We start from the raw sequence: 461373 nt of genomic DNA, 5'->3' as shown, positions 1-461373 counted from the left end.
CCCCTACCCCAAGCAAATTGTGCCGCTGGCTACTATCAAGGTTGTTTTGGGGCACGATGCTGATCTGCACAGCGTGAAACGACGCATCGCTCGCTGGTACTGGGCTGGCGTGTTCGGTGAGCTCTACGGCAGCGCAATCGAAACCCGCTTCGCCCGGGACCTTGAAATGGTTCCCGCATGGGTTAAGAACGATGATGCTCCTACGCCGCGTACGGTTGCGGACGCCAACTTCGTGGAATCCCGTCTGCATTCCATGCGTACCCGCAACTCTGCTGCGTACAAAGGAATAATGGCGCTCATCATGGCCAATGGTTCGAAGGACTGGATGGAAGACAAGACCTTCGGCGCTGACCAGTACAAGGACATGAACGTGGACATCCACCACATCTTCCCCCAAGCCTGGTGCGCCAAAAACGATATTGACGAAGAACGACGCGAATCCATCGTGAACAAAACGATGCTGAGTGCCCGGACCAATCGCGTCATCGGTGGCGTCGCCCCATCGTCCTACGTCACCAAGATCGAGAAGGCAGCACAGATCCAACCCGATGAGCTAGATTCTCTCCTCCTACCGCACTTCGTCGATCCACACGCACTGCGTAACGACGACTTCGACGACTTCTTCACCTCACGACGCGAAGCTCTCTGCGAAGCAGTTGAGCGCGCAATCGGCAAACCCGTCCAACGCGATATCTCCGCGGCCGGCGCCGCAGTCGAGGACTCCTCCCACTTCGAGGAAAGCGAGATCTAAGTGGAACCAATCACCGTACCGTTGCCAACGTGGGATGGTTTCCTTATCCCATCACTCAAAGTCTTAAGCGACGGCCAGATCCATAGGCGACGCGATGTAATAGATGGCGCCGCCGACCTTTTAGGTCTCACCGATGAACAGAAGCAATTGACTGTGAGCTCCGGTCAACAGACCTATGTTAACCGCGGCAACTGGGCAATCACGCACTTGAACAAGGCTGGTGCAGTAAGCTCGCCTCAACGCGCGCATTGGCAGATCACGGACGTTGGCCACGACATCATCAAAAGGTTTCCTGTTGAGGTATCCGACGCTGAATTCAAGGAATTCGTCGGCAACACTGATTACGCTGAGTTTGTACGTCGAACGCCCCAGGCGACCCCAGCGCTTCCCGATGCCGTAGTCGCGAGCAGCGAAACAAGCACTCTGACCCCAATTGAGATCGTGGAGCAGGGCCAGGCGGAAAACGAACGCATGGTGCGCGATGAGCTCCTACTGCGTCTTCGTCAAAGCGACCCAGCATTCTTCGAGCAAGCGGTCCTCGACCTGCTCATCGCAATGGGTTATGGCGGATCCTTGGGTAAAGCGACTAGGACGCAACTTTCTAACGACGGCGGAATTGACGGCGTCATCGACCAAGACGCTCTTGGCCTATCCCGGATTTACGTCCAAGCAAAACGTTACAGCGAAGGCCACTTGGTGAGCCGCCCTGAAGTCCAAGCGTTTGTCGGTGCCTTGCATGGCGCCCAAGCAAATCAAGGAGTCTTTCTCACAACATCGTCTTTCACCAAAGGCGCAACCGCATATGCGGACTCCGTGCAACTACGCGTCGTCCTCATCGACGGCGAATTGCTCACCCGCCTCATGATCCGCCACGGCGTTGGAACACAAGTGAAACGCATAGTGAAACTCGTTGAAGTCGACGAAGATTTCTTCGAATAGACGAAGTCGCCCAACTATTCGCGGGAACTTCGAACGATTATCCGAAACTTTTTGCGACCACGCTGCGAAGTCCGAGCGCTTTTGTCATTGCCGCGTGAAATAATCCATGCATCAAGCGATCCTAAGAAAGGTCACACATGACGGACGTCGCCCGCGAAGTTGCTGAGAACGCTCCAGCTGACAGCTCTGCTCAGCGCACGGAACTGCACAAAACAATCTGGAAGATCGCAAACGATCTCCGTGGTTCTGTCGATGGGTGGGATTTCAAGAGCTACGTGCTCAACATGCTCTTTTACCGTTTCGTCTCCGAAAACCTAACGGCGTACTTGAACGCGGAAGAAGACGGACTTGATTACGCCAACCTCTCTGACGAGGACGCTGAAATCGGGCGTGCAGGCGTGGTTGAAGACAAAGGGTTCTTCATCCCGCCGTCACAGCTATTTGAAAACGTCCAGAAACGCGCCCACGATGACCCCAATTTGAACGAGACCATCGAGAAAGTCTTCAAGGGGATCGAGTCTTCAGCAGTGGGCACAGAGTCTGAGGATGACTTCAAAGGGCTTTTTGATGACTTCCAGGTCAATTCCCCCAAGCTGGGTGCGACCGTAGCAGAGCGAAACAAGAAACTAGCTCAACTGCTTGACGCTGTTCATTCTCTTCCGCTGGGTAGTTTCGAGGACAACTCCATCGACCTGTTCGGTGATGCTTACGAGTTCCTTATGCAGATGTACGCATCCAAGGCAGGGAAGTCTGGTGGTGAGTACTTCACCCCACAAGAAGTCTCTGAGGTTCTCGCTCGTATTGCTACGTCCGGTAAGACCAAGGTCAAGCGCGTGTATGACCCGGCTGTAGGTTCTGGTTCTTTGCTTTTGAAGTTCGCCAAGATTCTTGGCAAAGACAATGTTGAGGGCTTCTACGGGCAAGAGATCAACATCGCCACGTACAACCTCGCGCGCATGAACATGTTCTTGCACAACATTGGGTTTGAGCATTTTGACATTCAGCGCGGGGACACACTCGTCAATCCGCTTCATGACGATGTAGAGCCGTTTGAAGCTATCGTTTCTAACCCGCCATATTCGATTAAGTGGGAAGGTAGCGACAACCCCGTACTTGTGAACGATGAGCGCTATTCACCCGCTGGTGTGCTCGCACCAAAATCCAAGGCTGACCTTGCCTTCACCATGCACATGCTGTCCTACCTCGCTGTGGACGGCACAGCAGCCATTGTTGAATTCCCCGGTGCGATGTATCGAGGTGGCGCAGAAAGGCAGATCCGCGAGTACATGATCAAGAACAACTTTGTGGAAGCTGTTATCCAGCTCCCTCCAGACCTGTTCTTTGGTACTGGAATCGCCACTTGCATCCTCGTCCTGAAGAAGTCTAAGAAAGATCAATCCATCCTTTTCATCGACGCTTCCAAGCACTTCAAGCGCGTGGGTAATAAGAACAAACTGTTCCCAGAGCACCAGGACACAATCGTCAAGCGTTATGAGGATCGTGAAGAAGTCCAGTATGAGACCGCGCTGATTTCTAACGACGATGTTCTCGCTAACGACTCCAACCTTTCGGTGAATTCGTACGTCGAGAAAGAAGACGTGCGCGAAATCGTGGATATTCAGGCGTTGAACGCAGAGCTACGGGAGATTGTCGCGCGCCAAGATACCTTGCGCGCTTCTATCGATGAGATCGTGGCTGACTTCGAAGGCGAGGTGGACGCTGATGAGTAGGATCGAACAACTCATTCAAGAACTGTGTCCTGACGGGGTAGAGCAGGCGTCTGTTAATGAAACCTTTACCCTCGTAAAAACACCTAAGGGTCTCCCAAGATCTTTTTATCAGGAAAAGGGCACTTTCCCTGTAGTCGATCAGGGCAAGGGCTTAATTGCCGCATACTCCGATCTTGAATCAGATGACGACCGAGTCTTGGATGATGAATTCATCCTTTTCGGAGATCACACGCGTGAGGTTAAGTGGATCGATTTCCCCTTTATAATCGGGGCTGATGGGGTTAAGCTGCTGCAACCCAAACGCGATATGATGGCAAAGTACGGTTTCTACGCGCTAGATAATCTTGAGATCAAGGATCTTGGCTACTCGCGCCATTGGAAGGTCGTTAAAGATCTCCAAATCCCGCTCCCACCCCTTGAGATCCAGCAGGAGATCGTGAGGATTCTCGATCAGTTCGTGGAGCTCGACCGGGAAATAGAACAAGAGATTATTGGGCGGGAGCGACAAAAGATTGCCACGAGTCATGCTTTATTCGAGCAGCTGAAAAATTTCCCTCACATCACTCTTAAAGATGCTGGGACATGGTTCGGCGGAGGAACTCCATCAAAAAAGAACGAGTCCTTCTGGCAAAACGGCACGATTGCGTGGGTTTCACCGAAAGACATGCACGACCACACGGTGACGCACACTATCGACTACATCACCAATGAAGCGGTAGAAGGTTCTTCAACCAAATTGGTTCCGGCTGGGTCCACCGCCTTGGTAGCGAGATCGAGCATCTTGGAGAAGAAGCTGCCGGTCGCGTACTTTCCTCAAGAAGTCGCCATGAATCAAGACCTGAAGGCTGTTTTTCCGAGTGATGAACTGAATGGGCGATACCTGTTTAACGCGCTTGAAGAGTACCGAGAAAGCATTCTTCTAAGAGCGCGTAACACGGGAGGATCAGCTGCATCATTGGACACCAAGCGCCTGATGGTTTTCGAAATCCCCCTGCCACCCCTGGTGGTTCAAGAAGAGATCGCGCTGAAGTTGGACACTCTTACTGAGTACATCGACAATCTCAAGCACGAGCTCGAGCTACGTCAGAAGCAGTACGAGTACTACCGCGATCAGCTGCTTGATTTCGACGTGAAGGGGTAACACACAATGGCACAGTTCAGTAATCCTTCTCGCTCATTCTCACCACGTCCTCAACACGACTACCTCGACCCGGTAGCTGTTACGGACACGTCCACTGTCATTGCCAACTATGAAGCAGACGGTAATAGCGCTACTGGCTATCAGTCTGAAGCGGCTCTAGAAGACGCTTTGATCAAGCAACTTCAGCGCCAAGCCTATGACTATGCAGATATTCGAGATGCGCAATCGATGCGCGATAACGTGCGCACTCAACTAGAGAAGCTGAATAACTACCAGTTTTCAGACACTGAGTGGGAAACGTTTTACAGGACTGAAATTGCCAACCCGTCTTCTGGAATCGTAGAGAAAACCCGCACGATCCAGACTGATCACGTCAAAAACCTCATCCGCGATGATGGAACGACTAAGAACATCGCGCTCATCGACAAGGACAACATTCACCGCAACTCGCTTCAGGTGATCAACCAGTACTCCACCAAGAAGAGCGAGAAGGGCAATGAGTCGAACCGTTACGACGTTTCGATCCTGGTAAATGGTCTTCCTCTGGTTCACCTAGAGCTGAAGCGCCGTGGTGTGGCGATCCGTCAAGCCTTCAACCAGATTGACCGTTATCAGCGTGATTCCTTCTGGGCGGACGAGGGGCTATTCCAGTACGTCCAGTTGTTCGTTATCTCCAACGGGACACAAACCAAGTACTACTCGAACACCACCCGCGATCTGCACATTAAGGATCAAACGAAGAAGTCTTCCCAGCAGTCGCGCAAGCGTAAGACTTCTAACTCGTTCGAGTTCACCTCCTGGTGGGCTGATGCCAAGAACAAGCCCATCACAGACCTCATGGCGTTTGCCACGACGTTCTTGTCCAAGCACACGCTCTTAGCTGTACTAACCCGTTACTGTGTTTTCACCGTCGATGAGTTGCTTCTGGTCATGCGCCCGTACCAGATTGCAGCAGCAGAAAGAATCCTCAACAGGATTGAGCGTTCCATCTCCTACAAGCAGCTAGGAAGTGTTAACGGGGGCGGGTACGTTTGGCACACGACCGGATCAGGTAAGACCCTGACCTCGTTCAAGACCGCGCAACTAGCCACAGAGAATGAGTCCGTCGAGAAGGTCATCTTTGTGGTTGACCGCAAGGATCTCGACTACCAGACGATCCGTGAGTACGACCGCTTTGAGAAGGGCGCTGCTAACTCAAACACGTCTACCAAGATTCTGTCCCAGCAGCTGTCCACAAAGAGCGAGCTTCTTGCAGAGATTGAGCAGCGCGAGCGTGAGGGTAAACCCACCGGCGATATTGACCTCACGCGCGCTGACTCAAAGATCGTGATCACGACCATCCAGAAGATGAGCCACTTCATCGCTGGAAACGACAAGCGCGAGATCTATAACCAGCACGTCGTGTTCATTTTCGATGAGTGTCACCGTTCCCAGTTCGGTTCGATGCACACGGCGATCAAGAAGAAGTTCAAGAAGGCGAACTTTTTTGGCTTTACCGGCACGCCCATTTTCGAGCAGAACAAGGTGGGTTCTAACCCGAACCTGCAAACGACCACGCAGGCGTTTGGTGACATGCTGCACTCGTACACAATCGTGGACGCGATCCGCGACAAGAACGTTTTGCCGTTCAAGGTGGAATACCACGAGCTATCTCCGGTTTCCCCAGACCCGAACTCACCGTTTGAGCTGACAGCAGCTGAATTGCTTGTGCCTGGACGTATCGAGGAAATCACCGGCTACACCTTGGAGCACTTTGACCAGAAGACCAAGCGTGATCTTGGGCAGTCCTACACCCATAAGGTTGTGACCAACGTCGAGCAGTCCGTGCGTAAACGTGGGGCGAAAGAAGCAACCAAGGCTGATCGTAAGGTCAAAGGTTTTAACGCGCTTTTTGCTACTGACTCGATCCAAGCAGCGCGCACTTACTATGACGAGTTCACCCGTCAGCAGGCAAGTCTTCCACTTGACCAGCGTTTGAAGGTGGCGACGATCTTTTCTGCACAGTCGAACGTGAACGATGCTGTAGACCTCATCGAGGATGAGGACTTTGATACCTCCAAGCTTTCCGGGGACAACCTGGACTTCTTGGCTCGCGCTGTGGGTGACTACAACGAGATGTTTGCCACCAACTATGACGCGCGCGATGCAGAGTCCTTTGAGAACTACTACAAGGATCTGTCCCAACGGATCAAAAATCGTGATATTGATCTGGTCATCGTGGTCAACATGCTCTTGACCGGGTTCGACGCGACCACGCTGAACACGCTGTTTGTGGATAAGAACCTACGCATGCACGGGCTGATTCAAGCGTTCTCTCGCACAAACAGAATCCTCAACTCCGTGAAGACCTACGGCAACATCGTCTCTTTCCGCGACCTGGACAAGAACACCAACGAAGCGTTGGAGCTGTTTGGTAACGCTGACAATGCTGCACAGGTTGCAATTCTTGCGCCTTTCAAGGACTTCTACCGCGACTACTCACGCAAGGTCGAGGATTTGAAGGACTTCTACCCATCAGGTCAAGTGATTGCGTCTGAGAGCGGACAGAAGGCGTTTGTGAAGCTCTACGGCGAGGTTCTCAAGCTCGAAAACGTACTTACCTCATTTGATGAGTTCGCAGGACAGGAATTGCTTAGCGAGCGCGAGTCTCAAGACTACAAATCCATGTACTTGGACTTGCATGATGAGTTCAAGGCGCAACGCATCGCTGACATGCCTTTTGATGAAACTGGCGACGATGAAGCAGACGAGCAGCTCGTTTTCGAACTAGAGCTGATCAAACAGGTTGAGATCAACGTCGATTACATCGTCATGCTCATCGATGAATACCGCAAGCAGCACGGCACAGGCGATACAGAAGGTGCGCAACAAACACGCGAAACGATTGAACGCAGCGTGGATGCATCCCCGAGCTTGCGCGACAAGCGTGACCTGATTGAAGAATTCATGGACACTGTAGGCGAAGGTGATCACGCGCTCGAGACTTCAGACATGTCTACGGATCAGCGATGGGTTCAATTCATAGCGGTGCGCCGTGATGAGGAGTTAAAGAACCTGATCGAGACCGAGCGCTTGAAGCCTGAAGCAACTTATACTTTCGTCGAGAGGGCTCTAGAGTCCGGCGTAGTTCCCACTTCTGGAACAGCTCTGACCAAGCTCCTACCGAAAACATCGCGATTTGGAAAGCAGGCAAACCACGACGAGGTGCGTGCCCGCGTGAGCGACAAGCTATCCGCCTTCGTTGAGCGATTCAGCCTCGTCATATAGAGCCTTCAAAAGTTCGAGGACATCGAGCGAACGCCACGCGCGCGTAGATTTTGTTAGCTGGGCACCGACCAGAATTCCGCACTGCTCCAATCGGTGGAGCGCGTCTTCGACTTCGGTTTGCGGAATCCCTAGATCAGTTGAGAGGGTTTCGGCGGTAGCCACTGGTTTCCGGATGAATTGGTCCTGAGCCTGCAGATCTATGGGCGCGGTCTGGATGCGGAGAAGTTCGCGCCATCGCGCCTGAATCACGGTGAGGCTTTGAGTTAAGCGCTCCCCTGCCTGGATGTCGATTCGGGGTAGTTGGTACCGCGAGTCCGCGTAGTTGGTACCGGTGTTCCACGTACTCGGTACTGCAAGGGGTTTTCTTTCATAGTTGATGTTGGCGACACCACAATCCGGTGGTGTCGCGTCAACATCTACTTGGAAGGAGCCGGTCCTTGTGGCCAACTTCAAACAGATCATCGCGATGTGCCTTGACGGTGCAAGCTATGCGCAGATCACACACGCATTGGGATGTTCACGGCGAGAAGTATCCCGCGCAAAGAAAGTCATCGCTGATGAGGCACTAACGCCAGAGCGTTTCCGCCAACTCCCACCGGGATGGTTCGATGAACGATTCAGCGACGGCCGGAGTAAGCGGACGATGTCCTACGACCAGCCTGATTTTCAAGCCCTTGCACGCAAGCTCCAAAGCAAAAAGCACGTGACCAGGCATAAGCTGTGGATGGACTACTTGTCGCAGCCGTGTCCGACGGACAAGACAAAGTACCAGTACTCCCAGTTTTGCAGTGGGCTCAATGAATTTCTCCGTGCTCATGATCTTGTCGAAGTCGTCACCCATGAGCCGGGGCAAGAGCTTTACGTCGACTGGGCTGGCGACAAAGTGCCGGTGGTGGATCAGGCCAGTGGTGATACCGCATTCAAGGCGTCACTGTTTATCGCGGTATGCCCGTACTCAGGACTGATGTACGTCACTGCTGCTGCGAATGAGAAGATGCCGGCTTGGATTGAGTGCCACGTCAAAGCGTTGAACTATCTTGGCAAATTACCGGCGGTCATCGTGCCGGATAATGCCTCTACGGCGACCTACCGGCCGAGGAAGCATTCAGGCTACCGGATGGTCACTGACCGCTACGCAGCGTTTGCCGACTATTACGGGGTCACGATTGTGCCGACAAGACCTGGCAGGCCACGCGACAAAGCGGCAGTAGAACGTGCTGTGAAAATCGCCTACGCCAAAATACTCGGGTATTTCAGCGACGAGGTCTTCTACAATCTCGATGAACTCAATGAGGCAATCGCTGACCGGCTTGCCGATATCAACAGCGCAATGACACGGGCTGATGGCACAACACGGCGCATGCGCTTTGAGCAAGAAGAAGCATCAGTGATGCGCGATCTGCCGCCGACACCGTTTACGGAAGTGTCATACAAGCGGCTCAAAGTCGACCGTAATTGGCACATCACCTGTGACTACCAGTACTACTCTGTGCCATTTCAGCTGGTAGGAGAGGCAGTGACGGTCAGGCTCACCCCGCAACTGGTGAGCATCTTCAACGGCGATCAACTAGTTGCTGAACACACACGCCTTCACGGATTCAAATACCGGTACTCCACTGATCCCAACCATGGGCCAAGCAGCGATGACGAAGGCCACAAGGCGCTCACCCGCGACGAACTCTTGGCTTGGGCCTCGTCGTTCGGTTCTGCAACGCACACAGTCATAGCGATGATCCTCGATCGTAATAGTGCCGCCGTCCCCCGCGGACTTCTCCAAGCTCGCAACGTGCTGGCCAACCTGGGCAAAAAGCACAGCAAAACCACCCTCGAGCCGGCGTGCCAGCAGGTCTTAGAAAAGAAGCTGGCTCCAACTATGGCTGTGATCAAGCGCATCCAGACTGACATTGCGCACGCTCAGCAGCACCCTGCTGCACCAGGGCGAAGGACACAGCCCGCGACGAAGAACCAACAACGCCCAGGCGCCCCGCTTACCAGCGACGCAGCTGACGCCGTCTTCATCCGGCCTGCTGACCACTACGAAAACTAGAAGGAGCGTGAACCATGAGCAACATCAATGACGAAACAGTACGGGCAAAAATGCGAAAGCTTCGCGTATCGACCTTCGCTGATGTCTTCTACGAGATTGTCAACGACGAGGCCTACGCGGATGCGCTACCAGAGGACATCTTCCTCGCAGCAGTCGAAGAGGCCTACACACAGCGGCAACAACGCAACATCGCCAAAGCCATCACCCAGGCACAATTCCGATACCCGGACGCGAGCCTTGCTGAAGTCACCCGAGCAGAACAACGCGGCATCAACATGCGCCAACTGAAACGAATCGCGGCGACCAACTGGCGGGAAAATCCGACCAACATTCACATCCTCGCGCCGACCGGAACAGGGAAAACATACATAGTCTGCGCCATCGGCGTCGCCGCATGTCAAGCCGGATACTCCGTGGCCTACTACCGGCTAGACCAACTCGTAGACATGTTGGCGGTCTTCTCACCGACTGACCAGAACTACCTCGATAAGATGCGGAAACTGATCAATGTCGATGTCCTTATCATCGACGATTTTATGACCATGAGCATCAACCAGCGCGGGCAAGAAGACCTGAGCAAGATCATATTCGACCGCGACGGTCGGCTCCCAACACTGATCTCCTCCCAATCGGCCGCCGCCTACTGGGTCGAAGCCCTCCCCGACAGAGTCGGAGCCGATTCACTCGTTAGCCGCCTCAACAACGGCCACCGAATCCGCATCGGAGACTTCGACATGCGCAAGGCCACCACCCCAATAGAACCGGACGAATAAAGCAAACAGCCGGGCCGACTCCGTCGGCCCGGCCCCCGGTACCAACTACCCGGAACCCGGCAGTACCGGGTCTCCGGAACACCGGTACCAAAAACCCGCATCTGACAGCCTGGATAGCATCCTCTACCGCATCGGCGAACAATTCAATTATCGGAATGATGTCCCCCTCGGCGTAGCTGTCGAGTGCTCCGAAGTACTCATCCTGGTTGTGAACAAGGGCAATTGAGATAGGCGCAACAAGCGATCTCGTTACACCGCGCTGATTAATAACTATGTGAACTAGGGTTCGCCCAGTACGGCCGTTACCGTCCGCGAACGGGTGGATCTTCTCAAATTGGGCGTGGGCGATAGCCGCATGAGGTAGCGGCGGTATGTCGGTGCGTCGCAGAAAAGCCAGGAAATCGCAGATAAGCGCAGCAACGTGGCGCGGGTGCGGGGCGACGTAGTCAGCTTCAACCGGGTACGAATCCGACCCACCGATCCACACTGGATCCTCCCGCAACTTACCGGCGACTGCAGACGCGCTGCCTTCCATCAATATGCGATGTAGGTATCGAAGGTCGTCGTGCCTGAAATCTACTTTCACAGTGCCACGGATCGCGCTGTCAATCTGCCTTTGGTGGGCAGCAACCAATCCTGCGTTACCGAAATAGGTGCCAGTTAGTTCAGACTCGAACACTTTACGGGGTGAAGCGACAATTCCCTCAATACGACTCGATGCAATGGCTTCCACATAGGAAAGCAGGCGATGGTGTTTCTTGCGTGCGAGCCTGTCGTCGAAAAGCGCGAGCTTCTCCGTAACCTCATTAATGCGGTTGTGCAGCTCGCGCGGCAGATCAACATGACAGTGCGCTATGTGAGGAACTAGAGCACTGTCGTAAGTAACTGGGGCCTTTGATCGGGCTCGATTCGACATCTGTCCCGCGGTAAACCACGGGAGGGTCTCATACCCGATCTTCGGCCACGTCATGGTTTAAGGATACGAATTGATCCAATATCGGGTTAGTGCTTTAGCAGCTCCGATGGATCGATCGCCGGGATGCCTCCGAAGCGACCCTGGATGTAATTCGTTCGTAAATCCGTGCTCTTTCGTGTGTCACGGTAATCCGAGAGCACGGTAGCTTGAGTTTCTCCCCGACGGTCCTTTTCTACAACCCAGATCTCATCTCTGCGAAGGATTGAGGTGTCCATAAGCAGTAAGTCGTGCGTGGTGAAGATCAACTGTGAGCGACTGTTTGGTCCAGATTTTTCAAGGAAACTTCGAATCAGGCTCTTGGAGAGTGCGGTATGAAAGCTTCGGTCGAGCTCGTCGATCATAAGAATGCGGTCAGATCCTTCCGAAGTCAGCACACTAAACAGGCTCAGGAGACGAACCGCGGCGTGCGTTCCGTCAGATTCCTCGGACCATTTCAGGGATCGGCTCCCGTCAAGGGCGCCTTCGTGCTCAAGGCTTATCCGTTCAAAAACGACCCTGCCATTATCGTTCGAAAGCAAAAAGCGCCCATTAGGGGTTTCAACCTCGTGGGGAGAGCCGTTTATTGCGAGTTCCTTCACAAATTGTTGCTGCTCCCCTATCCCGACGCCGAGAGCGCTTGGCTCAACCTCTTCGCGATGGATACCCGATATACCAGCATCGATTTTAGTTATTCCGCTCATCCAGCCTTTGGCAACGATGCCACTGGCCGCGGTGTCCACAGCACCCGCGGGCACAACCAACACCGATTCAAAGAAGTCACGTACTGTCCAGAACGGGTTCAAGAGCTCTGACTCTGCATCCACGCCAAAGTTGATTTCACCGACATACGAGACGAGCGGCACTTTCGCCGGCACAGATTCCAGCAGCGTCTTGATCTTCACCGCAGTCGGGGTCTCTTCCACCAACGTTTGGAACGTTAACCCGTCGCTACTACGGGTGAAAATTTCTTGCTCTGTTTTCGACAGGATTTTTGTCAAGTATTCTTCCACGACCCCCTCGCTGTCATAGCAAAGAATGTATTCATAGATCACGCCATCGCGTTCGTAGAGAACCTCAAAACTCGTAGGTTCAGAGCGTGCATTGTCATCGAAGGCGAAAGGGTCGTAGGGCATTGCATCCGTGGAACGCGGAGGATGTTTGATGAGCTTCTGAAATACCCGCATCGCCGCGACGATGTTGGATTTACCAGCAGCATTTGGCCCAAATATCGCTGCTACCGGATTCACTGCTTTCTTGTACCGCTTCGAAAGAACCGGAATTCGCTCCTTATGGTTCTGCTCACGGGTAGCCACCAAGTTGATCGACGTTGGTTCATAAATCGAGCGGTAATTTACAACGGTGAAATCCAAGAGCATGGCTCTAATTTTAAATCGATTCCACTTAGAAGCAAGATCTTTGCGCCTTTCGGGAATCAAAACGCAAGGCGATCGTCGATAAGCACCGTGCTTTTTAACTTGAGCTTGCGCTTAATAATTAACGTGGTCATGCCGGTTGTCCTTGCGCCCTCGCTCGACTGGGGCAATGAAGTTCTCGGGGTTGTGGGGATCGTAGAAGACTTCCACTTCCTCCCCCATCCTGTCGTGGATTTTCCTTGAATACCGTGGCTCACCGCGGATGATCCGGCCGTCGTGGGTGCGGAATTCGATGGTCTCGTCGAAGTTTTGCTCGGTGTTGTATCCCCCTTCTCCGGGTACAATGTTGACGCGAACATGCACGACTTTTCCAGAAGTCCTAATCCCCCGCTTTTTCAGCCCTGCGCTGCCGCGACGGCGGTAAATGCGCTTACCAATGTCATAGGCGATGCAGACGACCAAAGTAGCAATCGCAAGGACTTTGATGATGAGCCAGATCGTTTCCCACATTGCTTCTACCTCGTCATTGTGATCATGCGGCTTACGGGGCGACGAAGTTCTCTGGGTTTGCGGGATCGTAGTAGACCGTAACGTGCTGGTTCAGGCGGGGGTTCTTGGTTTCCTGGGCGGCGCGGCCGCGGATGGTGCGGCCGTCGGCTGTGGTGAACTCAATGACCTCATACGAGACCTTCAGATAGATCGGGGCCTCACCGTTGGACGCAGTCTTGGTGTCTTTCTCCACGTCAACGACTGTCCCTTGAGCTTGCTCACCGTTGCTTTGAAGCTGCGTCACCTCACGCTTCTTAGTAAAGCGTGTTAGCGCGACCATCGCTATAACACCGACGACAACGATGGCAAAGACAATGATCAATGTTGGATTCATGCCCCCAGTGTTGTGGTGTTCCGCGCGAGTTTCAAGGATGGAGGGCGTTGTTATTGCGTCCGTTTGTGGCGTTGCGCAGCGCGTGCGCGGCGATCATCCACGATGCCTGTGGAGCCATCCGTGCGGCGGATTGCCTGGTGCGCGGCGTTGGTTTGCACTTCCGCGACGGGGTTGAAATCGGAGTTCTCGCGGCGTAGCTGTTCAGCGCGAAGCTGCTCAGGGCTGCGGGTGATCCATGCAGACATGAGTACGGGAACGGCGATGATGACTGTCGCGATGGCGAGGTAGAACCCGTAGTTGGTGGTGATGCCCTGTTGGGCCGCCTCGCCCGTCTGTCGCAGCCATAGGCCAAGCAGTGCGCTCACCAGGGTGACGCTTCCTACCGCCCACGCGAGCAATGAGAAGATGCTTCGCTTGGTTGCCACGAGCAGACCGCTGAATACCGGCAGGCACAGGAACGAAAGGATCGCGAAAATGCGTTCCGTGATCGCGGTGCGGATCTCCGGCGCTTCGGTGAAGAAGAGGACCTGCCAGCCCTTGGCGTCCCCCACCCACGGCATAGCGATTGATGTGAGGTATACACCAATTGCCACTAGAAGCAGTGCTTGCCTGGTTTTCCCCAGGTCAATCGTTTTTGCCGCTTCTTTTTCAATGTCCGCGGGTGTTGCATCGTGATTGCTGTTGCCCATGGGTGCAAGAGTACGTCACGTTCCCGCCAGACTCATAGAAACTTAGACCCGTGCGCTTGTTACTAGCCACACGAACCGCAGCCCGAGGCCGCGGCTGCGGGTGCAGGTGCGGGCGCTCCGATCGTCGGTAAGCCAAGGCCCACGCCGACCGGTGCCGTGGTGGGAACCTGGCCGGCTTCGGAGTTGTCGCCCGCTTTCGTGCGGCGGTGGCTGAGCACGCCGGAGTCGGCGATGAGGAAGTACGGCTTGGCATCGGTGATGTCTACTTCGACGATGTCGCCGGGGCGGATGGATTGGTCGATGGTGCCGGTTGGGGTGAAGTGCACCAAGCGGCCATCACGGGCGCGGCCGGACATACGGTCCTGGTTCTTGTTTTTCTTGGTCGGTGGCTCCTGGACCAGCAGCTCCTGGCGGGTGCCGATGAGCTTCTGGTTCTCCTCCCCCGCGATGCGGTCTTGAAGCGCCACGAGGCGCTCGAAGCGCTCTTGGACGACTTCCTTGGGGATCTGGTCGTCCATAATCGCGGCGGGCGTACCCGGACGCGGCGAGTACTGGAACGTGTACGCGGAGGTAAACCGGGCCTTCTCCACGACGTCGAGGGTCGCCTGGAAATCTTCTTCCGTCTCCCCCGGGAAGCCGACGATGATGTCAGTGGTGATAGACGCGTGCGGGATCTTCTCGCGGACCTCGTCCAAGATCTTGAGGAACTTCTTCGAACGGTAGGACCGGCGCATGTCTTTGAGCACCTTGTCCGAACCCGACTGCAGCGGCATGTGCAATTGCGGGCACACGACCGGGGTCTCCGCCATGGCGTCAATCACGTCTGAAGTGAACTCCGCAGGGTGGGGCGAGGTGAAGCGGAGGCGCTCCAAGCCCTCAATCTCCCCGCACGCACGCAGCAGGTTAGAAAACGCGCTGCGATCGCGCTCCAGCTCTGGGTCCACAAAGTTCACGCCGTATGCGTTGACGTTCTGTCCAAGCAGCGTTACTTCGCTCACGCCCTGATCGACGAGGGCCTTCACTTCGGCGAGGATGTCACCCGGGCGGCGGTCCTGCTCTTTTCCGCGTAACGACGGCACGATACAGAACGTGCACGTGTTGTTGCAGCCAACTGAAACACTTACCCAGCCGGCGTAGGACGATTCCCGCTTCGCGGGAAGGACCGACGGGAAAACCTCAAGCGACTCGACAACCTCAACTTGGGCTTCCTCGCTGACGCGTGCGCGGTCCAACAACGCCGGTAGCGCCGACATGTTGTGGGTACCGAAGACGGCGTCGACCCACGGCGCCTTCTCAATGACGACGTCTCGGTCTTTCTGCGCAAGGCACCCACCAACAGCAATTTGCATACCTGGGTGGTGCTTCTTCGCTTCTTTGAGGTGACCGAGCGTTCCGTAGAGACGCTGGTCCGCGTTCTCACGTACCGCGCAGGTATTGAAGACGATGAGGTCCGCTTCCTCGTTCTGCGGGGCCGCAACGTAGCCCGCGTCCTCCAACAGACCCGACAACCTCTCCGAGTCGTGCACGTTCATTTGGCAGCCGTACGTGCGCACCTCATACGTGCGTGGGCTACCATCAGCGGGTCTCGCCGTTATCGGGTGCATGTCTGCCAAAGTCACGGCAAAGACCTTAGTCGTTCGACGTGAAAGCTAAAAACGAAACATGGCAGCCGCAGTAGTTCTCATGCGGCCGTTAGAGAGTTAATCGCTTGACGCATAAATTCTGAACAACTCATCCGTTTTTCAGCTGCGACTCTGTCTAGGGAAGCCAATTCCTCAGGAGTCAAGCGGACGGTCACCACTTAAGAGGCCTCAGCACCACGGCCCGGACGTCCGCGCCACCATCGCGTGGATCGCAGTTGGTCTGCTCATGCTCGCCTTCGATAGGTCCAAGCGTCCCAGTCCTCCGCAAAGTAGCTCTCAGCAAAAACCTGTAGATCCGTTTGAAGAATCGACCGAATCAGCCCTCCGCGAACTGCGGAAACGCTAAGGCGAAATCAAACGGATCTACAGTCTTTTTCAGCACGGGAACATGAAACTAATAGATATTCGATATATCCATGCGTTCATGAAGGACACGAACGACACTCAAACCCTGCTCGGCCTCTAGGTAGTACAGCACATGTTTCTCTACTCGAAACGACCTCAACCCCTCTGCAATCTCCGGTCGTAATCGCCCAATTTCAGGATTCTTCGCAATGACTACGCAAGCAGAATGAAGATTATTCAAATACTTTCTAGCCTGCGATGTGCCCCAGTGTTGCTCCGTATACTCCCAAATGTTATTCAAATCCTTCTTGGCACGCGGGGTGAAGTTATACACGAGATTCCATCTTCGATTCTAGGAATTCTTCGATATCGAATGGCTCTGCAGGTCCACTGTCTACGCCTTCTTGGACCGCCCGACGAAGGTTTTCAAGCTTCTTCTCACGGTCCTCAAGCATTCGCAGCCCGGCCCGCATTACTTCACTAGCCGTTGCGTACCGCCCACTTTCGACTTGATCAGCTATGAAGCCATCAAAATGATCCCCAAGTACAACTGAAGTGTTCTTCGCCATATTCACCATAATACCATTATCTGGTAATAACAGACTCGCGATGGAATGCCTCTGGGAAACTACTTAGCCGGAGACTGCTGCGATGCGGTCGTCGAGGGCCTCGCGGGCTATGCGCAGCGACATTCCGCTGGGAAAACCGCGACGGGCGAGGACACCGACGATGCGGCGGAGGTACTTGTCGTACTCAGCGCGATCCGCGGGAGGGTTCTTCACCTCCCGGGCCTTTTTATGTGCGAAGGTGCGCGCCGTTTCTTCCTCGTCTTCCTCGGTGAGCTGGCTCAGCGCTTCGTGTCGAATCTCGGACGCAACACCCTTCGCTTTGAGCTCCTGGTCAAGAGCGCGGGAGGACTTACCCTTGCTCGCACTTCGCTGGCGGACCCATTCGTTGGCGAAGACGGCGTCGTTAATCAGGCCGTTGGCCTGCAGCGAATCGAGAACGCTGTCGATCAAGTCCTCAACTGCGGGATCAACTGCGGGATCAACTTCGCGGGGATTGCCGGAGAGACCGAGGTTGTGCCCGTGTGCTTTGTCCCCGTGCGTTTGGGGGCTTCCGGTTGGCGTGCCGTGGGCTTGGGTCCTGCCGGGGTGGGCGCCGTGCGGTTGGTTCTTCCGCAAGAGGCGCTGTTTCAGTTCCGCACGGGAGCGGCCGCGTTGGTCAAGCAAACGGAGGGCCTGCTCACGGATTTTCGTTTCGGCTTTGTCCCGCTCTTCGTCGATAAGCGGGGAGTGCCCTTCAGCGAATTCCTCAAGGGCCGCCTTGAGGCGCGCGAGCTTTTCAGGGTCAGGCTGCGCGCCAGTTCTAGGGTGAGTGCTCACGGTTAGCTGTGGTTAGCTCTCCGCGCCAGCGGGTGCGACATCTTCATCATCAAAGTCCACGTTAGGGACCATGTCGATCGATTCATCACTGAGCTCATCGTTGCCAGCGAACTCCCCCACCCCGAGCTTCTCAAAGATCTTCCGCTCCAGCTCATTGGCCAGATCCGGGTTCTGCTTGAGGAACATGCGGGCCTTCTCCTTGCCCTGGCCGAGCTGCTCGCCTTCGTAGGTGAACCAGGAACCGGACTTCTTCACAATGCCGTTGTCCACACCCATGTCGATGATGGAGGACTCGCGCGAGATTCCCTCGCCGTACATGATGTCGAACTCTGCGATCTTGAACGGCGGGGAAACCTTATTCTTCACGACCTTGAGGCGGGTACGGTTACCGATGGAGTCCTGGCCATCCTTGAGCGTCTGAATACGACGCACGTCACAGCGGACCGAGGAGTAGAACTTCAGCGCTTTACCACCGGTAGTGGTCTCCGGGGAGCCGAACATGACACCGATCTTCTCACGCAGCTGGTTGATGAAGATCGCGGTGGTGCCGGAGTTATACAGCGCACCGGTCATCTTGCGCAGCGCCTGGGACATGAGGCGGGCCTGGAGACCCACGTGACTATCACCCATGTCGCCCTCAATTTCCGCCTTCGGCGTAAGCGCCGCAACCGAGTCAATGACGATGATGTCGATCGCGCCGGAACGAACAAGCATGTCCGCAATTTCAAGCGCCTGCTCACCGGTATCCGGCTGGGAAACGAGAAGGTTATCCGTATCCACGCCAAGCTTCTTTGCGTAATCCGGGTCGAGCGCGTGCTCCGCGTCAATGAACGCGGCAATGCCGCCATCCTTCTGCGCCTGGGCAATCGCGTGAAGGGCCACCGTGGTCTTACCGGAGGACTCCGGCCCGTAAATCTCCACGATGCGACCACGCGGCCAGCCACCGATGCCGAGCGCCACATCAATCGCCGTATTGCCGGAAGAGATGGACCTAATCGGCGGGCGGTTTTCCTCCCCCAAGCGCATGATCGCGCCCTTGCCAAAGTCCTTCTCAATCATCGCCATTGCCGCATCAAGAGCATTCTGGCGATCATTCGTTGCCGATGCAGCGGTCTTCTTCTTTGCAGCCATAGTTAGTTCCTGTCTGGGTCGAGTTCTCTTAGTTGCTTTGTGGTGTTTTATGTTCTTCTCAGTGAGGTTCGGCGTGATGTGCCCTACTCTTTAGACTCCACAAAAGGGCTCCAGGTTCCATCACGGCCTCAACTTTTTCGATGTGTACGTTACTCCCGCGCGCCGACAACCCGAACACTGACACGCACTAATGTTCGATTTATCAAACGTGGCAAGCAAATAACCTGGTTACGGCAGAGACCTATTTGCCGGGACGATCCACACCGAAACGGCGTTCACTAGGCACTTCAAAATCCTCACAAAGCTGCTCCCACACAAACCTCGGATCGACTCCATTTTCGATGAGTTCCTTGGCAGTCTTACCCTGCCCCGCAAAAACGTGCGAGGACACAATCCATTCCCCTTTTGCATCCCCAAATTCATCAAAAACCAATTGCTGAAACTCCGTCAGGCGCATGCGCTCCACTGTAGCGGGGCGATGCCGACGGACGGAGGGTGGTTGGATGCACGTTCCAAAACAGTGCTTTTGAACGGTGTTCTTGAACGGTGTTCAAGGATGGTGGGTTACAGTAAGCCCATGAAAAACAACTCAACTGCATTGGATCTCGCCTACATTGCCGTTTTTGCCGCGCTGATCTGCGTCCTGGGCTTCTTTGCGATCCCTACCGGAACAGGAGTTCCGCTGGTGCTGCAAAACGCCGCGATCATCCTAGCCGGCCTGGTGCTGGGTGCGCGGCGCGGTACGTTGGCGACTGCGCTTTTCCTGCTCGTCGGCCTGGCTCTGCCAGTGCTGGCTGGCGGCCGTACCGTCATTACTGCGCTGTCCGGTCCGACCGTGGGTTACCTGGTGGGCTACCTGATTTCTGCGGCAGTGGCAGGTCTGATTGCCTACCGCGCACCGCTGAACAAAACCGGTGAAGCACTCAGCTGGCTGGGCCTGGCGGGCTTCGCAGCACTTGCCCTGCAGTACCTGTGTGGCATAGCTGGCCTCATGGTTCGCGCCGGCATGGATGTAGGCACTGCATTTGCCGCACAAACGCCGTTCCTTCTGCCGGACACGATCAAGACCGCCGCGGCGATCGCCATCGCTTTCGCCGTTCACCGCGCCTTGCCGCAGGTTCGCTCCAGTGCCAACAATCACGTTTAAAAGGGCCGGAGTTACCTACTCCGCCCCCGGGACCGCGCCGCAGACGATCCTCCTGCCGATCACGCTGGAAATTTCCGAACAACGCGTGGGGATCATCGGCGCCAACGGCTCCGGAAAATCTACTCTGGTGCGGCTGATCAACGGTCTGATCACGCCGACAACAGGCGAGGTTTTTTACGACGACATGGCGTTAGCGGATAACGCCAAAGAGGTTCGGCGCCAAGTTGGGTTCATCTTCTCCGATGCTGAAGCGCAAATAGTCATGCCGCGCGTGCGGGATGACATTGCGTTTTCATTGCGCCGATTCAAACTCCCTCGGCGGGCGGTCAATGCCCGGGTTGATGAAGCAATGGCCAGGTTTGGTCTTAAAGACAAGGCCGAGCAATCGCCCCACACTCTTTCTGGCGGGGAGAAACAAATGCTGGCGTTGGCCGCAGTGCTGGTCATTGAGCCACGCACCATCATCGCTGACGAACCCACCACCCTGTTGGACCTGCGCAACCGGCGCCACATTATCCGGGAGCTGACCAACTTGGACCAGCAAGTCATCGTGGTCACCCACGACCTTGACATGCTGGACGGTTTCGACCGGGTGCTCTGCGTGGATTCCGGGCGCATCGCCTTCGACGGCGCACCCCATGACGCCGTGGCGTTCTACACCGACCTCATGGATGCATGACGGACGTGGACCAATGATGCGTGAGATCCCACTGGGCGTGTACGTTCCCGGGCATTCGGTGATTCACCGCGCTGCGCCCGGATGGAAGTTTATTGGTCTCGTGGTCTTCATCGCGGTGGTGTCTTTTGCATCGTCCGCGCCGCTCCACGGGCTAAGCGCAATAGGCGTTCTTTTTCTTGCCTACGCTGTTGCCGGTATTCCGATTGCAACCGCGGCCAAGCAAGTTGGTCCGCTGCTGCCGTTCTTGGCGTTTTTAGGGCTGTTCCTGTGGTGGCAATCCGGGTGGATCGTAGCGCTAACCATGTTCTTCAAGCTGCTCGCCTGCGTAATGGCCGCAACACTACTGACTCTCACCACAACGGTCGAGGCACTGCTGCAGTCAATCGAACACGGGCTGCAGCCGTTGAACCGCATAGGCGTCCCCGTTGATCTGATCAGCCTCGCCATAGCACTGACCATCCGGCTCATCCCCCTGATGATCGCCACCGTCGAGGAATCGCTCCACGCCCGCACGGCACGGGGAGCCGGATTCTCCCTTGCCGCATTCGGGGTCCCAGTGGTGATCCGCAGCCTCCGCCGCGCGGAGATGACGGGCGAAGCTCTTCTCGCGCGCGGGGCTGTTGACTAGTTCTCGCCGCGGAGCTCACGCATACGCTGCGCGACTGCGTCATCAGCAACGCTGCCAGCGGAGCCAGACTCGATCGCCGGCTTGGAACCGGACTCCAGTGCGCCACCGTTCATCTCAGCGCGCAGCTGCTCCAAGCGGGAGTGGCCGGCCATCTGGATGCTCGCCTGCTCCACCTCAGCCATGCGGCCCTGGACGGAGTTCTGCGCCAGCTCAGCCTGTCCAAGGGCGTTAGCGTAGCGGCGCTCAATCTTCTCACGCACCTGATCCAGGTTCGGCTGCGAGCCGCCAGCGATGGAGTTCATGGACTGCAGGGACTCCGAAACCTTCTCCTGCATCTTGGCTTGCTCGAGCTGGGACAGCAGCTTGGAACGCTCAGCGACCTGCTGCTGGAGACGCATGGAGTTGCGCTCCACAGCCTGCTTTGCCTGCTGCGCCTGCTGCAACGCCTGGTCGTGGAGCTTCTTCGTATCCTCCACGCCCTGCTCTGCGGTAACCAGCTGCGCCGCGAAAGCCTCCGCCGCGTTCTCGTACTCAGTCGCACGCTGGGTGTCGCCCTCAGCGCGAGCCTTGTCTGCCAGCTGAAGAGCCTGCTTGGTGTTCGCCTGCAGCTTCTCCACGTCACCCAGGCGGCGGTTGAGCTGCATTTCCAGCTGACGCTGGTTACCGATGACTGCCGCAGCCTGCTGGCTGAGCTCTTGGTGCTGACGCTGAGCCTCTCCAATTGCCTGCTCAATCTGGATCTTCGGATCCGCGTTCTCCTCGATCTTGTTATCGAAGAGAGCCATCAAGTAGTTCCAGAACTTTGAAAATGGATTAGCCATTGTGGTGGTCCAGCCTTTCTGCGCGCACCAGTAAGTGCAGATCTTTGTGCAAAAGTTTTAACGCCTACATGGTAGCCGAGCACGCGACAACTCGTCGGCTACTCAACCTCTAGACCTCAGCAGCAGCGGGCGGAGTATTGACCAACTCATCCGCCATCGCAGCAAGCGACATGTTGGCCGAGGCCTCCATCAACACATCCGACACCGTGGTGTCTAGTGCCGCGCACAGACTCGCCAGCAGTTCGGAGGAGACTTCTTTACGGCCACGCTCAAGCTCGGAAATATAACCCGGCGAAACTCGCGCTTGGGCAGCAAGTGCTCGAAGAGACACACCCTTGTCTGCCCGGAACGCACGCAGCGACATCCCCAGTGCCTCACGCAGCAGTGGCTCACGGAGTTGAACAGCACTAGATTTCACCCCACCAGCAACCTCAAGTTGGGTTTGCTCGGGGGCGCGCGTTGGTTTGAGCGTTGTTGTAGTCACCATCAAGCAGTATAACGACACAGACGACAGAAATGTTCCGCGGGGCTAACCGATCTCACGCAACACGGCAGAAAGCGCCGCGTTGACCGACTGTTCACGGATGAACTGGCGGTCGCCGATGAGGACGCGTAGCGGCGGGCGACCGTCGATAAGCGTGAAGCGCGTGCTGCGAGTATCCGCGACTTCCGCTGCCACCGTCGCGGCTGTGCGCGTGGGGCCGGACACCGCGACGTGAACCTCCCCGACCGGGTGGTCGTCTTGCGGATCGGGTCCCGCGACGCCCGTGAGCGCCACACCCCACGTCGCGCCGCAACGCTCACGCGCACCGCGGGCCATCTGCAAAGCGACAGGTGCGCTGACGGGGCCGAAGCGATCTAAGACATCCGCGTCGACGCCAGCAAGCGTGGCCTTGAGATCCGTCGCGTACGTGATGAGGCCGCCGCGAAGAATCGCTGAAGCGCCGGGGACTGACGCGACCGTCGCTGCGAGCAAGCCAGCTGTGAGCGACTCGCAACACGCCAACGTCTCACCGCGCGCGGTGAGAGTCTTAACCACCTCGCGTGCGAGGGCCTCGTTGGTTCTAGACGCTTGCTGCATCGCGGTTGGCCTTCGCGCCGTCGACCAAGTACTGGATACCGGTGACTACCGTGACCGCGACCGCGATCAACATCACGATGAATGTCGGCCTGTCCATCCACTCCGGCAGCGGGCAAAGGTACATCGCCACGGCCACGGTTTGTAGCACCGTCTTAAGCTTGCCGCCCTTGGATGCCGGGACCACCTTGCCGCCGCGGAGCAACACCATACGCCACAACGTGATGCCCAACTCACGCGCGATAATCACAACCGTCACCCAGATCGGCAGGCTGCTAGCAATGTTGAGGGTCACCAGCGCCGTAATCATCAGCGCCTTATCCGCGATCGGGTCTGCAATCTTGCCAAAATCCGTGACCAAACCGCGGGAGCGCGCAATATCGCCATCCAGCTTGTCCGTGATCATCAGCGCAACGAACACACCAAACGCCCACCACCAGTTCTGATCCAGCACCAACCAGGCAAACACCGGAATGAACAGAATCCGCAGACTGGTCAGAACGTTGGGAAGGTTCCAGTTCGACTGTTTCACAGCCGGATTCTGCTGGCTGTTCTGCATCGGTTCAGAAGACGGGTCAGGTGTGGCGCTCGCGTTAGTCACACCTGCAACTGTACTCGGGAGCTCTTGGGACAGCTTTTGTGGCAGTCCTAGACTGGGAACCATGAACTACTTCGTTGTTACCTACACCTACAGCGCCGATCTGGATCTAGTGATGGCCACGCGCCCCGCGCACCGGGAGTTCATCTCCGGGCTCATGGACGAAGGCACCGTCATCGCAGCCGGCCCCTTCTCCGACTGCGACAACCAGTCCATGATCCTCTTCCGTCTGCCCGACGGCAGCTCCGCCCCCGACGTCGACGCTGCCCTCGAAGGCGATCCCTACCGCCACGCCGAGGCGCTGGAGTCTTGGTCCATCAGGCCATGGAACGCGGTGCTCAACACTTTCGAGCGGGATTAAGCTTCCCTACACATTAGGGAAATCCCTTAAACCTCGACCACTTGAATAAGCTTGTCAAGGCCCCGAAAGTCTTTGGGATGAGAAATTCCTTGATCCACATGTGCGTCTACGTCTGCGCGAAATTCCTCGTAATCAACAACTGGAAGCCCCCGCAATGCCTCAATCAGATCGTCTTTACGCGCAAATCGTGCCCGACGTAGTGGCCGCAACTCCCCCACCGGTTGCGAATTCCTAGTAACGATGAAGCTGCGGCCCGCGTCGAGCTCACGCATGACGCGGCCACTATCATTGCGCAGCTCCCTCTGACTGATCATTTCGGTCATGCACCCACTGTAGCGGTTGGCGCTACACCTAGGCAGCAGCAAGAAAGCTAGGCTTTACCTTTCCGCGCTACGTCTAGGTGATCGGTCTCGCGGGAACCGGTTGCTGTGTGGTCTCCCTTACCGGACGTCGCCGGGTCATCGATCCACTCAAGGTGAGTGCCGTCAGGCGCCACCTTGCGGCGATTGCCGTGGTCATCATAATCAACGTGGAACTTCGGTCCGTCTGGATCTTTGCGGCCAGCCTTGACGTCCGCGCGTTCTTTCATTAGCGACGCAACAGCCGTGATCACCAGCACGCCGACGATCACACCGAGTGATACAACGGTGCCGATCTCCGGGACCTCCATGCCCTCACCGCCATTGATGAACGGCAGGTTGTTCTCATGCAGAGCGTGCAAAAGCAGCTTCACACCGATGAACCCAAGGATGATGGCCAAGCCGTACGGCAGGTACACGAGCTTGTCCAAAAGCCCGTTAAGCAAGAAGAACAGTTGGCGCAGTCCGAGCAGTGCGAACGCGTTCGCGGTGAACACCAGGAACGGCTCCGTGGTGATACCGAAGATGGCCGGAATGGAGTCAAAGGCAAACATTACGTCGATGAAGCCGATGGCAAGCAGCGCCACGAACAGCGGGGTGACGGCGGTCTTGCCCAACTCGGTCTTAGAGAACAACCGGTCGCCGTGGTAGGATTTCGTCACCGGAATGGCCTTGCGCAGTGTCTTCACCACGAACATGTCGTTTGGATCGGTCTCAGGCTGGTCCGTCGCTTCGTCGTAAAGCAACTTGACCGCGGTGTAAATCAGGAACGCAGCGAAGATGTAGAAGACCCACGCCCAGGCCGAAATGACCACTGCGCCAACCAGGATGAAGATCAGGCGGAACACAAGCGCCATCACGATGCCGATGAGCAACACCTTTTGCTGGTAGGCGCGCGGAATCTTGAATGATCCCATAATCAGCGCGAACACAAACAAGTTATCCACGGACAACGACAACTCAGTGATGTAACCGGTGAAGAACTGCAGCGCGTGCTCACCGTCCCACATCCACCAGACAAGACCACCAAAAATCGCCGCCATGGTCATGTAGAACAGCGCCCAGCCGCCGGATTCCTTCATGGACGGCTCGTGCGGCGTGCGAACGTGGGAAACGAAATCAAAAATGAAGAAGCCGAGAATCACAGCTGACGTGATCAGCCATATCGACAAAGGAACATGCATTAAGTGCAACCTCCGGTCGGGCGGGCACGGCCAACGCACCCGTTAGATAATAAACGGACCGGAGGTCTCCCCCACCAACTACAGCGGGCCGCCCTGACCGGGACGGCGAAGTCCACTTCATGGTTTCGCCGGTACCGTGTTGACGATCATGGGCGCTTGCGGGGTACTCCCCTCCAACGTCCGGTAACACTACCCGTTGCGCGGACCCATCGCACCCTCGGCACGCCCGTGGCGAAATGTTGCTTCGCGCGCCGGGGCGGGCTGGACCGTGATTAGAACGCGCCGCCGGTTGGGTTGTAGGTAGCCTTCACCGTTTTCGCGCCGGCGCCTGATTCAGGCTCTGCGGCTGGCCCGGCGCTGGGGGCGTCTGCGTCGGCCTCCTGGTCGCTGAGAGCGCCTTCGGGTGCATCGGCAGGGTCACCGCCCTTGATCATCCACAGGATCGAGTCCAGTTCTTCAGGCTTGACCAGCACTTCGCGGGCCTTGGAACCTTCAGATGGTCCCACCACACCGCGGGTCTCCATGAGATCCATCAGGCGACCAGCCTTGGCAAAACCGATGCGGAGTTTGCGCTGCAACATCGACGTGGAGCCGAGCTGGGACGTGACAACGAGCTCGACGGCCTCGAGGAGGTCGTCCATGTCCTTGCCAATCTCTTCGTCGATAACCTTCTGCTCGCTCTGCTTCTCCTCCGTGACACCTTCGGTGTACTGGGGTTCACCCTGGGCCTTCACCGCTTCGACGACAGCGGTGACCTCATCGTCAGAGACGAACGCGCCTTGGAGACGCTGTGGCTTACCGGCACCCTGCGGAATGAAGAGACCATCGCCCATACCAATGAGCTTCTCCGCACCGGCCTGGTCCAAGATCACGCGGGAGTCTGTCAGCGAGGACGTTGCGAACGCAAGGCGGGACGGAACGTTGGTCTTGATCAGACCGGTGACAACATCCACACTCGGGCGCTGCGTTGCCAAAACGAGGTGGATACCCGCAGCACGCGCCTTTTGGGTGATGCGGACGATCGACTCCTCGATTTCCTTTGGCGCCGTCATCATCAAATCGGCGAGCTCATCAACGACACAGACAATGAACGGGTACGGGCGGACCTCACGCTGCGATCCCGGCGGGGCGGTGTACTCACCGTCGCGCACCTTACGGTTGTAGTCCTTGATGTGGCGCACGCGCGCGGACTTCATGTCCATGTAGCGCTGTTCCATCTCCTCGACCAACCACTGGAGCGCCGCGGCGGCCTTTTTTGGCTGCGTAATGATCGGCGTGATCAGGTGCGGGATGCCCTCGTACGGGGTCAGCTCGACCATCTTCGGGTCGACCAGGATCAAACGCACTTCCTCAGGCGTGGCGCGGGTAAGCAGCGAGACCAGCATGGAGTTCACAAACGCCGACTTACCGGAACCGGTCGAACCGGCCACCAGCAGGTGCGGCATCTTCTGAACACTGGCAGACACGAAGTCACCCTCAATGTTCTTACCCAGACCAATCAGCATCGGGTCATGGTCGGCTTGAACGTTCGGCGCCTCCAACACATCGCGCAGGCGAACCATCTCACGGTCCGCATTCGGGACCTCAATACCCACGGCGGACTTACCCGGGATTGGGGTCAGCAGACGTACGTTGTCGGTGGCCACTGCATAGGCGAGGTTCGATTGCAGGTTGGTGATCTTAGACACCTTCACGCCTGGGCCAAGCTCGACCTCATAACGCGTGACTGTCGGACCGCGGGAGAACCCCGTGACCGTCGCGTCCACATTGAATTCCTCGAAGACATGCGTGATCGCCTTGATCATGCGGTCATTGGCCTCAGTGCGCGTCTTCGCCGCCTTACCCGCAATGAGCAGATCAGTCGACGGCACCTTGAAGTTTGACGTGGTCTCCGGCACCCGCGGTTTCGGCTCTTTCCGTGCCGGTGCCGGTTCTGGTACCGAAGCCCGTGCCGGTGCAGGCGCTGCTGCAGGTGCTGGGGTCGCGGCTGGCGCTGGAGCGCTCGCGCGGGATGCAGGTTTTTGTTCGGTGCGTCCTACTTCTGCGGCGTCGATATCATTGCGGCCATTGCGCGCGGAGATAGCCTTACGCATTGCTTCACGCGACAGCACCACGGTGTCATCGGACTTCGCCAGATCCTCATCAACCGGCTCTGCATCGAGAGTTGGCTCCGGATCACCCTGTTGCGACTGAACCGGGGAAGGCGCGGGAACTGACCGTGCCGGAGTTGACCTTGCTGCACGCGACGGGCGTTTACGCGCAGGCGTGTGCATCCGTTCTTCGTCTTCAGCCGCGTCAAAGAGAGTCTGTTGCGGGGCCTGGGCGGTGTAGTCAGTTTCGTCGTAGGCGGGCTCGTCGTAGGCGGGTTCGTCGAAGTTGGTTTCGTATGCGCCGAAGGTGTCGTCGTCAAGCGGCGCATCGCTTTGGTCCGTGGGGTAATTGTCCATCGGGGTGCGGCGGCGCTGTGGCTTGAGGACGCCTTGGCTTTGCTGGCGGGCGGGGCGCTCGCGGCCTTCAGCGATGTCATCGAGGTCATCTTCGACGTAGTCGTACGGGTCCTCGGAGCCCTCTTCCGCGTCTTCGGGGTCAGGGGTGTGGGCGCTATCCATAATGGAACGAACTCCATCGCGCAGGTACTCGAAGGACTCGCGGACCGTCACGCCCGTGGCAAGCAGCGCGCCGTAGACAATCACGAGGACTAGAAGCGGCAACGCAACGTACGGGGAGAAACCAGCGGACAGACCACCGCCGATGAGCGCGCCGATCGCACCACCGGCAATGCGGCGGCCCTCCCAGTTATCGGGGTTGCCAGCGAGGATGTGGATCATCGCGAGCATGCAGATGGCAATCACTGTCAGGCCGACCCCGCTGTGCGCGCGGCGGGTGGGGTTCTCACCAGCGCGGAGCATGAGCGCGACCGCGATGCCCACCAGAGCGATAGGCAGAATGAATGCGCCGGCACCAATAATCCAGTGGGTGCCGTACGCAATGGCGGCGCCGATTGGACCGGCGACGTCAAACCACACGGAGGCACCGAGCACCGCGGCGACACCAATCAGCAACAGCCCAAGCGCGTCGACGCCAAGGAGGCTGCGCTGCTGCCCGTCCTGGTAATCGACGTACTCGTCGTAGCCGTTGGTATCCTCCGGCACCTCTTCATACTGGGAGGCATCGGCGCGGCGGCGCTTCGGCGCGGGGGTATCAGCGCTAGCCGCGTTCCTGCCGCGTCGCGTACTTTTAGGTTCATTCACGTCGCGCTCCTCCCTCTCCTGCTCACGCTCACGGCGGCTAACTGTCTGAATTTTGGTGGTTGCTGCACCGTCCGACGCATCATCGTTGGCGCTTCCCGCGCGTGCGCGACTGCCGACCGCTTTGAACGCCCCAGTCATACCGCGTGCGGCGGAGCCCATCGCGCCGCCAACGGCACCGCCGACAACGCGAAGTGGGGAACCAATCCGCTCATTCGCGGTATCAGCAGCCAAGGTTGTTGACGACGTCGATGTCCGTTGCGCGCGCTGATCGTAGCCGTAAGAGTATCCCCCACCACCGTGAGAGTATCCGGCGTCGCGGCCGCGTGGGCGCGAAGACGGACGATCAGAACTCGTGTGGCTTGCGCGCCCACGACGCGGTGAACTGGTGACAGACATGGCCACAACTCTAGTATCCCAAGTCACACAAACAACTCACGCCACACCGGTAGACGTGAGTAAAGCCCCGCGGCGCGCTACCGCGCAGGGTGGAGGTTACACAGCGCGCTTGACCTTGGCGATGTCGCCAGCGTTGCCTTCGATCTCCACCTTCACTGCGTCGCGGCCGGTGACCCAGAGCAGCAGCTCGCCGGGCTCGCCCTTGACGCGGACGACCCGGTCGCCCTTTTCCGCCACTCCGCGCTTACCGCCCAAGGTCACCGGTGGCAGGTTCGGCGGGGTAAGGATCACGGGCACATCCACGCTTGTCAGGGCGAGTTTGCCCATCATTGCGGCGGCGCTCATCAACTTCTTGTCCACAACGTCACTGAACTCGCGGGGTTCGACGCGGTCCTTAACCTCCTCCGTCGATAAGCCAGCGAGCTCACCGCGACGCACGTCCTCATGGTGGATGAAGTTCTCAGAGATATTCATGAATTTATCCAGCGGCTTGATGTGCAACGGCGGCCCCGCAGCCCACTGCTTCACAATCTCCTCATACGGCCGGGCCTTCTCCTTCTCCTCCGCAGACTCGGTGATCGGCTTCAGAGCCGGAACCATGTAACCACCCGCGAGGTGAGTACGGTTTTCCCGGATAAACAGGTGGACGGCCAAATCCTTGGTGGTCCAACCCTTACACAGCGTGGGGGCATCCGGACCAACCTCGAGCATCAACTGGGCAAGCTTTTCGCGTTCTTTCTGCTGAAATGACATAGGCCCCAGCCTAGTTGGCCGGGGCTTATGGTGTGGCTGACAAGCGGGCGCTTGCCAGCAGGCTTGCGCCTGCGCTACACGCGTGGCTTAGAGCGACTCGCGGGAAGCCTGAACTTGCTCATCCGAGATCGGAGTGAACTCTTCGGAGTTCATCGGAACGACCGTTGGCAAGATCACAGGCTCACGCTTGTAGTTCTGCTCAATCGTGCGGGAGATACGGCGGCGGAGCTGCTGCACCATGCGGTACGGGTCATTCTCACCCTCAGCTGCCAGATCGAACATTGTGTTCTCCACCAGCTCCACGATGATCGGGATGACACCGCGGTCATCTTCCACCAGACCCGTGGTAGACACCGTGGGCTTGTCCAAAAGGCTGCCCGTGCGGTCGTCGATCACGCAGGTAATGGAGATGACACCGCCGGCGGCGAGGTTCGTGCGGTCAGCGAGCACGTCCATGTCAACGTCACCCATCGTGGTGCCGTCGACGTAGAGGTTACCCACCTGGTACTGGCCAGCGACCTTAATGCGACCGTCAATCATGTCCACCACAACGCCGTTCTGCGCCAGCACGGTGTTCTCCGGCTTCACGCCCGTGGAGATCGCCAGCTCCTTGTTCGCGCGGAGGTGACGCCACTCGCCGTGCACCGGCATCGCGTTCTTGGGACGTGCGATGTTGTAGAGGAACAATAACTCGCCGGCGTAACCGTGGCCAGAGGCGTGCACGTGCGCGTCATCGCTGGTGATGACCTCCGCACCAATCTGAGCCAGGTTGTTGATCACGGCGAAGACCGCTTCCTCATTACCCGGAATGAGCGAGGACGACAGGATGATCATGTCACCATCGCGGACCGTGATCTGGCGGTGCTCACGGCGCGACATACGCGACAAGGCCGCCATTGGCTCACCTTGAGTACCCGTGGTGATCAGCAACACGCGGTGCGGGGCCATCTTCGCGGCCTCTTCAATCGGGATGATCGTGCCACGCGGCGCCTTCAGCAGGCTCATCTTCTCCGCGATCTCCATGTTGCGGATCATGGAACGACCATTGAACGCAACCTTGCGGCCTGAGGCCACAGCCGCATTGACCGCCATCTGCACGCGGGAAACGTTTGACGCGAACGACGCCAAGATCACACGCTGCTTCGCACCTTGAACAATCCGGATAAGCGTTTCTTCAATACCGGCCTCCGAGGAGGAAATTCCCGGGATCGTCGCGTTCGTCGAATCACACAAGAAGAGGTCAATACCCTCATCACCGAAGCGTGCCAGCGCCGGCAGGTCCGTCGGCTTGTTATCATACGGCGTCATATCCAGCTTGATGTCACCGGTCATGCACACGGTGCCAGCGCCGGTCTTGATCATCACACCCAGGCAGTCCGGAATAGAGTGGCCCACGCGCCAGAAGCGCAGGTTGAATGGGCCAAGCGTCACGTTCGACTTCTCATTGACCTCATGCAGCTTCGGGCGCTGACGGTGCTCACGCGTCTTCGCGTGGATCAAAGCGTTAGTAAATCGCGCCGAGTAGATCGGAATATCAGCTCGCAGCTTCAGCAGCCACGGGATCGCGCCAATGTGGTCTTCGTGGCCGTGCGTGACGACGAGGGCCTCGACCTTATCCAGCTTGTTCTCAATCGGCCCGAAGTCCGGCAGAATCAGGTCCACGCCCGGCTCATCGGAAGTCGGGAACAGCACACCACAGTCCACGATCAGCAAGCGGTCGTTGTACTCGAAGACCGTCATATTACGACCGATCTCCGAAATCCCGCCCAACGCATAGATACGCAACGCATTGGACTGAGCCTTCTGCGGCTCCGGCAAACGCTTAGTCAGATCCGCACCCTGCATCGACTTCATCGGGTTGTGGCGGTCTCCCCCACGCCCCCGGCCACGCCCACGGCTACGGTTGCGGCCGTTCTTGCCGCCGCCGTTGTTGTTGCCGTTGCCGTTGTTGTTGCCGCCGTTACCGCCCTGGGCGTTGTTGCCCTGGGCGTTGTTTCCGTTGTCGGACTGCGCACCGGCGTTGTTGTCCTGGGCGCGGTTGTTGCGGCTATTGCGCGGTTCTCTACGTTCTTGGTTGCCGGTGCTGTAAGGGTTGTTGGCTACCTTGAACACCGGTTGTTCGCCCGCCTCGGGTGGTCCCGCCTTTCGCGTTGCTTTGCGGGATTGATTGCGGGGTTCGTTCATCTTTAAAGGACTCCAGCTTTTTCCATGTCAAGGCGCAACGACGCCACCTGCTGCTCGCTCGCAGGAGCGATGGGCAGACGTGGGTCGCCGACCTCAATGCCCTGCAGACGCAGAGCGGCTTTTGAAAATGTCACTCCACCAAGGATTGCCTGCTGTGCAGCAAGCACGTCGATGGTGGTGGCGTTGATTTCCCGTGCACGGGCGAGGTCGCCTTCCTCGAAGCTTGTTACCAGCTCTCGCAGCAGCGCGGGCGCCGCGTGGCCAACCACAGAGATAACCCCCGTGGCACCCAAAGAGAGCCATGGCACGTTCAGTGCGTCGTCGCCAGAGTACCAGGCCAACCCCGTGTCATTAATAATCGGTGCGGCTTCCAGCATGTCGGCCTTGGCATCTTTCACGCCCAGGACGTTGGGAATCTTAGCAAGCTCACGAATTGTCTCACCCGCAATGGGGACAACAGAACGCGGCGGAATGTCGTACAAGCACACCGGGAGATCAGTGGCTTGTGCCACGGCAGTGAAGTGCGCCAACAGGCCTGCTTGGTTCGGCTTGGAGTAGTACGGCGTCACCGTCAAAAGGGCGTCTGCACCGGCCGCCGCGGATGCCTTGGCCAGCTCCACAGCGTGGTGGGTGTTGTTGGACCCGGCGCCAGCAACCAGCTTCGCGCGGTCCCCCACTTCTTCACGCACCGCGCGGAGAAGCTCAATCTTTTCCTCATCCGTGGTCGTCGGGGATTCACCGGTGGTGCCAGCCAGGATCAAGGCGTCCACGCCGTTATCCACAAGGTAGGCAGCAAGTCGACGACCAGCGGCAAGGTCGAGCTTCCCCTGCGCATCAAATGGTGTCACCATGGCTACGCCAACGGTGCCAAAATGCTCAGCGCCAGTATTAACCTTCAGACTTGTTCCCATGGGGATCAAGGTTACAGCAGCATCTCACGCCGCAAGCGCACCACTTAACAGAATCGGTGAGATCGTGAACAGATTTGGCTAGATTGCGTACGGACTCGTCGCCATCTTCGTCCCGTCAGCCAGGGTGGAGATCAAAAAGTCATCAAAAAGCGCGGGCGCTTGCCGCGACAGAATCTCCAGTACGGTGATGGCTAGCGTGCGGATTTCCACATCAGCGTGTTCGCTGGCACGCGCGGCGATGAATCCACGCCACGCACGGTAGTTGCCCGTGACCACAAAGCGTGTCTCAGTCGCGTTCGGCAAAATTGCGCGTGCTGCTTGGCGGGCCTTTTTCTTCCGCAACAGTGGGTTGGGCTCGTTGTCCAAGTTCCCCTCGAGTGCTGTCAGCAGCTCTTCGTAGACAAACCTGGATTCATCCACCGCGTGCAGGAAGAGGCGCTCCAAATCCTCATCCCCGCGCACTTCCGCAGGAAGAACCACATCGGTCTCTCCGGCTGGGACAAACCGTTGGGAGAGTTGGCTAAAGGACAGATGACGATGGCGCAGAAGCTCGTTTCCCGCTGCCCGCGACAAACCGCGGATGTACAGCGTCGCCGTTGCGTGCTCCAGCAGCGCGTCGTGCCCGACCTCCAGAATGTGGTGAACGTAGGCTTCATTGGCCGCGGTGTGCGGGTTGGGCTTCGAGAACGTCTCGTAGCAGGCCCTACCTGCAAATTCGACGAGCGCTTCTGCGTCAGTCGCGTTCGCGTCTTGTTCCCAGTCCACGTCCACCGGCGGTTCAAACGATGTCGCCGCGATCAGTTGGACATCAAGTTCCTTCTGTTGCGTCATAGCAGTCTCCGATCGTTGTAGGGCCCGTCGTGCCCATCGTTGTAGGGCCCGTCAGGGCCCTACAACCCCAGGTAGGAATCCAGTCCGATGGTCAAGCCCGGGTGGTCGGCGACACCGCGGACGCCGGTGAGGACGCCGGGGACGAAGGAGTCTCGGCCGTAGGAGTCCTGGCGGATGGTCAGCGACTGGTCTTGGGTACCAAACACGATTTCTTCGTGCGCCACCATTCCGGTCATGCGTACGGCGTGGACTTTGACGCCATCAACGTCGGCGCCGCGTGCGCCCTCCAGTGTTTGCTCCGTCGCGTCCGGGATCGCGCCCATATTCGCTTCACGACGAGCTTCCGCGATGCCCTGCGCCGTCTTGATCGCAGTGCCACTTGGTGCATCCAACTTGTTCGGGTGGTGGTATTCCACCACTTCAGCGGATTCAAAGAACGGTGCGGCCTGGCGCGCGAACGCCATGGCGAGTACAGCGGAGATCGCAAAGTTCGGCGCGATGAGCACACCAACCGGCGTATCCGCACCGGCATTGGCTTCGTCAAGCCAGGAGCGCACCTGCGCGTATCGCTGATCATCAAAACCGGTGGTGCCCACCACCGCGTGGATGCCGTTGTTAATGCAGAATTCTAAGGTGTCCATCACTGCGGACGGCGTGGTGAAATCGACGATCACCTGCGCCCCACCGTCGACAAGCAACTGCAGCGTGTCGCCCATGTCTACTTCAGCGACGAGCTCCAAGTCCTCCGCCGCGTTCACGCCAGCAACAACGGCGGTGCCCACCCGGCCGCGCGCTCCAACTACACCCACTTTGATCGACATGGTTTCATGCGTCCTTTCGCTCTACAGCTTCTTCACCACAACACCTTAGCCGCGTCGCGCGACACGGCCCCACGCGGGAGCACTAGCTTATCGACGACACCCGTTACGATAAACCTTATGAAACATCCATCACGTAGGTTAACAATTGCAACACTGGGCGCGGCGGCTGTCGTCGCGGTGGCGACTGGAGTGACCGCGTGCGGGTCCGCCGGTGACACGGAGTCAAACCCGAGCACCACGACGGTTGCGTCCCCCTCAGCCGAAACTGAGACTACAACCGTGACCAAAACCCCGGAGCAAAAAGCCGCGTCCACCGACAGCACGCAGAAGCTGAACGGGTTTAGCGCAGAACCCACCGAAGTCTTTGGAGGCCCGCTCGCGCAGCTGCGCACGACCGACATCCGCGTCGGATCGCACGCCGGCTACGACCGCGTCGTCTTCGAGTTCGAAGGCACCGGCACACCCGAGTTCCACGCTGGCTACACCGACCAGCCCCTGCAGCAGGCTTCGGGCTACCCTGTTGAAGTCCCCGGCAGCGCGGCGCTGGAACTCATGATCCACGGAACGTCCCTGGACATGAGCATGGACGCTAAGTACGGAATGAAGAAGGACTGGGGTCTAACCAGCGGCAGCATCACCAGCGTTGTCGGCGGCGGAACCTTCGAAGCCGACGGCCAGTACTTCATCGGCGTGGATTCCACGCGCCCCTACAAGGTTATGGTGCTGGAAAACCCGACTCGCCTGGTCGTGGATATTCAAAAGTAGGTAGAACTCGTGACCAATGGTGATAGACCCCGGAGCCCTCGAAAACCTGACGTAGAACCAGACACAAACCCTAGCGATGCGTCGGAGGCGGCTCACACGTCGAAAATGGCCGCGGCAGGTTCATCACAGTCGCATCCATCCACCGACGCTATGCCGCCGGTGCAGTACTCCCCCCAGCAGAAACCGCGCCAGGTGCTCCCACCGGCCCAGCCAACCCAGTATTGGCAGCCGCAGCAGGAGTATCGGGAGGATTATCGGACGGGCTATCTGGACCAGTCATACATTCCACCTACCGCGCCGCCGACCGCACCGCCGACATATGCCACCGGCGAGTCGCGCACCAAGTGGCTGACCTGGTCGCTTGTGCCCGTGGCCATCATCGGGCTTGGTGTACCCATTGGTTTCTACGCTGCCGGGTTAATCAACAAGGATAACGGTGGGGCCACCAACGCCGACGCGCCCACGACCAGTTCAACTGTGGCGGCCCCGGAAACCATCACTGTCACCACGGAGGCCGAACCGTCCGAAGAAGAACACGTTGACGCCGATGAAGAGGAGGAAACCGATTCCGGTGATGACGGTGAGCCCACCGTTGAAATTCTTGTTCCGTACGGCAGCCACGCTGCCGAGTTCCCCGCATCAGCTGATGCCCGGTTGCGCACCGTCGACGTACGCGCCGGCAGCCACCCCGACGAAGGCTTCGACCGCGTCGCATTCGAGTTCGAAGGTACGGGAACCCCAGGGTTTCGGATTCACTACACCGCAACCGACAACCTTGAAATCACCGTCGTGGGCACATCCCGGGACTTTTCGACGGTCTACGGTGACGGTGGGTCCTACGGCGTAAGCGCCGGTGTAGTCACCGATGTCTTCGGTGGCGGGGTGGCCGATGACGAAACCGAGTTCGTCATCGAGACCGACCAGCGCTATGACTTCCAGGTCCTCCGGCTGACCAACCCGCCCCGTATCGCGGTGGACCTCCGGCGCTAAACCGACGGGGACGAGGGAGATCTTGCCGCGGTTGTCGATGTGTAGGGCTACTCGCTCGGAATCGGCGGATAGGACGGGTCGGTCAAAACGAAAAGTGTGACCGTAGAGTCCTCATCGGTAGCGAGGTCATGCGGCACGTTAGCCTCTACGTGAACCGCGGTTCCAGGCTCTAACACGACCGTTTCGCCCTCAGCGGTGAATCGGACGCGGCCGGTCTGTCCCATCACAATGATAGGACGCGCCGCTTGGTGCGCCGGAAAGACTTCGCCTGCCGCGAAAGCGATTCGCACTACGTTCGCCCCCGCGAACTTGCCGAGGACCTTTACTTCAGGGCGCGGCCCATGCCGCTCCTCGGTCGTGCGCGGGTTTTGTAATCCTCGAATGATGTCCACGGTCACTCTTTCAAGGCGCCGATTGCAATCGCCGCCGGGTCGTCTGGGTGTTCAGTGAATGGATGCTGGGAGCCAAATTTTACTCCACACTCCCCCTGCAGGTCGAAGGGAACCAGTTCAAGTTCGCTTGAAACGCCAAACTCGCTCAAATAACCTGCGTGCAGCCGGCATATAAAGGGCACCGGGGGCTTCCCGCCTGCCCGGACAAACGGGCAAGCCCTCAATCCTAAAGCCCCGCTAGCGCGCACGTACGGATCGAATCCGAGTACTCGTAGTTCGTCGAGAAGCCCGTTGATTCCCGCACTTTTGGCGCTCGACCGCGAAATGGCCCATCTGCGACCTAAGTCTGACGGATCATCAGCTCCGCTTTGAGCGAGTACTCCTGCGAGCATCTCCACGAGATCGACGTACGCCGACGTCACATCCGATTCACGCGGTGCACGCACAAAGTACACGAGCGACGGACGCCCACGTCCCTGAGATGGTTCAGGCTCCGCACCAATGAGCCCCAACTCCGTCAATTCGTCGAGATGTCCACGAACCGTGTTTGGATGAGAGTCGAGATAGCGGGCGATGTCGGCCACCTTCGCCGTCCCGCCCAAAGCCTGAATGGCGTCCACGACAGCGCGCTGCTTGGCACTCGCCCCCGCTGCTATTTCCATCAAGTCAGAGACAGGTGCTGGTGGCACGCCTTTCTTTCCCTTTGTGTCCCGAATGGGCTGAACCACTTGGTCCGTGTGAACTTCACGTGCCATTGACAAAGACCCTCCTTCAGATCCCCACGCTCCGAGTTCACTTCCATGTTGGCGAGTAGTGGAGAATGCACACTTCTAATAGTACGATAAACTCCGTGTTAAATAGCACACTGGAGGAACAGCGAGAACTTCAGCGTCGATGGAATAAGACAGTCGGTGCTGTCGTTGCCGGTTGGATACTTCTAGGTGTTGTGTTGAACGCACTGACATTGTGGGGCATCGGCGTACCCCGCTGGAACCGGATCCATGCGTTCACTGTGGGCGCTCTCATGACGGCGGTAGTCGCGTATTCCTGGCATTTCACGCTGACGCTCACCCGCGCTCCAAGCATCGGCTACCGCAGGTTAATCACAATACTTGTCATTCTCCATGGTTCACTCTTAGTCCTGATGCTCCAACCAGAGTGGAACTCCGCCAGCGCTTTTGCCGCGTTGTGTGTGGCGACTCTCATGCTGTGGAATGCGTTGAGCTTGGCCGCAGTAGTTCGGCGAGCCTTCATCAGTCAGTTGGCTGCTACTGCATGGGGTTACGTTCTATCGTTCTTGCTTATCGTTTTCGCCATAGCTTTGGCAATGTACGCACCTTATAGCGGAAGCTTCATGAACGTCATTGCTGCTCACTCACGCACGGCGGTATGGGGCTTTGCGTGGCTGACCGTGCTCTCCACAGTAGTGACATTCCTGCCAACCGTAACCGGAGCGCGCGTTTCGTTCGTCGCCCGCGACCGGTGCCCAGAAATGCTAGTTGCCCACGCAGCAGCAGTGACTCTAGCAGCCATCATGTTGGCTTCAGGGCACTACCGCGTGGCGGGCGGGATAATGATGGTAGGCGTAGCGGCATCCGTTAGCATCGTGCAGCCCACTCTCGCCGAACTTGCTCAAGCCCATAAACCTCTTGGCGCTGCACCTGCCTTCGTCTCGGGAGGCATGCTTTGGTTGCTTGGAGCCTTCGCGGGCGACGCAATCTCACTCGTCACCGGCTACGGGCCTGGCTCGATGAGCACAAGTTTCATAGTCGCGGTGGTGGGTGCGGGACTCCTCCAGCTGATCACTGGGGCACTTTGCCACCTACTGCCTGTCCTTACGGGGAAGGCTTCCCTCAGGGGGCGCCTCAACCGCGCTTTTCTGCCCCGCCTTGCCATGGTGAACGCAGGCGGACTCGTTGCTTTGCTGATATCGCCGATCGTTGGAGGGGGAGCGATAGCGATCGCTGTGCTCTGGCAGCTCTTTATCCTCCTCCCATTAATTCGCTCTTCGTCTAAGGAGACAAACCCATGAATCTCCCCCTCTCCCCCACAGGTGCCGGACAAAGGACAGCGGTATCCCGACGAGCTAATGCAGTGGCGTGGGTCGTCGTCTTGTTGTTTGTATTGGTTGTTGGCGCAGCAACGGCGATAAGTCAAGGCCGACAGCCCAGTCGGCCGACAACCCCAGTTGTCGCGGACATCACCATCGAAGGGATGCACTACTCGCCGGACCGCGTCGAGGTGGATCCGGCCACGCCGGTCGTCCTGCGGATTACTAACAACGATGATCGCCGCCACGACCTCAAGATCGGGTCTGCCTACTCTGGTCCGATCGATCCCGGAAAGACCGTGCTTTACGACTTCGGTACGTTCGCGGATTCGACGCAGGGCTGGTGCACGATGGCGGGCCACAAGGCCCAGGGCATGCTTTTCGATGTCACCGTCACGACTAGCGGGCAGCTCCCGCAGCAGTGATCACATTGCGTTGTGCTCTCACCCCGCGCCTCATAAGCGGGATGAACGCGGCAAGGCACAGAAAGACGATCAAACTGAAGACGATTCGGGCGATCGCGTGCGGCGCCGCCAGCCATCCAACGAGCGCGACGTTGAACACCGCTACGCGCAACACTCCAGCTCGGCCAAGTTCCGCAAGACCTGCACGAACAGCAGCGGGTCCCCCGCCGATGGTTGTGGGCATGAGGTAGCTCATGGTGCCGATTAGAAGCTGAGCGGCGAAGCCGACGAGCAGCGGCAGGGTTGGCGGCGCGAGCAAAAGAGGGCCGCGGAGGGACGACGCGAGACTCACGCCCATCCACACCAACGATCCGACGAGCCACGCAACCGCGCACAACGCGGACAGGCTGTAATAAGTGAACCGCCCCTGTGGGTCCCGGACGATTGACAGTACTCCTGCCAGCCACTGCTGTAGCGCGTACACCCATGCCGCCGCGTAAACGAGTACGCCGCAGCAGGCAATGCCGTTCGATCCGGCGAGTGCCCCACAGACGGCGATACTGATTCCAGCAGCGAGGGTCCACAGCAACCCGACCGGATGCGCAAGAATTCCCTTTAACCGCCACATTGCCGGGAACAGAATCGTGAGGGAAGCCATGGCCGCTAAACCGACGAAACCGCCGACGTTAGTGAACACGTGGGCAAGAAGCACCCGCTGCTGCCACACCCCTGGGAGATCGAGCGCGAGCGCGGCGCCGAAGCACGCGCCCACGACAAGCGACACAGCAGAAGCCACATAGCCGGCGACTACTGGCCGAAACCGCTTTGTCTTCTCCGTTTGCAGGAGCTGGTGCGCGATTGCGGCACCGTGCCAGCCGACTGCGGCGATAACCAGCGAAACACCGGACCAAGTAACCACCCAATGCGGCCCCCACCCAGCTGCGAGTTGCCCTGCCAAGAGGAGAACTACGCCCACATTGAGCATGCGCGTGCGCCACAACTGCGCGGGCCGCGCAGAGTTAGGGAGCTTGTTCTGCAGGAATCGTTCGGTGAGGTTCTGGGACCAGACGACAACGGAGTTGGTCAACACACCGAGCGTGAAAATGTGTATGAGCAGCCACCGCGGTTCCGGGACCAGAGTATGGACGAGACCGACAGCGATAAAGACACCCATCCACACCACCACTGGCCGTGACACTCGCCGGTGCCACACACGTGGATTCCAGTGATCCATCTCCGACTCCCGCTGCGCTCCCATAACTAGTAGCGTAACAGCCCCCTACCATTTGTTACGGAATGAGCCGGTTTAAATGGTGGGGGCTGAAGAGCGTCGATAAGCGGGTGCCTAGTCCTCCTCGACCGGGACGAGCGAGATCTTGCCGCGGTTGTCGATGTCCGCGATCTCCACCTCGATCTTGTCGCCGACGTTGACTACGTCCTCGACGTTCTCAACGCGCTTGTCGCCGCCGAGCTTGGAGATGTGGACGAGTCCGTCGCGGCCCGGGGTCAGCGACACGAACGCGCCGAAGGCGACGGTCTTGACCACGGTGCCGAGGTAGCGCTCGCCGACCTTCGGCAGCTGCGGGTTGGCAATCGAGTTGATGCGATCAATCGCGGCGTCAGCGGCCTCACCGGTAGCGGCGGCAACGTAGACGGTTCCATCGTCTTCGATGGTGACGTCCGCACCGGTTTCTTCCGTGATGTCGTTGATGGTCTTGCCCTTCGGACCAATAACCTCACCGATCTTGGACACAGGCACCTTGACGGTGGTGATCTTCGGAGCCAGCGCGTTCATCTCATCCGGGCCTTCGATGACCTCAGCCATCGTCTCCAGGATGGTGGCGCGGGCGTCCTTCGCCTGGTTCAGGGCGGATGCCAAAACGTCAGACGGGATGCCGTCGAGCTTGGTGTCTAACTGCAAAGCAGTGATGAACTCGGAAGTACCCGCGACCTTGAAGTCCATGTCGCCGAATGCATCCTCAGCGCCGAGGATGTCAGTCAGCGCAACGTAAGTGGTCTCACCGTCAACGTCACCGGAAACCAGGCCCATGGCGATACCAGCAACCGGCGCAGCCAGCGGAACACCCGCGTTGTACAGCGACAACGTGGAGGCGCAGACGGAGCCCATAGAGGTCGAACCGTTCGAACCCAGCGCCTCAGAGACCTGGCGGATGGTGTACGGGAAGTCTTCCTTCGACGGAATGACCGGAACCAGCGCGCGCTCAGCCAACGCTCCGTGACCGATCTCGCGGCGCTTCGGGGAACCGACACGGCCGGTCTCACCCGTCGAGTACGGCGGGAAGTTGTAGTGGTGGATGTAGTGCTTGGACGTCTCCGGGTTGAGGGAGTCCAGCTGCTGCTCCATCTTCAGCATGTCCAAGGTGGTCACGCCAAGGATCTGGGTCTCGCCACGCTCAAACAGGGACGAACCGTGTGCGCGCGGAATGAGCTCCACCTCAACCTCGAGGTCACGGATGTCGGTGACCCCACGGCCGTCGATACGAAAGCCCTCGGTGAGAATCTTGTTGCGCACGATGGCCTTCTGAACAGCGTTGTAGGCCGCACGGATTTCCTTGCCTGCGTCCTCGCCAGCGAAGGTCTCTGCGAGCTGCTCCTCAACCTCTTCCATGTGGGCGTTGGTTGCCTCTTCGCGCTCCTGCTTGGAGGCGATCGTCATGAGCTTGGAGAGCTTCTTCGACGCCTTCTTCTCCACGGCATCGTAGACCTCGTCGGAATACGCCGGGAACAGCGGGAACTCCTGGGTTTCCTTCGCTGCCTTCTCAGCCAGGCCGCGCTGAGCTTCGCACAAGGTCTTGATGTACGGCTTCGCAGCCTCCAAGCCCTCGGCCACGGTAGCTTCCGTCGGTGCGGGAGCGCCAGCTTCAATGAGCTTGACGACGTTAGCGCCTGCGCCTGCCTCCACCATCATGATGGCGACGTCTTCTTCCTTGGAGCGGCCATTGCCCCGTTCCACGATGCGGCCGGCGACGACCATCTCGAACAGGCAGTTCTCGTGCTGTGAGTGGTTCGGGAATGCAATCCATGCACCCTGCGGGTGATCCTCGTCCGAAACAAACGCCATGCGCACGCCACCGACGGCGCCGGATACCGGCAGGCCGGACAGCTGCGTCGCGGCCGACGCACCGTTGATAGCAACGACGTCGTAGTACTCTTCCGGGTTCATGCTCATCACGGTGATGACAACTTGGACCTCGTTGCGCAGGCCCTTCACAAACGTCGGGCGCAGCGGACGGTCAATCAGGCGGCAGGCCAAGATCGCCTCGGTGGTCGGGCGGCCCTCGCGGCGGAAGAAGGAGCCAGGGATGCGGCCCGCGGCGTACATGCGCTCTTCAACATCAACCGTGAGCGGGAAGAAATCGAAGCCCTCGCGCGGCTGGTTGGATGCGGTCACCGTGGACAGCAGCATCGTGTCATCGTCTAGGTAGGTGGTCACCGAACCGTCAGCCTGGCGCGCAAGCTGCCCGGTCTCAAAACGAATGGTGCGTGTACCAAAGTCGCCGTTATCCAAGGTGGCGATAGCTTCGGTGATCCCGTAATCCTCATCGACGATGACGTCAAAGGAGTTCTTCGGGGTGAAAGCCGGTGCTTTCTTCTCCGACTTACGGTTTTTTGCTGTGCGGGAGCTCGACGAGCTCCTCCGCGTGCGGTTACTCAAGGTTTCCCTTTCGATAGGGGTGTCTTCGGCGATCATCGGTGCCGCCGGAATTCGTCTTCTTCTTTTCGCGTTGCGTGTTTCAACCTGCAACAACTATGAAACTCTACCATCTACCAGCGGATCTGCCCACCCAAGGAAAGGTTCCCCACCGTTTGTCAAGTTAAAAAGCCAAACACATGCTGAGAATGATGCAGATCGGCGACTCGTGAAAAACTTGCGATCTAACAACGATCTTTCCCGCCACACACAGCTTCTTCACGTTTCGCCTCAAGACGAACACCTGTTGTGGCTACCGGATCTTTCAGCAATGACATTCCGACGCTCCGAAACTCATTATGACAGGACACGGCTTTACTTCAGCAAGTACGGGTTAAGTGACAAAATGTGTGTCTGATTTCCGGTATATCTGCTGATCAGGCTGCATAAATCGGGCTCGAATAGGGTTTTTCGCCTTATTCTGGCTCGTTTTTCGTTCAATCCACCGGAATGGCACCTTCATGTGCTAGCGGGGTGTTGGTGTGCTTTCCCGGTGACACCAAACAGACCACGATGCCCCTCATGTCATGGGGAAACAAAGAAAAACGGTCCCACTCCCAAAGGCTCCACTAGGTGGCGGTGCAAAGACTGCGGAGCCACCTTCATACGCCACCGCACCGACCAAACCCAAGCTCGGGACTTCACAGCGTTTCACGCCTACGTCACTGGCACAGCGTCACTTAACGACGTAGCTGGTACCTTGAACGTCTCCCGCCGCACGCTCGACCGCCGGTTCGCCCCGTTTTGGCTCATCGATGTTCCCAACACCCCAGACCCACACCGGGTCTACGACCAGATTTTCATCGACGGCACCTACACCGACGCTGGCTGCCTGCTGGTTGCCGCAAGCCGCGACCACGTCATCGCCTGGCACTGGGCTAAAAGCGAATCAGCCCACGCCTACACTCAACTACTAAGCGGCATCGCCGCACCGTTATGCGTCGTCCTCGACGGCGGCCAAGGCGCCTTATCCGCCATCAAAGCCTGCTGGCCCAACACGCTGATCCAGCGCTGTCTCGTCCATGCCCAACGCGTTGTCCGCCGCTACACCACAACACGCCCCCGCACCGATGCCGGCAAGGCCATCTATGCACTAGCGCTGAAACTGACCACGATCACCACCGTGGACCAAGCCCGGGAATGGACGCTGCGTCTACACGACTTCGCAGTGGTCTACAAGGCCTTCCTCAACGAGAAAACACTCCTACCCAAAGAGCGCCGCACCCTCAACCACCAATGGGAATGGACCCATATCCGTGTGCGTAGGGCTTACAACTCGCTTGTGCACCTTTCACGCAACAACTGGCTGTTCACCTACCTCCAACCCCCGACAGACGCACTCGAACCCGACCGGTGGGCAGCAACCACCAACAGTCTTGAAGGCGGGATCAACGCCCAACTCAAACGCATCGCTGACGCCCACCGCGGCAGATCAGGAGAGCGGCAACGCAAAATGCTCGAATGGTACCTGCACTCGAAAACGCAACTGCCTGACGCCCCATTACAGATCGCCAGGCAGTGCAGGTTCGGACAAGATCAACTCGCCAAAGTTCCCGATCTCGTCACTAAAGACCGAAACGAATCCGACCATCAAACAGGCCGACCAGCCTTCTACGACAACGCTATCCCAACCGACTACGAACACTCAGTAGGAATCAGAAAAGGACCCCTCAAATAACAAAAAGCGTGCCCCACCGGCGACACGCCGACCAGACACACTTTTTGTCTATTAACCCGCAAGTACTTGGAAAACATTTCCCTGATTCGATTAATTGATTAAGCCAGGCAGGCCAATGAGTGATCCCGCCGGCCAGCAGCTCGACGGGATCTGGGCTAAACGTTGTCCCCGGATAGTTCCGGCGAGGACGGCACCACTGACTTTGATGCTAGCCAAGAACAGCCAGCAAGTCCCACCCCCAGACGCAATACGAACTCTATTTCTCTCGTTAACCAGGAAGAATATCGAATGGATACCCCATTATGGGGTCACGCAGCCGTCGAGATTCGTAAGCAATTCGCATGTCCCCGCGACGGGTGCTGAAGAGATTGAACCCCTCGGACTCAAGAACAGACCCGAGGGGTTCAACGAAGTTGCCGCAAAGATGCGGCGGAAGTCAAGCGCTTAGCGGCGCAGCCCCAGGCGAGAGATGAGGTCACGGTAACGCTCAACGTTGTTCTCGCGCAGGTACTTCAAAAGACCGCGGCGACGACCGACGAGCAGAAGCAGACCACGACGGGAGTGGTGATCGTGCTTGTGGTACTTCAGGTGCTCGGTCAGGTTGTTGATGCGCGCGGTAAGCAGCGCAACCTGTGCCTCCGGGGAACCGGTGTCAGTCTCGTGGAGGCCGTACTCCTTGAGGATCTCGGTCTTCTTCTCAGTGGTCAAAGCAGCCATGCGTCATTCTCCTTCGAATGTCCTTGTGTATTTCAGTCCGCAATCTTCGGATAGCCGCCGGTGACTGCTGCGGACCACAGTCATGGTTACCAAAACGGCCGAATGGATACTTTAACGCATGGCAGACCGGAAGTGCTAATCGCGGTGCCGGGTTACACGTGCAGGTTAGCCTGCAGGGTTAGCCTGCAGACTTAGGGTGCGGGTTTAGGCCGCCAGGTCCGTAATGCGGCGCATGAACTCGCTGAGGAAGCGGGCGGTGTCCACGCCGACGGCGACGCGGGCGGTTTTCACACCATCGTTGAGGCGGGTTTCATCACCGATCGTACGGCCGCGGGTGGCACCGTCTGTATCTACCTTCATGTTGATCGGGATCGTGGTGACCAGCGTCGGGTCGATTGCGACGCCAACCGCGAGAGGGTCGTGCAATCCGCAGCCGCCAAGGTGCGGTGCCGTGGTGTCATAGGCCTTGATGTAGTAATTCGTCGCGGTGGCCAAGAAGTCCCCTTGCGGCGTGCCCAGCGCTTCCCACTTGGCGGTCTCTTCGTAGGTGAGCAGCGTTTGCAAGGTCACGTCGAGGCCGATCATGGTGACGTCTTTGGCCCGGCGGAACAAAAGGTCGGTGGCCTCCGGGTCCTGGTTGACGTTGGCCTCCGCCCACGGGCTGACGTTACCGGGCACGGTCAGCGCACCGCCCATCATCACGATGTGGGCGTTGTCCGCGAAGTCCTCGCTGGAATCAATAGCGGCGGCAATCGTCGTCGACGGGCCGGTCGGTACGATGACCAGGTCATCGCCGTACGTGTTCACCGAGTCCACGAGGAAGTCCACAGCAGACGTCTTTTCCACAGCACGCTGCGGATCCGGTAGTACTGCCTCGCCGATGCCGTTGTGGCCGTGGATGAACTCAGAGATTTCCAAAACCTCGAAGGAGTCCTTGACACGAGCGTGGTCTGGACCAGCAAAGACAGGAACATCGGTGCGGCCGAACAGCTCCAGGATCGCCAGCGTATTGCGCACGCCGGTGTCCACCGTGACGTTGCCGTACGTGCCGGTCACGCCGATGAGCTCTACTTCCTCAGAGCCCAATGCGTAGGCAAGAGCCAGCGCGTCATCAATGCCAGTGTCAAGGTCCAGGATCATTTTTGTGGGATGCGATGCAGCAGACATGACTGCCAGCGTACGCACGTGGCCGCCCGCGTAGAAAGGCGGCGGCACAAAACTTAAGGTGCGGCGCTAATCGACGTTCAGGATCGAGCGCACAGTCGCCACGTCGCGGGCCATGTTTTCCAGTAGCTCGTCGACGGAGTTGAACTTCACCATGTCGCGCACCTTGGCAACGAATTCGACTTTGGCCATGCGGCCGTAGAGGTCCGCATCGCGGTCGAGAACGAAGGATTCGATGCTGCGGCGGGAATCGCCGAAGGTGGGGTTTGTGCCCACGGATATCGCGGCCGGGTAGGCCACGCCGATTTCCATGTCACCATCGATCGGCGCTTCATCCTCGCTCCCGGCAACGACAGTGAACCAGCCGGCGTAGACGCCGTCGGCGGGAGTGGCACCAGTGTCAGGGACATACTGGTTGGCGGTGGGATAGCCCAGTTCACGCCCGCCGCGGCCAGCGCCACGCTCCACGGGCGCGGTGATGGAAAACGTGCGGCCTAGAAATCCGGAGGCGGTGCCCAGGTCGCCCTCATTCAACGCGTCGCGGATGGCCGTGGAGCAAATTCGCTCGCTGCCGCTGTGGAGAAGCTGCACCACGTCAACGTCCACGCCGTAGGCTTTGCCCAGTTCCACCATCGTCGCCGCGGTGCCGCGCGCGCCGGCGCCGAAGGTGAAGTTCTCCCCCACCACAACGCGGGAGGCACCCAGTTTGTCCACGATCACGGAACGGAAATACTCCTCGGGGCTCTCCCCCGCCAGTTCTTTGGTGAAGTCGATGACCAGCATGTAATCCACACCCAGGGCTTCAATGATCCGGGCGCGTTCTGCCAGCGGAAGAAGCGTGGGCGGGGTCAACTCTGGGGCGAACACGGCCACTGGGTGCGGGTCAAACGTCATCACCACGGACGGGACCTGGTTCTCACGTGCCACGTCCACCGCGTGCGTGATCAGCAGCTGGTGGCCCAAGTGGACGCCGTCGAACACGCCGATGGTGACAACGGGGCCAGGAGCCGAAGGAGCCCGGGTAGCCCCGGGAGCAACAGTGGTTAGCGTTGCGCGTTCAAGCTCCGACAGTCCCATCAAAATATCCACGTCGCACAGACTACGTCATGGCGTGCGTCGGCCGCGCCAAGCATGGGTATGTGTTTGGGTCTTCACGCGGCCCGGCGGAAGGCGTGGCATAGGGTGGGTGGGGTGAAAGACACTGTGCGCGATCCGTTAACGGGCTCCGGCCTGGTCTTCGTGGATAAGCCTGCGGGCATGACCAGCCACGACGTGGTGGCGCGGCTGCGGCGTTTCTTTGGCACGCGCAAGGTGGGTCATGCAGGAACGCTTGACCCGATGGCTACCGGGGTCCTGGTCGCAGGGATTGAACGCGGCACGAAGCTGCTCGCCCACCTGGTGACGGACGATAAGGTCTACGCCGCCACGATTCGCCTGGGCCAAACCACGTCCACCGAAGACGCCGACGGTGAAGTCCTCACCACCACCGACACCGCGGGGGTGACAGACGCCGCGATCAAAGACGCAGTCGCCCAGCTCACCGGGGAGATCATGCAGGTGCCTTCAAAGGTGTCCGCGATCAAGATCAACGGTAAGCGCGCACACGAGATGGTGCGAGACGGTGAAGAATTTGAGATTCCCCCGCGTCCCATCACCGTCTTTAGTTTCGAGATTCTAGATATCCGCCGCCACAGCGGGTGTATAGACGTTGACGTGCGCGTTCATTGTTCCTCGGGCACGTACATCCGTGCGTTGGCACGCGATCTGGGCGACTCACTTGCGGTGGGCGCGCACCTTACGGCCCTTCGTCGAGAAGCATCAGGCCCTTTTGATCTCACGCGCGCACGCACGCTGGAGGAACTTGAGGCCCACGCGGAGCTGTCGATGACGATGGATGAGGCCCTGTTGGCCGCCTGGCCCGCGCTCGAGGTCACCGCGGAGGAATACGCGGACCTCGCGATGGGTAAGTGGCTGTCGCCCCGCGGCGTACGCGGCGTTCACGCGGCCGTAGGGCCCGAAGGCAAGGTCGTGGCGTTAGTCAAAGAAAAGGGCGCTCGCTTATCGACGACCTTTGTCGCGCGCCCCTCCACCCTTTAGCGCGGAACGAACGTAGACGCGCAGACGTAGCCCGCTTCGATCTTCCAGCGGCCCTCAATGAACGGCACCGGCGTGGGGCGCACCAAAAGGTAGGAGAAAAACGTGCCGTCATCGCGGATGTCAATCTCCGCGTCCTCAAAGCCCAGCCAGCGAAGCGTCATGGGGAACCACGCCTTATACGTGGCCTCCTTGGTGCAGAACAACAACCGGTCCGCCCAGTGGTTGCCGCGGGCCTTTTGCTTCTCTACCCACCGGCGTTCGTTGGCGTGCGCGATCTGATCCAGCACGCCCTCGGGGAGGGGCTCCGCGGGCTCCGCATCGATGCCCATTGAACGGATCGAATCAGTCGGCGCGGCGACAGCCATGCGCAAACCGTCCGTATGCGTTAGGGAACCGGTGTAACCCTCCGGCCACAGCGGCATGCCGCGCTCCCCTTTCAGCACTGCTTGCATGGAATCCGCACCGAGCTCTTTAAGCGCCTGGTGCGCGCACCACCGCGCGTCGCCGAACTCACCCTTGCGGGAATCCACCGCGCGGCTGACCACCACGCGCTCTTCAGGGTGCAGGTCCTGGTAATTAGAAAGGTCAGGGCCATCAGCGGCACGCGTGCTGGTGCGCAAGTACACAACGCGGGCTTCGGGCGGGAAGAGGTCTTTATCCAGCATTACTGGGCCACCTCCTCGCTTTGCACCGTGCCGACGGGGTCGGCGTCTGCGCGTGGCAGGCTCATCACCGGGTAGGGCCACGGCGGGGAAAGCGGACCGGGTTTACGCGCCTGCCATTCCGCCGGGTAGCCCAACGACACCTCGATGTGCTTCGTCCCGTCTACTTCCATGACGCCTGGAATGTGCAGATGTCCGTAAATGACGTGGGTGGCGTTGTAGCGCTGCGCCCAACTACGGGTATGGCGGGTGCCGCACCACAGGGCCATCTCCGGGAACATCATCTTCTCCGTCGGTTCCTGGATCAGGGGCCAGTGGTTAATCAGGATCGTCGGCCCGTTGATGCGCGAGAGCCGCTTCGTGGAATAGGCCAAGCGGTCCCAGCACCACGCACGCATATCCACGAACGGGGCGATAGCGACCTCATCGGTAAAAACAATGTTTTTCTTTTCCGCTTGCGCAAGCGCATCTTGGACAGTGACGTCAGAGAGCCGGAACGAATAGTCGTACAACGTGAAAAGCGGCACGATGGTGACGCCGCCGAACACGGGGTATTCATCCTCCGGCGTGATCACGCCGAGGCTGCGCATCGCCGCCACGAGCTCCGCGTACTTGTCGCGCCCCGTGTGACGGTCCCCGCTGCGCGAATACAACTCATGGTTTCCCGGCACCCAAATCACCGTGTGGAAGCGGTCCGCCAGGATCGCCATGACGCGCACGATCAATTCCGTGCGCTCCCCCACGTCCCCGGCCACGATCAGCCAATCGTCCGGACTTTCCGGCACGATCTCTTCGATCCGGGCGCGGTTAGCTTTCACCGCGGCATGCAGGTCCGAGACCGCCCACAGCGTGGTCATAACTCTTCCTTCGCACGGTCCTCGGAGTCTTGGTCCCCAACCGCCCAGCGCATGGAGTAGAACCGCCAGATGTCGCCGATGAGGCGCAGGATGATCATGGCCGCGAGCCCACACCAAATGCCGGTGAGCCCCGCGTCGAACCACCACGCGGCGGCGACCCCGGGGAGGAAACCCGCGAAGACGGCGGCGACAGTCAGCGTGCGCAGGAACGCAGCATCACCCGCACCGAGGAGCACGCCGTCGAGGGCGAAGAGGACACCGCCGGCGATCACGATGACGATGAGGAGAAGCCACGGCCACTGCATCGCATCAATCACGGCATCATCGGTGGTGAAGATCCGTTTGATCCACGGCCCGCCGGCGAGCAGCACTGCGGCCAGCGCCACGGCGAAGCCCGCGGAGTACACCGTGGCCTTCTCCCCCACCTTGCGGGCAAGGGTCGCATCCCCCTTACCCAGCGCCGCACCGGTGAGCGCCTGGGCAGCAATCGCCAGGGAATCCAGCACCAACGAAAGGAACTGGAACAGCTGGAGCAACACCTGGTGCGCCGCCAGTGCCACCACCGCGATACGCCCGGCCACTGCCGCAGCAAGAATGAAAGACAGGTGCAGCGACAGCGACCGCACGATGAGGTCGCGGCCGAGCACCAACTGACGCAGAATCACCGAGGGATTCGGCGCCCACGAAAACCCCAGGGTGCGCTGCTCACGCACAAGCACCGCGATGAAGCCCACAGAAGTCAGCGCCATACCCAGCACGTTCGCCCACGCGGAGCCAACGAGCCCAAGCTTATCGACGAAAAATGGCAGCGCTATCGCGCCGGGTATCACGCCGCATAACGTGAAATAAAACGGCAGACGCGTGTTGTGGACTCCGCGCATCCAGCCGTTACCGGCCATGATGATGAGCGTGAGCGGGATCGCGAATACAGCGACCCGCATCCAGCTCACCGCAGCCGCGGCTGTGTCTGCATCTTGGACGAAGAAGCTGGCTAGTTGAGGCGCGAAGAGCCACACCAGCGTGGCCAGAACAAAACCAACGGCGAGTCCCAGCCAGGTCGCCTGCACGCCCTCAGCAACTGCATCACCGCGGCGGCCTGCCCCGTACATCCGGGCAGCGCGGGCAGTGGTGCCGTAGGACAAAAACGTGAGGTTGGTTGTCACGGCTGCTTGGACCGTGGTTCCGGCCGCCAGCGCCGCGAGCTGGGAGGACCCCAAGTGCCCGATGATCGCGGTATCAAGCAGCAGATACAGCGGCATTGCGGACAGGACGCCCAAGGCGGGCAGCGCAAGAGAAAGGATGCGGCCTGGGGTTACCAGGGCATCCACGGAAACAGTACGAGTGCTTTCAGCGGTCACGGCTGCCGTGGCTCTCCGCCAGCAATGGTGGCGGCAAGTGCCGCGATCGCGTCATCCACGTCCCCGCCGACGGAGTAGCCAGCCGCGGGAACATGTCCGCCACCGCCGTGCGCTTCCGCGAGTACGGAAACGTCAACGAGGGAGGAACGCAGTGACACGGACCAGTAGGCCGGGTGGATTTCTTTGAAGACCACACCGATGTCGCTGCCCTCGATGGCGCGCGCGTACTGGATGATCATCTCTACCGCGGTCTGGTTCATAGACTTAAGACGCTCATCGTCGATCACCAGCACCGACACCTCGTAGTCGCCGGCGGTGAACGTTTTCATGTTCGCCATGACCGAACCCATCATTTTGAGGTCTTGCGCGGAAATCTCATCCATGAGGTCCAGCGCGGCCTGGCGCGTATTAACGCCGTAGGTCATCAGTTCCGCGGCGAGCGTATGCATGCGCGGGGTGCCCCACCGGAAGCTGCCGGTGTCCGTGACTAACCCCGCGTACAGGCAATAGGCGATGTCTTCCGTCAGCGCGATTCCCATATGCTCAAGCAGGTCCCGGATCAAGACGGTGGTGGATTCCACCGGTTCAATCAGATTCACTGCACCAAAGCCAGTGTTGGACGCGTGGTGGTCAATCACCACGACGCGGTCGCGCTGGTGCGCAATGGCCTCCGCGAAACGTCCGGTGCGGTCAACCGACGCGCAATCACACGTCACAATAAGACCGTCGGCGGGGAGCACGTCAGTAAACGTGATCTCCTCTATCCCGGGGATGCTGCGCAGGTTGTCCGCCGGTTCACTGGACTGGCCAATGAACACGTTGACGGTCTTCCCGCGTGAGCGGAGTCCAAGGGCAAGCCCGCACGCCGAGCCAATCGCGTCCGCATCCGGACGAATGTGCGTGACCACGTTGATCGTCTCAGCGGCGATCAATGCATCAGCGACATCCGCCACGGTGTCAAACTGCTTATCCTTCGGCGCACTAGCCTGCCTGGACCCACCTGTCATTACGCGTCCTTCCGGTAACCCGAGTCAGCTGTATCCGCCTCGTCAGAACGGTGTTTGTACGGATCGGCATCGCCTGCAGGCTTCGCGTTCTTCTTCAGCTCAGCGAGCTCTTCGTCGCGCTTGCGAGCCCTGGCGAGCAGCTCCTCCATGCGGGCGGATGCTTCAGGCACCGTGTCCAACTCAAACGTCAGCGTCGGGGTGAACCTCACACCCAGTTCATCGCCCACGGTCTTACGCAGCTGACCTCTCGCCCGGTTCAGCGCCTCCTCGGCGGCGGCGTAATCCGGTTCGTCGTCAAGCGTCGCGCCGCGCACCGTGTAGAACACCGTGGCATCACGCAAGTCACCCGTGACTCGAGTGTCAGTGATGGTGACTAGCTCAAGTCTGCGGTCTTTGACCTGCCGCTCGATGGCGGAGGCAACAATCGCCTGGATGCGCTTGGCCAGGCGCTGCGCGCGGGGATTATCAGCCACGAGGCACCTCCACCATCTCGTAGGTCTGGATCACGTCATCAACCTGGATGTCCGGGTAGGACAGAACCATACCGCATTCGTAACCCTTGTCCACCTCAGTGACGTCGTCCTTTTCACGGCGCAGCGACGTAATCGTCGCATCCGGTGTAACGACGTTGCCGTCGCGCACGAGGCGCACCTTCGCACCGCGCTTGACCTTGCCGTCGGTGACCATACAACCGGCGATGAGGCCCACTGCGGAAGCCTTGAAGATCTGGCGGATCTCCGCAGACCCCAGGTCTCGCTCCTCATAGATCGGCTTGAGCATGCCCTTCAGAGCAGCCTCGACATCGTCAATGACCTGGTAGATCACCGAGTAGTAGCGGATCTCCACGCCTTCGTCGTTGGCTTCCTCGGTCGCCTTGCCCTCAGCGCGAACGTTGAAGGCAACGATGATCGCGTCCGACGCGGCGGCCAGCGTGACGTTGGTCTGGGTCACAGCACCGACACCGCGGTCGATGATGTTGACCTCCACCTCGTCGTCCACCTCGATCTTGAGCAGAGCCTCTTCGAGCGCTTCCACCGAACCGGCGTTGTCGCCCTTGAGGATGAGGTTCAAGGTGTTGGTCTCCTTGAGAGCCTGATCCAGGTTCTCAAGGGAAACGCGCTTGACGCGGCGTGCCTGCATCGCGGCGCGCTGACGTGCGTCACGCTGCGCAGCGATCTGACGAGCGACGCGGTCGTCCTCGACCACCAGGAGGTTGTCACCGGGACCAGGAACACCGTTGAGACCCTGGACCTGCACCGGACGCGACGGCCCAGCTTCCTCAACGTCATGGCCCCACTCATCCACCATGCGGCGCACGCGACCGAAGTTGCCGCCCACGACGATGGAGTCACCGACGCGCAGGGTACCGCGCTGAATGATCACGGTGGACACCGGACCGCGCCCGCGGTCCAAGTGGGACTCGATGGCGAGACCCTGGGCGTCCATGTCCGGGTTCGCGGTCAGCTCAAGGGCAGCGTCCGCGGTCAGCAGGACGGCCTCCAACAGATCGTCGATACCCGTGCCCTGCTTTGCGGAGATGTCGATGAACATCGTGTCGCCGCCGTACTCTTCAGGGACCAAGTCATACTCGGTGAGCTGGCCGCGGATCTTGTCCGGCTGTGCCTCAGGCTTATCCACCTTGTTCACCGCAACCACGATCGGCAGGTTCGCTGCCTTGGCGTGGTTGATAGCCTCCACCGTCTGCGGCATGACGCCGTCATCAGCAGCGACCACAAGGATGGCCAAGTCCGTCGACTGGGCACCGCGGGCACGCATGGCGGTAAAGGCCTCGTGACCCGGGGTATCCAGGAAGGTGATCTTGCGCGGCTCGTCTTCTAGGGTGACCTCAGTCTGGTAAGCACCGATGCCCTGGGTGATGCCGCCGGCTTCGCCCTTACCCACGTTGGCCTGGCGGATCGAGTCCAACAGTCGGGTCTTACCGTGGTCAACGTGACCCATGACGGACACGACCGGCGGACGCTGCTCAAGCGCTTCTTCGCCACCTTCGTCTTCACCGAACTGCAGGTCGAAGGACTCGAGCAGCTCGCGGTCTTCATCCTCAGGCGAGACAATCTCAACGTCATAGTTGATCTCTGCACCCAGCAGCTGCAGCGTCTCTTCGGACACGGACTGCGTCGCGGTGACCATCTCACCCAGGTTGAACAGAGCCTGGACCAGGTTCGATGCCTCAGTACCGATCTTTTCTGCCAAGTCAGTCAGGGTTGCACCCTGGCGCAGACGCACGGTCTTACCGCCGCCGTCCGGCAGACGAACACCACCGATGACGTTCGGTGCGTGCATCTCCTCATACTCGGCCCTCTTCTGGCCCTTGGACTTACGGCGCTTGCTCGGCGCACCACCCGGGCGACCGAACGCACCCGCGGTTCCGCCGCGGCGTCCACCGCGTCCGCGGAAACCGCCGCCTGCACCAGGACCACCAGGACCACCCGGTCCGCCCTGACCGCGGCCGCCAGGACCCTGGCCACCACGACCACCGGCACCCTGACCACGACCGCCAGCAGCGTTCGCGCCCGGACGGCCACGACCCGGCGCACGGGACGGCATCTGACCCGGGGTTGGGGCATTCGCCATATCCGCCGGCGACGGTCCGGGGCGGCCACCAGGCCGTGGCCCCGGACGTGCACCAGCCGCGGCACCCGGACGTGCCGGGCCGTCACCGCGACGCTTCTGCGGCGCACCAGCGCCACCACCAGCACCGCCACGCGCGCCACCAGGACGCGGAGCAGGGCGCGGAGAACCGCCCTGCGAAGAGAACGGATTGTTTGCCACGCGCGGACGCCCCGGCTTGGGCATTGGACGCGGCATAGCCGCGCCACCTGGCTTGGGGGCACCAGCAGAACCTGGCTTCGGCGCGGATGCCGCGTCCGTTGGCCTCGGGCCGCCAGGCTTCGGCGCACCAGGCTTTGCCGCAGCAGGCTTCGGCGCACCAGGCTTCGCCCCAGCAGGCTTCGGCGCACCAGGCTTCGCCGCGGCCGGTTTCGGTGCAGCAGGTTTCGCTGCGGCCGGTTTCGGCGCACCAGGCTTCGCCGCGGCGGGTTTCGCCGCAGCAGGTTTCGCCGTAGCGGGCGCGGCTGCAGGCTTTGCGGATGCGGGTTTAGCGGCTGCGGGAGTAGCGGATTCGCTCTTTGCTGCTGCCGCGGGCTTGGCTGCCGCAGGCTTGGCCGCGGCGGGTTTAGCGGCAGCAGGCTTCGCCGCTGCCGCAGGCTTGGCGGCGGCAGGTTTAGCGGGAGCAGGCTTCGCTGCGGCAGGTTTGGCTGCAGCGGGCTTAGCAGCGGCAGGTTTCGCCGCGGCCGGAGCCTTCGGTGCTGCGCCCTTGGCGGCGGGTTTGGCGGGAGTCTTAGCGCCCGCGGGGGTCTTGCCGGCGGGCTTCTTCGCTGTGGCGGTAGCCGCGCCGTCGCCGGAATCGGCGGCCATAGCCTCGTAGTGCGCCTTCATCTTCTTCACCACCGGAGGTTCGATGGTGGATGAGGCGGTTTTAACAAACTCACCCTGTTCCTTCAGGGTGGCGAGCAATTCCTTGCTGGTTACGCCGAGCTGCTTAGCCAGCTCGTGAACGCGTAGCTTGGGCACGTGTCTCCTCGTTGGTTAGCTAGAGGGCGCGGGCCACAACAAGCTTGCCAAAGCTCGCGTCGCAGGCGACCCCTAGAAGGTGGTCATGACGTTCATCGCTGATGCTTCATGGTTGGAGTCTCATCAGTTCTTCGGTCCTTCAATTACGTTGTGTTCGCATCTACGTTGTGTTTGCATCTCAGCGGCTTGTGCCACTGTGACGACGTACTCGCGTACAGGGCTTGCATCGACAGTCCCGCTCACTTTGAGCGCGCGGGAAAATGCCTTGCGCTTCACAGCAAGTTCAACAGCTTCTTCCGTCGGCGTAATCCACGCGCCCCTCCCCGGCATCCGCCGCACAGGGTCCGCGATGATTCTCATCGGGTTGTCTGGGTCGACTACCACGCGCAGTAACTGCACGTCAGGCATCGCTGTACCGTACGCGATGCACGTCCGGATTCGCTTCGGTGCGCTCGTTTCAGTCACCGTCGCGTCTCCTTATCGCTTCGCTCATGAGCACATGCTTATCGACGACCCCACCCACGCCATCAGAAGAAACCAACGGCACAGAATGAAAGCCAAGAATTAAGGATACGCGACTTGGCCGCGAAAACGTACTTTTCCAAGTCCCGTCGGGCCCGCTACACGTGCTGCTGTGGCCGTTTAGGCGTCGGCATCAGAGTGAATGTCAATCTTCCAGCCGGTCAGTCGTGCCGCTAAGCGGGCGTTCTGCCCTTCCTTACCGATGGCCAAGGAGAGCTGGTAGTCAGGCACGATCACGCGTGCGACCTGCGCCGCGGCGTCCACGATGTCCACGCGCACGACCTTGGACGGAGCAAGCGCGTTGCCCACGTACTGCGCCGGGTCATCGGAGTAGTCAACAATGTCGATCTTCTCCCCGCCGAGTTCATCCATGATGTTGGTGACGCGCGATCCGCGCGGGCCGATGCACGCACCTTTTGCGTTGATGCCCTTGGCCACTCCCTTTACCGACACCTTGGAGCGGTGGCCGGCCTCACGCGCGATGGAGACGATTTCCACCGAACCGTCCGCAACCTCCGGGACCTCGAGCGCGAAAAGACCACGGACCAGTTCCGGGTGCGTGCGGGACAGGTTGACTTGAGCGAACTTGTCGCCCTTGTTCACGCCCACCACGTAGGCCTTGACGCGGTCACCGTGCGCGAGTTTCTCACCCGGGATTTGCTCCGCAGGCAGCAAAACGCCGTCCTGCGGCGCGGTCTCCGTACCCACCTGCACTTTGATGATGCCGCGTTCATTAGCAAACGAGTCCGCTTGCACCACGCCGGAGACGACGTGGCCTTCCCGCTCCGCATACTCGTCGTACGCCTTGTGCGCTTCGGCCGTACGCATGCGTTTGAACATGGCGTCGCGCACAGCCATCGCGCCCACGCGGGAAAAGTTCACCGGGGTGTCGTCGTATTCAGCAACAACCTCCCCGTCGTCATCGCGCTCAAGCACGAACACCGCAACGGCACCCGTGTCCGGGTCGATGGTGACGTGGGCCTTCGACGACGTCGCCGCCGGGGAACGCAGTTCCTTTTTGGTATCCCCGGCTTCCTTCGAGTCGTAGTAGGCGTACAGCAGCGCGGAGGAGATCGTGTCCAGCAGCTCAGCGCGATCAATCCCCTCTTGTGCCTCGATCGCTTTTAGTGCATCAATGTCGATATTCACTTGTTCTCCCTACTTGTCCTGCTGGTTGTCATCCGTTAGCTGGGTAAACTCGGCGTTCGCGAGCGCCAGCTCCGCCTCATTGGGCTTTCCAAACTCAATCTCTACCACGGCGTTTTCCACTTGATCAAACCTCACCGCAATGGCGCGCGGCGTGTGCTTTCTGCCTTTCTCGGCGTGGCTTACTAACACAACCTCCGTGTCGTCGCTGTTAACAGCGCCAATCCGGTAGAGAGTCCCGTCTTTGCCTCCGTTAGCCGGTGCCATTCCCTCACCAAAGCGCACCGCCACCACGCGGCCGCGGTTGCGGCGCCAGTGCCGTGGCAGTGTCAGCGGCAGATCAATGCCAGGGGTGGTCACTTCCAGCGTGTAGCCAGCGCCGAAGTTGAGCTCACCGCGCTCCTCCGCCTCGTCGAAAAGCAGGGACACCTCGTTGGAGATGTCCTCCAGCTGATCGAGCGTCGGTGCCTCGTCTCCAGAAATGGCGATGGTGACTTGGGATTTCTTACCAGCCTTCACTGTCTTAATCGCCTCCACGTCAAGCCCGTGACGTACGGCGACGGGAGCAACGATGCTCTCCAGCTCGGCGGTATCTGGGAATGCCATGCCCACCACTGTAACCCTCAATGCGACAAATACAGGCGACAAGTACAGTTTTATGGCGTGATTGACCACAGACGATCCACTCCCCTTTCGCGCCACCAGCGCGCACGCTCCCGCAGCCGCGCTACAGTGGCCGCCGCCTCCGCGATCGCTCTGATGATCCCCCTATCGGCCTGCTCACCACTGGATTTCTTCGGACCGCGACCGAACGCGGAGTTACTCAGCTTGGCTCAACACGCGGACGCCGACGCGCAGTCCCTGTCCCGTGACCCGCTCACCCAGCCCATCGCCGATTTGCGCCGCACCCAAGCTGATGAGTTGTTTGCGGAGATCACCCGCGTCTGCGGTGTCGATGAGACCGGCACCCCGCCCACTAGCTGCCAGGTCGACCGCACCGCACCAGACTCAGAGCCCGTCGCGGGCGCTACCACGATTGATGAAGCCGCCCAATCGCTGGTTCTCACCCTTGTTACGCGCGCATCATCGCTTCCCGACGATTCCTTAGACCTCGTCACCGCCCACGCAATCGACCTGCTGGCCGCGGTGGACAAGGACATGGCTAATACGAACCCCGATTTCGACGAGAAGCTGTGCGAAGCGGAAGAATCCAGCGCGGCCGACGACAAGGCCAAGCCGATCGATGAAGTCGATGTTGAGGCGGCCCGGAAGCTTCTCGACGACGAATACGCAGCCCTCTACGGCCTCGATCTCGCCTCGGCGTATGCAGACGATCCCCTCCAGTACCGCATCGACACCCTGCGCGACGGCCACGAAGACCGCATCTCATGCCTCACGACAACTCTGAACAACGCTGGCTCGCCCACCCCAGCCCAAGCCCCCGGCTATGAGTTTGATTCCGGTGAGGAACCGACAAGCACCCCTACGGCCAGCGCGTTCGTCAGCGCAATGGAATCATCCCTAATCGCGTCGTGGCGCAGCGCCGCCGCCGACGCCACCAGCTCCCGCTGGCGACACAACGCCATTGAACTAGCCGCTAACGCCCAGCGCCTAGCCAGCCTGAACTAGCTCACGGACCTTAGCCACGATCTCATCGGCCGGGACCTCGAGGGTTTCACCTCCGCGGATGCGCAGCTCCACGATCCCGTCGGCAAACGAACGCCCGAGGATCACGATGAACGGCATGCCCAGTAGCTCCGCGTCCTTGAACTTCACGCCGGGAGAGACCTTGGGCCGGTCGTCGAAAAGCACCTCGATGCCCGCGGAATCAAGCTCGGCGGCGATGCGCTCCCCGGCTTCCAGCGCCGCAGCATCCTTATTCGCCACCGCCACGTGGACGTGGAACGGTGCAACAGACACCGGCCACACAAGGCCCTTGTCATCTAGGTTCTGCTCCGCCACGACAGCCAACATGCGGGTCACGCCGATACCGTAGGAGCCCATGGTCGGGGTGGCGCGCTTGCCGTTTTCGTCGAGGATCTGCACGTCCAAAGCCTCGGTGTACTTGCGGCCGAGCTGGAAGATGTGACCCAGCTCGATACCGCGGGCGAGTTCCAGCGTGCCATTGCCCGACGGGCTCGGGTCGCCTTCTAGGATCTCCGCCGCCTCGACATACCCGTCGACGGTGAAGTCACGGCCCGCGACTAGACCCACGACATGCTTTTGGTTCTCATCAGCGCCAGTGATCCAGCTCGAGCCCTCCACCACGCGCGGATCGGCCAATACGCGCACGCCGTTCGCGTTGAGCGCGCGCGGACCGACATACCCCTTTGTCAAGAACTCGTTCTTGACAAAGTCCTCATCGGATGCAAGCTCAAACGTCGCCGGCTCAAGGGACGCCTCCAGGCGCTTTTCATCCAGCGCGCGGTCACCCGGCATCAGAATGCCTGTGAGCTGCGGGCCCACTGGCTCGCCGTCGTCGCCCACCACGCGCGGATCGTCGATTTTGACCATCATGCACTTCAAGGTGTCGGCGGCGGTCGCTGGGCGATCGTCGATAAGCACGCCGCTCGCAGTGGCCCAGGCGACGAGCGACTCGATGGTCTCCGACGCTGGGGTGTCGTGAACGACAGGTTCCGGCTGGCCCTCGATCGGCGTCGGCGCGGGCGGAACGGTGACCACTGCCTCCACGTTTGCCGCGAAATCGCCCGCGGTGGACACCACGAACGTGTCCTCACCGTTGTCGCTGTAGGCGAGGAACTCCTCACTCGCGGAACCGCCCATCGCGCCGGAGGTTGCGTGACAAATCTCGTACCGCAGGCCCACGCGGTCAAAAATGCGCTGGTACGCGGCCCGGTGCTTCGCGTAAGCCTCCGCGAGCCCCTCATCCGACATGTCGAAGGAGTAGGAGTCCTTCATGATGAACTCACGCCCGCGCAAAATACCCGCGCGCGGACGCGCCTCATCGCGGTACTTGTTCTGGATTTGGTACAGCACCACCGGGAAATCCTTGTACGAGCTGTAGAGATCCTTCACGGCAAGCGTGAACATTTCCTCGTGCGTGGGCCCAAGAAGCATGTCCGCGCCCTTGCGGTCTTTAAGGCGGAAGAGGTCATCACCGTATTCCGTCCAACGGTTCGTCGCCTCATACGGCTCGCGCGGCAAAAGCGCCGGGAACACGAGCTCCTGCGCGCCGATCGCATCCATCTCCTCGCGCACGATCCCCTCGACCTTGCGCAGCGCCTTGAGCCCCAGCGGCAACCACGAGTACACGCCCGGCGCGGCACGGCGGATATACCCCGCGCGCACCAGCAACTTGTGGCTAGGCACTTCGGCGTCGGCGGGGTCTTCGCGCAGCGTGCGCAGGAACAGCTGGGATAGGCGTGTGATCATGCCGTTCAGGTTACTACCGCTTCCCGCGCGGTAGCGTAAGCAGCATGCTTATTGTGCTGCCGCCGTCCGAAACGAAGGCCCCCGGCGGGGTCCCCGACGCCATGGACGTCTCCTTCCCCTCGCTCGACCCCATCCGCCAAGAGATCATGGCGGACCTCGCCGCGCTTGAGGTCGACGAGATGATGGCCGCCCTCACGCTCCCGCCCACCAAGCGTGAGGAAGCGCAAGGGAACCGCACGCTTATCGACGCCCCCGTCATGCCCGCCATCTACCGTTACACCGGGGTCCTCTACGACGCCTTGGACGCTGAGACTCTCCCCGATTCCGCCTTGGCACATCTAGCCATCGGGTCCGCCCTGTTTGGTGTTGCCCGTGCCACCGACACCATTCCCCGCTACCGTCTCTCCGGCGGATCGAAACTTCCCGTTCGTTCGACGTCTTCGAACGAACAGCAATCAGCGGTCCCCGCCATGAAAGCCCGCTGGGGCTCAGCAATCACCGATGTACTTGCCGCCGAAGGCTTCGTCGTGGATATGCGCTCTGGTGCTTACCAGCAGCTCGGACCCCTGCCGAAGAACGACCCTGCGTCCATGACCGTCCGCGTCGAATCCGTGCAGCCCGATGGCTCGCGCAAAGTGGTCAGCCACTTCAACAAGCACTACAAGGGCGAACTCGCCCGCGTTGTCGCGGTAGCCCCGGATGCAGGCTCCGTGTCATCGATCAGCGACGTTGCCGACATCGCCGCAGCAGCAGGCATGACGGTAGAGATCAACGGCCAGCAGCTCACCCTCGTGGTCTAAACCACATCAATAATGGTAACGAGCTTGGAAAATCACTAAGTCTTCGCCTTCTACCATGTACACGAGCCGGTGCTCTTCCGTGACCCGGCGAGACCAAGCCCCCGAAATCCCGTACTTAAGTGGTTCTGGTTTGCCGATTCCTACGAAAGGATCCCTTAAGCAATCACGGAGGAGCTGATTCACCCGTTTCAGCACCTTCTTATCGTTCGCTTGCCAGTAGAGGTAATCCTCCCAGGCTTGAGGCGTCCACACCAGCCGCACAGGAAACCTTCTTACTCCGAGGACTCTTCGAGATCAGCCTCGAGATCCACGTCGTGTATCTCAGTTCGCCCTGACAAAGCAGCGTCAAATGCATCCAAAAGCCGACGCGCATTAGCAGGCGATCGGAACAGGTAAGCAGTTTCTTGCCATGCCGAGTAATCCTCGGCGGACATTAAAACTACATTTCCGTGACGAGACACGATTTCCACAGCTTCACGGTCATTATTTACTCGCTCGATAAGCGGGAAAAGCGTCCGCCGAGCTTCACTAGCGCTGAGAGACATACCAACCACCTCACATTCTCTAGTACAAGAATATGGTACAAGTGATCTTTTTGCTAGTTCTGGGGACGGTCGTTCGGTGCTATAGCGTCGCGCTGACGATGGAGTACGCGATAAAGAGCGCCAACGTGACACCCATGGTTAGTGCCCAGCGACGAACCGGCGCGTGGGCAAAGTTGAGGTCTACTTTGGCTTCGCCGCCTGAGGCAAGCATCATCACCATCGGGTCGTTCGGTTCCTTGTAGAAGCCCATTCCGCTGCCGTACTTGAAGTGCTTTGCGCGGATTTTTTCGGCCTCGTCAGTAGGCATTTCCGCGAGTTCTTTCGACCATGTAAAGGCGATTCGGAAAAAGAGCGCGACGCACAGAATCGAACCAATAATGATCAGTGCTATCGCGACCGGGGTCCAGGCACTGAAAGCCGGGATGGTTGTTGTGATTTCCAATAGGCACAAAGTCACAGCAGCCCCAAGAGCTGTCCACGCCATGGCTTTACCGGTTTTCGCCAGCAACGTGGCGGCTTTGTCTGACGCCGTATCGGAAAAAGGGATATCCGAGTCAGCTGGGACGTCCATGCGGATCCGGGCCATGCGCGGCGTTGGCAAGGCCGTGTAGAAAACCGCAACGAGTCCGAGCGCGAACCACACCCCGTTCGTCGCAGCGAAAAAGTTCTTCGGCGTAGTCCGGTTCACATTCCCATCACTGTCAAAATGCACCGGGATCGGGTCCGGGATCTGGTCGTAATTGACCAAAATAAACACCAGCGTTGCCAGAACAACACCGACGGCGATCGCGTAGATCTTCCGTGTGCTCATACCGTGAGACTCTCCTTCATCCAGCCCGCAGAACAGTGAACCTCTCATTGCGCGCGGCTTGCTGGACGCGCCCGAACCGCTTCTCCACCTCGCCGCGGTAGCGCAGGTGCGAGTTATGCACCATGAAAAGCTCACCGCCCGGCGCGAGCAAACGCCGCGCGCCGTCAAGCAGATGCTGCACCAAGGTAGCATCAACACCCGCACGGTCGTGGAACGGTGGGTTCAGCGCGATCACGTCAAACGACCCCTCTGCGAACCGCGAGCCCGCATCATCCCAGGTCACAGTCACTCCAGGAAGGTTCGCCCGCGCAGAAAGCACAGCGTCCGCGTCAGCATCGGTCGCAGTGATCTGCCCGGCCGTCACGGCACCAGCTTCGAGCAATTGCTTAGCGACGGACCCATTGCCACACCCCAGATCCAACACCGTAGGTTCCGCATCCGAACCAGCGGTGACTCCCAGATCAGCCACCACCGTAGCGAGGAACGTCCCGCCATGGTCAGCCTTCGTCCCGGAGAACACCCCGCCGTAGGCCGTGAACCCGTTCGCAGTGGGCGGGGTGTAAGAGACGTCGCGTGGGCCGGACGCGACCAAGCAACGGAATTTCCCCCGGCCGCGCGACGCCGTGACCTCATCGAAGGACTGCGCAAGAACATCATTCATCGACCGCGCCAGGTGCTTGTTATTCCCACCGAACACCACCTGCGCCGCCATCCCGGCGCGGGCAGCCGCTCCCGCAATCGATCGCGCAAGGTAGTCCAACCGACCGAGCGATTTAGGCATCTCCCCCACCGCGACGATCCCCGACGCACCGGTGAGGGGCAGATGGGTGGCAAGGAAGTCGTCGATAAGCAAAGGCTCATTGATACCAGCGACCGTGGCCCCCGTGGCGTGAGCGGCGTGAGCCCGCGAGTAGTCGGAGTCGACGCTGAGCACCGGCCGGCCAGAACCGAGCGCGGCCGCCGTGAGAGCCCCGGTCGGGTCGAGGGTGATCGCTGACGCATCACCCTCGGCGGCCGTGTCGAGGATCAACCTATCCAGCGTGCGCATCTCCAAGCCCCGCCACCTCCCCGATGACGTACACGGCCGGATTAGTGACTTGCTCGCGCTCCATGACATCGGCGAGCTCGGCGACCGTAGTGCGGAATGCACGCTGGCGGGGTGTCTCTCCGTCCTGGATGACGGTGGCGGGGGTGGAGGGGGCTAGTGAGGCGCTCATGAGCGCCTGCGTAATGGCGCGCACTTGACGCACACCCATGATCACCACGATCGTGCCGCCGATGCGGGCGAGCGCACCCCAGTCGATGAGCGAGCGAGGGTCGCCCGGCGCGAGGTGGCCGGAGACCACAGTGAACGCGTGGGTGACGCCGCGCTGGGTGACGGGCACCCCGGCCGCGGCAGGGACAGACACGGCGCTGGTCACGCCGGGGACAACGGTGCACGGCACGCCGGCGGCCGCGCAGGCCTGAAGCTCCTCAAAACCGCGGCCGAACACGTACGGGTCCCCGCCTTTGAGCCGCGCGACGCGCTTCCCCGCGCGGGCATGCTCAACGAGGAGCTCATTGATGCGCTCTTGGGCCACCTGCTTGGCGTACGGCAGCTTCGCCACATCGATGATCTCCTTGCCGGTGAGATCAAGGAATTGGTCAAGCTGGTTCGTGGGCCCAAGGTGATCCGTAAGAATCACGTCGGCGGCCTCCAGCGCACGCAGACCGCGCACGGTGATCAGGTCCCACTCCCCCGGGCCGCCGCCGACCAATGTGACCGTCCCCTGTGTGACTCCGTTTTCCGCTGCGCTCATGGCGTACCAGTGTAAACCCTTCGCCCATTGACCCCGCGCCCCGGCGGGGCCGTGAAGATCTTAGCTGAGGATCTAAGCTAAAAGTGCTATGTCTGCCCCCACGCTTGAACACACACTCGCCGACGCCCTGCCGGAAATGGCAGTCGACGCCCACGGCGCCCCCTGCGAGGCCCCGGAATTGGTGGTGCTCAACGAGCCCCTGGCCGACGAGCTGGGCCTTGACGTTGCGTGGCTACGCAGCGACGACGGCGTCGCGTGGCTTACCGGCGCCGGCGGCGGCCACGCCATGGCGTACGCGGGTCACCAGTTTGGCACCTTCGTGCCTTTGCTTGGCGACGGCCGCGCGCTGCTCCTCGGCGACCTCACCGACGCGCATGGCGTGCGGCGGGAAATCCAACTTAAAGGCTCCGGCCGCACCTCGTTTTCCCGTCCTGGTTCCGACGGCCGCGGGGCGATCGGACCAATGCTGCGCGAATACCTGGTCAGCGAGTTCATGCACGCGGTGGGCATCCCGACCACGCGATCGCTGGCGGTCGTCGCAACCGGCGAGACCGTCGAGCGCCAATTCGGCCCCGTGCCCGGCGGCATCGTGGCACGCGTCGCGCGCAGCCACCTCCGCGTGGGCACCGTGCAGCTCGCGGCACTCAACGCGGGCGATCTTGTGCAGCGCGTCGTTTTGGCCGCGGGCTTCCCCGCCGCCGACGAGCTCTTGCGCACCGTCATGGAGCGGCAACTGCGCCTCGTCGCCGCGTGGATGCGCGTAGGCTTCGTCCACGGCGTCATGAACACCGACAACACCGCGCTCAGCGGCGAAACCATCGACTACGGTCCGTGCGCATTCACCGAAACCTTCCGCGGTAACGCTGTCTACTCCTCCATCGACCGCGGCGGCCGCTACGCATTCGGCAACCAACCCAACATCATCGCGTGGAACCTCGCGCGGCTTGCCGACGCACTCTTAGCAATCAGCGACGAAGCCACCCTCACGTCGATTCTCGGCGGAATCCAGGAAACCTGGGATTCACAGTGGACAACGCTTCTCCAAGGCCTCTCCACCACCGGCGACATCACCACCTACAACAGCTCCCACCCCTGGCCGCTTACCGACGGCACCGGCCGCACCCACGACCACGGCCCCCTCTTCCTTCCCCGCAACCACATGCTCGACGACGCCATCACCAAGGCAGAGAAAAACCGCGACTACAGTTCATACTTCGAACTGCTAGCCGCGGTAACGGATCCATTCAACCCGGACGCAGGACCCGAATGGATGGCCCAGCCGGAAGGAGAACGCGAGTACGTGACCTTCTGCGGCACGTGAGGCTGGCTGCGCCAGCCTCACGGGGGTGGACCGACCAGCCTCACGTGGTTTTCTAGTCGTGGGCGCCCATGGTGTCGGGGAAGTGGTGTTCGTCGTCAAGCTGAAGCGCGCGCTGCGTGTAGGCCCACTGCTCCTTGAAGACGTTCTTCTCACGCTGGAGGGAACGGCCGTACGTTGGGATCATCTCGTAGAGCATCGGCGACCACTCGATCATGCGCTCACCGAAGCAACGCTGCAGAAGCTCGAGCATCGCGGCCGGGGCGATCGACGCGCCCGGGGAGGCGCCGAGGATACCGGCGATCGTGCCGTTCTGGTCGTTGACCAGCGCGGTACCGAACTCCAGGGAGCCGAAGTGCGGCGGCGTGGTTGGCTTGATGATCTGCACGCGCTGACCAGCAACGACGGTCTCCCAGTCGCGGCCGTCGGCGTTCGGCAGGTACTCGCGAAGCGTCTCCACCTTGCCGTCGAAGTCCTTGAAGACCTCCTCGACCAGGTAGGTCACCAAATCCGAGTTCCACGCGGCAACACCCAAGTAGGACGGGATGTTGTTCGGGCGGATCGACTTGAACAAGTCCAGGTAGGAGCCCTTCTTCATGAACTTCGGCGTCCAGCCACCATACGGGCCGAACAGGAGCGACTCCTTGCCGTCCACCACGCGAAGGTCCAGGTGCGGCACGGACATCGGCGGGGCACCCACCTTGGCCTTGCCGTACACCTTCGCACGGTGCTTCTCGACGAGTTCATCATTCGTGGACCGCAGCCACATACCCGAAATGGGGAAGCCAGCGTAGCCGCGGACCTCCGGCACACCGGCCATGCGCAGCAAGTCAAGGGCGTAGCCACCCGCGCCGACGAAAACGAAGCGGGCACGCATTACTTCCTTGGCGCCGGTGTGGCGGTTGCGTGCCGTGACCTTCCAGAAGTTACCGCGGCGCTTCAGACCGATGACCTCATGGCCGTAGCGGATGTCGGTGCCGTGTTGCTCGGCCGACGCGAAGAACTGGCGGGTAAGAGCACCGAAGTTGACGTCGGTGCCGGCCTCGCTCCACGAAATCGCGACGGGCTCCGCGTCGAAATCGCGGCCCTCAGCCATGAGCGGCAGAACCTTTGAAAATTCGTCCGGATCATCCGTGTACTCGGTGCCGAAGAACATGTGGTTGTCCTTCAGGGCCTCGTAGCGGCGCTCAAGGTAGTTGATCTGGTCCGGACCCTGCGCGAAGGACACGTGAGGCACGGAGTGGATGAACTCCGTCGGATCAGTCAGAACGCCCTCTTTGACTTGGTGGGACCAGAACTGACGCGACACCTGGAATTTCTCATTGATGTCGATGGCCTTGGAGATGTCAATGCGACCGTTCTTTTCCGGCGTGTAGTTCAACTCGCATAGTGCGGAGTGGCCGGTACCAGCGTTGTTCCACGCGAAGCTGGACTCGAGCGCGGGGGCATCCAGGCGCTCGTAGACTACCTGGGTCCAGCTCGGCTCCAGCTGGCGAATCATGGCGCCAAGGGTGGCACTCATGATTCCAGCACCGATTAAGAGAACGTCGACTTCATCGCCAATTGGCTTGGGCTTCGGTTTGTCGGACACCGTTTTTTGACCTCTTCGATCTGGGTTACTCACTTAAGGCAACACGTTGTGGGAGTGTTAAAAATACTCGCCCATCAACCATACGCCCCGTGACCCCGATAACGTGAGTCGCGTGTGAGATATGTCCCTCACACCGCGCCTATAATGAAACCCATGACAACTGTGTGGCACCCAGATGAACTGGGCGACGGCTTCGAGTACACGACGATCCCCTTAGGCACGGATCCTGACGGCGAAGGCACGGTCGAAACCGTCCTCGTGCGCGCGGTGCCCGGCCCGGGGCACTCCATCGACCCAGCAAAACCCGCGTTGCTATGGGTCCACGGAATGTCCGACTACTTCTTCCAAGACCACGTCGCCCGCCACTACCTTGAGCAGGGCTACCCGTTTTACGGCGTGGACTTGCGCAAGTGCGGTCGCGCGCACAAAGCCGACCAACGCTGGCACTACACCACGGACATGCGTTACTACCACGCAGATCTCACGGCGGTCGCGCGCATGCTTGCCGACGAACACGGGGCCATCATCCCCATGGGCCACTCCACCGGCGGCCTCAACGTGATCCTGTGGGCCGACGACATGCGCCGTAATGACCCGGAGACGCACTCGCTGATCGCCGGGTTGGTCCTGAACAGCCCGTGGGTTGATCTGCAATTCCCCGAATTGTTCATTAAGGTGGCCGCGCCGGTGGTTCGGGCCGTCGGCAAGCGATGGCCCTTGATGACGCTGCCGATTTCCGGCGAGGCGACCTACGGCGAATCGATCCACGCGGGGGCGCATGGGCGCTGGGAATATGACCTGGTGAAGAAGCGTCCCGGCGGCCACCAGAAATACCTGGGGTGGCTGCGCGCCGTGATCGAAGGCCAAGCGCAAATCCACGACCGCGACATCGACACCGGCGTACCTACGCTCACGCTGTGTTCCGCTAAGTCCTACCTGGGCAAACCCTATTCAAAGGAAGCAGACACCGCTGATTCGGTGCTGGAAGTAGAGCAGATCAAGCGCTGGGCGCCGACGCTGTCGGACAACGCGGAGCTCGCGGTTATCGACGGCGCGCTCCACGACGTATTCCTCTCCCAGCCAGAGGTCCTCGACGAGGCCTACCGCGTAACCGACGCGTGGATCGAGCGTGTGAGCGAGGCCCGCCCATGAAGCACTACGACATCATCATCATCGGCTCCGGCTCCGGCAACTCCTTCCCCACAGAAGAATTCGACGACTGCTCAATCGCACTGGTCGAAGAAGGCCCGCGTTTTGGCGGCACCTGCCTGAACTCCGGGTGCATCCCCACGAAGATGTACGTTGTCGCGGCCGACACCGCGGCAACGGCCGCCGACTCGTCCAAACTGGGCATCGACATGACGTTTGAGGGCGCCGACTGGCCCGCGATCGTCGATCGCGTCTTCGCGCACCGCGTGGACATCATCGCGCGCGGCGGCGAGGACTACCGACGCGGCGACGAGTGCCCCAACGTGAACCTCTACAACGGCCACGCGGAGTTCACCGGCCCGAAAACGCTGCGCACGTCCATCGACGGCGAACCCGCCACGATCAGCGGCGACACCATCATCATCGCCGCCGGATCCCGCCCGTTCATTCCGCCGGTGATCGCAGAATCTGGTGTGGAGTTCCACACGAACGAGGACATCATGCGGCTGCCGCAGCAGCCGGAATCACTCACGATCCTCGGCGGCGGCTACATCGCGATGGAATTCGCCCACGTCTTCCAGTCCCTGGGCACGCACGTGAGGATCGTGAATCGCTCGCCGCTGATGCGCCACCTGGACAAAGACATCCACGACCGCTTCAATGCCCAAGCCGCGCCACGCTACGAAACCCACCTGGGGCGCGTGGTCACGGCCGCCACCACCTCACCCGATGGCGGTGTCACGCTCACGCTTGACGACGACACGACCGTCACCTCTTCCGCCCTTCTCGTCGCCACCGGCCGCGTCCCCAACAGCGACCGGCTAGGCCTGGAGGCGAGCGGAATCGACGTGCGTGACGACGGCCGCATCGTAGTCGACGACTACGGCCGCACCACCTGCGACGGCGTCTGGGCCGTCGGCGACGTGTCCTCGCCCTATATGCTCAAGCACGTTGCCAACGCCGAGCTGCGCGCGGTGCGCCACAACGTTTTGTGCGTCGCGGACGCACAAAACGACCCGTCCCGCGCCGGCATGATCCCCCTGCCCCACGACCACGTCCCGTCGGCCGTGTTCACCTATCCGCAGCTCGCCTCCGTCGGCATGACAGAGCAGCAGGCGCTCGACGCCGGCCACGACGTCACCTGCAAAATCCAAGCCTACGGCGACGTCGCTTACGGCTGGGCCATGGAAGACACAACTAGTGCCGTGAAGCTCATCGCTGACCGCTCCACGGGCCGACTCCTCGGAGCCCACTACATGGGCCCGCAGGCAGCAACCTTGATCCAACAGATGGTCACCGTCATGGCCTTCGATCTGGATCTTCGCAAGGTCGCCCGCCACCAATACTGGATCCACCCCGCCCTGACCGAAGTCACGGAAAACGCGATCCTGGGACTCGATCTCGACTTCCCGCCGGCGTAGACCGCGCGCTGCGCCGCGCAGCGTCGCCAGCGGGGGCGGGGCGCGGAGGGCCGAAGGTTTTTCGTCGATAAGCTAGACGACTAGCCCTTTACCTCTGCGAGGTGGGGATGGTGAGGATTTCGTTGCCCTCTTCAGTGATCACGATGGTGTGTTCAAACTGCGCGGTGTACCTGCCATCGATGTTCTGGATCGTCCAGCCGTCGTCCCACATGCGGTACGGCAGGGCGCCCAGGTTGATCATCGGCTCGATGGTCAAAGTCATGCCCGGCTCGAGGACATCCGTGTAAGCGTCAGAGTCATAGTGCAAGATGACCAGGCCATTGTGGAACGTCGGGCCGACGCCGTGGCCCGTGAAATCCGTGACAACGTTGTAGCCGAAACGCTTCGCGTACGACTCAATGACGCGGCCGATCACATTGATCTCGCGGCCCGGTTTAGCGGCTTTGATGCCGCGCATGGTCGCTTCGTGGGTGCGCTCGACGAGCAAGCGGTGCTCCTCGCTCACCTCGCCGGCGAGGAACGTCGCGTTGGTGTCGCCGTGGACACCGTTTTTGTAGGCGGTGACGTCAATGTTGCAGATGTCACCCTCCTGGATCACCGTGGTGTCCGGGATGCCGTGGCACACGATCTCATTCAGCGAAGTGCAGCAGGACTTCGGGTAGCCCCGGTAACCCAGCGTTGAGGGGTACGCGCCGTGGTCCAGCATGTATTCGTGGGCGATGCGGTCGATTTCATCCGTCGTTACGCCTGGTGCCACCGCTGCCCCCGCGGCCTCAAGCGCGTCAGCGGCGATGGTGCACGCCTCGCGCATGGCCTCGATGACCTCCGGGGGCTGGACGTAAGGCTCGCCGATGTTCTCCTGGACCGCATCCTTCCACACGTACTCAGGGCGCTCGATGTCTTCGGGCACCGTGCGGATGGGAGTTGGACGACCTGGAGTGAGCAAACCTGAACGAGACATGGCAACCATGGTAACCCGTTGTGGAAAACTCGCCGCATTCGCGTGGCTGTGGATAAATCCGCATCCGTGCAGCGTGAGCGGTTTTTGCGCGGTGGTGGTGGGAAGAAAATGGGGGCGTTTCGGAGTTATCCACAGGCCGCGACTGAGGCTCGGGCGGGAAAATCGATCTGGCGCTAGCGTGCGGTGTATGAATTTCACGCAGCTCATTGACACGTTAAAGGGATCGGGGTTGGATGCCCTCGAGTCCTTTGACATGTCTGCTGCGCTTAACGCGGGCATCAAGCCGTCGACCGCGAAAGCCTGGCAGGCGGTGCACGAGGCGTACTACGGCACGACGCGGGCGCGCAAACAACAGCGCATCGCGCGGGAGGCTGCTCGGGTGAGCGGGAAAACGCTGGAGCAGCTCGCGTTGATCGAGCGGCACCTCGCGCGAGAGACAGACAACGCGCGGCGACGCGAGCTGCGGCTAGAGCTTTTGCGTGCCGACGGTGGCTACGACGCCCTGAACCGCCGGGCGAAAACCTTGATCCCTGAGGAAGAAGCGACGCCGCAGGACTCCTTCCGCACGACCGCCTCGCGCGGCGGGAAGCGGTCGGTGTACATCACCGCCGACGAGCACTTCATCGCCGACCTTGAGCACGCGATGCGCGCGTATTCGAAAGCGATGTTCGCGGCCCGCGATACGCAAGGCGATGAGGCTGGCGGTGGCGTCTTCGTTCCCAACAGCAGGCAAATGCTCACGGCGTTCGTGGCGTTCATTCGCGGAGGCTTACCGACGTCATCCGCGCCGCCCCCAGGCGCCGCGGATCATGGTGGGGCCGGGGCTCCGCGCTCAGAGTGCTCGTGCGGCGGCGAGTGCGTCTGTTCTGCGCCTCCGCGCGCTGGGGCGTTCTGCAGCTGCGGAAAATGCACCTGCGACGGCACGATCCCCGTTGCCGTTCCGCGGCCGCTGCTTCTTGTGCCTGTTCACGCGCACCTTCGCGTCCTGTCCGGTGGCGGCGATGAAGTGAGCTTGGTCATGACCGATGGCACTGAGATTTCCGGTGCGGAATACTTGGAGCGGTTCTTTGCTGATCCGTCGTACGGCTTTGAGGCTGCGTTGTTCCACCCGGAAGAGGGCGCTGTGAACCTGTACGACGTTGAGCGCTACGCCAACACTAAACAGGCCGACTTGGCCCGCGCCGTGACACCCGTGTGCCCCGTACCGGGGTGCAAGGTTCCGGCGCAGTATTGCCAGATTCACCACATCACCGCCTGGAGCAAAGGCGGCCACACCAACATGTCGAACCTGACTGTCCTGTGCCCGTACCACAACCAGATCAACAACGACGATCCCGATACGCCAACCGGCGGGTGGCGGCACGCGGGAAGCGTCCGCACGTTCTCATCCGCTCCGATGTGGGTGTCCCCCACCGGGCACGCTGTGCCCAACCCGCACAAAGCCTATCGACGAGGCGCCATGTGGTCCCTCTTCGGCGATCCCCGGCGACGCGGGGCCGGCCCCACCTACCGGGGAACGCCCAGGGGAACATCCAGCGGAAATGATCCGCCCTAGGCGCCACCCCCGGCCGCGGCGGGCTCGCGGCCCCAGCGCCGGCAGCCCCAGCGCCGGCGGCCACAACGGCGGCACGATTCCCACGTACCCGGCATCCGAAAACAGTAGGGTGTTCCGGGCTACTGGCATGCCTGCACGACGCTTGGGCGGGCGGGGGCGTGCGGGGCGGGGCGGGAAGGGGGCGCGCGGGGGGCTACTGGGGCGCGGGGCCGTCGAGGGACTCGTCGATGTTGCGGAACATGCGGTCGGTCACGGCGACGGCGGCTTCGGACCCGCCGCCTAAAACGATGAGGGTGGCAAAGGCCACGTCGTCGCGGTACCCGGTGAACCAGGAGTGGGAGCCACCGTTGATTTCGGCTTCACCGGTCTTGCCGTAGATTTCGCCGGCGGCGCCCATGCCGGTGGCGGTGCCGCTGGTCACCACGGCGCGCATCATGCGCTTCAGGCCCGCGATGGCCTCGCGGCTCAGCCCGGGGGCCTGCTCGCTAGCTTTGGTCTCTTTGCCTTTGATCAGGTACGGCGTCGGGGTCTTCCCGGCGGCGGCCGTCGCGGACACCAACGCCATGCCGAACGGGCTGGCCAAATCGAGGCCCTGGCCGTACCCGGCTTCGGTGCGGTCGAGTGGCTCTTTGCCCTCCGGGATCGAACCGGTCATGGAGTCCAGTCCGGGGATGTCGTAATCGATCCCCAGGCCGAACTGTTTGCCCACTGCCTGTAGTTCGCCGGGTTTGAGCTGGGTGGAAATATCGGCGAATGTCGTGTTGCAGGACCGCGCGAATGCGGTCTCCAGTGGCACGCTGCCCAGCCCGAACCCGGCGTAGTTGTTCACGATGCGCCCGTAGATATCCATCGACCGTGGGCACGGCACGATCGAATCCGGCGTCAGTCCCTGTTTTTCAATTCCCGCGCCCGCGGAGATGATCTTGAAGGTCGAGCCCGGCGGGTATTGGCCCATCGTCGCGATGTTGCCTTCTTCATCGGCGGCTTTTGTCTGTGCAATCGCCAAAATTTCGCCTGACGACGGTCGGATTGCCACGATCATGGCCTTCCGATCGTCGATAGGCTCGAGTGCTTTCTCCGCGGCGATCTGCACGCGGTGGGACAGTGAGATCCCGATCGCGGGTGAGGGATTTGGCTCGGCGCGGTGAACGTCTTCGAATTCGTTGCCCTCAGCGTTGACGATCGCGATCTTCCACCCCGCATCGCCCGTGAGGTCCTCGCCCACAACCTGCCCCACGCGCGCCATGATGTCCGGCGCAAACGTCGGGTCGGCGTTGACCATCGCGGCCTCTTCGTTCAACCGCACGCCAGCAATTGAGCCCAGTTGCTTCTCGACGATCGCCTTCGCCCCCACCGGCACCACCGCCACCGAATAGGTTCCTTCCGCTTTGGAAATCTCTTGCGCTAAGTCTTGGGCGTTGACGGTGGGAACGGTTTTGTCCTGGGCGTGCGCTTCTTCCAAGGCCGCGGCAATCGCGTTGGCGGCACCCGTTGCGTTACCAATCGCATTCTTATCGACGAGCACCCGATACGCGATCCCGGGTTTAAGCAGCGCAACCCCGTCAGAGGACACAACCGATGCCTGGGCGGCGGGGATGGCACGCAACTCCAAATGCTGGTTCACGCCGAGGCGCGGGTGCAGAATCGACGGCTGCCAACGCACAGTCCACTGCCCGTTGGATTGGGTCAGGGTCATCGTCGCGTCGAAGGAGACGTGGCGCTCGCGCGGGAGCTTCCAGTCGAGCGTGTAGGCGGCCGTCGCTAGGTTTTCTTGCTGGGTGACGCTTTTCAGTGTTGTGGTAAGGCCGTCGGCCTGCATGCCGGCGATCGTGGCGTTGGCGGATTCGCGGGCGCGGGTGGGGTCGTCGACAAGCGAAGCAAGCGTATCGACGTCAAACTGTGACAACGCCTCGAGGAAGTCCTGTGCCGTGGGTTCCGCGGACTTGGGTTTGGGCGTACAGGCTGTGGCTGTGAATGCGAGCGCGAGGATCGAAAGAAGCGCAGCCAGCCGTGTACCCATGGGTTAAAAAGTTAGCAGCGCGCGGGCCGTTGCCACGGCAGGCGCGCGGGCAGGCGCCGGGGCAGCGCCGGGGGCCGGCGCTGGGGGCGGGGCCTTACCTGGTGACCTTGACTTCCGCCTTGGCCCCGGCGATTTCCTCGAGACCCTCTTCTTCGGCGATGCGCATGGCGTGGGCGATGAGCGTCTCCACGATCTTCGACTCCGGCACGGTCTCCACGACCTCGCCCTTCACGAAGATCTGGCCCTTACCGTTGCCCGACGCGACGCCAAGGTCGGCATCGCGGGCCTCACCGGGACCGTTGACGACGCAGCCCATGACCGCGACGCGCAGCGGGTACTCCATGCCCTCGAGGCCAGCGGTGACCTCTTCGGCGAGCGAGTACACGTCCACCTGAGCTCGGCCGCACGACGGGCAGGACACGATCTCGAGCTTGCGCGGGCGCAGGTTCAGCGACTGGAGGATCTGGTCGCCGACCTTGATTTCCTCAACGGGGTCCGCGGACAGCGAAACGCGGATCGTGTCGCCGATGCCTTCCGCAAGCAGGGCGCCGAACGCCACGGACGACTTGATGGTGCCCATGAACTTCGGGCCGGCCTCCGTGACGCCCAGGTGGAGCGGGTAATCACACTGCGCGGCCAGCTGGCGGTACGCCTCGACCATGAGGACAGGATCGGAGTGCTTCACCGAAATCGCGATGTCGCCGTAGCCGTGTTCTTCGAACAGGCTGGCTTCCCACAGCGCGGACTCGACGAGCGCTTCCGGCGTTGCCTTTCCGTATTTCTCCAGCAGGCGCTTGTCCAGGGATCCGCCGTTGACGCCGATGCGGATGGGGATCCCCGCATCGCTCGCCGCCTGAGCGACCTCTTTCACGCGGCCGTCGAACTCCTTGATGTTGCCGGGGTTCACGCGCACGGCGGCGCAGCCGGCGTCGATAGCCGCGAAGATGTACTTCGGTTGGAAGTGAATGTCCGCGATGACCGGAATCGGGCTCTTGGCGGCGATCGCGGGCAGTGCCTCCGCGTCGACGGTCTTGGGGCACGCGACGCGCACGATGTCGCAGCCTGCGGTGGCCAGCTGAGCGATCTGCTGCAAGGTGCCGTTGATGTCGTGGGTCTTGGTGGTGGTCATCGACTGCACCGTGATCGGGTGATCGGACCCAACCCCGACTCCTCCGACGAACAACTGCCGGGTCTTCCGGCGCGGTGCGAGAACAGGTGGCGGGCCTTCTGGGATGCCCAAACCGATCGGTTGACTCATGTGCTCAACAGTATCACCGGCGCACGGCGGGAGCGCAGCCGCAAGAGCCCGCGTTAGAAGAGCCGGACCGGGTTGACCACGTCCGCGACGATCACTAGGAGGCCAACGCCGAACAACAACGCGGCCATGGCGTAGGTCAGGGGCATCAGGGCCTGGTAGTTCACCGGCCCCCCGGCGGGCAGGCCACGCAGCCGCCGGAAAAAGTTGCGGAGCTTTTCGTAGGCGATGACCGCGATGTGCCCACCGTCGAGTGGCGGAAGCGGCACGAGATTGAACAGCGCTAAAAAGAAATTCAGCGACGCCAGCAGCGAGAAGAACACGGCCCACATGCTGCGTTTGGCAAGCTCGCCGCCCGCGACCGACGCGCCGACGACGCTGATCGGCCCCTCCGCGTCACGTTCGCCGCCGAAGATCGCTGTGACCACGCCGGGGATCTTCGCGGGGAACGATGCAAGCCCCTTCACGCTGGCCCACAGCATGTCGCCGCTGACCCGCAGGGTCGCCGGCACTGCCTCGGCGGGGCCGAAGCGTTTCATTGCGTCCGTAATCGGTGCGCTGGTCACGCCGAGGGCACCCGCGTCGTAGGTGCGACCGTCGGCGCCAATGCGGCGCACCGTATCGACCGGGATGTCGTACGTCCGCCGCGCACCGTTGCGCTCAATCGTCACGGCGACGGTCTGCCCGGGCCGCTCAAGAACGTACTCACGCACATCGAGGAATGTCGCCACCTCATGGCCGTCGATCCCCACGATCGTGTCCCCCGGCCGCACACCCGCCGCGCCAGCGGGGCCTTCCCCGGTGCAGTCCGCCAGCTTGTCGGCCGCGATCTGGTCGGCGGTGCACGTCACCTCACCGACCTTCGCGGAACGGTCCGCATACGGGTTCGGGATCCCAGCGGTCACCGCCAGCAAGTACATGATCAAAATGCCCAGCAGGAGGTTCATGATGATCCCGCCGCACATCACGACCACGCGCTGCCACGCGGGCTTGCGCCACATCGCGCGAGGCTCTTCCTCCGCGGTGAGCTCGTCCTGGCCGGTCATGCCCGCGATCTCGCAGAAGCCACCGAGCGGCACCGCGGCGATACCGTAGGTGGTCTCCCCCACCTTCTTCGACACCAGCGGCGGCCCAAACCCCACGAAGAAGCGCCGCACACGCATCCCAAACGCCTTCGCGGTGAGCATGTGCCCTGCCTCATGCAGCGCGATCGACGCAGTAATGCCGAGCGCAAAAAGCACCAGCCCGAGAATGAACATGCCCATAAACCTAGGTCAACACCCCCAGCACTTCGTGCGCTCGAGCACGAGCACGCTTCTCGACGGCCACCACTTCCTCAAACGTGCCCACCACCGTGGCGTATTCATCGGCGCCATTTAGGACTTCTGCCACGACATCAACGATCTGCGGGAAGTGAATCCGGCCAGACAGGAAAGCGGCCGCGGCTTCTTCATTAGCGGCGTTGTACACCGCCGGCATCGTCCCACCTGCGCGCACGGCTGCGCGGGCGAGGGAGACGGCGGGGAAGTTTTCGTCGTTAAGCGACTCGAACGTCCACTCCGAAGCGAACGATCCGGAAAAGTCGAGCGCGTGCTGAGCGTGCGCGACGCGGCGCGGCCACGCGAGCGCATGGGCGATGGGCATCTTCATCGACGGCGGGGATGCTTGCGCGATGGTGGCGCCATCGCAGAACGTGATCATCGAGTGGATGATGGATTGCGGGTGAACCGCAACGTCAATGATGTCGGGCGAGATACCGAAGAGGTACGTGGCCTCGATGAGCTCGAGCCCCTTGTTGACCAGCGTCGCGGAGTTGAGGGTGTTCATCTGGCCCATGTTCCACGTTGGGTGCTTGGCGGCTTGGTCTGGCGTGACGTCCCACATTTGCTCGCGGGTCTGGCCGCGGAACGGACCGCCTGAGGCCGTCAGGATGAAGCGGGAGATTTCCTCGCGGCGTCCGGCGCGCAGACACTGCGCCATGGCTGAGTGCTCCGAATCGACGGGCACGATCTCAGTGCCGGTGGCCCGAGCCTTGGCCAGAACGACGTCACCGCCGGCTACCAGCGACTCCTTGTTAGCCAGCGCGAGCATCGCGCCGGTGTCCAGCGTCGCAAGTGTCGACGCAAGACCCAAGGATCCGACGAGGGCGTTGAGGACCACGTCGGCCTCATGCTCGCGGACCAGCTGGGCGGCGGAATCCTCCCCCGCGATGACTGGGCCGCCGAGGGCGTGCGCAATGGTCTCCGCTGCGTCCGGCTTGGCCACCGCTACCGCGCCTGGGCTCAGGTTCAGCTCGCGGGCCTGCGCGATTATCGCCTGCGGGTCGGAGCCTGCCGCCGCGATCCCGATTACCTCGAACTGGTCGGGGTTGTCCGCCATGACCTCCAGGGCCTGAGTGCCAATCGAGCCCGTGGAACCGAGGACAAGCACGCGGCGCCTTCCCGCCCCTGCGTTCTGCGCGTCGCGCGCATCATTCACACCATTCACACCCGCTCATCCTAGTTCGGGGGCAAACTATCGGATGTGTGGGTCGGATTGGTGGGGGAACAATCGTCGAAAAGCGTGCGCATGTGACAGAATTAAGACATCTGTTTTTGCTGAGACCCCATTAGGACCCTAAAGGAGCAGCCAGTGAGCGCACATTCCCTCAAAGAACCTGAGGTGTACAACGGTGTTTCCGAGGCGGACGTACCGTCCGCACGCTTCGGCTGGAGCGAACTGACGCCGAAGACCATCCAGATCGCGGGCTGGATCTCCGTGATTTTCCTGGTTGCATACCACTTTGGTAACCACCAAGGCCATGTTGAGACCATTTGGTTGATCGCCATCGCTGCTGTCATCGCGCTTGGTCTGATTCTTTTTGCTATCCGCCCGGAGCTCAAGCAGGTCACCACGGTGACCGCCCACAACAAGCCCGTTGGCTACGAGGAGCAGGACTGGACCTACCTGCAGGCCACCGCTACCGGCCCGTACGCTGAGCTGACTGACTCGCAGCTGCGTTCGCTGAACATCGAGCCTTCCCGCGTCGAGCACCTCCGCGTGCTGCCTGACGCATCCCGCTCGACGACGACCGTTGCAAAGTAATCAAGATTCGCACCTTGACTTGGGCTAGAACTTAAGCCTGGGTGTAGCCCTAGGCTCAGCGTCCGTTCAGCTCAGCGCTGGCGGCCGCGCGTGGCGTTTCGCGCGCCGAGCCCCCTCACGCAGATCCTAGGACGGATCTTCGGCGAGGGGGCTTAATACTGCTCTGGGCGGTTTAGACGCTCGCCTTTTCATCGGCCGCGAGCTGCCCGCAGGCCGCAGCGATCTCTTGGCCCTTGGTGTCGCGGACGGTGCAGGTGACGCCCTGGGCGATGACGCGGCGGACGAACTCGTCCTGGCGTTCGCGCGGCGAGGCGTCCCATTTCGACCCTGGCGTTGGGTTCAACGGAATCAGGTTCACGTGAACGAGCGGCCCCAGGGCCTTGTGCAGCTTCTCTCCAAGCATGTCAGCTCGGAAGTCGTGGTCGTTGATGTCGCGGATGAGCGCATACTCGATGGACACGCGGCGACCGGTTTTGTCCGCGTAGTAGCGCGATGCGTCAAGAACGTCGGCCACGGTGAAGCGGTTGTTCATGGGCACGAGTTCGTCGCGGAGTTCGTCGTCGGGCGTGTGCAAGGAGACGGCGAGGGTGACGCCGAGTTCTTCGTCGGCAAGCTTGCGGATGGCGGGCGCCAGCCCCACGGTCGACACCGTGACGTTGCGGCGCGAAATTCCGAAGCCGGTCGGCGAGGGCTCCGTGATCTGCTTGACGGCGGACACGACGCGGTTGTAGTTCGCCAGGGGCTCCCCCATGCCCATGAACACCACGTTGGTCAGCCGCCCGCCTTCGGCTTCCATCATCGCGGCGGCTTCGCGCACTTGGTCGACGATTTCCGCGGTGGACAGGTTCCGGTCGAGTCCGCCCTGGCCAGTCGCGCAGAACGGGCAGGCCATTCCGCAGCCAGCCTGGGAGGAAATACACAGCGTCGCGCGGCCCGGGTAGCGCATGAGCACGGACTCAAGCAGGATACCGTCGTGGAGGCGCCACAGTGTCTTCGTGGTGTCGCCGTCATCGGTTTGGACTGTGCGGATCGGGGTGAGTAGCTTCGGAAACAGCGCGTCGGCCACGAGTTCGCGTTGAGCGGCGGGCAGGTCCGTCATCGTTGACGGGTCGGCTTCAAAACGGCCGTAGTAGTGGCGCGCAATTTGGTCGGCGCGGAACTTCGGCAGCCCAAGGTCGCCCAGGGCGGTGATGCGCTCCTCCGGCGTGAGGTCAGCGAAATGCTTCGGCGGCATGCCGCGTTTGGGCGCAAGGAGATTAATTTTGGGAAAATCGCTCATGACGTGCCCCATTGTCGCACGTCCGCGGGCGCAGGGCGAATCCTAAAGGCTCCGCATGCTTATCGACGACCCCTACACCACCACAAAGTTCATCACCAGCCACGTCGCGGCCGCGGCGGGCAGGATTCCGTCGACGCGGTCCATGATGCCGCCGTGGCCGGGCAGCAGGGCTGACATGTCTTTGATGCCCAGTTCGCGCTTGAACTGGCTCTCCACCAGGTCACCGAACGTGGCGCACACGACAATAGCCAGTCCGAAGATGAGCCCCGCCCACCAATCGGTGTGCAGAAGATACGTGCCGGTCAGGATGCCGGTGACGGATCCCAACAGGACTGACCCAGCGAAACCTTCCCAGGATTTCTTCGGGCTCACCGCGGGCACCATGGGGTGCGAGCCGAACATCACGCCGGCCGCGTATCCCCCGACGTCATTGGCCACGACGCACGCGATGAACGTGATGATGAAGTAGCTGCCGGTGACCTCCCCCGAGTGCAGGCGCGAAATCATCGCCGCGAAGGACCCGAACAATCCGATCCACATCAGCACGTAGATCATGATGGAGGTGTCGCGCACATAGTTGCGCGGAGCCACATTGCGCCCGTGGGAGAACAGGCGCGAGAACATGAGCAGCAACACGCTCAGCGTCGATGTGGCCACGAGCCCGCGGTACCCAAACGGCCACGTGGACACAATCATGGAGATCCCCAGCACGATCACGGCGAACCGGTACACGTAGTACCCGTTTTCGCGCAGCCGCGTGAGCGTTTCCCACATGCCAAGCCCAGCGACGACGCACACGACCGGATACCACATCGCCGGTCCCACGTACATGGCCACCAACACCAGTGCGCCCAGCACCAGCGCTGTCCCGATCGCTTGAGGAAGATTGCGTCCCGCGGAGTTCTTCGGCTTAAGGTGGTCACGTTTGCGGCGTCGCGCAGCGGCCCCGTCCCCCGGGGCGCCTTCGTTGGGTCCGGAGGACCCAACGCCGTCGATAAGCGTGTGCTCTTCCGTCATGATCGCAGGAGGTTAGACCTCCATGAGCTCCTCTTCCTTCTTGGACACCAGCGAGTCGATCTGCTCAACGTACTTCGCCGTGGTCTTGTCCAGCTCCTTCTCGGCTGCGGTGACCTCATCCTCGCCGGCGTCGCCGTCTTTCTGGATCTTCTTCAGCGCTTCCATGCCGTGGCGGCGGACGTTGCGGATGGCGATCTTGCCGTCCTCGCCCTTGCCCTTGGCCTGCTTGACCAGGTCGCGGCGGCGCTCCTCGGTGAGCTGCGGGATGGTCACGCGCAGCACCTGGCCGTCATTGGTGGGGTTGACGCCGAGGTCGGAGTTGCGGATCGCGTTCTCAATCTCGTTCATGGTGGACTGATCAAACGGCTTGATCAGCAGCATGCGTGGCTCCGGCACGGAAACGGTAGCCATCTGGTTGATCGGGGTCGGTGCGCCGTAGAAGTCGGCCATGACGTGGTTGAACATGGAGGGGTTCGCGCGGCCGGTGCGGATTGTCACCAACTCACTGCGGGTGTGTTCCACGGAGTTGGTCATGCGCTCTTCGGCGTCGAGCAGTACGTCATCGATCATTTTTCACGCGTCCTTTGGGTCTCGCTTGTCTGACATCACTAACGTACCAGCGGGCCGCATGCTTATCGACGATTCCCTTGCCCCACCGTTTACGGCCCGCAGCGCTCCGGGATGTACTTGTCTCCGCCGATCGACTGCTTGAGTGCTTCGTCGATCTTCTCCGCGTACAGACGTTGGCCGGCGGGGCCGGGGTGAATCCCATCCTCGCCCAGCAGTGTGGGGTCGACGCCAGCTGCGTTGCACCAGTCCGCGACGTAGACGTTGGGGTACTCGCGGGCTTTCTCGAAGATTTCTTGTTGGGCTGGCGGCATCCATTCGCGGTTGCCGTAGGGCGTGACAAGGACGATCACGCGGTCGGGGCCGATGCGGCGGAGGATGTTGTCCATCAGCTCGGTGTCGCCGGCGCCGTCGGACTGGCCGTTCGTACCGAACCCGAGGACGACGTACTTGCGCAGCAGGCCCTGGGCTTCGAATTCGTCGAGCAAGCGGGGCACGACGGTGTAGTGGCGCGAGACCTCGCCGTCGACGTAGATGCCCGGGAAGCGTTCCGAGAGCGCTTCGCTGGAGGCGAGCATGACCGAGTCGCCAATGGCGACGATGTTCGTTCCGACAAGCTCTTCCTTCGCCTTTTCTTCGCGTTCCGCTTGGCGTCTGGCCTCTTCGATCGCGCGCGCCTTGGCCTCTTCCTGGGCTTGACGCTGCTGCTCTTGCTTCTCCGTGAGTTCGCGCTCGAGCTTGGTCTGCGTGGGGGCGAAAATCAGCGCAGCAACGGTGGCCAATGCGACGATAGACGCGGTGATCATAGAGGGGATCCTCGTCGATGCGTCGGCACGCGGGCCGAAGATGGGGCCAAGGGTCTTCTTGTACCCGCGGCGTCGGAAGGGCTCCTCGATGTAGGTGAACGTGAGCTCAGCGAACGCGAGCGATAAAGCGAGTGACAGCAAGCCCGCGAAGAGGTGCGCGTCGCCCCAGCCGAGGTTGTTGAACAGCTCGACGGTAAACACGAACGCTGGCCAGTGCCACAGGTAAAGACTGAAAGAGATGTCGCCGAGATGGCGCAGCACCTGGTTTTCAAAGATCGGGTTGAGGTATCGGTTGCCCTTGATGACGCCCCTGATGACCACGGCCGTGAGAATCGACGCGAGGAACAGCCCGCCGCGGTAGGTCACGGCAGCGGTATCCGACATGAATAGCATCAAGCCGATCAAGCCGATGAGCGCCAGAAGTTCCGGCACCGCGGCCCGGCTCGGGTAGCCAGCGATTGAGGGGCGCCTCGACCAGATGATGTTCTCATTGCGCACGCGCACGAGCCAGACGGCAAGCGCCGCACCGGTGAGAAGACCGAAGGCGTGAGTGTCCGTGCCGTAGTAGACGCGGGTCGGGTCTTCGATGGGTTTATAGACCGTGATCATCCAGAGGAAAGATCCCACCGCACCGGCCATGCAGATCGCAGCGAGGCGGTGTAGTTTGTCCACTCCCAACCACGCGGTCAGCCCGATGATGATCAGCGGCCACAGAACGTAGAACTGTTCTTCCACCGCCAGCGACCAATAGTGCGCAAACAACTCAGGCGTGGAGAAATACGATTGCGCGGCAAAAATCTGCCCCCAGTTGTTCACGAAGAACGCCGTGGTGAAGAACTGCCTGGGTAGACCCACCGTGGCATCGCCGCGAATAACCCACGCCAGGGCGGTGCAGATGACCAGCACCGTGATCGCCGCGGGCAGGATACGTCTGGCGCGTTTCAGCCAGAAATGTTTCAGGCTGATTGCCCCGCCGGAGACGCGCTCACGGACCAGCAAAGAAGTAATGAGGAACCCGGAGAGGACAAAGAAAATGTCCACGCCGAGATACCCGCCGGGCAGCGTGAGCCCGAACACTGTAGGCGGAAAGAGGTGGTAAATCACCACCGCGGCGACCGCCAGTCCGCGAATCCCGTCTAAACCGGGGACGCGCGGAATAAGGCCCCGGCGGTGCCGGGGCCCAACTGGGATCACGCTAGTAGCCATGTGGCCAAAGATTACTCCACGAGAGTACCGATGCGCTCACCGCGTACCGCTCGCGCGATATTTCCATCCTTAAGCAGGTTGAACACCAAGATTGGCATGTTGTTATCCATGCAGAGGCTGAACGCAGTTGCATCAGCCACCTTCAGTCCGCGCTCGATGACCTCGCGCGGGGTGATCTCCGTGTAGAGCTCCGCGTCCGGGTTCGTGCGCGGGTCGTCGGAATAGACGCCGTCTACGCCCTTGGCCATGAGGAGGACCTCGCAGCCGATTTCGAGGGCGCGCTGGGCGGCCGTCGTATCCGTCGAGAAGTAAGGCATGCCCATGCCCGCACCGAAAATGACCACGCGGCCCTTTTCCAAGTGACGGGCTGCGCGCAGCGGCAGGTACGGCTCCGCGATCTGGGCCATGTTGATGGCGGTCTGAACACGGCAATCCACGCCGCGCTGCTGCAAGAAGTCCTGCAGAGCGAGGCAGTTCATGACCGTGCCGAGCATGCCCATGTAATCCGAGCGCGCGCGGTCCATTCCGCGCTGCTGCAGCTCAGCACCGCGGAAGAAGTTTCCGCCACCGATTACAACAGCGATCTGCGTTCCAGTGGCAGCGACCTCCGCGATCTGGGAGGCCACGTTGTCCACCACATCTGGGTCAACGCCGACGGTGCCGCCACCAAACATCTCGCCGCCCAGCTTGAGCATGACGCGCTTGTATGGGCTGCGCTGCGGGGTAGTCATATCTACCACCGTGGATTACTGCTGGCCGACTTCGTAGCGAACGAAGTCGGTGATGGTCAGGCCGTTCTCCTCAGCGAACTGCTTGACGGTCTTCTTGGAGTCAGCCAGGGACGGCTGCTCAAGCAGGACGACGTCCTTGAAGAAGCCACCCAGGCGGCCTTCGACGATCTTCTGGATCGCTGCTTCCGGCTTGCCTTCGTTGCGGGTGATCTCTTCCTGGACTGCGCGCTCCTTCTCCACGACGTCAGCCGGGACGGACTCCTTGTCCAAGAAGCGAGCCTTCATAGCAGCGATCTGCAGTGCAACCTGGTGCGCAGCAGCCTTCGCCTCGTCGCCCTCGCCAGTGTAGGCAACCAGCACGCCCACTGCCGGCGGAAGGTCCGCGGCCTTCTGGTGCAGGTAGACCTCAATGTTGTCGCCCTCGATGGTGGTGGCGCGGCGAAGCTCGAGCTTCTCGCCGATCTTGGCGGAGAGTGCCTGCAGAACGTCAGCAGCGGTCTGGCCGTTGACGTCAGCTTTAGCCAGCTCCTCCGGGGTGTTTGCCTTTGCGGCAGCGGCACCGGCAGCGATCTGGTCTGCGATCTGCTTGAACTCGTCGTTCTTAGCAACGAAGTCGGTCTCGGAGTTGATCTCAACGATCGTGTTGCCAGAAACAGCAACGAGGCCCTCGAGAGCGTTGCGCTCAGCGCGCTTGCCCACGTCCTTCGCACCCTTGATGCGCAGGATCTCAACGGCCTTGTCGAAGTCACCAGCGGACTCCTCCAGGGCCTTCTTGCAGTCGAGCATGCCGGAGCCAGTGGTCTCACGCAGCTTCTTAACGTCAGCAGCGGTGTAGTTCGCCATAGTTGGGCGATCCTCCTCCATAGGAAAGGTTGTTGAAACTAAAAGTTCGTCGGACAGTTCACCACAGTAGTTGACCCGCCTGCGTCAGGCAGGGTAAGTCGTGGCGGTAATGCCGGCCTGTCCGCACCGGCACGGTTAAGCACCGTAAAGCGGCCGTAAAGCGACAGTAACGCGGCGCTAAAGACAATCATGGGGCGATCAATGATCGCCCCATGCAGGTTGTCTTAGACCGGGTCTACGTCGTTCTCCGGGGAGTCAACGTTTTCCACGGCAGCAGCCGCAGCGTCGTCAGCCGGAGCGGTGGCCTTGTCTGCCTCAGCGGCAGCCGGGGTTTCCGGTGCGCCTGGGGCAGCAGCCTGCTCGTTTGCCTCGGTCTGCGCGACAGCTGCGATCACGTCGTCGCTATCAGCGCCAGCGCCAGCAGCTGCGTTGACCTCATCGATGCCCTCAGCCTGAGCACCCTCAGCCTGGCCAGCTGCAGCCTGGCCGTCGCCAGCAGCGTTGCGTGCAGCAGCCAGCTGACGCTCTTCGCGTGCCTGCTTACCAGCGATGACAGCCTCACCGACGATGCGGGTCAGAAGCTTCACGGAGCGGATTGCGTCATCGTTGCCCGGGATCGGGTAGTTGACCTGATCCGGGTCGCAGTTGGTGTCCAGGATGGCAACAACCGGGATGCGCAGCTTCTCAGCCTCTGCAACCGCGATGTGCTCCTTGTTGGTGTCCACGATCCAGAGGGCAGACGGAGCCTTGGTCATGTCAGAGATGCCGCCGAGAACGCGCTCAAGCTTGGTGCGCTCGCGGGTCAGCATGAGGATTTCCTTCTTGCCGCGGCCTGCGTAGCCGTCCTCGGCTGCGTCCATGGCCTGGAGTTCCTTCATGCGGGCCAGACGCTTGGACACGGTCTGGAAGTTGGTCAGCATACCGCCGAGCCAGCGGTGGTTGACGTACGGCATGCCCACGCGCTCGGCCTCTTCCTGGACCGGCTCTTGGGCTTGCTTCTTGGTACCCACGAACAAGATGGTGCCGCCGTGTGCGACGGTCTCCTTCACAAACTCGTAGGCCTCGTCGATGTAGGTCAGAGTCTGCTGCAGGTCGATGATGTAGATGCCGTTGCGGTCGGTGAAGATGAAACGGCGCATTTTCGGGTTCCAACGACGCGTCTGGTGGCCAAAGTGCACACCAGCGTCGAGGAGTTCACGCATGGTCACAACTGCCATGGGAAGTCTCTCCTTGGGGATAAAAGTGTTCGGTTACATGAAAAATCGTGCGGGTTTTGCCCGCACCCTAGCGACGAGTCGAGCCCACGCCCCCAAGAAGTCCAAGAAGAAGTCCAAGCACTTGAGGGACCGGAGCGAACCCGACACCACGCCGCACCACAACCCCGGACCACAATTGGCCCAATCTCATGGTGTGACCTGGCATTTTCGCCGCGCGTAGTCAGCGCACCAACCCAGCGACTAGGGCCCTATAGAACGGTCCTATAGAACTGCATGCCGCCGGATAAGCACACTGCTGGGCGTTAGTGTAGTGCCAACCAGGGGTTTCAACCAATTTGCCACGCGAGCTCGCAGGCGAACCGCGATGCGCCGTTGCGCACGGCCGCAGTTATCCACAGGCAAGCCCGAATTCCACAGGCCGGGCGGCACCTGCCAGCGGACACGCAGAAAGTTCGTCATTATGTGCGCATGAAAACTTCTCAGCACCGTATTTTCGTCATTCTTAGATCGGCCGTCGCGACGCTGGCCGCAGCGGTCGTCGTGGCCGTCGCAACGCCACTGCATTCCGGGCCGCAGGCGGCTGCGTATGTCAACCCGGCGACTGGTTCCCCATACGCAAGCGGGGTGATTAGGGCCCCGGATATCCCCGAGCGCAATTGGATGCCCGGCCACCGTGGAGTGGATCTCGCAGCCGCCCCTGGGGCCACGGTCCGTGCAGCGGGTGAGGGCGAAGTCGCCTTCGTCGGCACGGTCGTTGGTGTCCCCACCGTGTCTATCGTTCACCCGGACGGAATCCGCACGACGTACCAACCGGTCCATGCGTCAGTGAAGAAGGGCGACCGGGTGGACGAGGGCTCCCCCATCGGCACGCTCGGTCACCCCTTCGGAAGAAACATTGGGCTGCAATGGGGCGCCCTCATTGCCAAAGACACGTACATCAATCCGCTGAGTTTGCTCGCAGAGCCCAGAATCCGCCTCAAACCGGTTGACTAAAAGGGCAGCGGAAACGGCGCGATTAGGCCCGCGGATGGGCTTGGTCATACACGGCTTTCAGGCGCGAGGTGGACACGTGAGTGTAGATCTGCGTCGTTTGCAGTGAGGAGTGCCCCAGCAGCTCCTGCACGACGCGCAGGTCAGCCCCGCCTTCTAGCATGTGGGTGGCGGCGCTGTGGCGCAGGGCGTGCGGGCTCAACCGACCATCGCCCGTGCGCTGCGATGCCTTGTCGACGACACGACGCACCACGCGCTGATCAATCCGCTTCCCCCGGGAGCCCACGAACAGGGCGTGCCCCGCGTCAGGGCCGCTAAGTTCCCCGCGGCGTTCGCGCCACGCGCGTACCGCTTCGGCCGCGTCTTCACCGAACGGCACCACGCGTTGCTTATTGCCCTTCCCCGTCACGCGGGCAACGCGGCGATCTACGTCCACGTCCTCGACATCGAGGGATACGAGCTCCGCCACGCGCATGCCCGTTGCGTAGAGCAACTCCAGCATGGCGCGGTCGCGCAGGGCTTCGACGGGATGCTCGTCGTCGTTGATCTCCGCCTGAACCAGCTCGCTCGCTCGCGCGGGACTCACCACCTCGGGCAGGTGCCGTGAGTTTTTCGGCGTAACCAGCCGCGCGGCAACGTCACTGTCGATGTAGCCGCGCTGAAACGCCCACGATGAAAAAGAACGTGCCGCAGCGGTCCGCCGGGCTAGGGTTGACCGGGCGAGGCCGCGCGACACGCCGTCAGCAAGCCAACTGCGCAGCGTCAACAGCGTGAACTGATCAAACGTGGGCGCGAACTCAACCAGGGTGAGTAGGTCTGACGTGTAGCCCTTCACGGTCGCCGGCGAGCGGCCTTTGACCAAAAGCGCGTGGTCAGCGAAGTCTTCGATCGCCGCTTTAAGCTGAGCATCGCTTAACGACGCTCCATCTGTCCCGGTATCTGCCACACCTCGAGAGTAATGCGTTGTCTTAGGTTCGCTTCCACACTTCTGCCTCGCGTGTCACGATGCCTCGTTTGGACAGGTCCACGAGGAGGTGGACGGTTAGGCCGATGGTGAGCCCAGCGCGGGCTGCGACGGCCTCCGCAGTTGAACCACCGTAGTCCTTCTGTGGCAACGAGTCGTAGACGCGGAGCTCGTTGCGCGACAAGCTCTGGATGAGGTCGCCGGCGAAATCGAGTTCAATCTGAGCGTCTGAATCCACCGTGCCGATGGGGCTCAGGAGTTCATGGATGTGGTTCGCGGAAAGAACCATCGCAGCGCGGGCATCCCTGATCGCCAGGTTGGTTCCCATCGACCCCGGCCCGGTGATCGGCCCAGGCACGGCCATGGTGACGCGGCCGAAGTCATTGGCCCACGACAGCGTGTTCAGTGCACCGGAACGAAAGGCTGCTTCCACGATGACGCTGCCCTGGGTTAGTGCGGCGACGAGCCGGTTGCGCGTGAGGAAGCGGTGCCTGTCCGGGGTCATGCCGGGAGGGTATTCGGTGATCAAAGCCCCGCCGTTGTCGGCAATCCGTTCAAACAGCCCGTGGTTGCGTTTGGGGTAGGTGACTCCGGGACCGCAGGCGGCGACTGCGATCGTCGGCACGCATGCGGCGAGCGCCGCTTCATGCGCTATCGTGTCAACCCCCAGGGCTCCGCCGGAGACGATCGAATAGTGCTGCTTCGCCAGCCCATGCACCAGTTCGGATGTGGCAACGCGCCCGTAATCGGAAATCGCGCGGGTTCCCACGAACGCGACAGATTGCGCGCACAGCCCCGCTAGGTCCGTGGCGCCTTTCACCCACAGGACATGCGGTGCCACAGCGTTGGGGCGGTTGGCGTCGCTGACCTCCCCGCTTTCTTCCCGCATCCGGTAGTTGCCAAAGGCGAAGCGGAGCTGTTCCGACGGCCAGCCGGGGCTTTCCGGTGTGAGCAGGCTGTACCCGGCGTTGTGGGCGGTCTCAAGGTCCTCCGCTGGCCGATCCCAGGCGTAGCGGGACTCAGTCGCATTGGCCAGCCGACCAATCCACGTGGCCCGAGTTCTCACGCCGTGGGCAATTTCTTCTGCCGTGCGTCCCGCTGCCAGCAGGGCTTGGAGGTCACGGGAGGGGCCTTCGATAACGCGGCCGAGGTACGCCCAGGCCTTATTCGTCGTGGTTGAAGCAGGTGTAGTCATGCCAGCACCCCCTGCCCTGCCCCGCTGCGCAGCTCCATGGCTTGGGCCACGTGGTCGATCGTTGGTTGCGGCGACGCGCCAAGGTCAGCGATCGTCCACGACAGCTTCAACACGCGGTCAACGCCGCGTTGGGTAAGGTCCGTGCCGCTCAGCTGCGCAGACAGGTAGGCCATCGCGGATTCGGTCGCCGGGAAATGGCGGCGCAAGAGCGCTGATTCGACCCGCGCGTTGGTGGAGGCATCCACCCCGGCGCCACCCCACCGGTAGGCAGCGCGTTCGCGGGCGTCGGCTACCCGCTGCGCGATCACGGCCGACGGTTCCGCGTCAGCGGCGTTAATGATCGCGCCCACCGACGTCGTGCGCAGCGTGATATCAATGCGGTCCCGCAACGGCCCAGAGATGTTGCGCAGGTAATTCTGCCGCTCGCTCGAGGTGCAGGAACACCGCGCGGCATCCTCGGCACCGCACGAACACAGATTCGCCGCCAACACCAGCTGAAAATGCGCCGGGTAGCGGATTTCTCGTCGGTTGCGAATCAGGGAAACTTCACCGTTTTCTAAAGGAATGCGCAGCGCGTCGAGGGTCGCCGGGGCGTTCTCACTGGCCTCGTCTAGAAACAGCACGCCATTGTGCGCCCTGCTCACAGCACCCGGCCGCGGGGCGCCCGATCCCCCGCCAATCAGCGCCACCCGGGTGAGCGACGGGTGCGGCGCCACGAACGGCGCGGTGCGAATGACACTACCGGTCCCCTCACCGGACACGGAGTGGATCGCGGTCGCTTCCACCATTTGCCGCGGCGAAAGCGGCGGCAAAATCGACGGCAGCCTCTGCGCCAACATCGACTTGCCTGAGCCCGGCGCGCCCAACATCATCATGTGGTGTCCGCCCGCCGCGGCAACTTCGCACGCCCACCGCGCGTGATCGTTGCCCGCGATGTCCGCGAAATCCAGTCCCGCCCCCATCTGCGTGCCTATTCGCGCGGTGGCGCGTCCCGCCGCGGCCCCGTCGTCACAGTCCAGCGCTTGGGAAACGGTGGGGAGGTCGCGTTGCCCGATCGCCCACTCCCACACGTCGGTAAGCGTGCGCGCTACGCGTATCGACGGCGAGTCAACCAACTCCGCCTCCGCCGCGTTCTCCAGCGGAATGATGATGGTCTCGGCGGAATCGATACCGCACATCAGTATTTGTAAGATGCCGTCCACGCGGCGCAACTGCCCGGCCAAACCAAGCTCCCCAACGATCATCGCGCTCTCCAGACGACGTTCCGCGCGCGGGTCCATGCTGGCAATGACCGCCACCGCGATGGGGAGATCAAAATGCGATCCGGATTTCGGCAGGTTCGCCGGGGACAATGACACCATGATCTTGGTCCGCGGCCACGGCAGCTGGGAATTCGCTACTGCGGTACGGATCCGGTCCCGCGATTCGCGCACTGCGGCATCGCCTAACCCCACGATGTGCATGCCCGGCAGCCCCGGCCCCACGTTGGCCTCCACGGTGATCGTGTGGGCCGCGATCCCCTCGACCGCGGCCGCTGAAGTACTAGCAAGAGCCATCGTCGACTCCTTGGAAAACTCGCAGCTGCGCATGGTCATCGTGGTCGCGGATGAGGACCTCGACCACGTCAAACCTCACGTCGACAAGCGGCTTGCCCCTCAGCCACTCGGCGGCGACCTTGCGCATGCGCGCCATCTTGCGGTGCGATACCGACTCGACCGTGCCAAATCCTCGGCCGCGTCGCGTTTTCACCTCCACGAACACGACGTTTGCTGGCCCCGACCCCGGATCCGACCCGACGATCAGATCGATTTCTCCGGCCTTGCTTCTGTAGTTAGCGTCGATAAGCTTAAAGCCCCCGTCCTCATAGAATTGCCGGGCGATGCGCTCCCCCGTAACCCCAAGGTCGGCTGTGTGCGTGCTCATACGTATGTCCTTTCACTGTTAGATCTGTCGCGCGCCCCGCGCACAGCGCGTCAGGTTGGCGCAAGGCGTCTAACAGTTGGACTCCAAAACTGGCCCCCAGGTTCCATCGACGGCATAAAAAATTCCCGCCGGCGGGACCGTGATGGTTCACCGCGGGCGGGAATGACAGTAAAAAGCGCTACTCAGGCAGCACGAAGTCCGGCTTGTCCAGCTCTTCAATGTTGACGTCTTTGTACGTGATCACGCGCACGTAGCGCACGAAACGCACGGCGCGGTACATGTCCCACACCCACGCGTCAGACATGCGGACCTCGTAGTAGACGTCTTTTCCTTCCGTATGCGGGATGAGCTCAACCGCATTGGCCAGGTAAAACCTGCGGTCCGTTTCCACCACGTAGGAGAATTGGCTGACAACGTCGCGGTATTCGCGGTAGAGGGACAGCTCAACTTCTGCCTCATAGTTGTCTAGGTCCTCAGCGCTCATTGGCGTGTGCTCCTCCGGTAGATTGCTCCAAGTACAAAGCATGGGCTTCGGCCACGTTTTTGTAAGTGTAGCGATGCAGATCACTTGCACCGTGACGGCGCACCGCATCCATGTGCGCGACCGTGCCGTAACCCTTGTGGTTCGCGATTCCGTAGCGGCCGTACGCCTCATCGCAGGCCAGCTTATCGACGAGCCGGTCGCGGCTAACCTTCGCCAACACGCTGGCCGCGGCGACAGCTCGTGCACTGGCGTCACCACCGATGATGGGCAGCTGCGGCACCGTCAGCCCGGGGATGCGAAAGGCATCCACCAGCACGTATCCGGGCCGCGGGGCCAGCGCGTCGACTGCCCGCCGCGCCCCGTCCAAGTTGGCGTGTTGGATTCCCCGCGCGTCGATGTCTGACGCGTCGATGTGGATCACGCTATAGGCCACCGCGCGGGCGCAAATAATGTCAAAGAGCCGATCGCGCTGCGCAGACGTGAGCTTTTTCGAGTCGGTGAGGATTTCTAAGCCGCGCACCGGCTCCGGCGGCAGAATGCACGCGGCGACCGTGACTGGGCCAAAGCATGCACCGCGGCCAGCTTCATCGACGCCCGCCACCGGGCCAAGACCGGCCTTGACCAATGCGCCCTCATAGGTGCGCAGCTGGATCAGGCGCCGCACGGGATCTACCGGTTAATCCTGGATGTCCGGGCTGCCCACCGGCCCGATACGGGTCAGCGGCAGAATGATGAACGACACCTTGCCGCGGATGTTCTCGCGCGGAATGGTCCCCTGACGCTCATCCCCCATGTGGTAGCGCGAATCCGCGGAGTTCGTACGGTTATCACCCATCACCCAGTAGGAATCCTCTGGCACAGTGACGGGGCCGAAGTAGTCACCCCCGCAGGCTTCCGAACCAGTCTCCGGGTTCACCGGGTTGACCGGGATGTCTAGAACGTAGGACTGATCAACCGGCTTACCGTCCACCATGACGGCCGGGTCGCCCTCCTGGCAAGACACCGTCTGGCCACCCTTGGCCACGATGCGCTTTACCAAGTCATTCTCATCCGGCGCAACCAGGCCAACGTGGGAGCCAAGCTCCTGCAAACCGGCCACGAAGCTGTTGTCGGAGCGGTTGGAGACATAGCCCGTATTCCATGAATCCGTGCCCTTGAACACGACGATGTCACCCGGCTCCGGATCCGAGAAGTAATACGACACCTTCTGCACGTAAATCCGGTCGCCGTTGCACCCTTCACACCCGTGCAGCGTCGGCTCCATCGACGCTGATGGGATCAGGTACACCCTGCCCACGAAGGTTTGCAACAGGAAGATCAGCAGCAGGGTCAACGCTACGACCACCGGGATCTCGATGTACCACGGAGTATTCCGCCTGTCCTCATCCCGCTTCTTCGCCACCGCGCGCGTGCTTCCCGCCTTTGCGCGGCCGGCACCACTGCTGCTACGGCTGCTACGTGCGCCGCTGCGCGAGTGCCTCGGCTCCCGCTCCGCCGCATCCTTCGAATCAGTCACGGGGATTCACCTTAGCAGCAGCAATCACGTCACCGATAAACCCAACGCCTACACACCCGCTACAACAAAAACTCCCCCTCCCGCACAGATGCGGAGAGAGGGAGCTGGTGCCGGTGAAAGGGACGCTCTTAGCGGCGTTCCTTAATACGTGCAGCCTTACCGCGCAGGTCACGCATGTAGTAGAGCTTCGCGCGGCGAACCTTACCGCGGCGCTCCACCTCGATGCGGTCGATGTTCGGGGAGTGAACCGGGAAGGTACGCTCCACACCGATACCGAAGGAGATCTTGCGGACCGTGAAGGTTTCGCGGATACCGGAACCCTGGCGGCGCAGGACAAAGCCCTGGAACAGCTGGGTACGAGTGGTGGAACCCTCGATAACCTTGACGTACACGTTCAGGGTGTCACCAGGACGGAAGTCCGGGATGTCGTCGCGCAGCTGACCTGCGTCGACCTTGTCAATCAAACCGTTGCTCATTGAAGCAATCCTTGTCGTTAAAGGACAGAGGAACCTAGCGGCGCATACGGCTCAGCCGGTTCATGTCGGCGTATAAGTAACCCGAGTATTCAAGCACACCGTGCCAGGTTTCCCCAAATCCTCATCTCAGCGAGCGCCCCGCACCTAGAATTCCGCCCGGCAGATTCCACCGTCCAGCGGTGGCCGCCGCCCTCAGTCATGAGTGGCCGAACCACTCAAGAAACCTGGGGTTTCGCGACCTGCGTTTTTCCGTGTCAACTTTCCTTGAGTGGTCGCACCACTCAAGAAGGCACGGTGGCGGGCAGGGTGACGAGGCCCCGTGGCACCTAGTTAGGGGATCCAGGATGTGCCGTACCAGTGTTCGCCGGCGTCGAGCGCGTGGGCGACTGCTCGGGTCGCGTCCTTCGGTTCCAAGGTGCTGCGGCCGGTGATGGTCACTTTGCGCAACGGGTCCAGCGGAGGTGAGTCGAACTCCTGCATGTAGGAGGCCACGACCACGTTGTCCGGGGTACAGGCGGTTTCGATGACCTCCGCGTCGATCGTGTCGACCACGTAGCCAGCCTTTTTGAGCTTCTTAGAAAGCGCCTTAAGAACCTTGGCCCAGGGGCGATCACCGGAGAGGATGAAGATTTCCGTCGATAAGCGACATGCGTCGAGCTCGAAGAGATCCTCGGAGTCTAAAAGACCAGCGTGACGCGCAGCGTCGATGAGGTCTGGGCGGACGCGCTGCGTGCGCATGAGCGATTGGTTGCGGCGCCACCGCGCGATTTTGGCGTGGTCGCCGGAGCGCAGAACCTCAGGGGCCGCGATGCCGCGCCACTCTTGGGGTTTGGTGTAGGTGGGTCCTTCCAGCAAACCGTCGGAGAAACTGTCCTCCTCATGGCTCGTGGTGTTTCCCAGCACCCCCGGGATGAGGCGCGTGACGGCTTCCGCGATGACGAGGGCCGCAACCTCCCCACCGACCAGCACGTAGTCGCCGATGGAGACCTCACGCACGCGGTAACGGCCGGAGCTGGCCGCCTCATCGAACACGCGTTGGTCGATGCCCTCGTAGCGGCCACAGGCAATGACGATGTGAGATTCACGCGACCACGCTTGGGCGTCGGCTTGCGTGAACGGCGCCCCGGCCGGTGTGGGGACTAGGAGCAGCGGTACGGTTGCAGGGCCGGCGTTGTCCGTAGAGATGGCGTCGGCGCTCGCGCGGTCACGATCGGCGGGTGCTGTAGCGGCGCGAACGTCGTCGTGCCGGAGTTTGTCGTTGCGGTGAGGCACGGCAGAAGTCACATCCGCGTTGAGCTCGCCGGCGGCGACGGCGTCGAGAGCCTGGCCCCACACGTCGGGTTTCATCACCATGCCGGGGCCGCCGCCAAGCGGGGCATCATCGACGGCTTTGTGGTTGCCCGTAGCGAACTGGCGCAGGTCATGGATACCTACGCTTAAGATCCCCTGCTCAATGGCTTTGCCCAGAAGTGCGTGGCGCAAAGGCTCAAGGTATGCGGGGAAGATCGTGATGACGTCGAGGCGGAGTTGATGCTGCGGATCAGACATCAAGCAGACCTTCGGGTGGCGTGATGATCACCGTACCGGCGTCCAAATCCACGTCGGGGACGATGTCCATGACAAACGGGATAAGCACTTCCCTCCCCTTGTAGGCAACCTCAAGGATCTGGCGGCCGGGTGTGTGCATGACGCCAGTGACGTCGCCGATCTTCTCCACATTGCCGGTCCCGGAGACATCGAACAGGACGCTTAGCCCGATGAGCTCGTGATCATAAAACTCGTCTGAGTCCTCATCGCGCTCGCGCGGTTGCGCAAAGAATTGCATCCCGCGCAGAGTGTCCGCCTCCGTTCGGTCCGCGACCTCTTCGAAAGTGACCAGCAAACGCTTTTGGTGCGGCCGCACGCTTTTAATGGTGAGGTCACGCTCCTTGCCGGTTTGCCTACCGTGCAGGACCTCGCCCGGTGCGTACCGGATGTCTTCATCATCCGTGGTGGATTCCACCACGACCTCACCTTTGATGCCGTGCGACTTGATCACACGGCCAATTAGCAGCTCCATGCAGACCTTTTCTACCAGGATTTACCAGGTCGAATCGCCGCGAGTGATGGCGTCGAAACCACCGTCGACGAAGATCACCTGGCCGCAGAGGTGCGTGTTTTCCTCGCTTGTGAGCCACGCGAGCATCTTCGCCGCTTGCTCCGGCTCGAGCCAGCCGTTGAGGGGCATGGGCACCTGCTCCAGCATCTTCAGGCCCTCTTCGGAGTTGCGCAGCTCCTCCGTCATCGGGGAGATCACGACGGCCGGGGCAATCGCGTTGAGGGCAATGCCTGCGCCCGCCCAGTCCTCAGTCGGAGCGTTACGGCGAACCCACCTGGCAATCGCCTGTTTCGACGCGGAGTAGTTTGCGTACCCCACATCCGGGCCCTCGTCTGCAAGCTGCTGGCCACGGGCAACCGCCCGCTCCTCATCGCGAACCAGCAGGAGGTCTAGAAGTCCAAGGTCCGTGCGCTGCAGCGACGCCATCGACGCGGTCACCACCGCGCGTGGGTTATCAGACTGAGCCAGCAGTGGGCGCAGGCCCTCAAGTGTCGCGAGCGCACCGAAGTAGTTGACCTGAACCGTCTTCGGGATGGGCGCTTGCATACCAGCGTTCGCGATCACCGCATTGAGCTCACCATCTGCAAGTTCGGTGACCTTTTCCACCAGCTCTTCGCGTCCCTCCAAGGTGGTGAGGTCGCAGTTCACGTCAGCGCCTTGAAGATCGGCGGTGATGACCCTCTCACCACGGGAACGCAGAAGTTCCGTCGTTGCGGCACCAATGCCGCCTGTTCCACCAGTTACCAAATATGTGCGTGCCATATCTCAAGTTTAAGACTTTAGGGTGCCAAGCAATGGCTTAATGACGAAACCCGCTCCCCGACCACATCATGCAACCGCACGGTGGGTGGGAAAGCGGGTGTTAAAAATCGTCGATAAGCGAGTGCTTATGCCTCTTCGGCAGGAGCTTCTTCGGATTCTTCAGCTTCTGCGGCTTCAGCAGCTTCTGCCTCTGCGGCAGCCTTTGCCTCAGCCTCGGCCTCAGCAGCAGCCTTAGCCTCTGCCTCTTCCTTTGCCTTCTTGCGCTTCTCGGTGATTGCCTCAGCGGTCGGGCCGCCAGCAGCTTCCTCGAGAGCCTTGTTGAACAGGTCAAGCTTGGACGGCTTCTCTTCAGCAACCTTCAGGGTGCCCTCAGCACCGTCGAGGCCCTTGAACTTCTGCCAGTCACCGGTGACCTTCAGCAGAGCCAGAACCGGTTCGGTCGGCTGCGCACCAACGCCCAGCCAGTACTGAGCGCGCTCAGAATCGATGCGGATGAGCGACGGCTCTTCCTTCGGGTGGTAGATACCAATGTTCTCAATCACCTTGCCGTCGCGGCGGGTACGAGCGTCAGCGACGACGACGCGGTACTGAGCGTTGCGGATCTTGCCCAGGCGCTGCAACTTGATTTTGACAGCCATGTTTTCTTCCTTCAGTGGTCACGTGGGCAGTTCAGACGCGCACTGTGGTTCAGTGCGCCGGTTCAACCCTTGGGATTAATCTGCGAGTGACTCAGCCGGGCGATAGGGCCGCGCGTGCGGTGTGTCGGATCCGGCGTTTCGCAGAACTAGTACTTTATCGTCCCACCAGGCGAATCACCAAAACGCGGGCGGGTCCGGTTGCGGAGCCAGGTGTGATGCGTATGGGGAAGAGTACGGGGCTGGGGCGATTTTAAAAAACCTGCCGACTTGCTTGAACGCGGAAATTGCTTCAAATCTATGCATGACCGGTAGTGTGTAGGGGAGTTCTTTCGGCCCCGTAACTGGACAGGCGTGATGACGACGGTCAACTCTGTGAAAGCGCAGCCCACCCCAAGCGGTGAGTCTGCTCAAGCGACCCAAGCCAAAGGTGGCGCACCTGGGAAGGTGACGTACCGCTATGACCTCGACGGCCTGCGTGGTCTGGCGATTGCCCTCGTGGTGATCTTCCACGTTTTTATCGGCCGCGTGTCCGGCGGCGTCGACGTCTTCCTGCTACTTTCCGGCTACTTCTTCTTGGGCGCCCAGCTGCGCTACGCGCTTCGGCCAAACCCGTCGCTGAACCCGTGGTGGCCGTTTTGGCGAACGGCACGACGCCTAGTCCCGAACCTCGCGGTGGTGCTGCTGACCACCTATGCAGCCGTGGTGGCCCTCACCCCGGAACTGTTGAGCAGGGAATTAGCACGCCAGTTCAAGGCGTCAATCCTGTACTACCAGAACATTGAACTGACTGAACAGGCGCTGGACTACGCGGCTGCTGGTTCCCACACGTCCCCGCTGCAGCACCTGTGGTCCATGAGTGTCCAGGGGCAGTTCTATGTCGTGGCAATCTCTCTGGGCATTCTCACGGCACTTGCGGTCTCACGGAAATGGATCGGTGTGGACAAAGCCCGCACCGCCTTGATCATTGTCTTGGCGCTGATGACAGCGGCGTCGTTCTGTTACGCATCACGTTTTGGCCTCTACGGCACGGGGGCGAACTACTACTCGCTGTTGTCGCGTTTTTGGGAACTGGGCTTAGGCGGTCTTTTGTCCCTGCTTCCGATTCAAAATTTGATCAAGCCGAAGTGGACATGGCTCACCGCCAGCCTGGGTGTGTTCTTCATCCTGATCACCGGCCTTGTGATCGACAACTCCCTGGCGTTCCCAGGACCGCTCGCGCTTCTGCCGCTCGGCGGCGCCGCGCTGGTCGTGCTGTCTGGGCCTGATAATCCGACATCGCGCGTCTTGGCTTCCGAACCGATGCGCTGGCTCGGCCGTATTGCCTACGGCCTGTACCTGTGGCACTGGCCGCTGCTCATTTTGTGGACGGTCCGCGCGGGCGTGGACACACCGCCATGGCAGTTAGGCCTGGTGGTTATCGGTTTCTCCCTGGCTCTTGCGCACTTCACCCACAAGGTGATTGAAGACCCGCTGCGCCAGCACGGTCGCCGCCCGAAGAAAAACGATAAGCCGGTTCAGGCCGGTCTGCGATCGATGAAGAAGCGCGACGGGCGGCTCCGCGCCATCGGCGGTTTTGTCATTGTCCTTTTCGTTGCGGGTGTCTTGGCCATCAAGCCGGTCTTTGAGTGGCAGGTGAGCCACGCCGCGAAGCCCCTTGGTCCGGATTCCTACCCGGGCGCGATGGCTCTGCACGGAGCGAGCACACCCGCGGATGTGCCGCCGCGGCCTGATCCCTCCTTTATCGGCGACATGTACCCGCCGATCGCCGCCAACGGCTGCATGGTGTTCATGGACGAGCCGAGCGACAAGATGCCGCCACCGCACTGTATTTTCGGCGACAAGGACGCGGAAACAACCGTTGTGCTGTTCGGCGGTTCTCACGCCGAAACGTGGATCATTCCGCTCGATGAGCTGGGCAAGAAGCACAATTTCAAGATCATTACGTTCATCCGTCAGGCATGCCCGCTCGTGCTTAACGACGACGAAACGGTCTCTCCGCAGTGCGCCGAGTGGTCACGTCTGGCGATTGAAAAGATCAAGGAAATCAAACCGGATTTGGCGGTCTCCAACTCAACCCGACCAGCTGGCCAGGCCGGTGCTGGCCGCGGTGGCGCGGACCTCGTCCCGTGGGGCTACCAGAATGTCTGGGCCGCACTGCAGGAAGCGGACATCCCGTTCCTTGGCATCCGTGACAACCCGTGGAACGTGGACGAGAACGGGGATGAAAAGAACCCGAATGACTGCATGCGCCGCACTGGCGATCTTCAAGAATGCTCGATCCTGCGCAGCAACACCTACGCAGCAGAAGATCCCTCGGCCTACTTGCTCCTGCCGGAAAACAAGCAGTTCTCGCTCGACACCGCGGACTTCTTCTGCGACGCCACCTACTGCCCGCCGATCATCGGAAACGTCTACGTGTACCGCGATGATGACCACATGTCCAACGCCTTCGCGGCAACGACGACCCCGTTGGTGTGGATGAAACTGCAGCGTATCTTCGACGAGTTGGGCATCCCCTACACCAAATAGGAAACGCCCGGTGGCGCTGGCAGCGATCGTCGTTAAGCAAACGGCGTGACGTCGCCGAGCTCCCGCTCGAGGCCCCAGACCGTCAGTTCCGCGATTTCACGATCGTGCGGCATGACGGCGTGGGAGGGTGCTCCTGGAATCTCTACGTTTGCAACGTCCGCGCCGTCGACGGACCTCAAAATCGACGTGCTGTGGGGCGTGGCCATGCGGTCGCGCGTTGAATACAGCGTCGTGTAAACGACCCGCGGATCCGTATCAGGAATGTCCCCGCGATCCTGCAACCACTTAGAGCCCGTGAGCTGTTGAATAGCGCTGGGGCTAGCAATGCGCTCCGCCAACTGCGGGTGACGCTTAATGAAACCGGCGAACCGTGAGCCTAGGCCTGAGACGTCCGTGCCGTGGAACACAGCCCCCATCGCGACGAGCCTGCGGACCTTCTCGGCGCCGCCCGAAGCGATGTACAGCTTGGCCAAGTGCCCGCCCTGCGAGTGCGCGACCAAGTCCACCTTATTGGCGCCTGTAACGCGCAAAACCTCATCAACGTTGGCGGCCAACTCCGCCACCAGCGCATCCAAATCGCCAGCGCCGTACAGCAACGGGAAGTGCATCTTTCCGTAATCAAACGCCCACACCCAATATCCGCGGCTCCGCAGATTCTGCGCGTTGGCCACAAAACCAGTGCGTCGGGCGTTGATCCCGTGAACGAAAAGAACCGGCGTTTCCATCGTGGGCGTGAAGGAAGGGTCATTGAACACTTCCCGCGGTGCGCGGACCAGCTCCTTGACAGCCGGCATTTGGCTCACCCCAGCGGCTGCTGCCGCCACTACCCCAGCGGGCATCACTACGTTGCGGATCAGCTTCTGGGATTTCATAGGCCAGCTCCTATTTGCGTTTGTTCATGCGCTTCATTGCCTGCTCAATGTCAATGTCGCCGAGGTTGAAATCCTCCATTCCCGGCGGCATCTGTGCCTGCAACTTCTGCAATTCTGCCATGTCCGGCATTCCGCCGCCCATGCCCGGCATCCCCGGCATACCGCCGCCGGCGGGCATCGCTGGCCCTTGGCGCTTCGCGGGCTTGCGCTTGCCCTTCTTGTTCTTGCGTCCCTTCGGCGCCTTCTTCGTCGCGGATCGACCGCCGCCGATACCGCCCGGGCCACCCATGCCCGGCATGCCAGCCATGCCGAATTGGCCAGCCATCTTGCTCATCATCTTGCGGGCTTCAAAGAAGCGCTCCACCAGCTGGTTGACCTCCGCGACGGTCACGCCCGAACCGTTAGCGATGCGCTTGCGGCGGGACGCGTTGAGGATCTTCGGGTCCTCACGCTCCTGCGGGGTCATACCACGAATGATGGCCTGGATGCGGTCCAGTTGCTTCTCATCGACCATTTCCGCCATCTGGTTCATCTGCTTGCCGCCCGGCATCATCTTCAACAGGTTGCCAATCGGCCCCATGCGGCGGATCATCAAGAGCTGGTCAAGGAAGTCTTCGAGCGTCAGCTCGCCGGTGCCCATCTTCTTGGCGGCTGCTTCCGCCTTCTGGGCGTCCATCATGGACTCGGCCTGCTCAATCAGCGTGAGCAAGTCACCCATGCCGAGGATTCGGCTGGACATGCGGTCCGGGTGGAAGACGTCGAAGTCTTCGAGCTTCTCACCTGTCGACGCGAAAAGAATCGGCTTACCCGTCACCTCACGGATGGATAGCGCCGCACCACCGCGGGCGTCACCATCGAGCTTGGTCAGCACCACGCCGGTGAAGTCAACACCGTCAGCAAAGGCTTGGGCGGTTTGCACGGCGTCCTGACCGATCATCGCATCGATGACGAACAGGACTTCATCTGGGTTCACGGCGTCGCGAATGTTGCGCGCCTGCGTCATCAGCGTCTCATCGATACCAAGGCGACCCGCGGTGTCAATGATGACCACGTCCGCTTTGGTGTGCTTTGCTTCTTCAATACCCGCGCGCGCAACCTCCACTGGGTCGCCGTGGGAGGTACCCATGTCATGGTCGTGGGAGTCAAGGGAGGTGCCAGGGTCCGGCGCGAATGTAGGAACGCCAGCTCGCTTACCGACGATCTCCAGCTGCTGCACCGCCCCAGGACGCTGCAGGTCACACGCCACCAGCAACGGGGTGTGGCCTTGCTTAGACAGGTGGAGGGCAAGCTTACCGGCCAGCGTGGTCTTACCAGCACCCTGCAAACCGGCGAGCATGATCACCGTCGGCGGGTTCTTCGCCAAGTTGAGTCGGCGGGTTTCCCCACCGAGGATCGCGGTAAGCTCCTCGTCGACGATCTTGATGACTTGCTGCGCCGGGTTGAGCGCCTCAGACACGTCTGCGCCGAGCGCGCGCTCTTTCACGCGCTTAATAAAGGCACGGACAACAGTCAGGGAAACATCCGCTTCAAGCAGCGCGATACGAATTTCGCGCGCGGTTGCGTTGATGTCTTCTTCAGTGAGCTTGCCTTTACCCCGCAGTCCCTTCAGGGCTGTTTGGAGGCGATCTGACAAAGACTCAAACACTGGTGGACACTCCTCAAAAATGGAACCTTCATACTGAAAAACAGCTCGTTTCAGCCTAGCGCGTATAGGCCTGAACAAACACATCCGTGCTTGAAGAATTGCTACCGCACGCAAGGGCGCCTAATAGCTTCTGTCGTGCGGGACCCAGTGAAAACGTTTGATCCCGGGCCTGCCCCGAAGCCCATTTGCGCAGGTGAGTTTTTGTTTCACCGGAAAATCATTAAACGTTTTCACGCTAAGGGGCCAAAAAATACTCGCCACCCTCTCGGCGGCGAGCATTCCCTGAGAAAAACTATTACTGCGCGCTGGTCCCCAGCAGCGCATCGACAAAGCCTTCGACCTCAAACGGAGCGAGGTCGTCCGCTCCCTCGCCGAGGCCGACCAGCTTGACCGGCACGCCCAGCTCCTCCTGGACTTGGAAGACGATGCCGCCCTTGGCGGTGCCATCGAGCTTCGTCAGCACAACGCCGGTGATTTCCACGACGTCTTTAAAGACACGGGCTTGGTTGAGGCCGTTCTGCCCCACCGTTGCATCAAGCACGAGCAGAACTTCATCGACCTGGGACTTCTTCTCCACGACGCGCTTGACCTTGCCAAGCTGGTCCATCAGACCCGTCGAAGTGTGCAGACGCCCTGCGGTATCGATGAGCACTACGTCCGCGCGCTCATCGACACCCTGCTTCACGGCGTCGAAAGCAACGGAAGCCGGGTCCGCACCTTCTGCACCGCGCACCGTGGACGCACCCACGCGACGACCCCAAGTCTCTAGCTGATCCGCGGCCGCTGCACGGAACGTATCCGCCGCACCCAGCAGCACAGTGTGGCCCATGGAGACAAGCACGCGGGCGAGCTTGCCCGTCGTCGTGGTCTTGCCGGTGCCGTTGACGCCGACGACCAGGATCACCGCCGGCTTGCCGTCGTTAGGCATTGCCTTGATGGAGCGATCAAACTCGGGCTTGCCTACCTCAATCAGGGTCTCACGCAGCATCGCGCGTGCTTCTTCTTCGCTGGCCACGCCGCGTTCGGCGATCTTCTCACGCAGCTGATCGACGACCTTCATGGTCGACGCGGCACCCAAGTCCGCCAGGATCAGAGTGTCTTCTATCTCCTCCCACGCGTCCTCATCAAGATCACCCGCGGAGAGAATCCCCAGCAGACCTTGACCAATCGCATTCTGCGAGCGGGACAGGCGACCACGCAGTCGACCAATTCGGCCAGCCGCCGGAGCGATCTCTTCAATCTCCTGCTCCTGCGCCGCCGTCAGCTCTTCTTCTACTACTGGATCAGCCGGTGCGTCAGTTTCTTCCAGCGCCTGGTCAGCAGCTTCCTCCACGGTCTTCGCTGCAGCCGCAGCTTCTACCGCCTCAGCTTCATCCGCAGCCTCTACTGCGTCTGCCTCTGCCGCCGCCTCAGCCGGGGCATCAACTGGCTCATCTGCACCCGCGTCCTCTACCGCCGCTGCCGGCTTCGCATCCTCTTTAGCTGCCTTCGCTGCCGTCGCTGCCTTCGCTGCATTCGCTGCATTCGCTGGTTCTGCCGGTTTCTCCTTCAGAGCTTCGTCCGCATCCGGCTCGCTCACGGGGTTACCCACGGGCGTCCCTACAGCCTCCGCCGGTGCCTTGTCAGCTGCTTCTTTTTCGCCTGTCTTTTTCTCGGCTGCCTCTTTTTCATCTGGCTTTTCGGCGGTTTTGTCCTCTGCTGCTTTCTTTGCCGGGGCTGTTTTCTCTGCAGTCTTCTTCTCTGCGGTCTTCTTCTCGGCAGCCGCGGTCTCCGCACCAGACGCGTCTTCGGCGGGAACGTCCTTGTTTGGCTTCTCGGCTGGAGTTACGGCAACCTTGCGGGCCTCATCCTTCGCGGGCTCTGGCTCAGCAGGTGCCGGCTGTTGTGGTTGTTCAGCCGCTGCGGCCTTGGCCTTCGGGGCGGCTGCGGTCGTGTTCAGCGGGGCATCTACTCGGATAGGCTCTTTGTCCTTCGTCGTAGGTACGCCAGCTGGGGCGAAGTTGAATCCGCCCTTAGCTTGGTAGTTGCCGGACTTCTCTTCCTGCGTCAGTTCTTTTTGTGCTTCCGGTTCCTTCTTTTCAAAGGACACGGTCTTCGACTTCTTGCGGCTATTGCCCACGATGACAACAAGGCCAACGATGAACAACAGGGCAATCAGGATGCCAATGATGATCCACGCGGTATTAGTCATGGATTCCATAGTGCCATCGACACCGCATCCGCGGAGTAGTAAGTCGCGGTTGGTGCCAGAAGTTGTTATAACAAGAGTATGTTTCCACGCTTCAACCTCGCGGATCTGCGCGCACTCGCACCGGTTATTGGTGGCGTTGTGGTTGCCATTGTTGCAATCATCGGTCTTGTCCTAGGACTTACCCATACCGGCGGCCAGGGCGGGGACAGTAGACCCCCAACGACGGGGTCATCGTCGGCCCCTGACAAGGGCTTGGACAAGCCGCTGCAGGAGATCCCCGCTGGAGCGACAGCGGCAAGCCCCAAAGAGACCACGGAAATTCTTAGCAAGAAGTGGATTCCCACGCCGGGGCTGAAGAACACTGCGATCATTTTCCGCCCGTCCACAGATCCCGCACCGGGGTACTACGTGGAAGCGTCCCCAGAGACGGTCTGCAATGGGTTCGGGGTGTACCTCACCCGACACGACCGCGATGGCCAGGCAGAGCACACCACGTTCTCGCCGAAGGATCTGCCGGTGACAAAGATGGGTTGCCCCGGGGATCACGTCGATTTTGAAAACGGAATCAACAAGGCATTCACCGTTGCAGGCGGTGGGTTCTACATTGACTCGCAGGATTCGAATGTCATCTATTACGGCACCGTTGACGGTGCTGGGGCCGGTGCTGGGGCCGGTAAAGGACTGCGCCTCACGGTGCCAGGACACAAAGCCTTCATGACTCCCCCACGCAAGGATCAACCCGTGACCACAGCCATTCCCGCTTCCGCCACGCGTGCCAACGGCGATGAAACTTCTGCAATCTTGAAGTCGACGTGGATCCCTCAGCCGAGCTACAAGAACACCCCGATCCGGTTCGACTTTGACGCACCGCCACGCATGACTTCCAACGACGAACCGCTAGACCCAAACAAGAAGGTCTATTACGTCGAAGGAGAATTCTGCAACGGTTTAAGCGTGTACCTCGAAAGACTGGACCCTACGGCACCCGAGGCAGCGATGACGCACTCCGTTCTGGTTGCCAGGACGCAACCAACCACAGCCATGGGCTGTGAAGACGGCCGGATTGAATACGAAGATAGGCTGTCAAAGGCCTTCAACCAGAAAAGCGGCGCATTCTGGGTGCTCCCCGATGACCCCAACACCGTCTACTTCGGCAACAGCAAGGATCGCGGCAAGGGCCTGAAACTCGTTCGGCATTCCTAGTTCAGCGCGCGTCTGACACGCGCGGCTAGTCAGCATCCGGTGGCGCCAGCGGGCCAGGCTCCGGCGCCATGCGCTGGGAAATCACCCTGGTCACGCCGTCGCCGCGCATGGTGACGCCGTAGAGCACATTCGCAACATCCATCGTGGGTTTTTGGTGGGTGATCACGATCAGCTGCGAGTCCTGCTTCAGTTCTTCGAGCAAAGCGATGAGACGCCGTAGGTTGACGTCGTCAAGTGCTGCTTCGACCTCGTCGAGGACGTAGAACGGGCTCGGGCGCGCACGGAAGATCGCCACGAGCAGTGCCAGCGCAGTGAGTGACTTCTCCCCGCCGGAGAGAAGCGAGAGGCGTTTGATGCGCTTGCCGGGTGGGCGCGCTTCGATGTCGATTCCGGTGGTGAGCATGTCCGACGGGTCAGTGAGGATCAGGCGTGCTTCGCCGCCAGGAAACAGCGTGGCAAAGACTTTGGGGAATTCGCGTTCCACGTCGCGCCACGCATCGGTAAACAGTTGCAGGATTTGCCGGTCGACGTCGTCGATAACGCCGCTTAGGTCCTTGCGCGCCGTAATCACGTCGTTTAGCTGCGTCGACAGGAAGGAGTAGCGTTCTTCCAGCGCCTTGTATTCTTCCAACGCTAAAGGGTTGACCTTGCCCAAGGACGCGAGGTCGCGCTCAGGGGTTAATAGACAAAAAGTGTGTCTGGTCGGCGTGTCGCCGGTGGGGCACGCTTTTTGTTATTTGAGGGGTCCTTTTCTGATTCCTACTGAGTGTTCGTAGTCGGTTGGGATAGCGTTGTCGTAGAAGGCTGGTCGGCCTGTTTGATGGTCGGATTCGTTTCGGTCTTTAGTGACGAGATCGGGAACTTTGGCGAGTTGATCTTGTCCGAACCTGCACTGCCTGGCGATCTGTAATGGGGCGTCAGGCAGTTGCGTTTTCGAGTGCAGGTACCATTCGAGCATTTTGCGTTGCCGCTCTCCTGATCTGCCGCGGTGGGCGTCAGCGATGCGTTTGAGTTGGGCGTTGATCCCGCCTTCAAGACTGTTGGTGGTTGCTGCCCACCGGTCGGGTTCGAGTGCGTCTGTCGGGGGTTGGAGGTAGGTGAACAGCCAGTTGTTGCGTGAAAGGTGCACAAGCGAGTTGTAAGCCCTACGCACACGGATATGGGTCCATTCCCATTGGTGGTTGAGGGTGCGGCGCTCTTTGGGTAGGAGTGTTTTCTCGTTGAGGAAGGCCTTGTAGACCACTGCGAAGTCGTGTAGACGCAGCGTCCATTCCCGGGCTTGGTCCACGGTGGTGATCGTGGTCAGTTTCAGCGCTAGTGCATAGATGGCCTTGCCGGCATCGGTGCGGGGGCGTGTTGTGGTGTAGCGGCGGACAACGCGTTGGGCATGGACGAGACAGCGCTGGATCAGCGTGTTGGGCCAGCAGGCTTTGATGGCGGATAAGGCGCCTTGGCCGCCGTCGAGGACGACGCATAACGGTGCGGCGATGCCGCTTAGTAGTTGAGTGTAGGCGTGGGCTGATTCGCTTTTAGCCCAGTGCCAGGCGATGACGTGGTCGCGGCTTGCGGCAACCAGCAGGCAGCCAGCGTCGGTGTAGGTGCCGTCGATGAAAATCTGGTCGTAGACCCGGTGTGGGTCTGGGGTGTTGGGAACATCGATGAGCCAAAACGGGGCGAACCGGCGGTCGAGCGTGCGGCGGGAGACGTTCAAGGTACCAGCTACGTCGTTAAGTGACGCTGTGCCAGTGACGTAGGCGTGAAACGCTGTGAAGTCCCGAGCTTGGGTTTGGTCGGTGCGGTGGCGTATGAAGGTGGCTCCGCAGTCTTTGCACCGCCACCTAGTGGAGCCTTTGGGAGTGGGACCGTTTTTCTTTGTTTCCCCATGACATGAGGGGCATCGTGGTCTGTTTGGTGTCACCGGGAAAGCACACCAACACCCCGCTAGCACATGAAGGTGCCATTCCGGTGGATTGAACGAAAAACGAGCCAGAATAAGGCGAAAAACCCTATTCGAGCCCGATTTATGCAGCCTGATCAGCAGATATACCGGAAATCAGACACACATTTTGTCACTTAACCCGCGCTCAGCGCGCTTGAGGCGCTTTTTCTGCGCGTCAACGTCGAAGTCATCGCTGGGCGTGTGGTCCGCCAGCAAGTCATCGATGGCGATGCCCAACGCGTCAGCGGCACTCGACTCCGCCTCGCTGAGGCGCACTGCGGCGTGCTCACGCGCGATTGCGGTCTTGTTCGCGGCACTGAGCAGGCGCGTGTGCTGCTCACGCACCGTGGTCACGTGCGTACGCGCCGCCGCATGCGCAGTGTTGAGCTCCGCGAGTTGAGCGGCTAACTCGTCGCGGCGCGTCGTCGCTGTCGCCAATGCCGTTGCAATGCGGTCGCTGAGCTCACGCGCATGCTTTTCGACGGTCACCGCCCGCGCGGCCTGCGCCTTCCGCTTCTCCATGGCCTTGGCGTGGCGCGCCCGGGCTTCACGCTCATGGCGTGCTTGACGGCGCAAGACATCGCCTTTCCCGCTGAGTGACTCTGCGGTTTGTTGCGTGGTGCGGGCGGCAAGAGTTGCTTCCATTTCCGCGGCGCGGGCGGCGGAAAGTTCCTCCTGTGCACTGTCGCGGGCAGAAGTGTCCGGCGTGAACCCCTCATCGATGCTGTCGAGGTCCCCGACGCGGGCGAGGCGATCGCGGATCTCTGCCAACGCGTCGGCGAGTTCGACGGAGCGTTTCTCCGCTGTGGCCGCGGCAGCCGACGACTTCTCAAATTCCTTCTGCGCGTCCTCCGCGATCCGGCGCAAGCGCGCGTGGTCGCGCCGCCAGCTTTCCGCATTCGCGTCATGGTCTTTGAGCGCCGCCCGGCGCGCCGCGACGGCCATGCGCGCGTCATCGGCAGCAAGCTTCGCGCCTTCTAACGTGCCGTCGAGCTCACGCAGCGCTGCCTGCGCCGTGTCAAGTTCTTCACGCGCACGGGCCACTGCGGCGGCGACTTCCACCGTGGATGTGGACCCGGTGCCGGCGGCGACCCAGCCTTCGCCGACTAATACCCCTTCGCGGGTGACAGCGCGCAGCCGCGGATCAGCCAGCACGGCGTCCCGCGCATGCTCCACGCTGTCCGCGACAACGACGTCGACGATAAGCCGCACCACAGCCTCTGTGATTTCCGGAACAACTGTCACATGGTCTAGGAGCCAACTCGTGCCTGCCGGCAGAGTGGAATCAAGGCGCCACTGCGTAACCGCGCCGCGATCCCCAGTAGCCCCGCCTAAGTCAAACAGCACCGTGCGGCTCGCCTCGTGCAGCTGGGCCACGATATCCACGCCCTGCAGTTTTCCCACGAGCCCTTCCGCATGCGGACCCAGCGCGGCAGCCAACGCAGTATCCATGCCCGGTGCGGCGGTGACAAAACCCGCGAGCGGCCGGAAGTCGTCGCCAAGCATCTCTGCGGCATCCGTGACGGGCGCTGTTTCCTCCAGCGTTGCGATACGCGCGGTCAGACTGAACACTGCGCGCTCACGTTCGCGCTGTTGGCCGCGGATGTCCTCGAGGCGGCGCTCCGCTGTCTCGGCCTCAGCGGTAGCGCGCGCGACGTCATGGGCGAGCGGCTCACGCTGCGCACTAAAACCTTCGAGCTTTTCTGCAATTTCGTCGGCTTCGCTGGCCATCTGCGCTGCACGCTGGCGCAATTCCTCAGCCGCGACTGCTTGCTTCTCTGCGGTGTCTTTCGCCGCTTCCAGCGCTGTGGCAACGCTGTCTTCTTGCGCAATCAGCCGCACGATGCCTTCCCTGCGGTCTGCGTGCGCACGCACCTGCGCGAGGTGCTCTTGCTCCGCGGCCCGGGCAACCTCGGCGAGCTCCGCGGCACGCTGCCGCACCTGGACGAGGTGTGTCGCTGACTCATCCGCTGCATCCCGCGCGTTGCGGTAGCGCTCGTCCGCCTCCCGCGCGCGCTGTTCAAGCTCCTCGGGGTCCTGCCCCACGTACGCCGTGATCGCCCCGACGTGGCTCGCCCGCTCCGCCGCCACACGTTGCGTTGCGGACACGCGCTCGCTTAACGACGAAAACTCGAACCACAACGACTGCGCCTTTTCCGCCTCCGGTGCAAGTTCTGCTTGCTGGAGTTCAATCTCGGTCTGGCGTTGCACCGCCTCGGCCAGTTCGCGCTCTGCCGCTTCCGCGTGGGCCGCCTGTTTCGCTGCCTCCGATTTAGCGGCGTGTGCCGCGTGTCTCAAGGTCACGATCTGGTGGCCGGCCAGGCTCAACTTGGCGTCGCGAAGCTCCGCTTGGACGCTGCGCGCACGCTGCGCTGCCTCCGCTTGGCGCGCGAGCGGTTTGAGCTGCTTTCCCAGTTCTTCGGTGAGATCCGTTAGGCGGTCCAGGTCCGCCTGCATTCCGCTGAGCTTGCGCTGCGCCTTTTCCTTACGCCGCCGGTGCTTGAGCACACCCGCGGCCTCTTCGATGTAGCTGCGCCGATCCTCCGGGCGCGATTCCAAAATCTCTGCGAGCTTTCCCTGGCCGACGATGATGTGCATCTCCCGGCCAATCCCGGAGTCGGACAAAAGCTCCTGGATGTCCATGAGGCGCGCCTTGGCGCCGTTGATTTCATACTCACTGGCACCGTCGCGGAACATCCGGCGGGTGATTGCTACCTCGGTGTATTCGATGGGCAGGCGCCGATCCGAGTTGTCAAAGGTGAGCGTGACCTCCGCACGCCCGAGCTTGCCGCGCTCCCCCGCACCGGCGAAGATGACGTCTTCCATCTTCCCGCCACGCAAATTCTTTGCGCCTTGTTCTCCCATCACCCACGCCAACGCGTCAACGACGTTCGACTTTCCCGACCCGTTCGGCCCCACCACCGCGCAGATGCCGCGCTCAAACTTCATCGTCGTCGCAGACGCGAAGGACTTGAATCCTTTCAGCGTCAGCGATGTCAGGTGCATTCGAGCAGTTTAACGCATCCGATCCCTCCCCCTCGACCCTTGGTCACGCCACCAGCTGACGGTATACTTGCTCCAACGGAAAGGGGGCTGCGATGACCCAAACTATCGCTTCAGCAGCAGACGTGGCCGGGATTCTGCGCAATTCGGACGGCATTTTGGCAGCCGCAGGTCACACTGCCGAAGATGACTGCGTCACCGAAATTCGTCGACTCGCTGCGGCTGGAGACATCAGTTCTGCCGAAGCAGTAACTCGCATCAAGAAGCTCTTTGAGAAGCCGTGACACAACGCGGCGGCGACATCACGTCGTGGGATGACTATTTCATCCCGGGCACAACCGTATTGCGTAATCATTTAGGAATTGTCGACGCGCACCAGCTGTCTAGAGCCGAAGTCTCCCTGACTGCCTTGCGGCTCGATGAGCTGAACCAAGCACCGCTGCCCGGTGACTTCGACTACGCGCACTTCAAGGCGATCCACCGCTACATCTTCCAGGACATCTACGAATGGGCTGGTCATGAACGCGTGGCGCCTACTGACCGGTGGATGACAAAAGGTGGTCACGCGTATTACCCCGCAGGGGACGTTCTTACGGAAGCAGCCGAACGGCAGTTTCGCAGACTTCGGCAGAAGAATCTGCTGCGCGATCTTCCGTTTGATCAGTTCGTCGTTGAGCTCGCTGAAATCTGGGGAGAGATCAATGTCATCCACCCCTTCAGGGAGGGAAACACCCGCACGCAAGTCGTGTTCTTTTCTCACCTCACGCGCAACGCTGGTCACGAACTGCAACCCGCACGGTTCCTCGATGAGTCCCTCCGCGACGCATTCATTGAGGCCCGATTCCATAGTCAGGACACGGGTAATAATTCGCGGCTTGCGGATGTGCTCCGGCTGATTGTCCGCTAATCTCGCGACGCCGATCTCGCAGCGCTGCGATTACCGCTCTTCGAAGCCGTGCGCGCCCTTCGGTTCGCCGTACTGGGTGGCAACGTGGGTCACCTCGCCGGGGCGGTCGGTCGTCGTCGGTTCCTCTTTTAGTAGAGCAACTAGCTTATCGACGTCACCTTCGGCGCCTTCCGCCACGACCTCAACGCGGCCGTCGTCTAAGTTTTTGGCGTAGCCGGAAAGACCAAGGCGCTTCGCCTGGGACTTGGTCCACCAACGGAAACCCACGCCCTGGACGGTGCCATGGACGTGGGCAGTCAATCTTTTCTGTGTCATATTTCTTCACGATATCGCGGCAACGCCGTAATCGAGTGAAATCTAGAATCCTGGAATCTGAACCATCCCGTTTTGAACGGCCCACCCCAAAATGCCTCCCAGCACAATTACCACACCAAATACGATCCCAAGGATGCTTCCAGTGGACGATTGAGAGCTATCTGGAACACCAGGGTTTTGCGCAGAGCTCGGTTCGGAACTCTGCTGAGGAACGGTAGGCGCAGAGCTCGTTGTCGATTCCGCAGTCCGGCTTGTCGTCGGGAACGGCCTGAACTTACGCGTGGGCCTAGGCGCTGGGCCAGGAGTGTTAGTAATTGATGGCGTTGCGGACGTCGACGGCAGCTGGGACGTGGTGAGGGATCGACTTGGAGTTGGAGACGCAGCAGGAGCAGAAGTAGGTACTTCCGATGTTGTCGTCATCGTTGTCGAAGTAGCGGTCGGCTTTGGCTCCTTGATCGGCTTCCCCTTCCACGGATCAATGAACGTGTTCTTGATACCGGTTGGAGTTTCGCCCGGGAATGCCGCTCGGTACACATATCCCCTGTAGACACCCTTAGGCAACGGCGTACCGCCAATGTGCTCGAACGGGGAAGCAGCAGAGACCGTGTAGTGGAGTGTTTCACCGTCGATAAAGAGCGCTGCGTGCGCGAACCCGTAATTAGTGTTTAAAGGGTTGATCATCTGGTGAAGATGGCCGCCAGTATCACCGGTTCCGCCGGAAGCCCGGAGCTGATCAAGTTCGTCGTGCCCCCATCCGGTCAATGTTGAGATATAAACGTTTTCATCTAATCCCAAGTTTTCAGCGAAAGCGTTTTTCCCGTTGTAAGTCGCAGAGAACACCGACTCGCACTTGGAAATGCTCCCTAACTGGCATGTGCCATTCGCTGGACGGACATGGTTATAGGAACGCGGGGACATTTCCGCTGCTCGCTGGATTGCAATGCGCATCAACCCGGGATCAATGCGTGGAGCAGTGGCGTACTTTTCTTTCGTGTCCAGGCCGACTGCCCGCGCCACGTCTTGGAGCCTTCCGCCAAACTCCTCATCCCTGAAGGTCTTCAGGTTGAAACGTGAAGCAGAGAACGGAGGGTTAATGTCCCACATCGCTTGGCGAAGCTCAATCAAACCGATCGCACCGGCGACTGCATCTAACTCTGGGTGAAATTCCGCAGGCACGGCAACAAACTGGTTTCTCGGATGGTTGATTTCAACCCCGGTGTAAGGCGCGGGATCCGCAACCGCGCTTGTCGGATGTAGTGAAACGGCAAGAGCAGTAGCGATAGCTGCGACTGCGGCACGGTATTTCATAACTAGCGCTCCTCGGGTTTGAGGAAGCCGCCGCTAAGGCCGCCCTCATCGTTAGTTTCGCCGGCGCGGCGGGCGTGGTGAGCGGTGACACGGTCCTCGATGCTGCGGCGGGTAACGGGATCGGAGCCGTCCCAGAACTCAATGTTTTGTAGTTCAGGGAGCATGTCGCGGTGGAAGACCGGGTCCATGCCTTGTGCACGTTGCTCGTTGAAGTTCTTCAGCAGTTTGATGGCCACCCCACCGAGCGGGATGATCGCCGCGATGTTCATCATGGCCAAAAGACCGGCCATCGTGTCGCCCAGAGCCCACACGAGCGGAACGGTTCCGAAAGCACCGAAGATGACAAATCCGATGACGACGACGCGGAAGCCGGTCATCACAGCCTTGTTATCCGTGAGGTACTCGATGTTGGCCTGAGCAAGGTAGTAGTTGCCCAGAACCGAGGAGAATGCCAGGAAGAACAGGATGAAGGTGATGAAGTGGGCGCCCCAAGAACCCACAGAGTCGGCCAGCGCAGACTGGGTCAGAGCAGCGCCTTGGATATCGTCCTTGCCGTAGTTGACTGCAGGGCCGAGCAGCACAATGAAAGCCGTGATGGAACAGACGATGAGTGTGTCAAAGTACACGCCGAGGGTCTGAACCAGCCCCTGCTTGACCGGGTGGGAGACGGTTGCGGTCGCGGCGGCGTTCGGGGCGGAACCCATACCGGCCTCATTGGAGAACAGTCCGCGGCGCATGCCATGCATGAAAGCCATACCGAAGGTCGCGCCCGCGACCTGCTTGAAGCCAAGGGCGTGGCCGACGATCAGGGAGATCATGCCGGGGATTTCGCTGGCGTTGACAATAAGAACCCACACGCCAATGAGGATGTAGGCACCGGCCATGAACGGAACGATGATCTGCGTCCAGTTGGCAATGCGGGTCACGCCGCCGAAGATCACGGTCGCGGTCAAAACGGACAGCACGACAGCGACAACGGCCTTGACGGTCACCGAATCGGTGCCCAGTGATCCGCCCACGGCCTCAACGATGGAATTGGACTGAATGGCGTTGTAGACAAAGCCGTAGGTGATGGCCAGGAAGACGGAGAACACAGCGGCCAGCGGGGCCCAGCCCAATCCACGCGTCATGTAGTACGCGGGGCCACCGTGGTAGTTACCGTCCGCGTCCTTGGTCTTCCACAGCTGCGCCAACGTGGACTCCACAAAGGAGGTCGCACCACCGATGAGGGCCAACATCCACATCCAGAACACTGCGCCGGGGCCACCCACGGAGATCGCCAGCGCAACGCCAGCGACGTTACCGGTACCCACGCGGGATGCGGCAGAAATAGTGAAGGATTTGAAGGCGGAAATGCCGCCGTACTCTTCGTCCAAGTCGCGGCCATCGTGGTCCTTGCCCTTCGGGGTTTCGGACATCGCCTTGACCATTTCTGGCACCAAGCGGATCTGCACGAAGATGGTGCGCAGACCGAAGTAAATGCCTCCCGCCACGAGGAAGAGCGGTACCAGTTTCCAAATTATGTCGTTGAGCGTGCCGTCAACGAAACTAAGCGCGGAATCCATGCTGGAAGTGTAACCGTTAGCGTCGCTGCTGTGACACCGATCCCGCCTGGCATACCGGGCAGTAGTAGCTCGAACGCCCGTTGACCACCGTCCGCGCAATCGCTGTTCCGCACCGTGCGCAGGGTTTTCCCGCCTGGCCATAGGCGTTCAATGAACGCGAAAAATATCCACTCGCCCCATTGACGTTGACGTACAGCGAATCAAAACTGGTCCCGCCTTGCTCAAGGGCGCGCGCCATCACGTCGCGGGATTCGCTTAAGAGCAGCACGGCATCACGCTGCCGCAACGTGCGTGCTTTGCGGGTTGGTTTGATGCCGGCGGCCCACAGGGCCTCATCCGCGTAAATCGAGCCGATGCCGCTGACCACCCCTTGGTTGAGCAACACCGTCTTGATAGCGGAATTCTTCGTGCGGATCGCTCGCGCCGTGGCAACGGGGTCAAAAGTACTCTCAAACGGGTCGGGGGCGATGTGCCCGATCGTCGCCGGAACCAGCTGACCCTCCTCCGCAATGAGCGGTACGTACTGCCATGAGCCGAACGTGCGTTGATCCACAAACACAAGCTCAAAGGGTTCGCCTGTACTACTGATCATCTCCGCACGGATGCGCACGTGCAGGCCCGTTACTCCCCCGATTGGGCCAACGAGCATCTGCCCGCTCATCCGAAGGTGCACGAGCAGGCCGTGCCCGGCCCGGTTCTCGTTGGGGCGCTCGTCTTGGCCCTCGTTGGGGCGCTCGTCTTGGCTCTCGTTGGGGCGCTCGTAAGAGCGCTCCAACCCTTCGTCGTTAAGCAAAAGCCACAGGAACTTCCCGCGCCTCCCGGTGCCGGTGATGGTGCGGCCGGGAAGGACGTCGGCGAGGTCGACGTCGTTGCCGCGGACGGCGCGCGGGTGGAGGGCTTCGACGCGGGTGAACGTTGCGCCGGTGACGTGGCTGTCAAGGCCGCGGCGGACGACCTCGACTTCGGGGAGTTCAGGCATCGATGCGAGCGACCACGCCGGGGTTGTCGTGCAGGAGCTTGACTGCTTCCAGCGCGGCCATTTGCTCCGCCTTCTTCTTGTTCGAGGCGATGCCCTGGCCGAGCTGAACCTCGCCGACGGTGACGCTGGCGGTAAACGTCGGGTCGTGGTCAACGCCTTCCGCTGTCGCGCTGTAGACAGCGGTTGGTGCCTTCAACTCCGCGAGGCGTTCTTGCAGCGCGGTCTTCCAGTCGCTGTGGAGTCCCGTCGCGGTAACCACCGCGAGCTTGTCAGCGAAGAGGTTCAAAATCACGTCGCGCGTGGGTTCAAAGCCGTACTGCATGTAGATCGCGCCGAAGACCGCCTCCATCGTGTCCGCGAGAATCGAGTCTTTTTCGCGCCCGCCGGTGGCCGTTTCACCCTTGCCCAGCAAGATGTAGTCGCCCAGGTGTATCTCATGCGCGACTTCCGCAAGCCCGTAACGCGACACGATCGAAGCGCGCATCTTCGAAATGTCGGACTCGGGCCGCGACGGGTGGTCGTCGTACAACCTGCCTGCCACGGACAATCCCAGCACGGCATCGCCGACGAACTCCAGGCGCTCGTTGTTAGGCAGGTGGCCGTGCTCGTTTGCGAAAGAGCGGTGGGTCAATGCAAGTTTGAGCCATTGCTTATCGACGACCACCCCCAGCCTCTCCAGCAACGGAGCATGGTCGATGGCTTCAAATGCTTCTTCCCAGACCTGCTCACCTGGGATTTTATTCTTGTTTTTGCTGCGGCCCATTAGAGGAATTTCTCCAGTCCAGCCCAGCGCGGGTCCGGAAGATCATTGTCTTCACCCGCCACACCGTCGGGACGAGGAACGTCCGTATCTTCCGGGCACTCCGGCTGGCAGGTGGGGTTGAACGGGAGGGTGAGACCCGCTTCGTCGATAAACGCCTGCTCAAGGTCGACCTTGTCGTCGGAGATCAGCGGGACCTCATCGCCCGAGCCGATGTCTTCTGCTTCCTCCGCGTCACCGGTGATGAAATCGTCTGAGGCCGAAAAGACCTGGCTAATCGCCACGGATTCCTGGGGCGTGAGCTCACGCAAGCAGCGCGAGCATTGACCGCGGAGCTGGCCTTCCAGCGTCGCGTCCACCAATACCCCCGAGCCCAGCGGAGTCAACGTGGCCTCCACCGTGACCTGCTCCCCTTCCGGGAACGCGATCATGTGCGGACCAATGCGCGTCGGCGACGGACCGGTCTGCGTGACGGTCACGGGGAGTCCGTCGCCACGCATCACGTCAGCGACGTCGAAGATGAGCGGGTTGCGGGATTGTGAGGCCTGGGATTGCGAGGGCACAGTATTGCTAGACATAACGGCACCAGCCTACGCGTGCGGGCCTTTAGGAGCGCGAGCGGCGGGGGCGGTTGTCCCCGCGGTTGTAGCGCGTGAAGCTGTCACGGTCGGTGCGGTCGGTGCGCTCGCCGCGGTCGGTGCGCTCTGCGCGGTCTGCGCGATCGCTGCCGCGGGTGTCGGTCCAGGATTCACGGCCGGACACGCCAGCACCGTGCCGTAGAGCGGAACGGTCCGAAGACACGGTCCGGAGAACGGACGTGAGGGTTTCTTCAAAGTTGGCGAGCTTGCTGTCCACGTAGTCATCGCACTCCGTGCGCAGGCGGTTGGATTCCGCGTGGGCGGATTCGACGATGCGGTGAGCTTCCTCATCGGCGCGGCGAGTGACCTCGGCCTCGCTGATCAGGCGCTGCTGCTCCTCAAGGCCTTCGGCGACGCTGCGGTCGTAGGACTCGTTGCCTTCCGCAATGAGGCGGTCGGATTCCTTGCGTGCGCGCGTGACGGTGTCGTCGGCCTCCTCGCGCGCGGAGCGAACCAGGTTATCGGCCTCTTCTTCCGCCTTGGAGACCATCACGACTGCGCGCTGCTGAGCGTCGTTGAGCATGGATTCCGATTCGTTGTGCGCCTCGGTTACCAGACGCTGCGCTTGGTCGTCAGCTTCCTGGATAACGGCGTCGGCGCGTTCTTCGGCACCGCGGAGGATTTCGTCCTGCTTGTCCAGGACGTCTTGTGCATCATCGAGTTCTTCTGGCAACGCGTTGCGCAGATCGTCGAGAAGCGCGAGCACGTCATTGCGGGGAACCAGGCAGTTAGCGGTCATCGGCATGCCGTAGGCCTGCTCGACAATTTGCACGATCTCATCGAGGGACTCAAAAACGCGGTACATGGTTTTCCAGCGTAGTGCGCACAAACACACCGCCCCGTGAGGACGAGGCGGTGTGTCTGTCTTTTTCGTGATCTTGGGCCGCCCTCTCTCGTGATCGAAGGCGGCCCTCCCGGAAGGCCGCTTCCCGTGATCTAGGTCGGCCCTCCCTCGTGATCTACGTCCGGCGTCCCGTGATCTAGGGCGTCTGCCCTAGATCACGCCCTGTGCGAACATCGCGTCGGCGACCTTCTTGAAGCCGGCGATGTTGGCGCCGACGACGAAGTCGCCTTCGTGGTCGTACTCGGCGGCGGTGGAGTCGATGTTGCGGAAGATTCCCTGCATGATCTTCTTCAGGCGCTCATCGGTGTACTCGAAGGACCAGGAGTCGCGGGATGCGTTCTGCTGCATCTCCAACGCGGAGGTGGCCACACCACCGGCGTTGGCAGCTTTGCCTGGTGCGAAGTGGAGTTTGTTTTCGCGGTAGACCTCGATTGCCTCGGCGGTGGACGGCATGTTGGCGCCCTCAGCGACGTACTTGATGCCATTTTCGACGAGCTTGCGCGCGTGGTCGCCGTCGATCTCGTTTTGGGTTGCGCACGGCAGGGCGACGTCGGCTTCGAGGTCCCAGATGGAGCCCTCAGGGTTGAAGACGGCGCCTTCCGCCTCAGAGACGTAGTCGGTCACGCGGCCGCGGCGGACTTCCTTGACGTCCTTGAGCAGGGCAACGTCCACGCCGTTCGGGGTGTGCACCCAGCCGGAGGAGTCGGAGAAGCCGACGACGGTGGCGCCGAGCTCCTGGGCCTTTTCGATGGCGTAGATGGCCACGTTGCCGGAGCCGGAAACGATGACGCGTGCGCCATCGATGCTTTCGCCGTTGGCTTCCATCATTTCTTCGGTCAGGTACACCAGACCGTAACCGGTTGCCTCGGTGCGGACCAGGGAACCACCCCACGTGAGGCCCTTGCCGGTCAGAACGCCGGACTCGTGCTGGTTGGTCAGGCGGCGGAACTGGCCGAACAGGTAGCCAATCTCGCGGCCGCCGACGCCGATGTCACCGGCAGGCACGTCGCGGTACTCACCGATGTGGCGGTGCAGCTCCGTCATGAAGGACTGGCAAAAGCGCATGATTTCCTGCTCAGACTTGCCCTTCGGGTCGAAGTCGGAGCCACCCTTGCCGCCGCCGATCGGCAGGCCGGTCAGGGAATTCTTGAAGATCTGCTCGAAGCCCAGGAACTTGATGATGCCCAGGTTCACCGACGGGTGGAAACGAAGTCCGCCCTTGTAGGGGCCGAGTGCAGAGTTGAACTGGACGCGGAAGCCGCGGTTGACCTTGACCTCGTTTTTGTCGTTGACCCACGGCACACGGAAAATGACCTGGCGCTCCGGCTCGCAGAGGCGCTCGATGAGGCCGTAGTCGTTGTAGTGCGGGTCCTTGTTCAGAACGATCTTCAGGGAATCCAGAACCTCAGCAACGGCTTGGTGGAACTCGGGCTCGCCCGCGTTACGTTGCAGAAGTTTGTTGTAGTAGCCAGCAATCTGGTCATCGTAAGAGCTCATCCCTCACGTCCTTTCCGTTAGGAACACAGTCACGCCCACACGCGCTTGCGCCCGTCGAGACTCGCTCGGCCGTGGGCCCGTGCACCACGCTAGTGTCGTTAATGGGTACGAGACCAAGATACTTTTTCATCAGATTTATGCAAATTTTGGTGGCAATCGTCACAATTTATGCATTGTTTATTCACGGAAGAACGACACGGACATGAGCCATTCACATCACCTCGACGCCGCACTCGACGAGTCCTTTGACAGCTGGTCAGAGGATTTTAACGGGGGAAATGCGTCATCACTGAAGATCGTCGTTGCGCCCGATTCTTTCAAAGGAACGGCGCCTGCATATAAATCGTCTGAATGGATAAGCGAGGGCGTTCAATCCGTCATTCGTGACGCCAAAATTGATTGCGTTCCCATGGCGGATGGAGGTGAGGGCACGGCTTCGCTTTTCGACGGAGAGGAGATCACCCTTCCGACCACCGACGCCGCCGGGCGTCTTACCGAGGCCACGTACGTGTTCAACGCTACCGAGGCACGCGCGTACATTGACGTCGCGGCCGCCTCGGGCTTGCCCGCGGTGAAGGACAACCCGGTGCCGCTGACCGGTGACACATATGGCACGGGGGTGCTCGTCGCCGACGCGGTGAGCCGCGGTGCCCGCACCATTGTTCTCGGACTGGGCGGTTCCGCGACGATCGACGGCGGCACAGGGATCCTGGCCGCGTTGGGGATCAACGCTTTAGATAAAGACGGCCACGCGCTGCGCCACGGCGGCGGCGCACTCGTGGATCTTGCAGACTTCGACACTGCCAAGATGAACATTCCAGCGGCGTCCGTGGACTGGATTCTCCTGGCAGATTCCGCGTTCCCCGCCACCGGTGAGCGCGGCGCCGCCCGCGTGTTCGGCCCCCAAAAGGGCGCTAGTGAGGACGAGGTCGAGCTGGCAGACCGCGCCCTGGCGCGCCTGTGCGAGGTCACCGGCGTCGACCCCGACCAACCCGGCTACGGCGCTGCCGGCGGAATCTCAATTGGCCTGACCTGGATTTCCACTCTTCTGCACGGCACGGCCGACCACGTCACCGTTGTCTCCGGGTCCAAGACGGTAGCCCAGGCCCAAGGACTGCCCGAGAAAATCGCCGACGCCCACCTCGTCATCACGGGCGAGGGCAACTACGACGATCAATCCGCCGGGGGCAAGGTGGTCTCCACCGTGCTCGACCTGGCCAAGGACGCCGGCACCGCCGCTGCGGTCATCGCGGGCGCGATCGATGCGAAGCTCGACCCCGACGTCCTCACCGTAGAACTCGGCGACGCCCCCGATCCCAACGCCCCCGACTTCAACGAACAGGTCCGCGAAAAACTCGTCGACGCCGGCGCCCAGGTCGCTCTCGACTATCTCCAGCGCCCTTAGGCGGCGGGCACCGGCCCGCCGAAGAGGGGGACGTCAACCCCGGGCAGCGCGGCGCCACGCGCTCACGCTAAGCGGCAGGGCCCCGGCCCGGCGCTTAGCGGATAATCTCCACGGTCCACGGAAAGATCGACGGCTGCTCAAACGTCTCCTGCCGCTCAAGCTGCACGGGATCGTTCGGCAATTCGGCCTTCGGCGTCAAAATCCGCGACAGCCCCATCGCCAGCTGGTTGTAGGAACTCGCCCCATCGGCCTCAATCAGATAGCGGTGGACCCGCGCGTTATCCGGATCTTCGCCACGGTCGCGCTCATACACCTCGCGCAGCTGCGCCACCACGTCCGCCTCAACGGTGGGGGAAGAATCGCGGGTGACCCGGCCGTCGATAAGCATTTGCTTCTCGACGAGAATTCCTACCGCCCGGGCGAACGCCTCCTCGACCTGCCTCCCCGCGGCATCGTCAGAAACAAGCACGTCAAACTGAATAATCGGCATGATACGAGCCTAGCTAATAGCCTGGGGAGACATGACGTTTCCTGTGCACTCCTACCGCGACGCAATCCTCACCATGGCCGACGGGACGATCAAACAGATCAACCCGTTCTCCGGAACCCAAGTGTGGACGGTCCCCGGGCGCGGCAACCGTCCGCTGTCCATCCCGGAGCGCCACGCGCGCGAGCTCAGTGACACGGACTTCACCAACTCGTGCGCGTTCTGCCAAGACAACTACCTGAAAACGCCGCCGGAAAAATCCCGCATCATCAACCACGGGGTGTCCGCCGGCGGCGGCTTCGACGGCAACTGGGAGATACTGCGCGATCAACTGCCGCACCAACTGCACGACACCCAGGCGGAATTCCGGCGGGTACCCAACCTCTTTGAAATCGTCTCCTACGACTACTGGGTGAAAAACTACGGCTTCCAGATGGACGACGACCGACGCGCCCACATGGACCGCTACCTCGCCGACGACGAAGGGCGGCGCCACACCTTTGATATCGTGCGCACCCGCCTTGCAGCCGCTGGACGCGACCCCGAAGTGTCCGAGCAAGAACTCCTCGAGCTCGCGCCCGCATATTTCGGCGGCGGCCACGACGTGATCGTCTCACGCAAGCACTTCATCGACGGGGCAACCGACTCCACCCAGCTGGCATCATCCGGCACCATGACGCCCGAAGAACACTACGGGTTCATCGCCTTCACCATCGACTCCATGCGCGACTTGTACCAGCGCAACAGATTCAGCCCGTACGTCGTCGTGTTCCAGAACTGGCTGGCGCCCGCCGGCGCGTCGTTTGAGCACCTGCACAAGCAGCTCGTAGCTATCGACGAGCGCGGCGTCCAATCCGAACTCGAAATCGACAAACTGCGCCGCAACCCCAACATGTATAACGAATGGGGCATCAACTACGCCAGCTACCGCTCCCTGATCGTTGCCGAAAACGACCATGCCATCGTGTGCGCCGGCATCGGCCACCGCTACCCCACCATCAACGTCTACTCCAAGTCCCCCACGCCGGAACCCTGGCTGCAAAGCCCCGACGAAGTACGCGGCATGTCCGATCTACTGCACGCCGTCCACGCCGCATCCGGCAGCGAAGTACCCGGCAACGAGGAATGGCACTACAAACCCATCGACCTTGACGTACCCATGCCCTGGCGCATCAACGTCAAATGGCGTGTCTCCACCCTGGCCGGTTTCGAAGGCGGCACCAAGGTCTACGTCAACACGCTGTCCCCCTACGACATCCGCGACCGCGTCGTGTCCAACCTCTACCGCCTCCGCGCCGAAGGAAAAGTCGCCGGCAACATCCGCATCGCCACCGAGTGCGCCCCGCCGCGCAACGCGCTGAAGTACAACCCAGCGTTGCAGTAGTTCGCTGGCGCTCACTACTGCAACGTCCCCAGTCGGCCTTCGCTCACCACTGCAACGTCCCCAGTCGGCCTTCGCTCACCACTGCAACGATCCCCCGCTGCGCGCCCCGCCGGCTGTCGCTCGCCACTGCAACGGCCCCCGCTGCGGGCCCAGTCGGCCTTCGCTCACTACTGCAACGATCTGCGGCCGCTGGCCGAACATGGCCTGAAGGCTCACAGCATCCTCGGTACAGTGGCGAGCATGAACAAGCCTGCAGAAATCCCTGAGTTCATCAACACCGTCAGTGGCCACGTCCGCTCCGTATCCGGCTCCACCCCGGAATCAGCAACCCGCAAGAAATTCTGGACCGGCCTCTCGCTCGCCGTCATGGAACAAATCGGCGACAACTGGGAGGAAACGAAGCATGCGTATGAGACGACTCGTCGTCAAGCGTATTTCTCCGCGGAATTCCTCATGGGCCGCGCGCTTTTGAACAACCTCACGAACCTCGGCCTTATCGACGACGCGAAGAAAGCCGCCGCGGACAACAACCACGATTTCTACGACTCCCTCGAAGCCGAGCACGACGCCGCACTGGGCAACGGTGGCCTGGGCCGCCTCGCCGCGTGCTTCCTTGACTCCGCCGTGACGCAGGACTACCCCGTGACCGGCTACGGCCTGCTCTACCGCTACGGCCTGTTCCGCCAAGAGTTCGTCGACGGCTTCCAGAAAGAGCACCCGGACGCGTGGAAGGAATCCTTCTACCCGTTCCTCGTGCGCCACGGTACGCAGACGCGCATCGTCAAATTCGACGACCTGACAGTCCGCGCCATCCCCCACGACATGCCGATCACGGGCTACGGCACCGACAACGTCGGCACCTTGCGCCTCTGGGACGCCGCGCCGATGAGCGACTTCGACTACGACGCGTTCAACTCCCAGCGCTTCTCCGACGCCATCCTGGAACGCGAGGCCGTCCACGACATCACGCGCGTGCTCTACCCCAACGACACCACCCACGGCGGCAAGGTGCTGCGCGTGCGCCAGCAGTACTTCTTCGTCTCCGCCTCGCTGCAGGAAATGGTGGACCAGTACATCGAGCACCACGGCGACGACATGCGCGACTTTGCCAAGTACAACTCCGTGCAGCTCAACGACACCCACCCGGTGCTGGGAATCCCTGAGCTCATGCGCATTCTTCTCGACGAACACGACATGGGCTGGGAAGAAGCCTGGGACATCACCACCAAGACCTTCGCCTACACCAACCACACCGTGCTCCAAGAAGCACTGGAGACGTGGGACGTATCCATCTTCCAGCAGCTGTTCTGGCGCATCTGGGAGATCGTGCTGGAGATCGACCGCCGCTACCGCATCGACATGGAGCGCCGCGGCCTCAACCCGGACGACATCCACCGCTACTCCCCAGTCCACGACGGCAAGGTCCACATGGCCTGGATCGCCTGCTACGGCGCCTACTCCATCAACGGTGTGGCCGCGCTGCACACGGAGATCCTCAAGCGCGACACCCTGAAGTACTGGTTCGACCTCGCGCCGCAGAAGTTCAACAACAAGACCAACGGTGTCACCCCGCGCCGCTGGCTGCGCATGTGCAACCCGCGTCTGTCGGAGCTGCTCGACCGCCTGGTGGGCTCCGATGCGTGGGTCACCGACATGGACAAGCTCAAGGAGCTGCGCCACTACGCAGACAACGACGACGTGATGCGCGAGCTCGCCGACATCAAGGCCGCCAACAAGCGCTCCTTCGCCGACTGGGTGCGCATCCACGAGAACGTGGAGATCGACCCAGAGTCAATCTTTGACACCCAGGTCAAGCGCCTCCACGAGTACAAGCGCCAGCTGCTCAACGCGCTCTACATCCTGGACCTCTACTTCCGCATCACCCGCGACGGCGAGCGCGATGTGCCCAAGCGCACCTTCATCTTCGGCGCCAAGGCCGCGCCGGGCTACACGCGCGCGAAGGGCATCATCAAGCTGATCAACGCCATCGGCGAGCTGATCAACAACGATCCTGTCGCCTCCGAGTACCTGCGCGTGGTGTTCGTGGAGAACTACAACGTCTCCCCCGCCGAGCAGATCATCCCGGCCACGGACGTCTCCGAGCAGATCTCCACCGCCGGCAAGGAAGCCTCCGGCACGTCCAACATGAAGTTCATGATGAACGGCGCGCTCACCCTGGGCACGATGGACGGCGCCAACGTAGAGATCGTCGACTCCGTGGGCGAGGACAACGCCTACATCTTCGGCGCCCGCGAGGAGGAGCTGCCGGAGCTGCGCGCTTCCTACGTCCCCCGCGAGGTCTACGAGTCAACCCCTGCTCTCAAGCGCGCGCTCGACGCTCTTATCGACGGCACGCTTGACGACGGTCAGACCGGCCTCTTCTACGACATCCGCACTTCCCTTCTGGAAGACGGCGGCTGGAACACCCCTGACGTGTACTACGTCCTGGGCGACTTCGAGGACTACAAGGCCACCCGCGACCGCATGGCCGCCGACTACTACGCCGACCCACTCGCCTGGGCACGCATGTGCTGGGTGAACATCTGCGAGTCGGGCCGCTTCTCCTCCGACCGCACGATCCGCAACTACGCCGAAGAAGTCTGGCACATCAACCCAACACCGATCCGCTAGCTCGCTGCGTCAGCCGCGGGGACCTTCCGTCGTTAAGCGAGAGCTTAAACTGCGTGATGATCATGCCCCGCGGGACCCAACGCGGGCTCCTCATTGGGGCGGGTGACCACGTACTGGCCCATCATGCCCTGGTCCTCGTGGAAGAGCATGTGACAGTGGTACATGTAGGCCAACGTGGGGTCCGGGTAGTAGCCGACCTCGACGAGTAGCGTCACCGTCGAAAGCGGCGGAATGTTGATCGTGTCGTGCCAGCCGTGCGTGAAGTCGATCGACGCCTCCGCGTTGCCCCCCAGCGGCTCGACGGCGCGCACCGCGAAGCGCGCATTGTGGATGTGGAAGTTGTGGGGCCAGTCGGCGTTTTCGTTGGTGACCTTCCAGATCTCGGGGCCCTCGTGGTCGATGGCGAAGTCGACGCGGGCCATGTCCATGGACTGCTCGTTGATCTGGAAGCCGTTGAGTCGGAACTCGCGCGTCGGCGCGGCATCGGCGTTCGCATCATGCTTATCGACGAGCTTCGTCGGCAACGCACCCGGCTCCTCCCTTGATGCCGGGGCGTCCTGTGCCGGGGCGTCCTGTGCCGGAGCGACGATGTCGAGCAGGTCAAACGTGTCGCGGAGCCCGAAGCCGTCGGTGGTCTCCTCTTTGGGCAGGCCGCCGCCGTTGGGCACGCCGGTGGAGCGCAGCGTGAGGTCTTTGCCGGGTTCGAGGTCGACGATGATCTCCGCGCGCTCACCAGGGCTGAGCAGGATCGCGTCTGCTTCGATCGGTCGTTCCAGCAGGCCTTGGTCCGTCGCGATGACGTGGAACGGCGTGCCCAGCTCGAGGTGGTGGAAGCGCATCGTGGCGCCGTTGAGCAGACGGAGGCGTAGGCGCCGCGTGGTGGCGGTCAGCCGTGGCTTAGTGATGCCGTTGATCAGCGGCGTCGTGCCCAGCAGGCCGTAGGTGGGGTCGATGGTTTCGTCGAGTTGGCCGTCGTCGGTGAACTTGGCGTCGGTGATGATGACGGGGATGTCGTCGACACCGTAGTCGCGCGGTAAGTCAAGCGCATCCGATTCGTCGTCGGCGATAATGAGCCCGCCCGCGAGCCCCCGGTACGCGTGCAGCGCCGAAATCTCGTGGGGGTGCGGGTGGTACCAGCACGTGGCGGCGGGCTGCTCGATTTTCCAGGTGGGGCGCCACTGTTCGCCCGGCGCGAAGATCAGCGCGGGGCCGCCATCCGCCGCCGCCGGCAAATGGAGCCCGTGCCAGTGGACGACCGTCGGTTCGCCGACGTTGTTTGTGACCGTCATGTCGATGGTTTCGCCCCGGCGCATGTACAGCGTCGGCCCAAGCCACGCCCCGTTGAAGCCCCAGGTGGCAGTTTTCGTGCCCTCCACGATCTCAAACTCACCCCGTTGAGCGGTGAGCTCGAAGCTGCGCGTCGACCCCTTCAGCTCGCCGGTGTACAGCGGCGGGATCGGAAGCGGGCGCGGCTGTGCCGTCGCCCCGCGCGGCTCGGGCTGTCCGCGCCGTGTGCCTCCCTCATTCTGCGAGCACGCCGATACTCCCCCAACCGCCGCCGCCCCGGCGACGAACAGCATACTTTTGAAAAACGTCCGGCGCCCGAAGCGCCCTGAATCGGTGGATGGTCGCGTAGCCATAGGCTCCACGATACGTCGCCCCCGTTCGCGCAGCCCCGATCCCCTCGGCGCTTCCCCCTCAGCGCTTGCCCTCCGGCGCCCCCTCGGGTCTCCCCGGTGCTCCCCCGGTGCCCTCGGGTCTCCCCGGTGCTCCCCCGGTGCTCCCCTCGGTTCCCATTCCCGGACCGACATTCCGCCGACCTTTGCTAAGGCGGCGGCCGGCCATCCATCGGCTCGATGTCCACGGGGCCGCGCGGCCACTGGGTGTGCTCGTGCCCGTGCCGATGCCGTCCGCCTCGGCCGTCGCCCCCATCTATTCCGCCTGGGCTGCCGCCCCCATATCGACCGCCTCTTTCATCTCTTTCGTCTCGTTTGTGTGGGCGGTGCCGATTGCGGCTCTCGCTCCACGCGCTTTCATACTGCGTCGGTGGAGCACCCGGCCTTGAAGCTGCAGGTATGTCCTCTGGGAAGAGGGAAACCATGGCGCCGTATTGGTAGTTCGGGTGGGCGTCGTTAGGCACGACGTAACCGCGCGGCGAGCACCACATCTGCATGGGCCCAACGGGCACATCCGTGCCTGCGTAACGGCCGCGCGCCTTCTTTCGACGAGCGCCCGCCGCCCGTCCCGAACCAGACGCGGCGTGGTTTGCGCCGCCGGCGTGGTTTGCGCCGCCGGCGTGGTTTGCGCCGCCGGCGTCTGTGTTTGCGGGGCCAGCGGGCTTTGCGCCGCCGGCGTGTGTGCCCGCGGGGTGCGGGCCGTGGGGGTGCGGAACGGCATCGTCGTCGTTCGTCGCGTTGTGGTACGAACACACCGGCGCGAGGTTGTCCAGGTTGGTGTACCCGCCGTTCTTCCACGCTGTCATGTGGTGCATTTGGCAATTGTCGGCGGGTTGCCGACACCCCGGTACGACGCACACCGGCATCGCGGCTTTGATCAGGCTGCGTTGCTTGTCACTTGCGTGGCGCTCGAGACGGAACAGGTTCACGGGACCTTCAGTGGGATGAAACACTGCCGCTTCTAACCCGTAATCGGCATTGGCGAAGTACTTGGTCAGGTAGTCGGAAGCGAGCATGGTGGTGCCGTCGGTAAGTCCTAAGAGCGTGTCGTCGCCGTCCTGCTGAAGGATCTTGAGGTGCTCGGACAAAGGAATGAGAAGCTGTGGCCGCGGGCGGGCCGCGGGGATGCCGAACTCCCCTTCGCGTAGCAGAGCGGCGAACTTCGCCAGCATCTGCGGCCCAGCTGGCGCGTCCAGATCCAGGTCCGCGCGCAGGGCGTGTTCCAGGTCCGCGATGTCGCGCTCGTCGGTGGTGACCGAAAAGGTTCGCTTGCGGCCCTTCGAGCGCGAAAAGCTGATCCGGTCGACGGGAGGCGGCGGGGTGACGGTAATCAGTTCCTTGGCCTTCTTTTCCAGCGTCGCGTAGGTGCACGGCGTCGCCAGAAGTTCTTGGCGTAGTTTCCATTCGCGCATGCTTATCGACGACCCGTCGTCAAGCATTGCCTCCTCACTCGATGCAAACTGCGCCACGCGACGCTCAACCAGAAGAAGCTGATCGATGCTAAAAGCCTTGCTGATCGCGAGCTGGCGGGTCAGTTCCTGCTGCTTTGGGCACGTGCACGGCGCGTAGTAGACCTTGTGTAGTTTTTCCCAGTTGGACACCGTATTTGGGGACAGTCCTGCGGACACGGCTGCGTCACGGTCGAAGCCCGCCAAGTCGGCGAGGCCGGTCGAAGCGACCGTCGTGAGCAGCGTGTTAAAGGACATGCTTCGCACGCTAAACGCAAACGCAAGGGCTGTCTAGGGGCCTGGCGAAATCTGTGGATAACTCGCGGGTTTAGTTACACGAAAGCGCGGTTATCCACAGAAAAACCGGACCCCCACGGGGGGCGTGCAGGAGTGGGCTATACTGCTTTGCCCTCGCGGCGCGGCGCGGGTGGGGGTGGCGCGCGGTGCGGGCGCGGGCGTGGGCGCAGGCGCGGGCGCGAAAAGGCGCCCGGGACGAACACCCGGGCGCCTGGGGGCTGGCGGCCTAGTTGTTGAAGAAGTGGATGCGGTTGACTTCCTTGGCCAGCTGGTGGACGTGGATCATGTTCGTGGTGCCGGCAGGCCCCGGAGGGGTGCCGGCGAGGACCACCATCGTGTCGCCCTCTTCAAAGCGGTCGATGGACAGCAGGTACTCGTCCAGGATGGCAAGCATCTCATCGGTGGTGTCCACGGTGGGGCACAGGAAGGTCTCCGCACCCCAGGTCAGCGCGAGCTGGGAGCGCACCTCTTGCCGCGGCGTGAACACCAAAAGTGGCATCGACGGGTGCAGACGCGCCAGGCGGCGGGCGGTCTCACCGGAGGTGGTGAACGTCACCAGGGCGCGGGAGTTGATGCGCTCGGCGATGTCGCGCGCGGAGTAGGACAGCACGCCGCGCTTGGTACGCGGGATGTGGTTCAGAGGCGGGATGGTCCCCATGGATTCGGCCACGCGCACGATGCGGTCCATGGTGCGCACGACGTTGTGCGGGTCCACGCCGATGGAGGTCTCGCCGGACAGCATGACGGCATCGGTGCCGTCGAGAACAGCGTTGGCCACGTCGGAGGCCTCCGCGCGCGTGGGGCGCGAGTTCTCCATCATCGAATCCAGCATCTGCGTTGCCACGATCACCGGCTTCGCGTTCTCGCGCGCGATCTGGATGACGCGCTTTTGCACCAGCGGCACCTGCTCGAGCGGGATCTCCACGCCCAGGTCACCACGGGCGACCATGATCGCGTCGAACGCCAGCACGATGGACTCGAGGTGGTCCACGGCTTCCGGCTTTTCCATTTTGGCGATCACCGGTACGCGGCGGCCGACTTCGTCCATGATCTCGTGGACCAGGTCCACGTCAGACGGCGAGCGCACGAAGGACAGCGCAATGAAGTCCACGCCCAAGTTCAGGGCAAAGCGCAGGTCTTCTTTGTCCTTTTCGCTCAGCGCGGGAACAGAGATGTTCATGCCCGGTAGGGACACGCCCTTGTTGTTGGACACCGGGCCGCCCTCGGTGACCTCGCACACCACATCGTTGCCTTCGACGGCGGTGCAGACGAGGCCGACCTTCCCATCGTCGACAAGCAGGCGATCGCCGACCTCCGCGTCTTCCGCCAGCTGCTTGTAGGTGGTGGAGACGCGATCGTGCGTGCCCTCGACGTCATCGACGGTAATGCGAATGGTCTCCCCGGTTTCCCAGTAGGTGGGGCCGTCTTTGAAACGCCCGAGGCGAATCTTCGGGCCCTGGAGGTCCGCGAGAATGCCGATTGCGCGGCCGGATTCATCCGTGGCTTCACGCACCCAGCGGTAGTTTTGCTCGTGGTCGGCGTAATCGCCGTGGGAAAAGTTGAGGCGGGCCACGTCCATGCCCTCGTTCACAAGTCCTAGAATGGCTTCTTTGCTCGCGACGGCGGGACCAAGAGTACAAACGATCTTTGTTCTTCTTTCCACGAGGCCCCAGGCTACCCTCTACTATTCACCTTCGCTTGGTGTGAGCTTTTCGCTTGTCGACGACTCCTCGCGCGCGTGACTGTCCGCTTGCGCATCCCTGTCGTCGATAAGCGTCTTGGCGGGGGCTTGGCGTTGTGTGCGCCGCAGGTAGATGAATGTGGCTACGGCCGCGAGGAAGACGATGCCGGAGACCCAGCTGTTGACGCGGAAGCCGAGGATGAGGTTGGCGTGGTCGTCGCGCATGAGCTCGATGAAGAACCGCCCGAAGCTGTACCCCATGACGTAGAGCGCGAAGACGCAGCCGCCGCGGAGGCGGAAGCGGCGCTCGGCCCACAGCAACAGCGCGAAAACTAGAAGGTTCCACAGCAGCTCGTAGAGGAACGTGGGGTGGACGCTGGTGACGATGTCACCGGTGGAGTGGCCGGTGAGCGGGGCGTAATTGCCGTTTTCGTCGACGCGGTAGTAGATATCCAGCGCCCAGGGCACGTCCGTGGGACGGCCGTAGATTTCTTGGTTGAACCAGTTACCCAACCGCCCGATGGCTTGGGCGAGGACGACGCCTGGCGCCGCCGCGTCCGCGAACGTCCCGATAGAGACGCCCTTGTACTTCAGCAGCGCGCACACCGCTAACCCGCCCAGCGCGATCGCGCCCCAGATTCCTAGGCCACCGCCGGCGAAGTTGAAGATCTGCCACGGGTCCTTGCCCGGCCCGAAATATTTATCCCAGTCCGTGATGACGTGGTAGGCGCGCCCGCCGATGATGCCGGCGGGGATCGCGACGATAGCGGCGTCCCACACCACGTCTGGGTCCCCGCCGAGGCGCTTGTAGCGCCGTAACGTGAGCCAGAGCGCGACGGCGATGCCGGTCAAGATGCACATCGCATACGCGCGGATCGGGATCGGACCTAGGTGCCACACGCCCTGCGGCGGCGATGGGATGTTAGCCAGGATCTGAGTTTGCACGCACCCTAGTGTGCCCGACGTGGTGAGGGCGTGCTTCACACGCCCTCACGGTGGCAGGCGCGCACCCTCATGGTGAGGGCACCCTGGCCCTCACAGTGAGGGCGCCAGGGCCCTCACCGTGCCGGCGCCATCAGGATTTTCGGGAGGGGCAGGCCGGGTGGTGGCCGGCGCATACGAGTCGTCGGGTGGCGGCACCCACGTCGTCGCTGGACATCACGGCCTCACCGGCGATGACCGCGTCGGCACCGACGGACGCCGCTTCCACCAAGTCCTTGGAGCAGCGCACGCCGCCCAGGCTGATGCGGATCACGCTTTCGGGCAGGCCGGGAACGATTTCTTGGAATGCCCCGCGGTTGAGGTCGTTGGTATCAAACGTCCACGAGTTCACAGCGATCACGCTGGCCCCGGCAGTGATCGCGCGGTCGGCTTCTTCCGGCGTGCGCACCTCCGCTGCAGCGACCATGCCTAGGGACTCGATGCGGTCGAGCAGGCTTTCAAAGCGCGCTTGTTCTAAAAGCCCGACTTGCAGCGGCACCATGTCGGCGCCGAAGCAGCGGGCTTCGTGGATTTGGTACGGGTCGACGATCACGTCGCGGCACACTATGGGCAGGCTCGTGGCTCGCCGGGCGAGCAGCATGTCGGTCAGCGATCCGTCGAAACGCAATCGCTCCGTTTGGCACGCGATGAGGTCCGCCCCGGCGTCTTCAATGGCGCGGGCGACGTCCTCGATGGACTCGACGACTTCATTGGGCCCACCGACGGGCGATGTGCGTTTGATCTCCACGATCACGCTGCACCCTTGCCGCAGCAGCGCCGCGCGGGCATCGCGGGTGGGCGGCATATTCCGCGAGCGGGCCTTGATTTCCTTGAACGGAACGACGGCCTCACGTTGCGCGACCTCTTCCACGATCCGCGCCACAACAGGATTCAGGCCGCTCAAGCCCTTCAGCGTGTCCGGGTAGACCCCCGGGATGGACACGCCCGCAGAATCCACGCCCCCTGACTGGGGTGTGCCCGTGGACGTGCTCGGCGCGTGCATGGTCTTAGATTATCGGCCGGGATCGGATTGAGGAAAATCGGCCCGATCCGTGGGGTCGATGTCCGCATCAAGCGCGTCCCACATGACCCGCCCGGAATCGGGGTCCTCGGCCAAGTCATCCTCGATCTTTTGGCGGCGGGATGCGGTGGTTTCGTATTTGCTCGCGGTCGCCGCGTCCTCGCCCGGCTGTGAGGACAGCATGCTCGCGCCCGCTAGAGCAACAAGCGTGCCGACGACCGCCAGCAGCGGATACGCCACGGACACATCAACCTGGTTCACTTGTCCAATCGGAGCCGCCCCACCGGAGGTCGATTCTGCGGCGAATTGCAGCACCGACTCGATCCGCTCCGGACTGGGGTCGACGATCAACAGCTTCGCGGGCCAATACAGCCCCGCCCCGGCGAACACCGCGGCGATGGTTCCCACGGCGCGTCGGCCCGATCGTCGTAAAGCGAAGCCTGCGACCATGGCCGCAAGCAGCAGCAACGCGATGGCCTGGAGTTCACTTGACCACATGGAGCCTGCAATCTCCGTGACCGCGGCACCCGTGCGCTCATCGAGCGTACCGACGGTAATCCACGTGAACTGCAGCGCGATCCAGATAATCACTGCGCCCACGCCGATCAGCGCCGCCCCGATGCGCGCGCGCCGCTTATCTGGCACTGGTTGGACGTGCTGGTCAGTCACTGGTTATTCCTCTTACCCTTTCTCCTGTGCGTTGGCTGGGGCAATCGCGAACAGATCCCCCTCGTCAAAGCAGGTGCGGTCACCGGTGTGGCAAGCACCGTCGACCTGGTTGACGGTGAGCAGGATCGTGTCCCCGTCGCAATCAATGCGGGCCCCAACCACTTCCTGCGTATGGCCGGACGTGAGGCCTTTGATCCAATACTCCTGACGCGAGCGAGAGTAGTACGTGCCTCGCCGCGTGGCCAGCGAGTAGGCCAACGCGTGGTCATCCATCCAGGCCATCATGAGGACCTCTCCCGTTCCGGCCGCCTGCACAATCGTGGGGACGAGCCCGGCATCATTCCGCTTCAGACGCGCGGCGATCGCCGGGTCGAGCTCGTACTCGGCGGGGTTATCGCTTACGCCGCTGACATTGCTCACAGGCGCACCTCGTGGCCAGCGCGGGCGAGTTCTTCCTTGACCTCACGGATAGAGACCTCGCCGTAGTGGAAGATGGACGCAGCCAAGACGGCATCCGCGCCCGCATCGACGGCCGGTGGGAAGTGCGCCGCCGCGCCCGCGCCGCCGGAGGCGATGACCGGAATCGACACTGCCTCGCGCACGCGCTCGATCAGCTCGATGTCGAATCCGTTCTTCGTTCCGTCACCGTCCATGGAGTTCAGCAGGATTTCCCCCACGCCCAGGCGTTCACCGGTGCGCGCCCACTCGATGGCGTCGATGCCCGCTGAGCGCGTGCCACCGTGGGTGGTCACCTCGAAGCCGGACGGCGTGTTTGGTGTGTCGGTCCCCTGCGCGCCGACACGTCGGGCGTCCACAGACAACACGATGCACTGGGCACCGAACTGCCGCGATAGCTCTCCGAGTAGTTCTGGTCGTGCAATGGCGGATGTGTTCACGCTCACTTTGTCGGCACCGGCGCGCAGCAGCTCCCGGACGTCGTCGGCGCTGCGCACTCCCCCGCCCACGGTGAGTGGAATGAAGACTTCGTCGGCCGTGCGCCGCACGACATCAAGCATCGTGCCGCGTCCCTGTTTGGAGGCGGTGACGTCTAGAAACGTCAGTTCATCGGCGCCTTCTTCGCCGTAGCGCTTGGCCAGTTCAACCGGGTCGCCGGCATCGCGGAGGTTGTCAAAGTTCACGCCCTTGACCACGCGCCCATTGTCCACGTCTAAGCACGGGATTACACGTACGGCAACAGCCATGGTGGGTCCTTCCTACTACTTTTTGTGTGTTGTGGTGGGTCAGTGCTGACCCGTTATGAGTCCGTCACCGCGGCGGCGTCCCCGCCCCGCGCGAGAGCCGTTCGATCTCACGGATGCTGTCCAGTACTTTCGCGTGGGCTGTTGGACAGCCAGCGACGACGCCCACGGATTCGAGGTTCCACGGCTCGCCCTCCCAGTCGGTCACGACCGCGCCAGCGCTTCGCGCAAGCAGCACGCCCGCGGTGTTGTCCCACGGATGTGGTGAGAAGCTCACCGCGGCCTCATAGATGCCTTGGGCGACGAATGCGAGGTCTATGCCCACGGACCCCGAGATCCGCGGTCGCATGTTGGTCTGTTCCAGCCGGCGCAGCAGCTGCAGACGCATGTCTGGCGGGATCTTGTGGGATTCGTCAGAGCCCACGGCCCCCAACCCCACTTGGCGACTAAAGGCCTCGATTGAATTCACTGACGGCAGCACTCGCCCATTTAGAGTCACCGGCGCCCCATCAATCGCCGTCAGCCGCATGCCCAGCAGCGGGATGTCAGTCACGGCAACCACAGGCTGCTTATCGACGACCAACGAGATCAAAATCGCACAGTTCGGACTCCCAGAGGAGTAGTTGGCGGTGCCGTCAATTGGATCGACGACCCAGGTCGCGTCGCCGCGCAGGATTCCGCCTTCTTCCTCGCCGAAGACTGGGATCCCGGAGGCTTCCCGGAGGTGCTCGCGGATCAAGTCTTCTAGTTCGATGTCAACGTCGGTGGCGAAATCGCTGCTGGATTTGAATAGAGCCGGGGCGCTTCCCAGCCCTTCGATGAAGACCCGACGGGCGCTATCGGCGGCTTCTTCGGCGATCGCAAGGTGGTGGTGCAGGTCCATCATGCGGTCCCGCCACCCTCCGTTGGTGCTTGCGGCCCTGACGCCCCTGACTCCCCCTCCGTTGGTGCTTGCTGTGCAAGCACCAACGCGTCGTTAAGCGTGAAGCGCTTTTCGTAGAGCGCCTTGCCGATGATGACGGAGTCGATGCCTTCGTGGGCGTAGGAGGCGATTGTTTTGATGTCGTCGAGGGTGGATACACCACCGGAGGCTGTGATGGCTGCGTCGGTGGCGGCGGCGACGTCGCGCAGTAGGTCGATGTTCGGCCCGGCGAGCGTGCCGTCTTTGCTCACGTCGGTGACGACGAAGCGGGTGCAACCGGCGGCGTCGAAACGCTCGAGGACTTCCCAGAGGTCTCCGCCGTCTTCGGTCCAGCCTTTGCCTTTGGTGCGCCACTCGCCGTTTTCTTCGCGCACGGCGATGTCGACTGCGATCGCATCCCCGTGTCGGTGGATCGCGTCGATCGCCCACTCCGGGTTGTTCAGCGCAGCGGTACCGATGTTGACGCGCTTCGCGCCGGTCGCCAGCGCACGCTCAAGGGTTTCATCGTCGCGGATACCGCCGGTGAGTTCCACGTTGATGTCCAGCGTGCGGGTGATTTCTGCCATGAGCTCGTGGTTCGACCCGCGCCCGAACGCCGCGTCGAGGTCCACGAAGTGCAGCCACTGCGCGCCCTGTTCTTGCCACTGCAGCGCCGCGTCGAGCGGGGAACCGTAGTGCTTCTCGGTGCCCGCCTCCCCCTGGTCAAGTCGAACGGCGTGTCCGTCTACTACGTCAACAGCAGGAAGCAGCGTGAAACTCATGTGGTTTATCTTATGTCCCTGTGCCCGCGTGGCTGCCGCGGTACCCCCGAATCCCACATTTTGTGACCCCAGCCGCCGTTATTCCACAATGGAACTATGCCACTGCCGCCGCCACGCCATCCGCGACGCATCGTGGTCATGGGTGTTTCCGGTTGCGGTAAAAGCACCGTGGGTAGGGTACTCGCGGACGCTCTGGGTCTGCCGTTCATTGACGGCGATGACCTCCACCCTGCCGCGAACATCGCCAAGATGGCCCGCGGCACCCCGCTTAACGACGATGACCGCGTCCCCTGGCTCCACCTCATCGGCCAGGCCCTCGCGCGCAGCACCGCAGATGATCAGGCTGACGGCGTGGTTGTTGCCTGCAGCGCCTTGAAACGCAGCTACCGCGACATCATCCGCACCCACGCCCCCGACGCAGTGTTCATCCACCTCGACGTCCCCGAAGACGTCCTGCGCACACGTTTAGAGCAGCGCACTGGCCACTTTATGCCCCCGGAGCTCCTGCGAAGCCAGCTCGACACCCTCGAACCACTCGGCCCCGACGAAAAAAGTACAACGTTCGACGCGATTCAGAGCATTCCAGGTTTAAGGGAAACTAGTCATCCTGATCGAAGCTATTGATAATCTCGCTCAGCGCGGATTTGAGGGGGGAGCTGATTCTCGACTGCCTCCTGCTTGCATCGCTGGCCAGTAACGTTGGCACCGCTCAATCGCTTCCAAAGCGTCTTCGACTCGTCGCTTAACTGATCTGGTCATATCAAGATCGTTTCCTCCAGCTCCGAGATCGGGAACTTGAGGAGTTGGGCTGGGAAAATATCAATCGATTCGGATCGGAAAAGTTCGCGGGTCTCTTCCATAAGGCCCGCCGCTCTCATCAAAATGTTACCGTCCACGGGATCCATGTCCACGAGGATATCGATGTCCGAGTTTTCACCTGCCGTTCCTGTTGCGACAGACCCGAATAGTCGAGGATTCGTCGCGCAGTAGCGACCAAGTAGCTCATAGAAATCAGCACGTCGCGCCTGTACGAGCTCGCGAAGAGCAACGGATTCGGGTGTTGCGTTGACTGGGGTCATAGCTTCAGGTTAGCTGCGGAGGTAGAACGTGTCGATGACCTCGTAGCGAGGTCCGCCGGAACGGCCCTTACCGAGGTGGGATTCAAGTAGGTGTACCTCGTCGGCTACGAATTCTGGCCCTTGGTAGACGGAAAGGGCGTGAGCGTGGTCGTCGAGAAGCCAGGCGTCGCGGGTGCGCGTGCTGGTACGCGCGACGGTGAGGTGGGAGCGCTGGCGGTGGCGTTCGTTCGGGTCAATGAGGCAGTCCGCCATGAGGTTCTTCAGGGCATGCGCGTCGCCGCCGACGCCGATCCACAGGGTCCGGGAATCAAAGCAGCCAGCGCCGCGGAGTTGAAGGTTAAGCGGTGCAGCGAAGGCGGTCGCCTGGGCGAGGACATCGGTGACCAGGCCAACATCGTTGGGCTGGCTGCCGTAAAACGCGAGCGTGACGTGCCAGTTATCGGGGTCGGTCCAGCGCAGTTGTGGGCCGGTGCCCAGGTCGCGGATCGGACGCAGCGCCGTAACCAGGTGCTCACGGACGTTGTCGGGCGGAGTGAGGGCAGCGAAAAGTCGTTTCACGAAAGTGTGCAGCGTGGCTGCGGGTTCAGGTAGTTGGTGAAAATGAGGCGGGCAGCGCGGAGCCGGAATTAGAAGGTACCAACCCAGTTGGTCAGAAGCTGCAGGCCAGCATCGCCGGATTTCTCCGGGTGGAACTGCGTGGCCCACAGCGGGCCGTTTTCCACGGCGGCGACAAAGCGCGATGCGCCGTGGCTGGACCAGGAGACTTTCGGGGGCGCGATGAACTCGTCGTCCTGGAGCGTCCATTCGCGCACCCCGTAGGAGTGGACGAAGTAGAACCGCGTGTCCGCGTCAAGGCCCGCGAACATGTCAGAGCCCGCGGCGACATCGACGGTGTTCCAACCCATGTGCGGGAGCACGGGGGCAACAAGCTTATCGACGGTCCCAGGCCACTCCCCGCACCCTTGTGTATTGATTCCGTGTTCAACACCGCGATCGAACATCACCTGCAGCCCCACGCAGATCCCCAAGACGGGGCGCGCGCCGGCGAGTCGTTGGCCGATGATCCGGGGGCCTTGGACGGCGCGCAGGCCTTTCATGCAGGCGTCGTACGCGCCGACGCCGGGGACAACGAGGCCGTCAGCCTCAATGCAGGTGAGCGCGTCTTGGGTGACAATCACGTCCGCCCCAACGTGTTCCAGCGCGCGAGCTGCGGAACGAAGGTTGCCCGCACCGTAGTCCAACAAAGCGACGGTGGGCTGCCCACTGGGTGTAGTCATGCCGGTGATTTTATAACCCGCTGCTGATGCGGTGGAGGGCGGGTTCCCTCGTGGGGTCAGGCTGGACCCGCGCGGTGTGCGAAAATTAGCTAATGCTGCTTCTTATTGCGCTCGCGGTCGGCGGCATCGTGCCGGTTCAAACGGCTGCGAACTCGCGACTGCGTTTGTCTGTTGGGAACCGGCCGATTGTCTCGGCGTTGATTTCTTTCTCGGTTGCCTTGGCGTGCGCCGTTCTTGCGACGCTTGCGCTCGTGGGCGACCCCGTGCCGCACGTCCCCGGTGGCGCGCCGTGGTGGGTGTGGCTCGGCGGAGTGTTGGGCGCGTGCTTCGTCATGGGCAACATCATGTTATTTCCGGTGCTTGGGGCCGTGGAAACGGTTGTGTTGCCCATCCTTGGGCAGGTGGCGATGGGTTTGCTCATCGACCGGTTCGGGCTGTTCCACTCCCCTTTGATGGATGTGTCCGTCCTGCGATTGATTGGCGCGGCAGTGGTGTTCGTGGGAATCGTCGTGACGCTTCGCGGTGGAGCAGACGTCTTCGGCTCGAGCGCCGGCGGACCGTCCGTGTGGATCTACCGCGCCGTGGGCGTGGTCATCGGCATGGGGTCTGCCGCGCAAACCGCCATCAATGGGCATTTGGGGATCATCACCGGCTCGGCGTACTACGCTTCCGAAATCAACCTCACTGTCGGTGTGGCGTTGCTGCTCATCGCGGTACTGGTGACTAGCCCGCGGCAACTTACACGGCGGCCGGAGCCCGGGCCGTGGTGGATGTGGCTCGGCGGCATTACCGGCGCTATCTTCGTCGTCGCGGGGGCGAGCCTGTCCCCCATCCTGGGCACGGCAACGACGGTCATCGCGTTCAACGCGGGCACGATCGCCGGGGGCCAGCTGCTGGAAACGGTGGGCGCCTTCGGCGCGCGGAAATCACCGCTTAATGCCCGCCGCGTCGCCGGGCTGGTCCTAATCTTCGCGGGAATCTTAGCGGTCAGGCTGCTCTAGCCCGACCGATCAGCCAATCCGCGACTGACATCACAATGCCGCTAACCAGTACGGCGGTGGCGATCCACAAGGAACTGGTAATGCCTACCCCAGCGATAATAGCGCCGAAGAAGAACGAAGAAATGGCCTGGCCACCGTCGAAGGCAACGTTCCACACCGCAGACGCGTGGCCAATCTTGCTGCGCGGCAGGCGGTGGAACATGGACAACAGCGACTCGTTTTGGACGACACCAAAACTCACGCCAAAGAAGAACGCGGCAACCAGGAACCAGGCTTGATGGGCGTTCGTTGCCATCGCGATGGCGAATCCCGCGAAGCCGAATGCTCCAATGATCTGCCCAGGGATCATCATGGTGCCGGGAATACCGCGTTTATCAGCGATGACGCCCGCACCGTAACGGGCGAACATGACGGCCAAGTTGACCACCGCCAAGATCAGACCACCAATCGCGGTGGACGAGGAAATCCCCGCATCGCGGATGCTGGCGGGCAGGAAGTTGGTCAGGATGCTGTAGGCAACCGCGGCGAGTGTCAGGCACAGGGCGGGCACCAGCACCAGCTTCCACGTCGGCGGGGCCGGGATCGCGTGGGCATCAATCTCCTGAGCGGAGGCCTTCACCCGCGGGATCCAGATGCACGCCGCGGCACCAATGAGGTAGATGACCAGTCCCATCACCCACACCGGCATGTACCCGGCGCGCTCCGCAATCCACAGGCCCACCGGCAGCGTGAGCATCTGCATGAGGCCGGCCGCAGCGCCGAAGACCCCGGTGGCCTTGCCCAGCCAGCGGCGCGGGACAAGTTCTGCGATAACGGCCGATTCAGACACCGTCATCAGCCCGAAGCCCACGCCGCGAATGGCGCTGACCAGCAAGATCCCGCTCGCGCTCAGCGGAAGCTCATAGGCTAGGGCTGGTACGCCCATGAGCAGGCCGGACACGGCGATCACTAGCGGATAGCTCACGCGCCGAAGTAGCCACGGCGTGATCACTTGCACGAGCACCGTGGCGGTCATGAACACGCCCGTCGTCGCACCGGCAAGCGCAGCGGTGCCACCCTTGTCCATCACGGCAACCGGAACGACGGGCAAGAGCAAGCCCCATGAGCCAAACGACGTGGCAATTGCCACCATGGCAGCGATGAAACCGGGCACCCGCCACACGCTGGTGTAGGTGCTGCTAGAGCCGCTGGCAGAAGCGCCGGTAGTGCTGCTGCTAGTAGTAGCTGCCTGCTCGCGTGGTTGCTGGGTGCCCGGTTGCGGGTCTGACGCGGAAGCTATAGCGCGCCCTTCGTTGACGGAACGCCGGTGATGCGGGCATCCATCTCATACGCCTGGCGCAGCGCACGCGCGACGGCCTTGTACTCGGCCTCAGTGATGTGGTGCGGGTCGCGCCCATATTTGACGTTGACGTGGAGCGTGATCCGGGCGTTGTAGGCCAGGGTCTCAAAGAAATGCCGGTTGATCACGGTGGCGTAGTGGCCGCCGATGATCTGCCACTCCATGTTTTCCGGCTCGCCGTTCATGACAAAGTACGGACGTCCAGAAATGTCCACGACGGATTCCACCAGGGTTTCATCCATGGGCAACAGCATGGAGCCGAAGCGGCGGATGCCTTTCTTGTCCCCCACCGCCTCAGCGAGTGCCCAACCCAGCGTGATGGCGGTGTCTTCCACCGTGTGGTGTGCCTCGATGTGGATATCGCCCTTGGCATGGACCGTCAAGTCAAATGCGCCGTGGGTACCAAACGCCGTGAGCATGTGGTCAAAGAACGGCAGCCCGGTGTCAACGTCCACCTTGCCGGTCCCGTCGAGGTTGATCTCAACGGTGATGTCGGACTCACTCGTGGTCCGGGTGGCTTTACCGATGCGCGATTGTGTCATTGATTATCTCCTTCGCCGCTGCCAAAAACGCATTGTTTTCACTATCCAACCCGATTGTCACCCGGAGGTGCCCGGGCACTCCCACGTCGCGGATTAAGACTCCACGGTCAAGGAATTTCTGCCACGCGGCGTGCGCGTCGTCGAAGTGGCCAAAGAACACAAAGTTGGATTCGCTCGGCACGACATCGTAGCCCATCGCGGTCAGCTCAGCGTCGACACGCACGCGTTCGCGCGCAAGCTTATCGACGCCCCCCAGCGTCTCCTCCGCATGCCTCAGCGCGACGATCGCTGCTGCTTGGGACAACGCGGAAAGGTGATACGGCAAACGAACCAGCATGACTGCCTCGATGAACGCTGGGGCAGCAACGAAGTAGCCCAAACGTCCGCCAGCGAAATCGAACGCCTTGCTCATTGTGCGTGACACGACGAGCTTGGTCGGGTAGGCGTCGATGAGTGTCGTGGCCGACGGCGAGGGCGAGAACTCCGCGTAAGCCTCGTCGACGATGACGATGCCCGGCGCGGCATCAAGGATCCTGCGCAGATCATCGATGCTGGTGACGTCACCCGTCGGGTTGTTCGGGGTGGTGACGAAGACGACGTCGGGAGACTTCCGTGCGATCGCATCCAACGCTGCATCCATGTTGATGCGGAAGTCCGCACCGCGTGGCACGGCAATGAACTCAGTTTGCGTCCCGGCGGACAGAATCGGGTGCATGGAATAGCTTGGGGTGAACCCCATGGCGGTGCGGCCGGGGCCGCCGAAAGCCTGCAAGAGCTGTTGCAACACTTCGTTGGAACCGTTGGCTGCCCACACGTTGTCCCGCGTGACGGTGACACCGGTTTGGCGGCTCACATAGGCGGCGAGCTCGTCGCGCAGCTCCACGGAGTCACGCTCCGGGTAGCGGTTCAAGGTGGGGGCTACTTTGACGATCTGCTCCACCAGGTCGTCGATAAGCTCCTGCGAAGGCGCGTACGGGTTCTCATTCGTGTTCAGCGTGACCGGCACTTGAAGCTGCGGTGCGCCGTAGGCATGCTGGCCGCGCAGCTCCTCGCGCAGGGGCAAAGCACCCAATTCGACGTCGGCGCAGATCGTGCCCGGTTGAAATTCGTGTTTAGTCATACGGGTCTTTTCTATTGGGTCTCAGCGGCATCGGAGGAACCGAGCCGGGCGGAAATGGCTTCCCCGTGAGCCGGCAGCTTTTCGTCGTCGGCCAGAACAAGGATGTGCGGCGCGATCTCTTCCAAAGCGGAGTCGCTGTACTCAATGATGTTGGTGGGCTTGAGGAAGGTGTGCGTGCTCAAACCCGCGCTGTACCGCGCGGTTCCGGACGTGGGCAGCACGTGGTTGGACCCAGCGGCGTAGTCGCCGAGCGGCACCGGGGAGTGCGGGCCCACGAAAATCGCGCCGGCGTGGGAGATCCGCTCCGCCACCGACCGTGCATCACGAGTGTGGATCTCCAAGTGTTCCGCGGCGTAGGCGTCAGCGACGCGAATTCCGTGGTCCACATCGTCGACCAACACGATGCCCGACTGCTCACCCGACAACGCGCTGCTGGCACGCTCGGCATTCAAGGTTTGGCCAGCGCGCGCGGCAATTTCTTCGTTGACGCGAGTGGCAAATTCCTCGCTGTCCGTGATCAGGACGCTCGCCGCGTTCTCATCGTGCTCCGCCTGGGAAATCAGGTCCAGTGCCACGTAGACGGGATCCGCGGAATCATCAGCAAGCACCGCAATTTCCGACGGCCCGGCTTCCGCATCAATTCCCACCACGCTGCTGACCAGAGATTTAGCCGCGGCGACGAAAATGTTTCCGGGGCCGGTGATCATGTCGACCGGGTCGATGCCGTCAGCATCAGTTCCTCGCGCATCAGTTCCTTGCGCATCGTCGCCGAACGCCATCAGCGCGATAGCCTGCGCACCGCCGACCGCCAAGACTTCGTCGACGCCCAGCAGGGCGCACGCAGCCAGGATCGTCGGGTGCGGCCAGCCGGATTCCTGCGGCGGGGAGCACACCACCATGGATCCCACTCCCGCTTCTTGGGCGGGGATCACGTTCATTAAAACGCTCGACGGGTACACGGCCTTGCCTCCCGGCACGTACAAACCCACGCGCCCGACCGGTTTGAACACTTCAGTGACCGTTGCGCCGTGCGCGAGCGTGGTCGTATGCGGCTTTGGAACCTGGTCGAAGTGGACCAAACGGATGCGGCGGATCGCTTCTTCCAGCGCCAGGCGCACCTCATCAGAGATCGTTTCCAGCGCATCCGCAATCACGTCAGCGGGCACGCGCACGGATGCCGGACGCACGCGATCGAACTTCTCTCCGTAGTCCAACGCAGCGGCAGCACCGCGGTTCTTTACATCCTCAATGATCGGCATCACGGTGGGCGTCACGCTGGTGACATCCACTCCGCCGCGGGGTAGGACAGAAAAAAGCTGCGCGGCCGAGCATGTGCGGCCGCGCAGATCAATGGTGTGGAGCATGCTCCCTAGTCTAGGACTAGGAGTTGCAGACCTTCCACTTGCCGTTCTCACGCTCGAAGCGCTGAACGCCGGTCTCAGTCTGACCGTTAGACGTAATGGTTGCGTTCGCAGACGCCTTGTTGCCGTCAACGCGGACGTCAGACAGCTTCACGCTAGCGGTCGGCGGAGGCGGCAGCGGCTGGCCCTGCGCCTTTGCAGCTTGCTCAGCAAGCTTGAACTGCTGCTCGGTCTGCTCCAGAGTCATGCCCTGCGCAGCCAGCTTCTCATTCGTCATGTCGCGGATCGGCTTGCAGGAGTTGTCCAAGATAACGCGGGTCCATGCGCCCAGGCTCGGCGGGTTCAAAATCGCGTGTACTGCCGCGGTCATGGCTTTCTTGTCAGCCTCAGAGCCAGGCTTGCCGTTCGCAATCGGCTTAGCGGTGTTGGACGGGATGTTGCCGTTTGCAAACGGATCGTCGATCTGCGGAGCCGCCTCCTTAGGCTTCTTTTCCTTGGACTCTTTCTTCTTCTCTTCCTTCTTGTCGTCCTTCTTCTCATCCTTCTTGTCGTCCTTCGCCTTGGAAGACGTGGTTTCGGACTCAGAAGCCTTCGACGAAGACGGTGCTACGGAAGAGGATGCCTGAGACACCGTTTCCTTTGCGCCTTCCGCAGCGTTTTCTGCGTCGTCCTTGCTGCAGGCAGTCAGCGCCAGCGGCATGATAAGCGCTGCAGACATTACGCTCGCGCCAACGCGCATACGGGTAGTCATCCGGGTCATGGTAGAAATCTCTCCTCAATACTGTCCGGCATCTGCGCCGTCCAGGCTGTGTCCAACTAGAAATGTCGAACGGGTCAGACGGTTGTACAAATCGGGAGTGTATCAACGCAGTCCTTGAACCCATCACGTATGCGGCGGTGAAGTGCTTTAGAGCTTTCTGTGTAAACCCTGACCGCGATCGCTGGTTGTAGGGTATGCGTATGCGGCTGTCCTCTTCGTCGATAAGCGAAAGTGCTCTGCGTATTTGCGACGCCTACGGCCTAGCGGACGTGACCATGCGGCGCGTGGCAGCAACGCTTGATGTCGCGCCCGGCGCGCTGTACTGGCACGTCAAGAGTAAGCAGGAGCTGATCGCGCTGATGGCGCAACTGATCATCTCCCCCACGTTGTCGCACGCGCACGAGGATCCGCGTGAGCTAGCGCATGCTTTACGACGAGCGGTGCTCGCGCACCGCGACGGCGCCGAAGTAGTGATGTCCGCGGTGTCCCAACCGAACTCACGCGTGCGCGAGGACCTGATGAACGCGGTGCGCGCGTCGCTGGGCTCGGGCACAGACGCGAATACAGCAATCCGCGATGCCGCCGCCGCTGGGGTCGTGTATCTGACTTTGGGGGCCGCGGCCGTGCACCAGTCGACGCTGCAGCTGCGTGAAGCGACGTCAGACGGGGGCTCTTTAGACGGGCACTGTGGCGATCACTGTGACGATGAAACTGCCAACGAGCGGGAGGCGCTGCAGGGCATTGATCTTTTACTGAACGGTCTTGAACACACTCCACGCTGAGTCGGCGCCAACTGGTGCCGGGAGGCGCGGAAGAAGCAGACCAAGTGATATACGATCGAAAGCCATGACCTCAGAGACAACTGAAACTCCCACCACCCCTGAGATCCAGGTGTGGCCGGGATCGGCCTACCCGCTCGGATCCACCTATGACGGCGCGGGAACAAACTTTGCCATCTTCTCCAACGTTGCGGAGAAGGTGGAACTATGCCTGATCGACCGCGACGATAATGAGCAGCGCGTTGAATTAACCGAGGTAGACAACCACGTGTGGCACGCGTACCTGCCAGGAGTGCTACCTGGGCAGCGTTACGGCTACCGCGTTCACGGCCCGTGGGACCCCGCGAACGGCAAGCGGTGTGACGCCTCCAAGCTGTTGGTGGACCCGTACGCGCGCGCCTTCGACGGCGAATTTGACGGGCATTCGTCTCTGTTTTCCTACGACATTCACGCGGAACCGGCTGGTTCCGGCCGCAACGAAGAAGACTCGCTGGGCCACACGATGAAGTCCGTGGTGATCAACCCGTTCTTCGACTGGGGCGATGACCGCTCGCCGAACATCCCGGGCAAAGACATGGTGATCTACGAAACCCACGTCAAGGGCATGACGCAGACGCACCCAGACGTCCCGGAGAACCTGCGCGGCACCTACGCGGGCCTGGCGCACCCGTCCGTGATTGACTACCTGCAGGACTTGGGCGTGACGTCGATCGAGCTCATGCCGGTGCACCAGTTCCTTCAGGACGACCGCCTGCGCGATTTGGGTCTGCGCAACTACTGGGGATACAACACGTTTGGCTTCTTCGCCCCGCAGCAGGATTACGCGGCGAGCCAAAAACCCGGCGATGCCGTTGCTGAGTTCAAAGGTATGGTCCGCGCGTACCACGAGGCCGGCATGGAAGTGATCCTGGACGTGGTGTACAACCACACGGCTGAGGGAAACCACTTGGGCCCGACCATCGCATTCCGCGGTATTGACAATGAGGCCTACTACCGCTTGGTCGATGGGGACAAGACCCACTACATGGACTACACCGGTACCGGTAACTCTCTCAACGTGCGCGACCCGCACTCGCTGCAGCTGATCATGGATTCGCTGCGCTACTGGGTCTCCGAGATGCACGTCGACGGGTTCCGTTTCGACTTGGCGTCGACTCTGGCGCGTGAGTTCTCCGACGTGGACCGTCTGGCTACGTTCTTCGACCTGTGCCAGCAGGATCCGGTGGTGTCCCAGGTCAAGCTGATCGCTGAGCCGTGGGACGTCGGCGAAGGCGGCTACCAGGTGGGCAACTTCCCGCCGCTGTGGAGCGAGTGGAACGGTAAATACCGCGACACGGTTCGTGACTTCTGGCGCGGTGAGCCCTCCACCTTGGGTGAGTTCGCGTCCCGCCTGACCGGTAGCTCCGACCTGTACCAGCACAACGGCCGCCGCCCGACGCACTCGATCAACTTTGTCACGGCGCACGACGGCTTCACGCTCAACGATTTGGTGAGCTACAACGAGAAGCACAATGAGGAAAACGGTGAGGACAACCGCGACGGCGAATCCCACAACCGATCCTGGAACTGCGGCGTTGAAGGCCCCACCGATGATCCGGCAATCCACCAGCTGCGTTCCCAGCAGCGCAGGAACTTCCTGACAACGTTGCTGCTGTCCGTTGGCACGCCGATGCTCAGCCACGGCGACGAGTTCGCGCGCACCCAGGGCGGCAACAACAACGTGTACTGCCAGGACAATGAGATCTCGTGGATGAACTGGGACCACTTGGAATACGCCGATGAGTTGCACGATTTCACGCGACGGCTGATCCAGATCCGCAAAGACCACCCGGTCTTCCGCCGCCGCCGCTTCCTTGCCGGTGGTCCGCTCGGCGCCGACGAGCGCGAGCGCGACATCGCATGGCTCGTTCCGTCTGGTGAGCTCATGACCCAAGGCGACTGGGACTTCGCCTTCGGTAAGTCCTTGGGCGTGTACCTCAACGGCAACGCGATCTCCGAGCCCGACGCCCGCGGCCAGCAGATCACCGACGACTCGTTCCTGTTGATGTTCAACGCCTACCACGAGGACATCGAGTTCACCCTTCCCCCGGCACACCTTGGCGCGAAGTGGGAAGTGATCATCGACACCACCGAGCCTTTGGGCTACCCCGCCGAAACCGAGGAGCTCGACGCCCGCGCCACCAAGAACGTTGCCGCGCGCTCCACGCTCGTTTTGCGGCAGATCGAGCCCCCGATTTACGACGAAACCCCCGAGGACACCGAGACCGCCGACGCAGCCGCTGCCGACGCCGCCGCTGCCGACGCGGCCGACGCCGACGCAGCCGCCGAGGGCCAACCATCTCTTTCTGCCGAGGGCGCCGCGATGGCGAAGGTGCGCGCCAAGAGGGAGGCCGCCGAGGCTGACGCTGGCGCTAACGCAGAGGACGCTGCCGCAGAGGACTCTGAAGCCCCCGAAGCCGAAATCGATACCGGGGTGAAAACCACGATCATCGCTAAGGAAGGGGAAAACCCAGCCGACGAAGGCACCGCCACCACCCAGCGGATCATCCCCAGAAACTAGTGTGCGGGCCGGACCCACACACGGCACCGACGGAAAGGTTCACGGTGATCAAAACCCACGGCGCGCACGTCGCAGTTACCACCACCGCGGTGGAGATCCACCCCGATCCCCTCGCCGCGGCGCTTTGCGGTGTGGTGGGAACGGACGCCATTGACATCACCACCATCGGTGACGTCACTGTCCACGAGGGCGACGCCTGGGATGGAGGCGCGGTCTCGCTGACGCTCGCACCTTCTGGCGATAAAAAAGGCGGCGACCCGGACGCCGTCGTGATCCGCTTCGCACCGGGTGACACCGACGGCCCGTCGCACCTGGCCGGGCTTATCCGCGCGGCGATCAGCGGCGACGCTGAGGCGCTGTCCAACGATCCAGCCGCCGCCGCAGCCCTCCCCGGCTTTGATTTCGTGGCATTGGATGTAGAAACCGCTAACCAGAACTGGGGATCGGTGTGCCAAATCGGCCTGGCGAAAGTCACAGACGGCGAGATCACCGAAACCGCCTCATGGCTCTGTCAGCCACCGGAGCCGATCGCACAGTTCGACGATGCCAACGTCACTATCCACGGCATCGCGCCGGAGAAGGTTGCGGGGGAACCGACCGTCGCTAAGCGTCTTGAAGAGCTCGCCGCGTTCGTGGGCGACCTCCCCGTGGTAGCGCACAACGCGTACTTCGACGCCAGTGCCTTACGCACCGCGGCCATTTATTCGAACGTTCCCGCACCGAGGTTCTCATTTGGCTGCACCTTGGCGCAATCGCGCGCGACGGACTTGGGCGTGGCCAACCACCGCCTGCCCACGGTGTGCGACGCGGTCGGCGTGACCTTGGACAACCACCACGACGCCGCCGACGACGCTAGGGCCTGCGCGGAACTCATGGTGGCCCTTGCCCGGCGCGCGAAGCACACGGGCACGCTGATCGAGTTCATCCACGCGACAGGGTTTGCGCTTGGATCCATCGGCGACGACCGCGTCACCCCCAGCTTGCTGGACCGCTCAGGCGCCACGATCGCGCTGCAAGCTCGCGCCGCGCAGACGCAGGCGACCGGTTGGGCGGGAGCACTTCCCGCAACCGACGTCGACGACGCAAGTGAGAACCCTGCGGAAGCCTCACACACCCCCACGTCCAACACCGGTGCTGGTGCCGGTGCTGGCGCTGGCGAGAAGAAAAGCCGCCGCGGGCCCGCACCGTGGCAGGCTGTGGCCACGCCGGACACTATCCCCGAGCCCTCGCCGGACGCGAATCCCAATTCGCCTTTGTTCGGCCACAACGTGACCTTAACGGGCGAGTTCGAGCCCTACGACAAAGGCACCCTGTGGGACGGCATCGCGGCACAAGGCGGGAAGATTGGCAAGAACGTCACCAAGAAGACCACCGTGCTTGTTGTCGGCGAATGGGGCTCAATGACGTCGAAGGAGAAGCGTGCTCGCGAGCTCATCGACAAAGGCCAGGAGATCCAGATCTGGACGGCGCAGCAGCTTATCGACGTCCTCGACCTGCCCGCGTAACCCAACAGCTAAAGCTCGAGCCACTCCGAACGCAGGATGCCGTGGCGGGAGCAGGCTGCTTCCCAGCTCATGGGGCTGACTTTCACGATCATGCGCCGTTGGCACAGGGGGCAGATGCGCGGGGCGTCGTAGGGGCGCGCGGGGTCGCGGGGCAGGTCTACGTCGCCGGCTAGGACGGCGTCGGCGAGTTCAGTGCTGTCGGGGATTTTCATCGCTGCTCTTCCTCAAGGCGGTAGGCACACACGCAGGTGTTGCCTACAGCGAGGTCAGGGTGTCGTACAGCGGGCCGTGTCCTGTGTTCTTCCGCTCGCCGACGGGGGTAATTCCCAGGTTTAGGCGCGAGTTGGCCGCCGTGTCTTCGGCTGCAGTGGGGTTCGCAGTAGCGCCAGCAGAAGCGCCCGCAGAGCAGCACGAGGGGCCCGCGGATGCGTGCATTGCGCGATCAACGGCGTCACGGTCGCGCTCCATGGGGCGGCCGAAGGTGGTCAGGTAGTTGCCGCCGATGATGGCGTTGGCGCCGCCGAGGAGGCCGGCTTCGGTCCCATCGTCGCCAAGCGCGAGCTCCGTGCCACCCGCAAACCGCAACTGGGTGCGCGGCATGGCGAGGCGAAAGGCAGCGACAGTGCGCAGCGCCTCACCCTGCGGAACCAGGGGGCGGTCGGCGAACGGCGTGCCCGGGCGCGGGTCGAGGAAGTTCAGCGGCACCTCGTCGGGCTCGACGCTGGCGAGCTGGACGGCGAACTCCGCGCGCTGCTCAATCGTCTCCCCCATGCCGATGATGCCGCCGCTGCAGACCTCCATGCCGTTCGCGCGCACGAGATCAAGGGTGTTCTTTCGCTCCTCCCAGGTGTGCGTGCTCACCACGTGCGGAAAGAAGCTTCTCGACGATTCCAAGTTGTGGTTGTACCTACTCACACCCATGCCCTTGAGCTGTGCCGCCTGGTCTTCGTTCAAAATGCCCAAGGATGCGGAGATGGAAATGTCCACCTCGTTGGTGATCGCCACGACGGCGTCCGCAACCTGGTCGAGGAGCTTTTGATCCGGACCTTTGACCGCAGCGACGATGCAGAATTCGCTCGCGCCCATTTTTTCCGATTGCTTGGCGGCTTCCACGAGCTCACCGATATTGAGCGTGACCGCGCGAACCGGTGACTCAAACAGGCCGGACTGGGAGCAAAACGAGCAATCCTCCGGGCAGCCACCTGTTTTCAGCGAGATGATTCCTTCCAGGCTCACGTCCACACCGCAGTGCGCGATGCGCGTTTGGTGGGCGAGGTCTAAAAGATCCTGAAGGTGATCATCATCAATGGTGAGGAGCTCGTAGACCTCCTGTTGGTTCAACCCGATCCCTTGGACGAGGGCTTTTTCCTGTGCGATCTCCAAGATGGTGCTCACGGTGTCTCCTTGGGTGGGGTCTGTTCCTGGGTTGCGGATTAGTCTAGCGCCTTAATTGAACACCGTTTAAGGCGCCCCGGTTCAGCTTTTCGGGTTAAAATTCACCCGAGGGGTTCACGCAGAGGGGAAACCCCGCGGCACTGGGTGGGTGCCGCAGGGACCGGGTTTTCTCCGGTGCGGGAAAACTTTTTTCGCACCGGAGGGAACCTGGACGGGGTGTGCGGAGTCTAACGGATAAGAACCGAAAGATTCGGGGCTACTTCTAACGGGGATCCGCGCGAAGACCACAACAACACACAGGGGGAACAATGAAACCAGTCGTAGCGCAGCCAGAAAATCTGGCCACGGGGGAACTGACGGGACGCACGGAGCGCACGAGGCGCCTGTCACGCGATGAGGAACTGGCCGCGGTGGTGCCGGTGATGGCGAGGAGGGAGGCCGTCGTCAAGCATGCGGGCGGACGAAACGGGGTGCCGTACACGGCGGATGTGGCGTTCATTAGCCTCTCGCGTGACCTCGTGAGCGTGATCGGGCGGCGCGACGGCTCGATCCTGAACCACCAAGAGGTCGGGCGGACCGGATTGAGCACGCACCACCTGTGGAACCACGCGGCCGTGAATCTGCTGCAAACCCAAAAGACCGCGTCGGTGGCGGAGTTCATGGTGCGCAACGCCTCCTTCGAGTTCGGGCCGGAGAGTCCGCGCGGCTTCGAGGTGAGAGCACCGCAGGGGCCCGCGGCATCGTGGATGGCGCACCCGAAGACGTTCCAGTTGCTGCACAACCACTTCACTACCGTGCTGGAGCCGAAAAAGGAGCTGTTCTACGTAACTCGCGACTACTGCGAGCTCTTCGTGTTCGACGCCCACCCGCTGGAAATCGCTCCGCTGAACTGCCCGACGGACCCGCTGGAGTATTCGTACGGTTTCCCGCTCACGGTTGCGCTCGCGCGTGTGCCGGCCTGATGCAGCTACTCTGGGGAAGGCTTAATACGCGATACCCAGAGGAGTTTTAATGCACCGCCCGATTACCTCCACCTACCGCCTCCAGCTTCGCGGGCCGGGGGCGGACCCGTCCGGCCGGGGGTTTGGTTTTACGGATGCGGCCGCGCTGGTGCCGTACCTGAAGTCGCTGGGCATGTCGCACCTTTACCTGTCCCCCATCTTCACGTCTTACCCGGATTCCAACCACAACTATGACGTCACGGACCCCACGCTTGTCAACGAGGAAATCGGGGGCATCGAGGGCCTGCGCGAACTCGCGGCCGCCGCGCACGAGGCGGGGCTGGGGCTCATCATCGACATCGTGCCCAACCACCTGGGCGTAGAAACACCGCAGCTGAACAAGTGGTGGTGGGACGTGCTCAAAAACGGCCAGGGCAGCGAGTACGAGTCCTACTTCGACATCGACTGGCACTCCGACAACGGCGCCGACGGCAAACTCGGCCTCCCCGTTTTGGGCAAGGAGGGCGACGAGGAGGCGTTTCGCCTCATTCACCTCGACGAAATCGATGAGCCTGTGCTGGCGTACTACGAGCATTATTTTCCGCTGGCGCCAGGAAGCTTCGCCTCGCTTGACGACGACCCCCTGGAGGTCTACTCCCGCCAGCACTACCGCCTCATGTACTGGCGCGACGGGGTAATTTCCTACCGCCGGTTCTTCTCCGTAAATGGACTGGCGGGCATCCGGCAGGAGGATCCGCTGGTCTTTGAGCACACGCACCGCGTGCTGCGCCAGCTCATCGCCGAAGATCTTATCGACGGCGTGCGTGTGGACCACCCCGATGGTTTGGCCGATCCGTTCGGATACTTGAACCGCCTGCGCGATCTGATCGGGCCGGATCGCTGGCTAGTCGCGGAAAAGATCCTCGGCGTCACCGAGCCACTGGATCCGCGCTTGGCGGTCGACGGCACGACGGGCTACGACGCGATGCGCGAGCTCGACGGGGTGTTCGTCTCCCGCGAGGCAGAAGACTCCATGAGCATGCTGTCACTCCAGCAGTCGGGTTCCACATGGGATGAGCACGCCATCGAGGCAGCGGAACACCAGCTCAAAGCCGACGTCGCCCGCTCCGAGCTCGCCGCGGAAATCCGCAGGCTCACCCGCGCCATTCGCCGCGATAACTTCTCGACGGCAGGTTCCACCGTCTCCGACGAAGACCTCACCGCCACGGTGATTGAACTCGTCGCGGCGATGCCGGTCTACCGCGCGGACTACATTTCGCTGTCCCGTACAACGTCCACGGTGGTGGCGGATATGGTGAGAAGGTTTCCGTCGAGACGCGCAGCGCTCGACCTGATTTCCGCAGCGCTATTGGCGAACGGCGAGGCTAAGACGCGCTTCGCGCAAGTCTGCGGTGCCGTGATGGCGAAGGGTGTGGAAGACACGCTGTTTTACCGCGCGTGCCGTTTGGTGGCGCTGCAGGAAGTCGGCGGCGCGCCGGGCCGTTTCGGGGTCTCGGCCGCGGAGTTCCACCTGCTGCAGCAGGAGCGTTGCACCCTGTGGCCGCAGGCGATGACGGCGCTGACCACACACGACACGAAACGCAGCGAAGACACCCGCGCCCGCATCATCGAGCTGACCGAATGGCCAAAGACCTTCAGCGAACTCGTGCGGCAGGTCTCCGCCCTCGTACCCGCCCCCGACCAGGCGACCGCCCACTTCTTGTTCCAGAACATCATTGGCGTGTGGCCCGCCGACGGGGAGATCACTGACGCGCTCCGCGAACGCCTCCACGCGTACGCGGTCAAGGCCACGCGTGAGGCGGGCCTGCACACGTCCTGGTTTGACCCGGACTCGAGCTTCGAAGACGCCGTGGTGGACTGGATCGACGCCGTGCTCGACGGGCCCGCGCAATCGATGATCTCCGACTTCGTAGCACACATGCACCGCGGCGCCGTACAAATTTCCATGGGCCGCAAGCTGCTACAACTGGTCGGACCGGGAATCGCCGACACCTACCAAGGCCAAGAGTTCATCGATCTATCTCTCGTGGACCCGGACAACCGCCGATTCGTGGATTACATGCACCGGTCACAGGCTCTCGAGCAGTACAAAGAGCAGGCCGCGGAGGGCCGCCAGTACGAGGTGCTCGTCGCCGCGCGCGACGCCGCCGCCGGCACTGCCACCGTCGCCGCAGCCGACCCAGCCACCGCAGCCGCGGCCGACCCCGCCGCCGCAGCCAACGCCGCCAACACCGCCCCCGCGGCCGACCCCGCTGCCGCAGCCACCGCCGCCGCGCACGCCACCTACCCGCACCTCGTGTCGATGGCTGACACGGTCAAGCAGGCTGTGGTCCACGAAGCCGCCACGTTACGCAGGCAGTACCCCGACATCTTCATCGGCGGCAATTACCAGGCCGTGTTTGGTGTCGGCGAGGCGGAGTCTCACCTGGTGGGCATAGCGCGCGGCGACGCCGACACCCGCGGCGACGCCGGGCTGTCCGTCATCGCGCTCTGCGTCCGCCGCCCCCTCATGCTCGAGGACCGCGGCGGCTGGGGCGACACCACCGTCACACTCCCCGAGGGCGATTGGACTGACCGCCTCACCGGCCGCACCTTCTCGGGCACGGTAGAGGTCGCATCGCTTCTCGACGTCCTCCCCACCGCCCTCCTCGTCAGCCAACACTTGGAAACTTCCCGCGCTGGCATCTAACCGCCTCCGCGCTGCCCTCGCGCTTCGCCCGCGCGAAAGGGGCGGCCCGGGCTGCGGGTTAGCGGCCGCGGAGGCGATCCAGCTCGCGGCGCGGGTTAGCGGCCGCGGAGACGATCCAGCTCGCGGCGGTCGCGTTTTGTCGGGCGGCCGGCGCCGGGGTCGCGCCGTGGCATCGAAAACCAGATCTCGCGCGGAGGTAGCTCCGGGGAATGATCGATGTAACACGTCCGGGCGATTGGCGCCCCGACGCGCTTTTTTAACGTCGCAGTGACCTCATAGTCGTAGTCACGGAAGTCCTTCCAGGCACGCACGCGGTCGCCGGGGGCGACGGGGGCCGAAGGTTTCGTCGATAAGCCATTGAGTTTCACGTGCCCCGCGCGAACGGCTTTCGCGGCCTCTGAACGAGTCTTGTACAGCCGCACGGCCCACACCCACTGGTCGATACGAACGGGGCCTGACCCCACTTCGGTGTTGGTCATCTACTGCGGATCCTGGTGGTTGATGATCTGCTGAACCTTGTTGTAGTTGTAGCCACCACCGACAACAGCAACGATGAGCCCCAGCACCAGCGCCGTGACCAATCCCACGGAGGTGAGCAGCCCCACCGCCACGCCACCAAGGATGCCGCCGCCCGCCCACAAAACGGCGTTGCGGGAGTACTTACGCACGGCTTGTTTACGGGCTTCGATCGGGTTGCCTGGTCGGGGCTGCAAAGTCATGCCCGCCAGTCTATCCGCTCACCCGCTTAGTCACGAAAGACCGCACCGTCACAGGCCTCCCACCCGCTCCCCGTCTTCAAACCACGCCGCCGACGTTCGCGAAGCAACGGCGGCCCCGGCGGTGTATTCGGCCACAATCGCGTTCACAGCATCCAAGGTCCCGGGTTCATACCCCAGTGTGTACGTGACCGATTCGCCGTAGGAGGTGTCGACGATGCGTGTAGACGATCGTCGTAAAGCTGCTTCGATGCGAGGCCCCTCCGCGTAAGCCAAATCGACTTCCGCCACCTCAAGGAGCTCCCTTTTAGCGCGCGGTACCTCTGCCAACGCCTGCGACACCGACTCCCCGTAAGCGTGGACCAGCCCGCCCGTGCCGAGCTTGATCCCGCCGAAATACCGCGCGACCACCGCGACGACGTGCTCCAAGCCCGACCCCCGCAGTACGTCAAGCATGGGCATCCCAGCGGTACCCGCGGGTTCGCCGTCGTCGCTAGAGCGTTCAATCGGCATCGCGCCTTCCGCGTGGATGATGAACGCAGTGCAGTGGTGCCGCGCGTCCGGGTAGGCGTGCTTCGCGGCGGCGATCACCTCGCGCGCGTCCTCCTCGCTCTCGGCGCGCGCGATCCACGTGATGAAGCGCGAACGCTTGATGGTCAGCTCGCGCTCAAGCGGCGCGGCGAGGCGGGGTAGTTCGAAAGATTCCATTTCTTATGTAGCGTAGTTGGCACTATGGATTCAGTGGATTCAGGCGCAGTTTTTGAGGTGTGGGCGCCGCTCGCGCACGACGTGCGAGTGGTCGTCGACGGCACGACGCACGACATGAGGCGCGCAGACGGTCGCTCTGGGTGGTGGACGTGCGACGTGGTCAAGGTCGCCGGACAAAGGTACGGCTTTTCGCTTAACGACGGCTCCTCATGGCACGGCCCCTTCCCCGACCCGCGCTCACGGCGGCAGCCAGACGGGATCCACGGGCTGTCTGAGGTCGTCGATTCGGCGTTCGAATGGACCGATGACCACTGGACGAACTACGAGCTTCAAGGCCAGGTCATCTACGAGCTCCACGTAGGCACCTTCACACCGTCTGGAACGTTTGAAGGGATCATTGAAAAGCTTGACTACCTCGTTGAGCTTGGCGTGACGACGATTGAGCTCATGCCTGTACAACCCTTCGGCGGGACCCGGAACTGGGGCTACGACGGGGTGGAATGGTTCGCCGTCCAAGAGTCCTACGGCGGGCCGGAGGGGCTGAAAAAGCTTGTCGACGCGGCGCACCACAAAGGCGTCGGCGTGTTCTTGGACGTAGTGTTCAACCACTTCGGGCCGGACGGGAACTACAACGGGTTGTTCGGGCCTTATACCACCGCCGGGACGACGGGGTGGGGCGACGTAGTGAACCTGTCCGGGGCGGCCTCCGATGAAGTGCGCGCGTACGTACTGGATGCGGTGCGGCAGTGGCTGGACGAGTTCCACATCGACGGCCTGCGCCTGGACGCCGTGCACTCCTACGACGACCGGGCGGCGTACTCCATCATGGAGGAAATCAACCTGGTGGCCGATGCGATTGAGGTAAAGAACGGACCGAACCCGATCATCATCGCCGAAAGTGACTTGAATGACCCGCGGATCATCGCCGACTATTCCCGCGGCGGCTATGGGCTGGACGCGCAATGGCTTGACGACGTCCACCATGCACTCCATTCCGTCGTCAGCGGGGAAACGATGGCGTATTACGAGGACTTCGGGACGATTGAGATCCTGGCCGACACCCTGCGCCACGGCTACCGTTTCCGCCACGACTGGTCGAACTACCGCGGCCGCACCCACGGCCGCGCTCTGAACCTAGCCGAGATCGCGCCGTGGAAACTGATCACCTACACCACCACGCACGACCAGGTAGGCAACCGCGCTGCCGGTGACAGGCCGTCGATGAACCTGACGCCAGCGCAACACGCGCTGAAAGCTGCTGTGATTTTCTTCAGCCCGTTCACGCCGATGATCTTCATGGGCGAAGAATCCTACGCACAGACGCCGTTCCCGTTCTTTGTCAGCCACGACGACGAGAACCTAAACAAACTCACCCGCGAAGGCCGCGCCCACGAGTTCGCCCGCTACGGCTGGAACATGTCAACTGTTCCCGACCCCGCCGACCCCGCCACCTTCGAATCGGCCAAAATCGACTGGAATTTCGACGACGCCGCGGTTGACATGTACGAAACCTACAAGGTCCTGCTCACCCTTCGCCGCCAGCTGGGCCTCGCGCGCGACGACTTGCGCGAGCTGCACGTCGACCACGGCACCACCCCCGAACCCCGCGACGGCTACCCAGGCAGCTGGCTCACCATGGGCTACGACGAGGTTATCCTCGCCGCCAACTTCTCCAACGAACCCGTGACCGCACCCGTGGGCGGCGAGCTTCTCTACTCCTACACCAACCCAGAAGTCGGAGCCACTGAAACCAAGTTGGACCCCTGGGGCTTCGCGATAATCCGTCGCTAACCCGCACCCTCCGCCCCGGCGCCCCGCGCCCCCGCTGCCCCGGCGGCCCTCACTGCCCGCGCCGCGCTGCCTCTCCCCGCTCTGCCTGAATTGTGCGCTGGAAACGTCGGAAAACGCTACGGAAAACGCTTTGGTGGGGTTGCACGGGTGGTCGTTTCACGCCAACCCGCGTGCGAGGGGCGAGTTACACGGTGGCCGTTTCACGGGGCGTGTTGCACGGGTGGTCGTTTCACGGCGGCCGTCTAGTTCACGATGTACTCATATTCCTGCGTCCCGGGCTGGAGGCGGCGGGTCTGGAAGTCGGCGGTTTCGAGGCGCTCGAGCAGCGGCTGCAAATCCGTGGGCCGCGCAAGCTCAACGCCGACTAACGCGGTGCCGGTTTCGCGGTTGTTCTTCTTCAGGTATTCGAACAAGACGATGTCGTCGTCGGGGCCGAGGACGTCGTTAAGAAAGCGCCTCAGCTGGCCGGGCTCCTGCGTGAAATCGACGAGGAAGTAGTGCTTCAGTCCGCGGTGGACCAGCGATCGCTCCATGATCTCGGCGTAGCGCAGGACGTCGTTGTTGCCGCCAGAAATGATGCACACAACGGTCGCGTTGGGGCGGTGGCTAACCTCCGCCAACCCGGTCACGGACAGTGCGCCGGCAGGTTCGGCGATGATGCCTTCGTTTTGGTACAGCGACAGCATCTCAGTGCACACGGCGCCTTCGTCGACTTCGATGAGGTGAATGCGGCCTTGGTTTTCTTCGATGACGTGGTAATTCGCGTCGCCAATGCGCTTCACGGCCGCGCCATCAACGAAGGGGTCGATTGACTCTAAGGTCACAGGTCCCCCAGCTTTCATCGCAGCGCTTAACGACGGCGCCCCCGCCGGCTCAATCCCCACCACCGCCGTGCGGGGCGAAATGTCTGCGAGGTAGGAAGTCACACCGGAAATCAGGCCGCCGCCGCCGACGGGAACCATGATCGTGTCCAATGATTTTCCGAATCCGGTGATCTGCGTGATGATCTCGGCTGCGACAGTGCCTTGACCAATGATCGTGTCGCGGGCGTTGAACGGTTCGACGAGGGTCGCGCCGCGCTCGGCCGCGTCGGCACGCGCTGCTTCGGCCGCTTCATCGAAGTTGCGGCCGGTGACCACGAGGTTGATGCGGTCCCCGCCGTGGACCTTGATGCGGTCGCGTTTCTGTTTAGGGGTGGGGGCGGGGACGTAGATGGTGCCGTCGATACCCAGCGCGCGGCACGCGTACGCCACGCCTTGCGCATGGTTGCCCGCGCTCGCGGCGACGACGCCCGCATTGCGCTGCTCTTCGGTGAGGTTGACGATCGTGTAGTACGCCCCGCGGATCTTGTACGAGCGCACGTCTTGGAGGTCTTCGCGTTTCAGGTACACCTCGACCCCGTATTGCTGCGACAGCCGCGGGCAATACTGCAGGGGCGTGGGCTCAATTATCGACGAAATATCTGCCTGCGCGACCTGAATATCCGCAGCGCGGATCGGGGCGATGCTCCCCGCGGCGTTGTGCTGCGCAGAAGTGTCCGGCGCCGCGCCGGGTTGCGACGCGCCGCTGCGCGCCGCGCCGTGCGCCGTGCTGTCGTTCTCGCGTTCAGAATCGTGTTCCGGGGCGGATGTCATAGAACGCAATCTTAACCCTGCTTTCGAAATACCTCGCATGTGGCTGCGGGCATGCCGATATGCCCGTTGAGCGGTTTCCGTTTCAACGGGTCGGGCGGGCGGGCAGGCGGGCCGAGTCGCAGCCGCGGGCGGGCGGGCAGGCGGGCCGGTGCGGGCGGGCGGCTAGCCGGGCAGCACACCCCCGTCGTAGCTCCTGGGGCCGAACAGTTGGCTCATCGCCCCCCACTCGGCGTTGAAGTCATGTTGCACGGGGTACCCTCCGGGCGACACCCACACCTTGTCCCCTTGATCATGATGAATTGAGCCGCGGTAGGAAAAACCAGGGTCATCATCGTTGACTTGGTTGTGATACGGGCACAACACGCTCAAGTTGTTCATGTTCGTGTGCCCACCGTGTTTCCAGGCTGTGATGTGGTGGTACTGACAATGGTCAGCGCTGCGCCTGCAGTCCGGCACCGGGCACATGGGAGATGTGGCCCGCAGAAGTGTGCGTTGTTTGTCGTTGGCAAACCGGTCTGCATCGTAGAGATTCACAGCGCCTTCCGACGGGTGGAACAAAGCCGCCTTCAACGGGCCGAGTTGGCCGGCAATGAACTGGTTGAGGTAATCGGCGCCGCTGATGCGGGTGCCGTCGGTAAGCACGAGCGTGACTTCCTCTCCCCCGCCGTCGATGATGCGCGTGTGCGCGTGAAGCGGCACGAGAATGAGCGGTTCCGGGACCGCGCGATGAATCCCGCCCGCCGCATCCGAATCACTGCGGATGAGGGAAAGGAATGCGTCGGCAAGCTGAGGGCCCCGTGGCTTTGTGGTGTCGATGGCGTTGGCCAGTTCACGTTCGAGGTCCGCGAGATCACGCTCGTTGGCGGTGACCGTCATCGTGCGCATCTGGTGGCGCGAGCGCGTGAACCGCACCCCGGGGCTTGGCGGCGTGTCGTCTGCGGGCACGATCTTTTTGGCTTCGGCCTTGAGGCGCGCGAGCGAGCCCCTGATGCCAAGCAGTCGCAGTCGGAGCTCCCAGCGCTCGGAAGCGTCTGTGATTTTCCGCAACCGACGTTCAATGGCGACGAGCCTGTCCAAGGAGAATCTGCCCGCGCGTGCCTTGTCGCGCGCTGCGCGCTGCTTCGCTGTGAATTTGGTCGGTCCGAAATACGCGTCGTGAAGGTCCTCCAAGTCGCGAGCGTGCGTCCCCTCCAGCGCGCCGCTGCGCGCGAGATCGCGGTCGAACGTGGCGATGATGTCTAGCGCGTTGTTCGTAATCGCGTTGTAGTAGGCCGCGAAGCTTGACGACGACCCGAATTCCGGATCAGCCGTTGGTGGCGCGCCCACGTCCGGCGGATTTTCATACGTTGTCCTCATGGTCCCCCCATGTGATGTTGTGGTGTGTTTTCTGCCTGATGGTTCAAGCGTGTGGCTCAAGCATCTGCGTGCGGGTTCCCCCGTGAACAAAAGTTAAGCACAAAAACACAGGCGCAATTTTGGAGCGCCGAAAACCTGTGGAATTCTCCGTGAAAATTCCACAGGTACCGAGCGGCGCGGGAAGAAACGCGAGGTCAAGCGGTGTGGGTGGGAAATCCACAGGCCGCCCGCGCAGCGCGCCGGCGCGGGCGGCGGATAGCTGCGCGGGCGGCGCGGGCGGCGCAGGCGGCGGGCTAGCCCAAGATCCCCGTTCCCAGCGCGGCCTTGAGGTCGCCCATGAGGCTGCCGGAGCGCTCGACACGAAGGTGGTCGCCAAGGATCATCAGCTGCGATTCATCGCCGTGGACGAGGGTGAGGTAAACATCCGAATCACCCGGGTTGTTGGCAAGTACCTGCTTGAGTTTGCGGATGTTATCCAACGTGCATTGCTCGGTGCGCATGGTCAGTCGCAGCGGCAGGCCAGCACCGTTACCGGGGCCGAGTTCAGGGACCTTGACGTCGTTGCCAAACAGGCTGCGTCGGTCGTCGCGGATGGACACGTGGGCATTGACCAAAATGATGTTGTCTTCCACGATCTGCGGCGCAACCAACGCGTAGACCTTGTTGAACAACAGCACTTCCACCTGGGCACCGTTGTGGTCTTCCAGGGTGACGATCGCCCACGGCGACCCGTCCTTTTTGCTGAAACGACGGTCAACGCCGGCGATGATGCCGCCGATGGTCACTTCTTCTTTGTTTTTCAGTTCGTCGCTCAGCACTTTGGTCAGTGGCGTGTCGGTCTGAGCTTCGATGGCTTCTTCGTAGCCGTCGAGTGGGTGACCAGATACATACAAGCCGAGCATGTCGCGTTCGAGGGCAAGCTTGTGTTTCTTTTCCCACTCGTCGTCAGGAATGTCGATGGTGAACGCGTTCACGGCGGCCTCATCGGAGTCGCCCCCGAACCCCGCAAACAGGTCGAACTGCCCCTTGTCCGCAGCTTTCTTCGTGGTCAGGACGGAATCGACGGCGTCCTCAAACACCAGCATGAGTCCCTTGCGGGCGTGCCCCAAAGAGTCGAAGGCACCGGCCTTGATCAGTGACTCGGTGATGCGCTTGTTGCACGGCAGGAGGTCGATTTTGTCCAAGTAGTCGGAAAAGGATGCGAACGTGCCCTTCGTCCGTCGCGTCTCCATGATCGATTCCACGACTTCCGCGCCAACGTTGCGGATCGCGGCCAAGCCATAGCGGATGTCGGTGCCCACAGCCATGAAGTTCTGCTCGGATTCGTTGATGTCCGGCGGGAGCACAGGGATGCCCAGGTGGCGGCAATCGGCAAGATAGATCGCGGATTTATCTTTCTTATCGCCGACGGACGTGAGCAGCGCCGCCATGTATTCCGCCGTGTAGTTCGCCTTGAGGTAAGCGGTCCAGTAGGACACCAGCGCGTACCCGGCAGCGTGGGATTTGTTGAACGCGTAGGACGCGAACGGCTTGATCGTCTCCCACAGGGTGTCAATCGCCTCGCGCGAGTAACCGTTGTCCACCATGCCGCCGGCGAACTTCTCGTACTGTGCAGCCAGCACGGCTTCGTTCTTTTTACCCATTGCCTTGCGGAAGCTGTCGGCCTCACCGGCGGTGTAGTTGGCCAGCTTCTGCGAGATACGCATGATCTGCTCCTGGTACACGATGAGGCCGTAGGTTTCGTCGAGAATCTCGCGCAGCGGCTCTTCGAGCTCAGGGTGGATCGGAGTGATTGGCTTGCGGCCATTCTTGCGGTCGGCGTAGTCCCAGTGGGCGTTCACACCCATCGGGCCGGGACGGTAGAGCGCCAGCGACGCGACGATATCGTTAAAGCCCGTCGGTTTCATGCGTTTGAGCAGCTCTTGCATACCGCCGCCGTCGAGCTGGAACACGCCGAGCGTGTCGCCGCGCGAGAGCAGCTCATACACCGCCGGGTCATCCACGTCGAGGCCCTCCAGGTCGACGGTCTCGCCGCGGTTTTTCTGAATGTTTTCAATCGCGTCGCCGATCACCGTGAGGTTGCGCAGCCCCAGGAAGTCCATCTTCAACAGGCCAATGGCCTCACACGCCGGGTAGTCCCAGCCGGTGATGTACGCCCCGTCCGCCGGGCGCTTCCACATGGGGATGTGCTCAATCAACGGCACCGACGCCATAATCACGGCACACGCGTGGACGCCCGCTTGCCTAACGACGCCCTCCAGCCCCCGCGCGGTCTCATAAATCTTCGCAACGTCCGGGTCCGTTTCAATCATGGAACGCACCTCGGTCGCCTCCGAGTACCGCGCATGCTCCGGATCAGTAATGCCGGACAGCGGAATGTCCTTCGCCATGATCGCTGGCGGCAGCGCAGCGTTGATCCGGTCAGCCATCTGGAAGCCCGGCTGACCAAAGTTCACCTTCGCGGAGTCCTTGATCGCCTGCTTGGTCTTCACCGTGCCGAAGGTGATCACCTGCGCGATCTTGTCTTCGCCCCAGTTCTCTGCCGCGTAGGTGAGCATTTCGCCGCGACGACGGTCGTCAAAGTCGATATCGATATCCGGCGCTGACGGGCGCTCGGGGTTCAAGAATCGCTCGAACAGCAGGCCGTGCTCCATCGGGTCAATGTTCGTAATCGTCAGCGCGTACGCCACCAACGACCCCGCGGCTGAACCACGGCCCGGCCCCACCCGAATGCCCACGGAACGCGCGTGCTTAATCAGCTCCGCAACGATCAAGAAGTAGGACGGGTAGCCCTTCATATCAATGACGTCGATCTCGTAGTCCGCCCGTTCCACGTATTCGCGCGGCACGGATTCAAAGGAGCCGTCGAAACGCTCGGCGAGACCCCTGTGGACCTCTTTGCGCAGCCACGTCGTTGGCGTCTCCCCCTCTGGCACCGTCGCGATCGGCATGCGGTCGTGTGGGTGCTCCTCCCACAGCTCCCCGTAGTCCCCGACGCGCTCGGCGATCCACAAGGTGTTGTCGCACCCGTCGGGCACGGTCGAATCCCACAGGTCGCGCATCTGCTCGGCGGATTTGATGTAGTACCCGGTGCCGTCGAACTTGAAGCGGTCCGGATCCAGCAGGGTCTTTCCCGTCTGCACGCACAGCATCGCCTCGTGCGCCGGCGCCTGCGATTCCAGCACGTAGTGGCAGTCGTTGGTCACCAGCGGCGGCAGCTCCAGCATCTCGCCGATGCGCAGCAGGTCATCGCGCACGCGCCGCTCGATGTGCAGGCCGTGGTCCATCAACTCCAGGAAGTAGTTGTCCTTCCCGTAAATGTCCTGCCACATCGCGGCGGCCTCAAGCGCTGCGTCGAATTGCCCCAGCCGCAGCCTGGTTTGTACGTCCCCCGACGGGCACCCGGTCGTCGCAATAATGCCCGTCGCGTGTTCCGCGATGAGTTCCGCGTCCATGCGCGGCCACTTCCCCAGCTGCCCTTCGTACGACGCCAACGACGACAGCTTGAACAGATTCCGCAGGCCATCGGCGTTCTCCGCCAGCATCGTTTGGTGCAGGTACGCACCCGAGGCCGACACGTCGTCCGACTTTTGGTCCGGCGTCCCCCACAACACGCGTTTTTTGTTGAACCGGGAATCCGGCGCCATGTACGCCTCAATCCCGATGATGGGTTTAATCCCCGCCGCCGTCATGCGCCGATAAAACGCGTTTGAACCGAACATGTTGCCGTGGTCCGTCATGCCCACCGCGGGCATGCCCAGCCGGTTAACTTCCTCCGCCAGCAGGTCCACCTTCGCCATGCCATCGAGCATCGAAAACTCTGTGTGGTTATGCAGGTGAACAAAGGAGGATTTTTTGGCCATGCGGGCAAGTCTATCGCCCCGCCGCGGTTTCCTCCCCACCCGTGCGAATCCCGAAATTGCCCCACACCGCGTCCGCTGGGAGGGCTTCGACGGCGGCGACAACTTGGTCGTCGTTAAGCGATGTGAGCGCCGCACCAGAATCATGAACCACTACGCCGAGCAATTGCTTATCGACGGCTCCCCCACCACCAATCCGACGAAGCGCGATATCGAACACCAAGGCGCGTTGCGCCCGCTCCCGCGGCTCACCGACGGGGATCGGCGCAACACCGTCGACGACGATGGCATCCACGCGCTTGATGTGGTCGAGCACCTCCGATGCCCGGGCAGTATCCAGCGGATGACGGAAGGTGACCAACGCGAAGAATGAGGTGTCGTCGTCAAGCAATTCATGCGTTGCTTTCGCACGCTGGGTGTAGTCGTCGAAGCTTTCGCCAGCCTCCATGCCGAGCTGATCGCCCTGGATGGGAGGCGTTTTTTGGGCGCGTTCGCCGAGTACCCAGATTCCGAGCGGGATAACAAGGACGATGATGACGACGGCGAGCGCCCGCAATTGCTTCCTCATGCCCGCAGAACGTCCAACGCGTGGCGCAAATCGGCCGGGTAGGGAGAGGTTACCTCCATCCACTTCCCCGTGCCGGGGTGAACAAAGCCGAGGCTCACGGCGTGGAGCCACTGACGGTCCAGACCAACGCGGGCGCTGAGCTTTGGATTTGCGCCGTACATGGGGTCGCCCACGCACGGGTGACCAACCGAGGACATGTGGACGCGGATCTGGTGCGTGCGGCCCGTTTCAAGGTGAATGTCGAGCAAACTGGCCTCGCGGAAGGCCTCGACGACCTCGTAGTGCGTCACTGATTGGCGCCCGTCGGAAGTCACAGCGAACTTCCACCCGGAACTTGGGTGGCGACCGATCGGCGCATCAATCGTTCCGACGATCGGATCCGGCAGCCCCTGGACCACCGCGTGGTAGGTCTTATCCACCGTGCGCTCTTTGAAAGCGCGCTTGAGGACCGAATACCCCGGGATAGATTGCGCAACCACCATGACCCCCGACGTGCCAACGTCGAGCCGTTGGACAATGCCCTTGCGCTCCGGCGGCCCCGCGTCCGGCAGCGTGAAACCGGCAGCGGTCAATCCACCAACCACCGTTGGACCCTCCCACCCCAAGGTCGGGTGCGCGGCGACGCCCACGGGTTTATCCACCACGATCACGTCCTCGTCGTGGTACAGGACCTCGAGGCCCTCAACGAGCTCCGCCTTCGGCATCGGCGTCGTTTTCGGCGCTGGAAGGGTGACCTCCAGCGACTGACCCGCGGCGACGCGCTCGGACTTGTTCACCGCGGCACCGTTGACAGCCACGTCCCCGCCCGCTGCCATCTCCGCCGCCACCGTGCGTGAGACACCAAAGATCTTCGCCACCGCGGCGTCCACGCGCATGCCTTCGCACGCCTCCGGCACGGGGAGGGATCGGTAGCCCTGCGTCATGCCGCTCCCTTTCCCTTCGTCGCTGCGGCTCCGTCCGCTGCGACGGCATCGTCCGTCGCGGCGGCGTTCTCAAACAGCATCGCGGCGATGAAAACGGCCACGCCTATGTTGATCGCGACGTCGGCAAGGTTGAAGATGGCAAAGCTACCGATGGAGATGTAGTCCACCACGTGGCCGAACCAAAAGCCCGGTTCGCGGGCTAAGCGGTCGATTAGGTTACCCAGTGCCCCACCGGCGATCAACGCTAGGCCGATGCGCTCCCACCGTCCGTTCATTCGCGGAGCGAAGACCAACGCCCCCACCACGAAGGCGAGTTGGATGGTGGTGAACAGCCAGGTTGAGTTCGCCCCCATGGAAAACGCGGCCCCTGGATTGAAGACCAGTTTGAATCGCGCCCAGTCCCCGATCACGGGGTACGCTTCGCCGGGCGCAAGCCAGGACACCATGATCTGCTTGATCAGCTGGTCAACGGCAGCAACCGCCACCATAATGCCCGCGACGACGGAAAGTCGGGTGAGTCTGGTGGGGGGAGTGTTCCGCGTAGTCATCGACCCCTGATAGTAGTCGCAGCGCCCATCAACCACGACGATCACCCAGCGCACGTCGCGCTGCGGTAGGTTGAAAAACCATGGTTGCACCTTTGCACATTGGCCTCGACGGAGTCAGTTTTTCGTACCCAGATGGCCACCGCGTGCTCACCGATATTTCTTTCGCGGTTCCGTCCGGGGCCGTCACGGGTTTGATCGGGGAGAACGGTTCGGGCAAATCCACGCTGCTGTCGCTGATTGCGGGGGAACTCTCCCCCACCGCGGGCACGATCATCACCCCACCGATCACGGGGTTCATTGCGCAAGAGACGTCCCTGCCGTTTTCTTCGCCCGCACGCATGCTTATCGACGACGCCGTCGACGAACTCCGCGGCGTCGAACGCGCCATTGAGGAACTCTCGTTGAAAATGGCTGACGCGTCGCAAGGGGCAAACAGCGCATCCCTGTCTGAGGAATTTGATTTGGCGCTGGCTCGCGCTGAGCATTCCGGCGTGTGGGAGCTTGATGCCCGCGTCGCCACCGTTTTGGCAGGTTTGGGTTTGGCGGGGGTGGATTTGGACACTCCTTTGGGTGAGATGTCCGGTGGGCAGCGTCGTCGTTTTGCGCTTGCCACGCTGCTTCTGCGCCCGGTCGACGCAATGGTTTTGGACGAGCCAACCAACCACTTAGACGATGAAGCAGTGGACTTCCTGGTCAGTGAAGTCACCGAATTCAAGGGCCCCGTGCTGATTGCCTCCCACGACCGTTATTTCCTCGACACCGCCTGCGACAGTCTCGTGGATTTGGACTTGGGCCTCGGCTCGGAGGGCGGGTACGGCGAAGAAACCAAGCAGGGCGCCCGCTTCACCGGCGACTTCACCGATTACCTGGCTGCGCGTGAGGAACGCCGCCGCCGCTGGGCCACCGATTACGCGGCACAAGAACACGAACGCACCCGGCTAGAGAAGGCAGCTGGTGCGACGGAAGACGACGTCTTCCATTCGTCGGAAAGCAAAAGCGACACCCGCGCGAGCGCGAAATTCTTCGCTGACCGCGCGGCGAAAACTATTGGTGCCCGCAGGAAGGCGGCGGAAAACCGCCTGGAAACGCTGAAGCGTTATGAAATTCCCGCGCCGCCGAAGCGCCTCAGTTTTCAGGGCCTGCCGCCGCACACCGCGACGTCGTTAGGCGTGCCTGCGATCGTGGCGAAGGACCTTGAGGTGCCGGACCGCCTCGCGCCGATTAGCTTCAAGGTGCAACCGGGCCAGCAACTTCTCGTCGAGGGGCCCAACGGCTCCGGCAAATCGACGCTTCTGCGCATTATCGACGGCGAACTTACGACCTACAACGGCGACATCCTGATACCGGAAGAACTGACGATCGCCCGCTTGGAGCAAGACGACAGCTGGAACGATCTGTCGCTTACGCCCAACGACGTCTTCGAAGCCCACGCCCCCGCGGGCGCCCCCACCCTGGTGGAAATGGGCCTCATGACCGACGAACAGGCCGCGAAACGCTTAGACGACCTTTCCTTGGGGCAGCGCCGACGCGTGTCACTGGGCATCATTTTGGCCAGCCCACCGGACCTTTTGCTTCTCGACGAGCCGACTAACCATCTGTCCCTCGCTCTCGCCGAGGAACTGGAAAACGCCCTCGACGATTTCGCGGGCACCGTCGTGATCACCAGCCACGACCGCTGGGTGCGCCACCGCTGGCGCGAACGTATCGCCAAAAAAGATCGCCGCGCCACGATCCTCACCCTGTCCACGCTGTGGACGGAAGAAGTGTGGCGCGACGATGAATAGAGGCTGACTAGCGCTCAGCCGCTTGCTCGGCTCACCGCGGCGCGCTTGCTGCGGCGCTCTTGCTGCCAGCCGGCTGCCGCGGGCCTTTACAGCTCCGGAGCACCGCCTTGGGCTGGAGCCTGTGGCGTGTCCGCGTTGTCGCCCTGCGGCGCAGGGTTCGCCGGTGCCGGTGCCGGCGCGGCGGAAGTGTCCGCGCACATGCCCGGGACTTCTTCCGGCGGAAGCGTGTTCTTAATCAGTGTGCATGCCCACATCTGGGACAGCTTCCACTGGCCTTCTTCGTAGACGAAGGTCACGTTGTCTGCCTTCGACGGGCCTTGGTCCGGCTGGGTCAGGTTGACTGTGGCCAGAACTTCATTCGGGGTGTATCCCGGCAGGATCGGCGGTACAACCTGGAAGTTCGCGCCGGTTTCCTCTTTAATCTGCGTCATGCGCGCGAAGATGTCTGCAGCGTTTTCGCCGCCCTGGACGCTCTTGACGCGCTGGTCCATCGGCAGGTTCGGGTCAGCTGCGCGCACAAGAACGGCATTGAGTTCTTCCGCGGTCGGCGGCGGCGCAACGGGGGCTGCCGCAGACGACGCCGGCGCGTTTCCACCTTCACCCTTGCCCTCATCTTTTTCCTCATCCTGGGAGCAGGCCGCCAGCGCCAGGGCAGCGCTGCACGCCACTGCTGCAGCCATGGCTTTTTTCGCGGTTGAACGTGCCGGCACGAGTGTGGACGTGGTCGGTGTGGACTTGGTCAAGGTAACCTTCACGGCTTCTTTTCGTCTCCTAGTTGTGGTTGTTGGTGATGGGTTCAGTCTTTTGCCTCAGTAAGAGTCTGTGATGTCCCGCAATCAACTTCTTTCCCACGTTACCGTTGGGTTAACACCAAACCCAACTCATTTTGCTGTGGCAACGTTAGGAATATGTCTTCGCTAGCCTGCTACGAAACTGACCCCGTGAAAGCGCACCCGTTAAGTGCATCGTCTGTTGTCGCCGTGGTGGCAACGGGTGGCACCATTGCCTGCACGAAGGATGCCGACGGCGCCCTCACCCCCACGCTGTCCTGCGCCGAGCTGGTCGCGTCGTGCGGCACCAGCGTCCCCACGCGCTGCCTTGATATTCGCAGCCTCGATTCCTCGTCGATGACGCTCGCCGACGTGGATCTGGTGATAGCAACCATCCATGAGCAGTTCCGCGACCCCGACGTGTGTGGAGTCGTGGTCACCCACGGCACTGACTCCATGGTGGATACTTCTTTCGCTGCCGAACTCATGCTCACCCATGACCGTCCCGTGACTTTCACCGGCGCCCAACGCCCCGCCGACCACGACGCACCAGACGGCCCCGCGAATCTGAAGCTGGCTATCGAATACGCAGCTGGTGCTACCGCAGCGTCCGATCAACCCACCTGCCCGGCCGACCCGGTCTCTACCGGGCGACGAGGCGCCACCGTCGTATTTGGTGGGAGGATCCACCCTGCCCGCGGCCTCGTGAAGCATCACACCCATGAACTATCTGCGTTTTCCTCCACCTACTCGGTGCCGTCTGCTTCGCCGTTCTCTCCGCATCCCGCCGGGCCGCCCCCGTCGCGACCGCATTCCGCCGTAGCCCCGGTACGACTTGCCGGTATGCGCATCCCCGTCGTCGCTGCGTGGGCGGGTGCTGGTGACGGTGTGATGGACGCCGTGATCGCGGCCGAACCAGATGGCATCGTGGTGGAAGGCCTCGGTTCCGGCAATGTGTCTGATGACATGGGCCACGCAATCGCCCGCGCACTCGATCACGGAATTCCCGTCGTGGTAACCACCGCTGTGCCCTTCGGCCCGGTCGAGTTCGCCTACGGCGGCGCCGGCGGCGGCACGACCCTGGGTGACCTCGGTGCGATTCCGTCGGGCTGGCTGCGCGCTGGCCAAGCACGCATCGCGCTGGCGACGGCACTCGCGGCAGGCGTTGATCCCCGCACTCTGATTGGAGTCTGACCCAGCCTCTCGTGCCTGATGCCGCAAAACTGGGTTCACTCTGCCGACCCAACCGGCACTCGTTGGCCGTTTCGCTGAGTGGCAGCACCACTCAAGAAATTTGCTCGGCCGCGACCTGCGGTTTTCTCCGTCAACTATCGCTGAGTGGCAGCACCACTCAAGGCGACGTAGCAAAAGGCGCGGAAATCGGCCGCGTCCGCGACGCGCGGGCAGCACGCGGCGGGCCGCGGTGGCAGGCGGCGGCGCGCGAAGGGCCGCGGTGGGCTGCAGCGGCGGGCGGCGAGCGGGCGGCGTGCGGGCGCAACCGCGCGCGGGGTTAGAGCCAGTCCTCCCACGCCAAAGAGTCGAGCGGATCGCCCGGGGAGAGATCCGGATCGTCGGCGGGAAACGTTCTTGTGCGACCAGGTCCGGTCGCGCGGGTTTCAAACCGCACCGTCACTTTCCCGTGGCCAGCGCCTTGGATCCAGCCGTGTCCAAACTCGGGGTGTGTCACGTCCTGGGTGGCTCGCCAGATTCGGCCAGAGGCACTGGTCGTGGAGGGGCCGGGGGCGGGGGCAGTGACTGGGTTGGCGGCGGAGTCGAGGGCGGTGGCGGGATCGGTGAGGTCGAGGGTGGAGGCGGTGGCGGCGGGGTCGGCGGTGGTGTCGATCACGCCGGTTTCGGCGTCGGGGTCGGAAAGCTCGTAGGGCGCGATCTCCTGATCGAGTTCGGGGAAAAGGGTGTCTTGCAGGTGCTCTTCTAGTCCGGAGTAGCCCACGCCGACGAGTCGGATGGGGCCTACTTCGTCCGGGTAGCGGGCAACTTTAAACGCGGCGGCGGTGAGGGTCGCAAGGTCGTCGGTTGCATAGGCCAGGGTGGTGGATCGAGTCTCACTGTGGAAGTCGGCCATTTTCAGTTTGACGATGACGGTGCGGGCTCCTCGGCCGTCGTTAAGCAAGCGTGCGTGGGCCTCCGCGGCAGTGGTTGTGATGGCGTCGCGGACCTGGTCAACGGTGGTTAGGTCGTGTGGGTAGGTGTGTTCGGCGGAGATCTGCTTCGACTCGGCGCGGGGTTCGACGGGCCGATCGTCCTCCCCGCGGGCGAGGTGCCACAGGTGGCGGCCAACGACTCCCCCGAGGGTGATGTCCACCTCGCGTTGTGTGAGCCGCGCGAAATCGCCGATCGTTTCCACCCCGGCGGAGGTGAGCTTCGCGGCCGTGACGGGCCCCACGCCCCACAGCTCACCCACGGGCAGCGGATGAAGGATTTCCACCTGCTGGTCTTTGGGAATCACGAAGACCCCGTCCGGCTTCGCCAGGCCCGAGCCGATCTTCGCGTATTGCTTTCCGGAGCCAATGCCTATCGACGACGGCAGCCCCGTCTCCTGCTTAATCGCCGCGCGAAGGGCGTTCGCCCACGCAACGACGTCGTCCGCGGTGGCGCTGGCCAGTTCCGGCGGTTCCATGAAGGCTTCGTCGATAGACAGCTGCTCAATGTGCGCCGGGTCGACGTGGCGCGCAATGATCTCAAAGACTCGGCGCGACGCGGCGACGTACACGGGGCGACGCGGAGTGACCAGAACCGCCTTCGGGCCGATGAGACGGGCGGCGCGGTAGGTGGGCATCGCCGAGCGCGCGCCGTACTTGCGTGCCTCGTAGCTGGCACCCGCGACGACGCCGCGGCCCGCAACCCCCGCGACTAGAACCGGGCGTCCGGCAAGTGTTGGGCGGGTGAGCTGCTCACAGGAGGCGTAGAACGCGTCCATGTCGATGTGGAGCACCCAACGGGTCATGCTGGGAGGTCGGGGTTCTACTGCTTCGAAACGGTGGCGGTCACTCCGGAGATGACCTCATGCGCGCCGGCATCACTGCCGGAGACGACCTCAAAGGACGTCGCCAGCGTTTCGGCCGCGATGTGGTCGGCGTGGCGGTTGGCCCAGTCGACCTTGTCCGCGGGCACGACAAGCGTGACAGCGATGCGGTCGGAGACCTCCAAACCTTCGCGCTTGCGGGCATCCTGCAGGCCGCGAATGACGTCGTTGGCCCAGCCCTCGGCTTCGAGCTCCTCTGTGACCTCGGTGTTCAGCACGACCAGGCCGTCGAGGCCCTCGATGCGAGCGGTGGAATCCGGGTTCACGGCCACGAGGCGCTCGGTGTACATCTCCGGGGTAAGAACGATGTCGCCGTCGACGATGACGTTGCCCGGGTTGTTCTCATCGTGGACGTAGTTGCCCGCCTTGACGTTTTTGATCGCGCGCTGGACGTCCTTGCCCAGGCTTGGGCCAGCGACCTTGGGATTCACGGCGACTTCGAATGAGCCAGCGGAGGCGACGTCGCTCGTGAGCTCGACGTCCTTCACGTTGACCTCATCGCGAATCACGGCCGCGAAATCTTCCAAGTTCGACGCCTCTGGCCACGCTACCGTCAGCTTCGGTAGCGGCAGGCGGTTGCGCAGCTTGTTCGCCTTGCGTATCGACGATGCCGCCGAGCACACAGCCCGAGTCGCATCCATGGCGGCGACAAGGGCCTCATCGGCCGGGAATTCGTCGGCACGCGGGTAGTCGGTCAGGTGCACGGAGCGCCCACCGGTGAGCCCGCGCCAGATCACCTCGGAGACGTACGGCAGAAGTGGCGCAGCGGTACGGGTGAGTACTTCAAGCACCGTGTACAGGGTGTTGAACGCCTCAGGGTGCTTTTCCTGGCCAGCCCAGAAGCGGTCGCGCGAGCGGCGGACGTACCAGTTGGTCAGGGTGTCGGCGAACAGGCGAATCTCTGTACACGCCCCAGAAATATCGGTGGCTTCCAACGCGGCGGATGTGCGCTCCACCGTGTCGTGCAGCTTGGCCAGGATGTAGCGGTCCACAACGTTGGTGGATTCCGTTGACCACTGTGCCTCCGTGGATGAGTACAGCTGCAGGAACGAGTACGCGTTCCAGATCGGCAGGATCGCCTGGCGGACGCCTTCGCGGATGCCTTGTTCGGTGACGATGAGGTTGCCGCCGCGCAGAATCGGGCTGGACATGAGGAACCAGCGCATCGCGTCAGAGCCGTCCCGGTCGAAGACCTCATTGACGTTCGGGTAGTTGCCCTTGGACTTGGACATCTTCTGCCCGTCAGAACCCAGCACGATTCCGTGGGCAACGACCTGTTTGAAGGCGATGCGGTCGAACAGCGCCACCGACAGGACGTGCATGACGTAGAACCACCCGCGGGTCTGACCGGAGTATTCCACGATGAAGTCGGCGGGCTGGCGGGTGTCGTGCTCTTCTTTGTTCTCAAACGGGTAGTGGTACTGGGCAAACGGCATGGAGCCGGACTCAAACCAGCAGTCAAGAACATCCGGCACGCGGCGCATCGTGGACTTGCCGGTCGGGTCGTCCGGGTTCGGGCGGGTCAGCTCGTCGATGTACGGGCGGTGGAGCGATTCAGGGCGGACGCCAAAGTCCGCTTCCAGCTCATCGAGGGAGCCGTACACATCCACGCGCGGGTAAGCCGGGTCGTCGGAAATCCACGCCGGTACCGGGGAGCCCCAGTAACGGGTACGAGAGATGTTCCAGTCGCGGGCGCCTTCCAGCCATTTGCCAAACTGGCCGTCGCGCATGTGATCCGGGATCCACTCAATCTCGTTGTGGTTCAGCTCCACCATGCGGTCACGGATCTCCGTGACTTTCACAAACCAGGCAGGCAGAGCCATATAGATCAGTGGCTCGCCGGAACGCCAAGAGTGCGGGTAGGAGTGAACAATCACCTGATCCCGCAGGACGCGGTTTTTCGCACGAAGGTCGCGGATGATGTCACGGTTCGCGTCAAAAACCAGCTTTCCTGCGTAGTCCGGAACCAAGGTGGTGAACTTGCCGTCCGCATCCACCGGGATCACCAGGTCGATGCCGTACTTGGCACACGTATCCATATCGTCTTCACCGAAAGCGGGTGCCTGATGGACGATGCCGGTGCCGTCTTCGGTGGAGACGTAGTCCGCCACCAACACCATGAATGCGTTGTCATGATCGGCGAAGTAATCAAAGACTGGGGTGTATTCCAGACCCTCGAGCTCGCTGCCGTTGAAGGTTGCCAGCACCTCCGGCTCGTCGCCAAGCTCTTTGGCGTAGGACCCAATTAGGGCGGTAGCAATGAGGAATGACCGGCCCTCGAATTCATTCTCCGCACCCTCGGACGCGCGGACGCGGACCAGCGAGTACTCAATGTCCGGGCCGACAGCCAGTGCCAAGTTGGATGGAAGAGTCCAAGGCGTCGTCGTCCAAGCAAGCGCTGCGGCGTCATGAAGTTCGGGGTGGGCCTGCCACGTGGCTACCGCGGGTGTGCCCTCGCGCGCGCCGGTGAGCGGCAAAGTGACGGTCACCGTGGGGTCTTGGCGGTCCTTGTAGGAGTCATCCAACCTGGTCTCCTGGTTGGACAGCGGAGTGTGCTCGGCCCAGGAGTACGGCAAGACGCGGAAACCCTGGTAGATCAGGCCCTTGTCATAGAGCTCCTTAAACGCCCACATGACGGATTCCATGTACTCAATGTCCATGGTCTTGTAGCCGTTTTCAAAGTCCACCCAGCGTGCCTGGCGGGTGACGTAGTTCTCCCACTCGCCGGCGTACTGCAAGACGGACTTGCCGCAGTACTCGTTGAACGTGGCAAGACCCATGTCCTCAATCTGAGCCTTATCCGTAATGCCCAGCTGCTTTTCCGCTTCCAGCTCGGCGGGCAGACCGTGGCAATCCCAGCCGAAAACGCGCGGGACGTGGTAGCCGGACATCGTGCGGAAACGCGGCACGATGTCTTTGACGTAACCGGTCAAAAGGTGACCATAGTGAGGCAGACCGTTGGCAAAAGGCGGACCGTCATTAAAGACGTACTCATCGCAGCCCTCGCGGTTTTCTAAAGATGCCTGGAACGTGCCGTCGGCGTTCCAGTAATCCAGGACAATTTTTTCCATGTCCGGGAACTTCGAAGATCCCCCAGTCATGTCGACCTTGGGGTAGATCGCTCCTACTGCCGCGCCGGAAGAATCGGCAGTAGACCCAGAATTGTTAACGGAGTGTGCAGCCTCAGTCATGCTAGAGACTTTACTGCCTTCCGTTTTCTTGGTGACGTGCGGGTGAGGCCGTGTTGCGGGTGCCCTACTGCGCGGGCTTGATCTCGCTCTCCGTGACCCACTTGTGGTTCTTCATGGTCATGCCATCTGCCTGAACGTCGACTTGGTACACGGTCTCCTCCGTGGAAGAAACGACCGTGGCCTTAGCGCCCTGCATGCCCTTCATGTGATCAGCGAGCACCGTCACCACTGTGCCGTCCGGAATGCGCTGGGATCCAGCGTCCTCGATCTCTTCCTGGACAACCCACTTGTGATTCTTTACCGGCTCTCCACCACCGACCGGCGTGTAATCGATCGCGTAGGTGTACGTCTTGTACGCACCCACGATGGTTGCTGGGGATCCCTTCATCCCCGGCATGTGGTCAGCGTCCAGCTGCACCTTCATCCCGGCGGGGTAAGCCGGGTTTTCTGCCATCACCATTCCCTCCGGCGCCGGACCGCCGTCTTCGGGGTGATCGTGACCGGAATGTTCTTGGCCCGCTTGACTGGTCATCGTCGCGTGGTCGTGCTCCATGGCTTCAGCGGGCTGAGACTGCATCGTGTGAGCCTCCGTCGTGGGCGCCTGAGTAGATTCCTTCTCATTCGCCGGTGAGCAAGCAGACAGCGCGAGCGCCCCAGCGAAAACAGCAGCAGCAACGGACAGGACCTTCGGATTCACAGTAAGGCTATTCATAAGGGAATATTGTACCGAAGCTATGTGTTCTACCCGCTGAGATAGTAGTCACCCGGTACGAAAAGAATTGCAGTGGAGGAATACGTGACAACGCAGCAGCTGGATAGTATCCCTAAGGCTCACCTGGACCTGGGCGTGACCGGTATGACGTGTACCTCGTGTGCATCGCGTGTCCAGCGCAAGTTGAACAAACTCGACGGGGTGGACGCGTCCGTGAATTTCTCTACGGAAACGGCCTCCGTGGACTACAACCCGGAAACGACGGATCGGGACGCGCTAGTCCAAGTCGTGCGCGACGCCGGCTACGACGCGTTTGCCATGAACGCAAACGATGATGCGGTCGCACAGGACACCGATGATGCCGGCGACCAGGCGGCGGGCTTTTCGGCCGTCGATAAGGCGCGCGAAGAAGAGCAAGCGAAGCTGAAGCGCACGGTGATCTGGTCGGCGATCCTTACCGTGCCCATCGTGGCGTTGTCCATGATTCCTGCGCTGCAGTTCACGTACTGGCAGTGGGCCGTGTTCACGCTCACCACGCTGGTGTACGTGGTTGCGGGCGCCCCATTCCACCGCGCGACGTTGACAAACCTGCGGCACGGCGGGGTCACGATGGACACGCTGATTTCCCTGGGCACCACCGCCGCGTACGTGTGGTCCGTGTGGGCCCTGTTTATCGGCAACGCCGGTGAGCCAGGAATGACGATGGAGATGCACCCCTTCGACTGGGGTGGTCACGCGGGCGACCACGGGATGGACGAAATTTATCTTGAGACCGTCGCCGTGGTGATCACGTTCCTGCTGCTTGGCAGGTGGTTTGAAACCAAAGCGAAAGGCCGCTCTTCCCAGGCGCTGCGGGATCTGGCGTCGATGGGGGCCAAAGAGGCCGCGGTGATCCGCGACGGCCAAGAGGTGCGCATTCCGGCATCCCGGATCGCAGTGGGTGACCGTTTCGTGGTTCGGCCTGGCGAGAAGATCGCTACCGACGGCACGGTGATCTCCGGCGCATCGTCGGTGGACAATTCCATGATCACCGGGGAGTCAGTCCCAGTGGAGGTCACTGAGGGCGACCACGTTACCGGCGCCACGGTCAATCAAACCGGCCGCCTGATTGTCGAAGCGACGCGGGTCGGCGCGGACACCACCCTTTCACGGATGAGTGAACTCGTCCGCCAAGCCCAGGCAGGCCAAGCGCCGGTTGAGCGGCTGGTTGACAGAATCTCGCGCGTCTTTGTGCCGGCGGTGATTGTGATTTCGCTGATCACTTTGGGCGCGCATTTAGCGCTGGGCCACGAAACCACCACGGCGTTCTCGGCCGCCGTTGCGGTCCTCATCATCGCCTGCCCCTGCGCGCTGGGACTCGCCACCCCGACGGCGATCCTCGTGGGTACCGGCCGCGGCGCGCAGATGGGCCTGCTGATCAAAGGCCCAGAAATCCTTGAATCCACGCGCAAGGTGGACACCATCGTGCTGGACAAAACGGGCACCGTCACCTCCGGCACCATGGCGGTTGACGCGATCGAACCCGCCGCCGGTTTCTCCGCCGACGACGTCCTGCGCCTCGCCGCGTCCGTGGAAGTAGACTCCGAACACCCCATCGCCCGCGCGATCGTCACCGAGGCATCCACCAAGGGCCTTTCGCTTATCGACGGCCAGGCATTCACCTCTACCCCCGGCCACGGCGTACAGGCCACGGTCGATGGCAAAGAGATCATTGTTGGCCGGAATGCCCACGAATCGTTGGCCGATACCATCGCCGGCTTTGAACGTGACGGGGCCACCGCTGTAGCGGTCAGCATCGATGGCGAACCCGCCGGTGTGATTTCAGTCCGGGACACGATCAAACCCACGTCTGGGCAGGCGATCGAAGAATTCAGAAGCCTTGGCCTCACCCCCTACTTGCTCACCGGTGATAATGCCGGGGCTGCTACGTGGGCAGCACGCCAGGTCGGAATCGATGAAAACAACGTCATGGCGTCTGTGATGCCGGAAGACAAGGTCACGGTCGTCGAGAAGCTGCAAGCAGAAGGCAAAACCGTCGCGATGGTTGGTGACGGCGTGAACGATGCCGCTGCGCTGGCCACCGCGGACCTAGGGCTCGCAATGGGATCCGGAACCGATGTCGCCATTGAAGCGTCCGATATCACGCTCATGGGCGGTGATCTTCAGTCTGCTGCGAGTGCAATCAGGCTGTCGCGTTCAACCCTGCGGATCATCAAAGGCAACCTGTTTTGGGCGTTTGCTTACAACGTCTTGTTGATCCCCGTGGCTGCTAGCGGGCTGCTCAACCCAATGTTCGCGGGTATCGCGATGGCATTTTCCTCAGTGTTCGTGGTGACGAACTCTTTGCGGTTGAACCGGTTCAAATAACCAGCGGTTGGCCCGATTCCCCCAGTCGCCGAGATTGCCCCGATCGCTGATCGGTTTGTGAAAACGTTTGCATTTGGCGGTTTCCAAACCCGCGTTTTCCCAGGTCGATTTTGGTTGCGGCGGAAAATCATGAAACGTTTTCACACGCCCTAGGAAGCGGCCCTAGGAGGCAGCCTTGGGAACCTGCCCTGGGAAGCCGCCCTGGGAGACAGCCCTGGGAGGCTGCCCTTTCCTGGGGATAAAAAATAGCCCGCGGCGCGCGCCACGGGCTATTTGTTTTCTTCGGCTTTAGTTCTCGTTGCCGTTCGGCGCGGAGGTGCCACGGGTCTCAAGCTCTTCGAGCTGGGACTGCAGCAAGTTCTTCAGGCGGGTGCGGTACTCGCGCTCGAAGGTGCGCAACTCTGCGATGCGTGCCTCGAGTGCGGTCTGCTGCTGCTTCACCGTGTTCATGATCTCGGTGTGCTTGCGCTCAGCGTCCGCGCGCAGCTGTGCAGCCTTCTCTTCGGCGCTGCGGATCTGTGCCTCAGCACGGGAGTTTGCATCAGCGGTGGTCTCATCGGCCTTCTTCTGAGCCTCAGAAACAACGCGGTTTGCGTGCTCCTCAGCCTCACGGCGGGTGCGCTGTGCGTGCTGCTCAGCATCATTGACCTGGCGCGCAGCCTCGGTGCGTGCGTTGTCGACCAATGCCTTGGACTCTGCCTCAGCCTCGGACGTGAGGCGGTCTGCGGTTTCCTGAGCCAGACCCAGGACCTTCGCTGCCTGGACGTGAGCCTCACCGGTGGAGGTCGGTGCCTGCGGCTGTGCCGGAGCTGGCTGAGCCGGAGCAGCTGCAACCAGGCCAACCTTCTGGCTGCCCTGCTGGTTGTTGTCTGCCTGCGTCTTAGCCCTCTGAGCTTCCTCGCGGACGCGTGCAACCTCTTCGTGGGCAGCGCGAGCGTCAGCCTCTGCACGGTTCTTGGCTTCCTGGCACTCGCGCAGCTTAGCTTCGTACTCGGAGCGAACGCGGTCTTCGATCTCGCGGCGAATCGCGGCCTCGTCAACCTTGGATTCTGCGGCGGGGGCAGCCGGGGCGGCGGCGCCACCGGAGCGGCCTAGTTCCTCAACGCGAGCGCGGAGATCATCGTTCTCATCCTGCAGCTGCGCCAGGGTGTCCTCAACCAGGTCGAGGAACTGATCAACCTCGTCCTCGTTGTAGCCACGCTTGCCAATCGGCGGCTTGCTAAAAGCAACATTGTGAACGTCTGCTGGTGTCAGCGGCATGTGCGTTCCCTTCGAATAGATCTTTACGTAGATTGTGCACGTTAGAAAACAGACTAACCTACTGTATTTATACCCTCAATCTTTACCGGAGGGTGAGTTTTCATGAAATAAGCGTCAATTGAATGATGATGCTCAACACAGTGAGCCCAAAGAATAAGACCAGCACGCTGACATCCAACGCCACGGCACCTAGTTGCAGGGGTGGAATCACTCGTCGTAAAGCTTTGATCGGCGGGTCTGTGAGCACAAAGAAAAACTCCCCTACCACCGCAAACCAGGCCGGCGGGTTGAAGTGTTTAGAAAAGGATTGAATCATCTCAATGATCAGCCTGACAATCACGATGAGGGTGTAGAGGCCGACTAGAGAATAAAGAATCGCTCCGAGCATGCTCACGGGGATATACCCTACAGAGTTGCTCGAAGCGAGTGAAGATTTGCCGTCAGGCGGAGTGTTTCACACCATGCGCACGCTTATCGACGGCCGGGGTAGATGCCGTCACCGCTTTATCAGCCGGTTTACGCGATTAACCGCGATTAACGCAGTGCAGCGACGCGCTCGAGTTCCGGCACGCTGGTGCGCGCGTTTTCCGGAACGATCGCGAACACAAGGTGGTTCTCGCCGGAGCGGGTCAGCTTGTGCATCTTGCCGCGCGCTGCGAAACACAGGCCAGCAGCGAAATCGATCAGGCGCATTGCCGTCGGCTTGTCCACACCGGAGAGGTCCATCACCACTGCGTCACCATCGCGGAACGGCTCGCCAATGTCCTTGGCGTCGTTGTAGTTGCGCGGGCGAACGCTGATGATCGAGGCTTCACGCTCTTCGCGGTAGCTGCGCGACTCACGCTCCGCGTAGTCATCGTAGGAACGAGCAGGGGCTGCACCGGCGTAGCGTTCGTTGCTGCGGGAGTAGGAATCAGAGCGGCGGTCGTCGAAAGCCGGGTCGTCGTAGTAAGCATCATCGTCGGGGCTGTAGGCGCCGAGGCCAAAGAACTCCATCATGCTGTTTTTGAACGACATGTTTTTCTCCGATCGTGCTGGTGGTTGCTAGTAAAAGCGACGCAAATGGTGGGAAGTTGATGTTGAAAATTAGCGTACGGGGCGGGCACCAAGCAGCGCTGTTCCGACACGCACGATGTCCGACCCACATTCAATTGCGAGAGGAAAATCTTGGGACATTCCAGCAGACAGACGCAACTTTGACCCCATGGTCCCCGGCTCTTTCACCGTGTCCGACTCAGTGTCTGCGGAGCAGTATTTTTCGCTCAGTACATCCGTGATCTCCCGGCTGACAGAAAACACTTCTTCAGCGTCTGCACCGAGTGGCGGAACGACCATGATCCCGGCGAGTTGAAGGTGCTCGGCCGAGGCGATCGCGTCCGCTAGTTCGTCGATGCCGGCTCGCTCGACGCCGCCGCGCTGAGGGTCGCCGTCAAAGGAAAACTGTATAAAACACGGCAACACGGTGCCGGTCCGGTCACCGCGCTCGAGTGCCAGCGCCATGCCGCGGTCCAACCCGCTGGCGAGCTTCACCGAATCAACAGAATGCACCTCCGCTGCCCAGCGGGCGACCGAGTTCGCCTTCTTGGACTGGATCTGGCCAAGCATTGCTATGCCCGCAGGGTGCGCAGGCGCTTCCGCTCCCCTAAGCGTCTCGGCCTTGTCACGGGCTTCCTGTTCGCGGTTTTCCCCGACGAGCGTGACGCCCAGTTCACCGAGGATCGCAATGTCTTCGACCGCGTGGAACTTGGTCACGGGAAGAAGTTCTACACTGCCCGGCGCGCGGCCGGCGCTGGCTTCGGCCTCATGAAGCTTTTTACGCACGGCGTCAAGGTTGCGGGCGATTTCTTCGCGTCGGGCAGGATCAATGTCGAGTGCCACTGTGAGTAGTGCCTCCGTAGTTCTAGTTTCCGGTGAGCCACACAACGCCAGCTTGGCGTCCGGTGGGCCCTTCGCGACGGTAGGAGAAGAAGTTCTCATCCGTAATGGTGTCGCGCGGGTCAGCGTCGATGGTTGTCACGCCCAGGCTCAGCAGTTGCCGCACGAGTCCGGCGCGCACGTCAATGCCGGCGGTCCCGCGGGTAGTTGTTGTGCGTGAGCCCGGCAGGTGCGCCTCAACATCCGCGGCCATGTCCGCGGGCACTTCGTAGGACGCACCAGCGGCCGCGGGGCCAAGCAGCACCTGAATGTGCGCGGGTGTGGCGCCAAGCCCGACCATCGTTTCCACGGTCTTTTGAACGATCCCGTTGCGGGCACCAAGCCGACCGGCATGCGCCGCGGCGATAACGCCTGCCGTGTGGTCCGCAAGCAGCACCGGCACGCAGTCAGCAACCAGTACGCACAGCGGAAGCTCCACCTGCGTTGTCACTATCGCGTCCGTGGCGGGAACCGGTTCATCCCTCGGCCCGTCGACAACGGTCACGGTGTTGGTGTGCAATTGCTCCATCCACACAAAGCGCGCCGCATCAATACCGATGATGTCGGCCAGCCGTTGGCGATTGCGTGCAACGGCATCCGGGGCATCCCCGACGTGAAGCCCCAGGTTGAAGGAATCGTATGGGGACGCAGACACCCCGCCTGCACGGCTGGTGAACACCATGCGGACGGGGCGATCAGATGTGTTGGTCATTAGCGCAGGAAGTCCGGAACGTCGAGGTCATCGGCGCGAGCGCCGCGGTCGTCGCGGCGGTCATCCCTGCGGTCATCACCACGGGAGGTGAACAGGCCGCTGTCACCGTCAAGGCGGTGGCGGGCTGCGTAGGAGTCATGGTCCTCAACACCGCGTTCATTAACACCGCGTTCATTACGCTCATCACGTTCAACACGCTCAACACGCTCAACACGGCGCACCGGCGTTTCCACAACGGAGGACGAGGATACGGATGCAGACGATGAGGACTGCTCATTGCGGTTATCAAACAGCGCGGCACGCTCCGGCGCTGGCGTCGGGGTCTCGCTGGCCTGGCCATCGACGGTCACGCCGGCGGTTTCCTGCGGAGCAGCGCTGTCGGGGCGGACGTTTGCCTTCTCGTCGAAACCCGTGGCGATGATGGTCACGCGGACCTCATCGCCCAAGTTATCGTCGATGATCGTTCCGAAGATGATGTTCGCGTCGTCGTCAGCCTTCTCCTCAACGATGGAGGCGGCATTGTTGACCTCCATGAGGCCAAGGTCAGACCCACCGGCGATGGAGATCAGAACGCCGCGGGCACCTTCCATGGTGGTCTCAAGCAGCGGGGAGTTGATCGCCTGTTCGGTGGCAACCATGACGCGGTTGTCGCCGCGGGCGGAACCCACGCCCATGAGCGCGGAACCAGCGTCCGCCATCACGGAGCGCACGTCCGCGAAGTCAACGTTGATCATGCCCGGGATGGTGATCAGGTTGGTAATACCCTGAACACCGTTGTAGAGAACCTCATCGGCTGCGCGGAACGCTTCCATCATGGACAGTTCCTGGTCGCCGAGCTGCAGCAGACGGTCGTTCGGGATAACGATGACGGTGTCGCAGACTTCTTTCAGGGCCTCGATGCCCTCCAACGCCTGGCGGGTGCGGCGCTTGCCTTCGAAGGAGAACGGGCGGGTCACAACACCGATGGTCAAGGCACCCATCTTCTTTGCAACACCAGCGACAACCGGTGCAGCACCGGTACCTGTGCCGCCGCCTTCACCCGCGGTCACGAAGACCATGTCGGAGCCCTTGAGCGACTCCTCAATCTCCTGCTTGTGGTCCTCGGCAGAAGTGCGGCCAACCTCAGGGTTCGCGCCGGCACCGAGTCCACGAGTCGCCTCGCGGCCGATGTCGAGCTTGGTGTCAGCGTCCGTGAACAGCAACGCCTGGGAGTCGGTGTTTATAGCAACGAATTCAACACCTTTCAGCCCCTCTTCAATCATGCGGTTGACTGCGTTGACGCCGCCGCCGCCGACACCGACGACGCGAATCATGGCGAGGTAGTTGCTAGGTGAGGTCATGTGAGGGTGCTCGCCTTTCCAAGTAACGGGGGTGCTTCATAAAGCTTCTTAAAGTGACGTAACCCATCATGGCTAAAAGCAGTTCCATTTTAGAGTTTTCGCTCGGCGTGTCGGCACCCTCAACCTTTACTTTAGGGTTGCCGACCTGCGCTTTTACCCCAGCAGAGCACTCCTGGCACGGCAGTCACATCCGCATCAGCTGAGCCTCACTTCTAGCGGCTGGTAACAAGCCGCGGGTTGGAGATGTTGAACTCCCGGCCTTCACGCTGCACGACGGTGTCGAAGGCAAGCGCTTTGTTCTTGTTGTCTTCCGCGGCGCCCCACACGACGAGGCGCTCGTCTTTCAAATGGAGGGCGAATTCATTCGGCCCGCGGGCTTCAATAGAGGAAATGAGGCCGCGCGCGTTGTCGCTTAGCGACGACACAACGTTTACGGCGTCCTTGGCGACCTCGGGATTGCGTGCGGCATCGCCGGTGATTTCAATGGTTCCTTCAGGCGGGGTATCCACCGCAAAGGGATAGCCCTCCACCCCGTAGAGTTCAGTTGCGCCGTCCCGGTTCCGGAACGCCACGACGCTGTACTCTTCGACATCCACCACAAGCGAAGAAGGCCAATCACGCGACACCGTGACGGATTTCACCCACGGCACCGCGGCGACGCGCTCCCCTGCTTCCAACACATTGATTTGGGCTAAAGGCGTGCCGTGCTCAACATTCACGGCGTCCACGATCTGGTCTTTTGATACGCGACTGTTGCCTTCCACTTCGACGCTGTTTAAGGAACACAGCGGAGTGAAATACACCACCGCCCAGACGATCGCTGCCAGAAGCGCCACGGCCACGGCAGCGCCTAAGGCTTTGCCCCAGGGGAAAGATTTTTTGACTGAGACCTTCGTCGACACGCGTTATGCTCCCGCCAATGCGTCGAGGATTGGCCCCGATAACAGCGTGACATCGCCAGCGCCCATGGTGATCACCAGATCGCCGGGCTGCGCGATGCGGGCAACATCGCCCGCAACCGCAGAAAAATCAGGCTGGTAGACCACGGGGTCCGGCGAACCCGCTACGGCTGCCACGCGATCAATGCCGTCGGTAATAATGCGGGAGTCCACGCCCTCCACCGGCTGCTCGCGGGCGCCAAAGATCTCTAAGACCACCACCGCGTCTGCAAGCGATAGTGCCTGGGCGAATTCCGTGGCAAAGGTTTGGGTGCGTGAGTACAGGTGCGGCTGGAAACACACGACAACGCGGCCGCGCTGCTTTGCGGCGGTGAGAACGGCAGCGACCTCCGTCGGGTGGTGGGCGTAATCGTCGTAGACGTGCACGCCCTCATACGGGCCGGAACCAATGATTCCCTTGAGCTCAAAACGGCGACGGACGCCGGTGAACTCGCTCAAACCATCCGCGAGTGCTTGGGCGTCTTGCCCCGCAAGCACGCCAGCCAGAAGGGCCGCCGCGGAGTTAAGAACCATGTGGCGGCCAGGGACCGACAACGTGTAGAGCACGTCCAATTGCTGTTCGGCCAAGTGAACAGTCACGGCCGTGTGGGTCGATTCAGCCACCTCATTCGTGATCAGCGCTCCACAGGGAACATCCGGGTGGCGCTGTGCCGCAGCCGAAGTGCCGTAGCCGACGACGTTGATGCCGCGCTTCACCGCGCGCTCACCGCACTGCGCCGCGGCATCATCATCAAGGCAAACCACCAAGTGCCCGCTGTCCGTGACGCAATCAGCGAAGGCATCGAAGACGCCGTAGTAGGCCTCCTCGGAGTCAAAGAAATCAAGGTGATCAGGCTCAATGTTGGTGATCACGGCAATGTCCGGGCGGTAACGCAACAGCGATGCGTCGGATTCGTCGGCCTCCGCAACAAACGCGGAACCGCTGCCGTGGTGAGCGTTCGTGCCTGCGCGGTTGAGCTGGCCACCAATCGCGAACGACGGGTCGGCGCCCGCCGCCTGGAGCGCCACGACCGCCATGGAGGTAGTTGTTGTCTTGCCGTGCGTACCGGCGAAGAGGATCTGCGTGTAGCCCTCCATCAGCTCGCCCAGGAGGTCAGAGCGGCGGATGATCGGGATCCCGCGGTGCGCAGCTTCTAGTAGCTCAGGATTGTCCTTTGGGATCGCGGCAAAGCTGGTGACCACGACCGTGGGTTCACCATCACCGGCTAAATCAAGGTTCTCCGCAGCATGACCCACAGCAATGTGCGCGCCCTGAGCGCGCAGGGCTTTAACGGGGCGGGAGTCTTTGACATCCGAACCGGTGACCACGCTGCCGCGGTCAAGCAAAATGCGCGCGACGCCGGACATTCCAGCACCGCCAATACCGATGAGGTGAACGCGGCTTAGATCTGTCATTTCTTCACTCCCCGTACTATTCTTCCAGCGATTTCGTCTGCGACGCTTCCCGCGGTGCTGCCCTGTAACGCCGCGCGCATCGAGTCATAACGGGCCGGGTCGTTCAGGATCGCTACGGTCTCACGGATCAAGGTGTCCGGGCTCAACTCCGCGTCATCAATGCGCACGGCCGCACCAGCGTCGACGAGGTGGGCGGAATTCAGGCCTTGCTCACCGTTGCCGTGCGGCAGCGGCACGTAGATCGCCGGGATACCGGCTGCGGAATTCTCCGCCACCGTCATCGCGCCCGAGCGACAAATGATCATGTCAGCGACCGCGTAGGCCGCCTCCATGTCATCGATGTAGGGAACGGCAACGTAGTGCTCGTGGGCCGGCGGCTCATCATTCTTCCGGCCGTACGCGTGGAGAATCTGGAAGCCCTCACGCACGAGCGTATCGACGGCTCCCTCGAGCGCAGTATTAATGCTTCGCGCACCTTGGCTTCCGCCGGTGACCAGGATCGTGGGGCGATCAGGATCCAAGTTCCACATCGCGTACCCGCGTTGTGCCTTGACCCCATCCGGATCCTTGCCCACGCCGGGGCGCACCGGGATGCCCAGCACATCGCCTTTCATGCCAGAGCCGTGAACGGCATTGAAGCCAACCCCGCCAAGGCGCACGCCGAGTTTGTTAGCCATGCCCGCCAACGCATTGGTTTCTAAAACGTAGAACGGGATGCGCATGCTCAGCGCAGCGAGGTAGGCGGATGCGGAAACATATCCACCGGTTCCGAACACGGCGTCCGCGTGGGCAGCCTTCAAGGCGCGCCGTGCCTGCCCCACCGACTTGGCCAGCTTGAACGGGACTCCAAAGAGCTTCCAGGGCTTCTTGCGCGGGATGGGCACCGGATCAATCAGTGCGAGCTCAAACCCGCGGGCGGGAACGATCGTCGTCTCCAGCCCCTTAGTGGTGCCCAGTGCGGACACTGATGCGCCGTAGGAATCGCGCAGAACCTCCGCGACCGCAAGCGCCGGCTCAATGTGTCCAGCCGTGCCGCCGCCAGCGACAACTACGCTGACTGCGCCCGTGGCGTGCTCGCTGCTTTCTGAGCCTTCTGAAGTGTCAACCTTGTCAGCCTGCATTGCTCTAGACTATCGCGCCCGGCGTGACACTAGCTTGCCCGGCGGGTGCTGTGTGGGGTTTCGCGGCGTGAGACCTTGCGCGGCGCCGGTGAACGAGTCGGTTGAGAAGCGTGTGTGCGCCGCGCCTGCTCCCGCTGCGGGGACGTGCGGCGCGCCGTAACCGGCACGCCGTAGCGACCAGGCATGCTCTGCGGCGCGCGGCGCGTATCGGCAGAACGGTCCGGTTCGTTCGCCTGAGGGCGCTCTACCGCCGGGGTCGGCTCGCGAAGAAGAAGCAGGCGGTCAAAGAGCGGACGGCCGTAGTTCTGCATGGAGGACACGGCATCTGGCTCGTGCCGTGCGACTGATGCCACGAGGCCCATAGCGCCCAAGGTGATCACGGCCGAGGTACCGCCAGCGGAGATCATCGGCAGCTGAATACCGGTCACGGGCAGCAGTCCAACAACGTAGCCGATGTTGATGAACGCCTGGGACACCACGGACGTTGTAAGCGATGCCGCGAGCAGTGCCTGGAACTGGTTCTGCGCCCGGCGCGCCGTACGCAGACCGAAGAACATGAGCAAGAAGAACAAGGAGATGACAAGCAGTCCGCCCCACAGGCCGAGTTCTTCACCGATCACGGCGAAGATGAAGTCGTTCTTTGCCTCCGGGAGGTAGAACCACTTCGCGCGTGATTGGCCGAGTCCCACGCCGAACAGGCCGCCGTCGGCAAGCGAAAGAAAGCCCTGGTGGGACTGGAAGGCGACGCCGCGGGTGTCCTCGAATTTTCCGAACAGCGCGTCGAAGTAAACCATGAAGCGGTGTGAACGGTAACCACCGGCGGCCATGACGAAGACCAAACCGACCACGGCGACACCGGCGAAAATGCCGATCAGGTTCCAGGACACTCCCGCGAAGATCAGGATGAAAGCGACCACGACTGCGAACGAGAGAGCCATACCAAGGTCGCCCTGCACCGTAATCAGCGTCATGCACACACCGGCAACGGCAACAAAGGGAACGAAGCCGTTCGTCGGCTCGAGGAGGTACCGCGGATCCTTGTTGGCCAGGATGGACGCACCCCACACACAGATGGCTACGCGGGCGAGCTCAGAGGGCTGGAGTTGAAATCCACCGACAGAGATCCACGACTGGGACCCCACCTGGGCAGCACCAGTACCGATCCCGGGGATCAGCACTAAGACCAGCAGGGCGATGGCGAGGGCAACGAGGGCGAAGGAGAAGCGCTGCACTATTCGCGGCGGGATTTGCAGGGCAACAATGAACGCCACCACACCCAAGCCGACAACGATGGCCTGCTTCAGCGGCTGCGCCCAGACGGAAGAATCGCCGAGCATGGACCACGTCATCGAGGCACTGGTCACCATGACCACGCCGAGGCCGGCGAGGACAAAGACGATAGTGCGGATCATCGTGTAATCCAGCAGCGGTCGGGCTTCCATCCAGCGGGTTGCGCGGGTGATCGCGCGAGCGAGACCCGAGGACGCGCTTGCGGACGCATCGCTGCGCGGGGCAGCCGGGCGTGACTGCGCAGCTGGCCGCGGGGCTGGTGCGCGGCGAGCGGTTCGGTGCGGTATCTGAGTTGCCATCGGGTCTTAGCTTGCCTTATGTGACGGGATTTACGCGTGTGGCGCGCGCGGCATCGGCAAAAAGATCTCCGCGCTGCGCCATGGACGTGTACATGTCCAGGCTGGCGGCGGCAGGAGCCAGCACGACAGTGTCGCCGCTGCGCGCATGGTCAGCGGCAAAGAAGACGACGTCTTTCATTGCGCGTACCGGGTCAGTGGAATCGGTGATAAACACTGGGACGTCGGGCGCATGGGCAGCGAGACTTGCAGCGATAATCCCACGATCGACGCCCAAGAGCGCGACCGCACGGAACTGGTGCGCGTGCGCAGCGATCAAAGGGTCAATATCTGCGCCTTTGAGCTGACCGCCGGCGATCCAGACCACCGGGGATAGATCACCGATCGCGGAATCGGCGGCGTGGGGGTTTGTCGCCTTGGAGTTATCAATCCAGTCGATCCCACCCGCAGAATGAACAACGGCGCCGCGGTGCCCGGAAACCTTGTACCGGCTCAGCGCGCGGGCAATGTGTTCCGGCGTGACGCCTTGCGTCAGTGCCACAGCGGATGCCGCGAGCGCATCCAGAACGCCTGCCATCCCAGCGGGCTCGATGCCCTCCGCGGACGCGACGGGAACCGGTTCTCCCGAAAGGTCAGTGCCCAGATGCGCCACGATCATCGAATCAATCACACCGACCTGGCCGGGCTGTGGCTCACCGAGAGTGAAACCGATGATGTCATGGCGCCCAGTTGCAGCGACGCGCTCGGCCACGAGGGGATCGTCCGCGCCAGCAACCGCGATCGGTCCGGTAAGCACCTTCGCCTTCGCCTCCGCGTAGGCGTCAAAGTTACCGTGCCAATCCAGGTGGTCATCGGCCAAGTTGAGAAGAACGCCGGCATCCGGGGTGAGGTGGTCCGACCAGTACAGCTGGAAGCTGGACAGCTCCGCGACCAACACGTCAACGCGGTGCGGATCAACCAGTGCATCCGCCACAGCAACACCGATGTTTCCGCAGGCCACAGCGCGTTTGCCTGTGTCCAGCGAGGCTTCTTCCATCATCGCCGCGAGCATTCCGGTGGTGGTGGTCTTCCCGTTCGTACCCGTCACCACCAGCCACTCACGCGGTGCTCCAAATACTCCAGCGCGATCAAGCCGGTAGCACAGCTCCACGTCACCGATGACGTCATAGCCACCCTCGCGCGCAGCAACTAAAAGCGGCGAATCCGGTCGCCAGCCCGGGGACGTTACGACGATGTCGTACGCGTTCGGGTCCGAATGCACAGTAGTAATCGCTTCGTGCGTGGAGATCACTCTCGCACCGGTTTCTTCGGCAACGCGTAGCCGTGCGGCCTCATTGTCGTCAGCGACGGTGCAGCTAATACCGATCGTCGATAAGAGCTTTGCCGCGCCCAGGCCAGAGACTCCCGCGCCAGCGATGAGGACTGGCCCTGCGATGGGGGACGTCATTGTTGTTACACTCCCGCCGTGTTAAGCCACTCGCTGTAGAAGACCGCGAATCCCGCAGAGACGGCGATCGCGGTGATCAACCAGAAGCGAATGACCACGGTGGTCTCCGGCCAGCCGCCATTTTCAAAGTGGTGGTGGAACGGTGCCATGCGGAAGATGCGCTTGCCGGTGGTGCGGAAGGAGATGATCTGGAGTGCCACGGAGGTGACCTCCATGACAAAGAGCGCGCCCACGATGACCATGAGGACTTCGGTGCGGCTGGTAATCGAAATACCCGCGACCAAACCACCAAGCGCGAGCGAGCCGGTATCCCCCATGAAAATCTTCGCAGGGGCGGCGTTCCACCAGAGGAATCCCGCGCATGCGCCCATGCCGGCCGCGGCGAGCACAGCCAGATCGAGCGGGTCGCGCACGTCGTAGCAGCCAGCGACCGCCGCGGTAGAGCACGAATTGCGGAACTGCCAGAAGGTGATGAACGTGTACGCCATCATCACCAGCGCGGTGGAACCCGCAGCGAGGCCATCGAGACCGTCGGTGAGGTTCACGGCGTTGGACCACGCGGCGATGAGGAAGTAGATGAAGATAAGGAAGAGGATCGTGCCGATCACCGCGCCGCCAACGGCAACGTCAAAGGTCTCGATGTCGCGCACGAAGCTCACGCGCGTCGAACCCGGCGTCAACCCGTCCTCGTTGGGGAAGCGCAGCAAACACAGACCGAAGATGAGCGCGATAACAAGCTGGCCCACGAGCTTCGCCGTCTTGTTCAGGCCCAGGTTGCGGTTGAAGAACAGCTTCATACCATCATCCGCAAAACCCAACAGGCCAAGGCCTACGGTGAGACCCAACACCAACAGGCCAGAGGCGGTGAATCCCACGTGGCCGGTGGCGATGCTGTAGAAACCCACCACCAAGTAAGCGACCACGATGCCTAAAAGAATCGCGATGCCACCCATCGTCGGCGTGCCGCGTTTGCGCAAGTGGGACTTCGGCCCGTCCTCGCGGATCTCTTGGCCTTTACCCGCAGACGTGAAGTACCGAATAATCGCCGGTGTGGTGAAGATTGACACCAGGAAGCTGACCACGCCAGCGATGAGGATCTCAGTCATGGGATCGCTTACTCCTTATCCAAAAGTTTTTCCGCGACGCGCCAGAGGCCGAGCGCGTTGGAGGCTTTCACTAACACGACGTCTTTGTGCTCACGCGCATGCCAGTTTTCTTCACCCAGCGGTGACGTAGAAAGTATGCCAGCTACTTCCGCGGCCGCCTCGTCGACACCGTACGCATTGACGGTTTCAATTCCGCGTTCCCGCGCGCGTTCCATCACCGCGTCAATCTCCGGGCTGTCGCCAACCGCAACCACGTGCGTCACGCGGTAGCGGGCCAACTCATCGCCCAACGTGCGGTGGGCGTCCACGGAGTCCGCGCCCAGCTCCCCCATCTCACCAATCACCGCGATTGATCGGACCCCCGGTCGCGCGGCCGCCGTAAAGCCCAGGGCGGCGATGCCAGCGCGCATGGAGTCAGGATTAGCGTTGTATGCGTCATTGATCACGGTTACTCCGTCTGCGCGCGTGTTCACGTCCATGCGGTTGCCCGACACGCTGGAGGCGTCCGACAGACATCGCGCGACGTCCGCTGCGTCCATGCCTGACTCAATGCCGACTGCCGCTGCGGCGAGGGCATTAGAGACCTGGTGCGCACCGAACACGCGAAGCCGCACGCTTACCGGTTCATTGCCGGGCGAGTGCATGGTGAACGTTGCCCGCGTGAGGTCATCGAGCGCAATGTTCGTGGCGTAGTAGCTGGCTCCAGGCACAGGCGGGGTCGCCGCGGAGTACGTGACCACGCGCGCGGACGTCCGCTGGTTCATCGCAGCCACAAATTCATCGTCCGCGTTGAGCACCGCCACGCCGCGTTCGCTTAACGACGGCAGGCATTCGACCAGTTCGCCCTTCGCTTTCGCGATGTTTTCGCGTGAGCCGAACTCACCCAAGTGGGCGCTGCCCACGTTGAGCACAACGCCTATCGACGGCCGGGCAATCGTAGCCAGGTGCGCGATGTGGCCGATGCCGCGGGCGGACATTTCCGCGACGAGAAAATCAGTGTTCTCCGTGCAGCGCAGGACCGTGTACGGGTGACCGATTTCATTGTTGAATGATCCGGGAGGAGCCACGGTCTCCCCCGCGCAAGACAACACTGCCGCGATGAGATCCTTCGTGGAAGTTTTTCCTGCTGAACCGGTGATGCCGATGATGCGCAGTCCGTGATCGCGCACCAGCGTTTCGGCGACGTACGCGGCAAGTGCCGACATCGCAGCCACGACCGCGCGTGCGGAGCCATCCGGGTCACTGGCCGCCAAGTCAGAATTGTCGGTCTCATGCTCCGCTGCGCTGAAGTCAATCGGCGGAACGATGACCGCCGGGACACCAACTTCCCTGGCTGCCAGAACACCCGCGGCGCCGCGCTCCATTGCGGCCGCGGCGAAGTCATGGCCGTCGACGTTTGCTCCGGGCAATGCAACGAAGAGGCCCCCATCGGTGACCTTCCTTGAGTCGAACTCAACAAAACCCGTCACCAGTGCTTGCGGGTCAGCCTCCGGGCTCAACCGACCGCCGGTGATGTCTGCGATCTGGGACAAACTCAGAGGGATCATTACGCGTCCTCCATTCCGGTCTTGGGTGCACGGGCCCGTGCAGCGCGGGCCTGTATAGCGCGCGACAGTTCTTCGCGGTCATCAAAGTGGTGGGTAGTAGTACCCACGATCTGGCCAACCTCATGGCCTTTGCCCACGATGATCACGGCGTCTCCGGGATCGGCCCACGCCACCACGTCAGAGATTGCTTCTGCGCGCGAGGCCACTTCGCGCAGCTCCGCCCCGCGGCCTTTCGCGCCTTGTAGCACTGCTTTTCGGATCACCGCTGGGTCTTCGGTGCGCGGGTTGTCATCGGTGACGATCACGAGGTCTGCCCGGCGCGCGGCCTCCGCGCCCATCATCGGGCGCTTCGCCCGGTCCCGGTCACCGCCTGCGCCAATCACCACACCAATGCGCCCGCTCACTTGCTTCCGCAGGGTATCCAACACTGCGGCGACAGCAGCAGGTTTGTGCGCGTAATCAACGACGGCAATGAAGTCCTGCCCTTCGTCGATACGCTCCATGCGACCAGGCACTGCGGACGCCGCAACGCCGTCGAGGAAACCCTCCTTGGGGGCGCCGGTTGCCACGGCGATAGCCAAGGCCAAGCCCGCATTAGCCACGTTGAAGGCGCCCGGCATGGGAATCGTCGCGGTGAACGTCGTGCCGTCGAAACGCGGCTGGTTCAAGTGGACCTCAATTTTTTGCGCGCCGGTCGGTTGAGTTTCAATCAACGTCGCCGTGCAGTCGAATTCATGCGCGATCGGATCCCCACTCGGTTCATCTGCGAAAGAACGCACCGTAATCGCGTCAGGGGCAAGCGCCGCCATTTTTTCTCCCCAGGCATCGTTGACGCACACCACTGAGGTCGTTGCTTTCAACGGGGATGCTGGGTCAAACAGCATCGCCTTGGCCGCGAAGTAGTCCTCCATCGTCGGGTGGAAGTCCAAGTGATCCTGGGACAGGTTGGTAAAGCCCGCTACATCGAAACGCACGCCACGCACGCGCCCCAACACCAACGCGTGGGAGGAGACCTCCATGACTACGTGCGTGACGCCTTCGTCTCGCATTTGTGCGAAGAGCTCTTGCAACTTCGGCGCCTCTGGCGTGGTCAGGCTCGTTGGAACCTCACGGCCCTTAATGCGCGTGCCCGTGGTGCCAATCAGGCCCACGGCGCAGCCCGCCGCGCTCAACCCTGCCTCCAGCATGTACGTGACGGTGGTTTTGCCGGATGTGCCCGTCACGCCGATGACGGTGAGATCCCGCGTGGGGTCGCCATAAATCCGTGCGGCAACGTCACCCAAGATCTCCCGCACGTCCTCAACAACGAGGATCGGACGCGTCTCCCCTGCCTCTTCCAAGATGGCAGCGCCGTCATGGTCGGTGAGGATGGCTGAGGCGGCCGAGTTATGCGCAAACGTTGCCCCATGAACACGCGTTCCCGGCAGCGCCGCGAACATCGCGCCTTCCACCAGGGATTGTGAATCAAGACCGATGGCGGTGAGACGGAAATCCGTATCTGGGGCGTTGAGCAGCCTGGCGCCCGCGATCGACTGCAGCTCACTAAGACCCGTTCCTGCCGGTTGGCGTGTCGGCTCCATTTTCTCCTCTGCCTCCTCCGAACTCATGCGCTTTCTTGCCTTCTAAGTTTCTGTTCTTCTTCTACAGTTTCCACAGCTGCCTTAGCGGGCTTCAAGCACCAACGGCGGACCTGGGTCGGGGCTGACCGGAATGTTCTCTCGGCTGATCAGCCATTCTGCAATCAACTTGAACACTGGTGCAGAGGATTGTCCACCCGCGCCGCCTTCCAGCGGACCCCGTTCTGGGTCATCAAGCATCACGGCGACAACAAAGCGCGGGTCATTCGTCGGTGCAATACCGGCGAATGTGATCCAGTAATCCGAATTTGAATAAGCACCGGTTTCCGGGTTCACCTGCTGCGCAGTACCGGTTTTACCGGACAGTTGGTACCCAGGAATCCCATTACCCGCCGCAGTGCCCGAGTTAACGCCGTTAGGATCCTCCTGGAACGGTGCGCGGAACATGTTCAGCACCGTGCGGGACGTCTCTTCGCTGGCAACCCGCACGCGTTTCGGCTCTTCCTGCGGGACAGTTTCCCCCGTAGGCAGAGTCACAGATTTAATAATGCGCGGCTCAATACGCTCACCTCCGTTGGCCAGCGCCTGATACACACCAGCCAGCTGCAGCGTGGTCAAGCTCATGCCCTGGCCAATCGGCAGGTTGGCAAACGTGCCACCGGACCACTGTTCGATCGGCGGCAAAAGCCCCGGGGACTCATTGGGCAACTCAATACCGGTGGTCTGACCGATGCCAAAGCGGTGAACGTAGTCGTTGAAGCGCTTCTCCCCCAGCCTCTGCGCCAACATCAGGGTTCCCACGTTTGATGACTTACCAAACACGCCCGTTGTGGTGTACGGCGCCACGTCGTGCGGCCACGCGTCGCGTACGGTCACCCCTGCCATGTCAATGGAACCGGGTACCTGAAGGACCTCATCCGGCTTGGTGAGTTTCTCTTCGATCGTTCCGGTCGCGGTAATGATCTTTGCTACTGAGCCTGGCTCAAATGGGTTGGAAATCGAGGGGTTTTCAAAACTGCGGCCGTCGGCAAGCTGCTTCTCAAGATCGCCGTTCGGATCAATTGTCCCGGTATTAGCCATCGCCAGCACTTCGCCGGTTTTCGCGTCTAGAACAACGGCTTCCGCGCCTTTTGCTTTGGAATTGATGCGAGCTTGTTCCAATTCCTGTTGGACGTACGTCTGCAGATCAAGGTCGACGGTGAGCTCAATTTTCGCGCCGTCGACCACCGGAACGACATCGCGCAACGTGCCCGGAATCGCCTGACCATTCGCGGAGACATCCTGATAGGACAGTCCATCGATGCCGGTCAGCACGGAATCACTGGAAGCCTCAAGGCCAAACTGCCCAGCACCGTCCGTACCGACCTTGCCCACGATGTTCTCACCAACAGCACCATTGGGGTACTTGCGCAGATCCTGCCGGTCCGCGGCCACACCGTGGAACGTCTGGGCAACCTCCGCAGCCACGTCAGGGTCGACGTTGCGCACCAGCACCTCGTACTCACTGTCTGCGTGAAGCTTTTCTAGAATTTCCGCGGGCTCTATTTTCTGGGCCGGCGGCTTCTCGCCCGAGCCGTCCTTCTTCTTCAGATCACCATCGGCCTGCGGTGGCTGCTGGTATTTCTTCTCACCTTCCGCAACCATCTCGGGAATCTTTGTTGCCATCTGGCGGAGAATGTCTTCAATGCGTGCAGCTTGCTGCGCTTCAATATCGCTCTTGGAAGCGCCCTCACTCAGCATCTCAGCGCGGACGATTTCCCCGAGCTCATCTCGCAAACGCGTGGGCGAGACCACGAGCGATCGCGCCTTCATCGTGTACGCGAGGTAACGCCCTTCCCTATCCACGATGTCACCACGGCGCGCTGGGTCCTTGTACTCACGCTCGCGCTGCAGTTGCGAGACCTCTTTGAGTTCGGATCCCCACTTCAGCTGCACCCACGCCAGGCGGGAGCCAAGAAGCAGCGCGATGATGAGAAAGACAGCCGTCAAGATCGACATCCTGCTCAGCGTCACGGTTTTTTGCGGGACCTTCACGCGGGTGGATGTTCCTGGCCGCGGCGTGCTTTGCCGAGACGCACTTGATCGCGGTGTCCCTGCAGGTCGTTTGGATGAGGGATTGGTTCGGCGGGGCTCAGTAGATCGACTCACTAACCGCTTTCTCCTACCTCATAAATTGGACACAATGGCCCTAATCTTGCCCCCTCGGTGCCCCAAGTTGAGGAGCGCCACACTTCCCGAACACACTAACTGAACGAACCACACCACTCCGCGCGGTCCGCACTAGCGTGGTGCACGTTCAGCTGCAGGTTCCGCCTGCTCCGCCGGGCGGGGAGCCTCTTCACGCTGAGCTGGCGCGTTTGCGGGCGGCTGCGCCGGCACGTCTGCTGGGCGCTGTGCCGGTGCGGGGCCCGGTGCTGGTGCCGCAGCACCCGCGGGGCCAGGCGTGGCTGCAAATTGTGCGCCCGCAACTTGCGGCAACGCTGCTAGCGAGTCGGCCACGTCACGCGTCGCGTCGCGGTCACTCGTCGCACGGTCCGTACGGATTGTTTCAGCATTGACGTCAATCACGCGATACTTCTTCGCCGGATCCGCTTCACCGGTTTCCTTAACCTTGCCGTCAGGCCCAACGGCCAAAATTCCTGGTTGGCCAGGAACCGTCATGTTAGCTTTGTCTGCTCGCAGGGCGATGTTGGCAGAGGACTTAGCTTCTTCCACCGACCTGTTGAGGGACTCAATCTCGTTGGACAGAGTGCGCTCTTCCGCTTTGAGCTGCTCGAGCGTAAACGTCTGCTGCGTGGACAAGGCAGAAAGAAGCATTGCCCCGAAGATGCCCAGAACCAACAGCGGCAACGCAACAAACGACAGGACGGAGAACTTCCGCTTGGTCTCCGTGCTCGCCACAACCCTGCGCCCACGGACGGACACAACCTGCTTCGAACCAAGACGGCTGCGCCTTGGGACGTGCGGGGCAACACGTGGCTTAAGACCAGACGGTGCAAGGCCCGTCGGACGTGCAGCCCGCTTAGTCGCCGTGTTCTCCGCGCGGCGCGGGTCACGCTCTAGAAGAGCGGTGGGTGCCCCGGACCGCGAAGTAGTCCGGCTGGGGTACCGGGCTTCGGTGGCGGCATCTCCGCGTGGTGCCATGACGTGCGTCCCTTCGGTAGTGATCTAAGTCTGTCGGTAGGTTTTAAGGCTTTAGTTGAGGTTGAGGGTTTGGGGATGTGGAGTTCATAATTTTTCGATCGCCCTTACCCTCGCTGGCGCGGCTCGCGGATTGAGTTCTATCTCCTCCGCACTAGCCTGAAGCGCTCCCCGCGTGACCATCCGGAACTCTGCGCCGTACCCCGGCAAATCCGCCGGAAGCCCGGGCGGAGTCTTCGACTCAGTGAGTCCAACGAAGGCTTTCTTCACGATCTTGTCTTCGAGAGATTGGTAGCTCATGAAGACAGCTCGCCCAGCAGTACCCAGCGCGTCCGCCGCCATCGGAATCACGTTTTCAAGCGCTTCCAGCTCACGATTGACCTCCACGCGCAGCGCCTGGAACGTGCGCTTCGCGGGATGACCGCCGGTTCGCCGCGACGCTGCCGGAATGGTTGCGTAGAGCAACTCCACCAATCGCCCGGACGTGCTGAAGGGCTCGCTTTCGCGCTCACGCACAATCGCCGAGGCAATTTTCCCAGCGAAGCGCTCGTCCCCATAGGTTTTTAGAATCCGCGCCAAGTCACCGTGGCTGTAGGTATTCAACACGTCCGCCGCAGTCAACGGCAGCGACGTATCCATCCGCATATCCAAGGGCGCATCGACCTTGTACGCGAAGCCTCGATCTTCTTGATCCAGTTGCATCGAAGAGACGCCCAGGTCAAAGAATGCTCCAGCTAGTCCATGCTCACGCACGGTGTCGAAGATCTGCCCTTCACCCTCCACCAACGCATCGGCCAAGACATCAAAGCGCCCGTACACAGGGGTAAACCGTTCCCCGAATTCAGCAAGGCGCTCACTCGCGGCGCGAAGCGACGCTTCATCACGGTCGATCCCGATGACTTTGACGTTGTCAAAAACGCTTAGGAAGTAGTGGGAGTGACCGCCAGCCCCGCACGTTCCGTCCACGATGACCGCGGATTCCCCGAAGGCCTCTACGGCTGGAGCAAGAAGTTCCGCCATGGCATCACGCATCACCGGAACGTGTCCGTGGTTCGCCTGCGTGGAAAAATCCATTCCAGAGGAAATATCTGCCGTTCGTGCCACTGGGATCACCCCCTTGTACGTTCACCGTGAGCCGTGCGTAGTTGTCTTTGGCCTTGTTGTTAGCGCTAAAAGCGGGGAGCGTATAGAGCCCTGCCCGAGGCGGTCATTCTGGTATCGGGGAAGTACACCAGAACAACTCACGCCCCGAGCAGAGTTCCTACACACTCTCCTGCTGCCTGCGTGACGGGTTTTCCGTTTACAGCAGACCGGAAAGAATGTCGTCTTCATCCGCTGCGGAAAACGCAGCCTCTGTATTTTCTTGGTATTGCGCCCAGGACTTGGCGTCCCAGATTTCCAAGAAATCCACGGATCCGATGACCACGCATTCCTTGGACAGGTTCGCGTAATCGCGGTGCGCCGGCGACAAGGTGATGCGACCAGAACCATCGAGCACTTGCTCATCCGCACTTGCTGCCAAGTTACGAATGAACGCGCGTGCCTTCGGGTTCGTGCGAGAAACCGCTGCAGCTTTACGTGCGCGTGCCGCGAATTCCTCACGGGGATAGACCGCCAAAGAGTGGTCTTGCCCCTTGGTCACCATCAATCCGTCCGCCAGTCCCTCACGGAACTTCGCGGGCAGTGTCAGGCGCCCTTTGTCATCCAGCTTGGGGGTATAGGTGCCCAGAAACATCCGGCGCCCTACCTTCCTGAACTCAATGACATCCGGCTGTGAACTTTTATGAGATCCGATCCGTGCACCCCACACGGAGCCCACGTTTCTTCACCTGGCCCCACTTTACCCCACTTTCCCCCACAAACACCACATCCGAAACAAAGTTTCCGCTAAAAATTTTTAAATTAGCTGGTTAAAGCAGCAAGAATGAGTGGCGCAGCCTCCCGTCAATCTCGAGCCCTGAATCACAATTATCACATAAGCAACATAGGTACCAGTTTCACGTTCGCGTTTACGCAGGGAACGCGCGAGGCCCCTTCAACAAAGGGCTAGTTATTAACCACTGTGGGTGAAAGTGGGAGAAATGGGGAAGGCACGAAAAACGCCACCGAGATGTCTCGGTGGCGTGTGTTTTTTGGGGGTGAGCTACGGCTGCTCAAAGCGGCGACGGAAGTTCTCCTCCATGCGAGAGCCGCGCTTCGACTGCGTTGCGGTGGATGTCGGCGACGACGTCACGCGATATTCGACATCTTTGGCCGGCGCCTTGAGGGCCCAGACCCCGCCCGCAAACATCAGTATGAAGCCGACGATGCTGAGGATGACAAACCACGTGCTTTGTGCGGCCAGCGCCACTCCACCAATGAGAAGCAGCAGACCCAGCATCATGATGGCGGCAGAACGCATGCTCAGATGCCCAGTCGACGGAGATTGGTCAACCCGGGTCGAGGACACGGTTGAGCCGAATTTCGGGTCGTCAGCGAGCAACGACTCCTCAATTTCACGGAGCAGCTGCTGTTCTTGCTCTGAAAGAGACACGTTTCCTCCCAGAGTTGTTGGCACGTCTCTAGCTATGAGCATATAACGTTTGGCTTCTCCAGATTGTTCCCTCGTGCCTTAAGTTCCCCACCCCCTTTAACGGGTAGCGGTAAAGCACTACGCAGCAAGGCCGGTTTCGGTGGCGCCAAGGGACACCTCCGTGTAAAACTCATCCGCCAACGCAACGAGACGTGCAACCGTGATTGGTTCGGGGTGAAGTTCAATCCCGGAGGCCACTCGTCCGCGGACCCGGGAAAACTTTCCAAGCTCCGAGGCCCAGTATTTGCCCCGAACCCCAGTAAGCGAGAGCTTTTCCCACGCACTCGAGGGCAGACGCTTCCGCTTCGCTAGCGCAGGAGAGCTAGAGATTTCCGCCCCCGCTGTGCGCAACGCAGCCTGGTATCCATACTCCAATGCAAGGTCATACGCCTCTTTGCCCAGGTGAATGTGGGCAGAATCGAGCAGGTCTGCGGCGGCGGTTAAGAAAGACTCCCGCTGGGAGCGCTTTCCCGCATTATCCGATTTTCCGTAGGCCGCTCGCGTTGTGGCAGATACTACGTTTCCCATGTCGTTCACCTTTGCTTCGTGCTCTAGATATGTGCTGTTGTGTTCTAATTTTGTGGTGTTGTGTTCGATGTTTGAGCCAACCGTAACGCCCTGCCCGGACACTGTGCGATGGATTAGGCCCCAAAATCGAACGTCTGTTCTAATCAGTTTGAAAGTTGTTGCCCAATTTCATCCCCCGGGCCCCGCCGGCGTGATTGCATGGGATTGTGACCATTCGTATTCGGAGACTGAGCGGGTTTGAGTTCGCGCGCGCGAGCCCGCATCTCGTGGATATTCATCTCCGGGCAATGGGGTATCCGCCGTCTATGAAGGATCAGCGGATGCGGTCATGGCGCAATGACGTGTTCAACCGGGGGTTTGTTGCCTACATTGCGTGTGAAACCCGGGACGAATCCGTGGCGGATCCTCAGCCAGCGGGCGAAGAATTCGTGGTGGGGGTCGCCTACGGCTTTTTAGGAAACCCCGATCTCTGGTGGGATCAGCAGCTGCGTCGGGGGCTATTGGAAAGCAAGTGGTACCCGAGCGTGAGCGCGCCTGATGGTCCGCGCGGACCGGTACGGGGTGACTTTCCAGAGTTCGTCAGAAGCTATTTCGAGGTTGCCGAAATTCATGTTCTTCCGGAAGCGCAAGGTAAAGGAATCGGACGGACTCTTCTCACTACCCTTCTCGACGGCGTGCCGGCCCGTCACGCTTTGTTGTCCACGCCGGAAGTAGCGGGTGAACAGAACTCCGCGTTCGGTCTGTACCGTTCCCTGGGATTCCAAGACGTCTTGCGCAATTTCATGTACGCAGGTGACCACAGGCCGTTCGCGATCCTCGGTCGCAGCCTACCGTTGGGATAAAGTGAACGCCGTGACTCCAGCCAGCCTCCCCTTAAGTTCCCTACCACGCGCAGTGGAAGACGCGCTGGCTCGTTATTTCGACCGTCGCGTCGCCGACGTAGAACCGCTTGGACCACCCGTGCTTGAAGCCGTGGAGCATCTGCGCAACTTTGTCCACCAAGGCGGCAAACGCCTTCGACCGGTGTTCGCCTGGACAGGATTTGTTGGCTCGCGCGGCGCCCACGCCCCCGAAGAGGACCCAGCGGCAGTTCTTGCGGCTGTCAGTTCCTTAGAACTGATTCAGGCCTGCGCGCTTATCCACGATGACATTATTGATGCGTCCGATACCCGCCGGGGCAATCCAACTGTCCACCGCGCAGTGGCGCACGATCATGCACGGAAGGGTTGGCGCGGTGAATCCGACAACTTCGGTGAGCACATCGCGATCCTCGTGGGCGATCTAGCACTTGCCTGGGCCGACGATATGTTGGTCACTTCCGGCCTTTCAGCCGATGCCCGTGAGCGAGCCCGGACACCATGGATGGCCATGCGCACGGAAGTCATCGGCGGCCAGATCCTCGATATTTCCCTGGAAGCGTCGGGGGATGAAAGCCTAGCTAGTGCCACTACAGTCAGCCGGTTCAAAACTGCGGCCTACACCATCGAACGCCCCCTACACTTGGGCGCGGCGATCGCTGGCGCACCAGCAGAGACGATCAACGCGCTCCGCGGTTACGGTCATGACATTGGGATTGCGTTCCAACTCCGCGACGACGTACTGGGAGTGTTTGGCAAGGAACACGAAACGGGCAAGCCCGTTGGAGATGACATCAGGGAGGGCAAGCGCACCGCACTTTTGGCCCACGCGCTCGCAGCGCTGGACGTCTCAGACCCAGAGGCCGCATCCTACGTCCGAAGCATCGTGGGCGCGTCAGAGAACCCAGACGATCTCGCACGTGTCTCCGCGCTCATCGAGTCATCGGGGGCAGTCGACGTGGTGGAAGCGACGATCGCTGACCTAACGCGTAGTGGCTTGGCGTACTTGGACGACGCTGATCTGACACCACAAGCGCGCGAAGATCTTAGGGTTCTTGCGGTGAAGGCAACAGAACGGACGTCATGATGGGGATGCGGCGCTTGGTCACCCAACCCCTGTGGATGGGTACACTCGCAGGCATTTTGATGGCCGTGGGTTCTATCGGCGCTGGGGCAACCCGTAACCGTGGCGGCTTCCTCGCGTCCGTCGACTTAAGCTTCCTCAGCTACAGTCATGCGCGCGGAATCTTCAGCACTGTGCTCGCCGTAGGCGTGTTCCTCTTAGTTGCCGCCTGGGTTCTGCTCGGACGATCGCTTATCGCATCACATCGTGATACGGGAGGCGATCTAACGTTCGTCCGCAATTGCACATGGGCGTGGGTGGCTCCATTGCTGCTCGCGGCGCCGTTGATGTCGCGTGATGTGTACTCCTACCTCATGCAGGGTGCGATGATTCGTGATGGCTTCGATCCCTATTCCGAGGGGGCAGCCGTTAATCCGGGCCCGTACCTGCTGGAAGTGTCCCATGATTGGCGCAACACCACCACGCCGTATGGTCCGCTGCACCTGTGGATAGGGGAGGCAGTCACCACACTGGTTGGTGATAATGTGGCCGCCGGACTGATTGTGTACAAGTTCATCACTCTCGCCGGGTTCGCGGCGATGGTCTGGGCGATTCCGCGAATTGCTACGCGGCTTGGCGGTGACCCCGCGGTGGCGTTGTGGTTGGGGGTGGCAAACCCCGTCATGATCATCCATATCGTTGGTGGGATGCACAATGAATCCGTGATGGTTGGCCTCGTCAGCATCGGGTTGCTGCTTAGCCTCGATTCACGTTTTTTCAGCGGAGTAGCACTGATGGCGGTCGCCGTAGCACTCAAAGCCACGGCGGCCATCGCACTCCCCTTCGTCGCTTGGCTTGCCCTGCGCCGCTACGCGGATGGCGCTTCGCTTGGCCGAAGGCTCATCACCCTCGCCGCGGCGGGCATCGCGATCATTGCGGAATCGATCGCCGTCGTCGCAGCCATTACGTGGGTTTCCGGCGCCTCGTGGGGTTGGCTTGCGCAGATTTCCGGCAATTCAAAGGTGGTCAATCCCCTCTCCGGTGCGACGTTCCTCGCGGACGCAATCACGCCCTACATTTTGCTTTTCGACGACACGTTTAAGTACAACTCGGCACTTAGCGTCAGCCGTACGATCGGCTCAGTCCTCATGCTCGTGGGTCTGGTGGCAGTCTGGTTGGTCTTCCGCCAGTCGCCCCGGCGCGCGGTGATGGGCACAGCGCTGGCCTACCAGGTTGCGTTCCTGTTCAATGCCGTGACGCTTCCCTGGTACTTCGCATCATCAATCTCGCTTGTGGGCACGTTCAAGCCGCAGCCTTGGCTGATTCGCTTCACCGTCGCAGCATCCGTGTTCGTCGGTCTCGCGTTTACGGGTAGCGGCAACCACCGCTTTTACAACGGCTGGTGGGTCTTCGCTTCACTGGCGGTTGCAATGGCCAGCGCGTATATCGTTCATCCCCGCACGAAGTCTGTTTCAGCTGATCGCGGCTCTAAAACGCAAGCGCCTGCGCGCGCCTAATCACTTCGCGGGCACCGTGGCCGTGAAGCGCATCCACGGGGCGCCCCGGCAGGGTCTCGTCCTCCGTGAACAGGTAATGCAACACCTCTTCTTGGTTAAACCCGCCGTCGTAAAGCACTGTGATTGCTCCAGCGACGAACTTTGACAGCTCCCCGTTTTCGTCGAGCAGAACCTCTGGGATGACCTTGATGCCGTCGATCCGACAGGCCACGAGTTTGCCGTTGCTCACGTAATCGTGGACCTTGGTCACTGGTACGCCGAGGCGCTCAGCGACGTCCGCGAAAGGCAACAATTTTTCGCCTTTGAGCAGCTCAGCAATGTCGTACTCGCCGCCGAAATCATCGTTTACGTCCCCGCTTGGTTTTGCCCCTGCATTCGCGTTCACAGCACACACACTACGGCACTCGCGGGCGCGCGGCGCAATTAAAAATCCCACTTTCTATTCCGAGCGCAATTGTGGGGCACGGGCAAACCTATACTGTGATCCATGACTGAACTCGTTGCGGGAGACGTTCTGGAAGGGCGGTACGTGATTGACCGACCCATCGCCCGCGGCGGGATGAGCACCGTCTACCGCGCCGTGGACACGCGCCTGGACCGAGACGTCGCCGCGAAAGTAATGGACTCACGCTACGTGGGCGACCAGGTCTTCCTGCAACGTTTCAGCCGCGAGGCGCGCGCGATGGCCCAGTTGAGCCACCCGAACCTCGTGGGAGTCTACGATTTCTCGGCGAACGGCGAGGATGTCTTCCTCATCATGGAATTAATCACCGGTGGAACCCTACGTGAGCTGCTGGCTGAACGTGGCCCCATGCCACCCCACGCCGCAGCCACCGTCATGCGCGCCGTGCTCACGGGTCTTTCCGTTGCGCACGACAAGGGGATGGTTCACCGCGACATCAAGCCGGACAACATTCTCATTGGTGGTGATCACACGGTCAAACTTGGCGACTTTGGTCTGGTGCGGGCGGCGAGCGAATCGCGCCGCTCCTCTGACCACATCGTGGGCACCGTTGCGTACCTCTCCCCCGAGCAAGTCGACGGCTCCGAGATCACCCAGGCGTCCGACGTCTATTCCGCCGGCGTTGTACTTTTCGAGCTGCTCACCGGCCGCGCGCCATTTTCCGGTGACACGGACATGGCCCACGCGTTCGCTCGGCTCACCCGCGATGTGCCCGCGCCCTCGCAGTGCATTGAGGGCGTGCCCAAGCTTTTCGACGAGTTGGTGGCCACGGCTACTGCTCGCTCGCCACACGACCGCTTCCACGACGCAGGCGAATTCCTCGATGCCCTAGACGATGTCTGCGATGAGTTGAATTTGCCGCGGTACCGCATTCCCGTGCCCACCGAATCCGCGGCACACCGCGTGGCAGCGATTCCCACGTCCGTGACGGAAATTCACCCGCGGCGAAACGACATCGATAAATCCCTCTTCCCTACGGTCCAACCGGACGACTCCCCTGCTACGGAGAGTTTCTCTGGAGGCTACGCAGATGACTACCCGGGCGGGGATGGGGCTCAGTACGGTGACGATGATGCGTGGGACTACTACTCCTCCGCGCAGCACAGTTCTGCACACCCTGCGCGGCCGGCTCCGGCTAATCCTGCGCCGCCGCGGCCGGAAACGAATCGGTCCGGGGTGGGGTTGTTTCTCGCGTTGCTGGTCATTTCCCTAACAACGGCGATGGTCGCGGTTTTATCATGGCAACTCGGGGCCGGGGTGACCTCCGAGTTGCCACAAATAATCCGTTAGTAGCGCAGCATCTCCGCGACGAGGAACGCAAGCTCAAGGGCCTGCTCGGTGTTCAGACGCGGGTCACATGCGGACTCGTAGCGGCCCGGCAGGTCCAGGTGGGTAATGTCCTGAGCACCGCCGAGGCACTCGGTGACGTTCTCACCGGTGAGCTCGATGTGGATACCGCCCGGGTGGGTACCCAAACCACGGTGGACCTCAAAGAAGCCCTGAACCTCATCGATGATCTTGTCAAAGTGGCGGGTCTTGTACCCGTTCTCCGCCGTGAAGGTGTTGCCGTGCATCGGGTCGCACTGCCAGACCACCTTGTGGCCTTCATTTTCCACAGCTTGGACAATGCCCGGCAAGACATCACGGACGTTCTCGTGGCCCATCCGTGCCACCATCGTGAGACGACCCGGGACACGGTCCGGGTCCAGCTTGCGGGCGTACGCGACTGCTTCTTCCGGGGTCACCTTCGGGCCGAGCTTGATGCCAATCGGGTTATCAATCAGGGCAGCGAAGTTGACGTGGAAGTCCTCCATGCCACGGGTGCGCTCACCGATCCACAGCTGGTGAGCGGACAGGTCGTAGAGTTTCGTCTGACCCTGCTCGTCCTCAGCCAGGCGCAGCATTGCGCGTTCGTAGTCCACCAACAGCGCCTCGTGCGAAGCGTAGATCTCCGAGGTACGCAGCTCACGGTCGTTCACACCACAGGCATCCATGAAGTGCAGTGAGCGAGTAATCTCACGCGACAGCGCTTCGTAGCGTGCGCCCGCCGGGGAATTGGCAACGAACTCACGGTTCCACGCCTCCACGCGGTACAGATCAGCGGTACCGGAAGTGGTCAGAGCGCGGACAAGGTTCATCGCTGCGGAAGAGTTCGCGTACGCACGAACCATGCGTGCCGGGTCGTGCTGGCGGGATTCCTCATTGGGCTCGACACCGTTGACGATGTCCCCGCGGTAGTTGGGCAGACCGTTCTCATCCAGGTCGGAGGAACGCGGCTTCGCGTACTGGCCAGCAATACGAGCAAGCTTCACAACCGGGGTGGACGCACCGTAGGTGAGCACCACCGCCATCTGAAGCAGAGTCTTAATGTTGGCGCGGATGTGTGGTTCCGTGTTGGACTCAAACGTCTCCGCACAGTCGCCACCCTGCAACAGGAAGGCTTCACCATTGGCAACATCTGCAAGCTGGGCCTTGAGTTTGTGGATCTCCGGCGCAACTACGACGGGCGGCACCGACTCCAAGAGCTTACGCACGTAGTTAGCCGCGTGCGGGTCCCAGCTCGGCTGCTGCTTTGCATCCCTGGAGATGACATCTTGGAATTGCTCATTGATGTCACCGGGAAGCGGAGGCAGGTCAGGAAGTACTTCTTTGGGGATGTCTACAGTCCAACTCACCCTTTAACTTGTAGCACGTTATGGGCGGGTTTCCTATCTGGTGAAAATCAGGTCAGCGACTTTTCGCTCCCCTGCCGTCAAGCGGCATCACTTCCGCACATGCTGCGAACTTTTCCACGTTGTGGCGGGCATCCACCAAGGCATCATGGTTGCCGTCCGGGACCGGCGGGAGTTTCGGGCGACCACACATCTCCCAGTACTGTTTGAGTTCGCGGGTGAAGCGCGGTATTTCGCGCGGCAAACCAGCCATGTCGCCCCACAATTGGGCCAGAACCACGTGGTCATAGGCTCCCACCCATGCCCACAGTTCTGGGTACGCGTCCTGTGTGGTGAGGAACTCGAAGATCTCCTGGCGGATTCGGGCCCGACTCTTCCACACTGGGCTGCTTGGCCCCGGCAGCTTGTTTAAAACATTCTCCCGCACCCAGTGATTCGCGCGCGCTGGATCAAACTCGGACGACACCGCGTAATACTCGCGCCCGTCCTCAGCCACGATGCCGATGGATACCAGCTCGATTGTGGAGCCGTCTTCGATGAATTCAGTGTCGTAGAAATACCGCACGTAGAGCCCTGCTAGTCGCTTCTGTCTGCTGCCCGCTACTGGTTGTGCGCAGGGTCTGGCTCTGCGCCTTCGGGGTAGCCGTGGCCAGCGTCCAAGGACTTCTTCACGTCCGCGGCGTACATGTCCACGTACGGGTACCCGGACAGATCCACAAGCAGCTGCATGAAGTAGTCGGTGAATGGGCGCCATACCGCAGGATCATCCGGCTCAAAACCGTTCTCGCGTGCCCACGCGTGCGGGTCCACAGCCTCGCCGATCTTCACAATCACCTTTACTGGGCGTGGAATCCACGTGCCAATGGGGTTGGCCTTTTGCGTGTTGATCATGGCCACCGGAATGCACGGAATGCCGGTTTCCATCGCCACGCGAGCCATTCCCGTTTTTCCTTTGTAAATACGCCCATCCGGGGAACGCGTGCCTTCTGGGTAGATGCAGAAGAGGTCGCCGCGGGCAAACACTTCCTTGGTCGCACCCATCAGGGAATCAGCGGAATCTTTCGCCTCACGGTCGATCGGGACCTGCCCCACGGCCGTCATGAAGAATTTCTGCATCCTCCCGACAAAGCCGGGGGTGGTGAAGTATTCCTTCTTCGCCGGGTGCGTCAGCTGACGGGGGCACACCAGCGGGAAGTAGAAGGAATCCATAACAGCCTGGTGGTTGGACACCATCATCGCCGGGGTTCCCTCCGGCGGAATGTTTTCTTTGCCGATCAGCTTCGGCCGGTTCCACACCAAAAGAGGCGGCCCCATGAGCACGTACTTAAAGAACTTGTACCACTTGTTATTCATGGAACCCTCCGAGAGCAGATTTGTTTCGCCGTCGATCGGACGCGCCCGCTACAGCCTGCGCGCCAGATCAGCCACGCCTATCATACCCGCCTGCGGCCCAAGCTCAGCTCTGATCAACCGCGGCAGCGGGCGGTAGCCGGAACCCACGATGTTGTGGTGCATCACATCGCGTGCGCTATCGAGGTACAGCTCCGCATCACGGCTCACCCCACCACCTAAAACAATCAATTCCGGATCCACGATGTCGCACACAATCGACAGTCCCTGCCCCAGCCATTGCGCAAAATTTTCAATCGCGGCCACTCCCAGTGCGTCACCACCGCGCGCAGCTTCCACGACATCAGCGCCGCTCGCACGCTTATCGACGGCCAACCGGTACAACTCGCACGACTTGAATCCGCCCCCGGCGGCGATTTCCACGGCGGTGTCCACTAGTGCGGTGCCGGAGGCATACCGTTCCAGGCAGCCTTGCTTGCCACAGGAACATGCGCGTCCGTTGGGCACCACCGTGATGTGACCGAATTCTGGGGCGGTACCAAAGGAGCCACGGAAGATCTCTCCGTGCTGCATGATGGTTGCGCCGATCCCGGTTCCCACTGCGAAGAAGACCCACACGTCCGCGTCTTTGGCCGCACCGAATCGGTACTCACCCCACGCCGCGGAGTTCGCATCGTGCTCGAGGCGGACTGGCAGCCCCAAGGCTTCGGATAACCGGGCCCTCACCGGTACGTTGTCGCGCCACGGCAAGTGCGGGGCGAACCGCACGACTTCGCATTCGGGATCGAGGAACCCCGCTACCGCCATACCGACTGCGCTGACCTCATAGTCTTTCCGGAGCATATCCACGAGTCCGACGATCGCTTCCTCGAGGCTTTCCGCATCGTGCGGAGTAGGCGCAGCGACCGACGCGAGGATCGTGCCCCGGTCATCCACAACACCAGCGCGCGTGTTGGAGCCGCCGATATCGAAGCCGATGGTTAGAGACATAAAAACAGAGCATACTTTCTTTTCTGCCCAAGCCCGAAAGACTGCGGGAGTCCATGACGCGTTTCAAACCGGTTGGGCATCTACAGCAGACCAGCTAGCCGTGCGCCCAGAACATCCCAGGAGAAGTCGCGCGCTACGAACGCAGGGCCGTTGGATGCCATGCTCGCGCGCAAGGAGTCGTCGATAAGCACCTGCGTAATTGTGGAGGCCACCTCGTCGATCGAGCGGCCGTCGACGACGAGCCCGCTGTTGGGCCCCACCGCCTCTGGAGCGCCGCCCGAATTGCCGGCGACAACGGGTACACCGCACGCTTGGGCCTCCAAGAAGACGATCCCCAACCCCTCGACATCCAGACCTCCGCCGCGCGTGCGCACGGGGATCGCCGCGACATCAGCCGCCGCGTAAATATCGCGCATGAGCGTAGCGTCCACGCGGCCGGTGAACACCACCGACTCGTGATACCGGGAATCAAGCTGAGTGACCAACCTCTCCAACCTGCTGCGGTAGGACCCCTCCCCCACTATCACCAGGGTTGCGTCAGGGACATTTTTCTTAATGAGGGGCAGCGCGCGAATGAGCTGATCCTGGCCCTTGCGCGCGACAAGGCGCGAAACGCACACGATCAGCGGAGCGTCCCCGACACCTAGCCGAGCCCGTGTTGCTTGCCTCTGAGCCGTAGTCGCTGGACGGAAGAACTCGGTGTCAACACCTGAGGGCAGCGCCACGAACTCTGGGTGGTCCCCAAAAGCCCGCTGGAATCGACCGCGAGCGTATTCGGACACATACGTGATCACATCAGCGTGGTTGCCGATCGCACGAAGCGCATGGCGCGCACCCGGGATCATGGACCAGCCCACCTCGTGTCCGTGCGTCGACGCGATGATCCTTTGCGCGCCGGCGCGCCTGGCAGCGGGAGCCATGAGTGCCAGCGGGGCAGCTGCCCCAAACCAAACCGTGTCGACGTTGTGCTCACGAATCAACCGTGCCATTTCGCGCTGAGTGGCCGGGGTGGGAAGCATCACCCGGCGCGGCCAGCGGTGGATAACGCACGGCAAGGAGTCGTCGTAAAGCAAAGCCTCGCGCTCGTCTTGCGTCGACGCGAAAACTACCACGCTGCCCGGACCTCGACGCGCGAGGACCTCATCGAGAAAACGGCGCAGATACGACTGAATCCCGCCGATCGTCGGCGGGAAATCATTCGTGACTAAAAGCGTGGTCAGAAGCGGACCGCTCCCTGAATAGGCATGGAGTCATACGGCACGACCTGAACTGGGATGCCGTAATCCGAAGCATGGACCAGCTTGCCGTCGCCGATGTACATACCCACGTGAGTCACACCCGGGTAGTAGCCAATGATGTCGCCGGGTTGGAGATCATTCAGCGAAACGGGCGTGCCGCCCGACAGCTGTGCCTGTGACGTACGCGGAATGGTCTTGCCCTGCTGCGCGTACGCCCACACCATCAGACCCGAGCAGTCAAACTCGTTCGGTCCCGTAGCACCCCAACCGTACGGGGAGCCCAGCTTCGACATCGCCGCGGACACCGCGGCGTTACCGTGCGCCGAAGGAGGGATACGCGCCCCATCAACCGGGCCGTTCTTCCTCTCCCAACGGGCCCGCTGCTCAGGTGAGAGCGAATCCACTCGCTCTTCCAGCGCCGCGATCCTCTTATCCAAATCCTTCTGCTCGCGCTTCAGGCGGTCACGGTTGGCCTCAAGCTCTACCGTGCGGTAGTTCGCGACCGCCAGAGCCATGTCTGCGTCCGTCGCCCGGTTGGCAGCCTCTCGGGTGGTTTTTTGAAGGCCGTCTAGCGTGCGCTCCGAGGAACGCGAAATGGAGCCAAGATAAGCCGCACGGTCAATGACCTCCTGCGGGTTGCCGGAATCGAAAGAGGCGATCACGGCATCATTTTGGGTGTTGCGGTAGCGAGTCTGCGCGATGCGATCGACGTCAACCTGGTAGTCATCGCGGCGACCCAGCGCCAAAGCCGCGTCCTTCTGCGCTGCCTTGGCTTCCTTGTTCAGCTTCGCGATCTGGGACTTAGCATCCCCGATCTTGCCTTCAAGTTCTTTGATCTCCTCTGACTTGGCAGTCGCCGTGTGGGACAGCTCTTCCATCTGCTTCATCATGGTGTCCACGTCATCAGCACCAGCGATGCCGGCGCAGCCGATAACCGAAGCGCCTCCGAGGCCTACGGAAAGACACGCCGCTGCTACGAGAGATACGGAAGAAGACCTACGGCCGAAGAAAAACCCCTGTGTACGGCGCACGGAAACCTCACTTTGGAAACACACAAATACGATACAAAGTTATTCGCTAAAACGGTTTTGGTCAAACAGATCAGCACGCAAAAATCGCGGCCGCTGCTCCCTTTTCGGGGCGCGACCGCGACCTGTTAAAGCGCGAAGTACGTCCTAGAAACGAACCGCAGAGTGAATCGGCATCATGTTCAGCGGGCGGTAGCCAACCGGGGTGCCGGAGTTCAGTGCGTCAATGATCTTGCCGTTGCCAGCGTAGATAGCAACGTGGGAAGCACCGGAGTAGTAGACGATGATGTCACCCGGCTGCAGAGCGTTCAGCGGCACCTTTTTGCCAGCGGAAGCCTGAGCGCCGGAGGTACGCGGGATGCTGATGCCAGCCTGCTTGTACACCCACGAGGTGAAGCCGGAGCAGTCGAACTGGTTCGGGCCAGCAGCGCCGTAGACGTACGGAGCGCCGATCTTGGAGCGAGCGATGGACACGATCCGGTCGCCCTTGGATTGAGCCGGAGCAGGAGCTGCAGCCCGGGCCGGAGCAGGAGCCGCAGCCTTGTACGGAGCAGGAGCAGCCTTCTTAGAAACTGCCGGAACCCACTCGTGGATGTTCGGGACGTTCTCAATGCCCGGCACGTTCTCAATGCCAGGGATCTCAGCGCGCAGGGTCGTGTTAGGAACACGAACCTCGGCTGCACCCGCCATAGCGGGGGTTACGAGGGATGCACCTGCGACGACGGCAGCAGCGGTTGCAACTCCACGCTTGGAAACGGACGTGGTTTGGCGGCGGTGTTTAGCCACTAGAGAAACTCCATATCTTCCTATTCACCTACCGGGTTAGCTGACGGGTTAGGCTCCAGGACATTGCCCTGCACGGCTACTACGCTATAAGCGCCCTTCGCCTGTGCACACACCCCAAGGATTCGATCAAGTATTGATCTAGGTGGTTCCCCGGCTCTTTCGCCCCCGCCCGCATTTTGCGGCGCTACATAAAGGCAAAAGACTCGGCTTTATATGTTTGTTCGGACGTGCCTTCGCGGCAAGGTCTCAATCAGGTTACGAAATAGCTACGAAGTTTGTCCAACGACGCGCCCGTTATCTCTCCGTAATATTGGATTCCGCGGCACATAACCCCAATTTCGCCTCGCGGATCCACCGAACGAGATGCTTCAATACAAAGATTAAATCGCGTCTACCTGCATCTATATGCCACACGGCATATTTTCTCGGGAAAGCAGAAATGTGCCGTGCAACCTATAATTTCTTTGTGTGATGCTGATCACACGCCGTGTTTGTTACTCTTTCGTGACAAAGTTTAAGGCCCTCCCCGTTGCGGGAAGGGCCTTAAGTTCTGTGTTTTAGTGAATCGCTCTCACGCGGCTAGGCAGCCGGCTTTGCAGCGATTACTATCGCGTGCCAGCGTCGCGGTCGGTCGAGTCCTTCTCGGCCTCGAGGGTACGCAGCGTCTCGATCTCCTCGTGGTGGTTCTGGCGGGCGATCTCGTTGCGCTTGCGCGTGATCTCCCTGTCATCCGGGGAGAACCAACCAGAGGTCTCGGAGTCAGCGTAACCAAGCTGGTTCAGCTGCTTCGGAACCGGAGCACCAGCGTACTCAAGCGGGATCTGGTGACCGTGCTCGTCCACCGGGCCAAGCGGCTGGTGAACCTCGACGAACGCACCGTTAGGCAGCTTCTTAATCACACCGGTCTCCAGACCGTGCTCCAGGACCTCACGGTCGGAGCGCTGCAGGCCAACGCAGATGCGGTACGTGATGAAGTACGCCAGCGGCGGGAGGATAATCAGACCGATACGGCCCACCCAGGTCATCGCGTTCAGGGAGATCTGGAAGTGGTACGCGAACAAGTCGTTACCACCGGACAGCGTCAGCAGGAGGAAGAAGACCAGACCCATGACGCCGATACCGGTACGAACCGGAACGTCGCGCGGGCGCTGCAGCAGGTTGTGGTGCGCGTCATCGCCCGTGGTGGCCTTCTCAATGAAGGGGTACGACAGCAGAACCACGACCATGGCGCCAGCCAGCAGCGCAACCCAGAACACACCCGGGATCGTGTAGTTGCCCAAGTAGAGCTCCCATGCCGGCATGACACGAGCAGCACCATCTGTCCACAGCATGTAGACGTCCGGCTGGGAACCAGCGGAGACCTGCGACGGGTTGTAGGGGCCCAGGTTCCAGATCGCGTTAATGGTGGTGACACCAGCCATGAGCGCCAGGACACCGAAGACCAGCATGCCGAAGCCAATCGCCTTGATAGCGAAGACCGGAAGGATGCGGATACCCACAACGTTGTTCTCCGTGCGGCCAGGGCCAGGGAACTGCGTGTGCTTTTGGAACCAGACGAGCAGGAGGTGTGCTGCGATCAGAGCGAGGATGATGCCCGGCAGGATCAGCACGTGCAGGATGTAGAAACGGTCCAGCATGAGGTCCGACGGGAAGTCGCCGCCGAAGATTGCCCAGTGCAACCAGGTACCAATGATCGGGAGGCCAACGATGATGGCGGACATAATGCGCAGACCAACACCGGACAGAAGGTCATCCGGGAGGGAGTAACCGAGGAAGCCCTCAGCCATACCCAGGAGGATAAGGACCACACCAATGATCCAGTTGGCTTCACGCGGACGGCGGAACGCACCGGTGAAGAAGATGCGCAGCATGTGGCAGAACATCGCCATCATGAACATGAGCGCAGCCCAGTGGTGCATCTGACGGACGAAGAGACCACCGCGAACATCGAAGGAGATGTCAAGAGCCGTTGCGTACGCACGGGACATCTCCACACCGTTCAGCGGAAGGTACGCACCGTCGTAGATCACCTTCGTGATGGAAGGATCGAAGAACAGTGCCAAGTACACACCGGTCAGAAGCAGGATGATGAAGCTGTACAGCGCCATCTCACCCAGCATGAAGGACCAGTGAGTGGGGAAAACTTTGTTGAGCTGAGGGCGAAGAACGCCCGCAACGGTAAAGCGTGAATCTGCGTTATCGGCGGCTTTAGCCAGCTTTGTGCTCATTAGGACTTACGCTCCCAGAATGCCGGGCCAACGGGCTCGATGAAGTCGCCCTTGGCAATGAGATAACCTTCTTCGTCGACCGTGATCGGCAGCTGCGGCAGAGCGCGTGCAGCCGGACCGAACACGGGGCGCCCGTAAGCCAGTGCGTCAAACTGCGACTGGTGGCACGGGCACAGGATGCGGTTCGTCTGCGCTTCGTACAAAGACGTCGGGCAGCCGATGTGCGTGCAGATCTTCGAGTAGGCGTAGAAGTCGCCGTAGTGGAAGTCCTCTTGACCCTGGCGCTCGGTAGCGCGCGCTGCATCCTGCGAACGTAGGCGGATCAGCATGACAGGGTTACGCGGACCGTGCAGCGAGTGCATGTGCTCCTCGTAGACATCGCGCGTCGGGTCGTACTTGTCGCCGTCGTTGACGTCCTCTTCCAGCAGCGGGAAGATCGTCTCCATCGACGCCGCAGCCAAGTCCTCTGGACGCATACGCACGAGGCGCGACACGCCCTGGGTCGTGTAGTGCTTAGCGCCACGCTCATTCGTGTGAGCCTCAGCAACCGCACCGGTGTCGCGGCCCAGGTAAATCTTCAGGCCCGGGTTGTCGCGAAGCATGGACCAGCCCTGCGTCCACAGGGTGCCGTCGCCGTGGTAGTCCATTGCGTGGCGCGGCTTCCACGGGTTCTTGATCAGACCACCCATCGGGGCAATCAGCATCAGGCCGGCGAAGAGACCCGCGCCGCCGAGAAGGCCCTGCATGGCTTTACGACGACCGAAGGTGGACGTCTCCCACGCGTCGTTCAGCAGTGCGGTCGTGGTGCGGCGGTCCAGCTCCGAGGAGCGACCGTCGTGACGACGCTGAACCGAAATCTCCTCGGGGATGAACTTCTTCACGTACTGGACGATCGCGACACCCAGGGCGATGAAGGCAAGGCCCGACGTCAGACCGAGCAGCGGAGTGTAGAGGGAGAAGATCCACAGGCCCTCATCGCCGTGGAACTTCGGCTGCCATGGCCAGAAGATGTAGATGCCCAGGAATGCGATTCCCGCGAGCAGCGAGATAGCTAGCCAAGTGTTGATTCCAGCAGCAGCGCGCTTTTCCTGCGGATCGTTCTCTAGCGGGAAGCGCTCTTTACGGTATGCAACCGTAACGTCATCGAGCTCGGTACCCAGAGCAGCCAGCTCGGCATTGCTCATCTTGTCCAGCTCGGCGTCAGTGTATGTCTTCTTTACTTCATTACTCATTGACGCGATCCAATCCACATAGCGGCGCAAGCGATCATCGTGACGCCGAAGATCCACATTGCCAAACCTTCAGAAACCGGGCCAAGGCCACCCAGTGCGTAACCGGACGGGCTCGGGGTCTCCTTAGACGACTTGATGAAGGCGATGATGTCCTTCTTCTCTTCCGCAGTCAGCTGGCGGTCAGAGAACTTAGGCATGTTCTGCGGGCCGGTCAGCATCGCCTGGTAGATCTCCTGCTCGTTCGCAGGGTCCAGAACCGGTGCGTACTTACCGGAAGACAGCGCGCCACCACGACCGGTGAAGTTGTGGCAGGATGCGCAGTTCAAACGGAACAGCTCGGAACCACGGGCCACGTCGGCCGGGTCAATCTTGTTGCCGTTGTTCTCGTAGTTCTTACCGCGGAGGTTCTCCATAGCCAAAGTGCCGTCCTCGTTGCGGACCAAGTCCGGGCCACCACCGTTAGCGGCAACGTATGCAGCGAGAGCCAGCGACTGAGCCTCGGTGTAGCGCGGCTTCTTACGCTCCGCCTGAGCATCGTTAGACATCATCGGCATACGGCCAGAGTGAACCTGGAAGTACACGGCACCCTCGCCTGTACCAATCAGGGACGGACCGCGGTCCTTCACACCCTGAAGGTTCGCACCGTGGCAGGTGACACAGGCCTTGTCGTAGAGGGTCTTACCCGTTTGAATCAGCGCTTGGTCATCGCGCTGCGCGGTAGCCACCTGAGCGTCAGGTGTCAGAGCAGTCGCGAGAAGACCGGCACCGGAGAGTGCGAAGAGCAAGGCCAGCGCCCCAGCAAGGGAGCGGCGCATCTTGCGTGCCCTTCGCCCTTTATTCTGCGTTTGTTTCATCTTTTTCCCTTTTGCGAAAATCGGTGCTTACGTCTGATTCCTACTGGACCAGGTACAGCGTGGTGAACACGCCGATCCAGACAACGTCAACGAAGTGCCAGTAGTACGAGGTCACCATTGCGGCAGTTGCCTGCGCCGGGGTGAACTTGGACTTGGCAATGCGCAGCAACACCACAACGAAGGCGATGATGCCGGCAGTGACGTGAGCCATGTGGAAGCCGGTGATGATGTAGAACACCGAGCCGTACACGCTCGACTGGATCGTCACGCCGTGCATGACCATTTCCGTCCACTCGTATGCAACGAGTCCAAGGAAGACCACGCCGAGGCCGATCGTGACAGCGAACCACTTGCGCAGCCCGAACACGTCGCCCTTTTCTGCAGCGAAGACACCAAGCTGCGACGTTACGGAGGAGGTCAGCAGCACGAGGGTAATGATTACGCCGAAGGCAACGTTGAGGTGGGCGGTCTGGCTGTCCCAGTCCCCTGCCGACATACCGTTAGCGCGAGACGTGAAGTACATCGCGAACAAGCCAGCAAAGAACATGAGCTCCTGAGCCAGGAACGCGATCGTGCCCACGCTGACCATGTTTGGCCGGTTGAGCGCGGGAAGACGTTCGTGGCCCGCCCTGAACGCGTCGGCGCCTGGGTTGGGGTTAGAAATTGCAGTCGTCACGCGTATTAGTATCCCGTGTTTTCGGCTGAAAGTCAGCTTGTTTCAGGCCGCGTTTTGCCTGAAAGATCCTTCCACCCCGCATATCACGGCATATGAGGGAAGATTAGTTCCCACATGTGACGCGTTTCACAAAACCGACTATTCCCAGGGGGCTGGTAACGAACTTTTGTTTGACCCCAGACTAGTCAACCAAAAGATTATGGCGAAAGATTAAGGCGAAAGACTACGGCGGAAGACTGCGGCGAAAAGCTCTGGCGAAAATTAACCCGGAAGAGGAAGCCGAAAAACTCCCGCGGATCCGTGCTGCGGGCATGAAAAAAGGCCCCCACCTTTCGGTGTGAGGCCTAGATACTGCGCTAACGTCTAGTGCTTTTCCTTCGGGATTCCGTACTGAAGGTTGAGCATGGTGGTTGCCCAGATCAGAAGGACTGCACCCACGGCCAAGAGCCAGAGCTGCCAGAAGGCGATGCCGAAGGCCATCAGGACAATCGCACCGGTCATGGCCAGCGGCCAGATGGAGCTCGGGGAGAAGAAGCCCAGCACGCCTGCGCCGTCTTCAACTTCGGCCTCTTCCCAGTCCTCAGGCAGAACGTCCGTGCGGGATTCCGTGAAGTGGAGGTAGCCACCCATCATGAAGGAGAACGCAGTAGCCAGGATCAGGCCCACGCCACCGGCCCACTCGTAGCCAAACTGGTATGCGTCATCCGCGACGAAGTTCGTGGCAAATGCGTAGAACACCGCCATGACGATAAGGAACGTGCCGATACCGTAAAAGACTTTAGATCCGATTCCCATGGTGTAAGCCTTACTCTCTTGATTCTTCGATCGGGTTAGTTGGCGAACTCGTTGGTGTCCACGCCGGGGTTACCAGCGCGGGTACCGGTGCGGTCCGAGTTGAACGGGTAAGTCGTGGTTGCGTACGGCGCCTCGCCGATGTGGCGGAGAGCTTCAGAGTTCGGCGCATCCGGGTTGTCGTTGCGGAACTTCATGTACTCGCGGAACTGATCCGGGGTCACCGCGCGAACCTCAAAGTTCATCATCGCGTGGTAGGTACCGCACATTTCAGCACAGCGGCCGACGTACGCGCCCGGCTTCTCAATCCGCTCAATCTGGAAGCGTGGCTCCTGCTGGTTGTTCTCCGGATGAGCGTAGACGTCGCGCTTGAAGAGGAACTCCGGAACCCAGAAGGCGTGGGACACGTCGCTGGATGCGAGGCGGAACTCGATTGGGGTCTCGGTCGGCAGAACCAGAACCGGGATCTCCTCGGTGGAACCCAGGGTCTCAATCTGGTTGTAGTTCAGGTAGGAAACGTCACTCATGGACTTGCCGTGAATCGGGTTCGGGTTCTTCATTCCCTCATCGTCATACTTGGTCTCAGCCATGAGCTTGGTCAGCTCGGTGTCCTCACCGTTGTAGTCGGAGCCCGTCGGGGACAGCTCCGCGGCAACCTGTGCGTAACCGAACTTCCAGTTCCACTGGAAACCGGTCACGTCCACGGTGACCTTCGGGTCCTTGTCCAGGGCAACAACCTTGGTCTGTGCCTGAACGGTGAAGAAGAACAAGCTCATCACGATGACGATCGGGATGATGGTGAGGACCAGCTCCAGCGGGACGTTGTACTGCAGCTGCTTCGGGAATTCACCCTTGCCCTGCTTCTCGCGGCGCTTCCCGTTCCACGCGAAGACCGCGTAGAGGAAGATTGCCCACATGATGATGCCGATAGTCCAGGCTGCGACCCAGACCCACACCCAGAAGTTGTACATCGAGTGTGCTTCCGGGGTCACCGGGTCCGGCCATCCCATGTCCAAGAGTCGCGAGACAGCCGACGGTGCTTCTACCTCACATCCAGCAAGCCCGAAACCGCTGAGGGCTAGTAGCCCAGCGACACCGATCTTCTTGGCCTTATCCACGTGCGTCCGCCTTCCTTACAACAGTTAAAACGCGCACCGAGTATTCCCATACGCTTCCCTGTTAGCTTACTGCCAGCATGAGGGCAGCACACACGAAGCGTGAAAGTTCTCAGCACAGACAGAATAAAACATCGAGCCAGTCTTTTTGGTTATCTGGCCCCTTTAGTCAGAGCTGGCCAGCACACCGACTTCATAATCATCCAATAGTTGGCCCCCTTACGGGGACAGAAAAAGGTGGAGCGCCTGCTGACCACAAATTGCCCGACGTTACACGGCCTTGTCGTGATAGTTCGTCATGATGCTTGCCTATTGTTGTCTGAGAACACGTAACCTATCGTTCTTTATCTACCGGTTGGCGCAATGATTATGCGTTTAATGCCGGCTGGATGAAGCAAAAAGGAGAATGCCCCAATATGTGCGGCCTAGTTGGAATGCTCGCTGCGAACTCCGATGCCCCCTCGTTCGCACCAGCGATTGAGCGTGCGCTTCCCTGCATGCATCACCGTGGGCCGGATGCCGGCGGAACATGGCATGACGCCGACGCGGTCTTTGGTTTTAACCGCCTCGCCATCATCGACATCGAGCACTCGCACCAGCCCTTGATGTGGGACCCCGACACAGCTGAAACCCGCGAAGACGCTGGCGGACAGCAGTCGGGTCCGCAGGCCCGCTACGCAATGACGTTCAACGGGGAGATCTACAACTACGTGGAGCTCCGCGAGGAACTGCAGTCCCTGGGATACACCTTCAACACCTCGGGCGATTCAGAGACGATCGTTGTCGGCTACCACCACTGGGGCGCCGACGTGGTTAATCACCTCCGCGGCATGTTCGCGTTCTGTGTGTGGGATTCCCACACAAAGACGATGTTTGTCGCCCGCGACCAGTTCGGCATCAAGCCGCTGTATTACGCAACCACGGACGCAGGCACGGTTTTCTCTTCGGAGAAGAAGATCATCCTCGAGATGGCTGAGGCACTTCGCTTATCGACGGAGCTGGATAAGCGCGCGATCGAACACTACGTGGACCTGCAGTACGTGCCCGAGCCTGAGTCGCTGCACGCGGGCATCCGTCGCCTCGAGTCGGGCTGTTATGCAGTGCTAAAACCCGGTGAAGAAGTTCGCGCGCAGCGTTACTTCAATCCACAGTTCAACACCACACCCGTTCCCAAGGGAAGCGAAGATGCGCTGTTTACCCGGATTGCTGAGGCCCTAGAAGATTCCGTCGCTAAGCACATGCGCGCGGATGTGACCGTGGGTTCCTTCCTCTCGGGCGGGATTGACTCCACTGCCATTGCGACGTTGGCGAAACGCCACAACCCGAACCTGTTGACGTTCACCACAGGCTTCGAGCGCGAAGGCTACTCAGAGGTGGATGTCGCCGCCGAGTCCGCCGCCGCGATCGGTGTTGAGCACATCGTGAAGATTGTCTCGCCGGAGGAATACGCAAACGCGATCCCCCAGATCATGTGGTACTTGGATGATCCGGTCGCTGATCCCTCGCTCGTGCCACTGTTCTTCGTGGCGCAAGAAGCACGCAAGCACGTCAAGGTGGTGCTCTCCGGTGAGGGCGCGGACGAACTCTTTGGCGGTTACACGATCTACAAAGAGCCACTGTCTCTAGCACCGTTTGAGAAGGTGCCCGCTCCCCTGCTCCGCGGCCTGAACAAGTTGGGCGCGGTTCTGCCCGAGGGCATGAAGGGCAAGTCCCTCCTTGAGCGCGGTACCACGCCGATGGAAGCGCGCTACTACGGCAATGCACGGTCCTTTAACTTTGACCAGATGCGCCGTGTCATCCCGTGGGCAAAGCCCGAATGGGATCACCGCGAGGTGACTGCGCCTATTTACGAGCGGTCCCGCGACATGGATCCGGTGGCGCGGATGCAGCACCTTGACCTGTTCACCTGGATGCGCGGCGACATCCTGGTCAAGGCCGACAAGATCAACATGGCGCACTCGCTTGAACTGCGCGTGCCGTTCTTGGACAAAGAAGTCTTCGCTGTCGCTGAGACCATTCCGTACGACCTGAAAATTGCGCACGGCACGACCAAGTACGCCCTGCGCAAGGCGATGGAAAAGATTGTTCCCCCGCATGTGCTTCACCGTAAGAAGCTGGGCTTCCCCGTGCCCATGCGCCACTGGCTGGCCGGCGACGAGCTCTACGGCTGGGCTCAGGACACCATCACCGAGTCCCAGACCGATGAGATCTTCAACAAACCCGAGGTGCTTCAAATGCTGAAAGAGCACCGCGACGGCGTTTCCGATCACTCACGGCGTCTCTGGACGGTGCTTGCCTTCATGGTGTGGCACGGCATCTTCGTGGAACACCGCATCGACCCCGGGATCGCGCAACGCGATTACCCAGTGAGGCTCTAGTTCCCCCCGATTAGTTGAAGGAGTCGCCGCAGGCGCAGGAACCAGACGCGTTGGGGTTGTCGATGGTGAAGCCCTGCTGCTCAATGGTGTCCGCGAAATCAATCACGGCACCCATGAGGTACGGCACGCTCATCTTGTCCACGACGAGGCGAACGCCGCCGATCACGTCAGCCTTATCGCCGTCAAGATCGCGGTCATCGAAGTACAGCTGGTAACGCAGACCTGCGCAGCCGCCTGGCTGCACAGCGATACGCAGCGACAAGTCGTTGCGACCCTCTTGGTCCAAGAGCGCCTTTGCCTTGGCAGCCGCCGCGTCCGTCAGGTTCACGCCGGTGGTTGAGGCTGGTGCGGTCATGGGTTGATTCCTCCTCTTTTAAGGTTTCTGCTTCCAGTTGTCTTCAACGCATGGACGCTGAAGTTGTTCCATCCTATCCAAAGAACTTTCGGAACTTAGGTTAGCCTTTCATGGCGCATGCCCCCGGGACGTGGCGAGCGGACGCCATTTTGTAGCCTGGAGGGGTGAAACTTCCCTGGAAGAAAGACGAAACTGCTGCGAGCAGCGCGAGCGGCTCCACCAAGGTTGAGCTACCGGAGACCCCGAAGGAAGAAAAGAAACTTCCGAAGGGCTACACCCCGCCCAAGGGCCGGCCGACGCCTAAGCGGCACGACCAAGAGGTCAAGCGCGGCGTTGTGCGCGATAAGAATGCCTTGTCCACTCCGCAGGCTGCCCAAAAGCGCAAGGAGCTTAAAGCGTCCATGAGCAAGGAAGAGTGGAAGCAGTATAAGAAGGACGAACGCGAAAAGCGCCGCGAATACAACCGCGACATCCAAGCCAAGATGGACGCGGGCGATGAACGCTACCTGCTCGCGCGCGACCAGGGCGACGTCCGCCGCTACGTCCGTGACTGGGTGGATTCCCGTAGGTTCTTGTCCAACTTCGTCATGCCAGCAGCGTTTGTTCTGCTGATCCTGATGTTCTTTGGCAGCCGCAACCCCATGCTGGCCAACGCGGTGTCCATCGGCTCGCTGGTGTTCATCATCGCCATGTTCGCTGAAGCCTTCATCATTGGCCGCCGCGCTAATAACGCGGTGCGCAAAAAGTTCCCCTCCACGACGGAAACTGGCTTTAGCCTGGGGATGTATGCCTACTCCCGCGCAACGCAGCCGCGGAACTGGCGCACGCCGAAACCACAGGTAGCTATCGGCGCGACGGTGTAGAACCGCTACTACGCGCGCTCAACGCTCAACCGTGTAAGGAGAGTCCGGCCATGATCGAGTTCCCACCAGTCCCCGCCCCTGATGTCACTGCTGAAGCTCGCTTGAAAGAGTCGCTCGTGTCCAACCCACGGGCGATGTCTTACGGGCGGCTCGCCCAGGTTGCCGCGTGGCTTGCTGGCTGCCAAGGCACCCACATCCCGCAGCGTCTCGCGCGCCCCCGCACGATCGTGTTCGCGGGCGATCACGGCATCGCCTCCCGCGGTGTGTCGGCATTCACGCCGGAGGCGAGCGTGCTTCAGGCCGAGGAAATGGAGGCCGGGTCTGCTCCCGTCAACACCGCCGCACGTATCGCCGGTTCGTCTGTACGGCTGGTCGATGTTTCGCTCAACCGCGAGCCCGAGGACACGCAGGACAAGATCAGCCTTGCCACGCGGCCTTTTGACGTGGATAACGCGATGGATGATGCGGATTTCCTCCGCGCGGCGCAGCTCGGCGTGCGGATCGCGGATCAGGAAATTGATTCCGGTGCGGACTTTTTCATCATTGGCGACCTGGGCGTGGGCAACACCACCGTCGCCGCGGCGGTCATGGCCACCTTCGCCTATACGGAGCCGGTGAAGATCGTGGGCCGCGGCAGCGGGATTAATGACGAGGTCTGGAAGGTCAAGGTGGCAGCAGTACGCGACGCGATGTTCCGCGTGCGCGATGTCCGCAACGACCTCGAGGCGGTGCTCACTGCGATTTCCAGCCCAGATTTCGTGGCGGCCGCCGCATTCATGGCACAGGCCGCTGTGCGTAGCACGCCCATGCTTATCGACGGCGCGTTCACCGCCGTTGCCGCCTACATCGCCGAGCGGCTTGCACCCGGGGCCAAGCAGTGGATGATGGCTGGGCAACTCAGCCCCGAGCCCTGCCACGCCATTGCCGTTCAGGCTTTGGACCTGACGCCCCTAGCAGCGCTAGACATTACGACTGGCCAAGGCGTGGGCGCGCTAACAGTATTCCCGGCAATCACTGCAACGATCGATCTCATCGCCGATGAAATGCGCGTGCAGGAGGCTCATGAGGCCGAAGGACACGCCGAGGTCTCAGGCGACGAACCCGGCTGGGAAGTCGACGACGCCACCTAAACGGACGGCCACCCCGGTGGGTGCTTAGGCAGTCACTAGGGCGTGGATCCATCCATGCTCATCGGCTGCTTCGCCCCGCTGGATCGCAGTAAGCCGCTCACGCATCTTCATCGTGACATCGCCAGCCTTATTGTCGTTGACCGTGAAGTCCAGCTCCTTGCCCACGACGTGGCCCACCGGGGTGATCACGGCAGCGGTGCCGCACGCAAACGATTCGGTCATCGCGCCGGAGGCGACATCATCGCGCCACTGCTCGTAGGAAATCAGGCGCTCCTTGGTCTCATAGCCTAGATCGCGCGCGACCTGAAGCAGGGAATCGCGGGTAATACCCGGCAGCAAGGAGCCCGACAGCTGCGGAGTCACCACGGTCACCTCGCCGCCTTCGGAGCCGTACACGAACATCAGGTTCATACCGCCCATCTCTTCGATGTAGCGGCGCTCAACGGCATCCAACCACACAACCTGGTCGCAGTCTTGTTCTTCTGCTGCTGCCTGCGCAGCCAGGGACGCAGCGTAATTGCCCGCGAACTTCGCGGCACCGGTACCGCCCGGCGCGGCGCGCACGTACTCATCGCTCACCCACACCTTGACGGGTTTCACGCCGCCCTTGAAGTAGGCGCCAGCGGGCGAAGCAATGACGAAGAACGTGTAGGAGTTGGCCGGGTGCACGCCCAAGCCAATCTCCGTGGCAATCATGAACGGGCGGAGGTACAGCGACGCTTCCCCACCGGCCTCCGGCACCCACCGCTGGTCTACGTCTACCAACTGACGCACCGCTTCGATGAACAGATCTTCTGGGATCTCCGGCATGGCTAGTCGGCGCGCGGAGGCCTGCATGCGTTGTGCGTTCTGCTCTGGCCTAAACGCGACGATCGAGCCGTCCGCGTGGCGGTACGCCTTCAGGCCCTCAAAAATGGCTTGGCCGTAGTGGAACACCATCGATGCGGGATCGCACGACAGTGCCTCATACGGGCGTACTTGGGCGTTGTGCCAACCTTTATCCGCCGTCCAGTCAATCGAGACCATGTGGTCAGTGAAGTGGTTGCCGAACTTCGGGTCAGCTAAAACCTCCGCGATCTGCGCATCAGTCGCTGGGTTCGGGTTCGTAGTGACAGTGAAATCAGTGGCGTCCGTCATAGAGATACAGCTTACTCACCGTGGCGGACATTCTCGCCGTCAGGAGCCGCCCGGATATGCACAAGTACCCTTGGCAGCATGAGCTTTCCCACGACTGATTTATTCCCCCGCCGTTCCACCACCCCCACCGTCAACTTTGAGGCCGCCAACGCAACGCAGCGTTTCGCGCAGGTCGCGCGTCTCATCCCCGTTGGTCAGAATGAGGGTCTGGAAATTCCGGTGACCCCCCTCGTCGATAAGGGCGTGCTTGAAGCGCTCACCGCGGTGGGCGCGACGGGCAAGCACGGCGAGATCACGCGCGTTGTGGTCGATTCGACCCTCTACATCGCGTTCGGGCTGGGCATGCTTGACGACGATGGGGAGTCCAACCCCCGCACTGGCTTCAGCGAAACCTCGGTGCGGCGAGCAGTGGCATCCGCCGCGCGATCGCTAAAGGGCGTGGACCACGCGGTGATCGGTGCCGAGCTGGGCGTGCGGCCGATCGTCGAGGGTTTGGTACTCGGCGGGTACGTCTACAACGGCTTCAAGTCCACAGGCGCGGAAGAACTCTCGACGGCAGAGGGCGAGAAACTCGCCGAGGCCGAAGGCATCGAGCCGGCTGTCGACGCCACGGCAAAAGTGACCGTGTTGGGAACCGAGGAGCAGCAGGAGGAATTTGACGCGGCGCTGACGATCGCCCAGGCGACCGGGCTTGCCCGTGACCTAGTGAACACGCCAGCCAATTACCTCTTCCCCGCTTCCTACGCGGATATCGTCGCGGACTTGGGCCGTAGCGCTGGCCTTACCGTCGAGGTCTTGGATGAGAGCGCACTGGCTGAGCAGGGTTTCGGCGGCATCCTCGCGGTCGGCCAAGGTTCCGCCAGGCCGCCGCGGTTGGTGCACCTGTCGTGGGCGCCGGCTGATGCGGAACGGTCCGTGGCCCTCGTGGGCAAGGGCGTCACCTTTGACACCGGTGGGATTTCCATCAAACCGGCCGCCGGGATGGATCAGATGGTGATGGACATGGGCGGATCGGCGGCCGTCTGTGCAGCAGTTCTTGCCGCCGCACAGTTGAACCTGCCCGTGCGCGTGGATGCGTGGATGGCGTTGGCGGAAAACATGCCGTCAGGCAGCGCGCAGCGCCCCGGCGACGTAATCACCCACTACGGCGGCATCACCAGCGAGGTCTTAAACACCGACGCTGAAGGGCGCCTCGTGCTTGCCGACGCGATTGCGCGCGCCAGCGAAGAAAACCCCGATGACCTGATTGAGGTGTCCACCCTTACCGGCGCGCAAATGGTGGCGCTGGGCAAGCGAACATTCGCGGTGATGGGTACAGACGAGCTGCGCGACCGGATTGCTGACACCGCCCGTGAACTCGACGAACCCGCCTGGGCAATGCCGCTTTTAGAAGAGCACGAGGAAGAAATCGCCTCCAAGGTCGCGGACCTACGCAACATCGGCGGCGACCGCTACGGCGGGATGGAATACGCAGGCACCTACCTCTCCCGCTTCGTTGCCGACGGCATCAACTGGGCGCACCTCGACATCGCGAGCCCGGCGTGGAACTCCGGCGCACCGTACGGAATCACCCCAGCCCGCGCGACGGGCGTGCCCGTACGGACCCTGATTGAGGTTCTGCGGGCAGATCCGCGCCCGCAGAGGGCCTAAGTTTTACGTAAATTTCTTTAAGTATTAGGGTCTTCGCCGCGCTCGAACTTGGCGCGGCGTTCCTTTTGCTCTTCGCGTTTGCGCAGGATGCGTTCCTGCTCCATGCGCTTGCGCATCCTGCCGGGGTAGCCGGTTTCTTCCACGTCATACAGAGAGATCCCCAGCAGCTTTGCAACGGCATCAATGCCTTTCGGCCCGCCGATCCGGCGGCGGGTGTACTCCCCGTTTTCGTCGACAAGCACGACCGACATCTCATTAACCACGGTCTCGGGCTCGACGAACCCCTCAACAAAGGCGCGGCCCTGGACCCACTGCTTGAGGTGGGCGGCGTCTTCAGGGCGCAGCGTATCGCCGGGACCTCGCGGCGGCTTGAGCGGCGAGGATTTCTTCCGGGACCCGAAAAGGTTAAACACGGTTGATCATCTTAATGAACGCCCGCAGGAAACTGAATGTTGCTATCTGACAATCTACCGAACGCAACTGGGGTTAAGCGGGTACGCTGGGACGCACGATTGTCCCACAAGATCACAGGAGACCACACACATCATGGCTCACTCAATTGAGATGCCCGAGCTGGGCGAATCAGTCACCGAAGGCACTATCACGACGTGGCTGAAAGAAGTCGGCGACACCGTCGAAGTCGACGAGCCGTTGCTCGAGGTTTCCACCGACAAGGTTGATACGGAGGTTCCATCGCCTGTCGCCGGTGTTCTCCTGGAGATCAAGGCTGAAGAAGATGACACGGTAGAGGTCGGTGAGGTCATCGCCATCGTCGGTGAGGAAGGCGAAGCACCCGCTGGCGGCGACGAAGACTCCGCGGCTGACGCCTCCGAAGAAGTCGACGCTGCGAACACCGACGAGGTCGAGCAGGACGCAGCCGGCACTACCCCGAACCCAGCTGACGCGCCGAAGAAATCCGGCTCTGGTTCCGCCTCCAACACCAAGGGCAGCGGCGAGTCCGTCGATGTTGAAATGCCGGAACTCGGCGAGTCTGTGACCGAGGGCACCATCACCACCTGGCTGAAGGAAGTCGGCGATCTGGTCGAGGTCGACGAGCCGCTGCTGGAGGTCTCCACGGACAAGGTCGACACCGAGATCCCTTCCCCCGTTGAAGGCACGCTGCTGGAGATCCTCGCGGACGAGGACGACACCATTGAGGTCGGTGGCGTGATCTGCCGCATCGGTGACGCTGAGGCTGCCGCCGCTGCGTCCAACGACACTGATGAGGATGACGCTGCTGAGGAACCCGCTGACGAGGCGCCCGCTGACGAGGCGCCCGCTGAGGCAGAGCCGGAGAAGACCGAAGAGAAGCCTGCGCCTGCTGCGACCGAGAGCAAGGCGGAAGCTGCGGCGGCGGACACCAAGGCAGCCGACGACAAGGCAGCCGGCAGCAAGTCGGCCGACAACAAGGTTGAGGTCAACACCGGCAAGGTGCCGTACGTGACCCCGCTGGTGCGCAAGCTCGCCGACAAGCACGGCGTTGAGCTCAGCACAGTAGAGGGCACGGGCGTGGGCGGCCGCATCCGTAAGCAGGACGTCATCGCCGCTGCCGAGGCTAAGAACGCTCCGGCTGGTGCTGCTGACGCCGGTGAGACCGCTGCGGCTGCACCGAAGGTTGACAGCTCTGATCCGAAGTCACGCTGGTCCACCAAGTCCGTTGACCCGGAGAAGGCGTCGCTCATCGGTACCACCGAGAAGGTCAACCGCATCCGCGAGATCACGGCAGCGAAGATGGTCGAGTCCCTGCAGACCACGGCACAGCTCACCCACGTCCAGGAGACGGATGTCACCCGGATCGCGGAGCTGCGGAAGCGCGTCAAGCCGGCGTTCGTCGAGAAGCATGGCGTGAACATCACGTTCCTCGCGTTCTTTGTGAAGGCCGCGGCAGAGGCGCTTGTCTCCCACCCGAACGTCAACGCGTCCTACAACCCTGAGACCAAGGAGATCACCTACCACTCCGACGTCAACATCGGTATCGCAGTGGACACCCCGATGGGTCTGCTCGTTCCGGTGCTGAAGAAGGTTCAGGACATGAACCTGGCGGACATCGCCAAGGGCATCGCGGACCTGGCAGAGCGTGCGCGCACCAAGAAGCTGCGCCCGGACGACCTGTCTGGTGCAACGTTCACCGTGTCCAACATCGGTTCCCAGGGCGCGCTTTTGGACACGCCGATCCTCACGCCGCCGCAGGCGGGCATCCTGGGTACCGCAGCGATTGAGAAGCGCCCGGTCGTTGTCACCAACGACGGCGTGGACTCGATCGCTATCCGCCAGATGTGCTACATCCCGCTGACCTACGACCACCAGCTGGTTGACGGCGCGGATGCAGGCCGTTTTGTCACCACGATCAAGGACCGCATTGACACCGGTGACTTCGAAGGCGACTTGGGCCTCTAGTCCGGGCCCGCATATACCGCACAACTTCATACTTTCCTCTAGAGCCGTGGGCCAGCGTTGAACAAACAACGCTGTCACCCACGGCTCTATACACTGGGCGACATGGCGGCGAAGAAGAAATCCGGTAAGGCGGGCTCGGCGCCCGCTAACAAAAAGCCCGACACGTTCAAGTCTTTTAGGAATGAAACGGGCGACTTCATGGAAGAGGCCCTCGCTGGTCTTGTTGCAGCGCACCCGTGCGCGCAGTGGCATTCAGAAGGGTTCATCGGGGTTGCGGCGGACCAGTCGGGAAAGTCATCATCGGCAAAATCGAAGCGGAAAAAGCGCGTCGCCGTTGTCTCCGGCGGCGGGTCGGGCCACGAGCCGATGCACGCGGGTTTCGTGGGCGACGGAATGCTTGACGCGGCATGCCCCGGGCTGTTGTTCACCTCCCCCAACGCGGTTCAGATCACTGCGGCAACGCAGTGGGCGGATCGCGGCAAGGGCGTTGTTCATGTGGTGAAGAACTACACGGGTGATGTCATGAACTTCACCGTCGCGGCTAACAGCGTGGACGGGGATGTGGCCACGGTGATCGTGGCGGATGACGTAGCTACAGAGATTGACAATGACGATTCACCGGGCCGTCGCGGCACCGGCGCGACGATCCTCGTGGAAAAGGTCGCGGGTGCCGCCGCGGAGCGTGGGGACGAGCTCGCTCGCGTCGCAAAGCTTGCGCAGAAAACAGCGGACCAGTCGCGCAGCATGGCTGTCGCACTCCAGGCTGGGCACTTGCCGACGAGCGACCGGCAGACCTTCGACCTGGAAGAAAAAGAAATTGAAATCGGCGTGGGCATCCACGGCGAACCCGGCGTGGAGCGGCGCAAGCAGACAAAAGGCAAGAAGAAGCCGAACGCGCGCGATCTGGTCTCAGAGCTCCTCACCGGCATCATTGATTCGCTGAATGACGCCGGGGTGACCGTCAAGGACGGCACCGGCGTGGTGCTACTAGTCAACGGCTTAGGCGGCACGAGTGAGTTAGAGCTCGACTTGGTCTTCGGCGAGGCCCTAGCCCAACTGGCGGACCGCGGGATCAAGGTCAAGCGCGGCTTACGTGGTTCCCTGGTCACGTCGCTGAACATGGCCGGGATCTCCTTGACCGTCACGAAAGTGAACAAAGAGATGCTGGAGCTTATTGACGCGCCGACGTCCGCGCCCGCGTGGCCAGCCGTCGCAGTCAACCCCAAGGTGGCAAGCGCGCATATGGACGATGACTTCGACCAGCCGTCGTCAGGCAAAAAGAACGCGTGGCTCAGCGCGTTCACCGACCGCTTGAAGTCCTCCACCGATGACCTAACGGAGCTGGACCGCATCGCGGGCGACGGTGACTTTGGGCACAACATCCACGCGGCGTTCGGCGATATTTCGACGCCGCTGAAGGGCAGCGACGCGGCCATCTTCGAGTTCTTCGCCCACCGCATGCTGGTGCGCGCCGGTGGAACGTCGGGCGCGGTGTTGGGCACTTTCTTCCGCGAAATGAGCGACGCTTTCGCCGACGCGGAGGTCGACTCCCGCACCGCGACGGCGGAAGAGTTTGCCGCGGTGCTAGCAAAGGGCCTAAACGAAGGCGTCGCGGCGATCGTCGATCTCGGCGGGGCGAAGGAGGGCGACAACACGCTTATCGACGCACTGGTGCCCGCCACGAAGGCCGCGACCAAGATCGCGAAGGGCTCGCCAGACTCCATCAGCGGTGTTTTGGACGGGGTGCTTTCTAAAGCGATCAAGGGGGCGCAGAGCACCCGCGGCATGCAAGCGAAGAAGGGCCGCGCCTCCTACCTGGGTGAATCCGCCGCAGATGTGCCGGACCCGGGCGCCATTGCCATCACATGGTTGTTCGGCGATGCGGACATGAAAGACTTCTAAGAGAACACCTTTTTAAGAGAAAACCGATTGACTATGCGCAAGGAGCTCGTGCACGTGGATTACATTTCTCGCCATATTGGACCGACAGACGATGAACGCAGCGACATGCTGGGCACGGTGGGCTATGGCTCGCTGGATGAACTCGTCACTGCCGCGATCCCTTCCGGGATTCTGCTGAACCGTCTGCTTGACCTGCCCGAGGCTCTCACGGAACCCGAGGCCCAGAATCGCCTGCGCGAATTGGCGGCCAAGAACACAATGCTCAAGGCTTTCCACGGCCAGGGCTATTCCTCCACCATCACGCCGCCGGTGATCCGCCGCGGCGTCGTGGAGGACGCTGGCTGGTACACCGCCTACACGCCGTATCAGCCGGAGATTTCGCAGGGCCGTCTGGAGGCTCTGCTCAACTTCCAAACGATGGTGGAAGAACTCACGGGAATGCCGCTTGCGAACGCCTCACTTCTCGACGAAGCGACGGCCGCTGCGGAGGCCGTCGGCCTCATGTCCCGGTCGGTGAAGAAGGGCCGCCGCGTGCTTCTCGACGCACGGCTGCACCCGCAGGTCATCGCCGTCGCCGCCGAACGAGCTCGGGTCTTCGACCTCGAGGTCGAGGTCACCCCGGTGTCCTCTGAGCTGGTCGGCGAAGACTTCGTGGGCGTCGTGATTGCGTACCCAGGCACTGAAGGCGACATCATCGACCCGCGTCCGGTGATTCAGGCGATCCACGACCGCGGTGGACTGGCCACTGTTGCGGCAGACCCGTTGGCGCTCATGCTTCTGGAATCTCCGGGGTCGATGGGCGCGGACATCGTGATCGGCACAACGCAACGCCTTGGTGTTCCGCTGTTCTACGGTGGCCCGCACGCTGCCTACATGGCGGTGACGGAGAAGCTGAAGCGCCAGCTGCCGGGCCGACTCGTCGGCGTATCCGTTGACGCGGAGGGCTACCCGGCGTACCGCCTGGCGTTGCAAACCCGCGAGCAGCACATCCGCCGCGAGAAGGCAACATCCAACATCTGTACGGCGCAGGCCCTGCTGGCTGTGACCGCCTCCATGTATGCCGTCTACCACGGCCCGGAGGGGCTGAAGGAGATCGCGCAGACCGTCCATTCCTACGCCACCCGCTTTGCTGCGTCCGTGCGCAACGCAGGTCTGGAGGTTGTCCACGAGCACTTCTTTGACACCGTTGCGGTGAAGGAGCCAGGCCGGGCGCAGGGCATCGTGGATGCGCTGGCACAGACGGGCTACCTCGTGCGCGCGATTGACGCCGACACGGTGGGCGTGAGCTTCGGCGAAGACACATCGGACGAAGATCTGGCGGCTCTTCTGAGCGGCTTCGGCATCCTGGAACCGCCGGTGGACGGCGACACGGCGATCCCTTCTGTGCTCACTCGCGCGGAGACGCCGCTGCAGCACGAAATCTTCAACAGCCACCACTCCGAAACCCAGATGATGCGCTACATCCGTTCGCTGGGCGACAAGGATCTGGCGCTGGACCGCACGATGATCCCGCTGGGCTCGTGCACGATGAAGCTGAACCCCACCGCTGGCTTGGAGGCAATCACCTGGCCTGGTTTCGCCAACGTTCACCCCTTCACGCCTGATGAGTACACCGAGGGCTGGCGCGAGCTGATCAGCGAGCTGTCCGAGTGGCTCGTGGAGATCACCGGCTACGACGCCGTGAGCGTGCAGCCGAACTCCGGCGCCCAGGGCGAGCTGGCCGGTCTGCTGGCAATCCGCCGCTACCACGTGGCCAACGGCCAGGGTGAACGCGACATCTGCATCATCCCGGCATCGGCCCACGGCACCAACGCCGCATCGGCGGCCTTGGCCAACCTCAAGGTCGTTGTTGTCGCTACGGCTGAGGACGGCTCGATTGACATCGAGGACCTGGATGCGAAACTTGCACAGCACGCTGACCGCGTTGCGGCGATCATGATCACCTACCCGTCTACCCACGGCGTCTACGAGGACACCGTGCAGGAAGTCGCGGACAAGGTCCACGCCGTCGGCGGCCAGGTCTACATCGACGGCGCCAACATGAACGCGCTGACTGGTCTGGCTCGTCCGGGTGATTTCGGCGGTGACGTGAGCCACCTGAACCTGCACAAGACGTTCACCATTCCGCACGGCGGTGGCGGCCCGGGTGTCGGCCCGATCGGTGTGGGTGAGCACCTCATCCCGTTCCTGCCGTCTGACCCGCAGTCAAAGACCGCAGACACCGCAGCAGAAGCCCCCGTCGGCGAGGGCGTGCCCATGAGCAGCACGACGTACGGCTCTGCGGGCGTCCTGCCAATCTCTTGGTCCTACATTGCAATGTCCGGCGGCGCGGGGCTTGCGGACGCAACCGCGAACGCGATCCTGGCGGCAAACTACGTCGCCCGCGAGCTCAACGACTCCTTCCCAGTGCTCTACACGGGCGCCAACAACCTCGTGGGCCACGAGTGCATCCTGGACATCCGCCCGGTCACCGACGCATGCGGGGTCACCGCGGCCGACGTGGCTAAGCGCCTCGTGGACTACGGCTTCCACGCCCCCACCCTGGCGTTCCCCGTCGCCGGCACGCTCATGGTCGAGCCCACCGAGTCCGAGGACAAGGCAGAGCTGGACCGCTTCATCACCGCGATGCGCTCCATCCGCGCCGAGATCCAAGACATCATCGACGGGAAGGTTGCCTACTCCGATTCCGTTGTGCACAACGCTCCCTACACCGCGCGCAGCCTGGTCAATTCCAACTGGGATTACCCGTTCACCCGCGAGGAGGCCGCGTACCCCGTCGATAGCTTGCTGACCAACAAGTACTTCCCGCCAGTCCGGCGTATCGACGAAGCCTACGGCGACCGCAACCTCGTCTGCTCCTGCCCGCCGCCGGAGGCCTTTGCCCTGAACTCCGACACCGACCCGATCGGCGAGGACGTCGTCGAGCCTGTCGTAACCGACGAGAACTCCAAGTAGTTCTCAGCCGAACACACCCGCACACACCCGGGCTAGAGCAGCCCCAACGAAAGGACGGCAATGCCGAATTCCCCCCTCCACGCAGCGCACGAAACGCTAAACGCCACCTTCACCGACTTCGGCGGTTGGACCATGCCGCTGAAATACGGCAAGGAGCTCGACGAACACCGCGCCGTGCGCGAAGGCGTGGGCATCTTCGACCTGTCCCACATGGGCGAAATCGAGGTCAAAGGCCCTGACGCAGGCGCGTACCTCGACCACGTTCTCATTTCGTCTCTTTCCAATCTTAAGGTTGGAAAGGCCAAGTACTCCATGATCGTCGCTGATAACGGCGGCATCCTGGACGACCTGATCACCTACAAGTTCGCCGATGACCACTTCCTGGTCGTCCCCAACGCCGCCAACACCGGCGTCGTATGGGCAGCGTTCGAAGCACGCGTGGGTGACTTCGACGTCGAAATCACAAACCAGAGCGAAGAGATCGCACTCGTCGCGGTACAAGGCCCCGGTGCACTGGAGGTTCTCACGCCGCTTCTCGACGGAAACCCAGACGACCTCGCCTACTACTCCGGCGCGTGGATGAACCTTTCCACCTCGGATAAATCCTCGGCGGAAAGTAACGGCCAAAACGAATCCGAGGCCTCGGATAAATCCTCGGTGGAAAGTAACGGCCAAAACGAATTCTCGGCGGCAAATGTCGAGGTCTTCGTTGCGCGTACCGGCTACACCGGCGAGGACGGCTTCGAGCTGTTCTGCATGTTCGCCGACGCCCAGGCCGTGTGGGACGCAGTCATCGACCACGGTGTCCCCTGCGGTCTCGCATCCCGCGACTCGCTGCGCTTGGAGGCCTCCATGCCTCTCTACGGCCACGAACTCACCGCCGATATCACCCCCGTCGAAGCCGGCATGGGGCGGGCCTTCGCCAAGAAGGAGGCTGATTTCGTCGGCAAGCAAGCGCTCGTTGGGCGCGAACCTACCGTCGTCATCGCGGGCCTGACCTCCGACCAACGCCGCGCCGCGCGCGAAGGCTCCGCGATCTACCTCACCTCAGGCGACGACAGCGACCAGCGCATCGGCACGGTCACCTCCGGTCAGCCATCCCCGACGCTCGGCCACCCCGTCGCGCTTGCGCACATCGACCCCGCACACGCCGAAGTTGGAACTGAAGTAGAAATCGACGTACGCGGCAAGCGCTATCCGTTTACCATTGTTGAGACCCCCTTCTACAAGCGAAAGGCCATCTAATGTCCCAGACTGCTCTTCCTGCAGATTTCTCCTACTCCGAAGACCACGAGTGGGTCAACGCAGCCGCTGACGCCATTGCGGGTGAAACCGTACGCGTTGGCATCACCTCCGTGGCCACCGAGCGCCTCGGCGAAATCGTCTTCGCTGAACTGCCCGAGGTCGGCGACGCCGTCACCGCCGGCGAGACCTGCGGTGAGGTCGAGTCCACCAAGAGCGTGTCTGACCTCTACTCCCCCGTCACCGGCACCGTCACCGCCGTCAACGACGCACTCGAGGACAACTACGAGGTCATCAACAACGACCCGTTCGGCGACGGCTGGCTCTTCGAGGTCGAGGTCGACGAAGCAGGCCCGCTGATGACCGCCGACGAGTACGCGGCAGCGAACGGCGTAAACTAACGCTCTATGACTCGCACTAGCGACTCCATTCGAGCCTCAGATGCCGCCGTAGAGGTGCGGCATCTGGGGCTCGTGGATTATGTAGAGACGTGGGAAATGCAGGCCGATCTTGCGAAACGGCGTGCGGCTGGGGAGATCGTCGATACGCTTCTTGTGCTCCAGCACCCCAACACGTACACCGCGGGCAAGCGCACGCAGCCCGAGGATCTGCCCGACAACGACCAGCCAGTCGTCACCGTTGACCGCGGCGGGCGCATCACGTGGCACGGCGAGGGACAGATTGTGGTCTACCCGATTGTGAAGCTCGCCGACCCGGTTGACGTGTTGGACTTCGTGCGGCGCGTCGAGGAAGCGATGATCCGCACCGTGCGCGAGCTGGGCGTCACCAAAGCCACGCGTGTCGACGGCCGGTCTGGTGTCTGGATTCCCGCCGACTCCCCCGCCGCCGACCCACGCGCATTCCCCGGCGAGCGCAAAGTGGCGCAGCTGGGCATCCGCGTCACCCACGGCGTGACCATGCACGGGCTGGCGATCAACTGCAACAACACGCTCGACTACTTCAACCACATCGTGGCGTGTGGCATCGCAGACGCTGGCGTGACCACCCTGTCGCTTGAGCTTGGGCGCGATGTCACGCCCGAGGAGGTTACTGACCCGCTGATCGCGCACCTCACGCACACCCTTGACCACGGTCTGTGAGGGGCATTTAGCCCACACACACCAACACCACTACGGTAGGAACTGTGACTGTCGCACCTGAAGGCCGCAAGCTTCTTCGCATTGAGAAGAAGAACAGCCAAACCCCGATCGAGTCCAAACCCCGCTGGATCCGCAACGCGGTGAAAACCGGGCCTGAGTATGAGGACATGCGGCGCAAAGTGAAGGGCGCGTCGCTGCACACCGTGTGCCAAGAGGCTGGCTGCCCCAACATCCACGAGTGCTGGGAATCGCGCGAGGCGACCTTCCTGATCGGCGGGGCGAACTGCTCCCGCAGGTGTGACTTCTGCCAGATCAACTCAGCCAAACCGGAGCCACTGGACCGCGAAGAGCCGCAGCGCGTCGCCGAGTCCGTTCGTGAGATGCAGCTGAACTACTCCACCATCACGGGAGTAACGCGCGACGACCTTGCCGACGAAGGGGCATGGCTGTACGCCGAAGTCGTCCGCAAAATCCACGAACTGAATCCGCACACCGGCGTGGAAAACCTGACCCCTGATTTCTCCGGCAAACCGGACCTGCTCGCCGAAGTTTTTGAAGCGCGCCCCGAAGTGTTTGCGCACAACCTGGAGACCGTTCCGCGGATCTTCAAGCGCATCCGCCCAGCATTCCGGTACGACCGATCCCTGGACGTCATCCGCGCCGCCCGCGACTTCGGACTGATCACGAAATCCAACCTGATCCTCGGCATGGGCGAGACGCGTGAAGAGGTGATGCAGGCTCTCGTCGACATGCAATCCGCTGGGACGGACATCATCACGATTACCCAGTACCTGCGCCCCGGACCGCAGTTCCACCCCATCGAGCGCTGGGTGAAGCCGGAGGAGTTCATCGAATACCGCGACGCCGCCTACGAGATGGGCTTCGCCGCCGTCATGTCCGGCCCCTTGGTACGTTCCTCCTACCGCGCCGGCAAACTCTACGTCGAGGCCATGGAATTCCACGGCCGCGAACTGCCGGACAACCTCAAACACCTAGCTGAAACCTCTCAGGGCGCCACTGACCAGGAGGCGGAAACCCTTCTTAACAAATACGGTCCTTCGCAGGAAACACCCGTCACGTCGTCCAACGTCCGGCGACCCTCCGTATCCCTGGGCATGCCGAGCTAGCCCGCCCACCACTGCGGGCGCCGCGACCCGCAGTTTTTGTTGTGGGTTTTGGGCATGGCTGTGTGCCCGCCCACCCCTTGTGTCGGGTGTCGGGTGTGAACCCACTACCTGCCGCTCCGCGCCAGCAACTGCCAACCGGCTACCTGCCGCCAACCGGCAACAGCCAACCGGCAACTTCTATCTAGCTGTTGTGGGTGGTGTTAGTCGAAGAGTTGGTGCATCGCTCCCCACTGGGCGTTGACGTCGTGGTGCACGGCATGCCCTGATGGTGACACCCACACTTTCTCAGGCCCGACGTGGCCGACTCTGCCGCGACCATTACCCCGACCCCCGCGCTGGCTGGTGGCGTAATCATCGTCGTTGACGCGATTATGGTAGCGGCACACCACCGCCAGGTTGTCGAGGTTTGTCTCCCCACCGTTCTTCCACGCCGTAACGTGGTGGTACTGGCAGTGATCCGCAGATTTCCGGCAGCCGGGGACCACACAGTTCGGCATCATCGCTCGCAGCAAGACGCGTTGTTTGTCATTGGCGAACCTGCTCGACCGATACAAATTCACCGCACCCTCCACCGGATGAAACAACCCCACCATCACACCAGGACCACTCCCACCAGCGGTGGGGTCGCCGGCTCCAGCGGTGGGGTCGCCGGCACCGGTGGTGGCTGCGTCGTCGGCGTCGGTGGCGGAGGTGTTGAGGTAGTCGAAGAGGTAAGTGAGGTAGTCGGCGCCGGTGATGGTGGTGCCGTCGGTAAGCTTGAGCTCTACCTCGTCCCCGTTGCCCGCCATGATCTGGATGTGGGCGGCAAGCGGAACCATGATCAACGGTTCCGGGACCGCCGCACGCACACCACCGCCACCGCCGTTACTGCTGCCGGTGGTGACGAGGCGGCCAAACGCGTCAGCAAGCTGCGGCCCCACAGGGGCAGTGGTGTCAATACCGTCGTAGAGGTGACGCTCTAAATCTTCCACGAGGCGTTCATCGGTAGTAACAGTCACAGAACGCATCTTGTGCCGCGAAGCACTAAACCGCACACCAGGTTGGGGTGGTGTGGAATCGGCGGGAATGATCTTCTTCGCCGCTTGCTTCAACGCACCAAAAGACCCACGCACCTGCAGTAACTCAAGGCGAAGCTGCCAGCGTGTTGCAGCATCCACACGGGGAGGAAGGCGGCGTTCGATGTAGATCAGTTTGTCCATCGACACTTGATGGGCCTGTACCAGTTCACGGGCCTGGCGCTGTTTAGCGCGAAACCGCGTCGACCCGAAGTAGGTGGCGTGTAACGCTTCCAACTCGCGGGCATGGTTGGTGTCTAACTCGCCGCTGCGGGCGAGCTCCTTGTTGAATGATCCGATGATGCTTAACGCGTTTCGCGTAATTGCAGCGTGATACGCCGCGAAATCCACACCACCAGCAACATCGGGTGCAGCTGGTGGCGCTGAGCCTGAATGGATAGTCATAAAGTCCCCCCAAAAAATGTAGAAATGCTTACAGCCCGCAACCTACACCACAAAACACAACCCAAAATCCACACACCACCACCCCTGTGGATAACCCCGACTTATCCACAGGCACCGCTGCGCGACGCGCGAAAAGGGCAGGAAAGCAGCGACAGACTAAAGCCCCCGAAACCGGGTTGGTTCCGGGAGCGTGATGGTCGTCTGGGCTCGGTTTTAGCGACGGTACCGCACGCGGTCGACCCAGTGGCCGAAGCGATCCATCACAATGTTGTCCCAGCGTGACGGGGCGATGAAGTACCGGCCGTGGTTGCCGCCGGTGGCGCGGGAGGCTTGGGCGGTCTGGATGGAGGCGTCGCATACGCCGTCGAGAGGCAAGCAGTAGTTCGCGCGGTGCGGCGTCGCGGCGGTGGTGCGGGAGTTCAGCGGCATCCAACCGACGAGGCCGCCGGCGCCGCCTCCAGGGACGCCGATGGTTGCCGGGTCGCCGGGCGCGGTCATGGGGTTACCCAGGTACACGACACCAGCAAGTTGGTTGCGGCGTGCAAGTTCGCTCTCGGCGTGCTGCATGACCATCGCGCCTTGAGAGAACCCGGTGAGGACGTACTGCGGACGGCAGCCGGTTGCACGCTGGTAGGCGTCGATTTGGCGGATCACGCCGGCGCGCCCGATGGTCACGGATTTAAGAAAGTCGTTCGCCGCGTTGAGCCCCATGCGTAGCGTGGGGAGGCCCAGCTCACTGACAATCGCGAGCGCCTGCTGCGTGGTCTGCGGAACGGCCGGCACAGGGCCGTTGTAGGACGGCGCAAACGCTGGGTAAAAGCCCGGCTCCATTCCGATGACCTCGACGGACCGCATCAGGGAGGCGCCGTTGTGCGTAGCACGGTAGCGGGCTTCAGATTTCTGCAGGAACGCGCGGATGTGCGCCCCTTCCCACCCGTTGGAGGTCCAGGGGCCGCCGTAGTTTGTGCGGCCTGCGTTGGGCTGACCGGAGCCGCGCGCCGCGACAACAGCGACGGCTGGGCAGCTGCGCGCCTCCGCCTGCTGAGGCGCGACGGGCACGAGCACCGCGGTAACAGCGGCAACGAAGGCAATGACGAATGCCGCCAAGCGACGACGGGCAGTAGTAACCATGGAGAAGTTCCTTAAAATTCGCGTAATGCGGAATCAGACCGTTGGTAATACTAAACCGCCGTGCGGCTTTTGGCAGAGCAGGGCAGCTTATCGACGAACCCCCTAGCAACAAAAACGCACCCCGGCCAGCTGGCTGGGGTGCGTTCGTCGTTAAGCGAAATTATGCGTCGGCGTGCTCAGCCGGGTCGCCTTTGTCTTCGCCGTAGCGCTTGGTGATGGAGATGTTGGAGCCAACGTTCCATGCTTCTTTGCCCTGGCTGTCGTCGGTGCCGCCGTCTTTGAACATCGGGCGGTCGAGGACAACCTCGGGGATCGCGAAGGCGTCAACGAGAACCTCGGACCATGGGCCGAGGGAGTCGACCAGGTCGTTGATTGCTGCGCGGGCTGCCTTGACGCGGCCGGAGGACAGGACGTTCTGCTCCTGGTACCAACCAGCGTTGCGGATGATGGTGTCCAGGACGAACAGGTTGCGGACCTGCTCGATGACTGCGCGCTCGGTGGAGCCTTCCGGCAGTTCCTGCTCAGCCTCGATGAAAGCCTGGGCCATGAGGGACTCGATCCATGCCCAAGCGGCGTTGACCAGGTGGTCCTGGGCGCCGTCGACGACCTTGGCAGCCTCAGCACGGTCGAGCTTGCGAGCACTCTGGATACGGCGAACCAGGGAGCGCAGAACGAGCTGTTCGCGCAGTGCGAGGACCTTCAGCTGGTACTCCGCGTCGAAAAGCGATGCTTCCTCGCTGGTGAAGGTGTCCACGACGGACTGACCTGCGGTACCCAAGCCCACGCGGCTGCGGACAATGTCCGTGACGTTGGTCGCGGCGAACTTGACCAGGTCCATCGGGGACGGGTTCTCCAGCTCCTTGGCGAATGCCGTGATCAGGTTCTTACCCGCGAGCTGCAGCAGCACCATGTTGTCGCCCTCGAAGGTGACGAAGACGTCGGTGTCTGCGCGGAACGTGGTCAGCATGTTCTCGGACATGAAGCCGGCGCCACCACAGGACTCGCGGGCTTCCTGGATTGCGTCCATGGCGTGCTCGGTGGCGACAGCCTTGAAGGCTGCGGCCAGAGACTCCATCTCGCGTGCTGCATCTGCCTGCTTCGGCGTCGGGTCAGTGACGGACCACTCGCCGGAAGCCTGCGCGGACGTCTGGTCAGCGTAGCGCTGGACCAGCTTGTTCTGCAGCAGCTGGATGGCGTACGTGCGTGCCAGCGGGATGATCAGGCGGCGACGGTGGACGCGGTGCTCGATGAGCTTCGCTTCCTTGTTCTCGTCGCCCGTGTTGAACTGGCGGCGCTGGTGCGCGTACTTCAGCGCGATAGCCAGCGAGGACTTCGTCGCACCAGCACCCGCTGCACCAACGGCGAGGCGACCGCGGATCAGCGTGCCCAGCATGGTGAAGAAGCGGCGGTTGGAGGACTCGATCGGCGAGGTGTAGTTGCCCTCTTCATCGACGTCTGCGAACTGGTTCAGCAGAGCCTCACGCGGGATGCGGACGTTGTCGAAGGTCAGCGTACCGTTGTCCACGCCGAGCAGGCCGCCCTTGTGGCCGTGGTCGCCAATGGTGACGCCCTCGCACGGGGTGCCGTCCTCTTCGCGGATGCGGACCACGAAGCAGTGGACACCGTGGGATTCCTCGACACCCGGGGTGTAGAGCTGCGCGAAGACCGCGGACCAGCGGCCGTCACGCGCGGTGTTACCGATGTAGGTCTTCGTCGCCATCGGAGACGGAGTGTTGATGACAAACTCCTTGGTCTCCGGGTCGTAGGTTGCGGTGGTCTGCAGGGCCTGAACGTTGGAGCCGTGGCCACGCTCGGTCATGCCGTAGGAGCCCAGCTTGGTCAGGTTCATCGCGCCCTGAGCGTATTCCTTGTGGCGGTCCGTGCCCAGCACGTCCACAGCGCCGCCCCACAGGCCCCACTGCACACCGGACTTAATAGCCAGGGAGTCGTTGACCTGAGCCAGCAGGTCCAGACCGTTGATGCCCAGGTGGGCTTCACCGGAGCCACCGTTGCGCTTGGAGAATGCGGTCTGCATCATGCCGGTCTCGCCGATCATCTTGACCTTCTCCAGCAGACCCGCGCGGATTTCTTCCAGGGTGCCTTCTACCTGCGGGAGGGCTTCCTCTCGGTTCAGGTTGGCGCGGATTTCGTCCTTCGTCTCCTCGAACGGGCCGTCGAGGACCTTCTTCAGCTTGCCAGCGATTGCTGCATCCGGAGTCTCCGGCAGCGCCTGTGGGCTACGGGATTCCGGCTTGGCCTTGCGGCCTTCCTTTGCCTCAGCAGAGGTCATAATGGTTCTCCTTTAATTCAGAGAGTGAATGGAAAGTTTGAGGTCTTTGAGCAAGAGGCTTAACGACGCTCCCCTACCGCCAGGGGCTTCGCGTCGCGTCATCCCCCCGCTAGGGGCTTCGCGTCACGACATCCCCTCGCTAGAGGGTTCGCCGGAACCCTCTAGCGCTCGATGATGGCGACGACGCCCTGGCCACCAGCAGCACAGACGGAGATGAGGGTGCGGCCGCCGCCGTTCTCTTCGAGGGTCTTGGCTGCGGATGCGAGGATGCGGGCACCGGTTGCGGCGAACGGGTGGCCAGCTGCCAGCGAGGAGCCCTTGACGTTGAGCTTGGAGCGGTCGATGGAGCCGAGCGCACCGTCGAGGCCGAGGCGCTCGCGGCAGTACTCTTCGTCTTCCCATGCCTTGAGGGTGGACAGGACCTGGGAGGCGAATGCCTCGTGGATCTCGTAGAAGTCGAAGTCCTGCAGGCTCAGGCCGTGGCGGGCGAGCATGCGCGGAACAGCGTAGGTCGGCGCCATGAGCAGGCCGTCCTTGCCGCCCACGAAGTCAACAGCAGCCAGCTCAGAGTCGACCAGGTATGCACGAACCGGGATGTTGTGCTCGTTTGCCCACTCTTCGGAGGACAGCAGGACCGCCGCCGCGCCGTCGGTAAGCGGGGTGGAGTTACCCGCGGTCATCGTTGCGGCCGCACCGTGCTGCTCTGCGTCCTTCTTGCCGAATACCGGCTTGAGCTTCGACAGCTTCTCGACGGTCGAGTCCGGGCGCAGGTTGGTGTCACGCTGCACGCCCATGAACGGGGTGATCAGGTCGTCCATGAAGCCTTCGTCGTATGCCTTGGCGAGGTTCTGGTGGGACGTCGCAGCGAGCTCGTCCTGAGCTTCGCGGGAGATCTCCCACTCGCGGGCGGTGATTGCCTGGTGCTCACCCATGGACAGGCCGGTGCGCGGCTCACCGTTCTGCGGCTGCTCCGGCGCGAGCTGGCTGAGGCGAATCGAGCTTGCCAGCTTGAGCTGGTCGGTGGTGCTGCGAGCGTTGGAGAGCTTGATCAGGGTCTTGCGCAGGTTGTCGTTGACGGCCAGCGGAGCGTCAGAGGTCGTGTCCGTACCGCAGGCGATACCGGACTCGATGCGGCCGAGGGCGATTGCGTCGGCTACCTGGATTGCGGAGGTCAGCGAGGTACCGCAGGCGTGCTGGATGTCAAACGCTGGGGTGGTGGAGGACAGCTCGGAGCCGATAACGGATTCACGAACCAGGTTGAAGTCGCGGGCGTGCTTCAGCACAGCACCGCCGACAACCTGGCCGAGTTCTTTATCCTGCAGGCCGTAGCGGGCAACGAGCCCGTTCAGCGCGGAGGTCAGCATGTCTTGGTTGGACGCGTTTGCGTACTCCTTGTTGGAGCGAGCGAACGGGATGCGGTTTCCGCCGAGGATGGCGACCTTGCGAGTTTCAGTCATTCTTATCTTCCTGCACTTAGGGTCGAGAGCTAGCTAGTGGTGAATGCTTATGCAACGAATCCGACTATCGTGGTCGGTGCACGGTTTGACGTCACACACAAAACCTACGGTTTTGTAAGGTTCGTCACCGTAACAATCCTATAATAGTATGCGACACAGAGCTACCGAATATGTGCGGTTGCTTGCCGATTTGAAGGAGAACTACAGTGGCCTCTCAAGGTTTCCTTGAACAACTCATCAACTCCCCTCTCGCCGCGAAGCTCGGCGTTCCCCAGGGGTACCCGCTTCGTCGTTACAAGCAGGGCGAACCCCTCCTGCAGGGCCCCGTCGTCGTTGGCGGCGAAGGCCGTCTGGGCTCAGCTCTTGCTGAGCGTCTCGACGGCCCGTACAAGCTGCTGAAGCTGGAGGCAGACACGAAGCGCGCTGGCATTGTGTTCGACGCCACGGGCATCACCAAGCCGGAGGAGCTCGGCGCACTCTACGAGTTCTTCAACCCGCAGCTGCGCAAGGTTGACTCCAACGCTCGCCTCGTGGTCATTGGCACCACGCCAGAGCTTATCGACGATGCGGATGAGCGCATCTCCCAGCGCGCCCTGGAAGGTTTCACCCGCTCCCTGGCGAAGGAAATGCGCAAGGGTGCAACCGCTCAGCTCGTCTACGTCGACCCGTCCATCGATGGCGGTGCAGTAGACAAGGTCGAGTCCACGCTGCGCTTCCTGCTGTCCGGCAAGTCTGCATACGTTGACGGCCAGGTCATCCGCATCACCCCGGCTGACGTTTCTCTTCCGGAGAACTGGGAGAAGCCGCTGGCTGGCCGCCTTGCCGTCGTCACCGGCGCTGCTCGCGGTATCGGCGCAACCATCGCTGAGACCCTGGCACGCGACGGCGCAAAGGTCATCTGCGTAGACATCCCGCAGGCTGGCGAGGGCCTCGCTGAGACCGCGAACAAGGTGAAGGGCACTGCCCTGCCGCTCGACGTGACCAACCCGAAGGCTGCTGAGGAGATCGCAAAGCACGCCGAGGAGCGCTACGGCCGCAAGATCGACACGATCGTCCACAACGCTGGTGTGACCCGCGACAAACTGCTGGCCAACATGGATGAGGGCCGCTGGAACATGGTCCAGTCCATCAACCTGGTTGCCCCGGTCCGCATCACCGAGAAGCTGATCGAGGCTGACGCCTTCGCCGAGAAGCCGTCCGTCATCGGCGTGTCCTCCATCGCTGGTATCGCCGGTAACCGCGGCCAGACCAACTACGCAACCACCAAGGCTGGTGTGGTTGGCTTCGTCGACGCTCTTGCGGACGCAATTGCTGAAAAGGGCGGCTCCATCAACGCTGTTGCCCCGGGCTTCATTGAGACCGACATGACCGCCGCTATCCCGACCGCCACCCGTGAGGTCGGCCGTCGCCTGAACTCCCTGTCCCAGGGTGGTAAGCCTGTCGACGTTGCGGAGACCGTTGCATACTTCGCCGCACCGTCGTCGGTTGCTGTGAACGGAAACACGGTCCGCGTCTGCGGCCAGGGCCTGCTCGGAGCGTAACCATGGCAGAGAAGAAACAGAACAAGCAGAACACCCCTGTCCCGTCCCCTGCCGACATGCCGGAGACCTCGGCCGTCGAGCCCCACGACGCACCCGAAACCGCCGCCCAGGTTGAGCCTCTGCTCAACGAAGCCAACCTGGACAAGGCCACCGTCACCCAGACCGCGCCGAAGCCTGCGGCCGCCCCGAAGGGCCACTCCGTAAAGGTCGAGACCAAGTCCAAGGCCGAGAAGGCCGCCGACGAGGCGAAGGACAAGGCCGAAGACGTAGCTGCTGAGGCGAAAGCCTCTGCCGAAGAGGCGAAGGACAAGGCCAAGGACGCGGCAGCTGAGGCCAAGGACAAGGCTGAAGAGGTCACCGACGACGTTAAGGACGCTGCCGCAGAGGCCAAGGACAAGGCCAAGGATGCAGCGGCCGACGCCAAGGAAAGGGCCGAAGACGTCGCGGCTGAGGCGAAAGCCTCTGCCGAAGAGGCGAAGGACAAGGCTGAAGACGTCGCGGCTGAGGCTAAGGCCAAGGCCGAAGACGTTGCCGACGACGTCAAGGATGCTGCCGCGGAGGCCAAGGACAAGGCCAAGGACGCAGCAGCCGACGCGAAGGAAAAGGCCGAAGATGTCGCAGCTGAGGTAAAGGACAAGGCTGAAGACGTTGCGGCTGAGGCGAAGGCCGCTGCCGCAACGGCTAGCGAGAAAGTCAAGGACGCAGCGGCTGAGGTAAAGGACAAGGCTGAGGAGATCGTCGATAAGGCGAAGGCGAAGATCGCTGAAGCTACTGACGACTCGGGCGATGACTCTGACGACAAGCGTGCGCCGTTCGTGGCCGCGACCCCGCAGTTCCAGACGCTGAAGGCGATCCCGAACCTGCAGGACATCAACCGCCGCATCTTCTTGGGTGCTTTGCCGGGTGTGGGTAACACGCCGTCGGCGAAGGCTGATCCAACCTCGGCTCTTGAGGTTCGCGGAGTAACCGTGGATAAGAAAAACCTCGCGGATTACACCTCCGCCACTGGCCTGCGCCTGGCTAATGAGGTCCCGCCGACGTACTTTTTCGTGCTGTCCTTCCCGCTGATCATGGAACTGATGACCAAGCCGGACTTCCCGTATGCAGCTATGGGCTCCGTGCACATCGCCAATGAGATCGAGCAGACCCGCTTCATCACGGTGGATGAGACGCTCAACGTGCGTACCTGGCCTGAGAACCTCCGCCCGCACCGCAAGGGCCTGCTGCTGGACATGATCACCGAGATCACGCCTGAAGGCGAGTCCGAGCCGGTCTGGCGCCAGAAGTCCACCATGCTGGGCCAGGGCGCGCGCTTTGCCAAGAACGCCCCGCTGGCGCTGACCACGCGCGGCGAGGACACCGGCAAGGTTCTGCCGAAGCCGGAGCTGCCGGAATTCAAGGCTAACGCCCAGTGGCGCTGGACGCGCGACAATGTCCGCGCATACGTCAAGGCGTCCAACGACCACAACCCGATTCACACCTCCAACATCGGTGCGAAGCTGTTCGGGTTCCCGTCGGTCATTGCACACGGTATGTACTCCGCGGCAAGCGTTCTGGCGCCGCTAGAAGGCAAGCTGCCGAGCGCGCTGCGCTACCGCGTGGAGTTTGTGAAGCCGGTTCTGATCCCCGCGAAGGTCTCCCTGTGGACCATCGATGAGGCTGCTGAAGGTGAAGGCCAGAAGTGGGACATCCAGCTGCGCAAGTCCTCCAAGCCGGAGACGCTGCACCTTAACGCTGAGCTGAAAGCTCTGTAGAAGCTAACGGCTTTCCCGCAAAGGCGGTTCCCCACCCGGGGAGCCGCCTTTCTTCGTGGCCACTGGTGCCGGGAATCTGGGGAGGTGGCGTGCGACGTGGCCTGCCGGCCGTCGATAAGCGTGCTGTGGCATAGAGTGGAACGCATGGCTGATTCGAAGAACGCAGAGAAAGCTATGAAGAAAGAAGAGCGCGCGGCGAAGCGTGCTCAGCGAAAGCAGACAAGGTCGCAGATGATGCAGGCCTTCAATATGCAGCGCAAGCGGGACAAGAAACTCATTCCGTTCATGGTCCTGGCGGTGCTGGGTATGGCGCTGCTGTTCTTCCTGATCGGTCTGCTGTTCAACGGCCAGTGGTTCATGCTGGTGCTGGGTATTCTGGCCGGGCTTGTGCTGGCGATGTTCATCTTTACCCGCCGCATGGAATCCTCCATGTACGACGAGATCGGCGATATGCCGGGTGCCGGCGCGTGGGTTCTGGAAAACCTGCGCAACACGATGGGCGTCGTCTGGCTGACCAAGACCGCGGTCCAGGCGACCCCGCAGATGGATGTTGTGCACCGCGTCGTGGGCAACCCAGGCGTGGTGCTGGTCGGCGAGGGTAACGCCAAGCGCTTGCCGCAGATGATCGCGAAAGAGCGCAAGCAGATTGACAAACTCCTAGGCAACGTCCCGATCTACGAGATCATCGTGGGCAGCGATGAAGGCCAAGTCCCGCCGAAGAAGTTGCAGCGCGAGATGCTGAAGCTGCCGCGCAACTACAAAAAGGACGAGGTTTACACGGTCAACGCAAAGCTTGAGGCCATGGATAACGTCCGCGGCGGTCAACGCGCGGGCCTGCCGAAGGGGCCGATCCCGAAGCAGGCGCAATCCACTGCGGGAATGAACCGAAAGATGCGCCGCGCTCAAGAGCGTCAGGCGAAAAAGAAGAAGTAGAGGGTTAGGCCGGTTCGCGAAATTTTGCTTCCCTGACGCGCCAACAAAAACGGCCGATCCGCTGACCTGCGGTTTTAGGTTCGCTATCGAAAGTTGGAGACAAATTTCGCGAACCCGACTTTTTGCTAGGCCCTAATCACCGTGGTGAGCGTGGCGCGGTCGTGGAGCCCGCGCCCGTCGGCGTCGACGATGACCGCGGGGAAAATGAACGCGGTGAGTAACGTTCGGATCGCGGCGCGGGGGAAGCCCACGTGCTGCGTCGGATCATCAAGACGCGCCACACCCATGCCCAACACCGCCATGCCCGGCGTGCGTGCAAATAGCCAACCAGAGATAATGCCCAACACGATCCACAGCAGGTAGGTCATGGTGGCGACGTCGCCGAAGCGCGTGGTGTACATGTGAATGAACGCGGCGACGATCCAGCACATGGCCCAGTCGATGGCCACTGCGGCAGCGCGGCGCATCACGGACGCCTGCGCGCCCGGCCCGCTTTGGGGAAGGCCCAGGTTTTCCCCGGGCCAGCGACCGGGGGCGGTGAGGTCCTCTCCCCCGGGAATTTCGGGTCCGTCACGCCAGTCTCGCTTGGGGTTTGCCATAGGTGTTAAGGATAGAGGACGGGTCAAGCCACCGGTGCGTCCACCGGTTGGGCGTCGGATATCGGTACCATTGGAGGGGTTAGTTAACCACACGTACATCCAAGGAGTAACCCCCGTGTCATTCGGCAGTATCGACGAAACGATGAAGTACATCAAGGACGAGGGGGTTGAGTTCATCGACGTTCGCTTTACGGACGTTCCGGGCATCGAGCACCACTTCTCTATCCCTGCCTCCGAGTTTGATGAGGACGCGGTTGAGGAAGGTCTCGCGTTTGACGGGTCGTCGGTACGCGGCTTCACCTCCATCGATGAGTCGGACATGATCCTCGTGCCGGACTTGGCGACGGCGCATGTGGACCCCTTCCGCTCCACCAAGACGCTGAACATCAAGTTCTTTGTCAACGACCCCTTCACGCGCGAGCCGTTTAGCCGCGACCCTCGCAACGTTGCGCTGAAGGCGGAGGAATACCTCGCCTCCACGGGCATTGCTGACACCTGCTTCTTCGGCGCGGAGGCCGAGTTCTTCCTGTTCGATAGCGTTCGCTACTCGACGGAGGGACACGAGGCGTTCTACCACATCGACGCCATGGAAGGGTGGTGGAACCGTGGCCGTGAAACTGAGGCCGACGGCACGCCGAACCTTGGCTACAAGAACCGCGTGAAGGGCGGCTACTTCCCCGTTCCGCCGTACGACAAGACCGTGGAAATCCGCGATGACATGGTCAAGCAGCTGCAGAAGGTCGGCTTCGACGTTGAGCGTTTCCACCGTGAGGTGGGCAACGGTGGCCAGCAGGAGATCAACTACCGCTTCAACACCCTGCTCCACGCCGCGGATGACCTGCAGACGTTCAAGTACGTCATTAAGAACACGGCGTTCCAGCACGGCAAGGTCGTGACCTTCATGCCGAAGCCGATCGCTGGCGACAACGGCTCGGGCATGCACGCCCACCAGTCCCTGTGGAAGGACGGCGAGCCGCTGTTTTACGACGAGGCTGGTTACGGTGGCTTGAGCGACATCGCGCGTTTCTACATCGGCGGCATCCTGCACCACGCCCCAGCTGTCCTGGCGTTCACGAACCCGACGCTGAACTCCTACCACCGCTTGGTCAAGGGCTTCGAGGCGCCGATCAACCTGGTGTACTCGCAGCGCAACCGCTCCGCTGCCGTGCGCATTCCGATTACCGGTTCCAACCCGAAGGCCAAGCGCATCGAATTCCGCGCACCGGACCCCTCCGGCAACCCGTACTTGGGCTTCGCAGCCATGATGATGGCTGGTATCGACGGGATTAAGAACCGCATCGAGCCTCACGCCCCAGTGGACAAGGACCTCTACGAGCTCCCGCCGGAGGAAGCACAGACCATCCCGCAGGCACCGACTTCCCTGGAAGCCGTACTCGAAGCCCTGCAGGAGGACCACGACTTCCTGACCGAAGGCGACGTCTTCACCGAAGACCTCATCGAGGCATACACTGAGCTGAAGTACAACGACGAGATCATCCCGAACCGCCTGCGCCCCACCCCGCAGGAGTTTGAGATGTACTTCGACTGCTAAACGGCATGCGCGGGCAGATACCATATTGCCCGTGACTAATACTTCCAAGAAACTCCCTCCTGCTGGCCCCGCATGGGGCGGCAGCCTGATGGGCACGTCCATCGTGGCCCGCCTCATGGTTGAAGAGGGATTGATGATCACGTCAGGCATTTTCGCTGCGATTGCCTGCGTGATCTTTGTCGTTTTATGCGTGGGTTTTCTTCGCCACCGCCACCCCAGCTTTGAGCGGACCACCATGGCGGAATGGTCGATGTTCTTTATCGGCATATTGGCTCTTGGCGCAGCACTGTCCGGGTTGACGGACATGGGGATCTTCCGTCTTGTCGCGTTTTGGGTCGCTGGTCCCGCCAGCGTGATCACGTGGGCGATTCAGCTCACTCATTTCCACGGTCCACCTAAGTTCACCTGGGGTTTGCCATTGGTGGGGCCAATGATTTCAGCGTCCCTGGCCGGTTACCTCGCACAAGATTTCGGGGAGCCTTACGTAACGCTGGGCACAGCACTGTTCCTAATGTCCCTGCTTACCGCAGTTCCGGTGTTCATTTACGTCTACGTGGCAGCGTGGCGTGGCCGGGTTGATCTTTCTGGCGCCCAGTCCGCTACAGCCTGGGTGCCGCTGGGCGTTGTGGGTCAATCGACCACCGCACTGCAGGTGCTGCACCCCGGAGCGTTTTCGATTTACTACGGCCTTGGGGCCCTGGTAATAGCAATCCCGCTTGCCATCTACGCGATGATCACGTTCTACCCCAACGTTGCCAGGTGGGTTGACTACTCCCCGTCGTGGTGGGCGTGTACCTTCCCGCCAGGCACCGTGAGCATGGGCGGCCACCAAGTCGCGCTGGTAAAAGGGTCCGAGTGGCTCGACGTAGTAGCGCTGAGCATCCCAGTTCTCCTGGTCACCCACTGGGCGTTGTGCTCTGGGCGTTTCCTCACCTGGTTTAAACAATCCACAACTTCCGCGTAAATGCCTAATAACGCATTCACCGAATCTTCCTGAGAAAAAGATACGAAGCTGCTGTACACTCAGGCCCGTTATATTTCCAAAGCGTGGAAGGTAATCATGTCTAACCCAAATCAATGGGGCGACCCCAACCAGGGCCCGTTCAACCAAGGCCAGTTCGGTCAGGATCAGCCGGCCCAGGGGCAGCCTAGCGGCCAGGGTCAGTGGGGTGCTCCGAACCAGGGCCAGTTCAACCAGAACCAGCCAGCTCAGGGTCAGCCGGTTCAGGGGCAGCCGAGCGGCCAGGGTCAGTGGGGTGCTCCGAACCAGGGCCAGTTCAACCAGAACCAGCCAGCTCAGGGGCAGTCTAACGGCCAGAACCAGTGGGGCCAGCCCAACCAGGGCACTTCAGCTGTGAAGACTTCGACCGACATGCCAGCGTGGCCGACGTGGGTCTACGCCGCGCTGGGTCTGCTCACGCTACTCACCAGTTTCTTGTCGGTGCTCAAGTTCGGCGCCAGCTTCGGTGAGTATGGCAGCTTCTCCCTGAACATGAACTGGTGGGGCCAAGCGAAAGCAACCGCGGACTCTCCGTTTGCTGGCAAGGACTGGGAAACCGGCGCCGTCGCTGACGCACCCTTCTTCATCATCTGCACTCTCGGGGCGATCGGGCTGTACGTCGCGGCTGCGGTCTTAATCTTCCTGAAGAAAGACAAGATCGCTTCCTACCTGGGTATCGGCGGCGCAGCGCTTCAGCTCATCGCGGTCATTCTAGCGATCTTTGATAAGGACTCCGGTGACTACATCGAGGGTGATTTCGGCGCGGGCTGGTACCTGTGGCTACTCTTTGCCATCCTGGGGCTGGCGTTCTCGATCTTCTACATGCTGAAAGGACAGTCGGGCATCGAATCCACATTCTCCGGTGCCAACAAGTCCGGCGGCAACAACCAGCTGAACCCGGCCAACAACCAGTGGGCCCCGCAGCCGGGCAACTACACGGCTCCGGGTCAGGCGCCGCAGCAGAACTTTGGCCAGCCGGGCCAGAACCAGCCGGGCCAGAACCAGCCGGGTCAGAACCAGCAGTGGGGTCAGCAGAACCAGTGGGGCCAGCCAGGTAACAACTTCGGTTCCAACGGCTAGAAAGCCAGGTTGAGGTCTACCTCAACCCCGTCAATGAGCGCCCGCGACGTGCATTGCCACATCGCGGGCGTTGGCATTCCCAGCGCCGTGGGGCGCGTGCCGACGAGAGCTGCAACAGCATCGATTACTCCCGACGGTTCATCTTCCGCAATCTCATCCAGGTCCACGATCGGGTTGGCACCCCAGTGCGCTAACCACAGCGCCCCGAACTGGGCCGGGCTGGTGAGCAACATGTGCCGCCGCCAATAGGACGTGGTCGTATACACCCCGGCCACGGGGATTCCGCGAGCTGAAAATTCATCATGCGCCGCCGCGACATCACCGCGGCTAAGCCCAGCCGGCGATTCCACATCGATCCACATGGGTACCCCCACCGCACCGGCCGCATCCAGTACAGCAACCGCGGCGTCCACCTGTTCGGCGATCGTCGTTCCTTCGCGTGGGGACCGGAGGTAGTGGTAGGCCGAGGTCGGGAGCTGAAACCTCGTCGATAAGCGAAAATGCTCTGAAAACGCGCCGTCACGGTACGTACCATCAGTGGTGCGCAGAACCACGAAATCTAGTGGCGCGCGACTGAAATCAAGGCCTGCTTGGTGCTCCGACAGGTCGACGCCGAGCCTCACCGCTTCGACAGCCCCATGCGCGGAGCGAACGACGTGGGGCTCTTCCGCTGGGCAACCGCATCCGCGATAACGAGGCGCCATCGCGGGTCCTCGACCGGCATGTGCAGAATCGAAAACCACCCCACGTCACTGGATTCATCATCACCCACGACAGGATCCACGAGCTCACTGCCAATCACCTCAAGCCGCAGCGACGTGGCCATGTAACTGCACATATCCCCATTCGCGTGCTCGACGGGGCCCACCGCACCAACGCCGAGGATAGCGACCGCCTTGGCATCAATACCTGTCTCTTCACGCACTTCCCGCTCCGCGGCCTCATGGGCCTCCTCCCCCGGGTCGCAGATCCCCGTCACCGGCGTCCATGCACCGTTGTCAGACCGCTTGACCAGCAAAACCTCCGGCGTCGCCCACGGTGAATCGTCCGTGGAATCACGCAACACCACCGCAGTTACCGACGGTAACCACATCAAGTCCTTACCGATCTTCTTGCGGGTTTCCACGATGAATTCGGGGATGGGCATGAACACTCCTTTGCTTCGTTTCTTTCCGTGCCAACTCTTCCGTGCCAAGTCTACGGACAGCCCCCGCACTGCGTTAAGCTTATAGGCCATCATGAGCACCCAGGAAGAGAAAAAGAAGACCGTTATTCAGCGGCTTCCTCTTCCCGCATTTCTCCTGCTCTACGCCGTTGCGATCATCCTCGGCGTGCTCTTGGTGGCAAACCTGGTGAACTACAACGACGGCCCAGCCCGCACCACAGTGGTGACGCAAACAACCTACGTCTATCCACCACCCACCCCGGTAAAAAACCAAGCCAACGTCAACAAAGTCATCCGGCCTGACCTGATCGCCAACTCGCACACCGCCACAACCGAAACCGGCGTTGTTGTCACCGGCACCTTGACCGAAGCAGCCATGGCAAACATCCCCGAACTATCGCGGCACACCAGCGATCTGTTGCAACACGATTGCATCGACTCCATGACATTGACCGCCCCGGACAACATGCGGCTTTCCTTCACCGGCTACTGCTTCAGCAGCAACGATCCCCGCTCCACCCAGCGCCTCATCGAATTCGCCCTGACCAACGGCGCCGACTCAGTAGAGTTTTCCAACTTCCCCAGCCGCTTTTTCAAAACCCATGCGTCCATCCGCTGGTTCGCCGATTCCGACACCACCGCCAAGAATCTTTTGAACACGTCGAATTCACTGCGCCGCCCACCGGACATCGAAGCCATCAAACTCTACGCATTCACCCCCGACACACTCCACCAAGTAACCAAAATGAAAGGCCGCCCCGACCATCATTCCGTCGGCCCCATCTCCACCCCCGGCGACGGCAACAAGTCCCGCTAAACCACAAACGACACGCCCAACTACCGCTGCGGCTCGCGCACCCACGCCCCAATCACACCCGGCACAACCGCCTTCCCCTCCCCGAGCAACGCCCGCAAATTCCCATCACGTTCCACCGCCGACGTCACCGCCTTCACCGCACCGTCCGCACCATTTTTCCGATCCCCCCGACGCGCCCCAGCCACACCAGCGCCGCCAGCACTAGCCACCCCACTGCGACCCGCACCTGCCCGGCCACCATTGTTTCCACCAGCCCCCACAACCGTCGACGAACCAGCCCCAGCGCCACCGGCACCCACACCACCAGCGCCGTATCCGCCAGCACCCAATCCGCCAGCACCAAAACCACCCCGGCCAAACCCCGGCCCTGCACCGGTTCCCCCGCCTAGGCCACCAACGCCACCCGGTCGTCCGGAACCACCAGCACCCGCGCCACCGGACCCACCAAATCCGCCAAGTCCACCCAGTGGCGCAAATCCACCAGCACCAGCACCGGCACCAGCACCCGCCGGCGAAACACCAACCCCACCTGGCGACATACCGACTCCACCAGAACCCACACCAAAGCCTGGACCACCGCCAGTGCCCAGACCACCAGCACCCAGACCACCAGGCACACCACCACCTGCACCCGGCATCCCAGTAGTCACCGGCGGCAACGACGGCGCACCGGCACTAGCAATCTGCGTCGGCGTCGCACCCTCTGCGATTGACGCCAGCATGTCCGGATTCGGCCGCCCGTATTGCTCAATCACATCCACCGGTGACGTCGCCGCCGCTAAATCCCTATACCCAGCGTGGTTAAGCGCATCTTGCACCACCGTGGGTAACGGCGTCGCCCCAAATCCAGCAACCACTGGTGCCGCCCCCGCCGCAGTGGATAACGCACCACCTGAATGCGCACCCAACGGCGGCAAAAGCTGCCGGAAACCCGGAACCGTCGGCACAAGCTCAGACGTTAACTTCCCACCAAACGCCGACAGGAATGCCTCTTCCATCGCCTTCGCCGCCGCAGGATTACCCTGCGCCCTCACGACGGACAACAACACCGCCGCCTGCAGCGTGTTCGCCTCAGTCACCGTCACCAAATTCGTCGTATGCGCCGCCAACGCCCCAGCATTCGCCGCGTATTGTCCCCCGGCCGCTCCAATTTGGTTCAAAGTCGCAATAGCCTTAGCGACGAAAGGTGTCTCCGCCGACGACGCCAACGCCCCCACGGCCGCCGGAATCTGCCCCACTGCCTCCGTTACCGCCCCCGCAGTATCCGTCCAGTTCGCCGCAATCGCCGACATCGATCCCACATCACTCGATGCCAACTGCCCAGTGACGATGTCCAAACTCACCGGCCGCCCCGCCACCGCCGGCGACGCATTGAAGTGGTTCGTCGTCGGGTTAACCACCGACGCCGTCATCACCGGCGCCACCGTACTATCCCACGCATTCTGCGCCGCCGAGCCCATCAATCCCAACGCCGCCAAGTTGTCCCCGATACTCGTATCCAACAACTCCACCGACACCAACTGCGACGACAACAACTCCACCACATCACCAAAGTGATCCGCCAACGCCTTCGTCGCCTCCGGCTGCGACACCGACGAAATCAACCCATGCATCCCACCCGACTGATCCAGGCCCGACACCTGGGAAAAGGTGGTGCCCGTAAAGTAATTTTGAAGTCCGGATTTTCGAAGTAGTGGTTTTTGAGCTGCAAGCAGCCCATCTATAGCTGCACGAACGCCTTCCGTTTGGATATTGAGCATTTTTCTCCCCCTGTTACTTGGTTTTAAAGCGTGTAAAGCCCCTCTAGAAGGTGGCCAGCAGTTTCACAAAGTTTGTCGAAACGAGCCCCGCCACGAATTGCGGTAGCACCGATTCCCACGTGTCCTCGTTCGGTATCGACTGCGACAATGCAAGTTTCTTCTCCTGGCGTGTGTCCCCTGTACCTGAACGAATTCGGAATTTGGGTCGTATACGGTTCAGCCGAAGTGTTCCACTCCTGAATATTTTCCATCGATCGCGGGATCGTGAAAAGGTTCAAGACATAATTCGGATGGTTATCATCAATGCCACACGCAATACCGCCAACGTTGGTAATAAACGTCGATTTTTGATCAGCCTCAAGGCCCACCGCGGCGAATTCTTCTGCAGAGATCTCGGTGCATGGGTCGAAGAGGTTGTCTTTGATCTCTTCGTAGTCGAAGTCGCCAAGTTCGAGGTCGCCGCTTTGGAAATGGAATGCGGGCCGGTCCTCGCTGTGGTTTTCGGAGACAGCGTCGGTGTCGGAAACGGCGTCGGCGCCGGAGTTGGTGTTGGCGGCGGAAGAATTGCTACGGGTATCCCCGGGTGGATAGTCGTCCCCGGGGATACCCGTACCCCCCTCAGTGCAACTTGACGTTGCACAAGCTACTACTGACAAGCTTGCGAGGAGAACGGCGCGGTAGCGGTGGGCGCGGGTGCCCGTGGTTGCTGATGCGCGTGTACTCACTCCGCCATACCCCCATATGTCCGGTGGATCTCGCTGCCAGCGGTATCCGCTGGTGTCGCTGTCTGTTGTAGCTAAGACCGATGATGGCATAGGTGGGGACCGTCGAAAAGCGAAAATTGCACACTATAGTGTGCAAGGAAAGGTTGCGGAGGGGGCTGATCTGTGCTGACCGGGCTACCACGCCTGGTCGATCCACAACGCGTCAGGGACGACTTTGTCAATGACCTGCGTGACCTGCTCATACGAGGAGTAGGACATTGTCTTGTCCTTAGAATCAGGGGCATCGCACGGTTCTTTGGCGCGGCCAGCCTCCGTCCCGGAAACGACGCCGATGATCGCGGCGCGGCCGGAGACTTCGTAGAAAACGGGTCCGCCGGAATCACCGGGTAACGCGCACACTTTACCGAGGTCGCCGTTGGTTTCCCGCTCTTCATCACCATCGGTGCGGATGATCTGTGCGCGGTCGGATGCTTCGAACGTGCCGCACGTGTAGCCGGTCGTGCCGCCGGTTTTGCAGATCTTGTTCCCTTTCTTCATGTCACCCGTGTAAAGCCCGGTGGGGATGACATCGCCGACGAGCGGCATGTAGCGGTCGGGGTCGGTGATTTCAATAATGCCGACGTCGATGTTTTCAGCCCCTGGACTGGATAAACCGGAGTAGATGAACTTGCCTGCTTCGCGCTTGTAGTCAGCCGCGGTGGAGGCAGATGTGGGCCACACAAGGTCACCTTCATCGCCGCAGTGGCCAGCAGTGACGGCGTAATTCTTTCCCGCGGCGCTGCTGAAGCTAAACGCAACCGTGCAGGTCTGCGCCGTGAAGTGTTCCCCGGGTTGCGGGTAATGGTCCGTCGAGGCGATGAGCGTTCCCGGCGCCCACATGGCCATTTCAGGCACGCGAACCTTAGGTACTTCAGGGCGCTCTTCCGCAGGAATGCCCTCGGGCGGGCGACGCGCCGCGGAATTTTCCTGACGCTCCTGCGAACGCATCGTGGTCCAATCCTCATTTGACATCGCGATCCATGCGACCGAGGCAATGGTGAAACCTAGAACCATGAGGAACGCGATCCACAAGGTCAGTGCGACCCCCGTATTGCGCGGGGGCTCTTCGAAGGCCACGTGGTCCGCCCCGAAAGGCGGCCCTTGGTAGTGCGGGTGGCCGGGCGGCGGGCCCAGCTGGCGGCGCTGAGGAGGCTGATTCCCAGGCGCTTGCTGCCGGCGTTGTGGGGCTGTGCGCTGCCCGTTAGCAGGCGTTGGTCGCCGACCCGGTGGCGGCGTAGGTCGTTGCTGTGGCTGGCGCGGCTGCTGCTGCGGCGGGCGCTGGCCGGTTTGGCGCTGTTCGGGACGCAGAGCGTGTTTGGGCCCGGCGTGGCGGCGTGGCTGGTCGGGCCGTGCGCCGCGGCCGGGCTGCTGGGGCTCCATGATTGGGGGAGGTTACTCGGACGCGGAAGTTCCCGGGTTAGCGGTGTCGGTGGAGTCGGATTCGTGTGCGGCTTCGTTCTCCATGTCCTTTTGGATCTTTAGGTCGCGGAGGAACTTCTTCGGGTCGAACTCGGTGTAGTGCTCGGGGCCGGCGAATGTTTCTTGTGCCATAGTTCACGTGTCCTTTCGTGGCTGATGAGCGGGTTGGTCTTAGTTGGTGTGCTCGGCGATGAAGTCCTTGACCGCCTGGGCGTCGTTCGGCATGTCCACGACTGTGCGCGGGGCGTCGAGGATGCCTTCGAAGCGCTGTGGAACCTCGGGTTCGCGGCCGATCGCTTCGACGATGGTCTCGGAGAACTTTACTGGCAGAGCGGTTTCCAGCACGACGATGGGGCTATCCACACCATCGGCGTGGGCGGCAGCGGCGCACAAACCATCGGCAGTGTGGGGGTCAACGATCACACCGTGGTCGTCGTAGGTCTTCTTGATCATCGCTAGGCGGTCAGCGTGGCTCGACGTTGCGGATAGAAAACCGAATTGCTCGCGGATAGCGGACATTTCTTCGTCGTCAAGCGTGAAGCCGCCCTGCTTGACCTGCGTGCCAAAGAGGTCAGCGGTGCGCGCGGCGTCGCGGCCCAGCACGTCGAAGATGAAGCGTTCGAAGTTTGAGGCCTTGGAGATGTCCATCGACGGCGAGGACGTGGCGTGGGTTTCCGCGGCGGAGCGCGGACGGTAGTCGCCGGTGGTGAAGAACTCGTTGAGCACGTCGTTCTCATTGGTGGCAACGATCAGCTTGTCAATGGGCACGCCCATCTGTTTCACAATGTGGCCTGCGCAAATGTCGCCGAAGTTGCCGGTCGGGACGGAGAAGGACACCTTCTGCGGTGCTGCACCGTCGGCGGGGGCTTCGGTGACCTTGAGGTAGCTGGAGATGTAGTACACGGTCTGCGCGAGCAGGCGCGCCCAGTTAATGGAGTTCACGGCGCCGATGCGGTGGGCGGCTTTGAACTCAGGGTCGGAGTTGACCTCTTTGACCACGTCCTGGCAGTCATCGAAGACGCCGTCAAGCGCGATGTTGAACACGTTGGGCTCGTCCAGGCCGAACATTTGCGCCTGCTGGAATTCCGTCATGCGGCCAGCGGGAGTGAGCATGAAGACGTTGATGTTGTCGCGGCCGCGCATTGCGTACTCAGCGCTCGAGCCGGTGTCGCCAGACGTCGCGCCGAGGATGTTCAGCTCCTGGCCGCGGCGCTCCAGCTCGTACTCAAAGAGCTCGCCGAGCAGCTGCATCGCCATGTCCTTGAACGCGGCGGTCGGACCCTCCGACAGGTGCGCAAGGTAGACGGTCGTGCTTTCCTCACCAGCATCCGTCAGCGCCGTCACCGGCACGATTTCCTCCGTGGAAAACGCCGGCGTGCGGTACGCGTTCGCTGTTAGTCGCGCGATCTCATCAGGCTCAATGTCGGGCACAAATAGCTTAACGACGGCCGCGGCTAGCGCCGCGTACCCTTCGGTTTCAAGCAGCCTGCGCCACGATTCAAGCAGTTCGGCATCGACCTGCGGGTACTCGCTAGGCAGGTAAAGCCCGCCGTCGGGGGCAAGGCCAGAGAGCAGGATGTCGGTGAACGCAAACGGGGTTGCGGTGGTGTCGCGCGTTGAGATGTAGTCCACCCGTCGAAGTGTAGCCGGTTAACCTTACCGGCAGGCGCACTACTCGAATTCCAGCGACGGAGCCTCGCCCCAGAAGACCTCCTCGACCACCCGGTGGGCCCGGCGCGTGACTTTAAGGTAGCGCTCCAAAAAGGCCTGGGGCTCCTGCGGATCGAATCCGGCAGCACCGGCGACGACGGCGAGCTGCTGGCCCGGGCCGGGCAGTTGGTCCATGCGCTTGCCTGTGACCAGAACCAAAGCGTTACGCGCCTTCGTGGCTATCAACCACGCGTCCTTGAGTTTGCGGGCCTGGGACTGCTCAATGATGCCGTCGGCCTCGGCGGTCTCCAGGAAGTCTAAGACCTCCAGCGTGGACGTATTGTGAAGCTCATCAAAGGTGTGCGCGTGCATCATGGTGAGCAACTGCACGGTCCACTCCACATCGGACAGCGCGCCTCGCCCCAGCTTGGTGTGCGTAGCACGATCAGCCCCGCGCGGCAGACGCTCATTGTCCACACGCGCCTTGATGCGGCGGATTTCCCGGATGTCCGCATCGGTGGCGCCGCCATCGGGGTAGCGGAACTGGTCAATCATGCGCAGGAACTTCTCCCCGACCTCATGGTCACCGGCTACAAGCGCTGCACGGAGAAGAGCTTGCTTCTCCCACACCTCGCCCCATTCCTTGTAGTAGCGCTCATACGACGCGATCGTGCGGACTACTGCACCGGAGCGCCCCTCTGGACGCAGACCAAGGTCCACTTCCAGCGGCGGGTCCGACGACGGCTTAGCTAGGCGTTTCCTCAACTGGTCCACGATGCGGGCGGCCCACGCGATGGGATCGCTCTCGTTCGACGTCTTGGCTTCGTTTGACCGTGTGTCCTCGTTTGACGGGGTAAACCCGTCAAACGGTTCGGCGACGATGATGACGTCCGCGTCGGAGCCGTAGCCCAGTTCCGCGCCGCCGAGGCGGCCCATGCCGATCACGGCGATGCGGGCTGGGGGTTCCTCGAGGCCCTGCTCGGCGAGGTCGGCGCGGATTTCTGCGCGTAATCCTGCTTCCAGCACGGCGTCCCACACCCAGGACAGTTGGTCGCAGACCTGTCGGACGTCCATGAGGCCCAGTAGGTCGGCTGCGGCGATGCGGGCTAATTCGGCGCGGCGCAGTGAACGGGCAACGGACACGGCCTTGTCCGGGTCTGCATGGCGTTTCGTTGCCGCGATGAGTGCCTTGTAGACCCGATCGGGTGCCGCGTCGAGCAGCTTGGGTTGGCTCGCGCCGTCGCTCAGCAGCTTCACCACGTCCGGCGCAGAAATAAAAAGCTCAGCCGCGTAGGGGGACGTGCCCAGGATGTGCATGAGGCGTTCGCCGACCACCCCTTCGTCGCGAAGCATGCGCAAGAACCAGGACTTGTCCACGGCGGCCTCAGACAGCTTGCGGTAGTTGAGCAAGCCCGCGTCGGGGTCCGCTGTCTCCCCCAGCCACACCATGAGCGTGGGCAGCAAAATGGCTTGCAGCTTTGCTTTGCGGGAGCGCCCTTCGGCGAGCGAGCGGAGGTGCTCGTACGCGCGGTCAGGGTGCTTGTAACCAAGCGCTTTGAGCTGCGCTTTCGCCGCGTCAGGGGTGAGCGATGCTTCGCCGATGCTCATGCCCGCAATCGTGTTCAGCAGCGGACGGTAGAAGAGACGTGAGTGCAGGTCGGAGACGTATTTACGCTGAGTTTTCAGGTGCTTTTCCATCCCCTGCACGGCCGAAATTTTCGGCGTGGAGGTGAATCCGGACGTCAGGGCCAACCAACGGCGGGCTTTTGCATCCGATTCTTCCGGTAGCGTGTGCGTGCGCTTGAAGCGGTGCAGTTGCAGACGGTGCTCTAAAAGGCGCAGGAATTCGTAGGCCTCAATCAGCGCCTTGGAATCTTCACGGCCGACATACCCGCCGGCGGCGAGAGCCTCAATCGCGGCGACGGTGTTTTTCACCCGCACCGATTCGTCGATACGCCCGTGCACGAGCTGGAGTAGCTGGACGGCGAACTCAACGTCGCGTAAGCCCCCAGGCCCCAGCTTGAGCTCACGCGGCTTGACGTCCGCGGGCACATTGTCCAGCACGCGGCGGCGCATCGCTTGAACGTCTTCAACGAAGGATTCGCGCTGGCTGGCCTCCCACACCATGGGACTTAACGCATCGCGGTAGGCGGCTCCGAGCTCCATGTTGCCCGTCATCGGACGAGCCTTGAGCAGTGCTTGGAATTCCCAGGTTTCCGCCCACCGCTTGTAGTACGCAACGTGGGATTCCAGCGTGCGCACGAGCGCGCCGGATTTTCCTTCGGGCCGCAGGTTAGCATCCACGTCGAAGAAGGCCGAGTTTCCCACAGCGGTGAACTCGCTGGCCACGCGGGTGATTTTCGCCGTTGCCTCAGAAGCTACGAAGATCACGTCCACATCAGAGATGTAGTTCAGCTCCCGCGCGCCGCACTTGCCCATCGCGATCACCGCAATGTCATCATCCCGCTCAGCGTCGCCGTATGCGGAGCGCACGGCCACCGCTAACGCCGCGGTCAGCGCCGCGTCCGCAATCGTGGTGAGCATCTCCGTGAGGTCTTTGTAACCGATCTCAGGTTCATTCGTGCCATGGCCCTTGAACCCCGCGTAGGTTCCGGCAAGGTCCGCCGCCGCGACCCGCATCACCAGCGTGCGGTAGGCGTTTTTCAGCGCGCGCTTCGCTTCAATTCCATCTTCTGCCGCGCGGTAGGTGCCGGGGGTGGACAAATCATCGCTCGCCGTCGGGTCACCCGGTTCCGGCGTCGCGTCTACTGCAGAAAGCATCGCCTGAAACATCTCTTCCCGCGTGGGCAGCGGCTGGGCTATCAGTCGCCACAGCTGCGGGTGCGCCACCAAGTGGTCCCCCAGCGCCGTCGACCCGCCGAGCAGGGCAAAGAGCCTGATACGCAGCGTCTCATCGGACTCGAGAGCGTCCGCCAGCTCGTCATAGTCATCGCCCAAAGCATCCGCTAATCGACGACTGGTCGCCAGCGTCAAGTCCGGATTACCCGATCCGCCGAGTGCATAAAGCACATCGGTGCCGCTCCACTGCAGGGCATCGAGATCTTGCTGCGCTGTCTTTCCGCTTAACCCGAAGATCGACGGGGAAGGTGTGCTCGCGCGCGCCATGGAAATAATCTCCTACAGGTTCTAAAGATTCAGGTTGCTTTCCAGTTCCCACGGGGTGATCTGGTCTTCGTAGCGGCGCCATTCATCCCACTTGGAGCGGAGGTAGAAATCAAAGACCTGCTCGCCCAAAACTTCAGCCATGAACTCGGAGCTTTCCAGCTGACGCAGGGCCGCATCGAGGGAGCCCGGGAGATCCCGGTAGCCCATTGCGCGGCGCTCACGGCGGGTCAGCGCAAAGACATCGTCCACAGCCGGATCACCCAGCTCATACTCATTCTCAATGCCTTTCAACCCCGCGGCGAAGATCACCGCGTAGGCCAAGTAAGGGTTCGCCGCGGAATCAATCGTGCGCACCTCAACCCGGCGGGATGCGGCTTTGTTCAAGCGGTAGGTGGGCACACGAACCATAGCCGAGCTGTTGGACACACCCCAGGTTGCGGCGGTCGGCGCCTCAGAGCCGAATTGCAGGCGCTTGTACGAGTTCACCCACTGGTTAGTTACCGCGGAGATCTCCGGGGCATGCTCAATGATTCCGGCGATGAAATGACGCGCCGTCGCGGACAATGCGTATTCATCGTCCGGGTCATGGAACGCATTGGAATCGCCCTCAAACAAAGAGACGTGCGTGTGCATCGCTGAACCGTTGTGCTCACGGAATGGCTTTGGCATGAACGTGGCCAGTACGCCGGAGGCCTCCGCCACGGTTTTCACAATGTAGCGGAACGTAATGATGTTGTCCGCCATTGTCAGCGCATCGGTTACCCGCAGGTCAATCTCCTGCTGGCCCGGCGAGCCCTCGTGGTGGGAGAACTCCGTTTGAATCCCCATGTATTCCAGTGCGGAGATGGATTGACGCCGAAAGCGCGGTGCCGCATTCTGCTTAGCCTGGTCGAAGTAGCCGCCATCATCCACCGGTCGTGGATCATCCGGACTTGTCAGCACATAAAACTCAATCTCCGGACTGGCCACACACTCAAACCCAGCGTCCGCCGCCTTGGTCAAGGTCCGGCGCAACACCTGGCGCGGGTCGGCGTAGAGGGGCTCCCCATCCGGCATCGAGATATCGCAGAACATCCGTGCTGTCTGCAAGTCATCGTCCACATCAAACGGCAGTGCTTGGTACGTCGAAGGGTCCGGAAGCAACAGAGTGTCCGATTCCGCAACGCGGGAGAAACCCTCGATCGAGGACCCATCAAACCCCACGCCTTCTTCGAAAGCGCCTTCCAACTCCGCGGGCGACATCATCACCGTCTTCAGCGACCCAAACAAGTCGGTGAACCACAATCTGATGAAGCGAATGTCGCGCTCTTCTACCTCACGCAGCACGTTTTCCTGTTGGCTGTTCATGTCCCCCACATTACTGAAATAGCCAAGGTAAACTCTAGGTTAAGAACGCACTTCACGTTGTTTGTTCCCCTAGAGGAATCCAAAGGAAGGTTGTCATCCATGAGCGCCAACGCCCACCTTGAGGTCGAAGCCAAATTCGCCGTCGACGAGGCCACGCCGGTGCCCGATTTCACGCGACTTACGGCCGTCGATAAGCGTGATGCTGACGTGACCCACAACCTCTCGGCCGTCTACTACGACACTCCGGACCTGCGGCTGACCCGCGCGAAGATCACCTTGCGGCGCCGCACGGGCGGCAAGGACGACGGGTGGCACATCAAGCTCCCCAACGATGGCAACGGCCGCCGCGAGCTTCACGCGCCGCTCGAGGATCCGGGGACCCCGCCCGCGGAGCTTATTAATTACGTCCGTGCGATCGTCCGCGGTGAAAATCTCATCCCCATCGCCCAAGTGGACAATCACCGCGTTGAGCAGGTGCTTATCGACGAAGGGGGGCAAGCGGTCGCGGAATTTTGCGATGACCACGTCACAGCATGGTCGCTCCTGCCCGGCGGCCAGCAGACCAGCTGGCGCGAATGGGAAGTGGAACTCACTGAGGCAATCGCTGACACCGCGGACGGAGCTGCGCTGCTGCATGAAGCGACAACGTTGGTGATTAATGCTGGCGGACGGAAGTCCAACTCCCCATCGAAGCTGGCCGCCGCACTCGGCGACTCGGTGAAGAGCGCGCCAACGCCACCGGTGGATGCTGGCGCGGAACTGGATGAAGACTCCCCCGCTGCCGCCGTGATCGCCGCCCTGCGCGAACAGCGCGACAAACTCATCGAATGGGATCCCAAGGTGCGCGACGATGAATGGGATTCCGTCCACCAAATGCGCGTAGCCACACGCGAACTGCGCAGCCTGCTCGAAACATTCGAAGGCATCCTCGTGGGCGACAGCCTGCGCCACCTCGAATCCGAGCTGAAAGAACTCGCCGCACTCCTCGGCACTGCCCGCGACGCGGAAGTTGTGGAAGAGCGATTCAACGCCCTCTTAGACTCCGACGAAACCGGCCAGGTGGACGACACCGCAGCCGAGCACATCCGCAACGACATGCGCCACGAGTATGAGGCCGCCCACCGCAAAATCGTCGCCGCCATGAACTCGCCACGCTACCTCGCGATGCTCGACGCCATCGATGAGCTTCTTGCCAACCCACCTTTGGCCGAGTCCTTTAGCAAGGACTCGGCCAAAGAGGATGAGGGTAAGGACTCGGCCACAGTTGAAGGTGAGGACTCAGCCAATGAGGAAACGGGCGAAGACGCGCCAGTGACCAGCGGTTCGTCGGAAAGCGAGATCCTCTTCGACCACTTGGAGAAGGCCTACAAGAAAGTGGCCAAGCGCCACAAGCTGGCGTTGGAGTACTACCCGGATACGACCTTGCCGCTGCACACGCGCGAGGACTACGTCCACGACGTGCGCAAGGCTGCGAAGAAGCTGCGCTACTCCGCGAATGCGGCGAAAGGCGCCGGGTTGAAGACGGGCAAACTGTCCAAGGCCTGCAAGCAGCTGCAAGAAGTCCTCGGGGACTTCCAAGACGCAGTGACGTCCCGCGACCGAATCGAGGGATTGGTGCGCGCTGCACGTGAACGCGGTGAAGACACCTTCGCTTACGGCATCTTGTTCCAGCGTGAGATCGCCCGTGGGGACGAAGCACTCAAGGGCTACTCGGAAGCCATGAACAACGTGCGCAAAGAGTTCAAGGACGTCAAGCCTGTTTCCAAGAAAGACAAGAAGAAGAAAAAGAAGAAGTAAGTTTCAGCTGCCCAAAACTGCGGCAGGATTTACTTCTCCCAGGAGGCCGGTGCACCCCAGTTGTCATCGGCCTCATCTTCGTCGTCGGCACGCTTGGTGCGCTCGCGGGCGGTTTCGAGCGCGCGCTCGGCCTCCTCGCGGGTGTCGTACGGGCCCATGCGGTCATCCCAGCCGGCAACCTTGCCCTCAGTAACTTCGCCGGTGGTTGGGTTAAAATAAAACTTCTGATCAGCCATAGCGCCCCAGGCTACATGCACACGGTCATCTGCGAATCGTTATTGTTGAATCCATGCCCGTTTGGACCGCGCCTGACACACCAGTTCTTCAACGAGTCTTCGATGCTCACGTTTCTGCGACGGGGACCGAGCCCACTCAGCGTGCTGACACCCCTGGGACGTGGGTGGTAGCTGGTGCGAACGCGGACCACTTCGGCGGCGTGATCGCGGTAGGGCTGACAGACCTTCGCCTTGCCGTGGCTGTTTCGCCGCGCACGGATGCGGACTTCTGCATTTACGGCAACTTTGCTGACGCGGCCGTTCCATCCGATGTAGCGGAGCGCGCGTCGACACTGGTCACCACGATGATGGGGCGTCAGATGCTCTCCCGGGATACTCAGGGCATGGACATCACGGTGGTGTCTGACATCCCGCTCGGTTCGGGGCTGGGCGCGCGTCACTCGTTTGACGCTGCGCTTGCTTTGGCGCTGTCCTCCCGCGACCCGGAGGCGAACACCGCCCCGGTGCGCACGCGCTTGGCGGAGGTGTGCCACCAGGCAGGCAAAGCCGGGGGCTACCACGTCCTTCGCGCCCGCCACACCGCGGCTCTTCGCGGGGCGGACAGTAGCGTCGCGGTGATCGACTACTCGGATGTTTCTCTCACCCAAGCGCCACACCCGCAACGCTCCCACTTCCGGGTCTTTTCCGTTGCAGCCACCCACGGGACCCCGCAGACAACCGAGCCGGCGCTTATCGCCAGCCGCGAGCTTTATGACAGCGCCTGTGCGAACTTCGGCGTGAACTCGCTGCGCCAGCTTCCGGACGCTGGGGATCGCGTAGCGGAATGGGTCGCCACCGTCCGCGACGTGAAAGGCGCTGATGCCGCACTCGACCCGGATAGGGCGCGCAGTTGGATCGCTTACGGGGAATCAGAGTCCAGTCAAGGTGAAAACGTCGCCCGGGCGTTGCGTTCCTTGCGGCCCCAGGACCTGATTTCCACTCTTGCGGAACCGAACGCCCACCCGGAGCTCACCACCCCCGATTCCTTGCTGGAGCTTATTTCCCTGCGCGGGGCAACAGTTGTGCGCCCCGCAACACCGGGAATGTCGGACGCGGTGATCGCTTTCGTGGATGCTGCACGCGCCGACGAGTTCCTCCGCACGCTCGACGGCGATGGCCTCGCCGTTGTTGAGCTGCGTCCCGGGAGCCCCGCGAGCACACCCAGCAGTTAGCTGCTTAGCGCTCGCTTCCTAATCCGCTGGCCAGGCAAACGCGACCTCGCGCGTGTCCACATCGGCGCGGATCAGCGACAGCATTGTTTCTGTTGCTTCCTCCGGCTGGCCAAGGCAGCCAGCCATGACCGGCGGGTCAACAACAAAGACGCGGGCCTGGTCCCGCTGCTCATCGGTGTTCAGGATCACCCCGTGGAAGTTCTGCCCCAACCAGGGGCGCAAAACGGTTGCTTCGGTGAGGTTCAAGCACGCCTTATCCACCGAGTTAGCCAACTGGGATGTCTTCCCCATCGTGGACACGACCTGCTCCGCATCGGCACGCACCCACTCCGGGACATCCGTGCCTGCGCACAACGCCAAGCAGACCTCAGTCGCGTATCGGTCAATTAATCTGCGCAGCGGCGCAGTCACGTGGGAATAGTACCCACCGATGCCCGCGTGAACTTCAGGTTCCTTGTGCTCCAGATCCACGTACCCGGCCCCGCGCAGCAGTCGCTGGGCTTCACGCATCACGGCCATTCCGCGAGGTGTGTCCGCATCAATGCAGGTAAGAAACGCCCCTACATCCTCGCCGTCGTCAAGCTCAAAGCCCAAGGCTCGCGCCTCCGTGCGGAAGGTCTCTACAGCCTCTGGCCCGGCCGGCCGTAACGTGCGCAAGAAGCCCACCCCAGCCGACTCCATCATTCGGCCCGCGACCATGCCGGTGAGCAAAGAGATCTCGGAGTTGTAATCCATCACGGCGTGGCGTGGCTCAATCATGAGCTCATACTGGCCCGCGCTCTCCCCTTGACCAGGGTGGACCTCCACCACGCGCACCGCTGGCAGACGCAGGTTGATCGCGTGCCTGCGTAAGGACGACGCCTCACGCAACTGCCCGACCTTAGGCAAAAGCGCAATGGACGGGTGCATGCAATCGGCGTCCAAATCTGCCTGCACACCGTCATAATCAAGGCGCGCCACGGAATGCACCACCGCGCGTTCCACATGAGCGCCTACTACCTCACCAGCGGCATCCAGCTCGAACGTCCACAACACAGCGGGCCGATCCACGCCAGGCAGCAGTGAAGCCCGGTTTTCACTGAGCTCTTCTGGGTGCAAGCGTGCAGGCTCATCCGGCAGGTACACGGTCTGGCCGCGCCGTAACGATTCGGCGTGGATCCCTGAACCTGGCTCCACAAACGCTGCGACATCCGCGATGGCGTACAGCACCCGATAGCCATCGCCATTGGCCTCAATGAACACTGCCTGGTCAAGGTCCATCGAACCCGCGGGATCAATGGTGACCAAAGGGACCGACCTCGCATCCACGCGCTGATCCGCGTAGCGATCCTGCGCGCGCGCCGCTTCCTCATGCAGCTGCGGGCTGAACTCGGTGGGCACGCCAAATTCTTCTGCGATCTCCCGGAAATCCAGCGGTGCGGCATACAGTTTCATACCGGACAATTGTCCCAGAAGATTCCGCCCTCCGCGAAGGAAAGCGCGAAGGAAAGAGCGTTCGAAGAAGTGCGAATGAGCCGGCACGTAAGCCGGATTCTGTACCCGCAACGTATGTTGCGGGCGGCGATCATCCATCTAGGACACCCATTGCTGGGTGCCTCAAGCAGCTACCTTCGGACTTCGGCGGGCAGCCTACTAGCGTCCGACAACCCCTGCCTTTTTGGGCAGGGGCTCTTGCCTTGCTCCCGGTGGGGTTTACCTGGCCGGATGTGTCACCACACCCGCCGGTGCGCTCTTACCGCACCCTTTCACCCTTACCTCCACCGCACGCGGTGAAGGCGGTCTACTCTCTGTTGCACTTTCCCGCGGGTCACCCCGGGTTGCCGTTAACAACCACCGTGCCGTGCGGAGTCCGGACTTTCCTCGACCCGTGCTTGCCCGCATACGCGCGCAGTCCACATTCGCCGCGATCACCCGGCCGACTCATTCGCGCAGGAAAGTCTACACCGTTGCACCCGTGCCGGTCATCTAACAAGGTTCAACGCAGGTGCGCGGTGTCGTTGATGCAGCGCACTACACCCACATCAGCGCCGGGTTCGTAGAACTCCACCACGTTGATCGAGGTGAGGTCCAAAAAGAGTCGTCGCGCAAGTTCAGGGCCACCGCCAAGAGCCTGGGCGATGAAGCACTTGATGGGCATCATGTGGGTGACCACCAAAACGGTTTGTCCCGCGTAGCGCTCCTGCAGATCTTTGCGCACGGCCGTCACGCGGGCGAACAGTTCCTCCTGGGATTCGCCGTTCGGCGGGGCCTGGCGCGGGTCGCCCACCCACGCCGCGTACTGGTCCGGATAGTCACGCATGACATCCTCGCGTGAGCGGGCTTCAAAGTCGCCAAAGTCTACTTCACGCAGGTCATCGATGGTTTCAATCTCGTGGGAGCCGAGAGCTGTAAGGCACGCTTGTGCGGTGGACTGGGCGCGCTCGCTTGGAGACGACACCACGGCGCCAATCGTCCCGAACCGTTTCTGGATGTGGGTGGCAACTGCGTCCGCCGCGCGGCGTGCTTGGTCCTGGCCGATATCTGTCAGCGGCGGATTCGATGATCCGCTGTACCACTTGTTCGCGGAGTGTTCCGTCTGCCCGTGACGCAAGCAAATGAAGCGCGTGGGTGGTGTCTTTTCCCCGAACCAATGAGCAGGACTACCCGTCGCCGCAGGTGTCGCCTCCGATGTAGGGGCCTGAGGCGCCGTCTTAGGTGCCGCTACATCCTCGGCGGTGTGAACGAAGGATCCCGTAACCACCCCCGGCCCGTCGCCGCGGGCGGCGGCGTCCATGGCAACGTTGGAGAGTTCATCAGCTTTCTTATTCTTGGCGCGGGGAACCCAGGTGTAGTGCACGGCGCTGAAACCGCGCTCAAGCACTTTCGCTTCGAGCGCTAGTTTTTGCATGTCCGGGTGCTTGATCTTCCAACGCCCGGACATCTGCTCCACCACGAGTTTGGAGTCAAGGTAGACATCCACCTCGTTAGCGCCTAGATCGCGCGCGGCTTCAAGGCCGCGGAGCAGGCCGTGGTATTCCGCGACGTTATTGGATGCTTTCTTCCCCACCACGTAGGCGATCTCAGCGAGGGTGCCACCTTCTTCGTCATAAACAACGGTGCCTGAACCAGCAACGCCGGGGTTACCGCGTGAACCCCCATCGGAATAGACCGTGACCTTCATTGCAGCTACGCGCCCGGGGTCGTGCGCACCAACAGGGCGCCGCAATTAGTACAGGTAGGTAGCTCCTCAGCGGGCGCATCCATGATCTCAGCGCGCTCGCCCGGCGCGAGCTGGACAAAGCACGCGCCACAGGTGCGACCGTTGAAGGACGCGGCGCCGACCATGGCGTACTGGCCAAGAACGGACGACGGGATCTCCGCGCGCAGCGCGTCAATATCAACGGAGGTTTCTTCCGGCAAGGCCTCTACCGCGCGGCGGGCTGCGTCGATCTTGCGGTCAAGCTCGTCGAGCTTGGCGCCATACACGTCACGGTTTCCGCGCAGGGCCTTGACCTCCCCATGGGCTTCTTTGAGCTCGTAGAGCAGGTCCGCGATGCGGGACTTGGCCGCGTAGCGGTCATGCTCGAGGTCCTTGCGTTTGTCCGGGTCGGTTTCTGCGGACAGCTGGCGCTTGTTATCAATGTCGCGCTTTTTCAGCTTCCGCTCGTCTTCCTGGATACGAAGGATCTCTGCTGCGAGGTCGTCGACCGCCATTTGCGCGGCTGCGGCAGCGTTCGCCATGCGCGGGCGTTCCGCCAGAAGCTTGTCCAGTGCCTCTTGCTCCGGCGACACCTTGCCGGGGTGCGCATTGCTGCGCTCCGCCTCAGCGAGTTGAAGGAGCAGCTTCTGCTTGTCTGGTGCTAGTTCCATGATTTTGTTCGCTCCTTGTTTCTTAGTCGGTCTGTGCGGGGTGCGCGGAGATCGTCCAGGGATCAGTCCGGCGCGTGATGATGTGGGTATCCACGGATTCATGCGAGTTACTGACAATACCTTCTGCCTGCGTGGTCCAGGGGAATTCGCTGGCCCAGTGGGCTGTGTCAATCACTGCCGGCCCGCCAGCACGCAGGTGCTCATCTACTGGGTGGTGCCGCAGATCAGACGTCACGTACACGTCAACTCCTAGCTTGGCCGCGTCACCCAAAAAGCTGTCACCGGACCCCGAGGACACCGCTACTTTTTTCACCATGCGATCTGGATCACCAGCAGCCCTCACGCCCCACGCGGTTGCGGGCAACGCATCAGCCACCTGCTGGGTGAATTCGCGCAAAGTCATCGCTTCGGGCAATTCACCAACGCGCCCCAGCCCCGTCGCGGTCTCCGGGTTAACGTCAGATTCCATCGCCGTAATGTCAAAAGCCGGTTCCTCGTACGGATGCGCCTCACGCAGGGCGGTTACGAGCCTGGACCGCAGCCGCGACGGCGCCACAAACTGCACACGGGTTTCGGCGGCCGAGTAGTGTTCCCCGACCTTCCCGTCCGTCGGGTCAGCGCCCTGCTGCGGTGTGAACCCGCCGCGCCCCTCCCAGCTAAACGCGCACTCGGTGTAGTTGCCAATCTGCCCCGCCCCCACGGCAAAAAGCGAGCTCATGACTCGCTCAACATCGTTCGGCGGGATGTGGACCCCCCACAGGTCACGCGCATGCTTATCGACGATCTTTATCGGGCGCCCCGGGACAATACCCACGAGTTCGGCGAGTTTGTCCGACACACCTGGACGCGCGGAGTCGGCGTTTGTGTGGGCGGCAAACAGCGCGCATCCCCCGGTGACCAGGGTGTGAATGACTTTGCCTTTGGGCGTGTTCGCGGCAACGGAGGTGACACCGCGCAACAGCAAGGGGTGATGCACGACCAGAAGATCAGCGCCAAGCGCAACCGCATCCTCAGCGACCTGCTGCGTGCAGTCAAGCGCAAACGCCACCCTCTTTGCCTCTGCGGCGGGATCACCACAAATCAACCCGACCGCATCCCAGCTCTCCGCTAGCTCCGGCGGGTACGCGGCCTCAAGAGTGGCGATCACATCGCCCACCGTTGTTCCCACTGTCGTAGTCATGTCTCCAGTCTAAGCACGCCCGCGACACCACTACCACGGACCGGTACCCGTTGTCAGAGCGGTGGTGCACTGCCATGCTGGACCGCGTGACCAGTAGCCAACCATTAACCCTCCTGCTTGATGTGGACGGCACCTTGATTGACTCCTTGCCCGGCGTCAGCGCAGCGTTCCTCCATGCCCTGGATGCAGTGGGTTGGGACCACCCCGATGATGAATTCATCGCCCGAATCCCTGGCCCGCCTATGGAGCACACGCTCGCGCGGTTGGGCATGGACGATGAGACCCGCGCCCGCGCGTTCGAGGCGTACATGGACTACACGCGTGACAAAGGCTGGGCGGATGCGCACGCCTTCGAGGGGTGGAGTGAGCTTCTTCCGCGATGGAAAGACCGGGGTCTACGGTTGGTCACCGCCACGTCCAAGGGCGAGCAGTTTGCCCGCGCGATCTTGGATCGTGAAGGGCTCCTCGGTTACATCGATTTCCTTGGTGCGGCGCAAGAAGACGGACCGCGCCGGACAAAAGCAGACGTGATTGCCTATGTCCTAGACAACGTGGACATCCCTACCGGCACAGCTTTGATGATCGGGGACCGACTCCACGATCTTGAGGGCGCAGCCCAGTTCGGTATCCCGACTGCCCTTGTGAAGTGGGGATATGGCACTGAGGAAGAATGGGCCCAGGCCGACTACGTCGCGGCCTCAGTACCCGAGTTAGATGCAATAGTTAACGGCTTTATCACCACCCACACCCCTTAAGAATTAATGACCGGAGAACCCATGAACACCGAATCCCACCACGCTGATCTTCACATTGACTTCGTCTGCACCGGAAACATTTGCCGCTCGCCCATGGCGGCGGTGATCGTGCAAGACAAGATCGCCGAGGCCGGCCTGGCCGACCGCGTGCGGGTGACGTCGTCAGGCATTGGCGGCTGGCACGTGGGTGAACACGCTGACGAACGCGCGCTGCACGAGCTGGCGAATAACGGTTACGACGGGACCTCGCACCGCGCGCAGCAGTTCGGCCGCGGCGACCAGTTCAACGCAGACCTGATCGTGGCGCTGGATAACCGCCATGTCTCTGAACTTGTTGCCCAGGGCGTAGACGAAAATAAGGTGCGCCTCTTGCGCTCCTTCGACCCCTCTTCCCCGGAAGGCGCCGGAGTTGAAGACCCCTATTACGGCGGCCCCGAGGGTTTTGTTACCACTCGCGAGCAGATTGAGGCTGCAGCCCCAGGCATTATTGACTGGGCACGAGGCGCACTAGACTAGGTAGGCGTGAAGCCGTCACGATCTGCATCCTCCCAGCCCACGACCACGGGCAAGGCGTCGTGGCGGCAGTTCCTCTCCCCCGGGTGGATCATCGCGGCTATCGCGATCATCGCGTTTTCCTACTTTGCGTTCACGTTCCTCTCTCCCTGGCAGTTGGGCAAAGACCACGCCATCAAGGAGCGCAACGAGCGCATTGAGAAGGCTTTTGAAACCAACCCAGTGCCTTTCGCGTCGATCGCGGGCGCTGATGGTTCTATCGATCCTGATTCCGAATGGACCCGCGTGACCGCCAGTGGGCATTTCGTCCCTGATGCCGAAGTTCTGCTTCGTCTGCGCTCCGTTGACGGCACGCCCGCATTCCAATCACTCACCCCGTTTGTGATCGAAGGCGGCCCGCTGGCTGGCACCACGGTCTTAGTCAACCGCGGGTGGGTCGCTGCTGATTCCGGTGGTACGAAAGTGCCCACGATTACCACGCCTCCGGCCGATTCCGCGACAATCACGGGCCTAGTCCGCGTCGACGAAGCGACCTCGCCCAACCAGCCGCTGAAGGATCAGGGGTATCAAATGGTGTCGTCGATCAACACCCAGCAGATCGCCGAACTGACCAACCAGGACCTCGCGCCGACGTACATTCAGCTGCTCCCCGACCAGCCCGGCGTTCTCACCGCGATCCCGCTCCCCATGCTGGACCGCGGAAACCACCTGTCCTATGGCTTGCAGTGGATCGCCTTCGGCATCATGGCGCCAGCCGGATTACTCTACTTCGCCTACGCCGAAATCCGCGAACGCCGCCGCACCCGCGCCGAACAGCGCGAAATGGAAGCGCTCACCGCCCAGAACGCGAAGGCATCCTCCGCAGGTTCCCCTCCGCCGTCGGCCGACGACACTCCCGCTCGTGCCGCAGAATCAGCCCCGGACACGACTACTGATGGAACCACAAGCGCCGCGTCTACGGAAACAGCCAGCGAGAGTCGCCCAACCGCACCGGCGCGCGCTCGCTACGGCTCGTCGAGACGCAATCCCTGGGCCCAGAAACCCTCGGCGTACGAAGAGCGCATGTAGCGCTGACGCCAATTCTTGCGCAATCGCGAGCCCGCGTCATCGAGGTGCGTGGTAGATCCGTACGGAAATCGGCCGATCGCGACCTGCGGTTTTACGCGCCCAAATCCGTACGGATCTACACCCCAAGCGGGCACGCGGGCAGCGGGCGCGGCGGGCAATCCTTGGGCTTGGGCTTGAGCGATCAAGCATTGCCCGCGGAGTGCTTAATCGTCGGCCTGCTTGGAGTAGCTCTTCATGTAGATCAACCGCATGAGGGCGGCCTCCACCTTGTTAATGGGTTTGCCCTTGTGGAAGCGGGCGTAGCGCGCGGCGCGGGCGTTCTTCTCCAGGACGAGGCGCACTGCGTTGGCCTCGTCGAGGTCGCGGCCGGCGCAGAACGCGTTGTTGCGGGTCAGCGTGGCTGCATACGTGCAGCTGTCGTCGGCTTTCTGGCCGACGAGCTGGGCGAAGTCGTCCAGGTACGGGCGCAGTTCGGCGGCAAAGAAGGTGGCCACTTCGCTGTCACGGGTGTTCACGATCACGCGGGCGTCCGGCTGGCGGGCGTAGATGATCTCGTGGATCTCACGGGTCTCCGCGTCCGGCTCGATGTCAGTGCTGCCGGCGCCGGTGGTGAGGTCATCGGGACGAACGGGGCCGTCGGTGGTGAAGTAGCGCACGCCTTGGCCGACGCGCTCGCTGTGAACCAGTGGCTGTGCCTCGGGCTCGGTGCGCGACAGCTTTGCCCAGTAGCGGGACTCGGCGATCTTTTCCAAAGCGTTGCCTAAGCGGCGGGTCTCCTCCGCGTTGTCGGACCAAAGTAAAGCGCCGTGTGCTTTCAAAAGCGTGACGCGGAGCGGGAACTTCCCGTAGGTCTTCTTCACGTTGCGGTGCAGCATGGGCGTGGTCGGCAATGCGTACGGCGCCACCGGGATGACGTCCTGGCCCAGCTCAGCGGCTTCCTCCGCGGTGAGCTCAATCGGGCTGGACTCAAACGTCAGGGCAGATGCGTACGGCTGGTGGGTATGCACCACGCACCCGGCGTCGGGGAAGCTTTCATAAGTCAGCTTGTGCATCGGGGTCTCCCCCGACGGTTTGTACGGGCCGGTCCAGTTGCCTTCCGGATCAACATCGTCGATATCAGCCTCGCGCATGGTCTCATAACGGCGGCCCGATGGGGTAACTAGGAAATGCCCACCGTCGCTACGCAGGGAGAAGTTGCCCCAGGTGCGCACGACCAACCCGTCGTCAAGCAGCTCGTGCCCTAAGCGAACGAGTCGCGAGCGCTTGTCGCTGGCGTTGCTTGAAGCAGCGGAATAAGCGGTCGTCACAGCTGGACCACCTTGTCAAAGACGCGCTCGAAGCGAGCGAGGGCATCGTCGACCAGCTCCGGCGTGTAGGCCGCGGAGGTGTATAGGCGGGAACCGGCGAGGGTAACCAAACCCTCGGCCATGTAGGCCGCACCCATGTGCTCCATTTCGTCCTTACGGACGGAGGTCTCCTTGATCACGGACGGAATCGTCCACGGCTTGGACCAGTCGATCGCGTGGTGCATCGTGCCCACGGTCTCCAAGTGGCAGACGGAGCCCTGGTTAAACGCGACGAACGGGAGGTTCTTGCGCTTGATCAGGTCGCGCAGGCCGTCGGTGAGCAGGTCACCCATGTTGTTGGCGTGCTCACACGCGCCGGTCTCGGCAATCTCCTTCAGCGTGTAGTAGCCCGCGACCGAAGAGATCGGGGTTGCCGCCATAGTGCCGCCCACCAGGGCCTTTTTGACCTTGGACCCGGACTGAATACCGGCAGCCAGGTACTGCATGTATTCCTTCTTGCCGCCCAGACCGCCGGCACCCGGGTAGCCACCGGCGATGACCTTGCCAAATACGGTGAGGTCCGGGGTGATGCCGTAGTGCTTCTGGCAGCCACCCGGGGAAATGCGGAAGGCGGAGACCACCTCGTCGAAAATCAGCAGGGCGCCGTACTTGCGGGCCAGTTCAGCCGCGCCCTCGAGGAACTCGCGGGACAGCGGACGGGTGCCAGACTCAGGGCCGAGCGGCTCCAGCAAGATCGCCGCGGTGCCACCGATGAGCTTCTTGCGCTTCAGCTTGCGCTCCAAGTCATCCAGGTCACCCGGGAAGAATTCATCGGTCTGGGCAAACACGTTCAGCGGAACGCCGTTGGCCTGCGTGAACTTGGAGCCCGGGACGCGCAGGCCGTATGCCAGCTGATCAGACCAACCGTGGTAGGCGCCGCCCATCTTCAGCACGTGCTTGTGGCCCGTCGCCAAGCGAGCGACGCGAATCGCAACCATGCAGCCTTCCGTACCGGAGCCGAGTGCGCGGAACATGTCCACGCTGGGCACAAGCTCGGAGACGAGGCGAGCAAGCTTTTCCTCATACTCGTGGAACAAACCCGTCGACGGGCCGCACGTGTTCAGAAGATCAATGACCTTGTTGCGCACGGATTCCGGGTTGGAACCCAGCACCGTCGGGCCGCCAGCCTGCAGAAAGTCCAAGTACTCGTGGCCATCAAGGTCGTAGAGCTTCGCACCCTCGGCCTTTGTGAAGACCAGCGGGAAGGGGTGGTTGAAGGCGAGGTTGTGCTGGACGCCACCGGGGATGACCTCCATGGCCTCATCGATCATTGCCTTGGACTTCGGGCACCCCTTCTCAAAAAACTCGGTCTCATATTCCTCGAGCGCCTCACGGCTGACGGAATAAATCGGCTTTTCAATCAGTGCGTCCAGCTCCGCGACGATCTGCGCGACGCCCTGGCGGTTAAGAACGGTTCCGTTTGCTTCAGGTGTAACTGAGTCCATGATTTCGCTTTCTCCCATGTGGGAATCGGCTAAGGTAATCGCTTAATTACCTGCTTATTTCCAAGCTTCCACACATCACCGTACACCGCGCGCGGCTTTTATTTTTGCTTTCCGATATATCGCGGCAGTCGCTTTGAAAAGGAGTTCCGTCATGTTCATCCTGGCCTACGATTTTGGTACCACCGGTGTGAAATCATGTCTGTTCGATGTTTCTGATTCCGTGGTGAAAGTGGATTCAGCTTCCCAGGGGTACGAGCTCCACGTCTTGCCAGACGGTGGTGTTGAACAGGATCCAGACGATTGGTGGCAAGCGCTCGTGGATACCACGCGAGTGTTGAAAAAGCGCAATGCTGACGCCGTTGAGCACGTCGCGGGCATCAGTTTTTGTTCCCAGCTGCAGTCGGTAGTGATGGTGGATGAAGACATGCGGCCAGTCCACCGCTCCATGAGCTACATGGACCAGCGCGCGGGTGCACAGATGAAACGCATCGCGGGGCGCGCTCCCCGCATCGCTGGGGTCAACGCGGCAATTGCCTTGAAGTCCCTGCGCTACACCGGCGCCGTCGCCGCGTCCGTGAAGGACCCCGCGTGGAAGTACCACTGGCTGAAAGACAATGACGCAGATGCTTTTCGACGCGGACACAAGTGGCTCGACGTCAAAGACGCTTTGATCGCCCGGATGACGGGGCAGGCCACCATGAGCGAAGACTCTGCTTTTGCGACGCTGCTCTACGACATCAAGGCGGATCCAGATTCGCCGCGCTTCCACCCGGAAATGTTGAAGATGCTGCAGGTGGACCCGGACCACATGCCGGACATCGTGAAATCGACTGATCAGGTCGGTCCGCTTCTGGAAGGTCCCGCCGCGGAAATGGGCGTGGCCCCCGGCATCCCGGTGTTCTCGGGCGGCGGCGATTCTGCCCTCATTGGCGTTGGCGCCGGCGCCACGGCCGTCGGCGATACCCACTTGTACGTGGGTACATCCGGCTGGGCATCCACTGTGATTGAGAAACCCGTTGTGGATGTGTCCGCCATGATCGCGGGCATCGTCGGCGCCATCCCGGGCCGGTACAATTACTTCGCCGAGTTGGAAACCGCGGGCAAATGCCTCGAGTGGGTGCGCGACCACTTAGCCCTGGATGAGATCAACATCTACCTCGAGCGCACTGCCGTTTCTGAAGCACCCGAAGACATCCGTATTGAGCTGTACGATTACCTCTCGCAGGTCATCGGCGAAACCCGCCCCGGCGCGGGTGGGGTCTTGTTCACCCCCTGGCTGCACGGCAACCGCTGCCCGTTTGAGGATTCCAACGCGCGCGGCATGTTCATCGGCATCTCCCTGACCACCGGTAAACGCGACATGCTCCGCGCCGTGATTGAAGGCATTTGCTACCACTTGCGCTGGTTCGTGGAAACCCAGGACAAGAAGGTGAGCACCAGCAGTCGCATCCGCTTCGTCGGCGGCGGCGCCCTGTCCCCTGTCACCTCCCAGATCCTCGCCGACGTTCTTCAACGCCCGATCGACGTGGTTGAGCACCCACAAGATGTCGGTGCGGTGGGCGCGGCCTTGTGCGCGGCGGCGGGCCTCGGCGCCGTCAACAGCACCGAAGAAGCCGCCTCCCTGGTGGAGGTCATCGCCAGCTACGAGCCGAACACCGAGCTCAAAGAGCTTTACGACGACATGTTCACCACCTTCAAGTCCCTCCACCCGGCGAACAAGAAGGTTTTTGCCCGCCTGGCACACCGGCCTTAGCCGCCATTCCTGACGACGCTGACACCTGGTCATCCAATAAGTGCCAGTGCATGCTTTTGACCTGCGGTTTTGCCAAGGCCTGTAATAACCCGGCGCCTCGGTGTCAGCGTTTACAGGATGGCCGCGGGATTCTGATTCAGAAACTCACGATTTTGCGCTCCGAGGATCTCCACACTCTGTTTATGACGTCTGGCCTCTCAATGTCGCGATATACGTCCCCGGTTGATTTTTCAACAACGTAACCGTGAGCGCCGTCTCTATCTGGGTCAGGCAAGATTAGAAATACGTCACCACCGTCAAGCCCGTCGAATCCTAACGACTTCGCCCCTTCATATCCCAGGGAGCGTTCCACAGCTGCTCGTGCTTGACGTAATGTTACGACCTTGAAATTAAATTTGTTCGGTACAGATTTAAGACTGCTAGTCATAACTCCCTCCTTCCTGAAACAAGGTGGTTATTCGAGCTGTTGGCTTAAAGTTTGTCATGGTTACCCACTGAAAGCTACCGTTCAAGCCGAATCTAAAGGCTTCGTCCGATTCGCAGCCCATTTGCGGATCGACCAAAACGACACCTTGGTCCCTGTGCTGCCAGCCCATTACATGGGAAGGGAATCCACGAAACCGTACCAAGCCATAGTCCCCGACTTTTGTCTTCGCTAGATCCGTTAGGACACTTTCAGCCGAAGTATTCTTCTTCTCGGACCATTGTGGGATTTCCCCGCGATCATTTCGCCACAACTTGGTGCTGAAGACTGCTGTAGACCCTACTACTCCGGGCGGGTCGTAAAGGCCAGGTAGAGCAGACACATTGTATCCTCGTAGCCTCATTAACCAGGCGTGACAAGACTGAACACAATTCTCTCGATCACCTGTAGGGTTCGCAAGGCTCAGCGCGGTGTCTTTGGTTTGCATTGGGCGAGAACGGTCAATGCTCCCGAATTTGGGAGGACGGTTTCCCCTCTCACCTTCTTTACCCCTCATATGCGAAAGCTTAGTTGAGGTCGGGCCGGGAAGGCCTGCGGATAAACAGCCTTGGGAGTGGCCATCTCGTGGACGTGAAAAACCCGCGGGAGGGCCCGCGGGTGCATGGCTGTGGCGTGGGGAGCGCCCGCGGAATTGGCCCGCGGGGATCCCTAGTCAGCGAGGTACTCGTTGGTGAAGTAATCGGCCCAGTTGGGTGGGCTGGTCAGTTGCTTGTTCTTGTCGTCGACAAGCAGATCGGCGTCGTAGAGGAACGTACCCAGCCCAGCCCAGCGCTCTTCTTTCTGGCGGCCGAACTTGCCTTCGTCGTCGAGCATGAAGTCCTTGGACAACATGCGCTGGCTGCGCTTGAGGAAGTCCAGGTCGGTGAGAAGGTCGGCGTTTTCCTTCTGGAGAATCTCGGCGGAACCATCGGGGTCCTTCACTGCGTCTTCGTAGCCGCGCTGCAGAGCTTGAACGAACTTCTTGGCTTCTTCTGGGTGATCCTTGAGCCAGTCATTATTGCCCACGACGATGACTTGGTAGCAGTCCGGGAAACCGTAGTCGGTGTAGGTAAAGTTCTTCAGCTTCACGCCGCGGTCCTCGGCCTCGATACCTTCCCACGCAACGTAGGGAACGGTGAAGTCAACGTCACCGGAGTACAGCGCTTCATATGCAGCGGTATTCAACGTGATGTTTTCAAACTCACCTTTACCGCCGGCGGCCTGGATGACGCCACGCATGACAGCCTCATCCGACGGGAGACCGAAGCTGCCGAACTTCTTGCCGTCCAGATCCTTCGGGGTGTTGATGTCATCACGCTCAGCCAGAACGCTGACCACCGTCGCCCAGGTCTGCTCCACGGCGAGAACCGACTTGATGTTTGCCCCAGCGGCCATGGAAATCGTGGCCGCGTCCTGGAAGCTGATGCCAAAATCAGCCTGGCCGGAATCCACCATGAGGTCCGGGTTGGAGTCGTTGTACGGCAGGATTTCAACGTCCAGGCCAGCTTCTTCGAAATAGCCCTTGTTCTTAGCCACGTACAGGCCAGTGTGGTTTGTGTTCGGCGTCCAGTCAAGCGCAAAGCGGATCTTTGTCGCGCCATCGCCGGAAGCTGCGTCATCCCCGCCGGCACACGCAGCGAGTCCCGCCGCCATGAACAGGGTCATGACCAGCGCACACATCTTCTTCACTGGGTTTGATTCTCGGTTCATATCCTTCGTCTTTCTGTTCAAGACGGAAGATGCCGGGACACATCCGGAAAAATCGGCCTTGACCAGGCCATGACGGATACGCACCGCGACATTCCCTCCGCCAGTACAAACTGGATCAGGTTCGACGGGTCTTATCTCAGCCCCAACCACTCACGCCGTATTTACTGAAGTGAGCGACAGGGCACCCCGTGTCACGTGCCTTAAGTTATACCAGCCAGATTCCTTCGAACCGTTACGGCTTTGCAAATACGTAAACGGCCTGCCCTTTTGTGAGACAGTGGGGCAACGTGTTAATCTTTCACCCACGCGCGCCGTTAGCTCAGCTGGAAGAGCAACTGGTTTACACCCAGTAGGTCGGCGGTTCGAGCCCGTCATGGCGCACAAATAAGAAGGCTGCGGTCCCCCACTTCGGGAGACTGCAGCCTTATTAGTCATTCCGTTGTTCCGGTATCTACTTTTTGGCGCCGGAGCTGGTCAGGCACGAACCTTGCCAATCGCCGAGGCGCTCAGCCTTGGTCTGGATGAGGCCAGCGAGTTGCGCAGACTCTGAGATATCGCCGGGGTGAACCGCGCCGGGTTTGCTGGCGCCGGGAGTGAGCAACCAGATCTTGCCGTCATCGGACAAGTTGCGGGTTGCATCGACCAGCGCATCAACCAAGTCGCCGTCTTCAGTGCGGAACCACAACAGGACTGCATCGCACAGCTCATCGGTGTCTTCATCAATCAGGGCGTCGCCGATGGTGTCCTCAATTGCTTCAGAGATAGCCGAATCACAATCATCGTCCCAGCCGATTTCTGCGACTATTTCGTCGGCGTTAATCCCTAGCTTCTTTGCGTAGTTTTCGGCACCAGCGGCGCTCACTATGTCCCTTTCTGTTTGGTTTCTGCGTGGATTTAGATGGACCCTTGGATGGATTCTTGTTAGTTCCGATGCACGTGAGGCATCCAAGAAAGCCTTATCGCACAGAATACAGCCAGTTTCTTATGGTTTCTCCACTTAAATACTCAACTTTTAGGTGGACTTTTACGTACGCTGGGCCGTGACGTGTTGGCCAGAGTTCTCTCTGGCCCTGACACCACTACGAAACACAGATACACAACGGAGGAAAGCGAAGTGTCTGACGAGGTAAACCCCGATCTCAACGTGCCAGGTGTAACCACCCCTGGGGCTGGATCGGATTCCAACATGCCGGTGATCCGCGACGGTGTCGCCTACTACATGCACGACTCGGACCCGGAGGAGACCAACGAGTGGATGGAGTCCCTCGATGGGCTGCTGGATAACTCCAACTCGGACCGCGCACGCTATCTGATCCTGCGCTTGCTTGAGCGCGCGTCGGCACGCCGCGTTCCGCTTCCATCGCTGACGTCGACGGATTTTGTGAACACGATTCCAACGCAGATGGAGCCAGAGTTCCCGGGCGATGAAGCGATGGAGAAGCGCTACCGTCGTTGGATGCGATGGAACGCAGCCATCATGGTGCACCGTGCGCAGCGCCCCGGCATCAAGACGGGTGGCCACATTTCTACCTACGCGTCGGCGGCGGCGCTCTACGAGGTCGGTTTCAACCACTTCTTCCACGGCAAGGACGCTCTGCACGGTGGCGACCAGATCTTCGTTCAGGGTCACGCTTCCCCGGGGGTGTACGCCCGCGCGTTCCTTGAGGGTCGCCTGAGCGAGGATGACCTGGATGGCTTCCGCCAACAGCACTCCCGCCCGCAGGGTGGTCTGCCGTCCTACCCGCACCCGCACGACATGCCGAAGTTCTGGGAATTCCCCACGGTTTCTATGGGCCTGGGCCCCATGAACGCCATCTACCAGGCGCGCTTCAACAAGTACCTGGAGGACCGCGGCATCAAGGAAACGTCGAACCAGCACGTCTGGGCATTCCTGGGTGACGGTGAGATGGATGAGCCGGAGTCCCGTGGTCTGCTGCAGATGGCGGCGCTGTACGGCCTGGACAACCTCACGTTCGTGATCAACTGCAACCTGCAGCGTCTCGACGGGCCGGTGCGCGGTAATGGCCAGATCATCCAGGAACTGGAAGCATTCTTCACCGGCGCTGGCTGGGAAGTAATCAAGGTCGTCTGGGGCCGCGAATGGGATGCGCTGCTGGAGAAGGACACCGAGGGCGCCCTGGTGGACATCATGAACAACACCAAGGACGGTGACTACCAGACGTTCAAGGCTAACGACGGCGCTTACGTCCGTGAGCACTTCTTCGGCCGCGATCCGCGTACCGCCAAGTTGGTCGAGGACATGACGGATGAAGAGATCTGGAAGCTGCGCCGCGGTGGCCACGACTACCGCAAGATCTACGCCGCCTACCAGAAGGCGCTGGAAACCACCGGTAAGCCGACGGTCATCCTGGCCCACACGATTAAGGGCTACGGTCTGGGCCACACGTTTGAAGGCCGCAACGCTACCCACCAGATGAAGAACCTCACCCTGGAGGACCTGAAGCAGTTCCGTGACCGCCAGGAAATCCCGATCACGGATGAGGAACTGGAGAAGGACCCGTACCTGCCGCCGTACTACCACCCGGGCGAGGACGCGCCGGAAATCAAGTACATGAAGGAGCGCCGCGAAGCCCTCGGCGGGTACCTGCCGGAGCGCCGCGAGAACTACACGCCGCTTAGCGTTCCGGACTTGGAGAAGACCTACAGGGCTGTCTTCAAGGACTCCGGCGACCTCAAGGTTGCTACCACCATGGCGCTGGTGCGTACGTTCAAGTCGCTAATGCGCGACAAGGAAATTGGCAAGCGCGTTGTTCCGATCATCCCGGATGAGGCACGCACCTTTGGTCTGGACTCCTGGTTCCCGACGTTGAAGATCTACAACCCGCACGGCCAGAACTACGTGCCGGTGGACCACGACCTGCAGCTGTCGTACCGCGAGGCCGTGGATGGCCAGATCCTCCACGAGGGCATCAACGAAGATGGCTCGACCGGTAGCTTCATCGCCGCGGCAACGTCCTACGCCACCCACGGTGAGCCGATGATCCCGATGTACATCTTCTACTCGATGTTCGGTTTCCAGCGCACCGGTGACAACTTCTGGGCAGCCGCTGACCAGATGGGCCGCGGTTTCATCGTGGGCGCCACCGCTGGTCGCACCACGCTCATGGGCGAAGGCCTGCAGCACATGGACGGCCACTCCCCTGTGCTCGCGTCGACGAACCCGTCGGTGGTCACCTACGACCCGTCGTTCGCCTACGAGCTGCCGTACCTGATCAACCGCGGTATTGACCGCATGTACGGCCCGGATGGTGGCGAGAACGTGATGTACTACATCACCGTCTACAACGAGCCGACGCACCAGCCGGCACGTCCGGAGACCTTCAACGAGGAAGACCTGCACAAGGGTATCTACCTCTACGACCGCGGTGAGGAGAACGAGCTCAATGTCTCCCTACTCGCCTCCGGTATTGGTATGCAGGCTGCGCTCAAGGCGCAGCAGATCCTGCAAGAGGACTACGGCATCGGTGCCGCGATCTACTCCGTCCCCGGCTGGACCGAGCTCGCCCGCGAGGGCGCTCGCCTCAACCTTGAGCGCCTGCGCCACCCGGGCGAGGACGTTGCGGAGCCGTTTGTTACCACCAAGCTGAAGGAAACTTCCGGCCCGTACATCGCTACCTCGGACTTCACCACTGATCTCCAGGAGCAGATCCGCCCCTACGTCCCGGGCACGTACAAGGTTCTCGGTGCGGATGGCTTCGGCTTCTCCGACACTCGTGGCGCCGCTCGCCGTTTCTTCAACATCGACGGCGAGTCCATGGCCGTCGCCGCGCTGATCGCGCTTGCTGATGAAGGCAAGATCGGCATTGACGTTGCCGCTGAGGCAGCTGCTGATCTCAAGATCGATGACCCCACCTCCCTCGGTGCGGTGCTCAACGATTCGGATGAAGGCCCGGAGAACTCCGTCGAGTAGCTCCACAGCCAGAGCACTAAGGAGGGTCGCAGCCACGCGGCCCTCCTTTTTACGTTCCCAGAATCCAATTCTTAGTTGTAGAAAACTATTAGAATGAAGCCATGAGCTTCGACGTTTCGACCGACCACCCCTTGGACCTTCTTATCGTCGGCGCGGGTTTGAGCGGAATCGACCTTGTGCACCACGTCAACCGCGCGTTTCCTGATTGGGAGTGGCGGATTGTGGATTCAAACTCGGATGTCGGCGGAACATGGGTGACGTTCACGTACCCCGGCATTCGTTCGGATTCAGACATGGCTACGTTCTCCCTCCCGTTCGAACGCTGGCCGCACAAGGGCTCGCTCGGCAGCGGCGGAAACATTCAAAAGTACGTCGCGGAGGTCGCCGAAGATGAGGGAGTCTTTGAGCGTTTGAGCTTATCGACGTGGGTGAGGTCGGCTCGTTTCCATAGCGACCGCGGCCTCTGGCAGGTCACGATGCTCACCCGCGGGGACGGAAAGCCTCTCAGCGAGGGTCACGTTGACGCCGGCGATGACCCGGAGATCACCGAACATGTTGTGTGGACCAAGCGCCTCCACTTCGCGTCTGGCTATTACAAACACCACAAAGGCTTCACGGCTTCGATTCCTGGGCTGGACAACTTTGCCGGGGAGGTAATCCACCCCCAGCACTGGCCGGAAAACCTGCACGGGGACGGCGTTCAAGGCAAGCGTTTTGTCATCATCGGATCCGGCGCCACGGCGATTACGCTTCTTCCAGCGCTGCACGAAATGGGCGCCGACGTCACGATGTTGCAGCGCACCCCAACGTATGTCGCCCCGCTGCTCAACCGCGATAATTTCTCGGCGCTCACGCACGCGGTACTTCCGCCAGCCCAGGCCCGCTCAGCCGCACGCGCCATGCACATCACCCGCGATATGGCTCAGTACCGGATGTGCCAGCTTGTTCCGCCTTTGGCCAAGCTTTATTTCTGGGGTTTGCAGCGCTACTACATCCCGGCCAGCACCATCAAGGAACATTTCAACCCACCGTACGGCCCCTGGGACCAGCGCGTTTGTAAATCCCCCGACGGCGACTTTTTCACCGCAATGAACGGTGGCGCGAAGGTAGTCACCGGGAAAATCGACTCGGTCAAGGAAGAGGGCATCGCGCTTATCGACGGCAGGTTTATCCCCGCCGACGTAATCATCACCGCGACGGGCCTGGACATTCAGGTTTTTGGCGGCGCAGAAATTTTCGTTGATGATGACCTGGTGGATCCCGCGGACGCCGTCGCCTACCGCGGAATGATGTTCGATGGCGTACCCAATTTGAGCATCACCGTGGGGTATCTGAACCAGTCCTGGACTCTGCGTGCGGATCTGGTCTCGCGGTACATGGTGCGCCTGTGGAAGGAAATGGAGAAGTACTCCTACTCCCAGTACGAACCCCGGTTCCCCACCGATTTGAAGGCAGACAAGCCGCTGCTTGACATGGAGAGCGGTTACCTTGTCCGCGCCCGCGATCGTCTTCCGGTGCAAGCCGACCGGGACCCCTGGGTGTTCAAACAGGACTACATCTATGAATATCGTCTGTGGGGAAACCCGCATTCGGACATCCGCAAGGACATGATCTTTACCTAGCCGCCTGGCGCGCAACCGCGAGCTTCTAGGATGGGTGCCATGAACCCACCGAATGGCCTGAACCAGGGTCTTGATCTGTCGGGATTGAACCTTGACTTCGGCTCCGACGCATCAGGGTCTGAAGCGAGCACCGGCGTGGCCTCGGCGTCGGATTCCCCCGTGGCCGCGCCGGAGGGTGACGCGGTCGCGCGTATCGCTGGGTTACTCCTTACCCTCGGTGCCGTTGACGATGCCGAAAAGGTCACGTCCGCATCCACACTGGACTCGCTGGGCGTGGATTCACTGACCCGAATCGAGCTCGCGGTGCGCGCCGAAGAGCTCTTCGGGTTCCGCGTGGATGAGGAACTGTTCCGCTCCTGGACCACGATCGGGGATATGGCAGCGTATGTGGACGAGCACGAGGCGGCTGCGTCCACGTAGTCAGCGCATCACTACCAGCACACATCCGCGGTGAAACCCCGATCGCGGGCAAGCAACATTACCGCCCGCTCAAAACGAGCGAGGTCTTCTGGCGGGGCGGTGATCACCTCGCGGCATTCCACTCTGCCGGGATGGAAGCTATCCCGCCGCCAGCGGGTGAACCAGGCCGTGTCGCTCAACAGATCGTCGTCAAGCGTGCTCAACTCGGCGACGTCTGCGGGTGGCAGCATCTGGGCCATCAAGGATTCCACCTCAGCCCGCGCGGCCGTGGGCATGCGTGCGATCGTTAAGACGCCGCGAACAGCATGCGGGCTGGATGCGCGCGCGTCAGTGACTCTGTGAGACCCCGCGCCGAAGGCGAGCGCACCGCGGCTGGGCCCGCCCGTGAAGGGGCCTGTGAGTGAGTCCGTGGCGGGGCCATTGTACGGCTGTGTACAGATCATCGTGGTCATGAGGGGTCCTTCGCGTAAACCGAGAAAACGCGTTCCGGCGCTGCGAGCTCTTCACAGACGCACGGCTAGCATGCACTTGGCACGCGTCACGCGCTAAGACGAGGTTCGTCTTCCCCAACGGCCTCATTGTGCCCGTAAGTGATCATTTGCACCACGAGCAGTAGCCACGATTGTCCTGACTCCCCTGCCACTCTGGCAACCCTCAAGTTGAGGTTTATTCCCCCATTTACTCAAGTAAAGGTTGAGGCTTTAGCTTTCCGCCGCGGGGCGGCGCGCCCATCCACCCGCGGTACCACGGCCCGATTCATCCACGTAAACGCGGTAGAGCGCCGCGATGAACTCCTCCTGGGACCACTGCTGCGCGCTTAGTTCATCCGCTCCAGCGGGACCTTGAAGTTGGTCGCGCACCTCCCCCTTGGAGGGGAACATACCGGCGTCTGCGCGCGGATCCGCCTGCATCGCCGCTTCCTTAGCCAGGCGCCACTGGCGGAACTTCCTCGGCTCAAACGTGCGCCCCAACCAGCCGAACGGCGCGCGCAACCACGTGTTCACGGGTGCGGAGTCTCCACTGGCTGGCACGTACCACTTCGCCCAATAGGCCACCGTGCCCAGTGTGAACGCGACCAAAGGTGCGCCCAATAGTGCGACCGTGGGGTATCCGATCTCATTGATCGCAATCGCTGTTAGCGCCCCCGCTATGGCTGGGACTACATACATCTGCTGGTCGTTGAGAATCCTCGGGATGCGCCCGATAAGCACTTCCCGGATCACCATCCCGCCGGTGGCCGTGAGCACCCCCATGAACACGCATCCGATGTAGCTCACCCCGGCGGCGAGCGCCGCGGCCGCACCCGTCGTGGACCACACGCCCAGGATGATCATGTCCCCGTGGAAGCGGACCAGCTCCCAGCCGTAACCACGGAAATTGGCAAGAAAAGCAACGAGCGCGCCCACCAGCGCGATGGTGATGTACCACGGGTCACGCAACGCGTTGACGGGCGTTGCGCCAATAATCGCATCCCTGATCACGCCGCCGGCCATAGCGGACACGATCGCCAGCACGATGAACCCCACCGCATCAAACTTCATGCGCCGCGCGACGGTTCCACCGATCACGGCGTTCAGGAACACCCCAATTAGGTCCAGCGCCGCGATGATGCGGCCCACCGAATCATCTACACCTTCGAAATACACGCCGATATCGTAGCCGGTGAGCACAACACCCCACGCTAGGCACCAAGAGCGCGGAAAACCTCCGTGTTGGTTTCCGGCCACAATTCGGTGGCCCACTCACCAAACATTCGGTTTGTCAGAACGACCATGGCCCACCCCGCCGCCGGCGAATCAGCCCACTCCGGCACGGCCCAGAACCACGTCCCTGACATCCCAAAGTGCCCCACGGTTTCCGGTGGCGCGACCTGGCCCATCCAGTGCGGTGATTTCTCACCTTTGATCTCAAACCCAAGGCCCCACGGACACGGTTTCTGCATTCCGTACCCAGGCACCACCCCGCGGACATCCGGGAATTGCGGTGTCATCGCCTCCCGCACAGTAGAAGGGTCCAGCAGTTTCGGGGACAGAATCTCCCGGGCAAACACGCCCAAGTCCGCGACGGTGGATCGTCCCTCGTGCCCCGGCGAACCGTAGATCTCCGTTGACTCCATACCCAGCGGCCTGAACACACCTTCGCGGGCATATTCACCAAACGACATCCCCGTTTCACGCTCGAGCGCCTCGCCTAAAATCTCAAAGCCCGCCGACGAATAAATGCGTCTCTCCCCCGGCGCCTTCTGCCGCTGCCGCGTCAAAAACCCAGCCCCCGAGGTGTGCGCCAGCAGGTGCCGTACCGTCGAGCCCTCCTGCCCACACGGCGTCTCCAATTCAAAAACGCCTTCTTCCACCGCCATCAAGCACGCGTACGCAGCCAGCAGCTTGGTCACGCTTGCCAGCTCAAACACCGCGTTCACGTCACCCGTCGACCACTCAAAGCCATTCGCACTTCGCGTATCGACGATCCCCCCAGCAACAACCAAACCCTCATCCGTCCAGGCCCCACGCGCCAGTGCCGTGTCTAGCGCAGCCTGCAATTGATCAGTAGTACCCATTAGCGCGGCAACATCCCTAAGAACCGATCGAGCTCAGTCTGCAACGCAGGCAATATCGGAACGAAATTGACCAGCGCAGCACCAAACCCAAGCGCGACCAGGAGTCCCATCACCACTCCAATCGCTTCCTTCGGCGCCAGCCCCGGCGCGGTCGCCGACTTCAGAATCGCGGGCTCAGTAGGCAGCTGCGTCGGCGCCGGCTTCCCACAGTTCGCGATCGTTGCCTCGACCCAGGAAGCGGCGCTTTCACGGAAAGCGATGAGCTCGTACGGTTCACGCCCCGAGCGCGCTGGGGTTATAGAGCTCGTGGTGTCAAACAAACTCTTCCACACATCCCCGACAGTGTGCTCCTCATATCTCGGCTCCAATGGAGTTTTGTGCATCGTCAAAGTCACTGTGTTCTGGCCCTTGCTGATTCCCTGTCGAAGAGTCTCTTTATTCGCAAGATACGCTGTGCGCCCATCTCGCCAGTTATCGCCACCATCAAACTGACTTGCAATTCCAAAAGCATCCACGCTCCAGCTTGCCGCCGCCAACACCGGGATTTCAGCCTCCGTGTAGGTGATCACACAGCTTTGGGTGTCACCCGATACCGGGGTTATCTCGCCTGCGGATGCAATAGCGGTTCCGGTAAGGCTGAGAGCGAGAGCAGCTGCTGCGGACATACCTGCCCGCAAGGAGATTGAACAACGTGGGACTGCGCGCGTAGTCATGCCGATAAGAATACAGCGTTTCACGTGCCCTAACCCGGCTAAACCCGACCGAACCTGACCAAACCCGACCAAAGGAAGCAAACCATAGGCATCCGACAGGATGCATGGTTTCAGGCAAGATGGAACCATGAGTACCGAGCTACCCGTTGTGTCCGTTCCAACAGTCGAAAAACACCTCGATGCGATCATCGAAGACGCGCTGAGTTTGGTCGCGATTGACAGCTACACGTCCGATCTTCCGGCGCTGCAGAAGTGCCTGGATGCGCTGTTAGGGCTCGTCGAGAAGCGATTGGGTGCTCCTTCATCAAGTGTGCGGCACGACGGCGGGGACCAAGGTAACATCGCGGTTGTGACGTACGAGGGGACGCTGCCGGGCACCGTGGTGATCGTGGGGCACTATGACACCGTGTGGCCGGCAGGGACCGTCTCCGCGTGGGCGCCGCCGGCTCATGATGATCCGCGTCCACGGCTGTCCGGCCCGGGTCTGTACGACATGAAGATCGGGCTCACGCAAGGTATTTGGGCACTAAAGCTGATCAAAGACGCCGGCCTGCCGCACCCGACCGTGACCTACGTGTTCAACGGTGATGAGGAGATCGGCTCCCCCTCGTCCCAGCACATCATCCAAGACACCGCACGCGATGCGGACGCGGCGTTCGTGCTGGAAGCGAGCCTCGACGGCAAGGTGAAAGTCGCGCGTAAAGGCATTGGCAACGTGGTGGTTACCGCGAACGGAATTGAAGCGCACGCGGGCTTGGAGCCGGAAAAGGGCGCAAACGCGATCATCGCACTGATGGAGTGGTGCCTCAAAGCGGTGGAACTCCAAGACATCGATGCCGGCACCACTATCAACGTGGGCCTTGTCAGCGGCGGCAGCGGCGCCAACGTTGTCCCCGGCCGCGCCCAAGCCACATTGGACATCCGCCACTGGGTGCCTGAAGAAACACAGCGTCTCGACGATGGCTTTGACGCCATCACCTGGTCCGACCAGCGAGTAACGGTGACCGCCGACCGCAACTGGAACCGTCCGCCGATGGTCTACACGGATGCCACGAAGGAACTATTCGAGCGCCTCCAACGCCACGCCGCAGACCTCGGCCATGAGCTCGAAGGCGTATCTGTCGGCGGCGGCTCGGACGCCAACTTCATCTCCGCCATCGGCACCCCCGTCATCTGCGGCCTCGGCGCCGGTGGCGGCGGCGCCCACGCCCGCCACGAGTTCATCTACCCCGACACCGTGCCGTTCTTCACCGCTCTCCTCGCCTCCGCGATCACCGGCACCACACCGCGCCACGCCTAGCCGCCTCACCGCCTGCCGCGCTTCGGCGCTTCGGCGCTTCGGCGCTTCGGCGCGGGGTGTAGATCCGTTCGGAAAATGCCAAATCACGACCTGCGGTTTTGCACCCGAATTTTCGTACGGATCTACAGCGTCCAAATTCCTGTGACCAGTCCGCCCCAATCCTTGAGTGGTTCGGCCACTCAGCGATGGTTGACACGGAAACTCGCAGGTCACGACCAAGCGATTTCCTTGAGTGGTTCGGCCACTCAGCGAAGGGCACCGAGCGATCCTGGAGTAGAGAGCACCGCAATCGGAGCAGACTAGAGGAGGCTAGAGGAGGCTGGCAGCGGCTGGGAACGGCCGGGAGAGACTGGCAGCGGCTGGGAACGGCCGGGAGAGGCTGGGGGTCGACCCAATACAAAAACCGCCTGCACTGGTCATCCTGGGCAGGCGGTAAGTGTTGCTCCCGCAACTGGGCTCGAACCAGTGACCCTTCGATTAACAGTCGAATGCTCTGCCAACTGAGCTATGCGGGAATATCGCTCTAAGCGACGAGAAGTTACTTTAACCCCTTACTGCACCACATTACAAATCCGCTGGACAATGCCCTACTTTCAGTTCACCGGAGCAGTATTTAGGTAAGTGATTCACGCCAGCTATACTTTTCTTTCGCACCGTCGTGAGGGATACCTTCAACGGCGAGAATGCGTGAAGGGGCTATAGCTCAGTCGGTTAGAGCCGCGGACTCATAATCCGCTGGTCGCGGGTTCGAGCCCCGCTGGCCCCACACTTGTGCCACCGCCGTTTCCTGCGGGCGCGGACCTGGAGCGAAAACGTTGGAACGGTGACGGCCCACTACATTCATGAGGGCATAAAAACGCCCCGTGCGAGGTCGACCCCTCTCGCACGGGGCGAAAGTGCCACTTAAGCCAAGCGGCACTTTCCTTTGTATCGCAGGCTTTCCTGTCACGAAACAAAAGTGGGGTAAAACCCCCACTACAACCGCTTGGCGGCCTGCAGCAGGACGGTCCCCGGCCGGAGCCCATCAGGGGAACCGGTAGCATGGTGGCATGATCCAATTCGTTGTCGGAGCAGCAGCCGGGTATGTCTTCGGCACGAAGGCAGGCCGCAAGCGCTATCACCAGATCGTAGACACATCCCGAAAAGTGATTAACTCGCCAATCACGCAGCAGGCTCTGCACTCAACGCGGAAGGCTTTGGCCAATCAGTTGGATCCGGATCCGCGGATGAAAGAGGTCAAAGACCTCCGGAGCTCAAAGTCGAAGGGCAGCATCGCGGACGCCTCTGACGATAAAATCTACGAGCCGGACGAAGACTAAAACGTCTGCTGGGGGCTACTGGGGTCTGCTGGGGCCGAGACCAGAGTTGAGACCCGAGACTAGGCCTGCGACGATGCCGTCGAGGATGTCTTTTTCGCTCACGATCAACTGATTGATCCCCGCCACGCGTTCGGCGGCGGCAAGAACTTCTTCCACGACCACGGCGCCGGACCCGATCACGTCCGCGCGCCCCGGGTGCATCACCGGATTGGCGGCGCGTGTGGCGGCGGACTCGGCTGTGAGTGTCCGTGTCGTTGTGCGGACGTCGTCGAAGTCGAGCTTGGACATGTGGATTCGCTCGGGGTCGTATGAATCCAATCCCAGGGTCAAAGCGCTGATAGTGGTGAACGTACCGGCGCATCCCACGAGGACTTCGGCGCCGCTGAGCGGGACGTGAACAAGGGCTTCCTCGATCTGAGAGACCACGTACGCGCGGGCCTGGGCGATCTCCATGGCGGTCGGGGGATCGGTCACCATGATGCGTTCCGTGAGACGGACACAGCCCATTCGCGTCGAGTACGCGCCGAGGATGTCGCCATCGCGCGTGCCGACGATGAACTCAGTCGAGCCGCCCCCGAGATCGACAACGCAGAACGGACCCTTCGCGTCAGCGGGAGCATCGATTGTCGCACCAAGGAAGGACAAACGTGCTTCTTCCTCGCCCGTGATGACCTCAGCGCACGCACCGGGCTGGATGCGTCCCAGCAGTTCGCGCGTCATGTCGAAGAACGCGTCTTTGTTGGCGGCATCGCGCGTCGCGGAGGTTGCGACCATGCGTACGGCCGAAACTCCTTCAGCCTCCATCACGGCGACGTAATTCGCCAGCGCATCTCGCGTGCGCGCGATCGCGTCAGGATGAAGCTCACCGGTTTCATCCACGCCTTGGCCTAGGCGCACGATCGTGTTCGAACGAGTGATTTCTGTAAGCGACGTGCCGGTGGAAGATTCCTCTACTTCGCTAATAAGCAAGCGGATGGAATTAGTCCCACAATCGACGCCGGCGACCCTCGTGCCAGCTGGTAACTGTGCCATTAGGCGAGTTCCTCTCCAGTGAATTCGTTCACGCTCGCTGTGATTCCTAGGTCATCTGCTGTTGGCCACTCCGCCGGAATCGCGGTGCCACGAAGGTTGGCATGGTCAGCAGCGAGCGCCACAGCTTCTGTACCGAAGCGGACTCGATCGGGTCCTTCGGCCAAGGCGTACGCGATCAAGACGTGGAGGCACTTGACCCGATCGGGCATTCCCCCACCGGAAAAGGTCGTGCCTAGGTCTTCAATCGCATTCCTCGTCGACAAGTAATGCTCATGCGCCGCGCGGTAATCAGCCTGCAGATCACCGTCGTGGGCAAGACGGCCTTCCATCCACTTCATCACTTGCGCTACTTCAAGCCGCGATGCTTCTGCTGTGAGCCGCGGATCGGTCAGGTAGTACAAGGTGGGGAACGGCGTGCCGTCGTCAAGCTTGGGCGCGGTGGCGACTACCGCAGGCTGGCCGTCGGGCGTGCGATAAGCGACCGCGAGAACGCCGCGAGGGGCACGGCCAAGCTGCTTAGCGACGACCTCCAGGTCTGACTCAGACGGCACTTCGTGGTGGCGCGGGAGGGCCGTGGCGACGGTGCTGGGCATGTCCATTTACTTTGGGTTCTCCTTCAGCGAATCCCACATGACCTCGCCCCAGGGCTTGGGGGATTGGGGTTCAAGCTTGTGTTCAGAAGTGAGCTGCTCCATGCCCTCCATGCGTGGGTCCATGATGCGCCAGGCAGTTTCGCCTTCCTCAATCATTCCCAAACGACGGCGGGCCTCTTGCTTGGCGTACGCGGGATCGTTGTAGAGCTCTAGCTCTGCCTCCAGATCTGCTTTACGCTGCTCTTTCGCGGCGATCGAATCGTGGAGACGAGCGATTTCCGCCTTGCCCTCGTAGTAGTTGCGCATCGGTACCGCAATCGCGATGAGGACAACCAGCACCACGCCGATCAAGATGGCGACGCCGACGATGTCACCCCGAAGGGATTCCAGACGCTTTCGGGCGGGCTTTTTTGCCTTGTTGGCGGCTTCCCTGCTGGCCACCGGCACCGTCGTGGCACGGCGACGCCCCCGACGAGGCGAGGTCTTTTCACCCTCGTCAGGGGCGGTCGTTGCGGAATTTTCTGCGGAGGCCATGATGGCCTCGAATTCTACCTTGCGCGTGGCGCCCTACCGGCGCACCACGCTTACTTGTCGAAGCGAGGGAATGCGCTGCGGCCGGCGTAGACCGCGGACTCACCCAGCATGTCCTCGATGCGCAGCAGCTGGTTGTACTTAGCAACACGCTCCGAACGTGCAGGAGCACCGGTCTTGATCTGGCCACAGCTCAGGGCCACAGCGAGGTCAGCGATCGTGGTGTCCTCAGTCTCACCGGAGCGGTGGGACATCATCGTGCGGTAGCCGTTGCGGTGCGCGAGCTCCACAGCGTCGAAGGTCTCGGTGAGGGTACCGATCTGGTTCACCTTCACCAGAAGAGCGTTAGCAGCGCCTAGCTCGATGCCCTTGGCCAGACGCTCCGGGTTGGTGACGAAGAAGTCATCGCCGACGATCTGGACCTTGTCACCGATCTCTTCGGTGAGCTTGACGTAACCATCCCAGTCGTTCTCATCCAGCGGGTCCTCGATGGACACGATCGGGTAGTTCTCAATCAGGTCGGCGTAGACCTTGGCCATCTCCTCAGCGGTGTGCTGGCCGCCCTCGAAGTTGTAGTGACCGTCCTCGAAGAACTCACTCGATGCCACGTCGAGCGCGAGCGCGATGTCCTCGCCAGCCTTGTAACCGGCCTTCTCAATTGCCTCCATGATCAGGTCAAGAGCAGCCTTGGTGGATTCCACGGACGGTGCAAAGCCACCCTCATCACCAAGACCAGTGGACAGGCCCTTGTCCTTGATAACGCTCTTCAGCGCGTGGTAGACCTCTGCGCCCTGGCGGAGAGCCTCCTTGAAGGAATCCGCACCAATCGGAGCAATCATGAACTCCTGGACATCCACACCAGAGTCAGCGTGTGCGCCACCGTTCAGAATGTTCATCATCGGGACAGGAAGCAGGTGAGCGTTCGGGCCACCGATGTAACGGAACAGCGGCAGGTCAGCTGCGTCCGCAGCAGCCTTTGCCACAGCCATGGACACACCCAGGATGGCGTTCGCGCCGAGCTCCTTCTTGTTCGGGGTGCCGTCCAGCTTCAGCATCGTCGTGTCAACGAGACGCTGATCATCTGCGTCGATGCCTGCGATAGCGTCCGCAATCTTTTCGTTCACGTTCTCAACCGCAGTGGCGACACCCTTGCCGCCGTAACGCTCATCCCCGTCGCGAAGCTCGTGCGCCTCGTGCTCACCAGTGGATGCGCCGGAAGGAACCGCAGCGCGCGCCACCGTTCCGTCGTCAAGCGCGACCTCCGCCTCGACCGTCGGGTTACCGCGAGAGTCCATGATTTCGCGTGCGTATGCCAGCATGATGTAAGCCACGTTGATCTCCTTAAATGATGTGGTCCTGATTCGTTCCACTGCCCAATTGTTCCAGAAAACGGCCTACCTCGACGCCGAGCGACAAAATGGCAGGACAAGACTACCGCTGCGCTGGCTGTCCTAGCGCGTAATTCGCGGCGGCGTCGCGCACTTTCGCCACGTAATCGTTGGAGTGGTTGTACCCCAAAATCGCTGCGCGCCAGTCCTGCTCCGTAGCCATATCCCGCCCGCCGGAACACATCACAGTTGCTGCGGCTAACGCGGCGTCATCAATCTGCTGGGGATCAGCTACACCATCACCATTTCCATCGCGGCCGTAGTGTTTCCAACTCTCCGGAAGGAACTGCATGGGCCCGATGGCGCGATCGTATTCTTTGTCCCCGTCGAACTCGCCCCCGTCAGTGTCGTGGATCTTTGCAAACCCAGGCGATCCGTCCAACCTGACTCCAATGATCGGGGGGTCCGCAACCCCGTCATCATTGAGCCGTCCTGCATCAAACAGCTTGCCCGTATAAGTGCCATGCCGGGTTTCCACCCAACCGATTCCTGCCAGCGTGTTCCATTTCAAGTTGCACTCCGGCCAGACTTGCGCCGCGATCAGCTCCGCGTTTGCGTACGCGCGAATGGCCTGGGGCTCCACGTTGAGCTGATCAGCAATCGGAAGCGACCATTCCCCCAGCTGGTTAGCCGTGCGCCCTGGGGCTTCTGTATCAATCAGCGGCGGCTGTTGCGCCGCTGCTGGGGGGATGTCCCGCGGAATCGGTTGACGGTTAGTAGTGGTCAGCAGCCCGTCAGACAGGCTTGCCAACCACATGACAACCGACAGGGTAAGGATGATCACCAGCACGGATGCGCCAAGAGCAGCGCAACCACAGCCACGCCGTCGCCGGGGCTGGTAGCCCCCGTTAAATGCTCTTGATGTCCTTGCCACGTTGGCACATCCTACCGGCACCACAGCACAACACCGGGGCCGCCACCGCGCCCCTACAAAGTAGTGCGCATCTATTCAGTGCACCCACAGACTCCGCGAACGCTGACGTGATTTAGGGAACCAAAATATGAACATTTTCGTAACATTGGTAACATCTGCCCCATTCGTCACACAACTACGCTAGAATCTCTCCTGTTACTTGTCGGCATGAATTTCCCAGAGTGAACCACTCGACCTGAAAGGACTCCCCCAATGCGTATTTCCCACAAGATCGCCCTTGGCACCATCGCTTCCGCTGCGGCAATCGGCGCCGTTACCGCAATGCCTGCACAGGCTGACCTCAACCTCACACAGCTTCAGCAGCTGGCAAACGGCGGCATCGCTACCGCAGACTGCAATGTGGTGAAGTCCACGCTGCGCGGCACGAGCCTTGTCGACGGCACGACTACCCGCAGCCAGCTCGTGGACAAGCTGAACACTCAGCTCGGCCAGGGCACCGCTACCCGTCTTCTGGCCGGCTCCACCGTTAACGCCATCGCTGACCGCGCCCTCGAGTGCGAGGCTGTGAAGCCGGACCCAGTCACCCCGCAGAGCCAGGCCATTGACTTCGCCTCCCAGATCTCCTCTCGGGCTGGCCTTCCGGAACTGCGCACCATCCTGCCGCTGGTTCAGGGCAGCAGCCAGGCAAAGTAGGACCTGCCAGAAAAACTAAAAATCACGCGGCCAGTGCTCCCCTCGGGGTAGCTACTGGCCGTTGTTCTTTTGTTCGCGGGCTTTCCCTTCTGCCCACAAGCGATCCTGCTCCTCTACCCCTACGGGTCCGGTAGAGCCGTCGAACAGGTACGGCGCCCTGGAGCGCATTTTTTCTACGAACGCGCCCGCGACGTCACCGAAATCAAACGCATCCCGTTCTTGCGCGATCTCCGCGTGGAAAAGAACTTGCAACAGAAGATCGGACAATTCCTTCTTCAGCTCGTCATCCCCCGCATGCGTCCGCACAGCTTCTGAAAACTCCCCCGCCTCCTGCTCGAGGTAGTACAGGAGACTTTCGTGTGTCTGCCCCCGCTCCCACTCACCACGCCGGCGCGCTTGGGCCATCGTGCTTACCGCAGCGAAAACGGAATCTGCCCGACTAGCCACCTCAACCAGGGATTCACCACGCGCAACCCGCTGCACCACATCCGGATTCTTCGGATCGGTTGTGACAAGCCAGCCCCACCCCATCTGCGGATGAGAGTCCGCTTCACCCGACGGAACCAGATCCGTGAAATCCCACCGCACAGACACAGGAACCTCGCTGGTGAACTCCACCGGACCTTGGACGCGCGCAACCACATCCATGGGGATCAGATTCGGCCAACGCGGATCAAGAACAAGCACGGTCATGCTCCCCATCGTATCGATTAAGATGACTCGGATATTTTTATGCTGAAGACTGCATCCGATGGGTCCGACAAGGTGAGCGTGAAAATCACCCCGACGCTCGCCATAGACGCAGCTAGTTTCTAAAAGCGCGTTCGTTGAGTTCGCGGCGCTCTTGCTCCAGTTTCACTAGGTCAGAAAACAGCGCGTTATAGGCCATCTCATCATCGGTTGGGCGCATGCGCTGAAGACGTGATTTTAGTTGCGCGATCTGGTTGCCCACCTGGACTTCCTTCAGGCGGGTCATCACTGACTCCGCGTACGCGGCGGTGTCCTGCACGAGAATCTCTTCGACGGCGAGCATGGCCACGAAGTTGCGTCCGTTAAGGTCAATCATCTGTCCGGCGACTGCGGCGATCCAGCTGGGCCCATCCTCAGCACCGGTGACACCACCGGCCTGTGCAATGGCATGGCGCACGGCCTGGTACGCAGGATCCGAGTAGGCATCGGGACCAAGTTGGTCGAACATTAAGCCAGCCTCATGCGGGTATTGCAGGCCCAACTTGATCGCCTCACGCTGCGCCCACAGGCGTGGGTCATCGGGCGCGGGAATCGCGAACGACGGTCGTTGCGCAGGACCGTTGCCCTGTTGGCGCTGCTGCTCCTGGCGCTGCTGCCACTGCTGCCTTTGCTCCCACTGGTTTGGTTTGCGCGATCGTGGATTACGGGCCTCTTCGCGGACTTGGCGGATGACCTCATTTGGATCGGGCCAACCCACCCAGCCAGCCAGCTGACGGGCGTACTCGGTGCGCAGGGGTGCGTCCTTGATTTGCGCCACCACCGGTACCGTGCGCCGCAGCGCCTGCAATCGTCCTTCGGGTGTATCCAGCGGGAAGTCTTTCAACAGCGTGTCAATAACAAACTCGAACATCGGAATGCGTCGAGCAATCAGGTCACGCACAGCGGCATCCCCTTTGGCCAAACGCAGATCGCACGGATCCATGCCTTCCGGGGCGATCGCAACAAAGGACTGGCCCGTAAACTGCTGATCCCCCTCAAAAGCGCGCATCGCTGCCTTCTGACCAGCCTCATCACCGTCGAAGGTGTAGATCAACTCCCCACGGAAGAAGTTATCGTCCAGCATCAGCCTTCTGATGATCGCCATATGGTCAGATCCGAACGCAGTACCGCAGGCTGCAACCGCGGTGTGAATCCCCGCCGCGTGCATCGCCATCACGTCCGTGTAGCCCTCCACAACCACGGCCTGGTGCCCGGCAGCGATATGCTTCTTTGCCAGATCCAGGCCAAACAGCACCTTCGACTTGTGGTACAGCATCGTGTCAGCGGTGTTGATGTACTTGCCCATCGGGTCATCATCAAACAACTTGCGCGCACCGAAACCGATCACGTTGCCTGCTACGTCTTTGATCGGCCACAATAACCGCCCACGGAATTTATCAATTGGCCCCCGCCGGCCCATCGACGACAGCCCGGCGTCCTGCAGCTCCTGGGCGTCAAAGCCCTTGCGCAGTAAGTGCTTCGTCATCGCGTCCCAGCCGTTGGGCGCGTACCCACACTCAAAGTGGTAGATCGTGTCCTTGTCAAAGCCGCGGTCAAGCAGGAAGCGGCGGCCCACTTCTGCTTCTTCTAACTCCAGCTGTTCCCGATAGAACTCGTGCGCAGCTTTGTTGGCAGCCAACAGCCGGGACCTGGTTCCCGGCTTCACGTCGCGCGCACCAGTGGTCCCGCCCTGGTAATTGATGTGGTAGCCAATCTCTTCCGCAACGGCTTCTACAGCCTCTGGGAAACTGAGCTGCTCCATCTCCATGAGGAAGGAGAACACATCCCCACCCTTGCCTGTGGAGAAACAGTGGTAATACCCCCGCGCCGGCCGCACGTGAAAGGACGGCGTCTTCTCATCTTTGAAGGGCGACAACCCCTTCAAAGAATCGTGCCCCGCTGGTTTGAGTTGAACGTATTCCCCCACGATGTCAGCAATATTGGCGCGCTCACGGATAGCCTCTACGTCTGAATCCGGAATTCTGCCCCTAGCCATGCGTACATCCTACAAGTCGGGTACAACACGCCGTCGCCTCCAGTTCAACCGGGCGAAAACAAGGCGGCATTTAGTATGAAGCCATGACTTCCCCGCCGCAGGAGAAACCTCATAATCGAAACGTGAACGAAGGCGCTGAGGGTAAAGGCCATGGGATCGCCCTGCCGATTCTGATTGTTTTCGGCCTCATCGTCACCGGCGCATTCTTGTGGGCGCTGTTCAACGACCCACTATCCAACCCCGAAGAGTCCCCGCAAGACGCGCCGGCACCCGCCACTGCGGCAACATCCACGACGAGTAACGCACCCGAGCCGTCAAGCACGCGATTCAGCTCATCAGCACCACAAACCCGCTCCTCAACGGCTCAGCCTAATGCCACTGTGGGGGCTGTTCCCGCCTGCGATCCTGCGGAAATCCCGCCGGAGGTAGATGACACCATTGCTGATATTCAAGCCGGTGGCCCTTTCCCCTACCCAGAAAATGATGGGAAACGCTTTGGCAATTACGAAGGTTTCCTCCCGAAGGAAAGCAAAAATTACTATCGCGAGTACACGGTGGACACCCCTGGAGTCAGGCACCGTGGGGAGCGCAGGATCGTCACCGGCGGGGATCCAGCCACAGACCCTCGCGTCTGGTATTACACCGCTGACCACTATGAAAGCTTCTGTGAGGTGATCGACATTGACTAAATGGAATCCACAAAGGGGTCTTCGCAGGTTGCGCACGCTGAGCTCCAACCGCAGCGAAAACAGTGACCTCAGTGGCCGCAATAACCGCAATGAAGCAATCGTGCTTTTCGACGAGGTGGCCACCGTCCGCGAGCTTGCAGCTGCCATTGCTAAGCAGGTGTACCCGGCTGATCGTCGAGCCCCCACGAACTTAGATGGACTCGTGGATATGCTCCGCGAATACAAGGTGAAGCGGATCATTAGCTCTTATTGGTCCATGAGCCCGAAAGACACCGACTTAGTCGAGAGGGTGTTTGAGGACGAAGGGATCGAGCTGATTAAGTAGCTGCCCGCGGGGCGATGATTACGCAGCCGCCCTGCGCGATGAGCCATCGCCCGCTGCAGGCGCCCCCGCAAGACCTCAGAAGTACGAGCCTGCGAAGTGATAACTCTGAGGTCTTTAGGCGGTGGATGCCGGAGTAGGCGTGGTGTGTTCCTCCTTCGACTCGGTCGGAGCCAGGTGAGCCGGATCCAGATCAATGCGGCGCAACAGCTGGGCGTTCAGGGCCACCACGATGGTCGAGGCAGACATCAAGATCGCGCCCACGGCCGGGGACAGCACGATCCCGATCGGGGCGAGCACGCCGGCGGCCAGCGGCACGGCGAGGATGTTGTAGCCAGAGGCCCAGATGAGGTTCTGGATCATCTTGCGGTAGCTGGCCTGCGAGAGCTCAATCATCGACAGCACTGCCCGCGGGTCATCACTGGCCAGGACCACTCCGGCGGATTCCATGGCCACATCCGTGCCGGCACCGATGGCGATACCGACCTCCGCGCGGGTCAGAGCGGGGGCGTCATTGACACCGTCACCGACCATGGCCACTCTCAAACCCCGGTCCTGCAGCTGCGTGACCTTGGTGTCTTTGTCCTGGGGCAGGACCTCGGCGAAGACCTCATCAATGCCTAAGTCCTGTCCGACAGCGTGGGCCACCTGCTGGGCGTCGCCGGTGATCAATCCGACCTTCACCCCGCGGTCCTGCAGGGCTTTCACGGCGGCGCGGGATTCGGGGCGGATCTTGTCCTCGACGGCCACCACACCGATGATCTGACCGTCGCGGACAACATGGAGCACACCGGCCCCACGCTCGGTCCAGGCGCTGGTGGTGTCGGTGAGCTCGGCCGGGGTGGTGAGGTTGAACTCGCGCAGCATGTTCGGCCCGCCCACGAGGATCTCGGCGCCATCGACAGTGGCCCGGACCCCCCGGCCGGAGGCGGCGCTGAAACCAGTTGCACGGATTTGCCGACGGGAGGCCTCGGGATGGGCGGCCGCGGCCGCCACGATGGCGCGGGCCACGGGGTGCTCGCTGTCGGCCTCCGCGGCGGCGGCCAGGGCCAGCAGCTCGCCCTCGGTGACGCCCGTAGCTGCCGCGACACCGGTGACCGCGTGCGCACCCTCGGTCAGGGTGCCGGTTTTGTCGAAGAGCACCACGTCGATGGTGCGCATCCGCTCGAGCGCCATCCGGTCCTTGATGAGCACCCCGGATTTCGCGGCCCGCTCGGAGGAGATCGCAATGACCAGCGGAATCGCCAGGCCCAGGGCGTGCGGACAAGCGATGACCAGCACCGTGACCGTGCGCACCACGGCATCGTCCGGGCTGCCGATGATGGTCCACACCACCGCGGTGATCAGAGCGGAGATCAGCGCGAACCAGAACAACAACGCCGCCGCCCGATCCGCCAGGGCCTGGGCCCGGGAGGAGGACTCCTGGGCGTCGGCAACCATGCGTTGGATGCCGGCCAGGGCGGTGTCCCCGCCGGTAGCCTCCACCCGGATGCGGACGGTGTTGTCGGTGGCCACGGTACCGGCGACTACCTTGTCACCGGTGTCGCGGAAGACGGGACGGGATTCGCCGGTGATCATCGCCTCATCGAATTCGGCGGCTCCGTCGACGATGGTTCCGTCGGCCGGCACCCGGGCACCGGCCCTCACCAGCACGACGTCGTCGGCGACCAGCTCGGAGATGGCCACGGTGCGGGTGGTCCCGTCGATGACTTTCTCGGCCTCATCCGGCAGCAGGGCAGCCAGCGCGTCAAGCGCGGAGGACGCGGCCCCGAGAGCGCGCATCTCCAGCCAGTGGCCCAGCAGCATGATGGTCACCAGCAGAGCCAGCTCCCACCAGAAGTCCAGGTCAAAACCGCCCAGCCCCAGAGTGGTGACCCAGGAGGCGACAAACGCCACGGTGATGGCCATGGCGATCAGGAGCATCATCCCGGGTTGGCGGGATTTCAGTTCTTTCCATCCACCCTTGAGGAAAGGCGTTCCGCCGTAGACGAAGATGATCGTGCCCAGCACCGGAGGGATCCAGGTGGATCCGGGGAATGCCGGGAGGTCGTAGCCGAGCAGGTGAGCGACCATGGGGCTGAAAATAACGACGGGAATGGACAGAATCAGCGACCACCAGAAGCGGTCCCGAAACATTGCGGTGCTGTGTCCGGCGTGTTCGCCGTGACCATGAACGTGGTGGTCATCGTCCAGGGCGGAGTGCGGGTGATCGTGGGGCATCGCCTGGCCGTGGGTGTCGGCATCTGCGTGGTGTTCGTGGCTGGCATGATCCGGGTGGTGGGTGTGGTCTGTTTCCGGAGCGGGGTGATCACCATGGTGATCACCGGAATGGTGGGGAGTGCTCATGACGTTCCTTTCGCTCAACCCGGTCGGGGTCGAGATGATGGGTAAAACTGATCAGGATAAGACGGTGTAGCCGGCCTCCTCGATGGCCCGGCGAACCATCTCCGGAGGTACGACACCGGTGACCGTGACGGTGGAAACACCACCAGCAGCGAGATCGACCTGGACGTCGTCGGCCTGGGGGAGGGCCTGAAGGGCCTGGGTCACGCTTTTCGCGCAGTGCCCGCAGGTCAGGCCGGTGACCTGGTAGCTAGTGGAGGCCCCTCCTGCTGACGAGTCGCTGGCGGCAGGGATGGAGGCGGTGTCGGCACGTGAGGCAGGTTCGCAACAGCTGCAGCCGTGGGAGGCCATCGGCAAGAGGCGGGGCGGGGAGGTGTTCATGGGAAAGCTCCTACGGGTCGGTGGGATTCGGCGATGCTATCTGGTATATACCCTCCTGGGGTATACCCCCAAGGGGTGGAGGGCGCGGCCCTCGCGCGGGGCAGGGTGTGGTCACCGGGCAGCCTCCTCACTGTCGGGAGGGGACAGCGGGAGGCGGAGGGCAAACACCGCTCCGCGACCGGGTCCGGGGGAGGTGGCGGTGAGAGTGCCGCCGTGGGCCTCGATCAATGCCTTGGAGATGGTCAGACCGATACCGGCCCCGCCTTCGTCCCGGCTGCGGGCGGCATCCCCCCGGTAGAAGCGTTCGAAGATGTGTCCGAGCTGGTCAGGTGGGATGCCCTCGCCGTCATCGGCGACGTGGATGAGCGCGGTGGATGCCCCCTGTCGGTGGACGCTGATCCGGACCTGCCCGCCGGCCGGGGTGTGCCGTAGCGCGTTCGACAGGAGATTGCTCATCACCTGGCCGAAGCGTTGCCGGTCCACGAGCACCCGGACGGTGTCCGTAATGGTCTCGACCTGTAAATCGACGCCTTTGTCAGCATAAGCTTCCCCCGCGGCAGCAGCGGCGGTATGGAGCAGATCCCCGAGCCCTTCCTCCGCCAGGTCCAAATCGATCCGGTGTTCCTGGGCCCGGGAGACATCGTCGATGTCTTCCATCAACCGGGTCAGGCGGGTGAGTTGGGCAGCCATGATCGTGTGGGTGGCATTATTCCAGTCCACGACCCCGTCCTGGAGACCATCGAGGTAGACCGTGAGCACCGATAAGGGGGTGCCCATTTCGTGGGCCAGATCAGAGAGCATCTGGCGGCGGACCTGTTCGGTGTGTTCCAGCCGGTCGGCCATGGTGTTGAAGGCATGCGCCAGGGTGGTGACCTCGGGGCCTGCTTCTCCGGCGGGCACGCGGATACGGGAGTTGCCGGCCGCCAGGCTGGTAGCGGCGCGGGTGAGATCCTGCAGGGGGGTGCGCAGACGACGCGATGACCACAGGCTGGCCAGTAGGGCGCTGATCAAGGCGGTGGGCAGGGCGACGGCCAGGGTGATCAGGTTGGCGTCCCGGTAGGCCTGCTCGGCATGGAACAGCTCCAGCGAGGGGTCCTCCCGGCCGGTCATCAACATATGATCATGGAACAGGATCGGGCCCACCATCATGGCCACGGCCGCGGCCACCAGCAGGCTAATCGCCACGACCAACACCTGGGCGGCCAGGAAGCGGAAGGTCAGGCCGGGTCCGTGATTCATGGCTGCCCCAACCGGTAGCCCACGCCACGCACGGTGTAGATAAACCCCCGGCCCCGGGTGTCGGTGCCGAGCTTGCGACGCAAGTTGCCGATGTGGACATCGACGATGCGTTCATCACCGACCCAGGTGGTGTCCCAGACCTCGGTGACCAGGTCGTGGCGGGTCAGCACCTGGCCGGGGCGCAGGGCCAGGGCAACCAGCAGCTCGAACTCAGTGCGGGTGAGCTCCACGGTCGTCTCCCCCACCCGCACCTGATGGGCGACGGGGTCAAGGATGAGGTCACCAACGATCAAGGGAGTGGTCACCTGCGGTGGGGTGGTGCTGGTGCGCGGGCGGCGCAGCACCGCATGCACCCGGGTCACCAGTTCCCGGATGCTAAAAGGTTTGGTGATGTAGTCATCCGCCCCCAGGGTCAAACCGCTGATCTTGTCGTCCTCGCTGCCACGCGCGGTGAGCATGAGGATGTAGCAGTCCGAGAAGGTGCGGATCCGTCGGCACACCTCCAAGCCGTCGAGTTCGGGCAGCCCCAGATCCAGCACCACAACATCGGGGGAAAAGCGACGGGCCTCGTCCACGGCCTGGGTGCCGGTGTGCGCCTGGCGGGTATCGAAGCCGGCCCGGATGAGGTAGGAGGCCACCATTTGAGCCAGGGGTTGTTCATCATCGACGACCAGCACCCGCCCGGGGGGCGTGGCGGTGGTCGGTGTGCGGTCAGCCATAGACCTCAGTATCGCTCCGGCCAGGGGGGAATACCACCCTCGCTCAGTGCCCGGCGGGGAATCTTCATCAAATCTTCAAACATCACCCTTCGACCGCCGTCACCCCTGTGCCCCACCCCGGGCCGGCGGCATCGCCTCCCCTGGTCGGTTCAGCAGGCGCCACCAGGGATCTCACTGCCTGCACCGCAAACCCGGGGCGGGTAAAAGGACATCGCCCACGGCTGTGGGGTGGTGTCCCGGTGGTGACCCAGCCCACCGAATTCACCCCCTTTTCGCCCTGTTTTAAGGCTGTAACCAGGGTTTTTGATTCCTAGTCCGTCAGGCACCCATGCTAGATAAAGGTATGGCATCGACCTTGAGGCGATGTTTTCTCACGGTGTTACCACGATCCAAGGAGATTGACGTGAAACGAGCAGCGATCGCAGCCGCCGCCCTTGCCCTCGCCCTCACGGGGTGTTCGGCCGCCGACCCGGAACCCACCGCCGACCCGGAACCCACCGCCGACGGGACGGTGTCCCAGGATGCATTCCTGACTACCCATGGCCTGGCCGACATGGACGCGGTGGAGATCATTGATCACCTCGACCGGCAGAAGGTCACTGAGCGTCCCACGGATCTGATCGCCTCGGTGCACCGCGATGAGCTGGTGCTCTCGGATGAGAACCAGGAGGTGGCCCTCGACCTGCCCCAGGACCTGACCTACGTCTCGATTGCCCCATATGTGACCCAGACCCATGACTGCTTCTACCACAGCCTCACGACCTGCCTGGGGGAACTCAACAATGAGGATATCAAGGTCACGATCACCGATGGGGAGACCGGTGAGGTGCTGGTGGACGAGGCGACGACCACCTTCGACAACGGGTTTATTGGCTTCTGGCTTCCCGATGATGCCACCGGCGTGATTGAGGTCAGCTACCAGGGGCGTACCGGCACCACGGAGTTTTCCACCACCGACGACGGTGCCACCTGTGTCACAGACCTGCGCCTGACGTGATGGCTCAGCAGGGTCCTCACCTGCGCCTGTCTCCCGTGTCACTGAAATCTTGCACCAAGGAAGGTTAAATCATGAAGAACGCGTTTTCCCGACGACAGTTTCTGCTCGGCGGGCTCGTCCTCGCTGGCACCGGGGCCGTGGCCGCCTGCACCAGCGACCCTGGACCCGCTGCCTCGGCACCAGGTCCCTCCCTTCGCCCCACTCCCACCCCCACTGCGCTCGGTGAGCCGACGGTGCGCCGGACACTGACCGCCCGGCCCCTCTCCCTGGATATCGGCGGCATCGAAGCCAAGACGTGGGGATACGTCTCTGACACCGGGGATGCGGCCATTGAGGCCACCGCCGGCGACGTCCTCCAGGTCGATATCACCAATCAACTGCCTGAGAGCACCTCCATCCACTGGCATGGCATCGCACTCCACAACGCAGCCGACGGTGTGCCCGGCATGACCCAGGACCCCATTGAACCTGGCGAGTCTTTCTCCTATGTTTTTGAAGTCCCCCACGGTGGCACCTACTTCTACCATTCCCACACCGGCCTGCAGCTTGATCGCGGCCTCCACGCCCCACTGATCATCCGTGACCCGCAAGACGCTGAGGACCAGGACGTTGAGTGGACCATCGTGCTCGACGACTGGGTCGATGGCATTCAGGGCACTCCCGACGATGAGCTCGACAAGCTCACCGGAATGGGTTCGGGCGACCATAACGGGAGGATGGGAATGGGAGGTCACGGCCATATGATGCACGGCACCCCGGACCGGGTACTGGGCGGGGATGTCGGCGATGTGATGTATCCGCACTACCTCATCAACGGACGTATCCCCCGTGCTCACCGGACCTTTGAGGCTCGCCCGGGCGACAAGGCCCGCTTGCGGTTTATCAACTCCGGCGGTGACACCATCTTCAAGGTGGCCCTCGGTGGTCACCGCATGACCGTCACCCACACTGACGGCTTCCCTGTCCAGCCCAGGGAGACCGAATCGATCTACCTGTCGATGGGCGAGCGTGTCGACGTCGAGGTCACCCTCGGCGACGGCATCTTCCCGCTCACGGCTTTGGCGGTGGGTAAGGACGACCGTGCCTTCGCCGTCATCCGCACCGCCGGCGGCCAGGCCCCCCGCCCCGATGTCAATTTCCCTGAGTTGTCGTCCACCGGACTGCTTCTGTCCTCCCTGAAGCCAGCAGACCGTGCACTCCTGCCCGAGGGCACACCAGACCGAGAAGTCAGCATCGACCTGGGCGGGCAGATGATGCCGTATGAATGGAGCATTCTCACCGACGGCCAATCCTCCTCCGCGACCGTGCAGGAGGGCCAGCGCCTACGGATGGTCATGCGCAACAGAACCATGATGCCCCATCCCATGCACATCCACGGACACACGTGGGCGCTGCCCGGCAGCGGCGGGCTACGCAAGGACACCGTCCTTCTCCGCCACGGTGAAACCATGGTCGCCGACCTGATCGCTGACAACCCCGGTGAGTGGGCATTTCACTGCCATAACGCCTATCACATGGAAACCGGGATGCTCAGCTCGCTTCGCTACGAGTAACCCCCACAGCAGGGTTGAGTGCCGAGGTGGGCAGAGTCGCTGCAGACCACCCACCGGGCAGCACGATGACCTTCCTCGGTGTTGTGGTCTTCCGGGACAACCAGAACACCGTCTTCTTCCCCACCGCCCCGGAATATGGAGATCTAATCCATGCCGAGCACACCCCCCGCAGAGCCGTCATCGCGGTAGGCGAACCGGCGCTTCATCCGGGATTCAAACATGACGTTGACGCTACACGTCGCGGTCTGCGCAAAAAGCGGTTAGGCAATGAATCCGGCCAGTCCGTCGGCTTTCTTCGCGGTGCGCTCGAGCCGGGACTCCGTCATAGATGCAATCTGGTCGATGATGACGCGTTTCTTGGCGGCGTCGACTTCGTCGGCGGTAGGAAGGCGTTCAGCATCCAGCCACCATGCGGCGAACATGGGGTCGAGCGCACCCGGCGCGCTGGCGGTCAGATAGTCGTGAACGCGAATGATGCGGTCGCGCTGCCGGTCTTGGTTCTTGATGTGTGCTGGCATGTCCATGACGTAAAGGACTGCGACTGTTTTTAAAAGCCGCACCTCAGCTTCGGCGTCCGGGGGAATGACCAAGTCCCCGTGCATGCGGCCGAGTCCGGCGGCGTTGTCGTAGGCAGATCCGTTTTCAGCGGCCGCATCCCGGGTCGCAGCAGTCACGGCGCCGACGTAGCGCCCCACCAATTCGGACGTCATCTTTTTCAGTGTGACGTAGCCGTGCAGCGAATGATCAAAATCAGCCGCTGCCGCCACGATCGGGAGAGCGCGCAAGCTATCAGCAGCGGCAATAAGCTCATCGGCAGTTCCGCCGAAAGCAGCCGCACCCTTGTGCGCGAGTGCCGCGAGTTCCACGAAGTCCCACAGAACCTTCAACGTGATTCGGCCGGACACAATCCCGTCTTCGACATCGTGTACCGAATACGCAATGTCGTCGGAGCAGTCCATGACCTGGGCCTCAATCGGCGGCCGGTCATCGACGTGTCCTTCGCGTACCCAGGCCAGAATGTCCGCGTCCTCATCGTAGGCACCGTACTTGCGGTTGATGCTGCCATCCGGGTTCGTTCGAGTTCGCGGGTATTTGCAGGCTGCATCGAGGGCAGCGCGGGTGAGGTTCAGGCCGTACGACGTGCCGTCGATAAGCACCTTGGGCTCCAAGCGCGACAGAATGCGCAAGGTTTGCGCGTTGCCTTCGAACCCCCCGCAGTCGGCGGCGAGTTGGTTGAGCGCGACCTCACCGTTGTGGCCGTAAGGCGGGTGACCGATGTCGTGCGTCAGCCCCGCCATTTCGCATAAGTCGGGGTTGAGACCCAGACCGGCCCCGATTCCACGGGAGATTTGCGCAACTTCAAGCGAGTGAGTCAAACGAGTACGCGGAGTATCACCATCGCGCGGGCCGACTACCTGGGTTTTATCCGCGAGTCGCCGCAGGGCAGCGGAATGCAGAACGCGAGCGCGATCGCGCGAAAACGCATCCCGAGAATCCGGTGCGTCGCTAAGCTTCGAGCCCTTCTCCCCCTCCACTGCACGGCGGGCGATGTCGTGCGAGCTGTACGGATATGCGCGTAGGTTCATAACGTTTTCCAAGCTTAGACCGCGGTTCACTAAATAGCGGTCGGCGGCGTGTCGGGCTAACAGGCTAGTCTGAAACGCATGACTACCTCTTCTCCTCGCAGTGTGGCGCCCGTGCGAATCGCATTGGCGGCGCCCGTGATCGCTGGCGGGTTTGCGCTGGCAGCTGCTCCTGCGGCACTGGCAGCAACGCACTACTTTGACAACGGCCCTCACGAAATCGTTGCGCAGGCACCCGCGACGGTTCAAGGGGCACCCGTCGACCCAACTGACCTGCGGGAAAAGGTCGTGGACCAAGCAGGTGTGCTGAGCGGGAGCGAAAAAGGCGACATCGAAGCAGCGATTACGCAGCTGCAGGAACGAAAGAGTCTCAATGCCTACGTGGTGTACATGACCACCTTTGGTGGTGAGGACCCGGACCAGTGGGCCAAGACCGCGGTGAATGATCGCGGTAGCAACACCGCGGTCGTTGCTATTGCGACGGAGGACCGCAAGTATGCGATCGCTACCGGCGGCGCATGGAATGACTCCCAAGAAGCCGCGATGGAAAAAGCCGCATTCGCCCAGCTGTCCAACCAGAATTTCCCGGCCGCTGGCTTGGCCGCCATCAACTCTGTGAACGGCTCCGGCGGTGGCGATGGTGAGGGCGGTCCTGACGGCGCTCTGCTCGCTGGCGGTGTGGGTGCCGCTGCTTTGGCAGGTGGTGGCTTCTACGCATACGGCCGGCGCAAAGAAAAGAAGAATGAGGCTGATCAGATCACGGCCGCGAAAGAACTTAAGCCGGGCGATGTTGATTCACTCGGTCGCCTCCCTACGCCCACGTTGGAGAAGCTGGCCAAGGACACCCTGGTCCAGACCGACGAATCGATTCGCGTTGGTAAAGAGGAACTGGAAATCGCGCGCGATGAATTCGGCGCTGACCGAGTCCGCCCCTTTACAGCCGCGATGAATGAAGCCACGGCGGCTTTGCAGCGTGCATTTAGGATCCACCAGCGCCTGTATGACGCAATCCCGGAAACCGAGCCGGAAAAGCGCGCCATGCTGATTGACATTGTGTCCTCCTGCGGCAAGGCAGAAGACGCCCTGAACATGCGCAGCAAGCAATTCACGGATCTACGGAACCTTTTGATCAAGGCCCCGGATGAGATCGAAGCGATCATCCGTAGGATCATCGATCTGCGCGCACGCATTGAACCGGCGCAAGCAACGCTGGCGGATCTGCACCAGCGCTACACCGACGAGGTTTTGCAGTCCATTGCGGACAACATCGACGTAGCTAACGGCTCCATCGCCGAAGCCGAAGATCAACTCAACACCGCCCGCAAACTGGCTGACCAGCCGGCTGGCCAGCAGGGCGCACTGGTGGATGTTCTTCGCGCCGCCCAGCACGCTGTTGAGGTCGCTGATACCAACCTCACCGCCATCGAGCATGCTGAGGCCAACATCGCCCGGGCTCGCCAGAATTTGAACGCCTTGATTGATGAGATCGAGGATGAGCTTGACCAGATTGAGCAGCTGAAGCGCGAAACAACCCAGGGCGCTCTCGTTGACGTCGCGGCTTTGAACACCGTCTCTGAACGGGCCCGCGCGCAACTGGCAGAACTTCGTGGGCGTGCAGACTCTGACCCGCTGGATGTGTACACGCGCCTGACCCACTTGGACTCGGAAATCGATGCAGAAATTGATCGCGCCCGCGGAGTGGTCTCCGACCAGCAGCGCAAACTGCAGCTCTTTGATCAGCAGATGAATGTTGCAACCGCGCAGATTCAAAGCGCTGAAGATTTGATCAACTCCCGCGGCCGCATTATCGGCTCGCAAGCCCGCACGTTGCTCGCTGAGTCGAAGCGTCAGTACGCCGAAGCGCACAACCGGAGGGTCGATGACACCGCGAACGCAATCGAGTTCGCGCGCGCGGCAACCGATACTTCACGGCGCGCCTCGCAGGCGGCGCAGGCCGATGTTGCGGAATACCGCCGTATGCAGACCAACCAAACCATGGGCGACATCGCCCAGGCCGTAATCTGGGCGTCCATCCTCGGTGGCGGCGGAGGCGGTGGCGGCTTCGGCGGTGGATTCGGCGGCGGCGGTGGCGGCGGCTTCAGCGGTGGAGGAACCACCAGCCGCAGCGGTTCCTTCTAAACCGCTTACAGCCTCTACCGCAGGGTGCGGCGCGCCGCCGCATCAAGCAGGGTGAGCCCCCACGTCATAAACGCCAGGTCCATCAGGGTCGTGGCGTTTTCTTGTGCACCCTGTTCGTCCGTGCGGTCCGTACGGTCCGTAAGCTCCGCAAGCAGAGTGACCCGGATGCTCGTGCCGCGAATAACGGAAATCTCTGCGACTGGGGCGCCGTTCGTGGCGCGGATGAGACGGCGCGCGGAAAAAAGATTCACGCGATCGAGCGTGTAGGAGCGTTCCCCACAGGTCGCAGACACTTTGTTCACCGTGGAACCGCGCAGACCCATGCGGTAATCGGCCTCTGCCGCACTACCGCCCCTCAAGGATCCACGAAGTGTCCACCGCATGGTCCCGGCTGAGTGATCTAAGACAATCGTCTGATCACCGACGTAGAGAGTGTTGCCGTCGACGTAGGCGAGAACTTTCTGGGGCCCCGCTTGGGGCCCGGTTTGGGGCCCGGTCTGGGGGCTTCCGGTGTAGGCTCCCGAGCTTTCGTCGATAAGCTTCTGGCCCCGCCATACCCAGGTGCGCTTGTCGCGCGCGCGTTCAGCCGTTGGGGTACTCATGGTTGTTACGGCCCGAGGAACCACACGGCGACGATGAACACGCTGAGGAACAACAGCAAGGCAATGAGCCCCGTGGTGTTGACCATCTTGCGGGATTCGAGCACGAGGCGCGATACCCAGGCGAGACCAACCACATCAATGAGCGGTAAGTGGGTCTGACCCTCAAATTCCAGGATGGACCTGCGTACGCCATTGTGATCGGACGTGAACTGGGCGACCTTGTCCCCGTGGGCATCGTCGATGATGAAATTCTTCGAGGTCTCCGCGACGATCACGTAGCCGCGGCCTTCAATATCCACGGCGATCTGTTTGTCGCGCTTCAGCGAGTCGGTGGTGCGAACCACCTCCACGTCATCGCGCTTGGCCACGGCGCCGGCTTCAGGAAGCTGGATAAGCGACCATTCTTCCGCGTCGCCCCCGGGGTTGAGGACAGCGTGGTCGTGGCTAAAGTGCGCGAGAACCTCTGGGCCACCCTCAGCGAGCAGCGAAGGGTTGTCGCGGTCCGATCGGTCCCAACTGACGTAATGCATGGGGTGACCGACTCCTAGCAACCCAGAAGGCGCGCGGCGAGGTACGCCTCCAGCTCATCGATCTTCACGCGCTCCTGCTCCATCGTGTCGCGTTCGCGCACTGTGACCGCCTGGTCCTCGAGCGAGTCGAAGTCGAAGGTTACGCAGAACGGGGTTCCAATCTCGTCCTGGCGGCGGTAGCGACGGCCAATCGCACCGGAGGTGTCGTAGTCAATGTTCCAGTGCTGGCGCAAGGTCGCTGCAAGCTCTTCAGCCGGGCCGGACAGTTCCGGTTTCTTCGACAGCGGCAGCACCGCGACCTTGACCGGAGCCAGGCGGCGGTCCAGTTTCAAAACAACGCGCTTGTCCACGCCGCCCTTGGAGTTCGGCGCCTCATCTTCGTGGTACGCGTCAATTAGGAACGCCATCATCGCGCGGCCAAGGCCAGCGGCTGGCTCGATGCAGTACGGCGTCCAGCGCTCACCGGACTCTTGGTCGAAGTAGGACAAATCCTCACCGGAAGACTCAGCGTGCGTCTTCAGGTCATAGTCCGTGCGGTTGGCGATTCCTTCGAGCTCACCCCACTTGGAACCGGTGAAGTTGAAGGCGTATTCGATGTCCACCGTGCGCTTGGAGTAGTGCGAGAGCTTCTCCTGCGGGTGCTCGTACAGGCGCAGGTTATCCGGATTGATACCAAGGTCGATGTACCACTGGTGGCGGTTATCAATCCAGTACTGGTGCCATTGCTCATCCTCACCAGGTTTGACGAAGAATTCCATCTCCATCTGTTCAAACTCGCGGGTGCGGAAAATGAAGTTACCCGGGGTGATCTCATTACGGAAGGACTTACCGGTGTTGGCAATGCCGAACGGCGGCTTCATACGCGCCGACGTCATCACGTTCTTGAAGTTAACAAAGATGCCCTGGGCGGTCTCCGGACGCATGTAGTGCAGGCCCTCTTTATCATCGACGGGGCCCAGGTAGGTCTTCATCAAACCGGAAAACGCGCGCGGCTCCGTCCAGTTGCCCGGCTGGCCAGTCTCAGGGTCATTGATGTCCGCCAAACCATTTGCTGGCGGGTGACCGTGCTTTTCCTCATACGCTTCCAGCAGGTGGTCGGCGCGGTAACGCTTGTGCGTGTGCAGCGACTCCACCAGCGGGTCCGTGAACACCTCAACGTGCCCTGAGGACACCCAGACCTGCGGGGGCAGGATCACGGAGGTGTCCACGCCAACGACGTCCGCGCGGGTTTGCACCATCTGCTTCCACCACTGGCGCTTGACGTTTTCCTTGAGCTCCACGCCCAACGGGCCGTAGTCCCACGCCGATCGCGTACCGCCGTAGATCTCACCCGCCGGGTACACCAGCCCGCGGCGCTTGCAAAGGTTGACAACGGTGTCGATCACGGTCGAAGCCATGGGGACTACTCTCCTGCTCGTTGAAACGTCTCAGTGGCACTTTTTAGTGGCACTGTTTTTCTTAGTGGCGCTGTTTAGCCAAGGTTAAACGATTGTATGCTTTTAAAATTTTTCCGTGTCCATCGCTTACATCTAGCGTCGAACAAACCGTGAACCAGTGTAGCTGTTACACCCACGCGAGAATGATGCGCATTATCACGTCATGGGCCCTCAAGTTTTATTAAACTTATATAGTTAATACGTAAACAACCGCTCTGGCTGCGTCTTCAGAGCTTCAACTTCAGAACTGCAACTTCAGGGTTGTAACTGGATGGATGAGAGAGACTAAGAGAAAGGACCAACGGAATGGGCGCCACCCCAGACTGGTCACAGAAGAAGCTTCAACGAGCTTCTTCTGTGATTAGCGCACTAGATTCCCCACTCCGTCTTCGGATTCTGATTCTGCTCGACGAAGGTCCCCACGTTGTCCACCAGCTTGTCACCAAACTAGACAAATCACAGCCACTGATCAGCCAGCACCTTCGCGTGTTAAAGAAAGCCGGGCTGGTAGAAGCCGAGCGTTCTGGGCGTGAAGTGGTCTACTCCCTCACCGCGGACGACATCGTGGCAGTCTTAGAGGCTATCCAAGAAATCGGTTCTACGAAAAAGGCCCCCAACAACACCAGCCGGAGGAAAACTCCTACTGCCGTTGTGAAGCCGGATCTGCTCGGCGTTTCTGAACGCTACGGATCTGTTGCAGCTGCGGGACCACCAGCTGAGATCTTGCCTGAGGTTGACCCTGGTCTGCTCCCCTCCCAGAAGAAACCGTTACAGTAGGCGCATGGAGTCTCGCCTGCCTACACGGAGCAAAACCCCGAAGATCGGGGCCCGCAACACCCGTCAGCGCAGCGCGGTTGTAGAAGTCCTCAAAGACTTAGACCGCTTCGCTTCAGCGCAGGCGATCCACCGCGAGCTCATGGCCCGCGGGCAAAAGGTGGGGCTCACCACCGTGTACCGCACGCTGCAAACCCTGACGGATATTGGTGCGGTGGATGTGCTGAGTTCCAACGGGGAAACCGTTTACCGCCACTGCCTCACCGAACACCACCACCATCACCTGGTGTGCACCAAATGCGGCCGTAGCGAGGAAATCGACGGCGGGCCGGTGGAGCAATGGGCGAAAGAAACCGCCGCCCAGCACGGTTACCAACTCGGCGGGCATGACGCCGAGGTATTTGGGATTTGCCCGTTGTGCGCCAGCAACGACCAAATCAATAACCAAAACGCCAACCACAACAGCAACGCAGCTGAATAGCTTCAGCCCATCCGGCCAGTGGACCTAGCCAACCACGCCGCCGAAGAGCATTCCAAGAACGTACGTGATTCCCGCGGCGCCAAGGCCGATTCCCAGCTGCCGGAGAGCCCGTGGGAACGGGGGTTTGCCGCTGAGTAGGCCGGTGAGCCCGCCGGTGGCAAATAGTGCGATGGACACCAAAATCAGTGCAACCACCGCACCCGGAGTGGGGGCGAGTCCAAGGATGAACGGAATCAGCGGAATGAACGCTCCCGCAGCGAAAAAGCAGAAGGACGCCACGCCGGCGGATAACGCGTTGCCCACCGCCTCGTGGCTGTCGTAGTCCCCATCAGTAAGCCCGTCGCGGACCAGGCTATTGCCGTGCAGCCCGTTGTCATTGTCCCCAAGCTGGCCAGCACCGTATTGGGTTGCGGCGAACACGTCTTTGGCGCGTTGTTCGGCTTGATGCGCATCCATCCCCCGGGCGCGGTACACCAGGGCCAGCTCGTTTTGGTTCACATCGAGTTTCGGAACGTGGCTCGTGGCCATCGGGTCGGGCCGTGAGGCGTCGAGAAGCTCAGTCTGGCTCTTGACAGACACGTACTCGCCGGCCGCCATAGACAGCGCACCCGCCAACAGCCCAGAGATGCCGGTGAGCAGGATGTAGCTGGAGGACACACCGGAGCCCATCACACCCAAAACCAGAGCAACGTTGGAGACCAGGCCGTCGTTCGCACCAAAGACCGCCGCCCGGAAAGAACCGGAGAGTCTCTCACGGCCCTGCGTTGCCAGGGCACGCACGACTTCCGCGTGCATCGCCTCGTCCGCGGCGATCTCATCTGAGGCGTCTTCATCGTCCATGTACGGCGAACGCGATTCCGCCGATTGCATCAACGCTAGGGCGAAGACGGGACTGACGTTGCGCGCCATGAACGCGTGGAAGCGTGTGCCCCAATCGGGTTTCTGCGGCATGCCCACTTCCGGCCCGAGCTTCTCACGCCAGTAGAGCTCGTGACGGGATTCGGCGTCCGCGATCTGCTCAAGGATTTCGCGCTCGTGCCCCTCGCGCTTTTTCGCCATCTCACGGTAGGTCGCGGCCTCAGCGCGCTCGTTTGCCAGGTACTGGCGCCAGCGCTTGATCTGTTGCTTCGTGGGAGCAGCATGCTTATCGACGACGCCTTTGGCACCGTCCCCGATCGAAGCATCGTGCCGGTCGAGAGCTGCGTTCACTTCACTCCTCCGAATCGCCTATCCCGGCGCGCGTACTCAAGCACGGCGTCGTAGAGGTCTACCGCCTGGAAATCCGGGAACAGCTTATCTTGGTAGACCATTTCTGCATAGGCTGATTGCCACAACAGGAAGTTTGAGGTGCGCAGTTCACCCGAAGGGCGCAGAAACAGATCAACGTCCGGCATGTCGGGGCGGTACATGAACTGGCCAAGGAGTTCTTCGTCGATACGCTGTGGTGTGAGTTTCCCGGCGCGGGTCGCCTCGGCGATAGCGCGGGCGGCGTCGACGAGTTCCGCACGGCCGCCGTAATTGACGCACATGGCCAAGGTCATGGCCGTGTTGTTCTTTGTCAATTCCTCGGCGATCTCAAACTCGCGGATTACGGACCGCCATAAGCGCGGCCGGCGCCCAGCCCAAACGATGCGCACGTTCTTCTCATGCAGAATGTCGCGCTGGCGGTGGAGCACATCGCGGTTGAATCCCATGAGGAAGCGGACTTCATCGCGGGAACGGCGCCAGTTTTCCGTCGAAAAGGCGTAGGCCGAAAGCCATTTCACACTGCCCAGCGCCAAGCACGCGTCCACGCATTCCATGAGCACGGCTTCGCCGCGCTTGTGCCCTTCCGTGCGTGGCAACCCGCGTTCAGTTGCCCACCGGCCGTTGCCGTCCATGACCAATGCGATGTGCCGCGGAATGAATTCCGGGTCGATGGCGGGCGGAGTGGGAACAGATTCAAAGCCAGGTATCACGCGCCTTATTATGCACGTTTTGACTGCTGACTGGTTAGGCCTGTTCCATGATCCGCAACGTTTTCAGCGCCGATTCCATGTGCCACTGCAGATGGTGCGTGGCTAGACGGTGGGCTTGGTGCACCGTGGTTTTGCTCGCCTGCGCCTCGGCTTGAGCCTCGGCCCGGTCCCGCACCTGCGGGGTGTCGTTCTGCGCCAAGAGCCACAATAAGTGGAGCGTTTCTTCCTCCACGTCAAAAGACCCCGGCGGGCGGCAGTGAACGCACGCGGCACCGCCGATCTGCGAATGAAACGCATGGTGCGGGCCAGGCCTGCCGCAGTTAGCGCAATTGAATAAGCTCAACCCCCACCCGGCGTGAGCGGTGGCGCGCACAATGAACGCATCCACCACCAAGGTTGGGTGCGCGGTAACAGGGAGTCGTCGAAAAGCATGCGCGATCTCGTCGAAGAGGAACGAGTCAGTGTCCGCATCCGCGTAAGAGAGTCTTTCTGCGGTCTCTAAAATCGCGCACGCGGCGGTGTAGCGATCATAGTCATCAATGATTCCGGTGCCGTAATAGCCAACCGTGTCCGCTTGAGTGATCGTGTCTAAGTTTCGGCCCGGGTAAAGCTGGATATCTACGTCCACGAACGGCTGAATCCGCGAGCCGAAGCGGCTTTTAGATTTGCGCACCCCCTTTGCCACGCTGCGCACCAGGCCGTGCGAGCGAGTAAGCAGCACGACCACGCGGTCAGCCTCCCCGAAGTCGTAGGTGCGAACCACAAACGCGCGGTCGCGGTAGCTTTCTCTACCCACCGTCTTGTACACCTAGAACCCGAGTCGTCCCAGGTGCTTGGGGTTGGACTGCCAGTTCTTCAAAATTTTCACGCGCAGGTCAAGGTAAACGTTGCGGCCTAACAGCGCGATGATTTGTTTGCGGGAGCGCTGAATGATGCTTTGCAAGCGGCGGCCGTCGCGGCCCACAATGATGTCTTTCTGGCCGGGGCGTTCAAGGTAGAGCACGGCGTAGATCATCATGCGCGCCGGCTCCTGATCTTCTCGACCCTGATGCCCTGCAGGGGCATCAGGGTCGGGGTACATTTCATCGATCTGTACCGCCACGGAGTGCGGCAGCTCGTCCCGAAGCCCGCTTAGGGCCGCTTCGCGGATGAGCTCAGAAATGCGCGTTTCAATGTCCTCATCGGTGACGTGGTCCTCCGGGTAGAACCGCGGGCCCTCCGGCAGCTGAGACACCAGTACCTCGGTCAGGACGTCGAGCTGTACCTGCTCTGTGGCGGACACCGGGACGACCTCCGAGTTCGGCCCCAACAGCTCATGCAGTTCCACAAGGCGCTCGCCGACGACGTCTTTGGGTACTTTGTCCAGTTTGGTCAAAATGCCCACGATGGGCATGGTGGGTGCCGTGTCACGGACCTGCTGCAAGATGAACCGGTCACCGGGGCCGATCTTCTCATCCGCAGGCACCGTCAGCCCCACCACGTCAACGTCAGTGAAGGTCTCTTTTACTACCTCGTTGAGGCGCTCGCCCAACAACGTGCGGGGCCGGTGAATACCGGGCGTATCAACGACGATCATCTGAGCACCCTCGGTGTTGACTATTCCGCGGATCGGGTGCCGCGTGGTTTCCGGCTGATCCGCCATGATGGCGATCTTCTCCCCCACCAGCGCGTTGGTCAGCGTCGATTTGCCCGTGTTCGGGCGGCCCACAAAGCTGACGAATCCTGAGCGGAACCCTTCCGGTGTGTCCGAGAAATCCATAAAACCTGATGCTACTAGAGGCGGCGGGCTTCAAAGCGCGAGCGAGGCTGAACAATCAAGTCTTGTTCCGCCACGAGCGGCAACCCAGTAAGGCCGTCTTCGGCCGCGGCAATCATGTCAAAAAGTGTTCCCGCGAGGTGCTCCAGCCGTGCCTTCGGAGTTTCGTCGCGTAAGGCCGTGTACATCGCCGCGGCGAGGTCACCTGCGCCGACGACGTTGTCGCCTAAGCGCGGGGTCTCCACGTACCATGCCGCCTCCGGGGAAATATCCAACATGCCGATTGTTGTACCGTCCCCCGTGTGGACGCTGGTGATCAGGCTGCGCGGTTTTAGTGATCGCGCGGCATCCACGGTGGCCTCAAGCGTTGAAAGCTCCCGCCCAGTCAAAAGCGCCAGTTCCCACTGGTTCGGCGTGATCGCGTCTGCCACCGGGATGGCCACATCAATGAATACCCCGGGGATGTCATCGTCCACGAACGATCCCACCGCGGCGTTACCAATCACGGGGTCGCAGACCCACTGCGCTGCAGGGTTCGCGGCCTTGATGCGATTGACCGCCCCCACGATGACCTCAGCCAAGTCCGCCGAGCCCAAGTACCCGGTAAGAACCATGTCTACCTGCGGGTAGACGAATTCCAGACCTTCTAAGACATCGCCCACTTGCTGCGCTGTGAGCCGCGGTCCACGCCACGACGGGTACTCCGTGTGGTTAGAAAAGTTCACGGTGTTGACTGGCCACGCGTTGTGGCCAAGGCGCTGGAGCGGAAACACCGCGCATGAATTGCCCACGTGGCCGTACGCCACCGCGGACTGAATCGACACAATGTTCATCGCATTCACTCATTCCGATTGTCATCAGCATCAGGGGACTTAGAAAGATCCCGCTCCGGAATCGTGATCACCACGGAACGCACTTTCACGCGGCCGCGACGGTCACGCCCACCTTCGGCAGTAAACCGCATCCCTTCGTGCTCGATGAAGGAGCCAGGCAACGGAACACGGCCGAGCGTGTAGGAGATCAACCCCGCCACAGTTTCAACGTTGTCTGTAATCTCCTCATCGAACTCCACATCAAAGTGCGCCTCATCGTGCAGGAAATCTACTAGGTCATCCAACGGCAAACGCGCATGGGCACGGTAGCGGCGCGGCCCCGGCGATTCGTCGTCAAGCGCGCTGCGGGTGATCTCTTCGATCGGGGCCTCCTCATCCTCATCGTATTCGTCGGTGATTTCACCAACGATTTCTTCGAGGATGTCCTCCATGGTCATCATGCCGGCCACGCCGCCATATTCGTCGATAAGTATGGCGATGTGCGTGTTGGTCTGCTGCATTTCCTCCAGCATGGCGTCCAGTGGTTTAGAATCCGGCATGAACATTGGCTGCCGTACCGTTTCGGCAACCGGCCGGGAGCGTTCCTCAGGGTTGTTGTAGGTGCGCTCCACCAGGTCTTTGATGTAAGCGATACCCACGATCTCATCGACGCTTTCTCCAATGACCGGCACGCGCGAATGCCCGGAGCGAATCATCAGGTTCGCCGCCTGCGCCGCCGTTTTGTCCGACTCAATCCAGATCATCTCCGGGCGCGGAACCATCACTTGCCGGGCGTAGGTCTGGTCGAGGTCGAAGATCGACTGGATCATTCGCCGTTCCGCGGTCTCAACGGCGCCGGATTCTTCGGCCATCTCCACGGCCTCGCGGATTTCCAGATCCGTCGCGTACGGGTTCTCGGCAGGCTCCACGCCGGGCCGCACAAGATCTCCGATCCAGATCAAGAGCTTCGACAACGGCCCCAAAAGCACGTAGGTAACGGTGAGGACCTGCGCCGTGCGCAGTGAGATGGAATACGGGTTGAGTTTTCCTTGACGGCGTGCGATCACGCCCACGATCCCGAAGCGCAGGAACGTCACCACCAGCACGGCCGCGGTCACAGCCCACGCGTCGGATGGGATGATGTCCATCATCATCATGGCCGCGTACACCGCAGACAATGTATCCAGCACCGTTTCCAGCATCTTCAGCACGCCGATGTGGTTCGCACGCGAATCCACAACTCGCAGCAGCGCTTTTGCGCCGGAGACGTCGTCTTTGACCATCGCCTCAACGCGCGCGCGGGACACCGGCGTCAGCGCGGTTTCAATCGTGCGCAAAAAGCCTGCCAGGATGATCGTCACAAAAGAGACGACTCCGTACCAGACCCAGACGTCTACACCCAGACTGTCCACTCTTAAGATTCGTCTCCCTCGTCGCGCGCGTTTTCGTCCGGTGTGCTTTCGTCCGGTGCGCTTTCGAGCTCTCGCTTATCGACGAGCCGGTCTAACTCCTCCCGGTCCGCCGCGGACGGGAACGCATGAGTGCCAGTGGGTTTCGGCTGGTACACGACCCCGCGTGCGGAGAGGTCGTCGTACCAATCCGCAAGGATCTCATTCTGCAAGCCGAACATTTCGCGTTCATCCGCTGGCGTCGCGTGGTCGTAGCCAAGCAGGTGCAGGCATCCATGGACGGTGAGCAGCGCCATCTCATGCCCCAGCGGGTGCCCCGCTGCCTCGGCCTGCCTGCGGTCATACTCTGGGCACAGGATGATGTCGCCCAGCATCTGCGGCCCGGGCAACGGCGCATCCGGGCGTCCGCCGCCCGGGGTGAGTTCGTCCATGGGGAAGCTCATCACGTCCGTGGGGCCGGGAAGGTCCATCCACCGCATGTGCAAATCGGACATGGTGGGAGTGTCCACGCAGGTGATCGTGACCTCCGCATCCGGGTGGATGTCCAAGGCACGGAGCGCAAACGACGCGACGTCGATCAGCATTTCTTCGTTGACGTCGGCCTCACCGGACTCGTTGAGAACCTCGATGCTCATTATGTACTCCTTGTTTGCCCCGTGTCCGTGGGAAGTTCTGTGACCTCGGCCTTCTGGCGGGCGATGCGCGCTGCATCATAGCGGTCGTACGCGTCAACGATCCGGCCTACCAATTGGTGGCGCACAACGTCATCCGCACCGAATTCCTCAAAGTGAATGCCCTCTACGTCACGCAGAATGTTGCGCACCACACGCAGACCCGAAATCACTCCGCGCGGGAGGTCCACCTGGGAAATGTCGCCAGTGACCACCATTTTGGTTCCAAAGCCAAGGCGGGTGAGGAACATCTTCATCTGCGCCGGTGTGGTGTTTTGCGCCTCATCCAGAATCACAAATGCGTCGTTAAGCGTGCGCCCGCGCATGTACGCCAGCGGCGCGACCTCGATGACTCCGGCTTCCATGAGCTTTGGAATCGCCTCGGGATCCAGCATGTCGCGCAGTGCGTCGTAGAGCGGGCGGAGGTACGGGTCAATCTTGTCGTTCAGGGTGCCGGGCAAAAAGCCCAGTTTCTCCCCCGCCTCGACGGCCGGACGGGTCAGGATAATCCGCTTCACCTGCTTGGACTGCAGTGCCTGCACCGCCTTGGCCACGGCCAGGTAGGTCTTACCGGTACCCGCAGGTCCAATACCGAAAACAATCGTGTTGTCATCAATCGCATCAACGTACTGGCGCTGCCCCGGTGTCTTCGGGCGAATCACGCGGCCGCGGCGAGCAATGATCTCCTGGCCCAGCATCTCAGCTGCCGATTGCGCTGGGTGGGCCTCCATGATGGACACCGCGTGGCTCACCGCATCGGGGGTAATGATGATGCCGCGACGCGACATCGCCTGGAGCTCATCAAGAACGCGCCGCGCCCCCTCGATCTGGGAGGCGGGACCGCGGAACGTGACCCGCGTTCCGCGCGCGTGGATGTCCACCGCCATCTGCTCGTCCAACAGCCGCAGATTCTCATCGTTGATGCCCAAGACATTCTGGGCGTGGTCATGGTCCAGCTCATAGACCTGGGTTGTGGGGGGCAATTCTGCCATGAACGTCAACCTTACCAGTCAGTTTTATCGCTTCCAGCGCTGTGTGAGCACGCCTAATGCGCCAAGCGCCGCAAATCCCGCGCTGGCCGTGCGCAAAACCTCCGGCCCCAAGGAGATCATCAGCGCGCCTGCGCGAACTAACGCGTCTGCTTCATCCTCGCCAATGCCGCCTTCAGGGCCGATGATGAGAACGATGTGGGTGGTGTCTTCAAAGGCATCCGGCTCCCAAGTGCCGAGTGTGAGCCTCGCGTCTTCGTGGAGGACAAGCACCATCGTGCGCACCACTCCGTCAGAATTATCCGCCTCATAACCCGCAATCATCTCCGCGAGCTGCTTCGTTGTCACCGGTTCAGCTACGTCTGGAACCCATGCGCGCCGCGCCTGCTTGGAGGATTCTGCGGCAATCGTGCGCCACTTTTCCACGTGCTTGGCGGTTTTGGGTCCCTCCCACCGAGCGATGGTGCGCGCGGAAATCCACGGAATGATCGTGTCCGCGCCGCCCTGAGTCAGCAGGTCCACTGCGAGCTCCGCCCGGTCGGACTTCGGCACAGCTTGGATGACAGTCACCCGTGGCGTGGGTTGCGGGCTTCGCTGCGTATCGACGACCCGACCGCGCAGCGTGTCTTTTCCGCTGGTGGACTCGACGCACACTTCGACGAGCGTGCCTTCGCCGTCGGTAAGCATGATGTACTCGCCCGGCTGAATCCGCTTGACCGTCACGGCGTGGCGCCCTTCCCTGCCGGTGAGCTCGCCGGAGGTGGGGTTGTTGGTAATGAAATACGGAAGGCTCATGCTACCTGCGGAACCGGTCGCGGATACGGCCGAAGAAGTTGGTTTTTTCGTCTTCGCGCTCCACGAAGGCTTCTTCACCCAGGCTCGCGCGCAGGTCTTCGAGCGCGCTGCGCTGCTTCGAGGACAGCTCCGTCGGAATGATCACGCCCACGTGAGCGATCAGATCACCCGCCCCGTCGGCACGCAAGCGCGGCATGCCCTCACCGCGCATGAGAAGTTCCTCGCCCGGCTGGGTGCCCGCGGGAATCGTCACCGTGGTGGGTTCACCAGCGAGGTTATCCACCGTGATTTCCGTGCCTAAGGCGGCGTCCATCATGGGAACGCCGATGCGCATGTGCAGGTCGATCCCGTCCCGCTCAAACACCGGGTGCTTCTCAGTGGACACCTCCACATACAGGTCACCGGCCGGGCCTCCACCGTGACCGACCTCGCCCTGACCAGCCAACCGGATGCGCATGCCGTCACCAATGCCCGCCGGAACGGACACGGTGATGTCCCGGCGCGATCGGACGCGTCCCTGGCCACCGCAGTGGTTGCACGGGTCCGGGATCAGCTCACCGAAACCGGAGCACTTCGGGCAGCTCCCAGTAGTCATCACGTTGCCCAGGAAGGACTGCTGGACCTGTTGGATCTGGCCTGCGCCACCGCAGTGATCACAGGTCACAGGCTTGGAACCCGATTCAGAACCAGAGCCCTGGCAGGAATCACAGACAACGGCCGTGTCGACCGTGACGTCCTTCTTCACGCCAGCGTATGCCTCTTCCAACGTAATCGAGGTGCGCAGCAGGGCATCTGACCCCGGCTGAACGCGGGAGCGTGGGCCGCGGCTGGCGCCACCGCTACCGCCGAAGAATGCTTCGAAAATGTCACCGAAGCCGAAGTTCCCGGCAGACGCCCCTCCCATTCCGGCTTGTTCCATCGGGTCCCCACCGCGGTCCACGATGGCGCGCTTGGATGGGTCCAGCAATACTTCTTGGGCCAAGGAGATCTCACGGAACTTCTCTGCGCCCTCTTCGGTGTCGTTGACGTCTGGGTGGTACTGGCGAGCAAGCTTGCGGTACGCGCGCTTGATCTCCGCTTCCGTCGCTTCCTGGTCCACGCCCAAGATGCCGTAGTAGTCACGAGCCACTGTGCAACAGTGTCCTTTCTAAAAATCTTCGCCGACGAGGATGTGGGAGATGTAGTGCCCCACTGCGGCAACCTTTTGAATCGTACCGGGATAGTCCATGTAGGTGGGGCCGAGGACGCCCAGACCACCCAACGTTGCTCCGTCCGCGCCGTAACCGGTGGTCACCACGGACGCCTTGGACAGCTCCGCCTCGGTGTTTTCACTGCCGATGACCACGTTGACGTTGCCCAGGGCGGGCAAGTTTGCCATGAGGCGCAGCGCCACGACTTGTTCTTCCAGGGCCTCGAGCGCGCCCAGCAGATCGGACGTGAACGGGATGAGGTTGGACGCCCCAGCAATGAGTATGCGGTCGCTCCGGTTATCCACCAGCGTGTCAATGATGACGGCGATGCATCGTGCCAGCGGGTCCGCGATGTCGCGCGGCGCGCGAGCGGCCAGCGCAACGAGCGCCTCCGATGCATCGGCCATGGTTGTGTTCACCAGCGCCGAGTTCAAAAGGTCACGCAACTGCCGCACGTCATCATCACCGATCGGGCCGGCGAGCTCCACGTTGCGCTGATCCACCCTTCCCTGGTCCGTAATCAGCACCAGCAACAGGCGAGCCGGGGTCAACGCCACCACCTCACAGTGTTTGACGCGTGAGACGGACAGGGTGGGGAGTTGCACTACGGCTGCCTGCCGCGTCAGCTGCGCTAGCAGCTGGGCTGAGCGCCGCAGCACATCTTCTAGATCTACGCCGCTTTCCAAAAACTCCACGATCGCGCGCCGCTCCGGCACCGACAGTGGTTTGACCTTGTTGATTGCGTCAACGAACGCGCGGTAGCCCTTCTCCGTGGGCACTCGCCCTGAACTCGCGTGGGGTTGCTCGATATACCCTTCGGCTTCCAACACCGCCATGTCGTTCCGGATCGTTGCGGACGACACGTTGAGCTTATGCCTATCGACGAGGCTTTTAGACCCCACCGGCTCATGCAGCGCAATGTAATCTGCAACGATTGCGCGCAATACTGCTTGCCGACGTTCACTTGCTGCACTAGCCACCCGATATCACCGCCTTCCCCCACCAGTTTTAGCACTCACTAAATCCGAGTGCTAATTGCGTGGAGAATCCCCTAGCGCTGGCAGGAGCGAAAATAGCTGCTCAATGCCCTATTCCGCGGCAAGAATATCAGTAATGATTCCGTCTGCCAGCAGCCTTCCCTTGTCGGTCACGGCGACTCGCTTTCCGCCTACCCCGCAACCATCCCCGTCGCCGTCGAAAATGCGGAGCAAGCCATCGCGCACATGCTTGTCGACGACCCCCTGGGCAGCATCCTGGACGTCGCTAAGCATAATGCCCTCCCGGAGCCGCAAACCCAGCATGAGTGTTTCAAAGTGCTGATCAGCCTCGGTGACTTCTTCCGTGCCCTCGATAGGAAACTTCCCTTCGGCGAGGACAGCGGAGTATCGTTCCGGCCGCTTGACGTTATAAAAACGCGTGGAACCAACAAAACCATGCGCGCCCGGCCCTGCTCCCCACCAGCGTCCCCCACGCCAGTAGATCAAGTTGTGCTGGCACTCCCCACCTGGTTTCGCCCAGTTTGATACCTCGTACCAGGAAAACCCTTCGGCTTCCAGCGTGGCCGCGATCATTTCGTATCGGTCGGCGTAGGTGTCCTCATCCGGCTCGGGTAACTCACCGCGCCGGATCTTACGCGCCATCGCGGTCCCGTCCTCCACGATTAGTGAATACGCCGAAACGTGGTCAACGTCCGCGGACAGCACCGCGTCAAGGCTGGCACGCACGTCATCATCGGTCTCCGTTGGTGTTCCATAAATAAGGTCCAAGTTGACGTGGTCGAAGCCAGCCGCGCGGGCCTCCTTCGCCGCTGCGACCGCCCGCCCAGGGGTGTGTTGCCGGTCCAAGATCCGCAACACCGGCGTGGACGCGGACTGCATCCCCAATGACACACGGGTAAAACCCGCCTCCCGTAGCCCCGCGAAGTACTCCGGTGACGTGGATTCCGGGTTCGATTCCGTAGTCACCTCAGCCCCGGGATCAAGACCGAAGGTCCCCCGCACGCGATCGAGGATCCGGCCTAACCCCTCAGCCCCCAGCAATGACGGTGTTCCCCCACCAATGAAGACAGTCTGCGCAGGCCCATAACCCCACTCGGCTACACGCTGCGCCCCAAGCGCCAATTCACTATCCAGCGCATCCAGATACTCAGAGAAAGACGAGCCCGTCTCCGAACGGGTATAGGTGTTGAAGTCACAGTATCCGCAGTGTGTCGCACAAAACGGAACGTGGACGTACACCCCGAAACCGCGGTGCGCCGGTATCGCGCCATGGTCAGAATTAGTCCGATCACCAGCCGGAACAGTCATTTTTACCAATCTATAAGGCTTACGCGCCGCGGCGGGAGCGCTTCGCCGCAACACGAGCGACGATCGCGTCAATCCGCGCGCGCTCCTCGAGGAACTTCGGCGGGTTCGCGCCACGCAGTTTCCGGGCAACGGCTGGGTGTTCCGCAGCCACAGCATCAAGCCACCCGTCGGTAGCCTGTTCCACCAATTCCCCGACGCGGGCGTACAGGTGCGGCAAGGACACGGCCGACAGATCCTGGGCCACGGAATCCGTTTGCTCCAGGGTGTAGTCCACGATTTCACCTAGGTGCTGCACCACAAGGTCCGTGCGCCCAATCAGCGTGTCAGTCATGGACTGCACAGAAGCCGGAGTGTCCAGGGGAAAAAGCTCGTACAGCGCAGACGCATCGAGGATCTCGGGTTCCGGGATGCGCTGCTCGGGGGCGATCGCCGCCGAAAGGCTGCCGGCCTTCACACCGGAGACGAGCGCCTGGCGCAGCCCGATCAGCTCCCCGACAATACGGCGGGCATCGCACCGGGCGTCAGAAACGATCTCAGCGAACTCGGCCAAGCAATCGTCGGCAAGCTCCCCGTCGTAATCGGCGATAGCCTCCGCGATGTGCTCAATGTACTCCGCTACTTCATCGCCGATGTTGTAAACCTCTTGGGTCAACTCGCGGTGACGCAAAGTGGCAGCGCTTCTGTGCACACCCGCCCCCTTTCCGAAAGCTTCCCGTTCGTTGTTGTTACGAGGCTTGACTTTAGGCCAGCCGTTCACAGGAATTTGTACGGCACGCCGGGAAGCGTGCCAGATCCACCCACAAGTTAGGGCTGCGGGTAGAGCTTGCGCATTTCCGCGTCAAAGTTCTGCAGCACAATCGGGCGCTTGACCTTGAGCGTTGCAGTCAGCTCACCATCCTCTTCGGTGAGATCGCGCGGCAGAATACGGAATTTCTTGATCGCTTCGGCGTTGCTCACAATCTTGTTTGCAACGTTGATCGCGTCCTGGATCTCACCGCGCAAATTCGGGTCTTCCGCGAGCTTCGACACCGGCACGTCCTTGGAAATTCCGCGCTTTTCTTTCCACCGCGCAAGCTCCTCCTCGTTGAGCGTGATCAAAACGCCAATGAATTGTTTGCCGTCGCCGACCACCACCGCTTGGGAAATCAGCGGGTCAAGGCGTAGCTGCTCCTCGAGTGGCTGCGGCGCAACGTTCTTTCCGCCAGACGTCACCAAGATGTCCTTCTTGCGCCCGGTGATCGTCACAAAGCCTTCATCATCAATCTCACCCAGGTCACCCGTGTGGAAGAAACCATCGCGAATGACATCGGCGGTAGCTTCCTCATTGCGCCAATAACCCCCGAAGATTCCCTCTGACTTGAGGCAAATTTCGCCCTCCTCGGTCACCTTTGCTTCGTACCCCAGCATGGGCTTTCCAACGGACCCGATCTTGGTGTCTTTATCAAAGTTCACCGTGGCCGCGGACGTCGTTTCGGTCAGACCGTACCCCTCGTAGACAGGCAGCCCGATTCCGCGGAAGAAGTGCCCCAGTGGCGCGCCCAGCGCGGACGCCCCCGTAATCGCGTAGGTCACTTCGCCGCCGAGCCCATCGCGGATCTTGGAATACACCAGCTTGTCAAAAAGCGCTCGCCTGAGCTTCAGGCTTATCGACGGTCCCCGGCCACCGTTACGTTTCTTTTCTAGAGCCTCGGAGTAGGCAACCGCGGTTTTCTCTGCTGCTGCGAAGATCGCGGCACCGATAGCGGAACCGTCCGAGGCTTTCCGGTACGCAGCATCACGGACTTTTTCGTAGACGCGCGGCACACCAACGACCATGTTGGGTTTGACGCGCTGGAATTCCATGGCGATCGTGGACACGTCGGACCAGTGGGACTGCGTCGTACCGCTGAGCGCACCCATCAGGTGCAGGGAACGCGCCAAAACGTGGGCCATCGGCAGGTAGGTCACCATCCGCGAACCGGGTCCAGAGATTTTTCCGATCGGGTGCTTCATCATTGCGCGGACCTGGAAGATCCAGTTGAGATGGGTAATGATGCAGCCTTTGGATTTCCCAGTGGTGCCTGAGGTGTAGACCAACGATGCGATGTCTGAATGCGAAATGGAGGCAATTCGCTGATCCAACTCGGCATCACTCACGTCGCGCCCCGCGGCTTTGAGCGCATCAATCGCGGGTTCTTCAACTCCTTGCACGGCGTTGAACTTCAACACCTTGCGCAGCTGCGAGGGCGAATCGGACAGATGCGGCACGCCGCTGCTATCCAGCACCATGTGCTCAAACAGAACAGCATGCTCATATGTTTCAGCAATCGCCAGGACTGCCCCGGAGTCCTCAACGATCCACTGCACCTGATCCAAAGAACTCGTCGGATAGATCGGCACCAGGATTCCTCCGGCCGCCATGACCGCGAAATCTGTCACCGCCCACTCATAGCGCGCCCCGGAAAGTAACGCCACGCGGTCGTTCTTCTCCAGCCCCATCGCGATCAATCCCTTGGCCACCTCACGCACTTCGGCCACGAATTCATCCGCGCGGACATCAGTCCAGCCATACCCCTCCGGCCGGGAGAACAGAATCCATTCCGGGTGCTTCCTGGCGGTTTCCACCAAAGCCGAGTAGCAGTTTTCCTCAGGCGCAACCGTAAATCCCGCCTCCACCTTGTATGTTGATCGAACCATCGGAACTTCTCCCTCTCTTTACTGCCAATCGATCGCTCCCGCGCTCCCGAGCCCGAAGCCAAGCACACTCAAGCACTCTCAAGCGCTCATCCGAGCCCTCAAGCACTCCCAGGAACCCTGAAGTGACTACTTTTGCAATCCAAAATACTTACTTCGCCCTCCTTTCGTGAGAAATTTCACAATTTTCCCCGTTTTCCCCGTTTTTCCCTCACCCCCAGACGACAAGTGTCGAGCCGTCGATTCCAGGTGTCGAGCCGTTGAGCAAATCGACGTCCCTCAACACACAAAACCCCAGGTCGCGTGCGACCTAAAAACCGACGGCTCGACACCTGGAACCGACGGCTCGACACCTAGCTTGTGCAAGCAAGGTGCGCGAGCAAAAACGCGAACAAAAAACGCGAGCAGAATGCGCGAGCAAATGATGGCAGCAAAAAAGACCGGAACGCGACGTGGCGTTCCGGTCTTTGGGTGCGACGGGCTGGGCGCTAGCGGTACAGACGATCGATCTGCTTTGAGAAGTGCTCTTGCACCACGTTGCGCTTGACCTTCAGGGTCGGGGTGATCTCGCCTTCTTCCTCGCTGAGGTCGCGGGGAAGAACACGGAACTTCTTGATTTGCTCGGCGTTGCTCACGGTCTGGTTCGCTTCGTTGACCGCGAACTGGATTTCCGTGCGCAGATCGGCGCTCTTCTTGATCAGCTCGGACACGGCCATGTCCTCTGGAATGTTGTTGGTCTTCTTCCAGCGGCGCAGCTCGTCTTCGTCGAGAGTGATCAGGACGGTGACGTACTTCTTGTCGTCGCCGATGATGATTGCCTGGGAGATCAGCGGGTGGGAGCGCAGGATGTCTTCCATCGGTCCCGGGGAGATGTTCTTTCCGCCGGCGGTGACGATGAGGTCCTTCTTGCGGCCGGTAATGGTGACGTATCCCTCTTCATCCACCGTGCCCAAGTCGCCGGTGTGGAACCATCCGTCCTTGATAGCTTCGGCGGTTGCTTCTGGGTTGTTCCAGTAGCCAAGGAACACGCCATCGCCCTTGAAGCAGATCTCACCGTCATCGGCGATTTTGACCGAGTAACCGTTGTTCGGGCGACCGACGGTTCCGATCTTGGTGTGACCCGGGCAGTTCACGGCAGCCGCAGCAGCGGTTTCGGTCAGGCCGTAGCCCTCGTAGATAGGCAAGCCGAGGCCACGGAAGAAGTGCAGCAAGTTGGTCGAAATGGCCGAACCACCAGAAATGGCGAACTCAGCGTGGTTACCCATTGCTTCACGCAGCTTGGAGTACACGAGCTTGTCAAAGAGTGCGCGGCGTGCCTTGAGCACCACGCCTGGGCCCTTATCGGTGTCGAGCGCCTTAGAGTACTCAATAGCGGTCTTCTCCGCTTCGAGGAACACACGCGCGCTAAACGACGATCCGTCGGCAGCCTTGTTGTATGCACCGTCGCGCACCTTCTCAAAGATGCGGGGCACGCCCAGAATCATCTGAGGCTGGAAGCGCTGAAACGCCAGCGGAATCGTCGACGTGTTGGACCAGTGCGCCTGGTGGCCAGCGCCCAGTGCCCAGGCAAGCTCCACCGAACGGGCAAGAACGTGCGCCAGCGGAAGGACCGTCATGTACCGGGCGCCCGGGTGGGTGTTAGCAATGCTGCCGATCGGGTTGGTCAAAAGCGCCATCGCTTGGTGCGCCCAAACGAGGTGGGTCAGGATGCAACCCTTCGGCTTACCGGTAGTACCGGAGGTGTAGACCAACGATGCGAGGTCATCGTGCTTGATGGCCTTGATTCGCTCATCGATAATCGCGTCGTCGACGTCCTTCCCGTCGTCGATAAGCGTCTCGATTGCTCCCTTAGAGAAAGAGAGCACGCGCTGTAGCTGTGTCGGCGAATCGTAGAGCGGCGCGTGGCCATTCTCACCGACAACCAGGTTGGTGAACAGCGACTGGTTCGCGCCCTCATCGGCGATCGCGAGCTTCGCGCCGGAGTCTTCCACGATCCACTGCACCTGGCTTGCCGACGACGAGGGGTAGATCGGCACGCTCGCTGCGCCGGCAGCCCAGATTGCGAAGTCCATCACTGTCCATTCAAAGCTGGACTCAGCCATGAGGGCAACGCGGTCGTTTTGCTCGATGCCATTAGCAACGATGCCCTTGGCAACGTCACGGATCAACTGAGCGAACTCCTTGCCCGTCACCTCCTTCCAGTCGAAGGCCTCCGGGTGCGAAAGGAATGGGCGATCGGGAAATTCCTCGCACTTTCTCAGCGTGATCGTCAGACAGTTGTCTTCAGGAGCAAGTGTGAATCCGGCGGGGGTGGTGTACGGCTCGGTTGCAAGTGAGGTTGTTTCAGACACAACTCTAAGATTACGCCTCACCTTCTCAAGCGGTTCATTGGTGTCTTTGGCACAATGGCGTTCTGTGACGAACTCGGACCTGCTGACCGACCTAGCGCTGGCCTACGGGTTAAGCACCTCCTACCGCGGCTCTTACGGGGACTTGGTTTCCCCTCCCCGTGAGTCCTTTATCCAGCTCCTTCAGGCGCTCGATGTTCCGCTGCCGGATGAGCCTACGCAAGAGGACTTAACGGAGGCTTTGGATGCATGGCGGACCCAGTGGGCAACGCGCCCGCTGCCCCCAGTTGTCGTTGCCCGCGAAGGAGTCGAGCACCGCTTCACGGTGCACGTCCCGGAAGGCCGCCCCGCCAACGTGTGGGTGACCTTGGAGGACGGCAGCGTTTCAGAGACTTACCAAGATGAGAACTGGGACCCGCCAGCGTCTGACGGTGAGACCACGTACGGCGGAGCCACGTTCCACATCCGCGGTGATCTTCCGTTAGGCTGGCACACGATCCACCTTGAATCCGATGGTGTAGAACACACCTGCACCCTGGTGATCACGCCGGAGTACCTGCACACCACCAACGAACTTCTGGCCGAGCCGTGCTGGGGAGTCATGGCTCAGCTGTACTCCGTGCGCAGTGAGCAGTCATGGGGCATCGGTGACTTTCACGATCTTGGGGCGCTGGCTGAAACAGTGGCGAAGCAGGGTGCGGACTACCTGCTGATTAACCCTGTGCATGCGGCGGAGCCGATCCCTCCGATCGAGGATTCGCCCTACCTGCCAACCTCGCGCCGATTCATCAACCCCATCTACATTGCGGTGGAGGACGTCGAGGAGTTCGCCCAACTCGATGAGGAGACGAGGGAAGCCGCTGACGATTTGATTGCGGAGCTCAAGGCCACGAACCGCTCGAGCGACTTCATCGACCGCGATTTGATTTATGAGATCAAGCTCGCCGTTTTGCAGGAGCTCTACGACATCTTCCTGAAATCCGGCGAGTCTACCGCGCGCTACGAGGAATTCGAGGCGTTCATCGCGGAAGAAGGCGAAGGGCTCGTGAACTTTGCGCACTGGTGCGCACGCGTGGAACTGACCCGCCGCGCCGAGTTCGACGCGGCCATTTCGGAGATGGCCGCAGATAACGCTGCCGATGATGTCGATGATGCCGCTGGCCCGCGCGACGAGATCATTCACATTAACCCGCAGCACGAGGAAGAACTCGCGCGCTTCTACATGTGGCTGCAGTTCCTCGCTGATTCACAGCGCAAAGACGCCCACGACAAGGCGATCGCGGCTGGGATGCGCATCGGCATCATGACGGACCTCGCGGTGGGTGTCCACCCTGGTGGGGCGGATGCGTTCACCTTGAAAGACGTTCTGGTCCAAGGGGCATCGGTCGGTGCACCGCCGGACCAGTACAGCCAGCATGGCCAAGATTGGTCGCAGCCGCCGTGGAACCCGTTTGCACTGGCGGAGACGGGCTACCGTCCGTGGCGCGATTTGTTGCGCACTGTTCTGCGCAACTCCGGCGGCATCCGCGTCGACCACATTCTGGGCTTGTTCCGCCTGTTCTGGATCCCGCGTTACGGCTCACCTCTCGAGGGCGCGTACATGAACTACGACCACGAGGCGATGCTGGGCATCCTTGCTCTGGAAGCGGAGCGCGCCGGTGCAGTCGTGGTCGGTGAGGATCTGGGAACCTTCGAGCCATGGGTCCAAGATGCCCTGCGTCAGCGCGGCATCTTAGGCACTTCCGTGCTGTGGTTCGAAACCTCGCCGCCGGACGACGGTCCCAAGACCCAGCTGGAATACCGCAATCTGAGCCTAAGCTCCGTGGGAACGCACGACCTACCGCCAACCGCCGGCTACTTGCTGGGCGCGCACAACGAGTTGCGCGATTCCCTAGGTATCGTTGATGACTCCTTCGAGGAGCTCGACGCGAAGGATGTTGCCTGGCAGGCTGATGTCTTAAACACCGTGCGTGACTCCGGGGCATTCGCGGGCACGATGCTCAACAACATCATTTTCGATGGTCTTGGGCGCGACCAGCGCGGCGACGTCAATGACATCGTGGTGGGACTGACGTCCTTCATCGCCAACACTCGCTCAGCACTCACCTGTACCAACTTGGTGGACATGGTGGGCGACCGCCGGATTCAGAACCAGCCCGGCACCAACGCGGAGCAGTACAAGAACTGGTGCGTCCCACTCACCGACGCCGAAGGCACAGCGGTCCTCATCGAAGATCTCGAGGGCATCGAGCTCTTCCACCGGATGTCCGAGGCATCCAAGCGGTCTTCGTAGCGTCCCGCGGCGACTACGGTCACCAGCGTAAATGTGCCTACAGCAGGCCCGCGACACCCGCAATGACCACGAGCGCTAAAAGAACCCACAGCGCTTGCGTGACCCGGGACTTCGGGTACTTGCGCTTGCGCTTCGGCAGCTGTTGATCTTGCTTCCGCAATTCCTCGGGGTTGGCCATGGCTCGTTAGTCTAACTCAGCGCGTGGTTTCGGCGTTACGTCGTCGGTGTCATTGACCACCCACCGCACAGAGCCGCGTGCGACGGTGCCAGGCATTGCCCCAGTTCCTGTGCCAGAACCTCTATCCCCTTCAGTCGGGGCCGGGACTGCGGCGCGGGAATCGTCGATAAGCGTGTGCGTGCGCCCAGTGCGTGCCGCGACCCAATCTGTGCTCCGCAGCATGAGAAGGGCGATGACAAACGCAATGGGCACCGCGATCAGCAAGACAATGGGAAGCTGAAACCACGGGCTGAGCTGCGTAAACCAATCCAGCATTGCGCTCCTTTCCGCACTTGTGAAACGTCGATTCTAAAACTGCTTTTGATTCTAAAGCTAAGGTTTAAAACTATGACCGTTAGTGAATCCCCCGTGGAGGTCACCTGTCCAGCCGGCACTATCATTGGGGTGGCCGATGAAGACGTGGCACGCTTTCATTCCATCGCTTACTCGCGTATTCCGGCGCCGTTTAGTGATGCGGAGCCCGCACCGCAGGGCATGCTTATCGACGCCACGGTGGAGCGACCCGACGACATAGCGTTGTCGATCACCACGCCTTTAGGCGCGAAAGATGTCGATGACCTTCCCGTCATCGTGCATGTTCACGGCGGCCGGTTTGAGATGGGCGACCATACCGATCCCGCGGCCCCGGGGGATGCTTTGGCGCGGCAAGGGGTAATCCTGGTCAAAGTCGGTTACCGCCTGATGCTGGAGGGCTTGGCCCAATTCCACGACGATCCACCGGCGCATTTCCGCGCGGTGAATGATGTGGCCACGGCACTGACGTGGGTGCAACGCAACATCGAAGCCTTCGGCGGCGACCCCACGAATGTGACACTGTCCGGGCAATCCGCGGGCGCCGCAGTGGTGTTGTGGCTGATGCGCAAGGACCACTACAAGGGCGAATTTCGACGCGCATTAGCGCTCTCCCCTGCTTTCCCACGTTTGTCCTACAACCAGCGCAAATCCGTGATCAGGGCAGGCGCCGGAATACCGCTTACGCGCAAAGCGCTTAACGACGCGGCAGCAACGCGCTCAGGGCAGAAGAAAATTCGACGAGGATACAGCGCTGTCCGCCGCCGCTACTTCACTGACATGGCGCTGGGGCCCGCCCCACTTGACCCAGCTGAAATGGCAGAGGTCGACCTAGTCATCTCCTCACTGAGCGAAGAAATGTATGAGGCGGCGGCCAAACGCGACCGGGCCAATATGGCACGGTTCGACATGATCCTGCCCGGCTTCATCATGGGGCTGAAACCAGACCACTACGTGCGGTTTTTCAAAGTTTTGAAAGCCCGCAACCCGAAACACATTCTTGGTGAATTCTTCTCCGCGAACCTGATCCGCCGGTGGGTTGACATGATCAGCCTCAACGCCCCTGGACGAGTGTGGCAGGCGGAACTCGTTGGCGACGGCGTGGTGAAGCCCTACCACTGCGCGGATCTGGCACCGCTGTTTGCGGGCGAAGGATACGCACAAGGCGAGGGCCTCAACGCCTGGTTGGTCACGTACGCTCGCACCGGCGAACCCGGCTGGGAACCATATTCCGACCACCACAACGCGCTGCGCGTGGACCTGTCCGGTAAGAACCCGGAGCTCGTTCGCGAACCGCTGGCCTATCTGCGCGAGGCCTTTTCGTTGAAGTGGGACTAGTTGTTCAGGTTGCCGTTGAAGCGGACATTGCCGATACGGAACTGGGCTTCGCTCAAGTTACCGGGGCTGACGTCGAAAGCGTAGTGCAGGTTTGTCGTCGCACCCGCACCCAATGGCATGTCCAGCCCGTCGTTCTGCAGGCCTGATTGTTCCCCGCGCAGCCTCTCAGCTTTGATGCCGTTGTTGTACGTCAGCTGCGGTTCCCCTAAGGCATCCTTCGGCATCGGAATGTCGGAGTGGTTCTTTACCGCGATGGTGACAATCGAGCCGCCTGTCTGTGAATAACTGGTGCCCTGCCACTTGTAGGAGACGTCCATGCCTGGGTCTTCGACAACCTCGCCAGCAATTTTGTCGCTGGTTTTGATCGGCACGTCATCCGAGCGCCACTCGTGTTTTTCTTCATCCTCACCAGCCGCGGCGGTCGTGGGAATGATCGTGCCCGCTTGGTCGACGTCGCCTTCTTCCTCACCGCACGCCACGAGCCCGAAGGAGCTGGCGGCAAGGATAGATGCGGCCGCGATGGCTGGGCTAATGCGAGACCGGGTGGGCATGAAGTGACTCCTGCAACGTGAAACGAATCTAAAGCGGGCGTGAACGGACTCAACGTGTTCGATTCCGATTGTGTCCGAAGCTTTCTTTACTTTACAAGCAGGCACGGCGAAAACGCCCAGATGTGTACATTGTTGATCTAGTCACAACCTGATTTTCACACTCACCCGCAAACGATTCCGCTGGAGGAAGACGTGCAACCGCTCATTCGAGTTCTCCGCAGCGCATCCGCGCTGTGGCCCTACTACCTAGGCATTGTGCTGATCTCTTCGGTCACTGCAGCCTTAAGTTTGGTCTCCCCATTCATTCTGCGGGAAGCCACCAACACGATCGTGGACGCGGTCAGGGACGGCGGTGAATCCGCGACTGATGCTCTCACCACGATCTGCTGGCTCGCTCTCGCGCTGTTTGCTGCCCAGTCTCTGGACACGGTCATGCGCAACATCGGTGGGTATTTGGGCGACGTTGTCTCCGCCAGGATCCGCCAGGTACTGTCCACCCGCTACTTTGCCAAGCTGCTTTCCCTGCCCCAGAAATACTTCGATGGACAGATCACGGGAACGATCATCGCTCGGCTGGATCGTTCCATCATGAACATCACGCAGACGGTGCAAAGCTTTTCCAACACGTTGTTGCCAATGCTTCTGCAGGTGGTAGCAATCCTTGGAATCACGGCATACTTCTACTGGCCTTTGGCCGTCTTACTGGTTTTGCTCTTCCCCATTTACCTCGTTCTGACCGCCTTGACGTCCAAGCGCTGGCAGAAGTTTGAAAAGGACAAGAACCAGGAAATCGACCTTGCCAACGGGCGATTCGCTGAGGTCGTAGGCCAGGTGAAGGTGACCAAGTCCTTCGTTGCGGAAACCCGCGAACTGAGTGAATTCGGTGGCCACTACGGAAACACCGTTGCTCTTACTAGGCCCCAAACGCGCTGGTGGCACTCCATGGATTTCGCCCGCGGCATGGCCATGAACTTGATCTTCTTCGGCATTTACCTATTGCTGTTCCGGGAGACAGTCACGGGCCGATTCACCATCGGTGACATGGTGATGTTGGTGCAGCTGGTCACCATGACCCAGATGCCCGTCCAGATGATGAGTTGGTTAGTCGATTCAGCGCAACGCGCCGTGGCTGGGTCGCGTGATTATTTCAAGGTCATGGACGAGCCGATCGAAGAATCCGCTAACAGCCAAGTGGTAGCAGCGACTGCGGCATCCGATGTCCCGGACCTGGACACAACCGCGGTCCCGGCACTTCCCAAGGCTGAGCCGATGGTGCGATTCGACGATGTCACCTTTGCGTACAACGAAGGCGAGCCGGTTCTCACAGACGTGTCTTTTACCGCCCGGCACGGGGAAAAGATTGCGCTAGTGGGCGAATCGGGCGGGGGTAAATCCACGCTGGTTAACCTCCTGCTTGGCCTTTACCCGATCGAGGACGGCCGTCTCACCGTGTGCGGGACTGACATCGCCTCCGCTGACATTGAACGCGTACGCGCCTCCGTGGGCGTGGTTTTCCAGGAGCCCGCGCTCTTTTCCGGCACGATCCGCGAGAACATCGCCTACGGCAAACCCGATGCAACAGCAGAAGAAATCACCCAGGTGGCCAAGCGCGCCAACGCGCACGACTTCATTTCCGGTTTTACCGACGGCTACGACACCGTGATCGGCGAACGCGGGCTGCGCCTGTCCGGCGGTCAGAAACAACGCGTCGCTGTTGCACGCGCGATGCTCAAAGACGCTCCGGTGCTGGTGCTCGATGAAGCAACATCAGCGCTGGACACGAAGTCCGAACGCGCGGTTCAAGCAGGCCTTGATGAGTTGATGAAGGACCGCACGACGATCATGATTGCCCACCGCTTATCGACGATCGCGGGCGTGGACACCATCATCACCTTCAAAGACGGCCGGATCGACGAAATCGGTTCACCCGCCGAACTGGCAACGTCAGGCGGCATTTACTCAGAGCTTTTAGCGCTCACCGCTTCGTCTTCCGCCGCCGACCGCAAACGCTTAAAGGCATTCGGTTTCAAGTCGTAGCCTGCGGGCACCGACTTAACGCACCATCGGTGCGGGAAGAGGGCGTAAGTTGGTGCCATGCAGTTTCCGGATTTGAACACGCTCCGCCGTCGCGGAACGCGAAAGTGGACGCAATACCCCGACGACGTGTTGCCGCTCTGGGTCGCCGAAAGTGACTTTCCTACCGCGGCGCCCGTGAAGGCCGCTATTTTAGACGCCGTTGAGCGCGAAACCCTTGGCTATACGCCGGCGTTCCACGCGCTTGGGGAGGCGCTGAGTGATTTCCACGGCCGTCGCTACGGCTGGGCGCCAGATCCAGAAAAAGTGTTCCCCGTCGCTGATGTGGTCCGCGGAATGCTGCTGGGGGTTGAGTACTTCACCGCGCCCGACTCCCCCGTCGTCGTGCCGGTTCCCGCTTACCCACCGTTTTTGGAGATCCCGGCCACCGCGGGCCGCGAAATGATCGAGGTCGGTGCCGAAAACGGGCTCGACATGATGGAAATTGACGCCGCGTTCAAAAACGGTGCTGGCTCTATTCTGTTGGCCGCACCGAACAATCCGTGGGGCTACACCTACGACGAGGAGGAGCTCGCCCAATTGTGCGCGATCGCGGACAAGTACGGGGCGCGCGTTCTTGTAGACGAAATTCACGCCCCGATCGTTTACGAAGGCCGGCACGTCTGCGCAGCTGGGGTCAATGACACCGCGGCACGGGTGTGCCTAACGGTGACGGCCACATCGAAGGCGTGGAACATCGCGGGCCTAAAGTGCGCCCAGATGATCTTCAGCAACGATGAAGACGTCCAAACCTGGAAATCACTCACCGGCGTGGCCAAGGACGGGACCGGCACGCTGGGTATCATCGCCGCGGAAGCTTGCTACCGCCACGGGGAGGGAGCCCTGGACGCCCAGGTGGAACAGCTGAAGGCTAACCGCGATTGGTTGGCTACCGCCCTGCCCGAGGCGATCCCAGGCATTGGCTTCCGGGTGCCGGAAGCGACCTACCTTCTTTTCTTGGATTTCTCCAACACAGCTATCGGGGACAATGAGAAACCTGCGTCCTGGCTGCGCACTCACGCAAAGGTCGCGCTGAACGAAGGCGTGACGTTTGGATCGGGTGGAGCACACCATGCCCGGCTGAACTTTGCCACGAGCCCGCAGATCCTCGAAATGGCGGTGGACCGAATCGCACAGGCAGTTGCCAGCCAGCGCCGGTAGCGTTGGAAGGCATGAATGAACCCACGGAAGTAACCACGAGCGACCAGCCGGTTAGCCCAGGCAACCCGCTCTCCCCCACGTCGCCGCACTCCCCACAGTCGACGGCTACCCATGCGACACCGCACGCGGTCATGCCTCAGACTGACGCAGAGGGCTACATCATCGAGCACGAGGCGCGGGAATTTTCCGCTCCTGCGCCAGCCCCAGGCAACGAGCCGTGGGAGCGCCCGGACCCGCAGTGGTACAAGGACGCCGTCTTTTATGAGGTACTCGTGCGTGCCTTCTACGACCCAGATAACACGGGGTCCGGAACGCTCAAGGGCGTCATGGAAAAACTGGACTACCTCCAGTGGTTGGGCGTGGACTGCCTGTGGCTTCCGCCCTTTTATGATTCCCCGCTGCGCGATGGTGGCTACGACATCCGTGACTTTAGAAAAGTCCTGCCGGAATTCGGCACCGTTGAAGACTTCGTGGCCCTCGTGGACGCAGCCCACAAGCGCGGCATCCGCATCATCACGGACTTCCCCATCAACCACACCTCCGATACGCACCCGTGGTTCCAAGAATCCCGGCGCGAACCGGACGGGCCATACGGCGACTTTTACGTGTGGACGGATGACCCGGACCTCTACTCCGAGGCGCGCATCATCTTCATTGACACCGAGGAGTCCAACTGGACGTATGACCCGGTGCGCAAGCAGTACTTCTGGCACCGCTTTTTCAGCCACCAGCCAGATCTGAACTACGACAACCCGGCGGTCCAAGAGGCGATCATTGACGTGATCCGATTCTGGCTGGACTTGGGCATGGACGGCATCCGCCTCGATGCAATCCCCTACCTCTTCGAGCGCGAAGGCACCAACGGAGAGAACCTGCCCGAAACCCACGAGTTCATCAAGAAGGTCCGCCGGATTTTCGACGAGGAGTACCCGGGCCGCTTCCTGTTGGCGGAGGCGAACCAGATGCCTGATGAAGTCGTGGCGTACTTCGGCGGCAACCCGCAGACCGAGGAATGGCACGAAGGAGATGATCAGGGCAAGATCCACGGCGACGAGTGCCACATGGCCTTCCACTTCCCCGTCATGCCACGCATCTTCATGGGTATCCGTCAAGAGCTCGCGCAGCCGATCATCGACATTCTGCGTGAGACCCCCCAGATCCCAGACTCCGCGCAATGGGGCATCTTCCTGCGCAACCACGACGAGCTGACGCTGGAGATGGTCAGCGATGATGAGCGCGACTTCATGTACACCAACTACGCGACGGATCCACGCATGAAAGCCAACGTGGGCATTAGGCGCAGGCTCGCCCCGCTGCTCGGCGGTCACCGCGACCGACTGGAACTGGCCAACACGCTTTTGCTTTCCCTGCCGGGTTCACCGTTCCTCTACTACGGCGATGAGATCGGCATGGGCGACAACATTTGGCTGCCGGACCGCGACGGTGTGCGCACGCCGATGCAGTGGTCGTCCGACCGCAACGGTGGGTTCTCCCGCGCTGAACCCGAGCGGCTTTACCTTCCAGTGATCCGCAACGACGCGTACGGTTACCAATCAATCAACGTCGAATCCCAGATGGAACGGGAAAACTCCCTCCTGCACTGGGTGCGCGAGCGCGTTCACATCCGCAAGCAGTACAAGGCATTCGGCCGCGGTGATTACCAGGAAGTCCACCACGACAACCCACAGGTTCTCGCCTTCATCCGCGAATACACGGATGAAACCGGGCGCAATGAACGCATCCTGTGCGTCAACAACATGAGTTCACGGCCACAGCCCGTTGAGATGCACCTAAGTCACCTCGCTGGAATTTCTCCCCGCGAGCTGTCTGGCAATATCGAATTCCCCGCGATCGGTGAACTACCCTGGCTGGTCACCCTGTCACCACACGGATCGTTCTGGTTCGATGTGTCCAACGGCCTGCGCAAGTTCTAGGACCACACTGCAACCACCGGAGAGCACACCCGCGCTGCGCGAGAACCAGCACACCGCGGACGGAAAGGAACCTTTCGTGGATCTACACTCAGCCCGCTTCTACGGGGCAAAGTCTGAAGCAATCGATTCCCAAGAAGTCATCGCCAGCGAAAACTTCGGCGACTACACCTGGCAGATCCTGTCCGTCACGCACGGCGGGAAAGACAATGCTACGACTGATGAGTACCAGGTGGTCGTCGATAAGCATGAGCGCGATGTGCTGAACAGCGACGATGGTGCCAGCGCGTACCTCTTAAACGTTGCCTTCATCGGCGAGGTCCACGGAGACATCACCGCGCGCTCCGCGACCCCGCTGGGGGCAGACCAGTCGAACACGTCGCTCGTGGCAACTGATGACGACGGGCGGGAGTGGATGTTCAAAGTCTTCCGCAAACTCGAAGAAGGCCTCAACCCCGATGTTGAGCTGCTGAGCGAAATTGATGACTGCCCATTCGTCGCGGGGGTGCGCGGCTACGTTACCCGCGACGGCCGCACGCTCGCGATGATGCAGCAGCTTATCGACGGCGGCAAGGACGGATTTGTCCTCGCCTGCGATGCTGGCGCGGCCGACGACTTTGCCTCCGAGGCCCAAGCACTTGGTGCCGCAATCCGCACCGTGCATGAGGCACTTGCCGCTACGTTTGGGACGAAGACTGTCTCTGGCGCTGAGATCGCAAGCACGCTCAACGAGCACCTCGACGAGCTAGTGGGCAAGGCCCCCCAGCTGGCCGAATACGAAACCCGGCTGCGGGATCTCTACGCCAAGGTCGAGGGGATTGAATCCGTACCAGTACAGCGGATTCACGGGGACCTGCACCTTGGCCAAACCCTGCGCACCGATCATCGCTGGTACCTCATTGATTTCGAAGGTGAGCCCGCGCGCCCTCTCGAACAACGCCGCCTCCCAGATTGCGCATTGCGCGACGTCGCAGGCATGGTTCGCTCCTTTGGCTACGCCCGCGCCGTGGGTGAGCACTCGGATGAATGGGAGCGCTCGGCGGTGAACGCACTCTTGGACGGGTACGGCGTGAACCCCGCTTCCCGCGACCAGGCCGCGCCCCAGCACGACGAGTCAGATCACGCGCTGCTGCTTGCTGCGTACATCGCGGATAAGGCGGCATACGAGGTTGTGTACGAAGCGAACAACCGGCCGGATTGGGTTGAGATCCCGCTCGCGGCGATCGAAACGATATCCTGATCGCCGCTCGAAATGGCATCCTGACGATGCTGACACCACCCCGACCCATAAGTCGGGGTGCACGTTTTTGACCTGCACTTTCACCTCAAGGCCTGCCGCCAGGCGCGATCGGGTGTCAGGATCGTCAGGAGCCTCATTTTCTTCCCAACGCGCGATACGCGAAATTTGTATCCAACTTTCGATATCCTCGGCAACGCCGCAGGTCACGGCGTCGTGCTATTTTGTTGCTAGGTCATCAAATCAAAATTTCGCGAATGGGGCCGGGATGGGCCTGGGCATGGGGATGGGCCTGGGATGGGCTGGGCCCGGGTAGAGGGCTGGGTAGCGGCAATCAGGGGCCGAATTAAATTCAAACTAGGGCAAGAAAACCTTCGACTGGGACTTGAGGTGTTAAGGTAACTCCAACTATTTACCTACTCATCTCCCTGGGAGGCTTTATGTCTACTGCTGTGACCCCATCCAGCGGCGCGGACACGAACGCGGGCTCGGGCACGTCGAAGGGTGCGCCGAAGTCGGCCATCATTTTCACGTCGCTCGCCCTGTTCTCGATGTTCTTCGGCGCTGGTAACCTGATTTTTCCGCCGATGCTTGCGGTTCAGTCGGGTGAGAACTTCTGGCCCGCTATCTTGGGCTTCCTCACCACGGGCGCGTTGCTGCCGGTTCTAGCGGTCGTTGCGATCGCTCTGTCCGGTGCGAACGTCCGTGACCTGGCACAGCGCGCCGGAACGTTCTTCGGCATCATCTTCCCGATCTTGGCGTACCTGTCCATCGGTGCGTTCTACGCTCTCCCGCGTACGAGTGCCGTATCCTTCGACGTCGCCATGACTCCGGTGTTCGGCTGGGACGGGACGATGGAACGCGCCCTGTTCAACCTGGTCTTCTTTGGTATCGCCCTTGCGCTGTCGTGGAACCCGACCACGATCACCGACACGCTGGGGAAGTTCCTGACCCCGGCGCTGGTGCTACTGCTGATCATCATGATCGGTACCGCCCTGTTCACCATGACTAATCAGGGCTACACCGCGAACGAGACCTATGCGACCAATGCCTACGCCGCCGGTGTTTTGGAGGGGTACCTGACCATGGACTCCATCGCCGCGCTGGCGTTTTCCATCGTGGTCATTTCTTCCCTGCGCCACAAGGGCGTGGGCGAGGGTAAGCCAATCGTTCGAGGCACCATGATCGCTGGCCTGGGTGCCGGCATCATGCTTGCCCTGATGTACATTGGCCTGGGCATCATCGGGCGTTCCATGCCGGACGCAACCACCTACGATTCGGGTGCGCCGCTTTTGGCTGACGCAGCACTGACCATGATGAACAAGCCTGGCCAGATCATCTTCGCTCTCGTGGTTCTGCTTGCCTGCATGACCACCGCTGTTGGTCTGATCACCGCTACCGCAGAGTACTTCTCCGAGCAGTTCTTCGGCAGCTACCGCGTGTGGGCAATCATCTTCGCTGTAGCTTCTGCGGTTATGGCAACCCAGGGTCTGGAATTCGTGATGATGGTAGCCGCACCGGTCATCGTGTTCATTTACCCGCCGGCTATCGCGCTGGTCGCGCTGACTCTGATCGAGCCGTTGTTCCGCTCGCGCACGCGTCTGCGCTGGGGTTTCTTCGTCCCGATTTGGGTAGCTGTCATCTGGTCCGCGATCGCTACCCCGATCTCGCTTGCGGGCGACTACAAGATTTTCGAGTGGAGCACCGCGCTTGCCCCGATCGTTGATTGGGCACCGCTGCACGAACAGTCTCTTGGCTGGATCCTGCCGACCTTCATCGCCTTCCTGGTTGGCCTGGTTATCGACCTTCTCAATCCCACGACCACAGCTGAGCTGGAGGATAAAGGTCTCCAGTCCAACCACGCGGATGACGCCGTCGCGCCCGCTGAGGCTAAGGCAACTATCTAATTCCTTTGGGGGTCTGAAAACCCCCAAAGGAAATAATTAATTCCCCCGTATCGTTGAAGCCGGTAACGAAGAGCACCGCTGATACGAAAAAGGGTGAAACATGTCTACGCCAGCGACCTCCGATACACAGCGAACACCACTGTCGTTCCTTGATTTTTGTACCGTTCGTAAGGGCGAGTCGCCCGGCGCTTCCATGAAGCGCTCGGTGGAGCTGGCGCAAAAGGGCGAGGAATTGGGCTATTCCCGCGTCTGGTACGCGGAGCACCACAATATGCCGTCCATCGCGTCCTCCGCGCCGGCGGTGTTGATTTCCCACGTCGGTGCGCAGACATCCCGCATCCGATTGGGTGCGGGCGGAGTCATGCTGCCGAACCACTCCCCCTACGTCATTGCTGAGCAGTTCGGCACCCTCGCCGAGTTGTACCCCGACCGCATTGATTTGGGTTTAGGGCGGGCACCGGGTACAGACCACAACACGCTGGGCCGCGCGCTGCGGCGTGATCCCCATGCTGCGGAGAATTTCCCCAACGATGTGTTGGAATTGCAGGCGTACCTCGCGGATAAATCGGTGATCCCCGGTGTCACGGCGGTCCCCGGCGCGGGCACGAACGTTCCGCTGATCATTTTGGGTTCCTCCATGTTCGGGGCCAAGCTCGCCGCGCAGTTCGGTCTCCCCTATGCGTTCGCGTCGCACTTTGCACCCACGCATTTAGAGGAAGCGACGAGGTACTACCGTGAGAACTTCCGGCCGTCGGAAAGCTGTGCTGAGCCCTACCTTTTGGCGGCGGTGAACGTGACTGCGGCGGACACCACAGACGATGCCCTGCGCCAAACGGAGATCGTCCACCGTCAGCGGGTGAAGGCCCTCATTGGTCGCCGCGGAATGCAGCTTGACGACGACCAGTTGGAGGCGATCGTGGCCTCACCACAGGGTCAGCAGATCATTGGGATGCTGCGCTACAGCGCGATCGGTGACGCGCCGGCCGTGGCGGAGTACTTAGACGCGTTCACTACGCGGGTGCAGGCCGATGAGCTGATGATTTCTTTCCAATCGCCGACGCACGAAGAGACGCTGCGTTCCATGGAGCTCGTGGCATCTGCCTGCCTGTAGAGCCTGTCTTAATAGACTCTTTTCTACACGGGCGGGGCAGGCGAGCAGATAGCCGCTTCTGTTTACCCCTGTTCAAAAAAGGGCCGATATACTTCTAGTGCTAGACGACCCACATTTGTGAATACTGAGGAGAAGAACCATTTCTGCTACACGTTCACGCCAACAGCACGAAGAGATTGCGGCCTACCTGCACTCTTTGATTGAAAGCGGAAAACTTTCCCCTGGCGATCCCCTCCCCTCTGAAGCAGAGTTATGCGAGAAGTTTGATTCTTCGCGCGGTCCCGTGCGCCAAGCGGTAGCGTCATTGCGCACTGAAGGACTTGTGTCTTCCGGTCGTGGACGCCGGTCGATCGTGCTTGATCACCGCGGCACATCCAGCTTCGACTCTCTGCTGTCCGCCACCACCTTGATCGAAGATACGAAGAAGACCCCCGGCCAGAAGATCTTGCGTATCGTGCGCGAGCCTGCAGACGAGCAGATCGCCGCAGCGCTGCACTTGTCGCCCGGCGATGACGTGGTGAAGATCGAGCGCGTTCGCTACGCAGACGATCTGCCCGTCATGGTTCAAACCAACGTGTTCCCAATTGCTATCGGCGAGCGCTTCCTTACCTTGACTGAGGACAGCGAATCCGTTCATGCGCAACTGGCCCGTAGCGGTGTCAAGATTGATAACGTCGTGCGCCGCGTTCGCGTCCGCATGACGACGGAGGAAGAGCAACAGCTTCTTCAGTTGGAGGAGTCCGCCCCGGTGTGGAGCGAAGAGCTCCGCGCCTCGACGTTCCAGGGCGAGCCAGTTGAGTATGCCGAGTGCGCAATCCCCGGGAATATGGCTGACCTGATCATGTCGAACGTGCGCGGGTCTTCGATTCCTTTGAAGTTTGAGCTGGTCCTGCCATAAAACATAAAACCGGATTCATAGGTCCGCAGTCGCGAATTTAAACCACGAATAAATTCATCGAGTGCATTCTTGGATGTACTCTCAATGGCCATGGTCTTCCCAGACACTCGAACGCCCCGGAGCGCCGCCACCACAGCAAAGGCGACGCTGGCCGGGGTTTTGGCGATTAGTACGCTCACTGCGTGTTCGGCCGGGAGCACCTCGACCGTCATTGGCCGTGCGGATACGCGCGGCGTTGTCGTAGGTACAACCGGCGCACCCGCTTCGCTGGACTTCACCACGACAGGCGGCGCCGCGATCCCCCAGGCGCTCATGGCCAATGTGTACGAAACGCTCGTGCGTATCGACGAGCGGGGCAAACCCGCGCCGCTTTTAGCCACATCCTGGGAGATCAGCGAAGACCGCACCGAGTACACCTTCCAGCTGCGCGAAGGTGTGCGTTTTTCCAACGGGGACGAGTTCACTGCGGAAACAGCTGCGTTTTCCATCAACTACGTGCTTGAATCCTGGACCAACGGACTGTCCGCGCAGATGGCACCGGTGGAGGATGTGGAGGCCGTCGATAAGCATGTGCTCCGCGTAAAACTGAAGGCGCCGAGCAACTCGTGGCTGTGGTCCATGGGTACCTTGACCGGCGCGATGATGACGCCCGCGGGGATAGACACGTTGGCCACGGACCCCATCGGGACCGGACCGTACACGGTCGACAAATTCGCCGTGGGCCAGTCGATTTCTTTCCGCAAGCGCGAGGATTACTGGGGGGAGCCCGCGCGTGACGACGCGTCGATACGCTACTTCGCGGACGCCGTGAGCTCCGTGAACGCGCTGCGCGTCGGCGATATTGATGTGCTGTGGTCGCTGCAGGCGCCCGAGCTTTTGAGCACGCTTCCCGACGACTTTTCGGTCTCCGTGGGAACAACCAACGGTGAGGTGCTGCTGAGCTTGAACAACCGCATCGCACCTTTCAACGACCCCGACGTACGCAAGGCTGTGGCCTACGCGATCGACCGCGACGCGCTTAACCGCGTGGTGTTCAACGGACTAGCCACCGATACCGGCGGCGCACCCGTCCCCCCAACCGACCCCTGGTACACGGGCAAGGATTACTACCCCTTTGATCCCGCTAAAGCGCGGGAACTGCTTGCCGGCCAGAAGCCGGAAGTGACCCTGACCATCCCCTCGCTGCCGTACGCACAAGCAGCCGCCGAGCTGATCTTCTCTCAGCTGCGTGACGTCGGGTTCCAGGTGAAGCTCGAAACAGTGGAATTCCCCGCAGTCTGGCTCGGCCAGGTGCTCAAGCGGCACGATTACCAGGCGTCGCTGATCGCGCACGTGGAACCCCGCGATATGCCAACGCTGTTTGGCAATCCGGAGTACTACCTTGGCTATGATTCCGCGGCTGTTCGGGATGATTTCGCGGCCGCGGACGTATCTGATCAAGCAGGGCAGATAAGTTCCATGCAGGCGGCCATCGACGCCATCATGGCGGATGCTGGCGCAGTGACACTGGCTAACTCCCCCAACATTGTGCTCACCGCACCGGGGGTCACGGGGGTCAATCCGAATGTGATTACGGACGGCCTCGATCTGTCGGGGGTGGCGCGGCGATGAGTACAGCAACGAATACTAAACCGGCACCAGTCGCGCGTTCTTCGCGGCCGCTGGTGGACGTGATTAGCCAGATCCTGCTGCGGTTTGCTGTGACCCTTTTTGGAGCCAGCGTTGTGATCTTTCTGCTGCTGCGCGCCGTACCCGGTGATCCGGCCCGCATCGCGTTAGGCGTGACTGCGACGGATGAGGCCGTCGCGGAACTGGCACACCAACTTGGTACCGATAGGCCCCTGATCACCCAGTATTTCTCGTGGATCGGCGGGCTGCTCACGGGCGATTTTGGCGTGTCGCTGACCAGCAAGCAAGACATCACGCCTTTGGTGTTGGACCGCGCGGCGGTGTCGGCGATCCTGGCGCTGAGCGCCATGGTGCTTTCCATTGCCGTTGCCGTGCCGCTGGGGATGTACCTGGCCAACCGCGACCGTAAACCGGACGCGGCGATCCTCTCCGCACTCATCCAGGTTGGCATCGCGGTGCCCAGCTTCTTGGTGGGAATCCTCGCCGTGGCGGTGTTCTCCGTCTGGTTAGGATGGCTGCCCGCCAACGGATGGGTGCCGCCGAACGCGAACTTCGCCAGCTTCCTGTCCCACTTGGTGTTGCCGGTGTGCGCATTGACTCTGGTGCAAGCGTCCATCCTGACGCGCTACGTGCGCTCCTCCGTGCTCGAAGAGGTGGGCAAAGATTACGTCCGCACATCACGCGCGGTAGGCACGCCACGCAGCGTGGCCGTTCGCAAGCACGCCTTGAAGAATGCCCTGTTGCCAGTGCTCACCGTCACTGGTGTGCAGCTCACCAGCCTCGTGGTCGGCGCAGTGGTGATTGAACGCGTGTTTGTCATCCCCGGGCTCGGGTCGATGCTGCTGGATTCCGTTGCAACGCGCGATCTGACCACAGTCCAAACCGTCCTCATGCTGCTGGTGGTGTTCACGTTGCTGGTCAACCTGCTCGTGGACATCGCCTACCGCTTCATCGATCCGCGTCTGAGGAGGTCAGCATGAAGTTTCCTCGTTCCGGTGGGTGGATCGGCCTTGGGCTGGTTTTATTGCTACTTGTCACCGCGCTGGTCTCACTGGTCTGGACGCCGCATGACCCGCTGCAGGCGGAGCCGTCCATACGCCTCAATGCCTTCGACCCAGCCCACATTCTGGGTACGGACCAATATGGCCGCGATGTGCTAAGCCGCATCATGGTGGGCGCAAGGCTGACCTTGCTGGTCGCTGTTGCGTCGGTAAGCATCTCTGCGCTCATCGGCGTGCCGCTGGGCGTGTGGGCTGGCATGCGGCGCGGATGGGTGGAGGCCATCATCATGAGGATCAGTGACGTGGTGCTCGCCTTCCCTGCGCTGCTGCTGGCGATCGTGTTCACTGCGGTTTTTGGCGCATCCACGTGGATTGTCGTCTTAGCTATTGGCATCGCCGGGATCCCGGGGTTTGCGCGCGTCAGCCGCGTGGCAACGCTCCAAGTCATGTCGCAGGATTACGTATTATCCGCGCGCATCTCGCGCGTACCGGGCATCCTCATTGCATGGCAGCACGTTCTGCCCAACATCCTTGCCGTGTTGATCGTGCAGATTTCCGTGTCCCTCGCCTTGGCCATCCTGGCGGAAGCTGGGCTGTCCTTCCTCGGCCTCGGCACGCCAGCGCCCTACGCATCCTGGGGCCGCATGCTCCAGTCCTCGCAGCCGTACCTCGCCACGGCCCCCTACCTCGCGCTGTGGCCAGGGCTGTCCATCGCGCTTACGGTCATGGGCTTCAATATGCTTGGCGACGGCCTCCGCGACGCGCTCAACCCCAGGGAGGCAAAACGATGAATGCACCGCTGGTAACCGTGCGCAACCTCACTATCGACGGCATTGTGCACGGCATCTCCTTTGATATTCACCCTGGGGAACGCCTTGGTGTGATCGGTGAATCAGGCTCGGGAAAATCCATGACTGCCCTTGCCATCATGGGGCTCCTTGACCCGGATCTGGACCCCACTGGCTCCGTCACCGTTGCAGGCACGGAGATGATCGGCGCGCCCGACCGCGTGACCCGCGCCCTGCGTGGCACCACCGTCGGAATGATCTTCCAGGAACCGATGACGGCCCTGGACCCACTCATGACCGTGGAGAAGCAAGTCGCCGAAGCCTGCGACATCCACTCCGCCCGGGAGCTGCTGCACGAGGTAGGAATCACCCGCACGAACGCGTACCCCCACGAGCTTTCTGGTGGCCAGCGCCAACGCGTTCTCATCGCGCTGGCTATTGCGGGTGACCCTGATCTGCTGATCTGCGACGAACCAACCACCGCGCTGGACGTCACAGTCCAAGCCCAGATCCTTGAGTTGCTTGACCGCCTAGTCAAAGAGCGCGACATGGCGTTGCTTTTCATCACCCACGACTTGGGTGTGATGTCCTCCATGGCGGATCGCATCATCGTGCTTAAAGACGGCGCGGTCGCCGACCCGAACGCTGATCTGCGAAATCCCACGGTGGACTACACCGCGCGCCTTGTCGCGGCATCCACGCCGGGACCGCCGGCCCCGCCCCGTGACCTGGGGGAGCCCGTCATTGAACTGGATAATTGTGTATGGACCCGCGGCACGACCCGCGTGCTGGACCACGTATCCCTGTCTATCCGCGAAGGCGAGCGCATTGGCATCGTTGGCGGCTCTGGATCCGGCAAGACCTCACTCCTGCGCGTCATTTCCGGCATGAACCAGCCTGACCACGGCACGGTACGCGTCGATGGCCGCCTGCAAATGGTGTTCCAAGACCCCTATTCCTCGTTGAACCCGCGGCGCAGCGTGGAATCCTCGATCCGCGAAGCCGGCGTGGATTCCCCACGCGCCAAGGAAGTGCTGGACCAGGTGGGTCTCGGCGGACTCGGTCAACGCCTGCCGCACAAATTCTCCGGCGGCCAGCGCCAACGTATCTCCATCGCTCGCGCCGCCGCGCCTCGCCCGAACATTTTGCTTGCCGACGAACCGGTCTCCGCCCTCGACGTCTCTGTGCGCGCACAGGTCCTCGATCTGCTCGACGAGCTGGTGGTGAATAACAACCTGACCCTGGTTTTTGTTTCCCACGATTTGTCCGTCGTGCGCCAAGTGTGCCCCACCTTGGCCGTCATGCACCACGGTCGAATCGTGGAATACGGACCCACCGAAGAGATCTGGGCCAATCCCCAGCACGAGTACACCCGCACCCTGTTGAGTTCCATCCCGGAACTTGGTTGAGTCGCGCGCCTAGAAACGCCAAAAGGCCCGCTTTCGCGGGCCATTCACCTTCCACCATCCCCCACGTTGGTGGAGGGAGGTTGGGTTGAAACCGGTTTAGCGCAGAACGGTGACGGAGCCGTTCGGGTTCACGCGGTACTTCGCGGTGGACGCTGCAACCAGGTCCAGGCGCTGCCAGGAACCCTTCGGGCCCTGCCAGTCAAGCGGGTGACCAGCCGGAAGAGCGGTCTGCTCCAGGATCTGGCGGCGCTGCTCGTGGTTCAGGTTCGGGTAGCGGCTAGCCAGCAGGGTCGGAGCAGCCTGCGGCACGATCATACGTGCGTCACGGTTGTAGACCTTCGGGAAACCGTAGTCCAGGCGCTCACGGTAGGTGCGCTGGGCGTCAGCGGTGGACGCGTATGGCGCGGTGGTGCGAACCAGGGTGGCAATGTCCTTGCCGGTGCGCCACTTCATCTCAGCACGGATCTCAGCGGAAGCCTGGTCAAGAGCGTTGCGCATCTTCGGGTCGTTCAGGCGGTCTGCAGCAGCAGCCTGGCCGGTCATGCGGCCACCGATAACGTCCAGCGGGTAGTGGACACCCAGGACCATACGGCTCTGACCAGCCTCAGAACCACGCAGGTAGAGCTGCGGAGCAGCCTCTGGGATCAGGTATGCGAGCAGGGTGGTGATCAGGGTTGCCTGGTTGGTGTGGCCAGACGGGAATGCCTTGGACTTCGGGTAGATGTCCTTGCCCGGAGGGTTGTAGCGCTTGATGGCACCCGGAGCGACGTTGAACGGACGCGGGTACGCGAACCATTCCTTCTCGGCGAAGGTGGAGGATGCAATACCGCCGGAGCGAGCTAGGTAGCCGTTGCTGAGCAGGAACTCAGTCTTGGGCAGGCGGCCCTCAGCCAGCGCTGCGCGGAAATGGCGGGCGAACTCAGGGCCGAGACCCTCAGCCATGACCTCGAGCAGACCGTTGCTGGACACAACAGCGTCAATCTGAGCTGCGCGGATACGGTCCGGGGTGGCGGAGTTGTTGACCTGGATGACCTTGTCCAGGTTGTACTGGCGGGTGCCAGGCTGATTAGTCTTGATGTCGTGGAAGCAGCGGACGACCTCTTCGTAGATTCCGTACTCGTAGGAGGAGACGTCAGAGACGTAGCCGGTGAGGTAGTCCGGGCTGAACGGAACCGGAACCGGAGCACCTGGGTGCTGAACCGGAACCTTACCGGTGGAAATACCGGTTCCCGGGTCCTTCATCTGCGGAACAGAGAGGGAGGAACCAGGACGGGTGTTCAGGTTGACGTGTCCAAGCGGCTGAGCGTCAGCAGCAGGGACGGTGCCGGTGGACAGCATCGCGGCCGCGGAACCGGTAGCGACCAGAGCAGAAAAACGACGTTTCATTTTCTTCCTTCGTACGAACGGGGGAATGTCGCAAATAAAACTATCGTGTCTGGGTAACGAATTAGTAAACTTCAGAAAAACTTGTGTGTTCACTGCCGGAAAAATTCAAAATTCTCCGAAATATCCGACATCTGGACCTCTACCCTTGTCCGGTATGACGCCTGGAAGCATCGCAGTAGTGGGCTCAATCAACGCAGACCTGACCGTCCGTACGCCCCGGCACCCTGCCCCCGGTGAAACCCTTCTCGCCAGCGGCGGGGAGATAACCCCAGGTGGCAAAGGTGCGAACCAGGCGCTTGCCGCCGCTTTGTTGGGAAGCCAAGTGCACCTTGTCGGCGCGGTGGGCGCCGACGCGCACGCCGAGGAAGCCACGAAACTCCTCCGCGCCACCGGGGTAGACCTTTCGGGGGTAACCACTGTCAGCGCGCCCACAGGTTTAGCTCTCATCACCGTCGCAGATGATGGTGAAAACACAATCTTGGTGGTAGCAGGAGCTAACTCTTTCGTCGATAAGCACCTCGTTGAAGCGCACGCGGCGACGATCGCCGACGCCGACCTTCTGCTTCTCCAGGGAGAAATCCCCGCCGACGGCTTCCGCGCAGCTGTCGAGTTGGCGCGTGCGCACGCCACGCGCGTGGTGGTGAACCTTGCCCCCGTGATTGATGTGGACCAAGGCGCGCTGCTTCAGGCCGATCCCCTCGTGGTCAACGAGCATGAGGCAGCACTGGTCCTGCGGATGCTGGGGCATGCGGACTCACACGATGCGGCAACCGCACTGGTGGCGGCTGGTTTTTCCTCCGTAGTAGTGACCCTCGGGGCGCACGGCGCGGTCGTTGCAACGAGCGATGCGCCACCCGTGGACGTCCCCAGCCCCACCGTCACCGCGGTGGACACCGTCGGCGCGGGCGACGCGTTCACCGGCGCGCTGTGCCACAGACTCGTCACGGGTGATGGCCTCGCGGACGCGGTGCGCTTCGCTGTCCGCGTCGGCGCGTACGCGGTGACCACCCCCGGCGCGCAACCGTCCTACCCCACGGCCGCTGACACGCTACCCGGTTAAGCGCCCGCCGCGCGGTCCAGCATCCCCGCCAGAGTGGGGAAGATCTCCTCCCCGTGGAGATACATCGCGTCGTGCTCCCACGTCGGGTGCGTGTTCACCACGGCACTGCCGATCCGCGCCGCGTTTTCCACCGCGAAGTCGAACGGCACAAACATATCCGGTTCGTAGAGTTCAATCGCAGTCGGCACGGTATTGTCCACCAGTTGCTGTTGATCAAACGTGGCCACCCAGTCGCTTCGCGCCGCAAGCTTTTCGACGACCGGTTTGAACGCCCGCAACGCCGGATCCTCCTCAAAGTGGTAGCGGAAGAAATGGTTCCCGGTTAGGTAGAACTTGCCGTCCCCCGTCGGATCCGCATCACTGTGGAACCCCTCATGCTCGGCTGCGACCCGCTCCGCCGACCAGTTACTTGGGCCCTCTTGGACGCCGCCAAAAAGCGTTTCATGGATCACCGGCCACAGCGGGTTCGTTTCCACGCTGACCCGCCAGCCCACCATTGCCTTGAAATCTGGGCGCAAGCGTTTTTCACCGCCGCGGTTGTGAAACGGGGCTTCCAAAATGGTCGCCAGCGCATGCATCCCGTATTCCTCACCCAACGCGACGCCGAGGAACCGGAACCGCTGGGAGCTGAGCCGCTCCCCCGTTGGCATGCGCTCGTCCGAGTTGTCCAAGTGGTGGCACACCTCCCGGATCCTCGCCTCGGCCCACGGCACCGCGTCATAGAACGCCAGGTGCTTCGTTTCCAGCAGGTCAAAGGTCTTGGCGTTGTAGTCATCAATCTCCCACCCCAGCTGCGGCACCGCCCCGGTGAGATACGCCCGACCAACCCCGTCCGGGTAGTAGGACAAATAGCTGCCAGCGCACAAGGCGCCGAAGGAATTGCCCAGAATATCCCACTTTTCAAATCCCAGGGCGCGGCGCAGGTCCTCCGCATCCGCGACGACGTCCACCGACCGAAGTCGGGACAGAATTTCCTCCCGGATTAACTCAGGCGTGGTTGCATCAATCTTGCCTGAGCGCCCCGTGCCCCGCTGATCAAGCAGGAACACCCGGTGCCGCTTCAGCGCCTCCGGAATCCACCCCAGCATCGTCCGCGGCGCTGGACTGCCCGGCCCACCCTGTAGGAACAGCAGCGGCGGCGCCGTGTCGTCGATAAAAAGCTCCCGCGCGAAGAGCTCAAAATTGCCTAACGACGGATCCTCCCGCGCCCACGGAACCTCCAGCACATGCTCACGGGTCGAAATGTTCGGCGGGATGATCGTTGAATACACCCGGCCAAGTATATTGCCTACCCTTGGCCAACAGTTGAATATGCAGAGTGCCCAACAGCGCCCCCACATCGCCCAGCAGCGCCCCCACATCGCCCAGCAGCACCCCCCCAGCACCCGCCAGCGCCCAGCAGCACCCCCGCAGCACCCGCCAGCACCCCCTTGCTCTCCGTTCGACGATCCTGCCCACGGCAACATATAAGCCAAAGCGAAGTTGGCCGGGAGCCCCCGAAAAACGCGAAAAACGGCATTTTCCAGCCTTCCTGGCCAACTTCGCTTGCGCTTATAAGTTTCATCAGAAACCAAAACCGACGATTTTAAGCCGGGGAAGAGCCGAGCGGGCGAGACTCGGCGCCGAGCGGGAGGGACTCGAATCGGTCCGAGGATATCCGTGTCAGATCGGGCCAGATCCGAGGCGGTCTGGGGGCGGACGTACCTACCCATAGCTGGAATCGGCTGCGAGACGCCATGTCGCTGTCCCGGCCAAGCCGTACGGCAATCCTCCACGCGGCAACATATAAGCCAAAGCGAAGTTGGCCGGGAGCCCCCGAAAAACACGAAAAACGGCAATTTCCAGCCTTCCTGGCCAACTTCGCTTGCGCTTATAGGTTCCGACGGAAACTAAAACCGATGATTTGAGTTGGGGTTTAGGAGTTGGTGCTCGATGGAGGTTGGGCGGAGGGGTGGGGATGGAGGTAAGACCGAGGTCGCGGGTTGGCGCTAGGTTGGGGGTGGGCGGTTTTAAGCACCCGTGAAACGTTGCACCAGATCGTCGCGACCGAACATCTGGGCAGTGGCGATGGCGTCGGGAGTGCCCAGCGTCGGGTCGGCGCCGGCGGTAAGAAGCGCATCGATGACGGCGTCTTCTTTCTTGAACACAGCGCCGGCGATTGGGGTTTGGCCCCGCTCGTTGGTTTTGTCGGGGTTAGCGCCGCGTGCGGCAAGCGCCGCCACCAGGTCGGCGTGGCCGGAATACGCGGCAAGCATCAAAAAAGAGTTGCCGTCCTGGTTGGTCATGTCCACGTCAACGCCAGCGTCGATGTAGTCGAGCAGGCTGGCATCGCCGTTGCGGGCAAGGTCGAAGAGCTTTGCGGCGAACGCTTGGACGTCGTCCGGGACAGCCCCGGCGCTGCCGGGAAGGTTGTTGGTGTCCTCCGGACCGGTGGGGGTGTCAGCCATGGTGGTTACTCCTCGTCCGTCGAAAGTGCGGCGACGAAAGCTTCCTGCGGAACCGTGACGGAGCCGATAGCCTTCATGCGCTTCTTACCGGCTTTCTGCTTTTCCAGCAGTTTGCGTTTACGCGAAATGTCACCGCCGTAGCACTTGGACAAGACGTCCTTGCGCAGTGCACGGATGTTCTCGCGAGCGATGATCTTGGAGCCGATCGCGGCCTGGACGGGAACTTCAAACTGCTGGCGCGGGATGAGTTCCTTCAGCTTCTTGGTCATCTTGTTGCCGTACCACTGAGCAGAATCACGGTGGACGATGGCACTGAACGCGTCCACGGGTTCGCCCTGCAGAAGGATATCCACCTTCACCAGGTTGGCGGCCTGCTCGCCGGCTTCCTCATAGTTCAAAGACGCGTAACCCTTGGTGCGGGATTTCAGCATGTCAAAGAAATCAAAGATGATTTCACCAAGCGGCATAATGTAGCGCAGTTCAACGCGGTCCTCAGAGAGGTACTCCATGTTCTTCATCTGGCCGCGCTTGGTTTGGCAGAGCTCCATCGTGGTTCCCACAAATTCCTGCGGAACGATGATGGTCATGTTCACCGTTGGTTCGTAGACCTCTTGGAGTTTTCCGCCGGGCCAGTCAGATGGGTTGTGCACGTAGCTTTCGGTGCCGTCCTCCGCAATCACGCGGTACGTCACCGATGGCGCCGTGGAAATCAGGTCAAGGTCAAACTCGCGTTCTAGTCGGTCACGAGTGATTTCCATGTGGAGCAGGCCCAGGAATCCGCAGCGGAAACCAAAGCCCAGCGCCACGGAGGTCTCCGGTTCCCACGTCAACGAAGCGTCGTTAAGCTGAAGCTTTTCCAAGCTCTCACGCAGCGCGGGGAAGTCTTCCTGGCTCACCGGGAACAGGCCGGAGTAGACCATCGGCTTGACCTCTTCGAAGCCCGCCAAAGGTTCCTCAGCACCCTTGTTCGCCCAGGTCACGGTGTCACCGACGCGGGTTTCGCGCACGTCCTTCACGCCGGTGATTAGGTAGCCGACTTCGCCCGGGCCAAGCCCCTTCGTCTTCGTCATCGTGGGCGAGACCACGCCGATTTCCAAGGCGTCGTGCGTCACCGAAGTGTTCATCATCTTGATTTTTTGACCTGGCGTGAGCTTGCCGTCCATCATGCGCACGTACGTCACCACGCCACGGAACGTGTCATACACGGAGTCGAAGATCAGCGCGCGTGCAGGCGCGTCGGCGCCGTGCTCAGAGGTCGGCGGCGGAATCAGCTCAACGACCTTGTCCAAAAGCTCCGGCACACCTTGGCCGGTTTTGCCTGAGACGCGCAGAACTTCATCGACCTCACACCCAATGATGTGCGCGATTTCTTCGGCGTACTTGTCCGGATCAGCCGCGGGCAGATCAATCTTGTTCAACACCGGGATGATCTCAAGGTCATTGTCCATCGCCATATACAGGTTGGCTAGGGTCTGCGCTTCAATGCCTTGGGCTGCGTCGACAAGCAAAATTGCGCCTTCACACGCCTCGAGGGCGCGGGAGACTTCGTAGGAGAAGTCGACGTGGCCCGGGGTGTCAATCATCTGCAGCACCATGTTCTCCCCCTGGTGGGTGCCACTTTGAGGGATCCACGGCAGGCGCACGTTCTGCGCTTTGATGGTGATACCGCGCTCACGCTCAATGTCCATGTTGTCCAAGTACTGGTCACGCATGTCGCGCGCATCCACCACGTTGGACAGCTGCAAAATGCGGTCTGCCAGCGTGGACTTGCCGTGGTCGATGTGAGCAATGATGCAGAAATTGCGGATCCGCGCTGGGTCCGTGAACGTTTCAACCGCAAAATTCGTCATAACGCTAACAATCTAACAGCATCGCCCGCCCCAGGCGCACTTTCGCCCCGTTGACGGAATGTTTCCGGCCCCAGCGACGTTTCTATGTACGAATGAGCATGCTTGACCTGAAGCTAAACCACGAAAGGGAGCCCGTGACACCTACACACAATATGCCCGCGCGGTTCGGCGACCTTGGCGATTGGGATGCCTCGGTGGAGCTTTTCCCTCAGGACTTCACACTGTTCGCGATGCCACGTAGTGCTCGCACGCTTATCGACGGCTCCTCGGCGCACGTTTTTACTTCCCCGGCTGAACTTGATGCGTTCTTGGAAGCCGAAGACATGCGCAATGCCCCGGCGCGGAAGAAATCGGTTGCGAAGTGGGTGCTGCTCCTCGCCGGCGTTTTGTTAGTAGCCACCGGCGTAAGTTTTATCGCCGCGCTCTTTGCACTGTCCTGGCAACTGTTGGTTCTCTCTCTTGGCACCGCTTTCGCATCCTTTGTGGCGTTTTTCGCAAGCGCCGCTCTAGGTGTGAAAGAAGGCGTGGACATGATCACCGGGCACCCGCAGTACCGGCGTTTGAATCGTTCATTTGCCCAGAACCACCGCGCACTACCCGTGTTTTTTGCTGACACGAACACTCTCAGCGCAGAAGAGCGCGATGTACTGGCCAACTGCGTCGGCTTGTACAACTACTGCGCGGCCAACGATTTTGGCCTCACCCCGCAACGCTGGCGTGCGCTCACGCTCCGCGCTCTAACGGACGCCCGCACCGCCCGGGACCACAACGACCCTTCCGCGTTAGTACCCACCCGTGAATTGATCCGGCAGATTGAGGCTGGCGGGGTGTAAATCTGCGCGATTGAACCGTAGATTACTTCAGTATGGGCGTGCGGCTACCTAAGTTCTTTCCACCGAAGATGATTCGGTCTTGGCGCGCCCACGACGGTGCCACCAATGAGCCACCTCATGCGAAGCACCGCCTTGACCGCCGCCGTCGAGACACATCGGCACTTGATCAAGGATTAGACCTGCTCAACGAGCGCCTGGGGAACACCTCCGAGAAATTAAGTGATCTGCCGGTTGCGCACATTGAGGTCATCCCCACCGCGACGATGTCACGCAATATCTTTTACGCCCCCGATATGGACGGCCAAGCAGAATCGGGTGAAGTCGTGTGGTTCAGCCCGCCGACAGATCCTCCGCAAGAGAGGTCGATGCTTGTGGTGGGCCGCGACCGGCACGAAGTGCTAGGCCTGTTGATTTCAGCGAATGAAAACCACACCGATGATGAAGACTGGCTGCCGATCGGCAGCGGGGAATGGCAGGCATCCGGAACCCCGTGCTGGGTACGTCTGGACAAGGTGTTGTCTATCCCGGAAGACAATGTGCGCCGCCGCGGAACACTGTTTCCTCCCCGCCGCTTCGAGCGCATTGCCGATAGCCTGCGCAAGCGCTTCGACTGGAGCTGATTTTGGCCCTCAGCCCGGCCACGTTACACTAAGCAGCCGGACATTCACGCTCGTGGACAGGACCTTGGGTTCACGATTCTGATTCGCCACGGTAATTCACTCAGTGGATCACACCTGAATGGCGGAACAGATGTCGGTGAAAGTCTGTCGCTAGGTAGCACTAGCACCCTGATTGGAAAAGTCCAGTCAGGCATATTCAACACAGATCTAAGAGGTGTAGCTATGGCAAACATCAAGCAGCAGAAGAAGCGCGTACTGACCAACGAGAAGCGTCGTCAGCGCAACAAGTCCATTCGCTCCGCAGTTCGCACGGAGATCCGCAAGTTCAACGAGGCCGTTGAGTCTGGAGACCAGGCCGCAGCTTCAGACCAGCTTCGCGTTGCGTCCCGCAAACTGGACAAGGCTGTGACCAAGGGCGTGTTCCACCGCAACAACGCCGCTAACAAGAAGTCGAACATGGCCCGCGCATTCAACAAGATGGGCGAGAATTAAGCCTCTTCTTCGGGTTTTCAAAGAAAACCTCATAAGTTAACATTTTTCACACCAGCCACCCGTCTTTCGCCTTGACGGGTGGCTGTATATGTTTTACGCTCCTTTTCATGAAAATTTCACGCCGCGGCATCTGGGCCGCCATGGCCGCTGCCTTGCTGGGGATTTCCAGCATGGCTTCCCCCGCTCACGCACAGTTGTCGTCCGGTGCCGGCTCTTCCGAAGCCGATTTGAAGTTCTTCAGTGAAATGTCGTCTGCACTTTTGGACGCGCTGGGCGGCGGTGGCGGCGCTGGCGCCCCGAGCGTCCCCAGCCTGCCGTCCAACCCGTTTGTGCCGAGCCAAACGGTGACCAAGGCTACGACCGTGTGGGGCAAGGATCGTACCTACCACATTGTTTTGCCGGCCGGTTTTGACAGGTCCGTGTCCTACCCGGTGATTTTCGGTTTCGGTGGATGGCAGCACAACGCTACACGGACTCGTGCTTACGAGAAGCTTGAAACCGCAGCAGGCAGCCGCGCGATCGTCGTGTACCCAGAGGCCGATGCGTCCAAGGGCACCCCCGCATGGGCCGGCGCACCGTACTCCGGCACCCAAATCAGTGAGGACGTCCAGTTCATTCGCAACATCGTCAACGACCTCGCAGCCAACTACGGCGGTGACCGTTTCCGCGTCTACGCTGCGGGCCTGTCCAACGGCGGTGGCATGGCTCTGGCTCTCGGCTGCCACGCACCGAACTTGGTCAAGGGCGTTGCTGGCGTGGCCGGTGCTTACTACAACCCAACAGTGTCCAACTGCGTTGGCGGATCAGTGAAGACCCTGATCATGCACTCGAAGCAAGATGACGTTGTCCAGTACGGTGGCGGCACCCGCCACGGCGCACCGTACAAGGGCGTTCCTGCCGTCTATTACGAGACCGGTCTGCGCAACAGATGCAATGTTTCCGCCGCTGCCCCGAAGCGCGTTGGAAACACCGAAATTTTCCAGCACTCAGGCTGCGTGGCACCGACCAAGCTGATGAAGATCGATAGCACCGGCGCAGAGTATCCCGGGCACACCTGGTTTAACAACCCAAGCGCCACGTACGAAGTTGTGAATTTCTTCCTTAACTAACCCCGTAGATCAGTTAGTTCGCGCGCCGCATCGCCGCTGGTAACCCTAGACCAGTGACGCGATGCGGCGCACTGCGTTTTCTATCTCAAACTGCTCGTCTCCACCGTGGCCTTTCAGCGCGGAATCCAAGTCCGCAACGATGACTACAGCTTGGCTTACGGCTTCGCCTGACCACCGCCGGGCGGCCTGCATGGTCAGCTTTGCCGCATACGGGTGCATCCCTACTTCGCGCGCGATCGCGTTGTGGTCACCGCGGGTCTGGTACAGCTTGGCTATTTCCCCAACCTTGCGCGATAGTGCCACCGCGATGGCTACCGGTGCCACGCCCAGTTGGAGGGCCCGGCGCGTGCTAGCAATGGCGTTATCCGCGTTACCGGCGATCGCCTGATCCGCAATGTCAAAGCCAGACACCTCGGCCACACCGACGTAATAGGCGCGCACTGCAGGAACCGTGATTTCCCCATCGATGTCAGACACGAGCTGGTCAATGGCGGAGGCAAGCTCACGCAAATCTGAGCCCACGGATTCAAGCACAGCGTGCACCACGTCAGGCGTGGGGCGTACGCCGTGACGACGGAACTCGCTTGTCACCCACTGTGGCCGCTCCCACTGACTGATTGGATCCACCTGGTGCACGGTGGCAATTTTTGAATACTTTTTTACGTAGACCTTTTGCCGCCCGCCGCCGGAATGGACGAGTACCAGCGTCATTCCCGGCGGCGTATCCATCGCAGCAGCAAGGACGATTTCCTGGATCGCTTTACCCGCGAGGTCCAGGTTGGTAATCACCACAACCCGTTCTTCAGCAAACAGCGACGGGCTGGTCGCTTGGAGCAATTCCCCTTCCGACACCTCCCCCGCGCGCATGGTGGTCACTTCCGCTTGGGGGCCGGATTCTTCAATGATTTGTTCCGTCACCCTATCCGCGAGGAATTCTTCTTCCCCAAGGACCAAATGCACCGGTGCTGTCATGGAAGGAAAGTTTACTCGGCCCCGCGACACCGCCGCTTGGGTCGCATGCCGCGGAGTTGCCGGGGCGCAAGGATCGCGGCAAGAATCCACCCGTAGATCAGGCACACCGATGTAGGTTTGGCTGGCACGGTGGCCCATCCGACTCCGGCGAGTACGCGGGCCACGTTTCTAATCCACCAGGTGAGCGGGTGAATCACCCACAGCACCGGAGCGGCTAGGAAATCCAGCACAGGAATCTGTGCGAGGACAGCAGCGACAAAACCGAGAACCGTGATCAGCCCGGTCACGGGCGCTGCAGCAACGTTGGCGAGCACTGATACTAGAGATACGCGGCCCACCATCGCGGCAATGATCGGGGCTGTCACCATGTCGGCTGCGATCGCGACGGCAACCACGCGCAGCAGCAGGTCGGGTGCGCGAATGGGAACGCACACGTAGGCGATCGCGCGGTAGATCACAGGCGATAAAGCGATGATCCCCGCCGTTGCCGCGACGGAAAGCGCGAAGGCGTAATCAACCGCTAAGCCAGAATCCACCAGAACCAGTCCCACGACGGAAAGACACAACGCGTGGATTGGCTCCGCGCGCGAGGAACTGATGATCGCCACGAGTCCCACCAGCCCAGACACCGTCGCCCGCAGCACGGAAGGCTGCGGGCCCACCAACGCCGCGTAGACCATTAAGGCAACGCCCGCGCACACCAGCTGCGCGCGCAGACCCAGCCGGGCCATCCGCGCCACGAAAAGTGCCGCCGCAGCGACGTACATGCAGTTACTCCCGCTCACCGCGCTCAAGTGACTCAAGCCGGTGGCTATGTATTCCTGTTTCTCCTCGACGGTCTGCGCTGAGGTGTCCCCCAAAACCATGCCGGGGATGAGGCCCACGGAATCTCTCCCAACAAAGGCGTGAACAGCGGCGACGAAGTTCGCGCGCACCTCCCCGGCCAACGCCGCTACCCCCGTCGGGCCATGGAGCACCTCAACCGCACCGCTGATCGTGGCGGACCCCACCCCGGGGATCGTTGATTCACCGACCCGCCCCTGGCTACTCACTATCGCCCCGGTGACTACACCGTCCGGAAGATCCCGCGCAAACACCGGCACAGCATCTGGGTAGCCTTCGGGGCGCACGAGGACCAGCCACGTCCCGCCCGTCAGTTCTTTCGGTTCACCAGCCACGGCGCCCACCACGCCACCAGTAAAATCCCACGAACGCGCGATAGAAACACGCACCTTCGCCACCGCAGCGGAGATCAATCCGAGCCCCGCCGTGAGAATCGCCAGCCCCTCCTGCCGCACCACGCATAAGTAGGCCGCGGCACCGCACGACAACACGGCGGCCAGCCCCCAGCCATGCACGATCACCAGCGCAGCGGCCGCCCACACGACCACCGCCGGTGCAACCAGCCGCAGTTCGCTCATGCCCTCCCCCAGCGAATTCCCTACAACTGCAGTGCGCTAGAGAACGACCAAGTCTTTGACCGCATCAAACTTCGCCTGACCAATGCCTTTGACATCCATCAATTGCTCAACAGACGTGAACGGGCCGTTAGCTTCCCGGTGCGCAATGATCGCCGCCGCAGTGGCATCCCCAACCCCGGGCAGTTCTGTCAGCTGACTTGCCGTTGCAGAATTCAAGGAGATCGTCCCTGCCCCAGCCGCACCGCCTGAACCGCCACCGCCGGCGGCCGAAGCTCCCACGGCTCCCACCGGTGGCGCCTGGCCTTTAGCCAAAACAAGAATCTGCTGGCCGTCGATAAGCACCTGCGCTTGGTTGAGCGTAAGCAAATCCGCATCTGGCTGAGGGTGCGCCACCGCGAGAGCATCCGCGACGCGCGAGCCTGAATTCAAGGTCACGAGCCCAGGCTTATCGACGGCCCCCACTACCGACACCACAATCATCCCGTTCGCTCCCGGCTGCCCGGTGACACCGGGGGACCCAGGAGTCCCTGTGGTGCCGGTCTGCCAGGTGTCCTCGGTGGCCGCTGCGATCTGCTCCGGGGGACCCGTCTCCCCGCGCGTGTGGGCAGCCACCCACACGGCGCATAAGGTCACAACGACCGCCAGCGCGGCTATCGCTTGCTTCGGGCTTACCTCCACGCGCGGCGGTGGGTAGTCAACATCCATGATGTCTTCTTCGCCTGTTGGTCGGGTGAGTTCACGGATCCTGTCTGAAAGTGCTGTGTTCGTCATACCCGTGACGCTAGAACTAAAAACGACACCGTGTGCGCGCGACCAAAGCCACCTGTGGATAAACCTATTTCCGCAGCTGACAGGCCAAAAAGTTATCCACAGGCCCGCTGTGCGCAGCCGGAAGCGTTAATCCTCGGCGTCCGCCGGCGGATCTTGTAGTTCCAGTGCGTCGTTGAATACTGCGGAGACACCAATGGCGCCCGTGCCGGTATGCACCACGAGCGCTGGGGTGAGTTTCCGGATGATGACCCGCGAGTCGGGCGACAAGGCGTCGACAAGCATGGCCTTGAGCTCTTTCGACGCTTCCTTTTCTTCCCCCGAGTGCTGGATCACAACGAAGGCCGGGTCGCCGCTGGCGCGCTCGGCCACTAAGTCCGTCAGCTTCGCAAACGCCTTGGCCTGGGTGCGTGTTTTGGTGGCCAGCTCCAGCTTGCCTTCTTTGACGTGGAGGATCGGCTTGGTGGCCAATAAAGCAGCCGAAATCACGGACGCTGCCTTAGACAACCGGCCGGACTTGCGCATCTGCTCAAGCTGGTTCACGTACAGCCACGTTTCACTCGCCGCCAAGGTCTTTTCCGCAACGCGCACACACGTGGGCAGGTCTGCGCCCGACTTCGCGAATGACGCCGCGACGATCGCGGCCGCCCCCACTGCCATGCCGGCGGTATTGGTATCCACCACGTGCACTTTGCCGTCGAAAACCGCCGCGGCCGCCTCCGCCGCGGTCCACGTGGAGGACAATCGCTTTCCCACGTGCAGGGCGACTAGGCCCTTGTCCTTGCCGCGCTCAAGCTGACGCGCGTACGCCGCGGCGAGTTCCAGCGAGTTGAGGCCGCTGGTGGAGATGTCTTCTGACTGCTCAGTGTGGGTCATGTGAAGATCAAGCACGGTAATGCCCAGCTTCCGCGCGACCTTCTTGGGAATGCCTGCGGAGCTATCCACCACGACCCGGACCGCCATCAGATGGTCAGCCCCTGGTTCCATGCCTCCAAATACCACTGAACGTCATCCGGCCCCATGTCCGGAGTGAAGGCATCTGGGGTGTTGGCACCATCGAAGCGCGGACGCGCCGCCAGCTGCGACGTATTCGTGTTGTTCAGTCCCTTGAACATCGGGTACTGGGTCACATCTAGGCCCAGCAGACTCGAGGTCAGCGCGGCAATCGTTCCACCATGGGCGACAAATAAGACGGCTCGCCCGTCCCACTCAGTAAAGCTCGCCATCAGCTCATCGACGACGCTGCGTGCGCGCGCGGCCACCTGTACCCGTGACTCGCCCTTCGGCGGCGTCCACGTCGCGTCATGGCGCCACGTTGCGCGCGCGCCAACGAATTGCGCATCCACATCCACGCGTTTCATTCCCTGCCACGCGCCCAAGTGGGTTTCGCGCAAACGAGCATCCTTATCGACGGGTTGTCCCAGCGCCTGCCCAATAATCGCCGCGGTATCGTAGGCGCGCGATAAATCGGAGGAAACGATCTTAGCGATGTCGAAATTTTTCATCCACTGCCCCGCCGCGTGAGCCTGTTCGATGCCCACAGCGGACAGCTCCGTATCAAGCTGGCCCTGCATGCGCTTGTCGGCGTTATAGGTAGTTTGTCCGTGGCGCAAAAGGATCAATCGTCGAGTAGCCATGCGATGCGGATCCTTTACAGCCGCGAGCCGAACGCCGCGGTGCCGTAATCACCGTAACCCTCGTCGTCTTCGTCCGCAGGGCCTTCGCCAGCGAGCGGTAGATCCTCGATGGACTCAAGCTGACGGAAATCAACGTCGGCGCTGTACTGGCCCGGCGCAGGTGCGGCGTCAATGCCCTCGACCTCAATGCGCGGGCAGTCCGCGTAGAGGCGATCGAGACCGTAGAATTCACGCTCCGCGTCCCGCTGAACGTGGACGACGAAACTGCCGTAGTCCAGCAACACCCACCGGTATTCACGGTTGCCCTCGCGCCGCTTTGGCTCGACACCTTGCTTTGTCAACGCGTCCTCGATCTCTTCGACGATCGCGGAGACTTGGCGCTCATTATCGGCCGAGACAACAACGAAGATGTCGGTGATAGCCATGACATCAGACACGTCAATCACGGCAATGTGGCGGCCAATTTTTTCATCGGCGGCGCGTGCAGCGATTACGGCAAGGTCGCGGGCGGTATCAGAGGCAGTCAAACGGGCGGGTCCTTTCAGGAAAAAGCGTGGCATCTCACCCCCAGCGGTCAACTGGGCATGCGCGGTTAAGCGGAAGCTCCCCTTAAGTGTAGAGGGAGTTCTTCGAAATGTATTGGACAACCCCGTCCGGCACTAAGTACCAGACCGGACGGCCGGCTGCGGCGCGGGAGCGGCAATCGGTCGAGGAAATCGCCATCGCCGGGATTTCAATCAAGTGCGTGCGTTCCTGGTGTTGGGCGGGCAGCCCATCCTCACTGAGTTCATAGCCAGGACGGGTCACGCCGACGAACTCCGCCAGATCGAACATCTTCTCCCACTCGTGCCAGGACATGATCGACGCCAACGCGTCAGCACCGGTGATGAAGAAGAGCTGATCGTTTGGGTACTTCTCCGAGAGGTCTTTAAGCGTGTCCACCGTGTACGTCGGCCCAGCCCGGTCAATGTCCACCCGGGAAACATGAAACCGCGGGTTGGAGGCCGTGGCAATCACCGTCATCAGATAGCGGTCTTCGGCGTCGGAGACCTTCTTCCCAGCCTTCTGCCACGGCTGCCCCGTGGGAACGAAGATCACCTCATCCAGGTCGAAGATGTCTGCGACTTCGCTCGCGGCAACAAGGTGACCGTTGTGGATGGGATCGAACGTCCCACCCATAATGCCTATGCGCTTGCTCACTTCACCAGCCATACGCGAAGCAGACCGCTGGGCACCAGAGCCGCGAGGAAGGATCCAATCACGCCCAGCACAGCACCGGTGATCACCAGCGGCCAGAACCATTCCGGCGCGCCATCTGGGTACTTGCCGTTGGAAGACTGCTTGAATTTTTCATCCGCAAACGAGCTTGGGTCTTCAAATGGCGCGAAAAGCTCGGAGGAGTTCTTGAACGGGTAGAACTCGCGGACCGTCTCCTTACAGGGCTCGATCTTGTTACCGTTTTCGTCTAACTCGCATTCCTCTTCCACGCGGGAGGAACCAACCTGCTCCGAGGAATTGCCCTTCTCAAACTTGAAGCTGGACGGCGGGTTCTGCTCCCCTGCGGGTGCTTCTTCCGCGTGCACAGCGGTCGCGGAAGTCAAAGTCAGCATCGCAGCGAGTGAAGCCGCTGCGATGGAACGGCGGGAGACGCGCATAACAAGTCCTTCCAAGCTATACGACAGGCGACTCAAAAACGCTTCTAAGGCTACCGTGACGCGATTATGTGGTCAACGACTTCATTGCGTGGGCGTAGGTCATGGGGACTCTACGGCCGCGTCTGGCCTGTGCCTTCCAGAATCCACTTCGTGCTGGTCAGCTCCGGCAACGCCATGGGGCCGCGGGCGTGGAGTTTTTGGGTAGAGATCCCGATCTCCGCGCCCATTCCGAACTGCTCGCCGTCGGTGAATGCCGTAGATGCGTTGAGCATCACTGCCGCCGCATCAACGCGATCCGCGAACTCCTGCAGCGTCGCCGCGTTGGTCGATGCAATAGCCTCAGTGTGCTTCGTCGACCACTGCGCAATGTGTTCGACGGCACCGTCCACACCGTCGACGACAGCGACAGCAATGTCCATTGACAGGTACTCATCGCGCCAATCCTCTTCCGTCGCCGGCACAACGTCAACGGCGCCGAAGGCCCCAAGCACCTCGACGTCCCCGTGGACCGTCACGCCCGCGTCCTGAAGAGAGGTGAGGATGCGCAGCTTCGCTTCGTCGCTAAGCGACGCATCAATGAGCGCCGTCTCCGTCGCGTTGCAGACCGACACCCTGCGGGTCTTGCCGTTGAGCAGCAGCGCGATGGCCTCATCAAGATCCGCGTCCTTGTCGATGTAGAAGTGGCACTTGCCCGTTCCCGTCTCAATCGCAGGCACGGTCGCGTTAGTCACCACCGTCTCAATCAAACGCGCACCTCCGCGCGGGATCACCACGTCTACCAAACCGCGCGCGGTAATCAGATCCTTCACCGAATCGTGGGTCTCACAGGGCAAAAGCTGCACGATGTCGCGCGACAACCCGTGGCTCTGCGCGACGTCTTGCAGGATGTTCACCAGCGCCTCGTTGGAGCGGCGCGCCGACTTCGAGCCGCGCAGCAGCGCGACATTGCCGGACTTCAGCGCTAAACCGAAAGCATCAACAGTCACGTTCGGACGTGCCTCGTACACCATGCCCATCACGCCCAGCGGGACGCGGACCTGCTTCATCTTGATGCCGTTGGGCATGTTCGACCCACGCAGCACCTGACCCACCGGATCCGTCAGCGCAGCAACCTGGCGCAATCCGGCAGCGATCCCCTCGATGCGTGCCGTATCAAGACTAAGCCTGTCAATCAGCGCCTCATCCAACCCAGCCGCACGACCAGCGGCGATGTCTTCGGCATTCGCTGCCAAAATCTCGTCGCTACGCGCGATCAGCGCATCAGCCGCGGCGAGCAGCAACGCATCCTTCGCCGGCGTGGGCAACACAGCAAGTTGCGGTGCAACGGCCTTGGCCGCGCGTGCTTTGGTGAGGACTTCTTCGCGCTCTTCAGCTCGTGCGCCAGTGATCTCGCTCATGCCCGCATATTCTACCGAGTAAACATCGTTCCGAAGTCAACACCCCCCTGTTGCGACCTGCGGTTTTGTAGCTGGCCAGTTCTTCGGAACGATATTTTGTGGCCGGGCGTATGCTTCACTTCCCTAGTGCCGCAACAGGCGGGATATGTGCCGCCCGCCGTGCTGGCAGTAGCGCCGCCAGAACGCAGGCAACCATGAGGCCCGCCAACACCACGGTCAGAGCGAGCCAAGGGATGTCAATGAGAACGTGTAGCTGCTCGCCGCCAAGCAACGCGTGGGAGGCGCTCACTCCAAACACGATGCCAAACCCTACCCCGAGGACCCCAGCCGCACCAGCTAGCAGAAGTGTTTCGGTGAGGATCATTTCCACGAGCTGTCTTCTTAGGGCACCTAACGCGCGCAGCAACCCGAACTCCCGAGTTCGTTCCGTGACCGACAAGGCAACTGCATTGGATAAACCCACAACTGATATGAGTAAGGCTACGGCAATGAACGCAATAGCAATATTGATGTAGCCTCCAATTTCCTTATTCAGCTGTTGTCTTTGCAGTGCTGGGCTACTGAGAGCTGCGACACCAGGGATTCCCGCCACCGTGTCCATGCCGTTGAGCGTGTCAACGTCTGGCGCTAATGCCACCCATACATCCTGCGACACCCCAGCCAATTCATTGAGGTCGGCACGGTTCATAATGCCGAGCATGGGTGCCCCGTCGATGACCATCACGGTGAATGTGCGCTCGTACCCATCCTGTTTCAGGGTCACCATGACCGGCCCCTCTCCCCTGGTTGTATCGGGGGTTGGCGGAAGAATGATCGTTCCCGGGTCCGGTTCAGGAATATGCGATTCCGTGGTGAGCACGTTCAAAAACTCCGGGGTCCACCCCACGACGTTGAGAGGGTTGCTATTCGTGGCAAATTCAGCGTCGAGCATGACGCCCGCAACCGGGGTGGCCGCAGTCACATCTGAAAGTCGGTTAATCCGGTCGGCCAAGCGCTTCGGATCATCATCAGGCGTGACAAACACATCCGTGGGTGTCGAGCCGTCGACTGCCTCTGTCAGAGTGGACTGTGCGGTGGCTCCGCCAATCAGTAACGTCGTGAGCAGCGTGGTGCCTAGCCACACTGCAACTGCTGTGGCACCCGACCTGGCGGGGTTGCGTTTGAGCTGCTCATCGGCATTTTTTGTTCGGGAGCCACCGAGCGCACCCAACACGCCCGCAACCCAGGTGAACACCGGCGCCGCGGCCAGTACTAAGCCACCGCAGGCGATAACCACCCCTAGGATGACGAGATACAGTGACTTCGATACACCCCCGGCTATCGCCGCGGCGATTCCAATAACAATGAGGCCGAGACCGATCGCTACGTGGACCCGTCGCGAGCGCTGTGTTCTTGCCGAGTCCGGATCTGCCTGGCGCAGTGCTTCGATCGGCGCGATTTTAGCTGCCCGCCGCGCGGGACGAACCGCTGCGAGGACGCTGGGTAACACTCCGGCTGCAAGGCCCAGCGCGAAGAGTCTGCCCCAGAATCCGGGATGTGCGGCCGCCGTCGGCACACCCCCCAGGACAACCACACCAATGGCAGCACCGAGCGCAATTCCACCCGTTGCACCGAGTGCGCCAACGAACACTGCATTGATGACGGTGCGGACGAATACCTGTCGGCGCAAGGCACCAATGCACCGCAACAAGGCAATCTCGCGGGTACTGCGGGCCAGCTGAAGTTTGTAGGTGTTTCCCACCACGACCAGTGCAGCCAAGATCGACACTCCCGTGAGCAACCCCAAGACGAGCATGACGGTGCGCGCTCCGGTAGCGAACTTCGAGGCGTTAGCGGCTGCGTACTCGTCGACCGATTGCACGGCCCAAGAATCCCGTTGCGCTGTGGCTGCATCGTTGATCTCCGCGCGCACCGTAGTACTGTCACCATCTGCACTCACCAAGAGTCTTGAGCTCCCCTCTATGCCAAGGAGGCGCTGCGCCGCTGGGAACGAGCAGATCAATGTCGGTAGATCCGGTGTCTCAGTTGCACCCAGCTCAGCGGTAGCAGTGCCCACTATGGTGATCTTCTCCACGTTCCCTTTTTGCCCTTCAACAGCAATCTCGGCGCCGGTCACGTAACGCGTCGGTAAATCGGGAACCATAACGAGGAGGGCTTCATTGTCGCCTGCCGGCAAGCGGCCGTCGACAAGGTCGTAGCCGGTGGCGTCGATGAGCGATTGCACTCCAACCGCCGCGCCAAGTTCGTCGTCCGCGACCCCAACCCCGAAGACCTGCTCTTTGACACCTGTCACCCCGGGAACCGAACGGATTCGGTGCGCGAGCGAAGCGGGGATGGTGGCTCCCGAACTGTCACCAGTAACCACGACGGATGCGTCAGGAACGGATACGCGCACAGCGCGTTCAAGGTGATCTTTCACGCTGGCTTGCAGGAAGAAGGCGAAACTGACCAAGGCAGTAGCAAACAACACCGCAATGGTCGCCGCCGGTGAGAGGCGTGATGTTTTGCGCATGCTATCTCACCAGTTGCCTGTCGGAGTCGCGGACGATGCGGCCGTCACTGAACTCGATGAGTCGATCAGACCACTGGGCGACTGCCGGATCATGCGTCACCATGATGAGCGTTTGGCCAAGCTCATCAGTGCACTTCCGCAAGAATCGCAGAAGGGTCTCGCTGGTGTCCTGGTCGAGCGCTCCTGTTGGTTCATCGGCGAAAATGATGTCCGGCCGTGTGATCAACGCTCGAGCAATCGCGGCGCGCTGCTGCTGACCTCCCGAAAGCTCTGCTGGACGGTGGGAGAGACGGTCACGCAAGCCGAGCATGTCCACCACATGACCAAACCATGCGTCATCGATTTTCTTCCTGCCCATCGCCAACGGTAGGGCGATATTGTCGCGGGCCGTCATCGTCGGCAAAAGGTTGAAGGCTTGGAAAATAAACCCGATGCGCTCGCGGCGGGTGAGCGTGAGATCGTCATCGGACATGGCGCTTAGCTCGTCTCCCCGTAAGAACACGCGACCCGAGTCCACCGAATCAAGTCCCGCAGCACACTGCAACAGCGTCGATTTCCCAGAACCCGACGGGCCCATGATGGCGACGAATTGTCCCCGGGGAATCTCGAGGCTTACCCGGTCAAGAGCGCGAACACTGTTTTCTCCTGTGCCGAAAGTTTTCTCTAGGTTTTCGATGCGCAACAAGGGATGGTGTGACATGACCTGTAGTGTCCCGTGTACGCGATCGCTTCCGCATCGTTCCCTGGTACATGTTCGTGGTCTACCCCAGGAGGATGTGAGAAATGCAGTTTGGTGAGGATGATTCAGGTTATGGCTGACAATCAGGGAACGTTCGGGCAGCGCCTCGGGCATGCTCTTGAACAGCAGTTGGACGACCGCCCCTTGATGTGGGGCGCCGCGGCGGCACTCATTTTGTTTCCGAACACGTTGTTAGGGGCTTTGAGGTTGTATCCCGCGCCCGAGGAATGGCCGAATGTGCTTCTTGCAATGGCATTCGTAACGCCCTTGGTGTTCGTCTTTGCCAAGCCTGAACTCACTATGTTCCTGAGCGTACCGCCGGCCGTCGTCCAGGGGTGCATTTCCTACGAGCTCACCTTCGGAAACGTTGTCCCCCTACTGGGCCTTTGCGCAATTGCCGCTCTACGACAGTGGAGGCCCACTGTCTGTTGGGCATGCGCCACACTGCTGGCCTTTGCCGCGCACAGATGGGCGTCGCGGTTAAAATATTGGCTAGCTTTAGACCCCGCCGAACGTGCCCCAAAAACAGTCGTCGACTGGACCACCGATGTATTTCCGGAGCTGATAGCGTGGGTCGTTCCGGTTGGCTTCGCTGCCCTGCTCGGCCGGGTGGTTCAGATGCAAAAACAGCGCTTCTTAGTCGAAAGACAAAAAGCTGCGCAGCTCGAGCGCGATCGCGCACTGACTATGGAACTAGCGATCGCGCAAGAGCGGTCCCGTATCGCTGCTGATGTGCACGACATTCTCGCTCATTCCCTCGCAGTCATTGCAGTGCAGACAGACGCCGCAGCACACCTACTCAAGCACGACCCCGCCGCTGCCTCATCGGCTCGCGAAGCGGTCGAAGCAGCTCACGACGCTGCGGTCATCGCTCTGCGCGAAACCCGCACGCTAGCTCATGCCATCGACTCGCCCGTAGAAGAGCACGCTCCCCAACCCACGCTTGGGCAGCTGCCGGACCTAGTGCGTTCCTGTGATCCGACGGGCGCGCGCTTCAACCTGGTCAGTGAGGTTGACCTCGACCGGGTTGAGCTCGGCCCCTCTTCCCACGTCGCGCTCTACCGCATCGTTCAGGAAGCGCTGACCAATGTGTTGCGCCACGCCAGCGAGGATGCCCGCGCCCAGGTAGTGGTGAGCGAGGTTCCTGGCCACCTGCGCGTTGAGATTCTCAACGACGGACCGACCATAAGCATTGACGATTCGCGTGGCAATGGTTTGTCGAACATGGCACAACGCGCCCGCAGCGTGGGCGGCGAGTACGCAGCTGGTCCGCGCCCAGGAGGCGGGTTTGCGGTGGTGGCCCAGGTTCCCTTCCTCGCGAGTGAGGTGGCACCATGAGCGGCGCAATTCGCGTGATGCTTATCGACGATCAGGAGCTCGTCCGCACCGGCTTCCGCCTGGTTCTTAGCACTGAGCCTGATATTGACGTCGTTGCCGAAGCCGAGGATGGTGCCGCGGCGTTGGAATTACTGCGGTCCGGCATCGAAGTAGACGTGTGCTGCATGGACGTTCGTATGCCTCGCATGAACGGCATCGACGCAACCAGAGTCATCGTGGCCGAAGAACACACAACAAAAGTGCTCATCCTGACCACTTTTGATCACGACGAGTACGTCTACGAGGCACTCGCAGCCGGGGCATCGGGGTTCTTGCTTAAAGACTGTGGTGCGCAAGACCTCATAGCAGGGATCCGGACAATCGCATTCGGTAACGCGATGCTGGCCCCTACAGCCACGGCACGCCTCGTGGAGCGCTTCCGCCCGCACATGAAAGCGCCAAGCCCGAGTGCTCGAGCGGAGGCGTTGTCAAACGATCTGTCCCCTCGCGAGATCGAAGTGCTCACCGCTATCGGGCAAGGAATGTCGAATCAGGAGATTGCCGCCTCGCTGTTTATGGCGGAGACAACCGTGAAAAGTTATGTGGGACGTCTCTTGACCAAGCTCGATGCGCGCGACCGGGTACACCTTGTCATCATCGCCTATGACGCGGGACTAGCTGTGCCGAAAAAGTAGGCTACATAGAACACGAGATGAGTAACCGCGGCCGGGGATTTTAAAACGCTACGCGTTTCCCTACTGAGTTTGAATTCGTGCATTCTTAACGTCCTCTAGGTACGTATCGAAATCCAACGGATCGCCAAAGCCACTTTCGAGACCTTTTTCAATAGCGAGCCGTAGCCCAGTACTGCGACACAACGATGCCAGCCTCAATTGTCTTGCCCAGACCGACCTCGTCAGCAAGGATGACGCCCTTCTGGAAGGGCGTGTTCAGGGCGAAAAGTGCGGCATCAATCTGGTGAGGTTTCGGCTCAACTTGGGCATCGAACAGCAAGCCCACGAGTTTTCCGACATGGTCGTTCGCATGGGAACGCTCAAGCTCATTGGCAAAGAACTTGGCTTGGTAAGAAGTAAGTGCACTGCGTTGAGTTGACATATCGGTGCCGCCTAAAGGCGCGAGGCGAAGTTCGACAAATAGTCCGCGTGAACAACCGCGCGGCGTTGGTGCTCAGGCAAGTCCTCCGTTCGCTTGCCCACCATCGTCCCAAGTTCGCGGGCGGAGTACGTAGTCAGTCCGCGGCCGACCGCTTGGCCCTTGGGGCCAAGAATCTCGACGATATCGCCGGCATGAAAATCGCCCTCGGTGTCGGTGATTCCCACCGCCAGCAGCGAGGTGCCGCCGCGCGTCACCGCGTCGACCGCGCCCTGATCGAGCCGCAGGACGCCTTCCGCATCCGCCGCGTACAGGGCCCAGAACTTCCACGCTGAAAGTTTCGATTCAGGCCGAGTGTGGAACACGGTGCCCACCGATGCGTCGTGTAGCGCTTGGGTGATGTTGTCTGCCGATGTGAGAAGCACCGGCACCCCGCCGCGCGCGGCCAGCCTGGCAGCGGAGACCTTCGCGGCCATCCCGCCTGTGCCCAACGCGCCGCCGTCGCCAGCAGTGACGGCATCTAAGTCCTTGCCGGAGCGGACCTCGTCGATGAATTTCGCGCCCGGTTCGGCCGGGTTTTTGTCATACAACCCATCCACATCGGACAGCAACACCAGCGCATCCGCAGCGATCAACGTGGACACAATCGCCGATAGTCGGTCGTTGTCGCCGAAGCGCATCTCCGACGTTGCCACGGTGTCGTTTTCATTGACGATGGGAACGACACCAAGCTGCCTTAACCGGTCAATCGTGCGTTGCGCGTTGCGGGCCCGCTCACGCATGCCCGCGTCCGCCTGGGTGAGAAGCACCTGGCCAATCGTGCGGCCATAGCGGGCAAACGACGCTGCCCACGCCTGAGCTAGGTGTACTTGGCCCACCGATGCCGCCGCCTGTTTCGTTGCCAAATCCTGCGGACGCAGTTTCAGCCCCAGCGGTTCCATGCCCGCCGCAATAGCACCTGAGGACACAACCACCACGTCGCTGCCGCGGGCCATCCGCGCCTCAAGCGCGTCCACGATCACGTCAATCCGGTCTTGGCTCACCCGGAAGTCCGGACCCACCAGGGAACTCGTCCCGATCTTGACCACCACACGCTTCGCGGTAGCAATGTGGCTGCGAAGGCGTGAGGATGTGATCGATGCAGGCGTGGCGGACTCAGTGGACATGGTGCTCAAGTGTACGGCTAGCCCTGCCAGCGCTCGGTGTCGGCCTGCGCGTCGTCACCGTAGTCGAACTCGTCGATAAGTCCGCGGCGTGCCTGGGAAGCGCGCTTGCGTTCGGCAGCAGACATGCGGTCTGAACCACCAAACCGCGCGTCCTGGCCGCGGCCAGCCATCGTGGGGTCGCCACCGATAGACGGCTCCCAATCGAAGGAAATCTCGCCGATGGTCACCGTGTCGCCCTCATTGGCGCCGAGTTTGCGCAGTTGATCCTCCACGCCAGCCTTGTTCAAGCGGTCAGAAAGGTAGCCTACGGCCTCATCATTTTCAAAGTCGGTCTGGCGGATCCAGCGTTGTGCCTTCTCCCCCGTCACCAGCCAGCCACCTTCGAATTCGGGGTCTGGCACAACAAGCACGCCATCATCATGCTTATCGACGGCCTGTGGCCTAATGACCTGCACGCTAGCGCTCGCCACGGTCTTCGGGCGCGACCGGCGAGCTCGTTTCACGATCTCCCACAGGGCCCACTTCAAGTCATTGAGCCCTTCGTGCGTGGCCGTGGAAATGGCGTAAATCGGCCATCCGAAACGCTCGCTGAGATCATCGTGGAGGAATTCGGCGAGCTCTTTGGCATCGGGAATATCGACCTTGTTCAGCACGATCACGCGCGGGCGCTCGCGTAGATCGCCCAAGCCCGAGTCCATCTCTAGTTGGTCGGCATAGGCATCAAGTTCGGATTCGAGAGCCTCAATGTCAGAAATCGGGTCCCGGCCCGGTTCCATCGAGGCGGTGTCCACCACGTGCACCAACACCGCGGTGCGCTCAATGTGGCGAAGGAAATCCAAGCCAAGGCCCTTGCCCTCACTTGCCCCGGGGATCAGGCCGGGGACGTCCGCGATGGTAAACGTGTCATGCCCCACGTCCACCACACCAAGGTTCGGCTGCAACGTGGTGAACGGGTAGTCCGCGATTTTCGGTTTAGCAGCGGACAGCACAGAAACCAAGGACGATTTGCCTGCCGAGGGGAAGCCAACAAGGCCCACATCCGCCATGGACTTCAGTTCCAATATCAGGTCGTGCGCCTGTCCCGGTTCGCCTTTCAGCGCAAAACCTGGCGCTTTGCGCTTCGCGGTAGCCAACGCCGCGTTACCCAAACCACCAAAGCCGCCTTCCGCCGCGACAAAACGAGTGCCCACCTCCGTGAGGTCAGCCAAAATCTCGCCGTCAGCAGAGCGAACCACTGTTCCAACGGGCACCGGCAGCACCAAGTCTTGGCCGCGCGCGCCGTTTCGGTGATCCCCTTCTCCGTTTCCACCGCGTTCGGATTTCAGGTGGGGACGGAACTTGAAGTCCAGCAGGGTGTGTACTTGGGGCGAGACTTCCAAAATGATGTCTCCCCCGTGGCCCCCATTGCCGCCGTCAGGCCCGCCGAGTGGCTTGAACTTTTCGCGGTGCACCGAGGTACAGCCGTGGCCGCCGTCACCCGCTTGGAGGTGTAGCACCGCCCGGTCAACAAACTGCGCCATGGCGTTTCCTTTCCGATCTTTCTCACCTAAGGCACCCTTTCTGAAGGGCCCCTTTAGTTTGCAAAAATAATAGCGCCTACCCGGCCGGGGTAAGCGCTAAAAACTGCTCGTCGACAAGCTTAGGCGGTAGCCGTAGCTTCCTCGAGCGTACCTTCCTCAACAACGCCAGCGTTCTCTGCTGCCTCGAGGACCTCAGAAGCAACGCCTGCGCCGTCAGCCGGAACGATGTTCACGATGCGGCGGTTGCGCTTGGTGCCGAATTGAACAGCGCCCGCTGCCAGAGCGAACAACGTGTCATCGCCGCCACGGCCGACATTGTCGCCCGGGTGGAACTTGGTGCCGCGCTGGCGAACGATGATCTCGCCGGCCTTAACCTGCTGGCCGCCGAAGCGCTTCACGCCGAGGCGCTTGGACTCCGAGTCACGGCCGTTGGAGGAGCTGGATGCACCTTTCTTGTGTGCCATTGTGAATTCTCCTTAAGTGAAGTCTTGCGGGGTTTACTTGATACCGGTGATCTTGATGGTGGTCTGCGGCTGGCGGTGGCCAATGCGACGCTTGTAACCGGTCTTGTTCTTGTACTTCATGATGTTGATCTTCGGGCCCTTACCGTGCTCGACGATCTCCGCGGAGACGTTCACCTTAGCCAGGTCGTCTGCGCTGGACGTGACGTTTGCGCCGTCGACGACAAGCACCGGGGTGAGCTCAACTTTGCTGCCAGCTTCACCCTCGAGCTTCTCGACGCGGAGCAGGTCGCCTTCAGCGACCTTGTACTGCTTGCCGCCGGTTTTGACGATCGCGTACATAAGAGGGCTACCCCTTTACTCATCGTGCACAGGATCAGCATGCTTCAACCCCGTGCGTGGACAGTGATTTTCTTAGCGCTTCGGGGCCATATCCAGGCTAGTTTTATCTAGCCCCCACTTCACAATCGCGTGCATGCTCATCGCGGTCTGCGCGGCCCCAAAACAGCGACTGTCAAAGACTACACCGAGCAGGGCTTAAACTCCAAACCGCATTGCACTATCAACCCTGCCATTAAGAGTGCCATCAACTTCCGGGAACCTTTTGCCGTTTTAACGCATTAGACTGGCGGAAGACAAAAGACAGCTATCTACCACTCACAGCTGAAAGGAGGTCGTACCAATGAGCGAGATTACTGACTCTTTCACACTTCCCGCTTTTGAGGATTTGTTCCCCAACAGCCCCATTACCGACGAGGCTTTGAACAGCATGCTCGAGGTCGCGTTCGATCCGGAAACCCCCGATCCGGGAACTGACCTCATTCCCGACCCCGACTCCCTTCTAGTTGATCCGGTCACCGACGACCTCGTCGATCTGGATTCCTTCGCCGAGACCGACGGCGCTGACCTCGCGGGAAGCGACAACAACTTCTTCGCCGAGCACTACCCAGATGGCGAAAGCGACTCCGGGTTGTACTTAGAGGACAGCCCGGCTGGTGACACGGACTTCGGCACCGAGTCTTCCGACGAGTTCGGCGATTATGGATCCGATTATGGCTCCGATTACGGGACCGACTTCGGCACCGACTACGGATCCGACTACGGCACCGACGACCCGCTCGCAGGATTCTAGGAGGCAACGTGGACCGCGCAACGGAACTCGAACTCGTCGAGCGGGCTCAAGCTGGGGACCAGAAGGCCTTCGCCGCCCTCATCCGCGAGGCGCATCGCCGGATGTGGGCGGTTGCCATCTCTGTTACGGGAAGCGCCCATGATGCGGAAGACGCCATCCAAGACGCGATGATTTCTGCTTGGAAGAACATCAACCGCTTCAAGCCTGAAGCTCGTTTTTCCACGTGGATGTACCGCATCACGTCCAACGCTGCACTGCAGATTCTGCGCAAGCGCCGCGAGATCCCGGACGACCAGACTGGGTACGACGACGTGGATTCTTCTGCCCCCATTTCGCAGGAGGTCACCTCCACCATCGTCGTGCGTGAGGCGCTGAACACGCTTGGCGACGAATTTAGGGAAGCGATCATCCTCCGCGAATACGCCGGGCTGACCTATGACGAGATTGCTGCCCACCAAGAGGTCCCCGTGGCCACGGTGAAAAGCAGGCTGAATCGCGCGCGCACCAAGCTCAAGGAAGCATTGGTGGCCGCTGGCGTTGACTCCCCGCACTAAGGCTTATTGAGAGGCTTATTTGAAACCGTAATCCTTCGCGAAGGTCTCAGCAGTTTTCTCATCGGCGTTGGCTCCGAGTGAGGAAATAACCACCAGTTGCGAATCCTCGTAGTAGGCCATAAACGGAGCTAAGCCTGTTTCACGCTCAACAAAATAAGACTTGTTTCCGTTTCCGCCGAGCTCTTTGAGCGTGACATCGGAAGATTCTTCGGCCTGTTTCATCAGCTCCACTGCATCTTCGCCCACGACGAGATCGATGCCGTACGTCCGGTACCCAGTGGTGGAGACTTCACCAACGTTGCAGCCGTTCAAAGTAATGGAGGACTTAGCCCACTTCAGATACCCACCAGCGATGTCGTTAGGGGTCTCGGATTTGGTATTGCATTTGCTCAGCGCATCAACAAGCTTCGCTGGCATGACTTTCTCTGCACCCGGGACGAGTTCTTTAAGCGGCACGTAGCCCTCCAAACCCTCAGCGACAGACAGCGCGTTCTTGCTGCCGCCCTTATTAGAGTCGCCGTCATTTCCGGAGTCGCTGTCGTTGCCACCGGTGCCGTTGTCGCCGCCGTTGGAATCTCCGCCGTCTGCGGTGTTTGAGGTGTCACCGCCGTTATCGCCGCCGTCCCCACCGGAGAGAGCAACCCAGGAGATACCGCCGATTACCAGGGCAGCTGCAGCCGCGAGGCCGATGAACAACGGCGCCTTGGACTTCTTGTTCGCTCCCATTGAAGGGCTGCTCGACGGCGTAGAACCGTTCTGGCTGGCGGTGCTCGGCGCGCCAGCAGAAGCTGCACGGTACTGGGGCGCTGCCTCTTGGAACTGCTGCGTGTGCTGCGTTTGCGGAGTGTGCTGCGTCTGCGGAGCCGGTTGCGGCTGCTGCGCGAACTGCGCTGTCTCCTGCTGCGCGGGCTGGTGGTGGGAAGGTTGCTGGAACTGCGGGGCGTGGCCGCCGGTGGCTGGTTCGCTGAAGCCGGGGAGGGTTGCTGCGACTGCGCCGCGGGCAACCACGGTCTTCGGATCGTCTAAGTTGGTCACGCGGCCAACGCGGCCAAGCTGCTCATGGACGTACGGGATGCGGGAGGATCCACCGGTTAGGAAGATCGGGGTGTCGGAGCTGCTCACGCCAGCTTGCCGCAAAACGGCCTCGGTCATTTCGGCAGCGCGTTGAATGGGCTGGGAAATGATGGTGATGAACTCATCGCGGGTGATCAAAACGTCATGCTCGCCGCTCGGGGAGGAAATGGTGATCGTCGCCGAAGACGTATCGGACAGCATTTCCTTGGCTTCGCGGATGTTCTCCTGCAAAGCGTTCATGACAGAGGGGGATGCGGAGCGTAGCTCGTCTGCCAGGTCAGGATCATCGTGGTCGATTTGGTCCACGACCCAGCGGAACAACAGGTTATCGATGGTGCGGCCACCCAAGGAGTTGTCACCCTTGGCCGCAACGACGCGGAAGTCGCCGCCTTGTTCCGCACGCAAAACGGCAATGTCCAGTGTTCCGCCGCCGAAGTCAAAAACGGCGACGTGCTGGCCGGGGTTCATCTGTGCGCTGGACGCGTAGTGGATAGCGGCCGCGCGCGGCTCAGAAATCAAACGCAAAGAGTCGGCCGAGATGCCCGCTGCCTGTGCTGCGTCGATAAGCGTGCCCACGGCGTGGCTGGACCACCGCTCCGGGTGGGTCAACGTCACCGTCGCTGGCTCTTCGCCGGCGTGCTGGGACTTCGCGCGCTGCGCGATCGTGCTGATCACGGACGAAATAATGGTTGTGGTTTTTACGTCATCTCCCTCAAGCTGGACGGTGTCATGGTCAATGAACCGCTTCGGGGACAGCACCAAACGGGAGGGATCGCGCCGGCCCTCACGCAACGCGGCATCACCAGTGAGGACGCCACGGCCATCGCTCTCCACGTAGACGGCAGAGGGCATCAGGTTGGACCGGTGGCTCAGCGCAATGGTCTCAATCCCACCGCTCGTGGGATTGGTGTGCGCCGCCGCAGAGTTAGACGTACCAAAATCGATGCCAAGGTGCCACGGCGTAGTCATTGGTTGAAAGTCCTTTCGCCAGCGTAATTTTCAGTACAACCTTATCGGTTTAAGCTCCAAGCTGCTTCCAAGCGGCTTGGTAAGCGACGATGAGGCGCTCGCGGGCTTCATCTTCCGCGGCAGACAGTGGGGTCATTGCCAGCTCACGCATGACGCCGAGTTCCCGTCGTAAAGCCTCCTGCACGGCCTGCGGCGGAGCAGACGGATCCACGCCCGCGGTTTCCGCGGGGATCGTTGCCTGGATGGCGGCGCTGATACGGGGAACAAGCTGTGAATCCGGGGACGACGCCACGGTGCGGATGAAACTGCGGTACAACAACACCCGTTCCATAGCGGGTTGTGAGAGCAAAACGGACATCACCCACCGCACATGATCACGGGCTGCTGGGTTGCTCTCTAGGTCCTCGAGAACGTCTACCACCCGCACCGCGCGTTGCAGCATCGCGTAATACGGCATGTCCTGGGTGATGATTTCGGTCAGGCGATCAATGCCGGAGGTTTGCCTCATCCACTCCATGAGCCCCGTCGGCCCGCCCTCCGCTGCGGCGCGGCGCCCGTACATGAGCCCGTACTCCCCCACCACGTCAAGCAGTTCGTCGCGCTCAGCGGCGCTGAAACCCTCCACCACGCGGGAGGGATCGCCCACCTCAATGAAGTCCAATAATGTCGCGCGGTCCAACGGTGCCAAGGCCGCGAGCTGCCGCACTGTCTCCCCGCGCACCCTGCCGGTGAGCGCGGATTCCGCCAAAAGACCCGACAGCGGGACCATCACGCCAACACTTCCCTTGAGCTGCTGGGCAATCCGCCCCGCGTACGTCGCAGCCTGCTGAAGCGGGTCCACAGGCCCAAAGGCACCTGCGCCAAAAGAGTCCGCGCGCGACACCACACCGATCGTGGTCAGCGGCGTCATCTGCAAGTCGGCGAGGAAGGTCCGCTCATCATCGCGGGGCGCTGAATCCGACAAGAACACCACACCATCCGCCCAGGAACTGGCCCGTTTGGTGTCTTTCGCGCCGTCGATAAGCGTGCGTCGCGTGCGCGCCTCATTTTCAACGGTGAGCGTCGCGGTACCGGGGGTGTCGATGATACCCAGCGTGCGCAATCGCGCGATGGGGACGAACTGACGGACAAAGTCCACCTCGTCCAGCGGCCGCGGAAGCTCCTTCAACACGCCGCCGGTCAACGGAATAGTCTCCGTCGCCTCGTCGAGGCCCACGACCTCCGCACGCGCGGGCGCTCCTTCCTCATACACGCTGACCGCCATGGTGCATTCCAGCGACCCTGTCGCCGCGATGTGCGTCTCCGTCAGCGCGTTGACCAGAGTGGATTTGCCTGACTTGAGCCGGCCGATGATGGCCACACGCATCGGGCGGTTGACCAATTGCGCGAGCTCATTCGCGGGCCCAGCCAACGCGGGGCCACCGCTGCCCAGCGCTTCTACAGCTTGTTGCAGCAGCCGCGCGAGATCGTTCGAGCGTTCTTGCTGAAGCTGACGCTTATCCGCGACCATGGGCCGCACCTCCCTGCGCCGTGATGTTGTCCCGCCCACCGGCACGAAGGCGGGCGGCGTGCTGGCTGAGTTCCTCGATCGTCGCACTCACAATGGCGTGGTTCTTCTGCAACCTGGTGACCTTCTGCTTCCGCTCAGATTCGGACTCGCGCGCGGCATTGCGCGCCTGCGTGATGTGCTCTTGGACCGTCTTGGTGCGCTGGCGCAACTGAGCACGGTAGCGCAACACCATCTCCGTTCGCGCAGCAGTGATCATCGTGTCCAGCATGCGCACCGTCGTACTCCGGGTGGTTTGCGTAATTTCCCGCAGCCACTGAATCAGGTGCGTTTTGCCGTTGCGCAACGCGCGGAAGCCCATGTGCACACCCACCCACATCGCGCCGGCCAACGGGGCAAACGGAATGATCACCGCCAGCATCGTGGAACCAATCACGCCAACGGACACCATCGATGGGTCGAAGATGTCCTTCGTCTTCTTTTCCACGTCACGGCCGGTCACGTCTTCCGGGGCGATGGACAGCACCGCCGCCTGCGTCACCGCGTGGACGGTGTCCGGTTGATTTGGGAACAGCTGCACCGCGCGCTCTTGCAGCCCGTCGAACTGCCGGGCCAGCGTCACGCGCATTGTTTCGGTCAGCTCCGCCTCAATCTGGCTTGTGAAGACCTGCGGCTTAGAGCGCAACACCCGCATCCCGTCGTTATTAATACGGTGCGTCCAGTTGTTGCGCAGCTGCTCCACCTGGCTGTCCAAGTCTTCCGTGATGCGGTTGCGCATGAGCTGAATATCGCGCGCAAGCAGCTGCTCCCACTCGGCGGCGTGCTCTTTGAGGTTCTCCAACTCACGGTACTCGGCTTCAAGCTTGTCCACGCTCTCATTGGGTTGCGCGACCAGCTCAAGGTCCTGATCGATCTCCTTGCGGATGCCCGCGAGCGTTGCGGCAATACTGTCCAGGCCGCTGATCATGCCCATCGTCTCCGGATCTTTCAGCACGCCTTTTAGTTGCGCGCGCAGCTCCGTGATCCCGCTGCGTCGCTCAATCTCTGCTCTTCGCGCAGGATCCGCTTCATCAATCGCGTCCAGCGCCCGCAGGCTCGACACCCCCACGACAGGCACGTCCGCCCCAAGGTTTTCTCGAATCAGCCGGCGGTCATCTTCCACGATCGCCTTCCACCGACGGACGTTCTTATCGGTCTTTGTCACCGCAACGACGACGGCGCCCACGCGTGCGCGGGCGGCATCAAGAATCTCCATCTCCGGCTTGGTGATCGGCGTCGACGCATCACACACCATCAGCAGCACGCCCGCCTCGTGGGCCTCATTAAACGCCGCGCGCACCGCGTACTCATCCAAGCCACCAACGCCTGGCGTATCGACGACCGTCATCCCCGCCAAATCGGCATTCTCCAGCTGAACTTCAGCGGCGGACACCAAATCATTGTCATCCGAACCCGTGCCCCCGCCGGAAATCCCGTCGATAGTGACGTAGTCCCCGAGCTGCTCCGGCGATACTTCAAGCCTCTCTTCCCCACGCACAACCTCCACCCGCGGGGTGGCTGATCCTTCACCCGGCGCGGCTAGCGCCACCCTGATCGGCGCAGACGTCGACGTGAGCACATCCACAGGCAACAACCCACGCTTACCGACGAGAGCATTGACCAACGACGACTTCCCCCGCTTTATCTCCCCCACAACAACCACGGATCCGGTGCGGAAACGTGCTCCCACGAGGGACTGCGCCAAGTCAGCCGATTGCGTCTTACCGTATCTGCGCGCGATATCTGCGGCGCGGTCGAGCGATTGCCGCGCCGTGCGCTGCGGTCCGGTGCTTTGGGTATTCGCGCTCATGCCCTCCGATTTAATCATGGCTTTCGCGCCACTATCCGCTAATGCATGACCAAAGTTCACGTTTTTTCCCGGCCACTCCTTTCTTTTCTTGGCGCCAATACGCAGGGCGTTCACCTAAGGTTTACGATTTCCTGACCAAAACGTTTCAATATTTTCCAACCGCCCGGGGAACCTTGCACCTAGGTTGGGCATTACACAAGTGACCGACACCACAGACGGTACGGAAAAGACACACAGCAGATACAAGCGATACAAGGAGAAAAACAATGTCAGGCGAAAACAACACCAACCAGAACACCAACCCGAACACCACCGCTACTTCTAACCAGAACGACCAGTTCAAGTTCGACGCACCGAACGGCGAGTCCTACACCGGCGACATCACCGCACAGATGGATACCAACAGTGACGGCCAAGTTGACACCTACATGGTGGACATGGACGGCGACGGAGTTGCTGACACCCGAGTCACCGACCGCGACGGCAACGCCCGCGCAGAGCGAATCGAGTTTGACACCGACGGCGACGGCGCAACGGACATCGTCTACGAAGACACCAACCGCGATGGGAACACCGAAACCATCCACGCCGACACCACTGGCGACGGCCGACTGGACACCATCATCCGCGACACCGATGATGACGGCAAGATCAACTCCGTAGAGTTCGACACCAACGGCGACGGCAACTACGACGTCCGAGTCTCTGACACCGACCGCGACGGCAAGGCAGACATGGCCAGCTACGACACCGACGGCGACGGCAAGTCCGACTACTACGAGTACGACTTCGACGGCGACGGCGTCACCGACTCCACCAGCGGTGAGGGCCGCCCGAACGCCGACCAGAGGGCCTTCGGCGAAGACTTGGCCGGCTCCGGCTCCGGCTCCGCTGCCCCCGCCCCAGAGTCCGCCGCACCAGAGTCCGCCGCACCGGAATCCGCTGCCCCCAAGTCCGCAGCGCCCGAAGGCTCCACCCCGGAAAGCTCCACCCCAGAATCTTCCCCGAGCGACCCAGCAGGCGACCCAGGCGACACTGCAACCGACACAGCTCCCGCCCCTGAGTCCGCAGGCTCCTCCGATGCCGGCTCCCGCTCCGACGTCAGCCTTGATGAGTACTCCGCTGACTCCGGCCAGGCTGCTGCCGCACCGCACCCGAACGGTGGCGTCGAGGTTGACCTGGACGGTGACGGCTACGGCGACGCGATCATCTTCGACACCAACAACGATGGCCGCATCGACGCCATGGAGATCGACACCGATGGCGATGGCCTCACCGACATGCTGCTGGTAGACACCGACCACGATGGCCGCGTCAACGAGGAGCACCAGGACCTCGACGGCGACGGAATGACCGATGTCGCACTGGTGGACGTCGACGGCGACGGCTACGGCGACTACGAGCTCACCGACAACGACGGCGACGGCTACTACGACCAGGAGACCTCCATCACCACCGATAACCAGGCCATGGAGTTCCCCACCACTGACGAGCTGGACATGAACGACCTCGACGGCTCCGACATGGGCGGCACCGACTTCGCCTAAACCCCAACCGCGCGCCGCCCCCTCAGGCCCAACCAGAGCGCGCCACCCCTTAAGCAAAAATCCGACAACGCCCCGGCTACCGGCAGAATCCCCGCCAAGTGCCGGGGCGTTACTGGGTCGTGTAGATCCGTTCCGTTTTTCGCCCGCAAACCCGCAGGCCGCGACCCGCAGATTTCCCTACGGATCTACAGCTCTACAGCACCCCTCGCCGGACGGCGCAAACGGGGTCGCGCCGGGCCGCGCTGCGCCACCGGCCCAGGAGCAACGAAGAACGGGGTTTCTGCTAGCCTCGCGTGCGGCGTGCAGCCCTGCGGCGCCCCTTCGCGCGAGTCGCAGTGCCATCCCCGCTGCCAACTGGGTCTTCAGCCTCAGTACCGCGAGTCTCACCCGCCGTCTCACTGGCAGTCTCAGCGTCGGTCTCATCTGCAGACGATTGAGCCGGCGCGGATTCGCTAGACGAATTAGCCCGCTTCGACGCTGCCCTCCTCCGCTTCGGCTTCGATGCAGGCACAGCATCTCCGTCTTCCGCCGATTCAGAGCCGGCGCTGGCGGACTCGGTCTTGGAGCCTGAGCCCGAGTCTGAACCTGAGTCAGGGCCCGAGCCAGAACTAGTGGTCTTTCGCGTTGCACGGCGGCGACCACGTGTGGACCGTTTCGTGCTACTCGTTCGTGCAGAATCGTGGTCGTCAGACTTGTCGGCCGAAGCATCAACCGGCTCGGCTGGCTCACCGTCAGCGTCTTTGTTGGAAGTCGCAGCTGGTTCGAAGTCCTCCGGGCGCGGTGCGTGATCCGAGCGGGAATTGCCACGGGTCTTGCGCTTGCGGCGCGGGGAGTTCTCAAATTCCTCGAGCGCTTCTTCGTAGGTCTGAGCAGGTGCAGACCCAGCATCAGCTTGGGCCGTGTCCGCCTGCGCGGCGTCCGCTGAAGCGGCATCCTCCGGTGCGCCCTGTGCCGGAGCATCCTCCTGCTCATCCTGAGCTGAGGTGCGGCCCTTACCCCGTCCGGAGCCACGACGCCCACGGCGGCGGGAAGCACGACGGCGGGTGCTGGGCTGGCCTTCCCCAGTTTCAGCGTTGTCAGTGTCATCGTTGTCAGTGCCAGCGTTGTCAGTTTCAGCGCCGGACTCGCTGCCGTCGGCGGAATCCGGATCAGAATCGGCATCAGGATCCGCGATAACTGCATCGATGAGGTCAGCCACATCGACGGCGTCGCGTTCGACTTCGTCCCGGGAAGCGTCGGCATTGTCGTCAACCGACTCGTGCGCCGGTGTGGCGGAGGAATCGTCGGCCGAATCAGCGGCAGTCTCACCGCGGTGCTTCTTCATCGCTAGTGCAGCTGGGTGCGCGCCGGGATTCTTCGCCGGGCTGCGGCGTTTCTTGGAACGACGGTCATCGTCGTCGTCGATAAGCGAATGCTCTACTGGGTCCGACGTGATGTGGAGGCCGCGGCCGTCGCAGCATTCGCACTTCGTGGAGAAGCTCTCCAGCAGGCCCGCGCCGATGCGCTTGCGGGTGAGCTGGACCAAGCCTAGCGACGTGACCTCGGAGACCTCGAAGCGCGTGCGGTCGCGCGTCAGTGCCTCGTTCAAGCGGCGGAGCACCAGGTCTTGGTTTTCGGGGAGGATCATGTCGATGAAGTCGACGATGATCATGCCGCCGATGTCACGCAGACGCAGCATGCGAACGATTTCCTCGGCTGCCTCGATGTTGTTCGCCGTGACCGTTTGTTCAAGCGAGCCGCCGTCGCCGGTGAAGCGGCCGGTGTTGACGTCAATCACCGTCATCGCCTCGGTCTTGTCGATCACCAGCGAACCGCCGGACGGCAGCGGAACCACGCGCTGCAGCGCGGTCGCGAGCTGCCCGTCGATGTCATACAGCGCGAACGCGTCCTTGCCATCGTTGTTTTGGCGGTCGCTCGCGGAGAATTTCTCCACGCGGTCCAGCAGATCCGGTGCCACGGATTCGACGTACTTGTGGACTGTGTTCCACGGCTTGGTGCCATCAACAATGAGCTTGGAGAAGTCCTCGTTGAACATGTCGCGAACAACCTTGACCAGCAGGTCCGGCTCTTCGTACAGAGTGACCGGCTTGGCACCCCGGCCCTTCTTTTTCTTCTCCGCGGTCTCAACAATGGTGTCCCACTGCGTGTGCAGTCGGTTAACGTCCGCGGCGATCGCTTCCTCCGGCACGCCCTCGGCGGCGGTGCGGATGATCGTGCCGCCCTCATTGCCAGCGACGCGGCCCAGAATCTCTTTCAAACGCTTGCGCTCCGGCGCGGGCAACTTGCGCGAAATTCCCGCAGTGCGTCCGCCTGGGACGTACACCAGGTAGCGACCAGCCAGCGAAATCTGCGTGGTCAGACGCGCACCCTTGTGGCCGATCGGGTCCTTGGTTACCTGCACGAGCACCTGGTCGCCGTTCTTCAGCGCCTGCTCAATCTTGCGGGAGCGCCCACCAAGCCCCGCGGCCTTCCAGTCGACTTCACCCGCGTAAAGCACGCCGTTGCGGCCCAGCCCGATGTCGATGAACGCGGCCTCCATGCTCGGCAGCACGTTTTGGACACGCCCAAGGTAGATGTTGCCAATGATGGACGCATTCTGGTCGCTGGTGACAAAGTGCTCCACCAGCTTGCCGTCTTCCAGCACACCCACTTCGGTGATGGTGCCCGCCCCGTCGTGACGCGCGCGCTCACGCACCACCATCGTGCGCTCAATCGCCTCGCGACGCGCCAAAAACTCCCGCTGGGACACAATCCGCGAGCGCTTCTTGTCCTCGTCGCGACGCTCCGTGCGGCGCCGGCGCTGCGCCTCCAACCGCGAGGAGCCCTTGATCGCCTTCGGTTCCTCAATGACCTCAACGGGTTCGTCGTTAGCCCGGCGCGCGCCCGAAGAGCTAGACGCTTGACGACGACCCGACGCCCGCCTCGTACCCCCACGCCGCTTACCGCCACGCGAACCGCCCTCGGTCGCATCTGCCGACTCGGTGGTTGCATCCTCCGCTAACGAGTCATCATCAAAGGAGTCAAGCTGATCACCTGCATCATTGCGCTCCGACGCGCTGGATTCAGATGTCCTCGACGCCCGGCGACGCGTTGACCGCGGCGCGGCCTTGAAAATCGGCGCATACGCCTCCGCCGCCGCTTCAGTGTCATCCTCAGGCAACGGCGTGATCTCCGGCGCCACATCCGTGAGCAAATCATCGCTTTCAGCTGGCACGAGCTCCTTCAGCACGTCCTCCAGCGCAGCACCCACCGCAGCCACGCTCGCATCATCCGCTTCATCCGCTTCCTGGGGTGCTTCCTGGGGCGCTTCCTGGGCCACTTCGTCTTGGACCTCCACCGGTTCCGCAGGCTCAGCCTGCGCAGTGGCACCTTCGATGTGGTCCAGCACGCGCTCGGCTTCCTCACGCGTCAGCGCCGATTGCGCGACCTTTTTCAGATCAAGCTCGCTTAGCTTAACTACGAGCTCCTTCGACGTCATCCCCAGCATCTTCGCCAGAGCGAACACGCGGATCTTGTCGCCGATTTCATTCCGGTCGACTGTTTCGGTTGTAGGGTTAGTGCCCTGAGCCACGACTATCTCCTGTTATGCGGCGGGACCGATGCCACGGTCGGGCGCTGGCACCGACCACGTCCACGTGGTGTAAGTGTCGCCGCCGCACAACCGCAGGAAGTCCCGCATGGGTGTAAAAGCTTCACAGCACGAAAAAATTCGCGCTGGCTCCATTCTTTCACAACCCGGCCCTTTCGCGGCGTGAAGGGGCGCATCGATTCCCCCAACAGCGCCCACCCAGCACAGAGACCCGCGGTCCCCCGCGTCCCGTCCCACCGCATACCCCGCGTCCCGCCCCACGGGCACCCCTTCGCCTTCCCCGCGGCACCCTCCCGCATCCCCCGCGGCACCCTCCCGCATCCTCCGCATCCCGTCCCACGGGCACCCCTTCGCCCTTCCCCTTTGAGTGGCCACACCACTCAAGGAAATGGCGAAGCCGCGACCTGCGGGTTTCCGCAACAACTATCGTTGAGTGGCCGCACCACTCAAGACCGCAGAATCCCGGCCCTCGTTGACTTGAGTGGCCACACCACTCAAGGAAATAGCTGAGCCGCGACCTGCGGGTTTCCGCGACAACTATCGTTGAGTGGCCGCACCACTCAAGACGCAAAATCCCGGCTCTCGTTGACTTGAGTGGCCACACCACTCAAGGAAATAGCTGAGCCGCGACCTGCGCGTTTCCGTGACAACTATCGTTGAGTGGCCGCACGACTCAAGACGCAAAATCCCGGCCCTCGTTCAAAGGGCCGGGATTGGTGGCTCAAACGCTCGTGCGCGGTGCAGCGTCAGGGTGTCCGTGGCGCTGCTTTGGTGGGGCAGCCTTGGAGGGGCTGCCAGAGTGGCGCTGGCTTACTGACGCTTGGAAGAGCCAGACGACAGGCCCTTCGGCTTGTTGTCCTCGTTGATGAGGAAGCCAGCGCTAATGTTCTTGCCCTTAGCCTTTGCTGCCTCAGCCGGGCTCCACGTGCGGGTGGTGCCAAGGTAGGAGGAAGCGTTCGGGTCCTCCACGTTGCGGACGCGGTGGAAGTCCATCTGGACCTGGCCTTCCGTCACGGTTGCGACAGCGAAGCCGTGGGAGTCGAAGTCCATGTGGTTAACCCACGGGTTGATGGAGCGGATAGCAGCCTCAACCAGGTGGGAGATGCGGCTGTCCTCGTTGAAGTACACACCCAGGGTCTCAGTGAGGACTTCGTCCAAGTTCGGTGCGGAGATGGACGTGGTGACGAGCTCGCAGGCAATCTCTTCACCCCTGTGGTGGATGGACATTGCCCACTCGGAGTGAATGTCACCGGTGATGAACAGCGTGTTCGTGCCTTCTTGCTTCTTGTCGTACACAGCGTCAAGGATGCGGGTACGGTCCGCGCGGTAGCCATCCCACTGGTCGGTGTTACCCACCATGCCACCCAGTGCCTTGTCGGTCCCGTCTGCGGCGGTCGGGCTCTCGCCGGTCTTTGGCCTGAGGCCGAGCTGGTTTGCGAAACCAACAGACAGAGCCTCGTTCGCCGCTTTGTTTTCCTTGGAGGTCTCCGGCAGACGCACGAGCTCGAACGGAGCGATCATGACGGAGTTACCCATCACATTCCACTTCGCCTCCGAGGACTCGATCTCATCCTTGGCCCACTTGTACTGCTCCTGGCCAAGCATAGTGCGGTACTTGCTGTCGATGGCGTAAGCCTCGCCGACTGAGTCGAGCTCCTCACCCAGAACCACGTCGCGGTAAGAGCGGAGGTCCATCACAATGAGCTTGACCAAGTCGCCGAATTCGAAGGAGCGGTACAGTACTGGCTCCGTCTTCGGCTCGATATCCACGGTGCCGTTGATGTCCTTGTTTGCCTCAACCGTCGCAGCAATCTCGATCTCCTTGCCGGTTTCACGCACTGGCATCCAGTCGAAGTAGGTCTTGTGGCCAGCCCACATGCGCTTACCCCAAGAGATCTTGTCTGCCTTGTAGACGCGCGACTTGTACTTGTAGTCCTTAACCGTGTGGTTGAAGGCACCCAAGCGCCAGGAGTTGTCACCAGTCTCGTGGTCGTCCCAGATGCAGACCCACGGTGCAGCTGCGTGCGCAGCCTGGAGGAACTTGTCCTCGCGGTAACGGCCGTAGCGCTCGCGGTAGTCCTTCAGCTCGAGGATCTCGTGGTCCGGCAGCGTTGGGCGAGAAACGCCAGACTTACCGCAGTATTCACCGGACGCGTACTCGTAGATGTAGTCACCCAGGAAGGCGACGACATCGATCTCGCCCGCGTAAGCCTGACGCGCCATCTCCTTGTACGCGGAGAAGAAACCACACTCGAAGTTCGCGCAGGAAGCAACAGCAATCTTCATCTCTTTGAAGGAAGAGTCACCCTTAGCGGCGGCAGTCTTGGTGCGGCCGGTCGGCGACACGTAGGTCGTTCCTTGGTCGGACCAAGCCTTGTCGGTGTCCTCCCAGACGAAGCGGTAGTAGTAGATCGAATTTGCCTCGAGGCCTGTAGCTTCAACCTTCACCGTGAAGTCGCGGCCTTTTTCAGCCGTGGCTGTGCCACGACCCACCACGTTGCCGAAGCCTTCGTCGGTAGCAATCTCCCAGGCGACCTCCTGGTCCTTACCAACCTCTGCGCCCGGCATGGATTTCTCGCTCTGGGTCAGGCGGGTCCAGATGATGACGCTGTCCGACATCGGGTCGCCGGACGCAACACCGTGCATGAACGGCTCAGGGGTTGCCAGGACATACTTCGGCAGGTTGGCCTGACCAGGGCGGTGCTTAACAGGGAGGAACTGGGACGCCTGCTCACCTTTATCGGAAGCAGCATTAGCAACACCAGCGGCGGCGACACCAGCAGCAGTCGCTGCGGTACCGGCAAGGAATGTACGACGAGGAAGGTTGTTTGAAGCCATGCATACACCTTCGGACCGGGCAGTCATTCGCGCAACCGGAATAAGTGACAAAGTAACAGAATTCTAAAGCTGTTCACGCGGCGTTAACCGTGACTCATACCTTCGATCGATCCCGCGAAGGCGGATGTTGGTGGCGCTCATGGGGCAGTTGGCGCAGCATCGGCCGAGGGCGGGTGAAGGGGAGGCGCATAGCCATGCAAAAACCCGCGGCACGATGCCGCGGGCGAACAAAGTGAAAAGGTTAGTTGTGGTTCGGGAACCAGATGGAGATCTCTCGCTGCGCAGACTCTGGGGAGTCGGAGCCGTGAACGATGTTCTCGGCGACGGTGAGGGCGAAGTCGCCGCGGATGGTGCCCGGGGTCGCCTTGGACACCGGGTCGGTACCGCCAGCCAGCTGACGCCATGCCTCGATAGCGCGCTCACCCTCGACGATGCCAGCGATCAGCGGAGCGGACGTAATGAAGTCCACGAGCTCGCCGAAGAACGGCTTGTCGGAGTGCTCAGCGTAGTGCTTCTCAGCGGTTTCACGGTCGGCGGTACGCAGGTCCAGCTCGACGAGCTTGAGGCCCTTGCGCTCAATGCGGGAAATGATTTCACCAACGTGGCCCGCCTTCACACCGTCGGGCTTGATCAGGATCAAAGTCTTCTCAGTCATGCCCACCACAGTAATGATGTTGCAGTCAGGTGTCGCGCGTTGGTGCGTCTTGGACATGCGATTGGGTCCGCCATGGGCCGCGCTGAGGCCCGCGATTGGGCCGCGATTGGACCCAATCGCGAAATTGGTTTGGTGCTAGGTCTGCTCGCGGACGATGCGGGCGGCTTCCTCGTGGGATGTGTTGCGGAACCAGAGTTGGACCTGGCGGATGGCGCCGGCCTCGTTGCCTTCATCTTTCATGCGCTTAACAGTGGCCTTCTGCTCGCTATCGAGCGTCTTCGGCTTCGCTTCCATCGAACGGAAACGTTCACGCAGGCCGATAAAGAGCGCGATGCCGGCGACGGCAAGAGCAGCCAACGGAACCCAAGCGGGCTGATCCAGAAACACGGCAATGATCGCAACCAGGGAAAAAACGGCACCGACGATGAGCGAGATGACCTGCATGGTGTCACCCTAATGCGGACTTCACGGTGGATAGGACTGCGCATTTTGAAAAGTAATGCGATTCTCGCATTGAAAATTTTGCGATCCACATCACATTTCGGTTGTTCGGTGATAGGTTGTGAGTTCGGAACTTCTGACACAGCGCCCGAAAGGACGAGCATCGCTCATGGCATATTCCAGCCACTTCCCCGACATCGACATCCCCGAGATCTCAATCTACGAAGCCGTGTTCAACGGCCTTAACGACGAAGACGCGCAGCGCCCCGCGATCACCGAGCTGACCACCGGCAAGACCGTGACCTACGGTGAGCTGCGCACCATGGCCGACGCGATCGCCGGTTACCTCGCCTCCAAGGGTCTTGGCCCCGGCAACGTGGTCACGCTGCAGATCCCGAACTCCATCCACTTCGCCTCCACCCTGCTGGGCATCTTCCGCGCAGGCTGCACGGTCAACCCGGTGGGTGTGCTGCTCACCGCGGAGGACGTGGACAAGGTCGCCGACATGGCTGGCGCAGATCTGTTCATCGGTGTGACCGACGTCGGCCACCACTCGCACATCTGGGAAGAGGAACTCGACGACATCGTCGCGCAAGCGCTCCCCGCACCGAACCTCACGGTCGACCCGAGCTCCGTCGCGTCCATCCCCTTCAGCTCCGGCACCACCGGCCTGCCCAAAGGCGTGGAGCTCACCCACCGCAACCTCGTGGCCAACATGCACCAGGCCGCGTTCATGTTCGAGGCCAACGGCGTAGAGGAATACTCCAAAATCCTCGCGCCGCTGCCCTTTAGCCACATCTACGGAATGACGGCCCTGCTGCTTGGCGCACTGCTGAAGCGCTGGCACATTCACACCCTGCCGAAGTTCGACCCGGAGGTTTTCCTCGGCGCCCACGCCAAGTGCGGCATTCAACTCACGTTCATCGCGCCGCCGATGGCGGTCATGCTGGCCAAGCACCCCGCCGTGGATCCCGCATGGTTCACCGCGCTGAAGCGCATCGTCTGCGGCGCCGCACCGCTCGACACCGACGTCGCTCGCGCAGTGGAACAGCGCCTGGACTGCTCCATCATCCAGGGGTACGGCATGACGGAATCCTCACCCATCACCCACGTGGGAATCATGGGCGAGGTCCCGCCGGGGTCCGTCGGCTACGCCGCGCCTAACACGAACTTCCGCATCGTGGACATCGACACCATCGAGGACGTCGAGGAGGGAGAGGCCGGCGAGCTGCTGATCCAAGGTCCGCAGGTCATGAAGGGCTACCTCAACAATGAAGAGGCCACGCGCGAGACGCTTCTCGACGGCGGGTGGCTGCGCACCGGCGACGTCGCGCGTCTCGACGAAAAGGGTCACCTGTACCTAGTCGACCGCGCCAAGGAAGTCATCAAGTACAAGGGCTACCAAGTTGCACCGGCAGAACTCGAGGCGCTGCTTCTCACCCATGAAGCAATCGCCGACGCTGGTGTCGTAGGCGTAGACAGAGACGGCCTGGAAATTCCGCGGGCGTTCGTGGTGCTGCAGGAGGGGGCGTCGATAAGCGAAGAAGAGCTCATGGAATGGGTGGCCGAGCGAGTCACGCCATACAAGAAGATTCGCGCCGTGACCTTTATCGACGAGATCCCGAAGAACCCCACCGGAAAGATCCTCCGCAAGAATCTGCGAGACATCCCGCTCGAGGACTAGAATAGATAGAACACCAACCCCTGACTTCTAGAAAGAAGGAAACATGGCTGACAACCCTGTCCACGAACTGCTTGACCCGAAGACCGACTACTACCAGGTATTCGCTGACATCCAGGGCGAGGACCTCGAATGGTGGAAGAAGACCCGCGAGTTCTGCGAGTTTGCAAAACCGCACGTCAACGAGGCATGGGACAAGGCAGACTACCGCGTCGACATCGTCGAAGAGGCAGCAAAGCGTGGCCTGCTGCGCGACGCCATTGACATCGAGGGCGAGCCGGAGATGTCCGTCCGCGCCGCACGCCTCATGGCATTCGAGCTGGCTCGCTGCGACGCGTCGCTGGGCACCGCTTTCGGTGTTCAGGCTGGCCTGTCCATGAAGTCCATCGACATGTGCGGCTCCGAGGAGCAGAAGGCAAAGTACCTCAAGCCAATGGCCAAGCTGGAGATTCGCGGTGCGTTCGCACTGACCGAGCCAGACCACGGCTCTGACTCCATCGGCCTGGAGACCACCGCTACCCGCGAGGGCGACGAGTGGGTCATCAACGGCGAGAAGAAGTGGATCGGCCACGGCTCCGTGGGCCACATCGCCGTAATCTGGGCACGCGACACCGCCGACGGCCAGGTCAAGGGCTTCATCGTTGACCAGGACCAGGAGGGCTACAACGCCGAGACCATCATGGGCAAGGCATCCCTGCGTGGTATCCCGCAGGCACACATCAAGCTCAACAACGTCCGCGTTGGTGAGGACCGTCGCCTGCCGAGCGCAAACTCCTTCCGCGACACCGCGAAGGTGCTGGCTGGTACCCGTATTTCCACCGCGTGGGCTGCACTGGGTGTGGCAACCGACTCTTACGAGAAGGCGCTCGACTACGCTCACCGCCGCGTGCAGTTCGGTCGCCCGCTGGTGAAGAACCAGATCATCCAGCAGCGCCTGGCGGACATGCTCCAGGAGCTGACCGGCATGTTCCTGTACTGCCGCCGACTTCTTGAGCTGGAGGAGTCCGGCCAGATCACCGAGCAGCAGGCCGCCCTGGCTAAGGTGCACAACACCCGTGCTGCCCGCTCCATCACCGCCAACGCACGCGACATGTTCGGCGGCGTGGGCATCCTGCTGGAGAACGACGTTGCACGCCACCACGCTGACGTCGAGGCACTCCACACCTACGAGGGCACCGACACCATGCAGTCCCTCATCGTTGGTAAGTCCATCACCGGAGTTGGCGCCTTCACCGGCTAGTTCCTAGCTTGCAGTGGCTGTACCATCGCCACTGCACAGGCTTCCGCCGCATCCTGCCCTTAAGCATCACGGGGCGGGATGCGGCTTTTTATTGTCCCAATCCGCTTTCGGCGGCGCGCGGACGCGCGTGACATGTTCGGCGGCGTGGGCATCCTGCTTGAAAATGACGTTGCGCGCCACCGCGCCGACGTTGAGGCTTTGCATACTTTCGAAGGCACGGACACGATGCAGTCGCTGATCGTGGGCAAAGACATCACGGGGGTCAGCGCCTACAAGAGCTAGGTGTCGCTGGTCGCGCCGCTCTCACGTCACGGAACGACAGTATCGTTGCGGATGGCGTTGAGCCGCTGCGACCATTGCGCCACAGTGACGACGTCCACTGGTTGGTGCCGATGCCGTATAGACTGCGGCCCCCCGACTCCTTGCGCTGGGCGGTGCCAGCCGGTCCAACTCGTGAAAGGAACCGATCGGTTCTTCAACAGGCGAATGATCGCGCCCGGCGTATGTGAATTCGCCTGCTTCACGACGACCGGAGTTCTACTCACAATCAAGTCCGCATCTTCACGGAGGAGAGCCAAAACCTCGTTGGACGTCTCATTTGTTCCCACGATGACGATGGGTTTCCTGCCACCCCGGCCTTGCCCGCTGGCTTGAACAGGGGCCTGAACAGGGACCTCGCCCGCTTCTTGCCCAGCGACGATGACCGTGTCGTAGTAGGTAGTGAGCTCACCCACGGTGATGTCCGTCCCGACAGTGACGTTGCCGAAGAGGCGCAACCGCGGTGCCGAAGGAACCGCGCCCGGCGTATCCGCCGCGACCCGGTACGTAGAACCGAATCCGATTACCCCGAGCGGTGCGGGCAGCGCATCGAAGAGGTCGACGTAGTAGTCGTGCCCGGCCATGCAGATCAAGGTGTCCAATGCATGTATGCCAGCTGGGCCAGCGCCGACGACTGCAACGCGTCGGACGCGCGAATCGTGAATCATGTCATCTCCTTGAATCTTCTCGGATCTTCTCGGTGGTTTTCGCAGCGGTTCAACTTTGTAGACCGCTTGGTCTTTTACATTAGTAGCGATCTGTCTAAGTCGGGAGCGTCCGCGGATTTAAATTCATTGACCCCGAGACGACTCGTCACCATGAGAAGAACAAGGGCGACAATAAAACCCCGCGAGGAGAAAGCGGCGGTGCTTTTCTCGCGGGGCGTGTACGTGGGCCGGCCGTCTAACTGGCCGGCCCACTGTTGGGCAGCGGTTATCCCTCAAACGGGATCTTGCGCAATGCGTTGCGGTCGATCTTGCCGTTGGGAACCTTGGGCACCTCGTTGATTAGTTCGACGGCGCGGACCTTCTTGTATGGGGTCACAATGCTGGCGACATAATCCATGACCGCCTGCTCGTCGAGGCCGGAGCCCGGTGCGACGACGACGAAGGCGCGAGGGATCTCAAGACCATCGCGCTCCACGCCGACGACACCGGCATCAAGGATCGCCGGGTGAGACACGAGTACGGCCTCCAGCTCCGCCGGCGCCACCTGGTAACCCTTGTACTTAATCACTTCCTTAGCGCGGTCCATGATGAACAGCGAGCCGTCCTCGGCGATGCGCCCGATGTCGCCGGTGTGGAGCCAGCCTTCGTCATTGATGGTGGCCTTGGTCGCTTCCTCGTTGTTGAGGTAGCAATCCATCATCATCGGAGCCTTCATGAGGATCTCGCCGGGCTCGCCCTCTGGGACATCCTCACCGGTTTCCATATCAATGAGGCGCATCTGAGCATTTGGCACAAGCACACCGACGGATCCCAGATCAGACTCACCGACGAGCCCGGTGACCAACGGCACGCACTCGGTCATGCCGTAACCCTGGATGACGTTTGTCCCCAGGCGATCCTGCACGGCCTGGGCAACCTTTGCGTCGAGAGGCGCGGCGCCGCACATCATGAGCTTGCTTGCCTCGAAGTCACTGGGGTCGATCTCAGGGCTCTTAGCCATCACCAGCGCCATCGGCGGGGCGATGAAGGACATCTGCACGTCATAGGTTCCGTGCGCCTTCAAGAAGGGCTCGAGTTCGAACTTCGGCAAGGTCACCACGTTGTCGCGGCGCTTCAGAGCCGACGCCAGCGCCACGGTGGTGCCGTAGATGTGGCCAAACGGCAGTGGGATCATGACGGGAATTCCCCCATCGTCAAGCCCGTTTTCCACAAGACGGTGGGACGTCGTCTGCACAATCGCGTTGAGCGCCCGGTTTGACAGGACTACGCCCTTGGGCAGTCCCGTCGTACCGGAGCTAAACGGGATTGCGCCGGTTTCAGCACCGGTTACTTCAGCAGCGGCTGCCGACTTGCCCTTCCTGCAGATCGCTTCCAGCTCGTAGACGAAGATTTGGTCTACGGACTCGATGTCGGTCGCGCCGATGTAGAGTTTCGCACCGGAGAGCTTGATCTGCTTCTCCACGTCGGTCGAGTTCATCAGCATGCCGATGGCGCTGAACGCAGCACCGACTTTTAGAATCGCAAACTCCACCACCACGAAGTTGATGGAGTTCGGAACCTGCATCGCTACGACATCGCCGCGGCCGACTCCGCGTTCGACGAGTTCGCCAGCGAGTGCGTCGATACGCGCGATGAGCTCACGGTAGGTAATGGATTCGCCCGTCGTGATCTCGGAGACTGCGGTGTTGTCCAGATCTTGTTCGGCAATGTCGCCGAAGATGAACTCGTAGTGGCCGATATCAGCGATGTCGAGGTCAGCCACGTGGCTTGTGTAAATCACCTTCTTTTCCTTTCGATAGTGGTGGGTTGCTGGATTCAGGTTGCGCCTCGCGGCGAGGCTAGTGGTTAGTCAAAGCGCTGAACCGTGGAGCGGGTTGCGGCGCGACGGCGCCATGCTCGTCGGCGTAGGTTCCGCGGGCAGCGAGGTGCGGGTCGTCGAGAACTTCGTGCGGCCCCACGACAGGCGCGAAGCAAGCGTCGGCATCAGCGAAAGCGTCCACCCACTCGGCGCGAGTCTTCGTCGCGAAGATTGCCGCGAAGCGCTCGCTCATCGCGGGCCAATTCTTCATGTCAAATTGCTTATCGACGCCACACTCGTCCTCTACCCCAAGCACCCGCACGAGTTCTGCGTAAAACTGTGGTTCCAGAGCACCGACGGAAACGAACTTGTCGTCAGCCGTCCGGTAGGTGCGGTACCAGGGGGCACCGCCGTCGAGCCAGTTCGTACCGCGCTTTGGGCTCCAGGCCTGTGAGGCGCGAAGAGATTGGGTCATGGCGGTGAGGTGCGCCGCGCCGTCGACAATTGCGGCGTCGACGACCGTTCCCTGGCCGGTGAGCTGCGCACGGTATAGGCCGGAGAGAACACCGGTAACGAGGTAAAGCGAGCCGCCGCCGAAGTCACCGAGCATGTTCAACGGCGGGACGGGCAGGCCATCGGACCCGGTGATCGGCTCGAGCGCACCCGATAGCGCGATGTAGTTAATGTCATGCCCCGCCTTGTCGGCCATTGGGCCGTCTTGACCCCAGCCGGTCATGCGGCCGTAGACGATCTTGGGGTTGACGTGCGCCACGTCAGCGGGCCCGACGCCGAGCTTCTCGGCAACGCCGGGGCGGAAGCCCTCGAGGACGATATCCGTATTCGCCAGCATCTCAAGGACCTGATCATGGTCGGCCTTCAAATCAAGCTCCGCGACGTCTTGGCCGCGGTACAAAATGGCGTGAGCTGCCATCATCATGGGGTTCGCGCCGCCGGGGCGTTCAACGCGAGTGACACTCGCACCCAGATCATTGAGCAGCATCGCCGCGAACGGAACGGGGCCAATGCCCCCAAGCGTGAGCACGCGCACACCGCTCAGGGGCATTGCTGGGTTGCTGACCGTGTTGGATTCTCCAGACATATCCGCAGCCACTATTTCCCGGTCCACTTCGGCTCGCGCTTCTCAGCGAAGGCGGTGGCGCCTTCGCGGGCGTCGGCGCTGGCGAAGATGAGGTCCCATGCTTCCTGGTTGGCCTTCCACGGGTCGATGTTGGACCACTCGGCGTTCCAGTCGTTGCCGGCGGATGTAGCCTGGTGGAGGCTCAGCTTGGACTGCTTGACTGCCAGCGGGCCGTTGGCGGCGATGCTGGCGGCGAGCTTCTTTGCTTCCTCAAGGAGGGACTCGCCGGGGACGATGCGGTTGATCAGGCCCCAGTCGAGTGCGGTCTCCGCGGAGATCGGCTCGCCGGTGAGTACCAACTCAGCGGCGCGGCGCAGAGGGATCTGGCGCGGGGTGCGCACCACACCGCCGGCAGCCGCAACGAGGCCGCGCTTGACCTCAGGCAGACCGAACTTCGTGCCTTCGGCGGCGATGATCAGGTCGCAGGAAATCGCTGCTTCAAAGCCACCGCCAAGGGCAAAGCCGTGCACGGCTGCGATGATCGGCTTGTCACTCCAGTGCTGAGCGACACCGGCGAACCCCCACTCCGGGTGTTCCTCGGAGAACACAGACTTACCCTGCGCGATCTCCTTGAGGTCCGCGCCTGCGCAGAACGTGCGGCCGTTTCCGGTCAGCACGATCACGCGGACGTTGTCCTCGGCGTTGGCTTGCTCGATGTAGTTGCCCACGGTGTCGGACAGTTCGGAGTTGACCGCGTTCATGGCGTCAAGGCGGTTGAACGCGATGACGGCGACATGGCCATCAACCTCGTAGGTTGCTACTGGTTGGGGTGTTGATTCAGTCATTGTTTAGCCTCCAAAGACTTCGCGGCCGATGATGAGTTTCATGATTTCGTTGGTGCCGCCGTAGATGGTCTGCACGCGGGAGTTGATGTAGGAGCGTCCGATCGGGTACTCCATCATGTAGCCGTAGCCACCGAAGAGCTGCAGGCAGCGGTCCACGATGTCCTTCTGGATGTCGGTGGCCCACCACTTTGCCTTCGCGGCATCGACGGCGGTGAGTTCGCCGGCGTTGTACTTCAAAACTGCGGCGTCGACGTAGGCCTGGGACACCTCGAGTTTTGTGATCATTTCTGCGATCTCAAACTGGGTGTTCTGGAACGCGGCGATTGGCTGGCCGAAGGCCTTACGCTGCGTGACGTACTCGATGGTCCAGTTCAGAGCTGCGCGAGCGCCGGCGCATGCACCGATCGCAATGGACAGACGCTCCAGCGGCAGGTGGGACATGAGCGAGTGCAGTCCCTTGTGGACTTCGCCCAGGCGGTTCGCATCCGGCACGCGGACGTTTTCAAACGACAGCTCCGCGGTGTCGGCGGCGTGGGAACCAATCTTTTCCAGCTTGCGTCCGCGGCTGAAACCTTCCATTCCGTCTTCGACGACGAACAGCGTGATGCCGCCGCCCTGCGGGTGGTTCTCATCCGGGGTGCGGGCCGCGACAATCACCAGGTCGCAGCGCATACCGTTCGAAATGAAGGTCTTGGACCCATTCAGAACCCAGTCGTCGCCATCGCGCACGGCGGTGGTCTTCATCCCGCGCAGGTCCGAACCGGCGCCAGGCTCGGTCATCGCCACGGCGGAAATCAGCTCACCCGTGGCTAGCCCAGGCACCCACTTCTGCTTCTGCTCTTCCGTTCCAAGGTGCTCGTAGTAAGGAATGATGATGTCCGCGTGAACGGAGATGATGCCCGCCAACGAATCCGCCCCGTAGCGGGAAAACTCCTCTTGCGCGATTTGGCGGAAACGGAAGTCGGTCAGGCCGGCGCCGCCGTAGTTTTCGTCGACGAGCACGGAGAAGATGCCCTGCTCCCCTGCTTCGCGGATGACTTCCTCGGGCACCCACTTGTTTTGCTCCCACTCGAGCACGTGGCCCTCAACGTGTTTGTCCAAAAAGTCGCGGGTGAGGTTGCGGAACTCGATGTGGTCCTCGTCGAAAATATCGCGGGGAGCGTAAAGATCGTACTGCCCAGCCATGGTCTAAATCCTTTCGATGATGGTTGCGTTAGCCATGCCCGCGCCTTCGCACATGGTTTGCAGGCCGTAGCGGCCGCCGGTGCGCTCAAGCTCAGTGAGCATGGTGGAAAAGAGGCGGGTGCCGGATGATCCCAAGGCGTGGCCCAGGGCGATCGCACCGCCGGACAGGTTGGTCTTTTCCAGGTCAGCCCCGGTTTCTTTCGCCCACACGAGAGGAACCGGCGCGAATGCCTCGTTGCACTCGAACACGTCGATCTCATCGACGCTCAGGCCCGCCTTGTCCAGCGCTTTCTTGGTCGCGGGTGCGGGCGCCGTGAGCATAAACAGCGGGTCGTCGCCGACGACAGCAAAGGACACGAAACGGGCGCGCGGGGTCAGCCCCAGCTTTTCTGCCACGGACTCTTCCATGATCAGGGTCGCCGACGCGCCGTCGGTAAGCGGCGAGGAGTTGCCCGGCGTGATCACCCAGTTGATTTCCGGGAAGCGCTGCGCAAACTCGTCGTTTTTGAACGACGGTTTAAGCTGGCTGAGCCCCTCAGCGGTGGTTTGCGGACGCACGGTCTCATCCACGGTGTGCTGGTGGGTGTTTCCCTCAGCGTCCGTCACCTCAACCGGCACGATCGCGGACTCAAAGTGGCCGTTTTCAATCGCCTGAGCGGCCAAGCGGTGGGAACGCGCGGAGAATTCGTCGAGCTCTTCGCGGGCCAGACCCCATTTCGCGGCCATCAGCTCGGCCGAAACACCCTGGTTGACCAGGCCTGGATCGTAGCGCTTGCTTATCGACGGTCCCCTGAAGTCCATCCCGCCCAAAGACGCACCCATCGGGATGCGGCTCATGGATTCCACACCGGCTGCTACTACGATGTCGTACGCACCGGCCATCACGCCCTGGGCAGCGAAGTGAACTGCCTGCTGGGAAGACCCGCACTGGCGGTCGATGGTGGTTGCAGGGATGGACTCGGGCCAACCAGCCGCGAGCACGCCCTGGCGGGCGATGTTGAAAGCCTGTTCACCGACTTGGCTAACACAGCCGGTAATCACATCGTCGATAAGCGATGCGTCGAGCGAGTTGCGCTCCTCCAGCGCCTTGAGCACGGTGGCCAACAGCTCAACGGGGTGCGTGCCTGAAAGCGCGCCGCCCGGCTTGCCCTTACCCACGGCGGTGCGGACAACGTCAACGACAACTGCGTTTCTCACGGTTTTATGCCCTTCTTTCCTGCTTTGGGTGGGAGTGCTTACTTGACGCCCATGCGAATAGCGCCGTCGATACGAATGGTCTCGCCGTTGATCATCGGGTTCTCCACGATGGACTGGACCAGCTGGGCGAACTCAGCCGGCTTACCCAGGCGGGACGGGTGCGGGACCTGGGCACCGAGCGATGCCTTGACCTCGTCCGGCAGCTGAGCCAGCATCGGGGTCTCAAAGGTGCCCGGTGCGATGGTGTTGCAGCGGATCAGTGCGCGGCACAGGTCGCGGGCGATCGGCAGGGTCATGCCAACGACGCCGCCCTTCGACGCGGAGTAGGCGGCCTGGCCCATCTGGCCCTCAAACGCTGCGACGGAGGCGGTGTTGATGATCACGCCGCGCTCTTCCCCGTCGGGCTCGTTGCCCAGCATTGCCTGCGCTGCGAGGCGGGTGACGTTGAAGGTACCCACCAGGTTGATGTTGATGACCTTCTGGAACGCATCCAGCGGGAACGCGCCCTTGGACGATGCGGTCTTGATGCCGTTACCGATACCCGCGCAGTTGACAACGATGGACAGCTTGCCCTCGCTGTTCGCCGTTTCGACGGCCGCCTGGACCTGCTCTTCGTTGGTCACGTCTGCGCCAGCGAACTCGACGGAGCCGGATGCGGAGTTGTTGATCTCCTCGATTGCGGACTGGTCAGCGTTCGGCAAATCGATGACGATGACGCGGGCACCAGCATCTGCCAGGGCCTTCGTGGTGGCCAGGCCAAGACCGGATGCTCCACCGGTGACGATTGCGGACTTACCTGAGATCTGCATGAATATTTTCCTTTCGAAAAGAACTTAACGAACGTTAAATAATGTTACAGTCGAACCACACACCAAGCAACCAGTTTGGATAAGAAAGTTTTTCAACTGCACGAGCAACCAAGGAGGACCAGACATGCCACATACCAGCCCCTTCCCCAGCGTTGAAGATCCGAACACCGACCTCTACACACTCATCTTCGAAGGCCTCACCGAAGAAGAACTTGGCCGTGTGGCCATTCACGAGGTCAACACCGGTGATGAAGTCACCTACGCCGAACTGAAACAGCGCGTCGACGCTGTGGCCGGCGAACTCGCAGCCCGCGGCATCGGTCCGGGCGACACCGTGACCTTGCAGATCCCGAACTCGATCCACTTCGCTGCCGCGACGTTGGGCATTCAGCGAGCTGGGGCCGTGGCCAGCCCGGTAGGCATTCTGATGAACCAGAAGGACGTGGACCACGCCATCGGGATCGGCAAGTCGAAGCTCTACATCGGCCTGACCGACGTGGAAGGCATCGAGCAGATTTGGCTCTCCGAACTGCCCTCGATCTACCGCAAGAATCTGCCCGCCCCGGACATCACGCTCGACCCGGATGCGATCGCCTGCATGCCGTTCTCTTCGGGCACAACCGGCCTCCCGAAGGGCGTGGACATGCCCCACCGCTCCCTAGTGATGAACTGCCTGCAAGTCGCCTCTGCCTTTGAATACAACGGCGCCGGTGCACCTCTGCGCGCTCTGAGCGCACTTCCGTTCAGCCACATCTACGGCCTGGTGGTCTTACTGTTCTTTAACCTCTCCCAGCGCTCCACCATCTTCACCATGCCGAAGTTCGACTTGGAAGAGTTCATCCTCGCCCACGGAAAGTACGGCATCGAGCTGAGCTTCATCGCCCCGCCGATGGCCGTTGCTATCGCGAAGCACCCGCTCGCCCAGGCCGACGGCTTCGAAACCACGAAGTTCATGATGTGCGGTTCCGGCCCGCTCACCGCGGAGATCTCCAACGCCGTGTACCACCGCCTTGGTGTGAAAATCCTGCAAGGCTACGGCCTGACCGAGACCGTGGTGACCCACTTCTCCATCATGGATAAGACCGACCCGGGCTGCATCGGCTTTGCCGCCCCCAACGTCACCTTCAAGATCGTCGACCCCGAGACCCTCGAAGAGGTCCCGAACGGTGAGCGCGGCGAGCTGGTGCTTCAAAGCCCATGCTTGCTTCGCGGCTACCGCGACAACCCGAAGGCCACCGAGGAAACCTTCGACGGCGAGTGGTTCCGCACCGGCGACGTTGCCAAGTTGGAAGAGGACGGCACCGTGCGCATCGTCGATCGCTACAAGGAGCTCATCAAGTACAAGGGCTACCAGGTCGCACCGGCCGAACTTGAGCAACTCCTCCTCACCCACGAGTCGATCGACGACTGCTGCGTGGTCGGCACCGACCGCGGCGGCCTTGAGGTTCCCATCGCCCTGATCGTCCGCTCCAAGGGTTCCACGATCACTGGCGAGGAGATCATGGACTGGGTTGCTCAGCGCGTCACCCCGTACAAGAAGATCCGCGACGTCTACTTCGTTGAATCCCTGCCAAAAACGGCCGCGGGCAAGAACAAGCGCGGCGAGATCAAGCAGGCGATTGCTGCCCTGCGCTAGCAGCCTTGATCGCTAAAAGGTGACCGTCGTCAAGCGCCCCGCGTGGGCGCTATTTTATTGCCGCCGTGACGTGCGGATCTGCCTCAACCAGTGCGAGCGCAAAGTGCGCGTACTTGCGCGCCATCTCCTCGGGCGTGTCGGGGCCATCCATGCGGTACCACAGCGCGATGCCTTGAATCGCGCTAAACAACGCGCGCGACACATCAGCCGGGTAGCGGGTGTGGAAAATTCCCTGTTCACAGCCCTCCTTGACGATCCCGCGCATGAGCTCCTCACTGCGGTCACGCCGCTGCGCATAGCGCCGCATGTTGTCTTCCTCCAAGGACCGGATCTCGCTGTCCAAGTAGGTCAGCTCGCGGTAATACGCCATGATCAAGCAGGCCGATTCAGTGAGGTTAACCAGCTGCTGCACCACGTCATCCCCGGCCTCTTCAAGCGCCGCGTCGATCCGGCTGTCCACCACATCCATCGAATATTCCATGAGCGCGACCAGCATCTGCTGCTTGTTCTCATAGTGGTAGTAGAAGGAAGGAATGGTAACACCCACTTCCTTGACGATGTTGCGCACGCTCGTCGCGTGATAGCCGCGCTCATTGATGAGCTTCAGCGCCGCCGTCAAGAACTCATCGAGCTCTAGCGGCGGGAACACGCGCCAATCGAGCTCTTCGCTTATCGACGGGGTGCGACCGGCAGATGCGCGACCGGCGGAAGAAGGCATAAGGGTTTCCTTGTCACTTTAAAAGGGGGCTGAAACAGCAGCCTATTTTTTTATTCATCGAGGTTGCTTGTGAGATAGCGTGATTGTAGCATTATATAACGTTCGTTAAGTAATTAGTTTTGTATCTAAAGCGAGGGAGCCCCATGCGCATCGCAGTGCTACTCAAAGAAGTCCCCGATACGTACGGCGACCGTGAGATCGACTTGGAGACCGGGCTTGCCGACCGCTCTGGCGACGTGGTTGCCGACGAAATCGGTGAGCGCGCAGTCGAAGCGGCTCTGGCTATCGCCTCCGCCAACAACGGTGAGGTGGAGATCCTCTCCGTCGGCCCGGCGTCGATCTCTGGGAGCATCCGCAAAGGCCTCGCGATGGGCGCAACAAGCGCGCACATCGCTACGGACGACGGACTCATCGGCGCCGACCTTACCCTGACCGCCGAAGTTCTCGCCGCCATGATCAAGGCCAACGGCTACGACCTCGTGGTCGCCGGCAACCTGTCCACCGACGGCAATGCCGGAATGATCCCAGCGATGGTCGCGGAACTACTCGACTGGCCCGCCCTGACCAACCTGACAGAGGTCACCGTCGCGGGCGACAACGTCACCGCCACGCGAGCAAGCGACACCGCCACCGTGGGCCTGGAGGCGCAGCTTCCCGCCGTCATTTCAGTCACCGAGCACTTCCCCGACCCGCGCTACCCCAACTTCAAGGGGCTCATGGCAGCGAAGAAGAAGCCGTTGAACACCGTCGCGCTGGCCGACCTTGGGATTGACCCGGAGGATTTCAGCCACGCGCGCTCCATCATGATCGACATCGCCGAGCGCCCCGCCCGCGAAGCCGGAACCATCATCCACGACGACGGCACCGCCGCAGAACAGCTCGCCGACTTCCTGGCCGCAAACCGTCTGATTTAAAAACCGCTGGACACGAACCAGGAGACGATCCTGGACACGAACAAGGAACTTTTAGCCGTGACTACTCCCGACACCACCTACCCTGTCCTAGTCGTTTTGGACGACTCCCCGCACGGTGGCATTCCCACCACCGCCGCCGAACTCATCGGTGCAGCCAGCACAATCGGCGCGCCCGTGGTACTCGCTACCTCCGCCGCAGGCGACAACGACGCGCTCGCTTCTAAGCTCGGCGCGCTCGGCGCCACCCGCGTCTTAATCGCCGATGCAGCGGCCGACGCAGCCGCCGGATCAGCCGGCAACGACGGCACGAGCATCGTGGACGCCGCCGACGCCGCATTCGACACCGTCCGCCCGGCCGCCGTCATCATCGCCCACTCCATCAACGGGCGTGATGTAGCCGGGCGGCTGGCTGCCCGTCGTCGATTAGCGTTGTGCGTTGACGCCGTTGGCGTGCGCCGCGACGACGAAGGCGTCATCGTGGACCACTCCGTCTACGGCGGCAACTACACATCCGTCTCCGCCGCGACCCACTCCGCGCCCGTGATCACCGTCCGCCAAGGCGGGATCGAACACCGCGCCGCGGCCACCCAGGCCAGCGTGGAGACCCTCGCCGTCGAACCATCCGGCCGCCGCGCCGCCACAGTCACCAGCACGGAACCGCTCGTACAGACCAGCTCCCGCCCGGATCTGCGCACCGCCGACAAGGTCGTCGCCGGCGGCCGCGCCATGGGCTCCGAGGACAAGTTCGAGGAAATCACCGGGTCCCTCGCCGACGCGTTGGGCGCCGCCGTTGGCGCCTCCCGCGCGGCCGTGGACGCCGGGTACATCGATCACACCCACCAAGTCGGCCAGACCGGTGTTGTGGTCTCACCACAGCTCTACATTGCCCTCGGTATTTCTGGGGCCATCCAACACCTCGCTGGCATGCAGACGGCAGGTACCATCGTTGCGATCAACACAGATGCGGACTCCCCCATCTTCGAAATCGCGGACTTCGGCATCGTGGGCGACGTCTTCGAAGTAGTCCCCCAGCTCATCGACGCGATCGACAGCAGGAAGTAGGCAAAAACCAGCTATGTCCACCACGCTTCGCCGTGGCCTGCCCCGCGTTCCCGGCGGGGAGCCATGGCCACCCGCCGACGCCGTCGCCCCCGCCGAGGCCACTTCGCCAGCCCCGCTTAACGACGACACCCCCGCCGCCACCGCCCCCGCCGCAGCCGTGCCCACGGTTGCGGTGCCCACGGCCCCGGCAGCGCCAGCGGCCCCGGCAGCGCCAGCGGCCCCGGCAGCGCCAGCGGCCCCGGCAGCGCCGGCGGATCCGGCTGCCCCTACCGGACAGCCCACAGAAGCAACCACCGCAGAAGAAAGCACCGTGCAGCTGCGTCAAGGACTGCCCCGCGTATCCGGTGGCGATCCTTGGCCACCGGCGGGGACTGTCGCGGTCGCGGCACCCGTTGCCGCGGCACCCGTTGCCGACGCAGGTGCGGCGGTCAACGCAACTCCTGTCGCGGTGCCAGCCGCTCCGGGGGCCCCGGCAGATTCGGCTGACTCTAGTGCCCCAGGTGACTCTGCTCAGACAGCCAGCGAGACGCATGCTGTAGAACTTCGCCAAGGTCTGCCTCGCGTATCCGGTGGGGAATCGTGGCCTCCGGCTGCATCGGTTGAGGTGCCAGCGCCTGCAGCACCCGCGGCTCCTGCTGCGCCAAGCGCCACGGTCTCGGCGGCGCCGGCGGCCCCGGCCGCCCCTGTTGCGCCCGCGGCTCCTGTCGCCGCCACTCCAGCTGCACCGGCTGCCCCGGCGGCTCCGGCTGCTCCGGCGGCGAAGGGTACGCAGCAGAGTGCGCCTGGCCAGGACGCAAAGAAAGCTACCGGAAAGCCCGCAGAGAAGCCCGCAGGAACGGGCACAGAGGCGGGCACAGAGAAGAGCACAGGGAAAACCCCAGCTAAGAAGGCAGCGGCGGCTAAAACCACCGCTGCGGGGAAGGGGAAGAAGGGTGGTAAGGGGGCCGTCGATAAGCAAGAAGGCGTGCCGTGGCGCAGAATCTGGCGTTTCCTTGGAGGCGCTGTGGCCGCGGGGCTGCTGATGGCGCTGGTGGTGATGAGCGCGCGCTACATCACGGAAACCACCGCGTGGGGCTCGAACTTCATCGAGCGTTACGACGGGCGCCAACCGCTACCTGCCTCCGCGCCGGAGGGCTTCCCCTGGTGGCTGAACTGGACTCACTTCCTCAACATGCTGCTGATGGTGCTGATCATCCGCACGGGACTGACAATCCGCAGCGAAAAGCGGCCGGAAGGCTACTGGACGCCGAAGTGGAACCCGAAGGCCAAGGTAAGTCTGAATACGTGGCTCCACCAGGCGTTGGACGTGCTGTGGGTGCTCAACGGCGTGATCTTCTTCATCCTGCTCTTCGCCACCGGACAGTGGATGCGCATCGTGCCAACCAGTTGGGAGACCTTCCCCAACGCCGTGTCCGCGGGGCTGCAGTACTTGACGCTGAACTGGCCGGAAGAAAACGGGTGGGTGTACTACAACTCACTGCAAGAGCTCGCCTACTTCACGACGGTTTTTATAGCCGCGCCCCTGGCGCTCGTGTCTGGGTTCAGGATGTCGAGCTTCTGGCGCGAAAGCTGGACCGGCGCGAACAAGATCCTGCCTGCAGCGGCGGCGCGGAAAATTCACTATCCGGTGATGGTGTACTTCGTGGTGTTCATCGCTATCCACGTGGCGCTGGTGGTCCTCACAGGTGTGCGCAGCAACCTCAACCACATGTTCGCGGCGCAAAGCGGCGACAGCTGGTGGGGCGTGATCATGTTCGTGCTGTCCATGGCGGTCATTGCTGGCGCGTGGTTTGCGGCCAAGCCAATGATTGTTGCGCCGCTGGCACGAATGACAGGCAAAGTCTCCAACAGATAACAGCCAAATGAGTCACAATGGATAGGTATAGTGACCGCAATCTATGAAAGGTGCGTGTAAGCGTGTCCCTCATTGACTTTAAAACCGACTACTACCAGGTGTTCGCCGACATTGACGGTGCTGACTTGGAGTGGTGGCAGAAGGCCCGCGACTTCATGGAAGTTGCCCGCCCGTCCATCGACGAAGCGTGGGAGAAGGCCGAGTACAACATCCCGGGCGTTGAAGAAGCAGCGCGCCGCGGGCTGATCACGGACGGCATCGCCATCGAGGGCCAGCCGGAGACCTCGATCCGTGCGAACCGTTTGATCCAGATGGAGCTCGCCCGCACGGACGCGTCGACGGCGACGGCGCACATCGTGCAGTCGGGTCTGTCCATGCGCTCCATCTCCGAATGCGGCTCAGAGGAGCAGAAGGCGAAGTACTTAGGCCCCATGTCGCGCATGGAGATCCGCGGTGCGTTCGCGTTGACTGAGCCGGAGCATGGCTCCGACTCCATCGGCTTGGAGACGTCCGCGGAGCGTGACGGCGACGAGTGGGTCATCAACGGCGAGAAGAAGTGGATCGGCCACGGCTCCGTGGGCCACATTGCAATTGTGTGGGCACGCGACACGGCCGATGGTGAGGTCAAGGGCTTCATCGTCGACCAAGATGCCGAGGGCTACTCCGCCGAGACCATCCAGGGCAAGGCGTCCCTGCGCGGCATCCCGCAGGCGCACATCAAGCTCAACAACGTTCGCGTTGGCGACGACCGCCGCCTGCCCGGCGCGCAGTCTTTCCGCGACACGGCGAAGGTGCTTACCGGCACGCGTATCGCGGTGGCGTGGGTCGCGCTCGGCATGGCGATTGACTGCTACGAGAAGGCGCTCGACTACGCGCACCGCCGCGTGCAGTTCGGCCGCCCGCTGGTGAAGAACCAGATCATCCAGCAGCGCCTGGCGGACATGCTCCAGGAGCTCACGGCGATGGCGCTGTACTGCCGCCGCCTGCTGGAGCTCGAGGAAGCTGGCGAGCTCAACGAGAAGCAGGCCGCGCTGGCCAAGGTGCACAACACCCGCGGCGCCCGCAAGATCGCCGCTGACGCCCGCGACATGTTCGGCGGCGTGGGCATCTTGCTGGAGAACGACGCGGCCCGCCACCACGCGGACATCGAGGCCCTGCACACCTACGAGGGCACGGACACGATCCAGTCGCTCATCGTGGGCAAGTCGATCACCGGTGTCAGCGCCTACCGCTCCTAGGCAGTCGCTTATCGACGATCACGCTTCAGGCCAGGTCCAGCACTCGGTGGACTTGGCCTTTTGCTACCCCTTTTACAAGTTCTTCCTCTCAGCAGAGTGCCGATACACCGCAACATCGGTGAACTGCCTGCCGTTTCGACGTAGTTGGTACCGGTAATCCGCGTAGTTGGTACCGGGTTTCCAGGTAGGTGGTACCGTCATTCATTTTCGGTCATCGTATAGGTGGCGTTGGCGCAACCCGACTCCGCTTCTGGACTCTCGCCGGTCAACCCCCGGCTGCGGTATGAAGTGCGCCGGGTTTTGTTCCTAGGCATTTGCCTTGGTTTCCATTATTTCTCGACTGGGGTGGTGTTCCCAAAATTCGGCTTCGACTTCAGCCGGGGTGCGGTAGCCCAGGCTCTGGTGGAGCCGTGATTCGTTCCACCGAGGGTGTCCGATTGTTTGTGTGCGGGGGGCTTGGTTTACAAGTAGTCCGCGAATCGGTCGGGGTATGCCACGGCTAGTTGGTTGATGGCTTGTTTCCACCCGGTGGCTTTCGCTCCTTCAATATAGCCGTTGCATTCGATGGCGCGCTTTGCTTTCTTCGCCCGCTGGGCAGCGCGCTTGTCCTCGATGTTGCAAATCATCAGCCACAGCGTTTTCAACGCCGCAGTATCGTTCGGGAACTGGCCGCGGTTGCGGGTGGCTTTCCGCAGTTCAGCATTGAGCGATTCGATGGAGTTCGTGGTGTAGAGCACCCTGCGGGCCGCCGGCGGGAACTGCAGAAACGGGACCTGACCCCTGTTTGGTAGACACCTCTGATTCCGGCTGTGTTGAGTCGGGGAAAGGTAATCTACCTCCATGCCTAGGAAGGTTTATTCGGATCAGTTCAAGCGCGACGCGGTCGCGATGTACGAGAACGATCCACAGGTGTCGTTGAACGCTGCGGCCGCTGATTTAGGGATCAACCGCTCCACGCTTCGCGTATGGGTTGATAAGTACGGAACTGGCACGAAACCCCAGCTTTCAGCGGGCTTACGTGCTGATCGTGCGAGGCAACTGACCGATGCTGAGAAGCTACGTCAGCTGCAACAGGAAAACGCCCGCCTGAAAGAAGAACGCGATATTTTGCGTAAGGCAGCCAAATATTTCATGGAAGAGACGAACTGGTGATCCGCTTCCGGTTCGTTGATGACCACCGCACCGATTACTCGGTCAAGCGGATGTGCACCGTACTCGGGTTAAACCGCAGCTCCTACTACAAATGGAAAGCTAGCAGCGCCCAGCGGCACCGCAGACTGGTTGATGATGCCATACTCGGAGCCAAGGTCCAGGCCATCTTCGACGACAAGAGGCAGCTCTACGGCGCAAAACGCATTGCCGCCGAGCTGACTTTCAACGATGCGTACAGTAGCACCGGACCGGTCAACCATAAGCGCATCGCCCGGATTATGAGGAAGCTTCAGCTGCGCGGCTACACGAAAAAACGTAAGGTTACGACAACGCAGCGTGAGCGTCATCGCTTTATATTCGCTGACCTGGTCAAGCGTAACTTCACTGCGCCAGCTGCCAATAGGATCCTCGTCGGCGATATTACCTATCTGCCGATCGCAGACGGGTCGAATATGTATCTGGCTTCTGTGATTGACTGCTACTCGCGGATGCTCGTCGGCTTCGCGATCGCAGACCACATGCGCACCGACCTCGTCGAAGAAGCGCTCGAGCATGCTCGCCGTACCCGTGGCAGTCTCTCCGGGGCGATCTTCCACTCAGATCATGGCAGCGTGTATACCTCATCGCAGTTTCAGGCTGTCTGCCGAAGACTCAACGTCACCCAGTCGATGGGAGCAGTTGGCAGCAGCGCTGATAATTCACTCGCGGAGTCGTTTAACGCGGCGTTGAAACGAGAAGTGCTCAAAGACCAGAAAGTCTTTTCCAATCAGCTAGTCTGCCGGCGCGACGTCTTCGCATGGTGTGCGCGCTACAACACCACCCGAAGGCATTCCTGGTGCAAGTACCTCACACCCATTGAGTACGAAACTCACGCTTCCTAACAATGCGCTAGAGTAAAGCCAATAATTTCACCCCCACGGTGTCTACTTTCCGGGGGCCGGGCCCACGGCACGAACCGATCCCACGCATCACGCCACACCTTGACCGATTGCGGATACTTCCGTCCCAGCTCGGACGCCTCGAACGTGTCCAGGGCGGCACGCGCGGTGTCCTCGTTCGGCGCGGTGTAGACCTCCCGCAACGCGCTGGATACGGGTTTGCGGTCCTGGTAGGACACCCACCTGTTCGCCGCCCGGATCAGATGCACGATACAGGTCTGCACCATGGAATTCGGCCAGGTTGCCTCCACGGCTTCCGGCAGGCCTTTGCACCCGTCGCAGCAGAGGATGAACACGTCCTGGAGACCACGGTTGGCCAGATCCGCGCACACTGACGCCCAAAATGCCGCACCGTCATTGTCAGCGATCCACAATCCCAGGATGTGCTTGATACCGTCCATGTCGACACCAACCGCCATGTAGCAGGATTTATTGACCACGCGGTGGCCGTCGCGGATCTTCACCCGAAGCGCGTCGAGGAAGATCACTGGGTAGAACTCGTCCAACTGGCGGTTCTGCCACAGCATCACCTCATCCAACACCGCGTCAGTAATCGTGCTGATCGTATCCGGACTCATGTCCACCCCGAGGGTGGTGGCGAGATGGTGCTGAATATCGCGAACGGCCATCCTGACGGGCGTTTCTTTTCGGTACCGGTAGGGCGGTATCGGGTACCGGGGTGTTGGTGGTTGCCGGTACCCGGTTTTTACCCCCGGTTACGGCTTTCGGGGTTGACGTAGCCGTGTGGGTGTCGTAGGGGCCATCCTTTCTTGTTTGATGTCGTCGCGGGTTCGCATGTCTTCTCCTGTCAGGGTGAGTTTCGAGCCGTGGTTGGCGAGTCTGGACATGACTGCGTCTGCCAGTGCTGCCTCGGAGAACACGTCGTACCAGTAATCGGGTTCGTGTTGGCTGGCGATAACGGTAGAGGCATGCTCACGCCCGACGAGCAGGTTGAATACCTGGTTCAACGCGTGCGCTGAGACATCGGTGGCGAGAAAGTCGTCGATGACGATGAGTGCGGGAGCCTGCAGGTCGGTGAGGAGTTGTTTGCGGGCCTGGGGATGCTCAGCCGCAGCGTCGAAATCGTTGGCCAGGTCGTTGAGCCTGTAGTAACGGGCGGTGAGCTTTTTGCGGCACGCCGCGACGGCCAGGGCTTGAGCGAGAAAACTTTTACCGGTGCCGGTAGCTCCCACGATGATGAGGTCTTTGCCGTAGTCGACCCATTCGCAGGTGGCGAGCCGGTCGATGCGGTCTTGGGTTACACCGCGGCCGGGATAGGCATCGAAGCGCTCGAGTGCGGCGGTTGAGCCAAGGAGTTTCGCTTCACGCAACCTTGTCTGGATGACCTTGTTGTCGCGGGCGGTGAGTTGGGCTTCGAGGGCTTCTTTGATCTTGTCTTCGAAGGAGTCGTTATCGCGCGAGGGGTCGTTGACGATCTCTTGGATCGTCGCGGCGAACACGCGCATGCCGCGCAGCGAGCCGAGCTTGTCGAAATCTTCATCGGTTAACGCCATGATGCTTCTACGCCTCCTCACCGAATTCAAGCTCACTGAACTCGAACGCTGCTTTGCCCCGTACGTGCGACGCCTGGGCTGGTGGTGCGGGACGAGTCACCGGCCTGGTTGACGCGGCAGATGATGTAGGTGATTGCGCACCACCTGTGGCGGTGGCGGTGGCGGTGGTGGTGCGGGTTGCGAGGTCTTTGATGGTGTCGTGGACTTTGCGCACCGACGGGACCATGTGGGAGTTGAGGACGTCTTGGCAGGCTTGTTCAAGCAGGCTGCGGGAGTACTTCTTCGACAGGCTCAGCACGCCAAGGGCGCTATTGTAGGCTTGGGCTTCAACTTGGCGGGCGTGAAACATCTGGCGGATGAGTTCGTAGGTTGCGGCCCCAATACTTTGAGCCCATGACTCAATCCGGCCCCGATCCCACTTCGTGGCCAAGTCCTGGTGCTTTGCCGGCACATGCTCTTTATCTGTGGAGTACTGCATGTTGCCAGGCTTTTTACGGTGGGAAGCGATATGCTCACCCGCGCTGAAGATGTCGACGACATCGTCGAAGATCTGCACGTCAACGCTTTTGCCGGCGAAGCTCCACGGCACAGAGTAGAAATGCTTCTCAACTTGGACGTGGTAGTTCACCCCGGCCTTGGCTTTACGCCACGTGGAATACGACCAGCGCTGTTGAGGCAGCGGGCGCAATGCTTCTGCTTCGCTTTCAACAAACAATTGCCTGCGGCTTGCGTTGCGGCCCCGGAATCCTTCCCGGTCGTTGATCCAGTCGACCTGCGCCGCAATAGCGGCGTTGAGAGCGTCGAACGTGGAGAACTCTTGGCCCGATAACGCTTCCACGACCCAAGTCTGGACGATATCGACCGCCTTTTCCACATGGGCCTTATCCCTGGGTTTACCCGGCCTAGCCGGGGTGATCCCGCACCGGTAAAACTCGGCAAACTGCTGGTAGCGCTCATTGACTTCACGCACCGTCGTGCCACGTGTGACCTGGTTGGTTGCGGTCGAGGCGTTATCCGGCACGATGCGCACCGGCACGCCACCGATATAGTCCAACGCGTCGCGGTGGGCACACAGCCACGACCGCATCCGCATATCCGGCCACGCACTGGCATGGATAAGCCCCGAATGCGGCAGCGACGCCACAAACACATACGCCCGCGCACACACCCCTGTCAACGGGTCAACAACTGCCATGGTTTCCCCAGACCAATCAACGCACAGCTCCTCACCAGGGGCATGGGTCAAAAGCGCAGTCAGGTCGTTGACATCGACGTAATTTTCAAACAGCGCGCAGAACTGCCGGTAGGAATAATGCTGCTGACCAGAAGCAGCCTGACGCCGGGTGTATTTATGGTGTTCCACCTTCAACGTCACCCGCTCACCACGTCGGCGCCGGGCAGCGATGCCTGCGAAATCCGGTTCCACGAACGCATCTGAATCCCGCCGGCGATTATCCGGAAACAACTCCGAAAGCTCCTGCGCCGACAACGCGGTGATCGTGTCCTCGTCCATCCCAGTCGAGCGCAACACCCGACTGGCCTTATCAATACTGCTGCGCGAACACCCCAAATCCGACGTGATCTGCGACCACGAGCGGCCTTGCACAAGCGCCAGCATGATCAGCCTGTAATTGGTGACCACACCAAACTCCTTCCATGGTTACGCGGCCCGCGCGTACACACTGCGCAGGGCCGTCAACCACAGACTGCCAACCTAACTACCCCCGGTACCCGATACCCGCCCACCCAGTACCCGATACCCGCCCGACCGGTACTAAAAACCGAACCCGGTCACCATCCCACCGGCGTACAGCGAGATAATCATGTCGTCGAGCTCGGTGAGCCGACGGGAGCCTTTGGGCACCATCTTTGGAGCAAACGTGTCGGCACGATCCCTCGGCATGGTCACTTCCAACGCGCCGTACCCAGAATTAACGGTCTTGGTGTACGACCCGTTGCGGTGATTGCTCTCCTGTGCGGTTTCGACTTGGGCTTTGGTCTTGCGGTCAGAGTGGCTATAGCCTAAGTGCGCATCCATCTCCGCCTGCAGACCAGCGTTGATCGATGCCTGTAGCAGGCCTTTGACCAGCTCGCTGGCATCATCAGCGGAAGCCGACAGCTCGCTGATCAAGCTGGCCAGCTCAGGATTTTCCATCAGCTTCTCGCTGATCTCGTTGACCCTCGCCGGGTCATGGCCTTTTTTCGGTGACACCGTAGTCATTATCGGTGAAACTCCTTCTAGATCAGAGCCTCACACACAAACTTCCTGACACCCTCATCCTTGACTCTATTAACTCCGCTTACCAAGGGGAGAAGGAGTACTGGAGTCGGCTTCAGGACAAGGGGGTCCTAAAAACGCTCTACTCCGGAGTCTCTTAAAGAGTAAACGAAGACCCTGGTTCCAGCCGTCCGGCTGGGGTCCCAGGGTCTTCATCCAATCCTGTCGTAACAGGCGACCATGATTGCATGTTAGCGCTGTATGACACCGTCTGTCACAGCAAGATTTTCTCCCAGTCGCCTCGCTGCTTATTCGGGCAGGGCAGGTCTGTTAGCTGGTCACCAGATAGATGATGAAGAAGATCAGCAGTGATCCCGCCACGCAGACGTAGGGAATTATCTTCTTGTTCATTTTCATTTCTTGCCTCTCTAAGCCGAGTGTTATAAATCTGCAGTATGAGCAGTCACTAGGAGAATTTGCTGTTTTCGTCACGACGAATGGACACCACCGCTAGCAACAATGCTAAGGCTACCCAGATGGCTAGAGAAGCTACCCACCATCCGTTGGTATCTACATCTGTCAGTATTGACTGGCATAACTCTGTAGCCGCTGTAGACGGCAACAGCTTGGCAGTCATATCCAGGAAGGTGGGGACGCTGGCCATCTCCCGGGCTCCGCTAAGCAGCAAAAGGATGAAGGAAACGCCTAGTGAGACTGCCAAAGACGTACGGCTGGAGAGCAGGAAACCGAAAGCCACACCGATAGCTGTAGTACATAGCGCGAACGCGCAGAACACTAGGAAAAGCAAAACTAGCTGCGTCAGAGTGTAACGTGCCGAGCTGAACATCACGCCGACACCGAGACCAACCAAGGCGCTGGTTACCGCCAGCAAAAATGGTGCTCCGCTCCATGCGATTAGCCTGGTTCCTACTCCTGTGGGGAGAGTCCTCAGGTAGTAGTAATAGTCCCCCTGTCGTACTCCGTTGATGCCGTTCGCAGGAAGGTTGATTCCTACCATCAGCACACCGGTGAGAGCCAGAAGTGCGACTGCTGGAGTGGCAATATCTGCATTCTTCCGGACAGCGTCCCCTCCGATGACGAAGAGGAAAACAAGCATAAGCAGGGGATACGCCATGTTAAGTAGAACCGCGGCAGGCTCCTTGATCCAAGCCACAATCTCGTTCTTAAGCCATAGAAAAGCGATGGCAGCATCTGAGGGAAACTGACGCCTGTCCTTTGGCGACACAGGGGTCTGCTCAATGGCTGATGACACGACTATTTCTCCTTTTCTGTCATCGTGATGAACGCTTGCTCTAGCGACGGGTGAGAAATCTCGATGCGGTCAAATGGCCACCCATCCGCGGCAAGTGAAGTAAGCGCCTGCTTGACATCAGATGCTCGAAGATCTACTTCGTCTCCTTCATTTCTGATGACTTCAAACGCTTGCCCCTCTCCGGAAAACGCTCTGTCCCCTACCCCACCGAGAGTGATGACAGATCCGGTAGACGCACCGAGCAGAGATTGCGTTTCCGAGTCGGCGATGAGTTTTCCCTTCTGCATGACGATTACTCGATCACACAGGTTCTCGATTTCCTCGAGGTAGTGGCTTGATACCAACAATGCTCGGTCTTTTCCTGTAATCGAACGAATCGATTCCCAGATCGCCGACCGAGTAACGGTGTCCAAGCCCGTGGTGGGTTCGTCCAGAATGGTTAGCGGAGCGTCAGCAAGAAATGCTGCTGCAACCGAGACCAGACGTTGTTGCCCTCCTGATAGACCCCCGATCACCTTGTCGGATAGGTACGTCAAACGAAATTTTTCGAGAATTTCTTCGACAAGAGAGCGCGTGCCGAAGTGGAATCCTACGAAGTTGAGGAAATCACTAACGCGCATGCGGGGGTCTACACCAGTCCCCTGAGGGGTGACACCGATGTTGCGACGAGCTTTTTGGTGTCGAGGGTTATTGCCCATGAGGCTCACGGAGCCAGATGTTGGAGTGTTGAGCCCGCTGATAAGTGAAAAGAGAGTCGATTTCCCTGCTCCGTTTTCACCCAGTACACCGACTAGTTCTCCGGGGAAGACATCGAAGCTGACCCCGTTGAGAGCCTGGACTTCTCCGAAGCTCTTCGATGCAGAACGAACAGAAAGGATCGCTGTGTCCTTCTGGGGGTTCAACACCTCATTCATGATGATACCTTTCTGAAGCAAATCTCGAACTCAATACAGGGACACTGATATCAACTGGTCCGTATGCCGAGTCCACGGTTTTGGGATAGGAGCCGTTACGGCTGTTGGCTTGGCCGGCAGCTTCCTTAGCAGCCCGGTCGCCATTGACGTAGCCCAGGTGTGCATCCATTTCCGCGCTGAGCCCACTGTTAATCGTGGCCTGCAGCAAGCCACGCACCAGCTCGTTGGCGTCGGCGGTTGATTCACCCAGCTCCTGGATCAGCTTGGCGGTTTCCGGGTTCTCCATCAGCCGGCGGCTGATATCGGCGACGCGCTCAGCGTCACCATGTTTCTTCGGGGCACAACAGTCATTGTTGCGCACTCTCCTTCGTGATTGAAGATTAAACCTCATACACAAAGCTTCCGACACCCTCTCAGCTCGTCGATGAATTAGCGGCTTTCTCGCCAGCGGATGAACGCTATGTAGCTAAGATGCGCAAGCTACAAAACATTGATGTGCTCATCCTCGATGATTTCCTGACCATAGGAATCGACCAGCGCGGACAAGAAGACCTCACCAAGATCATATTCGACCGCGACGGCAGACTGCCAACCATCATCGTCTCCCAAACGACTGCGGCCTACTGGGTGAAGAAACTACCCGACCCCGTCGGAGCAGACTCACTGGTCAGCAGACTCAACGCCGGACAGCGCATCGAACTCGGCGACTACGACATGCGCCAACACCTCGCGCACGCTCAGACAACCGTAGACAGCTAACCTTCAACGACCGGCGAAACCCGACTTCGCTTCTGGACTCTCGCCGGTCATCCCCGGCTGTGGTACCAACTAACCGGAAACAGGCAGTACCACGGATCCGTAACCGCGGTACCAACTACCCGCGCTCAGCACCGATACACCGCAACATCGGTGAACCGCCCACGTAACTCCTCCGCCTTCGCTTCAACCCGATCGAAAGTGAAACCAGCACGCTCTGCCACGGACCTTGAGGGGGTGTTATCAACCGCTACCCTGATCTGAACTTCTTCAACTCCGGCGTTGTGGGCGCTCTGTGTGACCATGCGGACGGCTCGCGTCACCAGCCCCCGGCCGCGGGCCCACGGTGCTGCGCTGTAACCGATCGAGGCGACAGCATCCTGCTGTTGGGTCCGAAGTTCGATACTGCCGGCATACCGTTCATCCAGTACGAGTGCCCACCGGGCAATGTCCCGACTGGGCAGTTCGAGGAAAGACTCTAGGTGCTCCTGTTTGTATGGGTGCGGAACATGAGTGAAGCGGATCGTGTGCTTATCAGTGACGGTCGCGAGAACGTCGTCGGTCAATTTAGGAACCTCGTGTATGCGTATCCACGGCAGCAAGGTCAAATCGCCGTCGGTGAGCTCGATGCTCCCTAGTTCGTTCTGATGTCCCACAGCACCATTTTCCCAAGCCCGAAGATACGGGCACAATTGGCCGGCCCCTCGACGCGCAGATCTCGATTACATCCCACCTCCCCAGCGCAGACGAAACCGCAGGTCAGAAATGATGACCGCGGCAACAATGCAATCGAGATCTTGACCTACACGCCGGCGCCCATGCATGACAAAGGCCGGCGCCCGGAATGATCCGGGACCGGCCTTCAGCCGTGGCATCGCTTGCTAGTTGTTGAGCGGCTTACGCGTGGTGGCCATAGCCACTGCGCGGTCGTGGTTTTCCTGGCGAGCCAGGACTTCCTTCGCAGCCTCGACCTGGCGCTCGCCGAGTTCTGCCTCGGAGGCGGTGCCTTCACCAGCGAACACCTTGGCCAGGGCTGCGCCGATAGCGGCGTCGGTCTCGGAGCCGTCGGTGTACTCCAGCGTTTCGTCGGTAAGCGGAAGCTCGGCGTCGGCGGGGGCGGTGTAGCCGTCGGCAAGCTTTGCGACGAGCTCGAGCGCGCCCTCAACGACGTGGTCCGGGGACTGGATGACCTGATCATCCTTGCGCCAAAAGTCGATATTGGCGGCCGGGACCGGCTTGACCGTGGTCAGCAGGGCGTCGTAGGCGACCTTGTGCGGGTTCGGGACACCCAGTTCGACGAGGCGCTCCAGCAGGCGGACCGGGCCGGACCATGCCGGGAACAGGCCCACGTTGCGCTCCGGGAAGCCAACGCGGGTCTCAGCGTGAATGACGGATGCATCGGTGTGCAGGAGAAGCTCCATGCCGCCGCCAAGAGCGACGCCGCGGACAGCGCCGACAACCGGGTACGGTGCGGTGCGGGCAGCGTGGAAGCCCTCGATACCCTGAGCGATGATGCGGCCGAGCTCCTCGTTGTCGCCTTCTGGGCCCGACAGCTTGGCCAGCGTGCCCAAGTCAGCGCCAGCGGAGAAGGCGCGCTCCTCATCGTTCGCGATGACCAGGCCCTTGAGGTCCCACTCGTGCGCACGGCTCCACAGCTCCGTGACGAGCCCAGAGTTGGAGTTCATCGGGGTGTTGTAGACGAACACACCGAAGCCGGCGTAGTCGCCTTCACCCAGCTTGTAGACCTTCGCGTCGTCGTTGCCGTCGATGACCTCAGCGCCAGCCACCAAGTCAGCGACCTTAATAACGCCTTCGCGCTGCGGAGCATCGGTCAGCTGGCCGGTGGTGCCCATGACCTTGCCGTCGGCGTAGAACCCACCAGCTTGCTGAGCAGCCGTGAGGAGGTCTGGGACCTCCTCACCGTCGTAAAGCGATGCGACGTAGTCGATGCCGATGGAATCCGCGAGCTCGAACGGGCCCTTCTTCCAGCCGTAACCCAGCTGCATAGCCAAATCGATCTGGTCGACGGTGTCCGCGATCTCCGGGGCGGTCTCGCAGCAGTAGCGGATGAAGGCCTTGAAGACCTCGCGGGCGTAGTTGCCCTCATCCGTGCCGGACTCCATGAGCTCCTTGGCGTCCTTGGGCACCTCGTACTTACCCTTGGCGCGGTAGTCGCCGGCCTCGAAGTCGAAGACCTCGTCGCGGCCGCGGTAGAAGCCAGACTCAGCGGTGCGGCCGGTGAAGCCCTTGTCCAGCAGGGTCTTGAACTCGCTGCGCTCCGTGATGTTGTACTGGTGCAGCAGGTCCGACTCCGGCAGAGCCTTCAGCAGCGAGCCCCAGATGGCCGGCATGAGCTGCAGGCCGACGTAGTCGAACAGGCCGAAGATGCCGGTACGCGGAACGCCGAACGGGCGGCCGAACGCGACGTCCGCCTGCTCCGGGACGATGCCCTGGTCGAAGGCGATCTTGGCACCAGCGGCCATCCAGAAGTTACCGATGCGGTTAGCGATGAAGCCCGGGGTGTCGCGGCAGTCCACGACGACCTTGCCCATCTGGCGCTCGAGCACGTGGTGCATCTGCGCGTTGATCTCAGCGGAGGTCTCCGGGCCCTCAACGTACTCCACCAGGCGCATCACGCGCGGCGGGTTGAAGAAGTGGGTGATGGAGAAGTCGCGCTTGAACTCCTCGCTCGCCTCGCCCAGCAGCACCTCAAGCGGGATGGTCGACGTGTTGGAGCTGACCGGCGTGCCCGGCTTGCGGTGGGCGTCGACCTTGGCGAAGGTGTCGCGCTTGACGTTGATGTCTTCAAACACGGCCTCGACGATCCAGTCGACCTCGCCCAGGCGGTCCAGGTGGTCCTCGGTGTTACCCGGGGTGACCAGCTTGGCGTACTCCGGGCGCTGGAAACCGTAGCGCTTGACCTGGGTGTCAATACCGTTTTGTGCGCGCGCGTTGCGCTCGTCGCCCGTCGCGTCGTCGACCGGCAGGTCGAGGAGGTGGACCTTGATGCCAGCGTTAGCCATGTGCGCGGCGATACCCGCACCCATGGAGCCTGCGCCGAGAACAGCTGCGGTCTTAATGTCTTGAACAGTCATTCTTTCTTAAACCTCCAGAACCAGTGCGATACCCTGGCCACCGCCGATGCAGGCGGTGACGAGACCCAAGCCGCCACCAGCGTTCTTCAGCTGGTGGATCAGCTTGGTGGTCAGCACAACGCCGGTTGCGCCGATCGGGTGACCCAGGGCGATAGCGCCGCCCTGGATGTTGGTCTTGTCGTTGTCGAAGCCCAGCTCATCGGCCACGGCGATGCACTGCGCCGCGAAGGCCTCGTTGGACTCGATGTACTTGATGTCACTCAGCTCCAGACCGGCCTTCTTCAGGGCCTTCGGGACGGCGCCGATCGGGCCGAGACCCATCGTTGCCGGGTCGCAGCCTGCCAGGCCCCACGAGACGATCTTCGCCATCGGCTCCAGGCCGAATTCCTTCAGGCCGGACTCGTTGGTCATCACGGTCGCGGCAGCAGCGTCGTTGATACCGGAGGAGTTACCTGCGGTCACGGTGCCTTCCTTGCTAAACGACGGGCGCAGGCCGCCCAGCTTCTCCAACGTCGTGGAGCGCGGGTGCTCGTCAGTGGTGAAGTCACCCACCGGGACGATCTGCTCTTCGAACTCGCCGTTGGCGATCGCAGCGGCAGCGCGCTCCTGGGACTGCAGCGCGTACTCGTCCTGGCGCTCGCGGGAGATGCCACGCTGTGCAGCAATGTTCTCAGCCGTGATACCCATGCCGCCGTTGCCCATCGGGTCAGTCAACGCACCGGTCAGCCAGTCAATCAGGCGGCCGTCGCCCATCTTGCGGCCCTGGCGCATGCCCTCCACCGAGTACGGAGCCTGCGACATGATCTCGACACCGCCGGCGATAGACAGCTTCGCATCGTCGGTAAGCAGCTGCTGCGCTGCGGAAATGATGGCCTGGACGCCGGAGCCGCACAGGCGGTTCACGCCGTACGCGTGGGAGCTCTTTGGCATACCAGCCTCCAGCGACACCGCGCGCGAGGTGTAGTTGTCGCGCGGGATCGTGGTCACAACGTTGGCCCACACTGCGGAGTCGAAGTTGTCGGCCGAGACGCCGGAATCCTCGATGACCGCCTTCGCAATGTGCGTACCAAGGTCGATCGTGGAGAACCGCGACAGCGATCCCCCGAACGTACCGATCGGCGTGCGCTTGGCGTTAGTGATGTAAATGTTTTCGGACATCATGCTCCTTGTAAATAGTGCGGTGCCCTGCGGTTTGAGAAGAGCTTCGCTTATCGACGATCACTCCACCCACAAGGTCCTTTTAGGTGCGAAAACTATCGCCGCAACCCATGCCTACAAGTATATCGGAACGCTCGTTAGGCCCTCCGGGGGATCGCGCTGGCCCCTCCGTCCGCCTGGCCCAGCCCCCGCCGCGGTCGAGGCCCAGCCCCGCCGCCGTCCGGCCCCTTCTCCGCGCGTTCTTCTCGCGCGGGCGCGTCAGCGTACTGGAAGAACCAATCGAGTGCAAGGGGCGTCGAAATTTCTGTGGATAACTCCCGTTTTAGATGACGCGTCACTACGGTTATCCACAGGTTTTTAGGGGGGCCCTTTACAGCCACGAATCCTTGTTTTAGCGTGCGAAATATGTCCTTCACGCAGCTGCTCAACACGGTTACGGCCACCGGCTTATCCAGCCTGGCTGAGTTTGATCGTGCCACAGCAGAGGCGGCCGGGCTGAGTCCCACGACCGTCAGCAATTGGGAGAAACTGCACCGGACCTACTACGGCCCAACCACCTGCCCCAAACAGCAAGCGGTCACCCGCAGGCTCGCTGTCGAAGGCGCATTCAGCCTCGATCAGCTTCTTCTCATCGAACGCCGGTTGGAATCTGCCGCCCGCGCCGAAAAGGAGCACCTTGCCCACGATGAGCAGAACCCAACTGGCCCTGATGGGTGTGAGTCCGGTGGTGGGTCAGACCGATCGTCGTTAGCAATGCGACAGTGGAAGCTGCGCCAGCGACTGCTTTCCCGTGCCTGCCGCTACTCGACGCTGGAAAAGAAAGCGAAAGAGCTTGTTTCCATCACGCCGATCGCCCCGAAGGAATCGATTCGATTTTCCCGCTCCACAGGCGGAAAGCGCACGTTCAGTGTGACAACGGATGAAAGATTGCTCGCTGACCTCGAACATGCTTTGAGCGTCGACCTAGACGTCAATGCGCCCGCCGGGCCGCAGATGCTGCGCAACTTCAGCTCACTCGTACGTTCCGGCGCGGACAGCGACGGCCTTCCCGGCTTTGGCGTCCCGCGGGCAGTTCCGCGCCCGCAGCTTCTCGTCCCGCTTCAGGCTCACGTGCGCGTGCTCGAGCACACGGACGACGACACATTGCTTGGGCTTACCGACGGCACCAGCATCCTCGCCTCGGACTACCTCAAAGACTTCTTCAACAATCCGGACTATGGACTCGAAGCCGCACTCTTCCACCCCGTGGAAGGCCCGGTCAATCTTTACCGTGTTGAGCGACACGCAAACCGCAAACAACGCGACCTCGTTAGCGCCGCTATGCCCCACTGCGTTGTGCCAGGCTGCCGCCAACCGGCCGACAACTGCCAGATGCACCACATGACAGCCTGGAAGCACGGCGGCTACACCAACGTGAGCAACCTCGTTCCGTTATGCCGATACCACAACCAGGTGAACGACGACGACGCCTTCGCGACGTCCCCGGCCCCCGCGGGCACAGCAGCACGCGGCGCCGCCCCGGGCAGTGCGAGCTCCGCTAGCGCGGGTGCAAGCGGCGCGGCACCGAGCGCGGGCGCAAGCGGTGCGGGTGCGGGCGCGGGCGGGGCGGGCGCGGGCACGCGGCGGCCGCATAAAACTTCCCGGCGCGGGCGTCATGCTGGCGCCGTCGTGCCCGTGGGGCCGATGGCAATGTGGTGTTCGCCCGCCGGATATGTGGTCCCCAACGACACACACCCCAGCTACGGGTTCGGCGCGATGCACGCTCTATACCCCGAATGGGTGCCGCCCGCGGCGAGATCAGGCTCGCCACCCACCCATGTTCGCGATGTGGAGCGGCAGGTGAGGTGGATGAGGGATCGTCGAAAAGCGGGGTGCGAAGAGCGGCCGCCGCCTTAAAGGCATCAGCCTATCGGGAGACTCGCGGATGATACGCGGGTGACATTGGGGTGCCCTAGACGGTGTCTTCGGACGTGCCCAGGTGTTGCGTGACAAGGTAGCCACGCCGCATGCGCTCAAGCATGTCAGAGCGCATCTTAACGACGAGAAACCACACGATCCCGAACATTATTCCCACTGCGGACACCGACCAGTGGATGAAGAAACCGAAGATCAGTGGCAGCTGCAGGGCGAGATTGATCCACAGTGCACCGGGGCGTCGTTGGAGAAACGCCGCGATGACGTGCGCAACACCGATCACTGTGACGTACATCCAGTTGAACGTCGTCCACAGGGCACCTTCCTGCACCTTCAAAATGACGGTGAGAACGAGGAAGATCGTGATCGCTTCCATGATGAGCGTTCCCGACATCACGCCCGTCAGACCAGCCATGGGGTCCTTCACGGGTTCGGCGCCGGGGCCGAGGGGGCCGTACTCGATCTCGGCGTCGCGGTCGCGGGCGCGGGTGTCGCGGGCGCGGGTGTCGCGGGCGCGGGCGCGGGAGGCGCGGGCGCGGGAGTCGGAATCTGAATTCACTACTGCGGATCCTTTCCAAACATCTTGCGGGCGTCGCCCGCGGTGATGACGCTGCCGGTGATCACAACGCCGGCGCCGGATTGCACACCGACGTCCTCAAGGGCCTCCTCGGCCAGCTCGACAGCCACAGCGTACGCGGTGGAAAGCTGCCCTTCGACGTGGACGCGCTCCTCGCCGAAGATGTCGCGGGCGATCTCGGCGAGCTCGTAGGCATCGGTGGCGCGTGGCGACGAATTCTGCGTGATCACAACCTCACTCAGCACGGGTTCGAGGGCCGCGAAGATCCCCACGGCGTCTTTATCCCCAAGCACGCCTAAGACACCGATCAGTCGGGAGAAGTTGAAGTCGCGTTCCAACGCCGCAGCCAAGGACGCAGCCCCGTGCGGGTTGTGCGCGGCATCGATGAACGTCGTCGGGGTGGAACGCACGCGCTCCAAACGCCCTGGCGACGACGCCGCCGCGAATCCCTCCCGCACGGTATCAATGCTTAGCGGCCGCTCCCCGCTCACGCCGTAAAACGCTTCCACCGCCGCCAAAGCAACGGCAGCGTTGTGCGCTTGGTGCTCGCCGGACAGGGGGATGAAGATGTCGTCGTAAAGCCCGCCCAAGCCGCGCAGCGTGAGTGTCTGACCGCCCACAGCGACCCGGGACTCCTCGACGCCGAACTCGAAGCCGTGGCGCGCCACCGTCGTACCCACTTCAACCGTGCGCTCCAGAATGACGCGCATGGCCTCCGGCTCCTGGGACCCGACGATGGTGATTGCCTCAGGGTTGACAATGATCCCGGCCTTCTCCCCCGCGATTTGCGTGAGCGTGTCACCAAGGTAGTCCGTGTGGTCCAAGCCCACTGGAGTGATCACGTCTACGTCGGCGTCGACGACATTGGTGGCATCCCACGTCCCGCCCATACCAACTTCGACGACGGCAATGTTCACCGGCGCATCCGCGAACGCCGCGTAGGCCAAGCCCACCATCACTTCGAAGTAGGACATGGGTTGCTCGCTCGCGGCGTCGACAAGCTCAATGTACGGCGCGATCTCACGGTAGACGCGCACGAAGTCCGCGGGGTGGATGGGCTCGCCGTCGATGCCGATGCGCTCAGTGATGGACTGCAGGTGCGGGCTCGTCGTGCGTCCAACGCGGTTGCCGAAGGCGCGCAGCAGGGACTCGATCATGCGCACCGTTGAGGTTTTGCCGTTTGTGCCAGCGACGTGGATCACCTTGTAGCTGCGCTGCGGCTCGCCCAGGTAGTCCATCAGCAAGCGGATGCGGTCGAGCGTCGGGTCGATCTTCGTCTCAGGCCAGCGCGCCAGCAGCTCCGCCTCGACCTCAGCTAGTTCAGCGAGATCATGGGCGGTGACGGGGCGCTCGCGCGGGGCATCGTCGTCGCCGTAGGCGTCGGGCCCCGGCCCGGCCACGTCGCCTAGCTCGAGGCGCAGGCCGTGCTCGTCCTGGGTGACGTGGAACCCGGTGTCGGCCGCGGGAATTTCGTCGCGGTGGTCGTGTTCGTCGCGGTGGTCAATGCGTGGCTCGTCGGCCATCTACGCCCCTGCTTTCGGCAGTGATTCGAGTCGCGCGGTCACGCGTTCGACTTCTTCCTGCGCGATCTTCTGGCGCGCCCTGATCTTGTCCACGACGGCTTCCGGAGCCTTCGCCAGGAAAGCCTCGTTGCCCAGCTTCTTGCCGGTGGTCTCAAGTTCCTTTTGCGCCGCGGCCAGTTCTTTCTCCAGGCGCTTGCGCTCCGCCGCGAGGTCAACGGTGCCCGAGGTGTCTAGGGCGACGTCAATCGTCGCTTGGCTCAAGCGCACTTCAATGCTTGCCGACGACGCAAAGCCGTCCGCTGGCGCGTCCACCTTCGCGATCGAGCGAATCAGGGATTCTTGCTCCGTCAGGTCGGCGGCGGCGAAATCGAGCTGCGCGGGGACTTTCTGCGACGGCTTGACGCCTTGGTCGGAGCGGAAGCGGCGCAGCTCGGTGATGAGCTTGATTGCATCGTCGATGCGGCGTGCTGCGGTTTCGTCGGTGTCGGCGCCCCCGTTGGTTTCGGCGGCCGTGGGCCACGACGCCAGGTTGAGCGATTCGCTGCCGGTGAGTGCCTTCCACAGGACTTCGGTAACGAACGGCATAACGGGGTGCAGCAGGCGCAAAACAACGTCGAGGACGTTGCCCAGGACGATCTGCGTGTTGCGTCCGGTTTCGCGTTCCTTCGGTGTCGCGGCAGCGTCATCGCGAGGAATCTGGGTCTTGGCGATCTCTAAGTACCAGTCGCACAGTTCGTCCCAGGCGAAGTGGTAGAGCTCCTCGTAGGCCTTGGAGAACTGGTAGTCATCGAGCTTCGTATCGACGGTCTGTCGCACAGCCTCGAGCCTGTCAAGAATCCACCGGTCAGCGTCGGTGAGCTCGGATCGATTGGGCAGTTCACCCACGGTTGCGCCGTTCATGAGCGCGAACTTGCCAGCATTGAACAGCTTGGTGGCGAAGTTGCGGGCAGCTGCGGCGTTGTCGTCGCCGATTGGCAGGTCGATGCCCGGGTTCGCGCCGCGGGCCAGCGCAAAGCGCAGTGCGTCTGCACCGTAATCGCGCACCCAATCCATGGGGTCGATGCCGTTGCCCAGCGACTTGGACATCTTCCGGCCCTTCTCATCGCGGACGAGGCCGTGGAGGAAGATGTGCTCAAACGGGATTTGGGGCCTGCCGGCGGGAGCGGCGCCGGCAGGAGCAGCGTCGGAAGCGGCGCCGGCAGGAGCAGCGTCGGAAGCGGCGCCGGCGGAAGCGGCGCCGGCAAGAGCAGCGTCGGAAGCGGCGCCGCCGCCGAGGACCTCCGGCGTCTGCGTGGAAGCAAACGTGCCGAACATCATCATGCGCGCAACCCAGAAGAACAGGATGTCGTAGGCGGTAACCAGAACGGTCGTGGGGTAGAACTTCTCCAGCTCAGGGGTCTTTTCCGGCCAGCCCATCGTGCTAAATGGCCACAGGGCAGACGAGAACCAGGTGTCCAGAACGTCTGGGTCCTGCTCGTAGCCGGCTGGCGGCTCGTCGTCGGGGCCGCAGCAGACGATGTCGCGGTCGCCGTTTTCGTCCTCCGGCCCGTACCAGATCGGGATGCGGTGGCCCCACCACAGCTGGCGCGAGATGGTCCAGTCGTGCATGTTGTCGACCCAGTCGAAGTAGCGCTTCTCCAGCGAGGCCGGGTGGATCACCGTGTCGCCTTCGCGCACCGCGTCGCCGGACATCCGGGCAAGCTCGGAGACCTTGACAAACCACTGCAGGGACAAGCGCGGCTCGATCGGCTCGCCGGTGCGCTCGGAGTGCCCAACCGAGTGGACGTACGGGCGAACTTCCTTCACGATGCGACCCATTCGTGCCAGTTCCTCGCGAACTCGAACGCGAGCCTCGAATCGGTCGAGACCATCGAACTGGGTGCCCGTCCCAGCAATCTTGCCGGTCTTGTCCATGATGATCGGCATGTCCAATTCGTGGCGCAGGCCCATCTCGTAGTCGTTCGGATCGTGCGCCGGGGTGATCTTCACGGCACCGGTTCCAAGCTCCATGTCGACGTAATCATCGGCAATGACCTTGAGTTTTAGGTCCTCACGGAACGGGTGCTCAAACTCCTGGCCCACCAGATCCTTGTACCGCTCGTCGTCGGGGTGGACAGCAATAGCGACATCCCCCAGCATCGTCTCCACACGGGTGGTGGCAACGACCAGGTGCGGTTCGTCGTCGTTCAGCGAGCCATAGCGGATGGAGACGAATTCGCCTTCGACATCCCTGTACATGACCTCAATGTCCGAAACAGCAGTCTCTAACACCGGCGACCAGTTGACCAGGCGGTAATCCCGGTAGATCAGCCCCGCGTCGAAAAGCTGCTTGAAGATGGTGACAACAGCGCGATTCAGGCCGTCGTCAAGCGTAAAGCGCTCCCGCGACCAGTCGACCGAATCGCCGATCGCCCGCATCTGCGACGCGATCGTGCCGCCGTACTTTTCTTTCCACTCCCAGACGCGACCGATGAATTCCTCGCGGCCGTAGTCGTAGCGGTCCTTGCCCTCGGTCTCCCCCAGCATGGCCTCGACCTTGGTTTGGGTGGCGATACCCGCGTGGTCCATGCCCGGCAACCACAGGACCTCATAGCCCTGCATGCGCTTGCGGCGCACCAACGCGTCCATCAGCGTGTGGTCCAACGCGTGGCCCATGTGCAGCTGCCCAGTGACGTTCGGCGGCGGCAACACGATGCTGAACGGCGGCTTCTCGCTGTGCGGGTCAGCGACGAAGTAACCCTTGTCCACCCACTCGGCGTAGAGATCGGCCTCGACGGCCTGCGGCTCCCAGTTCTTGGGCAGCAGATCTGCGCGGTTGGTGTCTGAAGATGCGGTGTCTGAAGATGCTTGGGGATTTTGAGGAGATTGCGTCACGGCAAACATCTTAGCCCGCGGCCGCCGCTCTCCCTCCCCAGGCCAGGCCGATCCCGGCCGGGCAAATCCGGCCAGATCCCGGCAGATCCAGGGAGGTGAGGTGGCTAGAACAGCTCGTCAGCAAGCTGGGCTTCAGCGCGCAGGGCCTCGATGTTGGCGTCGATGCGGGGACGCTGGAAGTCGCTGATCTCTAGGTCCTCGACCACCGACAGACATCCGTTCTCCCCCACCACGGGCATACCAAAGACCAAGCCCGGGTCCACGCCGTACTCACCCTTGGACACGACCGCGGCCGTTACCCACTTGCCGTTTGAGCCGGCGTACCAGTCACGCATGTGGTCCACCGCCGCCGACGCAGCGGACGCCGCCGACGACTTCCCGCGGACCTCAATGATCTCCGCACCGCGGTGCGCCACGCGCGGGATCATGTCGTTGACGTACCAGTCCTGGTCAAGCACTTCACTAAGCTTCGTCCCGCGCGCGGATGCGTAGGACAGATCCGGGAACTGCGTGTCGCCGTGGTTGCCCCACACCGCGACGTGCTGGAACTCCTCGCTGTGGACATCGCCGAAGTCGCCGCCGTCAGTGCGGAACTTGTTGGCCAGCATGGACAGGGTTCGGTTGTGGTCCAAGCGCATGAGAGCAGTGATGCTTTCCGACGACACGTCCGGCGCAGCCTTGTTCAGAATGTACGCATTGGTGTTCGCCGGGTTGCCCACGACGACCACGCGCAGGTCATCCGCAGCGTGCTCGTTGATCGCGCGGCCTTGATCGATGAAGATCTTGCCGTTCGCCGCCAACATGTCCGCGCGGCTCTCGCCCTTTCCGCGGGGCTTAGCGCCGACGAGGAATGCTGCCTGCACACCGTCAAAGGAGGTCTTTGGGTCGTCGGAGAGGTTGACGCTTGCAACGCAGTGCAGCGCGGAGTCGTTGAGCTCCATTGCCACGCCTTCCACCACGGACATCGACGATGGGATGTCGGACAGCGTCAGGTCCACGCGTTGGTCCCGGCCAAAAACTTCACCGGAACCAATGCGCCACAAAAGCGAATACGCGATGTTGCCCGCCGCGCCCGTGACCGTCACCTTGATGGGAGACGTTTGGTTGTCGTTCACGTTAGAAGTAGTAAAGGTCATTGGTGATCTTCCAGCTCGTCCTTTGCATTACCCCCGCCAGTCTAGGACTTTTAGTTCTCTCACCCCTCCGCTACACCCGAATGGCCCTATTCGGCAGCGGCCTCACGCCCGATTCATGCACGATTGAGGTATGCATGAGCACACGCGTATCGACGACGGGCAGCAAGGCGGTGACGGTCCCATCGAGCAAGAGTCGGTGGAGGCGTCGCTGATTCCGGCTGGTGGTCTTGAGTCGATCGTCGATAAGGCTGTGGCGGAATTTGCGCACTGCGGTTTTGAGGCTGCGAAGTTGGACACCATCGCGGCGCAGGCGGGCGTGTCGAAGCGAATGCTGCACTACCACTTTGGTGACAAATGTGAGCTGTACAAGCGGGCGCTGAACCGGGCGGTGGAGTCCTTCACGCCGCCTCAAGACTTCCTCGAGCGCTCTTACGCCGTGCCCGTGGAGGGGATCCGTCGTTTCGTTGATGCGATTTTCCACGTTGTGCAGCGCAACCCGGACGTCGTGAGCTTGATCGTGCGCGAGAACCTCGATCCCGTGCTCGACTACGAGGAATCGCACCGCATGCTGGGCGAATCCGAAGTGATCCTGCAGATCGAGCGCCTCTTGTTGCTCGGCCAGGACGTCGGCGCATTCCGCCCGGGCATCACCGCGATCGACCTGCTGGTCTTGGTGTCGTCGATTTCCTTTTTCCGCACCACCAACGCGCGCACCGTCTTGTACTACGGCAACCTGAACCTACTCGACCCGCGCAACACCGAAGGCCTGCGCCGTTTAGCCATTGATACGGCCTTGACGTTCCTCACGTCCAACATCCCGTATTCCGGCTACGATTCTTACCTTGCACCGTCCGGCCCCGCCGCGTCACGCGACAGTGAGAGCGACGAAGACGACTACATCGCCGAAGGGCTTAGCGACGTCTACAGCGACCCCGCGGACTAACGCACCCGGGCCGGCCTGGGCCCGACGCCGGGCCGGCCTGGGCCCAGCCAGTCCCCGCACCGGGCCGTTCCGTGCCCCGCGTCGGGGCACGCTAGGCGGATTTCTTCTCCGTCAACACGTATTCGGGCTCAGCCTCCCCGGCCACGGCGGCCTCGCTGATGACAACCTCAACGACGTCTTCGCGGTCCGGCAGGTCGTACATGACGGGCACGAGGAGCTCTTCCATGATCGCGCGCAGACCACGGGCGCCGGTGCCGCGGTCGGCGGCTTTCTGGGCGATCGCATGCAGGGCGTCGTCGGTAAAGCGGAGCTGCGCGCCGTCCATTTTGAACAGACGCTCGTACTGCTCCACCAGGGAGTTCTTCGGCTCGGTGAGCACGCGGATGAGGGATTCGGTGTCCAGGTTCTCCACTGCCGCCACGATCGGCAGTCGGCCGATGAATTCCGGAATCAGGCCGAATTTCACCAGGTCCTCAGGCTGGACCTGGGCGAGCATGTTCGCCTCATCGCGCTCGGCCGCGGAATCGATCTCCGCGCCGAACCCGATCCCCTTCTTGCCCACGCGCTCCGCGATCACCTTGTCCAAGCCTGCGAACGCGCCGGCCACGATGAACAAAATGTTGGTGGTATCCAGCTGAATGAATTCCTGGTTCGGGTGCTTGCGGCCGCCCTGCGGGGGAACGGACGCGACCGTTCCTTCCAAGATCTTCAACAGAGCCTGTTGCACGCCTTCGCCCGAGACATCGCGAGTGATCGACGGGTTTTCAGACTTGCGCGAGATCTTGTCCACCTCATCGACGTAGATGATGCCGTTTTGTGCACGCTCCACATCGAAATCGGCGGCCTGCAGCAGCTTCAGCAGGATGTTCTCCACGTCCTCGCCCACGTACCCCGCTTCGGTGAGGCTCGTTGCGTCTGCGATAGCAAATGGAACGTTCAGCATCCTCGCCAGCGTTTGCGCAAGATAGGTCTTGCCAGAGCCAGTCGGCCCCAGGAGAAGAATGTTGGACTTGGCAATCTCTACTTCTTCTTCGCGGCGGCGCGACGGCAGCTCCTCGGAACGAATGCGCTTGTAGTGGTTGTACACCGCAACGGCCAGCGACCGCTTCGCGCGCGTCTGCCCGATCACGTAGTCATCCAGAAACGCAGTGATCTCCGAAGGCCGCGGCAAACGTGAGTCATCTTTCCCAGCTGCGGGCGTTGCGCCCGCCAGCTCCTCTTCGATGATCTCATTGCACAGCTCAATGCATTCATCACAGATGTACACCCCGCCCCCGGCGATGAGTTTGCGCACCTGTTTCTGGCTCTTTCCGCAAAAAGAGCACTTCAACAAATCCGAGCTGTCTTGAGTTACTGCCATGAGGTGTTAAATCTCCCCGTGTCTTTTATGGCGCTTCAACACTGTCGCTTCAACACTGTCGCTTCAACGCTGAAGCTACCGCACGCGTTCAATTGCATCGAGTCTAGTCCGACATCGGACATCCCTGGAAATTCCCACGCCCACGCTGTCATGCACTGCTTTCAGGGCCGTCTGAAATCCCCGTCGGCACGGGCTGGAAAATTCCGCAACAATGAAGGTATGACGAAAGTTCACGCACAAGTCCACTCGCACTCCGCACCTGCTTCCGACCAACCCGCATCCGCGCCGGAAAATTCCAGCGACGCGGGGCGCACCGTCGTTCTGCTTCCATCAATCGGCACGACGGTCGAGGCCTGGGCACCGACCATCGAGGCCCTGTCGCCCGATTACACAGTGATCGCTATTGATCACCGCGGCCACGGGGAGTCTCCTACCCCAGCTGTGGATCTTGGCATGACGACGGTTGATGATCTCGCCGCCGATGTCCTCGAAACCCTTAACTCTTTAGAGGTTGATCACTTCACTATCGTCGGCCTGTCTATGGGCGGCGCGATCGCGCAGTACCTCGCTGCCACGTCCGACCGCGTTGATGCCGCCGTCTTTGCGTCCACTGCCACCTTCCTGGGCGGTGCCGGCAAGTGGCAGGAGCGCTCTGCGACTGCCCGCGGTGAAGGGATGGGACCGATCGTCGATCCGACCGTGGATAACTGGTTCACGGACGGTTTCAAGCAGGACCACCCAGAGGTGGTGCAGAAGTTCAAGGACATGGTTGGTTCCGTTGACCCTGAAGCCTACGCACAGTGCGGCGATGCCCTAGCGAAGTGGGGTTTTGAAGAGCGCCTTCAGCTCATTTCGTGCCCAGTGCTCACGATCGCTGGCGCCGACGACCCCTCGACTGGCCCCGATCAGCTCAAGGAAATCGCCAATGGCGTCACCGGTCCTACGACGACGGTGGTCATTGAGTCGGCCTCCCACCAGGTTGCCAATGAGCAGCCGGAGGAATTCAACGAGGCTTTGCTCAGCTTTCTGAAAGGCTAGGGCACTTGCTTAACGACGAAGCCCCCGTGCATTCGCACGGGGGCCCATCGTCGTCAAGCATTTAGGCGTTGAGCTTGCGGTAGTCGAAGACCTGGTCAATGATGCCGTACTCTTTGGCTTCTTCCGCCGTGAGGATCTTGTCACGGTCGGTGTCAATGCGGACCTGCTCCGCGGTGCGGCCGGAGTGACGTGCCAGGGTTTCTTCCATGAGGCGGCGCATGCGCTCGATCTCGGCTGCCTGGATCTCTAGGTCAGAGACCTGGCCGCGGGTGCCCTCGGTGGCCGGCTGGTGAATGAGGACGCGTGCGTTCGGCAGAGCCGCGCGCTTACCCGGCGCTCCAGCAGCGAGAATCACGGCGGCAGCAGACGCAGCCTGGCCCAGGCACACGGTCTGGACGTCGGGGCGCACGTACTGCATCGTGTCGTAGATCGCCATCAGCGCGGTGAACGAACCGCCCGGGGAGTTGATGTACATCGTGATGTCGCGGTCGGGGTCCTGGGACTCCAGAACCAGCAACTGCGCCATGACGTCATTAGCACTGGTGTCATCTACCTGCGTGCCCAGGAAGACAATGCGCTCTTCAAACAGCTTGGAGTACGGGTTGGTTTCCTTCGTCCCGTAGGAAGACTGCTCAATAAAACTTGGCAGAACATAACGGGATGACGGCATCTGGAAAGACATATGGTTGCTCCTAAAATCCTATTTCGTGTGATCTCGTCGGTTCTGCTTTAGTTTGCGATCGAGCCGTTCGCGTGGGAAATGACGTGGTCAACAATGCCGTATTCCTTCGCCTCTTCGGCGGTGAACCAGCGGTCGCGGTCAGAGTCCTTAGTGATCTGCTCAAAGGTCTGGCCCGTGTGCTCGGCGATAAGCTCCGCCATCTCGCGCTTGGTCTGAGCAAACTGCTCTGCCTGGATCGCGATGTCTGCGGCGGTACCGCCCACGCCAGCCGACGGCTGGTGCATCATGATGCGCGCGTGCGGAAGGGCGTAACGCTTGCCCTTCGTGCCACCGGACAGGAGGAACTGACCCATCGATGCGGCCAAACCCATCCCGTACGTCGCGATGTCGCACGGTGAGTACCGCATCGTGTCGTAGATAGCCATGCCCGCGGTGACCGATCCGCCGGGCGAGTTGATGTACAGCGAGATATCGCGGTTCGGGTCTTCCGCGGAAAGCAGAAGAATCTGGGCGCAGAGCTTGTTCGCAATCTCATCGTCCACCTCCTGGCCCAGGAAGATGATGCGCTCACGCAGCAAACGCTCGTAGACCGAGTCTCCAAGGTTCATGCCATTGGCGGGAGATGTCACAGCTGGAACTCCTTCAATAAAATACTGGTTGTTTGGGCCCTTACCGGACCTCTGCCTAAAGTTAACGCCCCACTCTAGTCCCCAATTCCCGCCCCCGGCCCCGTGTTCGCTCTCAGCGTTCACTGAGATTCCCAGTGAGAATCTCAGTGGGAATCTCAGTGGGAATCTGATTGAGAATCTCAACAGCTGGACAATGAAAAAGCGGCTCCGCAGAGCCGCTTTAATTCAAGGACGTGAGGGACTCGGTTATGAATCCTACTCGTCCTCGGTTGCTTCAGCTTCGCTAGCTTCAGCCTCAGGTGCATCAGCTTCAGGTGCGTCAGCTGCGGGCGCCTCAGCCTCAGGCGCCTCGGCGCCAGTGGAGATGTTCTCGGTCTCTTCGTCCTCGATCTCGCCGAAGTACTCCTCCGGGTCTACCGAGTTGCCGTCCTCATCGGTCACGGTCGTGCGGGAGATCGCAGCTGCCAGGGCCTTGCCGCGGCGGACGTCCGCCCAGAGGTTCATCATCTGGTTGGTCTGGGTCAGCTGCTGGACGAATTCCTGCGGGCTCATGCCGTAGGACTGTGCGGTGAAGACGATGTGATCGGACAGCTCCTGCTGGGTGACCTCGGGGCTCTCCACGTCTGCGACAGCGTCCAGGAAGAGCTGAGTGCGCACGGAGTCCTCAGCGTTCTTACGTGCCTCGGCGTCAAACTCCTCGCGGGTGGTGCCTTGTGCCTCCATCAGCTGGGCAAGCACAGCCTCATCGTTGCCCACCTGAGCCAGTAGCTGGTTGTACTGGGTCTGAACCTGCTCTTCAACGATCGCGGCGGGAAGCTCGAAGGATGCCTTTTCCAATGCAGCCTTCAGAACCTCGTCGCGGATGTTCGCTGCCTGCTGAGCCTTACCGTTCTCGCGGACCTGCTCAGCAGTTGCCTCACGCAGCTCCTCCACGGTGTCGTGCGGGGACGCCATCTGCGCAAATTCGTCGTCAAGCTCGGGGAGCGTGCGCTCCTTGGTCTGCTGGACGGTGACCTTGACGTTGGCCTTCTCGCCCTTGTGCTCGCCGTATTCGATCGTGGCCTCAAACTCGGCTTCCTCGCCGGTCTTCAGTCCCTTGATCGCCTTGTCCAGGCCCTCGATGAGGTCGTCACGGCCGACCTCGTAGGAAATGCCCTCGGTGGATGCCTCGTCGATCGTCACGCCATCGATGGATGCCTCGAGGTCGATGACGGCGAAGTCACCCTTCTTCAGCTTGCGCGTGGTGTCCTTCAGCTCACCGAAGCGAGCGCGGAGGTTCTCCAGCTCCTCATCGACAGCCTCATCGTCGACCTTCAGCGTCGGAACAGTCACGGAGATTTCCGAGAAGTCCGGAACCTCGATGGTCGGGCGCACATCAATCTGGGCCACGAACTCAACGACGTTGTTGTCCTCGAGCTTGGTGATCTCAATCTCCGGGGAACCGATGACTTGAAGATCGTTCTCCATCACGGCCTGCTCGTAGCGCGTCGGCAGCATGTCGTTGACGACCTGCTCCAAGATCGGGCCGCGGCCCACCCGTGCGTCGATAAGCTGGCGCGGCGCCTTGCCACGACGAAAACCAGGAATGTTGACCTGCTGAGCGATCGCCTTGTATGCCTGATCGATTTCCGAACCAAGCTCCTCAAACGGGACCTCGACGGTCAGCTTCACGCGAGTGTCGCTGAGCTTATCCACGGACGTCTTCACAGATCTACTCTCCTGATCTTCATTGACAATAATCTTTAAAAAGTTCGGCACACCGTGCCTACTACGTCGGGGCGACAGGATTTGAACCTGCGACCCCCTGCTCCCAAAGCAGGTGCGCTACCAAGCTGCGCCACGCCCCGTAGTTGCGGTATTTCGTTGTAGTTTCTTGTGACGCTTTGGCCACGGGTGAAGATTCTAGCGCGGCCCCAAAACAGTCTTTTTCATAGGGTCGCGCCATGCGCTTCTTCCCAGTACGAACGCCACATGCACACACGCAAAGCTACAGCTGAACCACACAGGAAAGCACCCGGTACGAAACCTGGGTGCTTGGAGGGAACGACGGGAATCGAACCCGCGTCTTCAGCTTGGAAGGCTGAGGTATTAGCCACTATACGACGTTCCCATGCTGCGGCTTTTCCGCTACAGCACGGCCCCGAAGCGAAAAGGAACTTCAGAACGATGAAGCAGTCTAGCGCACCACACGTCTGAAGTAAAAGCTGCGACGCCGTAGATCCGCAATCAAGGTCTGGACGGCAGGTAAATAACGGCCAGACTACGCGTTAGATAAAGGTCAGTAGAAGATCGTCAGGGCGCGGGCTTCAATCGGCCCGAGCATCACTGACGGGGACAGACCGAAGATGGTCCAGCGCGTGCGCGCGGCCCAGCGCAGGGCTTCCTCTGAGGTGTTTTGGCGGAACGTGATGGCCATGCCGTCTTTAAAGAAGCGGATCTGCGTTGCGCCGGTAGGCCAGTTCTTGGCTGCTGGGGTCTCCAGGAAGACGGTGTTTTTCGCCGCATCGGGTGCGTTTTTCCGCGCGCGGTGCGTGTGGCCGCTGAGCACGAGCTTGATGTTTGTCTGCTTAGCGATGAGTTCTTGGAGCCTCACGATGTCTTTGTCCCGCAGAACAAAGCCAGGCCCGCCGGCGTTTGACCACGCCGCGGCACGGGTGCAGGGGTGGTGCAACATGACGACGGTCGGCGTGGTGCGGTCCTCGTTGAAAATGCGCTCAATTTGCACAAACTGAGCGTCCTCGATCATGCCGCTGGAAGAATCCAGCTCAGTGGAGTCAATTCCCACTACCCGGGCGACTACTGCACCGCCTGCACCCAGGATGTTTTCCACCCACGCTTGCTGGCGGGGTTCAAACACAGCACCGAAAGGGTCGACGCGTTCAGCGTCGTAGACCGGCGCACCAGCGTATTCAGGGCCGTCGGTAAGTTTGTGCGGACGGTCGTGGTTACCGCGGGTGACCCGAACGGTGCCATTGAAGCCGTCGAGAAGCTGCTTTGCGCGCGCGACCTCCGCGGGTTTTGCTTCGCTGGTGACATCGCCGTTGACAAAGAGGTGGCTGGCACCCACGGCGTGGGCTGAGGCGATGACTGATTCCGTAGTGATGTCGGTGTACGGCCGCTCCCCCGCTTTCGCTTTAGCTGGCGGCGGGAAGTTGGCGAAGAGCAGGCCGTCAGCCTCTTCGCCGACGTGGGTGTCATTGGCAACCATGATCGTGGCCAATACGGGCCCCGCCATCTTCGGCTGGGTGGTGAACTCCCGGCGCGATTCCGCGATGATGTTGTGCGTCGCGGCGGCCTCAACGCCATGCGACGTGGCGACGAAGGAGTACGTCGTCGACGGCCGCAATCCCGTCACGGTGAGCTGGTGGAAGAAGGTCTCCCGCGGGCTTTCTACGACGTGAACCTCACTGGGGTTATCTACCGCGCGCACCACCAGTTTCCCTGCCGTGGGCAGTCCTTGCGGAACCAGGTCAGGTGACACGCGGGCATCCCACGTGATCCAGTTGATCACCGCAGAATCCTCGGTGGTGGTGATCACCTGCAGGTCGCCAGCGATGAATGATCCGTGGCTATTGCGGCCAGTGTTGCCGAACACCCAGCCTGCCTGGGAACTGCCGACTGAACTCGTACCGTCGGCGGGCAGAAGCGGCGGTTCTGGAACGGTGGCTACACCTTCAGTCTCCTGCGCCCACGCGCTCGCCCCGATCACACCCACTCCGGCGGTGCCGGCGGCAACGCCCGTTGCCTTGATCAACGTCCGGCGGGATGCGGTGTAGTCCAGCATCCGCCGGGTAACAGCCGTCGGTTCACAAGGAGTCGCCATGAATAAAACATAAGCCGGACGCGAAGGTTCCGCTGGGCAAGTAACCTAGAACGCAGTAGGCCCCAAAGTGTAACGTGGGCCTCACTTCATAAACGTTGTCTGAAGCTGCTTCCGAAGACGTTTTGACACTTCACGTTTTATTCCAAGACCACTCTTATAAGACCTAGGAGGACCTCATGGCCGCAAAACTCAACACCCGCATTACAGAGATGCTTGGAATCGAGCACCCGATCATCCAAGGCGGAATGCAGTGGGTTGGCACAGCTGAACTCGCATCCGCAGTCTCCAACGCGGGTGGCCTGGGCATCTTGACCTCACTGACGCAGCCGACCCCGGAAGACCTGGGCAAAGAGATTGACCGCTGCCGCGAGATGACGGACAAGCCGTTCGGCGTGAACCTGACCATCCTGCCCACCATCACCCCGCCGCCGTACGACGAGTACCTGCGCGTCGCAGTGGAGAAGGGCATCAAAGTCGTTGAGACCGCTGGCGCTAACCCGGACAGGTTGGTTCCGGGCCTGAAGGCCGCGGGCGTCACCGTCATCCACAAGTGCACGTCCGTGCGCCACGCACTGAGCGCCCAGAACAAGGGCGTGGACATTCTCTCCATCGACGGCTTTGAGTGCGCTGGCCACCCCGGTGAGGACGACATCCCGGGCCTGATCCTTCTGCCTGCCGCAGCAGACAAGCTGGAGATCCCATTCGTGGCCTCCGGCGGTTTCGCGGACGGCCGCGGACTAGCCGCCGCACTGTCGCTTGGCGCCGAGGGCGTCAACATGGGGACGCGCTTCCTGTGCACCCAAGAAGCACCGGTCCACCAGAACGTGAAGGAAGCCATCGTCGAGCGCTCCGAGCTGGACACGAACCTGATCCTGCGCACCCTGCACAACACGGCACGCGTGGCAAAGAACGCGGTGAGTGATGAGGTCGTCGAGAAACTTAATGCTGGCGCCGATTTCCCAGAGATCCGCGACCTCGTGGCTGGCGCACGCGGCCGCAAGGTATACGAGACCGGCGACATCGACGCTGGTATCTGGTCCGCGGGTCCTGTCCAGGGCATCATCAACGACATCCCGTCGTGTGAGGACTTGGTTCAGCGCATCGTGACCGAGGCAGTGGACATCATTGAAAACCGCCTGTCGGGATTCATCGCAAAGTAGGGGTAACGATGGACACATCTTCCTCCTCCCCCATCATCACCGCTGAGGTCGACGGCACCATTGCCACGATCCGCATTTCCAACCCGGAGAAGCGCAATGCCCTGCGCGCGGATTCCTACCGCGCGATCGGCGAATTAGTATTGCGCGCTGGCAATGATGCCTCTATCCGCGCGGTGATCATCACTGGCGACGACACAGCGTTTTGCGCCGGCATGGACGTGGAGTCCTTCGCCAACGCTGAGGAATTCAACGTTGCCCCGCACGGCGTGGCCCCTGCCTTGGTGGACATTGAGATGATGGCCGACGCCATCACCCGCTGCCCTATCCCCGTGATCGCCGCGGTGGAAGGGGCCTGCGCTGGCATCGGCGCATCCGTGGCCTTTGCCACCGACATCATCATCGCCAGCGAAGAAGCCTTCGTGGTTCTACCATTCGGCAGGATCGGTCTCATGCCCGACGGTGGTGCCGTGGCAACGGCTGCGGCTTCCATGGGCCGCCACCGCGCAATGGCGCTGGTGCTGGCACAGCTCCCACTTTCTGCAAAGGAAGCCCTCGCCGCCGGGCTCGTGGCAAAACTCAGCCCAAAGGGCCAAGCACTAGCCACCGCCCAAGAGCTCGCCCGAAGCTTCTCGACGTCCCCGCGCGGCGCACTCGCCGCGACGAAGGCCGCTGTGAACAAGGCTGCGCTGCGCGGATTCAACGAATCCCTCGCATTCGAGGCTCAAACCCAAACCGCCCTCCTCGGCACCGAGGAGCACCAGCAAGGTGTCGCCGCCTTCCTCAACAAGCGCACGCACCAGTTTGATTAACGCTACGCGCGCTATGCGCGCTGTGCGCATCGCGCGCACAGCGTGTGGTGGTGCACATAGCGTGTAAGCGGTGCGCGTAGCGTGTAAGCGGTGCGCACAGACCCCGCCGAAGTTTCGCCCTCGTGCGAAGTTTCAGTGGGGTCTTTTCTGTGTAACGCCGGCGCAACGTCGGTAGACCGCCGACGGAACGCCGGCGGGCATCCAGCGGAAATTCAACTAATTTCGTCCAAAAGATTTACTTTCCTAGGCTTGGCTTAGTAAGGTGACCCTAGGCTAGAATAGGCCAGCCTGAAGAAGACACGCTGCGCCTACCGGCCTCACTGGTTGCTCGGTCACGGGCGTGTCCACGAGCTCGATATAAAGGGAAAGTTACTCATCCATGTTCATTGCCGCGTTTATCGTCGGACTGCGCGAAGGGCTCGAGGCCTCCCTCATCGTGGGAGTTCTGCTCGCAGCCATCAACCGCAGGGAAGCACCCCAAGCTAAGCGGGCGGTGTGGTCCGGAGTCGGCATCGCCGCCTTGGTGTGCCTTGTATTCGGCGCGATTTTCACCTTCGGCCGCTACGGCTTGAGCTTTAAAGCGCAAGAAATCATGGGCGGAGTCTTCTCGCTCATCGCCGTGGCGATGATCACGGGCATGGTGCTGTCCATGTCGAACCAGCAAGGTGCGATGCGCCGCATTTTGGACGACAAGACTGGGCAAGCGCTCGCCGCAGGAGCAAGTGCAATGTTCTGGTTGGCCTTCGTGGCCGTCGGCCGCGAAGGCATTGAGCTCACCCTCATGCTCTGGGGATGGGTGCTGGATACCTGGGCGATTATTGGCGCCGTGTCCGGCATCATCGTGGCCATCGGTATCGGCTGGGGAATTTACGCGGGTGCGCTGCGGCTGAAACTCCAAACGTTCTTCACCTGGTCCAGTGTGCTGCTCATCATCGTCGCTGCGGGTATCACTGCCTACGCAATCCACGATCTGCAGGAAGCCCAGGTGCTGCCGGGCCCGTTCTCCGGAGAACCCATCGCACCAACCCACCCGCGCACAGGCGAGGTCCTCACCGGGTTCATTACCTACCCGTTCTGGATGGCGTCTTTCCCGTTCGGCTGGGCTTTCGACTTCTCCGATTCTTTGGATCCAAACGGGTTCGGCATGACGTTGCTGCAAGCCTTCACCGGATTCGAGGCCCAAATGTCGTGGCTTCAGGTGATCGGGTGGGCAACCTACATGCTCATCGTGGTGCCCAAGTTCATCCGCAACCTTCGCCAGAAGTCCGTGCCTACAGCATCACCCACCGACGCACGCGCTGCTTCGCCCGCAAATGAAGCGAGCGAAGCCGTCGCTTCCGCAGATACATCTTCCGAGGCGGCGGGGCTGGCACCGTCTCACCAAAGTCTTTCGCTTACAGAAACAGCGGAAAATTCCACCACACGAAAGGAACCGATTCACCGATGAAGAAAGCATCGATCCTCGCCTTGTTGACCGTTGCAGCGCTCCCGCTGAGCGCATGCGTGGAAAACGCCAATACGGGTAGCAACTCCACAGATGGCAAAGACGGTGCCATTGAGGTGACCGCGAAGTCTGATTCCTGCGAAGCATCGAAGGATTCTGCGGAATCCGGTAACCAGACCTTCACCATCAAAAACGAGGGCAAAGAAGTCACCGAGTTCTACGTGCTGGCCAACGACGGTCTGCGCGTGATTGCGGAGAAAGAAAACATTGCCCCGGGGACGACCGCCGAGCTCATCGTGCCGCTGGAGCCGGGCGATTACTTCACCGCGTGCAAGCCGGGTCTGCGCGGCCCGAACGTCGGCCAGGCAAAATTCACCGTGACAGGCCAGCCGATCGAGGTCGATGCTTCTGACCAGGAACGCTTTGACAAGGCAGTGGAAGACTACATCGCCTACGTGAAGAACGAGGTCGCGGAGCTTGTCCCCGCTACCACGGAATTCGCCAACGCGTATAAGAACGGCGACGACGAAAAGGCGAAGGAGATGTACCCCAACGTCCGTGTCCACTACGAGCGCATCGAGCCGATCGCTGAAGCCCTGGGCATTCTCGACCCGCGCATTGACTACCGCGAGGTGGACTACATCGCTGAGGCTGAAGAGCTGAAGAAGGACGATGAAACTTTCACCGAGTGGCTGGGCTTCCACCGCATCGAGAAGGACCTTTGGCCGCCGGCGGAGTCCGACAAGAACGCGGACGGCACTCCGGCACGCGAGGGCTGGGAGCCTTCGGACGAGAAGAAGCGCGCGGAGATCGCCGATGCTCTCATCGCCGACGTTGAGCAGCTGGACGCAACCGTCCGCGATGAGAACTTCATCAAGGACAACGACATCACCATCGCTACCGTGTCCAACGGTGCCATGGCGCTGCTCGAGGAGATCGCAGCGAACAAGATCACTGGTGAAGAAAACTGGTGGTCCCACAAGGATCTCTATGACTTCCAGTCCAACCTGCAGGGTTCCCGCATCGCCTTCGACTTGGTCAAGGACATCGCCGTGGAGCGCGGGGAGGAAGGCAAGAAGCTCGTCGAGGACATCGAGAAGCGTTACGACGACCTCCAGGAGCAGCTGGACGAGTACGGCAGCCTCGAAGCTGGGTTCAAGGACTACAGCGAGGTAGACGCCGGTGAACAGCAGAAGCTGACTCGTTCCCTCGACGCGCTGCGCGAGGAGCTGTCACGGCTCACTGGTACGGTGCTGGGCATCTAGCCCGGACCTTCACGCACGGACCGAAGAGGAAGAGGAAAACAGTGACCAGTTCAAAATTCACCCGCCGCACGTTCTTCGCACTGGGCGGTGCAAGCACCGCAGGTCTTGCTGCCGCAGCATGTTCGCCTAACGACGAAGCGTCTAGCGCCGACGGCACGGCCAGCAGTGTCAGCGATTTCGAGGAACTGGTCATTCCTTTTTCCGGTGAGCACCAAGCCGGCATCATCACACCGATGCAGAACAACATGCACTTCGCCGCGTTCGACGTGGACGAAGAGATTGATCGTGATGATTTGATTGATCTGCTCACCCGGTGGACCAAGGCATCGCGGCGCCTCACCATGGGCGGCGATGTCACTGCGAAAGGCGCTTTCGGTGGCGGTGAGAATTTCCCGCCGGACGATTCCGGTGAAGCAGTTGACCTAGGCCCGTCTGGTCTGACGATCACTTTTGGCTTTGGCAAGAACCTGTTCCGTAAGCAATTCGGCCTGGAAGGCAAGCTGCCGAAAGAGTTCACGGACATGCCAAAAATGACCAACGATTTCACTGATCAGGACCATTCCCACGGTGACATCTGCATCATGGCCTGCGCCAATGACCCGCAGGTCGCTGGTCACGCCATCCGCAATCTGACCCGCCTTGGGGTGCCGGATGCGGTGTTGCGCTGGACGCAGATTGGGTTCGGACGCGCATCCGTGACTTCCCGTGAAGAAAAGACACCGCGCAACCTGTTTGGTCAAAAAGACGGGACGGCCAACATCCGCTCCGATGAAACGGATACGCTCAACGAGCACGTCTGGATCCCGGAAAACTCCTCCCAATCGTGGGCGGCGGGCGGATCGTACATGACGGTGCGCAGGATCCGGATGCTCACGGAAATCTGGGATACTTTGCAACTCCAAGAACAGGAACGCGTCACGGGCCGCGACAAGCACGAAGGCGCTCCTCTAAGCGGCGGCGACGAGTTCACCGAGCCGGACTTTGACGCAAAGGACGAACGCGGCCTGCCAAAAATCGACCACGAATCGCACTTGTTCAATGTCCACCCGAATCAAAACGGCGGAATCAAGATGCTGCGTCGCGCCTTCAACTTCATCGACGGCTCCGACGAGCAAGGCCGCCTGCTCGCGGGCTTATTCTTCATCGGGTTCACCAAAACCGTGGACCGCTTCGCCACGGTCCACCAGTCCATGTCCCGCGACATGATGTTCGTGGAATACTGCAAGACCACCAACACGGGAACATACCTGGTCCCGCCGGGGATCGGCGATGGGGACGACGACTTTATCGGTCAGCAGATGTTCGCTTGACCCACCGGTCGTCGATAAGCGCGATTGCCCCGGCGGCTTCAAATTCTTTGAGCCAGCCTTCCATGGGCCACCACCCCCACTTCGAGTGGAAATAAGCGGCGTTCGTGAGAATGTCGTCGAGGTGCTCCCACGGTGGGCTGGACACCTCGTGCCACTGGTGGAAAGCGTGGGCCCCGCCCACCCACAGCAACTCAAAACCGTGTGCAGAAAGATTCTGGCCGAAGTCCGTGTCTTCCCCGCCGTAACCGGTAAAGCCGGTGTCGAAGCCACCGAATGTGTCCTCAATGCGCTCCCACGTGGCCGCCGTGCAAGCGAAAGACAACGACCAGAACAGGTTGTAATCGTCCGCCGAAACAACGTCGCCGAATGCCGGGTTCGGCCGCGCCGGGTGGGGATCAGGGCGAGTCGTGCGCAGCTCGCCGCGCTTCATGTAGGTGACGGGGCCAGCGACGATTGCCTCTGGATTCAGCGTCAGCGCTTTCGTGTACAGCGGGACCAGATCACCGCCAGCGACGCAGTCTGCGTCTAGGAAAATCACGGTGTCATTGCCCCGTGCGATCGCCTCACGCGCACCGGCATTTCGCGCGCGGGCGAGGTTGAAGGTGTCCCCGGAATTGTGCTCGGCGCTGTGATCGGCGCTGATGACGTGGCTTTTCGGGACAGCTTTTGCCAATTCCTCGCGGCCGCTGAGCGCGACGGTGATGTGATCGATTCCCTCCGGGGCCAGGTTCACCTGGTGGGTAAGGTGGGCGGCCCGCGAGGGGCTGGCTAAGGTGACGATCGCCGTTTTCGTGTCCCGTGGATCTGCTGCAACAGTCGCGATGACGTCGGCGGCGCGGCGTGCGGCCCCTTCGGTTTCCCAGCGTGACCACTCGGCGTTCAGTACTTGAGCGCGGTCGAGCAAGCCTGGCCACTCTTCCGGGGCGGGGAAGGAATCGGGGACCACGGCCAGGCCTGCATCGCGCACGACGTGGGCGTTCATTTTTTGCTCAATGAAGGGCCGCGGTTGGGGCAGAAGGATCGCGGGTGCGCCAAGAGCAGCGATGTCAGCGATGGAGTTCTGGCCACCGGCGGTGACAACAACCCCGGCGCCGGCGAGCATCCGGGCCAGTTCGGCCTCATCTTCAATCCTGTTGTCCTCAGTGAGGAACGTGAAGCGGTAGCCCTCACACGCGTCTTCTACCGCGCGCCAATCCTTCGCGTCCCACGTTGAGCCGCCCATGCCCGCCATGACGACGACGTGCTTCGCGTCGCGCTGAATGACCGATCCTGAAGGCACCTGCAGGCGTGAAATTCCGCCAACGGCATGGAGCCGATCAGCGTGCGGCTGCAAAAACTCCGGCACACCAACCCAGCTCGGCCAGGCGGCGATAATTGCTTCGGCCTGGCGGTAGGCGGTTTGGTGGGGTGGATCATCCCGCAAACCAGGCATGGCAAGCGTGACCACGGGCACGCCCATTAGGCGCAAAAACATGCCGACCTCGGCGGAAACATCAACGTAGAACGCCTGCGGGTTGTTATCAGATACCCACTGCGCAATCACGGCAAAGCGGTCGCGTAGTCCCTTGTTGCCGTACGGCGCGTAGTGCAGGGTCCCACCCGCAGTCATGGCGCGGCCAGACTGGCCATGGCCGGCATCATCCGGCAACGGCACGTCACCGGCAGGGGATGTGGACAAAATAACAGCGTCCCAGCCGATCTTCCGCAGCTGCCGCTGGATTTCGCGGCAGCGTTGGATGTGTCCGCTGCCGTGGTGGTGGGCGTAGATGCCGATTAGACAGTTTTCACGGGCTTCATCGGCGTTGGGTTCTGTGGCCATTGCGCTGCGACCTCCTCAAATATCGTGATGTAACGGCGCGCGGTTTCGGTAAGGCTGTGTCGGTTTTCTACCCACGCGCGCACCGCGCGGCGGTCAATATGGACCGCGGAGTGAATTGCCTCGGCCAAGGACACGACATCGTCTGCGGACGCAAGCGCTGCCGGCGCGGTTTCCAGCAGTTCACCAAGCCCGCCGCGATCAAAAGCAGCAACGGGCGTGCCGCAGGCCATTGCCTCGAATGCAACCAAACCGAAGGGCTCTTCCCACCGCGGGGTGACCACGCACACGGCGTGCTTGCCCACCAGCCTGCGCAGTTCGGAATGCGAAAGCTCACCGACCCACCGGATCAACGAGCCGTCGAGACGCGGCGCGATCTCCTCTTGAAAATAGGCGCTGTCCCCTTTTCGGCCCGCCAACGTCAGCGGCATCCCCAGGATGCGGCAGGCATCCATGGCTAGGTGGGGACCCTTTTCGGGAACGAGGCGCCCGAACCACACCGCACCGGTACCGCCGCGACCGGGTGAAAAGAGCCGCGTGTTTACGCCGTTGGGCACAACGGTGATCGGATGTGGGGTCACCCAGCTTGCCCCCGTCGTCGCGCTGACCGCCACGAACTTCCCCGCGCGGGGACCTGCTGCGGTGATCGCTGCCTGCATGTCGGCAAGCTGCGGTGTGTGCAGTGTTGTCACCATCGGAAGCTCCTGCGGGGAGGCGGGCGACGGGAACATGGCCGGGCTCAGGGCGTTGTTGTGCACAACGTCGTATCCCACCGCCACGAGGTGGTCACGCAGCCCAGCGAATGCTGCGAGCTCCCGCTCCCGCTCCCCGTCCGGGTACCCGGTATCCGTCGCGTTTTCTGTGCTATCGCCCCAGTCCACGCCGGGCAGTTCAAAGTCTTTAACGTTTCCGTCCGAGCCCTTCGCGGCATAGAAGTCCACGTCGTGTCCCAGGCTGCGCAGGGCACGGACCATGGTGTGGCAGAACGCCTCAAGCCCTCCCGCGTAGGGCTCGCGGATGGGGTATCGCGATGGACCCACGAGTGCTATTTTCATTCGCTCCCCCTCTTCGCGCTCAAAGTCTCAGCCGCTGCCCTAACCGCCCGCTCATACACGTGCGCGTAATCATCGCGGATCTGCGCGTCACGGGCAGCGCGGTCGCCGGCATAGGGCACCGCGCCGCGCTCCACCAGGGTCGCTGCTGCCCGCGCGGCGTCAGCGCCGTCGCCAGTGCGGTACACCTCGACGACCCCCGGGGCATCCGCCTGATCGCCAAACATTCCGCAGTCCGGCGCAGCCACGGTCGTGCCCAGGTCACGGCACATTTCTAACCACCCGGAGTGCGTTCCGCGCAGGTACGGAAGGACGCACGCAACATGCGAGGCCACAGCCGCGTGCAGCTCGTCATCGCTCATGCGCGCATGCTTGACGACGCTCACCCCGCGCGCCCCCAGCTCAGCCCCAAATCGTGCGGTCGCGTCCTCATCGTGGAGATACACCGTAAGTTCCACTTCTTGCGCGATAGTGTGATAGAACTCTGGGTCCGTCACCGCATTACTACGCAAAGATTTAAGGAAGACCGCAACGCCGCTCCGGTTTCTTTCCGCTGTAGCGCCGCCAGCGGGGACAACCGCGGGGTGGGGAATCACCCACGCGTCGCCGCGGCCGTAGCGCTGTGCAATCTCTTGCGCAGCTCCGTCCGTCAGAGTCACCACCTGATCAGCACCTTCAACTAGCACGGCAGTGTTGGCGTAATGGCGCTCCTGGTCGCTGTCGTCTAAGTGCGGGTTCACAAGGTCGTGGACGGTCACCACGAGGGGGATGCGTGCGCGATGAAGTTCGTCGATAAGCATGCGAAGCTCATCCGCATTCTTGTGCTCGAAGCCGAAGTGAATGTGCAGCACATCCACGTCGCTTCTGCCGCGCCACCACGAGGCATCCAAAGCCGGGTGCGGCCACCAGTTGCCGTTGATATCCGGGTCAGGGAGATACTCAACCCCTTGCGGTCGAATCGCCTGGGTGTAGGGATGTTGGGCGGGCACGGAAAGAACCTTCATCCCGCCTCCTTATTTAGGTCAATAGTGACGCTGTTAGACAGCCTCACCGAATATAAACGATTTTTTACGTGTAGGCCCACTAATCGTCTAACGCTTTGGTCACGCTTTTCTTCCCTGCGCTAGGTTGGGGCGCATGCCGTTTTTAACCGTCGTGGGAAACTGCCAAGCCGAATCCTTGCGCCGCCTTGTGACCAGCACTGGGATTGCTGACTCCGAACGTATCCCGCCGGTGCATGAGATGGAAGCCTCCGACATGGAGTGGTTTTGCGCGATGCTCGCGCGCACCGACATTTTGATCACCCAACCGATCCGCAATGACTACCGCGGCTTGCCCCTGGGAACCGAGCAAACGATGGCGTGCCTGCCCCGCAGTGCACGCACGGTGCTCTTCCCCGTCATGCGGTTCGACGCGCTCACCCCAACCCAAGCGATCATCCGCGACCCCGAGGAACCGTCACTTGATCCGCCGGTGGTCCCCTATCACGACCTGCGTATTCTCGCGGCCCACCTGAAAGGCAGGCAGGAGGCGATTGCACCTACTCCAGCCGACGACGCCTACCGGGCAAAGCTTGCGGAAACCGTTGAACAGATGCGCCGCCGCGAAGAGGCCGCGGGTGACGCGATGGTGGGAATGTCAGACTTTCTGGAAACCGTCCCCGTCTGGCACACCATCAACCACCCGGATAATGCCACCATGGGCGAGTTAGCCCGGCGCGTTGCCACCAGACTCGGTGCTGAAGGTGAGGTCGTCTTGCCCGACTACGAAATGCTGGGTGAGCTCGATTCGCCCATTGACGCCTCCGCCGCAGCCGCGCTCGGCGCATCGGATCGGGTCCCAGCCCACCGCGGCGTGTGGTCACGCCGACGCGAAGGGGAGATCCCGTTTTCAGACATCACCGCAGCCCAGCTTGAGTTTTACCGCGAGCGCCCCGGCGTAGTTCAAGCCGGACTGGCTCGCTACGGCGAGCGCATGCGCCAGTTTGGGCTGATTGATTAATGCGTTCGGTTCACCATTTCATCGTCGGCCCGGACAACCACGGGGTCACCCGCCACGCATTGAGCTTGGCCGCTGCAACGCTGGCGCCACCGTATGAGATCACCCGGATCGAATCTTTCCGTCAGGTCCTCCTCCCGGATGCGCCGATTCACATCACGTTCACGGACCACCTGTTCACAGCGTCGGCCGAGGACACCCCGCTTCAGGCCGTCGATAATGTTCTTGATCTCGTGGGGGATCGCCCGCTCAGCGTCAGCCTCCACGACATCCCCCAGCGCGAGGAAGGGGCGTCACGTTACGCGCGTCGCATGCCCGCTTATCGACGACTGGTGGATGCCGCAACCCTGGCCGTAGTCAATTCCGACCATGAAGCATCGGCTTTGCCAGGCGCGAAGGTGATTCGGTTGCCGATCCCGCGCATCAACTCGCCCTACCAGCCGGAACCGGGCACAGTTGGCGTCGTGGGGTTCCTCTACCCCGGCAAAGGGCACGAGGACATCCTCGATGCTCTGCGTGGTAGTGATTTCACGGTGCGGTTTCTCGGCCAAGTGTCCGCTGGCCATGAAAACTGGGCAGACGAGCTCATCGAGTCGACGAAAGAAAATGGCCCTGCCACAACCGTCACCGGCTGGTTGAGCGACGCTGAGCTGGCCGCGGAAATGGGTCGCATTGCCGTGCCGATCTGCCCGCACCGGCACTTCTCCGCTTCTGGCTCGTTGATGACGTGGCTGGGCGCGGGTCGCCGCGTCCTCGTGCGCGATTCGGAGTACGCCCGCGAAATTGATGAGTGGCTACCCGGCCGGTTGACCCTCCTCCCCTCGCACCCAACCGATGGCACCTGGCGGGACGCCGTGGAAGAGTTCGCGCGCACGGAACGCCAGCTGGCACGCAGCGAAACGGGCGGGCCGTGTGAGCCCCCGCGCTACGGTTGGGCCGAAGTCGCCGAGCTATGGAAGAAAGAGTGGATGCGGTGCGGAATCAGCTAAAGACCCCGGCGGTGAGCGTTATTATCCCGCACTACAACAACCCCTCCATGCTGGAGCACGTCATCGCCGGTGTGAGGGCCCAAGACTACGGCGGCCCGATAGAGATCATCGTCGCCGACGATGGTTCTGACACCCTGCCCACTCCGATTGAGGATGAACGCGTCCCCGTCACCGTCGTCGGGCAGGAGAACCTGGGTTTCCGCGCGGCCGCGGCCCGCAACCTGGGTGCATCACACGCTACAGGTGAGGTCCTCGCGTTTCTTGACGGGGACACGATCCCCGATCCCGGCTACCTTTCGGCCGTCGTGCCCCACGTCACGTCGGATTCTCGCGCCGTGGTGGTGGGCGCACGACGTACGGGACCAGAGCGCACCGAGCCGGAGTGGCTGCGCGATGCCTGGCGCCAAACCAATAACCTGCGCCGTGGAGACGACACGTCGTGGCGCTACATCATCTCTTCCGTCTTAACGTGCTCGCGCCCGTTCTTCTGGCAGGTCGGCGGCTTCGACGCCACGTTCATTGGCTACGGCGGGGAGGACTGGGAATTCGGTTTCCGCGCGTGGAATGCCGGCGCCACCTTTGTCCACGAGCCCACCGCTACCGCCACCCACCCGGACGAAGACTTTGGCAGCCGCCACGACAACCCCGTCGAAGAAGCACGGGTCAAAAACGTGGAGTCCATAGCGCTTGCCCAGCGCATCACGCACCCGATCGCACGCCCTGCTCACGCCCGCTTTGACACCACCGATATCGGCGTCCACATTATTCGTCACGTACCAGCTGATTTTCCCGGTGTGCTGGAACACATGATTGACTCGTGGCTGGCCATCGATTCCACCGTGTACATCGACCGCGACCTACAGATCCCAGAGCTCTTTGCTTCCGACCCGCGAGTACGCAGCGAGCGATCAGATTGGAAATTTATGATGCCGTTGCACCGCATCAACGTAGATCTCTTAGGCCCGTGGGCGTTGGACAACATTGAAGATTTCTTTCGCCACAGCCGCGACACCCCCCACACGGGCGGTTGGGTGTGCGAAACGTCCGGAATGTCCCTGGTCCGAGCCCAGACCGCCCGCGGTATTGCTTTAGGACTCCCTCCAAGAGACGTCTACCACGACGACGCCGGGGTGCGATGGATCAACGGCCCCGTCCGACTCGAGCGGACCTTCGCCGGCTGGTGATCTCAACACCGCCGTGTAGATCCGTTTGAAATCAGCCCTGCAAAACCCCAGGTCGCGAGCGGAGATTTTGCTTCGAACTCCGTACGGATCTACACGCCTGATAGATCGGGGAAGCGACGGAGGTAGGATGCGACGTCCCGAACGAATTCACCAGACATGACTTGCGCCCATGTCGCGCGCACGACCATGTACCCCATGTTCTGAATGACCTTTTCGCGTTCACGCTCTAAGCGGATGATGTGCTCCATCGCGCCATAGGCGCCGCTATATTTGATCCCACCGTCAAACTCTGCGACGAGCCACCCGTTAATCAGCAGGTCCACTTTCACCCACTGGTGCTCGTGGAAGCGGTCGTACCAATCGATTTGGAACTGACCAACCATGGTCCTCAGCTCTGGAAGATCCGCCTGTACCAGGGCATCACGTCCGACGGTTTCGAGCGGGCTTTGCGACGTCGCCACGCTGTAGCTAATCAGATCCCGAAACCCGCAAATACCATTCGACCTGGGTAGTTGCTTCGCCCAGCTAAGGAGTTGTTCCTCCGATAGGCCTTGGTGAAAGCGCATCCATTCCAACGGGACAAGCGCCTCGAGCCGACCGTGGAAGCGAAAAATGTCGTAGAGAACTCGAATCACGTTCAGACACAGAACACCGTTGTGAACGCGGATATCGGACTCATCAAACTTTCCGCTGTGGTACTGGACCCTGACGTCCTGTGATGCCCGGCCAACGTTTGAGCACGAAAGGTAACGCAAGTCCACGACGTCCAGCTTCCCCAAGATTGGAAGTCCCATAAGAACCGCCGCGGCCGGGCCAGTGACCACCGCCCGTGGATGGTGCTGAATGACAGCCTTTACAAAATCAATGTCCCCTCTATTCCCCATGCATTCCATGATGCCCCGACGCACCACGCTTAACGACGAAAAAATGCACACCAAAGTGTGCATTTTCTGAATGCGGTACTGGGGGATTTGTGCTAGAAGCGGCCACGCCCCTTGGGCTGCGACGGGTGGCTGTAGATCCGTTCCACATTTGGTGGGATTTTGCCGAAACTGACCTGCGGTTTTGCAGGTCCCATTTCAAACGGATCTACAGGGCCCCTGAATCCGGAACCGCTGCCGGTTTTTGGCGTGGGCACCGAGTTGGTTACGCCAGCCGGCCTTGGATTGGCGCGGGCACCGGCTTGGCTATGCCGGCAGGCCCTTGTTCTCGCCGGTTGCTTCGTACTCAGCCAGCATGTCGATGCGACGCTGGTGGCGTTCTTCTACTGCGTGGCTGGTGTCGATGCCGACGAAGGCGTCAACGATTGCCAACGCCTCTTCCTTCGAGTGCATACGACCGCCGAGGCCGATCAGCTGTGCGTCGTTGTGCTCGCGCGCCAGCTGCGCAGTCTCAACGGACCATGCCAAAGCGCAGCGTGCGCCCTTGACTTTATTCGCCGCGATCTGCTCACCGTTTCCGGAGCCGCCGAGCACGATGCCGAGCGATCCCGGGTTGGCAACAACCTTCTCTGCAGCGTCAATGCAAAACGGCGGGTAGTCATCAGCAGCGTCGTACTCGTTTGCGCCACAGTCGACGACCTCGAAGCCCTTGCTTTCAAGGTGCTCCTTGATCTCTTCTTTGCGCTCGAATCCGGCGTGGTCTGCTCCAAGGTAAATACGCATGGTGTCCTCTTTCAATTCTGTGGTGGGCGGCGGATGCTGCAGGTGGTGCGCCAAAGCGCTACACCTGCGGGCCTTCGGTGCGGGAGCGCTTGAGTTCGAAGAAGTAGGGGTAGCTGGCTAGGCCAACGGCGGAGTCGAAGAGTTTGCCGGCTTCCTCGCCTTCGGGAACGCGGGTGATGACGGGTCCGAAGAACGCGGAGTCGCCAAGTTTGATCACCGGCGTGCCCACGTCGTCGCCGACAGCGTCCATCGCGCCCTGGTGGTATTCGCGCAGCTTCTCGTCGTACTCCTCGGTGTTGGCGACGGCAGCGAAGGACTCATCCAGGCCGACCTGCTCCAAGGCCTGGGCAATGACCGCGTCGTAGGCGCCAAAGCCCTTCTTGCCGCGCTCGCCGCCCGGGTGGATGATGGTGCCCATTGCGGTGTAGAGTTCGTCGACCTTCTCCGGTGCTTCGGCTTTCACCTTTGCAAACACTCGGGCCGGACCCCAGTTGGCCTCCATCATCTGCATGTAGCCGGGGTCCAAATCCCGACCGTCGTTAAGCACGGCGAGAGACATGGGGACCCAGTCGACCGCGATGTCGCGGACGGCCTCTACCTCCTTGATCCAGCGGGAGGTCTGCCAGCAGAACGGGCAGGAAGCGTCGAACCAAAATGTAATGTGTTGAGTCATGCGCCCCAGGGTAGCTATGAACGCCTAAAAAGGGGCGCGGGTGGCCACGAGTACGGTTAATGGGCATGAAGACTAACTTGCGCAGAATTGACGCCGAAGCCCGCGCCGAGCTGATCAGCGATGTTCACTATGACGTCGCACTGGACATCACCGGGGCTGAGACGTTCACGTCACGCACAACGGTGGCGTTCACCTCAGGTGAAGGGGAGGCGTTTTTTGAC

General features: G+C 61.4%; 398 protein-coding genes, 5 tRNA genes, 1 other RNA gene, 10 pseudogenes and 2 riboswitches (2 of these 416 cut by a window edge). Of the genes and pseudogenes, 132 read left to right on the top strand and 282 right to left on the bottom strand.

The annotated features are described in order from the left end of the window. From CAQUA_RS04720 to CAQUA_RS04700, 5 genes are all read left to right on the top strand, one after another. On the top strand, positions 1-751 hold the 3' portion of the coding sequence (locus CAQUA_RS04720; RefSeq protein ID WP_196824288.1) for a GmrSD restriction endonuclease domain-containing protein. The gene continues 1073 nt to the left of window position 1, outside the view; the window shows 751 of its 1824 coding nt (coding positions 1074-1824); the start codon falls outside the window, past its left edge; the stop codon is at positions 749-751. Next, the gene (locus CAQUA_RS04715) at positions 752-1690 is read left to right on the top strand and encodes a restriction endonuclease (protein WP_290178808.1); all 939 of its coding nucleotides are present in this window, start codon (positions 752-754) and stop codon (positions 1688-1690) included. 137 nt (positions 1691-1827) lie between these two features. Next, positions 1828-3420, top strand: a complete 1593-nt coding sequence (locus CAQUA_RS04710; RefSeq protein WP_196824289.1) for a type I restriction-modification system subunit M — start codon at positions 1828-1830, stop codon at positions 3418-3420. Further along, positions 3413-4561, top strand: a complete 1149-nt coding sequence (locus tag CAQUA_RS04705) for a restriction endonuclease subunit S (RefSeq protein WP_196824290.1) — start codon at positions 3413-3415, stop codon at positions 4559-4561. The genes CAQUA_RS04710 and CAQUA_RS04705 overlap by 8 nt, the downstream gene beginning before the upstream one ends. 6 nt (positions 4562-4567) lie before the next feature. Then, entirely contained in the window at positions 4568-7828 is a 3261-nt protein-coding gene (locus tag CAQUA_RS04700; RefSeq protein WP_196824291.1) for a type I restriction endonuclease subunit R, read from the top strand. On the opposite strand, the gene CAQUA_RS04695 is transcribed toward CAQUA_RS04700, so the two are convergent. Then, positions 7790-8290 carry a hypothetical protein gene (locus CAQUA_RS04695; RefSeq protein ID WP_231375413.1) on the bottom strand — a complete coding sequence of 167 codons (501 nt, stop codon included), beginning with the start codon at positions 8288-8290 and terminating at the stop codon, positions 7790-7792. The two genes, CAQUA_RS04700 and CAQUA_RS04695, sit on opposite strands and share 39 nt — an antisense overlap. On the opposite strand from CAQUA_RS04695, the gene istA (CAQUA_RS04690) reads away from it, so the two are divergent. After that, on the top strand, positions 8268-9875 hold the full coding sequence (istA, locus tag CAQUA_RS04690) for an IS21 family transposase (protein WP_196824033.1): 1608 nt from the start codon (positions 8268-8270) through the stop codon (positions 9873-9875). The genes CAQUA_RS04695 and istA (CAQUA_RS04690) overlap by 23 nt on opposite strands. 14 nt (positions 9876-9889) lie before the next feature. After that, on the top strand, positions 9890-10648 hold the full coding sequence (locus tag CAQUA_RS04685; protein WP_070839886.1) for an ATP-binding protein: 759 nt from the start codon (positions 9890-9892) through the stop codon (positions 10646-10648). Here the strand turns inward: CAQUA_RS04685 and CAQUA_RS11185 are convergent. From CAQUA_RS11185 to CAQUA_RS04635, 12 genes are all read right to left on the bottom strand, one after another. Continuing rightward, positions 10572-11183 (bottom strand): Fic family protein, encoded by a 612-nt coding sequence (locus tag CAQUA_RS11185; RefSeq protein WP_435383922.1) that lies wholly within the window; start codon positions 11181-11183, stop codon positions 10572-10574. The genes CAQUA_RS04685 and CAQUA_RS11185 overlap by 77 nt on opposite strands. 467 nt (positions 11184-11650) lie before the next feature. After that, entirely contained in the window at positions 11651-12979 is a 1329-nt protein-coding gene (locus CAQUA_RS04680) for an AAA family ATPase (RefSeq protein ID WP_196824293.1), read from the bottom strand. A gap of 111 nt (positions 12980-13090) precedes the next feature. Next, the gene (locus CAQUA_RS04675; protein ID WP_196824294.1) at positions 13091-13486 is read right to left on the bottom strand and encodes a DUF3592 domain-containing protein; all 396 of its coding nucleotides are present in this window, start codon (positions 13484-13486) and stop codon (positions 13091-13093) included. 31 nt (positions 13487-13517) lie between these two features. Next, on the bottom strand, positions 13518-13859 hold the full coding sequence (locus tag CAQUA_RS04670; protein ID WP_196824295.1) for a DUF3592 domain-containing protein: 342 nt from the start codon (positions 13857-13859) through the stop codon (positions 13518-13520). 50 nt (positions 13860-13909) lie between these two features. Next, entirely contained in the window at positions 13910-14548 is a 639-nt protein-coding gene (locus tag CAQUA_RS04665) for an Rv2732c family membrane protein (protein ID WP_196824296.1), read from the bottom strand. Between the two features lie 62 nt (positions 14549-14610). After that, on the bottom strand, positions 14611-16152 hold the full coding sequence (gene miaB / locus CAQUA_RS04660; protein WP_196825593.1) for a tRNA (N6-isopentenyl adenosine(37)-C2)-methylthiotransferase MiaB: 1542 nt from the start codon (positions 16150-16152) through the stop codon (positions 14611-14613). A gap of 77 nt (positions 16153-16229) precedes the next feature. Continuing rightward, entirely contained in the window at positions 16230-16346 is a 117-nt protein-coding gene (locus tag CAQUA_RS04655) for a ribbon-helix-helix protein, CopG family (RefSeq protein ID WP_290178933.1), read from the bottom strand. 239 nt (positions 16347-16585) lie between these two features. Then, entirely contained in the window at positions 16586-16870 is a 285-nt protein-coding gene (locus CAQUA_RS11180; RefSeq protein WP_196824297.1) for a type II toxin-antitoxin system RelE/ParE family toxin, read from the bottom strand. Beyond that, positions 16863-17105 carry a type II toxin-antitoxin system ParD family antitoxin gene (locus CAQUA_RS04650; protein WP_196824298.1) on the bottom strand — a complete coding sequence of 81 codons (243 nt, stop codon included), beginning with the start codon at positions 17103-17105 and terminating at the stop codon, positions 16863-16865. Before CAQUA_RS04650 ends, CAQUA_RS11180 begins: the two co-directional genes overlap by 8 nt. Positions 17106-17168: 63 nt before the next feature. Beyond that, positions 17169-17921, bottom strand: coding sequence for a regulatory protein RecX (locus CAQUA_RS04645; RefSeq protein ID WP_290178803.1), 753 nt, complete (start codon positions 17919-17921; stop codon positions 17169-17171). Positions 17922-17933: 12 nt separating this feature from the next. Further along, positions 17934-19052 carry a recombinase RecA gene (recA, locus tag CAQUA_RS04640; RefSeq protein WP_196824299.1) on the bottom strand — a complete coding sequence of 373 codons (1119 nt, stop codon included), beginning with the start codon at positions 19050-19052 and terminating at the stop codon, positions 17934-17936. 241 nt (positions 19053-19293) lie between these two features. Further along, positions 19294-19509: a DUF3046 domain-containing protein gene (locus CAQUA_RS04635; protein ID WP_196824300.1), complete on the bottom strand. Its 216-nt coding sequence runs from the start codon at positions 19507-19509 to the stop codon at positions 19294-19296. Between the two features lie 120 nt (positions 19510-19629). On the opposite strand from CAQUA_RS04635, the gene CAQUA_RS04630 reads away from it, so the two are divergent. Genes CAQUA_RS04630 through CAQUA_RS04620 form a run of 3 tightly spaced genes read left to right on the top strand, consistent with a single transcriptional unit; the run spans position 19630 to position 21506 of the window. Then, positions 19630-20199, top strand: coding sequence for a biotin transporter BioY (locus CAQUA_RS04630; protein ID WP_196824301.1), 570 nt, complete (start codon positions 19630-19632; stop codon positions 20197-20199). Then, on the top strand, positions 20180-20878 hold the full coding sequence (locus tag CAQUA_RS04625; protein ID WP_196824302.1) for an energy-coupling factor ABC transporter ATP-binding protein: 699 nt from the start codon (positions 20180-20182) through the stop codon (positions 20876-20878). Before CAQUA_RS04630 ends, CAQUA_RS04625 begins: the two co-directional genes overlap by 20 nt. Before the next feature lie 16 nt (positions 20879-20894). Next, positions 20895-21506, top strand: a complete 612-nt coding sequence (locus CAQUA_RS04620; protein WP_196825595.1) for an energy-coupling factor transporter transmembrane component T family protein — start codon at positions 20895-20897, stop codon at positions 21504-21506. Here CAQUA_RS04620 and CAQUA_RS04615 read toward each other — a convergent pair. From CAQUA_RS04615 to pgsA, 4 genes are all read right to left on the bottom strand, one after another. Then, the gene (locus CAQUA_RS04615; RefSeq protein WP_196824303.1) at positions 21503-22327 is read right to left on the bottom strand and encodes a PspA/IM30 family protein; all 825 of its coding nucleotides are present in this window, start codon (positions 22325-22327) and stop codon (positions 21503-21505) included. The genes CAQUA_RS04620 and CAQUA_RS04615 overlap by 4 nt on opposite strands. A 109-nt stretch (positions 22328-22436) precedes the next feature. After that, the gene (locus tag CAQUA_RS04610) at positions 22437-22814 is read right to left on the bottom strand and encodes a helix-turn-helix domain-containing protein (RefSeq protein ID WP_196824304.1); all 378 of its coding nucleotides are present in this window, start codon (positions 22812-22814) and stop codon (positions 22437-22439) included. A 42-nt stretch (positions 22815-22856) separates the two neighbouring features. Beyond that, entirely contained in the window at positions 22857-23408 is a 552-nt protein-coding gene (locus CAQUA_RS04605) for a CinA family protein (protein WP_196824305.1), read from the bottom strand. Further along, complete coding sequence (pgsA, locus tag CAQUA_RS04600; protein ID WP_196825596.1) at positions 23392-23964, bottom strand: CDP-diacylglycerol--glycerol-3-phosphate 3-phosphatidyltransferase; 573 nt, start codon at positions 23962-23964, stop codon at positions 23392-23394. The genes CAQUA_RS04605 and pgsA overlap by 17 nt, the downstream gene beginning before the upstream one ends. Positions 23965-24067: 103 nt before the next feature. Between pgsA and CAQUA_RS04595 the strand changes: the two genes are divergently transcribed. Beyond that, entirely contained in the window at positions 24068-24364 is a 297-nt protein-coding gene (locus CAQUA_RS04595) for a YciI family protein (RefSeq protein ID WP_196824306.1), read from the top strand. 26 nt (positions 24365-24390) lie between these two features. Here the strand turns inward: CAQUA_RS04595 and CAQUA_RS04590 are convergent, their stop codons facing one another. The 8 genes from CAQUA_RS04590 to dapB all read right to left on the bottom strand — a co-directional run bounded on the left by CAQUA_RS04590 (position 24391) and on the right by dapB (position 35054). Continuing rightward, entirely contained in the window at positions 24391-24687 is a 297-nt protein-coding gene (locus tag CAQUA_RS04590; protein ID WP_196824307.1) for a type II toxin-antitoxin system Phd/YefM family antitoxin, read from the bottom strand. A 47-nt stretch (positions 24688-24734) separates the two neighbouring features. Beyond that, positions 24735-25907, bottom strand: a complete 1173-nt coding sequence (locus CAQUA_RS04585; RefSeq protein WP_196824308.1) for a TerC family protein — start codon at positions 25905-25907, stop codon at positions 24735-24737. A 272-nt stretch (positions 25908-26179) separates the two neighbouring features. Continuing rightward, positions 26180-29554 carry an FtsK/SpoIIIE family DNA translocase gene (locus tag CAQUA_RS04580; RefSeq protein ID WP_196824309.1) on the bottom strand — a complete coding sequence of 1125 codons (3375 nt, stop codon included), beginning with the start codon at positions 29552-29554 and terminating at the stop codon, positions 26180-26182. A 96-nt stretch (positions 29555-29650) separates the two neighbouring features. After that, positions 29651-30307, bottom strand: a complete 657-nt coding sequence (locus CAQUA_RS04575; protein WP_196824310.1) for a TIGR03085 family metal-binding protein — start codon at positions 30305-30307, stop codon at positions 29651-29653. 87 nt (positions 30308-30394) lie between these two features. Then, the gene (locus tag CAQUA_RS04570; protein ID WP_269208574.1) at positions 30395-32491 is read right to left on the bottom strand and encodes a ribonuclease J; all 2097 of its coding nucleotides are present in this window, start codon (positions 32489-32491) and stop codon (positions 30395-30397) included. Positions 32492-32493: 2 nt separating this feature from the next. After that, positions 32494-33402 (bottom strand): 4-hydroxy-tetrahydrodipicolinate synthase, encoded by a 909-nt coding sequence (gene dapA / locus CAQUA_RS04565; protein WP_196824311.1) that lies wholly within the window; start codon positions 33400-33402, stop codon positions 32494-32496. A 78-nt stretch (positions 33403-33480) separates the two neighbouring features. Continuing rightward, positions 33481-34233 carry an FAD-dependent thymidylate synthase gene (thyX, locus tag CAQUA_RS04560; RefSeq protein ID WP_196824312.1) on the bottom strand — a complete coding sequence of 251 codons (753 nt, stop codon included), beginning with the start codon at positions 34231-34233 and terminating at the stop codon, positions 33481-33483. A gap of 59 nt (positions 34234-34292) precedes the next feature. Beyond that, positions 34293-35054, bottom strand: coding sequence for a 4-hydroxy-tetrahydrodipicolinate reductase (gene dapB / locus CAQUA_RS04555; protein WP_196824313.1), 762 nt, complete (start codon positions 35052-35054; stop codon positions 34293-34295). 117 nt (positions 35055-35171) lie between these two features. Here dapB and CAQUA_RS04550 point away from each other — a divergent pair, with 117 nt between their 5' ends. Next, positions 35172-35819 carry an AMIN-like domain-containing (lipo)protein gene (locus CAQUA_RS04550; protein ID WP_196824314.1) on the top strand — a complete coding sequence of 216 codons (648 nt, stop codon included), beginning with the start codon at positions 35172-35174 and terminating at the stop codon, positions 35817-35819. Positions 35820-35969: 150 nt separating this feature from the next. Then, positions 35970-36809, top strand: a complete 840-nt coding sequence (locus CAQUA_RS04545) for an AMIN-like domain-containing (lipo)protein (protein ID WP_196824315.1) — start codon at positions 35970-35972, stop codon at positions 36807-36809. 47 nt (positions 36810-36856) lie between these two features. Here CAQUA_RS04545 and CAQUA_RS04540 read toward each other — a convergent pair whose 3' ends face one another. After that, positions 36857-37201, bottom strand: coding sequence for a cupin domain-containing protein (locus CAQUA_RS04540; RefSeq protein WP_196824316.1), 345 nt, complete (start codon positions 37199-37201; stop codon positions 36857-36859). Positions 37202-37203: 2 nt separating this feature from the next. Further along, the gene (locus tag CAQUA_RS04535) at positions 37204-37956 is read right to left on the bottom strand and encodes a helix-turn-helix transcriptional regulator (protein ID WP_196824317.1); all 753 of its coding nucleotides are present in this window, start codon (positions 37954-37956) and stop codon (positions 37204-37206) included. A gap of 95 nt (positions 37957-38051) precedes the next feature. Between CAQUA_RS04535 and CAQUA_RS04530 the strand changes: the two genes are divergently transcribed. Together CAQUA_RS04530 and CAQUA_RS04525 are read left to right on the top strand one after the other, a co-directional pair. Beyond that, the gene (locus tag CAQUA_RS04530) at positions 38052-39233 is read left to right on the top strand and encodes a hypothetical protein (protein WP_196824318.1); all 1182 of its coding nucleotides are present in this window, start codon (positions 38052-38054) and stop codon (positions 39231-39233) included. Next, entirely contained in the window at positions 39230-39676 is a 447-nt protein-coding gene (locus tag CAQUA_RS04525) for a cupredoxin domain-containing protein (RefSeq protein ID WP_196824319.1), read from the top strand. Before CAQUA_RS04530 ends, CAQUA_RS04525 begins: the two co-directional genes overlap by 4 nt. Here CAQUA_RS04525 and CAQUA_RS04520 read toward each other — a convergent pair. Both CAQUA_RS04520 and CAQUA_RS04515 read right to left on the bottom strand, forming a co-directional pair. After that, positions 39651-40829, bottom strand: coding sequence for a copper oxidase (locus CAQUA_RS04520; RefSeq protein ID WP_196824320.1), 1179 nt, complete (start codon positions 40827-40829; stop codon positions 39651-39653). The genes CAQUA_RS04525 and CAQUA_RS04520 overlap by 26 nt on opposite strands. Positions 40830-41000: 171 nt before the next feature. After that, on the bottom strand, positions 41001-43331 hold the full coding sequence (locus CAQUA_RS04515; RefSeq protein ID WP_231375415.1) for a polyribonucleotide nucleotidyltransferase: 2331 nt from the start codon (positions 43329-43331) through the stop codon (positions 41001-41003). 529 nt (positions 43332-43860) lie between these two features. Between CAQUA_RS04515 and CAQUA_RS04510 the strand changes: the two genes are divergently transcribed. Beyond that, a complete protein-coding gene (locus CAQUA_RS04510) occupies positions 43861-45045 on the top strand; it encodes an IS1249 family transposase (protein WP_196824321.1) in 1185 nt (394 codons plus the stop codon). A 444-nt stretch (positions 45046-45489) separates the two neighbouring features. Here the strand turns inward: CAQUA_RS04510 and rpsO are convergent, their stop codons facing one another. The 3 genes from rpsO to CAQUA_RS04495 form a co-directional block, all read right to left on the bottom strand. Further along, positions 45490-45762 (bottom strand): 30S ribosomal protein S15, encoded by a 273-nt coding sequence (gene rpsO / locus CAQUA_RS04505; RefSeq protein WP_196824322.1) that lies wholly within the window; start codon positions 45760-45762, stop codon positions 45490-45492. 204 nt (positions 45763-45966) lie between these two features. Continuing rightward, positions 45967-46929 (bottom strand): nucleoside hydrolase, encoded by a 963-nt coding sequence (locus tag CAQUA_RS04500; protein ID WP_196824323.1) that lies wholly within the window; start codon positions 46927-46929, stop codon positions 45967-45969. A gap of 66 nt (positions 46930-46995) precedes the next feature. Continuing rightward, the gene (locus CAQUA_RS04495; protein ID WP_290178792.1) at positions 46996-48015 is read right to left on the bottom strand and encodes a bifunctional riboflavin kinase/FAD synthetase; all 1020 of its coding nucleotides are present in this window, start codon (positions 48013-48015) and stop codon (positions 46996-46998) included. 114 nt (positions 48016-48129) lie between these two features. On the opposite strand from CAQUA_RS04495, the gene truB reads away from it, so the two are divergent. Then, positions 48130-49023, top strand: a complete 894-nt coding sequence (truB, locus tag CAQUA_RS04490) for a tRNA pseudouridine(55) synthase TruB (protein WP_290178928.1) — start codon at positions 48130-48132, stop codon at positions 49021-49023. On the opposite strand, the gene CAQUA_RS04485 is transcribed toward truB, so the two are convergent. The 9 genes from CAQUA_RS04485 to rimP all read right to left on the bottom strand — a co-directional run bounded on the left by CAQUA_RS04485 (position 49020) and on the right by rimP (position 58772). After that, the gene (locus CAQUA_RS04485; RefSeq protein WP_196824325.1) at positions 49020-49688 is read right to left on the bottom strand and encodes a 4'-phosphopantetheinyl transferase family protein; all 669 of its coding nucleotides are present in this window, start codon (positions 49686-49688) and stop codon (positions 49020-49022) included. The two genes, truB and CAQUA_RS04485, sit on opposite strands and share 4 nt — an antisense overlap. Beyond that, positions 49688-50542, bottom strand: coding sequence for a metallophosphoesterase family protein (locus CAQUA_RS04480; RefSeq protein ID WP_196824326.1), 855 nt, complete (start codon positions 50540-50542; stop codon positions 49688-49690). The genes CAQUA_RS04485 and CAQUA_RS04480 overlap by 1 nt, the downstream gene beginning before the upstream one ends. Next, positions 50539-51861 carry an MATE family efflux transporter gene (locus CAQUA_RS04475; protein WP_196825600.1) on the bottom strand — a complete coding sequence of 441 codons (1323 nt, stop codon included), beginning with the start codon at positions 51859-51861 and terminating at the stop codon, positions 50539-50541. Before CAQUA_RS04475 ends, CAQUA_RS04480 begins: the two co-directional genes overlap by 4 nt. Before the next feature lie 35 nt (positions 51862-51896). Further along, entirely contained in the window at positions 51897-52907 is a 1011-nt protein-coding gene (locus CAQUA_RS04470; RefSeq protein WP_196824327.1) for a DHH family phosphoesterase, read from the bottom strand. Continuing rightward, positions 52907-53380 (bottom strand): 30S ribosome-binding factor RbfA, encoded by a 474-nt coding sequence (rbfA, locus tag CAQUA_RS04465; RefSeq protein WP_196824328.1) that lies wholly within the window; start codon positions 53378-53380, stop codon positions 52907-52909. The genes CAQUA_RS04470 and rbfA overlap by 1 nt, the downstream gene beginning before the upstream one ends. Further along, entirely contained in the window at positions 53373-56498 is a 3126-nt protein-coding gene (gene infB / locus CAQUA_RS04460; protein WP_196824329.1) for a translation initiation factor IF-2, read from the bottom strand. The genes rbfA and infB overlap by 8 nt, the downstream gene beginning before the upstream one ends. Before the next feature lie 123 nt (positions 56499-56621). Beyond that, positions 56622-56906, bottom strand: coding sequence for a YlxR family protein (locus CAQUA_RS04455; protein ID WP_196825601.1), 285 nt, complete (start codon positions 56904-56906; stop codon positions 56622-56624). Between the two features lie 234 nt (positions 56907-57140). Beyond that, positions 57141-58169 carry a transcription termination factor NusA gene (gene nusA / locus CAQUA_RS04450; protein ID WP_196824330.1) on the bottom strand — a complete coding sequence of 343 codons (1029 nt, stop codon included), beginning with the start codon at positions 58167-58169 and terminating at the stop codon, positions 57141-57143. A gap of 9 nt (positions 58170-58178) precedes the next feature. After that, the gene (gene rimP / locus CAQUA_RS04445; protein WP_196824331.1) at positions 58179-58772 is read right to left on the bottom strand and encodes a ribosome maturation factor RimP; all 594 of its coding nucleotides are present in this window, start codon (positions 58770-58772) and stop codon (positions 58179-58181) included. Between the two features lie 57 nt (positions 58773-58829). On the opposite strand from rimP, the gene CAQUA_RS04440 reads away from it, so the two are divergent. Further along, positions 58830-59795, top strand: a complete 966-nt coding sequence (locus CAQUA_RS04440) for a DUF4439 domain-containing protein (protein ID WP_196824332.1) — start codon at positions 58830-58832, stop codon at positions 59793-59795. Here the strand turns inward: CAQUA_RS04440 and CAQUA_RS04435 are convergent. Beyond that, the gene (locus CAQUA_RS04435; RefSeq protein WP_196824333.1) at positions 59778-61559 is read right to left on the bottom strand and encodes a proline--tRNA ligase; all 1782 of its coding nucleotides are present in this window, start codon (positions 61557-61559) and stop codon (positions 59778-59780) included. The two genes, CAQUA_RS04440 and CAQUA_RS04435, sit on opposite strands and share 18 nt — an antisense overlap. Before the next feature lie 44 nt (positions 61560-61603). Here CAQUA_RS04435 and yaaA point away from each other — a divergent pair, with 44 nt between their 5' ends. After that, on the top strand, positions 61604-62359 hold the full coding sequence (gene yaaA / locus CAQUA_RS04430) for a peroxide stress protein YaaA (protein ID WP_196824334.1): 756 nt from the start codon (positions 61604-61606) through the stop codon (positions 62357-62359). A gap of 6 nt (positions 62360-62365) precedes the next feature. Here the strand turns inward: yaaA and CAQUA_RS04425 are convergent, their stop codons facing one another. The 5 genes from CAQUA_RS04425 to cobA form a co-directional block, all read right to left on the bottom strand. Beyond that, positions 62366-62620, bottom strand: coding sequence for a Txe/YoeB family addiction module toxin (locus CAQUA_RS04425; RefSeq protein WP_196824335.1), 255 nt, complete (start codon positions 62618-62620; stop codon positions 62366-62368). Between the two features lie 11 nt (positions 62621-62631). Next, entirely contained in the window at positions 62632-62904 is a 273-nt protein-coding gene (locus CAQUA_RS04420) for a type II toxin-antitoxin system Phd/YefM family antitoxin (RefSeq protein ID WP_196824336.1), read from the bottom strand. A 79-nt stretch (positions 62905-62983) separates the two neighbouring features. Beyond that, positions 62984-63715: a DUF1648 domain-containing protein gene (locus CAQUA_RS04415; RefSeq protein ID WP_196824337.1), complete on the bottom strand. Its 732-nt coding sequence runs from the start codon at positions 63713-63715 to the stop codon at positions 62984-62986. Between the two features lie 16 nt (positions 63716-63731). Then, complete coding sequence (locus CAQUA_RS04410; protein ID WP_196825602.1) at positions 63732-64763, bottom strand: class I SAM-dependent methyltransferase; 1032 nt, start codon at positions 64761-64763, stop codon at positions 63732-63734. Beyond that, entirely contained in the window at positions 64747-65514 is a 768-nt protein-coding gene (gene cobA, locus CAQUA_RS04405; protein ID WP_196824338.1) for a uroporphyrinogen-III C-methyltransferase, read from the bottom strand. Before cobA ends, CAQUA_RS04410 begins: the two co-directional genes overlap by 17 nt. 88 nt (positions 65515-65602) lie before the next feature. On the opposite strand from cobA, the gene CAQUA_RS04400 reads away from it, so the two are divergent. Continuing rightward, complete coding sequence (locus CAQUA_RS04400; protein WP_196824339.1) at positions 65603-66835, top strand: protein adenylyltransferase SelO family protein; 1233 nt, start codon at positions 65603-65605, stop codon at positions 66833-66835. 52 nt (positions 66836-66887) lie between these two features. On the opposite strand, the gene mqo is transcribed toward CAQUA_RS04400, so the two are convergent. Then, positions 66888-68423 carry a malate dehydrogenase (quinone) gene (mqo, locus tag CAQUA_RS04395; protein ID WP_196824340.1) on the bottom strand — a complete coding sequence of 512 codons (1536 nt, stop codon included), beginning with the start codon at positions 68421-68423 and terminating at the stop codon, positions 66888-66890. 153 nt (positions 68424-68576) lie between these two features. Here mqo and CAQUA_RS04390 point away from each other — a divergent pair, with 153 nt between their 5' ends. Then, the gene (locus CAQUA_RS04390; RefSeq protein ID WP_231375416.1) at positions 68577-69575 is read left to right on the top strand and encodes an alpha/beta hydrolase; all 999 of its coding nucleotides are present in this window, start codon (positions 68577-68579) and stop codon (positions 69573-69575) included. Continuing rightward, positions 69572-70993 carry a mycothione reductase gene (gene mtr / locus CAQUA_RS04385; RefSeq protein ID WP_196824342.1) on the top strand — a complete coding sequence of 474 codons (1422 nt, stop codon included), beginning with the start codon at positions 69572-69574 and terminating at the stop codon, positions 70991-70993. Before CAQUA_RS04390 ends, mtr begins: the two co-directional genes overlap by 4 nt. Before the next feature lie 88 nt (positions 70994-71081). Here mtr and map read toward each other — a convergent pair whose 3' ends face one another. After that, positions 71082-71954, bottom strand: a complete 873-nt coding sequence (gene map / locus CAQUA_RS04380) for a type I methionyl aminopeptidase (protein ID WP_196824343.1) — start codon at positions 71952-71954, stop codon at positions 71082-71084. 187 nt (positions 71955-72141) lie between these two features. Here map and CAQUA_RS04375 point away from each other — a divergent pair, with 187 nt between their 5' ends. Continuing rightward, on the top strand, positions 72142-73509 hold the full coding sequence (locus tag CAQUA_RS04375; RefSeq protein WP_196824344.1) for an HNH endonuclease signature motif containing protein: 1368 nt from the start codon (positions 72142-72144) through the stop codon (positions 73507-73509). A 193-nt stretch (positions 73510-73702) separates the two neighbouring features. Here the strand turns inward: CAQUA_RS04375 and CAQUA_RS04370 are convergent, their stop codons facing one another. The 4 genes from CAQUA_RS04370 to dxr form a co-directional block, all read right to left on the bottom strand. Next, positions 73703-75529 (bottom strand): penicillin-binding transpeptidase domain-containing protein, encoded by a 1827-nt coding sequence (locus CAQUA_RS04370; protein WP_196824345.1) that lies wholly within the window; start codon positions 75527-75529, stop codon positions 73703-73705. Between the two features lie 94 nt (positions 75530-75623). Further along, positions 75624-76787: a flavodoxin-dependent (E)-4-hydroxy-3-methylbut-2-enyl-diphosphate synthase gene (ispG, locus tag CAQUA_RS04365; protein WP_196824346.1), complete on the bottom strand. Its 1164-nt coding sequence runs from the start codon at positions 76785-76787 to the stop codon at positions 75624-75626. A gap of 53 nt (positions 76788-76840) precedes the next feature. Beyond that, positions 76841-78049: a M50 family metallopeptidase gene (locus CAQUA_RS04360; protein ID WP_196824347.1), complete on the bottom strand. Its 1209-nt coding sequence runs from the start codon at positions 78047-78049 to the stop codon at positions 76841-76843. 4 nt (positions 78050-78053) lie between these two features. Next, positions 78054-79163 carry a 1-deoxy-D-xylulose-5-phosphate reductoisomerase gene (dxr, locus tag CAQUA_RS04355; RefSeq protein ID WP_231375826.1) on the bottom strand — a complete coding sequence of 370 codons (1110 nt, stop codon included), beginning with the start codon at positions 79161-79163 and terminating at the stop codon, positions 78054-78056. A 252-nt stretch (positions 79164-79415) separates the two neighbouring features. On the opposite strand from dxr, the gene CAQUA_RS04350 reads away from it, so the two are divergent. Then, positions 79416-79868 (top strand): DUF2631 domain-containing protein, encoded by a 453-nt coding sequence (locus CAQUA_RS04350; protein WP_196824348.1) that lies wholly within the window; start codon positions 79416-79418, stop codon positions 79866-79868. Positions 79869-80040: 172 nt separating this feature from the next. Here CAQUA_RS04350 and rlmN read toward each other — a convergent pair whose 3' ends face one another. The 7 genes from rlmN to rpsB all read right to left on the bottom strand — a co-directional run bounded on the left by rlmN (position 80041) and on the right by rpsB (position 87534). Beyond that, complete coding sequence (gene rlmN, locus CAQUA_RS04345) at positions 80041-81147, bottom strand: dual-specificity RNA methyltransferase RlmN (protein ID WP_196824349.1); 1107 nt, start codon at positions 81145-81147, stop codon at positions 80041-80043. Between the two features lie 72 nt (positions 81148-81219). Next, a complete protein-coding gene (locus tag CAQUA_RS04340; protein WP_196824350.1) occupies positions 81220-82164 on the bottom strand; it encodes a phosphatidate cytidylyltransferase in 945 nt (314 codons plus the stop codon). 12 nt (positions 82165-82176) lie between these two features. After that, on the bottom strand, positions 82177-82734 hold the full coding sequence (gene frr, locus CAQUA_RS04335; protein ID WP_196824351.1) for a ribosome recycling factor: 558 nt from the start codon (positions 82732-82734) through the stop codon (positions 82177-82179). Positions 82735-82823: 89 nt separating this feature from the next. Further along, a complete protein-coding gene (locus CAQUA_RS04330) occupies positions 82824-84743 on the bottom strand; it encodes an acyltransferase family protein (RefSeq protein WP_196824352.1) in 1920 nt (639 codons plus the stop codon). A gap of 11 nt (positions 84744-84754) precedes the next feature. Continuing rightward, positions 84755-85474 carry a UMP kinase gene (gene pyrH, locus CAQUA_RS04325; protein WP_196824353.1) on the bottom strand — a complete coding sequence of 240 codons (720 nt, stop codon included), beginning with the start codon at positions 85472-85474 and terminating at the stop codon, positions 84755-84757. 15 nt (positions 85475-85489) lie between these two features. After that, positions 85490-86317 carry a translation elongation factor Ts gene (gene tsf, locus CAQUA_RS04320; protein ID WP_196824354.1) on the bottom strand — a complete coding sequence of 276 codons (828 nt, stop codon included), beginning with the start codon at positions 86315-86317 and terminating at the stop codon, positions 85490-85492. A 224-nt stretch (positions 86318-86541) separates the two neighbouring features. After that, entirely contained in the window at positions 86542-87534 is a 993-nt protein-coding gene (gene rpsB, locus CAQUA_RS04315) for a 30S ribosomal protein S2 (protein WP_196824355.1), read from the bottom strand. Between the two features lie 468 nt (positions 87535-88002). Between rpsB and CAQUA_RS04310 the strand changes: the two genes are divergently transcribed. Then, a complete protein-coding gene (locus tag CAQUA_RS04310) occupies positions 88003-88527 on the top strand; it encodes a M23 family metallopeptidase (protein ID WP_196824356.1) in 525 nt (174 codons plus the stop codon). A gap of 22 nt (positions 88528-88549) precedes the next feature. Here the strand turns inward: CAQUA_RS04310 and CAQUA_RS04305 are convergent, their stop codons facing one another. The 12 genes from CAQUA_RS04305 to rpsP all read right to left on the bottom strand — a co-directional run bounded on the left by CAQUA_RS04305 (position 88550) and on the right by rpsP (position 98580). Then, complete coding sequence (locus CAQUA_RS04305) at positions 88550-89470, bottom strand: tyrosine recombinase XerC (protein WP_196824357.1); 921 nt, start codon at positions 89468-89470, stop codon at positions 88550-88552. A 22-nt stretch (positions 89471-89492) separates the two neighbouring features. Beyond that, entirely contained in the window at positions 89493-90683 is a 1191-nt protein-coding gene (locus CAQUA_RS04300) for a DNA-processing protein DprA (RefSeq protein ID WP_196824358.1), read from the bottom strand. Further along, a complete protein-coding gene (locus tag CAQUA_RS04295) occupies positions 90680-92239 on the bottom strand; it encodes a YifB family Mg chelatase-like AAA ATPase (protein ID WP_196824359.1) in 1560 nt (519 codons plus the stop codon). Before CAQUA_RS04295 ends, CAQUA_RS04300 begins: the two co-directional genes overlap by 4 nt. Next, positions 92226-92606 carry a YraN family protein gene (locus CAQUA_RS04290; RefSeq protein ID WP_196824360.1) on the bottom strand — a complete coding sequence of 127 codons (381 nt, stop codon included), beginning with the start codon at positions 92604-92606 and terminating at the stop codon, positions 92226-92228. Before CAQUA_RS04290 ends, CAQUA_RS04295 begins: the two co-directional genes overlap by 14 nt. Before the next feature lie 178 nt (positions 92607-92784). Continuing rightward, positions 92785-93090 carry a DUF2469 domain-containing protein gene (locus CAQUA_RS04285; RefSeq protein ID WP_196824361.1) on the bottom strand — a complete coding sequence of 102 codons (306 nt, stop codon included), beginning with the start codon at positions 93088-93090 and terminating at the stop codon, positions 92785-92787. Continuing rightward, positions 93080-93754: a ribonuclease HII gene (locus CAQUA_RS04280; protein ID WP_196824362.1), complete on the bottom strand. Its 675-nt coding sequence runs from the start codon at positions 93752-93754 to the stop codon at positions 93080-93082. The genes CAQUA_RS04285 and CAQUA_RS04280 overlap by 11 nt, the downstream gene beginning before the upstream one ends. A gap of 12 nt (positions 93755-93766) precedes the next feature. Further along, positions 93767-94492: a signal peptidase I gene (gene lepB / locus CAQUA_RS04275; RefSeq protein ID WP_290178927.1), complete on the bottom strand. Its 726-nt coding sequence runs from the start codon at positions 94490-94492 to the stop codon at positions 93767-93769. A 242-nt stretch (positions 94493-94734) separates the two neighbouring features. Further along, positions 94735-95082 (bottom strand): 50S ribosomal protein L19, encoded by a 348-nt coding sequence (gene rplS / locus CAQUA_RS04270; RefSeq protein ID WP_196824364.1) that lies wholly within the window; start codon positions 95080-95082, stop codon positions 94735-94737. A 330-nt stretch (positions 95083-95412) separates the two neighbouring features. Then, positions 95413-96630 (bottom strand): tRNA (guanosine(37)-N1)-methyltransferase TrmD, encoded by a 1218-nt coding sequence (gene trmD / locus CAQUA_RS04265; protein ID WP_196824365.1) that lies wholly within the window; start codon positions 96628-96630, stop codon positions 95413-95415. Continuing rightward, positions 96623-97141, bottom strand: coding sequence for a ribosome maturation factor RimM (gene rimM, locus CAQUA_RS04260; protein WP_196824366.1), 519 nt, complete (start codon positions 97139-97141; stop codon positions 96623-96625). Before rimM ends, trmD begins: the two co-directional genes overlap by 8 nt. A gap of 21 nt (positions 97142-97162) precedes the next feature. Beyond that, on the bottom strand, positions 97163-97942 hold the full coding sequence (locus CAQUA_RS04255) for an SDR family oxidoreductase (RefSeq protein ID WP_196824367.1): 780 nt from the start codon (positions 97940-97942) through the stop codon (positions 97163-97165). A 125-nt stretch (positions 97943-98067) separates the two neighbouring features. Continuing rightward, positions 98068-98580, bottom strand: a complete 513-nt coding sequence (rpsP, locus tag CAQUA_RS04250; RefSeq protein ID WP_196824368.1) for a 30S ribosomal protein S16 — start codon at positions 98578-98580, stop codon at positions 98068-98070. 354 nt (positions 98581-98934) lie between these two features. Here rpsP and CAQUA_RS04245 point away from each other — a divergent pair, with 354 nt between their 5' ends. Next, positions 98935-101109, top strand: coding sequence for an acyltransferase family protein (locus tag CAQUA_RS04245; protein WP_196824369.1), 2175 nt, complete (start codon positions 98935-98937; stop codon positions 101107-101109). A gap of 32 nt (positions 101110-101141) precedes the next feature. On the opposite strand, the gene CAQUA_RS04240 is transcribed toward CAQUA_RS04245, so the two are convergent. The 3 genes from CAQUA_RS04240 to ftsY form a co-directional block, all read right to left on the bottom strand. Continuing rightward, on the bottom strand, positions 101142-101981 hold the full coding sequence (locus CAQUA_RS04240) for an esterase/lipase family protein (RefSeq protein WP_231375418.1): 840 nt from the start codon (positions 101979-101981) through the stop codon (positions 101142-101144). Positions 101982-101991: 10 nt separating this feature from the next. Continuing rightward, complete coding sequence (gene ffh, locus CAQUA_RS04235) at positions 101992-103626, bottom strand: signal recognition particle protein (protein ID WP_196824370.1); 1635 nt, start codon at positions 103624-103626, stop codon at positions 101992-101994. 295 nt (positions 103627-103921) lie between these two features. Continuing rightward, entirely contained in the window at positions 103922-105826 is a 1905-nt protein-coding gene (gene ftsY / locus CAQUA_RS04230; RefSeq protein WP_196824371.1) for a signal recognition particle-docking protein FtsY, read from the bottom strand. A gap of 69 nt (positions 105827-105895) precedes the next feature. Here ftsY and CAQUA_RS04225 point away from each other — a divergent pair, with 69 nt between their 5' ends. Then, positions 105896-107020, top strand: a complete 1125-nt coding sequence (locus CAQUA_RS04225) for a hypothetical protein (protein WP_196824372.1) — start codon at positions 105896-105898, stop codon at positions 107018-107020. 25 nt (positions 107021-107045) lie between these two features. On the opposite strand, the pseudogene CAQUA_RS04220 reads toward CAQUA_RS04225, so the two are convergent. From CAQUA_RS04220 to CAQUA_RS04210, 3 genes and pseudogenes are all read right to left on the bottom strand, one after another. Then, positions 107046-107693, bottom strand: a pseudogene (locus tag CAQUA_RS04220) (AAA family ATPase); the annotation flags it as partial. A 60-nt stretch (positions 107694-107753) separates the two neighbouring features. Beyond that, a complete protein-coding gene (locus CAQUA_RS04215; protein ID WP_196824321.1) occupies positions 107754-108938 on the bottom strand; it encodes an IS1249 family transposase in 1185 nt (394 codons plus the stop codon). 135 nt (positions 108939-109073) lie between these two features. Continuing rightward, on the bottom strand, positions 109074-111965 hold the full coding sequence (locus CAQUA_RS04210) for an AAA family ATPase (protein ID WP_196824373.1): 2892 nt from the start codon (positions 111963-111965) through the stop codon (positions 109074-109076). Between the two features lie 92 nt (positions 111966-112057). On the opposite strand from CAQUA_RS04210, the gene CAQUA_RS04205 reads away from it, so the two are divergent. Both CAQUA_RS04205 and CAQUA_RS04200 read left to right on the top strand, forming a co-directional pair. Beyond that, on the top strand, positions 112058-112246 hold the full coding sequence (locus tag CAQUA_RS04205) for a hypothetical protein (RefSeq protein WP_196824374.1): 189 nt from the start codon (positions 112058-112060) through the stop codon (positions 112244-112246). Beyond that, positions 112243-112869 (top strand): Fic/DOC family protein, encoded by a 627-nt coding sequence (locus tag CAQUA_RS04200; protein ID WP_196824375.1) that lies wholly within the window; start codon positions 112243-112245, stop codon positions 112867-112869. The genes CAQUA_RS04205 and CAQUA_RS04200 overlap by 4 nt, the downstream gene beginning before the upstream one ends. Before the next feature lie 30 nt (positions 112870-112899). On the opposite strand, the gene CAQUA_RS04195 is transcribed toward CAQUA_RS04200, so the two are convergent. The 8 genes from CAQUA_RS04195 to gdhA form a co-directional block, all read right to left on the bottom strand. Beyond that, entirely contained in the window at positions 112900-113184 is a 285-nt protein-coding gene (locus CAQUA_RS04195) for an acylphosphatase (RefSeq protein WP_196824376.1), read from the bottom strand. A 42-nt stretch (positions 113185-113226) separates the two neighbouring features. Then, entirely contained in the window at positions 113227-114492 is a 1266-nt protein-coding gene (locus CAQUA_RS04190) for a hypothetical protein (protein ID WP_196824377.1), read from the bottom strand. Between the two features lie 2 nt (positions 114493-114494). Next, a complete protein-coding gene (locus CAQUA_RS04185) occupies positions 114495-116057 on the bottom strand; it encodes an alanine/glycine:cation symporter family protein (protein WP_196824378.1) in 1563 nt (520 codons plus the stop codon). Positions 116058-116073: 16 nt separating this feature from the next. After that, on the bottom strand, positions 116074-117036 hold the full coding sequence (gene mutM / locus CAQUA_RS04180) for a bifunctional DNA-formamidopyrimidine glycosylase/DNA-(apurinic or apyrimidinic site) lyase (RefSeq protein ID WP_196824379.1): 963 nt from the start codon (positions 117034-117036) through the stop codon (positions 116074-116076). Continuing rightward, positions 117029-117799: a ribonuclease III gene (gene rnc / locus CAQUA_RS04175; RefSeq protein WP_196824380.1), complete on the bottom strand. Its 771-nt coding sequence runs from the start codon at positions 117797-117799 to the stop codon at positions 117029-117031. Before rnc ends, mutM begins: the two co-directional genes overlap by 8 nt. Beyond that, on the bottom strand, positions 117799-118374 hold the full coding sequence (locus CAQUA_RS04170) for a YceD family protein (protein ID WP_196824381.1): 576 nt from the start codon (positions 118372-118374) through the stop codon (positions 117799-117801). Before CAQUA_RS04170 ends, rnc begins: the two co-directional genes overlap by 1 nt. Before the next feature lie 28 nt (positions 118375-118402). Beyond that, positions 118403-119239: a DivIVA domain-containing protein gene (locus CAQUA_RS04165; protein ID WP_196824382.1), complete on the bottom strand. Its 837-nt coding sequence runs from the start codon at positions 119237-119239 to the stop codon at positions 118403-118405. Between the two features lie 189 nt (positions 119240-119428). Continuing rightward, positions 119429-120775, bottom strand: coding sequence for an NADP-specific glutamate dehydrogenase (gene gdhA / locus CAQUA_RS04160; protein ID WP_196824383.1), 1347 nt, complete (start codon positions 120773-120775; stop codon positions 119429-119431). A gap of 202 nt (positions 120776-120977) precedes the next feature. Here gdhA and CAQUA_RS04155 point away from each other — a divergent pair, with 202 nt between their 5' ends. Then, entirely contained in the window at positions 120978-122180 is a 1203-nt protein-coding gene (locus tag CAQUA_RS04155; RefSeq protein WP_196824384.1) for a glycerate kinase, read from the top strand. 94 nt (positions 122181-122274) lie between these two features. On the opposite strand, the gene CAQUA_RS04150 is transcribed toward CAQUA_RS04155, so the two are convergent. Next, positions 122275-122670 carry a hypothetical protein gene (locus CAQUA_RS04150; protein ID WP_196824385.1) on the bottom strand — a complete coding sequence of 132 codons (396 nt, stop codon included), beginning with the start codon at positions 122668-122670 and terminating at the stop codon, positions 122275-122277. Between the two features lie 31 nt (positions 122671-122701). Here CAQUA_RS04150 and CAQUA_RS04145 point away from each other — a divergent pair, with 31 nt between their 5' ends. Together CAQUA_RS04145 and CAQUA_RS04140 are read left to right on the top strand one after the other, a co-directional pair. Next, the gene (locus tag CAQUA_RS04145; RefSeq protein WP_196824386.1) at positions 122702-124051 is read left to right on the top strand and encodes a DUF4921 family protein; all 1350 of its coding nucleotides are present in this window, start codon (positions 122702-122704) and stop codon (positions 124049-124051) included. Between the two features lie 240 nt (positions 124052-124291). Continuing rightward, the gene (locus tag CAQUA_RS04140) at positions 124292-126682 is read left to right on the top strand and encodes a glycogen/starch/alpha-glucan phosphorylase (protein ID WP_196824387.1); all 2391 of its coding nucleotides are present in this window, start codon (positions 124292-124294) and stop codon (positions 126680-126682) included. A 44-nt stretch (positions 126683-126726) separates the two neighbouring features. On the opposite strand, the gene CAQUA_RS04135 is transcribed toward CAQUA_RS04140, so the two are convergent. The 10 genes from CAQUA_RS04135 to priA form a co-directional block, all read right to left on the bottom strand. After that, positions 126727-128322, bottom strand: a complete 1596-nt coding sequence (locus CAQUA_RS04135) for a multicopper oxidase family protein (RefSeq protein WP_196824388.1) — start codon at positions 128320-128322, stop codon at positions 126727-126729. 185 nt (positions 128323-128507) lie between these two features. Next, positions 128508-130064: an HNH endonuclease signature motif containing protein gene (locus CAQUA_RS04130; protein ID WP_196824389.1), complete on the bottom strand. Its 1557-nt coding sequence runs from the start codon at positions 130062-130064 to the stop codon at positions 128508-128510. Between the two features lie 265 nt (positions 130065-130329). Next, positions 130330-131766 (bottom strand): pyruvate kinase, encoded by a 1437-nt coding sequence (gene pyk, locus CAQUA_RS04125; protein WP_196824390.1) that lies wholly within the window; start codon positions 131764-131766, stop codon positions 130330-130332. A 21-nt stretch (positions 131767-131787) separates the two neighbouring features. Then, positions 131788-132729 carry a prolipoprotein diacylglyceryl transferase gene (gene lgt / locus CAQUA_RS04120; RefSeq protein WP_196824391.1) on the bottom strand — a complete coding sequence of 314 codons (942 nt, stop codon included), beginning with the start codon at positions 132727-132729 and terminating at the stop codon, positions 131788-131790. A gap of 130 nt (positions 132730-132859) precedes the next feature. Continuing rightward, entirely contained in the window at positions 132860-133768 is a 909-nt protein-coding gene (locus tag CAQUA_RS04115) for an indole-3-glycerol phosphate synthase TrpC (RefSeq protein WP_196824392.1), read from the bottom strand. Positions 133769-133777: 9 nt separating this feature from the next. Next, positions 133778-134455: a TIGR02234 family membrane protein gene (locus tag CAQUA_RS04110; RefSeq protein WP_196824393.1), complete on the bottom strand. Its 678-nt coding sequence runs from the start codon at positions 134453-134455 to the stop codon at positions 133778-133780. A gap of 12 nt (positions 134456-134467) precedes the next feature. Next, entirely contained in the window at positions 134468-134875 is a 408-nt protein-coding gene (gene hisI / locus CAQUA_RS04105; protein ID WP_196824394.1) for a phosphoribosyl-AMP cyclohydrolase, read from the bottom strand. Next, positions 134872-135657 (bottom strand): imidazole glycerol phosphate synthase subunit HisF, encoded by a 786-nt coding sequence (gene hisF / locus CAQUA_RS04100; protein WP_196824395.1) that lies wholly within the window; start codon positions 135655-135657, stop codon positions 134872-134874. The genes hisI and hisF overlap by 4 nt, the downstream gene beginning before the upstream one ends. A gap of 64 nt (positions 135658-135721) precedes the next feature. Next, on the bottom strand, positions 135722-136540 hold the full coding sequence (locus CAQUA_RS04095; RefSeq protein WP_331273433.1) for an inositol monophosphatase family protein: 819 nt from the start codon (positions 136538-136540) through the stop codon (positions 135722-135724). After that, complete coding sequence (gene priA, locus CAQUA_RS04090; RefSeq protein WP_196824396.1) at positions 136537-137337, bottom strand: bifunctional 1-(5-phosphoribosyl)-5-((5-phosphoribosylamino)methylideneamino)imidazole-4-carboxamide isomerase/phosphoribosylanthranilate isomerase PriA; 801 nt, start codon at positions 137335-137337, stop codon at positions 136537-136539. The genes CAQUA_RS04095 and priA overlap by 4 nt, the downstream gene beginning before the upstream one ends. A 96-nt stretch (positions 137338-137433) precedes the next feature. On the opposite strand from priA, the gene CAQUA_RS04085 reads away from it, so the two are divergent. Further along, a complete protein-coding gene (locus tag CAQUA_RS04085; protein ID WP_196824397.1) occupies positions 137434-137961 on the top strand; it encodes a gluconokinase in 528 nt (175 codons plus the stop codon). Between the two features lie 131 nt (positions 137962-138092). Here the strand turns inward: CAQUA_RS04085 and CAQUA_RS04080 are convergent, their stop codons facing one another. The 3 genes from CAQUA_RS04080 to hisH all read right to left on the bottom strand — a co-directional run bounded on the left by CAQUA_RS04080 (position 138093) and on the right by hisH (position 139693). Next, a complete protein-coding gene (locus CAQUA_RS04080; RefSeq protein ID WP_196824398.1) occupies positions 138093-138416 on the bottom strand; it encodes a nucleotidyltransferase family protein in 324 nt (107 codons plus the stop codon). A 9-nt stretch (positions 138417-138425) separates the two neighbouring features. After that, positions 138426-138974, bottom strand: coding sequence for an RNA 2',3'-cyclic phosphodiesterase (gene thpR / locus CAQUA_RS04075; RefSeq protein ID WP_196824399.1), 549 nt, complete (start codon positions 138972-138974; stop codon positions 138426-138428). Between the two features lie 68 nt (positions 138975-139042). After that, on the bottom strand, positions 139043-139693 hold the full coding sequence (hisH, locus tag CAQUA_RS04070) for an imidazole glycerol phosphate synthase subunit HisH (RefSeq protein WP_196824400.1): 651 nt from the start codon (positions 139691-139693) through the stop codon (positions 139043-139045). Between the two features lie 92 nt (positions 139694-139785). Between hisH and CAQUA_RS04065 the strand changes: the two genes are divergently transcribed. Beyond that, positions 139786-140694 (top strand): DMT family transporter, encoded by a 909-nt coding sequence (locus tag CAQUA_RS04065; protein WP_196824401.1) that lies wholly within the window; start codon positions 139786-139788, stop codon positions 140692-140694. Here the strand turns inward: CAQUA_RS04065 and CAQUA_RS04060 are convergent. From CAQUA_RS04060 to CAQUA_RS04040, 5 genes are all read right to left on the bottom strand, one after another. Continuing rightward, the gene (locus tag CAQUA_RS04060; protein WP_331273434.1) at positions 140681-141847 is read right to left on the bottom strand and encodes an MFS transporter; all 1167 of its coding nucleotides are present in this window, start codon (positions 141845-141847) and stop codon (positions 140681-140683) included. The two genes, CAQUA_RS04065 and CAQUA_RS04060, sit on opposite strands and share 14 nt — an antisense overlap. Before the next feature lie 122 nt (positions 141848-141969). Further along, positions 141970-142575, bottom strand: a complete 606-nt coding sequence (gene hisB / locus CAQUA_RS04055; RefSeq protein WP_196824402.1) for an imidazoleglycerol-phosphate dehydratase HisB — start codon at positions 142573-142575, stop codon at positions 141970-141972. Next, the gene (locus CAQUA_RS04050) at positions 142553-143695 is read right to left on the bottom strand and encodes a histidinol-phosphate transaminase (RefSeq protein WP_196824403.1); all 1143 of its coding nucleotides are present in this window, start codon (positions 143693-143695) and stop codon (positions 142553-142555) included. The genes hisB and CAQUA_RS04050 overlap by 23 nt, the downstream gene beginning before the upstream one ends. An 11-nt stretch (positions 143696-143706) precedes the next feature. After that, a complete protein-coding gene (gene hisD, locus CAQUA_RS04045; protein ID WP_196824404.1) occupies positions 143707-145059 on the bottom strand; it encodes a histidinol dehydrogenase in 1353 nt (450 codons plus the stop codon). A gap of 16 nt (positions 145060-145075) precedes the next feature. Continuing rightward, complete coding sequence (locus CAQUA_RS04040) at positions 145076-145807, bottom strand: hypothetical protein (protein ID WP_196824405.1); 732 nt, start codon at positions 145805-145807, stop codon at positions 145076-145078. Between the two features lie 209 nt (positions 145808-146016). Here CAQUA_RS04040 and CAQUA_RS04035 point away from each other — a divergent pair, with 209 nt between their 5' ends. From CAQUA_RS04035 to CAQUA_RS04025, 3 genes are all read left to right on the top strand, one after another. Beyond that, complete coding sequence (locus CAQUA_RS04035) at positions 146017-146598, top strand: TetR family transcriptional regulator (RefSeq protein WP_196824406.1); 582 nt, start codon at positions 146017-146019, stop codon at positions 146596-146598. 64 nt (positions 146599-146662) lie between these two features. After that, the gene (gene glgX / locus CAQUA_RS04030; RefSeq protein ID WP_196824407.1) at positions 146663-149155 is read left to right on the top strand and encodes a glycogen debranching protein GlgX; all 2493 of its coding nucleotides are present in this window, start codon (positions 146663-146665) and stop codon (positions 149153-149155) included. 44 nt (positions 149156-149199) lie between these two features. Then, on the top strand, positions 149200-150660 hold the full coding sequence (locus CAQUA_RS04025; RefSeq protein ID WP_196824408.1) for an exonuclease domain-containing protein: 1461 nt from the start codon (positions 149200-149202) through the stop codon (positions 150658-150660). A gap of 8 nt (positions 150661-150668) precedes the next feature. On the opposite strand, the gene bsaP is transcribed toward CAQUA_RS04025, so the two are convergent. Together bsaP and bioB are read right to left on the bottom strand one after the other, a co-directional pair. Then, positions 150669-150872, bottom strand: a complete 204-nt coding sequence (gene bsaP / locus CAQUA_RS04020) for a biotin synthase auxiliary protein BsaP (protein ID WP_196824409.1) — start codon at positions 150870-150872, stop codon at positions 150669-150671. A gap of 43 nt (positions 150873-150915) precedes the next feature. Continuing rightward, positions 150916-152055: a biotin synthase BioB gene (gene bioB, locus CAQUA_RS04015; protein ID WP_196824410.1), complete on the bottom strand. Its 1140-nt coding sequence runs from the start codon at positions 152053-152055 to the stop codon at positions 150916-150918. 308 nt (positions 152056-152363) lie between these two features. Here bioB and CAQUA_RS04010 point away from each other — a divergent pair, with 308 nt between their 5' ends. Next, positions 152364-153017, top strand: a complete 654-nt coding sequence (locus CAQUA_RS04010; protein WP_196824411.1) for a hypothetical protein — start codon at positions 152364-152366, stop codon at positions 153015-153017. 49 nt (positions 153018-153066) lie between these two features. Next, positions 153067-155706 carry a malto-oligosyltrehalose synthase gene (gene treY, locus CAQUA_RS04005; RefSeq protein WP_196824412.1) on the top strand — a complete coding sequence of 880 codons (2640 nt, stop codon included), beginning with the start codon at positions 153067-153069 and terminating at the stop codon, positions 155704-155706. Positions 155707-155801: 95 nt separating this feature from the next. Here the strand turns inward: treY and CAQUA_RS04000 are convergent, their stop codons facing one another. The 3 genes from CAQUA_RS04000 to CAQUA_RS03990 are packed head-to-tail and all read right to left on the bottom strand — an operon-like array spanning position 155802 to position 157130. Then, on the bottom strand, positions 155802-156185 hold the full coding sequence (locus CAQUA_RS04000; RefSeq protein WP_196824413.1) for an RNA-binding S4 domain-containing protein: 384 nt from the start codon (positions 156183-156185) through the stop codon (positions 155802-155804). Beyond that, positions 156186-156425, bottom strand: coding sequence for a hypothetical protein (locus tag CAQUA_RS03995; RefSeq protein WP_196824414.1), 240 nt, complete (start codon positions 156423-156425; stop codon positions 156186-156188). 48 nt (positions 156426-156473) lie between these two features. Continuing rightward, a complete protein-coding gene (locus tag CAQUA_RS03990) occupies positions 156474-157130 on the bottom strand; it encodes a YigZ family protein (protein ID WP_196824415.1) in 657 nt (218 codons plus the stop codon). A 24-nt stretch (positions 157131-157154) separates the two neighbouring features. On the opposite strand from CAQUA_RS03990, the gene treZ reads away from it, so the two are divergent. Next, a complete protein-coding gene (gene treZ, locus CAQUA_RS03985; protein ID WP_196824416.1) occupies positions 157155-158921 on the top strand; it encodes a malto-oligosyltrehalose trehalohydrolase in 1767 nt (588 codons plus the stop codon). A 242-nt stretch (positions 158922-159163) separates the two neighbouring features. Here treZ and ilvA read toward each other — a convergent pair whose 3' ends face one another. From ilvA to lspA, 6 genes are all read right to left on the bottom strand, one after another. Beyond that, entirely contained in the window at positions 159164-160555 is a 1392-nt protein-coding gene (gene ilvA / locus CAQUA_RS03980) for a threonine ammonia-lyase IlvA (RefSeq protein WP_196824417.1), read from the bottom strand. Between the two features lie 162 nt (positions 160556-160717). Beyond that, positions 160718-161911: an HNH endonuclease signature motif containing protein gene (locus CAQUA_RS03975; protein ID WP_231375420.1), complete on the bottom strand. Its 1194-nt coding sequence runs from the start codon at positions 161909-161911 to the stop codon at positions 160718-160720. Between the two features lie 293 nt (positions 161912-162204). Next, positions 162205-165774, bottom strand: coding sequence for a DNA polymerase III subunit alpha (gene dnaE, locus CAQUA_RS03970; protein ID WP_196824418.1), 3570 nt, complete (start codon positions 165772-165774; stop codon positions 162205-162207). A gap of 10 nt (positions 165775-165784) precedes the next feature. After that, the gene (locus CAQUA_RS03965) at positions 165785-166339 is read right to left on the bottom strand and encodes a hypothetical protein (RefSeq protein WP_196824419.1); all 555 of its coding nucleotides are present in this window, start codon (positions 166337-166339) and stop codon (positions 165785-165787) included. Then, positions 166336-167262, bottom strand: coding sequence for an RluA family pseudouridine synthase (locus CAQUA_RS03960; RefSeq protein ID WP_196824420.1), 927 nt, complete (start codon positions 167260-167262; stop codon positions 166336-166338). The genes CAQUA_RS03965 and CAQUA_RS03960 overlap by 4 nt, the downstream gene beginning before the upstream one ends. Continuing rightward, positions 167259-167810 carry a signal peptidase II gene (gene lspA, locus CAQUA_RS03955; RefSeq protein ID WP_196824421.1) on the bottom strand — a complete coding sequence of 184 codons (552 nt, stop codon included), beginning with the start codon at positions 167808-167810 and terminating at the stop codon, positions 167259-167261. Before lspA ends, CAQUA_RS03960 begins: the two co-directional genes overlap by 4 nt. Positions 167811-167890: 80 nt before the next feature. Between lspA and CAQUA_RS03950 the strand changes: the two genes are divergently transcribed. Continuing rightward, the gene (locus CAQUA_RS03950; protein ID WP_196824422.1) at positions 167891-169594 is read left to right on the top strand and encodes an ABC-F family ATP-binding cassette domain-containing protein; all 1704 of its coding nucleotides are present in this window, start codon (positions 167891-167893) and stop codon (positions 169592-169594) included. A gap of 86 nt (positions 169595-169680) precedes the next feature. On the opposite strand, the gene CAQUA_RS03945 is transcribed toward CAQUA_RS03950, so the two are convergent. After that, complete coding sequence (locus tag CAQUA_RS03945) at positions 169681-170274, bottom strand: WKL family lipoprotein (protein WP_196825608.1); 594 nt, start codon at positions 170272-170274, stop codon at positions 169681-169683. A 228-nt stretch (positions 170275-170502) separates the two neighbouring features. On the opposite strand from CAQUA_RS03945, the gene CAQUA_RS03940 reads away from it, so the two are divergent. Beyond that, positions 170503-171558, top strand: coding sequence for an asparaginase (locus tag CAQUA_RS03940; protein WP_196824423.1), 1056 nt, complete (start codon positions 170503-170505; stop codon positions 171556-171558). 316 nt (positions 171559-171874) lie between these two features. Here the strand turns inward: CAQUA_RS03940 and CAQUA_RS03935 are convergent, their stop codons facing one another. The 3 genes from CAQUA_RS03935 to CAQUA_RS03925 all read right to left on the bottom strand — a co-directional run bounded on the left by CAQUA_RS03935 (position 171875) and on the right by CAQUA_RS03925 (position 177310). Beyond that, positions 171875-173329, bottom strand: coding sequence for a DNA polymerase IV (locus CAQUA_RS03935; RefSeq protein ID WP_196824424.1), 1455 nt, complete (start codon positions 173327-173329; stop codon positions 171875-171877). A 17-nt stretch (positions 173330-173346) separates the two neighbouring features. Then, positions 173347-176508 (bottom strand): isoleucine--tRNA ligase, encoded by a 3162-nt coding sequence (gene ileS / locus CAQUA_RS03930; RefSeq protein ID WP_269208599.1) that lies wholly within the window; start codon positions 176506-176508, stop codon positions 173347-173349. Positions 176509-176662: 154 nt separating this feature from the next. Further along, positions 176663-177310 carry a YdhK family protein gene (locus tag CAQUA_RS03925; RefSeq protein ID WP_196824426.1) on the bottom strand — a complete coding sequence of 216 codons (648 nt, stop codon included), beginning with the start codon at positions 177308-177310 and terminating at the stop codon, positions 176663-176665. 144 nt (positions 177311-177454) lie between these two features. On the opposite strand from CAQUA_RS03925, the gene CAQUA_RS03920 reads away from it, so the two are divergent. Then, positions 177455-179677, top strand: a complete 2223-nt coding sequence (locus tag CAQUA_RS03920) for a heavy metal translocating P-type ATPase (protein WP_196825609.1) — start codon at positions 177455-177457, stop codon at positions 179675-179677. Positions 179678-179965: 288 nt separating this feature from the next. Here the strand turns inward: CAQUA_RS03920 and wag31 are convergent, their stop codons facing one another. The 20 genes from wag31 to CAQUA_RS03820 all read right to left on the bottom strand — a co-directional run bounded on the left by wag31 (position 179966) and on the right by CAQUA_RS03820 (position 201882). Next, positions 179966-180937 (bottom strand): DivIVA-like cell division protein Wag31, encoded by a 972-nt coding sequence (gene wag31 / locus CAQUA_RS03915; RefSeq protein WP_196824427.1) that lies wholly within the window; start codon positions 180935-180937, stop codon positions 179966-179968. A 100-nt stretch (positions 180938-181037) separates the two neighbouring features. Continuing rightward, complete coding sequence (locus tag CAQUA_RS03910; RefSeq protein ID WP_196825610.1) at positions 181038-181325, bottom strand: YggT family protein; 288 nt, start codon at positions 181323-181325, stop codon at positions 181038-181040. 146 nt (positions 181326-181471) lie between these two features. Next, positions 181472-181954, bottom strand: coding sequence for a cell division protein SepF (locus tag CAQUA_RS03905; protein ID WP_196824428.1), 483 nt, complete (start codon positions 181952-181954; stop codon positions 181472-181474). A gap of 69 nt (positions 181955-182023) precedes the next feature. After that, entirely contained in the window at positions 182024-182815 is a 792-nt protein-coding gene (locus CAQUA_RS03900; protein WP_290178732.1) for a YggS family pyridoxal phosphate-dependent enzyme, read from the bottom strand. A 22-nt stretch (positions 182816-182837) separates the two neighbouring features. Next, a complete protein-coding gene (gene pgeF / locus CAQUA_RS03895; protein ID WP_196824430.1) occupies positions 182838-183563 on the bottom strand; it encodes a peptidoglycan editing factor PgeF in 726 nt (241 codons plus the stop codon). Beyond that, positions 183563-184903 carry a cell division protein FtsZ gene (gene ftsZ, locus CAQUA_RS03890; RefSeq protein ID WP_196824431.1) on the bottom strand — a complete coding sequence of 447 codons (1341 nt, stop codon included), beginning with the start codon at positions 184901-184903 and terminating at the stop codon, positions 183563-183565. Before ftsZ ends, pgeF begins: the two co-directional genes overlap by 1 nt. Positions 184904-185115: 212 nt before the next feature. After that, complete coding sequence (locus CAQUA_RS03885; protein ID WP_196824432.1) at positions 185116-185805, bottom strand: cell division protein FtsQ/DivIB; 690 nt, start codon at positions 185803-185805, stop codon at positions 185116-185118. A 3-nt stretch (positions 185806-185808) separates the two neighbouring features. Further along, the gene (gene murC, locus CAQUA_RS03880; protein ID WP_196824433.1) at positions 185809-187257 is read right to left on the bottom strand and encodes a UDP-N-acetylmuramate--L-alanine ligase; all 1449 of its coding nucleotides are present in this window, start codon (positions 187255-187257) and stop codon (positions 185809-185811) included. Beyond that, the gene (gene murG / locus CAQUA_RS03875) at positions 187254-188378 is read right to left on the bottom strand and encodes an undecaprenyldiphospho-muramoylpentapeptide beta-N-acetylglucosaminyltransferase (RefSeq protein ID WP_196824434.1); all 1125 of its coding nucleotides are present in this window, start codon (positions 188376-188378) and stop codon (positions 187254-187256) included. Before murG ends, murC begins: the two co-directional genes overlap by 4 nt. Before the next feature lie 29 nt (positions 188379-188407). After that, positions 188408-189967 (bottom strand): FtsW/RodA/SpoVE family cell cycle protein, encoded by a 1560-nt coding sequence (locus tag CAQUA_RS03870; RefSeq protein WP_376993116.1) that lies wholly within the window; start codon positions 189965-189967, stop codon positions 188408-188410. Between the two features lie 16 nt (positions 189968-189983). Continuing rightward, positions 189984-191411, bottom strand: a complete 1428-nt coding sequence (gene murD, locus CAQUA_RS03865; RefSeq protein ID WP_196824435.1) for a UDP-N-acetylmuramoyl-L-alanine--D-glutamate ligase — start codon at positions 191409-191411, stop codon at positions 189984-189986. 5 nt (positions 191412-191416) lie between these two features. Continuing rightward, positions 191417-192517 carry a phospho-N-acetylmuramoyl-pentapeptide-transferase gene (mraY, locus tag CAQUA_RS03860; protein ID WP_196824436.1) on the bottom strand — a complete coding sequence of 367 codons (1101 nt, stop codon included), beginning with the start codon at positions 192515-192517 and terminating at the stop codon, positions 191417-191419. An 8-nt stretch (positions 192518-192525) separates the two neighbouring features. Further along, positions 192526-194064 carry a UDP-N-acetylmuramoyl-tripeptide--D-alanyl-D-alanine ligase gene (locus CAQUA_RS03855; RefSeq protein WP_196824437.1) on the bottom strand — a complete coding sequence of 513 codons (1539 nt, stop codon included), beginning with the start codon at positions 194062-194064 and terminating at the stop codon, positions 192526-192528. Then, positions 194064-195644 carry a UDP-N-acetylmuramoyl-L-alanyl-D-glutamate--2,6-diaminopimelate ligase gene (locus tag CAQUA_RS03850; protein ID WP_196824438.1) on the bottom strand — a complete coding sequence of 527 codons (1581 nt, stop codon included), beginning with the start codon at positions 195642-195644 and terminating at the stop codon, positions 194064-194066. Before CAQUA_RS03850 ends, CAQUA_RS03855 begins: the two co-directional genes overlap by 1 nt. Positions 195645-195725: 81 nt before the next feature. Beyond that, positions 195726-197639: a peptidoglycan D,D-transpeptidase FtsI family protein gene (locus tag CAQUA_RS03845; RefSeq protein ID WP_196824439.1), complete on the bottom strand. Its 1914-nt coding sequence runs from the start codon at positions 197637-197639 to the stop codon at positions 195726-195728. Positions 197640-197921: 282 nt separating this feature from the next. Then, positions 197922-198785, bottom strand: coding sequence for a cell division protein FtsL (gene ftsL / locus CAQUA_RS03840; RefSeq protein ID WP_196824440.1), 864 nt, complete (start codon positions 198783-198785; stop codon positions 197922-197924). Between the two features lie 84 nt (positions 198786-198869). Continuing rightward, positions 198870-199856, bottom strand: coding sequence for a 16S rRNA (cytosine(1402)-N(4))-methyltransferase RsmH (gene rsmH, locus CAQUA_RS03835; RefSeq protein ID WP_196825612.1), 987 nt, complete (start codon positions 199854-199856; stop codon positions 198870-198872). A 226-nt stretch (positions 199857-200082) separates the two neighbouring features. Next, positions 200083-200517, bottom strand: a complete 435-nt coding sequence (mraZ, locus tag CAQUA_RS03830) for a division/cell wall cluster transcriptional repressor MraZ (RefSeq protein ID WP_196824441.1) — start codon at positions 200515-200517, stop codon at positions 200083-200085. A 408-nt stretch (positions 200518-200925) separates the two neighbouring features. Beyond that, positions 200926-201315, bottom strand: a complete 390-nt coding sequence (locus CAQUA_RS03825) for a DUF3040 domain-containing protein (RefSeq protein WP_196824442.1) — start codon at positions 201313-201315, stop codon at positions 200926-200928. 117 nt (positions 201316-201432) lie between these two features. After that, on the bottom strand, positions 201433-201882 hold the full coding sequence (locus CAQUA_RS03820) for an SAV_6107 family HEPN domain-containing protein (protein ID WP_196824443.1): 450 nt from the start codon (positions 201880-201882) through the stop codon (positions 201433-201435). Positions 201883-202088: 206 nt separating this feature from the next. On the opposite strand from CAQUA_RS03820, the gene CAQUA_RS03815 reads away from it, so the two are divergent. Genes CAQUA_RS03815 through CAQUA_RS03805 form a run of 3 tightly spaced genes read left to right on the top strand, consistent with a single transcriptional unit; the run spans position 202089 to position 205319 of the window. Then, positions 202089-202724 (top strand): GNAT family N-acetyltransferase, encoded by a 636-nt coding sequence (locus tag CAQUA_RS03815; RefSeq protein ID WP_196824444.1) that lies wholly within the window; start codon positions 202089-202091, stop codon positions 202722-202724. 10 nt (positions 202725-202734) lie between these two features. Beyond that, positions 202735-203826: a polyprenyl synthetase family protein gene (locus CAQUA_RS03810; protein WP_290178726.1), complete on the top strand. Its 1092-nt coding sequence runs from the start codon at positions 202735-202737 to the stop codon at positions 203824-203826. Continuing rightward, positions 203826-205319 (top strand): alpha-(1->6)-mannopyranosyltransferase A, encoded by a 1494-nt coding sequence (locus CAQUA_RS03805; protein WP_196825613.1) that lies wholly within the window; start codon positions 203826-203828, stop codon positions 205317-205319. Before CAQUA_RS03810 ends, CAQUA_RS03805 begins: the two co-directional genes overlap by 1 nt. Here CAQUA_RS03805 and CAQUA_RS03800 read toward each other — a convergent pair. Beyond that, a complete protein-coding gene (locus CAQUA_RS03800; protein WP_196825614.1) occupies positions 205291-205638 on the bottom strand; it encodes an Rv2175c family DNA-binding protein in 348 nt (115 codons plus the stop codon). The genes CAQUA_RS03805 and CAQUA_RS03800 overlap by 29 nt on opposite strands. A gap of 168 nt (positions 205639-205806) precedes the next feature. On the opposite strand from CAQUA_RS03800, the gene CAQUA_RS03795 reads away from it, so the two are divergent. Next, the gene (locus tag CAQUA_RS03795) at positions 205807-207072 is read left to right on the top strand and encodes a protein kinase domain-containing protein (protein WP_196824446.1); all 1266 of its coding nucleotides are present in this window, start codon (positions 205807-205809) and stop codon (positions 207070-207072) included. Here CAQUA_RS03795 and CAQUA_RS03790 read toward each other — a convergent pair. From CAQUA_RS03790 to ctaC, 13 genes are all read right to left on the bottom strand, one after another. Then, positions 207069-208457 (bottom strand): class II 3-deoxy-7-phosphoheptulonate synthase, encoded by a 1389-nt coding sequence (locus tag CAQUA_RS03790; RefSeq protein ID WP_196824447.1) that lies wholly within the window; start codon positions 208455-208457, stop codon positions 207069-207071. The two genes, CAQUA_RS03795 and CAQUA_RS03790, sit on opposite strands and share 4 nt — an antisense overlap. Positions 208458-208509: 52 nt before the next feature. Next, positions 208510-209019 (bottom strand): polyadenylate-specific 3'-exoribonuclease AS, encoded by a 510-nt coding sequence (locus tag CAQUA_RS03785; RefSeq protein WP_196824448.1) that lies wholly within the window; start codon positions 209017-209019, stop codon positions 208510-208512. Between the two features lie 35 nt (positions 209020-209054). Continuing rightward, positions 209055-209807, bottom strand: coding sequence for a lysophospholipid acyltransferase family protein (locus CAQUA_RS03780; protein WP_196824449.1), 753 nt, complete (start codon positions 209805-209807; stop codon positions 209055-209057). A gap of 48 nt (positions 209808-209855) precedes the next feature. Further along, complete coding sequence (locus tag CAQUA_RS03775) at positions 209856-210794, bottom strand: ROK family protein (protein ID WP_196824450.1); 939 nt, start codon at positions 210792-210794, stop codon at positions 209856-209858. Positions 210795-210874: 80 nt separating this feature from the next. Beyond that, positions 210875-212014, bottom strand: coding sequence for a glycosyltransferase family 4 protein (locus CAQUA_RS03770; RefSeq protein WP_196825615.1), 1140 nt, complete (start codon positions 212012-212014; stop codon positions 210875-210877). Beyond that, positions 212011-213063 carry a C40 family peptidase gene (locus tag CAQUA_RS03765; protein WP_290178725.1) on the bottom strand — a complete coding sequence of 351 codons (1053 nt, stop codon included), beginning with the start codon at positions 213061-213063 and terminating at the stop codon, positions 212011-212013. Before CAQUA_RS03765 ends, CAQUA_RS03770 begins: the two co-directional genes overlap by 4 nt. 144 nt (positions 213064-213207) lie before the next feature. Then, on the bottom strand, positions 213208-213846 hold the full coding sequence (locus CAQUA_RS03760; RefSeq protein WP_196824451.1) for a C40 family peptidase: 639 nt from the start codon (positions 213844-213846) through the stop codon (positions 213208-213210). A gap of 10 nt (positions 213847-213856) precedes the next feature. Continuing rightward, positions 213857-214065: riboswitch (cyclic di-AMP (ydaO/yuaA leader) on the bottom strand. A gap of 386 nt (positions 214066-214451) precedes the next feature. Beyond that, positions 214452-216074, bottom strand: a complete 1623-nt coding sequence (gene qcrB / locus CAQUA_RS03755; protein ID WP_196824452.1) for a cytochrome bc1 complex cytochrome b subunit — start codon at positions 216072-216074, stop codon at positions 214452-214454. After that, a complete protein-coding gene (gene qcrA, locus CAQUA_RS03750) occupies positions 216074-217306 on the bottom strand; it encodes a cytochrome bc1 complex Rieske iron-sulfur subunit (protein ID WP_196824453.1) in 1233 nt (410 codons plus the stop codon). Before qcrA ends, qcrB begins: the two co-directional genes overlap by 1 nt. Then, a complete protein-coding gene (qcrC, locus tag CAQUA_RS03745) occupies positions 217303-218160 on the bottom strand; it encodes a cytochrome bc1 complex diheme cytochrome c subunit (RefSeq protein WP_196824454.1) in 858 nt (285 codons plus the stop codon). Before qcrC ends, qcrA begins: the two co-directional genes overlap by 4 nt. A 40-nt stretch (positions 218161-218200) precedes the next feature. After that, the gene (ctaE, locus tag CAQUA_RS03740) at positions 218201-218836 is read right to left on the bottom strand and encodes an aa3-type cytochrome oxidase subunit III (protein ID WP_376993115.1); all 636 of its coding nucleotides are present in this window, start codon (positions 218834-218836) and stop codon (positions 218201-218203) included. 363 nt (positions 218837-219199) lie between these two features. Beyond that, positions 219200-219631 carry an aa3-type cytochrome oxidase subunit IV gene (gene ctaF / locus CAQUA_RS03735; protein WP_196824455.1) on the bottom strand — a complete coding sequence of 144 codons (432 nt, stop codon included), beginning with the start codon at positions 219629-219631 and terminating at the stop codon, positions 219200-219202. A 35-nt stretch (positions 219632-219666) separates the two neighbouring features. Then, positions 219667-220746 (bottom strand): aa3-type cytochrome oxidase subunit II, encoded by a 1080-nt coding sequence (ctaC, locus tag CAQUA_RS03730; protein WP_196824456.1) that lies wholly within the window; start codon positions 220744-220746, stop codon positions 219667-219669. 413 nt (positions 220747-221159) lie between these two features. Between ctaC and asnB the strand changes: the two genes are divergently transcribed. Next, the gene (gene asnB / locus CAQUA_RS03725) at positions 221160-223121 is read left to right on the top strand and encodes an asparagine synthase (glutamine-hydrolyzing) (protein ID WP_196824457.1); all 1962 of its coding nucleotides are present in this window, start codon (positions 221160-221162) and stop codon (positions 223119-223121) included. A gap of 10 nt (positions 223122-223131) precedes the next feature. On the opposite strand, the gene CAQUA_RS03720 is transcribed toward asnB, so the two are convergent. After that, positions 223132-223476: a HesB/IscA family protein gene (locus tag CAQUA_RS03720; RefSeq protein ID WP_196824458.1), complete on the bottom strand. Its 345-nt coding sequence runs from the start codon at positions 223474-223476 to the stop codon at positions 223132-223134. Positions 223477-223640: 164 nt separating this feature from the next. Here CAQUA_RS03720 and CAQUA_RS03715 point away from each other — a divergent pair, with 164 nt between their 5' ends. Continuing rightward, positions 223641-224339, top strand: a complete 699-nt coding sequence (locus CAQUA_RS03715) for a DUF3043 domain-containing protein (protein WP_196824459.1) — start codon at positions 223641-223643, stop codon at positions 224337-224339. Between the two features lie 50 nt (positions 224340-224389). After that, positions 224390-225469: a nicotinate-nucleotide--dimethylbenzimidazole phosphoribosyltransferase gene (locus CAQUA_RS03710; protein WP_196824460.1), complete on the top strand. Its 1080-nt coding sequence runs from the start codon at positions 224390-224392 to the stop codon at positions 225467-225469. Positions 225470-225493: 24 nt separating this feature from the next. Here CAQUA_RS03710 and CAQUA_RS03705 read toward each other — a convergent pair whose 3' ends face one another. Further along, on the bottom strand, positions 225494-226606 hold the full coding sequence (locus tag CAQUA_RS03705) for a branched-chain amino acid aminotransferase (protein WP_196824461.1): 1113 nt from the start codon (positions 226604-226606) through the stop codon (positions 225494-225496). Positions 226607-226684: 78 nt separating this feature from the next. On the opposite strand from CAQUA_RS03705, the gene CAQUA_RS03700 reads away from it, so the two are divergent. Continuing rightward, the gene (locus CAQUA_RS03700) at positions 226685-228256 is read left to right on the top strand and encodes a leucyl aminopeptidase (protein ID WP_196824462.1); all 1572 of its coding nucleotides are present in this window, start codon (positions 226685-226687) and stop codon (positions 228254-228256) included. Positions 228257-228273: 17 nt separating this feature from the next. Here CAQUA_RS03700 and CAQUA_RS03695 read toward each other — a convergent pair whose 3' ends face one another. After that, the gene (locus CAQUA_RS03695) at positions 228274-228669 is read right to left on the bottom strand and encodes an oxidoreductase (protein WP_196824463.1); all 396 of its coding nucleotides are present in this window, start codon (positions 228667-228669) and stop codon (positions 228274-228276) included. A gap of 133 nt (positions 228670-228802) precedes the next feature. On the opposite strand from CAQUA_RS03695, the gene sucB reads away from it, so the two are divergent. The 7 genes from sucB (at position 228803) to lipA (ending at position 238979) form a co-directional block, all read left to right on the top strand. Then, a complete protein-coding gene (gene sucB / locus CAQUA_RS03690; RefSeq protein WP_196824464.1) occupies positions 228803-230653 on the top strand; it encodes a 2-oxoglutarate dehydrogenase, E2 component, dihydrolipoamide succinyltransferase in 1851 nt (616 codons plus the stop codon). 102 nt (positions 230654-230755) lie between these two features. Then, positions 230756-232555: a dihydroxyacetone kinase family protein gene (locus tag CAQUA_RS03685; protein WP_196824465.1), complete on the top strand. Its 1800-nt coding sequence runs from the start codon at positions 230756-230758 to the stop codon at positions 232553-232555. Between the two features lie 54 nt (positions 232556-232609). Next, positions 232610-235510 carry an aminomethyl-transferring glycine dehydrogenase gene (gcvP, locus tag CAQUA_RS03680; RefSeq protein WP_196824466.1) on the top strand — a complete coding sequence of 967 codons (2901 nt, stop codon included), beginning with the start codon at positions 232610-232612 and terminating at the stop codon, positions 235508-235510. A gap of 60 nt (positions 235511-235570) precedes the next feature. Then, positions 235571-236755: a glycine cleavage system aminomethyltransferase GcvT gene (locus CAQUA_RS03675; protein ID WP_196824467.1), complete on the top strand. Its 1185-nt coding sequence runs from the start codon at positions 235571-235573 to the stop codon at positions 236753-236755. Further along, the gene (gcvH, locus tag CAQUA_RS03670; RefSeq protein WP_196824468.1) at positions 236755-237153 is read left to right on the top strand and encodes a glycine cleavage system protein GcvH; all 399 of its coding nucleotides are present in this window, start codon (positions 236755-236757) and stop codon (positions 237151-237153) included. Before CAQUA_RS03675 ends, gcvH begins: the two co-directional genes overlap by 1 nt. A gap of 6 nt (positions 237154-237159) precedes the next feature. After that, a complete protein-coding gene (gene lipB / locus CAQUA_RS03665; RefSeq protein WP_196824469.1) occupies positions 237160-237852 on the top strand; it encodes a lipoyl(octanoyl) transferase LipB in 693 nt (230 codons plus the stop codon). A gap of 44 nt (positions 237853-237896) precedes the next feature. Further along, positions 237897-238979: a lipoyl synthase gene (gene lipA / locus CAQUA_RS03660; RefSeq protein WP_196824470.1), complete on the top strand. Its 1083-nt coding sequence runs from the start codon at positions 237897-237899 to the stop codon at positions 238977-238979. A gap of 200 nt (positions 238980-239179) precedes the next feature. Here the strand turns inward: lipA and CAQUA_RS03655 are convergent, their stop codons facing one another. The 4 genes from CAQUA_RS03655 to CAQUA_RS03640 form a co-directional block, all read right to left on the bottom strand. Next, positions 239180-240439: an HNH endonuclease signature motif containing protein gene (locus tag CAQUA_RS03655; RefSeq protein WP_196824471.1), complete on the bottom strand. Its 1260-nt coding sequence runs from the start codon at positions 240437-240439 to the stop codon at positions 239180-239182. A gap of 213 nt (positions 240440-240652) precedes the next feature. After that, positions 240653-241570, bottom strand: a complete 918-nt coding sequence (locus tag CAQUA_RS03650) for an alpha/beta hydrolase family protein (protein WP_196824472.1) — start codon at positions 241568-241570, stop codon at positions 240653-240655. 160 nt (positions 241571-241730) lie between these two features. Continuing rightward, positions 241731-243860, bottom strand: coding sequence for an acyl-CoA dehydrogenase family protein (locus tag CAQUA_RS03645; RefSeq protein ID WP_196824473.1), 2130 nt, complete (start codon positions 243858-243860; stop codon positions 241731-241733). A 161-nt stretch (positions 243861-244021) separates the two neighbouring features. Further along, positions 244022-245317 (bottom strand): acetyl-CoA C-acetyltransferase, encoded by a 1296-nt coding sequence (locus CAQUA_RS03640; RefSeq protein WP_196824474.1) that lies wholly within the window; start codon positions 245315-245317, stop codon positions 244022-244024. Between the two features lie 206 nt (positions 245318-245523). Between CAQUA_RS03640 and CAQUA_RS03635 the strand changes: the two genes are divergently transcribed. The 3 genes from CAQUA_RS03635 (at position 245524) to CAQUA_RS03625 (ending at position 249545) form a co-directional block, all read left to right on the top strand. Beyond that, entirely contained in the window at positions 245524-246858 is a 1335-nt protein-coding gene (locus CAQUA_RS03635) for a 3-oxoacyl-ACP reductase (RefSeq protein ID WP_196824475.1), read from the top strand. 2 nt (positions 246859-246860) lie between these two features. Continuing rightward, the gene (locus tag CAQUA_RS03630) at positions 246861-248612 is read left to right on the top strand and encodes a MaoC/PaaZ C-terminal domain-containing protein (RefSeq protein WP_231375424.1); all 1752 of its coding nucleotides are present in this window, start codon (positions 246861-246863) and stop codon (positions 248610-248612) included. A gap of 144 nt (positions 248613-248756) precedes the next feature. Further along, positions 248757-249545 (top strand): DUF4191 domain-containing protein, encoded by a 789-nt coding sequence (locus CAQUA_RS03625; RefSeq protein WP_196824476.1) that lies wholly within the window; start codon positions 248757-248759, stop codon positions 249543-249545. A 125-nt stretch (positions 249546-249670) separates the two neighbouring features. Here the strand turns inward: CAQUA_RS03625 and CAQUA_RS03620 are convergent, their stop codons facing one another. Beyond that, entirely contained in the window at positions 249671-250144 is a 474-nt protein-coding gene (locus CAQUA_RS03620) for an RDD family protein (RefSeq protein WP_196824477.1), read from the bottom strand. Between the two features lie 142 nt (positions 250145-250286). Here CAQUA_RS03620 and glnA point away from each other — a divergent pair, with 142 nt between their 5' ends. The 3 genes from glnA to CAQUA_RS03605 all read left to right on the top strand — a co-directional run bounded on the left by glnA (position 250287) and on the right by CAQUA_RS03605 (position 253776). After that, positions 250287-251696 (top strand): type I glutamate--ammonia ligase, encoded by a 1410-nt coding sequence (gene glnA / locus CAQUA_RS03615; RefSeq protein WP_231375844.1) that lies wholly within the window; start codon positions 250287-250289, stop codon positions 251694-251696. A gap of 31 nt (positions 251697-251727) precedes the next feature. Further along, a complete protein-coding gene (locus CAQUA_RS03610) occupies positions 251728-252660 on the top strand; it encodes an SLAC1 family transporter (protein WP_290178713.1) in 933 nt (310 codons plus the stop codon). Positions 252661-252756: 96 nt separating this feature from the next. After that, positions 252757-253776 carry a hypothetical protein gene (locus CAQUA_RS03605; RefSeq protein WP_196824480.1) on the top strand — a complete coding sequence of 340 codons (1020 nt, stop codon included), beginning with the start codon at positions 252757-252759 and terminating at the stop codon, positions 253774-253776. Here CAQUA_RS03605 and CAQUA_RS03600 read toward each other — a convergent pair. Further along, a complete protein-coding gene (locus CAQUA_RS03600) occupies positions 253773-254399 on the bottom strand; it encodes a GH25 family lysozyme (protein WP_196824481.1) in 627 nt (208 codons plus the stop codon). The two genes, CAQUA_RS03605 and CAQUA_RS03600, sit on opposite strands and share 4 nt — an antisense overlap. After that, positions 254396-254923, bottom strand: coding sequence for an NUDIX domain-containing protein (locus CAQUA_RS03595; protein WP_196824482.1), 528 nt, complete (start codon positions 254921-254923; stop codon positions 254396-254398). The genes CAQUA_RS03600 and CAQUA_RS03595 overlap by 4 nt, the downstream gene beginning before the upstream one ends. 91 nt (positions 254924-255014) lie before the next feature. Between CAQUA_RS03595 and CAQUA_RS03590 the strand changes: the two genes are divergently transcribed. After that, positions 255015-255758, top strand: a complete 744-nt coding sequence (locus CAQUA_RS03590) for a hypothetical protein (protein WP_196824483.1) — start codon at positions 255015-255017, stop codon at positions 255756-255758. A 20-nt stretch (positions 255759-255778) separates the two neighbouring features. Here the strand turns inward: CAQUA_RS03590 and CAQUA_RS03585 are convergent, their stop codons facing one another. The 7 genes from CAQUA_RS03585 to CAQUA_RS03555 form a co-directional block, all read right to left on the bottom strand. Beyond that, positions 255779-257398: a hypothetical protein gene (locus CAQUA_RS03585; RefSeq protein WP_196824484.1), complete on the bottom strand. Its 1620-nt coding sequence runs from the start codon at positions 257396-257398 to the stop codon at positions 255779-255781. Between the two features lie 143 nt (positions 257399-257541). Continuing rightward, the gene (locus tag CAQUA_RS03580; protein ID WP_196824485.1) at positions 257542-258243 is read right to left on the bottom strand and encodes a DUF3558 family protein; all 702 of its coding nucleotides are present in this window, start codon (positions 258241-258243) and stop codon (positions 257542-257544) included. A 174-nt stretch (positions 258244-258417) separates the two neighbouring features. Next, complete coding sequence (locus CAQUA_RS03575; protein ID WP_231375426.1) at positions 258418-259662, bottom strand: trypsin-like serine protease; 1245 nt, start codon at positions 259660-259662, stop codon at positions 258418-258420. 12 nt (positions 259663-259674) lie between these two features. After that, positions 259675-259833, bottom strand: coding sequence for a hypothetical protein (locus CAQUA_RS03570; RefSeq protein WP_196824486.1), 159 nt, complete (start codon positions 259831-259833; stop codon positions 259675-259677). Between the two features lie 39 nt (positions 259834-259872). Then, a complete protein-coding gene (gene thrC, locus CAQUA_RS03565; RefSeq protein ID WP_196824487.1) occupies positions 259873-261333 on the bottom strand; it encodes a threonine synthase in 1461 nt (486 codons plus the stop codon). A gap of 39 nt (positions 261334-261372) precedes the next feature. Beyond that, a complete protein-coding gene (locus CAQUA_RS03560) occupies positions 261373-264477 on the bottom strand; it encodes a bifunctional [glutamine synthetase] adenylyltransferase/[glutamine synthetase]-adenylyl-L-tyrosine phosphorylase (RefSeq protein WP_196824488.1) in 3105 nt (1034 codons plus the stop codon). Positions 264478-264498: 21 nt separating this feature from the next. Continuing rightward, positions 264499-265824 (bottom strand): glutamine synthetase family protein, encoded by a 1326-nt coding sequence (locus tag CAQUA_RS03555; protein WP_196824489.1) that lies wholly within the window; start codon positions 265822-265824, stop codon positions 264499-264501. Positions 265825-265923: 99 nt separating this feature from the next. On the opposite strand from CAQUA_RS03555, the gene CAQUA_RS03550 reads away from it, so the two are divergent. After that, positions 265924-267621 carry a CYTH and CHAD domain-containing protein gene (locus CAQUA_RS03550; RefSeq protein WP_196824490.1) on the top strand — a complete coding sequence of 566 codons (1698 nt, stop codon included), beginning with the start codon at positions 265924-265926 and terminating at the stop codon, positions 267619-267621. Between the two features lie 29 nt (positions 267622-267650). On the opposite strand, the gene CAQUA_RS03545 is transcribed toward CAQUA_RS03550, so the two are convergent. Continuing rightward, positions 267651-267857: a hypothetical protein gene (locus tag CAQUA_RS03545; RefSeq protein WP_196824491.1), complete on the bottom strand. Its 207-nt coding sequence runs from the start codon at positions 267855-267857 to the stop codon at positions 267651-267653. A gap of 53 nt (positions 267858-267910) precedes the next feature. Between CAQUA_RS03545 and CAQUA_RS03540 the strand changes: the two genes are divergently transcribed. Next, positions 267911-269068 carry a galactokinase gene (locus CAQUA_RS03540; protein ID WP_196824492.1) on the top strand — a complete coding sequence of 386 codons (1158 nt, stop codon included), beginning with the start codon at positions 267911-267913 and terminating at the stop codon, positions 269066-269068. An 18-nt stretch (positions 269069-269086) separates the two neighbouring features. Here the strand turns inward: CAQUA_RS03540 and CAQUA_RS03535 are convergent, their stop codons facing one another. The 5 genes from CAQUA_RS03535 to CAQUA_RS03515 all read right to left on the bottom strand — a co-directional run bounded on the left by CAQUA_RS03535 (position 269087) and on the right by CAQUA_RS03515 (position 274097). Then, positions 269087-270502: an RNB domain-containing ribonuclease gene (locus CAQUA_RS03535; RefSeq protein WP_196824493.1), complete on the bottom strand. Its 1416-nt coding sequence runs from the start codon at positions 270500-270502 to the stop codon at positions 269087-269089. Between the two features lie 72 nt (positions 270503-270574). Further along, positions 270575-270991, bottom strand: an RNA gene (rnpB, locus tag CAQUA_RS03530) — RNase P RNA component class A. Positions 270992-271043: 52 nt separating this feature from the next. Beyond that, entirely contained in the window at positions 271044-272228 is a 1185-nt protein-coding gene (locus tag CAQUA_RS03525) for a bifunctional RNase H/acid phosphatase (RefSeq protein ID WP_196824494.1), read from the bottom strand. A 5-nt stretch (positions 272229-272233) separates the two neighbouring features. Beyond that, positions 272234-272917, bottom strand: coding sequence for a zinc ribbon domain-containing protein (locus tag CAQUA_RS03520; protein WP_196824495.1), 684 nt, complete (start codon positions 272915-272917; stop codon positions 272234-272236). A gap of 22 nt (positions 272918-272939) precedes the next feature. Further along, entirely contained in the window at positions 272940-274097 is a 1158-nt protein-coding gene (locus CAQUA_RS03515; RefSeq protein WP_196824496.1) for a Nif3-like dinuclear metal center hexameric protein, read from the bottom strand. 74 nt (positions 274098-274171) lie between these two features. On the opposite strand from CAQUA_RS03515, the gene CAQUA_RS03510 reads away from it, so the two are divergent. From CAQUA_RS03510 to CAQUA_RS03500, 3 genes are read left to right on the top strand one after another with little or no spacing between them, the layout of a single operon-like run. After that, positions 274172-274852 (top strand): HAD hydrolase-like protein, encoded by a 681-nt coding sequence (locus CAQUA_RS03510; protein ID WP_196824497.1) that lies wholly within the window; start codon positions 274172-274174, stop codon positions 274850-274852. 6 nt (positions 274853-274858) lie between these two features. Further along, the gene (locus CAQUA_RS03505) at positions 274859-275368 is read left to right on the top strand and encodes a low molecular weight protein-tyrosine-phosphatase (RefSeq protein ID WP_196824498.1); all 510 of its coding nucleotides are present in this window, start codon (positions 274859-274861) and stop codon (positions 275366-275368) included. A 6-nt stretch (positions 275369-275374) separates the two neighbouring features. Continuing rightward, positions 275375-276433 (top strand): SURF1 family cytochrome oxidase biogenesis protein, encoded by a 1059-nt coding sequence (locus CAQUA_RS03500; RefSeq protein ID WP_196824499.1) that lies wholly within the window; start codon positions 275375-275377, stop codon positions 276431-276433. A 203-nt stretch (positions 276434-276636) separates the two neighbouring features. Here the strand turns inward: CAQUA_RS03500 and CAQUA_RS03495 are convergent, their stop codons facing one another. Continuing rightward, positions 276637-277740, bottom strand: coding sequence for a class II aldolase/adducin family protein (locus CAQUA_RS03495; protein WP_196824500.1), 1104 nt, complete (start codon positions 277738-277740; stop codon positions 276637-276639). After that, entirely contained in the window at positions 277737-279224 is a 1488-nt protein-coding gene (locus CAQUA_RS03490) for an aspartate aminotransferase family protein (protein WP_196824501.1), read from the bottom strand. The genes CAQUA_RS03495 and CAQUA_RS03490 overlap by 4 nt, the downstream gene beginning before the upstream one ends. 151 nt (positions 279225-279375) lie before the next feature. Between CAQUA_RS03490 and CAQUA_RS03485 the strand changes: the two genes are divergently transcribed. After that, complete coding sequence (locus CAQUA_RS03485; RefSeq protein ID WP_196824502.1) at positions 279376-280977, top strand: xylulokinase; 1602 nt, start codon at positions 279376-279378, stop codon at positions 280975-280977. A 1132-nt stretch (positions 280978-282109) separates the two neighbouring features. On the opposite strand, the gene CAQUA_RS03480 is transcribed toward CAQUA_RS03485, so the two are convergent. Next, positions 282110-283150 (bottom strand): ABC transporter substrate-binding protein, encoded by a 1041-nt coding sequence (locus CAQUA_RS03480; protein ID WP_196824503.1) that lies wholly within the window; start codon positions 283148-283150, stop codon positions 282110-282112. Between the two features lie 74 nt (positions 283151-283224). After that, positions 283225-283349, bottom strand: a riboswitch (TPP riboswitch). 109 nt (positions 283350-283458) lie between these two features. Between CAQUA_RS03480 and CAQUA_RS03475 the strand changes: the two genes are divergently transcribed. After that, positions 283459-283531, top strand: a tRNA-Val gene (locus tag CAQUA_RS03475). Between the two features lie 70 nt (positions 283532-283601). Here CAQUA_RS03475 and CAQUA_RS03470 read toward each other — a convergent pair. Continuing rightward, positions 283602-284012, bottom strand: coding sequence for a DUF3052 domain-containing protein (locus tag CAQUA_RS03470; RefSeq protein ID WP_196824504.1), 411 nt, complete (start codon positions 284010-284012; stop codon positions 283602-283604). Positions 284013-284336: 324 nt separating this feature from the next. Here CAQUA_RS03470 and aceE point away from each other — a divergent pair, with 324 nt between their 5' ends. The 3 genes from aceE (at position 284337) to CAQUA_RS03455 (ending at position 289123) form a co-directional block, all read left to right on the top strand. Next, the gene (aceE, locus tag CAQUA_RS03465; protein ID WP_196825620.1) at positions 284337-287081 is read left to right on the top strand and encodes a pyruvate dehydrogenase (acetyl-transferring), homodimeric type; all 2745 of its coding nucleotides are present in this window, start codon (positions 284337-284339) and stop codon (positions 287079-287081) included. Between the two features lie 101 nt (positions 287082-287182). After that, the gene (locus tag CAQUA_RS03460; RefSeq protein ID WP_196824505.1) at positions 287183-288703 is read left to right on the top strand and encodes a flavin-containing monooxygenase; all 1521 of its coding nucleotides are present in this window, start codon (positions 287183-287185) and stop codon (positions 288701-288703) included. 39 nt (positions 288704-288742) lie between these two features. Beyond that, the gene (locus CAQUA_RS03455) at positions 288743-289123 is read left to right on the top strand and encodes an acyl carrier protein (protein WP_196824506.1); all 381 of its coding nucleotides are present in this window, start codon (positions 288743-288745) and stop codon (positions 289121-289123) included. 11 nt (positions 289124-289134) lie between these two features. Here the strand turns inward: CAQUA_RS03455 and CAQUA_RS03450 are convergent, their stop codons facing one another. The 4 genes from CAQUA_RS03450 to CAQUA_RS03435 all read right to left on the bottom strand — a co-directional run bounded on the left by CAQUA_RS03450 (position 289135) and on the right by CAQUA_RS03435 (position 292393). Then, positions 289135-289575: a hypothetical protein gene (locus CAQUA_RS03450; RefSeq protein ID WP_196824507.1), complete on the bottom strand. Its 441-nt coding sequence runs from the start codon at positions 289573-289575 to the stop codon at positions 289135-289137. A 249-nt stretch (positions 289576-289824) separates the two neighbouring features. Next, positions 289825-290793 carry a trimeric intracellular cation channel family protein gene (locus tag CAQUA_RS03445; protein WP_196824508.1) on the bottom strand — a complete coding sequence of 323 codons (969 nt, stop codon included), beginning with the start codon at positions 290791-290793 and terminating at the stop codon, positions 289825-289827. A gap of 11 nt (positions 290794-290804) precedes the next feature. Next, complete coding sequence (locus CAQUA_RS03440) at positions 290805-291680, bottom strand: serine hydrolase domain-containing protein (RefSeq protein WP_196824509.1); 876 nt, start codon at positions 291678-291680, stop codon at positions 290805-290807. Continuing rightward, entirely contained in the window at positions 291680-292393 is a 714-nt protein-coding gene (locus CAQUA_RS03435; RefSeq protein WP_196824510.1) for a hypothetical protein, read from the bottom strand. The genes CAQUA_RS03440 and CAQUA_RS03435 overlap by 1 nt, the downstream gene beginning before the upstream one ends. A gap of 127 nt (positions 292394-292520) precedes the next feature. Between CAQUA_RS03435 and CAQUA_RS03430 the strand changes: the two genes are divergently transcribed. After that, on the top strand, positions 292521-293693 hold the full coding sequence (locus CAQUA_RS03430) for a M20/M25/M40 family metallo-hydrolase (RefSeq protein WP_196824511.1): 1173 nt from the start codon (positions 292521-292523) through the stop codon (positions 293691-293693). A gap of 442 nt (positions 293694-294135) precedes the next feature. On the opposite strand, the gene CAQUA_RS03425 is transcribed toward CAQUA_RS03430, so the two are convergent. Further along, positions 294136-294208: transfer RNA gene (locus tag CAQUA_RS03425), tRNA-Asn, on the bottom strand. Positions 294209-294385: 177 nt separating this feature from the next. Here CAQUA_RS03425 and CAQUA_RS03420 point away from each other — a divergent pair. Continuing rightward, positions 294386-294459, top strand: a tRNA-Ile gene (locus CAQUA_RS03420). A gap of 283 nt (positions 294460-294742) precedes the next feature. Further along, positions 294743-295012: a hypothetical protein gene (locus CAQUA_RS03415; protein ID WP_196824512.1), complete on the top strand. Its 270-nt coding sequence runs from the start codon at positions 294743-294745 to the stop codon at positions 295010-295012. A gap of 15 nt (positions 295013-295027) precedes the next feature. Here CAQUA_RS03415 and CAQUA_RS03410 read toward each other — a convergent pair whose 3' ends face one another. The 5 genes from CAQUA_RS03410 to CAQUA_RS03390 all read right to left on the bottom strand — a co-directional run bounded on the left by CAQUA_RS03410 (position 295028) and on the right by CAQUA_RS03390 (position 299346). Beyond that, positions 295028-296044: a Ppx/GppA phosphatase family protein gene (locus CAQUA_RS03410; RefSeq protein WP_196824513.1), complete on the bottom strand. Its 1017-nt coding sequence runs from the start codon at positions 296042-296044 to the stop codon at positions 295028-295030. Further along, positions 296044-296637: a DUF501 domain-containing protein gene (locus CAQUA_RS03405; RefSeq protein WP_196825621.1), complete on the bottom strand. Its 594-nt coding sequence runs from the start codon at positions 296635-296637 to the stop codon at positions 296044-296046. Before CAQUA_RS03405 ends, CAQUA_RS03410 begins: the two co-directional genes overlap by 1 nt. Positions 296638-296643: 6 nt before the next feature. Beyond that, a complete protein-coding gene (locus CAQUA_RS03400; protein WP_196824514.1) occupies positions 296644-297171 on the bottom strand; it encodes an FtsB family cell division protein in 528 nt (175 codons plus the stop codon). Between the two features lie 50 nt (positions 297172-297221). Next, positions 297222-298499 carry a phosphopyruvate hydratase gene (eno, locus tag CAQUA_RS03395; protein ID WP_196824515.1) on the bottom strand — a complete coding sequence of 426 codons (1278 nt, stop codon included), beginning with the start codon at positions 298497-298499 and terminating at the stop codon, positions 297222-297224. Between the two features lie 100 nt (positions 298500-298599). Next, entirely contained in the window at positions 298600-299346 is a 747-nt protein-coding gene (locus CAQUA_RS03390) for a lytic murein transglycosylase (protein ID WP_376993113.1), read from the bottom strand. Between the two features lie 336 nt (positions 299347-299682). Here CAQUA_RS03390 and CAQUA_RS03385 point away from each other — a divergent pair, with 336 nt between their 5' ends. Beyond that, positions 299683-300123, top strand: coding sequence for a hypothetical protein (locus CAQUA_RS03385; protein WP_196824516.1), 441 nt, complete (start codon positions 299683-299685; stop codon positions 300121-300123). Between the two features lie 51 nt (positions 300124-300174). Here CAQUA_RS03385 and CAQUA_RS03380 read toward each other — a convergent pair whose 3' ends face one another. Continuing rightward, complete coding sequence (locus CAQUA_RS03380) at positions 300175-300816, bottom strand: MazG nucleotide pyrophosphohydrolase domain-containing protein (RefSeq protein ID WP_196824517.1); 642 nt, start codon at positions 300814-300816, stop codon at positions 300175-300177. Positions 300817-300928: 112 nt separating this feature from the next. Beyond that, on the bottom strand, positions 300929-302848 hold the full coding sequence (gene dnaG, locus CAQUA_RS03375; RefSeq protein ID WP_196824518.1) for a DNA primase: 1920 nt from the start codon (positions 302846-302848) through the stop codon (positions 300929-300931). 122 nt (positions 302849-302970) lie between these two features. Here dnaG and CAQUA_RS03370 point away from each other — a divergent pair, with 122 nt between their 5' ends. Then, a complete protein-coding gene (locus tag CAQUA_RS03370) occupies positions 302971-303537 on the top strand; it encodes a guanyl-specific ribonuclease (RefSeq protein ID WP_290178699.1) in 567 nt (188 codons plus the stop codon). After that, positions 303530-303862 (top strand): hypothetical protein, encoded by a 333-nt coding sequence (locus tag CAQUA_RS03365; protein ID WP_231375427.1) that lies wholly within the window; start codon positions 303530-303532, stop codon positions 303860-303862. The genes CAQUA_RS03370 and CAQUA_RS03365 overlap by 8 nt, the downstream gene beginning before the upstream one ends. Before the next feature lie 114 nt (positions 303863-303976). Here the strand turns inward: CAQUA_RS03365 and CAQUA_RS03360 are convergent, their stop codons facing one another. The 4 genes from CAQUA_RS03360 to CAQUA_RS03345 all read right to left on the bottom strand — a co-directional run bounded on the left by CAQUA_RS03360 (position 303977) and on the right by CAQUA_RS03345 (position 308541). Then, positions 303977-306205 (bottom strand): copper-translocating P-type ATPase, encoded by a 2229-nt coding sequence (locus CAQUA_RS03360; RefSeq protein ID WP_196824520.1) that lies wholly within the window; start codon positions 306203-306205, stop codon positions 303977-303979. 51 nt (positions 306206-306256) lie between these two features. Beyond that, positions 306257-306583 (bottom strand): heavy-metal-associated domain-containing protein, encoded by a 327-nt coding sequence (locus tag CAQUA_RS03355; protein WP_196824521.1) that lies wholly within the window; start codon positions 306581-306583, stop codon positions 306257-306259. A gap of 111 nt (positions 306584-306694) precedes the next feature. Beyond that, positions 306695-307822, bottom strand: coding sequence for a sensor histidine kinase (locus CAQUA_RS03350; RefSeq protein ID WP_196824522.1), 1128 nt, complete (start codon positions 307820-307822; stop codon positions 306695-306697). Continuing rightward, positions 307819-308541: a response regulator transcription factor gene (locus CAQUA_RS03345; protein WP_196824523.1), complete on the bottom strand. Its 723-nt coding sequence runs from the start codon at positions 308539-308541 to the stop codon at positions 307819-307821. The genes CAQUA_RS03350 and CAQUA_RS03345 overlap by 4 nt, the downstream gene beginning before the upstream one ends. 403 nt (positions 308542-308944) lie before the next feature. Between CAQUA_RS03345 and CAQUA_RS03340 the strand changes: the two genes are divergently transcribed. Beyond that, positions 308945-309538 carry a CueP family metal-binding protein gene (locus CAQUA_RS03340; RefSeq protein ID WP_196824524.1) on the top strand — a complete coding sequence of 198 codons (594 nt, stop codon included), beginning with the start codon at positions 308945-308947 and terminating at the stop codon, positions 309536-309538. 71 nt (positions 309539-309609) lie between these two features. Then, entirely contained in the window at positions 309610-311091 is a 1482-nt protein-coding gene (locus tag CAQUA_RS03335; protein ID WP_196824525.1) for a multicopper oxidase family protein, read from the top strand. A 260-nt stretch (positions 311092-311351) separates the two neighbouring features. Here CAQUA_RS03335 and CAQUA_RS03330 read toward each other — a convergent pair whose 3' ends face one another. Further along, the gene (locus tag CAQUA_RS03330; protein WP_196824526.1) at positions 311352-312677 is read right to left on the bottom strand and encodes a deoxyguanosinetriphosphate triphosphohydrolase; all 1326 of its coding nucleotides are present in this window, start codon (positions 312675-312677) and stop codon (positions 311352-311354) included. Between the two features lie 78 nt (positions 312678-312755). Between CAQUA_RS03330 and CAQUA_RS03325 the strand changes: the two genes are divergently transcribed. After that, complete coding sequence (locus tag CAQUA_RS03325) at positions 312756-314813, top strand: TPM domain-containing protein (RefSeq protein ID WP_196824527.1); 2058 nt, start codon at positions 312756-312758, stop codon at positions 314811-314813. Positions 314814-314827: 14 nt separating this feature from the next. Here the strand turns inward: CAQUA_RS03325 and CAQUA_RS03320 are convergent, their stop codons facing one another. Genes CAQUA_RS03320 through CAQUA_RS03310 form a run of 3 tightly spaced genes read right to left on the bottom strand, consistent with a single transcriptional unit; the run spans position 314828 to position 317342 of the window. After that, positions 314828-315415, bottom strand: coding sequence for a hypothetical protein (locus CAQUA_RS03320; RefSeq protein ID WP_196824528.1), 588 nt, complete (start codon positions 315413-315415; stop codon positions 314828-314830). Positions 315416-315420: 5 nt separating this feature from the next. Next, a complete protein-coding gene (locus CAQUA_RS03315; RefSeq protein WP_196824529.1) occupies positions 315421-315945 on the bottom strand; it encodes a hypothetical protein in 525 nt (174 codons plus the stop codon). 14 nt (positions 315946-315959) lie between these two features. Continuing rightward, on the bottom strand, positions 315960-317342 hold the full coding sequence (locus CAQUA_RS03310; RefSeq protein ID WP_196824530.1) for a glycine--tRNA ligase: 1383 nt from the start codon (positions 317340-317342) through the stop codon (positions 315960-315962). Positions 317343-317738: 396 nt separating this feature from the next. On the opposite strand from CAQUA_RS03310, the gene CAQUA_RS03305 reads away from it, so the two are divergent. Both CAQUA_RS03305 and CAQUA_RS03300 read left to right on the top strand, forming a co-directional pair. Further along, positions 317739-318158 (top strand): ArsR/SmtB family transcription factor, encoded by a 420-nt coding sequence (locus CAQUA_RS03305; RefSeq protein WP_290178693.1) that lies wholly within the window; start codon positions 317739-317741, stop codon positions 318156-318158. 4 nt (positions 318159-318162) lie between these two features. Further along, positions 318163-318636, top strand: coding sequence for a Fur family transcriptional regulator (locus tag CAQUA_RS03300; protein ID WP_196824532.1), 474 nt, complete (start codon positions 318163-318165; stop codon positions 318634-318636). A gap of 24 nt (positions 318637-318660) precedes the next feature. Here the strand turns inward: CAQUA_RS03300 and CAQUA_RS03295 are convergent, their stop codons facing one another. From CAQUA_RS03295 to CAQUA_RS03225, 15 genes are all read right to left on the bottom strand, one after another. Then, positions 318661-319812, bottom strand: a complete 1152-nt coding sequence (locus CAQUA_RS03295; protein ID WP_290178918.1) for a VIT1/CCC1 transporter family protein — start codon at positions 319810-319812, stop codon at positions 318661-318663. Between the two features lie 29 nt (positions 319813-319841). Next, positions 319842-320594, bottom strand: a complete 753-nt coding sequence (locus CAQUA_RS03290; RefSeq protein WP_290178691.1) for an isoprenyl transferase — start codon at positions 320592-320594, stop codon at positions 319842-319844. A 34-nt stretch (positions 320595-320628) separates the two neighbouring features. Beyond that, on the bottom strand, positions 320629-321390 hold the full coding sequence (gene recO / locus CAQUA_RS03285; RefSeq protein ID WP_196824533.1) for a DNA repair protein RecO: 762 nt from the start codon (positions 321388-321390) through the stop codon (positions 320629-320631). A gap of 12 nt (positions 321391-321402) precedes the next feature. Further along, positions 321403-322353 (bottom strand): GTPase Era, encoded by a 951-nt coding sequence (era, locus tag CAQUA_RS03280; RefSeq protein WP_196824534.1) that lies wholly within the window; start codon positions 322351-322353, stop codon positions 321403-321405. A gap of 14 nt (positions 322354-322367) precedes the next feature. Then, complete coding sequence (gene pdxY / locus CAQUA_RS03275; RefSeq protein WP_196824535.1) at positions 322368-323183, bottom strand: pyridoxal kinase; 816 nt, start codon at positions 323181-323183, stop codon at positions 322368-322370. A gap of 5 nt (positions 323184-323188) precedes the next feature. After that, positions 323189-324523, bottom strand: coding sequence for a hemolysin family protein (locus CAQUA_RS03270; protein WP_376993112.1), 1335 nt, complete (start codon positions 324521-324523; stop codon positions 323189-323191). A 53-nt stretch (positions 324524-324576) separates the two neighbouring features. Then, positions 324577-325206 carry an rRNA maturation RNase YbeY gene (gene ybeY / locus CAQUA_RS03265; RefSeq protein ID WP_196824536.1) on the bottom strand — a complete coding sequence of 210 codons (630 nt, stop codon included), beginning with the start codon at positions 325204-325206 and terminating at the stop codon, positions 324577-324579. Continuing rightward, positions 325206-326234 (bottom strand): PhoH family protein, encoded by a 1029-nt coding sequence (locus tag CAQUA_RS03260; protein WP_196824537.1) that lies wholly within the window; start codon positions 326232-326234, stop codon positions 325206-325208. The genes ybeY and CAQUA_RS03260 overlap by 1 nt, the downstream gene beginning before the upstream one ends. A 24-nt stretch (positions 326235-326258) precedes the next feature. Next, complete coding sequence (locus CAQUA_RS03255) at positions 326259-327026, bottom strand: 16S rRNA (uracil(1498)-N(3))-methyltransferase (RefSeq protein ID WP_196824538.1); 768 nt, start codon at positions 327024-327026, stop codon at positions 326259-326261. A gap of 1 nt (position 327027) precedes the next feature. Further along, positions 327028-328155: a molecular chaperone DnaJ gene (dnaJ, locus tag CAQUA_RS03250; RefSeq protein ID WP_196824539.1), complete on the bottom strand. Its 1128-nt coding sequence runs from the start codon at positions 328153-328155 to the stop codon at positions 327028-327030. An 18-nt stretch (positions 328156-328173) separates the two neighbouring features. Continuing rightward, positions 328174-329196: a heat-inducible transcriptional repressor HrcA gene (gene hrcA / locus CAQUA_RS03245; protein ID WP_196824540.1), complete on the bottom strand. Its 1023-nt coding sequence runs from the start codon at positions 329194-329196 to the stop codon at positions 328174-328176. Positions 329197-329304: 108 nt separating this feature from the next. Then, positions 329305-330522 carry a radical SAM family heme chaperone HemW gene (gene hemW, locus CAQUA_RS03240; RefSeq protein WP_196824541.1) on the bottom strand — a complete coding sequence of 406 codons (1218 nt, stop codon included), beginning with the start codon at positions 330520-330522 and terminating at the stop codon, positions 329305-329307. Between the two features lie 19 nt (positions 330523-330541). Then, positions 330542-331210 (bottom strand): hypothetical protein, encoded by a 669-nt coding sequence (locus CAQUA_RS03235; protein ID WP_196824542.1) that lies wholly within the window; start codon positions 331208-331210, stop codon positions 330542-330544. Between the two features lie 116 nt (positions 331211-331326). Next, positions 331327-333198, bottom strand: coding sequence for an AMP-dependent synthetase/ligase (locus CAQUA_RS03230; RefSeq protein ID WP_196824543.1), 1872 nt, complete (start codon positions 333196-333198; stop codon positions 331327-331329). Between the two features lie 485 nt (positions 333199-333683). Next, positions 333684-335546: an AMP-dependent synthetase/ligase gene (locus tag CAQUA_RS03225; RefSeq protein WP_196824544.1), complete on the bottom strand. Its 1863-nt coding sequence runs from the start codon at positions 335544-335546 to the stop codon at positions 333684-333686. 64 nt (positions 335547-335610) lie between these two features. Here CAQUA_RS03225 and malQ point away from each other — a divergent pair, with 64 nt between their 5' ends. Continuing rightward, positions 335611-337836 carry a 4-alpha-glucanotransferase gene (gene malQ / locus CAQUA_RS03220; protein ID WP_196824545.1) on the top strand — a complete coding sequence of 742 codons (2226 nt, stop codon included), beginning with the start codon at positions 335611-335613 and terminating at the stop codon, positions 337834-337836. Positions 337837-337873: 37 nt separating this feature from the next. Here the strand turns inward: malQ and CAQUA_RS03215 are convergent, their stop codons facing one another. Further along, a complete protein-coding gene (locus tag CAQUA_RS03215) occupies positions 337874-338014 on the bottom strand; it encodes a hypothetical protein (RefSeq protein WP_196824546.1) in 141 nt (46 codons plus the stop codon). A 6-nt stretch (positions 338015-338020) separates the two neighbouring features. Next, positions 338021-338329, bottom strand: coding sequence for a hypothetical protein (locus tag CAQUA_RS03210; protein WP_196824547.1), 309 nt, complete (start codon positions 338327-338329; stop codon positions 338021-338023). Between the two features lie 72 nt (positions 338330-338401). Between CAQUA_RS03210 and CAQUA_RS03205 the strand changes: the two genes are divergently transcribed. Continuing rightward, positions 338402-339703, top strand: coding sequence for a carboxylesterase family protein (locus CAQUA_RS03205; protein WP_196824548.1), 1302 nt, complete (start codon positions 338402-338404; stop codon positions 339701-339703). Here the strand turns inward: CAQUA_RS03205 and CAQUA_RS03200 are convergent. Further along, positions 339700-340254: a hypothetical protein gene (locus tag CAQUA_RS03200; RefSeq protein ID WP_196824549.1), complete on the bottom strand. Its 555-nt coding sequence runs from the start codon at positions 340252-340254 to the stop codon at positions 339700-339702. The two genes, CAQUA_RS03205 and CAQUA_RS03200, sit on opposite strands and share 4 nt — an antisense overlap. Before the next feature lie 192 nt (positions 340255-340446). Between CAQUA_RS03200 and CAQUA_RS03195 the strand changes: the two genes are divergently transcribed. The 12 genes and pseudogenes from CAQUA_RS03195 (at position 340447) to CAQUA_RS03145 (ending at position 355399) form a co-directional block, all read left to right on the top strand. Beyond that, a complete protein-coding gene (locus CAQUA_RS03195) occupies positions 340447-342291 on the top strand; it encodes an ABC transporter ATP-binding protein (RefSeq protein ID WP_196824550.1) in 1845 nt (614 codons plus the stop codon). Between the two features lie 57 nt (positions 342292-342348). After that, positions 342349-343488 carry a MalY/PatB family protein gene (locus CAQUA_RS03190; protein WP_196824551.1) on the top strand — a complete coding sequence of 380 codons (1140 nt, stop codon included), beginning with the start codon at positions 342349-342351 and terminating at the stop codon, positions 343486-343488. An 11-nt stretch (positions 343489-343499) separates the two neighbouring features. Further along, on the top strand, positions 343500-345422 hold the full coding sequence (treS, locus tag CAQUA_RS03185) for a maltose alpha-D-glucosyltransferase (RefSeq protein WP_196824552.1): 1923 nt from the start codon (positions 343500-343502) through the stop codon (positions 345420-345422). A gap of 76 nt (positions 345423-345498) precedes the next feature. Beyond that, entirely contained in the window at positions 345499-346659 is a 1161-nt protein-coding gene (locus CAQUA_RS03180) for a phosphotransferase (protein WP_290178681.1), read from the top strand. A 437-nt stretch (positions 346660-347096) separates the two neighbouring features. Then, positions 347097-348563: a branched-chain amino acid transport system II carrier protein gene (brnQ, locus tag CAQUA_RS03175; protein ID WP_196824554.1), complete on the top strand. Its 1467-nt coding sequence runs from the start codon at positions 347097-347099 to the stop codon at positions 348561-348563. Positions 348564-348663: 100 nt separating this feature from the next. Further along, positions 348664-349674, top strand: coding sequence for an LLM class flavin-dependent oxidoreductase (locus CAQUA_RS03170; protein ID WP_196824555.1), 1011 nt, complete (start codon positions 348664-348666; stop codon positions 349672-349674). 196 nt (positions 349675-349870) lie between these two features. Beyond that, a pseudogene (locus CAQUA_RS11270) lies at positions 349871-349963 on the top strand (GntR family transcriptional regulator); the annotation flags it as partial. A gap of 33 nt (positions 349964-349996) precedes the next feature. Beyond that, positions 349997-350572, top strand: coding sequence for a GntR family transcriptional regulator (locus tag CAQUA_RS03165; protein WP_435383921.1), 576 nt, complete (start codon positions 349997-349999; stop codon positions 350570-350572). A 90-nt stretch (positions 350573-350662) separates the two neighbouring features. Continuing rightward, on the top strand, positions 350663-352183 hold the full coding sequence (locus tag CAQUA_RS03160; protein WP_196824557.1) for an ABC transporter substrate-binding protein: 1521 nt from the start codon (positions 350663-350665) through the stop codon (positions 352181-352183). Beyond that, a complete protein-coding gene (locus CAQUA_RS03155) occupies positions 352180-353181 on the top strand; it encodes an ABC transporter permease (protein WP_196824558.1) in 1002 nt (333 codons plus the stop codon). Before CAQUA_RS03160 ends, CAQUA_RS03155 begins: the two co-directional genes overlap by 4 nt. Further along, positions 353178-353993, top strand: coding sequence for an ABC transporter permease (locus CAQUA_RS03150; protein ID WP_196824559.1), 816 nt, complete (start codon positions 353178-353180; stop codon positions 353991-353993). Before CAQUA_RS03155 ends, CAQUA_RS03150 begins: the two co-directional genes overlap by 4 nt. Before the next feature lie 8 nt (positions 353994-354001). Further along, positions 354002-355399 carry an ATP-binding cassette domain-containing protein gene (locus CAQUA_RS03145; RefSeq protein WP_196825627.1) on the top strand — a complete coding sequence of 466 codons (1398 nt, stop codon included), beginning with the start codon at positions 354002-354004 and terminating at the stop codon, positions 355397-355399. A 96-nt stretch (positions 355400-355495) separates the two neighbouring features. Here CAQUA_RS03145 and CAQUA_RS03140 read toward each other — a convergent pair whose 3' ends face one another. Next, on the bottom strand, positions 355496-356785 hold the full coding sequence (locus tag CAQUA_RS03140) for an acid phosphatase (protein WP_196824560.1): 1290 nt from the start codon (positions 356783-356785) through the stop codon (positions 355496-355498). Between the two features lie 154 nt (positions 356786-356939). On the opposite strand from CAQUA_RS03140, the gene CAQUA_RS03135 reads away from it, so the two are divergent. Next, entirely contained in the window at positions 356940-357845 is a 906-nt protein-coding gene (locus CAQUA_RS03135) for a ribokinase (protein WP_196824561.1), read from the top strand. On the opposite strand, the gene CAQUA_RS03130 is transcribed toward CAQUA_RS03135, so the two are convergent. From CAQUA_RS03130 to lepA, 3 genes are all read right to left on the bottom strand, one after another. Then, positions 357842-359116: an alpha/beta fold hydrolase gene (locus CAQUA_RS03130; RefSeq protein ID WP_196824562.1), complete on the bottom strand. Its 1275-nt coding sequence runs from the start codon at positions 359114-359116 to the stop codon at positions 357842-357844. The genes CAQUA_RS03135 and CAQUA_RS03130 overlap by 4 nt on opposite strands. 738 nt (positions 359117-359854) lie before the next feature. Further along, entirely contained in the window at positions 359855-360292 is a 438-nt protein-coding gene (locus tag CAQUA_RS03125) for an ankyrin repeat domain-containing protein (RefSeq protein ID WP_196824563.1), read from the bottom strand. A 5-nt stretch (positions 360293-360297) separates the two neighbouring features. Then, positions 360298-362142: a translation elongation factor 4 gene (lepA, locus tag CAQUA_RS03120; RefSeq protein WP_196824564.1), complete on the bottom strand. Its 1845-nt coding sequence runs from the start codon at positions 362140-362142 to the stop codon at positions 360298-360300. A gap of 134 nt (positions 362143-362276) precedes the next feature. Between lepA and CAQUA_RS03115 the strand changes: the two genes are divergently transcribed. From CAQUA_RS03115 to CAQUA_RS03100, 4 genes are all read left to right on the top strand, one after another. Beyond that, a complete protein-coding gene (locus tag CAQUA_RS03115) occupies positions 362277-362975 on the top strand; it encodes a hypothetical protein (RefSeq protein ID WP_196824565.1) in 699 nt (232 codons plus the stop codon). A gap of 68 nt (positions 362976-363043) precedes the next feature. Beyond that, a complete protein-coding gene (locus tag CAQUA_RS03110) occupies positions 363044-363595 on the top strand; it encodes a type II toxin-antitoxin system PemK/MazF family toxin (RefSeq protein WP_196824566.1) in 552 nt (183 codons plus the stop codon). 222 nt (positions 363596-363817) lie between these two features. Next, the gene (rpsT, locus tag CAQUA_RS03105) at positions 363818-364087 is read left to right on the top strand and encodes a 30S ribosomal protein S20 (RefSeq protein WP_196824567.1); all 270 of its coding nucleotides are present in this window, start codon (positions 363818-363820) and stop codon (positions 364085-364087) included. 107 nt (positions 364088-364194) lie between these two features. Beyond that, a complete protein-coding gene (locus CAQUA_RS03100) occupies positions 364195-365196 on the top strand; it encodes a CE1 family esterase (protein ID WP_196824568.1) in 1002 nt (333 codons plus the stop codon). Between the two features lie 45 nt (positions 365197-365241). On the opposite strand, the gene holA is transcribed toward CAQUA_RS03100, so the two are convergent. From holA to CAQUA_RS03045, 11 genes are all read right to left on the bottom strand, one after another. Next, the gene (gene holA, locus CAQUA_RS03095; protein WP_196824569.1) at positions 365242-366168 is read right to left on the bottom strand and encodes a DNA polymerase III subunit delta; all 927 of its coding nucleotides are present in this window, start codon (positions 366166-366168) and stop codon (positions 365242-365244) included. A gap of 11 nt (positions 366169-366179) precedes the next feature. Continuing rightward, on the bottom strand, positions 366180-367589 hold the full coding sequence (locus tag CAQUA_RS03090) for a ComEC/Rec2 family competence protein (RefSeq protein WP_196824570.1): 1410 nt from the start codon (positions 367587-367589) through the stop codon (positions 366180-366182). Between the two features lie 36 nt (positions 367590-367625). Then, a complete protein-coding gene (locus CAQUA_RS03085; RefSeq protein WP_196824571.1) occupies positions 367626-368360 on the bottom strand; it encodes a ComEA family DNA-binding protein in 735 nt (244 codons plus the stop codon). 126 nt (positions 368361-368486) lie between these two features. Beyond that, the gene (locus CAQUA_RS03080) at positions 368487-369320 is read right to left on the bottom strand and encodes a DegV family protein (RefSeq protein WP_196825628.1); all 834 of its coding nucleotides are present in this window, start codon (positions 369318-369320) and stop codon (positions 368487-368489) included. Beyond that, positions 369320-369994, bottom strand: a complete 675-nt coding sequence (locus tag CAQUA_RS03075) for a histidine phosphatase family protein (RefSeq protein WP_196824572.1) — start codon at positions 369992-369994, stop codon at positions 369320-369322. The genes CAQUA_RS03080 and CAQUA_RS03075 overlap by 1 nt, the downstream gene beginning before the upstream one ends. Before the next feature lie 14 nt (positions 369995-370008). Next, a complete protein-coding gene (gene rsfS / locus CAQUA_RS03070) occupies positions 370009-370521 on the bottom strand; it encodes a ribosome silencing factor (RefSeq protein ID WP_231375433.1) in 513 nt (170 codons plus the stop codon). Between the two features lie 82 nt (positions 370522-370603). Further along, on the bottom strand, positions 370604-371206 hold the full coding sequence (gene nadD / locus CAQUA_RS03065; protein WP_196824574.1) for a nicotinate-nucleotide adenylyltransferase: 603 nt from the start codon (positions 371204-371206) through the stop codon (positions 370604-370606). Further along, a complete protein-coding gene (locus CAQUA_RS03060; protein WP_196824575.1) occupies positions 371191-371649 on the bottom strand; it encodes a hypothetical protein in 459 nt (152 codons plus the stop codon). The genes nadD and CAQUA_RS03060 overlap by 16 nt, the downstream gene beginning before the upstream one ends. Positions 371650-371759: 110 nt before the next feature. Then, positions 371760-373046: a glutamate-5-semialdehyde dehydrogenase gene (locus CAQUA_RS03055; protein WP_196824576.1), complete on the bottom strand. Its 1287-nt coding sequence runs from the start codon at positions 373044-373046 to the stop codon at positions 371760-371762. A 115-nt stretch (positions 373047-373161) separates the two neighbouring features. Next, positions 373162-375558 (bottom strand): FtsX-like permease family protein, encoded by a 2397-nt coding sequence (locus CAQUA_RS03050; protein ID WP_196824577.1) that lies wholly within the window; start codon positions 375556-375558, stop codon positions 373162-373164. Position 375559: 1 nt separating this feature from the next. After that, on the bottom strand, positions 375560-376135 hold the full coding sequence (locus CAQUA_RS03045; RefSeq protein ID WP_231375864.1) for an ABC transporter ATP-binding protein: 576 nt from the start codon (positions 376133-376135) through the stop codon (positions 375560-375562). Between the two features lie 234 nt (positions 376136-376369). On the opposite strand from CAQUA_RS03045, the gene CAQUA_RS03040 reads away from it, so the two are divergent. Continuing rightward, the gene (locus CAQUA_RS03040) at positions 376370-377635 is read left to right on the top strand and encodes a sensor histidine kinase (protein WP_196824579.1); all 1266 of its coding nucleotides are present in this window, start codon (positions 376370-376372) and stop codon (positions 377633-377635) included. Then, positions 377632-378309 carry a response regulator transcription factor gene (locus CAQUA_RS03035; RefSeq protein WP_196824580.1) on the top strand — a complete coding sequence of 226 codons (678 nt, stop codon included), beginning with the start codon at positions 377632-377634 and terminating at the stop codon, positions 378307-378309. Before CAQUA_RS03040 ends, CAQUA_RS03035 begins: the two co-directional genes overlap by 4 nt. A gap of 163 nt (positions 378310-378472) precedes the next feature. Here the strand turns inward: CAQUA_RS03035 and CAQUA_RS03030 are convergent. The 5 genes and pseudogenes from CAQUA_RS03030 to rplU all read right to left on the bottom strand — a co-directional run. Next, positions 378473-378730: pseudogene (locus tag CAQUA_RS03030) on the bottom strand (hypothetical protein); the annotation flags it as partial. 11 nt (positions 378731-378741) lie between these two features. Continuing rightward, entirely contained in the window at positions 378742-379893 is a 1152-nt protein-coding gene (gene proB, locus CAQUA_RS03025; RefSeq protein ID WP_196824581.1) for a glutamate 5-kinase, read from the bottom strand. A gap of 17 nt (positions 379894-379910) precedes the next feature. Further along, a complete protein-coding gene (gene obgE / locus CAQUA_RS03020; protein ID WP_196824582.1) occupies positions 379911-381413 on the bottom strand; it encodes a GTPase ObgE in 1503 nt (500 codons plus the stop codon). A gap of 206 nt (positions 381414-381619) precedes the next feature. Further along, positions 381620-381877: pseudogene (rpmA, locus tag CAQUA_RS03015) on the bottom strand (50S ribosomal protein L27); the annotation flags it as partial. Between the two features lie 33 nt (positions 381878-381910). Next, positions 381911-382216: a 50S ribosomal protein L21 gene (gene rplU, locus CAQUA_RS03010; RefSeq protein ID WP_196824584.1), complete on the bottom strand. Its 306-nt coding sequence runs from the start codon at positions 382214-382216 to the stop codon at positions 381911-381913. A gap of 340 nt (positions 382217-382556) precedes the next feature. Between rplU and CAQUA_RS03005 the strand changes: the two genes are divergently transcribed. Together CAQUA_RS03005 and CAQUA_RS03000 are read left to right on the top strand one after the other, a co-directional pair. Next, entirely contained in the window at positions 382557-383006 is a 450-nt protein-coding gene (locus CAQUA_RS03005) for a hypothetical protein (protein WP_196824585.1), read from the top strand. A gap of 8 nt (positions 383007-383014) precedes the next feature. Beyond that, positions 383015-383560 (top strand): RNA polymerase sigma factor, encoded by a 546-nt coding sequence (locus CAQUA_RS03000; RefSeq protein ID WP_196824586.1) that lies wholly within the window; start codon positions 383015-383017, stop codon positions 383558-383560. A gap of 15 nt (positions 383561-383575) precedes the next feature. Here CAQUA_RS03000 and CAQUA_RS02995 read toward each other — a convergent pair whose 3' ends face one another. From CAQUA_RS02995 to CAQUA_RS02985, 3 genes are read right to left on the bottom strand one after another with little or no spacing between them, the layout of a single operon-like run. Next, on the bottom strand, positions 383576-385603 hold the full coding sequence (locus CAQUA_RS02995; RefSeq protein ID WP_196824587.1) for an Hsp70 family protein: 2028 nt from the start codon (positions 385601-385603) through the stop codon (positions 383576-383578). 49 nt (positions 385604-385652) lie between these two features. Beyond that, on the bottom strand, positions 385653-387113 hold the full coding sequence (locus tag CAQUA_RS02990) for a dynamin family protein (RefSeq protein WP_196824588.1): 1461 nt from the start codon (positions 387111-387113) through the stop codon (positions 385653-385655). After that, positions 387100-388959: a dynamin family protein gene (locus CAQUA_RS02985; protein WP_196824589.1), complete on the bottom strand. Its 1860-nt coding sequence runs from the start codon at positions 388957-388959 to the stop codon at positions 387100-387102. The genes CAQUA_RS02990 and CAQUA_RS02985 overlap by 14 nt, the downstream gene beginning before the upstream one ends. A gap of 266 nt (positions 388960-389225) precedes the next feature. On the opposite strand from CAQUA_RS02985, the gene CAQUA_RS02980 reads away from it, so the two are divergent. Beyond that, a complete protein-coding gene (locus CAQUA_RS02980) occupies positions 389226-390506 on the top strand; it encodes a hypothetical protein (RefSeq protein WP_196824590.1) in 1281 nt (426 codons plus the stop codon). A 283-nt stretch (positions 390507-390789) separates the two neighbouring features. Here CAQUA_RS02980 and CAQUA_RS02975 read toward each other — a convergent pair whose 3' ends face one another. From CAQUA_RS02975 to CAQUA_RS02960, 4 genes are all read right to left on the bottom strand, one after another. Next, positions 390790-394077, bottom strand: coding sequence for a translation initiation factor IF-2 N-terminal domain-containing protein (locus CAQUA_RS02975; RefSeq protein WP_290178661.1), 3288 nt, complete (start codon positions 394075-394077; stop codon positions 390790-390792). Between the two features lie 828 nt (positions 394078-394905). Continuing rightward, positions 394906-396933, bottom strand: a complete 2028-nt coding sequence (locus CAQUA_RS02970) for an alkaline phosphatase D family protein (protein ID WP_196824591.1) — start codon at positions 396931-396933, stop codon at positions 394906-394908. Positions 396934-397174: 241 nt separating this feature from the next. After that, positions 397175-397588, bottom strand: coding sequence for a nucleoside-diphosphate kinase (gene ndk, locus CAQUA_RS02965; RefSeq protein WP_196824592.1), 414 nt, complete (start codon positions 397586-397588; stop codon positions 397175-397177). 135 nt (positions 397589-397723) lie between these two features. Further along, complete coding sequence (locus tag CAQUA_RS02960) at positions 397724-398032, bottom strand: hypothetical protein (RefSeq protein WP_196824593.1); 309 nt, start codon at positions 398030-398032, stop codon at positions 397724-397726. A gap of 166 nt (positions 398033-398198) precedes the next feature. On the opposite strand from CAQUA_RS02960, the gene CAQUA_RS02955 reads away from it, so the two are divergent. From CAQUA_RS02955 to CAQUA_RS02945, 3 genes and pseudogenes are all read left to right on the top strand, one after another. Further along, the gene (locus tag CAQUA_RS02955) at positions 398199-399713 is read left to right on the top strand and encodes an AMP-binding protein (RefSeq protein ID WP_196824594.1); all 1515 of its coding nucleotides are present in this window, start codon (positions 398199-398201) and stop codon (positions 399711-399713) included. A gap of 43 nt (positions 399714-399756) precedes the next feature. Beyond that, positions 399757-400950: an acyl-CoA dehydrogenase family protein gene (locus tag CAQUA_RS02950; RefSeq protein ID WP_196824595.1), complete on the top strand. Its 1194-nt coding sequence runs from the start codon at positions 399757-399759 to the stop codon at positions 400948-400950. Positions 400951-401067: 117 nt separating this feature from the next. Next, a pseudogene (locus tag CAQUA_RS02945) lies at positions 401068-401232 on the top strand (acyl-CoA dehydrogenase family protein); the annotation flags it as partial. A 26-nt stretch (positions 401233-401258) separates the two neighbouring features. On the opposite strand, the gene CAQUA_RS02940 reads toward CAQUA_RS02945, so the two are convergent. The 7 genes from CAQUA_RS02940 to CAQUA_RS02910 all read right to left on the bottom strand — a co-directional run bounded on the left by CAQUA_RS02940 (position 401259) and on the right by CAQUA_RS02910 (position 408848). Then, positions 401259-401936: a hypothetical protein gene (locus tag CAQUA_RS02940; protein WP_196824596.1), complete on the bottom strand. Its 678-nt coding sequence runs from the start codon at positions 401934-401936 to the stop codon at positions 401259-401261. Positions 401937-402201: 265 nt separating this feature from the next. Beyond that, positions 402202-403698, bottom strand: coding sequence for an AMP-binding protein (locus tag CAQUA_RS02935; RefSeq protein ID WP_290178656.1), 1497 nt, complete (start codon positions 403696-403698; stop codon positions 402202-402204). 76 nt (positions 403699-403774) lie between these two features. Continuing rightward, positions 403775-404833: a CaiB/BaiF CoA transferase family protein gene (locus tag CAQUA_RS02930; RefSeq protein WP_196824598.1), complete on the bottom strand. Its 1059-nt coding sequence runs from the start codon at positions 404831-404833 to the stop codon at positions 403775-403777. An 11-nt stretch (positions 404834-404844) separates the two neighbouring features. After that, positions 404845-405657, bottom strand: coding sequence for an enoyl-CoA hydratase-related protein (locus CAQUA_RS02925; RefSeq protein WP_196824599.1), 813 nt, complete (start codon positions 405655-405657; stop codon positions 404845-404847). Positions 405658-405660: 3 nt separating this feature from the next. After that, positions 405661-406842: an acyl-CoA dehydrogenase family protein gene (locus tag CAQUA_RS02920; protein WP_196824600.1), complete on the bottom strand. Its 1182-nt coding sequence runs from the start codon at positions 406840-406842 to the stop codon at positions 405661-405663. 3 nt (positions 406843-406845) lie between these two features. Further along, positions 406846-408039, bottom strand: coding sequence for a thiolase family protein (locus CAQUA_RS02915; protein WP_196824601.1), 1194 nt, complete (start codon positions 408037-408039; stop codon positions 406846-406848). 38 nt (positions 408040-408077) lie between these two features. Continuing rightward, complete coding sequence (locus CAQUA_RS02910; protein WP_196824602.1) at positions 408078-408848, bottom strand: 3-hydroxyacyl-CoA dehydrogenase; 771 nt, start codon at positions 408846-408848, stop codon at positions 408078-408080. A gap of 124 nt (positions 408849-408972) precedes the next feature. On the opposite strand from CAQUA_RS02910, the gene CAQUA_RS02905 reads away from it, so the two are divergent. Next, positions 408973-410484, top strand: coding sequence for an AMP-binding protein (locus CAQUA_RS02905; RefSeq protein ID WP_196824603.1), 1512 nt, complete (start codon positions 408973-408975; stop codon positions 410482-410484). A gap of 49 nt (positions 410485-410533) precedes the next feature. Here CAQUA_RS02905 and CAQUA_RS02900 read toward each other — a convergent pair whose 3' ends face one another. Continuing rightward, complete coding sequence (locus tag CAQUA_RS02900) at positions 410534-411202, bottom strand: TetR/AcrR family transcriptional regulator (protein ID WP_196824604.1); 669 nt, start codon at positions 411200-411202, stop codon at positions 410534-410536. 143 nt (positions 411203-411345) lie between these two features. Between CAQUA_RS02900 and CAQUA_RS02895 the strand changes: the two genes are divergently transcribed. The 4 genes from CAQUA_RS02895 (at position 411346) to CAQUA_RS02880 (ending at position 416271) form a co-directional block, all read left to right on the top strand. After that, a complete protein-coding gene (locus CAQUA_RS02895; protein WP_196824605.1) occupies positions 411346-412116 on the top strand; it encodes an electron transfer flavoprotein subunit beta/FixA family protein in 771 nt (256 codons plus the stop codon). Between the two features lie 57 nt (positions 412117-412173). Next, positions 412174-413178 carry an electron transfer flavoprotein subunit alpha/FixB family protein gene (locus tag CAQUA_RS02890; protein WP_196824606.1) on the top strand — a complete coding sequence of 335 codons (1005 nt, stop codon included), beginning with the start codon at positions 412174-412176 and terminating at the stop codon, positions 413176-413178. 13 nt (positions 413179-413191) lie between these two features. After that, on the top strand, positions 413192-415033 hold the full coding sequence (locus CAQUA_RS02885) for a cytochrome b/b6 domain-containing protein (RefSeq protein ID WP_269208576.1): 1842 nt from the start codon (positions 413192-413194) through the stop codon (positions 415031-415033). Positions 415034-415095: 62 nt separating this feature from the next. Then, complete coding sequence (locus CAQUA_RS02880; RefSeq protein ID WP_290178652.1) at positions 415096-416271, top strand: acyl-CoA dehydrogenase family protein; 1176 nt, start codon at positions 415096-415098, stop codon at positions 416269-416271. Between the two features lie 461 nt (positions 416272-416732). Here CAQUA_RS02880 and CAQUA_RS02875 read toward each other — a convergent pair. Further along, positions 416733-417044 (bottom strand): annotated as a pseudogene (locus tag CAQUA_RS02875) (transposase); the annotation flags it as partial. A 67-nt stretch (positions 417045-417111) separates the two neighbouring features. Here CAQUA_RS02875 and CAQUA_RS02870 point away from each other — a divergent pair. After that, positions 417112-418304, top strand: a protein-coding gene (locus CAQUA_RS02870) for an IS3-like element IS3502 family transposase (protein WP_196823694.1) whose coding sequence is annotated in 2 segments (ribosomal slippage) — positions 417112-417400 and positions 417400-418304 — 1194 coding nt in all. Because the reading frame shifts where the segments join, the coding sequence is not laid out codon by codon here. A 41-nt stretch (positions 418305-418345) separates the two neighbouring features. Here CAQUA_RS02870 and CAQUA_RS02865 read toward each other — a convergent pair. The 7 genes and pseudogenes from CAQUA_RS02865 to CAQUA_RS02835 form a co-directional block, all read right to left on the bottom strand. Further along, positions 418346-418990: pseudogene (locus CAQUA_RS02865) on the bottom strand (IS256 family transposase); the annotation flags it as partial. 87 nt (positions 418991-419077) lie between these two features. Then, positions 419078-419875 carry an ATP-binding protein gene (locus tag CAQUA_RS02860; RefSeq protein ID WP_196824608.1) on the bottom strand — a complete coding sequence of 266 codons (798 nt, stop codon included), beginning with the start codon at positions 419873-419875 and terminating at the stop codon, positions 419078-419080. 7 nt (positions 419876-419882) lie between these two features. Then, the gene (istA, locus tag CAQUA_RS02855) at positions 419883-421517 is read right to left on the bottom strand and encodes an IS21 family transposase (protein WP_196824609.1); all 1635 of its coding nucleotides are present in this window, start codon (positions 421515-421517) and stop codon (positions 419883-419885) included. 153 nt (positions 421518-421670) lie between these two features. Further along, positions 421671-422096, bottom strand: a pseudogene (locus CAQUA_RS02850) (transposase); the annotation flags it as partial. A 463-nt stretch (positions 422097-422559) separates the two neighbouring features. Further along, positions 422560-423366, bottom strand: a complete 807-nt coding sequence (locus CAQUA_RS02845) for a hypothetical protein (RefSeq protein WP_196824610.1) — start codon at positions 423364-423366, stop codon at positions 422560-422562. A 2-nt stretch (positions 423367-423368) separates the two neighbouring features. Beyond that, positions 423369-424280 carry an ABC transporter ATP-binding protein gene (locus CAQUA_RS02840; RefSeq protein WP_196824611.1) on the bottom strand — a complete coding sequence of 304 codons (912 nt, stop codon included), beginning with the start codon at positions 424278-424280 and terminating at the stop codon, positions 423369-423371. 37 nt (positions 424281-424317) lie between these two features. Next, positions 424318-424671 (bottom strand): annotated as a pseudogene (locus CAQUA_RS02835) (transposase); the annotation flags it as partial. A gap of 23 nt (positions 424672-424694) precedes the next feature. Between CAQUA_RS02835 and CAQUA_RS02830 the strand changes: the two are divergent. Beyond that, a pseudogene (locus CAQUA_RS02830) lies at positions 424695-425039 on the top strand (ATP-binding protein); the annotation flags it as partial. Positions 425040-425164: 125 nt separating this feature from the next. Here CAQUA_RS02830 and CAQUA_RS02825 read toward each other — a convergent pair. The 3 genes from CAQUA_RS02825 to CAQUA_RS02815 form a co-directional block, all read right to left on the bottom strand. Continuing rightward, positions 425165-425692, bottom strand: a complete 528-nt coding sequence (locus tag CAQUA_RS02825; RefSeq protein ID WP_196824612.1) for a GNAT family N-acetyltransferase — start codon at positions 425690-425692, stop codon at positions 425165-425167. 225 nt (positions 425693-425917) lie between these two features. After that, a complete protein-coding gene (locus tag CAQUA_RS02820; RefSeq protein WP_196824613.1) occupies positions 425918-428131 on the bottom strand; it encodes a 3-hydroxyacyl-CoA dehydrogenase/enoyl-CoA hydratase family protein in 2214 nt (737 codons plus the stop codon). A gap of 6 nt (positions 428132-428137) precedes the next feature. Further along, on the bottom strand, positions 428138-429289 hold the full coding sequence (locus tag CAQUA_RS02815) for a thiolase family protein (protein ID WP_196824614.1): 1152 nt from the start codon (positions 429287-429289) through the stop codon (positions 428138-428140). Positions 429290-429694: 405 nt separating this feature from the next. Here CAQUA_RS02815 and CAQUA_RS02810 point away from each other — a divergent pair, with 405 nt between their 5' ends. Continuing rightward, positions 429695-431185 carry an HNH endonuclease gene (locus CAQUA_RS02810; protein WP_196824615.1) on the top strand — a complete coding sequence of 497 codons (1491 nt, stop codon included), beginning with the start codon at positions 429695-429697 and terminating at the stop codon, positions 431183-431185. A 55-nt stretch (positions 431186-431240) separates the two neighbouring features. On the opposite strand, the gene CAQUA_RS02805 is transcribed toward CAQUA_RS02810, so the two are convergent. The 4 genes from CAQUA_RS02805 to CAQUA_RS02790 form a co-directional block, all read right to left on the bottom strand. Then, positions 431241-431618, bottom strand: a complete 378-nt coding sequence (locus CAQUA_RS02805; RefSeq protein ID WP_196825631.1) for a DUF4233 domain-containing protein — start codon at positions 431616-431618, stop codon at positions 431241-431243. Between the two features lie 143 nt (positions 431619-431761). Then, complete coding sequence (gene folC / locus CAQUA_RS02800) at positions 431762-433303, bottom strand: bifunctional tetrahydrofolate synthase/dihydrofolate synthase (protein WP_196824616.1); 1542 nt, start codon at positions 433301-433303, stop codon at positions 431762-431764. Continuing rightward, positions 433304-436177, bottom strand: coding sequence for a valine--tRNA ligase (locus tag CAQUA_RS02795; RefSeq protein ID WP_290178646.1), 2874 nt, complete (start codon positions 436175-436177; stop codon positions 433304-433306). 104 nt (positions 436178-436281) lie between these two features. Further along, positions 436282-437313 (bottom strand): malate dehydrogenase, encoded by a 1032-nt coding sequence (locus CAQUA_RS02790; RefSeq protein WP_196824617.1) that lies wholly within the window; start codon positions 437311-437313, stop codon positions 436282-436284. A gap of 130 nt (positions 437314-437443) precedes the next feature. Between CAQUA_RS02790 and CAQUA_RS02785 the strand changes: the two genes are divergently transcribed. After that, the gene (locus CAQUA_RS02785; protein ID WP_196824618.1) at positions 437444-438256 is read left to right on the top strand and encodes a TetR/AcrR family transcriptional regulator; all 813 of its coding nucleotides are present in this window, start codon (positions 437444-437446) and stop codon (positions 438254-438256) included. Between the two features lie 91 nt (positions 438257-438347). Here CAQUA_RS02785 and clpX read toward each other — a convergent pair whose 3' ends face one another. Beyond that, positions 438348-439616: an ATP-dependent Clp protease ATP-binding subunit ClpX gene (gene clpX, locus CAQUA_RS02780; protein WP_196824619.1), complete on the bottom strand. Its 1269-nt coding sequence runs from the start codon at positions 439614-439616 to the stop codon at positions 438348-438350. Positions 439617-439835: 219 nt separating this feature from the next. Here clpX and CAQUA_RS02775 point away from each other — a divergent pair, with 219 nt between their 5' ends. Then, on the top strand, positions 439836-440654 hold the full coding sequence (locus tag CAQUA_RS02775; RefSeq protein WP_196824620.1) for an alpha/beta fold hydrolase: 819 nt from the start codon (positions 439836-439838) through the stop codon (positions 440652-440654). Between the two features lie 61 nt (positions 440655-440715). Here CAQUA_RS02775 and CAQUA_RS02770 read toward each other — a convergent pair whose 3' ends face one another. From CAQUA_RS02770 to CAQUA_RS02745, 6 genes are all read right to left on the bottom strand, one after another. Continuing rightward, complete coding sequence (locus CAQUA_RS02770; RefSeq protein ID WP_196824621.1) at positions 440716-441336, bottom strand: ATP-dependent Clp protease proteolytic subunit; 621 nt, start codon at positions 441334-441336, stop codon at positions 440716-440718. Positions 441337-441383: 47 nt separating this feature from the next. Then, positions 441384-441944, bottom strand: a complete 561-nt coding sequence (locus CAQUA_RS02765; protein ID WP_231375872.1) for an ATP-dependent Clp protease proteolytic subunit — start codon at positions 441942-441944, stop codon at positions 441384-441386. Positions 441945-442220: 276 nt separating this feature from the next. Further along, positions 442221-443672, bottom strand: a complete 1452-nt coding sequence (gene tig, locus CAQUA_RS02760; RefSeq protein ID WP_196825633.1) for a trigger factor — start codon at positions 443670-443672, stop codon at positions 442221-442223. A 66-nt stretch (positions 443673-443738) separates the two neighbouring features. Then, positions 443739-443812 (bottom strand) — tRNA-Pro (locus tag CAQUA_RS02755). 188 nt (positions 443813-444000) lie between these two features. Then, positions 444001-444075 (bottom strand) — tRNA-Gly (locus CAQUA_RS02750). 168 nt (positions 444076-444243) lie between these two features. Then, positions 444244-445788, bottom strand: coding sequence for a metallophosphoesterase (locus CAQUA_RS02745; RefSeq protein WP_231375434.1), 1545 nt, complete (start codon positions 445786-445788; stop codon positions 444244-444246). A 176-nt stretch (positions 445789-445964) separates the two neighbouring features. Here CAQUA_RS02745 and CAQUA_RS02740 point away from each other — a divergent pair, with 176 nt between their 5' ends. From CAQUA_RS02740 to CAQUA_RS02720, 5 genes are all read left to right on the top strand, one after another. Further along, a complete protein-coding gene (locus tag CAQUA_RS02740) occupies positions 445965-446948 on the top strand; it encodes an NAD(P)H-dependent flavin oxidoreductase (RefSeq protein ID WP_196824623.1) in 984 nt (327 codons plus the stop codon). Between the two features lie 8 nt (positions 446949-446956). Beyond that, complete coding sequence (locus tag CAQUA_RS02735; RefSeq protein ID WP_196824624.1) at positions 446957-447757, top strand: enoyl-CoA hydratase/isomerase family protein; 801 nt, start codon at positions 446957-446959, stop codon at positions 447755-447757. A 379-nt stretch (positions 447758-448136) separates the two neighbouring features. Further along, positions 448137-449204 carry an iron uptake transporter permease EfeU gene (gene efeU / locus CAQUA_RS02730; RefSeq protein WP_196824625.1) on the top strand — a complete coding sequence of 356 codons (1068 nt, stop codon included), beginning with the start codon at positions 448137-448139 and terminating at the stop codon, positions 449202-449204. Next, positions 449201-450466, top strand: coding sequence for an iron uptake system protein EfeO (gene efeO, locus CAQUA_RS02725; protein ID WP_196824626.1), 1266 nt, complete (start codon positions 449201-449203; stop codon positions 450464-450466). Before efeU ends, efeO begins: the two co-directional genes overlap by 4 nt. Positions 450467-450507: 41 nt before the next feature. Beyond that, positions 450508-451776, top strand: coding sequence for a Dyp-type peroxidase (locus tag CAQUA_RS02720; protein ID WP_196824627.1), 1269 nt, complete (start codon positions 450508-450510; stop codon positions 451774-451776). Here the strand turns inward: CAQUA_RS02720 and CAQUA_RS02715 are convergent. From CAQUA_RS02715 to CAQUA_RS02705, 3 genes are read right to left on the bottom strand one after another with little or no spacing between them, the layout of a single operon-like run. Then, complete coding sequence (locus CAQUA_RS02715) at positions 451751-453595, bottom strand: glycosyltransferase (RefSeq protein WP_196824628.1); 1845 nt, start codon at positions 453593-453595, stop codon at positions 451751-451753. The two genes, CAQUA_RS02720 and CAQUA_RS02715, sit on opposite strands and share 26 nt — an antisense overlap. Further along, a complete protein-coding gene (locus CAQUA_RS02710) occupies positions 453550-454647 on the bottom strand; it encodes a glycosyltransferase (protein WP_196824629.1) in 1098 nt (365 codons plus the stop codon). The genes CAQUA_RS02715 and CAQUA_RS02710 overlap by 46 nt, the downstream gene beginning before the upstream one ends. Then, positions 454644-455648 (bottom strand): glycosyltransferase family 4 protein, encoded by a 1005-nt coding sequence (locus tag CAQUA_RS02705; protein ID WP_196824630.1) that lies wholly within the window; start codon positions 455646-455648, stop codon positions 454644-454646. Before CAQUA_RS02705 ends, CAQUA_RS02710 begins: the two co-directional genes overlap by 4 nt. A gap of 133 nt (positions 455649-455781) precedes the next feature. On the opposite strand from CAQUA_RS02705, the gene CAQUA_RS02700 reads away from it, so the two are divergent. Genes CAQUA_RS02700 through CAQUA_RS02690 form a run of 3 tightly spaced genes read left to right on the top strand, consistent with a single transcriptional unit; the run spans position 455782 to position 458815 of the window. Next, a complete protein-coding gene (locus CAQUA_RS02700) occupies positions 455782-456645 on the top strand; it encodes a WcbI family polysaccharide biosynthesis putative acetyltransferase (protein ID WP_196824631.1) in 864 nt (287 codons plus the stop codon). Beyond that, positions 456645-457631 (top strand): glycosyltransferase family protein, encoded by a 987-nt coding sequence (locus CAQUA_RS02695; protein ID WP_196824632.1) that lies wholly within the window; start codon positions 456645-456647, stop codon positions 457629-457631. Before CAQUA_RS02700 ends, CAQUA_RS02695 begins: the two co-directional genes overlap by 1 nt. Continuing rightward, positions 457616-458815, top strand: coding sequence for a glycosyltransferase family 2 protein (locus CAQUA_RS02690; RefSeq protein WP_290178635.1), 1200 nt, complete (start codon positions 457616-457618; stop codon positions 458813-458815). The genes CAQUA_RS02695 and CAQUA_RS02690 overlap by 16 nt, the downstream gene beginning before the upstream one ends. Positions 458816-458904: 89 nt before the next feature. Here the strand turns inward: CAQUA_RS02690 and CAQUA_RS02685 are convergent, their stop codons facing one another. The 3 genes from CAQUA_RS02685 to CAQUA_RS02675 all read right to left on the bottom strand — a co-directional run bounded on the left by CAQUA_RS02685 (position 458905) and on the right by CAQUA_RS02675 (position 461152). Continuing rightward, complete coding sequence (locus CAQUA_RS02685; RefSeq protein ID WP_290178633.1) at positions 458905-459699, bottom strand: putative endonuclease domain-containing protein; 795 nt, start codon at positions 459697-459699, stop codon at positions 458905-458907. Positions 459700-460002: 303 nt separating this feature from the next. After that, positions 460003-460479 (bottom strand): ribose-5-phosphate isomerase, encoded by a 477-nt coding sequence (locus CAQUA_RS02680; protein WP_196824635.1) that lies wholly within the window; start codon positions 460477-460479, stop codon positions 460003-460005. A gap of 58 nt (positions 460480-460537) precedes the next feature. Then, positions 460538-461152 (bottom strand): mycothiol-dependent nitroreductase Rv2466c family protein, encoded by a 615-nt coding sequence (locus tag CAQUA_RS02675; protein WP_196824636.1) that lies wholly within the window; start codon positions 461150-461152, stop codon positions 460538-460540. A gap of 65 nt (positions 461153-461217) precedes the next feature. On the opposite strand from CAQUA_RS02675, the gene pepN reads away from it, so the two are divergent. Beyond that, on the top strand, positions 461218-461373 hold the beginning of the coding sequence (gene pepN / locus CAQUA_RS02670; RefSeq protein ID WP_196824637.1) for an aminopeptidase N. 2280 nt of this gene lie beyond the right edge of the window; the window shows 156 of its 2436 coding nt (coding positions 1-156); the start codon lies at positions 461218-461220; its stop codon lies beyond the right edge, outside the window.

Origin of the sequence: Corynebacterium aquatimens (assembly GCF_030408395.1) — a bacterium.
GTDB classification, from domain to species: Bacteria; Actinomycetota; Actinomycetes; order Mycobacteriales; family Mycobacteriaceae; genus Corynebacterium; species Corynebacterium aquatimens.
This window is presented reverse-complemented; position numbering and strand designations above follow the sequence as displayed.

Coding starts and splice junctions, on each gene's coding strand:
- CAQUA_RS03210 (WP_196824547.1), bottom strand. CDS start 338,329: ATGCTGGATTGGTTTACGCAGCTCAGCCCGTGGTTTCAGCTTCCCATT.
- CAQUA_RS04135 (WP_196824388.1), bottom strand. CDS start 128,322: ATGGCTACGCGACCATCCACCGATTCAGGGCGCTTCGGGCGCCGGACG.
- CAQUA_RS03920 (WP_196825609.1), top strand. CDS start 177,455: ATGACGTGTACCTCGTGTGCATCGCGTGTCCAGCGCAAGTTGAACAAA.
- glgX (WP_196824407.1), top strand. CDS start 146,663: ATGACCTCAGAGACAACTGAAACTCCCACCACCCCTGAGATCCAGGTG.
- mraZ (WP_196824441.1), bottom strand. CDS start 200,517: ATGTTTCTGGGCACCTATACCCCCAAGCTGGATGACAAAGGGCGCCTG.
- CAQUA_RS03100 (WP_196824568.1), top strand. CDS start 364,195: ATGAAAATTTCACGCCGCGGCATCTGGGCCGCCATGGCCGCTGCCTTG.
- CAQUA_RS04185 (WP_196824378.1), bottom strand. CDS start 116,057: ATGGATTCCGCGCTTAGTTTCGTTGACGGCACGCTCAACGACATAATT.
- CAQUA_RS03310 (WP_196824530.1), bottom strand. CDS start 317,342: ATGGCTTCGACCGTGATCGACACCGTTGTCAACCTTTGCAAGCGCCGC.
- trmD (WP_196824365.1), bottom strand. CDS start 96,630: ATGTCTGATCCGCAGCATCAACTCCGCCTCGACGTCATCACGATCTTC.
- CAQUA_RS11185 (WP_435383922.1), bottom strand. CDS start 11,183: ATGGAAGGCAGCGCGTCTGCAGTCGCCGGTAAGTTGCGGGAGGATCCA.
- CAQUA_RS03315 (WP_196824529.1), bottom strand. CDS start 315,945: ATGCATTACGTCAGTTGGGACCGATCGGACCGCGACAACCCTTCGCTG.
- ftsZ (WP_196824431.1), bottom strand. CDS start 184,903: ATGACCTCACCTAGCAACTACCTCGCCATGATTCGCGTCGTCGGTGTC.
- CAQUA_RS04225 (WP_196824372.1), top strand. CDS start 105,896: ATGTTTCCACGCTTCAACCTCGCGGATCTGCGCGCACTCGCACCGGTT.
- CAQUA_RS04400 (WP_196824339.1), top strand. CDS start 65,603: ATGTCTGCCCCCACGCTTGAACACACACTCGCCGACGCCCTGCCGGAA.
- CAQUA_RS02955 (WP_196824594.1), top strand. CDS start 398,199: ATGGCATATTCCAGCCACTTCCCCGACATCGACATCCCCGAGATCTCA.
- CAQUA_RS03410 (WP_196824513.1), bottom strand. CDS start 296,044: ATGGCACAGTTACCAGCTGGCACGAGGGTCGCCGGCGTCGATTGTGGG.
- CAQUA_RS03300 (WP_196824532.1), top strand. CDS start 318,163: ATGGAGTCTCGCCTGCCTACACGGAGCAAAACCCCGAAGATCGGGGCC.
- CAQUA_RS04620 (WP_196825595.1), top strand. CDS start 20,895: ATGCGTGAGATCCCACTGGGCGTGTACGTTCCCGGGCATTCGGTGATT.
- recA (WP_196824299.1), bottom strand. CDS start 19,052: ATGGCTGCAAAGAAGAAGACCGCTGCATCGGCAACGAATGATCGCCAG.
- CAQUA_RS03805 (WP_196825613.1), top strand. CDS start 203,826: ATGGGGATGCGGCGCTTGGTCACCCAACCCCTGTGGATGGGTACACTC.
- asnB (WP_196824457.1), top strand. CDS start 221,160: ATGTGCGGCCTAGTTGGAATGCTCGCTGCGAACTCCGATGCCCCCTCG.
- CAQUA_RS03430 (WP_196824511.1), top strand. CDS start 292,521: ATGAGTACCGAGCTACCCGTTGTGTCCGTTCCAACAGTCGAAAAACAC.
- CAQUA_RS03995 (WP_196824414.1), bottom strand. CDS start 156,425: ATGACTTTGCAGCCCCGACCAGGCAACCCGATCGAAGCCCGTAAACAA.
- ftsL (WP_196824440.1), bottom strand. CDS start 198,785: ATGGCACCACGCGGAGATGCCGCCACCGAAGCCCGGTACCCCAGCCGG.
- CAQUA_RS03255 (WP_196824538.1), bottom strand. CDS start 327,026: ATGAGCCTTCCGTATTTCATTACCAACAACCCCACCTCCGGCGAGCTC.
- rpsO (WP_196824322.1), bottom strand. CDS start 45,762: ATGGCTGCTTTGACCACTGAGAAGAAGACCGAGATCCTCAAGGAGTAC.
- CAQUA_RS04195 (WP_196824376.1), bottom strand. CDS start 113,184: ATGACACAGAAAAGATTGACTGCCCACGTCCATGGCACCGTCCAGGGC.
- CAQUA_RS04010 (WP_196824411.1), top strand. CDS start 152,364: ATGAAACCAGTCGTAGCGCAGCCAGAAAATCTGGCCACGGGGGAACTG.
- era (WP_196824534.1), bottom strand. CDS start 322,353: ATGGATTTCTCGGACACACCGGAAGGGTTCCGCTCAGGATTCGTCAGC.
- CAQUA_RS04170 (WP_196824381.1), bottom strand. CDS start 118,374: ATGTCTAGCAATACTGTGCCCTCGCAATCCCAGGCCTCACAATCCCGC.
- CAQUA_RS03535 (WP_196824493.1), bottom strand. CDS start 270,502: ATGAAACTGTATGCCGCACCGCTGGATTTCCGGGAGATCGCAGAAGAA.
- CAQUA_RS04155 (WP_196824384.1), top strand. CDS start 120,978: ATGAGCCATTCACATCACCTCGACGCCGCACTCGACGAGTCCTTTGAC.
- CAQUA_RS04035 (WP_196824406.1), top strand. CDS start 146,017: ATGCGGCTGTCCTCTTCGTCGATAAGCGAAAGTGCTCTGCGTATTTGC.
- CAQUA_RS04295 (WP_196824359.1), bottom strand. CDS start 92,239: ATGGCTCTTGCTAGTACTTCAGCGGCCGCGGTCGAGGGGATCGCGGCC.
- CAQUA_RS03700 (WP_196824462.1), top strand. CDS start 226,685: ATGAGCTTTCCCACGACTGATTTATTCCCCCGCCGTTCCACCACCCCC.
- CAQUA_RS02790 (WP_196824617.1), bottom strand. CDS start 437,313: ATGACCTTTACTACTTCTAACGTGAACGACAACCAAACGTCTCCCATC.
- CAQUA_RS04480 (WP_196824326.1), bottom strand. CDS start 50,542: ATGACCACGCTGTGGGCGGTCTCGGACCTGCATGCCGCGGTGAAAGCT.
- CAQUA_RS04330 (WP_196824352.1), bottom strand. CDS start 84,743: ATGGCTACTAGCGTGATCCCAGTTGGGCCCCGGCACCGCCGGGGCCTT.
- CAQUA_RS03905 (WP_196824428.1), bottom strand. CDS start 181,954: ATGTCGTTCAAAAACAGCATGATGGAGTTCTTTGGCCTCGGCGCCTAC.
- qcrB (WP_196824452.1), bottom strand. CDS start 216,074: ATGAGCACAAAGCTGGCTAAAGCCGCCGATAACGCAGATTCACGCTTT.
- CAQUA_RS04585 (WP_196824308.1), bottom strand. CDS start 25,907: ATGCATGTTCCTTTGTCGATATGGCTGATCACGTCAGCTGTGATTCTC.
- CAQUA_RS04085 (WP_196824397.1), top strand. CDS start 137,434: ATGCCACTGCCGCCGCCACGCCATCCGCGACGCATCGTGGTCATGGGT.
- hisD (WP_196824404.1), bottom strand. CDS start 145,059: ATGCTCCACACCATTGATCTGCGCGGCCGCACATGCTCGGCCGCGCAG.
- CAQUA_RS03170 (WP_196824555.1), top strand. CDS start 348,664: ATGTCTACGCCAGCGACCTCCGATACACAGCGAACACCACTGTCGTTC.
- CAQUA_RS04630 (WP_196824301.1), top strand. CDS start 19,630: ATGAAAAACAACTCAACTGCATTGGATCTCGCCTACATTGCCGTTTTT.
- CAQUA_RS04615 (WP_196824303.1), bottom strand. CDS start 22,327: ATGGCTAATCCATTTTCAAAGTTCTGGAACTACTTGATGGCTCTCTTC.
- CAQUA_RS03460 (WP_196824505.1), top strand. CDS start 287,183: ATGAGCTTCGACGTTTCGACCGACCACCCCTTGGACCTTCTTATCGTC.
- CAQUA_RS03545 (WP_196824491.1), bottom strand. CDS start 267,857: ATGGCTGATCAGAAGTTTTATTTTAACCCAACCACCGGCGAAGTTACT.
- CAQUA_RS03405 (WP_196825621.1), bottom strand. CDS start 296,637: ATGCCCAGCACCGTCGCCACGGCCCTCCCGCGCCACCACGAAGTGCCG.
- CAQUA_RS02980 (WP_196824590.1), top strand. CDS start 389,226: ATGTCAGGCGAAAACAACACCAACCAGAACACCAACCCGAACACCACC.
- mutM (WP_196824379.1), bottom strand. CDS start 117,036: ATGCCTGAACTCCCCGAAGTCGAGGTCGTCCGCCGCGGCCTTGACAGC.
- CAQUA_RS03525 (WP_196824494.1), bottom strand. CDS start 272,228: ATGAAGGTCACGGTCTATTCCGATGGGGGTTCACGCGGTAACCCCGGC.
- CAQUA_RS03260 (WP_196824537.1), bottom strand. CDS start 326,234: ATGGCAGAATTGCCCCCCACAACCCAGGTCTATGAGCTGGACCATGAC.
- CAQUA_RS04575 (WP_196824310.1), bottom strand. CDS start 30,307: ATGTCATTTCAGCAGAAAGAACGCGAAAAGCTTGCCCAGTTGATGCTC.
- pgeF (WP_196824430.1), bottom strand. CDS start 183,563: ATGACCAACACATCTGATCGCCCCGTCCGCATGGTGTTCACCAGCCGT.
- CAQUA_RS03200 (WP_196824549.1), bottom strand. CDS start 340,254: ATGCCCACCCGGTCTCGCATTAGCCCAGCCATCGCGGCCGCATCTATC.
- CAQUA_RS04165 (WP_196824382.1), bottom strand. CDS start 119,239: ATGTACCGCGTTTTTGAGTCCCTCGATGAGATCGTGCAAATTGTCGAG.
- CAQUA_RS03450 (WP_196824507.1), bottom strand. CDS start 289,575: ATGACCACGATGATCTGTACACAGCCGTACAATGGCCCCGCCACGGAC.
- CAQUA_RS02910 (WP_196824602.1), bottom strand. CDS start 408,848: ATGCAGATCTCAGGTAAGTCCGCAATCGTCACCGGTGGAGCATCCGGT.
- CAQUA_RS04095 (WP_331273433.1), bottom strand. CDS start 136,540: ATGATGGACCTGCACCACCACCTTGCGATCGCCGAAGAAGCCGCCGAT.
- CAQUA_RS03650 (WP_196824472.1), bottom strand. CDS start 241,570: ATGGTTACTACTGCCCGTCGTCGCTTGGCGGCATTCGTCATTGCCTTC.
- CAQUA_RS02685 (WP_290178633.1), bottom strand. CDS start 459,699: ATGGGGAATAGAGGGGACATTGATTTTGTAAAGGCTGTCATTCAGCAC.
- CAQUA_RS04455 (WP_196825601.1), bottom strand. CDS start 56,906: ATGCCTGACGTGCAGTTACTGCGCGTGGTAGTCGACCCAGACAACCCG.
- rpsP (WP_196824368.1), bottom strand. CDS start 98,580: ATGGCTGTCAAAATCAAGTTGCAGCGCCTGGGCAAGATCCGCAACGCT.
- CAQUA_RS03925 (WP_196824426.1), bottom strand. CDS start 177,310: ATGAATAGCCTTACTGTGAATCCGAAGGTCCTGTCCGTTGCTGCTGCT.
- CAQUA_RS03515 (WP_196824496.1), bottom strand. CDS start 274,097: ATGACTACGACAGTGGGAACAACGGTGGGCGATGTGATCGCCACTCTT.
- hemW (WP_196824541.1), bottom strand. CDS start 330,522: ATGACTGTTCCGGCTGGTGATCGGACTAATTCTGACCATGGCGCGATA.
- CAQUA_RS04300 (WP_196824358.1), bottom strand. CDS start 90,683: ATGACTACACCTGCTTCAACCACGACGAATAAGGCCTGGGCGTACCTC.
- CAQUA_RS04145 (WP_196824386.1), top strand. CDS start 122,702: ATGACGTTTCCTGTGCACTCCTACCGCGACGCAATCCTCACCATGGCC.
- CAQUA_RS03950 (WP_196824422.1), top strand. CDS start 167,891: ATGGTTGCACCTTTGCACATTGGCCTCGACGGAGTCAGTTTTTCGTAC.
- brnQ (WP_196824554.1), top strand. CDS start 347,097: ATGTCTACTGCTGTGACCCCATCCAGCGGCGCGGACACGAACGCGGGC.
- CAQUA_RS04500 (WP_196824323.1), bottom strand. CDS start 46,929: ATGTCTGCTGCATCGCATCCCACAAAAATGATCCTGGACCTTGACACT.
- CAQUA_RS02770 (WP_196824621.1), bottom strand. CDS start 441,336: ATGTCTTTCCAGATGCCGTCATCCCGTTATGTTCTGCCAAGTTTTATT.
- rpsT (WP_196824567.1), top strand. CDS start 363,818: ATGGCAAACATCAAGCAGCAGAAGAAGCGCGTACTGACCAACGAGAAG.
- CAQUA_RS03080 (WP_196825628.1), bottom strand. CDS start 369,320: ATGGCGGTCCGGGTCGTGGTGGATAGCTCCGCAGGCATTCCCAAGAAG.
- CAQUA_RS03555 (WP_196824489.1), bottom strand. CDS start 265,824: ATGAACAGCCAACAGGAAAACGTGCTGCGTGAGGTAGAAGAGCGCGAC.
- dnaG (WP_196824518.1), bottom strand. CDS start 302,848: ATGGCTAGGGGCAGAATTCCGGATTCAGACGTAGAGGCTATCCGTGAG.
- nadD (WP_196824574.1), bottom strand. CDS start 371,206: ATGGCTGGTGAAGTGAGCAAGCGCATAGGCATTATGGGTGGGACGTTC.
- CAQUA_RS03325 (WP_196824527.1), top strand. CDS start 312,756: ATGACTACCTCTTCTCCTCGCAGTGTGGCGCCCGTGCGAATCGCATTG.
- rnc (WP_196824380.1), bottom strand. CDS start 117,799: ATGGGCCGCAGCAAAAACAAGAATAAAATCCCAGGTGAGCAGGTCTGG.
- mraY (WP_196824436.1), bottom strand. CDS start 192,517: ATGACTGAGATCCTCATCGCTGGCGTGGTCAGCTTCCTGGTGTCAATC.
- CAQUA_RS03385 (WP_196824516.1), top strand. CDS start 299,683: ATGCGTATTTCCCACAAGATCGCCCTTGGCACCATCGCTTCCGCTGCG.
- CAQUA_RS02895 (WP_196824605.1), top strand. CDS start 411,346: ATGCGCATCGCAGTGCTACTCAAAGAAGTCCCCGATACGTACGGCGAC.
- obgE (WP_196824582.1), bottom strand. CDS start 381,413: ATGGCGCAGTTTGTTGACCGGGCGGTGCTACACCTCCAAGCGGGTGAC.
- CAQUA_RS03510 (WP_196824497.1), top strand. CDS start 274,172: ATGCTGGACCGCGTGACCAGTAGCCAACCATTAACCCTCCTGCTTGAT.
- murD (WP_196824435.1), bottom strand. CDS start 191,411: ATGACGTCCCCCATCGCAGGGCCAGTCCTCATCGCTGGCGCGGGAGTC.
- dxr (WP_231375826.1), bottom strand. CDS start 79,163: ATGGCGGACAACCCCGACCAGTTCGAGGTAATCGGGATCGCGGCGGCA.
- CAQUA_RS02840 (WP_196824611.1), bottom strand. CDS start 424,280: ATGAATGAGGTGTTGAACCCCCAGAAGGACACAGCGATCCTTTCTGTT.
- CAQUA_RS02700 (WP_196824631.1), top strand. CDS start 455,782: ATGCCGTTTTTAACCGTCGTGGGAAACTGCCAAGCCGAATCCTTGCGC.
- CAQUA_RS03435 (WP_196824510.1), bottom strand. CDS start 292,393: ATGACTACGCGCGCAGTCCCACGTTGTTCAATCTCCTTGCGGGCAGGT.
- miaB (WP_196825593.1), bottom strand. CDS start 16,152: ATGCACCCGATAACGGCGAGACCCGCTGATGGTAGCCCACGCACGTAT.
- CAQUA_RS04210 (WP_196824373.1), bottom strand. CDS start 111,965: ATGCACCTGACATCGCTGACGCTGAAAGGATTCAAGTCCTTCGCGTCT.
- treS (WP_196824552.1), top strand. CDS start 343,500: ATGAATGAACCCACGGAAGTAACCACGAGCGACCAGCCGGTTAGCCCA.
- CAQUA_RS04420 (WP_196824336.1), bottom strand. CDS start 62,904: ATGTCTCTCAGCGCTAGTGAAGCTCGGCGGACGCTTTTCCCGCTTATC.
- CAQUA_RS03655 (WP_196824471.1), bottom strand. CDS start 240,439: ATGACTATCCATTCAGGCTCAGCGCCACCAGCTGCACCCGATGTTGCT.
- CAQUA_RS03190 (WP_196824551.1), top strand. CDS start 342,349: ATGCAGTTTCCGGATTTGAACACGCTCCGCCGTCGCGGAACGCGAAAG.
- CAQUA_RS03440 (WP_196824509.1), bottom strand. CDS start 291,680: ATGGGTACTACTGATCAATTGCAGGCTGCGCTAGACACGGCACTGGCG.
- qcrC (WP_196824454.1), bottom strand. CDS start 218,160: ATGAAACAAACGCAGAATAAAGGGCGAAGGGCACGCAAGATGCGCCGC.
- ndk (WP_196824592.1), bottom strand. CDS start 397,588: ATGACTGAGAAGACTTTGATCCTGATCAAGCCCGACGGTGTGAAGGCG.
- CAQUA_RS02680 (WP_196824635.1), bottom strand. CDS start 460,479: ATGCGTATTTACCTTGGAGCAGACCACGCCGGATTCGAGCGCAAAGAA.
- CAQUA_RS04115 (WP_196824392.1), bottom strand. CDS start 133,768: ATGCACGCGCCGAGCACGTCCACGGGCACACCCCAGTCAGGGGGCGTG.
- CAQUA_RS02815 (WP_196824614.1), bottom strand. CDS start 429,289: ATGTCCGAAAACATTTACATCACTAACGCCAAGCGCACGCCGATCGGT.
- CAQUA_RS04310 (WP_196824356.1), top strand. CDS start 88,003: ATGAAAACTTCTCAGCACCGTATTTTCGTCATTCTTAGATCGGCCGTC.
- CAQUA_RS03945 (WP_196825608.1), bottom strand. CDS start 170,274: ATGGCTGCAGCAGTGGCGTGCAGCGCTGCCCTGGCGCTGGCGGCCTGC.
- rimP (WP_196824331.1), bottom strand. CDS start 58,772: ATGGCATTCCCAGATACCGCCGAGCTGGAGAGCATCGTTGCTCCCGTC.
- CAQUA_RS02860 (WP_196824608.1), bottom strand. CDS start 419,875: ATGGCGTTAACCGATGAAGATTTCGACAAGCTCGGCTCGCTGCGCGGC.
- CAQUA_RS04665 (WP_196824296.1), bottom strand. CDS start 14,548: ATGGGCAACAGCAATCACGATGCAACACCCGCGGACATTGAAAAAGAA.
- CAQUA_RS04595 (WP_196824306.1), top strand. CDS start 24,068: ATGAACTACTTCGTTGTTACCTACACCTACAGCGCCGATCTGGATCTA.
- CAQUA_RS02765 (WP_231375872.1), bottom strand. CDS start 441,944: ATGAACCTTGGAGACTCGGTCTACGAGCGTTTGCTGCGTGAGCGCATC.
- CAQUA_RS03230 (WP_196824543.1), bottom strand. CDS start 333,198: ATGGTTCGATCAACATACAAGGTGGAGGCGGGATTTACGGTTGCGCCT.
- CAQUA_RS03005 (WP_196824585.1), top strand. CDS start 382,557: ATGAGCGAGATTACTGACTCTTTCACACTTCCCGCTTTTGAGGATTTG.
- CAQUA_RS02710 (WP_196824629.1), bottom strand. CDS start 454,647: ATGAAAATAGCACTCGTGGGTCCATCGCGATACCCCATCCGCGAGCCC.
- pgsA (WP_196825596.1), bottom strand. CDS start 23,964: ATGCAGAACAGCCAGCAGAATCCGGCTGTGAAACAGTCGAACTGGAAC.
- rplS (WP_196824364.1), bottom strand. CDS start 95,082: ATGAGCAACGGTTTGATTGACAAGGTCGACGCAGGTCAGCTGCGCGAC.
- ybeY (WP_196824536.1), bottom strand. CDS start 325,206: ATGAGCATCGAGGTTCTCAACGAGTCCGGTGAGGCCGACGTCAACGAA.
- CAQUA_RS04605 (WP_196824305.1), bottom strand. CDS start 23,408: ATGCAGCAAGCGTCTAGAACCAACGAGGCCCTCGCACGCGAGGTGGTT.
- CAQUA_RS04435 (WP_196824333.1), bottom strand. CDS start 61,559: ATGATCACACGCCTATCCCAGCTGTTCCTGCGCACGCTGCGCGAAGAC.
- CAQUA_RS04520 (WP_196824320.1), bottom strand. CDS start 40,829: ATGGGTGTCTTTATCGCTGTCGGTCTCGTCCATACTCTGGTCCCGGAA.
- CAQUA_RS04670 (WP_196824295.1), bottom strand. CDS start 13,859: ATGAATCCAACATTGATCATTGTCTTTGCCATCGTTGTCGTCGGTGTT.
- CAQUA_RS03675 (WP_196824467.1), top strand. CDS start 235,571: ATGCCGAATTCCCCCCTCCACGCAGCGCACGAAACGCTAAACGCCACC.
- CAQUA_RS04370 (WP_196824345.1), bottom strand. CDS start 75,529: ATGGGTACACGGCTGGCTGCGCTTCTTTCGATCCTCGCGCTCGCATTC.
- CAQUA_RS02820 (WP_196824613.1), bottom strand. CDS start 428,131: ATGACTGTTCAAGACATTAAGACCGCAGCTGTTCTCGGCGCAGGCTCC.
- CAQUA_RS03505 (WP_196824498.1), top strand. CDS start 274,859: ATGACCGGAGAACCCATGAACACCGAATCCCACCACGCTGATCTTCAC.
- CAQUA_RS03855 (WP_196824437.1), bottom strand. CDS start 194,064: ATGATCCCTCTGAGTTTGTCCCAGATCGCAGACATCACCGGCGGTCGG.
- CAQUA_RS02900 (WP_196824604.1), bottom strand. CDS start 411,202: ATGCCTTCTTCCGCCGGTCGCGCATCTGCCGGTCGCACCCCGTCGATA.
- hisF (WP_196824395.1), bottom strand. CDS start 135,657: ATGGCTGTTGCCGTACGTGTAATCCCGTGCTTAGACGTGGACAATGGG.
- CAQUA_RS04705 (WP_196824290.1), top strand. CDS start 3,413: ATGAGTAGGATCGAACAACTCATTCAAGAACTGTGTCCTGACGGGGTA.
- CAQUA_RS04080 (WP_196824398.1), bottom strand. CDS start 138,416: ATGACCCCAGTCAACGCAACACCCGAATCCGTTGCTCTTCGCGAGCTC.
- CAQUA_RS04545 (WP_196824315.1), top strand. CDS start 35,970: ATGCCGCCGGTGCAGTACTCCCCCCAGCAGAAACCGCGCCAGGTGCTC.
- CAQUA_RS04140 (WP_196824387.1), top strand. CDS start 124,292: ATGAACAAGCCTGCAGAAATCCCTGAGTTCATCAACACCGTCAGTGGC.
- CAQUA_RS03775 (WP_196824450.1), bottom strand. CDS start 210,794: ATGTCTCTAACCATCGGCTTCGATATCGGCGGCTCCAACACGCGCGCT.
- CAQUA_RS03795 (WP_196824446.1), top strand. CDS start 205,807: ATGACTGAACTCGTTGCGGGAGACGTTCTGGAAGGGCGGTACGTGATT.
- CAQUA_RS03560 (WP_196824488.1), bottom strand. CDS start 264,477: ATGGCGCGCGCGAGCACACCTTCCCCGTCGATCTTCGGGTTAAGCGGA.
- CAQUA_RS03125 (WP_196824563.1), bottom strand. CDS start 360,292: ATGGCTGACACCCCCACCGGTCCGGAGGACACCAACAACCTTCCCGGC.
- CAQUA_RS02970 (WP_196824591.1), bottom strand. CDS start 396,933: ATGGCTTCAAACAACCTTCCTCGTCGTACATTCCTTGCCGGTACCGCA.
- CAQUA_RS03975 (WP_231375420.1), bottom strand. CDS start 161,911: ATGAGGACAACGTATGAAAATCCGCCGGACGTGGGCGCGCCACCAACG.
- rlmN (WP_196824349.1), bottom strand. CDS start 81,147: ATGAGCGATTTTCCCAAAATTAATCTCCTTGCGCCCAAACGCGGCATG.
- CAQUA_RS03055 (WP_196824576.1), bottom strand. CDS start 373,046: ATGAGCGAGATCACTGGCGCACGAGCTGAAGAGCGCGAAGAAGTCCTC.
- CAQUA_RS03085 (WP_196824571.1), bottom strand. CDS start 368,360: ATGACGAACACAGCACTTTCAGACAGGATCCGTGAACTCACCCGACCA.
- CAQUA_RS03330 (WP_196824526.1), bottom strand. CDS start 312,677: ATGAACCTACGCGCATATCCGTACAGCTCGCACGACATCGCCCGCCGT.
- CAQUA_RS03455 (WP_196824506.1), top strand. CDS start 288,743: ATGAACCCACCGAATGGCCTGAACCAGGGTCTTGATCTGTCGGGATTG.
- aceE (WP_196825620.1), top strand. CDS start 284,337: ATGCCGGTGATCCGCGACGGTGTCGCCTACTACATGCACGACTCGGAC.
- CAQUA_RS04130 (WP_196824389.1), bottom strand. CDS start 130,064: ATGTCCTTTAACACGCTGCTCACGACGGTCGCTTCGACCGGCCTCGCC.
- CAQUA_RS03520 (WP_196824495.1), bottom strand. CDS start 272,917: ATGGAACTAGCACCAGACAAGCAGAAGCTGCTCCTTCAACTCGCTGAG.
- bsaP (WP_196824409.1), bottom strand. CDS start 150,872: ATGAAAATCCCCGACAGCACTGAACTCGCCGACGCCGTCCTAGCCGGC.
- lepA (WP_196824564.1), bottom strand. CDS start 362,142: ATGACGAATTTTGCGGTTGAAACGTTCACGGACCCAGCGCGGATCCGC.
- CAQUA_RS02920 (WP_196824600.1), bottom strand. CDS start 406,842: ATGGCTGGGCAGTACGATCTTTACGCTCCCCGCGATATTTTCGACGAG.
- ftsY (WP_196824371.1), bottom strand. CDS start 105,826: ATGGAATCCATGACTAATACCGCGTGGATCATCATTGGCATCCTGATT.
- CAQUA_RS03705 (WP_196824461.1), bottom strand. CDS start 226,606: ATGACGGACGCCACTGATTTCACTGTCACTACGAACCCGAACCCAGCG.
- CAQUA_RS02925 (WP_196824599.1), bottom strand. CDS start 405,657: ATGACTGAATCAACACCCCAACCAGTAGCAACCTACGAGGTTGATGGC.
- CAQUA_RS04050 (WP_196824403.1), bottom strand. CDS start 143,695: ATGACTAAACACGAATTTCAACCGGGCACGATCTGCGCCGACGTCGAA.
- CAQUA_RS02785 (WP_196824618.1), top strand. CDS start 437,444: ATGCATGAGCACACGCGTATCGACGACGGGCAGCAAGGCGGTGACGGT.
- CAQUA_RS04525 (WP_196824319.1), top strand. CDS start 39,230: ATGAATCTCCCCCTCTCCCCCACAGGTGCCGGACAAAGGACAGCGGTA.
- CAQUA_RS04590 (WP_196824307.1), bottom strand. CDS start 24,687: ATGACCGAAATGATCAGTCAGAGGGAGCTGCGCAATGATAGTGGCCGC.
- CAQUA_RS04635 (WP_196824300.1), bottom strand. CDS start 19,509: ATGCGCCTGACGGAGTTTCAGCAATTGGTTTTTGATGAATTTGGGGAT.
- qcrA (WP_196824453.1), bottom strand. CDS start 217,306: ATGAGTAATGAAGTAAAGAAGACATACACTGACGCCGAGCTGGACAAG.
- CAQUA_RS02675 (WP_196824636.1), bottom strand. CDS start 461,152: ATGACTCAACACATTACATTTTGGTTCGACGCTTCCTGCCCGTTCTGC.
- CAQUA_RS03870 (WP_376993116.1), bottom strand. CDS start 189,967: ATGGCAACTCAGATACCGCACCGAACCGCTCGCCGCGCACCAGCCCCG.
- CAQUA_RS03345 (WP_196824523.1), bottom strand. CDS start 308,541: ATGGCTGACCGCACACCGACCACCGCCACGCCCCCCGGGCGGGTGCTG.
- efeU (WP_196824625.1), top strand. CDS start 448,137: ATGTTCATTGCCGCGTTTATCGTCGGACTGCGCGAAGGGCTCGAGGCC.
- proB (WP_196824581.1), bottom strand. CDS start 379,893: ATGTCCACTGAGTCCGCCACGCCTGCATCGATCACATCCTCACGCCTT.
- CAQUA_RS03820 (WP_196824443.1), bottom strand. CDS start 201,882: ATGGGAAACGTAGTATCTGCCACAACGCGAGCGGCCTACGGAAAATCG.
- CAQUA_RS03050 (WP_196824577.1), bottom strand. CDS start 375,558: ATGCGCAAAACATCACGCCTCTCACCGGCGGCGACCATTGCGGTGTTG.
- rimM (WP_196824366.1), bottom strand. CDS start 97,141: ATGGAGCTGCTAATTGGCCGTGTGATCAAGTCGCACGGCATCAAAGGT.
- CAQUA_RS03935 (WP_196824424.1), bottom strand. CDS start 173,329: ATGACCCGTTGGGTGCTCCACATCGACATGGACGCGTTCTACGCCTCC.
- CAQUA_RS02705 (WP_196824630.1), bottom strand. CDS start 455,648: ATGAAGGTTCTTTCCGTGCCCGCCCAACATCCCTACACCCAGGCGATT.
- CAQUA_RS03550 (WP_196824490.1), top strand. CDS start 265,924: ATGAGCGCCAACGCCCACCTTGAGGTCGAAGCCAAATTCGCCGTCGAC.
- CAQUA_RS02905 (WP_196824603.1), top strand. CDS start 408,973: ATGCCACATACCAGCCCCTTCCCCAGCGTTGAAGATCCGAACACCGAC.
- priA (WP_196824396.1), bottom strand. CDS start 137,337: ATGAGTTTCACGCTGCTTCCTGCTGTTGACGTAGTAGACGGACACGCC.
- lspA (WP_196824421.1), bottom strand. CDS start 167,810: ATGACTACGCGGAACACTCCCCCCACCAGACTCACCCGACTTTCCGTC.
- thyX (WP_196824312.1), bottom strand. CDS start 34,233: ATGACGCAACAGAAGGAACTTGATGTCCAACTGATCGCGGCGACATCG.
- CAQUA_RS02950 (WP_196824595.1), top strand. CDS start 399,757: ATGGCTGACAACCCTGTCCACGAACTGCTTGACCCGAAGACCGACTAC.
- CAQUA_RS04710 (WP_196824289.1), top strand. CDS start 1,828: ATGACGGACGTCGCCCGCGAAGTTGCTGAGAACGCTCCAGCTGACAGC.
- map (WP_196824343.1), bottom strand. CDS start 71,954: ATGTCTCGTTCAGGTTTGCTCACTCCAGGTCGTCCAACTCCCATCCGC.
- CAQUA_RS03540 (WP_196824492.1), top strand. CDS start 267,911: ATGCCCGTTTGGACCGCGCCTGACACACCAGTTCTTCAACGAGTCTTC.
- CAQUA_RS04580 (WP_196824309.1), bottom strand. CDS start 29,554: ATGTCTGTCACCAGTTCACCGCGTCGTGGGCGCGCAAGCCACACGAGT.
- CAQUA_RS03110 (WP_196824566.1), top strand. CDS start 363,044: ATGATTCGGTCTTGGCGCGCCCACGACGGTGCCACCAATGAGCCACCT.
- CAQUA_RS03590 (WP_196824483.1), top strand. CDS start 255,015: ATGAGCACCCAGGAAGAGAAAAAGAAGACCGTTATTCAGCGGCTTCCT.
- CAQUA_RS03335 (WP_196824525.1), top strand. CDS start 309,610: ATGAAGAACGCGTTTTCCCGACGACAGTTTCTGCTCGGCGGGCTCGTC.
- CAQUA_RS03415 (WP_196824512.1), top strand. CDS start 294,743: ATGATCCAATTCGTTGTCGGAGCAGCAGCCGGGTATGTCTTCGGCACG.
- CAQUA_RS03845 (WP_196824439.1), bottom strand. CDS start 197,639: ATGTCGATCTTGACGGCTGTCTTTCTCATCATCGCGCTGCTTCTTGGC.
- hisB (WP_196824402.1), bottom strand. CDS start 142,575: ATGACACAATCGCGCATCGGTAAAGCCACCCGGACCACGAGTGAGTCC.
- CAQUA_RS04290 (WP_196824360.1), bottom strand. CDS start 92,606: ATGAGCACGCACACAGCCGACCTTGGGGTTACGGGGGAGCGCATCGCC.
- CAQUA_RS04255 (WP_196824367.1), bottom strand. CDS start 97,942: ATGGCACGCACATATTTGGTAACTGGTGGAACAGGCGGCATTGGTGCC.
- CAQUA_RS03630 (WP_231375424.1), top strand. CDS start 246,861: ATGGCAGAGAAGAAACAGAACAAGCAGAACACCCCTGTCCCGTCCCCT.
- CAQUA_RS04675 (WP_196824294.1), bottom strand. CDS start 13,486: ATGTGGGAAACGATCTGGCTCATCATCAAAGTCCTTGCGATTGCTACT.
- CAQUA_RS03485 (WP_196824502.1), top strand. CDS start 279,376: ATGTTCATCCTGGCCTACGATTTTGGTACCACCGGTGTGAAATCATGT.
- CAQUA_RS03570 (WP_196824486.1), bottom strand. CDS start 259,833: ATGGCACAAGAAACATTCGCCGGCCCCGAGCACTACACCGAGTTCGAC.
- clpX (WP_196824619.1), bottom strand. CDS start 439,616: ATGGCAGTAACTCAAGACAGCTCGGATTTGTTGAAGTGCTCTTTTTGC.
- rplU (WP_196824584.1), bottom strand. CDS start 382,216: ATGTACGCGATCGTCAAAACCGGCGGCAAGCAGTACAAGGTCGCTGAA.
- CAQUA_RS03940 (WP_196824423.1), top strand. CDS start 170,503: ATGTCTTCGCTAGCCTGCTACGAAACTGACCCCGTGAAAGCGCACCCG.
- CAQUA_RS03090 (WP_196824570.1), bottom strand. CDS start 367,589: ATGAGCGAACTGCGGCTGGTTGCACCGGCGGTGGTCGTGTGGGCGGCC.
- CAQUA_RS04190 (WP_196824377.1), bottom strand. CDS start 114,492: ATGAAATACCGTGCCGCAGTCGCAGCTATCGCTACTGCTCTTGCCGTT.
- pyrH (WP_196824353.1), bottom strand. CDS start 85,474: ATGACTACCCCGCAGCGCAGCCCATACAAGCGCGTCATGCTCAAGCTG.
- folC (WP_196824616.1), bottom strand. CDS start 433,303: ATGGCCGACGAGCCACGCATTGACCACCGCGACGAACACGACCACCGC.
- CAQUA_RS03075 (WP_196824572.1), bottom strand. CDS start 369,994: ATGGCTACTCGACGATTGATCCTTTTGCGCCACGGACAAACTACCTAT.
- CAQUA_RS03480 (WP_196824503.1), bottom strand. CDS start 283,150: ATGAACCGAGAATCAAACCCAGTGAAGAAGATGTGTGCGCTGGTCATG.
- CAQUA_RS03135 (WP_196824561.1), top strand. CDS start 356,940: ATGACGCCTGGAAGCATCGCAGTAGTGGGCTCAATCAACGCAGACCTG.
- CAQUA_RS03645 (WP_196824473.1), bottom strand. CDS start 243,860: ATGACCTCTGCTGAGGCAAAGGAAGGCCGCAAGGCCAAGCCGGAATCC.
- CAQUA_RS04700 (WP_196824291.1), top strand. CDS start 4,568: ATGGCACAGTTCAGTAATCCTTCTCGCTCATTCTCACCACGTCCTCAA.
- CAQUA_RS03040 (WP_196824579.1), top strand. CDS start 376,370: ATGGCTGACAATCAGGGAACGTTCGGGCAGCGCCTCGGGCATGCTCTT.
- CAQUA_RS04570 (WP_269208574.1), bottom strand. CDS start 32,491: ATGAACGAACCCCGCAATCAATCCCGCAAAGCAACGCGAAAGGCGGGA.
- CAQUA_RS02735 (WP_196824624.1), top strand. CDS start 446,957: ATGGACACATCTTCCTCCTCCCCCATCATCACCGCTGAGGTCGACGGC.
- CAQUA_RS03215 (WP_196824546.1), bottom strand. CDS start 338,014: ATGGCCAACCCCGAGGAATTGCGGAAGCAAGATCAACAGCTGCCGAAG.
- CAQUA_RS03620 (WP_196824477.1), bottom strand. CDS start 250,144: ATGGCAAACCCCAAGCGAGACTGGCGTGACGGACCCGAAATTCCCGGG.
- murG (WP_196824434.1), bottom strand. CDS start 188,378: ATGCAGGCTGACAAGGTTGACACTTCAGAAGGCTCAGAAAGCAGCGAG.
- lipB (WP_196824469.1), top strand. CDS start 237,160: ATGACTCGCACTAGCGACTCCATTCGAGCCTCAGATGCCGCCGTAGAG.
- CAQUA_RS03960 (WP_196824420.1), bottom strand. CDS start 167,262: ATGACGCAGGGCTACCGATCCCTCCCCGTGCCGGAGGCGTGCGAAGGC.
- CAQUA_RS03350 (WP_196824522.1), bottom strand. CDS start 307,822: ATGAATCACGGACCCGGCCTGACCTTCCGCTTCCTGGCCGCCCAGGTG.
- dapB (WP_196824313.1), bottom strand. CDS start 35,054: ATGTCGATCAAAGTGGGTGTAGTTGGAGCGCGCGGCCGGGTGGGCACC.
- CAQUA_RS04610 (WP_196824304.1), bottom strand. CDS start 22,814: ATGGTGACTACAACAACGCTCAAACCAACGCGCGCCCCCGAGCAAACC.
- cobA (WP_196824338.1), bottom strand. CDS start 65,514: ATGAGCGCAGCGGAAAACGGAGTCACACAGGGGACGGTCACATTGGTC.
- CAQUA_RS03595 (WP_196824482.1), bottom strand. CDS start 254,923: ATGCCCATCCCCGAATTCATCGTGGAAACCCGCAAGAAGATCGGTAAG.
- CAQUA_RS03685 (WP_196824465.1), top strand. CDS start 230,756: ATGGCGGCGAAGAAGAAATCCGGTAAGGCGGGCTCGGCGCCCGCTAAC.
- CAQUA_RS04360 (WP_196824347.1), bottom strand. CDS start 78,049: ATGGGCATGTTCATTCTCGGGCTGGTGCTTTTTGCGCTCGGCATTACT.
- CAQUA_RS02805 (WP_196825631.1), bottom strand. CDS start 431,618: ATGGCTGGTCTGACGGGCGTGATGTCGGGAACGCTCATCATGGAAGCG.
- CAQUA_RS03320 (WP_196824528.1), bottom strand. CDS start 315,415: ATGAGTACCCCAACGGCTGAACGCGCGCGCGACAAGCGCACCTGGGTA.
- CAQUA_RS04375 (WP_196824344.1), top strand. CDS start 72,142: ATGAATTTCACGCAGCTCATTGACACGTTAAAGGGATCGGGGTTGGAT.
- CAQUA_RS03850 (WP_196824438.1), bottom strand. CDS start 195,644: ATGGAGCCGACACGCCAACCGGCAGGAACGGGTCTTAGTGAGCTGCAG.
- CAQUA_RS04245 (WP_196824369.1), top strand. CDS start 98,935: ATGACGACGGTCAACTCTGTGAAAGCGCAGCCCACCCCAAGCGGTGAG.
- yaaA (WP_196824334.1), top strand. CDS start 61,604: ATGCTTATTGTGCTGCCGCCGTCCGAAACGAAGGCCCCCGGCGGGGTC.
- CAQUA_RS04415 (WP_196824337.1), bottom strand. CDS start 63,715: ATGAGCACACGGAAGATCTACGCGATCGCCGTCGGTGTTGTTCTGGCA.
- treY (WP_196824412.1), top strand. CDS start 153,067: ATGCACCGCCCGATTACCTCCACCTACCGCCTCCAGCTTCGCGGGCCG.
- CAQUA_RS03140 (WP_196824560.1), bottom strand. CDS start 356,785: ATGAAACGTCGTTTTTCTGCTCTGGTCGCTACCGGTTCCGCGGCCGCG.
- CAQUA_RS04240 (WP_231375418.1), bottom strand. CDS start 101,981: ATGAAATCCCAGAAGCTGATCCGCAACGTAGTGATGCCCGCTGGGGTA.
- CAQUA_RS04410 (WP_196825602.1), bottom strand. CDS start 64,763: ATGCGCACGCTGGATAGGTTGATCCTCGACACGGCCGCCGAGGGTGAT.
- CAQUA_RS04000 (WP_196824413.1), bottom strand. CDS start 156,185: ATGACCAACACCGAAGTGGGGTCAGGCCCCGTTCGTATCGACCAGTGG.
- CAQUA_RS03910 (WP_196825610.1), bottom strand. CDS start 181,325: ATGCTCGGAGCGATTCTTTATTCTCTAGTCGGCCTCTACACCCTCATC.
- CAQUA_RS04040 (WP_196824405.1), bottom strand. CDS start 145,807: ATGACTACCCGTATGCGCGTTGGCGCGAGCGTAATGTCTGCAGCGCTT.
- CAQUA_RS03150 (WP_196824559.1), top strand. CDS start 353,178: ATGAAGTTTCCTCGTTCCGGTGGGTGGATCGGCCTTGGGCTGGTTTTA.
- CAQUA_RS03720 (WP_196824458.1), bottom strand. CDS start 223,476: ATGACCGCACCAGCCTCAACCACCGGCGTGAACCTGACGGACGCGGCG.
- CAQUA_RS02810 (WP_196824615.1), top strand. CDS start 429,695: ATGTCCTTCACGCAGCTGCTCAACACGGTTACGGCCACCGGCTTATCC.
- CAQUA_RS02695 (WP_196824632.1), top strand. CDS start 456,645: ATGCGTTCGGTTCACCATTTCATCGTCGGCCCGGACAACCACGGGGTC.
- rsmH (WP_196825612.1), bottom strand. CDS start 199,856: ATGGATTTTTCCACGCAGGCGAACCACGGACACGTTCCGGTGATGCGT.
- CAQUA_RS03490 (WP_196824501.1), bottom strand. CDS start 279,224: ATGGACTCAGTTACACCTGAAGCAAACGGAACCGTTCTTAACCGCCAG.
- tsf (WP_196824354.1), bottom strand. CDS start 86,317: ATGGCGAACTACACCGCTGCTGACGTTAAGAAGCTGCGTGAGACCACT.
- pdxY (WP_196824535.1), bottom strand. CDS start 323,183: ATGAACATTGTGTCGATTCAGTCCGCGGTGGCGTACGGCCACGTGGGC.
- CAQUA_RS03380 (WP_196824517.1), bottom strand. CDS start 300,816: ATGACCGTGCTTGTTCTTGATCCGCGTTGGCCGAATCTGATCCCCATG.
- CAQUA_RS04340 (WP_196824350.1), bottom strand. CDS start 82,164: ATGACGGAAGAGCACACGCTTATCGACGGCGTTGGGTCCTCCGGACCC.
- CAQUA_RS02775 (WP_196824620.1), top strand. CDS start 439,836: ATGACGAAAGTTCACGCACAAGTCCACTCGCACTCCGCACCTGCTTCC.
- CAQUA_RS02940 (WP_196824596.1), bottom strand. CDS start 401,936: ATGATTCACGATTCGCGCGTCCGACGCGTTGCAGTCGTCGGCGCTGGC.
- efeO (WP_196824626.1), top strand. CDS start 449,201: ATGAAGAAAGCATCGATCCTCGCCTTGTTGACCGTTGCAGCGCTCCCG.
- CAQUA_RS02985 (WP_196824589.1), bottom strand. CDS start 388,959: ATGAGCGCGAATACCCAAAGCACCGGACCGCAGCGCACGGCGCGGCAA.
- CAQUA_RS04695 (WP_231375413.1), bottom strand. CDS start 8,290: ATGATCTGTTTGAAGTTGGCCACAAGGACCGGCTCCTTCCAAGTAGAT.
- CAQUA_RS03060 (WP_196824575.1), bottom strand. CDS start 371,649: ATGCGCGTCTCCCGCCGTTCCATCGCAGCGGCTTCACTCGCTGCGATG.
- CAQUA_RS02930 (WP_196824598.1), bottom strand. CDS start 404,833: ATGTCTGGAGAATCCAACACGGTCAGCAACCCAGCAATGCCCCTGAGC.
- dnaE (WP_196824418.1), bottom strand. CDS start 165,774: ATGGCCAAAAAATCCTCCTTTGTTCACCTGCATAACCACACAGAGTTT.
- CAQUA_RS02745 (WP_231375434.1), bottom strand. CDS start 445,788: ATGGCGACTCCTTGTGAACCGACGGCTGTTACCCGGCGGATGCTGGAC.
- CAQUA_RS04285 (WP_196824361.1), bottom strand. CDS start 93,090: ATGAGCGCTGAGGACCTAGACAACTATGAGGCAGAAGTTGAGCTGTCC.
- CAQUA_RS03640 (WP_196824474.1), bottom strand. CDS start 245,317: ATGACTGAAACTCGCAAGGTCGCCATCCTCGGCGGAAACCGCATCCCG.
- CAQUA_RS04205 (WP_196824374.1), top strand. CDS start 112,058: ATGACCCAAACTATCGCTTCAGCAGCAGACGTGGCCGGGATTCTGCGC.
- wag31 (WP_196824427.1), bottom strand. CDS start 180,937: ATGCCGCTGACACCAGCAGACGTTCACAATGTTGCTTTTAGCAAGCCG.
- CAQUA_RS04485 (WP_196824325.1), bottom strand. CDS start 49,688: ATGCTGGATAAAGACCTCTTCCCGCCCGAAGCCCGCGTTGTGTACTTG.
- CAQUA_RS02995 (WP_196824587.1), bottom strand. CDS start 385,603: ATGACTACGCCGTGGCACCTTGGCATCGATTTTGGTACGTCTAACTCT.
- gdhA (WP_196824383.1), bottom strand. CDS start 120,775: ATGAGCTCTTACGATGACCAGATTGCTGGCTACTACAACAAACTTCTG.
- CAQUA_RS03625 (WP_196824476.1), top strand. CDS start 248,757: ATGGCTGATTCGAAGAACGCAGAGAAAGCTATGAAGAAAGAAGAGCGC.
- CAQUA_RS02715 (WP_196824628.1), bottom strand. CDS start 453,595: ATGGCCACAGAACCCAACGCCGATGAAGCCCGTGAAAACTGTCTAATC.
- ctaF (WP_196824455.1), bottom strand. CDS start 219,631: ATGGGAATCGGATCTAAAGTCTTTTACGGTATCGGCACGTTCCTTATC.
- ispG (WP_196824346.1), bottom strand. CDS start 76,787: ATGAGTCAACCGATCGGTTTGGGCATCCCAGAAGGCCCGCCACCTGTT.
- CAQUA_RS03360 (WP_196824520.1), bottom strand. CDS start 306,205: ATGAGCACTCCCCACCATTCCGGTGATCACCATGGTGATCACCCCGCT.
- CAQUA_RS04535 (WP_196824317.1), bottom strand. CDS start 37,956: ATGGCACGTGAAGTTCACACGGACCAAGTGGTTCAGCCCATTCGGGAC.
- CAQUA_RS02990 (WP_196824588.1), bottom strand. CDS start 387,113: ATGGTCGCGGATAAGCGTCAGCTTCAGCAAGAACGCTCGAACGATCTC.
- gcvH (WP_196824468.1), top strand. CDS start 236,755: ATGTCCCAGACTGCTCTTCCTGCAGATTTCTCCTACTCCGAAGACCAC.
- CAQUA_RS03205 (WP_196824548.1), top strand. CDS start 338,402: ATGACCGTTAGTGAATCCCCCGTGGAGGTCACCTGTCCAGCCGGCACT.
- holA (WP_196824569.1), bottom strand. CDS start 366,168: ATGACAGCACCGGTGCATTTGGTCCTTGGGGAAGAAGAATTCCTCGCG.
- CAQUA_RS04650 (WP_196824298.1), bottom strand. CDS start 17,105: ATGGCGAAGAACACTTCAGTTGTACTTGGGGATCATTTTGATGGCTTC.
- CAQUA_RS03155 (WP_196824558.1), top strand. CDS start 352,180: ATGAGTACAGCAACGAATACTAAACCGGCACCAGTCGCGCGTTCTTCG.
- CAQUA_RS03160 (WP_196824557.1), top strand. CDS start 350,663: ATGGTCTTCCCAGACACTCGAACGCCCCGGAGCGCCGCCACCACAGCA.
- ilvA (WP_196824417.1), bottom strand. CDS start 160,555: ATGACATCCGCCCCGGAACACGATTCTGAACGCGAGAACGACAGCACG.
- glnA (WP_231375844.1), top strand. CDS start 250,287: ATGAAGTACATCAAGGACGAGGGGGTTGAGTTCATCGACGTTCGCTTT.
- CAQUA_RS03045 (WP_231375864.1), bottom strand. CDS start 376,135: ATGGGCCCGTCGGGTTCTGGGAAATCGACGCTGTTGCAGTGTGCTGCG.
- hisH (WP_196824400.1), bottom strand. CDS start 139,693: ATGACTACACCCAGTGGGCAGCCCACCGTCGCTTTGTTGGACTACGGT.
- CAQUA_RS02960 (WP_196824593.1), bottom strand. CDS start 398,032: ATGCAGGTCATCTCGCTCATCGTCGGTGCCGTTTTTTCCCTGGTTGCG.
- CAQUA_RS04390 (WP_231375416.1), top strand. CDS start 68,577: ATGACAACTGTGTGGCACCCAGATGAACTGGGCGACGGCTTCGAGTAC.
- dapA (WP_196824311.1), bottom strand. CDS start 33,402: ATGGGAACAAGTCTGAAGGTTAATACTGGCGCTGAGCATTTTGGCACC.
- treZ (WP_196824416.1), top strand. CDS start 157,155: ATGGATTCAGTGGATTCAGGCGCAGTTTTTGAGGTGTGGGCGCCGCTC.
- CAQUA_RS02885 (WP_269208576.1), top strand. CDS start 413,192: ATGTCCACCACGCTTCGCCGTGGCCTGCCCCGCGTTCCCGGCGGGGAG.
- CAQUA_RS03605 (WP_196824480.1), top strand. CDS start 252,757: ATGTCTAACCCAAATCAATGGGGCGACCCCAACCAGGGCCCGTTCAAC.
- CAQUA_RS03400 (WP_196824514.1), bottom strand. CDS start 297,171: ATGGCCTCCGCAGAAAATTCCGCAACGACCGCCCCTGACGAGGGTGAA.
- frr (WP_196824351.1), bottom strand. CDS start 82,734: ATGATCGATGACGTACTGCTCGACGCCGAAGAGCGCATGACCAACTCC.
- CAQUA_RS04470 (WP_196824327.1), bottom strand. CDS start 52,907: ATGACAGGTGGGTCCAGGCAGGCTAGTGCGCCGAAGGATAAGCAGTTT.
- CAQUA_RS04550 (WP_196824314.1), top strand. CDS start 35,172: ATGAAACATCCATCACGTAGGTTAACAATTGCAACACTGGGCGCGGCG.
- ileS (WP_269208599.1), bottom strand. CDS start 176,508: ATGACTGGGGGATCTTCGAAGTTCCCGGACATGGAAAAAATTGTCCTG.
- CAQUA_RS04150 (WP_196824385.1), bottom strand. CDS start 122,670: ATGCCGATTATTCAGTTTGACGTGCTTGTTTCTGACGATGCCGCGGGG.
- rpsB (WP_196824355.1), bottom strand. CDS start 87,534: ATGGCAGTTGTGACCATGCGTGAACTCCTCGACGCTGGTGTGCACTTT.
- CAQUA_RS03575 (WP_231375426.1), bottom strand. CDS start 259,662: ATGGAGCCCCAGCAGCCCGGCCGCGGCGCACGGCCCGACCAGCCACGC.
- CAQUA_RS03710 (WP_196824460.1), top strand. CDS start 224,390: ATGATCGAGTTCCCACCAGTCCCCGCCCCTGATGTCACTGCTGAAGCT.
- sucB (WP_196824464.1), top strand. CDS start 228,803: ATGGCTCACTCAATTGAGATGCCCGAGCTGGGCGAATCAGTCACCGAA.
- CAQUA_RS03965 (WP_196824419.1), bottom strand. CDS start 166,339: ATGAGGAAGCAATTGCGGGCGCTCGCCGTCGTCATCATCGTCCTTGTT.
- CAQUA_RS03355 (WP_196824521.1), bottom strand. CDS start 306,583: ATGAACACCTCCCCGCCCCGCCTCTTGCCGATGGCCTCCCACGGCTGC.
- mtr (WP_196824342.1), top strand. CDS start 69,572: ATGAAGCACTACGACATCATCATCATCGGCTCCGGCTCCGGCAACTCC.
- CAQUA_RS04685 (WP_070839886.1), top strand. CDS start 9,890: ATGAGCAACATCAATGACGAAACAGTACGGGCAAAAATGCGAAAGCTT.
- CAQUA_RS03035 (WP_196824580.1), top strand. CDS start 377,632: ATGAGCGGCGCAATTCGCGTGATGCTTATCGACGATCAGGAGCTCGTC.
- CAQUA_RS03990 (WP_196824415.1), bottom strand. CDS start 157,130: ATGGAATCTTTCGAACTACCCCGCCTCGCCGCGCCGCTTGAGCGCGAG.
- CAQUA_RS04065 (WP_196824401.1), top strand. CDS start 139,786: ATGCTGCTTCTTATTGCGCTCGCGGTCGGCGGCATCGTGCCGGTTCAA.
- CAQUA_RS02740 (WP_196824623.1), top strand. CDS start 445,965: ATGGCCGCAAAACTCAACACCCGCATTACAGAGATGCTTGGAATCGAG.
- CAQUA_RS03780 (WP_196824449.1), bottom strand. CDS start 209,807: ATGAATAACAAGTGGTACAAGTTCTTTAAGTACGTGCTCATGGGGCCG.
- CAQUA_RS04680 (WP_196824293.1), bottom strand. CDS start 12,979: ATGCTCTTGGATTTCACCGTTGTAAATTACCGCTCGATTTATGAACCA.
- murC (WP_196824433.1), bottom strand. CDS start 187,257: ATGACAGATCTAAGCCGCGTTCACCTCATCGGTATTGGCGGTGCTGGA.